Annotated in this window: 474 protein-coding genes, 1 tRNA gene, 1 other RNA gene, 8 pseudogenes and 1 other annotated feature (2 of these 485 only partly in view); of the genes and pseudogenes, 355 read left to right on the forward strand and 129 right to left on the reverse strand. The window is 46.6% G+C overall.

The annotated features are described in order from the left end of the window. Positions 1-653, forward strand: the 3' portion of a protein-coding gene (locus Y79_RS0109765; RefSeq protein ID WP_016937503.1) for a class I SAM-dependent rRNA methyltransferase. 535 nt of this gene lie to the left of the window's left edge; 653 of the gene's 1,188 nt are visible here — the last part of the coding sequence; its start codon lies beyond the left edge, outside the window; its stop codon occupies positions 651-653. A 36-nt stretch (positions 654-689) separates the two neighbouring features. On the opposite strand, the gene Y79_RS0109770 is transcribed toward Y79_RS0109765, so the two are convergent. The 3 genes from Y79_RS0109770 to Y79_RS0109780 all read right to left on the reverse strand — a co-directional run bounded on the left by Y79_RS0109770 (position 690) and on the right by Y79_RS0109780 (position 2,058). Then, positions 690-884: a YwbE family protein gene (locus tag Y79_RS0109770; RefSeq protein WP_016937504.1), complete on the reverse strand. Its 195-nt coding sequence runs from the start codon at positions 882-884 to the stop codon at positions 690-692. A 125-nt stretch (positions 885-1,009) separates the two neighbouring features. Beyond that, complete coding sequence (locus tag Y79_RS0109775; protein ID WP_012118753.1) at positions 1,010-1,690, reverse strand: CidB/LrgB family autolysis modulator; 681 nt, start codon at positions 1,688-1,690, stop codon at positions 1,010-1,012. Beyond that, positions 1,672-2,058: a CidA/LrgA family holin-like protein gene (locus Y79_RS0109780; protein ID WP_016937505.1), complete on the reverse strand. Its 387-nt coding sequence runs from the start codon at positions 2,056-2,058 to the stop codon at positions 1,672-1,674. Before Y79_RS0109780 ends, Y79_RS0109775 begins: the two co-directional genes overlap by 19 nt. Positions 2,059-2,164: 106 nt before the next feature. On the opposite strand from Y79_RS0109780, the gene cidR reads away from it, so the two are divergent. The 7 genes from cidR (at position 2,165) to Y79_RS0109815 (ending at position 9,253) form a co-directional block, all read left to right on the forward strand. After that, on the forward strand, positions 2,165-3,073 hold the full coding sequence (gene cidR, locus Y79_RS0109785) for a cidABC operon transcriptional activator CidR (RefSeq protein ID WP_016937506.1): 909 nt from the start codon (positions 2,165-2,167) through the stop codon (positions 3,071-3,073). 2 nt (positions 3,074-3,075) lie between these two features. After that, a complete protein-coding gene (thiM, locus tag Y79_RS0109790; protein WP_016937507.1) occupies positions 3,076-3,894 on the forward strand; it encodes a hydroxyethylthiazole kinase in 819 nt (272 codons plus the stop codon). Beyond that, complete coding sequence (gene thiE, locus Y79_RS0109795) at positions 3,891-4,559, forward strand: thiamine phosphate synthase (RefSeq protein ID WP_016937508.1); 669 nt, start codon at positions 3,891-3,893, stop codon at positions 4,557-4,559. Before thiM ends, thiE begins: the two co-directional genes overlap by 4 nt. Positions 4,560-4,694: 135 nt before the next feature. After that, positions 4,695-6,143 carry an FTR1 family protein gene (locus Y79_RS0109800; RefSeq protein ID WP_016937509.1) on the forward strand — a complete coding sequence of 483 codons (1,449 nt, stop codon included), beginning with the start codon at positions 4,695-4,697 and terminating at the stop codon, positions 6,141-6,143. Continuing rightward, on the forward strand, positions 6,140-7,291 hold the full coding sequence (gene efeO / locus Y79_RS0109805; protein WP_016937510.1) for an iron uptake system protein EfeO: 1,152 nt from the start codon (positions 6,140-6,142) through the stop codon (positions 7,289-7,291). Before Y79_RS0109800 ends, efeO begins: the two co-directional genes overlap by 4 nt. Positions 7,292-7,309: 18 nt before the next feature. Next, positions 7,310-8,566, forward strand: a complete 1,257-nt coding sequence (gene efeB / locus Y79_RS0109810) for an iron uptake transporter deferrochelatase/peroxidase subunit (protein WP_016937511.1) — start codon at positions 7,310-7,312, stop codon at positions 8,564-8,566. A gap of 84 nt (positions 8,567-8,650) precedes the next feature. After that, the gene (locus Y79_RS0109815) at positions 8,651-9,253 is read left to right on the forward strand and encodes a DsbA family oxidoreductase (RefSeq protein ID WP_016937512.1); all 603 of its coding nucleotides are present in this window, start codon (positions 8,651-8,653) and stop codon (positions 9,251-9,253) included. A gap of 22 nt (positions 9,254-9,275) precedes the next feature. Here the strand turns inward: Y79_RS0109815 and Y79_RS1000000120385 are convergent. The 3 genes and pseudogenes from Y79_RS1000000120385 to Y79_RS0109830 all read right to left on the reverse strand — a co-directional run bounded on the left by Y79_RS1000000120385 (position 9,276) and on the right by Y79_RS0109830 (position 10,985). Beyond that, a pseudogene (locus Y79_RS1000000120385) lies at positions 9,276-9,951 on the reverse strand (glycosyltransferase family protein). Continuing rightward, complete coding sequence (locus Y79_RS0109825) at positions 9,951-10,631, reverse strand: class I SAM-dependent methyltransferase (protein ID WP_016937513.1); 681 nt, start codon at positions 10,629-10,631, stop codon at positions 9,951-9,953. The pseudogene Y79_RS1000000120385 and the gene Y79_RS0109825 overlap by 1 nt, the downstream one beginning before the upstream one ends. Before the next feature lie 192 nt (positions 10,632-10,823). Beyond that, entirely contained in the window at positions 10,824-10,985 is a 162-nt protein-coding gene (locus Y79_RS0109830; RefSeq protein WP_016937514.1) for an anti-repressor SinI family protein, read from the reverse strand. Positions 10,986-11,320: 335 nt separating this feature from the next. Between Y79_RS0109830 and Y79_RS0109835 the strand changes: the two genes are divergently transcribed. From Y79_RS0109835 to galT, 4 genes are all read left to right on the forward strand, one after another. Next, positions 11,321-11,944: a TetR/AcrR family transcriptional regulator gene (locus Y79_RS0109835; RefSeq protein WP_016937515.1), complete on the forward strand. Its 624-nt coding sequence runs from the start codon at positions 11,321-11,323 to the stop codon at positions 11,942-11,944. A 79-nt stretch (positions 11,945-12,023) separates the two neighbouring features. Next, positions 12,024-12,410 (forward strand): GtrA family protein, encoded by a 387-nt coding sequence (locus tag Y79_RS0109840; protein ID WP_032864817.1) that lies wholly within the window; start codon positions 12,024-12,026, stop codon positions 12,408-12,410. Positions 12,411-12,461: 51 nt separating this feature from the next. Continuing rightward, the gene (locus tag Y79_RS0109845; RefSeq protein ID WP_016937517.1) at positions 12,462-13,646 is read left to right on the forward strand and encodes a galactokinase; all 1,185 of its coding nucleotides are present in this window, start codon (positions 12,462-12,464) and stop codon (positions 13,644-13,646) included. Beyond that, positions 13,636-15,177, forward strand: a complete 1,542-nt coding sequence (gene galT, locus Y79_RS0109850) for a UDP-glucose--hexose-1-phosphate uridylyltransferase (RefSeq protein WP_016937518.1) — start codon at positions 13,636-13,638, stop codon at positions 15,175-15,177. The genes Y79_RS0109845 and galT overlap by 11 nt, the downstream gene beginning before the upstream one ends. A 16-nt stretch (positions 15,178-15,193) precedes the next feature. Here galT and Y79_RS0109855 read toward each other — a convergent pair whose 3' ends face one another. Then, a complete protein-coding gene (locus Y79_RS0109855; RefSeq protein WP_014419187.1) occupies positions 15,194-15,439 on the reverse strand; it encodes a GlsB/YeaQ/YmgE family stress response membrane protein in 246 nt (81 codons plus the stop codon). Between the two features lie 502 nt (positions 15,440-15,941). Here Y79_RS0109855 and qoxA point away from each other — a divergent pair. The 4 genes from qoxA to qoxD are packed head-to-tail and all read left to right on the forward strand — an operon-like array spanning position 15,942 to position 19,883. Next, positions 15,942-16,907, forward strand: a complete 966-nt coding sequence (gene qoxA / locus Y79_RS0109860; protein ID WP_099744992.1) for a cytochrome aa3 quinol oxidase subunit II — start codon at positions 15,942-15,944, stop codon at positions 16,905-16,907. Positions 16,908-16,934: 27 nt separating this feature from the next. Next, positions 16,935-18,884 (forward strand): cytochrome aa3 quinol oxidase subunit I, encoded by a 1,950-nt coding sequence (qoxB, locus tag Y79_RS0109865; RefSeq protein WP_016937520.1) that lies wholly within the window; start codon positions 16,935-16,937, stop codon positions 18,882-18,884. A 14-nt stretch (positions 18,885-18,898) separates the two neighbouring features. Then, positions 18,899-19,513, forward strand: a complete 615-nt coding sequence (gene qoxC, locus Y79_RS0109870; protein WP_003150930.1) for a cytochrome aa3 quinol oxidase subunit III — start codon at positions 18,899-18,901, stop codon at positions 19,511-19,513. A 1-nt stretch (position 19,514) separates the two neighbouring features. Further along, positions 19,515-19,883: a cytochrome aa3 quinol oxidase subunit IV gene (gene qoxD, locus Y79_RS0109875; RefSeq protein WP_016937521.1), complete on the forward strand. Its 369-nt coding sequence runs from the start codon at positions 19,515-19,517 to the stop codon at positions 19,881-19,883. Between the two features lie 43 nt (positions 19,884-19,926). Here qoxD and ywcE read toward each other — a convergent pair whose 3' ends face one another. Continuing rightward, complete coding sequence (gene ywcE / locus Y79_RS0109880; RefSeq protein ID WP_016937522.1) at positions 19,927-20,187, reverse strand: spore morphogenesis/germination protein YwcE; 261 nt, start codon at positions 20,185-20,187, stop codon at positions 19,927-19,929. A gap of 254 nt (positions 20,188-20,441) precedes the next feature. Between ywcE and Y79_RS0109885 the strand changes: the two genes are divergently transcribed. From Y79_RS0109885 to nfsA, 3 genes are all read left to right on the forward strand, one after another. Beyond that, entirely contained in the window at positions 20,442-20,942 is a 501-nt protein-coding gene (locus tag Y79_RS0109885; RefSeq protein WP_016937523.1) for a GNAT family N-acetyltransferase, read from the forward strand. 195 nt (positions 20,943-21,137) lie between these two features. After that, on the forward strand, positions 21,138-22,325 hold the full coding sequence (locus Y79_RS0109890; protein WP_016937524.1) for an FtsW/RodA/SpoVE family cell cycle protein: 1,188 nt from the start codon (positions 21,138-21,140) through the stop codon (positions 22,323-22,325). 102 nt (positions 22,326-22,427) lie between these two features. Continuing rightward, the gene (gene nfsA, locus Y79_RS0109895; RefSeq protein ID WP_016937525.1) at positions 22,428-23,177 is read left to right on the forward strand and encodes an oxygen-insensitive NADPH nitroreductase; all 750 of its coding nucleotides are present in this window, start codon (positions 22,428-22,430) and stop codon (positions 23,175-23,177) included. Positions 23,178-23,512: 335 nt separating this feature from the next. On the opposite strand, the gene Y79_RS0109900 is transcribed toward nfsA, so the two are convergent. The 4 genes from Y79_RS0109900 to Y79_RS0109915 all read right to left on the reverse strand — a co-directional run bounded on the left by Y79_RS0109900 (position 23,513) and on the right by Y79_RS0109915 (position 26,034). Then, on the reverse strand, positions 23,513-23,800 hold the full coding sequence (locus tag Y79_RS0109900; protein ID WP_016937526.1) for a Dabb family protein: 288 nt from the start codon (positions 23,798-23,800) through the stop codon (positions 23,513-23,515). Continuing rightward, positions 23,787-24,203, reverse strand: a complete 417-nt coding sequence (locus Y79_RS0109905; protein WP_016937527.1) for a YybH family protein — start codon at positions 24,201-24,203, stop codon at positions 23,787-23,789. The genes Y79_RS0109900 and Y79_RS0109905 overlap by 14 nt, the downstream gene beginning before the upstream one ends. Before the next feature lie 24 nt (positions 24,204-24,227). After that, on the reverse strand, positions 24,228-25,028 hold the full coding sequence (locus Y79_RS0109910; RefSeq protein WP_016937528.1) for an SDR family oxidoreductase: 801 nt from the start codon (positions 25,026-25,028) through the stop codon (positions 24,228-24,230). Between the two features lie 76 nt (positions 25,029-25,104). After that, positions 25,105-26,034: a helix-turn-helix transcriptional regulator gene (locus Y79_RS0109915; RefSeq protein ID WP_016937529.1), complete on the reverse strand. Its 930-nt coding sequence runs from the start codon at positions 26,032-26,034 to the stop codon at positions 25,105-25,107. Positions 26,035-26,384: 350 nt separating this feature from the next. Here Y79_RS0109915 and Y79_RS0109920 point away from each other — a divergent pair, with 350 nt between their 5' ends. After that, entirely contained in the window at positions 26,385-27,386 is a 1,002-nt protein-coding gene (locus Y79_RS0109920; RefSeq protein ID WP_016937530.1) for an LLM class flavin-dependent oxidoreductase, read from the forward strand. Positions 27,387-27,427: 41 nt separating this feature from the next. On the opposite strand, the gene Y79_RS0109925 is transcribed toward Y79_RS0109920, so the two are convergent. Further along, positions 27,428-29,839, reverse strand: a complete 2,412-nt coding sequence (locus Y79_RS0109925; RefSeq protein ID WP_016937531.1) for a S8 family peptidase — start codon at positions 29,837-29,839, stop codon at positions 27,428-27,430. 523 nt (positions 29,840-30,362) lie between these two features. Here Y79_RS0109925 and Y79_RS0109930 point away from each other — a divergent pair. The 5 genes from Y79_RS0109930 (at position 30,363) to Y79_RS0109950 (ending at position 34,906) form a co-directional block, all read left to right on the forward strand. Continuing rightward, positions 30,363-30,677: a hypothetical protein gene (locus Y79_RS0109930; RefSeq protein ID WP_016937532.1), complete on the forward strand. Its 315-nt coding sequence runs from the start codon at positions 30,363-30,365 to the stop codon at positions 30,675-30,677. A gap of 23 nt (positions 30,678-30,700) precedes the next feature. Next, on the forward strand, positions 30,701-31,531 hold the full coding sequence (locus Y79_RS0109935; RefSeq protein ID WP_016937533.1) for a PRD domain-containing protein: 831 nt from the start codon (positions 30,701-30,703) through the stop codon (positions 31,529-31,531). 217 nt (positions 31,532-31,748) lie between these two features. Continuing rightward, entirely contained in the window at positions 31,749-33,131 is a 1,383-nt protein-coding gene (locus Y79_RS0109940) for a sucrose-specific PTS transporter subunit IIBC (protein ID WP_016937534.1), read from the forward strand. Further along, positions 33,128-34,567 (forward strand): sucrose-6-phosphate hydrolase, encoded by a 1,440-nt coding sequence (locus Y79_RS0109945; protein ID WP_016937535.1) that lies wholly within the window; start codon positions 33,128-33,130, stop codon positions 34,565-34,567. The genes Y79_RS0109940 and Y79_RS0109945 overlap by 4 nt, the downstream gene beginning before the upstream one ends. 114 nt (positions 34,568-34,681) lie before the next feature. Next, the gene (locus Y79_RS0109950) at positions 34,682-34,906 is read left to right on the forward strand and encodes a hypothetical protein (RefSeq protein WP_032864818.1); all 225 of its coding nucleotides are present in this window, start codon (positions 34,682-34,684) and stop codon (positions 34,904-34,906) included. A gap of 30 nt (positions 34,907-34,936) precedes the next feature. On the opposite strand, the gene Y79_RS0109955 is transcribed toward Y79_RS0109950, so the two are convergent. Continuing rightward, positions 34,937-35,749, reverse strand: a complete 813-nt coding sequence (locus Y79_RS0109955; RefSeq protein WP_016937537.1) for a bifunctional hydroxymethylpyrimidine kinase/phosphomethylpyrimidine kinase — start codon at positions 35,747-35,749, stop codon at positions 34,937-34,939. 373 nt (positions 35,750-36,122) lie between these two features. On the opposite strand from Y79_RS0109955, the gene Y79_RS0109960 reads away from it, so the two are divergent. The 5 genes from Y79_RS0109960 to Y79_RS0109980 all read left to right on the forward strand — a co-directional run bounded on the left by Y79_RS0109960 (position 36,123) and on the right by Y79_RS0109980 (position 39,881). Further along, positions 36,123-36,929 carry a glycosyltransferase family 2 protein gene (locus Y79_RS0109960; RefSeq protein WP_016937538.1) on the forward strand — a complete coding sequence of 269 codons (807 nt, stop codon included), beginning with the start codon at positions 36,123-36,125 and terminating at the stop codon, positions 36,927-36,929. A 15-nt stretch (positions 36,930-36,944) separates the two neighbouring features. After that, on the forward strand, positions 36,945-37,628 hold the full coding sequence (locus Y79_RS0109965) for a uracil-DNA glycosylase (RefSeq protein ID WP_016937539.1): 684 nt from the start codon (positions 36,945-36,947) through the stop codon (positions 37,626-37,628). A 58-nt stretch (positions 37,629-37,686) separates the two neighbouring features. Beyond that, positions 37,687-38,109: a YwdI family protein gene (locus Y79_RS0109970; protein ID WP_029575290.1), complete on the forward strand. Its 423-nt coding sequence runs from the start codon at positions 37,687-37,689 to the stop codon at positions 38,107-38,109. An 18-nt stretch (positions 38,110-38,127) separates the two neighbouring features. Beyond that, positions 38,128-39,447 (forward strand): purine/pyrimidine permease, encoded by a 1,320-nt coding sequence (locus tag Y79_RS0109975; protein ID WP_016937541.1) that lies wholly within the window; start codon positions 38,128-38,130, stop codon positions 39,445-39,447. 62 nt (positions 39,448-39,509) lie between these two features. Beyond that, positions 39,510-39,881, forward strand: coding sequence for a DUF423 domain-containing protein (locus tag Y79_RS0109980; protein ID WP_003150969.1), 372 nt, complete (start codon positions 39,510-39,512; stop codon positions 39,879-39,881). Between the two features lie 46 nt (positions 39,882-39,927). Here Y79_RS0109980 and gerQ read toward each other — a convergent pair whose 3' ends face one another. After that, positions 39,928-40,476, reverse strand: a complete 549-nt coding sequence (gerQ, locus tag Y79_RS0109985) for a spore coat protein GerQ (RefSeq protein WP_016937542.1) — start codon at positions 40,474-40,476, stop codon at positions 39,928-39,930. 278 nt (positions 40,477-40,754) lie between these two features. Here gerQ and Y79_RS0109990 point away from each other — a divergent pair, with 278 nt between their 5' ends. The 20 genes from Y79_RS0109990 (at position 40,755) to Y79_RS0110080 (ending at position 61,592) form a co-directional block, all read left to right on the forward strand. After that, a complete protein-coding gene (locus Y79_RS0109990; RefSeq protein WP_016937543.1) occupies positions 40,755-41,525 on the forward strand; it encodes a glycosyltransferase family 2 protein in 771 nt (256 codons plus the stop codon). 4 nt (positions 41,526-41,529) lie between these two features. Further along, complete coding sequence (locus Y79_RS0109995; protein WP_016937544.1) at positions 41,530-42,954, forward strand: capsular polysaccharide export protein, LipB/KpsS family; 1,425 nt, start codon at positions 41,530-41,532, stop codon at positions 42,952-42,954. Between the two features lie 22 nt (positions 42,955-42,976). Next, positions 42,977-44,146 carry a DegT/DnrJ/EryC1/StrS family aminotransferase gene (locus tag Y79_RS0110000; RefSeq protein ID WP_016937545.1) on the forward strand — a complete coding sequence of 390 codons (1,170 nt, stop codon included), beginning with the start codon at positions 42,977-42,979 and terminating at the stop codon, positions 44,144-44,146. After that, positions 44,147-45,010 carry a GNAT family N-acetyltransferase gene (locus Y79_RS0110005; protein WP_016937546.1) on the forward strand — a complete coding sequence of 288 codons (864 nt, stop codon included), beginning with the start codon at positions 44,147-44,149 and terminating at the stop codon, positions 45,008-45,010. After that, positions 45,010-46,131, forward strand: a complete 1,122-nt coding sequence (locus Y79_RS0110010) for an N-acetylneuraminate synthase family protein (protein ID WP_016937547.1) — start codon at positions 45,010-45,012, stop codon at positions 46,129-46,131. Before Y79_RS0110005 ends, Y79_RS0110010 begins: the two co-directional genes overlap by 1 nt. Further along, positions 46,124-46,864, forward strand: a complete 741-nt coding sequence (locus Y79_RS0110015) for a cytidylyltransferase domain-containing protein (protein WP_016937548.1) — start codon at positions 46,124-46,126, stop codon at positions 46,862-46,864. Before Y79_RS0110010 ends, Y79_RS0110015 begins: the two co-directional genes overlap by 8 nt. A 1-nt stretch (position 46,865) precedes the next feature. Continuing rightward, complete coding sequence (locus Y79_RS0110020) at positions 46,866-47,870, forward strand: PseG/SpsG family protein (RefSeq protein WP_016937549.1); 1,005 nt, start codon at positions 46,866-46,868, stop codon at positions 47,868-47,870. Positions 47,871-47,897: 27 nt separating this feature from the next. Then, a complete protein-coding gene (locus Y79_RS0110025; RefSeq protein ID WP_016937550.1) occupies positions 47,898-48,635 on the forward strand; it encodes a sugar phosphate nucleotidyltransferase in 738 nt (245 codons plus the stop codon). Positions 48,636-48,637: 2 nt separating this feature from the next. Beyond that, complete coding sequence (rfbB, locus tag Y79_RS0110030; RefSeq protein WP_016937551.1) at positions 48,638-49,585, forward strand: dTDP-glucose 4,6-dehydratase; 948 nt, start codon at positions 48,638-48,640, stop codon at positions 49,583-49,585. 20 nt (positions 49,586-49,605) lie between these two features. Then, on the forward strand, positions 49,606-50,454 hold the full coding sequence (gene rfbD, locus Y79_RS0110035) for a dTDP-4-dehydrorhamnose reductase (protein WP_016937552.1): 849 nt from the start codon (positions 49,606-49,608) through the stop codon (positions 50,452-50,454). Continuing rightward, positions 50,451-50,906 (forward strand): dTDP-4-dehydrorhamnose 3,5-epimerase family protein, encoded by a 456-nt coding sequence (locus Y79_RS0110040; RefSeq protein ID WP_029575291.1) that lies wholly within the window; start codon positions 50,451-50,453, stop codon positions 50,904-50,906. The genes rfbD and Y79_RS0110040 overlap by 4 nt, the downstream gene beginning before the upstream one ends. Before the next feature lie 324 nt (positions 50,907-51,230). Further along, positions 51,231-52,157 carry an ABC transporter ATP-binding protein gene (locus Y79_RS0110045; RefSeq protein WP_016937554.1) on the forward strand — a complete coding sequence of 309 codons (927 nt, stop codon included), beginning with the start codon at positions 51,231-51,233 and terminating at the stop codon, positions 52,155-52,157. A gap of 65 nt (positions 52,158-52,222) precedes the next feature. Beyond that, a complete protein-coding gene (locus tag Y79_RS0110050; RefSeq protein ID WP_016937555.1) occupies positions 52,223-52,927 on the forward strand; it encodes an ABC transporter permease in 705 nt (234 codons plus the stop codon). A gap of 176 nt (positions 52,928-53,103) precedes the next feature. After that, positions 53,104-53,304: a DUF4097 family beta strand repeat-containing protein gene (locus tag Y79_RS1000000121725; protein WP_235714291.1), complete on the forward strand. Its 201-nt coding sequence runs from the start codon at positions 53,104-53,106 to the stop codon at positions 53,302-53,304. Between the two features lie 206 nt (positions 53,305-53,510). After that, positions 53,511-54,209 carry a response regulator transcription factor gene (locus tag Y79_RS0110055; protein WP_016937556.1) on the forward strand — a complete coding sequence of 233 codons (699 nt, stop codon included), beginning with the start codon at positions 53,511-53,513 and terminating at the stop codon, positions 54,207-54,209. A 1-nt stretch (position 54,210) separates the two neighbouring features. Then, on the forward strand, positions 54,211-55,146 hold the full coding sequence (locus Y79_RS0110060) for a sensor histidine kinase (protein WP_016937557.1): 936 nt from the start codon (positions 54,211-54,213) through the stop codon (positions 55,144-55,146). A 232-nt stretch (positions 55,147-55,378) separates the two neighbouring features. Beyond that, complete coding sequence (locus tag Y79_RS0110065) at positions 55,379-56,665, forward strand: Glu/Leu/Phe/Val family dehydrogenase (RefSeq protein WP_016937558.1); 1,287 nt, start codon at positions 55,379-55,381, stop codon at positions 56,663-56,665. A 183-nt stretch (positions 56,666-56,848) separates the two neighbouring features. Beyond that, on the forward strand, positions 56,849-58,396 hold the full coding sequence (gene pruA, locus Y79_RS0110070) for an L-glutamate gamma-semialdehyde dehydrogenase (protein WP_016937559.1): 1,548 nt from the start codon (positions 56,849-56,851) through the stop codon (positions 58,394-58,396). Between the two features lie 70 nt (positions 58,397-58,466). Continuing rightward, positions 58,467-60,149, forward strand: coding sequence for a M20 family metallopeptidase (locus Y79_RS0110075; RefSeq protein WP_016937560.1), 1,683 nt, complete (start codon positions 58,467-58,469; stop codon positions 60,147-60,149). Between the two features lie 24 nt (positions 60,150-60,173). After that, positions 60,174-61,592, forward strand: a complete 1,419-nt coding sequence (locus Y79_RS0110080; protein WP_016937561.1) for an amino acid permease — start codon at positions 60,174-60,176, stop codon at positions 61,590-61,592. 32 nt (positions 61,593-61,624) lie between these two features. Here the strand turns inward: Y79_RS0110080 and Y79_RS0110085 are convergent, their stop codons facing one another. After that, positions 61,625-62,827, reverse strand: a complete 1,203-nt coding sequence (locus tag Y79_RS0110085) for a multidrug effflux MFS transporter (RefSeq protein ID WP_016937562.1) — start codon at positions 62,825-62,827, stop codon at positions 61,625-61,627. A 219-nt stretch (positions 62,828-63,046) separates the two neighbouring features. Here Y79_RS0110085 and Y79_RS0110090 point away from each other — a divergent pair, with 219 nt between their 5' ends. Then, positions 63,047-64,285 carry an MFS transporter gene (locus Y79_RS0110090; protein WP_016937563.1) on the forward strand — a complete coding sequence of 413 codons (1,239 nt, stop codon included), beginning with the start codon at positions 63,047-63,049 and terminating at the stop codon, positions 64,283-64,285. A gap of 43 nt (positions 64,286-64,328) precedes the next feature. On the opposite strand, the gene bacG is transcribed toward Y79_RS0110090, so the two are convergent. After that, on the reverse strand, positions 64,329-65,108 hold the full coding sequence (bacG, locus tag Y79_RS0110095; protein ID WP_016937564.1) for an NADPH-dependent reductase BacG: 780 nt from the start codon (positions 65,106-65,108) through the stop codon (positions 64,329-64,331). A 408-nt stretch (positions 65,109-65,516) separates the two neighbouring features. Between bacG and Y79_RS0110100 the strand changes: the two genes are divergently transcribed. The 4 genes from Y79_RS0110100 to Y79_RS0110110 all read left to right on the forward strand — a co-directional run bounded on the left by Y79_RS0110100 (position 65,517) and on the right by Y79_RS0110110 (position 67,495). Further along, positions 65,517-65,927: a thioredoxin family protein gene (locus Y79_RS0110100; protein WP_016937565.1), complete on the forward strand. Its 411-nt coding sequence runs from the start codon at positions 65,517-65,519 to the stop codon at positions 65,925-65,927. Further along, positions 65,851-66,318: a MauE/DoxX family redox-associated membrane protein gene (locus Y79_RS1000000121970; RefSeq protein ID WP_081484457.1), complete on the forward strand. Its 468-nt coding sequence runs from the start codon at positions 65,851-65,853 to the stop codon at positions 66,316-66,318. Before Y79_RS0110100 ends, Y79_RS1000000121970 begins: the two co-directional genes overlap by 77 nt. A gap of 72 nt (positions 66,319-66,390) precedes the next feature. Continuing rightward, positions 66,391-67,149 (forward strand): hypothetical protein, encoded by a 759-nt coding sequence (locus Y79_RS0110105; RefSeq protein ID WP_016937566.1) that lies wholly within the window; start codon positions 66,391-66,393, stop codon positions 67,147-67,149. 151 nt (positions 67,150-67,300) lie between these two features. Continuing rightward, the gene (locus Y79_RS0110110; RefSeq protein WP_016937567.1) at positions 67,301-67,495 is read left to right on the forward strand and encodes a response regulator transcription factor; all 195 of its coding nucleotides are present in this window, start codon (positions 67,301-67,303) and stop codon (positions 67,493-67,495) included. 393 nt (positions 67,496-67,888) lie between these two features. Here the strand turns inward: Y79_RS0110110 and Y79_RS0110120 are convergent, their stop codons facing one another. After that, positions 67,889-68,086 carry a helix-turn-helix transcriptional regulator gene (locus Y79_RS0110120; protein ID WP_016937569.1) on the reverse strand — a complete coding sequence of 66 codons (198 nt, stop codon included), beginning with the start codon at positions 68,084-68,086 and terminating at the stop codon, positions 67,889-67,891. A gap of 149 nt (positions 68,087-68,235) precedes the next feature. Continuing rightward, positions 68,236-69,000, reverse strand: coding sequence for a hydrogen peroxide-dependent heme synthase (hemQ, locus tag Y79_RS0110125; protein ID WP_016937570.1), 765 nt, complete (start codon positions 68,998-69,000; stop codon positions 68,236-68,238). Positions 69,001-69,256: 256 nt separating this feature from the next. Here hemQ and pta point away from each other — a divergent pair, with 256 nt between their 5' ends. Continuing rightward, the gene (gene pta / locus Y79_RS0110130) at positions 69,257-70,228 is read left to right on the forward strand and encodes a phosphate acetyltransferase (protein ID WP_016937571.1); all 972 of its coding nucleotides are present in this window, start codon (positions 69,257-69,259) and stop codon (positions 70,226-70,228) included. 38 nt (positions 70,229-70,266) lie between these two features. On the opposite strand, the gene Y79_RS0110135 is transcribed toward pta, so the two are convergent. Then, positions 70,267-71,244: a YeiH family protein gene (locus Y79_RS0110135; protein WP_016937572.1), complete on the reverse strand. Its 978-nt coding sequence runs from the start codon at positions 71,242-71,244 to the stop codon at positions 70,267-70,269. Between the two features lie 115 nt (positions 71,245-71,359). On the opposite strand from Y79_RS0110135, the gene Y79_RS0110140 reads away from it, so the two are divergent. The 6 genes from Y79_RS0110140 (at position 71,360) to Y79_RS0110165 (ending at position 76,064) form a co-directional block, all read left to right on the forward strand. Then, entirely contained in the window at positions 71,360-72,250 is an 891-nt protein-coding gene (locus Y79_RS0110140) for a LysR family transcriptional regulator (RefSeq protein ID WP_016937573.1), read from the forward strand. Between the two features lie 55 nt (positions 72,251-72,305). Continuing rightward, positions 72,306-73,169, forward strand: coding sequence for an octanoyl-[GcvH]:protein N-octanoyltransferase (gene lipL, locus Y79_RS0110145; RefSeq protein ID WP_016937574.1), 864 nt, complete (start codon positions 72,306-72,308; stop codon positions 73,167-73,169). A gap of 152 nt (positions 73,170-73,321) precedes the next feature. After that, positions 73,322-73,501, forward strand: coding sequence for a hypothetical protein (locus Y79_RS0110150; protein WP_016937575.1), 180 nt, complete (start codon positions 73,322-73,324; stop codon positions 73,499-73,501). Positions 73,502-73,547: 46 nt separating this feature from the next. Further along, on the forward strand, positions 73,548-74,471 hold the full coding sequence (locus Y79_RS0110155; protein ID WP_016937576.1) for a DUF6895 family protein: 924 nt from the start codon (positions 73,548-73,550) through the stop codon (positions 74,469-74,471). Beyond that, positions 74,440-75,237 (forward strand): hypothetical protein, encoded by a 798-nt coding sequence (locus tag Y79_RS0110160; protein ID WP_016937577.1) that lies wholly within the window; start codon positions 74,440-74,442, stop codon positions 75,235-75,237. Before Y79_RS0110155 ends, Y79_RS0110160 begins: the two co-directional genes overlap by 32 nt. Then, positions 75,228-76,064, forward strand: coding sequence for a hypothetical protein (locus Y79_RS0110165; protein WP_016937578.1), 837 nt, complete (start codon positions 75,228-75,230; stop codon positions 76,062-76,064). The genes Y79_RS0110160 and Y79_RS0110165 overlap by 10 nt, the downstream gene beginning before the upstream one ends. Here the strand turns inward: Y79_RS0110165 and Y79_RS0110170 are convergent. The 5 genes from Y79_RS0110170 to Y79_RS0110195 form a co-directional block, all read right to left on the reverse strand. After that, on the reverse strand, positions 76,054-77,007 hold the full coding sequence (locus Y79_RS0110170; protein ID WP_016937579.1) for an ABC transporter permease: 954 nt from the start codon (positions 77,005-77,007) through the stop codon (positions 76,054-76,056). The genes Y79_RS0110165 and Y79_RS0110170 overlap by 11 nt on opposite strands. Further along, positions 77,004-77,924 carry an ATP-binding cassette domain-containing protein gene (locus Y79_RS0110175; RefSeq protein WP_016937580.1) on the reverse strand — a complete coding sequence of 307 codons (921 nt, stop codon included), beginning with the start codon at positions 77,922-77,924 and terminating at the stop codon, positions 77,004-77,006. Before Y79_RS0110175 ends, Y79_RS0110170 begins: the two co-directional genes overlap by 4 nt. 97 nt (positions 77,925-78,021) lie before the next feature. After that, positions 78,022-78,576: an HAAS signaling domain-containing protein gene (locus tag Y79_RS0110185; RefSeq protein ID WP_016937582.1), complete on the reverse strand. Its 555-nt coding sequence runs from the start codon at positions 78,574-78,576 to the stop codon at positions 78,022-78,024. Further along, positions 78,577-78,891 (reverse strand): PadR family transcriptional regulator, encoded by a 315-nt coding sequence (locus tag Y79_RS0110190; RefSeq protein WP_012118696.1) that lies wholly within the window; start codon positions 78,889-78,891, stop codon positions 78,577-78,579. Between the two features lie 261 nt (positions 78,892-79,152). Next, the gene (locus Y79_RS0110195; protein WP_016937584.1) at positions 79,153-79,926 is read right to left on the reverse strand and encodes an RsfA family transcriptional regulator; all 774 of its coding nucleotides are present in this window, start codon (positions 79,924-79,926) and stop codon (positions 79,153-79,155) included. Between the two features lie 202 nt (positions 79,927-80,128). Here Y79_RS0110195 and Y79_RS0110200 point away from each other — a divergent pair, with 202 nt between their 5' ends. The 3 genes from Y79_RS0110200 (at position 80,129) to Y79_RS0110215 (ending at position 82,354) form a co-directional block, all read left to right on the forward strand. Next, a complete protein-coding gene (locus tag Y79_RS0110200; RefSeq protein WP_003151034.1) occupies positions 80,129-80,353 on the forward strand; it encodes a YuzB family protein in 225 nt (74 codons plus the stop codon). A 159-nt stretch (positions 80,354-80,512) separates the two neighbouring features. After that, positions 80,513-81,814 carry an HD domain-containing protein gene (locus tag Y79_RS0110210; protein WP_016937586.1) on the forward strand — a complete coding sequence of 434 codons (1,302 nt, stop codon included), beginning with the start codon at positions 80,513-80,515 and terminating at the stop codon, positions 81,812-81,814. 39 nt (positions 81,815-81,853) lie between these two features. Then, positions 81,854-82,354, forward strand: a complete 501-nt coding sequence (locus Y79_RS0110215; protein ID WP_007407653.1) for a YwgA family protein — start codon at positions 81,854-81,856, stop codon at positions 82,352-82,354. Between the two features lie 63 nt (positions 82,355-82,417). Here Y79_RS0110215 and Y79_RS0110220 read toward each other — a convergent pair whose 3' ends face one another. Then, the gene (locus Y79_RS0110220) at positions 82,418-83,797 is read right to left on the reverse strand and encodes an APC family permease (RefSeq protein ID WP_016937587.1); all 1,380 of its coding nucleotides are present in this window, start codon (positions 83,795-83,797) and stop codon (positions 82,418-82,420) included. A 366-nt stretch (positions 83,798-84,163) separates the two neighbouring features. On the opposite strand from Y79_RS0110220, the gene Y79_RS0110225 reads away from it, so the two are divergent. Continuing rightward, a complete protein-coding gene (locus tag Y79_RS0110225; protein ID WP_016937588.1) occupies positions 84,164-84,583 on the forward strand; it encodes a MarR family winged helix-turn-helix transcriptional regulator in 420 nt (139 codons plus the stop codon). Positions 84,584-84,621: 38 nt separating this feature from the next. Here Y79_RS0110225 and Y79_RS0110230 read toward each other — a convergent pair whose 3' ends face one another. After that, positions 84,622-84,810: a 2-hydroxymuconate tautomerase gene (locus tag Y79_RS0110230; RefSeq protein ID WP_003151042.1), complete on the reverse strand. Its 189-nt coding sequence runs from the start codon at positions 84,808-84,810 to the stop codon at positions 84,622-84,624. Positions 84,811-84,914: 104 nt separating this feature from the next. On the opposite strand from Y79_RS0110230, the gene Y79_RS0110235 reads away from it, so the two are divergent. The 3 genes from Y79_RS0110235 to Y79_RS0110245 all read left to right on the forward strand — a co-directional run bounded on the left by Y79_RS0110235 (position 84,915) and on the right by Y79_RS0110245 (position 86,679). Further along, positions 84,915-85,574, forward strand: coding sequence for a site-2 protease family protein (locus Y79_RS0110235; RefSeq protein WP_003151043.1), 660 nt, complete (start codon positions 84,915-84,917; stop codon positions 85,572-85,574). A gap of 12 nt (positions 85,575-85,586) precedes the next feature. Next, on the forward strand, positions 85,587-86,105 hold the full coding sequence (locus Y79_RS0110240; protein WP_016937589.1) for a YwhD family protein: 519 nt from the start codon (positions 85,587-85,589) through the stop codon (positions 86,103-86,105). A gap of 142 nt (positions 86,106-86,247) precedes the next feature. Further along, positions 86,248-86,679, forward strand: coding sequence for a hypothetical protein (locus Y79_RS0110245; protein WP_016937590.1), 432 nt, complete (start codon positions 86,248-86,250; stop codon positions 86,677-86,679). A gap of 24 nt (positions 86,680-86,703) precedes the next feature. On the opposite strand, the gene Y79_RS0110250 is transcribed toward Y79_RS0110245, so the two are convergent. Further along, the gene (locus Y79_RS0110250; RefSeq protein WP_016937591.1) at positions 86,704-88,776 is read right to left on the reverse strand and encodes a transglycosylase domain-containing protein; all 2,073 of its coding nucleotides are present in this window, start codon (positions 88,774-88,776) and stop codon (positions 86,704-86,706) included. A gap of 199 nt (positions 88,777-88,975) precedes the next feature. On the opposite strand from Y79_RS0110250, the gene speE reads away from it, so the two are divergent. Continuing rightward, positions 88,976-89,806: a spermidine synthase gene (gene speE, locus Y79_RS0110255; protein ID WP_013353957.1), complete on the forward strand. Its 831-nt coding sequence runs from the start codon at positions 88,976-88,978 to the stop codon at positions 89,804-89,806. Between the two features lie 59 nt (positions 89,807-89,865). Further along, positions 89,866-90,738 carry an agmatinase gene (gene speB / locus Y79_RS0110260; RefSeq protein WP_016937592.1) on the forward strand — a complete coding sequence of 291 codons (873 nt, stop codon included), beginning with the start codon at positions 89,866-89,868 and terminating at the stop codon, positions 90,736-90,738. A gap of 133 nt (positions 90,739-90,871) precedes the next feature. Here speB and Y79_RS1000000121265 read toward each other — a convergent pair whose 3' ends face one another. After that, positions 90,872-90,991 carry a PhrC/PhrF family phosphatase-inhibitory pheromone gene (locus Y79_RS1000000121265; protein ID WP_115996635.1) on the reverse strand — a complete coding sequence of 40 codons (120 nt, stop codon included), beginning with the start codon at positions 90,989-90,991 and terminating at the stop codon, positions 90,872-90,874. Continuing rightward, entirely contained in the window at positions 90,975-92,120 is a 1,146-nt protein-coding gene (locus Y79_RS0110265) for a response regulator aspartate phosphatase (protein ID WP_016937593.1), read from the reverse strand. Before Y79_RS0110265 ends, Y79_RS1000000121265 begins: the two co-directional genes overlap by 17 nt. 230 nt (positions 92,121-92,350) lie before the next feature. Between Y79_RS0110265 and Y79_RS0110270 the strand changes: the two genes are divergently transcribed. Beyond that, positions 92,351-93,706: a YncE family protein gene (locus tag Y79_RS0110270; RefSeq protein ID WP_016937594.1), complete on the forward strand. Its 1,356-nt coding sequence runs from the start codon at positions 92,351-92,353 to the stop codon at positions 93,704-93,706. A gap of 39 nt (positions 93,707-93,745) precedes the next feature. Then, positions 93,746-95,122, forward strand: coding sequence for a YncE family protein (locus Y79_RS0110275; RefSeq protein WP_016937595.1), 1,377 nt, complete (start codon positions 93,746-93,748; stop codon positions 95,120-95,122). Between the two features lie 64 nt (positions 95,123-95,186). On the opposite strand, the pseudogene Y79_RS1000000120840 reads toward Y79_RS0110275, so the two are convergent. Continuing rightward, positions 95,187-95,397 (reverse strand): annotated as a pseudogene (locus Y79_RS1000000120840) (bacteriocin biosynthesis protein AlbG); the annotation flags it as partial. Between the two features lie 153 nt (positions 95,398-95,550). Between Y79_RS1000000120840 and Y79_RS0110280 the strand changes: the two are divergent. From Y79_RS0110280 to fnr, 4 genes are all read left to right on the forward strand, one after another. Then, a complete protein-coding gene (locus Y79_RS0110280) occupies positions 95,551-95,979 on the forward strand; it encodes a YwiB family protein (RefSeq protein ID WP_016937596.1) in 429 nt (142 codons plus the stop codon). Next, positions 95,976-97,646 (forward strand): arginine--tRNA ligase, encoded by a 1,671-nt coding sequence (gene argS / locus Y79_RS0110285; protein WP_016937597.1) that lies wholly within the window; start codon positions 95,976-95,978, stop codon positions 97,644-97,646. Before Y79_RS0110280 ends, argS begins: the two co-directional genes overlap by 4 nt. A 134-nt stretch (positions 97,647-97,780) precedes the next feature. Further along, positions 97,781-98,971, forward strand: coding sequence for a nitrate/nitrite transporter (locus tag Y79_RS0110290; RefSeq protein ID WP_016937598.1), 1,191 nt, complete (start codon positions 97,781-97,783; stop codon positions 98,969-98,971). Between the two features lie 97 nt (positions 98,972-99,068). Beyond that, positions 99,069-99,785: a fumarate/nitrate reduction transcriptional regulator Fnr gene (fnr, locus tag Y79_RS0110295; RefSeq protein ID WP_016937599.1), complete on the forward strand. Its 717-nt coding sequence runs from the start codon at positions 99,069-99,071 to the stop codon at positions 99,783-99,785. 30 nt (positions 99,786-99,815) lie between these two features. On the opposite strand, the gene Y79_RS0110300 is transcribed toward fnr, so the two are convergent. Then, complete coding sequence (locus Y79_RS0110300; RefSeq protein ID WP_016937600.1) at positions 99,816-100,535, reverse strand: YwiC-like family protein; 720 nt, start codon at positions 100,533-100,535, stop codon at positions 99,816-99,818. 143 nt (positions 100,536-100,678) lie between these two features. Here Y79_RS0110300 and Y79_RS0110305 point away from each other — a divergent pair, with 143 nt between their 5' ends. From Y79_RS0110305 to Y79_RS0110345, 8 genes are all read left to right on the forward strand, one after another. Next, positions 100,679-101,155, forward strand: a complete 477-nt coding sequence (locus Y79_RS0110305) for a cyclic nucleotide-binding domain-containing protein (RefSeq protein WP_016937601.1) — start codon at positions 100,679-100,681, stop codon at positions 101,153-101,155. 179 nt (positions 101,156-101,334) lie between these two features. Then, positions 101,335-105,021, forward strand: coding sequence for a nitrate reductase subunit alpha (locus Y79_RS0110315; protein ID WP_016937603.1), 3,687 nt, complete (start codon positions 101,335-101,337; stop codon positions 105,019-105,021). Further along, positions 105,011-106,474, forward strand: coding sequence for a nitrate reductase subunit beta (narH, locus tag Y79_RS0110320; RefSeq protein ID WP_016937604.1), 1,464 nt, complete (start codon positions 105,011-105,013; stop codon positions 106,472-106,474). The genes Y79_RS0110315 and narH overlap by 11 nt, the downstream gene beginning before the upstream one ends. Before the next feature lie 25 nt (positions 106,475-106,499). Then, the gene (gene narJ, locus Y79_RS0110325; RefSeq protein WP_016937605.1) at positions 106,500-107,057 is read left to right on the forward strand and encodes a nitrate reductase molybdenum cofactor assembly chaperone; all 558 of its coding nucleotides are present in this window, start codon (positions 106,500-106,502) and stop codon (positions 107,055-107,057) included. Next, positions 107,054-107,725, forward strand: a complete 672-nt coding sequence (gene narI, locus Y79_RS0110330) for a respiratory nitrate reductase subunit gamma (protein WP_016937606.1) — start codon at positions 107,054-107,056, stop codon at positions 107,723-107,725. Before narJ ends, narI begins: the two co-directional genes overlap by 4 nt. A gap of 138 nt (positions 107,726-107,863) precedes the next feature. Further along, positions 107,864-108,493 carry a YitT family protein gene (locus tag Y79_RS0110335; protein WP_016937607.1) on the forward strand — a complete coding sequence of 210 codons (630 nt, stop codon included), beginning with the start codon at positions 107,864-107,866 and terminating at the stop codon, positions 108,491-108,493. Positions 108,494-108,587: 94 nt separating this feature from the next. Next, entirely contained in the window at positions 108,588-110,090 is a 1,503-nt protein-coding gene (gene cls / locus Y79_RS0110340) for a cardiolipin synthase (RefSeq protein WP_016937608.1), read from the forward strand. 80 nt (positions 110,091-110,170) lie between these two features. Beyond that, positions 110,171-111,895: an ABC transporter ATP-binding protein gene (locus Y79_RS0110345; RefSeq protein WP_016937609.1), complete on the forward strand. Its 1,725-nt coding sequence runs from the start codon at positions 110,171-110,173 to the stop codon at positions 111,893-111,895. 68 nt (positions 111,896-111,963) lie between these two features. On the opposite strand, the gene Y79_RS0110350 is transcribed toward Y79_RS0110345, so the two are convergent. The 3 genes from Y79_RS0110350 to cls (Y79_RS0110360) form a co-directional block, all read right to left on the reverse strand. Continuing rightward, positions 111,964-112,236: a hypothetical protein gene (locus Y79_RS0110350; RefSeq protein WP_016937610.1), complete on the reverse strand. Its 273-nt coding sequence runs from the start codon at positions 112,234-112,236 to the stop codon at positions 111,964-111,966. Positions 112,237-112,304: 68 nt separating this feature from the next. After that, positions 112,305-113,267 carry a UV DNA damage repair endonuclease UvsE gene (gene uvsE, locus Y79_RS0110355; protein WP_016937611.1) on the reverse strand — a complete coding sequence of 321 codons (963 nt, stop codon included), beginning with the start codon at positions 113,265-113,267 and terminating at the stop codon, positions 112,305-112,307. Between the two features lie 12 nt (positions 113,268-113,279). After that, positions 113,280-114,479, reverse strand: coding sequence for a cardiolipin synthase (gene cls, locus Y79_RS0110360; RefSeq protein WP_016937612.1), 1,200 nt, complete (start codon positions 114,477-114,479; stop codon positions 113,280-113,282). Positions 114,480-114,617: 138 nt separating this feature from the next. On the opposite strand from cls (Y79_RS0110360), the gene Y79_RS0110365 reads away from it, so the two are divergent. The 3 genes from Y79_RS0110365 to pyrG all read left to right on the forward strand — a co-directional run bounded on the left by Y79_RS0110365 (position 114,618) and on the right by pyrG (position 119,332). Then, on the forward strand, positions 114,618-116,726 hold the full coding sequence (locus Y79_RS0110365) for a (Fe-S)-binding protein (RefSeq protein ID WP_016937613.1): 2,109 nt from the start codon (positions 114,618-114,620) through the stop codon (positions 116,724-116,726). Positions 116,727-116,953: 227 nt separating this feature from the next. Then, the gene (rpoE, locus tag Y79_RS0110370; protein WP_016937614.1) at positions 116,954-117,484 is read left to right on the forward strand and encodes a DNA-directed RNA polymerase subunit delta; all 531 of its coding nucleotides are present in this window, start codon (positions 116,954-116,956) and stop codon (positions 117,482-117,484) included. A 240-nt stretch (positions 117,485-117,724) separates the two neighbouring features. Continuing rightward, positions 117,725-119,332 (forward strand): glutamine hydrolyzing CTP synthase, encoded by a 1,608-nt coding sequence (pyrG, locus tag Y79_RS0110375; protein WP_016937615.1) that lies wholly within the window; start codon positions 117,725-117,727, stop codon positions 119,330-119,332. Between the two features lie 47 nt (positions 119,333-119,379). On the opposite strand, the gene Y79_RS0110380 is transcribed toward pyrG, so the two are convergent. Then, positions 119,380-119,901, reverse strand: coding sequence for a DUF2529 domain-containing protein (locus Y79_RS0110380; protein ID WP_016937616.1), 522 nt, complete (start codon positions 119,899-119,901; stop codon positions 119,380-119,382). A gap of 164 nt (positions 119,902-120,065) precedes the next feature. Here Y79_RS0110380 and spo0F point away from each other — a divergent pair, with 164 nt between their 5' ends. From spo0F to Y79_RS0110430, 11 genes and pseudogenes are all read left to right on the forward strand, one after another. After that, a complete protein-coding gene (gene spo0F, locus Y79_RS0110385; RefSeq protein ID WP_095241197.1) occupies positions 120,066-120,440 on the forward strand; it encodes a sporulation initiation phosphotransferase Spo0F in 375 nt (124 codons plus the stop codon). A gap of 176 nt (positions 120,441-120,616) precedes the next feature. Continuing rightward, complete coding sequence (locus Y79_RS0110390; protein ID WP_016937618.1) at positions 120,617-121,474, forward strand: class II fructose-bisphosphate aldolase; 858 nt, start codon at positions 120,617-120,619, stop codon at positions 121,472-121,474. Positions 121,475-121,592: 118 nt separating this feature from the next. Then, a complete protein-coding gene (gene fsa, locus Y79_RS0110395; protein ID WP_016937619.1) occupies positions 121,593-122,231 on the forward strand; it encodes a fructose-6-phosphate aldolase in 639 nt (212 codons plus the stop codon). 292 nt (positions 122,232-122,523) lie between these two features. Continuing rightward, positions 122,524-123,813 carry a UDP-N-acetylglucosamine 1-carboxyvinyltransferase gene (locus Y79_RS0110400; RefSeq protein WP_016937620.1) on the forward strand — a complete coding sequence of 430 codons (1,290 nt, stop codon included), beginning with the start codon at positions 122,524-122,526 and terminating at the stop codon, positions 123,811-123,813. A gap of 33 nt (positions 123,814-123,846) precedes the next feature. After that, positions 123,847-124,812, forward strand: coding sequence for a class II fructose-bisphosphatase (gene glpX / locus Y79_RS0110405; protein WP_016937621.1), 966 nt, complete (start codon positions 123,847-123,849; stop codon positions 124,810-124,812). A 201-nt stretch (positions 124,813-125,013) separates the two neighbouring features. Then, a pseudogene (locus tag Y79_RS1000000121730) lies at positions 125,014-125,153 on the forward strand (hypothetical protein); the annotation flags it as partial. Positions 125,154-125,219: 66 nt separating this feature from the next. Beyond that, positions 125,220-126,506: a transcription termination factor Rho gene (rho, locus tag Y79_RS0110410; protein WP_003151107.1), complete on the forward strand. Its 1,287-nt coding sequence runs from the start codon at positions 125,220-125,222 to the stop codon at positions 126,504-126,506. Between the two features lie 122 nt (positions 126,507-126,628). Next, positions 126,629-126,829 carry a 50S ribosomal protein L31 gene (gene rpmE, locus Y79_RS0110415; RefSeq protein ID WP_003151132.1) on the forward strand — a complete coding sequence of 67 codons (201 nt, stop codon included), beginning with the start codon at positions 126,629-126,631 and terminating at the stop codon, positions 126,827-126,829. 83 nt (positions 126,830-126,912) lie between these two features. Further along, positions 126,913-127,503, forward strand: a complete 591-nt coding sequence (locus tag Y79_RS0110420; protein WP_016937623.1) for a thymidine kinase — start codon at positions 126,913-126,915, stop codon at positions 127,501-127,503. Positions 127,504-127,779: 276 nt separating this feature from the next. After that, complete coding sequence (gene malS / locus Y79_RS0110425) at positions 127,780-129,477, forward strand: oxaloacetate-decarboxylating malate dehydrogenase (protein ID WP_016937624.1); 1,698 nt, start codon at positions 127,780-127,782, stop codon at positions 129,475-129,477. Positions 129,478-129,562: 85 nt separating this feature from the next. Further along, positions 129,563-130,519: an AEC family transporter gene (locus tag Y79_RS0110430; protein WP_016937625.1), complete on the forward strand. Its 957-nt coding sequence runs from the start codon at positions 129,563-129,565 to the stop codon at positions 130,517-130,519. Positions 130,520-130,552: 33 nt separating this feature from the next. On the opposite strand, the gene racA is transcribed toward Y79_RS0110430, so the two are convergent. Both racA and gloA2 read right to left on the reverse strand, forming a co-directional pair. Next, positions 130,553-131,116, reverse strand: a complete 564-nt coding sequence (gene racA, locus Y79_RS0110435; protein WP_016937626.1) for a chromosome-anchoring protein RacA — start codon at positions 131,114-131,116, stop codon at positions 130,553-130,555. 111 nt (positions 131,117-131,227) lie between these two features. Further along, complete coding sequence (gloA2, locus tag Y79_RS0110440; protein ID WP_016937627.1) at positions 131,228-131,611, reverse strand: SMU1112c/YaeR family gloxylase I-like metalloprotein; 384 nt, start codon at positions 131,609-131,611, stop codon at positions 131,228-131,230. A 111-nt stretch (positions 131,612-131,722) separates the two neighbouring features. On the opposite strand from gloA2, the gene prfA reads away from it, so the two are divergent. The 3 genes from prfA (at position 131,723) to Y79_RS0110455 (ending at position 134,004) form a co-directional block, all read left to right on the forward strand. Then, on the forward strand, positions 131,723-132,793 hold the full coding sequence (gene prfA / locus Y79_RS0110445) for a peptide chain release factor 1 (RefSeq protein ID WP_029575294.1): 1,071 nt from the start codon (positions 131,723-131,725) through the stop codon (positions 132,791-132,793). 1 nt (position 132,794) lies between these two features. Continuing rightward, positions 132,795-133,655, forward strand: coding sequence for a peptide chain release factor N(5)-glutamine methyltransferase (gene prmC / locus Y79_RS0110450; RefSeq protein ID WP_016937629.1), 861 nt, complete (start codon positions 132,795-132,797; stop codon positions 133,653-133,655). A 70-nt stretch (positions 133,656-133,725) separates the two neighbouring features. Next, positions 133,726-134,004: a DUF5316 family protein gene (locus Y79_RS0110455; RefSeq protein WP_029575295.1), complete on the forward strand. Its 279-nt coding sequence runs from the start codon at positions 133,726-133,728 to the stop codon at positions 134,002-134,004. On the opposite strand, the gene Y79_RS0110460 is transcribed toward Y79_RS0110455, so the two are convergent. Continuing rightward, entirely contained in the window at positions 133,991-134,365 is a 375-nt protein-coding gene (locus Y79_RS0110460; protein WP_016937631.1) for a UPF0715 family protein, read from the reverse strand. The two genes, Y79_RS0110455 and Y79_RS0110460, sit on opposite strands and share 14 nt — an antisense overlap. A gap of 159 nt (positions 134,366-134,524) precedes the next feature. Here Y79_RS0110460 and spoIIR point away from each other — a divergent pair, with 159 nt between their 5' ends. From spoIIR to Y79_RS0110555, 18 genes are all read left to right on the forward strand, one after another. Next, on the forward strand, positions 134,525-135,205 hold the full coding sequence (gene spoIIR, locus Y79_RS0110465; RefSeq protein WP_016937632.1) for a stage II sporulation protein R: 681 nt from the start codon (positions 134,525-134,527) through the stop codon (positions 135,203-135,205). A 72-nt stretch (positions 135,206-135,277) separates the two neighbouring features. Then, on the forward strand, positions 135,278-135,721 hold the full coding sequence (locus Y79_RS0110470; RefSeq protein ID WP_029575296.1) for a GNAT family N-acetyltransferase: 444 nt from the start codon (positions 135,278-135,280) through the stop codon (positions 135,719-135,721). 156 nt (positions 135,722-135,877) lie between these two features. Continuing rightward, positions 135,878-136,918, forward strand: coding sequence for an L-threonylcarbamoyladenylate synthase (locus Y79_RS0110475; RefSeq protein ID WP_016937634.1), 1,041 nt, complete (start codon positions 135,878-135,880; stop codon positions 136,916-136,918). A 69-nt stretch (positions 136,919-136,987) separates the two neighbouring features. Next, positions 136,988-137,545, forward strand: a complete 558-nt coding sequence (locus tag Y79_RS0110480; RefSeq protein WP_016937635.1) for a manganese efflux pump MntP — start codon at positions 136,988-136,990, stop codon at positions 137,543-137,545. Positions 137,546-137,618: 73 nt separating this feature from the next. After that, positions 137,619-138,074, forward strand: a complete 456-nt coding sequence (locus Y79_RS0110485) for a low molecular weight protein arginine phosphatase (RefSeq protein ID WP_016937636.1) — start codon at positions 137,619-137,621, stop codon at positions 138,072-138,074. 132 nt (positions 138,075-138,206) lie between these two features. Further along, on the forward strand, positions 138,207-138,656 hold the full coding sequence (gene rpiB, locus Y79_RS0110490) for a ribose 5-phosphate isomerase B (protein ID WP_016937637.1): 450 nt from the start codon (positions 138,207-138,209) through the stop codon (positions 138,654-138,656). 13 nt (positions 138,657-138,669) lie between these two features. Next, positions 138,670-139,212 carry a TIGR01440 family protein gene (locus Y79_RS0110495; protein ID WP_016937638.1) on the forward strand — a complete coding sequence of 181 codons (543 nt, stop codon included), beginning with the start codon at positions 138,670-138,672 and terminating at the stop codon, positions 139,210-139,212. A gap of 147 nt (positions 139,213-139,359) precedes the next feature. Beyond that, positions 139,360-140,607 (forward strand): serine hydroxymethyltransferase, encoded by a 1,248-nt coding sequence (glyA, locus tag Y79_RS0110500; RefSeq protein ID WP_016937639.1) that lies wholly within the window; start codon positions 139,360-139,362, stop codon positions 140,605-140,607. A gap of 134 nt (positions 140,608-140,741) precedes the next feature. Continuing rightward, the gene (gene upp / locus Y79_RS0110505; RefSeq protein WP_016937640.1) at positions 140,742-141,371 is read left to right on the forward strand and encodes a uracil phosphoribosyltransferase; all 630 of its coding nucleotides are present in this window, start codon (positions 140,742-140,744) and stop codon (positions 141,369-141,371) included. Between the two features lie 419 nt (positions 141,372-141,790). Further along, the gene (atpI, locus tag Y79_RS0110515; RefSeq protein WP_013353910.1) at positions 141,791-142,174 is read left to right on the forward strand and encodes an ATP synthase subunit I; all 384 of its coding nucleotides are present in this window, start codon (positions 141,791-141,793) and stop codon (positions 142,172-142,174) included. A gap of 7 nt (positions 142,175-142,181) precedes the next feature. Further along, positions 142,182-142,916, forward strand: a complete 735-nt coding sequence (atpB, locus tag Y79_RS0110520; protein ID WP_016937643.1) for a F0F1 ATP synthase subunit A — start codon at positions 142,182-142,184, stop codon at positions 142,914-142,916. Between the two features lie 46 nt (positions 142,917-142,962). Next, on the forward strand, positions 142,963-143,175 hold the full coding sequence (gene atpE, locus Y79_RS0110525; RefSeq protein ID WP_003151167.1) for a F0F1 ATP synthase subunit C: 213 nt from the start codon (positions 142,963-142,965) through the stop codon (positions 143,173-143,175). A 141-nt stretch (positions 143,176-143,316) separates the two neighbouring features. Further along, complete coding sequence (gene atpF / locus Y79_RS0110530; protein ID WP_016937644.1) at positions 143,317-143,829, forward strand: F0F1 ATP synthase subunit B; 513 nt, start codon at positions 143,317-143,319, stop codon at positions 143,827-143,829. Beyond that, entirely contained in the window at positions 143,826-144,371 is a 546-nt protein-coding gene (locus Y79_RS0110535; protein WP_003151169.1) for a F0F1 ATP synthase subunit delta, read from the forward strand. The genes atpF and Y79_RS0110535 overlap by 4 nt, the downstream gene beginning before the upstream one ends. Before the next feature lie 16 nt (positions 144,372-144,387). After that, positions 144,388-145,896 (forward strand): F0F1 ATP synthase subunit alpha, encoded by a 1,509-nt coding sequence (gene atpA, locus Y79_RS0110540; RefSeq protein WP_016937645.1) that lies wholly within the window; start codon positions 144,388-144,390, stop codon positions 145,894-145,896. A gap of 75 nt (positions 145,897-145,971) precedes the next feature. Then, positions 145,972-146,835 (forward strand): ATP synthase F1 subunit gamma, encoded by an 864-nt coding sequence (atpG, locus tag Y79_RS0110545; protein WP_003151172.1) that lies wholly within the window; start codon positions 145,972-145,974, stop codon positions 146,833-146,835. Between the two features lie 25 nt (positions 146,836-146,860). Then, a complete protein-coding gene (gene atpD, locus Y79_RS0110550; RefSeq protein WP_016937646.1) occupies positions 146,861-148,282 on the forward strand; it encodes a F0F1 ATP synthase subunit beta in 1,422 nt (473 codons plus the stop codon). A gap of 23 nt (positions 148,283-148,305) precedes the next feature. Beyond that, positions 148,306-148,704: a F0F1 ATP synthase subunit epsilon gene (locus Y79_RS0110555; protein WP_013353907.1), complete on the forward strand. Its 399-nt coding sequence runs from the start codon at positions 148,306-148,308 to the stop codon at positions 148,702-148,704. A 44-nt stretch (positions 148,705-148,748) separates the two neighbouring features. Here the strand turns inward: Y79_RS0110555 and Y79_RS0110560 are convergent, their stop codons facing one another. Next, entirely contained in the window at positions 148,749-149,219 is a 471-nt protein-coding gene (locus Y79_RS0110560; RefSeq protein ID WP_016937647.1) for a hypothetical protein, read from the reverse strand. Between the two features lie 172 nt (positions 149,220-149,391). Between Y79_RS0110560 and Y79_RS0110570 the strand changes: the two genes are divergently transcribed. The 16 genes from Y79_RS0110570 to Y79_RS0110650 all read left to right on the forward strand — a co-directional run bounded on the left by Y79_RS0110570 (position 149,392) and on the right by Y79_RS0110650 (position 162,673). After that, entirely contained in the window at positions 149,392-149,622 is a 231-nt protein-coding gene (locus Y79_RS0110570) for a DUF1146 family protein (protein ID WP_007614366.1), read from the forward strand. 141 nt (positions 149,623-149,763) lie between these two features. Next, positions 149,764-150,504, forward strand: coding sequence for a YwmB family TATA-box binding protein (locus tag Y79_RS0110575; protein ID WP_016937649.1), 741 nt, complete (start codon positions 149,764-149,766; stop codon positions 150,502-150,504). A gap of 33 nt (positions 150,505-150,537) precedes the next feature. Then, entirely contained in the window at positions 150,538-151,848 is a 1,311-nt protein-coding gene (gene murA, locus Y79_RS0110580; protein WP_016937650.1) for a UDP-N-acetylglucosamine 1-carboxyvinyltransferase, read from the forward strand. A gap of 202 nt (positions 151,849-152,050) precedes the next feature. Continuing rightward, a complete protein-coding gene (gene spoIID, locus Y79_RS0110585) occupies positions 152,051-153,082 on the forward strand; it encodes a stage II sporulation protein D (protein ID WP_016937651.1) in 1,032 nt (343 codons plus the stop codon). A gap of 265 nt (positions 153,083-153,347) precedes the next feature. Beyond that, the gene (locus tag Y79_RS0110590; protein ID WP_016937652.1) at positions 153,348-154,034 is read left to right on the forward strand and encodes a vWA domain-containing protein; all 687 of its coding nucleotides are present in this window, start codon (positions 153,348-153,350) and stop codon (positions 154,032-154,034) included. A 308-nt stretch (positions 154,035-154,342) separates the two neighbouring features. Next, complete coding sequence (locus Y79_RS0110595) at positions 154,343-155,023, forward strand: VWA domain-containing protein (RefSeq protein WP_016937653.1); 681 nt, start codon at positions 154,343-154,345, stop codon at positions 155,021-155,023. A gap of 85 nt (positions 155,024-155,108) precedes the next feature. Continuing rightward, the gene (locus tag Y79_RS1000000121500) at positions 155,109-155,273 is read left to right on the forward strand and encodes a hypothetical protein (protein ID WP_003151191.1); all 165 of its coding nucleotides are present in this window, start codon (positions 155,109-155,111) and stop codon (positions 155,271-155,273) included. A gap of 94 nt (positions 155,274-155,367) precedes the next feature. Further along, on the forward strand, positions 155,368-156,156 hold the full coding sequence (gene fdhD, locus Y79_RS0110605) for a formate dehydrogenase accessory sulfurtransferase FdhD (RefSeq protein WP_016937654.1): 789 nt from the start codon (positions 155,368-155,370) through the stop codon (positions 156,154-156,156). Between the two features lie 17 nt (positions 156,157-156,173). Then, positions 156,174-157,199, forward strand: a complete 1,026-nt coding sequence (gene moaA, locus Y79_RS0110610) for a GTP 3',8-cyclase MoaA (RefSeq protein WP_016937655.1) — start codon at positions 156,174-156,176, stop codon at positions 157,197-157,199. Between the two features lie 189 nt (positions 157,200-157,388). Continuing rightward, the gene (locus tag Y79_RS0110620) at positions 157,389-158,519 is read left to right on the forward strand and encodes a response regulator aspartate phosphatase (protein WP_016937656.1); all 1,131 of its coding nucleotides are present in this window, start codon (positions 157,389-157,391) and stop codon (positions 158,517-158,519) included. Positions 158,520-158,640: 121 nt separating this feature from the next. Continuing rightward, positions 158,641-159,120 carry a hypothetical protein gene (locus tag Y79_RS0110625; protein WP_016937657.1) on the forward strand — a complete coding sequence of 160 codons (480 nt, stop codon included), beginning with the start codon at positions 158,641-158,643 and terminating at the stop codon, positions 159,118-159,120. Between the two features lie 73 nt (positions 159,121-159,193). Continuing rightward, positions 159,194-159,382, forward strand: coding sequence for a CsbD family protein (locus Y79_RS0110630; protein WP_016937658.1), 189 nt, complete (start codon positions 159,194-159,196; stop codon positions 159,380-159,382). A gap of 351 nt (positions 159,383-159,733) precedes the next feature. Beyond that, positions 159,734-160,051 carry an urease subunit gamma gene (gene ureA / locus Y79_RS0110635; protein ID WP_016937659.1) on the forward strand — a complete coding sequence of 106 codons (318 nt, stop codon included), beginning with the start codon at positions 159,734-159,736 and terminating at the stop codon, positions 160,049-160,051. After that, positions 160,048-160,422, forward strand: a complete 375-nt coding sequence (gene ureB, locus Y79_RS0110640) for an urease subunit beta (protein WP_016937660.1) — start codon at positions 160,048-160,050, stop codon at positions 160,420-160,422. The genes ureA and ureB overlap by 4 nt, the downstream gene beginning before the upstream one ends. Next, entirely contained in the window at positions 160,419-162,128 is a 1,710-nt protein-coding gene (gene ureC, locus Y79_RS0110645) for an urease subunit alpha (RefSeq protein WP_016937661.1), read from the forward strand. The genes ureB and ureC overlap by 4 nt, the downstream gene beginning before the upstream one ends. 140 nt (positions 162,129-162,268) lie before the next feature. Further along, positions 162,269-162,673, forward strand: coding sequence for an Rrf2 family transcriptional regulator (locus Y79_RS0110650; RefSeq protein WP_016937662.1), 405 nt, complete (start codon positions 162,269-162,271; stop codon positions 162,671-162,673). A 286-nt stretch (positions 162,674-162,959) separates the two neighbouring features. Here the strand turns inward: Y79_RS0110650 and xynA are convergent, their stop codons facing one another. The 3 genes from xynA to cls (Y79_RS0110665) all read right to left on the reverse strand — a co-directional run bounded on the left by xynA (position 162,960) and on the right by cls (Y79_RS0110665) (position 165,972). Then, positions 162,960-163,601 (reverse strand): endo-1,4-beta-xylanase XynA, encoded by a 642-nt coding sequence (gene xynA / locus Y79_RS0110655; RefSeq protein WP_016937663.1) that lies wholly within the window; start codon positions 163,599-163,601, stop codon positions 162,960-162,962. A 398-nt stretch (positions 163,602-163,999) separates the two neighbouring features. Continuing rightward, a complete protein-coding gene (locus tag Y79_RS0110660; protein WP_016937664.1) occupies positions 164,000-164,386 on the reverse strand; it encodes a DUF5362 family protein in 387 nt (128 codons plus the stop codon). 137 nt (positions 164,387-164,523) lie between these two features. Beyond that, the gene (gene cls, locus Y79_RS0110665; RefSeq protein ID WP_016937665.1) at positions 164,524-165,972 is read right to left on the reverse strand and encodes a cardiolipin synthase; all 1,449 of its coding nucleotides are present in this window, start codon (positions 165,970-165,972) and stop codon (positions 164,524-164,526) included. 220 nt (positions 165,973-166,192) lie between these two features. Between cls (Y79_RS0110665) and Y79_RS0110670 the strand changes: the two genes are divergently transcribed. Then, positions 166,193-166,630 carry a DUF5392 family protein gene (locus Y79_RS0110670; protein ID WP_016937666.1) on the forward strand — a complete coding sequence of 146 codons (438 nt, stop codon included), beginning with the start codon at positions 166,193-166,195 and terminating at the stop codon, positions 166,628-166,630. A 31-nt stretch (positions 166,631-166,661) separates the two neighbouring features. Here Y79_RS0110670 and Y79_RS0110675 read toward each other — a convergent pair. After that, a pseudogene (locus tag Y79_RS0110675) lies at positions 166,662-167,113 on the reverse strand (DUF5362 family protein). Beyond that, positions 167,110-167,601 carry a GNAT family N-acetyltransferase gene (locus Y79_RS0110680; RefSeq protein ID WP_095241277.1) on the reverse strand — a complete coding sequence of 164 codons (492 nt, stop codon included), beginning with the start codon at positions 167,599-167,601 and terminating at the stop codon, positions 167,110-167,112. The pseudogene Y79_RS0110675 and the gene Y79_RS0110680 overlap by 4 nt, the downstream one beginning before the upstream one ends. Before the next feature lie 137 nt (positions 167,602-167,738). On the opposite strand from Y79_RS0110680, the gene Y79_RS0110685 reads away from it, so the two are divergent. After that, on the forward strand, positions 167,739-168,608 hold the full coding sequence (locus Y79_RS0110685; protein WP_016937669.1) for a stage II sporulation protein SpoIIQ: 870 nt from the start codon (positions 167,739-167,741) through the stop codon (positions 168,606-168,608). 91 nt (positions 168,609-168,699) lie between these two features. Continuing rightward, positions 168,700-169,179: a VanZ family protein gene (locus tag Y79_RS0110690; protein ID WP_016937670.1), complete on the forward strand. Its 480-nt coding sequence runs from the start codon at positions 168,700-168,702 to the stop codon at positions 169,177-169,179. On the opposite strand, the gene Y79_RS01000000120125 is transcribed toward Y79_RS0110690, so the two are convergent. Both Y79_RS01000000120125 and Y79_RS0110700 read right to left on the reverse strand, forming a co-directional pair. Beyond that, positions 169,151-169,519, reverse strand: coding sequence for a hypothetical protein (locus tag Y79_RS01000000120125; RefSeq protein WP_016937671.1), 369 nt, complete (start codon positions 169,517-169,519; stop codon positions 169,151-169,153). The two genes, Y79_RS0110690 and Y79_RS01000000120125, sit on opposite strands and share 29 nt — an antisense overlap. A 245-nt stretch (positions 169,520-169,764) precedes the next feature. Continuing rightward, on the reverse strand, positions 169,765-170,340 hold the full coding sequence (locus Y79_RS0110700; RefSeq protein WP_016937672.1) for an undecaprenyl-diphosphatase: 576 nt from the start codon (positions 170,338-170,340) through the stop codon (positions 169,765-169,767). 164 nt (positions 170,341-170,504) lie between these two features. On the opposite strand from Y79_RS0110700, the gene ftsW reads away from it, so the two are divergent. After that, positions 170,505-171,659 carry a putative lipid II flippase FtsW gene (gene ftsW / locus Y79_RS0110705; protein ID WP_016937673.1) on the forward strand — a complete coding sequence of 385 codons (1,155 nt, stop codon included), beginning with the start codon at positions 170,505-170,507 and terminating at the stop codon, positions 171,657-171,659. A 53-nt stretch (positions 171,660-171,712) separates the two neighbouring features. Here ftsW and Y79_RS0110710 read toward each other — a convergent pair whose 3' ends face one another. Beyond that, a complete protein-coding gene (locus Y79_RS0110710; RefSeq protein ID WP_003151222.1) occupies positions 171,713-172,063 on the reverse strand; it encodes a P-II family nitrogen regulator in 351 nt (116 codons plus the stop codon). Between the two features lie 17 nt (positions 172,064-172,080). Further along, positions 172,081-173,292 (reverse strand): ammonium transporter, encoded by a 1,212-nt coding sequence (locus tag Y79_RS0110715; protein WP_016937674.1) that lies wholly within the window; start codon positions 173,290-173,292, stop codon positions 172,081-172,083. Between the two features lie 252 nt (positions 173,293-173,544). Here Y79_RS0110715 and Y79_RS0110720 point away from each other — a divergent pair, with 252 nt between their 5' ends. The 3 genes from Y79_RS0110720 (at position 173,545) to Y79_RS0110730 (ending at position 177,092) form a co-directional block, all read left to right on the forward strand. Beyond that, a complete protein-coding gene (locus Y79_RS0110720) occupies positions 173,545-174,111 on the forward strand; it encodes an isochorismatase family protein (RefSeq protein ID WP_016937675.1) in 567 nt (188 codons plus the stop codon). Beyond that, positions 174,108-175,472 carry an MFS transporter gene (locus Y79_RS0110725; protein WP_016937676.1) on the forward strand — a complete coding sequence of 455 codons (1,365 nt, stop codon included), beginning with the start codon at positions 174,108-174,110 and terminating at the stop codon, positions 175,470-175,472. The genes Y79_RS0110720 and Y79_RS0110725 overlap by 4 nt, the downstream gene beginning before the upstream one ends. Positions 175,473-175,637: 165 nt before the next feature. Beyond that, entirely contained in the window at positions 175,638-177,092 is a 1,455-nt protein-coding gene (locus Y79_RS0110730) for an NCS1 family nucleobase:cation symporter-1 (protein ID WP_016937677.1), read from the forward strand. A 36-nt stretch (positions 177,093-177,128) separates the two neighbouring features. Here Y79_RS0110730 and Y79_RS0110735 read toward each other — a convergent pair whose 3' ends face one another. Both Y79_RS0110735 and Y79_RS0110740 read right to left on the reverse strand, forming a co-directional pair. Then, positions 177,129-178,325 (reverse strand): MFS transporter, encoded by a 1,197-nt coding sequence (locus tag Y79_RS0110735; RefSeq protein WP_016937678.1) that lies wholly within the window; start codon positions 178,323-178,325, stop codon positions 177,129-177,131. Between the two features lie 24 nt (positions 178,326-178,349). After that, positions 178,350-178,763 (reverse strand): MarR family winged helix-turn-helix transcriptional regulator, encoded by a 414-nt coding sequence (locus Y79_RS0110740; RefSeq protein WP_016937679.1) that lies wholly within the window; start codon positions 178,761-178,763, stop codon positions 178,350-178,352. A 332-nt stretch (positions 178,764-179,095) separates the two neighbouring features. On the opposite strand from Y79_RS0110740, the gene spoIIID reads away from it, so the two are divergent. From spoIIID to Y79_RS0110760, 4 genes are all read left to right on the forward strand, one after another. Next, positions 179,096-179,377, forward strand: a complete 282-nt coding sequence (gene spoIIID / locus Y79_RS0110745; protein ID WP_003151236.1) for a sporulation transcriptional regulator SpoIIID — start codon at positions 179,096-179,098, stop codon at positions 179,375-179,377. Between the two features lie 179 nt (positions 179,378-179,556). Further along, entirely contained in the window at positions 179,557-180,558 is a 1,002-nt protein-coding gene (gene mbl / locus Y79_RS0110750; protein ID WP_016937680.1) for a cell shape-determining protein Mbl, read from the forward strand. A gap of 159 nt (positions 180,559-180,717) precedes the next feature. After that, complete coding sequence (locus tag Y79_RS0110755) at positions 180,718-181,515, forward strand: flagellar hook-basal body protein (RefSeq protein ID WP_016937681.1); 798 nt, start codon at positions 180,718-180,720, stop codon at positions 181,513-181,515. 24 nt (positions 181,516-181,539) lie between these two features. After that, on the forward strand, positions 181,540-182,361 hold the full coding sequence (locus Y79_RS0110760) for a flagellar hook-basal body protein (RefSeq protein ID WP_029575297.1): 822 nt from the start codon (positions 181,540-181,542) through the stop codon (positions 182,359-182,361). A 17-nt stretch (positions 182,362-182,378) separates the two neighbouring features. Here Y79_RS0110760 and Y79_RS0110765 read toward each other — a convergent pair whose 3' ends face one another. Beyond that, positions 182,379-183,443: a tetratricopeptide repeat protein gene (locus Y79_RS0110765; RefSeq protein ID WP_016937683.1), complete on the reverse strand. Its 1,065-nt coding sequence runs from the start codon at positions 183,441-183,443 to the stop codon at positions 182,379-182,381. 195 nt (positions 183,444-183,638) lie between these two features. Between Y79_RS0110765 and fabZ the strand changes: the two genes are divergently transcribed. Together fabZ and mscL are read left to right on the forward strand one after the other, a co-directional pair. Then, on the forward strand, positions 183,639-184,064 hold the full coding sequence (gene fabZ, locus Y79_RS0110770) for a 3-hydroxyacyl-ACP dehydratase FabZ (protein WP_003151242.1): 426 nt from the start codon (positions 183,639-183,641) through the stop codon (positions 184,062-184,064). Positions 184,065-184,120: 56 nt separating this feature from the next. Continuing rightward, entirely contained in the window at positions 184,121-184,516 is a 396-nt protein-coding gene (mscL, locus tag Y79_RS0110775) for a large conductance mechanosensitive channel protein MscL (protein WP_016937684.1), read from the forward strand. 45 nt (positions 184,517-184,561) lie between these two features. Here the strand turns inward: mscL and Y79_RS0110780 are convergent, their stop codons facing one another. Next, positions 184,562-184,972 (reverse strand): YwpF-like family protein, encoded by a 411-nt coding sequence (locus Y79_RS0110780; protein ID WP_016937685.1) that lies wholly within the window; start codon positions 184,970-184,972, stop codon positions 184,562-184,564. Between the two features lie 172 nt (positions 184,973-185,144). Between Y79_RS0110780 and Y79_RS0110785 the strand changes: the two genes are divergently transcribed. The 4 genes from Y79_RS0110785 to Y79_RS0110800 all read left to right on the forward strand — a co-directional run bounded on the left by Y79_RS0110785 (position 185,145) and on the right by Y79_RS0110800 (position 187,783). Further along, a complete protein-coding gene (locus tag Y79_RS0110785; RefSeq protein WP_016937686.1) occupies positions 185,145-185,498 on the forward strand; it encodes a hypothetical protein in 354 nt (117 codons plus the stop codon). 96 nt (positions 185,499-185,594) lie between these two features. Next, complete coding sequence (gene ssb, locus Y79_RS0110790) at positions 185,595-185,936, forward strand: single-stranded DNA-binding protein (RefSeq protein WP_016937687.1); 342 nt, start codon at positions 185,595-185,597, stop codon at positions 185,934-185,936. 210 nt (positions 185,937-186,146) lie between these two features. After that, complete coding sequence (locus Y79_RS0110795) at positions 186,147-186,929, forward strand: DeoR/GlpR family DNA-binding transcription regulator (RefSeq protein ID WP_016937688.1); 783 nt, start codon at positions 186,147-186,149, stop codon at positions 186,927-186,929. Then, a complete protein-coding gene (locus Y79_RS0110800; RefSeq protein WP_016937689.1) occupies positions 186,926-187,783 on the forward strand; it encodes a Cof-type HAD-IIB family hydrolase in 858 nt (285 codons plus the stop codon). The genes Y79_RS0110795 and Y79_RS0110800 overlap by 4 nt, the downstream gene beginning before the upstream one ends. Before the next feature lie 115 nt (positions 187,784-187,898). Here the strand turns inward: Y79_RS0110800 and Y79_RS0110805 are convergent, their stop codons facing one another. Together Y79_RS0110805 and Y79_RS0110810 are read right to left on the reverse strand one after the other, a co-directional pair. After that, the gene (locus Y79_RS0110805) at positions 187,899-190,673 is read right to left on the reverse strand and encodes a DEAD/DEAH box helicase (protein ID WP_016937690.1); all 2,775 of its coding nucleotides are present in this window, start codon (positions 190,671-190,673) and stop codon (positions 187,899-187,901) included. Beyond that, positions 190,660-192,270, reverse strand: coding sequence for an SWIM zinc finger family protein (locus Y79_RS0110810; protein ID WP_016937691.1), 1,611 nt, complete (start codon positions 192,268-192,270; stop codon positions 190,660-190,662). Before Y79_RS0110810 ends, Y79_RS0110805 begins: the two co-directional genes overlap by 14 nt. 203 nt (positions 192,271-192,473) lie before the next feature. Here Y79_RS0110810 and Y79_RS1000000121270 point away from each other — a divergent pair, with 203 nt between their 5' ends. The 14 genes from Y79_RS1000000121270 (at position 192,474) to Y79_RS0110885 (ending at position 203,636) form a co-directional block, all read left to right on the forward strand. Beyond that, positions 192,474-192,617, forward strand: coding sequence for a YwzD family small protein (locus Y79_RS1000000121270; RefSeq protein ID WP_014471134.1), 144 nt, complete (start codon positions 192,474-192,476; stop codon positions 192,615-192,617). Positions 192,618-192,832: 215 nt separating this feature from the next. Continuing rightward, positions 192,833-193,579, forward strand: coding sequence for a protein-tyrosine kinase activator TkmA (gene tkmA, locus Y79_RS0110820; protein WP_016937692.1), 747 nt, complete (start codon positions 192,833-192,835; stop codon positions 193,577-193,579). Positions 193,580-193,613: 34 nt separating this feature from the next. After that, positions 193,614-194,255, forward strand: a complete 642-nt coding sequence (locus Y79_RS0110825; protein WP_050544529.1) for a CpsD/CapB family tyrosine-protein kinase — start codon at positions 193,614-193,616, stop codon at positions 194,253-194,255. A gap of 48 nt (positions 194,256-194,303) precedes the next feature. Next, positions 194,304-195,068 (forward strand): tyrosine-protein phosphatase, encoded by a 765-nt coding sequence (locus tag Y79_RS0110830; protein ID WP_016937694.1) that lies wholly within the window; start codon positions 194,304-194,306, stop codon positions 195,066-195,068. Between the two features lie 198 nt (positions 195,069-195,266). Then, positions 195,267-196,592, forward strand: coding sequence for a UDP-glucose dehydrogenase family protein (locus Y79_RS0110835; protein WP_016937695.1), 1,326 nt, complete (start codon positions 195,267-195,269; stop codon positions 196,590-196,592). 306 nt (positions 196,593-196,898) lie between these two features. Continuing rightward, the gene (locus tag Y79_RS0110845) at positions 196,899-197,333 is read left to right on the forward strand and encodes a DUF5082 family protein (RefSeq protein ID WP_016937697.1); all 435 of its coding nucleotides are present in this window, start codon (positions 196,899-196,901) and stop codon (positions 197,331-197,333) included. Beyond that, positions 197,333-197,593 (forward strand): YwqI/YxiC family protein, encoded by a 261-nt coding sequence (locus tag Y79_RS0110850; protein ID WP_016937698.1) that lies wholly within the window; start codon positions 197,333-197,335, stop codon positions 197,591-197,593. Before Y79_RS0110845 ends, Y79_RS0110850 begins: the two co-directional genes overlap by 1 nt. A gap of 19 nt (positions 197,594-197,612) precedes the next feature. Continuing rightward, complete coding sequence (locus Y79_RS0110855) at positions 197,613-199,514, forward strand: T7SS effector LXG polymorphic toxin (RefSeq protein WP_016937699.1); 1,902 nt, start codon at positions 197,613-197,615, stop codon at positions 199,512-199,514. 4 nt (positions 199,515-199,518) lie between these two features. Next, on the forward strand, positions 199,519-200,070 hold the full coding sequence (locus Y79_RS0110860; RefSeq protein WP_016937700.1) for an SUKH-4 family immunity protein: 552 nt from the start codon (positions 199,519-199,521) through the stop codon (positions 200,068-200,070). A gap of 443 nt (positions 200,071-200,513) precedes the next feature. After that, entirely contained in the window at positions 200,514-201,026 is a 513-nt protein-coding gene (locus Y79_RS0110865) for a hypothetical protein (RefSeq protein WP_016937701.1), read from the forward strand. Positions 201,027-201,130: 104 nt separating this feature from the next. Further along, on the forward strand, positions 201,131-201,496 hold the full coding sequence (locus tag Y79_RS0110870; RefSeq protein ID WP_016937702.1) for a hypothetical protein: 366 nt from the start codon (positions 201,131-201,133) through the stop codon (positions 201,494-201,496). 29 nt (positions 201,497-201,525) lie between these two features. After that, positions 201,526-202,077, forward strand: coding sequence for a hypothetical protein (locus Y79_RS0110875; protein ID WP_016937703.1), 552 nt, complete (start codon positions 201,526-201,528; stop codon positions 202,075-202,077). Positions 202,078-202,152: 75 nt separating this feature from the next. Beyond that, entirely contained in the window at positions 202,153-202,806 is a 654-nt protein-coding gene (locus tag Y79_RS0110880; RefSeq protein WP_016937704.1) for a hypothetical protein, read from the forward strand. A 113-nt stretch (positions 202,807-202,919) separates the two neighbouring features. Further along, positions 202,920-203,636: an endonuclease V gene (locus tag Y79_RS0110885; RefSeq protein WP_029575298.1), complete on the forward strand. Its 717-nt coding sequence runs from the start codon at positions 202,920-202,922 to the stop codon at positions 203,634-203,636. Positions 203,637-203,724: 88 nt separating this feature from the next. On the opposite strand, the gene Y79_RS0110890 is transcribed toward Y79_RS0110885, so the two are convergent. Then, positions 203,725-204,606, reverse strand: a complete 882-nt coding sequence (locus Y79_RS0110890; RefSeq protein WP_016937706.1) for a LysR family transcriptional regulator — start codon at positions 204,604-204,606, stop codon at positions 203,725-203,727. A gap of 122 nt (positions 204,607-204,728) precedes the next feature. Here Y79_RS0110890 and Y79_RS0110895 point away from each other — a divergent pair, with 122 nt between their 5' ends. After that, the gene (locus Y79_RS0110895; RefSeq protein ID WP_016937707.1) at positions 204,729-205,274 is read left to right on the forward strand and encodes a flavodoxin family protein; all 546 of its coding nucleotides are present in this window, start codon (positions 204,729-204,731) and stop codon (positions 205,272-205,274) included. Further along, positions 205,271-205,492 carry a hypothetical protein gene (locus Y79_RS0110900; protein ID WP_016937708.1) on the forward strand — a complete coding sequence of 74 codons (222 nt, stop codon included), beginning with the start codon at positions 205,271-205,273 and terminating at the stop codon, positions 205,490-205,492. Before Y79_RS0110895 ends, Y79_RS0110900 begins: the two co-directional genes overlap by 4 nt. 26 nt (positions 205,493-205,518) lie before the next feature. Here Y79_RS0110900 and Y79_RS0110905 read toward each other — a convergent pair whose 3' ends face one another. From Y79_RS0110905 to Y79_RS0110915, 3 genes are read right to left on the reverse strand one after another with little or no spacing between them, the layout of a single operon-like run. After that, positions 205,519-206,055: a chromate efflux transporter ChrA gene (locus tag Y79_RS0110905; protein WP_016937709.1), complete on the reverse strand. Its 537-nt coding sequence runs from the start codon at positions 206,053-206,055 to the stop codon at positions 205,519-205,521. Beyond that, the gene (gene chrB, locus Y79_RS0110910) at positions 206,052-206,642 is read right to left on the reverse strand and encodes a chromate efflux transporter subunit ChrB (protein WP_016937710.1); all 591 of its coding nucleotides are present in this window, start codon (positions 206,640-206,642) and stop codon (positions 206,052-206,054) included. The genes Y79_RS0110905 and chrB overlap by 4 nt, the downstream gene beginning before the upstream one ends. A 13-nt stretch (positions 206,643-206,655) precedes the next feature. Then, positions 206,656-207,132 (reverse strand): chromate efflux transcriptional regulator ChrS, encoded by a 477-nt coding sequence (locus tag Y79_RS0110915; protein ID WP_016937711.1) that lies wholly within the window; start codon positions 207,130-207,132, stop codon positions 206,656-206,658. 207 nt (positions 207,133-207,339) lie between these two features. Here Y79_RS0110915 and ggt point away from each other — a divergent pair, with 207 nt between their 5' ends. Beyond that, positions 207,340-208,917 (forward strand): gamma-glutamyltransferase, encoded by a 1,578-nt coding sequence (ggt, locus tag Y79_RS0110920; RefSeq protein ID WP_016937712.1) that lies wholly within the window; start codon positions 207,340-207,342, stop codon positions 208,915-208,917. 11 nt (positions 208,918-208,928) lie between these two features. Here the strand turns inward: ggt and Y79_RS1000000121910 are convergent. The 3 genes and pseudogenes from Y79_RS1000000121910 to Y79_RS0110935 all read right to left on the reverse strand — a co-directional run bounded on the left by Y79_RS1000000121910 (position 208,929) and on the right by Y79_RS0110935 (position 210,825). Next, positions 208,929-209,256 (reverse strand): annotated as a pseudogene (locus Y79_RS1000000121910) (hypothetical protein). A 155-nt stretch (positions 209,257-209,411) separates the two neighbouring features. Next, positions 209,412-210,032 (reverse strand): flavin reductase family protein, encoded by a 621-nt coding sequence (locus tag Y79_RS0110930; protein WP_016937713.1) that lies wholly within the window; start codon positions 210,030-210,032, stop codon positions 209,412-209,414. A 172-nt stretch (positions 210,033-210,204) separates the two neighbouring features. Beyond that, positions 210,205-210,825 carry a CotG/ExsB N-terminal domain-containing protein gene (locus Y79_RS0110935; protein WP_016937714.1) on the reverse strand — a complete coding sequence of 207 codons (621 nt, stop codon included), beginning with the start codon at positions 210,823-210,825 and terminating at the stop codon, positions 210,205-210,207. A 140-nt stretch (positions 210,826-210,965) separates the two neighbouring features. Here Y79_RS0110935 and Y79_RS0110940 point away from each other — a divergent pair, with 140 nt between their 5' ends. The 3 genes from Y79_RS0110940 to Y79_RS0110950 all read left to right on the forward strand — a co-directional run bounded on the left by Y79_RS0110940 (position 210,966) and on the right by Y79_RS0110950 (position 213,770). Beyond that, positions 210,966-212,060: a CotH kinase family protein gene (locus Y79_RS0110940; RefSeq protein WP_016937715.1), complete on the forward strand. Its 1,095-nt coding sequence runs from the start codon at positions 210,966-210,968 to the stop codon at positions 212,058-212,060. A 121-nt stretch (positions 212,061-212,181) separates the two neighbouring features. Next, positions 212,182-213,054, forward strand: a complete 873-nt coding sequence (locus Y79_RS0110945; protein WP_016937716.1) for a hypothetical protein — start codon at positions 212,182-212,184, stop codon at positions 213,052-213,054. A gap of 41 nt (positions 213,055-213,095) precedes the next feature. Further along, on the forward strand, positions 213,096-213,770 hold the full coding sequence (locus Y79_RS0110950; protein WP_016937717.1) for a hypothetical protein: 675 nt from the start codon (positions 213,096-213,098) through the stop codon (positions 213,768-213,770). 48 nt (positions 213,771-213,818) lie between these two features. Here the strand turns inward: Y79_RS0110950 and Y79_RS0110955 are convergent, their stop codons facing one another. Together Y79_RS0110955 and alsR are read right to left on the reverse strand one after the other, a co-directional pair. Continuing rightward, positions 213,819-215,150: an arsenic transporter gene (locus tag Y79_RS0110955; protein ID WP_016937718.1), complete on the reverse strand. Its 1,332-nt coding sequence runs from the start codon at positions 215,148-215,150 to the stop codon at positions 213,819-213,821. Positions 215,151-215,347: 197 nt separating this feature from the next. Beyond that, positions 215,348-216,256: an acetoin biosynthesis transcriptional regulator AlsR gene (gene alsR, locus Y79_RS0110960; protein ID WP_016937719.1), complete on the reverse strand. Its 909-nt coding sequence runs from the start codon at positions 216,254-216,256 to the stop codon at positions 215,348-215,350. Positions 216,257-216,412: 156 nt separating this feature from the next. Here alsR and alsS point away from each other — a divergent pair, with 156 nt between their 5' ends. The 3 genes from alsS (at position 216,413) to Y79_RS0110975 (ending at position 219,577) form a co-directional block, all read left to right on the forward strand. Then, positions 216,413-218,125, forward strand: a complete 1,713-nt coding sequence (alsS, locus tag Y79_RS0110965) for an acetolactate synthase AlsS (RefSeq protein ID WP_016937720.1) — start codon at positions 216,413-216,415, stop codon at positions 218,123-218,125. 58 nt (positions 218,126-218,183) lie between these two features. Continuing rightward, positions 218,184-218,951 (forward strand): acetolactate decarboxylase, encoded by a 768-nt coding sequence (gene budA / locus Y79_RS0110970; RefSeq protein WP_016937721.1) that lies wholly within the window; start codon positions 218,184-218,186, stop codon positions 218,949-218,951. 101 nt (positions 218,952-219,052) lie between these two features. Then, entirely contained in the window at positions 219,053-219,577 is a 525-nt protein-coding gene (locus tag Y79_RS0110975; protein WP_016937722.1) for an NAD(P)H-dependent oxidoreductase, read from the forward strand. Positions 219,578-219,714: 137 nt separating this feature from the next. Here Y79_RS0110975 and Y79_RS0110980 read toward each other — a convergent pair whose 3' ends face one another. From Y79_RS0110980 to Y79_RS0111015, 8 genes are all read right to left on the reverse strand, one after another. Further along, positions 219,715-220,248 carry an SH3 domain-containing protein gene (locus Y79_RS0110980; protein ID WP_016937723.1) on the reverse strand — a complete coding sequence of 178 codons (534 nt, stop codon included), beginning with the start codon at positions 220,246-220,248 and terminating at the stop codon, positions 219,715-219,717. A 60-nt stretch (positions 220,249-220,308) separates the two neighbouring features. Further along, entirely contained in the window at positions 220,309-221,226 is a 918-nt protein-coding gene (rbsB, locus tag Y79_RS0110985) for a ribose ABC transporter substrate-binding protein RbsB (protein ID WP_016937724.1), read from the reverse strand. Between the two features lie 13 nt (positions 221,227-221,239). Further along, entirely contained in the window at positions 221,240-222,211 is a 972-nt protein-coding gene (rbsC, locus tag Y79_RS0110990) for a ribose ABC transporter permease RbsC (RefSeq protein WP_016937725.1), read from the reverse strand. Beyond that, positions 222,201-223,694 carry a sugar ABC transporter ATP-binding protein gene (locus Y79_RS0110995; RefSeq protein ID WP_016937726.1) on the reverse strand — a complete coding sequence of 498 codons (1,494 nt, stop codon included), beginning with the start codon at positions 223,692-223,694 and terminating at the stop codon, positions 222,201-222,203. The genes rbsC and Y79_RS0110995 overlap by 11 nt, the downstream gene beginning before the upstream one ends. A 16-nt stretch (positions 223,695-223,710) precedes the next feature. Continuing rightward, on the reverse strand, positions 223,711-224,106 hold the full coding sequence (rbsD, locus tag Y79_RS0111000) for a D-ribose pyranase (RefSeq protein WP_016937727.1): 396 nt from the start codon (positions 224,104-224,106) through the stop codon (positions 223,711-223,713). Continuing rightward, on the reverse strand, positions 224,103-224,984 hold the full coding sequence (gene rbsK / locus Y79_RS0111005) for a ribokinase (RefSeq protein ID WP_016937728.1): 882 nt from the start codon (positions 224,982-224,984) through the stop codon (positions 224,103-224,105). Before rbsK ends, rbsD begins: the two co-directional genes overlap by 4 nt. Next, entirely contained in the window at positions 224,981-225,967 is a 987-nt protein-coding gene (locus Y79_RS0111010) for a LacI family DNA-binding transcriptional regulator (RefSeq protein WP_016937729.1), read from the reverse strand. The genes rbsK and Y79_RS0111010 overlap by 4 nt, the downstream gene beginning before the upstream one ends. A 163-nt stretch (positions 225,968-226,130) precedes the next feature. Next, on the reverse strand, positions 226,131-226,301 hold the full coding sequence (locus Y79_RS0111015; RefSeq protein WP_235714284.1) for a hypothetical protein: 171 nt from the start codon (positions 226,299-226,301) through the stop codon (positions 226,131-226,133). A 696-nt stretch (positions 226,302-226,997) separates the two neighbouring features. Between Y79_RS0111015 and pgsB the strand changes: the two genes are divergently transcribed. The 5 genes from pgsB (at position 226,998) to Y79_RS0111045 (ending at position 231,362) form a co-directional block, all read left to right on the forward strand. Then, complete coding sequence (gene pgsB / locus Y79_RS0111025; RefSeq protein ID WP_016937732.1) at positions 226,998-228,179, forward strand: poly-gamma-glutamate synthase PgsB; 1,182 nt, start codon at positions 226,998-227,000, stop codon at positions 228,177-228,179. Positions 228,180-228,193: 14 nt separating this feature from the next. Further along, positions 228,194-228,643, forward strand: coding sequence for a poly-gamma-glutamate biosynthesis protein PgsC (gene pgsC / locus Y79_RS0111030; RefSeq protein WP_003151340.1), 450 nt, complete (start codon positions 228,194-228,196; stop codon positions 228,641-228,643). A gap of 18 nt (positions 228,644-228,661) precedes the next feature. Continuing rightward, a complete protein-coding gene (locus Y79_RS0111035) occupies positions 228,662-229,831 on the forward strand; it encodes a CapA family protein (RefSeq protein WP_016937733.1) in 1,170 nt (389 codons plus the stop codon). After that, on the forward strand, positions 229,818-229,979 hold the full coding sequence (gene edmS, locus Y79_RS1000000121275; RefSeq protein ID WP_003151344.1) for an extrachromosomal elements maintenance protein EdmS: 162 nt from the start codon (positions 229,818-229,820) through the stop codon (positions 229,977-229,979). The genes Y79_RS0111035 and edmS overlap by 14 nt, the downstream gene beginning before the upstream one ends. A 147-nt stretch (positions 229,980-230,126) precedes the next feature. Beyond that, a complete protein-coding gene (locus tag Y79_RS0111045) occupies positions 230,127-231,362 on the forward strand; it encodes a C40 family peptidase (RefSeq protein ID WP_016937734.1) in 1,236 nt (411 codons plus the stop codon). Positions 231,363-231,400: 38 nt separating this feature from the next. Here Y79_RS0111045 and Y79_RS0111050 read toward each other — a convergent pair whose 3' ends face one another. The 3 genes from Y79_RS0111050 to Y79_RS0111060 form a co-directional block, all read right to left on the reverse strand. After that, complete coding sequence (locus tag Y79_RS0111050) at positions 231,401-232,126, reverse strand: sunset domain-containing protein (protein WP_016937735.1); 726 nt, start codon at positions 232,124-232,126, stop codon at positions 231,401-231,403. A 114-nt stretch (positions 232,127-232,240) separates the two neighbouring features. Continuing rightward, positions 232,241-233,098, reverse strand: coding sequence for a Cof-type HAD-IIB family hydrolase (locus Y79_RS0111055; RefSeq protein ID WP_016937736.1), 858 nt, complete (start codon positions 233,096-233,098; stop codon positions 232,241-232,243). Positions 233,099-233,253: 155 nt separating this feature from the next. Continuing rightward, complete coding sequence (locus Y79_RS0111060) at positions 233,254-234,240, reverse strand: LCP family protein (protein WP_016937737.1); 987 nt, start codon at positions 234,238-234,240, stop codon at positions 233,254-233,256. Between the two features lie 303 nt (positions 234,241-234,543). Between Y79_RS0111060 and Y79_RS0111065 the strand changes: the two genes are divergently transcribed. Both Y79_RS0111065 and Y79_RS0111070 read left to right on the forward strand, forming a co-directional pair. Continuing rightward, the gene (locus Y79_RS0111065; RefSeq protein ID WP_016937738.1) at positions 234,544-235,920 is read left to right on the forward strand and encodes a sugar porter family MFS transporter; all 1,377 of its coding nucleotides are present in this window, start codon (positions 234,544-234,546) and stop codon (positions 235,918-235,920) included. Positions 235,921-236,036: 116 nt separating this feature from the next. Continuing rightward, positions 236,037-237,422, forward strand: coding sequence for a glycosyltransferase (locus Y79_RS0111070; RefSeq protein ID WP_032864809.1), 1,386 nt, complete (start codon positions 236,037-236,039; stop codon positions 237,420-237,422). A 3-nt stretch (positions 237,423-237,425) separates the two neighbouring features. On the opposite strand, the gene Y79_RS0111075 is transcribed toward Y79_RS0111070, so the two are convergent. The 3 genes from Y79_RS0111075 to Y79_RS0111085 are packed head-to-tail and all read right to left on the reverse strand — an operon-like array spanning position 237,426 to position 241,116. Then, positions 237,426-238,556 carry a Ger(x)C family spore germination protein gene (locus tag Y79_RS0111075; protein ID WP_016937740.1) on the reverse strand — a complete coding sequence of 377 codons (1,131 nt, stop codon included), beginning with the start codon at positions 238,554-238,556 and terminating at the stop codon, positions 237,426-237,428. Beyond that, a complete protein-coding gene (locus Y79_RS0111080) occupies positions 238,553-239,659 on the reverse strand; it encodes a GerAB/ArcD/ProY family transporter (RefSeq protein WP_016937741.1) in 1,107 nt (368 codons plus the stop codon). Before Y79_RS0111080 ends, Y79_RS0111075 begins: the two co-directional genes overlap by 4 nt. 5 nt (positions 239,660-239,664) lie before the next feature. Continuing rightward, a complete protein-coding gene (locus Y79_RS0111085; protein ID WP_016937742.1) occupies positions 239,665-241,116 on the reverse strand; it encodes a spore germination protein GerBA in 1,452 nt (483 codons plus the stop codon). Between the two features lie 217 nt (positions 241,117-241,333). Here Y79_RS0111085 and manA point away from each other — a divergent pair, with 217 nt between their 5' ends. Together manA and Y79_RS0111095 are read left to right on the forward strand one after the other, a co-directional pair. After that, complete coding sequence (manA, locus tag Y79_RS0111090) at positions 241,334-242,284, forward strand: mannose-6-phosphate isomerase, class I (protein ID WP_016937743.1); 951 nt, start codon at positions 241,334-241,336, stop codon at positions 242,282-242,284. Between the two features lie 143 nt (positions 242,285-242,427). Further along, positions 242,428-245,073 carry an N-acetylglucosaminidase gene (locus Y79_RS0111095; RefSeq protein WP_016937744.1) on the forward strand — a complete coding sequence of 882 codons (2,646 nt, stop codon included), beginning with the start codon at positions 242,428-242,430 and terminating at the stop codon, positions 245,071-245,073. Positions 245,074-245,134: 61 nt separating this feature from the next. Here Y79_RS0111095 and Y79_RS0111100 read toward each other — a convergent pair whose 3' ends face one another. Beyond that, positions 245,135-246,301, reverse strand: a complete 1,167-nt coding sequence (locus Y79_RS0111100; protein ID WP_016937745.1) for a CDP-glycerol--glycerophosphate glycerophosphotransferase — start codon at positions 246,299-246,301, stop codon at positions 245,135-245,137. Between the two features lie 32 nt (positions 246,302-246,333). Beyond that, positions 246,334-247,104 carry a WecB/TagA/CpsF family glycosyltransferase gene (locus Y79_RS0111105; protein ID WP_016937746.1) on the reverse strand — a complete coding sequence of 257 codons (771 nt, stop codon included), beginning with the start codon at positions 247,102-247,104 and terminating at the stop codon, positions 246,334-246,336. A gap of 355 nt (positions 247,105-247,459) precedes the next feature. Here Y79_RS0111105 and tagD point away from each other — a divergent pair, with 355 nt between their 5' ends. From tagD to tagH, 5 genes are all read left to right on the forward strand, one after another. Continuing rightward, entirely contained in the window at positions 247,460-247,849 is a 390-nt protein-coding gene (tagD, locus tag Y79_RS0111110; RefSeq protein WP_016937747.1) for a glycerol-3-phosphate cytidylyltransferase, read from the forward strand. 137 nt (positions 247,850-247,986) lie between these two features. Next, complete coding sequence (locus Y79_RS0111115) at positions 247,987-249,525, forward strand: glycosyltransferase family 2 protein (RefSeq protein ID WP_016937748.1); 1,539 nt, start codon at positions 247,987-247,989, stop codon at positions 249,523-249,525. 49 nt (positions 249,526-249,574) lie between these two features. After that, positions 249,575-251,749 carry a CDP-glycerol glycerophosphotransferase family protein gene (locus Y79_RS0111120; protein WP_016937749.1) on the forward strand — a complete coding sequence of 725 codons (2,175 nt, stop codon included), beginning with the start codon at positions 249,575-249,577 and terminating at the stop codon, positions 251,747-251,749. 184 nt (positions 251,750-251,933) lie between these two features. Further along, positions 251,934-252,761 (forward strand): ABC transporter permease, encoded by an 828-nt coding sequence (locus Y79_RS0111125; protein ID WP_016937750.1) that lies wholly within the window; start codon positions 251,934-251,936, stop codon positions 252,759-252,761. A gap of 20 nt (positions 252,762-252,781) precedes the next feature. Then, entirely contained in the window at positions 252,782-254,326 is a 1,545-nt protein-coding gene (gene tagH, locus Y79_RS0111130; protein ID WP_016937751.1) for a teichoic acids export ABC transporter ATP-binding subunit TagH, read from the forward strand. A 39-nt stretch (positions 254,327-254,365) separates the two neighbouring features. On the opposite strand, the gene galU is transcribed toward tagH, so the two are convergent. Further along, the gene (gene galU, locus Y79_RS0111135; protein ID WP_016937752.1) at positions 254,366-255,250 is read right to left on the reverse strand and encodes a UTP--glucose-1-phosphate uridylyltransferase GalU; all 885 of its coding nucleotides are present in this window, start codon (positions 255,248-255,250) and stop codon (positions 254,366-254,368) included. Positions 255,251-255,479: 229 nt separating this feature from the next. On the opposite strand from galU, the gene wecB reads away from it, so the two are divergent. Continuing rightward, positions 255,480-256,619, forward strand: coding sequence for a non-hydrolyzing UDP-N-acetylglucosamine 2-epimerase (gene wecB, locus Y79_RS0111140; RefSeq protein ID WP_016937753.1), 1,140 nt, complete (start codon positions 255,480-255,482; stop codon positions 256,617-256,619). Between the two features lie 30 nt (positions 256,620-256,649). Here wecB and tagU read toward each other — a convergent pair whose 3' ends face one another. Further along, complete coding sequence (tagU, locus tag Y79_RS0111145) at positions 256,650-257,567, reverse strand: polyisoprenyl-teichoic acid--peptidoglycan teichoic acid transferase TagU (protein ID WP_016937754.1); 918 nt, start codon at positions 257,565-257,567, stop codon at positions 256,650-256,652. A gap of 181 nt (positions 257,568-257,748) precedes the next feature. Between tagU and Y79_RS0111150 the strand changes: the two genes are divergently transcribed. The 12 genes from Y79_RS0111150 to Y79_RS0111205 all read left to right on the forward strand — a co-directional run bounded on the left by Y79_RS0111150 (position 257,749) and on the right by Y79_RS0111205 (position 272,071). Then, positions 257,749-258,066 carry a hypothetical protein gene (locus Y79_RS0111150; RefSeq protein WP_016937755.1) on the forward strand — a complete coding sequence of 106 codons (318 nt, stop codon included), beginning with the start codon at positions 257,749-257,751 and terminating at the stop codon, positions 258,064-258,066. Positions 258,067-258,098: 32 nt separating this feature from the next. Further along, complete coding sequence (locus Y79_RS0111155; RefSeq protein ID WP_016937756.1) at positions 258,099-260,219, forward strand: SpoIID/LytB domain-containing protein; 2,121 nt, start codon at positions 258,099-258,101, stop codon at positions 260,217-260,219. A 21-nt stretch (positions 260,220-260,240) separates the two neighbouring features. Next, a complete protein-coding gene (locus Y79_RS0111160) occupies positions 260,241-261,731 on the forward strand; it encodes an N-acetylmuramoyl-L-alanine amidase (protein ID WP_016937757.1) in 1,491 nt (496 codons plus the stop codon). Positions 261,732-261,950: 219 nt separating this feature from the next. Continuing rightward, positions 261,951-262,610, forward strand: coding sequence for an exopolysaccharide biosynthesis polyprenyl glycosylphosphotransferase (locus Y79_RS0111165; protein WP_016937758.1), 660 nt, complete (start codon positions 261,951-261,953; stop codon positions 262,608-262,610). A 35-nt stretch (positions 262,611-262,645) separates the two neighbouring features. Further along, positions 262,646-264,094: a teichuronic acid biosynthesis protein TuaB gene (gene tuaB / locus Y79_RS0111170; RefSeq protein WP_016937759.1), complete on the forward strand. Its 1,449-nt coding sequence runs from the start codon at positions 262,646-262,648 to the stop codon at positions 264,092-264,094. After that, the gene (tuaC, locus tag Y79_RS0111175; RefSeq protein ID WP_016937760.1) at positions 264,091-265,287 is read left to right on the forward strand and encodes a teichuronic acid biosynthesis protein TuaC; all 1,197 of its coding nucleotides are present in this window, start codon (positions 264,091-264,093) and stop codon (positions 265,285-265,287) included. The genes tuaB and tuaC overlap by 4 nt, the downstream gene beginning before the upstream one ends. A gap of 4 nt (positions 265,288-265,291) precedes the next feature. Beyond that, a complete protein-coding gene (gene tuaD / locus Y79_RS0111180; protein WP_016937761.1) occupies positions 265,292-266,632 on the forward strand; it encodes a UDP-glucose 6-dehydrogenase TuaD in 1,341 nt (446 codons plus the stop codon). 67 nt (positions 266,633-266,699) lie between these two features. Then, a complete protein-coding gene (gene tuaE, locus Y79_RS0111185; RefSeq protein ID WP_016937762.1) occupies positions 266,700-268,187 on the forward strand; it encodes a teichuronic acid biosynthesis protein TuaE in 1,488 nt (495 codons plus the stop codon). After that, positions 268,184-268,864 carry a teichuronic acid biosynthesis protein TuaF gene (tuaF, locus tag Y79_RS0111190; protein WP_016937763.1) on the forward strand — a complete coding sequence of 227 codons (681 nt, stop codon included), beginning with the start codon at positions 268,184-268,186 and terminating at the stop codon, positions 268,862-268,864. The genes tuaE and tuaF overlap by 4 nt, the downstream gene beginning before the upstream one ends. Positions 268,865-268,887: 23 nt before the next feature. Then, the gene (gene tuaG / locus Y79_RS0111195) at positions 268,888-269,646 is read left to right on the forward strand and encodes a teichuronic acid biosynthesis protein TuaG (RefSeq protein WP_016937764.1); all 759 of its coding nucleotides are present in this window, start codon (positions 268,888-268,890) and stop codon (positions 269,644-269,646) included. A 19-nt stretch (positions 269,647-269,665) separates the two neighbouring features. Beyond that, a complete protein-coding gene (gene tuaH / locus Y79_RS0111200; protein ID WP_016937765.1) occupies positions 269,666-270,862 on the forward strand; it encodes a teichuronic acid biosynthesis protein TuaH in 1,197 nt (398 codons plus the stop codon). Positions 270,863-270,994: 132 nt separating this feature from the next. Continuing rightward, a complete protein-coding gene (locus tag Y79_RS0111205; RefSeq protein ID WP_003151382.1) occupies positions 270,995-272,071 on the forward strand; it encodes a glycosyltransferase family 4 protein in 1,077 nt (358 codons plus the stop codon). Positions 272,072-272,169: 98 nt separating this feature from the next. Here Y79_RS0111205 and Y79_RS0111210 read toward each other — a convergent pair whose 3' ends face one another. Together Y79_RS0111210 and Y79_RS0111215 are read right to left on the reverse strand one after the other, a co-directional pair. Then, complete coding sequence (locus tag Y79_RS0111210) at positions 272,170-273,402, reverse strand: LCP family protein (RefSeq protein ID WP_016937766.1); 1,233 nt, start codon at positions 273,400-273,402, stop codon at positions 272,170-272,172. Positions 273,403-273,406: 4 nt separating this feature from the next. After that, positions 273,407-274,054 (reverse strand): YigZ family protein, encoded by a 648-nt coding sequence (locus tag Y79_RS0111215; protein WP_007614107.1) that lies wholly within the window; start codon positions 274,052-274,054, stop codon positions 273,407-273,409. Positions 274,055-274,276: 222 nt separating this feature from the next. Here Y79_RS0111215 and degS point away from each other — a divergent pair, with 222 nt between their 5' ends. From degS to ftsX, 26 genes are all read left to right on the forward strand, one after another. Next, on the forward strand, positions 274,277-275,440 hold the full coding sequence (gene degS / locus Y79_RS0111220; RefSeq protein ID WP_016937767.1) for a two-component sensor histidine kinase DegS: 1,164 nt from the start codon (positions 274,277-274,279) through the stop codon (positions 275,438-275,440). A gap of 76 nt (positions 275,441-275,516) precedes the next feature. Continuing rightward, positions 275,517-276,206, forward strand: a complete 690-nt coding sequence (gene degU / locus Y79_RS0111225) for a two-component system response regulator DegU (protein ID WP_003219701.1) — start codon at positions 275,517-275,519, stop codon at positions 276,204-276,206. 97 nt (positions 276,207-276,303) lie between these two features. After that, entirely contained in the window at positions 276,304-277,152 is an 849-nt protein-coding gene (locus Y79_RS0111230; protein ID WP_016937768.1) for a DegV family protein, read from the forward strand. 107 nt (positions 277,153-277,259) lie between these two features. Beyond that, entirely contained in the window at positions 277,260-278,645 is a 1,386-nt protein-coding gene (locus tag Y79_RS0111235) for an ATP-dependent helicase ComFA (protein WP_016937769.1), read from the forward strand. 57 nt (positions 278,646-278,702) lie between these two features. Next, entirely contained in the window at positions 278,703-278,987 is a 285-nt protein-coding gene (gene comFB / locus Y79_RS0111240) for a late competence protein ComFB (protein WP_016937770.1), read from the forward strand. A 3-nt stretch (positions 278,988-278,990) separates the two neighbouring features. Continuing rightward, positions 278,991-279,680, forward strand: a complete 690-nt coding sequence (locus tag Y79_RS0111245; protein ID WP_197083943.1) for a phosphoribosyltransferase family protein — start codon at positions 278,991-278,993, stop codon at positions 279,678-279,680. A 73-nt stretch (positions 279,681-279,753) separates the two neighbouring features. After that, on the forward strand, positions 279,754-280,173 hold the full coding sequence (locus Y79_RS0111250; RefSeq protein ID WP_016937772.1) for a TIGR03826 family flagellar region protein: 420 nt from the start codon (positions 279,754-279,756) through the stop codon (positions 280,171-280,173). Positions 280,174-280,242: 69 nt separating this feature from the next. Next, positions 280,243-280,509 carry a flagellar biosynthesis anti-sigma factor FlgM gene (gene flgM / locus Y79_RS0111255; RefSeq protein WP_016937773.1) on the forward strand — a complete coding sequence of 89 codons (267 nt, stop codon included), beginning with the start codon at positions 280,243-280,245 and terminating at the stop codon, positions 280,507-280,509. 14 nt (positions 280,510-280,523) lie between these two features. Continuing rightward, complete coding sequence (locus Y79_RS0111260; RefSeq protein WP_016937774.1) at positions 280,524-281,006, forward strand: flagellar protein FlgN; 483 nt, start codon at positions 280,524-280,526, stop codon at positions 281,004-281,006. Positions 281,007-281,021: 15 nt separating this feature from the next. Beyond that, entirely contained in the window at positions 281,022-282,539 is a 1,518-nt protein-coding gene (gene flgK / locus Y79_RS0111265) for a flagellar hook-associated protein FlgK (RefSeq protein ID WP_016937775.1), read from the forward strand. Positions 282,540-282,551: 12 nt separating this feature from the next. Continuing rightward, a complete protein-coding gene (gene flgL / locus Y79_RS0111270) occupies positions 282,552-283,469 on the forward strand; it encodes a flagellar hook-associated protein FlgL (protein WP_016937776.1) in 918 nt (305 codons plus the stop codon). A gap of 90 nt (positions 283,470-283,559) precedes the next feature. Then, entirely contained in the window at positions 283,560-284,129 is a 570-nt protein-coding gene (locus tag Y79_RS0111275; RefSeq protein ID WP_016937777.1) for a DUF6470 family protein, read from the forward strand. A 29-nt stretch (positions 284,130-284,158) separates the two neighbouring features. Then, on the forward strand, positions 284,159-284,590 hold the full coding sequence (gene fliW / locus Y79_RS0111280) for a flagellar assembly protein FliW (protein WP_016937778.1): 432 nt from the start codon (positions 284,159-284,161) through the stop codon (positions 284,588-284,590). Next, complete coding sequence (gene csrA, locus Y79_RS0111285; protein WP_003151402.1) at positions 284,584-284,808, forward strand: carbon storage regulator CsrA; 225 nt, start codon at positions 284,584-284,586, stop codon at positions 284,806-284,808. Before fliW ends, csrA begins: the two co-directional genes overlap by 7 nt. Positions 284,809-284,951: 143 nt before the next feature. Further along, the gene (locus tag Y79_RS0111290; RefSeq protein WP_016937779.1) at positions 284,952-285,938 is read left to right on the forward strand and encodes a flagellin N-terminal helical domain-containing protein; all 987 of its coding nucleotides are present in this window, start codon (positions 284,952-284,954) and stop codon (positions 285,936-285,938) included. A gap of 247 nt (positions 285,939-286,185) precedes the next feature. Further along, a complete protein-coding gene (locus Y79_RS0111295) occupies positions 286,186-287,706 on the forward strand; it encodes a flagellar hook-associated protein 2 (RefSeq protein ID WP_016937780.1) in 1,521 nt (506 codons plus the stop codon). 19 nt (positions 287,707-287,725) lie between these two features. Continuing rightward, complete coding sequence (gene fliS, locus Y79_RS0111300) at positions 287,726-288,127, forward strand: flagellar export chaperone FliS (protein ID WP_016937781.1); 402 nt, start codon at positions 287,726-287,728, stop codon at positions 288,125-288,127. Further along, positions 288,127-288,471, forward strand: a complete 345-nt coding sequence (fliT, locus tag Y79_RS0111305; RefSeq protein ID WP_016937782.1) for a flagellar protein FliT — start codon at positions 288,127-288,129, stop codon at positions 288,469-288,471. The genes fliS and fliT overlap by 1 nt, the downstream gene beginning before the upstream one ends. A 9-nt stretch (positions 288,472-288,480) precedes the next feature. After that, positions 288,481-288,858: a DUF8042 domain-containing protein gene (locus tag Y79_RS0111310; protein ID WP_029575299.1), complete on the forward strand. Its 378-nt coding sequence runs from the start codon at positions 288,481-288,483 to the stop codon at positions 288,856-288,858. Between the two features lie 194 nt (positions 288,859-289,052). Then, positions 289,053-289,619 (forward strand): ribosome hibernation-promoting factor, HPF/YfiA family, encoded by a 567-nt coding sequence (gene hpf / locus Y79_RS0111315; protein WP_016937784.1) that lies wholly within the window; start codon positions 289,053-289,055, stop codon positions 289,617-289,619. Between the two features lie 166 nt (positions 289,620-289,785). Further along, positions 289,786-292,311 (forward strand): preprotein translocase subunit SecA, encoded by a 2,526-nt coding sequence (gene secA / locus Y79_RS0111320; protein ID WP_016937785.1) that lies wholly within the window; start codon positions 289,786-289,788, stop codon positions 292,309-292,311. Between the two features lie 74 nt (positions 292,312-292,385). After that, positions 292,386-293,487, forward strand: a protein-coding gene (gene prfB / locus Y79_RS0111325; protein WP_155816738.1) for a peptide chain release factor 2 whose coding sequence is annotated in 2 segments (ribosomal slippage) — positions 292,386-292,457 and positions 292,459-293,487 — 1,101 coding nt in all. Because the reading frame shifts where the segments join, the coding sequence is not laid out codon by codon here. Between the two features lie 170 nt (positions 293,488-293,657). Next, complete coding sequence (locus tag Y79_RS0111330) at positions 293,658-294,506, forward strand: YitT family protein (protein ID WP_016937787.1); 849 nt, start codon at positions 293,658-293,660, stop codon at positions 294,504-294,506. 35 nt (positions 294,507-294,541) lie between these two features. Further along, positions 294,542-294,883, forward strand: a complete 342-nt coding sequence (cccB, locus tag Y79_RS0111335) for a cytochrome c551 (protein ID WP_016937788.1) — start codon at positions 294,542-294,544, stop codon at positions 294,881-294,883. 218 nt (positions 294,884-295,101) lie between these two features. Beyond that, complete coding sequence (ftsE, locus tag Y79_RS0111340) at positions 295,102-295,788, forward strand: cell division ATP-binding protein FtsE (RefSeq protein WP_003151418.1); 687 nt, start codon at positions 295,102-295,104, stop codon at positions 295,786-295,788. Continuing rightward, the gene (gene ftsX / locus Y79_RS0111345; RefSeq protein ID WP_016937789.1) at positions 295,781-296,671 is read left to right on the forward strand and encodes a permease-like cell division protein FtsX; all 891 of its coding nucleotides are present in this window, start codon (positions 295,781-295,783) and stop codon (positions 296,669-296,671) included. Before ftsE ends, ftsX begins: the two co-directional genes overlap by 8 nt. A gap of 46 nt (positions 296,672-296,717) precedes the next feature. Here the strand turns inward: ftsX and Y79_RS0111350 are convergent, their stop codons facing one another. Further along, a complete protein-coding gene (locus Y79_RS0111350; protein WP_016937790.1) occupies positions 296,718-298,124 on the reverse strand; it encodes a right-handed parallel beta-helix repeat-containing protein in 1,407 nt (468 codons plus the stop codon). 167 nt (positions 298,125-298,291) lie between these two features. On the opposite strand from Y79_RS0111350, the gene ctpB reads away from it, so the two are divergent. From ctpB to Y79_RS0111370, 4 genes are all read left to right on the forward strand, one after another. Then, a complete protein-coding gene (gene ctpB / locus Y79_RS0111355; RefSeq protein ID WP_029575300.1) occupies positions 298,292-299,692 on the forward strand; it encodes a carboxy-terminal processing protease CtpB in 1,401 nt (466 codons plus the stop codon). A 374-nt stretch (positions 299,693-300,066) separates the two neighbouring features. Continuing rightward, complete coding sequence (swrA, locus tag Y79_RS0111360) at positions 300,067-300,420, forward strand: swarming motility protein SwrAA (protein ID WP_012118562.1); 354 nt, start codon at positions 300,067-300,069, stop codon at positions 300,418-300,420. 74 nt (positions 300,421-300,494) lie between these two features. Then, positions 300,495-301,685: a cell division topological determinant MinJ gene (gene minJ, locus Y79_RS0111365; RefSeq protein ID WP_016937791.1), complete on the forward strand. Its 1,191-nt coding sequence runs from the start codon at positions 300,495-300,497 to the stop codon at positions 301,683-301,685. Between the two features lie 290 nt (positions 301,686-301,975). Then, positions 301,976-303,043 (forward strand): DUF3810 domain-containing protein, encoded by a 1,068-nt coding sequence (locus Y79_RS0111370; protein ID WP_016937792.1) that lies wholly within the window; start codon positions 301,976-301,978, stop codon positions 303,041-303,043. Between the two features lie 100 nt (positions 303,044-303,143). Here the strand turns inward: Y79_RS0111370 and Y79_RS0111375 are convergent, their stop codons facing one another. From Y79_RS0111375 to Y79_RS0111385, 3 genes are all read right to left on the reverse strand, one after another. Then, positions 303,144-304,481, reverse strand: a complete 1,338-nt coding sequence (locus Y79_RS0111375) for an MFS transporter (protein WP_016937793.1) — start codon at positions 304,479-304,481, stop codon at positions 303,144-303,146. Between the two features lie 25 nt (positions 304,482-304,506). Continuing rightward, positions 304,507-305,076: a TetR/AcrR family transcriptional regulator gene (locus Y79_RS0111380; protein ID WP_016937794.1), complete on the reverse strand. Its 570-nt coding sequence runs from the start codon at positions 305,074-305,076 to the stop codon at positions 304,507-304,509. 71 nt (positions 305,077-305,147) lie between these two features. Then, positions 305,148-307,649: a PEP/pyruvate-binding domain-containing protein gene (locus tag Y79_RS0111385; protein ID WP_016937795.1), complete on the reverse strand. Its 2,502-nt coding sequence runs from the start codon at positions 307,647-307,649 to the stop codon at positions 305,148-305,150. A gap of 299 nt (positions 307,650-307,948) precedes the next feature. Between Y79_RS0111385 and Y79_RS0111390 the strand changes: the two genes are divergently transcribed. From Y79_RS0111390 to uvrA, 3 genes are all read left to right on the forward strand, one after another. Further along, positions 307,949-308,185 carry a CsbA family protein gene (locus tag Y79_RS0111390; RefSeq protein ID WP_016937796.1) on the forward strand — a complete coding sequence of 79 codons (237 nt, stop codon included), beginning with the start codon at positions 307,949-307,951 and terminating at the stop codon, positions 308,183-308,185. Positions 308,186-308,359: 174 nt separating this feature from the next. Beyond that, positions 308,360-310,345, forward strand: a complete 1,986-nt coding sequence (gene uvrB / locus Y79_RS0111395; protein WP_016937797.1) for an excinuclease ABC subunit UvrB — start codon at positions 308,360-308,362, stop codon at positions 310,343-310,345. 7 nt (positions 310,346-310,352) lie between these two features. Next, positions 310,353-313,226, forward strand: a complete 2,874-nt coding sequence (gene uvrA / locus Y79_RS0111400) for an excinuclease ABC subunit UvrA (RefSeq protein WP_016937798.1) — start codon at positions 310,353-310,355, stop codon at positions 313,224-313,226. A gap of 45 nt (positions 313,227-313,271) precedes the next feature. Here the strand turns inward: uvrA and Y79_RS0111405 are convergent, their stop codons facing one another. After that, a complete protein-coding gene (locus Y79_RS0111405; RefSeq protein ID WP_016937799.1) occupies positions 313,272-313,511 on the reverse strand; it encodes a hypothetical protein in 240 nt (79 codons plus the stop codon). Between the two features lie 200 nt (positions 313,512-313,711). Between Y79_RS0111405 and Y79_RS0111410 the strand changes: the two genes are divergently transcribed. From Y79_RS0111410 to Y79_RS0111435, 6 genes are all read left to right on the forward strand, one after another. Beyond that, positions 313,712-314,038, forward strand: a complete 327-nt coding sequence (locus Y79_RS0111410; protein WP_016937800.1) for a hypothetical protein — start codon at positions 313,712-313,714, stop codon at positions 314,036-314,038. A gap of 24 nt (positions 314,039-314,062) precedes the next feature. Then, positions 314,063-315,160: a DUF4097 family beta strand repeat-containing protein gene (locus Y79_RS0111415; protein ID WP_016937801.1), complete on the forward strand. Its 1,098-nt coding sequence runs from the start codon at positions 314,063-314,065 to the stop codon at positions 315,158-315,160. A 4-nt stretch (positions 315,161-315,164) separates the two neighbouring features. Further along, positions 315,165-315,359 carry a PspC domain-containing protein gene (locus Y79_RS0111420; RefSeq protein ID WP_003151448.1) on the forward strand — a complete coding sequence of 65 codons (195 nt, stop codon included), beginning with the start codon at positions 315,165-315,167 and terminating at the stop codon, positions 315,357-315,359. After that, on the forward strand, positions 315,360-315,719 hold the full coding sequence (locus tag Y79_RS0111425) for a phage holin family protein (RefSeq protein WP_014418984.1): 360 nt from the start codon (positions 315,360-315,362) through the stop codon (positions 315,717-315,719). 93 nt (positions 315,720-315,812) lie between these two features. Then, the gene (locus tag Y79_RS0111430) at positions 315,813-319,682 is read left to right on the forward strand and encodes a metallophosphoesterase (protein ID WP_016937802.1); all 3,870 of its coding nucleotides are present in this window, start codon (positions 315,813-315,815) and stop codon (positions 319,680-319,682) included. A gap of 165 nt (positions 319,683-319,847) precedes the next feature. Next, complete coding sequence (locus tag Y79_RS0111435) at positions 319,848-320,423, forward strand: TetR/AcrR family transcriptional regulator (RefSeq protein ID WP_016937803.1); 576 nt, start codon at positions 319,848-319,850, stop codon at positions 320,421-320,423. Between the two features lie 133 nt (positions 320,424-320,556). Here Y79_RS0111435 and Y79_RS0111440 read toward each other — a convergent pair whose 3' ends face one another. Genes Y79_RS0111440 through nagA form a run of 3 tightly spaced genes read right to left on the reverse strand, consistent with a single transcriptional unit; the run spans position 320,557 to position 323,214 of the window. Next, positions 320,557-321,288: a GntR family transcriptional regulator gene (locus Y79_RS0111440; protein WP_016937804.1), complete on the reverse strand. Its 732-nt coding sequence runs from the start codon at positions 321,286-321,288 to the stop codon at positions 320,557-320,559. Between the two features lie 13 nt (positions 321,289-321,301). Continuing rightward, positions 321,302-322,027 (reverse strand): glucosamine-6-phosphate deaminase, encoded by a 726-nt coding sequence (nagB, locus tag Y79_RS0111445; RefSeq protein WP_029575301.1) that lies wholly within the window; start codon positions 322,025-322,027, stop codon positions 321,302-321,304. Beyond that, positions 322,024-323,214 (reverse strand): N-acetylglucosamine-6-phosphate deacetylase, encoded by a 1,191-nt coding sequence (gene nagA, locus Y79_RS0111450; protein WP_016937806.1) that lies wholly within the window; start codon positions 323,212-323,214, stop codon positions 322,024-322,026. Before nagA ends, nagB begins: the two co-directional genes overlap by 4 nt. A 169-nt stretch (positions 323,215-323,383) precedes the next feature. Between nagA and hprK the strand changes: the two genes are divergently transcribed. From hprK to Y79_RS0111470, 4 genes are read left to right on the forward strand one after another with little or no spacing between them, the layout of a single operon-like run. Further along, on the forward strand, positions 323,384-324,316 hold the full coding sequence (gene hprK / locus Y79_RS0111455; RefSeq protein ID WP_013353746.1) for an HPr(Ser) kinase/phosphatase: 933 nt from the start codon (positions 323,384-323,386) through the stop codon (positions 324,314-324,316). Positions 324,317-324,330: 14 nt separating this feature from the next. Then, positions 324,331-325,146: a prolipoprotein diacylglyceryl transferase gene (gene lgt, locus Y79_RS0111460; protein ID WP_016937807.1), complete on the forward strand. Its 816-nt coding sequence runs from the start codon at positions 324,331-324,333 to the stop codon at positions 325,144-325,146. 25 nt (positions 325,147-325,171) lie between these two features. Continuing rightward, a complete protein-coding gene (gene ppaX / locus Y79_RS0111465; RefSeq protein ID WP_016937808.1) occupies positions 325,172-325,822 on the forward strand; it encodes a pyrophosphatase PpaX in 651 nt (216 codons plus the stop codon). Positions 325,823-325,825: 3 nt separating this feature from the next. Next, positions 325,826-326,344, forward strand: coding sequence for an acyltransferase (locus Y79_RS0111470; protein ID WP_016937809.1), 519 nt, complete (start codon positions 325,826-325,828; stop codon positions 326,342-326,344). Positions 326,345-326,360: 16 nt separating this feature from the next. Here Y79_RS0111470 and Y79_RS0111475 read toward each other — a convergent pair whose 3' ends face one another. Then, the gene (locus Y79_RS0111475; RefSeq protein WP_016937810.1) at positions 326,361-327,086 is read right to left on the reverse strand and encodes a C39 family peptidase; all 726 of its coding nucleotides are present in this window, start codon (positions 327,084-327,086) and stop codon (positions 326,361-326,363) included. 240 nt (positions 327,087-327,326) lie between these two features. Here Y79_RS0111475 and Y79_RS0111480 point away from each other — a divergent pair, with 240 nt between their 5' ends. The 21 genes from Y79_RS0111480 (at position 327,327) to Y79_RS0111585 (ending at position 347,353) form a co-directional block, all read left to right on the forward strand. Next, positions 327,327-328,499 carry an ATP phosphoribosyltransferase regulatory subunit gene (locus Y79_RS0111480; RefSeq protein WP_016937811.1) on the forward strand — a complete coding sequence of 391 codons (1,173 nt, stop codon included), beginning with the start codon at positions 327,327-327,329 and terminating at the stop codon, positions 328,497-328,499. Beyond that, entirely contained in the window at positions 328,492-329,133 is a 642-nt protein-coding gene (gene hisG / locus Y79_RS0111485) for an ATP phosphoribosyltransferase (protein WP_016937812.1), read from the forward strand. Before Y79_RS0111480 ends, hisG begins: the two co-directional genes overlap by 8 nt. Continuing rightward, positions 329,130-330,413: a histidinol dehydrogenase gene (hisD, locus tag Y79_RS0111490; RefSeq protein WP_016937813.1), complete on the forward strand. Its 1,284-nt coding sequence runs from the start codon at positions 329,130-329,132 to the stop codon at positions 330,411-330,413. Before hisG ends, hisD begins: the two co-directional genes overlap by 4 nt. Beyond that, positions 330,410-330,994 carry an imidazoleglycerol-phosphate dehydratase HisB gene (gene hisB, locus Y79_RS0111495; RefSeq protein ID WP_016937814.1) on the forward strand — a complete coding sequence of 195 codons (585 nt, stop codon included), beginning with the start codon at positions 330,410-330,412 and terminating at the stop codon, positions 330,992-330,994. Before hisD ends, hisB begins: the two co-directional genes overlap by 4 nt. Then, a complete protein-coding gene (hisH, locus tag Y79_RS0111500; protein WP_016937815.1) occupies positions 330,995-331,633 on the forward strand; it encodes an imidazole glycerol phosphate synthase subunit HisH in 639 nt (212 codons plus the stop codon). Further along, entirely contained in the window at positions 331,630-332,367 is a 738-nt protein-coding gene (hisA, locus tag Y79_RS0111505) for a 1-(5-phosphoribosyl)-5-[(5-phosphoribosylamino)methylideneamino]imidazole-4-carboxamide isomerase (protein ID WP_016937816.1), read from the forward strand. The genes hisH and hisA overlap by 4 nt, the downstream gene beginning before the upstream one ends. Beyond that, a complete protein-coding gene (gene hisF, locus Y79_RS0111510) occupies positions 332,364-333,122 on the forward strand; it encodes an imidazole glycerol phosphate synthase subunit HisF (RefSeq protein WP_016937817.1) in 759 nt (252 codons plus the stop codon). Before hisA ends, hisF begins: the two co-directional genes overlap by 4 nt. Then, entirely contained in the window at positions 333,119-333,739 is a 621-nt protein-coding gene (gene hisIE, locus Y79_RS0111515) for a bifunctional phosphoribosyl-AMP cyclohydrolase/phosphoribosyl-ATP diphosphatase HisIE (protein ID WP_016937818.1), read from the forward strand. The genes hisF and hisIE overlap by 4 nt, the downstream gene beginning before the upstream one ends. 212 nt (positions 333,740-333,951) lie before the next feature. Next, positions 333,952-335,721 (forward strand): ABC transporter ATP-binding protein, encoded by a 1,770-nt coding sequence (locus Y79_RS0111520; RefSeq protein WP_016937819.1) that lies wholly within the window; start codon positions 333,952-333,954, stop codon positions 335,719-335,721. Between the two features lie 88 nt (positions 335,722-335,809). After that, entirely contained in the window at positions 335,810-336,415 is a 606-nt protein-coding gene (locus Y79_RS0111525) for a hypothetical protein (protein WP_016937820.1), read from the forward strand. A 36-nt stretch (positions 336,416-336,451) separates the two neighbouring features. Next, positions 336,452-337,129, forward strand: a complete 678-nt coding sequence (locus tag Y79_RS0111530; RefSeq protein ID WP_016937821.1) for a response regulator transcription factor — start codon at positions 336,452-336,454, stop codon at positions 337,127-337,129. Continuing rightward, positions 337,126-338,211, forward strand: coding sequence for a sensor histidine kinase (locus tag Y79_RS0111535; protein ID WP_016937822.1), 1,086 nt, complete (start codon positions 337,126-337,128; stop codon positions 338,209-338,211). The genes Y79_RS0111530 and Y79_RS0111535 overlap by 4 nt, the downstream gene beginning before the upstream one ends. A gap of 92 nt (positions 338,212-338,303) precedes the next feature. Continuing rightward, the gene (locus tag Y79_RS0111540) at positions 338,304-339,758 is read left to right on the forward strand and encodes a tetratricopeptide repeat protein (protein WP_016937823.1); all 1,455 of its coding nucleotides are present in this window, start codon (positions 338,304-338,306) and stop codon (positions 339,756-339,758) included. 397 nt (positions 339,759-340,155) lie between these two features. Further along, positions 340,156-341,562 carry a peptidoglycan DL-endopeptidase CwlO gene (gene cwlO, locus Y79_RS0111550; protein ID WP_029575302.1) on the forward strand — a complete coding sequence of 469 codons (1,407 nt, stop codon included), beginning with the start codon at positions 340,156-340,158 and terminating at the stop codon, positions 341,560-341,562. Positions 341,563-341,768: 206 nt separating this feature from the next. Beyond that, positions 341,769-342,719: a thioredoxin-disulfide reductase gene (trxB, locus tag Y79_RS0111555; RefSeq protein ID WP_029575303.1), complete on the forward strand. Its 951-nt coding sequence runs from the start codon at positions 341,769-341,771 to the stop codon at positions 342,717-342,719. A gap of 274 nt (positions 342,720-342,993) precedes the next feature. Next, positions 342,994-343,461 (forward strand): 8-oxo-dGTP diphosphatase, encoded by a 468-nt coding sequence (locus tag Y79_RS0111560; RefSeq protein ID WP_013353727.1) that lies wholly within the window; start codon positions 342,994-342,996, stop codon positions 343,459-343,461. Between the two features lie 25 nt (positions 343,462-343,486). Continuing rightward, the gene (rapZ, locus tag Y79_RS0111565) at positions 343,487-344,374 is read left to right on the forward strand and encodes an RNase adapter RapZ (protein WP_013353726.1); all 888 of its coding nucleotides are present in this window, start codon (positions 343,487-343,489) and stop codon (positions 344,372-344,374) included. After that, on the forward strand, positions 344,371-345,324 hold the full coding sequence (locus Y79_RS0111570; protein WP_013353725.1) for a gluconeogenesis factor YvcK family protein: 954 nt from the start codon (positions 344,371-344,373) through the stop codon (positions 345,322-345,324). Before rapZ ends, Y79_RS0111570 begins: the two co-directional genes overlap by 4 nt. 26 nt (positions 345,325-345,350) lie before the next feature. Next, positions 345,351-346,301: a DNA-binding protein WhiA gene (gene whiA, locus Y79_RS0111575; protein ID WP_007407421.1), complete on the forward strand. Its 951-nt coding sequence runs from the start codon at positions 345,351-345,353 to the stop codon at positions 346,299-346,301. 23 nt (positions 346,302-346,324) lie between these two features. Further along, a complete protein-coding gene (locus tag Y79_RS0111580; RefSeq protein ID WP_012118534.1) occupies positions 346,325-346,582 on the forward strand; it encodes an HPr family phosphocarrier protein in 258 nt (85 codons plus the stop codon). A gap of 24 nt (positions 346,583-346,606) precedes the next feature. Further along, complete coding sequence (locus tag Y79_RS0111585; RefSeq protein ID WP_016937825.1) at positions 346,607-347,353, forward strand: arylamine N-acetyltransferase family protein; 747 nt, start codon at positions 346,607-346,609, stop codon at positions 347,351-347,353. 62 nt (positions 347,354-347,415) lie between these two features. On the opposite strand, the gene Y79_RS0111590 is transcribed toward Y79_RS0111585, so the two are convergent. Together Y79_RS0111590 and Y79_RS0111595 are read right to left on the reverse strand one after the other, a co-directional pair. Then, positions 347,416-347,880 carry a ribonuclease gene (locus Y79_RS0111590; RefSeq protein WP_016937826.1) on the reverse strand — a complete coding sequence of 155 codons (465 nt, stop codon included), beginning with the start codon at positions 347,878-347,880 and terminating at the stop codon, positions 347,416-347,418. A gap of 130 nt (positions 347,881-348,010) precedes the next feature. Next, positions 348,011-349,003, reverse strand: a complete 993-nt coding sequence (locus tag Y79_RS0111595; RefSeq protein WP_155816740.1) for a 2-hydroxyacid dehydrogenase — start codon at positions 349,001-349,003, stop codon at positions 348,011-348,013. A 364-nt stretch (positions 349,004-349,367) separates the two neighbouring features. On the opposite strand from Y79_RS0111595, the gene Y79_RS0111600 reads away from it, so the two are divergent. Beyond that, entirely contained in the window at positions 349,368-349,958 is a 591-nt protein-coding gene (locus tag Y79_RS0111600) for a beta-class carbonic anhydrase (protein ID WP_095241440.1), read from the forward strand. Between the two features lie 2 nt (positions 349,959-349,960). Beyond that, positions 349,961-351,550, forward strand: coding sequence for a SulP family inorganic anion transporter (locus tag Y79_RS0111605; RefSeq protein ID WP_029575305.1), 1,590 nt, complete (start codon positions 349,961-349,963; stop codon positions 351,548-351,550). A gap of 44 nt (positions 351,551-351,594) precedes the next feature. Here the strand turns inward: Y79_RS0111605 and Y79_RS0111610 are convergent, their stop codons facing one another. After that, complete coding sequence (locus Y79_RS0111610; RefSeq protein WP_016937830.1) at positions 351,595-351,915, reverse strand: MazG nucleotide pyrophosphohydrolase domain-containing protein; 321 nt, start codon at positions 351,913-351,915, stop codon at positions 351,595-351,597. A gap of 115 nt (positions 351,916-352,030) precedes the next feature. Here Y79_RS0111610 and Y79_RS0111615 point away from each other — a divergent pair, with 115 nt between their 5' ends. Beyond that, complete coding sequence (locus Y79_RS0111615) at positions 352,031-352,606, forward strand: TIGR00730 family Rossman fold protein (protein ID WP_016937831.1); 576 nt, start codon at positions 352,031-352,033, stop codon at positions 352,604-352,606. Between the two features lie 8 nt (positions 352,607-352,614). On the opposite strand, the gene Y79_RS1000000121735 is transcribed toward Y79_RS0111615, so the two are convergent. From Y79_RS1000000121735 to Y79_RS0111630, 4 genes are all read right to left on the reverse strand, one after another. Further along, entirely contained in the window at positions 352,615-353,046 is a 432-nt protein-coding gene (locus Y79_RS1000000121735; RefSeq protein ID WP_235714285.1) for a hypothetical protein, read from the reverse strand. A gap of 5 nt (positions 353,047-353,051) precedes the next feature. After that, entirely contained in the window at positions 353,052-353,453 is a 402-nt protein-coding gene (locus Y79_RS1000000121740; protein WP_235714286.1) for a hypothetical protein, read from the reverse strand. 178 nt (positions 353,454-353,631) lie between these two features. Then, the gene (locus Y79_RS0111625) at positions 353,632-355,008 is read right to left on the reverse strand and encodes an MFS transporter (RefSeq protein ID WP_016937832.1); all 1,377 of its coding nucleotides are present in this window, start codon (positions 355,006-355,008) and stop codon (positions 353,632-353,634) included. Positions 355,009-355,051: 43 nt separating this feature from the next. Further along, positions 355,052-356,182 carry a 2-methylaconitate cis-trans isomerase PrpF family protein gene (locus Y79_RS0111630; RefSeq protein ID WP_016937833.1) on the reverse strand — a complete coding sequence of 377 codons (1,131 nt, stop codon included), beginning with the start codon at positions 356,180-356,182 and terminating at the stop codon, positions 355,052-355,054. Positions 356,183-356,355: 173 nt separating this feature from the next. Here Y79_RS0111630 and Y79_RS0111635 point away from each other — a divergent pair, with 173 nt between their 5' ends. Further along, on the forward strand, positions 356,356-357,216 hold the full coding sequence (locus Y79_RS0111635) for a LysR family transcriptional regulator (protein ID WP_016937834.1): 861 nt from the start codon (positions 356,356-356,358) through the stop codon (positions 357,214-357,216). A 41-nt stretch (positions 357,217-357,257) separates the two neighbouring features. On the opposite strand, the gene clpP is transcribed toward Y79_RS0111635, so the two are convergent. Both clpP and Y79_RS0111645 read right to left on the reverse strand, forming a co-directional pair. After that, positions 357,258-357,854, reverse strand: coding sequence for an ATP-dependent Clp endopeptidase proteolytic subunit ClpP (gene clpP, locus Y79_RS0111640; protein ID WP_003151513.1), 597 nt, complete (start codon positions 357,852-357,854; stop codon positions 357,258-357,260). 232 nt (positions 357,855-358,086) lie between these two features. Further along, complete coding sequence (locus tag Y79_RS0111645; RefSeq protein ID WP_016937835.1) at positions 358,087-359,061, reverse strand: LacI family DNA-binding transcriptional regulator; 975 nt, start codon at positions 359,059-359,061, stop codon at positions 358,087-358,089. A gap of 364 nt (positions 359,062-359,425) precedes the next feature. Here Y79_RS0111645 and Y79_RS0111650 point away from each other — a divergent pair, with 364 nt between their 5' ends. The 3 genes from Y79_RS0111650 (at position 359,426) to Y79_RS0111660 (ending at position 362,469) form a co-directional block, all read left to right on the forward strand. Continuing rightward, positions 359,426-360,658, forward strand: coding sequence for an MFS transporter (locus Y79_RS0111650; protein WP_016937836.1), 1,233 nt, complete (start codon positions 359,426-359,428; stop codon positions 360,656-360,658). A gap of 14 nt (positions 360,659-360,672) precedes the next feature. After that, positions 360,673-362,142, forward strand: a complete 1,470-nt coding sequence (locus Y79_RS0111655) for a glycoside hydrolase family 32 protein (protein ID WP_016937837.1) — start codon at positions 360,673-360,675, stop codon at positions 362,140-362,142. Positions 362,143-362,393: 251 nt separating this feature from the next. After that, positions 362,394-362,469: transfer RNA gene (locus Y79_RS0111660), tRNA-Arg, on the forward strand. Between the two features lie 203 nt (positions 362,470-362,672). On the opposite strand, the gene Y79_RS0111665 is transcribed toward Y79_RS0111660, so the two are convergent. Both Y79_RS0111665 and Y79_RS0111670 read right to left on the reverse strand, forming a co-directional pair. After that, positions 362,673-362,984, reverse strand: coding sequence for a hypothetical protein (locus Y79_RS0111665; RefSeq protein WP_016937838.1), 312 nt, complete (start codon positions 362,982-362,984; stop codon positions 362,673-362,675). 16 nt (positions 362,985-363,000) lie between these two features. Then, the gene (locus Y79_RS0111670) at positions 363,001-364,431 is read right to left on the reverse strand and encodes a lipase (protein ID WP_016937839.1); all 1,431 of its coding nucleotides are present in this window, start codon (positions 364,429-364,431) and stop codon (positions 363,001-363,003) included. A gap of 56 nt (positions 364,432-364,487) precedes the next feature. Between Y79_RS0111670 and Y79_RS0111675 the strand changes: the two genes are divergently transcribed. After that, positions 364,488-364,802 carry a DUF1433 domain-containing protein gene (locus tag Y79_RS0111675; RefSeq protein WP_016937840.1) on the forward strand — a complete coding sequence of 105 codons (315 nt, stop codon included), beginning with the start codon at positions 364,488-364,490 and terminating at the stop codon, positions 364,800-364,802. 136 nt (positions 364,803-364,938) lie between these two features. Next, a complete protein-coding gene (locus tag Y79_RS0111680; protein WP_050544527.1) occupies positions 364,939-365,223 on the forward strand; it encodes a DUF1433 domain-containing protein in 285 nt (94 codons plus the stop codon). A 202-nt stretch (positions 365,224-365,425) separates the two neighbouring features. On the opposite strand, the pseudogene Y79_RS1000000121280 reads toward Y79_RS0111680, so the two are convergent. Further along, positions 365,426-365,794: pseudogene (locus tag Y79_RS1000000121280) on the reverse strand (lipase); the annotation flags it as partial. A gap of 109 nt (positions 365,795-365,903) precedes the next feature. On the opposite strand from Y79_RS1000000121280, the gene Y79_RS0111690 reads away from it, so the two are divergent. Further along, positions 365,904-366,161: a DUF1433 domain-containing protein gene (locus Y79_RS0111690; protein WP_015240647.1), complete on the forward strand. Its 258-nt coding sequence runs from the start codon at positions 365,904-365,906 to the stop codon at positions 366,159-366,161. A gap of 188 nt (positions 366,162-366,349) precedes the next feature. Here the strand turns inward: Y79_RS0111690 and Y79_RS1000000121595 are convergent. Continuing rightward, positions 366,350-366,454, reverse strand: a pseudogene (locus tag Y79_RS1000000121595) (sporulation transcription factor Spo0A); the annotation flags it as partial. A gap of 72 nt (positions 366,455-366,526) precedes the next feature. Between Y79_RS1000000121595 and Y79_RS0111695 the strand changes: the two are divergent. The 5 genes and pseudogenes from Y79_RS0111695 to Y79_RS0111715 all read left to right on the forward strand — a co-directional run bounded on the left by Y79_RS0111695 (position 366,527) and on the right by Y79_RS0111715 (position 368,991). Next, the gene (locus tag Y79_RS0111695) at positions 366,527-366,871 is read left to right on the forward strand and encodes a DUF1433 domain-containing protein (protein ID WP_016937843.1); all 345 of its coding nucleotides are present in this window, start codon (positions 366,527-366,529) and stop codon (positions 366,869-366,871) included. A 415-nt stretch (positions 366,872-367,286) separates the two neighbouring features. Next, positions 367,287-367,574 (forward strand): DUF1433 domain-containing protein, encoded by a 288-nt coding sequence (locus Y79_RS0111700; RefSeq protein ID WP_016937844.1) that lies wholly within the window; start codon positions 367,287-367,289, stop codon positions 367,572-367,574. A 211-nt stretch (positions 367,575-367,785) separates the two neighbouring features. Further along, positions 367,786-368,070: a DUF1433 domain-containing protein gene (locus Y79_RS0111705; protein WP_029575306.1), complete on the forward strand. Its 285-nt coding sequence runs from the start codon at positions 367,786-367,788 to the stop codon at positions 368,068-368,070. Between the two features lie 260 nt (positions 368,071-368,330). Beyond that, positions 368,331-368,480: pseudogene (locus tag Y79_RS1000000120875) on the forward strand (DUF3237 family protein); the annotation flags it as partial. Between the two features lie 22 nt (positions 368,481-368,502). Continuing rightward, positions 368,503-368,991 (forward strand): phenolic acid decarboxylase, encoded by a 489-nt coding sequence (locus Y79_RS0111715; protein WP_016937847.1) that lies wholly within the window; start codon positions 368,503-368,505, stop codon positions 368,989-368,991. Between the two features lie 53 nt (positions 368,992-369,044). Here the strand turns inward: Y79_RS0111715 and paiA are convergent, their stop codons facing one another. Continuing rightward, positions 369,045-369,563 carry a spermidine/spermine N(1)-acetyltransferase gene (paiA, locus tag Y79_RS0111720; RefSeq protein ID WP_016937848.1) on the reverse strand — a complete coding sequence of 173 codons (519 nt, stop codon included), beginning with the start codon at positions 369,561-369,563 and terminating at the stop codon, positions 369,045-369,047. Positions 369,564-369,682: 119 nt separating this feature from the next. Between paiA and Y79_RS0111725 the strand changes: the two genes are divergently transcribed. Further along, on the forward strand, positions 369,683-370,318 hold the full coding sequence (locus Y79_RS0111725) for a YczE/YyaS/YitT family protein (protein ID WP_016937849.1): 636 nt from the start codon (positions 369,683-369,685) through the stop codon (positions 370,316-370,318). A gap of 37 nt (positions 370,319-370,355) precedes the next feature. Next, positions 370,356-370,886: a dihydrofolate reductase family protein gene (locus Y79_RS0111730; protein ID WP_016937850.1), complete on the forward strand. Its 531-nt coding sequence runs from the start codon at positions 370,356-370,358 to the stop codon at positions 370,884-370,886. A gap of 45 nt (positions 370,887-370,931) precedes the next feature. Here the strand turns inward: Y79_RS0111730 and Y79_RS01000000120135 are convergent, their stop codons facing one another. The 3 genes from Y79_RS01000000120135 to slrR form a co-directional block, all read right to left on the reverse strand. Further along, positions 370,932-371,114 carry a hypothetical protein gene (locus Y79_RS01000000120135; RefSeq protein ID WP_016937851.1) on the reverse strand — a complete coding sequence of 61 codons (183 nt, stop codon included), beginning with the start codon at positions 371,112-371,114 and terminating at the stop codon, positions 370,932-370,934. A gap of 132 nt (positions 371,115-371,246) precedes the next feature. After that, complete coding sequence (locus tag Y79_RS0111740) at positions 371,247-372,710, reverse strand: carboxylesterase/lipase family protein (protein WP_016937852.1); 1,464 nt, start codon at positions 372,708-372,710, stop codon at positions 371,247-371,249. Between the two features lie 80 nt (positions 372,711-372,790). After that, a complete protein-coding gene (gene slrR, locus Y79_RS0111745; RefSeq protein ID WP_003151541.1) occupies positions 372,791-373,246 on the reverse strand; it encodes an HTH-type transcriptional regulator SlrR in 456 nt (151 codons plus the stop codon). A gap of 245 nt (positions 373,247-373,491) precedes the next feature. On the opposite strand from slrR, the gene Y79_RS0111750 reads away from it, so the two are divergent. The 15 genes from Y79_RS0111750 to Y79_RS0111820 all read left to right on the forward strand — a co-directional run bounded on the left by Y79_RS0111750 (position 373,492) and on the right by Y79_RS0111820 (position 389,208). After that, positions 373,492-374,199 carry a YveK family protein gene (locus Y79_RS0111750; protein WP_016937853.1) on the forward strand — a complete coding sequence of 236 codons (708 nt, stop codon included), beginning with the start codon at positions 373,492-373,494 and terminating at the stop codon, positions 374,197-374,199. A 5-nt stretch (positions 374,200-374,204) separates the two neighbouring features. Continuing rightward, positions 374,205-374,885 (forward strand): CpsD/CapB family tyrosine-protein kinase, encoded by a 681-nt coding sequence (locus tag Y79_RS0111755; protein WP_016937854.1) that lies wholly within the window; start codon positions 374,205-374,207, stop codon positions 374,883-374,885. Positions 374,886-375,108: 223 nt separating this feature from the next. Then, positions 375,109-376,926 (forward strand): polysaccharide biosynthesis protein, encoded by a 1,818-nt coding sequence (locus Y79_RS0111760; protein ID WP_016937855.1) that lies wholly within the window; start codon positions 375,109-375,111, stop codon positions 376,924-376,926. Between the two features lie 15 nt (positions 376,927-376,941). After that, on the forward strand, positions 376,942-378,081 hold the full coding sequence (locus Y79_RS0111765; RefSeq protein ID WP_016937856.1) for a glycosyltransferase family 4 protein: 1,140 nt from the start codon (positions 376,942-376,944) through the stop codon (positions 378,079-378,081). After that, positions 378,078-378,920, forward strand: a complete 843-nt coding sequence (locus Y79_RS0111770) for a glycosyltransferase EpsE (RefSeq protein WP_016937857.1) — start codon at positions 378,078-378,080, stop codon at positions 378,918-378,920. Before Y79_RS0111765 ends, Y79_RS0111770 begins: the two co-directional genes overlap by 4 nt. Beyond that, positions 378,913-380,049 carry a glycosyltransferase family 1 protein gene (locus Y79_RS0111775; protein WP_016937858.1) on the forward strand — a complete coding sequence of 379 codons (1,137 nt, stop codon included), beginning with the start codon at positions 378,913-378,915 and terminating at the stop codon, positions 380,047-380,049. Before Y79_RS0111770 ends, Y79_RS0111775 begins: the two co-directional genes overlap by 8 nt. A 3-nt stretch (positions 380,050-380,052) precedes the next feature. Next, positions 380,053-381,156, forward strand: coding sequence for an EpsG family protein (locus Y79_RS0111780; RefSeq protein WP_016937859.1), 1,104 nt, complete (start codon positions 380,053-380,055; stop codon positions 381,154-381,156). Positions 381,157-381,174: 18 nt separating this feature from the next. Next, a complete protein-coding gene (locus Y79_RS0111785) occupies positions 381,175-382,212 on the forward strand; it encodes a glycosyltransferase family 2 protein (RefSeq protein ID WP_016937860.1) in 1,038 nt (345 codons plus the stop codon). A gap of 4 nt (positions 382,213-382,216) precedes the next feature. Next, positions 382,217-383,293 carry a polysaccharide pyruvyl transferase family protein gene (locus Y79_RS0111790; RefSeq protein ID WP_016937861.1) on the forward strand — a complete coding sequence of 359 codons (1,077 nt, stop codon included), beginning with the start codon at positions 382,217-382,219 and terminating at the stop codon, positions 383,291-383,293. Further along, entirely contained in the window at positions 383,290-384,324 is a 1,035-nt protein-coding gene (locus Y79_RS0111795) for a glycosyltransferase (protein WP_016937862.1), read from the forward strand. The genes Y79_RS0111790 and Y79_RS0111795 overlap by 4 nt, the downstream gene beginning before the upstream one ends. After that, positions 384,321-385,838 carry an MATE family efflux transporter gene (locus tag Y79_RS0111800; protein WP_016937863.1) on the forward strand — a complete coding sequence of 506 codons (1,518 nt, stop codon included), beginning with the start codon at positions 384,321-384,323 and terminating at the stop codon, positions 385,836-385,838. The genes Y79_RS0111795 and Y79_RS0111800 overlap by 4 nt, the downstream gene beginning before the upstream one ends. Continuing rightward, complete coding sequence (locus tag Y79_RS0111805) at positions 385,835-386,443, forward strand: sugar transferase (protein ID WP_016937864.1); 609 nt, start codon at positions 385,835-385,837, stop codon at positions 386,441-386,443. Before Y79_RS0111800 ends, Y79_RS0111805 begins: the two co-directional genes overlap by 4 nt. Continuing rightward, the gene (locus tag Y79_RS0111810) at positions 386,440-387,087 is read left to right on the forward strand and encodes an acetyltransferase (RefSeq protein ID WP_016937865.1); all 648 of its coding nucleotides are present in this window, start codon (positions 386,440-386,442) and stop codon (positions 387,085-387,087) included. Before Y79_RS0111805 ends, Y79_RS0111810 begins: the two co-directional genes overlap by 4 nt. A 4-nt stretch (positions 387,088-387,091) precedes the next feature. Then, the gene (locus Y79_RS0111815) at positions 387,092-388,264 is read left to right on the forward strand and encodes an aminotransferase class I/II-fold pyridoxal phosphate-dependent enzyme (protein WP_016937866.1); all 1,173 of its coding nucleotides are present in this window, start codon (positions 387,092-387,094) and stop codon (positions 388,262-388,264) included. Further along, positions 388,243-389,208, forward strand: a complete 966-nt coding sequence (locus Y79_RS0111820) for a polysaccharide pyruvyl transferase family protein (protein WP_016937867.1) — start codon at positions 388,243-388,245, stop codon at positions 389,206-389,208. Before Y79_RS0111815 ends, Y79_RS0111820 begins: the two co-directional genes overlap by 22 nt. A 13-nt stretch (positions 389,209-389,221) precedes the next feature. Here the strand turns inward: Y79_RS0111820 and yvfG are convergent, their stop codons facing one another. Next, positions 389,222-389,440 (reverse strand): protein YvfG, encoded by a 219-nt coding sequence (gene yvfG / locus Y79_RS0111825; protein WP_003151570.1) that lies wholly within the window; start codon positions 389,438-389,440, stop codon positions 389,222-389,224. 77 nt (positions 389,441-389,517) lie between these two features. Here yvfG and rpoN point away from each other — a divergent pair, with 77 nt between their 5' ends. Then, complete coding sequence (gene rpoN, locus Y79_RS0111830) at positions 389,518-390,828, forward strand: RNA polymerase factor sigma-54 (protein WP_029575308.1); 1,311 nt, start codon at positions 389,518-389,520, stop codon at positions 390,826-390,828. Between the two features lie 36 nt (positions 390,829-390,864). Here the strand turns inward: rpoN and lutP are convergent, their stop codons facing one another. Continuing rightward, entirely contained in the window at positions 390,865-392,541 is a 1,677-nt protein-coding gene (gene lutP, locus Y79_RS0111835; RefSeq protein WP_016937869.1) for an L-lactate permease LutP, read from the reverse strand. 204 nt (positions 392,542-392,745) lie between these two features. On the opposite strand from lutP, the gene lutR reads away from it, so the two are divergent. The 5 genes from lutR to Y79_RS0111860 all read left to right on the forward strand — a co-directional run bounded on the left by lutR (position 392,746) and on the right by Y79_RS0111860 (position 397,754). Continuing rightward, a complete protein-coding gene (lutR, locus tag Y79_RS0111840) occupies positions 392,746-393,465 on the forward strand; it encodes an L-lactate utilization/bacilysin biosynthesis transcriptional regulator LutR (protein WP_016937870.1) in 720 nt (239 codons plus the stop codon). Between the two features lie 30 nt (positions 393,466-393,495). Next, positions 393,496-394,686, forward strand: a complete 1,191-nt coding sequence (locus Y79_RS0111845; RefSeq protein ID WP_016937871.1) for an aminotransferase-like domain-containing protein — start codon at positions 393,496-393,498, stop codon at positions 394,684-394,686. 171 nt (positions 394,687-394,857) lie between these two features. Continuing rightward, positions 394,858-395,574 carry a (Fe-S)-binding protein gene (locus Y79_RS0111850; protein ID WP_016937872.1) on the forward strand — a complete coding sequence of 239 codons (717 nt, stop codon included), beginning with the start codon at positions 394,858-394,860 and terminating at the stop codon, positions 395,572-395,574. Between the two features lie 27 nt (positions 395,575-395,601). Then, positions 395,602-397,032 carry a LutB/LldF family L-lactate oxidation iron-sulfur protein gene (locus tag Y79_RS0111855; protein WP_016937873.1) on the forward strand — a complete coding sequence of 477 codons (1,431 nt, stop codon included), beginning with the start codon at positions 395,602-395,604 and terminating at the stop codon, positions 397,030-397,032. Beyond that, a complete protein-coding gene (locus tag Y79_RS0111860) occupies positions 397,032-397,754 on the forward strand; it encodes a LutC/YkgG family protein (RefSeq protein ID WP_016937874.1) in 723 nt (240 codons plus the stop codon). The genes Y79_RS0111855 and Y79_RS0111860 overlap by 1 nt, the downstream gene beginning before the upstream one ends. Positions 397,755-397,787: 33 nt before the next feature. Here Y79_RS0111860 and Y79_RS0111865 read toward each other — a convergent pair whose 3' ends face one another. From Y79_RS0111865 to Y79_RS0111875, 3 genes are all read right to left on the reverse strand, one after another. Next, on the reverse strand, positions 397,788-399,116 hold the full coding sequence (locus Y79_RS0111865; RefSeq protein WP_016937875.1) for a GntP family permease: 1,329 nt from the start codon (positions 399,114-399,116) through the stop codon (positions 397,788-397,790). A gap of 26 nt (positions 399,117-399,142) precedes the next feature. Then, on the reverse strand, positions 399,143-400,687 hold the full coding sequence (gene gntK / locus Y79_RS0111870; protein WP_016937876.1) for a gluconokinase: 1,545 nt from the start codon (positions 400,685-400,687) through the stop codon (positions 399,143-399,145). 181 nt (positions 400,688-400,868) lie between these two features. Further along, the gene (locus Y79_RS0111875; RefSeq protein WP_016937877.1) at positions 400,869-401,726 is read right to left on the reverse strand and encodes a MurR/RpiR family transcriptional regulator; all 858 of its coding nucleotides are present in this window, start codon (positions 401,724-401,726) and stop codon (positions 400,869-400,871) included. Positions 401,727-401,877: 151 nt separating this feature from the next. On the opposite strand from Y79_RS0111875, the gene Y79_RS1000000121505 reads away from it, so the two are divergent. Both Y79_RS1000000121505 and Y79_RS0111885 read left to right on the forward strand, forming a co-directional pair. Next, entirely contained in the window at positions 401,878-402,036 is a 159-nt protein-coding gene (locus Y79_RS1000000121505) for a hypothetical protein (RefSeq protein WP_016937878.1), read from the forward strand. A 92-nt stretch (positions 402,037-402,128) separates the two neighbouring features. Next, positions 402,129-402,368 (forward strand) — a binding site (T-box leader). A 62-nt stretch (positions 402,369-402,430) separates the two neighbouring features. Continuing rightward, positions 402,431-403,771, forward strand: coding sequence for an amino acid permease (locus Y79_RS0111885; protein WP_016937879.1), 1,341 nt, complete (start codon positions 402,431-402,433; stop codon positions 403,769-403,771). A 34-nt stretch (positions 403,772-403,805) separates the two neighbouring features. Here the strand turns inward: Y79_RS0111885 and Y79_RS0111890 are convergent, their stop codons facing one another. After that, positions 403,806-404,723 (reverse strand): DMT family transporter, encoded by a 918-nt coding sequence (locus Y79_RS0111890; protein WP_016937880.1) that lies wholly within the window; start codon positions 404,721-404,723, stop codon positions 403,806-403,808. Between the two features lie 97 nt (positions 404,724-404,820). On the opposite strand from Y79_RS0111890, the gene Y79_RS0111895 reads away from it, so the two are divergent. Beyond that, positions 404,821-405,699, forward strand: a complete 879-nt coding sequence (locus Y79_RS0111895) for a LysR family transcriptional regulator (protein ID WP_016937881.1) — start codon at positions 404,821-404,823, stop codon at positions 405,697-405,699. 31 nt (positions 405,700-405,730) lie between these two features. Here Y79_RS0111895 and Y79_RS0111900 read toward each other — a convergent pair whose 3' ends face one another. Further along, complete coding sequence (locus Y79_RS0111900) at positions 405,731-406,138, reverse strand: hypothetical protein (RefSeq protein ID WP_016937882.1); 408 nt, start codon at positions 406,136-406,138, stop codon at positions 405,731-405,733. Between the two features lie 275 nt (positions 406,139-406,413). Here Y79_RS0111900 and Y79_RS0111905 point away from each other — a divergent pair, with 275 nt between their 5' ends. After that, positions 406,414-407,421 carry an LLM class flavin-dependent oxidoreductase gene (locus tag Y79_RS0111905; RefSeq protein WP_016937883.1) on the forward strand — a complete coding sequence of 336 codons (1,008 nt, stop codon included), beginning with the start codon at positions 406,414-406,416 and terminating at the stop codon, positions 407,419-407,421. A 35-nt stretch (positions 407,422-407,456) separates the two neighbouring features. Here the strand turns inward: Y79_RS0111905 and Y79_RS0111910 are convergent, their stop codons facing one another. Then, the gene (locus Y79_RS0111910) at positions 407,457-408,545 is read right to left on the reverse strand and encodes an arabinose utilization transcriptional regulator AraR (protein WP_016937884.1); all 1,089 of its coding nucleotides are present in this window, start codon (positions 408,543-408,545) and stop codon (positions 407,457-407,459) included. 224 nt (positions 408,546-408,769) lie between these two features. Here Y79_RS0111910 and Y79_RS0111915 point away from each other — a divergent pair, with 224 nt between their 5' ends. The 7 genes from Y79_RS0111915 (at position 408,770) to eno (ending at position 417,645) form a co-directional block, all read left to right on the forward strand. Then, positions 408,770-410,164 (forward strand): arabinose-proton symporter AraE, encoded by a 1,395-nt coding sequence (locus Y79_RS0111915; RefSeq protein ID WP_016937885.1) that lies wholly within the window; start codon positions 408,770-408,772, stop codon positions 410,162-410,164. Between the two features lie 264 nt (positions 410,165-410,428). After that, on the forward strand, positions 410,429-411,463 hold the full coding sequence (gene cggR / locus Y79_RS0111920; protein WP_016937886.1) for a gapA transcriptional regulator CggR: 1,035 nt from the start codon (positions 410,429-410,431) through the stop codon (positions 411,461-411,463). A 33-nt stretch (positions 411,464-411,496) separates the two neighbouring features. Next, the gene (gene gap / locus Y79_RS0111925) at positions 411,497-412,504 is read left to right on the forward strand and encodes a type I glyceraldehyde-3-phosphate dehydrogenase (RefSeq protein WP_016937887.1); all 1,008 of its coding nucleotides are present in this window, start codon (positions 411,497-411,499) and stop codon (positions 412,502-412,504) included. Between the two features lie 321 nt (positions 412,505-412,825). After that, the gene (locus tag Y79_RS0111935; RefSeq protein ID WP_016937889.1) at positions 412,826-414,010 is read left to right on the forward strand and encodes a phosphoglycerate kinase; all 1,185 of its coding nucleotides are present in this window, start codon (positions 412,826-412,828) and stop codon (positions 414,008-414,010) included. Between the two features lie 24 nt (positions 414,011-414,034). Beyond that, complete coding sequence (gene tpiA / locus Y79_RS0111940) at positions 414,035-414,796, forward strand: triose-phosphate isomerase (RefSeq protein WP_016937890.1); 762 nt, start codon at positions 414,035-414,037, stop codon at positions 414,794-414,796. Further along, complete coding sequence (gene gpmI / locus Y79_RS0111945) at positions 414,789-416,324, forward strand: 2,3-bisphosphoglycerate-independent phosphoglycerate mutase (RefSeq protein ID WP_016937891.1); 1,536 nt, start codon at positions 414,789-414,791, stop codon at positions 416,322-416,324. The genes tpiA and gpmI overlap by 8 nt, the downstream gene beginning before the upstream one ends. Positions 416,325-416,352: 28 nt before the next feature. Continuing rightward, positions 416,353-417,645 carry a phosphopyruvate hydratase gene (gene eno / locus Y79_RS0111950; protein WP_007409956.1) on the forward strand — a complete coding sequence of 431 codons (1,293 nt, stop codon included), beginning with the start codon at positions 416,353-416,355 and terminating at the stop codon, positions 417,643-417,645. A 30-nt stretch (positions 417,646-417,675) separates the two neighbouring features. On the opposite strand, the gene Y79_RS0111955 is transcribed toward eno, so the two are convergent. Then, positions 417,676-418,137: a GNAT family N-acetyltransferase gene (locus tag Y79_RS0111955; RefSeq protein WP_016937892.1), complete on the reverse strand. Its 462-nt coding sequence runs from the start codon at positions 418,135-418,137 to the stop codon at positions 417,676-417,678. A gap of 132 nt (positions 418,138-418,269) precedes the next feature. On the opposite strand from Y79_RS0111955, the gene Y79_RS0111960 reads away from it, so the two are divergent. Beyond that, a complete protein-coding gene (locus Y79_RS0111960) occupies positions 418,270-420,048 on the forward strand; it encodes a zinc ribbon domain-containing protein (protein WP_016937893.1) in 1,779 nt (592 codons plus the stop codon). 40 nt (positions 420,049-420,088) lie between these two features. Here Y79_RS0111960 and Y79_RS0111965 read toward each other — a convergent pair whose 3' ends face one another. Beyond that, positions 420,089-420,784 carry a zinc ribbon domain-containing protein gene (locus Y79_RS0111965; RefSeq protein ID WP_016937894.1) on the reverse strand — a complete coding sequence of 232 codons (696 nt, stop codon included), beginning with the start codon at positions 420,782-420,784 and terminating at the stop codon, positions 420,089-420,091. 411 nt (positions 420,785-421,195) lie between these two features. On the opposite strand from Y79_RS0111965, the gene Y79_RS0111970 reads away from it, so the two are divergent. Next, on the forward strand, positions 421,196-421,828 hold the full coding sequence (locus Y79_RS0111970) for an NAAT family transporter (protein WP_014471043.1): 633 nt from the start codon (positions 421,196-421,198) through the stop codon (positions 421,826-421,828). Between the two features lie 21 nt (positions 421,829-421,849). Here Y79_RS0111970 and Y79_RS0111975 read toward each other — a convergent pair whose 3' ends face one another. Continuing rightward, the gene (locus Y79_RS0111975; RefSeq protein ID WP_016937895.1) at positions 421,850-422,407 is read right to left on the reverse strand and encodes a GbsR/MarR family transcriptional regulator; all 558 of its coding nucleotides are present in this window, start codon (positions 422,405-422,407) and stop codon (positions 421,850-421,852) included. A gap of 260 nt (positions 422,408-422,667) precedes the next feature. On the opposite strand from Y79_RS0111975, the gene opuCA reads away from it, so the two are divergent. From opuCA to opuCD, 4 genes are read left to right on the forward strand one after another with little or no spacing between them, the layout of a single operon-like run. Continuing rightward, complete coding sequence (gene opuCA / locus Y79_RS0111980) at positions 422,668-423,807, forward strand: osmoprotectant ABC transporter ATP-binding protein OpuCA (RefSeq protein ID WP_016937896.1); 1,140 nt, start codon at positions 422,668-422,670, stop codon at positions 423,805-423,807. A gap of 20 nt (positions 423,808-423,827) precedes the next feature. Then, positions 423,828-424,481, forward strand: coding sequence for an ABC transporter permease (locus tag Y79_RS0111985; RefSeq protein WP_016937897.1), 654 nt, complete (start codon positions 423,828-423,830; stop codon positions 424,479-424,481). A gap of 37 nt (positions 424,482-424,518) precedes the next feature. Beyond that, positions 424,519-425,412: an osmoprotectant ABC transporter substrate-binding lipoprotein OpuCC gene (gene opuCC, locus Y79_RS0111990; RefSeq protein WP_032864811.1), complete on the forward strand. Its 894-nt coding sequence runs from the start codon at positions 424,519-424,521 to the stop codon at positions 425,410-425,412. A gap of 17 nt (positions 425,413-425,429) precedes the next feature. Beyond that, positions 425,430-426,104, forward strand: a complete 675-nt coding sequence (gene opuCD, locus Y79_RS0111995; protein WP_016937899.1) for a glycine betaine/carnitine/choline/choline sulfate ABC transporter permease OpuCD — start codon at positions 425,430-425,432, stop codon at positions 426,102-426,104. Positions 426,105-426,136: 32 nt separating this feature from the next. On the opposite strand, the gene Y79_RS0112000 is transcribed toward opuCD, so the two are convergent. Continuing rightward, on the reverse strand, positions 426,137-426,670 hold the full coding sequence (locus Y79_RS0112000; RefSeq protein ID WP_003151660.1) for a GbsR/MarR family transcriptional regulator: 534 nt from the start codon (positions 426,668-426,670) through the stop codon (positions 426,137-426,139). A 285-nt stretch (positions 426,671-426,955) separates the two neighbouring features. On the opposite strand from Y79_RS0112000, the gene Y79_RS0112005 reads away from it, so the two are divergent. The 9 genes from Y79_RS0112005 (at position 426,956) to Y79_RS0112045 (ending at position 434,801) form a co-directional block, all read left to right on the forward strand. After that, entirely contained in the window at positions 426,956-428,101 is a 1,146-nt protein-coding gene (locus tag Y79_RS0112005; protein WP_016937900.1) for a betaine/proline/choline family ABC transporter ATP-binding protein, read from the forward strand. Positions 428,102-428,117: 16 nt separating this feature from the next. Then, positions 428,118-428,771 (forward strand): ABC transporter permease, encoded by a 654-nt coding sequence (locus Y79_RS0112010; RefSeq protein WP_016937901.1) that lies wholly within the window; start codon positions 428,118-428,120, stop codon positions 428,769-428,771. A gap of 61 nt (positions 428,772-428,832) precedes the next feature. Further along, positions 428,833-429,702: an osmoprotectant ABC transporter substrate-binding protein gene (locus tag Y79_RS0112015; protein ID WP_193759249.1), complete on the forward strand. Its 870-nt coding sequence runs from the start codon at positions 428,833-428,835 to the stop codon at positions 429,700-429,702. A gap of 18 nt (positions 429,703-429,720) precedes the next feature. Further along, complete coding sequence (locus Y79_RS0112020) at positions 429,721-430,398, forward strand: ABC transporter permease (protein WP_016937903.1); 678 nt, start codon at positions 429,721-429,723, stop codon at positions 430,396-430,398. A 110-nt stretch (positions 430,399-430,508) separates the two neighbouring features. Beyond that, complete coding sequence (locus Y79_RS0112025; protein ID WP_016937904.1) at positions 430,509-431,222, forward strand: lantibiotic protection ABC transporter ATP-binding protein; 714 nt, start codon at positions 430,509-430,511, stop codon at positions 431,220-431,222. Then, the gene (locus Y79_RS0112030) at positions 431,219-431,953 is read left to right on the forward strand and encodes a lantibiotic immunity ABC transporter MutE/EpiE family permease subunit (protein WP_016937905.1); all 735 of its coding nucleotides are present in this window, start codon (positions 431,219-431,221) and stop codon (positions 431,951-431,953) included. The genes Y79_RS0112025 and Y79_RS0112030 overlap by 4 nt, the downstream gene beginning before the upstream one ends. After that, positions 431,950-432,723, forward strand: a complete 774-nt coding sequence (locus tag Y79_RS0112035; protein ID WP_016937906.1) for a lantibiotic immunity ABC transporter MutG family permease subunit — start codon at positions 431,950-431,952, stop codon at positions 432,721-432,723. Before Y79_RS0112030 ends, Y79_RS0112035 begins: the two co-directional genes overlap by 4 nt. Before the next feature lie 21 nt (positions 432,724-432,744). Then, positions 432,745-433,407, forward strand: coding sequence for a response regulator transcription factor (locus tag Y79_RS0112040; RefSeq protein WP_016937907.1), 663 nt, complete (start codon positions 432,745-432,747; stop codon positions 433,405-433,407). Next, positions 433,398-434,801 carry a sensor histidine kinase gene (locus Y79_RS0112045; RefSeq protein WP_016937908.1) on the forward strand — a complete coding sequence of 468 codons (1,404 nt, stop codon included), beginning with the start codon at positions 433,398-433,400 and terminating at the stop codon, positions 434,799-434,801. The genes Y79_RS0112040 and Y79_RS0112045 overlap by 10 nt, the downstream gene beginning before the upstream one ends. An 83-nt stretch (positions 434,802-434,884) precedes the next feature. Here the strand turns inward: Y79_RS0112045 and Y79_RS0112050 are convergent, their stop codons facing one another. The 3 genes from Y79_RS0112050 to rghR all read right to left on the reverse strand — a co-directional run bounded on the left by Y79_RS0112050 (position 434,885) and on the right by rghR (position 436,149). Beyond that, positions 434,885-435,202 (reverse strand): winged helix-turn-helix transcriptional regulator, encoded by a 318-nt coding sequence (locus tag Y79_RS0112050; RefSeq protein ID WP_016937909.1) that lies wholly within the window; start codon positions 435,200-435,202, stop codon positions 434,885-434,887. A gap of 80 nt (positions 435,203-435,282) precedes the next feature. Next, entirely contained in the window at positions 435,283-435,714 is a 432-nt protein-coding gene (locus tag Y79_RS0112055) for a helix-turn-helix domain-containing protein (RefSeq protein WP_016937910.1), read from the reverse strand. Positions 435,715-435,738: 24 nt separating this feature from the next. Beyond that, on the reverse strand, positions 435,739-436,149 hold the full coding sequence (rghR, locus tag Y79_RS0112060; RefSeq protein WP_016937911.1) for a transcriptional repressor RghR: 411 nt from the start codon (positions 436,147-436,149) through the stop codon (positions 435,739-435,741). Between the two features lie 195 nt (positions 436,150-436,344). Here rghR and Y79_RS0112065 point away from each other — a divergent pair, with 195 nt between their 5' ends. The 6 genes from Y79_RS0112065 to ssrA all read left to right on the forward strand — a co-directional run bounded on the left by Y79_RS0112065 (position 436,345) and on the right by ssrA (position 441,236). Beyond that, the gene (locus tag Y79_RS0112065; RefSeq protein ID WP_101605598.1) at positions 436,345-436,533 is read left to right on the forward strand and encodes a helix-turn-helix domain-containing protein; all 189 of its coding nucleotides are present in this window, start codon (positions 436,345-436,347) and stop codon (positions 436,531-436,533) included. A 121-nt stretch (positions 436,534-436,654) separates the two neighbouring features. Beyond that, the gene (gene secG, locus Y79_RS0112070) at positions 436,655-436,885 is read left to right on the forward strand and encodes a preprotein translocase subunit SecG (RefSeq protein ID WP_013353627.1); all 231 of its coding nucleotides are present in this window, start codon (positions 436,655-436,657) and stop codon (positions 436,883-436,885) included. Between the two features lie 118 nt (positions 436,886-437,003). Then, positions 437,004-437,744, forward strand: a complete 741-nt coding sequence (locus tag Y79_RS0112075) for an alpha/beta hydrolase (protein WP_016937913.1) — start codon at positions 437,004-437,006, stop codon at positions 437,742-437,744. An 18-nt stretch (positions 437,745-437,762) separates the two neighbouring features. Further along, a complete protein-coding gene (rnr, locus tag Y79_RS0112080; RefSeq protein WP_016937914.1) occupies positions 437,763-440,096 on the forward strand; it encodes a ribonuclease R in 2,334 nt (777 codons plus the stop codon). Between the two features lie 139 nt (positions 440,097-440,235). Beyond that, positions 440,236-440,706 (forward strand): SsrA-binding protein, encoded by a 471-nt coding sequence (smpB, locus tag Y79_RS0112085; RefSeq protein ID WP_003151688.1) that lies wholly within the window; start codon positions 440,236-440,238, stop codon positions 440,704-440,706. A 167-nt stretch (positions 440,707-440,873) separates the two neighbouring features. Further along, positions 440,874-441,236: a transfer-messenger RNA gene (gene ssrA, locus Y79_RS1000000120885) on the forward strand. A gap of 957 nt (positions 441,237-442,193) precedes the next feature. Here the strand turns inward: ssrA and Y79_RS0112095 are convergent. Next, complete coding sequence (locus Y79_RS0112095) at positions 442,194-442,847, reverse strand: hypothetical protein (protein ID WP_016937915.1); 654 nt, start codon at positions 442,845-442,847, stop codon at positions 442,194-442,196. 180 nt (positions 442,848-443,027) lie between these two features. On the opposite strand from Y79_RS0112095, the gene Y79_RS0112100 reads away from it, so the two are divergent. Further along, positions 443,028-443,333: a barstar family protein gene (locus tag Y79_RS0112100; protein ID WP_016937916.1), complete on the forward strand. Its 306-nt coding sequence runs from the start codon at positions 443,028-443,030 to the stop codon at positions 443,331-443,333. A 114-nt stretch (positions 443,334-443,447) separates the two neighbouring features. Next, a complete protein-coding gene (locus Y79_RS0112105) occupies positions 443,448-444,242 on the forward strand; it encodes an SDR family NAD(P)-dependent oxidoreductase (RefSeq protein ID WP_016937917.1) in 795 nt (264 codons plus the stop codon). A gap of 40 nt (positions 444,243-444,282) precedes the next feature. On the opposite strand, the gene Y79_RS0112110 is transcribed toward Y79_RS0112105, so the two are convergent. Further along, on the reverse strand, positions 444,283-445,173 hold the full coding sequence (locus tag Y79_RS0112110; RefSeq protein ID WP_016937918.1) for a LysR family transcriptional regulator: 891 nt from the start codon (positions 445,171-445,173) through the stop codon (positions 444,283-444,285). A 151-nt stretch (positions 445,174-445,324) separates the two neighbouring features. Here Y79_RS0112110 and Y79_RS0112115 point away from each other — a divergent pair, with 151 nt between their 5' ends. From Y79_RS0112115 to azoRB, 10 genes are all read left to right on the forward strand, one after another. Continuing rightward, on the forward strand, positions 445,325-445,864 hold the full coding sequence (locus tag Y79_RS0112115) for a GNAT family N-acetyltransferase (protein ID WP_013353621.1): 540 nt from the start codon (positions 445,325-445,327) through the stop codon (positions 445,862-445,864). After that, entirely contained in the window at positions 445,861-446,673 is an 813-nt protein-coding gene (locus Y79_RS0112120; protein WP_420535170.1) for an amino acid ABC transporter substrate-binding protein, read from the forward strand. The genes Y79_RS0112115 and Y79_RS0112120 overlap by 4 nt, the downstream gene beginning before the upstream one ends. Before the next feature lie 25 nt (positions 446,674-446,698). Beyond that, complete coding sequence (locus Y79_RS0112125; protein ID WP_016937920.1) at positions 446,699-447,511, forward strand: amino acid ABC transporter substrate-binding protein; 813 nt, start codon at positions 446,699-446,701, stop codon at positions 447,509-447,511. A 22-nt stretch (positions 447,512-447,533) separates the two neighbouring features. Continuing rightward, the gene (locus Y79_RS0112130; protein WP_016937921.1) at positions 447,534-448,256 is read left to right on the forward strand and encodes an amino acid ABC transporter permease; all 723 of its coding nucleotides are present in this window, start codon (positions 447,534-447,536) and stop codon (positions 448,254-448,256) included. A 15-nt stretch (positions 448,257-448,271) separates the two neighbouring features. Then, positions 448,272-448,979 carry an amino acid ABC transporter permease gene (locus Y79_RS0112135; protein ID WP_016937922.1) on the forward strand — a complete coding sequence of 236 codons (708 nt, stop codon included), beginning with the start codon at positions 448,272-448,274 and terminating at the stop codon, positions 448,977-448,979. Then, positions 448,976-449,755, forward strand: a complete 780-nt coding sequence (locus Y79_RS0112140) for an amino acid ABC transporter ATP-binding protein (protein WP_016937923.1) — start codon at positions 448,976-448,978, stop codon at positions 449,753-449,755. Before Y79_RS0112135 ends, Y79_RS0112140 begins: the two co-directional genes overlap by 4 nt. After that, on the forward strand, positions 449,752-450,768 hold the full coding sequence (locus Y79_RS0112145) for an LLM class flavin-dependent oxidoreductase (protein WP_016937924.1): 1,017 nt from the start codon (positions 449,752-449,754) through the stop codon (positions 450,766-450,768). Before Y79_RS0112140 ends, Y79_RS0112145 begins: the two co-directional genes overlap by 4 nt. Before the next feature lie 2 nt (positions 450,769-450,770). Continuing rightward, positions 450,771-451,058 (forward strand): glutaredoxin family protein, encoded by a 288-nt coding sequence (locus Y79_RS0112150; protein ID WP_016937925.1) that lies wholly within the window; start codon positions 450,771-450,773, stop codon positions 451,056-451,058. Continuing rightward, positions 451,055-452,383, forward strand: a complete 1,329-nt coding sequence (locus tag Y79_RS0112155) for an LLM class flavin-dependent oxidoreductase (RefSeq protein WP_016937926.1) — start codon at positions 451,055-451,057, stop codon at positions 452,381-452,383. Before Y79_RS0112150 ends, Y79_RS0112155 begins: the two co-directional genes overlap by 4 nt. A gap of 194 nt (positions 452,384-452,577) precedes the next feature. Continuing rightward, positions 452,578-453,213, forward strand: coding sequence for an FMN-dependent NADH-azoreductase AzoRB (gene azoRB / locus Y79_RS0112165; RefSeq protein WP_003151719.1), 636 nt, complete (start codon positions 452,578-452,580; stop codon positions 453,211-453,213). A gap of 44 nt (positions 453,214-453,257) precedes the next feature. On the opposite strand, the gene Y79_RS0112170 is transcribed toward azoRB, so the two are convergent. Then, positions 453,258-454,298 carry an oxidoreductase gene (locus Y79_RS0112170; protein WP_016937928.1) on the reverse strand — a complete coding sequence of 347 codons (1,041 nt, stop codon included), beginning with the start codon at positions 454,296-454,298 and terminating at the stop codon, positions 453,258-453,260. 137 nt (positions 454,299-454,435) lie between these two features. Here Y79_RS0112170 and csoR point away from each other — a divergent pair, with 137 nt between their 5' ends. The 6 genes from csoR (at position 454,436) to Y79_RS0112200 (ending at position 460,995) form a co-directional block, all read left to right on the forward strand. Further along, a complete protein-coding gene (gene csoR, locus Y79_RS0112175) occupies positions 454,436-454,741 on the forward strand; it encodes a copper-sensing transcriptional repressor CsoR (protein WP_013353610.1) in 306 nt (101 codons plus the stop codon). A gap of 75 nt (positions 454,742-454,816) precedes the next feature. Then, entirely contained in the window at positions 454,817-455,023 is a 207-nt protein-coding gene (copZ, locus tag Y79_RS0112180) for a copper chaperone CopZ (protein WP_015240581.1), read from the forward strand. 83 nt (positions 455,024-455,106) lie between these two features. Continuing rightward, positions 455,107-457,536, forward strand: coding sequence for a heavy metal translocating P-type ATPase (locus Y79_RS0112185; RefSeq protein WP_016937929.1), 2,430 nt, complete (start codon positions 455,107-455,109; stop codon positions 457,534-457,536). Positions 457,537-457,685: 149 nt separating this feature from the next. Continuing rightward, entirely contained in the window at positions 457,686-459,797 is a 2,112-nt protein-coding gene (locus tag Y79_RS0112190; protein ID WP_016937930.1) for a heavy metal translocating P-type ATPase, read from the forward strand. 117 nt (positions 459,798-459,914) lie between these two features. Beyond that, positions 459,915-460,586 carry a DsbA family protein gene (locus Y79_RS0112195; RefSeq protein ID WP_016937931.1) on the forward strand — a complete coding sequence of 224 codons (672 nt, stop codon included), beginning with the start codon at positions 459,915-459,917 and terminating at the stop codon, positions 460,584-460,586. Continuing rightward, the gene (locus tag Y79_RS0112200) at positions 460,576-460,995 is read left to right on the forward strand and encodes a disulfide oxidoreductase (protein ID WP_013353605.1); all 420 of its coding nucleotides are present in this window, start codon (positions 460,576-460,578) and stop codon (positions 460,993-460,995) included. Before Y79_RS0112195 ends, Y79_RS0112200 begins: the two co-directional genes overlap by 11 nt. A gap of 33 nt (positions 460,996-461,028) precedes the next feature. Here Y79_RS0112200 and Y79_RS0112205 read toward each other — a convergent pair whose 3' ends face one another. Continuing rightward, positions 461,029-461,373, reverse strand: the final stretch of a protein-coding gene (locus tag Y79_RS0112205) for a zinc-dependent metalloprotease (protein ID WP_013353604.1). Its footprint extends 456 nt past the window's final position; the window shows 345 of its 801 coding nt (coding positions 457-801); its start codon lies beyond the right edge, outside the window; it ends in the stop codon at positions 461,029-461,031.

Below are 461,373 nucleotides of genomic sequence, written 5' to 3' on the forward strand. Positions count from 1 at the left end.
TTCCAATCATTGTCCAAGAAAACGGCATACAGTATGCGGTGGATTTAAACGACGGGGCGATGACAGGCATTTTCTTAGACCAGCGTCATGTACGCAAAGCGATTCGGGACAAGTATGCAAACGGCAGACGGGTGTTGAATACGTTCTCTTATACGGGGGCATTTTCGGTTGCGGCGGCGCTTGGAGGAGCTGAAAAAACGACCAGTGTCGATGTCGCCAACCGCAGTCTTGCAAAAACGATTGAACAGTTCAGCGCCAACGGAATTGATTACGAAGCACATGATATTAAAGTCATGGATGTTTTCAAATACTTCGGCTATGCGGAGAAAAAAGGGCTGGCGTTTGACCTCATCATCCTTGACCCGCCTTCTTTCGCCCGTACAAAAAAACGGACGTTCAGCGCGGCGAAAGATTATAAAAACCTGCTGAAGGAAACGATCGCCATCACCGCAAAAAACGGCATCATCGTTGCATCGACAAACAGCAGCGCCTTCAATATGAAGAAATTTAAAGGCTTTATAGAGACCGCCTTCAAAGAAACAAACGAGCGTTACGACATTTTGGAAGAATATACGCTTCCGGAAGATTTCAAAACGATTCCCGCGTTTAAAGAAGGGAACTATTTGAAAGTTGTTTTCTTACGGAAAAAATAAACAAAAAAAGCCGGGCATGCAGCCCCGGCTTTTTTTCTATTCAATAATCTGCTGGACCCGGCCGATTCGCCCGTCCTCCAGGCGAACCTTAATGCCGCGCGGGTGGAAGCTTGAGTTCGTCAAAATATCTTTCACGATTCCTCTTGTCAGCTTTCCTGAACGCTGATCGGCTTTCAAGACGATATCGACTTCAAGCCCTTTTCTGATGCTGTTTCGCTGCTGGCCGTTCATATGACACATCCGTTCTTCAGACTTTTTATTTCATGTCTTATCATATCGTGTTTTCGTCTTTTTATGAAGGACAGACTGATTGATCTCTGGCAAATAAAAAAGACCGCTCTGTCAGGAGCAGTCTTTTATGACATAAACGAAAGCAAAATCGGGGCCGCGCACAGCGTCATAATCGCGGCGAGAATCATGGACACGCTTGAGATCGTACCTGAAACGGAGCTGAGCTCAAATGCTTTAGATGTTCCCGCTCCGTGTGCGCTTGTTCCGAGCAGCACGCCCCGGGCAATTTCGTTATCAATGCGGAAATAGCGGATGACCATCGGCCCGATGATCGTTCCCAATAAAGCCGTTAAAATGACGAAAACCGCTGTAACGGCCGGCATCCCGCCGATCATTTCTGATACGTTCATGGCAATCGGCGTCGTCACTGATCGCGGCACGAGACTGTCGACTAAGCTGCTGCCGAGATGGAACCATTTTGCGATAAAGGCCGTTGACAGAATGGCGATACATGAACCGACCGCTACGTTCAAAATAATTTCCACGGCGTATTTCTTTAAAATCGGGAAATATTTATAAAGCGGGATGGCGAACGCCACTGTTGCCGGCTGAAGCATATCGGTCAGCAGTCCGCCGCCGAGATTGTATGTCTGATACGGGACATTGACAAGAAGCAGCAGTACGACCAAAACAGCGGGCGTAATCAGAAGCGGCGACGTATACACCCGCGGAAAACGAATGTAGAGTTTTTTCGCGCCCAAATACACTAAGACAGTTAAGAATAAACTTATGATTCCGATGAACACGTTTGTTTTTTCTCCTTTCTTTTTGCTATCAGCTGTGTAAGCGTACCTGTTGAAACCATCACGACAAATGTGCTGATGATGACGACAAGTAAAATGCTTACACCGAATTTAGACATAATATCTCCGTATTCAATCACTCCGACGGCAGACGGGATGAAAAACAACAGCAGCTCACCAAGGAGCCATGCTGCGCCAAGCTCGATCCATTCAAGCTTGATAATCTTGAAATGCAACAATGTGAAAAGAATCACAATCCCGATTATACTGCCGGGAATATTTATATGAAGAGCCGCCGTGACCCAATTGATCAGACGCGCAAATATAAACAGCAGAGCGATTTGAATAACGGTAAGCAACAATTTTTTCATAATGATGCCTCCCTTATATTTATATTGTACATAAGGTTTTGCTATAGGTAAAATATATATAAAGAATAATATGTATTCCTTTTGTCTATAGAAAGGATGAAATGAAATGGACATCCGGCACTTAACGTACTTCTTGGAAGTGGCCCGTTTGAAAAGTTTTACGAAGGCTTCGCAGTCACTGTATGTTTCACAGCCGACAATTTCAAAAATGATTAAAAATCTGGAGACGGAGCTCGGCATCAAGCTGTTTTACCGCAATGGCCGGCAGGTTGAACTGACTGATGCCGGACAGAGCATGTATGTGCAGGCGCAGGAAATCACAAAGTCATTTCAAAACCTGACATCAGAGCTGAATGATATTATGGAGGTAAAGAAAGGGCATGTCCGCATCGGATTGCCGCCGATGATCGGGTCGGGCTTTTTCCCGAGAGTGCTCGGTGACTTCCGCGTCACATATCCCGATGTGACGTTTCAGCTCGTAGAAGACGGCTCTATTAAAGTGCAGCAAGGTGTGGAGGACGGCTCGCTTGATATCGGGGTCGTCGTGCTTCCCGCGAATGAAGAGATTTTTCATACGTTTACAATCGTAAAGGAAACCCTCATGCTCGTCGTCCATCCGTTACATCGGCTCGCGGACGAGAAAGAATGCAGTCTTCACGAATTGAAAGAAGAGCCGTTCATCTTTTTCAGGGAGGATTTTGTCCTTCACAATCGAATTATGACGGAATGTGTGAAAGCCGGGTTCAGGCCGCACGTCATTTATGAAACGTCACAGTGGGACTTTATCAGCGAAATGGTATCGGCCAATCTCGGCATCGGCCTGCTGCCGGAAAGAATCTGCCGCGGCCTTGATCCTGAGAAAGTCAAAACCATTCCGCTCGTTCACCCGGTCATTCCGTGGCATTTAGCCATCATTTGGCGGAAGGACCGCTACATGTCCTTTGCCGCCAGAGCCTGGCTGGAACATACAAAATCGTACTTGTGGAATCCGAAAAAGAGAAAAAAGGATGATTAAGCATGGATGCACAAACCGCAGCTCAACACTTGAGTAAAGTGCGGGAGCAATGCCCGCTCGTTCACAGTATCACCAATAACGTCGTCACGAACTTCACCGCTAACGGCCTGCTCGCGCTCGGCGCATCACCCGTTATGGCTTATGCAATTGAGGAGGCCGCCGACATGGCGAAAATCGCCGGAGCGCTCGTCCTGAATATAGGCACCCTCAGTCCGGCATCGGTTGAAGCTATGATCGCCGCGGGAAAATCAGCCAACGAAAACGGCGTTCCGGTCATTTTTGATCCGGTAGGCGCCGGCGCCACGCCGTTTCGGACGGCATCAGCCCGCAAAATCATACAGGAGGTCCGCTTGTCCGTCATTCGCGGAAATGCCGCGGAAATCGCCAATATTGCCGACGTATCCGATTGGAAGATAAGAGGCGTGGATGCTGGGGAAGGCGGAGGAGATACGCTTCAGCTCGCCAAGACGGCTGCAAGCGGGCTGAAAACGGTCATTGCGATTACCGGAAAAACTGACATCATCTCTGACGGCACCGACACATACGCCGTTCATAACGGTGATAAACTGCTGACGAAGGTGACGGGGGCGGGATGCCTGCTGACGTCTGTAATCGGAGCCTTCTGCGCAGCGGGCCAGGATGTTCTGCAAGCGGCGGTTTCAGCCGTTTCTGTATACGGAAGCGCCGCTCAGCTTGCCGCTTTGGACACGTCTCACAAGGGCCCGGGCAGCTTCCAGATTGAGCTTTTAAACAAGCTGGCAAGCATTTCAGAACAAGAAGCGGTCGAGCTTGCTGCAATTGAAAGGATGACAGAAAAATGACGCGTATTTCTCGGGAAATGATGAAGGATATGTTATCGGTTTATTTTATTATGGGATCAAATAATACTGACGCAGACCCCGTGTCTGTGGTGAAAAAAGCCATAGAGGGCGGCGCTACGCTTTTTCAATTTCGGGAAAAGGGGAGCGGTTCTTTAACAGGGGAGGAACGTGTCCAGTTTGCAAAGCAGGTGCAGGATGTCTGCAGACAGGCCGGCATTCCTTTCATCATTAATGATGATGTTGAATTGGCCTTGCGCCTTAAGGCGGACGGAGTGCATATCGGCCAGGATGATGCAGACGCTGCAGAAACGAGAGCGGCAATCGGTGATATGATTCTCGGTGTATCTGCACATAATGTCTCCGAGGTGAAGCGGGCGGAAGCTGCCGGAGCCGATTACGTCGGAATGGGACCGGTCTATCCGACCGAAACGAAAAAAGATGCTGAAGCTGTGCAGGGCGTTACATTGATTGAAGAAGTGCGGCGTCAGGGCATCACGATTCCGATTGTGGGAATCGGCGGCATTACGGCGGCGAATGCGGCGCCCGTCATTAAAGCGGGAGCAGACGGCGTCAGCATGATCAGCGCTATCAGCCAATCCGATGATCCAAAAGAGGCGGCGCGCAGATTTTTTGAAGAAATTCAGCGTTCCAAAGCAAAAAGCTGACATGTTTCTGTCAGGAGGGCTGTCCGGGGAGGACGGCCCTTTTTTTGTATGCGCAACTTTTTATTGACAAAGGCCGAGATCGGACTATGATTATGATATATAATGATAATCATTTTCAACTACAGGAGGTGCATGATGGCACGGAAGCTTGCTTTCATGTTATTCAGCCTGCTCGTCATAGCCAGTTCTTCTGCCGTGGCGAAAGGCGCTGATCCCATCGCTTCACTTATCAGCCTGAATCAGCAAATGATTCAATCTGCAAAGGACGGAAACCTGCAATCCGCCGAAAAAACATTTTCACAATTCAAAACAGTATGGAAAAAAGAAGAGCCTGCTATTAAAAAAGAAAATCTATCTTCCTATTCAAAAATGAACTCCAATATCGCAATGATTTCACTTTCTTTGCTTAATAAAGACACCAAAAAGGTACAGGCGGAGCTTTCTGAGCTGGGGTCCCATTTAGAAACCTACCGGCAGGCCGTCACATTAAAAGGCGCAGCCGGCGGGAGCTCAAGGCTTACACTCTCAGCCTATATTCAAAGCTTAAAAGAGACAAAACAGCTGATCAAAAGCAGCCAAAGTGCTGAAGCCCAAGCAAAAATCGATCAGCTTGTCACGAATTGGCTGGCTGTCGAAGGAGACGTCGTATCCCAATCCAAAACGGCCTACACGACCTCAGAAGAGAATCTGGCACTCATGAAGGCGGAAGCCGAAAACCGCCCGGATCAGGCCGTTAAACATATTGACGAAATGATTCAGCTCCTTGAGCCGATTGCGTCAAGCAGCTACAGCTGGCTGGACGCCGCTCTTATCCCGATAAGAGAGGGAATGGAGGCGCTTCTTGTGATCGGCGCGCTGTTGACGATGACGAAAAAAGCCCGGGTCACCCGTTCATCCGCTTGGATCTGGGGCGGAGCGTCACTCGGCATGCTCGTCTCTCTCGGGGCGGGAGTCGGCGTCACCCTGCTGTTTTCCTCAAACATTTTCGGAGAAAACAATTTTCTGCTCGGCGGCGTGACCGGCATTCTGTCTGCCGTGATGCTCCTGTTTGTCGGCGTCTGGCTCCACCGCAACGCTTCAATGGATAAATGGCGGGAAAAAATCAATACACAAAAATCGCAGGCGCTTAAAAAAGGAAGTCTGCTGTCCTTCGCGCTGATCGCCTTTTTGGCAGTGGTCAGAGAAGGGCTTGAAACGGTAATCTTTTTTATCGGCCTCGTCGGCAAGCTGCCGCTTACCGAATTAATAGGAGGAACCGCAGCGGGATTGCTGATCCTTACGGCAGCGGGTTTTCTCATGATTAAGCTCGGAATGCGGATTCCGTTAAAGCCGTTCTTTCTGCTGTCCATGGCCGTCGTTTTGTATATGTGCGTGAAATTTCTCGGTACGGGCATCCACAGCCTGCAGCTGGCGGATATTCTCCCGTCTGACGCTGAAAGCTGGCTTCCGTCGGTATCGTTTCTCGGCATCTATCCGTCGGTTTTCAGCACCATTCCGCAGCTGTTCATCATTGGCTTTTTAGCCGCAGCACTCATCATGGAAGCCGTAAAATTAAAATCGAATAGAAGGGAAGTTGCAAAATGAAACAGATCCGGAAAGCGGCTTTATCAGCCGGCTTACTCCTCGCTCTGTGCTCGGGCTGCGGCGCTCAGCAGTCAGCGTCTGACAAAGGAGCTGAAAAAAACAGTGTAAATCAGGACATCAAAGCATCAGTGGACAAAATGGAGGATATTCTGACCAAACTGAATGAATCCGTTAAAAAACAAGACCGGAAAGGCATTCAGCAAAAAGGAAAAGAACTGAACAGCTACTGGCTCTCATTTGAAAATAAAATCCGCGGAGATTATCCGTTTGAATACACGGATATCGAAAAGCACCTGCAGCCGATTTATACAGAAGCACAAAAAGATAAGCCTGATACAGAGAAGATTAAATCGGAATCTATATCGCTGACAGCCTCGCTGGAGGAGCTGACGGGCGCTGGAAAAAGCAGCAAAAAGGCCAGTGGCCAGCTCAAGAAAGCGGCGGGTGACTATAAAACATATGTCAAAGAACAGAGCGATCAGCTTGTAAAATCGACCGAAGCGTTCACAGACGCCGTCAAGGCGGGTGACATCGATCAAGCGAAACAACTTTACCCGAAGGCGCGCGTCTATTATGAGCGAATTGAACCGATTGCCGAAAGCCTCGGCACGCTTGATCCGAAAATCGATGCCAGAGAAAATGATGTGGAAGAAGGCGGCAAATGGACGGGCTTCCACAAGCTTGAAAAAGCGCTCTGGAAGGACAATCAGATTTCTGGCGAAAAAGAAACGGCCTCCGTCCTGTTAAAGGATGTGAAGAAGCTTGACGGTTCTATCGATTCTCTCAAACTGACACCTGAACAAATCGTCGCTGGCGCCATGGAGCTTCTGAATGAAGCGGGCATCTCAAAAATCACGGGTGAAGAAGAACGTTACTCCCGCATTGATTTAACAGATCTGGCCGCCAACGTCGAAGGCTCAAAAGCCGTCTATGAAACAGTGAAAAGCGCGCTTGTGAAAGATCATTCCGGCGTCACGGAAAAACTTGATACGGAATTCAGCGAATTTGAAGTTTTGATGTCGAAATACAAAACGGGCGATCATTCGTATACGCCTTATGATAAATTAAGTAAAGATCAAATCAGAGAGATAAGCACGAAGCTGACGGCCCTTTCTGAAACCATGTCGAAGATTGCCGATGTGCTTTAAAAGGAGTTATGACACAGCATGAGCGATGAACTAAACAAGGAAAAACAGATCCACAGACGGGATGTCCTGAAGTGGGGCGCCGTAGCGGGCGCCGCCGTCGCTGTGGGAGCGAGCGGCCTCGGAGGACTCGCTCCGCTCTTCAAACCGGCGGCCACCGCTTCAAAGAAGAGTGAAGGAAAAAGTGATAATGATCAAATCGTTCCTTTTTACGGGAAGCACCAAGCGGGAATCACAACGGCGCATCAGACGTATGTGTATTTTGCGGCGCTTGATGTCAAGTCAAGCGACAAAGCTGATGTCATCTCCCTCTTCAGAAATTGGACCAGTCTGACGCAGCTGCTGACCTCAGGCGCCGCTTTGTCAGGCGAGCAAAAAAATAAATATATGCCTCCGCAGGATACCGGTGAGTCGCAGGATCTGGCACCGGCGAATTTAACCGTTACCTTCGGCTTCGGCGCCGGATTTTTTGAAAAAGACGGGAAGGACCGCTTTGGGCTGAAGGATAAAAAACCGAAGCACCTCGCTGACATTCCGCCGATGCCTAACGACAAGCTCGATCAGAAACAAGGCGGCGGTGATATCGTCATTCAGGTCTGTGCGGATAATGAACAAACGGCGTTCCACGCGGTGCGCAATCTGATTAAACAGGCTGTCGGCGTGTGTGAAGTCCGTTTTCTCAATAAAGGTTTCTTAAGCGGCGGGAAAAACGGCGAAACTCCGCGCAATCTTTTCGGATTCAAAGACGGCACCGGCAACCAAAGCACAAAGGATGAAAATCTGATGAATTCAATCGTTTGGGTTCAGTCAGGGGAGCCGGACTGGATGACGGGCGGCACGTACATGGCGTTTAGGAAAATTAAAATGTTTTTAGAAATATGGGACCGTTCATCCTTGAAGGAACAGGAGGACACGTTTGGGCGAGTGAAAAGCTCGGGCGCTCCTTTCGGACAAAAAAAGGAGACTGATCCCGTCAAGCTGAATCAAATTCCCGCCGACTCGCATGTCAGCGTGGCGAAATCAACCGGCAGACAGATTCTGCGGCGAGCGTTTTCTTATACGGACGGAATCGACCCGAAGACGGGCTATGTTGACGCAGGCCTGCTGTTTATCAGCTTTCAAAAAGACCCGGACCGCCAATTTGTCCCGATGCTGAAAGCTTTGGCGGCAAAGGATGCGCTGAATGAATACACACAAACGATCGGCTCTTCTTTATTCGCCTGTCCCGGAGGCTGTAAAAAAGGAGAATACATCGCCCAGAAGCTGCTGGAATCGTGACACCTTCCATATGGAAGGTGTTTTTAAAAAACACTTGTAACTATTTTTGTTACAATATAAAATAAAAAGGAAAGGAGACATACAATGACACTGCAGATTAAAGTATATACTGATTATGTATGTCCGTTTTGCTTTGTCGGCAAAGCGGCGTTTGAAGAAGCAATCAAGGACAAGGACGTACAGGTGGAATGGATGCCGTTTGAATTGCGTCCGAGTCCCTCACCGAAACTTGATCCGGTAAATGATCCCGCAAAGCGGCAGATGTGGAAAAATTCAATTGAACCGATGGCACAGTCTTTAGGCGTTGAGATGACATTCCCCCGCGTATCACCGCATCCCTATACGGATTTGGCGTTTGAAGGTTTTCATTTTGCGAAGGAACATGGGAAAGAAAGCGAATACCATACACGCATTTTTCAGGCATTCTTTCAGGAAGAACAAAATATCGGTTACATAGACGTGCTGACAAAGCTCGCGGAAGAATCCGGACTTGACGGCGTCGCGTTCAAAGAGGCGCTTGAGACAAGAGCGTACAGGGACATGCAGCGGGAAGCGCTCCGCCATGCCTATGAGGAAGCCGGCATTACAGCAGTGCCGACGTTTATCATCGGCGATGAAAGAATCCCGGGCGTTGCGGGAAAGGAAACTTTTGAACAAATCATTGAACGGGAATTGAATAAACGTTAATCCGTAAAAAGCCCTCTTTGCATCAGCAAGAGGGCTTTCCTATATAGTGTTGGACAAATATTTGTCTGTCCGCTTCATACGCCGCGGCGTCAAAGGAGTCACCGCAAAAATGAAGGCACCAAGGGTCTTTCTGGCAGGCGACGCCGACTTGATAGCCGTGTTTTTGAAATTCGAGCGACTGTGATGTGTCATAAAAATGAAAGCCTTGAAACAAATCCTCCCGCCACTCCACGTCATATTGAGAGGCCATTAACAATCCGTCAATGGCGTCAGCGGGCATAAACAGTCCGTCTTCATCACCGTTCTCGAATTCAAGCGGATGGTAAGCATTCCCGCGGTATTCAATCACTTTCCCAATCCGCTGCCCGCTTTCCCGCCAAATGCCGTTCGGCGGAAGCGTTTTGCAGCCCGCGACACCGAGAAGACCGAGCTCACGGTGAGATTGAAAGATATGAAGCATGTCTCGCAGGAAATGCTGATAAATGATAAATGTATCCCGATGCAGATAAATTTTATATTTTGGAAGGGTGTTACAGCGCTTTGTTGTAGGAGGAGGCCATGCTTTCTGAATCGTATATCGGCATGATATCAACGGAATGTGAGAGGGGAACGGTAAGCTTCAGAATATGGTTTTTGCATCGGGAGTAGAGCGACTCGTCATTCACGCAAATGACAAACAGAAATGAATGTGCATCCATTACATGCTCCTCTCGGCCTCAATCACGTATTGATAGGCCGATGCTTCTGTCAGAAAATCATGTCTTATGCCAAGCTGTACGCATACTTCGTGCAATGAGGCGATGGCCCGGTGATAAGAGGGATGATCAACGCGGATCGCCTCAATGCGTTTCACCTCGTAGCCTGCCGCTTTAAATAATAAAAGAGTTTCTTCCCGGGTAAAAAAACGCAGGTGGGTCTGATCCATTAACCCGGCGTCCCTGTAAGTCCATTTGCCGGCTAAAAGCTCCAACACCACTGAGATGTGACCGACATTCGGTATGCATGCAAGCACCGTGCCGTCTTTTTTGACATACGGGCGAAGCTTTTTCAGCACTGACCACGGGTCGACAAGATGCTCCAGAACGTCTCCGAACAGCATACAATCGAATTGTTCTGATTCGTACGGAAGAATGGCGGATTCAATGTCGCCGCAAAGCACATGGCTCAATTTACTTTCCGCCTTTTTTGCTGCTTCAGGAGACGCTTCAATGCCGTAAACCGTTATTCCGCGGTCTTCAATCGCCGCGCCTAAATTGCCCGTGCCGCAGCCGACATCGAGCACTGTCCGCCAGTTTTTGTCTATTTTGTTTAATAAATAAGGATTCAGGCCTTCGTAGTAGCTCTGTTGTTTTTCATCATAATAGGGATTCGTATCCATCCGTGTATCACCTCATAAATGGGCATAATACACAAGATATGCAGCGGGGGGATCTCATATCACCATGTTTGGCTGTTCAGGTAGCGGAATGGGGCGGGAATGGTTGTCCGTTCACGGTTTTGTACTCTGATTCCCCTCTTAAGATGGCAGTGTTCCTTTGAAAACTCGGGTGAAAGGATCCGCCTGTAAATCTTACTGCTGGCGGATGGTGTTTTTCATTGGTGTTTTTTTCTTCACCGCTTTTTCAGTATTTAAGAATCGCCTTACATCGTCAATGTGCAAACCCATGATTCTAGCTTCTTGAATTAACAATTGCCAATCTTGATCTATATTCTTCATTACATGAGTTTTCATAAGAACCTCCAATTGAAAAAATGATTTGCCCAGCTACAGCAGCCAATGTGTAACAAATATCACACATAGTTGGCCGGTAATCCCAAATTGAAGATGAATTCACCTACCTATTCCCTAAAAAAATGACTGAAATAACCAAAATCCTTCAAGAATTCTTACGTATAATAATAAACAAATAAATACTGACTGGATAGTATGTAAATAAAAATAAATCATATGACCTATTAACATTTACCCTTTGATCGTCGACTAGCATATTCTTTTTGTATAAAAAATACCGCAAAAGAATGATTCGGTGTAAGATAAAGTGAATGATCAAACAGCTGGGGTAAAAAATGAAAAAAAACAAATTTCAAATTAAGAGAGAAGAAACATTTGAAAGTTTTATTGACGCAGGCCTTCATCTTCTGATTGACAGAGCTTACGATTCAGTCTCAATCGATGACATCAGTAAAGCGGCGGGTTTCAGCAAAGGCGCGTTTTACGTTCATTTTGAAAGCAAGGAAGATTTTCTGAAGCATTTGTTAGACAGGCGTCAGATTAAAAAAAGGATCATCACGGGCTATCTCGACGAATTAGAAAAGCAAACAGCGCGGCCGTTGACGCTTTGTGAAGCCGCGGCAAGCGCAGCAAGCCTGTTGATGCGGTTTGTAAACAGCAAGCCTGCCTGGAATGTGGTGTCTTTTGCCGTTCATATGCCTACTTACAAAGTCGTCAGTGAATATGAGGCGTATATCCGCCTGTATAAGTTATGGATAGAAGAAAGCACCATGTACATAAATTGGCTCAAATCGAGAAATTTAATAGAAGACCATATAGATACCGAGCATACCGCTAACATGATGTGCGCGCTCATCGACGGGATGATTAAGCAATCCAATGTGCTGGGAAGGCCGGTTGCTTTCCGCAGCATGTTTGACGCGTTCTATGTTTTTGTCAGCGGCAGAAAATCAGGGTAACGTTCTTCTTGATTTGACAAAAGGTTTAGAAAAGTTTTTCAGAAAGCGAGGAACTGCCATGCGTTACAGAGAAATTATGATGTATATCATTATGGGTGTGTTCACGACGATCGTGAACATCGTCAGTTTTTACATTCTGACGGCGGTATTTGAGATGGATTACAAGGCGGCGACCGTCGCCGCTTGGGTTCTGTCAGTTCTATTTGCATATGTCACGAATAAACTGTATGTATTTCAGCAAAAAACCGCGGGGATGCGGAGTCTGATGAAAGAATTGACTGCCTTTTTCAGCGTGCGGGTTTTGTCTCTCGGCATAGATCTCGCGATGATGATTCTTTTGGTCAGTCAATTTCACATGAACGAAACGTTGGCGAAAATCGCCGATAACGTCATCATCGTAGTCGTCAACTATGCTGCCAGCAAGTGGATTGTTTTCAGAAAAGCAAAAGAAGGGGGCGTGTCATAACGGTTTCTTTCCGCGCCTGGGGGGAAAGAGTAACGGTGAAAGGGGATGCGTATGAAACACAAAATAAAGAAAGCGTTTGCGGATGTATTCGGGGAATCGGAAGGCCTGCGTCTTTTCTTTGCGCCCGGCAGAGTGAATCTTATCGGGGAGCACACAGATTATAACGGGGGCTGCGTCTTTCCGTGCGCGCTGACGATCGGTACATATGCAGCCGTCAGAGAAAGAGGGGACAGGCTCGTCAGAATGTACTCTCACAATTTTAAGGAAGCAGGCATAAAAGAATGCAGCCTCGATGATATCCGCTATCAGAAAGAGGACGGGTGGGCCAATTATCCGAAAGGGGTCATGGCGGAATGCCTCCGCAGCGGTTTTTCCCTTCCGCACGGCTTCGATATTGTATTCTGGGGAAATATCCCGAACGGCGCAGGGCTGTCATCATCAGCTTCTATTGAACTTGTCACGGCGGTCATTCTCAAGGAATGTCATGAGCTTGATGCAGATATGCCCGATTTGGTGAAACTGGCTCAAGCGGCGGAAAATTCCTTTATCGGCGTCAGCTGCGGCATTATGGATCAATTCGCCGTCGGGATGGGAAAGAAAGATCATGCGATCCTGCTGAATTGCGGAACGCTCGCCTTTGAATATATTAGACTCGGGATGTCGGGACTGTCGATGGTTATTGCGAATACCAATAAAAAACGGACGCTTGCAGACTCAGGCTATAATACGAGGCTCAAGGAGTGCCGGGAAGCGCTTTATGATCTGCAGAAGCACCTTTCCATTCAGTCGCTGGGGGAGCTGTCTCCCTCCGCTTTTGATTCGCATGCGGAGCTGATTCAGAATGAAGTGAACAGACGCCGGGCGAAACACGCCGTCTATGAAAATCACCGCACCAAAAAGGCAGCCGGCATGTTCAGTAACAATCAGCTTCATCATATCGGTGAATTAATGAGGGATTCGCATCTCTCGTTACGCGATGATTACGAGGTGACAAGTTTTGAGCTGGACACACTGGCTGAAGCGGCCTGGCGCCACGAGGGGGTTGTCGGGTCAAGGATGACGGGAGCCGGTTTCGGAGGCTGTACGGTCAGTATCGTCAAGGATGATGCGGTTTCAGATTTTATTGAAACGGCAGGAGCCTGCTATGAGGAACAGACCGGGGGAAAGGCCGATTTTTATACGGCGGACATCGGAGCCGGAGCGAGAGAACTAAGGGGGGATGACGATGGCGATTGAGCGGCATGTGGAACGTTTAATCCGGTACGGACTGCAAAAAGAGCTGATTTCCTTTCTTGATATTGAATATACAAGAAACCGTTTATATGAAACTTTGCATATCACCCATCCGGCACCATCAGTACGGACGGAAAATGAATCGGAGGCATCTCTGCCGGACATATTGGCCCCGATTTACGAATGGGCGGCAGCAACAGGCCGGATTGCAGCCGATACAGACACATATCGCGATCTGCTGAGTGCGAAGATCATGGGATGCTTTGCCCCGCAGCCGTCTGAGATTGTCCGGCGCTTTGAAGAAACAAAGGCGGTGCACGGGCCGGAGCAGGCGACAAAGGCATTTTACCGATTTTCAGAGGATGTGTATTATATCCGTTCGGACAGAATTCAGCGGAATATCGGGTGGACGGCTGAGACAGCTTACGGAAAGCTGGATATCACGATCAACCTTTCAAAACCTGAAAAAGATCCGAAAGCAATTGCCGCTGCCAAAGAGCAGCCTCAATCCGAGTATCCGAGATGTGTTCTCTGTAAAGAAAACGTCGGGTACGAAGGGAGGCCGGATCACCCCGCCCGTCAAAACCTTCGCGTCATTCCGGTGATTCTCGGCGAGGAGCAGTGGTTTCTGCAATTTTCTCCGTATGTGTATTACCGGGAGCATTGCATCGTATTGAAAGACCGGCACGAACCGATGAAGATCAGCAAAAAAACGTTTGACAGGCTGCTGGCGTTCGTCAGCCAGTACCCTCACTATTTTCTCGGTTCCAATGCTGATTTGCCGATTGTCGGCGGCAGTATTTTAAGCCACGATCATTTTCAGGGCGGCGATCATGAATTTCCCATGGCGCAGGCGGAGACAGAAAGCCGTTACAGGCTGCCTGATTATCCGAAGACGAAGATGGGCATTGTGAAGTGGCCGATGTCGGTCATCCGTCTGCAAAGCGAGAGCGCATCTGAGCTATCTGACGCGGCGGACACCATCCTGCGGGTATGGCGCGGCTATACCGATGAAGCGGCGGATATCCTCGCTTATTCAGGGGAAACACCGCACAATACAATTACGCCGATAGCCCGGCGGAGAAACGGTTTATTCGAATTAGATCTCGTCCTCAGAAATAACCGCACCTCTGATGAACATCCGCTGGGAATTTTTCATCCTCATCAGGAAGTTCATCATCTGAAAAAAGAAAATATCGGACTGATTGAGGTGATGGGGCTGGCGATTCTGCCGGGGCGTCTTGAACAAGAGATGAAACGCACGGCTGAAGCGCTGTGCTCACCGGACCCGGATGCAGCCTTAACGGCCGATCCTTTTGCGGCCAAGCATAAAGATTGGGCGCTCGGCGTGCTGCATAAGCGGAAGGTAACGAAAGAAAACGCGGAACAGATTCTAAAAGAAGAAATCGGCCATGTCTTTGCGCGGATATTGGAGCATGCCGGCGTCTTTAAACAGACAGAAGAAGGCAGAGCGGCTTTCCGGCGGTTTATCGGCCATTTGCACGCTCTGCCTGAAAAAAGCCTCATCCCTTAAGGGACGAGGCTTTTTTTTATCCTCTGCTTCTGGCGATCAGACTGAATAAGAATACCACGATCGCCGCTCCGATGATTGCCGGAATGATGGCAAAGCCGGCAAGGTGCGGGCCCCATGTGCCGAGCAGGCCGTGCCCGATCCATGCGCCGATCAGACCTGCGATCATTGACCCGATAATCCCCCCGGGCATACTTCCTTTTACAAATAAACTTCCGATCCAGCCGATAATAATGGCAACAATCAGAGATACGATAAAACTCATAAATATCACTTCCTATTTTTTATTATTTATGCCTATATGATTCCTTCGTTTTGTCTATATTAAACATAGGAATGTGTTTTTTATAATGAACATATCAAGGCGCGTTCCGGTCTTTTTTTTCCCTATGCGTTGCGTTAAAATGGTAACCGTGTGAAAAGGTGAGAGCAAAGGGAAAAATATTTTCTTTATGGAATGGTTAACAAAATGAAACTTTTTGTTGACCCGCGTTTTTTATTGTGGTAAACCTTTATTTGGTATTATTCATTCTCACTATCTTTTTTCTCTATATATGCTAAATGATCTAAAACTTTTTATGTTTGATTTACGCAAGTGAAAAAAGTTCATGCATTTTTTGACGATTTTGTGACATTAGGGCGAAAAAAAGATGAACTTTAGAAAAAAATAAAGCTAATAAGAGCAGATTTTGATAGCATAACAAGGTAGATAGAGAAAAGATTTTGAGAAAGTACATTTCAGATTCACTACATCAATAGGAAGGATGGTGATCTTCTTGTTCAGAGCATTTAAACCGTTACTTTTATTAGCGATGTTGGCTGTTGTTTTCGTACTGGGCGGATGCAGCGACATTTCCGTGTTAGATCCGAAAGGACCTGTAGCAGACCAGCAAAAAGATCTGATTCTCTTGTCAATCGGATTTATGCTGTTCATTGTCGGCGTCGTATTCGTACTATTTACAATCATTTTAGTGAAATACCGCGACCGCAAAGGCAAAGACAGCGGAAATTACAAGCCTGAGATGCACGGCAACACGTTCTTAGAAGTAGTCTGGACAGTGATCCCAATTTTAATTGTCATTGCACTTTCTGTGCCTACCGTACAGACGATATATTCGTTAGAAAAAGCGCCTGAAGCGACTAAGGATAAAGAACCGCTTGTCGTTTATGCTACTTCGGTAGACTGGAAATGGGTATTCAGCTACCCTGAGCAGGATATTGAGACGGTAAATTACCTGAACATTCCTGTAGACCGTCCGGTATTATTTAAAATTTCTTCAGCAGATTCAATGGCGTCGCTATGGATTCCTCAGCTTGGGGGACAAAAATACGCGATGGCGGGAATGCTGATGGATCAATACTTACAGGCTGACAAAGTGGGAACATATGAAGGCCGCAACGCGAACTTCACCGGCGAACACTTTGCCGACCAGAAATTCAACGTAAAAGCCGTTACGCAAAAAGACTTTAACAGCTGGGTGAAAAAGGCCCAGAGCAATTCTCCAAAGCTGACGAAAGAGAAGTATGACGAACTGATGCTTCCGGAGAATGTCGGTAAATTAACGTTCTCTTCTACACACTTAAAATACGTTGACCACGGCCAAGATGCCGAATATGCGATGGAGGCGCGCAAACGCCTTGGCTACAAAGCCGTATCACCGCACTCTAAAACAGATCCGTGGGAAAATGTAAAGAAAAACGAATTTAAAGCATCCGACGATAAACAAGATTGAAATTGAACAAGAAAGGAGGAAGCCCGAATGAAATTGAGATGGGATGAATTTTTTGTAACAGGTGACCCATTAATTCTGGGCGCACAAGTTTCCATTGCGCTTTCCACTATTGCTATCATCGTTGTACTCACATACTTCAAAAAGTGGAAATGGCTCTGGTCTGAATGGCTTACGTCCGTAGACCATAAGAAACTTGGAATCATGTACATTATCTCTGCTGTTATCATGCTGTTCCGCGGCGGGGTAGACGGCTTGATGATGCGTGCCCAGTTAGCGCTTCCTAATAACAATTTTTTAGACTCAAACCACTATAATGAGATCTTTACGACTCACGGTACGATCATGATTATCTTCATGGCGATGCCGTTTTTAATCGGTCTGATCAACGTTGTCGTACCTTTGCAGATCGGTGCGCGCGACGTAGCATTCCCGTACTTGAACAACCTGAGTTTCTGGACGTTCTTCGTAGGTGCGATGCTATTCAATATTTCTTTCGTTATCGGGGGTTCTCCGAACGCAGGCTGGACGAGTTACATGCCGCTGGCAAGCAACGACATGAGCCCTGGGCCTGGTGAGAACTTCTACCTGCTCGGTCTTCAGATTGCCGGTATCGGTACGCTGATGACGGGTATCAACTTTATGGTGACAATCCTGAAAATGCGTACGAAAGGCATGACGCTGATGCGTATGCCGATGTTCACATGGACGACGCTGATTACAATGGTTATTATCGTATTCGCCTTCCCTGTTCTGACAGTGGCATTGGCGCTCTTATCATTTGACCGTTTGTTCGGCGCTCACTTCTTCACGCTGGAAGCCGGCGGTATGCCGATGCTTTGGGCTAACTTATTCTGGATTTGGGGACACCCTGAAGTTTATATCGTTATCTTACCGGCATTCGGTATTTTCTCTGAAATTATTTCAGCTTTTGCAAGAAAGCAGTTATTCGGTTACAAAGCGATGGTCGGCTCTATTATCGCCATTTCCGTCCTGAGTTTCCTTGTATGGACACACCACTTCTTCACAATGGGGAACAGTGCGTCTGTTAACTCTTTCTTCTCGATTACAACGATGGCGATTTCGGTTCCGACCGGGGTTAAAATCTTTAACTGGCTCTTTACGATGTATAAAGGCCGAATCAGTTTTACAACACCGATGCTGTGGGCGCTTGCGTTCATCCCGAACTTCGTTGTCGGCGGGGTAACAGGGGTTATGCTCGCGATGGCTGCAGCGGATTATCAATACCATAATACGTACTTCCTTGTATCTCACTTCCACTATGTGCTGATCGCGGGTACGGTATTTGCGTGTTTCGCAGGATTTATTTTCTGGTATCCGAAAATGTTCGGCCACAAGCTGAACGAAAGAATCGGAAAATGGTTCTTCTGGATCTTTATGATCGGATTTAATGTATGTTTCTTCCCTCAATACTTCCTGGGGCTGCAAGGTATGCCTCGCCGTATTTACACTTACGGACCGAATGACGGATGGACTACATTAAACTTTATTTCAACTGTCGGAGCCTTCATGATGGGTGTCGGATTCTTAATCCTTTGCTACAACATCTACTACAGCTTCCGCTACTCTACTCGCGAGATCAGCGGAGATTCATGGGGCGTGGGACGTACGCTTGAGTGGGCGACTTCATCTGCGATTCCGCCGCACTACAACTTTGCGGTGCTTCCTGAAGTGAAATCTCAAGATGCGTACCTGCAATTGAAAGAAGACAAAACGGATATTCATCCGGAAAGCAAATTCAAAAAAATCCATATGCCGCACAACTCCGGCAGACCGCTTATTATGTCAGTCGCGTTCGGTTTTGCAGGCTTCGGTCTTGTATTTGAATGGTTCTGGATGGGCATTGTCGGCTTGATCGGCATTCTGCTTTGCATGGTGCTTCGTTCATTTGAATATGACAACGGCTACTATATACCTGTTGAGGAAATAAAAGAGACGGAAAGAAAGATTTCCGAATAAAGGAGGCGTGATTTATGGAACATGCAGAACACGGCAATTCTAACGCGCCTATGGAATATCAATCTGAAACCGGCAGACTCAATATTCTCGGGTTTTGGATCTTTTTAGGGGCAGAGATTGTGTTGTTCTCAACACTATTTGCAACCTTCTTCGTTCTTCAAAGAAGAACAGCAGGAGGGGTCTTACCGGCTGAATTATTTGAAGTTAAGCTTGTCATGATCATGACATTCCTGCTTCTGATCAGCAGTTTCACCTGCGGGATCGCTGTTCATGAAATGCGTCGCGGAAGTTTAAAAGGCGTCGTCATTTGGACGATCATTACGCTTCTTCTCGGCGCGGGCTTCGTCGGATGTGAGCTTAACGAGTTCATCCACTATGTACATGAAGGAGCATCTCTCGGTACAAGTGCTTTCTGGTCTGGATTCTTCGTCCTTCTGGGAACGCACGGAACGCACGTAACGATCGGTATCTTCTGGATTGCCGGCATCTTACTGCAATTGAAGAAACGCGGATTAACGCCGCAGACGTCTTCAAAAATCTTTATCTCAAGTTTATATTGGCACTTCTTAGACGTTGTTTGGATTTTCATCTTTACAGGCGTCTATCTCATCGGATTGGGGGGACTATAATATGGCAAACAAATCTGCTGAACACAGCCACTTTCCGTGGAAGCATATCGTAGGTTTTGCGTTGTCTATTATTCTGACCCTGCTGGCCCTTTGGGTTGCGGTATATACGGAATTAAGTCCATCAGCAAAACTGTGGATCATTTTCGGATTCGCATTTATTCAAGCCGGCCTGCAGCTTCTCATGTTCATGCACATGACAGAAAGCGAAAACGGCGGAATCCAAGTCGGAAACACGCTCTTCGGATTTTTCGGAGCGATTGTCATCATCCTTGGTTCTATCTGGATCTTTGCGGCGCACTACCAACACGGTGACCATATGGATGGAAACCCTCCAGGCGGTGCGAAACAACATTCCGAACATCAGGAATAAAAAGAAACCCTCTTCGTTCAGGCGAAGAGGGTTTTTTGTGCCTTTATCGGCTTCTTCTCCGGCGCAGGTGCGGAAGACCGTAAATGATAAAGGCGGCGATATGGGCAACGATGACGTTGACGGCAAACAGGATGATCATGAGTGTGTGGCCGAGAGGGGATAGACTGCTGGTTGCGTAAAAGTAGAAGAAAACCCACATTAAAATGATTGGCGGTATGGCCGAGAGGGCCACTTTTTTGTTATCCAGCCAGATAAAGAGGGGTGTTGCGCTTGCGACCAGTAAATAAGCAAAAAACATGTCCATCTTACATGTCTCCTTTCATTTTATGGCAACGTTTCCAAAATGAAATACAGAGAATAAAATGTGTCTGTTTTGTGGTCGTTTTTTGAACATTTTGTTACAATTATTATACCATGTTTTCCAATTTTTGATACCGCTTTTTCGAGAAATGTATTGCAACTATTGCCTCATTTTTGGATAGGTACAAGAAACCGGAAAGGTCAAATACCCTGTCACATTTCCGTACAAGGGAATGGCGCAGGATGTGAACCTTTGCTATGGTCAAAGAAAACATGCACAGCAAGGGTGTGGTTGAAGTGCACGTAAGGAAAGAAGATGTAACAGCGCCGGATGTCATTGCGCTTTTGCAGGCGCATCTGAAGAGCATGACCCTGCATTCTCCCCCGGAGAGTATACACGCGCTCAATGCGGACCGCCTGCGCCAGCCTGACGTGACGTTTTGGAGTGCGAGGGAAGAAGATGGCGTCCTGCTCGGCTGCGGCGCCTTAAAGGAGCTGAACAGCCGGCACGGTGAGGTGAAATCAATGAAAACCTCTCCGCAGCATGTCAGAAAAGGCGCGGCCAAACGAATCCTTCACCATATAATTGAAGAAGCAAAGCGAAGAGGCTATCAGCGGATCAGCTTGGAAACCGGTTCTATGGATGCTTTTCTCCCCGCCAGACGCCTGTATGAAAAAACCGGGTTTCAATATTGCGGACCGTTTGCGGACTACAATGAGGATCCGAACAGTTTGTTTATGACTTTAAACATGAGATGAAACCCCCTTTTCTGACGAGAAGGGGGTTTTTTATCGGAAAAGTTTCATCATGACCGAAACATTTCCTTTTCTGACACGTCATATGTCGTGTAGTCCCCAAACCGTAAAAAGAAACAACCTCATCATGTTTTCTTGAACGGTGTTCATGTATAATAAACAATAGTGACTTCCGATGAAAATGTAAGGCGGGATAGAATGAGTCGATATAAGAAACAGCAAAATCCCTATTATCAGGGGGATTTGATTTTTATATTTGGTGTGTTTTTAATAATTAGTGTTGCGGCGATTTATGCGGCCGGACAGTTCGGGCAGTATGGAAGTGATGCCTGGATGAGACAGATCGTCTTTTATGTCATCGGAGCCGGTCTCATGGTCGGTATTATGTATTTTGATTTAGAGCAGCTTGAAAAACTGAGTCTGTACGTATTAATTGCCGGCGTGCTGTCACTGCTTCTTTTGCGTGTCGCACCGGAATCCATCGCCCCGATTAAGAACGGGGCAAAAAGCTGGTTTAAAATCGGAAGCTTTACCCTCCAGCCATCTGAGTTTACGAAAATAGGAATTATGATGATGGTCGCGTCCATTATATCGAAGGCAAGCCCGAAAGATCAAAGATCACTTCGGGAAGATGTGAATCTGCTTTTGAAAATTGCGGCATGGACAGTGATTCCGATCGGACTGATCGTTTTGCAGGATGCCGGAACGGGAGCGATCTGTCTGTTTATCGTTATGGTGATGGTGTTTATGTCGGGTGTGAACTGGAAGCTGATCACCATTATCGGCGGATCAGCCGCCCTTGTTGTCGCCCTTTTCTTAGCGCTCGTAATTGAATTTCCCCATGTGGCGAATTCAATCGGCATTGCGGACTATCAAATTAACCGGATTACATCGTGGATGTCTGATTCAAGCGCGGCTACGACACAGGCAGAGAGTGACAAAAGCTGGCAGGTGGATCAGGCCGTTATGGCGATCGGATCGGGCGGTATTACCGGAAACGGTGTTCATAATCTGAAAGTGTACGTGCCTGAAGGACAGACCGACTTTATCTTTGCGATTTTGGGTGAAAGTTTTGGGTTTTTAGGCTGTGCCATTGCGGTTGTCATGTTTTTCTTTTTAATTTACAGGCTTGTGGTGCTGATTGACCGTCTGCATGCCTTTAACCGATTTGGCGCGTTCTTTTGCGTAGGATTTACTGCACTTATCGTGATCCACACCTTCCAGAACATCGGGATGAATATCGGCATTATGCCGGTTACCGGAATTCCGCTGCTGTTTGTCAGCTATGGAGGGAGCTCGGTGCTATCTACATTGATCAGCTTCGGGATTGTATATAACGCAAGTGTGCAGCTGACGAAATATAAAAGTTATTTGTTCAATTCATAATGTCAGACGGCTCGTTTTTCGGGCTGTCTTTTTTTGTTCAGAGCATTTTGCTTTTGACATGATTCTCTTTGGGATATGATATATAGAGAAGGAGGCTTTTATATGAACAATACCATCGAAACTATACTTAATCATCGGTCGATCCGATCATTTACTGACGAGCTGTTGACAGCAGAAGAGATAGATACATTAGTGAAAAGCGCCCAGGCGGCGTCAACATCCAGTTATGTGCAGGCTTACTCCATCATCGGCGTAACCGACCCGGAGAAAAAGCAAAAGCTGGCGGCGCTGGCCGGAAATCAGCCTTACGTCGAGAATAACGGGCACTTGTTTGTGTTTTGCGCTGATTTGTACCGTCATAAAAAACTTGCTGAAGAAAAAGGCGAAAACATTACTGAGCTTCTTGAGAATACGGAAATGTTTATGGTCAGCGTCATTGATGCCGCACTTGCCGCACAAAACGTAAGTGTTGCCGCAGAATCAATGGGCCTTGGCATTTGTTACATCGGAGGCATTCGGAATGAACTTGATCAGGTGACGGAAGTGCTCGGTACACCTGACCATGTGCTGCCGCTGTTCGGTCTGGTAGTCGGCCACCCGGCTCATCCGTCAGGTCAAAAGCCGCGTTTGCCGAAACAAGCCGTATATCATGAAAACACGTACGATACGAATGAAGAAAACTTCCGCAGTTATATGAAGGAATATGATGAAACCATCTCCGCTTATTATGATAAACGGACAAACGGCAAGCGGGTTGAAACATGGTCTGATCAAATTCTGCAGTTCATGAAACAAAAACCGAGAACGTATTTAAATCAATATGTAAAAGATAAAGGCTTTCAAAAAAATTAAGAAAAAACCTCTCCTGTCAGGAGAGGTTTTTTTCATGTTTCACGTGTAACATATTTCGACAAAATGGAACATCTGCGATTATGTACAGTTCCAAAATTTGATGAGTTGCCGTTCCGGGTTTTGAACTTTCGTCTTTTTGATACGTCTCGGAAGCATACTTTCAGGAACGGCATATTTCATAAATAATCGAGACTACATTCAATACACAACAGAGCTGCTCTGTTTGCCTTAGCACATCTTTGATCCGAAGTTCTAAAACAGAGAATAACATGAATACGGCTGATCTCTGTATATAAGTAAAGTTACTTAATTGGCAGTCATTCCTCATCGTCTTATTATAATTCATAGCAAACGGACGCCTGCGTCTCCAGAACCGTGCTAATAAACTTAGCGATGTCTTGATGAACCGGGTGTGTAAGGTACTCTTCCATATCCCCCAAGGAAGCAAACTTAGTGATCAGAATCAAATCATATCCTGAAGGGGCAGGGCGAATGTTAGCTTCAACCTGAACATCGAGAAGAACGTCTATTTTTCCCTTCATGCCCAGCAGAACGGTTTGAACTTGCTTGATATGCTCTGGGCTCATGTCCTTCAGCTTCAGCAGCACGTTATTTACTATCATTTTTATGTTCCTCCTGGTTTCTTACCTGGATTAGCGTTTCTGTTTGTTCGGGTCCTTTAGAAAGTTGGATCGCAAGCTGCTTAATCTTGTGGTTATGAATCTGAAAATAAAAATCCAAATAGAGAGGGTTCGGCAGGCTGGTTTTGTCAAAATCGCCGTCAACCTTAAAAACCGCCGTGATTTCCGCCTTATCCTGTCTATGCCTTTGTAGGTCAAGCGTTACGTTTGCATCAAAATGATGTTCGTCACTCCATTTTCTTATAGCGGATTTGCCTGCCCACACTTTACCTTCATCAAAAATCAAAGCATCCTCCGAAAAACAGTTGATATAGGCATCCGGATCGGGTTTATTGGAAGCGGCTATAAAATCTTGTATAACTTGCGGAAGAGCACTAGGCTCCATAAAATCAACTCCTATGTCATTTCGTTAAACGGTGCGGATGTTTCCGCCGTCAATAACATATTCACAACCCGTTACATAAGAGGCTCTGCTTGACGCAAGGAATGCGGCAAGCTCGGCAACCTCCTCAGGTTGAGCCGGACGGCCGAGGGGAATGCCGCCAAGCTCGTCCATTAACTGCTGACGGGCGGCTAGATAGTCGGTTCCGGCTTGTTTAGCCATTCTCTCAATTAACTGTTCAGCTGCTTCTGTTTCGGTAAACCCCGGTGCTAGTGCGTTGATTCTTATCCCCTCAGGACCGAATTGGGTCGCCAGGTTTTTACTGTAGTTAACTAGAGCAGCTTTGGCAGCCGAATAAGGCATGGTCATGTTGCCCGGCAGCTTTCGTTGTATAGATGATATATGGACAATCACTCCGCTTTGCTGCTTGACCATGTAAGGCAGAAATCCGCGATCGAGGCGGACGGAAGAAAACAGGTTTGCGTTAAACGCTGTTTGCCAATCCCCGTCTGTTAAAGCTAAAGCCCCTGCCGTGCTACTGGAGGAACCTCCGACATTATTAATCAAAATATCCAGACCGCCGAATTTATGAATTGTTTCCTTAATGATATGATCTGCGCCTTCCGGAAGGCAGACATCGGCCTGAATAAACCCTGCGCCTTCAGGCAATGCCTCGGGTAATGATCTTGCCGTAGCTATAACTTCAGCTCCTGCCGCATGCAGACGTTTGACGATGGCTCTGCCGATTCCACGTGTTCCGCCGGTCACTAGGACCCGTTTACCTGCAAATTCTTTGCTCATATTTAATAAGTACGGACTGTTTTCCATCGTTCTGCTGAATCCTCCTTCAAATGTTGAGTACAAGGCTAGTTTAATCAACAGAACCTGACAGCATCGTGTCCAGTTACCTCAAATATTTTTCGGCCATTCTGGCAGTGCGGTTTTTCATTTCAAGTCTGACAGATGCCGGCTCAATGACTTCCAGTAAATCTCCAAAGGAAAGTAGATAGTGATAAAGCCATTCACCGGGAGGAATCTCTGAAGTGACCCGGAAAGACCCGTCTTCCAGTTTTAAAATGTCCTCTTCTTTAAACTCATCCACGATTCGATAGGCTCCCGCTTGGTCTATTTTTAATACCAGAGGGATTCTCTGCGGTTTTTTAACCGATTCTTCTGCAGAAGAAGTCACGGAAGGCTCCGACCAGCCATGCTGAAGGTGAAGTCCCATCTCCTCTCCGTTTAAAAGTCGAACATTCGACATTCTGTTAATTTTAAAGGTTCTTAAAGCGTTTTTTTCGAAACTGAAGGCTTCAATGTACCACGCTCTATCTTTAAAAAGCAGTTTCATTGGCGCGGCTCTCCGGCTTTTTTGTTCTCCGGCAGCACTCAAATAGGTAAATGAAATCAATTTCTGCTCCAAGATTGCCTGTTTCAGAAGTACAAACAGCTCTTTTTGTTTTTGCCCGCTTCCCCATGAGGAAAAATCCACTTCAATCCAGTTGATGCTGTTTTTCCTGAAAAGGCTGCTCAATTTCTCAAAAATCGCATTGGAATCAGGGTATTGGGCAGCGGCTAAGCTTTGGAGAGCAAAAAGGATCTCATCCTGCTCCTTGTCGGTAAGCATAGATTTGTTCAGAACAAACCTGTCGGAAAGGGAAATGCCGCCCCCTTTCCCTTGTACGGTATAAATCGGAATTCCAGCTTGGCTTAAAGCCTCAACATCCCTATAGATCGTTCTGACAGACACCTCAAATCGCTCAGCCAGCTCTGGTGCCGTAACGGTTCCATTTTCCAATAAAATATAAATCACTTGAAATAATCTGCTGATTTGCATCCACTCACCTCTGGGTTTTTAGTATATCCATTAAAACTTGACAACAAGATGTCAGGTTAAGATAATTTCTTAAAATCTCCCTCTTTGTAAATGTTAACATGGCTGAAGTTCCGGGCCACTCGTCTACGGACACACAGCCAGCATGCCGATATCGCTTGTAATGGAAACAAAAGAAGCAATCAGGTGGTATTGCAGTATTCCTAGAGGTTAAAGATAAAGGCAGTCCGTTTGGCATTTGTGAGGTCGCGAGGAAGCTAAATCATCGTAATAACAAACCAAGATGACGAAGAAAGTCGCCAGACTTCATATGATCGGCTTAGCAGTGGTACGATGTTGAGGAGGTGACAGTGATGATTTCATTAAGTATATTAGACCAATCTCCTGTATCAGAAGGGAGTACTGCAGAGAGTGCGCTGCGGGATACAGTGAGGCTCGCGCAGGAGGCGGAGAAACTCGGATATAAGAGGTTTTGGGTGTCAGAGCATCATTTTTCAGAGCGGTTGGCGGGTTCAAGCCCTGAAGTGCTGATCAGTCATATTGCGGCGAAAACGAACAGAATCCGTGTAGGCTCGGGCGGTGTCATGCTTCCGCATTACAGCGCATATAAGGTGGCGGAGAATTTCCGCGTGCTTGAAGGTTTGACGCCGGGCAGAATCGATCTCGGATTGGGACGGGCGCCGGGCGGAATGCCGATCGCGTCATGGGCGCTGAATGACGGCAGGAAGCGGAATGCTGATCAATACCCGCAGCAGATTCGTGAGCTGGCGATGTATTTGCATGATGAAGCCGATGACAATCACCGTTTTCCGAATCTGACCGCATCACCCCTTATTAAGACGGCGCCGGAAGTCTGGCTTCTCGGTTCTTCGGGGGAAAGCGCGCTTCTGAGCGCAGAAACGGGAGCGGGCTATATGTTTGCCCATTTTATTAATGGAGAAGGCGGAGAAAGCACGACGGCACAATATAAGCGCCGATTTAAACCTTCTGTGTTAGGAAAAGAACCAAAAACGGCCGTGGCGGTATTTGTACTGTGCGCGGACACTGAAGAGAAAGCGGAGGAACTCGCGGCCGTCATGGATTATACGCTTCTTGCGGGTGAACAGGGGATTCCGATTCACGGCGTACCGTCTTACGAAACCGTCCGCGGCAATACGTATACACCGTATGAACAAAGACGAATTGCCGATAATCGGAATCGAATGATCATCGGAACAAAGCAGCAAGTGAAAGAACAGATTCTGGCTCTCAGTAAAGCATACGGAACGGAAGAAGTGATGGCTGTGACCATTACTCATCATTTTGAAGATAAACTTCAGTCGTACCGGCTGCTTCGCGAAGCCTTCGCCGATTGATCAGAAAGAAACCCTGCTGATGCTTCAGCAGGGTTGTTTGGTTATTCAATGATAAAAGGTTTTTCAGCCAGCACCTGGCTTGATTTCCCTTTGTTCGCGGCATAGGCCAGCATGTAATATTCTCCTGCCGGCAGTGCGGTGTCACCATTGACTCTGCCGTTCCAGTCGAAATATTGATAGCCTTTATCCTGCTTTTTGTAAATGCCGGCTTGGCCGACAAAGTCAAGATTGCTGTCATATACAAGGAAGGCAAGCTCTTCGGCTCCCGCCGGAAGATAGGTTTCAATTTGGTAGGTTCCCTGTGTTGTGCCGTCCTGCACGTCGATTGATGTCACCCGCGGGTAGTCCGGCTCTTTTACAATCAGCAGCGTCGGCACTTTTGCGACTGTTTTTCCGCCTTCACGCACTGTGACTGTTCCCTCATAGGTCCCTGCCTTTACTTTTTTGGCATTGACCTTTACCTTCGCATTGAACTTTCCGGTTTGATGAGCGGGGATCACGGCCCGGTCTGTGCCCGAAACGGTAATGCCCGTGCCGTTGAAAGAGTACTCGAGCTGATATGATTTTCTGATGGACGATTGGTTTTCAATCGTAAAGGTTTCTTTTTTCGTTTCGTTGCCTTTGTCTTTCATAAACGTTCCGTAAGAATAACTTCCCGGGGTGACAAGGGAGTCTGCTTTGATCGCCTTCATGATTCTGATGCTTCCGGCACCTTGCGCATTATGCGGGTATACATCACCGTCCGCGTCCGTTAAGGTTTCTGCCGTATTCATGAGAGCGGCTTTTATTTGTTCCGGACTCCATTTCGGTTTGGCCTGCTTGATGACGGCAGCTGCGCCGGCTACGTGCGGGGAGGCCATGCTCGTTCCCTGCTTCGATCCGTAGCCGTACGGGTTGGCCGGATCATGCGTCGGAATGGTGCTGACGATGTTTACGCCGGGAGCTGAGACATCCGGTTTAATCATCCATGTGTCCATAACAGGACCGCGAGACGAGAAGTCTGCCATTTGTTCAGTGAGCGATTTAGCCACCGATAAATGGAATGTCGCTTTTGTGCTGCCCGCTTTTAATTGGCTGACGAGCTGTTCGCCGTCTTCTGATGAAAGCTTAATGGTCGGCACGGACATGCCCGGTACGTTGGCTTCAATTTCTCCCGGGGCATTGTTATACACAACCATACCGATCGCGCCCGCTTTTTTGGCGTTGTCGGCTTTATCCACAAAGGCGATGCTGCCCCGTTTGACGACTGCGACTTTTCCTTTCAGATCTTTGCCTTCAAAATCCTTTTGCTCGCCGATACCCGCTTCTATGAGCTCTGTTTCTTTTTTATTCAGTGCTTTTATGTCATCTTCTTTGTTATAGCCCATCACTTTCGCTGAGGAATAAGAACCGAAGGAGACGGCGTATTCATTCAGCGGCAGCTGTGTCGCTCCGACGGAGATGGCTTCTCTGGACGTTCCCGGAGAGCCGACGGTCCAATTGTTCGGCCCGCTGTTTCCGTTTGATGTAACGGCCGTGACGCCTTCTGACATCGCCCAGTCAAGCGCCGTGCTTGTCGCCCAGTCCGGGTTATTCACAGAATTGCCGAGCGAGAGGTTCATGACATTCGCTCCGTCCTGTACGGCGCGTTCGATACCGGCAATGACGTTCTCAGTTGTTCCGCTTCCGCCGGGACCGAGCACACGATAGGCAAGGAGCGTTGCATCGGGCGCGACGCCTTTAATCGTTCCGTTTGCGGCTACTGTGCCCGCGACGTGAGTTCCGTGGTCAGTCGCCGCGCCTCTCGGATCACCGGACGGCGTTTCTTCAGGATCGTAATCGTTATCCACAAAATCATATCCTTTATATTGTCCGAAATTTTTCTTTAAGTCAGGGTGTTTATATTCGACGCCCGTATCGATAATGGCAACTTTGACGCCTTTACCCGTATAGCCGAGCTTCCACGCGTCATTTGCCCCGATATAAGGCGCACTGTCATCCATCTGCGGAGACACGGCATCCTTAGCAAGGGTGATGTCTTTATCTTTCAGCTGATCGGTATGATAGGTGACATTCGGATAAACCGCTTTGACATCCTGATCACTCAGCAGTTTCGGGATTTCATTGGCCGGGAGTTTCATGGAGAAACCGGAAAACACTTGCTCATATTCCCTGTTGATCTTTCCGTGTTTAATGGTTTTGAGCGCTTTGTTTTTTACTTTTGCGCGTTCGCTTTTCAGCTTGCTTTTTGATTGTGTTTTACCGAGTTCCTTTGCTTCCGCCAGTGACTTTTCCTTCAGCTCTACAATGACCGTCGTTTGTTTGCCGGTGGTCATATCAATGTCACCGAACACCTCAGCCTTCTCAAGATCAGGTGCCTGAGATTTTGAAGCCGGCGCCGCCTGTGAACTTGTGGATAAGGTAAAGGATAAGACAAAAGCCGGAAGAAGATAACGGATGATTCCTTTTTTCAATCGTGTTTCCCCCTTTTTCTTTATCTAAATTAGAAATCTAGTATATATTTCTCGAAAATTCAAAATATTCCTTGTGACATAGGACTCATTTCTGGAAATTGTCCTGTGAATAAGGAGGGAGTTATACACAGAATCCTGTGCATAACTGAATAAATTTGTGTATATATATTGTTGGGAACGAATGTTCCTATACAAAATATAGATCGTGTTTGTGGATATGTGGATATCACTTGTGTTTAAGCTGTGCTTAACCAAGGGATAAAGTGTGTATAACTTTTTTAATCGCTTCTCCATTTTTCAGGTCATTTCCATCAGCTTTCAACAAAACTTCTGAAAACTAGTTTGTTTTTTCACTCATATTGTGACAAACAATTCGCCCGGCCGCGTCTATCATAGAGTCATAGGGTTGCTAGACCCGCTAGTTTTTAGCGGAGAAGGATCGGCCGCCTTTTCCGTTAAAGCGGAGAGAAAACAGGCCTGCGAACAAGCTGTCTGTCAAAAAGAAGCGGAGGGATGATTTGCAATGAAACGTTTGCTGGTATCTTTACGGGTGTGGATGGTCTTTCTGATGAACTGGATGGCGCCGGGTAACGGAAGATATCAATTAGCCGCTGTGTATGGAAACCAAGCTGTCTATCATAAGAAAGCGAAACGGACGGCTGGGGCATTTTCGTTTGTGAGCCGAGTCCGATCGGCGGACTTGACCGATGAGACGAAATCGGCCTGCGGCAGGCTGGATAAAAACCGGTGGGTGCCGGTCCGCAAAGAATTGCCGAAACGGGAGCGCGCAGGTCCGGTGCCTTTACATCATATGAAAAAGAGGGTACAATCCCACTAAACATATGAACGGGAGCGAACCTCTTGAGAATAGACAAAGTATTAAATAACAATGCGGCGTTAATAAAAGAAGACGGACGGGAAAAGATCGTAATGGGTCCCGGAATCGCTTTTCAAAAGAGAAAAAATGATGTGATTCAAAAGCATAAAATTGAAAAAATATTTGTCGTGCACGACGAAAATGAAAAGTTCAAACAAGTGTTAGAAACGCTTCCCGAAGAGCATATAGAAGCGGCTGAGGATATCATCAGCCATGCGGAGGGAGAGCTTGCGGCGCCTTTGAGCGATCATATCCACATTGCGCTGGCGGACCATTTATCCTTTGCGATCGAAAGGATTCAAAACGGCTTTCAGGTGCATAACCGATTGCTTCATGAAATTAAGGCGCTCTATAAAAAAGAATATGAAATCGGCCGTTGGGCGGTCGAACACGTGAAACGAACCCTCGGTATATCATTGCCTGACGATGAGGCGGGGTATATCGCGCTTCATATCCACACTGCCAAGGCGGATGCCAAAAGCATGTATTCGGCGATGAAGCATACAACCATGATCAAAGAAATGATCGAAAAGATCGAATCCTTTTTTGAACAGAAGGTTGATGAAGACAGTATTTCCTATCAGCGCCTCGTCACGCACTTGCGGTATGCGGTCAGCCGGTTGGATTCAAATGAAGCTCTTCACTCCATGGACGAGGAGATGCTTTATTTCATCCAAAAAAAGTATCCGTTTGCTTATCGGTGTGCGCTTGAACTGGCGGCGTTTTTAAAAAATGAATATGATTTGGAACTGCCGGAATCCGAGGCCGGCTATATTACGCTGCATGTCCAGCGTCTTCAAAAAAACCCGGAATAACGTGTCTGTTTGGAGAAACAGACTTTTTTTTGAAAATATATTGACGAAAGCGCTGTCATGAAATAAAATGATAGCGCATTATAAAACTGAATCAGGCGGGATTGTGACTGGTTATGCAGGCAAGACCTAAAATTTGCGTACATGAAAAAGGGATCATGCTTACCTTTTTCGTTGGCGAATTTTAGGTCTTATTTGATTTCGGAAAGGGGGAAACGTAATGGATTATCAAAAAACGGCAAAACAGCTTATCAACCATATCGGAGGGGAATCAAACGTCATCAGCGCGACACATTGCGCGACGCGGCTCAGGCTTGTCATTCAGGATGAACAGAAGATCAGCCGGGCTGGCATTGAAGAAATAGAAGGCGTAAAAGGGGCTTTCAGCAGCTCGGGACAATATCAGATTATATTCGGCACCGGCCTCGTGAATAAAGTGTATGACGCTTTTTCAAAAGAAGCCGATTTGGGGCGGGAAGATCGCGAGACCCATCAGGACGCAGCGAAAAAAAAGCTGAACCCGGCCGCAAGATTGGCGAAAACACTGTCTAACATATTCGTTCCCATCATTCCGGCTATCGTGGCAAGCGGTCTTTTAATGGGACTGCTCGGCATGATGAAGGCCTTTCATTGGGTGTCTGAACAATCTCCGCTGTTTATTCTTCTCAACATGTTTTCAAGCGCGGCTTTTCTCTTTCTGCCTATATTCATCGGGTTCAGCGCTGCAAAGGAATTTGGCGGAAATCCCTATCTCGGGGCGGTGCTCGGCGGAATTATGATTCATCCGGCGCTTTTGAATCCGTGGGGGCTTGCGGATTCAGCGCCTGATTTTATGGAACTCTTCGGCTTCCACATTGCGCTTCTCGGCTACCAAGGAACGGTCATCCCCGTACTGTTAGCCGTTTATATTATGAGCAAGGTGGAAAAAGGCACGAGGAAAATTGTGCCTCACGCTTTAGATTTATTGGTCACGCCGTTTGTCACGGTGATGGTGACCGGATTTATCACCTTTATCGCAATCGGTCCGCTTGGCAGGGCGATTGGATCAGGCATTACCGTCTCGCTGATGTATGTGTATGATCATGCGGGCATTGTTGCAGGACTTCTTTTCGGAGGGGCTTACCCGCTTATTGTGCTTACCGGTGTGCATCACAGCTTTCATGCGATTGAGGCCGGCCTCATCGCTGATTTGGGCAGAAACTATATCCTTCCGATCTGGTCGATGGCGAATGTCGCCCAGGGCGCGGCGGGACTGGCTGTATTTTTCCTGACGAAAAAAGTGAAAATGAAAGAAATCGCTCTGCCTGCCGCATTTTCCGCTTTTCTCGGCGTAACCGAGCCCGTCATTTTCGGAGTGAACCTAAGATACCGCAAGCCGTTTATCGCGGGAATGATCGGCGGAGCGCTGGGAGGCGCCTATGTCGTGGTGACCGGTGTCGCTGCCAATGCCTACGGTCTGAGCGGAATTCCGATGATTGCCATCACGGCTCCGCTCGGTTTAGGAAATCTCATAAACTATCTGATCGGAATGGGCATCGCCTCTGTGACGGCGTTTATTGCCGCTTACATTATGGGAGCTAAAGAAAAGGAGGCCGCCAAATGAGTACACTGGATCAAGAGCTGCGCATGCAGGCTGAGGAAGCAAAGAAGAAGCGCCGAGAAACCGCTGCATCAGATCCATACCGCCAGAACTATCATATTATGCCGCCGGTCGGGCTTTTAAACGATCCGAACGGCGTGATCCAATGGCACGGCGAGTATCACTTGTTTTTTCAATGGCAGCCATTTCATACGGGGCATGGCGCGAAATTTTGGGCGCATGTGACGACGAAGGATTTTGTTGAGTGGAAAGAGGAAGAAATCGCGCTTGCGCCGGGCGAATGGTATGACAAGAACGGCTGTTATTCCGGAAGCGCCATTGAAAAAGACGGCCGGCTCTGCCTGTTGTACACAGGCAATGTCCGTGACGGAGAAGGCAATCGTGAAACATATCAATGCCTCGCCGTATCCGAAGACGGAAAAGTGTTTGAAAAAAAAGGAGTCGTTGCGCGTCTCCCGGAAGGCTATACCGCTCATTTCCGTGATCCGAAGGTTTGGAAGAAGGACGGGACGTATTACATGGTGCTCGGCGCGCAGACAGAAAATCTCACCGGAAGCGCTGTGCTGTTCACATCAGAGAACTTGACGGATTGGACGTTTCTCGGTGCGATTGCGGGGGCGGATTGCGGCGGTCTCGGGTCATTCGGCTATATGTGGGAATGTCCGGACTTGTTTTCTCTGGACGGAACCGACGTGCTGCTCGTATGTCCGCAGGGGCTTGAAGCTGACGGGATAAAATATCATAACAGCCATCAGGCGGGCTATTTCCTCGGCAGACTGGATACAGAGCAGCTTGAGTTTAAGCACGGTGAATTCACGGAGCTTGACAGGGGATTTGATTTTTACGCGGCGCAGACGCTGGAAGACGATAAGGGACGGAGGATTCTGTTCGCGTGGATGGGTGTCCCCGATCAGCAGGAGGACAAACATCCGACACATGCGTATCACTGGGTTCACTGCTTGACGATGCCGAGAGAGCTTTCACTGTCAAACGGCAGAATCATACAGCGTCCGCTTCAGGAAATGAAATTACGCCGCACGGATGAGAAAAAGCGCCGTCTTCAATTGAATCGATCGTCAGAAACCCTCCCGGTGAAAGAGGCGTCCCGGGCTGAAGTGCTGCTGGAAGACATGACTCATGAATCGGGTTTTGAAATCTCTATTCGGGGCGCGTCCCGGTTTATATTTCATCAGGAAGAGGGGCTTGCCGTGCTGGAGCGCACCGCTTTCAGCGGAGAAGAAAAAGAAATGAGAAGCTGCGCCATCAGTGAGGTGCGTTCCGTCCAGCTCTTTTTGGATGCATCCTCCATCGAATTGTTTTTAAATGACGGAGAAGAGGTATTCAGCGCCAGATATTTTCCTTTCCCGGGAAATGATGAGGTAATGGTTACATCGAGAGGAAGAATGGAAATAACCGCCTCTATTTGGACACTTTTGTAGAAAATCGTTCTTTTTTCTTATGTGAAACCTATGCCATCTGTGCTAATCTTCAACGAAAGACTACTATTTTCAGGAATAAAAGGAGTTGTTTTCTCAGTTTTGAATAATCAGAAGATGACGCCGAAATGTTTACTTATCAAAGCCGCAGAGCAAGTGGAAGATAAGCGGGAAGAATATAAAGAAGTATTGCTTCAGCTGAAACGCATGCTCAGGAGAGCCGAGCCGCACAACGAATGGAGTGATCGGCTGAGTCATACATATGAACAGATGAAGGAATATGCGCTGTTTGTGCAATCGATTGAGATGTTTTTACGTTCATCTGCGAAAAAAATGAAATAATCCCCCTCGGTGATGAGGGGGATATTTATTTTATTTTCCGCTAAGACGCATCGCCGAATGTTTAGTCGGACCGATGTATTGGTTCAGCGGGAAGGACTCTTTGATGGCAGCGGTGATAAATTCTTTTGCCGCGTAGATGGCTTCCTTCACTTCAGCGCCTTTGGCCAATTCTGCCGTAACGGCGGCGGAGAATGTGCATCCGGCTCCGTGCGTGTAAGGCGTATCAATCATTTCGCTTTCTAATACTTCCGCGGTTTCCCCGTCATACAGCACGTCGACCGCTTTTTCATGTTTCAGCTTTCCTCCGCCTGTAATTAATACATATTTCGCGCCGAGTTCGTGAATTTTCTTGGCCGCTTCTTTCATGTCTTCCACCGTTTTTAATTCATCCATGCCGCTCAGCTGGCTTGCTTCGAACAGGTTTGGCGTGATGACGGTTGCCAGCGGGGCCAATTGGGTGCGCAGCGCTTCGGCGTGCTCCGGATACAGCACTTCGTTCGCTCCTTTGCAGACCATGACCGGATCGATAACGACATTTTTCAGCTGTTTTTCTTTAATCGTTTTCGCCGCAAGCTCAATGATCTCCACGGTAGGAAGCATTCCCGTTTTCATGGCGTCTACGCCGATTCCGTCAACGATCGTCGCAAGCTGTGCGCGGATCGTGTCGGCATCAATCGGAAATACTTGATGATCCCAGCTGTTTTCCGGGTCCATCGCTACGATAACGGTCAAAGCCGTCATTCCGTATACGTTTTTTTCTTGAAATGTTTTTAAATCGGCCTGAATTCCCGCGCCGCCGCTGGAATCAGAACCGGCAATAGTAAGTGCTTTGTGCATTGACATATCAATGGCCTCCATCAGTGTTTTATACCTCATTATAGTTAGAATTTCTCCCGATCACAATACGAAAGGCTTAGAGGAATGATTTGACAGTGAGGGATGCGCGCTTGTCCCGCCGGCTTTTGTCTGTTTGTGCACGTGCTATGCGATGGTGTTGGTGCCTGTTTATCAATCAAAACTTTGGAATGTCATGGAGGCGGGCAGACTTAATGCCAAGGCGCTTTGCGCTGTTTGGGGAGATCTTCTGATCATTCTGGTTTTGCTGGCGGGCATGACCATGATTTGTTTCTGAATGGGCTGAAATCAAAAATCCCCCCTGATCTCTCCGCCGCTTTATGTTTTAATAGAACATGAGAAAAAGCAGAAGGAGCGGATCATGAATATATCAATTGTCATAGTCACGTATAATCGGATTCCGGCTTTATGTGAGCTGCTGGAGTCGATTTCCAATCAGACCGTAAAGCCTTATGAAGTAATCATCGTAAATGATGCCGGGGAATCAGTCGAGGAGGCGAAGAAGCTGTACAGCGATCTGCCGATTCAGATTATTGATTTAGAACAGAATGCCGGACATGTGGAAGCGCGGAACGCCGGTGTGAAAAAAGCGTCAGGTGATTGTATCATGCTGTGCGATGATGATGATTTCATTACGCCGTGCCATTTGGAAAGAATGGCGGCTGAGCTCGCTGATGCTGACTTGGTTCATTCTGATGCGGAAATTGTGTCATTTGAAGAACGGGACAACACGAGATTTCCGGTTTCACGAAAGCCATTCGCCTATACGGCCGATTATGAGGATATGCGGGTGTTTTCCACGTATGTCCCGTCAGGCAGCATGTACAAGCGTTCTCTGCATGACACGTTAGGATATTTTGATCCGGATGTCCATAATTACTGGGACTGGGATTTTTATTTACGCGCTGCGAAACAGCACCGTGTGAAGCGTGTTCCTTGCGCGAGCGTCATATATGCGTTTTTTGAGGGAGGCGGCAATCAGTCTGCGGACCTCGGCGCAAAACGGAAGCAGTACTTAGACCGGCTAAGCGAAAAGCATGGGCTTGGGGAGCTCCCGACGAAAAATTTCGCGGTTCTTCTTGAAGAGCCGGACATGAAGAGGCGGGAGGCCCCGACGGACATTGTGTGGGACGGAAAGCCCGTCTATTCAAGACTGCACACTTCATAAGGGGGGACGGACAGTTTGAAACAGCTTTTAAAGGACAGCTGGTGGAATCAGCTGAAAGATGAATTCGACAAACCGTATTATCAAGAGCTGAGAGAGATGCTGAAACAAGAATACCGCAGCCAAACGGTGTATCCTGACAGCCATGATATTTTTAATGCCTTGCATTATACGTCCTATGAGGATGTAAAAGCGGTCATTCTCGGGCAGGATCCGTATCACGGGCCCGGACAGGCGCACGGGCTTAGTTTTTCCGTTCAGCCCGGCGTCAGACAGCCGCCGTCTTTGAAAAATATTTTCATAGAGCTTCAGGATGATATCGGCTGCCCCGTACCGAATCACGGATCACTTGTCAGCTGGGCGGAGCAGGGAGTGCTTTTGTTAAACACAGTGCTTACGGTTCGCCGCGGTCAGGCCAATTCCCACAAAGGCAAGGGGTGGGAGCGGCTCACTGACCGCATCATTGATGTGGTGAATGAAAGAGAAAAGCCGATCGTCTTTATCTTGTGGGGACGTCACGCACAGATGAAAAAAGAGCGTATTGACACATCGAAACACATTATTATCGAATCGACTCATCCGAGCCCGTTTTCGGCAAGGAACGGTTTTTTCGGGAGCAGACCGTTTTCCCGGACAAACGCCGCCCTTGAAAAAATGGGGGAACAGCCGATCGACTGGTGCATTCCCGACTTGCCGCAATAAATGGTGTTTTGAGGCGCTTCCGCCCGGCGGAAGCGTCTTTTTTGACGTTCCGGGCGGTATGTTGTCAGAAAAAATAACAAACTCAATTCTGCGATTGGTTCAGAAATTTGATAAAATGCAGGAAGAAGACAAATTACTGTTGGAGGATTTACTCATGAACATACATATCTCTGCTTTGATTCAGAAGATGGAAGAAGAACTGAGGCAGGCGAAAACGGCATCCCGCGCCGAGGATGTCAAAATGCACGCGGCCGCCATCCGCTCTTTGTGTGACGTCGTGCTCGGCACCCAGACGGATACCGCTCAGGCGCCTGTGCAGAATCCGATTCCGAAAGCGGTGCCGAAGCCTTCCGCGTCACCTTCGACAGACCCGCTTCTGCTTGAAAAAATGATGGGCAGCGCCGGGCTGAGCCAATATCAGAAAAAAGCGAAAGACGAACGTGAGGAAGACGGAAACGGGGATTCCATTTTCGATTTTTAACAGGAGAGGTTGATTGATTTGAAACTGATACTCGGGGGGTTGCAATGGACGGCATTCATGATTGCGGCTGCAATTGTGGTTCCTGTCGCCATCGCACAATCATTTCACTTGAACCATGCTGATTCTGCCGTATTGATTCAGAGCACATTTTTTGTGCTTGGCGTCGCTGCGGTTATCCAATGTCTTCAGGGCCATCGTCTGCCGATTAATGAAAGTCCGGCAGGCTTATGGTGGGGCGTATACACGATTTACGGCGGATTGACGGGCACGGTGTTTGCGACATTCGGCGAGACGCTGCGAGCGCTGCAGGGGGCGCTGTTATTAAGCGCTGTCTTTTTCTTTTTGTTCAGCCTTTTTAAAGTGATTGAACGGCTGGCCGTATTGTTTACACCGGTAGTGACGGGCGTGTATCTGCTGCTTTTGGTCATGCAGCTGAGTCAGCCGATTGTGAAAGGCCTTTTGGGCATCGGCTATTTAAAAAACAGCGTCGACGGTCTTGTCTTCGGGCTCGCCATGGTTGTGACGGCTGCGATGTTCATCATGTCCCGATCAAATGTTACTTTTTTAAGGCAGTATGCGATTCTTCTTTCGCTTGCCGGCGGCTGGCTCTTGTTTGCCGTCTTCGGCGCTGCCAGACCGATTCAAATACCGGACCGCATGATTCAGCTTCCGACTCTCTTTCCGTTTGGAAAACCTGCGTTCGACAGCGGGCTGATCATTACGTCACTCTTCATTACAGTGCTTTTGATTGTCAATATGCTCGCGAGCATCAGAGTTGTTGAAGCGGCTGTGAAAAAATTCGGCGGCACCGTGGGGAAGCGGCGTGAGCGTCCGGCCGGGTTTGCGGCCTCGATCAGCCACCTTTTAAGCGGACTTTCGGGAGGCATTGCGCCTGTGCCGATCTCAGGGGCGGCCGGTTTTATTGAGACGACGAAGCTTCCTTCGAAAAAGCCGTTTCTTTTGGGCAGTGTATTTGTCATCATCATCAGTATGATCCCATTATTTATGAATGCGTTTGCGAGTCTGCCCTCACCGGTCGGCTTTGCGGTAAACTTCGTCGTTTTCTCAACAATGGCGGGTCTTGCCTTTACAGAGTTTGATTCTTATGAGAAAGCGGAGCAAAAACGAATTCGTTCCATTATCGGTCTGGCACTTCTGACGGGAGTCGGGGTGATGTTTGTGCCGGAGAGCGCATTATCAGGGATGCACCCGATCCTGATTTCGCTCTTAAGCAACGGCCTTGTGCTGGGGACGCTGCTGGCGATCGCGATTGACCGAACCCAGCTTATCAAAAAGAAAAAATCCGACAATCTCGTGTCATCGGAGGACGGACGTTGAATTTTGCCGATGTTGGGTTATGATTGAAATGGAAACTTTAACGAAAAGGCGGGAGAAAATAGATGAAAGTGTTTATTATTCTGGGCGCGATTAACGCCTTATTGGCAGTGGCGCTGGGCGCTTTCGGCGCACACGGGCTTGAAGGGAAAATCCCCGATAAATATCTGCAGGTATGGCACACAGGCGTGCAATATCATATGTATCACGCGCTCGGCCTTCTGGCTGTCGCCTTTTTGGCCGAGAAGCTCTCCGGCGCAGGCAGCGTTTCGGTTGCAGGCTGGCTGATGTTTGCGGGCATCGTTCTGTTTTCAGGAAGCCTGTACGTATTGAGCGTGACTCAGATTTCCATTCTCGGAGCGATTACACCGCTCGGCGGCGTGGCGTTTATTATTTCATGGATCATGATTATCGTCGCAGCCGTCAAATATTTATAAAGAAAAAAAGCCAATCCTCTGCCAAGTGAGCGATTGGCTTTTTGCTTTATCTCGGAGAATAGGAAGACATGGAGAACGGGTAAGTATAGGCAATTTCTTCATCAAACGTGATGTAATCAAGGTAAATGGTCAAAAGCAGATAGCGGGTGCCCGTTTTCGGGTCGCTGATAATGATATGGTCACGCCCCGCCGCCTCAATCACACCGCGGAAAATCTTTGAATTCCATTCTTTGCTGTTTTCAAATGTCATATAAATCGTCGCTGTTTTGCCCCGGTTCAACCGCAGAATATTTTCAATGTATGATTCTTCAATCGGCAGCATGCCGGGAACGCTTTGTGATGATGATGGACCCGACGGGATCTGAAACCCGCCGCCCTGCTGCTGCGGCTGGCCGGAGAACCCTCCGCCGAAGCCCTGCTGGCTTTGCTGCATCGGCATTGGCATTGGCATTTGCTGCTGCATCGGCATCATCTGTGATCCTTGGCCCTGAGGCTGCGGATAAGGATTAGGCCCGAGCTGCGGCTGGTATCCCTGCATATCCATTCCCATCCCCATCCCCTGCATTTGCTGATATTGATTCTTTTTCGGTTTCATATTGTTCCTCCTTTGATGAAAACCTCTTGGTGCTGGAACCTCCTGACAAGTATCAGACAGCCTTAAATCGGCTGCCGTTTTTATCTATTCCACCATATGAGCCCATAGAAAGATTTATGCAAAAAAAGAAACACGCTTCCTTTAGTCCGGCCATCAAAGCCGGCTTTTTTGTGTGAAGAAAAGCTGACTTTTCACACAATAGTCTGTAATCCTAGCGCATCTTTGACATAAGAAACATATGATAGCGGTAGTTTCAGGTACGTAAAGGGGGTGACGAGTTGCCTAAAGTGTCAGTGATCATGACGAGCTATAACAAAAGTGACTATGTGGCCCGCTCTATTAAAAGTATTCTGTCCCAGACGTTTACAGACTTTGAGCTTTTTATTATGGATGACAACTCAAATGAAGCGACATTGGCGGAAATACGCCCTTTTCTCACCGATCCCCGCGTCCGGTTTTATCAAAGCGATGTATCGGGCGTCAAAGAAAGGACGGAAAAAACACGCTACGCCGCCTTGATTAATCAGGCAATAGAAATGGCGGAGGGCGAGTATGTGACGTATGCGACCGACGACAACACATATGTGCCGGACCGGCTTGAGAAAATGGTGAAAGAGCTTGATGCCGATCCGGAAAAAGCCGTTGTGTATTCAAGTTCCAAAACCTATCATCTGAATCAGCAGAAGGAGACGGTGAAGGAAACGGCCAGGCCCGCCGACCGGATCGTATGGAATGCGCCGTGTGCCATTGACCATTGCTCAGTCATGCATCGGTTTTCCGTGTTGGAACAGGTCAAATCGGCATTCGGTTCCTATTGGGATGAAAGCCCCGCGTTTTACCGCATCGGTGATGCCCGTTTCTTCTGGAGGGTGAATCATTTTTATCCGTTTCACCCGATTTCTGAGGAGCTTGATATCAATTATATTACCGATCAATCCATTCATTATCAGCTTTTCGCGGCGGAAAAAAATGAGTTTGTGAGCAGCCTTCCGCAGCAGGCCACGTGCCGGGAGCTGAGGGAATCATTAAAAAAGCTTGGAAAGGGGTGAGGGCTTGTCGGCATACTTAGCGAACTATTGGGTGCTGTACCGGCAGTATATTGACCTTTTTCAGTCACTTCGCTACAAAGACATTCCGCTCGCGTTGATCAGTAATTTTTATCAATATATCAGCCCGGCGCTTCGTGAGAGCATGGAACAGAACCCAGAGCTTTTCGGTTCCGCCGACCGGCATATTCCTGAAGCCGATATTCAGTCTTATTTTGATCAAAAGAAGCAATCCATTAAGAAAACAGGTGAGAAACCGGTAAATGGAAAACTCATTCTGCATTTCGACCATCTTCGGTTCACCGAGGAAAATTACCGGCAGTTTGATCCGGCAAAAACAGCGGTACTGGCCAGATGGAGTCTGCCTGACCATCACGGGCTTCCCGTTATCTGCAAATTGGAATTGGCAGGAATGGGCCAAAAAGGGAACCCCGTCCCCTATATTGAAAAAGCCCATGCCATTCTGAAAGAGCTGCACAGCCATCCCGCTTTCGGAAACAGAGAATTTCAGGAGCGATTATATAAAGATATTCCTTTATTTATTGAAGCGATTGATGCGCTTGATATTTTGTTTACGGCTGAGCCCATTTCCGCCGTTGTGGTCGGCACAACAGAGGATATTTACAGCCGTGTGCTGGCGCTGATGTGTGCGAAAAAAAACGCCGTCAGCATCTGTCTTCAGCACGGAGCGCTCATGGGAGATGAAGCGTTTCTGCCCGTGTTTACGGACTATCAGGCTGTATTCGGGGCTTATGAAGCGGAGTGGTATAAAGCGAAGGGCTGCAGGGATGAACAAATCATCATCACGGGGCATCCCCGCTTCGATGAGATCTTCTCAAGAGAACCGATAGATAAAGACACGTTTTACCGCAAGCTTTCCTTTCTCCCGTCGCAGCGGACGGTGCTGATCGCCACGCAGCCGTTCTCTGATGACTTTTACACGAGGGTGCTTGATGAACTTGTCAAGCATAAGAACATGCAGCTCATTATTAAACCGCATCCGTGGGAAATCGGCAAAAACAAGCTGGATGCTTACAATCAGGTGCTGCGGAAATACAAAGCCGGCAAAATCATCAAGAAAGAAATGGGGCTTTACGATATTCTCCCGTATGTTGACGCCGCGGTGACACAGACATCAACGGTCGGTCTTGAAGCAATGCTGTTTCAAAAACCCGTGCTGATCGGAAAATCAGCGGGAACCCGCCAATACCCTTATTATCATTCACTCGGGGAATTTGCCTTTGAGGACCCGCAGGCACTGGCTCAGGAATTAATCCGGGTATGCGAAAGCCCCGCAGCATATCAAAAGGCGGAACAGGCGCGCCGGGCTTTTATCGCGGCGAACTACCCGGTTCAGGATTCGCTTGCGGCTTTATGTCAGGTGCTTCAGGAAAAAACCGGAGTTGGCTTCAAAAAGGCTGACTCGTCATAAAAACGATAGGAGCGCAAAGAAAATGGTGCAAAAAAGATCAGCTTTTCTTCCCTATTCATTGCCCATGATCGGGAAGGACGAAATTCAGGAGGTTATTGATACGCTAGAAACGGGCTGGCTTTCAAAGGGACCGAAAGTGGAGGCGTTTGAAAAAGCTTTTGCCGCCTGGACGGGAGCAAAGCACGCGATCGCGCTGAACTCATGTACCGCCGCTTTGTTTTTGGCCTTGAAAGCGAAAGGAATCGGTCCCGGCGACGAGGTCATCACGTCTGCCGTGACGTTCAGTTCAACAGCCAATACCATCGTGCATACAGGCGCCGTTCCGGTGTTTGTTGATATTGACCCGCTTACGCTGAATGCGGACCCTGAGAACATTGAGGCGGCCGTCACTCCGCGGACAAAGGCGATTGTGCCCGTTCATTTCGCCGGCCAGTCGTGTGATATGGATCGGATTCTGGCCATCGCTAAAAAGCATCAGCTGTTTGTCTTAGAGGATGCCGCACATGCCGTGTACACCACGTATAAACAGAAAATGGTCGGATCAATCGGGGACGCGACGGCATTCAGTTTCTACGCGACAAAGAACCTGGCAACCGGTGAAGGCGGCATGCTGACGACCGATGATGACGGGCTTGCCGATCAGATCAGGGTGCTCAGCCTTCACGGGATGAGCAAAGGCGCGTGGAACCGCTATTCTTCAAACGGAAGCTGGTATTACGAGGTCGAAGCGCCCGGCTATAAAATGAATATGTTTGACCTTCAGGCAGCGCTTGGGCTTCACCAGCTGAAACGGATTGACAGCATGCAGCAAAGAAGGGCTGAAATTGCAAGCCGCTACCAGGACGCTTTCAGAGACATGAAAGGGCTGACCGTCCCATATGTCAGTGATGACGGGCGGCATGCATGGCATTTGTATGTTCTTCAAATAGAGGAGCAGGAAACCGGGATCAGCCGGAACGATCTGATTTCCGCTTTAAAAGATCAATATAACATCGGCACAAGCGTTCATTTTATTCCGGTTCCGTTTCATCCGTATTATCAAAAAACGTACGGATATAAGGAAACTGATTTTCCGGCCGCGGCCGCGTATTATCACCGCACCGTATCACTCCCTCTTTATCCGTCAATGACAGATGACGATGTTGAATACGTCATTGCGGCCGTTACGGATATCATCAAAGGGGCTGATTAGGTGTACAGACTGAAGAGAAATCTTGCACAGGATGTGATTCAAGCTTTTCTGCAACAGAAGGGCATTCAGCCGGAGGCCTATGAGTCGTCACTCTGTTTATTGGAAGAAAACAGCCTTCAAGGCGTGATTTTATATGAGAGCTCTTCGTGGGAAAGTCAATTGTTCCAAAAAAAAATCATCAATGTGAAGCTTGCAGCCGCAAACAGCACCGGTCAGCTCAAAAGGCTGTTTCAGGAATTTTACGCGTCAAGGCGGGCGGACGGCACTGATTTTATATTTATTAAAATACCGGCTGAGGATGTCGGCGCGATGCAGGTCGTGCAGCAGCTTCCAAATGCTTGTTTTGTCGGGAGTCTGTTCAAACTCGTCAGCCCGGTGCGTGTATTTAACAGCACGCCGCCATTTGAGATTGCAGAAGCCGGTCCCGGCGACGCGGAAGCGATCAGCCGGCTGGCCCGAGATGCCTTTACAAAAAGCAGGTATTATCAGGACCCCCATCTCAGCTATGAAAGTGCAAACCGCCTGTTTGAAGAGTGGGCGCGGAATAACGCGGAAGGCAGGGCTTCGTTACAATTCGCCGCCAAATATAAGGGAGAGACCGTGGGCTTTGTGCAGGGGCTTTCTAAAGGCGATGAATTCGTCCTTGATCTGATGGCGGTAAAGCCGGGATTTGAAGGAAAAGGAGCGGGATACCATTTAGCGGCGCGCATTATTGAACAATCACTGCGCTTTCAGCATAAGACTGTATCAGCGGGCACGCAGCTCCACAATGTAAGAGCCATCCGTTTGTATGAACGAATGGGCTTTAAAGCGGATGCATCTTATTATTACTATCATGTGTGGCCCGGGAAGGGGGCGGACTGATGGCATCATGCAAAATCGGATCGAAGTCAATCGGCGGAGATTCGCCCGTTTTCATTATCGCCGAAGCCGGGATTAATCATGACGGAAAACTGAACCAGGCGTTTGAATTGATAGATGCGGCCAGTGAGGCCGGCGCGGATGCGGTCAAGTTCCAAATGTTTCAGGCTGACAAAATGTATCAGAAAGACCCCGGTCTATACAAAACCGCTGCGGGAAAAGACGTCTCTATTTTTTCACTCGTGCAATCAATGGAAATGCCCGCTGAATGGATCGAACCGCTGCTTGAATATTGTAAGAAAAAAGGCGTGCTGTTTTTAAGCACGGTATGTGACGAAGGCTCTGCCGACTTACTCTATGCGACTTCCCCGCCCGCCTTTAAAATCGCCTCCTACGAGCTGAATCATCTGCCGTTATTGAAATATGTGGCGGGGCTGAAGACCCCGATTATCTTTTCAACCGCGGGTGCTGATATTTCAGATATTCAGGAGGCTTATCAAACCATTACCGGCGAGGGGAACAAAGAAATTGCAATCATGCACTGTGTGGCGAAATATCCCGCTCCGCCTGAACACAGCAATCTGAGCGTCATTCCCATGCTTGCCGCCGCTTTCCCTGATGCTGTGATCGGTTTTTCTGACCACAGCGCGCATCCGTATGATGTGCCGTGCGCGGCTGTCAGGCTCGGAGCGAAACTGATTGAAAAGCATTTTACGATCGACAAAAATCTGCCCGGCGCTGATCACTCCTTCGCCCTCAACCCGGATGAATTAAAAGAAATGGTTGCGGCGATCCGGTCAGTTGAACAAGAGCTGCGGCAGGGGCATCACGCTCCGGTGCCGGAAATGCTGTCGGGAAGCTCCCATAAGACCACGACACCGATTGAAGGGGATATCAGAAAATTCGCTTACAGAGGCATTTTTTCAACAGCGCCGATTCAAAAAGGCGAATGTTTTACGGCGGATAATCTTGCCGTCCTTCGTCCCGGCCAAAAACCGCAGGGGCTTCACCCGAGGTATTTTGAGCTTTTAATTGACGGGGCGCGTGCGGTCAGGGATATCCCTGCCGACACGGGTATCACTTGGGATGACCTTTTGACGAAAGGCAGCTCTTATGATGACTGACATTTTGTTCATCATTCAGGCGCGGATGGGGAGCGGGCGTCTTCCCGGCAAAGTGCTGAAACCGATCGGCGGGTATACCATCCTCGATATGATTGTCAAAAGGGTTCGGCAAAGCGCGTATTATGATCAAGCGCGGGATAATTTGATTGTGGCCACGTCCGACAGCAAGACCGACGACATTCTGTACGCGCACTGCCTCAGTAAGCACTACCGGGTGCACCGGGGCAGCGAACAGCGCGTGCTTGATCGGTTTGCGCAAGTCATTGAACAAGTAAAACCGGCCATCGCAGTCAGACTGACTGGGGATAACCCGTTTGTCGACCCTTCGCTGCTTGATGTTCTGATTCAATCGCATTCAGACCAGCATGCAGACTACACGTATATCAGCGGTACGGCGCTCGGCATCGGCGGCGAGGCGGTTAACGCGCGCCTCCTAACGGAGATCAATGCCGACAAAACGCTGGCAGACAAATATCAGGAGCATGTCACGCTTTTAATTAGAGAATCTCCTGAGAGGTACCGGCTGCTTTTTCCCGAACCCCCGCAGGAACTCCGGGCTCCTCATTTGCGGCTGACCGTCGATACCGAAGAGGACTACAGGCTGGCCCGCGAGCTATACGAAAAAGCAGGCTCGCACCCTGATATTCCGGCAAAAGAATTGATTCATCTGCTGAATAGCGATCCTGAACTCAGGGCCATTAATCAAATGATCCGGCAAAAAGAGGCTGATTAGGATGCGGGTTTTGATATTCGCAGATGGGGGCCGTGAAATCGGTATGGGGCACGCCGTCAGGATGAAGCTGCTTGCCGGCGCCATTTTGAATAAATGCTCAATCACGTTTTACACCAATAAAGAGGCTTCTTCATACCTGTCTGCTGATCAATGGGAAGTGATCATCAAGCCTGACACGGGACAGAAGGAATTTATTGTCCGGGAAATAAACAGGCAGGCTCCTGACATGCTCATATTCGACGTGCTTGATATGCCTTCTGACTGGCTTGAAGAAATCAGACGGCATTCATCGGCACGCATCGTCTTATTTGAAGAAAAGCGGGAGCATGTCATTCATTTATGTGATGCCGTCATAAACGGCATATATGGCGGGCTGAAAAGCCGGACAATGAAAATGGGCAGAGCCGTTATATATGAAGGCCCGGAATATATCATTCTTCATCCGGAATTTGAAAAAGCCAAACAGCTCTATCAGCTGAGAAAAGAATGCCGGACCATTTTGATTTCTTTAGGAGGAAGCGATCCGAAGAAGCTTGTCTTTAAAGTGATAGAAGCATGCCGCCGGATTCCGGATATTCATCGAAAACAAGTGATTATTGTCATGGGCGGAGCTGCGGCTCACGCTGATGACGTGCGCACGCTTATCGCGCAAATGCCTTATGCCGAGATGGTAAGGCAGACAAATGACATGGCCGCACTTCTTACGAGGGCTGATATGGCCGTCGTGTCCGGCGGCATCACTTTATATGAAACCATTTGTACGGGTGTGCCCTGCATCGTTCTTTCTCAAGTGGCGCATCAAACCGTGACGGCTGAAAAATTCGCCGCACGCGGCGGCGCCGTTCATCTCGGCCTGGGAGAACACACCCCGGCGGACGTGCTCGCTCGGCATATGTCTGAGCTGGCTGCTGATTATCCGAGACGGCTCGGGCTTCATCAGAACGGAACGCCGCTGGTTGACGGGAGAGGCATCAAACGGGCGGCGGCGATTCTTTATGATTTGTGATAAAACCACACGTAAGGAAGTGTTCATGTGAAAGGTGTTATCTTAGCCGGAGGTACTGGCTCGCGCCTTATGCCGCTGACGAAAGCGGTTAATAAGCATTTACTCCCTGTCGGTCCGTACCCGATGATTTACTGGTCGATCATGAAGCTGGAAGAAGCGGGAATTACGGATATATTGCTGATTACGCAAAAAGAGTATATTCCGCAATTTCATAAGCTTCTTGAAACCGGAGAAGAGCTCGGCGTGTCGATCACATACCAGGTTCAGCCCGCCGCATCAGGGATTTCGGACGGTTTATCGTACGCAAAGCGGTTCACCGGACGCGACCCCTTCGTCCTGCTGTTAGGAGATAATATTTTCGAAGATTCATTAAAACCTTATACGGAACGTTTCGCACAGCAGGGAAAAGGGGCAAAAGTGCTGCTGAAAGAAGTTGACGATCCGGAGCGCTTCGGCATCGCCGAAATTGATGAAGAAAACAAACGGATCAAGTCGATCATTGAAAAGCCGGAGCATCCGCCGACCAGCTTATGTGTCACAGGGATTTACATGTACGACGCAGAAGTGTTTTCTTATATTGAACAAATTTCTCCATCAAAACGCGGCGAACTGGAAATTACCGATGTCAATAATTTATACATTGAACACAGCGAGCTGACGTATGATGTGTTAACGGGCTGGTGGGTGGATGCAGGCACGCATGAATCGCTCTATCTCGCCGGAAGCCTGGCGCAGCAGGCAATACAGAAAGGACAGGAACATTAATCATGCCAAAATCATATTTAATTACAGGCGGCGCAGGATTTATCGGCCTTACCTTTACAAACATGATGCTGAAAGAAACGGACGCGCAGATTACCGTCCTGGATAATCTCACGTATGCAAGCAGGCCGCTTGAAATAGAAGCCTTAAAAAAGCACGGCCGTTTCCGTTTTATCAAAGGTGACATCTCCAAAAAAGAAGACATTGATAAAGCCTTTTCCCAAATGTATGACGCTGTCATTCATTTTGCGGCTGAATCCCATGTAGACAGAAGCATTAATCAGGCAGAGCCGTTTATCACAACAAATGTGATGGGCACATACAGACTGGCGGACGCGGTGTTACAGGGCAAGGCCGGCAGGCTGATTCACATTTCCACAGACGAGGTGTACGGAGATTTGGGGCCGGATGATCCCGCTTTCACAGAGACGACGCCGCTTTCTCCAAACAATCCGTATTCCGCAAGCAAGGCGGGCTCAGACCTGCTCGTCATGTCTTATGTGAAAACCCATAAGCTCCCTGCGATCATCACGAGATGCAGCAACAATTACGGGCCTTACCAGCATCACGAGAAAATGATTCCGACCATTATCAGGCACGCCGTAAACGGTACGCCGGTTCCGCTGTACGGCGACGGGATGCAGATCAGAGACTGGCTGTTTGCCGAGGATCATTGCCGCGCCATTAAGCTCGTGCTGGAAAACGGAACGCTCGGTGACATTTATAATATCGGCGGCGGAAATGAACGGACGAATAAAGATCTGGCTGCATTTATCATGAAGGAGCTCGGAGTGGAGGAGCGGTTTGTTCATGTCGAAGATAGAAAAGGGCATGACCGCCGTTACGCCATCAATGCCTCAAAGCTGAAAAATGAGCTGGGCTGGCGGCAGCAGGTCACATTTGAAGAAGGAATGAGAAGAACCATTCGCTGGTATACAGACAGCCAAGACTGATCGGAAAGAAGGGGATCCGATTGACGAAGGTATTAGTAACCGGAGCTGCCGGCCAGCTGGGGCGGGAATTATGCCGCCTGCTGAAGCGGGAAGGGTATGAGGTGATCGCCCTGACAAAAGCGATGATGAATATATCCGACCAGCGTTCGGTGCGGCACTCATTCAGCCATTACAAGCCGGATATCGTCGTCAATACGGCGGCATACACCTCCGTTGACAAATGTGAAACGGAGCTCGACAAAGCGTATTTAATAAACGGAATCGGCGCTTATTATGCCGCGCTTGAGGCTGAAAACACCGGAGCGAGATTCATTCACATCAGTACCGATTACGTTTTCAGCGGCAAAGGAACACGGCCTTATCGGACGGATGATCCCGCAGACCCCGGCACGATTTACGGAAAAAGCAAAAAACTCGGTGAAGAACTGATCCGGTTAACGGGAAAAAATCATACCATTATCAGAACATCGTGGGTGTACGGCAGCGGCGGGCATAACTTTGTCAATACAATGCTGAAGCTTGCGGATACACATAAACAAGTGCGTGTCGTCAATGACCAAGTCGGCTCGCCGACGTATACAAAGGATTTAGCCGAAACGGTGATCGGTCTGTTTGACAGGCCGCCGGGCACGTACCACGCCGCAAACAGCGGAGTGTGCAGCTGGTATGAATTCGCCAAGGCCATTTTTGAAGAAAGCGGCAGGAACGCCGCCGTGCTGCCCGTGACGACGGAGGAATACGGAAATGAGACGCCGCGTCCCGCTTACTCGGTGTTAAGCCTTGAGTCGATCGAACGGCAGGGGCTCGGCATGAGGCACTGGCGGGATGCGCTGCGTGATTATTTACAAAGGGAGGGGCAATGCAAGTGATCGAAGGCGTAAAAATCAAAAAGCTGACCAAACACAGTGACGACCGGGGTTTCTTTTCAGAACTCGTCCGCGACGATGAACATCTCTTGGAGCGATTCGGGCAGGCTTCCTGGTCCAAAAGCTATCCCGGCGTCATTAAAGCATTTCACTATCACGAGAAACAGGATGACCTGTGGTTTTTCCCGACGGGCCACGCCCAGGTCGTGCTGCATGACCTTCGCGAAGAGTCAGCAACCAAGGGAGAAACGGATGTCTACTACATGGGAGAAGACAATCCGATGCTCCTTCTCATTCCCAAAGGTGTCGCGCACGGGTACAGAGTGCTGGGAGAAACGCCGCTGACCATTATTTATTTCACGACAATGTCCTACAATCCGGATCAGCCGGATGAAAAAAGAATCCCATGGAACGACGAAACCATCGGATTTGATTGGCAGACGGCCCATCGGTAGCGTACAAGACGAAGACAGCGGATGTCTTCGTTTTTGTGTTTGCCGGTGAATAAGATACGACCGCCCGCTATATCATGATTGCTGGCCTGAAGAACAATTTCATCAAAAATGTCTTGGAAGATGGCGGACAGTTAGGGACCTGAAATTTAAGAGATCCTCCCTTTCTTCTCCTATGGACATCATGCATCCTAAAAAACAAAAAATGATTTACAGAATGGGGATAAGATTTAATTAGAAAAATCTTAAGAAAAAAGTAATATTTGCTTAAGAGAAAAGAGAACTTTCCTTTATATAGTAGGAGTATATAGGGAAAGGGGAAAGCGAATGACATACATCTTAAAAACGAGTCAGCTTACAAAATCATTTAAAGGAAAAGAAGTTGTTTCCGGAGTTAATATGCACGTAAAAAAAGGAGAAATTTATGGATTTTTGGGGCCGAATGGTGCAGGTAAAACAACCATTATGAAAATGATTACAAATTTAATCAAGCCTACAAGTGGTGAAATCGAAATTTTCGGTGAGAAATTAACAGATACATCATTTGAAGTTTTAAAAAGAATGGGCACCATTATTGAATATCCCATTTTCTATGACAACCTCACTGCTAAAGAAAATTTAGATTTCCATTGTGAATATATGGGCTATTACGATAAAAAATCCATCGACCACGCTATCGAGCTTGTAAAGTTACATAATATTGATAATAAAAAAGTGAAAGAGTTTTCTTTAGGAATGAAACAAAGGTTAGGAATAGCCAGAGCTATTTCTACAAGACCAGAACTTCTCATTTTAGACGAGCCAATTAATGGCCTGGATCCAATAGGTATAAAAGAGTTGAGGGATCTCTTTAAGTTACTTTGCAGAGAATATGGAATTACATTATTAGTCTCCAGTCACATTTTAGCCGAAATGGAACAAATGTCAGATACTATTGGTATCATACAGAATGGCAAGTTAATAAAAGAAGTTTCTATGAAGAGTATAAACGGAAAACAAACAGAGTATATAGAGGTAAAAGTCCAAAATATAAAAAAAGCGTTATATATTTTAGAGCAAAATCTGGGGATAAGAAATTTTAAAATGATTGATCAACAATTAATTCGGATCTATGAAACAGCAGTTACACAACAAGAAATCTCTAAAGCACTTATTCTGAATGACATTGGTATAGAAAGTATAAATAAAAAACACAGTTCTTTAGAAGAATACTTCTTAAATTCTATGAATGGAGAGGGAATACACACTAGATAGAATGCCCGTCTGTGTTATGCACTTTATTTGCATTGTCTTAAATTCTTCTGCTGGAGGCTATTAGCATGTTAAAACTTATGAAATTAGAGTACAAAAAACATCACTTATCACAGTATTTTAAATGGGTGGCACTTTGGATATTCATCATCTTTGCCTTAGCGGCTCTTATGGGATGGGAATCTAAAAATGAAAATGAACTTATGTTTCGTGATTATGCAGATTTTATATCTCTAACTAATATTCTTATTAGAATTGTATTTATTAGTTTTTCTGCTGTGATTTTATCCCGTTTAGTTATTGATGAATATAAAAATAAAACAATACAATTGCTGTTTACTTATCCTTTACAAAGAAAAAAATTAATGCAAGCTAAACTATCTATTGTCTTCCTATTCTGCTTTGTAAGTATTGTTATTGCTACTTTTGTTATTAACTTGTTAATTCTCTTCGTGAGTCCGCACTTATATTTATTCGAGAAGCCTGTTGAAATGAGTGAAGTTATTTCCGCTATGCCATCGACTCTTCTCACCGCTTTTATGATGGGAGGAGTGAGTCTGATTCCTTTATTTTTCGGCATGAGAAAAAAATCAACTGCTGCTACAATCACTTGGGCTGTCATAATCGGGTTCTTTATTAATGCAACAGTTTCCGACGGAGGAGAAACAGTCAGTTTAAGTCAATTTATTATCATTCCAATTATACTTTGTTTATTTGGTCTTTCAGTGGGTTATCTTTCTTACCGTAAAATAGAACAAAAAGATTTAATATAAGTGAGGAGAAATTACATATTGAAGAAAATTATGGCGATGTCAAGGATTTACTTTTGGAAAACAGGGCGGCACAATCTATATTAATGTTCCCGATTCAGGTATGAACAATATTGAAATAACCCAGTAGTTCTAATGTAAAGGTTTCTTCTATAGATGGGACGGTTTCAATCAAGGACATAACAAAAGGAAAATCTTTATCAGTAAATACGAAATCAGGAGATATAGGTGTATCTTATAAAAAAGCGCCAACTTCACTTGCTGTTTTTGCTCAGAGTAATTCTGATGTAACGCTTGATCTAGATGATGGCGTAAAACTGAAAAAAGGTGAAATTGGCGCGGGAAGTAATAAAGTAAGTCTATTTAGTGAAGATGGTTAGATAAAGGTTAGATAAAAAGAGAAAAACACAAGACAACAATTCCCGCTATTGAAGAATGGTTGTCTTATTTGTTTGTATTTAAAATGTTTTGGAGTATTTATCTCCTTTTGGATAAAAAAGAATTATAATGAGATTAATTATCTGTATATTGATTGAAATAAACAGTGAAATAAGAATATCAGTTTTATATTTAAGGAGCGGAAAGCTTGGGTTACAAAATATTAATTGTAGAAGACGACCAATTCATAAGCCATATGGTAAGCGAAAGCTTAACAAAAGAAGGGTTTGAAGTAACAGCAGCTTTTGAGGGTGAAGAAGCTTTAGACATATTGAACACACAAAAGTTTGAGGTTATATTATTGGATTTAATGCTTCCGAAGATAGATGGTATGGAATGTTTAAGAATGATTCGTTCTAAAAGCATGATTCCAGTTCTTATCATGTCTGCAAAAGATGAAGATGTAGATAAGGCACTTGGTCTCGGCCTTGGAGCTGATGATTATATTTCTAAACCTTTTTCTATGCTGGAAGTATTAGCTAGAATTAAAGCAACCATTAGAAGAGAAAGACACTATAAGAGCTCCCTGTCTCCAAAGGAAGAAAAAATCATTAAAATAGGTGATTTGAGTGTTGACCTGCATGGCTTTTCTGTTAAAAAATTCAATGAAAAGATTAATCTCACGGCAAAAGAATTTAATATTTTAAAACTCTTTATTTCTAATCCTTCACAAGTATATACTAAGGCTCAACTTTATAAATCCGTATGGGAAGATGAGTATCATGGAGATGAGAATGTAATTAATGTTCATATTAGACGGCTTAGAGAGAAAATTGAGGACGATCCATCTCATCCAATGTACATAAAAACTTTGTGGGGAATCGGTTATAAGTTGGGAGATTTTTAAATTGTTTTATATGTTGGTTATTTTATTCATATCCTCTGCAGCAGTAAATATATTTCTTTTCCGAAGCCGATTACATCTAAGGACTGAGATTAAATATATTAGAAATAAACTTCGAAAAGTTGTTAATGAAGAGACAGGCGAAAGATTATTGCTTAACACGGATGATAAATATATAAAATCCTTGTTAATTCAAATAAACCGTCTTTTAGACCATAATCAAAAGATCAAAGGGAACTACAATAGTATTGAACTGTCCATGCGAAAAATGTTATCAAATATTTCACACGATTTAAAGACGCCTTTAACAGTTATACTAGGTTATATTGAAATTATAAATAACGATAAAAGTCTGACTTCGGAAAAGATTATGAGTTTACTAAAAACAGTTAATTTAAAAACGGTCGAGGTATTAGCGCTAATAAACCGTTTTTTTGAACTTGTAAAATTAGAGTCAGGAGATAAAAAATTAAACTCTTCACGAATTGACATATGTGAAGTCAGCCGAAAAATAATTTTGGATTACTACGAAATTTTAATAAGCAAAGAATTTGAAGTAGTGATTGATATACCCGATGATCCTGTATTTGTTAGCGGAGATGAAGATGCAATTGAGAGGGTTCTAAATAATTTAATTACGAATGCAATTCAATATGGTTCTGATGGTAAGATGGTGGGTTTAAAGATCAGAATAACTGATCATGATGTTTTTGTAGAAATATCAGATAAAGGAAAAGGGATAAATGAAATGCATAAAGACCGTGTCTTTGAACGAATGTACACATTAGAGGACTCGAGAAACACCAATTATCAGGGAAGCGGATTGGGGCTGACAATTACTAAGAGATTAGTAGAGCAAATGGAAGGAAGTATATCTCTAAATAGTGTTCCCTTCAAAGAAACAACGTTTTCTGTACGTTTAAGACGTATTAGATTTTAATAAAAGCAATAATGTTTCTTCTGTATACGTCTTCAAATCTTCCTTTCTCTTTAATCTGAGAGGCTGACAACAGTCTCTTTTTTTATGCACAAAAGGCTGGCATGAATCTTGCATATAAAAAGGGACGTAACGACTATGTGAAAGGAACTGATGGGTCTTGGTGTAAAAACGCTTACAATTTGTTCTGCCGGTAATTGAAGCTTACACGTAAAATACGATGAGGTGATAAAACATGTCAGCCAACCCGCTTTCTAAAAGCAATCAGAAAGACGAAGAAAAAGAAGTTCTTGATTTGTTCCTGTCAACACAATCGATCATAAAAGAGGCCCTGCGCAAACTGGGCTATCCTGACAATATGTATGACCTGATGAAAGAGCCGATGCGGCTTTTGACCGTCCGCATTCCGGTCAAAATGGACAATGGATCAGTACAGGTTTTCACGGGCTACCGCTCGCAGCACAATGACGCTGTCGGCCCGACAAAAGGGGGCGTGCGGTTTCACCCGGAAGTCAGTGAGGAAGAGGTCAAGGCGCTTTCCATCTGGATGACCTTAAAATGCGGCATCACAAACCTTCCTTACGGGGGCGGAAAAGGCGGCATCATCTGTGATCCGCGGACAATGTCTTTCGGTGAACTGGAACGGCTGAGCCGCGGATATGTGCGGGCGATCAGCCAGATTGTCGGTCCGACAAAGGATATTCCGGCTCCCGACGTATATACCAACTCGCAGATTATGGCTTGGATGATGGACGAATACAGCCGCCTGAGAGAATTTGATTCACCGGGATTCATTACGGGCAAACCGATCGTTCTCGGCGGTTCACAAGGGCGGGAAACAGCGACCGCGCAAGGCGTCACGATTTGTATTGAGGAAGCCGTTAAGAAAAAAGGGATTCCATTGGAAAATGCGCGCATCATCATTCAGGGGTTCGGAAATGCGGGGAGCTTTCTCGCTAAATTTATGCATGACGCCGGCGCCAAGGTGATCGGCATCTCAGACGCTCATGGCGCTTTGTATGATCCTGACGGCCTTGACGTTAATTACTTGTTGGATAAGCGGGACAGCTTCGGCACGGTGACGAATCTCTTCTCAGATATCATAACGAACCGGGAGCTGCTGGAGAAAGACTGTGATATTCTCGTGCCTGCCGCAATCTCCAATCAGATTACAGCTGAAAACGCCCATCACATTAAAGCCTCAATCATTGTGGAAGCGGCGAACGGGCCGACAACGATAGACGCCACGAAAATTCTGAATGAAAGAGGCGTGCTTCTCGTGCCGGATATTTTGGCAAGCGCCGGCGGCGTGACGGTATCTTATTTTGAATGGGTGCAAAATAATCAAGGCTTTTACTGGTCTGAGGAGGAAGTCGCCGGAAAACTGCGCAGCGTCATGGTGAATTCGTTTGAATCCATTTATCAGACAGCGCATACCCACAAAGTCGATATGCGCTTGGCCGCCTATATGACGGGCATCAGAAAGTCGGCTGAAGCGGCCCGATTCCGCGGCTGGGTATAAGGGTGATCTGCAAAAATATTTTACGTCTTTTATATAGGAGATCGCAAAATTTCTTTGCATTACTGAATGCAGCCGACAGATTCAGACAAGCTTCGTCTGCTTTCGGCTAATTGTTATGCTGGTATGCTTCTTGCATCTTCATAAAGCGTGAGCACACATTACAAAATACAGGGAGGAATTCTAATGACAGTTTCATACGCACACGAACCATTTACAAATTTTCAGGAAGAGACAAATAAACAATCGTTTCAAAAAGCGCTTGCTTATGTGAATTCACAGCTCGGCAAGCATTATCCGCTTATCATCAACGGTGAAGTGATTGAGACGGATAAAAAGATCATTTCCGTCAATCCGGCAGATAAAAAAGAAATAATCGGCTCTGTATCGGCGGCCGGAAAAGAACATGCGGAAAAGGCCATGCAGGCTGCGCTGCAGACATTTCAAACATGGAAAAAAGTACGGCCGGAACACCGTGCGAATGTGCTGTTTAAAGCGGCGGCGATCATCCGCAGAAGAAAGCATGAATTCTCCGCGTATCTAGTGAAAGAAGCCGGAAAACCGTGGAAGGAAGCGGATGCGGATACGGCGGAAGCGATCGACTTTTTAGAGTATTATGCCCGTCAGATGCTGAAGCTGAAAGACGGTTCCCCTGTAAAGAGCCGTGACGGAGAATATAATCAGTATCATTATGAGCCGCTTGGGGTGGGGATCGTCATTTCTCCATTCAACTTCCCGCTTGCGATCATGGCCGGAACGGCGGCAGCAGCCATCGTAACAGGCAATACGATACTGCTGAAACCGGCGGATGCGGCGCCTGTCGTGGCGGCGAAATTCGTTGAAGTGATGAAGGAAGCGGGCCTGCCGGACGGCGTGCTCCAATTCATACCGGGCGACGGAGGAGAAATCGGCGACTACCTGGTTGAGCATCCGAAAACGAGATTTGTGTCGTTTACAGGCTCCCGCGCGGTCGGATGCCGCATTTATGAACGAGCCGCAAAAGTGCAGCCGGGCCAAAAATGGCTGAAACGGGTCATCGCCGAAATGGGCGGAAAAGATACGGTGCTTGTAGACAGAGATGCTGATCTTGATCTTGCCGCTTCCTCAATTGTGTATTCCGCCTTCGGATTTTCAGGCCAAAAATGTTCAGCCGGTTCCCGTGCGGTGATTCATCAGGACGTCTATGATGAAGTTGTCGAAAAAGCCGTCGCTTTAACGAAGTCACTCACTGTCGGAAGTCCGGAAGATTTTGATACATACATGGGGCCTGTCATCCATGAAGCGTCTTATAATAAAGTCATGAAGTATATCGAAATCGGCAAAACAGAAGGAAAGCTTCTGACGGGAGGCGAAGGTGATGATTCGAAAGGATATTTTATTCAGCCGACCATTTTTGCGGATGTTGATGAAAACGCCCGCCTGATGCAGGAGGAAATTTTCGGGCCGGTCGTCGCGATCTCAAAAGCCCGGGATTTCGACCATATGCTTGAGATCGCCAATAATACGGATTACGGACTGACAGGTGCACTGTTATCGAAAACCCGCGCGCACATTGAACGCGCCCGTGAAGATTTTCACGTCGGAAATCTATACTTCAACCGCGGCTGTACCGGAGCGATTGTCGGATACCAGCCGTTCGGCGGCTTCAATATGTCAGGAACGGATTCAAAAGCCGGGGGACCTGACTATCTGATTCTTCATATGCAGGCGAAAACAACGTCTGAAGCCTATTAATCTTTCGGAAATAGCGCGATGAAAAAAGAGTCGCGCTATTTTCTCTATATGAGGGTAAGGGGGATGGAACATGTATCAGCAGCTCAGCAAGATGCTTCCGGAGGAGAAAATAGAAGCCATTACGAAATCACTGGTGGCGTTAAACAGCATCAACGGCACATTGGGAGAAGGAAAAAAAGCCGACTATATCAAAGATATGATCAAGAGCTTTCCCTACTTTCAGGAAAACCCGTCACATGTGTGGGAGCAGGCGATTCCTGAGGACCCTTACGGCCGCAAGAATATCTTCGCGTTTATTGAAGGAAACGGTGACAGCCTGAATATGGTCATTTATCACGCTCATCTTGATACGGTCGGCATAGAAGACTTCGGCCCTTTAAAAGAGATCGCTTTTGATTCCGATCGTCTCGCGGAATATTTCTCAAGCTATGAATTTGATCGGGACGTGCAGCGGGACGCCCGCTCAGGCGAGTGGATGTTCGGAAGGGGTTCTGTTGATATGCAGAGCGGTATTGCCGTTCATCTCACCAATCTGCTTCACTTTTCTGAACGGTGCGATCAGCTGCCGGGCCATATTCTGTTCATGGCAAACCCGGATGAAGAAAGCCAGCACTCCGGCATTTTAACGAGCATTTCTGAATTAAAACGGCTGAAACAAGAAAAGCAGCTTCGATATTTAGCAGCGATTAATAACGACTTCATCACCCCGCTGTATGAAGGTGACACGACAAGGTACATCTATACGGGCGCGGCAGGGAAGCTTTTGCCTTGCTTTGCGATTTACGGGCGGGAGGTGCATGTCGGTGATACGCTGTCCGGCATCGATCCGAATTTGATCGCCTCAGAAATCACCAGAAGAATCCACAACAATATTCATATGGCGGAAAACATTGAAGGGGAGCTTGTGCTGCCGCCGACCTGCCTCTACCAGCGTGACAACAAGGAAGCGTATAACGTGCAGACCGCCGTCAGCAGCCATGTCTATTTTAATTACTTTATTTACGAAAAAACCGCCAAAGAAGTCATGGATCAGCTGACTGCCGTGGCTGAGGAAGCCTGTAAAGAGACAGAACAAAAATTATCTGATTATTATGACGAATACTGTGAGAGAACGAGCCTCCCGAAAAAAGACATCACATGGAACGTTCAAGTGTACAGTCTGGAAGATTACTTGAAAAGGCTGAGAAGCCGCGGCATCGACCCTGCGCAGTGTATAGAGCAGGCATTTAAAACATATGAACATCTTGAACTGCGGATGAGATGCTTTAAAGCCGTCGAGGAACTGCAAAAACTGGATCCTGAGCAGGGCGCCAAGGTTATTATTTTTTATGCGCCGCCTTACCTTCCGCACAATTATCTGAAGAAAGAGAGCACGCGGGACCGGCTTTTGCAGCATGTCATTCAAGAAGCCGTTGATAAAACAGCGGCGTCAACGGGGGAAACATTCATCTTTAAAAAGTTTTTCCCTTATTTAGCGGACGGAAGCTTTTTATCGCTGCATGAAACAGACGCGGAGGTCGCCGCCTTTACCGATAATTTTCCGGGTTGGGATGTCATCGGGACGATTCCTTTTAAAGAAATAAGGGAATTAAATATTCCGTCAGTCAATATGGGGGTATACGGCAAGGATGGCCATAAATGGACGGAACGGGTGTATAAACCGTACACATTCCATGTTCTGCCGAAACTCATTCAGCAGACGACGCTGCACCTTTTGCACAGCTATCGATTAGACATACGCACAAACGGCTGACATAACGGAATAAGGGGGATGTATATGCAGGGAGATACCAATCAAAATGAATTGCAGCGTACGATGAAGGGCCGGCATTTGTTTATGATCGCACTCGGCGGCGTGATCGGGACGGGGCTGTTTCTGGGCTCCGGTTTTACGATTAGTGAAGCGGGACCAATCGGCGCGATATTGGCTTATGTGATCGGCGGATTTTTAATGTATCTGGTGATGCTTTGTTTGGGGGAGCTTGCAGTCGCCATGCCGGTCGCAGGATCATTTCAGGCGTATGCGGCAAAGTTTCTCGGGCCGTCTACTGGTTTTACGATCGGGTGGATGTACGCATTCAGCTGGGCCAATACAGTGGGGCTTGAGCTGACGTCGGCGGGGATTTTAATGCAGCGGTGGTTTCCGGCCGTTCCGATTTGGGTGTGGTGCCTTGTATTCGGTGTCGTCATTTTCTCCATTAATGCGCTGTCGGCACGAAGTTTTGCGGAAATGGAATTTTGGTTTTCCAGCGTCAAGGTTATGGCTATTGTATTATTTATTATTCTCGGCTGCGCTGCCGTATTCGGCTTTGTCGGTTTTAACGGCGGGCAGACAGCGCCGTATCTGTCAAACTTTACGACGGACAAAGGGCTTTTCCCGAACGGGGCTCAGGCCGTGCTGTTTACGCTTGTCATGGTGAATTTTTCATTCCAAGGAACCGAACTGGTCGGAATCGCCTCGGGAGAAAGCGAAAATCCGGAAAAGACGCTTCCCCGCTCAATCCGAAACGTCATATGGCGCACGCTGTTTTTCTTCGTGCTGGCGATGTTTGTTCTCGTGTCCATTTTGCCGTACCAAACGGCAGGGGTCATCGAAAGCCCGTTTGTGGCTGTGCTGGATAAAATCGGTGTTCCGTACGCGGCTGACATCATGAACTTTGTCATTCTGACCGCCATGCTGTCGGTGGCGAACTCCGGGCTGTACGCTTCGTCCAGAATGATGTGGTCTCTATCAAAAAGTAAAATGGGCCCCGCTTCCTTAACAAAACTGACGAAAAAAGGCGTGCCTCTGAAAGCACTGTCCATCACCATCGCCATCTCAGGTTTATCCCTGCTGACAAGTGTAGTCGCGGCTGAAACGGTGTATGTGTGGCTCATTTCCATCTCGGGTATGATTACCGTCGTCGCGTGGATGTCAATCTGCGCTTCACAATTCGTTTTCCGGAGACGCTTTCTGGCTGAAGGAGGAAATCTGAAAGACCTGGCATTTAAAACGCCTCTTTATCCGATCGTGCCGATTCTCGGATTTTCAGTTTACGGTCTTATCTTAATCAGTCTCATCTTTATTCCGGACCAGCGTATCGGCCTGTACTGCGGCATCCCGCTGATGATCATCTGTTACGCGTATTACCACTTCGGTATCAAAAAACGCCTGAAACGTGAGCCGGCTTCTTCGGAAAAAGGCGCAGCAGGATAAGAAAAAAAGCCCTCCGTAAAAAGCGGCGGGCTTTACTTTGTTTTTCGTTTTGCCGACAGCACGTAGGAAAGAACGGCAAAGAGCTGAAAACCGAAAATGCTGACAGCCATCGGCCAGGCGTTTTCTTCTCCGGCAATACCGACCAGGGGAGCGGCAAGCGCACCGCCAATAAAGGGCAGGAGTCCGAGAAGAGCCGCTGCGCTTCCCGCGCCTTTCTCCTGTTTCTGCATAGCCAAAGAAAACCCTGTCGTCGTGACGATCCCGACAGAAGAAACAATAATAAATAAAGAAATGCAGACCGCCGTCAGACTCAAACCGAAAGCAAGCGATAAAAGCAAAGCGATGCTCCCGATGACGGCAATGACCAATCCGGAGACAAACAGCTTCCGTTCATCATGTGTTTTGGCCATCCGTCCCGTCATTTGGGTGGCGCATATGATTCCCGCGCCGTTTACGGCAAACAGCAGGCTGAACATTTGCGCCGATACGCCGTAGATGTTTTGCAGCACAAACGGCGACCCGGCAATATATGCGAACATGCCGGTCATCACAAATGCCTGGCTGAGCGCAAATCCCATAAACATCCTGTCATCGAGCAGGCCGCGAAACGTCATCAGCGTCTCCCTGAGTCCGCCGTTTGTCCGCCTTTCCGGCGGGAGTGATTCAGGCAATGCCGTAAGCACGGCTGCAAAAATAATACAGCCGATCACCGCCAGCACGATAAATACGATTTTCCAGCCGGCAAACTGAAGGATAAATCCCCCTGTAATCGGCGCTAAAATCGGCGCCGCCCCATTGACGAGCATCAGCAATGAGAAAAAAGCCGTCAATTCTTTTCCGGAATACATATCGCGCGCGGAAGCCCGTGCGATGACAATGCCGGCCGCTCCTGTGAATCCTTGAATAAACCTCATGACAATTAAAAACGAAACAGAAGGGCTGAAGGCGCATAATAAAGATGCCAGCGTATAAAGCAGCAATGACAGAATCAGCGGTTTCCGGCGCCCGATCATATCACTGAGCGGTCCGACAACGATCTGGCCGACCGCCAGCCCCAAAAGACAAAACGTCAGGCTCAGCTGCGCAAGGGACGCTGTCGTATGGAGATCGGCCGCCACTTCAGGCAAAGCGGGCAGATACATATCGAGCGAAAGCGGCCCGAATGAAGCGAGCGTCCCGAGAATCAATACCATGCCGAAGCTTGCGCGGGCGGCCTTTGAACCAGCATTATTCATTTCATGACCCACCTTAACGAATGATTCTATCACTATAGCATAACCGGAAGGTATATTTTATATCATTTATCGAATATAAAATAAATGGATTATTTAAAATCTGAATGCAAATAAAAAAACAGAATTTTTTTTCGAATGAAATGTAAAATGGAAAATAAGGATGCTAAACTATGAAATAACAAATGTTAAAAAGTTTTACGGAGGAAGTGTTCAAAGAGCATGAACAGCAAACAAATCGATCACATCGAAATGAAACGCCGATTTCCGCTCTGTCTCGCGCTTGCTTTGACATTAGGCGTATTTGCCGCGGGTTCTGAAGAGCTGGTGATTTCCCCGCTGCTTCCGGATTTAGCACGGGCTTTCAGCTCGGATGTCAGTGTGCTGGCGCTTTCCATCAGTATTTACGGAGTGATGATTTTTATCGGCGCGCCGCTTCTGGTTCCTCTGGGAGATAAATATTCCCGGGAACTCAGCTTGATGGCAGGGCTGCTTATATTTACGGCCGGCACGGTGATCTGCGCGCTGGCGCACAATCTCTTTTTCTTCTTTCTGGGCAGAGCGCTTTCCGGACTTGCGGCGGGGGCGTTTGTTCCGACAGCATATGCAGTCGTCGGCGACCGTGTGCCTTATGCGTACCGCGGCAAGGTGATGGGACTGATCGTTTCAAGCTGGTCGCTCGCTTTGATTTTCGGCGTCCCCATCGGTTCTTTTATCGGCGGTGTTTTGAATTGGCGGTGGACATTTTGGATTTTCGCCCTGATGTCTGTTCTCGTTGCTTCGCTCATTTTCATTGAGGCGCGCCGCAGCACGGCAGACGGGAACAAAACAGAAGAGGAAAGCGTACGGCAGGCAGGCACCTTCAGGGATGCGCTGAAGGTGCCCCGCGTCCCTGTATACCTCACGATCACCTTCTGCAACATGATCGGTTTTTACGGCATGTATTCCTTTCTCGGCACATATCTTCACCGCGTGCTGCCGGGGGGAAATACAGCTTCCGGGCTGCTGATCATGGTGTACGGAATCGGTTTTTCCATGAGCGTGTTCACGGGGAAAATCGCAGACAAGGCGGGGAAAATGCGCTCTTTGATCGCGGCATTGGCCGTGATCAGCATATGGCTTGCCTGCCTCGCCTATGCGCCGTCATCAATGCCGATTTTGGTCATCGGGTTATTCATCTGGGGCTTGATGCAAAGCCTGACGGTGACCTTGCTCAGCACCATTTTAAGCGATTGCTCACATAGCCGCCGCGGCAAAATCATGGCATTTTACAGTCTGGCGTCCAATTTGGCCGTGACCTTGGGCTCGGCTGTCATGGGTCCGGTCTATGTCGGATACGGATATGCAGCTGTCGGGTTTATCTGTGCGGCCGTCACCCTCATCGGCTTTGTCCTCAGCGTTTTTGCTTACAGAAGATATGGCAGTTATGAGCATAAGGCCGACCAATCATTGTATCGGTAAATAAAGTTTATAAAAAACACCCCGCTGACAGCGGGATGTTTTTTTATATGCTTTTCATGCTTCCGCCGTCGGCCGACACTTGCTGTCCCGTAATATAAGAAGCTTCTTCCGAGGCGAGAAAGGCAGCCAGCGCCGCGGTTTCTTCGGCGGTTCCGACACGCTTCATCGGAACGTCCGAGGCAATCCGTGCTTCCGCTTCCGCTTCGGAAATTCCGTTTTTCTTCATCATGTTCTGCACAAATTTTTGATAACGATCCGTGGCGATAAATCCGGGATTCAGACAGTTGACAGTGATGTGAAAAGGCGCAAGCTGAGTGGCGATATTTTTGCTGGCATTAATTAAAGCGGCGTTCATCATGCTGTTGGTGAACATGTCGGCGCCGGGTTCTTTCCATAGGTTTCCGACGATATTAATGATTCTGCCGGATTCGTGCTGCTTCATGATCGCTGCGGCCGTTTTCATAGAGTCGATATAGGCGATTGTTTTATTCGTAAAAGTATTGGTCATATTCTCTATATCACAGTTTTCAAAGGTATCCGGCGCACCGCCGGGAATGTTGTTGATCAATACATCAAGCCGTCCGCATTTTGATCTGATGTCCTCAAAAATGCCGGTTCTCGTCTTCTGATCCGACATATCCCCGGCCAGAACGGTGACGCCCGCGTCCGGATGCTTAGCGAGGATCTCCTCTTTTACCGATTCAATATTTTTGGGAACCCGTGAATTAATGACGGTATGAAAGCCATTGTCCGCCAGTTTCAAAGCAATCGCTTTGCCGATCCCCTGACTGGCGCCCATAATAAATGCAGTTCGTTTTGACAACTGTCTGCACCCCTTTACAAAATGGAATCTCCTTAACATCGTAAAAAAAATAATAAAAACAGCAAATCTTATTTAAATTCTGACAAATAAAAAAACCCGCCGGACAGGCGGGTGGGTGTTACACGTATTGAGGAGTTTAGAACAGAATATATCGATAAATTATATTAAGGGGATTGCAGTTTTAATAAATGAACAAGATTTAGAATAATGCTGTTATTTTAAAATAATAAGCGAATTTAACCATAGTTGAAACTAAAATTTCAATAATCAGTATGGTGTCATTTTTTAAATTAAATGAAAAATAGTTAAAAATACCCTTTTTCTGAAAAAGTCCTTGCTTTAATATATAAAATATTCAAAAAATAAACCAGTGAAGAGAATGAAGAATTAAAAAGGAGGTTAGTTTTAATGAAAAAAAAGGAGCGAATAATTATTATAATATCAGTCTTCATAATATTTTGTTCATTGATAGCAGTTGCATCAAATATCTATCAAAAAAAAGATAATTTATATGCTGGGCAGGCTACTACAAATGAAGTGAGAAATGCAATAAAAAATCAAAATCGTGTATTTGTATACTATTATCAAGTAAATTGTCTTCATTGTAAAAGAGTTTCACCATATCTTATTCCGATGGGAGAGAAAATAAACGGAAAATTCCTTATATTAAATATCGAAGGTGATCAAAAATCTTGGGAAAGTTATAAGATAAATCAAACACCGACATTAGTCGTTTATAAAAATGGAAGGGAAACAAATAGAATTGAAGGAGAACAGACTAAGAATAGATATAAAAACTTTTTTAATTCGGAAAGTTGAGCACGTATCCATAGCAATCATATCAATAATAATGCTATATTCTGGTTTTATGAAATTATTTGATGTATATAGTTTTATATTTTCGCTACAATATTATCAATACATACCCGAATCAATGTATCTAATAGTAGGATTTGCAGTCCCTATCATTGAAATAATGATTGCGTTTTTGATCTGGGTGAAAAGATTTCGATATTTTTTTGTTATATTTTATAAACTGTTAATCACGATATTTCTCATTCTTCTAATGGCTAATTTCGGTAGATATTTTCCGTATGGTTGTGGTTGTTTTGGTAATGGAAATGCAGAAACAATTGGTTATTTAACGATTTTCAGAGAGGTTTTGTTTTTGATTCCAAGTTCTTTGTACTTAATCTTAAGGAAATATTGAATATATAAATATTTTCGGTTAACCGCAAGTTTTTTATATTATTATTACAAAAAAAGGAAAGGGAGAGATCGTATGATTAAAAAAATTTGGGATTCAAAGCACTACCTATTGTTGACTTTATCAATTTTATTGGCAATTTCGTGTATATTACCTAATTTTGCATCAGCGGATTATGAGCCAGGAGATGAAAAATTAAGTAGAGCATCCAAATCTGAAACATTAAAAATTGATGACTGGATTAAAGATTGGGGAAAAAAAGATGAAAAACTGGCATTGATGAGGAAATATAACAAAAATATAGAGTTTGATAACAGCAAAAGACATATGATGAAAGTTGAGAATTATGGAACTAAAACGCTTTATTATGCTTATTATCCTTTAAAAGGAGAAAACGTCGAAAAAGATAGCAATTTTATCGTTATACTAAATGAAAATGGTAAGATTATAGAAGACTACTCTTTATTTGGTGTAAAAGAGAAATCAGGGAAAGTTGCTTCAAAGGTGATTAAAAATAAAAAACTCATTTATAATGCTGAAATTAATAAATCTGGAGAAGTTGAATCAGGTTATGTTATTAAAGACAATGGTGAAAAAGTTGATTTAACAAACAGCATGTCTTCTCAAGGATTTAAGCAATGGTGGAACTGTTTTAATTCTTGTTTGTCAGGACAAGGAGTTGCTTCGTGGGCAATTGCTGCATTAGCCACATTATGTGGTGTTGCTTGTGCTAGCACTGCTGGTGCTGGCTGCTATGCTTGTCTCCTGGCCGCTGATGTGGCCACTGGTTCTGTAATAGGAGTTTGTTATGGACGATGTAAAAGTAAATTCTGAATTTGTAAAATTAGCAGGGGATTGCCCTGCTAATTTTTTATAAAAATCAAGTAAATATTGGGCTCAGTAATTCGTTTTTATATTATAAATATAAGGAGCCAAGGTATGGTAGCATGTTTCCAAAGATTTTGTTTTAAAGGAGTTTTCAAAGATGAACAATATAACGAAAACAGAGAGTGAAATCATTGAACTAATAGCTAAAGAAAAATCAAATATAGAAATAGCTGAACAATTAGGTTATTCTCAAAGAGCTATTGAATATCATATAGCAAAAATACGCAAAAAGTTAAATGTACGAACTCGAGTTGGAATTATAGTAAAAGCTTTCAAAAAAGAATTAATTTAATTTACTGTATTTATTGTTAATATTTCTTATTTAGAATGAGTATTGATATAAATGCTGTACTTATAACTAACGAGGAAAATAAGAGTAAAATCTGCTCTTTGTCTAAGTTGATTAAATTAAAATAATAAATTGTCAAGAAGATGAAAAGATAAATTAAGGTCAGCATAAAAGTACAAGCTAAGCTCTTTTGTATAATAAACTTTCCTCGTTCATCTCTTTTTAATGGTAAGGATGGGGAGATAGCCCAAAGAACATAGCTTATAATTGAAAGAGTTAACGTAGAAAAAGTGATTGAGGGTAGTTTTGTTTGTGTAAAGATTGATAGTATGATGAAAGCTCCTGAGACGATAATAAAAAAAACAAATGATATTAAAAAAAAGTTTCTCTTCATTTCTATTCCTCCTCTAACAAAAATATATTCTCTACACTTTCTCTGAAAATCTTTGCTATTTTCAAAGCTAAAGGCAGCGAGGGATTATATTTCCCATTCTCAATTGAAATGATCGTTTGTCTGGACACTTTTAATTTCAAGGCTAAAGTTTCTTGTGAATAAGAATGTCTTTGTCTCATTTCTTTTAACCGATTTTTCACTCATATTTCACCTCATTTCGATGCAACAATTGCCTGGAGTGTAAAGTTTATTTGACGTTAAGTATACTTTACGTCAATTCCAATATTTTGTCAATGTTTTTCTTTTTTATGAAAAAGCCTGATTTTTAAAATCAGGCTTTAACAACTTATTACACGTGCAAAAACTTCGGAAGCGTGTCGAGAGACAATCGGTTTCCGACAAAGAATGAGCCGAATTCGCCGTAGCGCGCGCTGACCTCGTCAAAACGCATTTCATACACAAGCTTTTTGAACTGAAGCACATCATCACTGAAAAGCGTGACGCCCCATTCATAATCGTCAAAACCGACAGATCCCGTGATAATCTGTTTGACTTTGCCTGCATAGCTCCGTCCGATTAAGCCGTGGCTTCTCATCAGGTTTCTGCGTTCATCCATAGAAAGCATGTACCAGTTGTCATTTCCGCTTCTTCTCTTATCCATCGGGTAGAAGCAGACATATTTCGCTTCCGGCAGCTCAGGATACAGGCGGGCGCGGACATGCGGATTTTCATACGGATCGCCTTCTCCGCTTGCCAGATAGTTGCTCAGCTCAACCACGGACACGTAAGAATAAGCCGGGATTGTAAATTCAGCAAGCTTTGATTTATTAAATTCAAGCTCGATTTCGTTCAGCTCTTCCATTGTCGGGCGAAGAATCATCAGCATAAAATCAGCTTTCTGTCCGACGATGCTGTAGATGGTTTGCGAGCCTTTGCCTTCTTTTTGGGCGACGCCCCATTTTTCAAGCAGTCCCGTAAATTCGTGTATAATCGACAGGCGCTCATCGCTGGATAACTGCTTCCATGACGTCCAGTCCATTGTGCGGAAATCGTGAAGCGCATACCAGCCGTCAAGCGTTTGTGCGGCCTCGTTCGTTTTTTGCTGCTCACTCATGTATCTTCACTCCTATATCTTTTCATTGATGCCTTCACTATATCACAGTTTAACCGTTTCGGCTGTGGAGAAACCTTGAATAATCCCACCCCTTGTATCAGAAACTAAGCCGTAAACTACCCGTCAGTTAAATTAGTTAGAAAAATAAGATTTCTTATTGAAAGCGCTATAATAGAAGTTGGTTATTTGAATTTAGCTGGAAGAAGAGTATGCTGTAAAAGTAAGCGTTTTTTGTCAACATAGAGGAGGGTATATCGTGGCAGATTTATTTACAAAAGTACAAGAAAAAGTAGCAGGAAAAGATGTGAAAATCGTATTTCCTGAGGGGTTGGACGAACGTATCCTGGTTGCGGTCAACAATTTGGCGGGCAACAAGGTATTAAAGCCGATCGTAGTCGGCAATAAAGAAGACATTCAAGCAAAAGCGAAAGAATTAAATCTTACACTTGACGGCGTTGACATTTTTGACCCGCATACATATGAAGGCATGGAAGAACTCGTTCAGGCTTTCGTAGAACGCCGTAAAGGCAAAGCGACGGAAGAACAGGCCCGCAAAGCTTTGTTAGACGAAAACTATTTCGGCACGATGCTTGTGTACAAAGGTCTCGCGGACGGACTTGTCAGCGGAGCTGCACATTCTACTGCTGATACGGTGCGCCCTGCACTGCAAATCATCAAAACAAAAGAAGGCGTGAAAAAAACATCAGGCGTCTTCATCATGGCCCGCGGTGACGAGCAATATGTGTTCGCTGATTGCGCGATCAACATTGCCCCTGACAGCCAGGACCTTGCCGAAATCGCCATTGAAAGCGCCAATACGGCTCAAATGTTTGACATTGACCCGCGTGTTGCCATGCTCAGCTTCTCTACAAAAGGATCGGCAAAATCTGATGAGACGGAAAAAGTGGCAGAAGCGGTGAAAATCGCGAAGGAAAAAGCGCCTGAGCTTACGCTTGACGGCGAATTCCAATTTGACGCTGCATTTGTGCCGTCTGTTGCGGAGAAGAAAGCGCCGGACTCCGACATTAAAGGAGACGCGAATGTATTTGTATTCCCAAGCCTTGAAGCAGGAAACATCGGCTACAAAATCGCTCAGCGTTTAGGCGGCTTTGAAGCGGTCGGACCGATTCTGCAAGGATTAAATATGCCTGTAAACGATCTTTCCAGAGGATGTAATGCGGAAGACGTCTACAATCTTGCGTTAATTACGGCTGCTCAAGCGCTGTAATCCGAAAAAAGCCGGCCTTTTAAGAAGGCCGGCTTTTTTTATAGAAAGAAAGCCACTGCGGCCCAGCCGAACAGCGATAAACAGAGAGAGCCGATCAAGCCAGCCGCGAGCGCCCGCCAGCCATTATGACGAAACGCCGATATATGAACGTTCAAACCGAGACCCGCCATTGCCATGCCGATTAAAACATAGGACACTTGAACAAGAAACGCGGAATGCGCGGCGGAAATGATGCCTGATGTGTGGATGGCGCTCATTCCGAGAAATCCAAAGATAAACCAAGGGATCGGCAGTGAAGCAGCAGAGGCTGTCTCTGATCTCCCGCCGCGGCGCGCCCGCATTCCAAGCATGAATGCGGCCGGGACGAGCAGCGCGACCCGCGTCAGCTTGACGATCACCGCCATCTCGACGGCTGCTTTTCCTCCGGCGCTTCCGGCCGCCGCCGCATGCGCCACCTCATGAAGCGTTGCCCCGCAAAAGGCGCCGTAAGCAGCAGGAGAAAAGCCCAATACATGATAAGAAAGAGAATATACAACAGTAAAAACGGTTCCTAATAACGAAACGGCGGCTGCACTGATGGCTGTCGCATTTTCGTTTGACCTGATCTGCGGCGCGATCGCGGCAATGGCAGCCGCCCCGCAGATCGCTGTGCCGCAGGCTGTTAACATGCTGAGTGTCTGATCAATGCGGAACAGCCGGGACAGTCCGTATACGACCGCACCCGCAACCATCATACAGCAGACGGCAATTGCAAATACGTGCCAGCCGGCATGATAGATATCCGTCAAGTTCAGTCTCATGCCAAGCAGGATAATGCCGGCTTTCAGCAAGTATTTGCTTGAGAATCCAATCCCCGGCTCCAATGCCGCCTGCTGTCCGAAAACGGCGCGCCAGACCATTCCGATCAGCATCGCGAGGACAAGCATTCCGAGCAAATTTAAAAACGGCAGGCGGCTGGCATAGAAAGCCGCAAACGCAATTCCTGCGGTAACTGAAACACCCTTTACCATCTTCATCTCAGTCACTTCCCATTAGGTTGATAACTCCACTTTACTGCGGTCTTAATCATTAGTAAAATATATTTATATGATCTAAACGATTAGAAAAAATAATGATAAGGGGCGATGCTTTTTGTATTATGGGGAATTGAAAACATTCATTGCCGTCGTCGAAGAAAAAAACTTTACAAAAGCGGCGCAGAAGCTGATGATTTCTCAGCCGAGCGTCAGCCTTCACATTAAAAATCTGGAGAAAGAATTCCAAACCGCCTTGCTGAACCGCTCCCCGAAGCACTTTACGACTACGCCGACGGGGGACATTCTCTATCAGCGCGCCAAGCAAATGGTCTTCTTGTACGAGCAGGCGAAAACCGAAATTTACGCCCATCATCATTATGTCAAAGGGAAGCTCAAAATCGCCGCGAGCTTTACCATCGGCGAATATATTCTGCCGCCGCTTCTTGCAAAGCTTCATGACGAGTATCCCGAACTGAACCTTGACGTCATGATCGGGAACACGGAGGAGGTCAGCGAAGCAGTTCGGATGCTTCAAGCCGATATCGGATTAATAGAAGGACATACGGGGAAAAACGAGCTCGACATTCAGCCGTTCATGGAGGATGAATTATGCATTGCTGCTCCGAACGGGCACCCGCTCGCCGGCAGAAAAAACATCCCGGTCACCGACTTGCAAAATCAAGCGTGGGTGACGAGGGAGAAGGGTTCGGGGACGAGGGAATATTTGGACCATGTCCTGCATTCAAACGGACTGCGGCCGAAATCCATGATGACGATCAGCAGCAACCAGGGCGTCAAGGAAGCTGTGATCAGTGGAATGGGTCTTTCCGTTCTGTCAAAAAGCGTACTGCAAAAGGATCTGCTCCACGGCAGCATTTCCGTGCTTCAGATCAAAGGATTTTCCTTAAAGCGGAAACTGTCTATCATTCAATCTTCCATTATGGAGAACACAAAAAACAAAGAAATCTTCATCGCTCTTTTGAAAAGTCAATTTCAATCATCTTAAGCGGAATGATATAATAAATGCATGGAAAGCCTATGACGAAAGGGATTTAATATAGATGGGAAAGCAACCGATTGATTTATTGATGCAGCCGAGCTGGAGAATCATTGACCAATCCAGCCTCGGTCCTTATTTTGATGCGAAGCAGTCATTCGCAATGGATGATACGCTGTGCGCCTCCGTAGGCAAAGGGGAATCGCCTGCGACAGCACGCTCTTGGGTGCACCACCGGACGATCGTGCTCGGCATTCAGGACACACGCCTGCCGTTTTTAGAGGACGGCGTGAAATTGCTGGAGGACGAAGGCTATCGTGTAATTGTCCGCAATTCAGGAGGCCTCGCGGTCGTTCTTGATGAAGGCGTATTGAATATCTCGCTTATTTTTGAAGACGAGAAAAAAGGCATCGACATCGACAGAGGCTACGAGGCGATGACGGAGCTGGTGCGGCGGATGCTGCGTTCGTACAATGCTGAAATTGAAGCCTATGAAATTAAAGGATCGTATTGTCCGGGCAGCTATGATCTCAGCATCGGCGGGCGGAAATTCGCGGGAATCTCACAAAGGCGCCTGCGGGGCGGAACCGCAGTTCAGATTTACCTCTGCGCTGATAAAAGCGGAAGCGAACGCGCCGATCTGATCAGACGTTTCTATCAAGCCGCTTTAAAAGACAAAAGCAATGACACAAAAGGCGTGTACCCCGACATCCGGCCTGAAACGATGGCTTCCTTAAGCGAATTGCTGCAAACGGACATTACCGTGCAGGACTTAATGCTGTCGCTTTTAACCGAACTGAAAGAACGCAGCGGCCGCCTGTATGCAGCCGGATTATCGCCGGAAGAAGAAATGGCATTTGAAAAAAATCTGACCCGAATGCTGGATCGGAATGAGAAGGTGTTCGGTACGCAGGAAAGCTTGGACTAGGTCCGGGCTTTTTTATTTTTAGTAATTATATACTAATTAGTTATAGTGAAAAAAGAATCGTTATTCTAAAACTAGTTTACAATTTATCCCTTATTTGATTAATATATTGTTGTAGGTTCCAAATAATTCTATAAACTAGAGGAGATGGAGATATGAATTTTAAAAAAATAAAAGAGGAAAAAAGAATCACGATCCCGACACATTTGTTAGCCGGAGATGCTGAGCAATCAGGCAATAGCTTTGCTTGGAGCGGCTGGGTGCTTGTAGTACCGAGCCAAGAAGACAATCAAAACCCGAATTTGAATTTCAATGATTTAGCCGTTCAGAATTAGATTCAACCGTTTGGAACCTACGCATCTTAGAAAAGGCGGTGAGAGTTTGACACAAGAGTATATAAGAGAAATTAAGCGGGGAGCACTGTCATGGATTGTTGAGAATATCCATTATTTTGATATGAATCATAAAGTAGCGAACGATTTCAGATGGCGGCTTAAAACATTTATAGAGCTTATTTTTCTTACCAATTACCTGATTAGAAATCAGGCAGATGATAAGGAAGTTGCTGTTTTAACGGAGTTTATTACAGAAAGGCTCCGTAATGATCAGCTTGAAGAATTTATTCATTTTGATCCGGACGGCCTTGCCGGATTGGCTATTGCAGGTGAATTTCTTGTCTTAACTGATCACCCGACACGGGCTTCAGTGATATGGGAGCTGGAAAAATTCACGGCGTCTCGTTTTGATGAAAGCCTTGCTAAAATTCCCTTTCGAAAAATGGATCTGAAGTACAGTCTGCAAAGAGCAGGCGTAAATTTAGAAATGCCGGATTTTTCTGATTTATACTGCTACACGGCAGCCGGTCAAAATATCCCAAATACATATATGACTGACCATGATGCGTACAGTATCACTCATACGATTTTTTATATAACAGATATGGGATGTTCTTCGCTTACAGATAAAGAGTATCATCTGCCCTCCTTAAAAGAAAAGGTCCTGAAATTTCTCGGGATTTATATATGTCTTGAGAATTTAGATATTACCAGTGAATTATTGATGTGCAGCTCTTTTTTACATATCGACATGGAAAAAGAAAATCATAAACCGCTCTATGAGGCAGCCTGGAATAAAATATTTCAGGGCCGAATGAAAGAAGGGAATATCCCGAGCATCACCTATCAACATAAACCCGGTTTGAAAGGTGAACAGCAAAGAGAAGATGTGTTTAAACACTGCTACCATACAACACTTGTCGCCGCGGGTGCCGCGCATGCTTGTCTTAGAGCAGAAAGGAACGATTAACTTGAACAGATTAGCTGAAGAGACAGATCAATTTTTATTATCTTTTGCTGAACAATCGCTTCCGGATATGAAGAGCATTCAGCTGTTTGCCGGCTTCTGCAAATACTACAGGAAGACGAGCCATTCTTCCGTTCTAAAAGAACATATTGAAAGGATTGCGGCAGCCTTCGTTGATAAGTCATGCTGGGAGGATCTGTTTCACTGCAATACGGCCATAGTCAATGAATTGATTCATATCTATTTAACATCAAAAACTTATAAAAAGAAGCAGGGATTGCAAGCGGATGATCAGATCATACGTCATGGATTGCAAAACGGATATCTTACAAAAAAAGAATGGCCTTATTTTAAATACGCCGAATTAGTCGGTTTGCTGAACGAACTGGAAATGCCATTTGATCAGGAAAAAGTCCGTTTTTACAAAAATTCGATGTTTCAGCCTTTGCTCCGCGACGCATGGAAACGAACAGCTGAAAACGAGCTTGAGTTTATTGAGTACTGTCTTCTTCATTTGAATAAGGGGGAGCATCAGCTTCATCCCGGCTTGAAGGCTTCCATTCAAAAATGGCTTGTGTTTTGTCTCAGCAGCCGAAAAATGAAACAGCTTTGCACTATGTTATTGATCCAATCGTGTATCGATCCTTTTTTTTATGGCTGTCAAGCAGCCCTTCATTACATAAATAACGAGAATCCATCCATTCATTGTGCTCCGGCTCTTCTGCCGGCGATTGAGATTCTGAATCTGGAGTGTGGAACATGCAGATAGTAAAGGGACATTTTAATATAAAAAAAACAGAAGAATGGCTGCTGGGTTTTTGGAAGAACCTTCAGCTGCAGCCGGAAGAGATGGAAGCTGATGACCTTATGCACCTGTTTTGCGGTTTAGCGGCATGTCATCATTTTGAAAGCAGAAAGGATACAGAAGAAGTTATTCTATTCCTAGACCGTTATTTCGGAGAAAAAACGCATGAATGCCACCCCGTCCTGTTCGCGTATGCGTATCATGTTTACCGCAGGATGGATGCCGCAAAAAGCATTTTTTTTCATAACGGATTTGAACAAATGGTCCGCGGTTTACAAGAGGAACTGAAATCAGAGCCCGCCTCTATGATCCTCATGGTGTTAGCTGCTTATTTTGGGGCAGTGACCCTGGAAGAGCTGATCATTTTCTTAGAAACCGCAATGAAACGGGAGGCCGATTTGCTCACGGCACCGGGCGGCATGCAGGAAGAACAGGCGGATGCCCTTTATGCCGTCTCTTATTTGCAAATGAAAGAATTACAGCCTTTTCTCACAAAATGGTACAAAACATCGGACTTTGCTTTCTCAGGTTTAATGTTAGCCGAGTGCAGAAAGTATCACATTGATGCCGTTGCGAAATACACAGCCATTATGAAATTTCTTCGATTCGATGAGGCTCTTTTTATACAGGAAGGGCGGGAATTTCTACGCTTTCAGCAGCGAAGCAGCGGGAGCTTCGGTTATTTGAATCCATTAGCGATGGATCAAGGGAAGGTCAGCGGCAAATTGCTGGACCGTCAGTATTTTCTGCCGTCCGCTCATTATGCCGCCGCCTCTCTGTCTATGCTGTAATGTCTCTCCTTTGAAAGACGGAAAAAGAAATCAATAAACAAATAAGAAAGTAGATCGCTATAACCGTCACGGAATAGGGAATGTTTAACGTTGAAATTGCATCACCCGCGTTTTTATTTACATAAGCAACGAGATTTAAATGCGGAAATAGTGTGAATTTATACCACGTAAATTGGGCAAGCAAATCTGTTCCGCCCAATATACTGCCGGCAAACAGCAGTAAAACGGATAAGCAAAGGGAGAGAGCTTGGCTTTTGAACAATACTGACAAAGTGAACGCGATGGTGACAATACTTATAATTGAAATGAAACGCAAAAGAAGAATGATCCCTGATGCTTTTATGGAACTGATGGTATACAGACTGTCATTTAAATGAGTATAGACGAGCGGATATGAAGCATTGGAAAAACCGAATAACACGCCGCCGATCAGCAAACAGCTCACACAGTAAAACAAATAAACCATACCGGTAAACAGAAGGGACGCGAGAAATTTTGATGCTAAAATCCGCCATCTTCGGTTCGGGCTTGTGGCGATAAACTTAATCGTCCCAAGGGCAAACTCTTTAGAAACAACCCCGCAGACGGTTAAAATCGCGGTTAAGCTTACGAAAATCTCAAGCCCGTTTGAAGTAACCGTGCCGAAAAACCTCCAGCCGTTCCATTCATAGGGGTTGATGTTATGCTCCAAGTAATAGTCTTTATTCTTAACATCAGCAGAATAATAAACGCCTGTCGTTTCAGCCGGTTTATCAATTTCTTCCTGTTTTTTTTCGGCGAGAAGCCGTTCCTTCCAATTGTTATCCGAGGAAGCATCTAACTCATGATTCATAATAAGGCCTGCCAGCAAAACGATGAGAAACAGGAAAAAAAGAGATAAAAGCGTGCTTTTTTTTCGGGTTATTTTTATGAATTCGTTCTGCGCCAGATGAAATATGCTCATACCGCGTCCTCCTGATCTGTAATCATCATGTATTTTTCTTCCAATGACAAAGTTCTTGCAGAAACGCGGGAAATCAGAATCTCTTTCTCTGCCAAAGATTTAATGACATACGGGATGGTATCTTCTTCCGCTTCCAATTCAATAATGCGGCTGTCTTTTTGCTGTACTTGAAGAATACCTTCCTGTTCCAAAATTTCTTTCGCCCTTTCAGAGTGATTGACCGTGATGGTAAACAGCTTTTTCTGGGCAGGGTCATTTCTTTTCTTCATGTCTTCAATTCCTAAAATCCGTCCCTTTTTGATATAGGCAACTCTGTCGCAAATTTCCTCCATTTCAGATAATAAATGGCTTGATAATAAAATAGAAACCCCTTGCTTCGCTAAATCAGAAAGAATGGTGCGCAATTCTCTCATTCCTTTAGGATCGAGGCCATTCATCGGTTCATCCAGAATTAATAACCCGGGATTGTGAAGAAGAGAATAAGCGAGCCCCAAGCGCTGTTTCATACCTAATGAGAAATGTTTCACTTTTTTACGGGCAGCCTGCTCTAATCCGACTTTTGCAAGGATATTCATGAGGTCATCCGTTTTCATCGAGGTGCTCCGCAGTCTGGTGAAATATTTCAGGTTTTGCAAAGCGGTCATATTCGGATACATGTCTGGGCCTTCGATGATAACCCCGATATGATTCATAAAATATTCAAAGTCGCTGTCCGGTCTGCCCCTGAACGAAATGGTTCCTTCCGTTTTTTTAATAAGCTGTACGATCATTCTGAAAATAGTGGTTTTTCCCGAGCCGTTCGGTCCGAGAAGGCCGAAAATCTCACCTTTTCTCACATCGAAAGAAATTGACTGTACAATCGGAGTATGATTGATGGTTTTAGAAACATTTTTCAATATCAGGGCTGGTTCAGTCATAATATTTGCACACCTTCCTTATGAATTAGGATAAAAGCCGTCAAAACCGAAGAACATGCTTCCGATCAGACCGGCTGCGATTAAAATGAGAGCAATGCTATACCACATTTTCCGTTTCAATGTTTTCCCTCCTTACAACGCTGACATTCCATTTGAAATAGCGCAAAAAGATGCGGAATATCAGTTTCGAAAGATCAAATCCGGCCATAAACACTGCCATACCGGCTCCGAGGACAATACATCCGTTAAAGATGGCTGTTACAATCGGCACTTTTACGAGGAGAAAGAATGATCCGGTCATCAGCATAAGGCCGATCGCCATCAAACTTAACACCGTAACAGAGGCAAAAAGAAACGGTGTCAGCATAAACATGAAGTTGAACATGCCCATACCCAGCAGCAGGCCGAATGCCTTGAAAAAGGAGCGCCATGTCTTCTGCTCCTGGGCATTATTGATGAAAATATCCGCTTTTAGAGTGCGCGCAAGTGTTTTTGGATGACCTAAATTGCCGGCGATTTGTTCATCGCTTTTTCCTTCAGCCCCGCCCATGTCAAATATTTCGCTGATATCCGCGAGTATCTCTTTTTGCTCAAATTCCGGCAGATCTTTTATTTCCCGCCGGAGATGTTTTAAATATTGGTCTTTACACATTCATTTTCCCTCCTTAATGATGCTGTTCACTTTTTCGGACAGGTCAAGCCATTCCGATTTTAATGTGTGATGATAAAAGGCGCCTTCTTCTGTTACTTTGTAATATTTGCGTGACGGGCCTTGATCTGAAGCTGCTGTATACGTTTTTAAATAGTTATTTTTTGTGAGTCTTCGTAATATGGGGTAGATGGTGCCCTCCGATACAGGGAACGTTTCACTTATGATCTTGATTAATTCATAACCATATAAATCTTCATAAAGAAGCAGGGATAACACACAAAGTTCCAACGCTCCTTTTCGTAATTGGCTACTCATTTACTATCATTCCCATCATATCTAATAATTGTATTATTTATACAGTGTATTGCACAGTAGTAAATCAAGCAATAATTCCCAAGAACCATTTGGGGTGAGGAATTGAATCTTTATGCTTATGTGCGGGCGGGAACCGAGATATGCAGGCCTTGCGGGAAGAAGACCTCATGAACAATGTTTACATTAATATAGATCAGGTTGTACGTCATTGACAAATGGCAAAAACCCCTTTTTCCATGACAAGGAAAGGGGGTTTTTCCGTTATTCGGCCATTTTTTCTAAATTGCCGTTCCGGTCCATTTTGAAGGACGGGGAGGCGTGTTCGTCTTCTTCAAATAAAACTAGTTTTCTGGCTCTGTTCATAATTTTAACCAAGGTTTCGTAGTCTTCCTGAATGGTTTTTTGGTCTTTTTCAAGCTTTTCGACGGCCGCTTCCAGCTGCTCGGTTTTAGACTGCAATTCTTTGTTTTCCCGTTTTAAACGGTCATTTTCCATTTGCAGGGCGGAAGTTTGCTTTCCGCTGCCTTCATAGCTCTGCAGAAATTGAATGACGTCTGCCATTGTGAGCTCCGCCTTTTGGCTCGGCTGCTGAGGCGCCAGCAAATGTGATAAACTAGCTAACTCTTCCTTGAAGCTTTCATCGACATAAGGCATATGTTCGCCGGACATGACGGCTTGCCGGTCTTCTTTAGGCGCTTCTGCTTGAACCGTCTCTTCGGCTGCGGTTTCCTGCATGATATCCGCTTCCGGAGCAGGCGGCTGATATAATAGTTTCTTCTTGGCCGGCTGTCCGTTTCCGAGCGCGCGCATCCGCTGTTTCCGCTGTTTTTTGGCGAGCTGAAGCGCTTTTTCGTATTGATGGCGGACGACGGCATTCCATCTGAATCCGCACGCTGCCGACGTTCTGTTTAACTTATCGCCTACCTCTTCAAAGGCGTTCAGCTGCGTGCTTCCTTCCCGAACGTGACGGAGCACGGTTTCCGCAAGCAGCAGGTCGTTTTCCTCTGACCAGGCGTCCTGTCTTTGTTTTGTCAATGTTCTCAACCCCCAATATCTTTGATGGTATTAGAATGTCCAGATTGGAAAATATTTATACAAATTGGCTGAAAGAATGAGAGATACCCAGAGCCTTGCAGGATAAGATGAATCCTTGTACAATGAGATGTGATGTGATTTTTTTCGTTTTTAAAATTAAGATTTAACATAGAGGAACATTGAATGAAGGGAAGCGTACATCATGGCTAATGAATTCCGAGTGTGTGATGATTGCCAAGCCACCAATATTAAGACATTGCTGCCGCGTTTAAAAGAAGCTGACCCGGATGCAAAAGTGGAGGTCGGCTGTCAGTCATATTGCGGGCCCGGACGCAAAAAATCGTTTGCTTTCGTAAACAACCGCCCGCTGTCGGCGCCGACTGAGGACGAGCTGATTGAGAAAGTGAAAAAGAAGATCAAAAAGTAAATGTGTGTTTCGACAGCCTCGCCCGATGGGTCAGGCTTTTTTGCTTCAAAAAAATCAGTTTCGGAAAAAGTGGAACAAAACGCCGGACAAATTCAAGGATGTTTTCAAAAGACTGAGCCGATATAATAGAATCACGGCTAAAAAAAAGAGGGAATGACGATGGCGTATCCAAATGGAAAATTATCAGAAGAAAAAGTGTTTAAAGATCCCGTTCACCGCTATGTACATGTGCGGGACAAGCTGATCTGGGATTTGATCGGCACCCGTGAATTTCAGCGGCTGCGCCGGATCAAACAGCTCGGTACGACGTATTTGACGTTTCACGGCGCGGAACACAGCCGTTTTAACCATTCTCTCGGCGTCTATGAGATTGTCAGAAGAATGGTTGACGATGTTTTTAAAGGGCGCCCTGAATGGGATGACAATGAACGCGAACTCTGTCTCAGCGCCGCGCTTTTGCACGATTTGGGACATGGGCCGTTTTCGCATTCCTTTGAAAAGGTTTTTCATCTGGATCATGAAGACTTTACGAGAGAAATTATTCTCGGCGATACCGAGGTGAATCAGGTTCTCAGAAAGGCGGGTCCCGGATTTCCGCAGGATGTTGCAGAAGTCATTGCTAAAACATACAGAAACAAGCAGGTGGTCAGCCTGATTTCGAGCCAGATTGACGCCGACCGGATGGATTATCTTCAGCGGGACGCGTACTATACGGGCGTCAGCTACGGACATTTTGATATGGAACGGATTTTAAGGGTGATGCGTCCGCGTGAGGATCAGATCGTCATTAAGCAAAGCGGCATGCATGCCGTCGAAGACTATATTATGAGCCGCTATCAAATGTATTGGCAGGTGTATTTTCATCCCGTGACGAGAAGCGCTGAAGTCATTTTGACGAAAATCCTCCACCGTGCGAAGCAGCTCCATGAAGAAGGGTATATCTTCACGCATGCTCCCGTTCATTTTTATTCCATCTTTGAAGGGAAGCTGACGCTTGAGGATTATCTGAAGTTAGATGAAGCTATCATTTTATATTATTTCCAGGCTTGGGAGGATGAAGAGGATCAGATTCTGTCCGACTTGTGCCGCCGCTTTATTAACCGCCAGCTGTTTCAGTATGCCGAATTTAACCCGAATGAGGAAATGTCGGCTTATTTTGAACTGACTGCTCTGTTTAAAGAGGCGGGAATTGATCCCAATTATTATTTGGTGGTCGATTCTTCATCGGATCTGCCGTATGATTTTTACCGACCGGGTGAAGAGGAGGAGCGTCTGCCGATTCATCTGTTAACGCAGAACGGCCAGATCAAAGAGCTGTCCAGGCAGTCCGCCATTGTCGAATCCATTTCGGGAAAACTGCGGACGGATCATAAGCTGTACTATCCGATGGACCTCATTTTTGACGATTCAGAAAACCCTGAAGCGAAATTAAAAATCCGGCAGCTGCTGGGACTGACATAAAAGGATTTTGGTAAAGAAGGAAAAGGAGATGTCGGGAATTTGTTGAAAGAACATGCAAAACTGATGAAGGTGTTCTCGGATTCTGGAGAAATCATCGGGCGGAAAAAGCTGCAGAAAATCATTTATATCGCAAAGAAAATGCAGTATCCTTTCTACGAAAAATATGATTTTCATTTTTACGGCCCGTATTCCGAAGAACTGACGCTTCGAATTGAAGAGCTGTGCAATCTTGGGTTTCTGGATGAGGTGAAGGAAAAAAAGGGCGGCTACTTTCAATACCGGTATTCGCTGACGGAGACGGGCGCTGAGTTTTTACATCACGCGGAGCTGACGATGCCGGATATGAAGAAGTACATCGACAGCGTCAACAGCCGTTCATCCCGGTTTCTGGAGCTGGTGTCTACGATTTTGTATTTTGACGGCCTTGAAGCTGAGGAAAAGAAAGAGAAAGTGTTTACGATCAAGAGCAAGCAGAAATATACAGATGAAGAATATGATGAGGCGCTTCACTACATAGAAGAGCTGAAACACATTTGTTAAAGGCGATGGCTTTCGTCTTTTTTTATGTAAAAACCAGGCCGCAACATGCGGGCCTGGTTTTGTTTATTGTCTCAATTTGCTGTGCTTGTACGAATATAAAAAGTAAACGATCACGCCGATGATCAGCCAGGCGGCAAAATAAAGCCACGTTTTCAGCGGCAGATTGACCATTAAAAACAAACAGCAGATAATGGCCAAAATCGGCAGTACGGGAACGAAAGGCACTTTAAATCCCCGAGGCAGATCCTTATGAGTGCGGCGCAGAATCAGCACGGACAGACTGACCATGGCGAATGTCAGCAATGCGCCGATGTTTGAGAGATCCGACAGTTCTTTCAGATCAACAAAACCCGCAATGCATGCACTGATCAGTCCGATCAGCCACGTATTAAAGATCGGCGCTCCCGATTTCTTTCCGACAATGGTAAAGACTTTCGGCAGCATTCCGTCTCTTGCCATCGCCAAGGATATGCGGGTCGCTGCATACGTATGCGCGAGAATGACGGCCATCAGCCCGATCACCGCTCCTGCAGCGATCACGCCCGCCACCGCATTTTGTCCGACAGTCTGCAATACATAAGACATGGCTTCCGGCACATTTAGCTGTGTATACGGAACCATCCCCGTCATGACGAGACAGACAATGACGTATACTAATGTACAGATCACCAGTGAACCGATAATGCCGATCGGCAGGTTGCGCTGCGGTTTTTTGACCTCTTCAGCCGAAGCGGAAATCGCGTCAAACCCGAGAAACGCAAAAAAGACGGCAGAAGCCCCTGTGATGACGCCTTTCATTCCAAAAGGCATAAAAGGATGCCAATTGCCCGGCTTTACAAAAAAGCTGCCTGTGATGATAAACAGCAAAACAATTCCGATTTTTACGAGAACCATTATATTATTAAATGTTTTGCTCTCTTTGGAGCCGCGTGACAGAACGACCGCAATTAATAGAGTAATGATGATGGCAGGAAGGTTGACGATGCCTCCCTGGCTCGGCACGTGCAGCAGACTGTCCGGCAAAGGCATGCCGATTTCGGCTAACAGATTATTGAAATAGCTTGACCAGCCGCTTGCGACCGCGGATGCCGTCACCATATAAACGGATAAGAGCGTCCAGCCCATTAAATGGCCGATAATTTCTCCCATCGTCGTGTAAGAGTAAATATAAGCACTTCCGTAAACCGGGAGAACAGAAGCGATTTCGGCGTAACATAATGCTGCAAGGCTGCAGACAACGGCTGCAATGATAAAAGAAAAGATAACGGAAGGCCCGGCGTTTTTCGCGGCCGTAATGCCTGTAAGGACCATGACACCCGTCCCGATGACGGCGCCGATGCCCAGTAATGTTAAATCAAATCCACCCATCGTTTTGGCAGTCTGCCTGTTTCTGCTTTGTTCAAGCAGCTGGGTGATGTCTTTTTTTTGTAGGATATTCCGCAACACGCATCCCTCCATCCGAAAGCAAAAACCAAGAGGAGCTCTTTGGCTTTTACCCGTGTCACATCTTCTGTGTAATCAACAATCCTGTGTTCTGTTTCCCTGTCTGTTTCGTTTCTTTTCCATTCATATTGTCTGCCGCATCCGATCAGATCAGCCACCTTTATGATTTTACCTGAATCGTGTCTATAAAACCAGCATTGCATAAAAGGATATGGTAAAAAAGAGGGAGACAAAAGTCTGTACAGGGCAGGATAAAAGTTGCGGGCATTCCGGCCGGAATTTTGACTTTCTCCGCAAGGTATCAGTAAAATGTAATAAAAAACTAACAAATGATGATGGATGCATCTTGAAATGGGGAGTTTCTGCATGAAGCACGATAACTTGCAAGCAAATGTACTGGATTACGCTCTTACAAAGTATTTAAAGAGCACGAAAAAGCTTGACGAGGCGACAATTCCGAAGAGTATCAACAATATCAGAGGATTTATTCTGAGGATTATTTACCGGCACGGCACGTGTACGATTAAAGATATATTGCAGGAGGTTACATTATCACCTTCCGCCACGACAACCGCTCTCAATCATTTAGAAAAAGAAGGGTTCGTGGAAAGGTCGAGAAACAACGAAGACCGCCGCACGGTATGGATGACGCTTTCCGAATCGGGGAAAATGGCGGCCATGCAAATGATTGAAAACCGGCAGCTGCTGATTGACGAACTGTTCGAAGCATTGACAGAGGAAGAAAAGAAAATCTTTTTCAGCCTGGTTGAAAAGATTGTGAAATAAGCCGGCCTGCGTACAGCATTGCCGGCCTTTATCAAGGATTACTCCGTATCGCTGATCCGTTTGCCGGCGACGGCGTAATGATCCTTTCTCATTTCTTCAATCATGACAATGATCTTTTCTTCGGCTGCGCCTGTCGTTTCTTTGACGGCTTCTGTTACTTTTTCAACCAGATTCCGTTTTTGTTCATCTGTGCGGCCTTCAAGCATTTTAACGGTTACGAGCGGCATGGTGCTGATCCTCCTTTATTGTTTCCTCTCTTTGGAAGAGAGATCACTTATAGTATACTGAATGAAGGACAATCTTGCATTTTTAAAAAAGGGGATTTTTACATTTGGACAGATTTTTATATTATCCGCTGGAGCTTATGCCCTATGTCGTCATTACGCTGATCGTGGCATTTACGATGCATGAACTGGCGCACGCGTATGTCGCGTATCGGTTCGGTGATGATACAGCGGCGAGACAGGGAAGATTAACGCTCAATCCGATTAAACATCTTGATGTTTTCGGAACCATTCTTATTTTGGTCGCAGGTTTCGGCTGGGCCCGTCCGGTGCCGGTGAACCGCCGCGCCTTTAAAAGACCGCGGCTGGCCGGGGTGCTGGTTTCCGTCGCGGGGCCTGTAAGCAACCTGCTTCTTGCCTTTATCGGTTTCTTTTTGCTAGTGTTGATGCATGCTTACGGAATGGAGCTGCTTTCGGCATTCAGCATGGGGCTTGACCGCTTTTTCTCTATATGGATTCAGCTGAACCTCGCGCTTTGTTTATTCAACCTGCTGCCGCTTCCTCCGCTTGACGGCTATCGGATTATTGAGGATCTCGTGCCGCCGCGGGTGCGCGCGAAAATGACTCAATTTGAGAGCTACGGGATCATCGTGTTTCTCGTGCTGTTTGTGACACCGGTCGGCTCTTATGTCGTGTGGCCGCTGTTAAGCGAGGGAAGAGACTGGATTCTCAAGGTTTTTGCCATTATATTTCAACCGCTTTTGTAGGAGGGTATTTTCATGGAAGAAAAAAAGAAAAAAACAATCGGATTTAATATCATTAAAAGTGATCCGACCGACGGACATGGCGGTTTCGGCGCCGGATCGCTGAGCCTTGACAATATTTCTCCGGTATTTGTCGATGTGGAAGAGAAGGAAGCCTTCGTCGATATCGGCGCCATGCACGCCCGCAGTGTCGTAGAAAAAGGGATCAAATTCCTGCCGAACAAGGATGAAGTGCCGAACGGAAAACCGTACTGGCTCGTGTGGGTCACCATTGACAGAAAAGAAGAAGGCCCTTATTACGCGGGTGTGACGGCTTGTGAAATGACAGTGGACAGAAGTATCCGCAGAGGTTATAAGTCATTGCCGGAGCATGTGAATTTAATGGATAAATCAATGAAGCGCCGCATTATCGTGGATAAAATGGATGACAGCTCAAAGCAGGTGCTTGCTGAATTTCTTCAGAAGCATGACCAAGGGCTATGGGACCGTTCATCTGATGAATTGAAGACGGGTCTGCTTCCGGAAGAAAAATAATTTGTGAACTTTTTGTGAACTTTATAAATATTTGCACTATTTTACATTTTTACTGAGTAAACTGTTGATACAGAATCAGGACATGGAAAGTCCCGAGCCGAACCAAGACTCGGGGTTTTTCATGTTTAGCGGAGGTTTCATCATGTTCACCGTATTTGAAATCGGGCCTTGGGTCATTGAAGCAGATGCGGCGGAAACGAGAAAACAATATGAAAAATCATGGGCTGATCCTTGCGATTGCGGGAGCTGCCGGAACTTTTCCGAGGCGATGAATCTCCTTCCCGCCGAGAAAACAAGGCTGTTTACGCAGTTTGGGATTCGTCCGGCTGTCTGCCGCGACTTGGGGGAGCATGGAAAGGAAAACGGCCTGCATCATTATGCGGGCAGTTATCCGATTGTCGGCAGGCTTAGGGAAGGCTGGCCGGAGTATCATATTGAGAGAGCGGGAGATATCCGCTTTTCATTTTCTTTGCCGAGTACAACATTTTTTATACCGAAGGATTTTCCCGATCCTATTATCCATCTCGACTTTTCACTCTTGCTCCCGTGGGTGCTTGAGGAAGATGCGGAGTAAAGCCCGGCGCTAAATGCACCGGGCTTAGTCTTTTTTGCCGAGCCACTTATCCCACCACTTTCTGCGCGGAGGTTCCTTGCGGGCGGGAGCGTGTTCCTTTTCTTTTTTAGACGGTTCCGGTCCGTAGCACACATCGGCGGGCTCTGTGCCCGCGATAAAATACGTATAATGCTTTGCGGCGCATCCGGGTCCCGATGTGTAGCCGGAAGCGGGATCGATATAGACGCCCGTGACGCCCTTCGGCGGTTTAAGCGCTATTTCCGGTTCTCCTTCGAGCGCCTTCTCCATAAAGTCCGCCCAAATGGTCTTTGCATAGCTTTTTTCCTCTACGGAATCTATCGTGCTGCTTTTGTCATAGCCTGTCCAAACACCGGCAGCAAGAGCGGGATTAAAGCCGATCATCCAGCTGTCCGCGCTTGTGGTGCCTGATTTCCCGCCGTACGTCCGGGTCAGCCTGTCTGAAATGGTGCGTCCTGTGACGGAAGTATAGCCGTTTAAATCCTGATCAAACATGCCCGTCATCATGCTCGCTGTCACAAATGCGGCTTTTTTATCGAGCGCCTGCTGATGTCTGCGCGGCTGTTCATACAAGACATTGCCGGCGGTATCCGTCACTTTTGTGATAAAGGAAGGGGTGATTTGTTTCCCCCCGTTTGCGAGCATCGCGTAGGCATTGACCATTTCAATCGGGCGCACGGGTTCAGTTCCGAGCGCCAGAGACGGAAGGGGCTTTAAATGTTCGCTGATGCCGAATTCCTTTGCCGCCGACACGAGCTTATTCATGCCCAGAAAGAGATGGGTCTTCACGGCATAGATGTTGTCTGATAACGCAAGCGCCTGAAGCAGCGTAATCGGTTTATTGGCGTAGTAGCCGTTGTAATTGCTTGGAGAATAAGTATCTCCGTTATCGTCAATCTGAAACTCTGTTTCTTCGCTTTTCATCAGCGTGACCGGAGTAAAGCCGCTTTGAATCGCTTTGTAGTATAAAAGCGGTTTGATCGTGGAAGCCGGCTGGCGTTTCGCCTGTGTCGCCCGGTCAAACGGGCTTTTTTCGTAATCACGTCCGCCGATCAGCGCAAGTACGCGCCCTGTTGCCGGATCAATCGCGGAAAAGCCGACCTGAATGTCAGAGCCGGTACGGATCGTATGTGCCACAGTGTTTTCTGCGATCCGCTGCATGCGCTTATCAAGCGTTGTATAAACACGCAGCCCGCTTGTTGTCAGCTGTTCGCGCGTCATCCCGAGCTTTTTCTCGAGTTCTTTCATCGCATCATCGTAAAAATAAGGCGCCGTTTTTGCCGCGGTTCTGTTTTTCAGCGGCTGATAGGCAAGCGGTGTTTTCTTGAGTTTTTCCGCCTTTTCTTTTGAGATCATTTTCTGTTCGGTCATCAATCGGAGAATGGTTTCCTGGCGCTGTTTGGCCTTCTTTTCACTGACATAAGGCGAATAGCCGGACGGGCCTTTCGGTATGCCTGCCAGAAGCACGGCTTCCGCATCGTTCAGATCTTTGGCGTGTTTGCCGAAATACAAGCGGGAGGCGGCTTCGATTCCATATGCGCCGTGGCCGTAATATATCGTATTTACATAACCTTCTAAAATCTCGTTTTTAGAATAGTTCTGTTCAAGGCGGATCGTATAAAATGCTTCATTCCATTTTCGTTTCCATGTCTTATCATGCTCAAGATAGAGGTTTCTTGCGTATTGCTGGGTGATGGTGCTGGCGCCCTGAACCTTGGCCATTGCTTTTATGTCGGCAAGCGCGGCAGCGGCCATCCGCCGGTAATCAAATCCGTGGTGGCTGTAAAAGTTTTGATCCTCTACCGCAATGGCGGCCTGCACCGCCATCGGATTAATATCTTTTAACCGGACCCAGTAGCGTTTTTCACCGAAATCGGTCTCTCCCAGCTTTGAGCCGTCATTTGCATAAAGAATCGTAGACTGAGGGACCCGGACGGAGGGGGCGCCCTGCCATTTCGCTGCAAGAAGAACGGATGTGAAGCAGACACCGGCCAGCATTCCGCCGATCAGTGTCAGAAAGATGCAGGCGCGGATGATTTTGAGCGTGATTCTGAGCTGTTTTCCAGATACTTTATCCACTTTTGGGAACCCCCTTTTTCATGATTCTATTATTATGTGAAAAAAGGGGGTTTTTTAAACATATCAAACCCGACACTTCTTTACTTTTTCCCCGCCATCCTCTATACTTTTTCCTTAGGTGAAAATGAGATTTTAACCGGAATAAAAGCGAAACAGACGCTTACAATAAATGAAATAAGCCTTGAAAGGGAGATGACAATTGAGCGAGCTTTGGTATACGGAGAAGCAGACGAAGAATTTCGGCATTACATTAAAGGTGAAACAAACATTACATACTGAACAGACTGAATTTCAGCATCTGGAAATGGTAGAGACAGAAGAATTCGGAAACATGCTGTTCTTAGACGGAATGGTCATGACTTCTGAAAAAGACGAATTCGTTTATCATGAAATGGTTGCGCACGTACCGTTATTTACGCACCCGAATCCGGAAAACGTCCTCGTTGTGGGCGGCGGAGACGGCGGTGTCATCAGAGAGATTTTAAAGCACCCTGGCGTAAAAAAAGCGACGCTTGTCGACATTGACGGCAAGGTCATTGAATACTCTAAAAAATTTCTTCCGTCCATTGCGGGCAAACTTGATGACCCGCGCGTCGACGTAAGAGTCGATGACGGCTTCATGCACATTGCAAAATCAGAAAATGAGTATGACGTCATCATGGTTGATTCAACAGAGCCGGTCGGACCGGCCGTCAATTTGTTCTCAAAAGGCTTCTATGCCGGAATTTCCAAGGCGTTAAAAGAAGACGGCATCTTCGTCGCGCAGACGGACAACCCGTGGTTTACGCCGGAACTGATTACAAACGTACAGCGTGACGTGAAAGAAATCTTCCCGATCACCCGCCTGTATACGGCCAATATCCCGACGTACCCAAGCGGTCTGTGGACATTTACAATCGGTTCTAAAAAGTACGATCCGCTTGAGGTGGAGGACAGCCGTTTCTTCGACATCGATACGAAGTATTACACGAAAGAGCTTCACAAAGCGGCATTTGTTCTTCCGAAATTTGTGAGCGACTTAATCAAATAAAAATGTATGGCGCAGGAGCGAATCTTGCGCTTTTTTACAGGAAAGCGAGGGTATTATAGATGAGATTTGATGAAGCTTATTCAGGAAAAGTATTTATCGCAAGCCGTCCCGACTGGAAAGAGGCGGACGCCATCCTTTACGGCATGCCGATGGATTGGACGGTCAGTTATCGCCCGGGCTCACGCTTTGGCCCAAACAGAATTCGCGAGGTGTCTATCGGTCTTGAAGAATACAGCCCGTATCTCGACCGTGATCTGGCTGATTTGAATTTCTTTGACGCCGGCGACATTCCGCTTCCGTTCGGCAATCCGCAAAGAAGTCTTGATATGATTGAGGAATACGTGGACAGCATTTTAGAAAAAGGAAAGTTCCCGCTCGGCATGGGAGGGGAGCACCTTGTATCATGGCCTGTCATAAAAGCTATGTATAAGAAGTTTCCGGACCTTGCCATCATTCATTTTGACGCGCACACTGACCTGCGCACGGATTATGAAGGCGAACCGCTTTCCCACTCTACTCCGATCCGCAAAGCGGCCGAGCTCATCGGGCCGCAGAACGTATTTTCATTCGGCATCCGTTCCGGAATGAAGGAAGAATTTGAATGGGCGAAAGAAAACGGCATGCACATTTCTAAGTTTGAAGTGCTTGAGCCGCTGAAAAAAGTGCTGCCGCAGCTCGCGGGCCGTCCTGTTTACGTCACCATTGATATTGACGTTCTTGACCCCGCTCATGCGCCGGGAACGGGCACGGTTGACGCAGGAGGCATCACGTCTAAGGAATTGCTCGCCTCCATCCATGAAATCGCGCGCTCAGAAGTCAACGTAAAAGGCGCTGACCTCGTAGAAGTCGCACCGGTCTATGACCACTCAGAACAAACCGCAAACACGGCAAGCAAGATGATTCGTGAAATGCTGCTTGGGTTTGTGAAGTAGAAAGAAAAAAACCCGGAATAATAGGGCAGAAGAAGCCTTTGTTCCGGGTTTTTGTAATAGAATCTATCTCTTGAATAAAAAAACTCAAGGGAATTGTCACCGCAAACCTAAAGTGAAATCTTTCATTATAAATTCAGATCATTGCACGTTCAGATATATAATAATGAGGAGTTAAACTATTCGTTATTCCTGCTGATACTAATAGCGTACTCACAGCAAAACAGACTATAAGTAATTTATACTTCAATTTCATATAAATTCACTCCTCCTTCGATCTGCTGTCTGGCTTCTTCAACTTTTAAAAAGTATACAGAAGCTTTTTTATATTCTTCTTTTGTGTAATAATATTTAGCTACATCAAGGGCTAATTCCTCAATATCAGCATACATCAATTTACTTTCAAGAAAATGCAGACAATCGTTTATTAACGTATCTCTTGGATCCGGCATATACAAACATTCCAAAAATTTAAACTTTTCCTCGTAAATTATATCATCTATTTCCTTACATATTGAGATACCTTTTTTATGATAATCGTACGCGTTATCTATATTTTCTAACTTAAAATAAATCTGTGTAAGTAAGAAGTAGGGCTGCGGAAGTGAATGACTCATTTGAGCTTTTTCAAAAACAGCTATGGCTTCTTTTAAATGAGGAATGGCTTCATCTTTATTATTTTGATTATTGTAGCATAAAGCGATGTTAAAAAGTGTTCTCCCCATTAATTGAGGCTGCTGATCCAGTTCAGCCATCGTATATGCTTTTTGAAAGTGGGATATTGCATGATCATATTGCTTTACATCAAGATAATTAGCGCCAAACAAAGAATGGCACTGAGTCAACCTAATGCTATAATTATCCCCATTTTTATAAATTAAATAAGCTTGCCGCGCATAGTCCATTGAAACATAAGTTTGTTTCATATAGTAATAGACTTCTGACATCTTAAAGTAAAATTCCGCTTTTTCTATCTGATCTGTAACGTACGTCAATTTGCTTTCAGCTTTCTTAAAAAACTGAATAGCTGAAAGATACTCACGGCATTCCAGCTCATACATCCCCCGGAAAAAATTAAAATAATAATCAAGGCGTCCGGTCAGCCGGGCCTGCTTTTTATCAATATCCGCGAGCAGATCCGATAGTCTCGGCTGTTCTTCTATCCGCTGCGATTCCAGCGGTTCGAGGTATTCGAGCATCAGATTGTGGCGGAATTCCATGAGAGAATAGTACAGATGAAGATCCTGGTCATCTTCCAGGCTTGCAAGCTCTTCTTTGATTTCTCTCCGCAAGTACTCGGCGTCCGGGATGCTGAACCTTCGAATATACATATACCATTCGTTGATTTTTTCTCCAACCGCTGAAGACGATACAACACTCGCCACTATTCCGAATCCCTCCCTTCCACGTTATGTATATGACATATTTTATCATTTTCATTCGGAAGGATAGCGCAAAAAAACCGCAATGTTTTCTTTCGTTAAAACTGCATGTCTGCGGATATCATTTCAAAAATCCGCTATGATCCCCGACAATTTGTACAAGCAAACAAGTGCATCTTCCATATTCTGTTGTATCTGCGTGAGCAGTGTATGTCTGAAAAGGAAGTGAAGATATGAGAACTAACAAGCTTTCCTTTAAAGAAAAAGCAGGAGCCGCACAAGAAGAATGTTTATGTTTTTGCGAGGAAGAAGCAAGCCGTGAAGCGATGTTTCAAGCGCCAATTGAATTGCCTGAGGGGTTTGTCGTTGATCCGGCTGAAGCTGTTGCAAACGTGACGTGGAATGCAGACAGCCTTTCTTGTGTCATTGAACGCTGTTTCATTGAGACGGGGCCTGAGCCTGATGAAATCGGTGTTCAATTCGCAGTGCGCCTGCAGGGAACTGTTACGCTTCTCGTCAGTGTCTCACCAGTGCGAAATCAATATGGACAAGGGAACGGGTCTGTTTCTGTCATCCGCAATGCAGAGATTGACCAAGTCGTCTATTATTCTGATGAACCCGATGATTGCCCGGATGTCAGTGACATTACCATCGAGAACCTTGTTGTCGTTCCGCCATTCTATGGCAGTCCTTTATCGGTGACGGGCACGATTGTGTTTGTTCCTGAGCCGGAACCCGTTTATGCGTTTACAGCGAATCCAAATGATCAATCAGTTTCTGTGATTGATACAAACACTCATACTGTTGTGACAACGATTGCTCTGCCGTACCGGCCGACAGGTATTGAAATAACTCCGGATAAAAGCGCTGTGTTTGTTTTGCACTTCGACAATAATGTGATTTCTGTCATCGATTATGACACTTTAACAGTGACAGCATCCGTACTGCTGGATCAGCCGCCTAGATCGATAAAATGTATCCCAAATCATGAGTTTGCTTATGTTCTCGGCGTTACTGCGATTTATGTGATTGGAATTGATACGTTAACTGTGGATAGGTCGATTCCTGTGGAAGGGTTTGATTTTGCAATTGATCCCAATGGGTTATTCGCCTATGTTCTTGATTTTGGTTCAGTGCAAAAAGTGGACCTATTCACCGGTGAAGTCACAGGAACGATTGAACGAGAGCTTATCGTATCATCCATAGAAACAAATTGGCCGGAGCGGTATGCGTATGTCTTAGAACAAGAATTCTTGTTCAATTATTTGACGGTTATTGACTTAAATACGTTTACGGTCAGCATTACCCAAGAGCTGGAGCCTGATGGCCAATATGTAATGTTTACGAGTGGATCAGGGGTGTATTTACATGACAGCTTCACTGGCAATTTATATGCTGTCAGTCCGAATGGTGCAGGCGTTATAGGAAATGTTCCGCAATCGGCAAGAGACTTTGCGTTTACTCCGAATGGCGAATTTCTGTATGCTGCTCATTTTTTAGAGCAGAACATCACTGTTTACAACACGGATGATAATTCTGTGGAAACTGTGATATCTCTTGGGGTTTCACCGGGAGATATTGTGATTTAACCAACTGCATGCTGTACATTTCTAAAAGGACGTGAATTCATGAAAAAGAATGATCTTTCTGCTTTACAGGAAAATTGTTTCTGTTTTTGTGATGAGGAAATTAGCAGAGAAGCGCCGTTTCAAGTGCCGATTGACATTCCCGAGGGGTTCACTATTGATTCTGCCGAAGCAGCTGCGGCGGTTACATGGAGTACTGCTCATTTATTATGTATCAGTGAGCCTTGCTTAATCCAGACTGGGCCGGAACCAGAAGATATCGGTGTTCGATATGCCGTGAGAGTAAAAGGTACAGTTACGCTTCTTGTCAGTGTGTCGCCTGTACGAAATCAATATGGACAAGGGGACGGGTCTGTTTCTGTGATTCATACTGAAGAGATTGATCAAGTCGTTTATTATGCAGCGCAGTCTGGCCGCTGTCCTGATTTCAGTCAAATAACAGTGGAAGATCTTCTCATTGTACCGCCTTTCTACGGCAGTCCGCTTACGGTGACCGGGACACTTGTTTTACCGCCATCGCCAGACCCTCAATCGTATGTGTTTACAGCCAATTCAGGAGACAGCACGGTTTCGGTTATTGATGCAGATTTAAACACTGTTGTAAAAACAATCCCTTTTTCTGACGTGCCAACTCATCTAGGCGTTACTTTTGATAAAGCTTTCACGTTTGTCCTCCATGGGAATACCAACCTTGTCTCAGTGCTAGATAATAAAACATTAACCATCATAAATACCATTACTGTTGGAGAAGGGCCGAGAAAGGTTGAATTTGATTCAACAGATGAGTTCGCGTACGTGATGGCCGCCGGATCTATATATATGATCAACATGGCCTCTCAATCGGTCATTGATGTCATTCCGATACCCGGCGCTTTAGACTTTGCTCTTGATCCGAATGGACAGTATGTCTATACCGCTAATGGAAGCAGTTGGTCGGTTGATAAATATGATGTAAATACTGGGCAGTTGGTAGAAAGTATCATAGATACATTTGAATTTCCCAGTTTAATTGCCACTCCTTACGCTGGAAATTTTGCGTATGTGTTGAATGGTGAGCTGCTGCCGAAAGGTGTAACGGAGATCAGTTTGTCACCATTAAGCAGGGGAGGCGACTTCAACCGTTTATTTGAAACTCTGAGGACGATTGTATTTTCTCGCGATAGCACTAGGGCTTATTTTCTAGAGCCATATAGTGAACCGTTCCTCATTAATAACTTATACGTAGTTAATACGGCTAGACAGAGGATCATTGCAAACGTGTCTCTCCCCGGCGCTTCTGACCTCGCCGTAACACCTGATAATCAGTACATTTATGCAGCGCAGCCCGACGACAATACCGTGACCGTGTACCGCACGAGCGATTATACAGCTGTGACGGTGATCCCGGTTGGCGCGGGTCCATCTGCGATTGCAATGTAGCTTATTTCATAGGTTGAGAGAAGCAGAGCTGCGATAAGACAATCGTTTATAAATAAATGAGCCGAATCAGTAACACCGCGAGTCCCATTAATACGGCAAGGGGCGTGTGAAAGCGGAAAGGGACGGCTTTGACGATTTCGAACACGCAGCGCTTTGACATCGTTGGCATAGCTGCTGCACAATCTATGTTGCCGGAAGTCGCAGCAGCTTCGATGAGACTGTGTGAGTTTCTGAAAAGCTGCTGTCATGTTTTTCACGGATTGGGTGACATAGTGATATGATTTTCTCTTCTTATAAGGAACTGCTTTTTATGAGGTTTATCTTCAAATCTAATGAGCAATGATGGTAAGATAGAAGCAGTTGAAGTTTACAAGCTGAATGATTATACTATTCAAGTCAAAGTGGAATGATGAAAAGGACGTGTCAAAATGAAGCAAGAGACACCGATAACACTCCATGTGAAGTCTGTGATCGAGGATGACGGAAATGAGGAAGTCATCGAATTCCGTACTACCGGATTTTACTATGTAAAACAACAAAAAGTGTATCTATCTTATTATGAAGAACACGACCTAGGCAAAGTAAAAACGATTGTGAAGGTGAGCGAAGGCGAAGTCCTGATCATGAGGTCAGGTGCTGTTAAAATGAATCAGCGTTTCATAACGGGAGCTTCCACAATTGCGAAATATAAAATGTCATTTGGTGAGCTTGAGCTGGAAACAAGCACAAAATCGATTCAATCTGATCTCGGTGAAGAAAAAGGCCGAATCAGCATCGCATATGACATGCATGTCGGAGACGAGCAGCAGCATTTACATAATATGACGATCACGTATGAGGGAGGAACTCACGCATGAACATTGCGGAACAAATGAAGGACGTGCTGAAGGAAGAAATCAAAGCGGCCGTTCTGAAAGCGGGCCTGGCGGAAGAAAGCCAGATTCCAAGCGTACTGTTAGAAACACCGAAAGACAAAACACACGGTGATTATTCCACAAACATGGCGATGCAGCTGGCGAGAATCGCAAAAAAAGCGCCGCGCCAAATCGCCGAGGAGATCGTGGCGTCATTTGATAAAGGAAAGGCTTCCATTGAAAAAATGGATATTGCGGGACCGGGCTTTATCAACTTTTACATGAACAACAGCTACTTAACAAAACTGATCCCGTCCGTGCTTGAAGCGGGTGAACATTACGGTGAGACAAACGTCGGACAGGGCGAAAAGATTCAGGTTGAATTCGTGTCCGCCAACCCGACGGGAGATCTTCACTTAGGCCATGCGCGCGGCGCGGCGGTAGGTGACGCGCTGTGCAGCGTGCTTTCTAAAGCTGGCTATGATGTGAGCCGCGAATACTATATTAATGATGCGGGCAACCAGATTAACAATCTGGCGCTTTCCGTTGAAGTCCGTTATTTTGAAGCGCTCGGTCTCGAAAAACCGATGCCGGAAGACGGCTACCGCGGGGAAGATATTATCGCTATCGGGAAAAAGCTAGCCGAAGATTTCGGCGACCGCTTCGTCCATGAAGAGGAGAGCGAACGCCGGGCATTTTTCCGGGAATACGGCTTAAAGTACGAGCTTGATAAACTCCGCTCCGACCTGGAGAATTTCCGCGTGCCGTTTGACGTATGGTATTCTGAAACGTCACTGTACGAAAACGGAAAAATTGATCAGGCGCTCGAGGCGCTTCGCGAAAAGGGCCATGTATACGAAGAGGACGGTGCGACATGGTTCCGTTCCACAACGTTCGGCGACGACAAAGACCGCGTGCTGATCAAAAAAGACGGCTCATACACTTATCTGCTGCCGGATATCGCATACCATAAAGACAAACTTGACCGCGGATTCGACAAGCTCATCAATGTATGGGGCGCGGATCACCACGGCTATATTCCGCGTATGAAAGCGGCAATTGAAGCGCTCGGTTACGAAAAAGGAACATTGGAAGTTGAAATCATTCAGCTCGTTCATTTATATAAAGACGGCGAAAAAATGAAGATGAGCAAACGTACGGGGAAAGCCGTCACGATGCGTGATCTGATTGAAGAGGTCGGCCTTGACGCAGTCCGTTATTTCTTCGCGATGCGCAGCGCTGATACGCATATGGATTTTGACTTGGACCTTGCCGTATCGACATCTAACGAAAACCCTGTGTATTACGCGCAATACGCACATGCCCGTATTTGCAGCATGCTTCGCCAAGGGGAGGAGCAGGGACTTAAACCGGCGGCGGATCTTGATTTCAGCCATATTCAATCAGAAAAAGAATATGACCTGCTGAAAACGATCGGCGGCTTCCCTGAGGCAGTGGCAGAAGCGGCGGAAAAGCGAATCCCGCACCGTGTCACAAATTATATTTATGATCTGGCTTCCGCTCTGCACAGTTTCTACAACGCGGAGAAAGTCATCGATCCGGAAAATGAAGAGAAGAGCCGCGCGCGCCTTTCTTTAATGAAGGCGACGCAAATTACGCTGAACAACGCGCTTCAGCTGATCGGCGTATCGGCTCCGGAAAAAATGTAATCATTCATGAAAGGACAAAGTCTTCGGGCTTTGTCTTTTTTTTGTATATAAAACGTGTGATGTACTTCACAATCCCGCACACCGAGTTTTTGTATGATAAGACTGATATTGAATCAGTGAAAGGGGCAAGCCGAATGATCAATCGTCAACATATTCAATTATCGTTGCAGTCATTAAGCTTAGTGGCGGGGTTTATGGTGTGGGTGCTGATTTCATCGCTCATTTCCCAAATGACATCAGATATTAATTTAACCAAAGGCGAGATTTCATTGGTGACGGCGATTCCCGTTATTCTCGGATCGCTTCTCCGCATTCCTTTAGGGTATTTAACGAACAGGTACGGCGCGAGGCTGATGTTCATGATCAGCTTCATCCTGCTTTTGTTTCCCGTGTTTTGGATCAGTATGGCGGATTCTCTGTTTGATTTAATCGCGGGCGGCTTTTTCTTAGGGATCGGAGGGGCGGTATTCTCCATCGGAGTGACGTCGCTTCCGAAATATTATCCGAAAGAAAAGCACGGTGCCGTCAATGGGATTTACGGTGCTGGAAACATCGGAACCGCCATTACCACTTTTGCGGCGCCGGTTATCGCTCAGGCCGCGGGATGGAGAGCAACCGTGCAGATGTATCTCGTTTTGCTGGCTGTTTTCGCATTACTGCACGTTTTGTTCGGCGACCGGCATGAGAAGAAGGCCAAAGTTTCCGTAAAAACCCAAATCAAAGCTGTTTACCGAAATCATGTGCTGTGGTTTTTGAGCATGTTTTATTTTATTACGTTTGGCGCTTTTGTCGCCTTTACCATCTATCTGCCGAACTTTTTGGTTGAGCATTTCAGGCTGAGCCCCGCGGATGCAGGGCTGCGGACGGCCGGCTTTATTGCGGTCTCTACGCTGCTCAGGCCAGCGGGAGGATTTCTTGCCGATAAAATGAACCCGCTCCGCATTTTGATGTTCGTTTTCGCAGGGCTTACGCTGTCAGGCGTTATGCTGTCTTTCTCGCTGACGATCGGCCTCTATGCGTTCGGATCACTGACGGTGGCAGTCTGCTCAGGGATTGGAAACGGGACGGTATTTAAACTGGTGCCTTTCTATTTTTCGAAGCAGGCGGGGATTGCCAACGGTATTGTGTCTGCTATGGGCGGACTGGGCGGTTTTTTCCCTCCGCTGATTCTGGCAAGTGTATTTCAGGCAACGGGCCAATACGCGATCGGGTTCATGGCGCTTTCAGAGGTTGCGTTAGCCAGCTTTGTTCTTGTGATCTGGCTGTATTGGCAGGAAAGAATGAAAACACATACGGAGAGAAACAGTCAGAGCCTCAATTCATAATGATCCATTCACAAGATTGTTAGTTTTTTCTGGGTGAGTGCAAATCAAGTCACGTTACAATATATATACGCAACGTGACTTTCTTCGAGGTGAGCTCATGAATATTCTCTCTGTCCGAAAATCTGATAAAGAACTTCTTTCCCGTGAACTGCATGAATTGCTGGAATCAATCAGCACGAAAAAGAAAATGAAAAAACACACCTATTTGTTTCAAGAAGGAATGGATGCAGAAGAGCTTTATCTGATTCAATCGGGGCTCATTGAAATCGGCAAGCTGACGTCTGACGGAAAAGACCTGACACTTAGAATCTGCCAGAAACACGATATCGTCGGGGAACTGACACTGTTCACAGAAGAGCCGAGGTATATGCTCAGTGCAAAAGTGTTAGAGGACGGCGAGGTGCTCGTCATTAATAAAAACAAGCTGGAAAAGGAATTGATTCAAAACGGTAATTTGACGTTTGAATTTATGAAATGGATGAGCACCCATCTGCGAAAAATCCAGTCTAAGATCAGGGATCTGCTTCTTCACGGCAAAAAAGGGGCGCTCTATTCCACCCTTATCCGTCTGTCAAACAGCTACGGGGTGGAACGAAGCGACGGGATTCTGATTAACATTGTGCTGACAAATCAGGATTTGGCAAAGTTTTGTGCGGCGGCACGGGAAAGTGTCAACCGCATGCTGGGAGATCTGCGCAAACAAGGGGTTATTTCGATAGACGAAACGGGAAAAATTATTTTGCACAAGCGGGACTATTTACGATGTGAGATTGAGTGTGAAAACTGTCCGCTGGAAATCTGCAATATTGACTGAAAAAACAAGGACAGCCGGTGTCCTTGTTTTTCAATTTGTGATACATATACACATGACGGCGAAAAAGAAGCCGGCATTTGCAATTTCCAGCATGCCGATCGTTTTCGCGGGCCAATTTCTCCCGTGAAAAAACCACGCCCGCAAACTGCTGGGGATAAAAGCGAGAAATGCCCAGCCTGCTCCGAGAAGACACGATAAAAAAGGGAGCAGCAGGTGATAGCCCCAAGACCAGTATGCAAATGTTCTGTTTTTTTTCTCCCGGATGACCGACTTCACATAAAAGGAACTTCCGATAAAAAATAAAGCAGATTGAGAGAGAATAAACCAAGCCCAGCCGTCAAGGGTTCCCGTCCCCAGCCAGCAGCTCGCAAGCCCGCCTGAACAAAAGAACAAAACTCCCGCCATATCATTCACGAGCGCCCGTTCGTTTTTTCGGCGGGCATAATGCATATGGATAAGAAACAGCGGCAATAAAGAAAGGCCGACCCAGACGAGCTGCGGTTTATGATAGATAGAAATGATCAAAAAGCAGCAGGCCGGAAAACCGTAAATAGATATCCACTTTTGATAGGGTTTGAGCCGTTTCTTTTTCAAGGCAAGCGAAACGGGATAAACCGCCAAGTAAAGGAAAAGCCAGCCCAGAAAGAGCGGAATATGCCAGAAAACCGGGCCTCCTTTGACCATGCCGAGTAAAAACGGAATCAGCAGCATCGCCCATGCGCCGTGCTGATTCGGAATCATCACCTTCATCGAAATCCTCCTTTTGTATGTCATTATAAATGCAGGCATCCTCCTGATAAGTGATATTCATCATACAAGCTGTGAAATACATCACTGCCGCACAGGCTCAATCGGGCTACACTAAAGCTATCATCAGCACAGGAGGCTTTCCTATGAATCAGTGTGACTATTTATTATTTCTGAAACAACTTCCTATGTTTAACGAAGTGCCCCTGTCCATTGTCGAAACTTTGCTGAAAAACGGGACGTTTATCAGCGGATCATCTGATCAGTCCCCATCCTTTCTTCATTCACAATCCGTTTATATTGTATTAAAAGGCAGTATCCATTTTAAGGACAGCAGGCTGCCTGAAGGATCGCAAACCGTTGCGCTGTGGGAAAAAGGCGATGTGTTTCCGATTGATGAAAAAGGCGGGCATTCTTTATCGCCTTTTATCTCAGTCAATGCCTCACCGGACATTCTGGCACTACATATTCCATATTCCATTTTTAAGCAGATGATGTCTTACCATCCGCAGCTGCAAATGAATTTTTTGGCGATGCTTCAGCAAAATGTCTTTTGTTCCTATCAGTTGTTTTTGAGGTATCTGCATACATCACGCGATGAAAACGCTGAACCCGGTTCTTAAATAGGACCGGTTTTTTTCTTTGAAAGAAAACGTCCTGCCATGAACGCCGCCGTCTTTCCTGCTCCTTTGTGTGAACGTTTTGTGAAAAAAGCAGAGTGTGTGACATAGTTCACAAGGAAATGCGCTCTCTCTGTTTATAGTGTACGTAGCATCACCTGACTCGGAAGGAGTGAACGATCATGAAGAAAAAGAAAATGAGTCCGCTGTTCAGGAGATTAAACTATTTTTCTCCTATCGAACATCATTCAAATAAACATAGCCAAACCACTAGCGAAGATCGTGATTGGGAGAATGTATACAGAAACAGATGGCAGTACGACAAAGTCGTTCGCTCCACCCACGGCGTCAACTGCACGGGTTCTTGCAGCTGGAATATTTATGTGAAAAACGGAATTGTCACGTGGGAAGGACAAAACTTGAATTATCCATCAACAGGCCCGGATATGCCTGATTTCGAACCGAGAGGCTGTCCGCGGGGCGCCAGTTTTTCGTGGTACATCTACAGCCCGCTCCGTGTGAAATATCCGTACGTGCGCGGTGTGCTGGTCAATTTGTGGCGGGAAGCACTGCAGGCGCATCAAAATCCGCTTGATGCCTGGAAATCAATCGTTGAAAATCCTGAAAAAGCGAAGTCTTATAAACAGGCAAGAGGGAAAGGCGGATTTGTGCGCGCTGAATGGTCTGAGGTGCTGAAGCTGATTTCAGCCTCTCTGCTGTATACAGTCATGAAATACGGACCTGACCGGAATGTCGGCTTTTCTCCGATTCCGGCGATGTCCATGATCAGCCACGCATCAGGTTCGCGATTCATGTCTTTAATCGGCGGCCCTATGCTCAGTTTCTATGACTGGTATGCGGATCTTCCGCCGGCGTCCCCGCAAATTTGGGGCGACCAGACGGACGTTCCGGAAAGCAGTGATTGGTACAATTCAGGCTATATCATCACATGGGGTTCCAACGTTCCGTTAACGAGAACGCCTGACGCACATTTTTTGGCGGAAGCCCGCTATAAAGGCGCTAAGGTCATTTCGATCAGTCCGGATTTTGCGGAATCCTCAAAGTTCGCCGATGACTGGCTCAGTATCCGCCAAGGGACTGACGGGGCGCTTGCGATGGCTATGGGGCATGTCATTTTACAGGAATTTTACGTGAATCAAGAGACGGAGCGGTTTATCAAGTATGCGAAGCAATACACGGATTTTCCATTCCTCGTCACTCTGTCAAAAGAAAACGGCGTATACACAGCGGGCCGCTTTCTGCATGCGAAGGACATCGGGCGGCAGACAAAGCATGATCAATGGAAGCCTGCGGTCTGGAATGATCAGACAGGCGCTCTTGCCATACCGCAAGGAACAATGGGCTCCCGCTGGGACGGGCAGCAGAAATGGAACCTGCATATGATCGATGAAGACACCGGGGAACCGATTGAACCCCGACTCTCTGTGCTTGGAATAGAGGACGAAATCGGCTCGGTGCGCATTCCGTATTTTTCAAATGACGGAAACAAAGTGCTCAAGCGGGATCTTCCTATTAAAAAACTGGATCTGAACGGCGAAGAGACGTACGTCACGACCGTGTTTGACTTGATATTGGCCAACTACGGGGTGAACCGGGGCATCGGTCAGCAATCAGCTGTCTCTTATGATGATCCTGAGCCGTTTACACCTGGCTGGCAGGAACAGATGACGGGAATTAAAAGAGAAGCCGTCATTCAGATTGCCAGAGAGTTTGCTCAAAATGCGATTGATACTGACGGCAGATCCATGATTATCGTCGGAGCGGGGATTAACCACTGGTTCAATTCCGACACAATCTACCGCGCGGTGTTAAATCTTGTTTTACTCGTAGGCGCCCAAGGCGTAAACGGCGGAGGCTGGGCTCATTATGTCGGTCAGGAAAAACTCCGTCCTGCTGAAGGGTGGCAAACGATCGCAAATGCAAAGGACTGGGAAGGCGTGCCCAAGCTGCAAAACGGCACCTCATTTTTCTACTTTGCGACAGACCAGTGGCGTTACGAAGACCAGCCGATCAGTGACTTGGCTTCACCGATCGCTTCTTCATCCCGCTACAAGCATCACGCCGATTACAATGTGCTGGCGGCGCGATTAGGGTGGCTGCCGTCCTACCCGACTTTCGATAAAAACGGCATTGACCTGTACAAAGAAGCTGAAAAAGCGGGGGCGGAGACACCTGAAGACGTTGGTGCGTACGTCGCCTCGCAGCTTCAAAACAAAAAGCTGAAATTTGCGATTGAAGATCCAGACAATGAAGCCAATTTCCCGAAGAATCTCTTCGTATGGCGTGCCAATCTGATCTCAAGCTCAGGAAAAGGACATGAATATTTTCTCAAGCATCTGCTGGGGACGACGAACGGTCTGATGAATGACGACAGCGACAGCATCCGCCCTGAAGAAATCAAATGGCGGGAGCAGGCACCGGAAGGGAAGCTCGACTTATTAATCAATCTCGATTTTCGAATGGCGGGTACGGCGCTGTATTCCGATATCGTGCTGCCGGCGGCGACATGGTATGAAAAACACGATCTCAGCAGCACGGATATGCATCCGTTCATCCATCCTTTTGCTCCGGCGATCTCGGCACCGTGGGAATCGAAGTCAGACTGGGATATTTTCAAGGCCCTGTCAAAAGCCGTTTCCGATCTGGCGGAAGAAGTCGAGATGGAGCCGGTGAAAGAAGTGGTTGCAACGCCGCTCCTCCACGACACAATGCAGGAATTGGCCCAGCCGTTCGGCAAAATCAATGACTGGAGCAAGGGCGAATGTGAAGCCATTCCGGGAAAAACAATGCCGAACATCCATGTTGTTGAACGGGATTACAAGCACATCTTTCATAAAATGACCGCGCTCGGGCCTCATACGGCTTTAAAACCGAGCGGCACAAAAGGCATGAGCTGGTCGATAGCCGATGAATATGAATCACTCAAAAAGAGACTTGGAGAAATCACCTCGGACAGCGTCGCAAAGGGGTGTCCGAATATAAGTGAAGCGAAGCAGGCGGCGGAAGCGATTTTAACCCTGTCGTCCACCTCCAATGGAAAAGTCGCCGTAAAAGCATGGGAATCACTTGAAAACATCACAAATCTGGAGCTGAAAGACCTGGCGGAAGAACGGGAGGAAGAATGCTTTACGTTCGAACAAATTACAGCCCAGCCGAAAACGGTCATCACCTCTCCGGCCTTTACCGGCTCAGAAAAAGGGGGACGCAGGTACTCGCCGTTTACGACGAATGTAGAAAAATTAATTCCGTGGCGGACACTGACCGGCAGACAATCTTATTATGTCGATCATGAACTGATGATGGAATTCGGTGAAACGATGGCGACATTTAAACCGATCCTCCAGCATCGCCCGTTTCTAAGCAAACGGCCTGACCAAGAGGGCAAAGAAATCGTCCTTAATTACTTGACGCCGCATAATAAATGGTCCGTCCACAGCATGTATTTTGATTCCCTGCCGATGCTGACGCTGTTCCGCGGCGGGCCGACCGTGTGGATGAATAAAGATGACGCCGCGGATACGGATATCAAAGACAACGATTGGATTGAATGCTTTAACCGAAACGGCGTTGTCGTCGCGAGGGCGGTTTTGTCTCACCGGATTCCTAAAGGAATGGCGTTTATGCACCATGCCCAGGACCGCCATATCAACGTGCCCGGCACAAAACTGACAAATAACCGCGGCGGCACCCATAACAGCCCGACAAGGATTCACGTCAAGCCGACACAGATGATCGGGGGCTATGCCCAGCTCAGCTACGGCTTTAACTATTACGGCCCGACGGGAAACCAGCGCGACCTGAATGTCGTCATCCGCAAGCTGAAGGAGGTCGATTGGCTTGAAGATTAAAGCGCAAATCGGGATGGTCATGAACTTGGATAAATGCATCGGCTGCCACACATGCAGCGTCACCTGCAAAAACACGTGGACAAACCGTTCCGGTGCGGAATATATGTACTTCAATAATGTAGAAACAAAGCCGGGCATCGGCTACCCGAAGCAATGGGAGGACCAGGGCAAATATAAAGGCGGCTGGACATTGAAAAAAGGGAAGCTTGAACTGAAATCCGGCCCGAAAACAAACCGGCTTGCAGGCCTTTTCTATAATCCGAATCAGCCGACAATTGATGATTACTATGAACCTTGGAACTATGATTATGAAACATTAACAAACAGTCCGCAGAAAAAACACCAGCCGGTGGCACGGCCGAAATCGTCACTGACGGGGGATTTCATGAATATCGAATGGGGCCCGAACTGGGAGGATGATCTCGCGGGCGGCCACATTACAGGGCTTGAAGATCCAAACGTTCAAAAAATGGAGGAATCGATCAAAACGGAGTTCGATGAGGTCTTTATGATGTACCTGCCGCGTATTTGCGAACACTGCATCAATCCGGCATGCGTGTCATCCTGTCCGTCCGGCGCCATGTACAAACGCGAAGAAGATGGCATTGTGCTCGTGGATCAAAACGCGTGCCGTTCATGGAGATATTGCGTGTCATCGTGTCCTTATAAAAAAGTCTATTTTAACTGGCAAACGAACAAAGCGGAAAAATGCACACTCTGCTTTCCACGCTTAGAGGCGGGGCTGCCGACCATCTGCTCCGAGACATGTGTCGGCAGAATCCGCTATCTCGGTGTCATGCTGTATGACGCGGACAAAGTCGAGGAAGCGGCATCTGTTGAAAATGAAAAGGATCTCTACCATTCCCAATTGGACGTTTTTCTTGATCCGAATGATCCTGAGGTTGCCAAACTGGCAAAAGAACAAGGCATCCCGGCTGAATGGATAGAGGCCGCGCAGCAATCGCCAATCTATAAAATGATCATCGATTGGAAGATTGCGCTGCCGCTTCATCCAGAGTACCGCACACTGCCGATGGTTTGGTACATTCCGCCGCTGAGCCCGATTATGAATCTCTTTGAAGGAAAAGGCAGCCAGCAAACAGCGGAAGATATTTTCCCGGCTATCGACCAAATGAGAATTCCGATTGACTATTTGGCGCAGCTATTAACAGCTGGTGATACGGATCATATTCGGTCCACGTTAAAGAAAATGTCTGTTATGCGCCAATATATGAGAGCGGTTCAGACGAATAAATCCATCGACCCGGCACTGATCTCCAGCGTCGGTTTAACAGAACAGCAAATTAAAGACATGTATCGGCTGCTGGCGATCGCCAAATATGATGACCGCTTTGTGATCCCGAGCAGCCATCGGGAAGAAGTGTCTGATTTATACGCTGAACAAGGGAGCTGCGGCTTATCATTTTCAGGCGGCCCAGGCTCTTGTTTCTAACTTTTGATAAATGAGGTGGAACAAGATGAACCCCATGGACCGGCAAATTACGTTTTCTGCTCTTTCCTGTCTTCTTTCTTATCCTGATGAAGAATGGAGAGCCGAGCTTCCTGATTGGAAGTCTCTTATTCTTGAAATCAGCAGCCGGAAAATCAGAGAGAAGCTGCTGCACTTTTTAGAGGCGGCAGCCGGATTTTCTCCGGAAGCGCTGATTGAACACTATGTCTATACGTTCGATTTCGGGAAAAAAACGAATATGTACGTCACCTACTTTAACTCAGGCGAGCAAAGGGAGCGCGGGATTGAACTGCTGCAGCTGAAGAACGCATACCAGCAATCCGGTTTCCTGCCGACAGAGAAAGAACTGCCTGATTACCTGCCGCTGATGCTGGAATTTGCGGCTGCTGCGGAGACTGAAGCGGCGAAAAGCGTGTTTGAGAAATATCTATCCAATGTGAGGGAGCTGGCATCCCGCCTTGAAAAAAATGACAGCATATACGCCGGGCTCTTGCATGCCCTGCTGGCCGCGCTGGACACTCTCGGCGTGCGTGAATGCATTGAAGAAGGGGCTGTTCAGGCATGAGCGAGCGGATCCTGTGGGGGATTATGCCGTACATTGTATTGACGATTTTTATCGGCGGGCATATTTACCGCTATCAGCATGACCAGTTTGGCTGGACGGCGAAATCAAGCGAGCTGTTAGAAAAGAAAAAACTCGCGGCGGGCAGCACACTTTTTCATTGGGGACTGCTGTTCGTTGTCGGCGGACATGTCATGGGAATTCTGATTCCGGAAGGCGTGTATACTGCACTTGGCATTTCAGAGCATATGTATCACAAAATAGCGATTGGCGCGGGACTGCCGGCAGGGATTGCGGCATGTACCGGACTAGTGATCCTGACGTACAGAAGGCTGTTTGACAAAAGAATCCGCAAAACCAGCTCGCCATCGGATATCCTTACGCTCATCCTGCTTCTGTTCATGATGCTGTCAGGCGTTGCGGCCACGTTTCTCAACATTGATTCGAAAGGCTTTGATTACAGGGCGACAGTCGGGCCGTGGTTCAGGGAAATCGTTTTGTTCCGGCCTGACGCTTCTTTGATGGAGAGTGTCCCGCTATGGTTTAAGTTTCATATCATCATTGGGTATGTTGTTTTTATCCTCTGGCCGTTTACAAGATTGGTTCATGTGTTCAGCCTGCCGCTCAAGTATTTGACCCGCAGCTATGTTGTTTATCGGAAACGCTCATGAAAATCCCCCTTGCAAGAGGGGGATTTTTATGATGAAAAAAATAAAAATATAAGATATTTTCTGCCAATGTAATGGCTGGGCGGCCGGGATTCCTGTTATGTTTGATGTGAAATAACATGCAAAAAAGGAGAGTGAAGAATGAAGCGGGTTTTCTTCATTGTAGCTGCTTGTCTCATGACAAGCGCCGGCATCCTGACACTCAGACATTCTCATATATTAACCGGCGGCACGGCCGGACTGTCACTAAGCTTGTCATATTTGTTTCAACCCTCGTTTGCCGTTATCTTCTTTCTGATTAATATCCCGTTTTATGTATTTTCCCTCATCAGAATGGGCATTAAATTCACTCTATCTACCGTTTTTGCCGTCACAGTGCTGACTATGTTTACAGGCGCAGATCACTGGCTGCCGCCGTTCTCTGTTTCACCGCTTGCCGGGGCGATTTGCGGCGGATCGCTGATCGGGTTCGGCCTGTCGCTCATGTTTTACCATCAGGCATCGCTCGGCGGGGCCAATATCCTCGCTTTATTTCTGCAAAAGCGCTGCGGATGGAATCCGGGTGCGGTTAATTTCCTCTTCGATTTTGGCGTAGTGCTGGCCGGCATTTTCTCTGTCGGATTGCTGAGAGGGATCTTCTCCTTAGTGTCGATTGCGGTCACGGGCCTGATCATCGGCATTTTTAAAAATAAAATCAAAAACAGCAGCTCCCTCAAGCCGGTTTTGCTTCATAACCTCACGACGGGGCAATCACAGGAAGCCTCATCGTAAGCCTTTCCGCTCGTTCGGAGAGGCTTTTCATATGTTTACAGGCCGGAAAACAGAGGGTATACAGAGATATCGGATCAGATGGGGGAGAGTCGGGATGCTGAAAAGGAGACTGGAATTTTGCTTTTTATATATGATGCTTATCGGAGCATATGTCATATGGTTTTTTCCGGTTTCCAGGCTTGAGTTTTACGGCGGATTGCTTTGCTATGCAAGCATTATTTTGTTCAGCATTTATTCGTTAATCCTAGAAAACCGCACCTCGCAGCACACGCTGTTATGGATTCACATTCTTGTCTTTTTTCCGATCGCCGGGTACTTATTTTACCTTTTTTCCGGCCAGCTTTATGAAAAAGGCAAGCTGTTCAGGTCGAAACGGACATATAACCGGGAAAAGCTGAGGACGATATTTGATATGGAGCAAACTCCCGACTTGTCCGGATTGAAAGGAAATCAAAAACGTTTCTTTCAGTATTCAATCAAAGCGGCCCATATGAATATCAATACAAAAAGCAGGCTGACGGTGCTCAAAAACGGGGATGAAACATTCCCTGAGCTGTTTGAGGCGCTTCGGGCGGCAACGTCATTTATACATATTGAGTATTACATGTTCAAATCAGACATGCTCGGGCACAAGATGATGGAGATTATGATGGAAAAAGCCCGTGAAGGTGTGGAAGTGCGGTTTTTGTTCGACGCGGCCGGCAGCTTGAAGCTGGCCGGAAAAGACATTAAAAAACTGAAACATGCGGGTGTGAATATCGTCCCGTTTCTGCCGCTGAAATACGGCTTTTTCAACCAGAAATTCAATTTCCGAAATCACCGTAAGATCGTGATCGTTGACGGGAAAACCGGTTTTGTCGGCGGTCTGAATGTCGGCAAGGAATATATCAGCAAAGACCGAAATGTCGGTTTTTGGCGTGACACCCATATGAAAGTCGAAGGAGAAATTGTTCAGACGCTCCACAGCATTTTTATGCTTGATTGGGAATACGTTTCGGATGAGGTGCTTATTGATCAGAAAGCATACAGCCGCCCGGTCCCTGCAGAAAGCGGCGGCATCTATCAAGTCGTTCCGACAGGCCCTGATATGAAGGAGCGGATGAGCGACCTGTATTATGCCATGATTGCGGCAGCCGAATCGTCTGTATGGATTGCGACGCCTTATTTCGTACCGAATGAGCCGATCCGCACAGCGTTAAAGGAGGCAGCTGCCAGAGGCGTCCAGGTGCGTGTTATGGTGCCGGAAACCAATGACGGGTTTTTAACCCAGTACGCGACGAGATCGTATTTCCCCGAGCTTCTTCGCGAAGGAATCGAAGTCTACTCCTATCAAAAAGGCTTTATGCATCAAAAGGTGCTCATCACTGACGGAAACCTCGCTTCTGTCGGGACGGCGAATATGGATATGAGAAGCTTTCAGCTGAACTTTGAGGTCAATGTCTTTTTTACAGATCAAAAGGCGATCAAAGATCTTGAAGCGCATTATCTGGAGGATATGAGAGAGTCTGAGAAAATCAGCCCCGTCCGTTTCTATAAGCGCACATTATGGGAAAGAACGAAGGAATCCTTCGCGCGGTTATTTTCCGGCGTTTTATAAAAAACGCTTTTAAAACTCCTTGTGTATAGTATAATTGAGAAATATTATCATTAGGAACGAGGCACAAGGAGGACGGAATCGTGCTGCGACAATTTTTTTCTTATTATAAACCGTACAAAAAGCTGTTTTTTCTCGACTTCTTTTCTGCCATTGCCGGCGGATTGATGGAGCTGAGTTTTCCTCTGATTGTCAATTACTTTATCGATACATTGCTCCCGGGCCGGGATTGGAGTCTGATTATTTTGACTTCCGCTGCTTTATTCGGGGTCTACGCCCTCAGCTCGGCACTTCAGTATGTTGTGACGTATTGGGGCCATATGCTCGGCATTAACATTGAAACCGATATGCGGAAAAAGCTTTTTGACCATCTGCAAAAGCTTTCCTTCAAATTTTACGATAACAATAAAACGGGCAGTTTAATGTCCAAGCTCACCAATGATTTGATGTATATCGGAGAAACCGCCCACCACGGGCCCGAAGATCTGTTTATCGCCATCATGACGATTTTGGGCGCGTTCGGCGTCATGCTGTTCATTAACTGGCAGCTCGCGCTGTTGACGTTTATCATCATGCCGGTCGTCATTTGGCTCGCTCTGTATTTCAATAAAAAAATGACCTCTGCATTTACAAAACTGAACAAAGACGTCGGGGATTTCAGCGCGAGGGTCGAAAACAATATCGGCGGCATCCGCCTTGTCCAGGCTTTCAGTAATGAAGCGTTTGAACAGCAGCGGTTTGACGTGAACAATCAGCGTTTCCGCAAAACAAAGCTGACGTCATATAAAATCATGGCGAAAAACGGCTCAATCAGTTACATGCTGACAAGATTCGTCACGCTGTTCGTCCTGTTGTGCGGCACATGGTTTGTCATCCGCGGATCATTATCCTACGGGGAATTCGTCGCTTTCGTGCTGTTGACAAACGTTCTCTTCCGTCCGATTGATAAAATCAACGCGATTATTGAGATGTACCCGCGAGGCATTGCCGGTTTTAAAAGCTTTATGGAAATTCTGGAAACGGAGCCTGACATCAAGGATGCCCCGAATGCGAAACATGTGTCGGGTTTAAAAGGGAATATCCGCTATGATCATGTGTCATTCGGCTATGAAGAAAACAATCCGGTGCTGTCCGGTATTAATTTGTCCATTCAAGCGGGGGAGACGGTTGCATTTGTCGGGCCTTCGGGAGCGGGGAAATCAACGCTGACAAGTCTGCTGCCGCGTTTTTATGAACCGTCTGAAGGCGCGATTTCCATAGACGGAATTGATATTAAAGACATGACGCTGTCATCTCTGCGCGGACAAATCGGCGTCGTCCAGCAGGATGTCTTTCTGTTTTCCGGCACATTGCGGGAAAATATTGCTTACGGACGGCTGGACGCTTCCGAGGAAGAAATCTGGCAGGCCGTCCGCCAGGCGCATTTAGAGGATTTGGTAAACGGGTATCCTGCCGGTTTAGACACGGTGATCGGCGAACGCGGAGTGAAGCTGTCAGGCGGACAGAAGCAGCGGCTTTCCATCGCCAGAATGTTTTTGAAAAACCCGCCGATCTTAATTTTGGATGAGGCTACATCGGCTCTCGATACAGAGACGGAAGCCGCCATTCAAAAGTCTCTGCAGGAACTTTCTGAAGGCCGCACGACACTTGTAATCGCCCATCGGCTGGCTACGGTTAAGGATGCGGACCGGATCGTCGTCGTCACGAAAGAAGGCATCGCCGAACAAGGGCACCACAAGGAACTTCTGGCATCCGGCGGCATGTACCAAAGACTCCATCAGGCGCAATTCGGCGAACTGATTCATTAATATAGAAAAAGGATAGACGAACGGGGGCCGAGGCGCCTCCTGTCTATCCTTTTTTATGTAGTCCGTATTTAATGGGCTTCTTTATGCGCAGGTTCGATGATATGTTTGAAACGGTCAATGAGCTGCACCGCTTTCTTTCCTTCCACTACAATTAAATATTCTTGTTCTTTATGCGCCATTCTGAACGTTTCCAGTTCGATGATGTCTTTGATTTTGCACATCGTTTTTTTAGAGTAGATATACAGCTCGTGGCCTCCCGTGTGGCAAAGCTGATAAAGCTGAAGCATATTTCGTAAAGTGAACTTCTTAGCGGCTATTTTCAAAGATGTTATATTTTTCATATGTTTTCTCCTCCGTCTGATGATCTGTTATTTCGGAAATTCCCCATATAAACCGGTGATAAACCTGGTTATGCTTTCCACCTCAGCACGCCTCCCGCCAGGCGTTTGACTCCGCGGATAGCGCTTAATTCTTCGACGAGCCGAAGCAGCGCCCGGTCTTTCTCTTTCGCTTCAATCATGAAGTCGATGTCCGTCTCCCATTGTCTGAACCGCTCCAGCACCGGCAGAATAAAATTCGCATCCACATAGTCCGCATGACTGCGCACGGCTGCTTCTGATTTTGGCGAGGAGAGGTGGACCTTCGGCTTTAAGCCGATCCGCTGCCATGTTTTCATCATCCGCGGGAGAATGTCATCTAAATCAGCGTCATCGGCCGGATTGGCGTAAAAATGATGATAATCAAACACAAACGGAATGCCCTCTTGTTCACATACACTGAGTGTTTCTTCAGATGTATACGTTTTATCATCGTTTTCCAAAGTCATCCCCTGTTTGATGATATCGGGGAGTTCTTTCAGATTCATGCTGAAACGGTCAAGCGCGCTTTGTTTGTCGCCATAAGCGCCTCCGATATGAATGTTAATGACGGAGCGGTCCGCGATGCCCATGGCGTCCAGCATGTCATAATGATAGGCCATATCCTTGACCGCATTAGCGGTAATCTCCCGTTTCGGGCTTGTGAAAAGGGTGAATTGGTTCGGGTGAAAGCTCGTTCTGAGATCATATTTTCTGACCAGCCCGCCGATCTCACGGAACTCCTGGCGAAACGGCGTGACAAAATCCCACAGTACATCCGGGTGCGTGGCGAGCGGCACAATCGAGCTTGAGAACCTGTACAAAGGGATGCCGTGTCCGACCGCATAGTGGAGGGTGCGCAGCGTATTGGTAAGATTTGCTTTCGTCACAGAAAGCAGGGCTTCTTTCCGCTCGCCGGGTGAAAGTTTTGTATAGCGCGCATATGTTAAGGTTTTGGCGGGGGATGCGTCCCAAAGGCACATGGCGTTTGAAACGAAACCGAATCTGAACAGCATATGGTTTCTCCTTTATAAAAAATAAGATATGGCTTTTCCCAGCCATTCTGCAGGAAGCTGTCTGACGGAGCGCTGTTTCACTTTTTCTAATGTGAGAAGCTCGGATTTTTCGATGTCCTGCTTTATGGTTGAGAGCACTTCTTCCGTAAAGGCCTCATCGTTAATGATGACATTCACTTCTTCATTCAAGAACAGGCTCCGTTTATCAAAGTTCGGCGTACCGATAATGCTGATGCGGTCGTCTATAATGAAGGCTTTGACGTGATAAAAGCCTTGATAATACCGGTAGATGAGACAGCCTGCTTTCAAAAGCTCGGGATAATAGGTAAACGCTGTTTCCCGAACGAGCGGATGGTCTGACTTCATCGGCACGATCAAAGTGACTTTGACGCCTTTTCGGCAGGCTGCAATAAGCGCTGCTTGAAGCCTTTTGCTCGGTACATAATAAGGCGTGCCGATTATGATTTTTTTCTCCGCCTTAAGGATGCAGTTTTCATAATGCGATTCAAGCGAAAAACCGTCCGACGCATATGTCCTATGAGAGATATTCCCTTCCGGCAACGGCGGATAAACCTCGGGTGACTCGGGTGTTTTTCCGGTGTTTCGTTTCAGGTCGCTTAAAAAAAGAGTCTGGAGATCCGCCGTGCCTTCGCCGGTCATCCGCAGATGATAATCCTCCCAGTTTCCGAACTTCGCTTTTTTGCCGAGATACTCTTCCGCGATGTTGAATCCGCCTACATAGCCGATTTTGCCGTCAATGACGGTTACTTTCCGGTGATTCCGTTTTTGCAGCCTGAAAAAAAGAAATGGAAATCCGGGTTTGTTCAGAAAATGAACGTGAACGCCGGCTTTTTTCATCGTTTGAATAGAAGGCTTTTTCACTTGGCGGCTGCCCGCCCAATCAAGCAGCAGATATACGGAGACGCCGGCCTGCGCCTTTTCTTTCAATAAATGAAACATATCAAGGCAGACTTGGTCGTTCTTCATAATAAAAAACATCATATGAATAGAAGAGACGGCTTGGCGGATATCGGCCGTCATTTGCTGCACCAGCTCGCCGCCGCAGTGAATGAGTCTGATATCACTCTTTTTCGGGTCAAAAACGGGCTCATACGCCTGTTTTTTGTACGCCGCCCGGCCGAGCAGCATATCAAACAGCATAAGTGCGATTAAAATGATAAAAATGATAAGCAACACAATAAAGACCTTCATACCGACGCTCCTTTCCGAAGTATCCGTAGTGTGCCCTGAGAATGCGAATTTAATTATTGACTGAACACTCATTCATTATTTATGATAAAGTAAAGATATGACAATGCAGAGGGGAATCAGAACAAAGGGGGAGACAAGATGAACGCTTTTCTCATGGTAAACGCGCTGCTGTTCTTAGCTGTAACCGCTTACGCCGTTTATTTATTCATTTACCTGATCAGAACGAGGATCGCTTATATTAAGCTCGGCCAAAGGGAAGAATTTGATAAACGCCTGAAAGAACGTCTGCAAATGATATGGGTGAATGTGTTCGGACAGAAAAAATTGCTGAAAGATAAAAAAAGCGGAATCATCCACGTTCTGTTTTTTTACGGATTTATACTCGTTCAGTTCGGCGCAATTGATTTTATTCTGAAAGGGCTGCTTCCCGACCGGCATTTGCCGTTCGGCCCGCTTTATCCGGCCTTTACCTTTTTTCAGGAAATCGTCACGTTTCTTATTTTAATCGCTGTGGTTTGGGCGTTTTACCGGCGCTACATTGAAAAACTCGTCAGACTGAAACGCGGGTTTAAAGCGGGGCTTGTCCTGCTGTTCATCGGCGGACTGATGGTGACGGTGCTTCTCGGGAACGCCATGAACCTTTTATGGCACGATCATTCTTTGTCCTGGACGGAGCCGATCGCTTCCTCCATTGCGTTTGTGCTCGGCGGTCTTTCAGCACCGGCCGCAGCCGCCGTGTTTTATGTTTCATGGTGGCTTCATCTGTTGTTTTTGCTCAGCTTTTTAGTGTACGTGCCGCAGTCAAAGCATGCACACTTAATTGCGGGTCCGGCGAATGTGTTCCTCAGCAGGCTGGATTCAAAAGGGAAACTGGAAAAAATTGATTTCACCGATGAAACGAAAGAAAGCTACGGTGTCGGAAAGATTGAAGACTTCCGCCGCTCCCAGCTTGTCGATCTTTATGCCTGCGTCGAATGCGGCCGCTGTACAAATATGTGTCCTGCTTCCGGTACGGGCAAAATGCTTTCACCGATGGATCTCATCTTAAAGCTGAGAGACCACCTGACGGAAAAGGGCGCTGCCGTGACATCAAAATCTCCGTGGGTGCCCGCGCCCGTTTTTCAGCATACGAAGGCGAATCAGCTCGCGGCGGCTTCCTCAGGGGGAGGGTCGCGTGAAGCGGCGGCAGCCATTGACTACAACCCGAGCTTAATCGGCGAGGTCATTACGGAAGAGGAAATCTGGGCGTGCACCACATGCCGCAACTGTGAAGATCAATGTCCGGTCATGAATGAACACGTTGATAAAATTATCGATCTGCGCCGCTATCTTGTGCTTACGGAAGGGAAGATGGACAGCGATGCGCAGCGGGCCATGACAAGCATTGAAAGACAGGGAAACCCGTGGGGCTTAAACCGGAAAGAGCGGGAAAACTGGCGGGAGCAGACGGATACAGAGATTCCGACAGTGAAAGAAATGAAAAAACAAGAGAAAGAGTTTGATTATTTGTTTTGGGTCGGTTCAATGGGTTCTTATGACAACAGAAGCCAAAAGATCGCCGTCTCATTTGCAAAACTGCTCAATGAAGCGGGCGTATCCTTTGCGATACTCGGCAATAAAGAAAAAAACTCAGGCGATACGCCGCGCCGTTTAGGCAACGAGTTTCTGTTCCAAGAGCTGGCGGAACACAACATCGGCGAATTTGAAAAACACGGGATCAAAAAAATCGTCACGATTGACCCGCACGCCTATAATATGTTCAAAAATGAATATCCGGATTTCGGATTCCAGGCTGAAGTCTATCATCATACTGAATTATTAGCCGAGCTGGTGTCGCAGGGGAAACTAAAACCGCTTCATCCGGTGAATGAAACGATCACCTTCCATGACTCATGCTATTTAGGCAGATACAATGAAGTGTATGAGCCGCCGAGAGCGATCTTAAAAGCCATCCCGGGCGTTCAATTGAAGGAAATGGAGCGCAGCCGCGAAAACGGAATGTGCTGCGGCGCCGGGGGAGGCCTCATGTGGATGGAAGAAGAAACGGGAGTGAGAATCAACACGGCCCGGACTGAGCAGGCGCTTTCTGTCAGCCCGACGGTCATCAGCTCCGGCTGCCCTTACTGCCTGACCATGCTCGGTGACGGTACAAAAGCGAAAGAAGCCGAAGACGCGATCGGCACTTATGATGTCAGTGAATTGCTCGCCATGTCTGTATTCGGTACGGAAAAACAAGAGTCTTCATAGAGAGAAGCAGGCCGCCCGCGCATATGCCGGCGGCTTTGTTTTCGCACATCGGCCGAATTATGAAGGGACGCCTCTAAAATTTCTTAAATTACACTGTTAAGGGTAGCATATTCTGTTTTAATTTGTTTATAATGAGAGGTATGGTTTATGAACAAAACAATACAAAATCGTTCTTATTATAGGATAGAAACAGATACATATAAGTAATAGAAAGGGAGTGTCCGACCTTGAGTATCAAACAATATTCTCAGGAACAGCTGAAGCAGATGGCTTTAGTTGAAATCGCTCACGAAATTTTCTCAGAACATAAAAAACCGGTTCCGTTCCAGGAGCTGCTGAATGAAATTACTTCCTTGCTCGGTGTTACGAAAGAGGAACTGGGTGACCGCATCGCCCAATTTTATACCGACCTCAACATTGACGGCCGCTTTATTGCTCTGTCAGATCAGACTTGGGGGCTTCGCAGCTGGTATCCGTACGATCAGCTGGACGAAGAAACACAGCCGACTGTAAAAGCGAAAAAGAAAAAAGCGAAAAAAGCCGTTGAGGAAGATCTTGATCTTGACGAATTCGAGGAAGTTGATGAAGATGACATCGATCTCGATGAATTGGAAGAAGATATTGATCTTGAAGCAGACAGCTTTGACGACGAAGATATCGACGATGAAGAAGATGACGACGATCTTGAGATCGAAGAGGATATGCTTGAAGAAGATGAGGAAGATGATGAGGATGAAGACGAGGATCAAAAACGCTGATTTCATAGCAGCAAAACGATCTTGACTTTCATTGTCGAACTATGTAGTATGTATTTTGGGCTCTTCAAAAAGAAGAGAATTCATAAGAGTGCTACGCTCCCTTTCAAGAAATTGAAAGGGAGCTTTCTTATTTTCATCTCCCAAATTCTTTTATACATCATTTGTTTTTAGTGAAATGATTTTCTATAAAACGGCACATTTTAAAGAATGTAGCGCAGACCGAAGAGAGGAGCAAACGAAATGACGAAATATATTTTTGTAACCGGGGGAGTTGTATCTTCACTCGGAAAAGGAATTGTGGCAGCATCACTGGGCCGCCTGTTGAAAAACAGAGGCATGAGCGTCACCATCCAAAAATTTGACCCTTATATCAACGTTGACCCGGGAACGATGAGCCCGTACCAGCACGGTGAGGTGTTCGTAACCGATGACGGCGCTGAGACTGACCTTGACTTAGGGCACTACGAGCGTTTCATTGACATTAATCTGAACAGATTCAGCAATGTGACGACCGGTAAAATCTACTCTGCTGTATTGAAGAAAGAACGCCGCGGGGACTACCTCGGTGGAACGGTTCAGGTCATTCCGCATATCACAAATGAACTGAAAGACCGCGTTTACCGCGCCGGCAAAGAAACAAATGCAGATGTAGTCATTACTGAGATCGGCGGAACCGTGGGAGATATCGAATCCCTTCCGTTCCTTGAAGCCATCCGTCAAATGAAAAGCGACATCGGCCATGAAAACGTAATGTACATTCACTGTACGCTTGTTCCGTACATCAAAGCGGCGGGCGAGCTGAAAACAAAACCGACGCAGCACAGCGTAAAAGAGCTGAGAAGCCTCGGCATTCAGCCTAATATCATCGTCGTGCGCACAGAAATGCCGATTTCTCAAGATATGAAAGATAAAATCGCGCTCTTCTGCGATATTGACACGAAAGCGGTTATTGAATGTGAAGATGCGGACAACCTTTACTCCATCCCGCTTAACCTTCAGGAGCAGGGACTCGATAAGCTTGTCTGCGATCATATGAAATTAGAGTGCAAAGATCCGGATATGACGGAATGGAAAGACCTTGTCACAAGAGTGAAAAACTTGTCTAAAACCATTACAATCAGTCTCGTCGGAAAATACGTCGAGCTTCAAGATGCTTACATTTCAGTCGTTGAATCACTGCGCCACGCGGGCTATGCGTTTGACGCTGATGTGAAGATCAAATGGATTAACGCCGAAGAAGTGACGGAAAGCAATATTCAAGAGCTGACTGACGGCACAGACGGAATCATCGTGCCCGGCGGTTTCGGAGACCGCGGTGTAGAAGGGAAAATCATCGCCGCCAAGTACGCGCGTGAAAATAAAATTCCGTTCTTCGGCATTTGCCTCGGTATGCAGATTGCATCCATTGAATATGCACGAAACGTATTAGGTCTGGAAGGGGCTCACTCTGCGGAGATCGATCCGTCCACTCCTTATCCGATCATTGACCTTCTTCCTGAACAAAAAGATGTCGAGGATCTCGGAGGAACGCTTCGTCTCGGTCTGTACCCTTGTAAGCTTCAGGAAGACACGAAAGCTTTCGAAGCATATGCGGATGAAGTGGTATACGAACGCCACCGCCACCGTTATGAATTCAACAATGAATACAGACAGCAAATGGAAGAGAACGGTTTTGTGTTCTCAGGTACAAGCCCTGACGGCCGCCTTGTGGAAATTATCGAGCTGAAAGACCATCCTTGGTATGTCGCTTGCCAATTCCACCCTGAGTTCAAATCAAGACCGACAAGACCTCAGCCTTTATTCAAAGACTTTATCGGCGCTTCCGTACAAGCTGCCGAACAGAAGTAATAAAAAAAGACTTGCCTCCGTTAAAAGCGGCAAGTCTTTTTTCTTCATCAGTCATATTCCTGCACCATTTCCTTTAATGTAAAGGACAGTGCGTGATAGACATACAGGCCTGTCATTAATGAAGGAAAGCCGTATCTTGTTCCGTCTTCATCGGGCAGAAGCGGCATTTTTAATTTGCTGTCAATATGAACATCACAAAATGCCTCAATCCCGGTTTGATCCTTGATGACGGGAGACACGCACACAAGGCCGATCCCTTTTTCATAAAGCTTTTTTGCCAGCGCCTGTTCTTCAGCCGTACCCGGGCCTGAACAGAACATCAGCACCCTGTCGCTTTCTGTAATCGAATCAGCTGTATCCGGAAACGCCTTGACCGAAGGCAGCGGTTCAGAACCGAGTTCCGCCTCGCACAAAATGCCCTGCATCTCATTTGCGCCGTATAAATAGATGGAATGGCCGCTGACGGCAGCCTGAGCCAGCAGCCGCGCGCCGTCTTCTATTGCTTCAGATTCCTTATCCTGAATGCGGGAAAAAATGCCTGCAAGCTGCGTCGTAAAGATCTTTAACATGAGTGAAACCTCCTTTACACTTACAAGAACAGTATACAACAAAAGAGAAAATGCTCAGAAAATGTCGGAAAGTAGACTATTATAATTAAAGGAAATGTGAAAATCAAACAGAATACATTAACAACTGCTTCCTTTTGACGAAAATGATAATATTGGGGTGTAAAATGATGAATGAAAAGATTTTAATCGTAGATGACCAATACGGTATACGTATATTGCTCAATGAAGTGTTTCATAAAGAAGGGTACCAGACGTTTCAGGCCGCCAACGGCATACAGGCGCTGGACATCGTAACGAAAGAACGGCCGGATCTTGTGCTTTTAGATATGAAAATCCCCGGCATGGACGGAATCGAAATTCTCAAACGCATGAAAATGATCGACGGCTCCATCCGCGTCATTATTATGACCGCTTACGGAGAACTCGATATGATTAAGGAATCAAAAGAGCTCGGAGCGCTGACTCATTTTGCAAAACCTTTCGACATTGACGAGATCAGAGACGCGGTGAAAAAGTATTTACCTCTAAAATCGAATTAATAAAATTAGAAACAATTATGTCATTGTGTTGCCGATTTGTCGAAAAGTTGGTATCCTAGAGATGGAGAAAAAGCGATCTGTTGTTTTACATATGACAGGTTTTTATGGTCATGCTATAGGGTGGAAAGCTTTTTTCGAGAAGAAGCAAATCAGGCTACATAAGGAGGACTTTCGACATGCCTTTAGTTTCAATGACGGAAATGTTGAATACAGCTAAAGAAAAAGGATATGCTGTTGGACAATTTAACCTAAATAACCTTGAGTTCACTCAAGCTATTTTACAAGCAGCAGAAGAGGAAAAATCCCCGGTTATTCTAGGTGTTTCAGAAGGCGCGGGACGCTACATGGGCGGCTTCAAAACAGTCGTTGCCATGGTTAAAGCTCTTATGGAAGAATACAAAGTGACAGTACCTGTTGCCATTCACTTAGACCACGGTTCAAGCTTTGAATCTTGTGCGAAAGCGATTCATGCAGGCTTCACTTCTGTAATGATCGACGCATCTCACCATCCGTTTGAGGAAAACGTAGCAACTACATCTAAAGTGGTTGAGCTTGCTCATTTCCACGGCGTTTCAGTTGAAGCTGAGCTCGGAACTGTCGGCGGACAGGAAGATGACGTTATCGCTGAAGGCGTAATCTATGCTGACCCTAAAGAGTGTCAAGAACTTGTAGAGCGCACTGGCATCGACTGCCTTGCACCTGCATTAGGTTCTGTTCACGGCCCTTACAAAGGCGAACCGAACCTCGGTTTCAAAGAAATGGAAGACATCGGCAAATCAACCGGCCTTCCGTTAGTACTTCACGGCGGTACAGGAATTCCGACTGCCGACATTAAAAAATCAATCTCACTTGGTACGGCTAAAATCAACGTAAACACTGAAAACCAAATTTCTTCTGCAAAAGCTGTCCGCGAAACATTGGCAGCTAAGCCGGACGAATACGATCCTCGTAAATATCTTGGACCTGCTCGTGAAGCGATCAAAGAAACGGTTATCGGTAAAATGCGTGAGTTCGGTTCTTCAAACCAAGCTTAATCCGGTGTAACATCCATAAACCGCCTGACAGCATTGCCAGGCGGTTTTATGTCTTACCTTTAGAAAGCGCAATCATGTTTTACAGTTCTGAAAACTTATTACTGGGGAGGCTTTCCTTATGTTATTTTTCATTGATACAGCAAACATTGACGAGATTAAAGAAGCTTACGAACTTGGCGTTCTTGCCGGAGTGACGACAAACCCTAGTTTAGTAGCAAAAGAAGCTGACGTGACTTTCCATGACAGACTTCGTGAAATTACGGAAGTCGTGAGCGGATCAGTAAGCGCAGAAGTCATTTCCCTGAATGCTGAAGAAATGATTGAAGAAGGTAAAGAACTTGCGAAAATCGCGCCGAATATCACGGTGAAAATCCCGATGACGTCTGAAGGGTTAAAAGCCGTAAAAGCGCTGAGCGACCTGAACATAAAAACAAACGTAACGCTCATCTTCAGCGCCAACCAGGCGCTTTTAGCCGCAAGAGCCGGAGCGACTTATGTATCTCCGTTCTTAGGCCGCCTGGATGATATCGGCCATAACGGCCTTGACCTGATTTCAGAAGTAAGACAGATTTTTGACCTTCATGACATTGATACACAAATCATCGCAGCTTCCATCCGTCATGCGCAGCACGTGACTGAAGCGGCTTTGCGCGGTGCACATATCGGTACGATGCCGCTGAAAGTCATTCACCAGCTGACAAAACATCCGTTAACGGATAAAGGCATTGAGCAATTTTTGGCAGACTGGAATAAATAAGGGTGTAATGGGCGGCAAACCGGTTGCATCCGTTTGCCGCACCCTATTTCCTGTTTGACGGCGGGCCTTCATATCAAAGTTCCCCGGAATGTGAACCCGGCGGGTCTCTGTGCATCCTGTGTAAAAAATGCCCCGTAAAGCTTCGCTATTTTCTTCCTGTTATTTTATAATGTCCTTGTATTCTTTCTCTTCGAATTGGCTACATTTTGGACAAGAGCTTTATTTGCAGAGACAGAATAAAATGCCATTTTATTTATGCTCCGCAGCTATCTTCTTATGGAAGGAGACTATCATGGAAAAGTTGAATATTGCCGGCGGCGATCCGTTAAACGGAACCGTACATATCAGCGGTGCGAAAAACAGCGCCGTCGCATTGATACCCGCAACCATTCTGGCAAATTCCGAAGTAACGATCGAAGGGCTTCCGGAGATCTCAGATATTGAAACGCTGCGTGACCTGCTGAAAGAAATCGGCGGAAACGTCCATTTTGAAAAAGGAGAAATGGTCGTGGACCCTTCACCGATGATCAGCATGCCGCTTCCCAACGGCAAAGTGAAAAAACTCCGTGCTTCTTATTATTTAATGGGCGCGATGCTCGGCCGCTTCAAACAGGCGGTCATCGGACTGCCGGGCGGGTGCCATCTCGGGCCTCGGCCGATTGACCAGCATATAAAAGGGTTTGAGGCGCTTGGGGCTGAAGTCACCAATGAACAAGGCGCGATTTATCTGCGCGCCGAAAGGCTGAGAGGCGCACGGATTTATTTAGATGTCGTCAGCGTCGGGGCGACGATCAATATCATGCTTGCCGCTGTGCTCGCTGAAGGAAAAACCGTGATAGAAAACGCCGCCAAGGAACCTGAGATTATTGATGTTGCCACACTGCTCACCAGCATGGGCGCAAAGATAAAAGGCGCGGGAACCAATGTGATCAGAATCGACGGCGTGAAAGAGCTGCACGGGTGCAGACATACCATCATACCGGACAGAATTGAGGCGGGCACCTTTATGATCGCCGGCGCGGCGATGGGGAAAGAAGTCATTATTGATAATGTCATACCGACCCACCTGGAGTCTTTGACGGCGAAGCTCAGGGAAATGGGTTTTCACATCGAGACGAGTGACGACCAGCTTCTTATGCTCGGCGGGCAGAAGCAGATAAAACCGGTCGACGTAAAAACGCTTGTTTACCCGGGATTCCCGACTGACCTTCAGCAGCCGATGACCTCTCTGTTAACGAGAGCGGGCGGCACGAGTGTCGTGACTGACACCATCTACTCGGCCAGATTTAAGCATATTGATGAGCTGAGACGGATGGGGGCCAACATGAAAGTGGAAGGCAGGTCGGCGATTATCACCGGTCCGGCCGAGCTGCAGGGCGCAAAAGTAAAGGCGAGCGATCTGCGTGCAGGCGCTTGTCTGGTCGTAGCAGGGCTGATGGCCGACGGCGTAACGGAAATTACCGGTCTTGAGCATTTGGACCGCGGCTACAGCAATCTTGAGAAAAAACTCGAAGGTCTGGGCGCCACAATCTGGCGGCAGAGGCTGACGGACGAAGAGATAGAACAGCTCCAAAATTCATAGAAATGCGGACTTTTGAGAGGAGATCGTGTTGAAATGGAAAGAAGCTTATCAATGGAATTGGTTCGGGTTACTGAAGCGGCGGCTTTAGCATCTGCCAGATGGATGGGCCGCGGGAAAAAGGATGAAGCCGATGATGCGGCGACAAGCGCCATGCGTGACGTGTTTGACACGGTGCCGATGAAAGGAACGGTCGTTATCGGGGAAGGCGAGATGGACGAAGCGCCGATGCTTTACATCGGCGAAAAGCTCGGAAACGGATACGGCCCCCGCGTCGATGTCGCCGTCGATCCTCTTGAAGGCACTAACATCGTAGCCAGCGGCGGCTGGAATGCGCTGACGGTGATCGCGGTCGCTGACCATGGAACACTGCTGAACGCTCCTGATATGTATATGGAAAAAATTGCGGTTGGACCTGAAGCGGTAGGCTGCATCGATATCGAAGCTCCTGTCATTGATAACTTAAAAGCTGTTGCGAAAGCGAAAAATAAAGACATTGAAGATGTCGTGGCAACCATTTTATATCGCGACAGACATGAAAGAATCATCTCTGAATTGCGTGAGGCCGGCGCCAGAATCAAACTGATCAACGACGGTGATGTCGCGGGCGCCATCAATACGGCCTTTGACCATACGGGCGTAGACATTCTCTTCGGCTCAGGAGGGGCACCTGAAGGCGTGCTGTCTGCCGTTGCGTTAAAAGCGCTCGGCGGTGAAATCATCGGCAGGCTTCTGCCGCAAAGTGCGGAAGAGCAAGCCCGCTGTGAGCGGATGGGCCTCGATGTCTCCAAAGTGCTCCGGATGGAGGACCTTGTGAGGGGGGACGACGCCATTTTTGCGGCAACGGGCGTAACGGACGGAGAGCTTTTGAAAGGCGTTCAGTTCAAAGGCACAGTCGGCACGACCGAAAGTCTGGTTATCCGGGCGAAATCAGGAACGGTCCGATTCGTTGACGGAAGACACAGCCTGAAGAAAAAACCAAATCTTGTGATCCGGCCATAAATAGAGAAAAGCGGGACTTTCCGTCCCGCTTTTCTTTTGCAAAAAAGAGTCAACCCTATCATTTATATGTCAAAGCATTATTTAAGTTGAATAATTTTTTAAAATGAGGTAAAAATAAAGAGTGCTGCGATTTTTCTGTGTCATTCCTTCTTTTGAGTACTGGGAAATTTTCAAATTCTACCGCATACAGACGATATAAATATTGATCTTCTCAAGTTTTTGTCCTCGCTTCCTTCAAAACTCATTAAGACAATCCTTTTTAAAAAAAGCGCCGATCATGGGTGGAAGTGTTACCGATAGAAGTTCCTGAATGTTTTATAAAAGAATGTGCTTTGGCGGAATCATGCAAAGCAGCCGATTTGAATGAAAACAGCAATACATTGACTATGAAAAGCGTGGTGTTTTTTATGAAAGACGTATCTATTTCCTCTTTGGAAAATATGAAATTAAAAGAACTGTACGAACTGGCAAGACATTATAAAATCTCCTATTACAGCAAACTGACCAAAAAAGAATTAATCTTTGCCATACTGAAAGCCAACGCCGAGCAGGAGGATCTTCTGTTTATGGAAGGTGTGCTCGAAATCATCCAATCGGAAGGGTTCGGCTTCCTCAGACCGATTAATTACTCGCCAAGCTCAGAAGACATCTACATTTCTGCTTCCCAGATCCGCCGCTTTGATTTAAGAAACGGTGACAAAGTTTCCGGCAAGGTGCGCCCGCCGAAAGAGAACGAACGCTATTACGGACTTTTGCACGTTGAAGCGGTAAATGGCGATGATCCGGAATCCGCGAAGGAGCGCGTTCATTTTCCTGCGCTGACTCCGCTTTATCCCGACCGCCAAATGGTGCTTGAGACGAAACCGAATTATCTCTCTACACGAATTCTCGATATGATGGCTCCTGTCGGTTTCGGCCAGCGCGGTCTGATCGTGGCGCCGCCGAAAGCCGGTAAAACCATGCTGTTAAAAGAAATCGCTAACAGCATTACGACAAATCAGCCTGACGCTGAATTGATCGTGCTCTTAATTGATGAAAGACCGGAAGAAGTAACGGATATCGAACGTTCCGTAGCGGGCGATGTCGTCAGCTCCACGTTTGATGAAGTGCCGGAAAATCACATCAAGGTAGCGGAGCTTGTGCTTGAACGGGCGATGCGTCTCGTTGAACACAAAAAAGACGTTATCATCCTGATGGACAGCATTACCCGCCTGGCACGCGCCTACAACCTCGTTATCCCGCCAAGCGGACGTACGCTTTCCGGCGGTATTGACCCGGCTGCATTCCATCGTCCGAAGCGCTTTTTCGGTGCCGCGAGAAACATTGAAGAGGGCGGCAGCCTGACCATTTTAGCGACGGCACTCGTAGACACGGGCTCCCGGATGGATGACGTCATCTATGAAGAATTTAAAGGAACGGGCAACATGGAGCTTCACCTTGACCGTTCTCTTGCGGAAAGACGGATTTTCCCGGCGATCGATATCCGCCGCTCCGGTACACGGAAGGAAGAGCTGCTCGTGCCGAAAGAGCATCTTGACCGTTTATGGGCGATCCGCAAGTCGATGTCTGATTCTCCGGACTTCGCAGAGAAGTTTATGAGAAAAATGAAAAAAACGAAAACAAATCAGGAATTCTTCGATCTGATCAACCAAGAATGGAAGCAGGCGAACCTGTCATCATCAGCCCGCCGCTGATAAAAAATGTATTTGCAAATGCAGTAAATGACTGATATAATTCTCTCATATGCGTTCCGGATTCGCTCCGGAATAATAACTCTGTTTCCACATGGGATTCAGGGCGGAAGGAGATGGATACAATGAAAGCAGGAATTCATCCTAATTTCAAAAAAGCAACAGTTAAATGCGCTTGCGGAAATGAATTTGAAACAGGCTCAGTAAAAGAAGAGGTACGCGTTGAGATTTGCTCTGAATGCCACCCATTCTACACTGGACGTCAAAAATTCGCTTCTGCTGATGGTCGTGTTGATCGCTTTAACAAAAAATACGGTCTTAAGTAATAATAGATTTTACAGGCAGGCAAGAATTGCTTCTTGCCTGTTTTTTATGTCTATAAACAGGAAAAAAGGGGAGCGGATAGCCTATGTACATAATGAAGCAAAGCGGATGGCTTGAGCTGATATGCGGCAGCATGTTCTCTGGGAAATCAGAAGAGCTGATCCGCAGAGTGAAAAGAGCGACATATGCGAAGCAGGAGGTTAAGGTATTCAAACCTGCCATTGATAATCGCTACAGTGAGGAAGCCGTCGTTTCCCACAACGGCACATCCATGACAAGCCACGTCATCTCGTCTTCGGCTGAAATATGGGATCATATCAGTGAAAGCACGGACGTCATCGCGGTAGATGAAGTGCAGTTTTTCGGCGAATCGATCATTGACGACTTATCCCGGCTTGCCGATAAAGGCTATCGTGTCATCGCGGCCGGACTTGATATGGATTTCCGCGGAGAGCCGTTCGGCGTTGTGCCGAATCTGATGGCGGTTGCCGAATCGGTAACGAAGCTGCAGGCGGTATGCTCTGTCTGCGGGTCGCCGGCAAGCCGTACGCAGCGTTTAATTGACGGGAAGCCCGCTTCCTATGATGACCCGGTCATTTTAGTCGGCGCATCAGAGTCATACGAAGCGAGATGCAGGCATCATCACGAAGTGCCGAAAAAACAGACTGATAAATAACCCTTTTCATGAAAACATCGGTAAAACTTCCGGTGTTTTTTTGACGTTTTTTCAAATATTGTAGTTAAATAACTTAAAAAAGAGTATGAAAAAATTAAGTAATTTTCATCTCTTGAATTTTCATTTTTACAGGCATAAAATGACTAAGTAATGTAAATAGTTATGAGACATTGTTCGAATAATTGTCAAAAAAAGATATAGCAGATCGCGATCACATTAACCAAATTGGGTAATTACTTAACTTTGTTAACTATTTGAAGAAAGAAGGAGATTTTCTTGAATAATATTAAAGTAACGAAGGAAGGCAACTTAGAAACTACTTTAAGAGGAAAAGAAGTTCTATCTATCCCTACTTTAAATAAAGGCGTTGCGTTTTCAGCAGAGGAAAGAAAAAGCCTTGGATTAGACGGGCTGCTTCCTCCGACAATTCTGTCTCTTGATGAACAGGCTAAACGCGCATACGAGCAGTTTCAGGCTCAGCCGGACCGCCTTCGCCAAAACGTATATTTGAATGATTTGCAAAACCGTAACGAAGTTCTTTTCTTTAAATTGCTTCAAAACCATCTTCGCGAAATGCTGCCGGTTGTTTACACACCGACTGTAGGTGAAGCGATTCAAGAATACAGCCATGAGTACAGAAGACCTCAAGGGATTTACCTTTCTATCGACAATGTGGAAGGCATTGAAGAAGCATTTGAAAACCTTCATGCCACTGCCGGCGATATTGATCTGATCGTTGCGACAGACTCAGAAAGCATCCTCGGAATCGGTGACTGGGGTGTAGGCGGAATTAACATCGCCATCGGTAAATTAGCTGTATACACAGCCGCTGCCGGTATTGATCCAAGCCGTGTTATTCCTGTCGTTCTTGACGTCGGTACGAACAATGAAAAACTTCTGAACGATCCTTTATACATCGGTAACCGCCATGAACGTATCCAAGGCGAACGTTACGAAGCTTTCATTGACGCTTATGTAAAAGCTGCGCTTAAATATTTCCCTAAAGCTCTTCTTCACTGGGAAGACCTTGGAAACAAAAACGCGCGCAATATCATGAAGAAATACAATCATGAAATTCTTACTTTCAACGATGATATTCAAGGTACTGGTGCGATTACGCTTGCAGGTGTGCTTGCAGCTATGAAGAAAACAGGTGCTTCTATTAAAGATCAGCGTGTGGTTGTCTTCGGTGCGGGATCTGCCGGAATCGGAATCGCTGACCAAATCCGCGACACTATGGTGCTTGCCGGTCTTTCTGAAGAAGAAGCCAACAAAGCATTCTACACAATGGACTACAGAGGCCTGTTAGTTGAAGGTATGGAAAACATTCTTGATTTCCAAGAGCCGTACCTGCGCACAGCTGAAGAAATTAAAGATTGGAAACGCGATGAAAATGGACAAATTCCTTTCATTGAAGTGATCCGTCAAGCAAAACCGACGATCTTAATCGGTACTTCAGGCCAAAGCGGCGCATTCAGTGAAGAAATCGTAAAAGAAATGGCAAAACATGTTGAGCGTCCGGTCATCATGCCGATGTCTAACCCGACACCGCTTGCTGAAGCCGTTCCTAGCGATCTTTTCAAATGGACTGACGGTAAAGTTCTTGTGGCAACAGGAAGCCCGTTTGACAATGTTGAGTACAATGGCGTTTCTCATGAAATCGGACAATCTAACAACGCATTCGCGTTCCCTGGACTTGGCCTCGGTTCAATCGTTGTAGAAGCGAAAGTGATTACTCCTGCAATGTTTGCGGCAACTGCTGACGCAATCGCAGAAAGCGTTGATTTTGAAACACCGGGTGCAGGTCTTCTGCCGAGCATGAGCGACTTACAAGAAGTTTCAATTAAAGTTGCGATCGCCGTAGCAGAAACTGCAATTAAAGAAGGCGTGGCAAACCGCATTCCTGAAAATGTAGAACAAGCCGTTCTTGATGCAATGTGGAAACCGCAATACAAACAAGTTGTAGCTAAATAATTTTACGATTAATTTTACAGTCCGAGGGAAAGCTTTTATATAAAGGCTAAAGTATACGGACATTAAGGATTTGGAGGAGAATATTTTGAGCTTCTTAGATATTTTAATCCTCCTGGCACCGATCTTTTTCGTGATCGTGCTGGGTTGGTTCGCAGGTCGCTTCGGAAGTTATGACGCGAAGTCAGCAAAAGGGGTAAGTACCTTAGTTACGAAGTACGCGCTTCCGGCGCATTTTATCGCCAGTATTTTAACCACTTCAAGAAGTGCGTTTTTAACACAGGTTCCTTTAATGATCGCTTTGATCATCGGGATCGTCGGATTCTATATCGTCATTCTGCTGGTTTGTAAATTCATCTTTAAGTATGATTTAACGAACTCATCTGTATTTTCTTTAAACTCAGCACAGCCGACATTTGCATTTATGGGTATTCCTGTACTCGGAAGCTTATTCGGCGCAAACGAAGTAGCGATTCCTATTGCCGTAACGGGTATCGTGGTTAACGCTATGCTTGATCCGATTGCGATCATTATCGCTACTGTCGGTGAGTCATCTAAGAAGCAAGACAGTGAAAATGAGAATTTCTGGAAAATGACTGGTAAGTCTATTCTTCACGGTCTTTCCGAACCGCTTGCGGCTGCACCGCTCATCAGTATCATCCTTGTGCTGTTCGGTGTAAGTCTTCCTGAGCTCGGCGATAAAATGCTTGAGCAGCTCGGAAGCACAACATCAGGTGTTGCGCTCTTCGCCGTCGGTGTAACTGTCGGTATCCGCAACATCAAGCTCAGTGTGCCGGCTTTCGGTATCGCTTTGTTAAAAGTTGCCGTTCAGCCTGCACTGATGTACTTGATCGCTCTTGCAGTCGGACTTCCGGCTGACCAGATCACAAAAGCGGTATTGCTTGTTGCATTCCCTGGATCTGCGGTAGCGGCGATGATTGCCACACGTTTCGAAAAACAAGAGGAAGAAACTGCGTCTGCGTTCGTGATCAGTGCGATTTTATCTCTAATCTCACTGCCGATCATCATTGCGCTGACTGCATAATGAAAAGCTCCCTGCTTCAGGGAGCTTTTTTAATTAGAATTGAAATTTAAAAGGCGAAAATCTCGTTTTTTTTCTGGGTTTCTTATGTTCTGAAGAAGCGGCTGTTTCTGAGAGGGGAGCTGTCTGGGCAAGTTCCTGGATGCGGGAGGCCAATGTCTGCAATTCGGCATTGAGGTCGTCGATTTCCCGTCTGTGCTGTAGAAGCTGATAAGACACACCTTCATCCGCCTTTTGTTTGAGCTGGCGTTCCAGCTCAGCTATTCTTGATAGCAGTTGGTTCCCGTCCTGTTTCTCTTTCGTGAGAATATCCAGTTTACGTTCCAGCTCTGCCAACCTTTGTTCGGCGCCGCCGCTGGTTTTCGGCCGCTGCAAAATAAAGCCCGTCCGTTTTTTCGGCTGCCGGGGCACTTGCACGTCCAGCAGAGCAGTGCCTTCAGAAATTTGCCGTTTGACCGATTTCAGTACATCAAGGTCCTCAGGCGTAAAGGAATAATGCCCGAGCTCATTTCGTTCAGCCGGAAGATTCAGCTGCTTGACCCACCTTTGCACCGTTTTTGCGGAGACACCGAGTTCTTTCGCGGCCATGTTTGTATTCATGATCACATACCTCCTTTTTAGCTAGGTATTCGACCATGAGGCGGCGTTCCCTTCATGTTAGACAAAACAAGAAGGAATTCGCCAAAGAAAGCAACATTTCTTCAAAAAACGTTACGCTTCATACAATTCCAGCGGAAGCTTGTCGGGATCGAAGAAAAAGGTAAAGCGTTTCCCCGTCAGCGGATCGGTTCTGACCGTTTCTGTGTCGATGCCCTTTTCCTTTAACTCCCTGACAGCCGCTTCAAGATCGTTTACAGTGAAGGCGAGGTGCCGGAGACCTGCTGCTTCAGGACGGGTCGGCCGCTCGGGCGGATCGGGAAAGGAAAACAATTCAATCACATATGTGCCGTCCAGCGCCAGATCGAGTTTATAAGACCCGCGCTCCTTTCGATAGGTTTCTTTTATAATGCCGAAACCGAGCGTTTCGGTGTAAAAAGCTTTCGACTTTTCATAATCAGAGCATATGATTGCTATATGGTGGATGGATTTCAGCATATCCGCTCCTCCTTTTTTGTTTCAGTATAGCAGAGGCCGATTGCTTTTGACTGGTGATAAGCCCTATACTATAATGAGAATGTTACGCACAGGAAAACAGAGGTGAAGACCGTGTTAGACCGTTTACAGTCAATTGAACAACGATACGAAAAATTAAATGAGCTTTTAAGTGATCCGGAAGTGGTCAACGATCCGAAAAAGCTTAGAGAATATTCGAAAGAGCAATCTGATATACAGGAAACTGTTGAAGTCTATAGACAATACAGAGACGCATCAGAACAGCTTGCCGATGCGAAAGCAATGCTTGAGGATAAGCTTGATGCCGATATGAGAGAAATGGTGAAGGAAGAAATCTCCGAGCTGCAGGGAGAGACCGAAACCTTATCAGAGCGTTTGAAAGTGCTCCTCATCCCGAAAGACCCGAACGATGACAAAAACGTAATCATGGAGATCCGCGGCGCAGCGGGCGGAGAAGAAGCCGCGCTGTTTGCGGGAAATCTCTACAGAATGTACTCCCGCTATGCCGAAATCCAAGGCTGGAAGACCGAAGTCATGGAAGCAAACGTGACCGGAACGGGCGGTTACAAGGAAATCATCTTTATGATTACGGGAAAAGGCGCGTACTCCAAGCTGAAGTATGAGAATGGGGCGCACCGCGTGCAGCGGGTGCCGGAAACGGAATCAGGCGGCCGCATTCATACGTCTACGGCGACGGTGGCGTGTCTTCCGGAAGCGGAAGAAGTAGAAGTGGACATCCATGAAAAGGATATCCGCGTCGATACATTCGCATCAAGCGGACCGGGCGGACAGAGCGTAAACACGACAATGTCGGCCGTACGCCTGACGCATTTGCCGACGGGTGTCGTCGTATCCTGTCAGGATGAAAAATCTCAGATTAAAAACAAAGAAAAAGCGATGAAGGTGCTCCGCGCCAGAATCTATGACAAATTCCAGCAGGAAGCCCAGGCTGAATATGATCAGACACGCAAATCAGCCGTCGGTTCAGGCGACCGTTCTGAACGTATCCGCACATACAATTTCCCGCAAAACCGTGTGACGGATCACCGCATCGGACTGACGATTCAAAAGCTGGACCAAATCCTTGAAGGGAAGCTTGATGAAGTGGTTGAAGCGTTAATCGTAGAAGACCAGTCAAGCAAGCTCCAGCAGGCGGAAAATTAAGATGAAGACCATTTTTGAAGCCCTAAGCTGGGCTTCTTCTTATTTAACCGAAGCGGGAAGAGAAAAAAACGCGGCCGAGCTGCTGCTGTTAAATGATACGGGAATGGATCGGAGCAAGCTTCTCGCAAGTCTGCAGGAGCCTGTCGGCGAGGATGAGCTATACCGTTTCAGACGGCATGTGGAAATGCATAAAGAAGGCATTCCGATTCAATATATTATCGGGAAAGAACAGTTTTACGGCAGGGAATTCTTTGTGAATGACGATGTTCTCATTCCGCGTCCGGAAACGGAAGAAGTCGTCTTTCATCTGCTGGACAGACAGAAGCGGGTGTTTTCTGAGGGAGAACGCCTGAATGTAATTGATATCGGAACGGGGAGCGGAGCCATTGCAGTGACGCTTGCGCTTGAATGCGGACATTTTTCAGTATCGGCTTCGGACATTTCAAAAGAAGCGCTTCAGGTGGCGGAAAGAAATGCGCAAAACCTCGGAGCGGACGTCCGCTTTTTGCAGGGAGATCTGTTGACTCCTTTTATTTCATCAGGAATAAAATCGGATATTATTGTGTCCAACCCGCCGTATATTTCTGAAGAAGAGATGGCGGAGTTATCCGATATCGTCCGTTTTCATGAGCCGCTTCATGCTCTTACGGACGGCGGAGACGGTTTAAAATTCTACAAGCGGTTTATGGAGGAGCTGCCTCTTGTCATGAAAGATAAAGCGCTTGTCGTCTTTGAAATCGGATATAATCAGGGAAAAGCCGTGAAAGACCTGTTCCGTCATTCCTTTCCGAATGCGGAAGTGGAAGTCATAAAGGACATCAATGGAAAAGACAGAACCGTATCCGCGGTCATCACATCATGAAAAAAGCCTGCCGGTGACGCACACGGCAGGCTTTTGTTACAATGGAAAGAAAATGAAAGGGGTATCCGCCTTGAAAAAAGCATTTGCTTTCGGATGTATACTGGCCGCCGCAGCTTATGCGGCGGGGTTTGTTCTGCCGTTTGGCTTTGACGGCATTTTCGGTGCCGTTACGGCCGTTCTTATCATCACAGCGATCATCGTTTCCGGGTTGGCCGTAAGCGGAGCAGAACAGCGGGCCAATTATCATTCTGAAACAAAAGAAGGCCGGCACGCCCGTTTAAAGATGGCAGCCGTTTTCTTTTGCGCCGCTCTGCCTTCAGCCGTCTGTCTGCTGATTACGCTTCTGTAGCCGGACTTTGTCTTTGCAGCAATACGGAATCCCACACCCAATAGACGGCGGCTGTTAAAACCGTAAAAATATAAAAGGCCGAATTAGAAAACAGAGATTGGCCTGACGGCTGCAACAGACCGAAGATGATCCCGTTTGCGACAAATGACGTTCCTAAATAATAAAGGAAATAAAGCGGATGGAATCTCTTCGGCTTTTTATTCAAAAAGTATTGAAGCGGCAGCGCAAAAATCAAATAGGGAAACAAAAAATAAAATGCCATCGAAATGAAAGCCGCGAAAATAAATTGATGAACATACAAAATAGAATAAATGACAGACATACATGCCGCCGACAGCAGCACGGTGTAATTATATTTCATCTAAAACCCTCCTATCAAAATAATATCGTACCATATTCTGAGTCTGTCAATGCAGATTATCAGCTTGCTAGATTTTTTTCTTCCCGCCGGTTTAAACCTTTTCGGTCATGTCCATAATGAGACTAGATAAAAAAGCACGGAGAGGAACGGTGGGGACCGATGAAACAGACAATGATGATCTGCATATATATTTTTCTTTTATTATCAGGAGCGCTTGCGGGCTTGACGAAAGAAGAAACGGCACGGGCGTCAGCCAATGAGCCCGTTGTCATACCGGATGAAGCGATACGGCTTCGGATCTTAGCCAACAGTGATAAAGATGAGGATCAAAAGCTCAAGCGCCAGATCAGAGATGCTGTAAACAAGGAAATCACAGGCTGGGTGAAAGATATCACTTCTATTGAAGAAGCGCGGCGGCTCATCCGTTCAAAGCTTCCTGAAATTAAAGAAATCGCCAAACAAACAATGAAAGAAAAAGGTGCGCATCAATCCGTTTCAGTTGAATTCAATAAAATTTCGTTTCCGACAAAGCTTTACGGCAATATGGTCTATCCGGCCGGAAAATATGAAGCGATTTTAATTACCCTCGGCAATGGCGAGGGCGCCAACTGGTGGTGCGTCTTGTTTCCGCCGCTGTGCTTCCTTGATTTCTCAAACGGTGAAGCGGTGAAAGATCAGGAAGACGGCGGACAGAAGCAGGAAGAAACGAAAAAACAGACAGAAAAAGTGATGGATGACGTCAAAGCGAAAGCTGATAAAGCGAAGAAAGAAAATAAAGATGACGATGATACAGAAGTGAAGTTTTTCCTCGTCGATTGGATTTCAGATCTGTTTTCCTGAAGCAAAAAGGCATAAATCCGGATTCGATTCATAGATTGGAAGAAAGAGTTGATCGAAACGGAGGGGAAAGATATGTTTTATCAGCTGAGAGTGGCAAGAGATCAAGATACGGAGGCGCTGGAGGCCTTTTTGAAAAAGGCTGATACGGCACATGCGGAAATCGATCAGCAGATCAGCCGGTTTATCATGCTGGAGGACAGTGAGAAAGAGATTGCCGCCTGTCTCGGGATCGAAAAATTCAGCGGCGGAAAAGGGCTTCTCCGTTCACTCGTTATGTCGGACAGGCTGAACCAAAGCCATATCGTTACGCTGTTTCAAAGTATGGATGTGCTGTGCAAAAAACATGAAATTCAAGATGTCTACTTAGTCGCCAATCAGCCCTCATCTGCTGAATTTCTGAGTGTGATGGGATTTGAAGAATGCGCCGATGTGCCTGATGAACTGTATACGTCCGAGCATTTCCGCAATTCGTTATGCACAGAAGGTTCGTTTTTGATGGTGAAAACCTCTGCATAACCTCACTTATGCACAAAGTTATCCACTTATCGAAAAGTGTTGTCCACAGTTTGTGGATAACACTTGTTTTATTAAAGGACATCTTTTATACTTTCAAAAGGAATACATGAGAGAAAATAAAGTTTTACCGCTTTAAAATAAGGAGTTTGGTTATACATGAAAACAAGAAGATGGTTTGTGGATTCTTCCGCAAAATTATCCACAACCGATCCCCAGATTACACAAGCCGCGGAATTGCTCCGGCAGAATGAAGTTGTGGCTTTTCCGACAGAAACCGTTTACGGACTGGGCGCTAACGCTGAAAATACGGAAGCCGTAACGAAAATTTATGAGGCGAAAGGAAGGCCGAGCGATAATCCGCTGATTGTGCATATATCTGACATCAGCCAGCTTGATCGTTTTATCAGCCATATTCCTGAAACGGCGAAAAAGCTCATGACGCTTTTTTGGCCGGGCGCGCTGACTCTGGTCTTGCCGTGTAAGCCCGGCGTGCTGTCCCCCCGTGTCACCGCGGGACTTGAGACGGTAGCGGTCAGAATGCCTGATCATCCGGTGGCGTTAGCCCTCATCAGTTCGGCCGGACTGCCGATCGCAGCGCCGAGCGCCAATTTATCAGGAAAACCGAGCCCGACGAAGGCCGAGCATGTGGCTCATGATTTAAACGGCCGCATTGCCGGCATTGTGGACGGCGGAGCGACCGGAATCGGAGTGGAATCAACTGTTCTGTCCTGTACGGGGAAACAGCCCGTGCTGCTTCGTCCGGGCGGCGTGACAAAAGAACAGATTGAATCCGCAGCCGGTCCGGTTCTTGTGGATAAAGGGCTGACCGAAGAAGATCAGGTTCCTATTTCTCCCGGTATGAAATATACACACTATGCGCCTTCTGCGCCGATGGCTATTGCCGACGGCGGCGCCCTGAGAATTCAAGAGCTGGCTGACGAATATAAAAGCCGGGGAAAACGGATCGGCATTCTGACAACAGAGGAGAATGCCGATAGGTACCAGGCTGATTTTATTAAGGTATGCGGCCGGCGCGCCGACCTTGAAACAGTGGCGTCCGCCTTGTACGATGCGCTCCGCAGCTTTGATGATGCAAAAGTGGATATGATTATTTCTGAATCCTTTCCGGACACCGGAGTGGGACTCGCCATTATGAACAGGCTGATGAAGGCTGCGGGCGGCACCGTTATCCATTAACTTGTTCTACCCCTTTTCGGACATGCATAAGCTAAACAAGCGGGCACGTCCAAGGGGGTTTTTTATTTCATGTCGAATCTATTCATCGGGGAGCTTGTCTCCTTAAGCATCATGGCATTTGCTTTGGGGACGGATGCTTTTTCCGTCGGGCTCGGAATGGGAATGATTCAGCTGAAGAAAAAACAAATCTTTCATATAGGAATTGTCATCGGGCTGTTTCATGTCATCATGCCGCTGGCAGGAATGGCAGCCGGGCATCTGCTGTCCGGTTTTCTGGGGATGCTTGCCGTTTACATCGGCGGGTCTCTTCTTTTCATTTTAGGAGTGCAAATGATCATCGCTTCGTTTAAACAATCGGACGGGCCGCTCATATCTCCGGCAGGCTCGGGACTGTTCTTATTCGCGGTCGGTGTCAGTCTTGACAGTTTTTCTGTCGGGCTCAGCCTCGGGATGAACGGCTCCAACCCGATGCTGGCCGTTGCGCTGTTCGGAATCTTCAGCACCGTTTTAACATGGGCGGGGCTCTTGGCGGGAAGAAAGGTGCAATCATGGCTCGGCTCCTACAGCGAAGCCCTCGGCGGAGCCATTTTGATCGGATTCGGGCTGAAACTGCTTTTACCGATATAGGGCTGAGTAAAAAAGAAACGAAGATGCCGTTTCTTTTTTCTTCATTTATAATAGGCAGTAAGAGGTGACGGATATGAAAATAATCTTTGTTTGTACAGGCAATACGTGCCGCAGTCCCATGGCTGAGGCTCTTTTTAAATCCATTGCAGTAACGAAAGGGCTGGACGTCAGCGCAAGCTCTGCCGGAGTATTCGCGTCCCCGAACGGAAAAGCGTCGGCTCATGCCGTGGAAGCGCTGTTTGAAAAACGGATCGCTCTCAATCACAGTTCATCTCCCTTAACGGAAGAACATATCGAGACGGCCGATCTGGTGCTGACGATGACCGAACAGCATAAACAGCTGATCGAAAGCCGATATCAAAACAGTCATGGTAAAGTATTTACCATTAAAGAATACGTAACGGGAAAAAACGGCGATATTTCTGACCCGTTCGGCGGTCCGCTTGATGTTTATAAAAGGACGCGGGACGAACTGGAGGAACTGCTGACCCTTTTGGCTGACCAATTGCTTGACGGAAAAAGCAAGTAATCTGTCAGAAAACTGCAAACAGGTCATTTGCAAAACGAATATGAAAGAGTAGAATAAAATCAACGGATTTCGTAAAAAAGGACAAGCACACTGGGCTCTGTCTTCGCCCAGCCACACCTAGGAGGTAAATGAATGAAAGTAGCTATTGCGTCAGATCACGGCGGCGTCCATATCCGCGAAGAAATCAAAAGTCTGCTGGATGAATTGCAGATTGAATACATTGATATGGGCTGTGAATGCGGCAGCGGTTCTGTTGATTATTCTGACTACGCTTTTCCGGTAGCGGAAAAAGTGGTGAACGGTGAAGTTGACAGGGGAATTTTAATTTGCGGCACAGGCATCGGCATGAGCATTTCCGCAAACAAGGTAAAAGGAATACGCTGTGCGCTTGCGCATGACACCTTCAGCGCAAAAGCGACGCGGGAACACAATGATACGAATGTTCTTGCGATGGGGGAGCGCGTCATCGGCCCGGGTCTGGCGCGCGAAATCGCAAAAATCTGGCTGACGACTGAATTTACGGGCGGCCGCCACGAACGGCGGATCGGCAAAATCGCAGATTACGAAGAAAAAAATCTGTAAGAGGTGCTGGACAATGGAAGAGATGAAGCGAAAATGGACGGACATGCTGACTGAATTTCAAGAGCAGGCCGAACTTAAGGACGGCAGTCTGCTGGTCATCGGGTGCAGTACGAGTGAAGCCGCCGGAAGCCGGATCGGCACCGCGGGGAGCGGCGATTGGGCTGAATTGATTTACGGCGGACTTGCCCGGTTCAAGGAAAAAACGGGTGTTCATCTTGCTTTTCAATGCTGCGAGCATTTAAACAGGGCGCTTGTCATTGAGGCGGAAACGGCCGAGCGGTTCAGGCTCCCCATCGTTTCAGCCGTCCCCGTCCCGAAAGCGGGCGGAGCGATGGCTTCATATGCATACCGGCAAATGCAATCTCCCGTGCTCGCTGAATCGATTCAGGCTGACGCCGGAATTGACATCGGTGATACGTTCATCGGCATGCATTTAAAACCCGTTGCCGTCCCTGTCCGGATATCAAGCCGTGAGCTCGGAGAAGCGCATGTGACGATGGCCCGGACAAGGCCGAAGCTGATCGGCGGAATTCGCGCCGTTTATGAATGCGAATGATGAAAATGCTTTTCCTATATAATGTTCGTGTTTTCCAATTAAATATTGTGTTTTTTTTAAATAAGCTGTTACATTCACCTGAAAAACCATGTACAATAAGGGTGGTAAAAATAAAGAACAGGAAACGGATAGGAGAGGATTTCGCTGATGAAACATTTACCTGCACAAGATCAACAAGTGTTTAACGCCATTAAAAATGAGCGTAAGCGTCAACAGACTAATATCGAATTAATTGCTTCTGAAAACTTCGTGACGGAAGCGGTAATGGAAGCGCAAGGCTCTGTTTTAACAAACAAATATGCTGAAGGCTACCCCGGCAAACGCTACTACGGCGGCTGTGAGCACGTTGATGTCGTCGAGGACATCGCCCGCGACCGCGCGAAAGAGATTTTCGGAGCTGAGCATGTAAACGTTCAGCCGCACTCAGGCGCTCAGGCGAACATGGCTGTTTACTTCACGATTTTAGAGCACGGCGACACGGTGCTCGGGATGAACCTCTCCCACGGCGGCCACTTAACACACGGAAGCCCGGTTAATTTCAGCGGCGTTCAATACAACTTTGTTGAATACGGTGTCGATAAAGACACGCAATATATAGATTATGAAGATGTTCGTGAAAAAGCGCTGGCGCATAAGCCGAAACTGATCGTTGCCGGAGCAAGCGCGTATCCCCGCACGATCGACTTTAAAAAATTCCGCGAAATCGCTGATGAAGTCGGCGCTTACTTCATGGTCGACATGGCGCACATCGCGGGTCTTGTCGCGGCCGGCCTTCATCCGAATCCGGTTCCTTACGCTGACTTTGTAACGACAACGACTCACAAAACACTTCGCGGACCGCGCGGAGGAATGATCCTTTGCCGTGAAGAGTTCGGCAAAAAGATTGATAAATCCATTTTTCCGGGCATCCAAGGCGGACCGCTTATGCATGTCATCGCGGCCAAAGCCGTTTCTTTCGGGGAAGTGCTTGAAGAAGATTTCAAAACATATGCGCAAAACGTCATCTCGAACGCGAAGCGTCTTGCTGAATCTCTGACCAAAGAGGGCATTCAGCTCGTATCAGGCGGAACGGATAACCACCTCGTGCTTGTCGACCTCCGTTCTCTCGGTCTGACCGGAAAAGTCGCTGAACATGTTCTTGATGAAATCGGCATTACATCTAATAAAAACGCGATCCCTTATGATCCGGAAAAACCGTTTGTCACAAGCGGAATCCGTCTCGGTACGGCAGCTGTGACAAGCCGCGGATTTGACGGTGACGCACTTGAAGAAGTCGGCGCCATCATCGGCCTTGCGCTGAAAAATCATGAAGACAAAGCAAAGCTTGAAGAAGCAAGACAGCGTGTATCTGCCTTGACTGAAAAGTTTCCTTTATATAAAGAACTGGACTATTAATAAGGAAGAAATCCGCCGGAAGCCTAATCCGGCGGGTTTTTTTATGATTTTCTTGAAACTGTTTGTCTTTTTCTGTAGAATCAATAGAAGTGTGAAAAAGTTACTCGGACAACAAAAAAGGAGCTGAACACAGTATGGGAAAGGTTTACGTATTTGATCATCCTTTAATCCAGCATAAGCTGACATATATTCGGAATGAAAATACAGGCACAAAGGATTTCAGAGACCTTGTGGACGAAGTTGCATCACTGATGGCGTTTGAAATTACACGTGATCTTCCTCTTAAAGAAGTGGAAGTGAAAACACCTGTTCAAACAGCCACATCCAAAGTGATTTCAGGGAAGAAACTCGGTATCGTGCCGATCCTGAGAGCGGGTCTCGGAATGGTTGACGGCATGCTGAAATTAATCCCTGCGGCCAAAGTGGGACATGTCGGATTATACCGTGATCCGGAAACCTTAAAACCGGTGGAATACTATGTTAAGCTTCCTTCTGATGTGGAAGAACGTGATTTTATTGTCGTGGACCCGATGCTTGCAACGGGAGGCTCTGCGGTTGAAGCAATAAACAGCCTGAAAAAACGCGGGGCGAGAAACATTCGTTTCATGTGTCTCGTAGCGGCTCCTGAAGGCGTGGAAGAGCTGCAGAAACACCATTCAGACGTTGATATTTACATCGCGGCCCTGGATGAAAAGCTGAATGAAAAAGGCTATATCGTTCCGGGTCTCGGTGACGCGGGTGACAGACTGTACGGAACAAAATAAATCGGAAAACCTCATTCAGAGGTTTTCTTTTTTTATCCAAATTTTTGCTGAAAGGGGAGAGTTCATACATTTATAGGTGAATTTGTGAACATTCTGTGTATGCTTCCGGTATAAAAAGTTTTTTAACTTTAAACAGATTGACACATGTTAGGGGCTATTGTATGCTAAACGAGGGTATTATGAGAAGGTTTTCATTCCTTTCATTTCTAGTATCCATCCTCATTTTAAATCCTCCAAAAAAACCCGTTATATGAGGATTTATCTAAGCGAATGAAACAGCATCCCGCATCAGGAGGATGAGTGGTTTTTTCGAACAGGCCGTTTTTTTGCGGGACAAAAAAGGCCTTCTGCAAAGGGTTAACCGCATGTATGCCGTATCCAGGAATTATATTACTTTTTCATCAGGAGACAGATAGTTGATGGACGATCCCAATCTTACATTCAGCAGACAACGGAGATATGTATTTGTGATCTTGGCAATCTATTTGCTGGGATATGGTCTTACGGCGTATAAAACTGTTTTTCTAGGCCTCTTTTTGGGAACTGTTTTCAGTTTGTTTAATCTGTGGCTCTTGACCAGAAGAATGAATGCTTTTGACAAGGCCGTAGCGAAAGGAAAGTCCATACGATCACTCGGGAGCGCAGCGCGTTGGTGCAATGCGATACTTGCGATGGCTATCGCCTTTAAATATCCCGACAAAGTCAGTGTGGCAAGTGTGATTATTGGATTAATGACAATTTATCCCGTCATTATGATAGATTCCATTATTCAGCTCAAACGTTCATCAATGGAAGAGAGGTGAAAACCCATTGAATCACGATTACAGAACTATTGATTTGTATGGTCTTACTTTTAATCTGACAAACATTCTGATGATTACTGTGGCAAGTGTGATTGTGCTGCTGATTGCGATTCTTACTACGAGAACGCTGTCCATCCGTCCGGGAAAAGCCCAGAACTTCATGGAATGGATTGTTGATTTTGTCCGCAATATTATAGGCAGTACAATGGATTTAAAGACAGGGGCTAACTTCTTGGCGCTTGGTGTAACCTTGCTGATGTACATATTTGTATCAAATATGCTGGGGCTGCCGTTTTCTGTAACGGTCGGACACGAGCTTTGGTGGAAATCACCGACGGCTGATCCGGCTATTACTCTGACTCTAGCCGTTATGGTCGTGTCATTAACACACTATTACGGCGTGAAGATGAAAGGTTTGAAGGAATATTCTAAGGATTACCTCAGACCGGTTCCGCTTATGTTCCCGATGAAGATCATTGAGGAGTTTGCGAATACGCTGACACTCGGACTTCGTCTTTACGGTAACATTTTCGCCGGGGAAATTCTTCTTGGCCTTCTTGCAAATCTGGCGACGAATTTCTACTCAAACAGTTTCTTTCTCGGTTTGGTCGGCACAGTCGGAGCCATTATTCCGATGCTTGCATGGCAGGCGTTCAGCTTGTTCATCGGTACCATCCAGGCATTTATCTTTACGATGCTGACGATGGTGTACATGTCACACAAAATCAGTCATGATCATTAAAATCATATATCCAATTCGGATAACATTTTAAAGGAGGAACTTTTTCATGAATTTAATAGCAGCTGCGATTGCAATCGGTTTAGGTGCACTTGGTGCAGGTATTGGTAACGGTTTGATTGTTTCACGTACGGTAGAGGGAATTGCCCGTCAGCCGGAAGCAGGAAAAGAACTTAGAACTCTTATGTTCATGGGTATCGCATTGGTTGAGGCCCTTCCAATTATCGCTGTCGTTATCGCGTTCTTAGCGTTCTTTGGCTAAGCATAAAAGCCTTATATGAACTAAAAATGGCGAAGATCACTCTAAGAGAACCTTCGCCATTGCTTTATGTCTGATAAGCAGGCCGTCTTGAAACGGCTTTTATCAGCAGAGAAAACCTGCAGAAGGGAGTTGCCGTAGTAGATGTCTCAATTACCTCTTGAATTAGGACTGTCGTTTAACGGCGGAGATATCCTATTCCAATTGTTAGCTATGTTAGTTTTATTAGCGCTTCTCAAGAAATTCGCTCTTGGACCGCTATTAAATATAATGAAACAGCGTGAAGATCATATCACCGGCGAAATTACGTCCGCTGAAGAAAGAAATAAAGAAGCGCAGAAGCTGATTGAAGAGCAGCGCGTTCTTTTAAAAGAAGCGAAACAGGAATCACAATCACTCATTGAAAATGCGAAAAAACTGGGTGAAAAGCAGAAGGAAGATATTATCCAGGCTGCGCGCGCCGAGTCTGAAAGATTAAAAGAAGCGGCGAGAACCGAAATTGTCAAAGAAAAAGAACAAGCGGTTTCCGCACTTCGCGAGCAAGTCGCATCACTTTCTGTCTTAATCGCATCGAAAGTGATCGAAAAAGAGCTTGATGAACAAGCCCAGGAGAAACTGATTCAGGACTATCTTAAAGAGGTAGGAGAGAGCCGATGAGTGGATCTGCTGTCTCTAAACGATACGCGTCAGCGCTTTTCGACATTGCCGTTGAGACTTCTCAAATCAATGAAATCGAAGAAGAGCTTACCGTACTAAAAGAAGTTTTCCGGAACGAAGCCGGATTACAGGAAGTGTTAAGCCATCCGAAGGTATCGGCTGCTAAGAAAAAAGAGCTGATTCAGCAATCGTTCGGCGCACTGTCTGAGTCTGTGCTGCATACGATTTTTCTTCTGATTGACCGCCGCCGGTCTTCGATTGTGCCTGATCTCACAGACGAGTTTATCAAACTTGCCAATCAGGCCCGTCAGACAGAGGATGCGGTTGTTTATTCAGTAAAACCGCTGTCAGAAGCGGAAATGTTATCATTATCTCAAGTGTTTGCAAAAAAAGCCGGAATCGCTTCGCTCAGAATCAGAAATGAAGTGCAGACGGATTTAATAGGCGGCATTAAAGTCCGCATTGGAAACCGGATTTATGACGGAAGCGTGAGCGGAAAGCTTGAGCGCATGGAACGTCAACTTGCCGGAGGAAATCGATAGAAGGGGTGAAACCTAAGTGAGCATCAAAGCTGAAGAGATTAGCACGCTGATAAAGCAGCAAATTCAAAATTACCAATCTGAAATTGAAGTTCATGACGTAGGTACAGTCATCCAAGTCGGAGACGGTATTGCGCGTGTGCACGGCCTTGACAATTGTATGGCCGGTGAACTTGTTGAGTTTTCAAACGGCGTTTTGGGTATGGCTCAAAACCTTGAAGAATCCAACGTAGGTATCGTTATCTTAGGACCTTACAGAGATATCCGTGAAGGTGATGAGGTCAAAAGAACGGGCCGCATCATGGAAGTTCCTGTAGGTGAAGAATTAATCGGACGTATCGTCAACCCGCTCGGACAGCCGGTAGACGGAATGGGCCCGATTCTGACAAGCAAAACCCGCCCGATCGAAAGCCAGGCACCAGGCGTAATGGACCGTAAATCGGTACATGAGCCGCTGCAAACGGGTATCAAAGCGATCGACGCGTTAATTCCGATCGGCCGCGGACAGCGTGAGCTGATTATCGGGGACCGTCAGACAGGTAAAACATCTGTTGCGATTGATACAATCTTAAACCAAAAAGACCAAGACATGATCTGTGTGTATGTAGCGATCGGTCAAAAAGAATCTACAGTACGCGGCGTGGTGGAAACACTTCGTAAGCATGGCGCGCTTGATTACACGATTGTTGTGACGGCGTCTGCTTCACAGCCGGCTCCGCTTCTTTACCTTGCACCGTATGCAGGGGTGACAATGGGTGAAGAATTCATGTACAACGGCAAGCACGTTCTCGTCGTATATGATGATTTATCCAAACAAGCGGCCGCTTACCGTGAGCTGTCATTGCTTCTTCGCCGTCCGCCGGGCCGTGAAGCATTCCCTGGGGATGTATTCTATCTTCACTCCCGTCTGCTTGAGCGCGCAGCCAAGCTGAGTGACGCTAAAGGCGCAGGATCAATTACGGCGCTGCCGTTCGTCGAAACACAAGCAGGAGATATCTCCGCTTATATCCCGACAAACGTCATTTCCATTACTGACGGACAGATTTTCCTTCAATCCGACTTATTCTTCTCAGGCGTGCGTCCTGCGATCAATGCCGGATTATCCGTATCCCGTGTCGGCGGATCAGCCCAAATCAAAGCGATGAAGAAGGTAGCGGGAACATTGCGTCTTGACCTTGCTTCATACCGTGAACTTGAAGCATTCGCCCAATTCGGATCTGATCTTGACCAGGCGACTCAGGCGAAACTGAACCGCGGTGCGCGTACAGTTGAAGTGCTGAAACAAGACTTGAATAAGCCGCTTCCGGTTGAAAAACAGGTAGCCATTCTTTATGCGCTGACAAAAGGATATCTTGATGATATTCCGGTTGCGGATATCAGACGTTTTGAAGAAGAGTACTACATGTACCTTGATCAAAACCATAAAGATCTGCTTGACGGCATTGCGAAAACAGGAAACCTTCCTGCTGATGAAGACTTCAAAGCTGCAATCGAAGGCTTCAAACGCACATTTGCACCAAGCAACTAACCCTTAGAAGATGAGAGAAAAAGGTTCTCTTTTTCTCTCTTTTTACGCAAATGAAGAATAAAGGTGGTGAAATCTTTGGCCTCATTACGCGATATTAAGTCAAGGATCACGTCAACGAAAAAAACAAGCCAGATTACAAAAGCCATGCAGATGGTATCCGCTGCGAAGCTGAACCGTGCGGAAACCAACGCGAAGTCATTTGCTCCGTATATGGATAAGATCCAGGAGGTTGTGTTTAACGTCGGAAAAGGCGCGAAAAACGCGAAACACCCGATGCTTGTCTCAAGAGAAGTGAAAAAGACGGCGTATCTCGTCATTACGTCTGACCGCGGGCTTGCGGGTGCGTTTAACAGTTCGGTTTTGCGAAACGCTTACCGCACCATTCAAGAACGCCATCAGTCTAAAGATGAATACACGGTGATTGCAATCGGCAGAGTCGGCCGCGATTTCTTCAAAAAACGGGAAATGCCGATTTTGTCTGAGTTAGTGGGGCTTGGCGACGAGGTCACTTTTGCTCAGATTAAGGATTTGACCCGTCAGACGGTTCAAATGTTTATCGACGGCGCTTTTGATGAACTGCATTTGGTGTATAACCATTTCGTCAGTGCGATTTCACAGGAAGTGACGGAGAAAAAAGTGCTGCCTTTAACGGATTTCGGAACGAGCGGCGGGAAGCGCACGGCTTCTTACGAGTTCGAACCGGATGAAGAAGAGGTGCTCGAAGTGCTGCTTCCTCAATATGCGGAAAGCTTAATTTACGGCGCGCTTCTTGACAGTAAAGCAAGTGAACACGCTGCGAGAATGACAGCAATGAAAAATGCGACTGATAATGCGAAAGAACTCATTGATTCACTTTCGCTTTCATATAACCGCGCGCGTCAAGCGGCGATTACACAAGAAATTACCGAAATTGTCGGCGGTGCAGCCGCTTTAGAATAGAAAGATTTTGTCAGGAGGGATAGCGATGAAGAAAGGACGCGTAAGTCAGGTGCTTGGACCGGTTGTCGACGTACGTTTCGAGGACGGCCACTTGCCTGCGATTTATAATGCGATTAAAGTTTCACAGCCAGCTACAGGCGAAAATGAAGTAGGCATCGATCTAACGCTAGAGGTTGCTCTTCATTTAGGCGATGATACAGTCCGTACAATTGCCATGGCATCTACGGACGGAATTCAGCGCGGAATGGAAGCAGTTGATACAGGTGCTCCGATTTCCGTTCCTGTCGGTGATGTGACTCTCGGACGCGTATTTAACGTACTGGGAGATAAAATTGATTTAAATGAACCGCTGCCTGCGGATGCTCAAAAGGACCCGATCCACAGATCAGCTCCTTCATTCGATCAGCTTTCAACTGAGGTTGAAATTCTTGAAACGGGAATTAAGGTCGTTGACCTGCTCGCTCCTTACATCAAGGGCGGTAAAATCGGATTGTTCGGCGGTGCCGGTGTAGGTAAAACCGTATTAATCCAGGAATTAATCAACAACATCGCGCAAGAGCACGGCGGTATTTCCGTATTCGCCGGTGTAGGAGAGCGTACTCGTGAAGGGAACGACCTTTTCTACGAAATGAGCGATTCAGGCGTTATCAAGAAAACAGCCATGGTCTTCGGACAAATGAACGAGCCGCCGGGCGCACGTATGCGTGTAGCACTGACTGGTCTTACAATGGCTGAGCATTTCCGTGATAAACAAGGACAGGACGTACTGTTCTTTATCGATAACATTTTCCGTTTCACACAAGCGGGTTCAGAGGTTTCCGCGCTTCTCGGCCGTATGCCTTCTGCGGTTGGTTATCAGCCGACGCTTGCGACAGAAATGGGTCAGCTTCAAGAGCGTATTACGTCTACAAACGTTGGTTCAGTTACATCTATCCAGGCGATCTACGTGCCTGCCGATGACTATACTGACCCGGCTCCGGCGACGACGTTCGCTCACTTGGACGCAACGACTAACCTTGAGCGTAAATTAACTGAGATGGGTATCTACCCTGCGGTTGATCCGCTGGCTTCCACTTCCCGCGCGCTTGCTCCGGAAATTGTCGGAGAAGAGCATTATGCGGTGGCGCGTGAAGTTCAGTCAACGCTTCAGCGTTACAAAGAACTGCAGGATATTATCGCAATTCTCGGTATGGATGAATTGGGTGAAGAAGACAAGCTTGTCGTTCACCGCGCACGCCGTATCCAGTTCTTCCTTTCTCAAAACTTCCACGTAGCTGAGCAGTTTACGGGACAAAAGGGTTCTTACGTGCCTGTTAAAGAAACAGTTAAAGGCTTTAAAGAAATCCTTTCCGGTAAATATGACCATCTTCCGGAAGATGCATTCCGTCTTGTGGGACGCATTGAAGAAGTCATTGAGAATGCAAAAGAGATGGGTGTAGAAGTTTAATCTGGTCCTAGGAGGGTAAAAGCATGAAGACCGTTAAAGTCAATATCGTTACTCCCGACGGCCCAGTATATGATGCTGATATTGAAATGGTAAGCGTAAGAGCCGAGAGCGGTGATCTCGGTATCTTGCCGGGCCATATTCCGACCGTGGCTCCGCTTAAAATCGGCGCTGTCCGCCTAAAAAAAGACGGACAGACTGACTTGGCGGCTGTCAGCGGCGGATTTTTAGAAGTCCGCCCTGATCAGGTCACTATCCTTGCACAAGCCGCTGAAACTGCGGACAGCATTGATAAAGAGCGCGCCCTTGCTGCGAAAAAGCGGGCGGAAGACCGTTTGAACAAACGATCAGATGATACTGACATTCGTCGGGCTGAGCTTGCGTTACAGCGGGCTGTAAACAGATTGGATGTTGCAGGAAACTAAAAAAGAATCCTTCTCGGCTGTCTGAGAAGGATTCTTTTTCTATATTAACGCATAAGAGATTCATAGACGCCGATAAGCGGATGATCCTCTTCTTTTTGCAGATATAAATGTTCACAGCAGTTGTCAGTGTGCCACGTTTTGTTTCCTCTTCGCACGCCCGTCGTATAGGCGCCGTCCGTATACGGATAAGGTTTAACGACCCATTCGGCATCGTCATGGTGTCTGATGGCGCAATCAATGACATACACACTGAGCATTTTCTCAAATTCGTCAATCGGCAGATTCCAGTCCGCCAATAGCAGCTCTTTTATGCTGCGGAAGTAGAGAGCTTCTAATTTCTTCAGGCTTCCGTGTGAATAATCAAGAGAAATGTTGAAAAACTGACATAATTCTTTCAGTTCCTCTGTTTGAGACTGTCTATAATCATAGTAGAATGCTATCGCTTCCCACTCGTGGTCAAATACGGGCAGTGATTCTCCATACTGCTTTTCCGGATGAAAAAAGGAATGATTCATATTCCCATCTCCTTTCCAAAAAAGTATACCATGCGGGAGAACGGACATTTAAGCGGAGATTGCCCCTAATTTTGGATAAAAATTCTGCTGTGAAAATGATCATCTTTCTCTTTTCTTCTTATATAATAAGAGAGGATATGAGGGGCGGAAAAAATGAAAGGAGATGGAATGTGTGAATGTATTGGGGCAGCAGGCCGCAATCAGCATTCTGGTTCATCTGGTATGCATTGCGGTGACATGGTGGGCGCTTCAGGCCGTCAACTTTGATCCGCTGATCCGAAAAGGAAAAATAGTGCAGGCAAGGCTGCTGATTATTCTTCTTACCATTGCGATCGGAACGGCAGTCGCTGACTTCTTTTTAGATTATCTTACCTATTCGAAGCAGCTTCCATACTTGTTTTAAGGTTTTTCGTCAGTTGAAATGAAGGGAATCGCTGGGGGAGAAACCAATTTTTCTTCACCCGTTTGGCGAGTTTTGACGAAGTTTTCCATGTATCGCTTTCCCCGGCTCCGGCAAAAATGGGAGTAAGGGGGAGAGATCGATATGAAGAAAAAAAGAGCAGGCCGTATCATCTTGTTTTTTGTTTTTTTAAGCGCCTTAATTGCGGTATTTCATTCCATTCATGCAAGTGAGCTGTCTCCGCTTGCCCAGATTGCTGAAGGAATGGAGCGGCAGCATGTCACTGTAGATGAGTGGACGCTTCATGCGAAAGAAAATCTGAACCTGTCACTGAGTGAATTTGATGACAAGGTGAAAGAACTGAAGACGCAGAATCCGCAATATCAGTGGGAAACCGCTCAAGAAGATAAAATTGTAAAGGCTGTCGGCACGTATTCTGACAAAAAAAATCATACAACTTTTAAACTGCAGCTCGTCACTACCCTCAAAAACCAGAACCCAACTTCGTATTTATTATATGAGCAAATGAGCCCGGAGCAACCGGAAAACTGGAATGATACATATGAACAGTTTGAACGGCAGGCACATGACATATTTCAAAATAAAGTATTTATTTTTACTTGTCTAAAGGGTCATTTAAATGATAATATGAGTATTGTTTTGCAAAAAAAAGCAGAACAGCTCATGAAAGAATTTGAAGCAAGTCCAGTTGAACATGTAGTTGAGCCTCATTTCGTTTCTGTTTCTGCATTTACATATAAGTGGACAGATTACATCATGACATCTAAACATAAGATGAATGTGCAAATTGCGCTTAGAAGTGCGGGAATGGGCGAAAAACATACCGTTACGGTTGGCACACCAATCGTGACAACTGAATATTAATATAGAGAATATAGGGACGCGGAGGGGAATACCTTGGAAAAAATCATCGTCCGCGGCGGTCAGAAGTTAAACGGCACAGTGAAAGTTGAAGGAGCAAAAAATGCCGTTTTACCTGTTATCGCTGCATCTTTATTAGCAAGTGAAGAAAAAAGCGTAATATGTGATGTACCTACGCTCTCCGATGTATATACAATTAATGAAGTGTTGCGTCATTTAGGAGCAGATGTGCATTTTGAGAATAATGAAGTTACCGTAAACGCTTCTTACGCTTTAGAAACAGAAGCACCTTTTGAATATGTGCGTAAAATGCGCGCGTCAGTGCTTGTAATGGGCCCTCTATTAGCCCGTACGGGTCATTCAAGAGTAGCGCTTCCGGGCGGCTGCGCTATCGGTTCAAGACCGATTGACCAGCATTTAAAAGGCTTTGAAGCAATGGGTGCAAAAATCAAAGTAGGCAACGGCTTTATTGAAGCGGAAGTGGAAGGCCGTCTGCAGGGCGCAAAAATCTATTTAGATTTCCCAAGTGTGGGTGCGACAGAAAACTTGATTATGGCAGCTGCATTAGCTGAAGGAACAACAACGCTTGAAAACGTGGCAAAAGAGCCTGAAATCGTTGACTTAGCGAACTATATCAATGCGATGGGCGGAAAAATCCGCGGAGCCGGCACAGGCACCATTAAAATTGAAGGTGTCGAGAAGCTTCGCGGCGTAAGACATAATATCATTCCTGACCGTATTGAAGCGGGTACTTTTATGGTGGCTGCGGCTATCACGGAAGGAAATGTATTAGTAAAAGGTGCGGTTCCTGAGCATCTTACGTCTTTAATTGCGAAGATGGAAGAAATGGGAGTCAAAATTACGGATGAAGGAGAAGGCCTTCGTGTCATCGGTCCTGCCCAGCTGAAGCCGATCGACATCAAAACGATGCCTCACCCCGGATTCCCGACTGACATGCAGTCGCAAATGATGGCGCTGCTTCTCCGTGCGAGCGGAACAAGCATGATTACTGAAACTGTGTTTGAAAACCGTTTTATGCATGCTGAAGAATTCCGCCGGATGAATGGCGACATTAAAATTGAAGGACGTTCTGTGATCATTAACGGTCCTGTACAGCTGCAAGGCGCAGAAGTTGCCGCTACGGACCTGCGTGCGGGCGCGGCGCTGATTCTTGCGGGATTAGTGGCTGAAGGTCATACACGCGTTACGGAACTGAAGCACTTGGATCGCGGTTATGTGGATTTCCATAAAAAACTTGCGGCTCTCGGCGCTGACATTGAGCGTGTCGTTGATGAAACGGCCGCTGAACAAGAAAGCAAAGAAGCCGTTACTGACTTAAACGCATAAAGGTTATAAAAACAGTATGTCAATCTGGCATACTGTTTTTTTTATAGGGTTTATCATCATTATTATGCTCTGATTTTCAAAAAAGAATACGTTTTTGGCGTGAAAAATCGAATAAAGATTCTGTCCAAAAGGAAGTCATATTAGCTTGTCCCTGCCCATAAGATGAAGTAGAGTCGAATCCCAAGCAGGAGGCAGCTGATATATGAAACCCATTGTATTTCTACTATCCGGGCTATGTGTACTTATTCTTCTTGTTCCCACCATTCTCGTTCTTCCGTTTCAGGCAGAAAAAGGAGCGGCCGCGAATAAAGAGCCCGGACACAAAACAGCACACACCATACGAGAGACAAAAGGAGCAGAAACATTGAAAGAATCACCTGTATCCATTCCGGTTTATCGGACATCCAAACATTCTGTAGAGAACATTCCGCTTGAAGAGTACGTGACCGGAGTTGTAGCTTCCGAAATGCCCGTTGACTTTAAACCGGAGGCCTTAAAAGCCCAGGCGCTCGCTGCCCGGACATTCATCGTCAGACTGATGGTCGCTGACTCAGCCGTTCAGGCGCCTAAAGGATCGCTGGTGGATGACACACAGATGTTCCAAGTCTATCAAAGCAAGAGCCAGCTGAAAAAAGAATGGGGTTCTGAGTACGCACAAAACCTTAAGAAAATCACAAACGCGGTGGCCGGCACCCAAGGAAAGATTTTAACGTATGACAACAAACCGATTGAGGCATCTTTTTTCTCTACAAGCAACGGCTACACGGAAAATGCGGAAGCCTATTGGACAAGCGCCATTCCTTATTTAAAGAGTGTGAAAAGCCCTTGGGATAAGAAATCGCCTAAATATCTCGCCACCCAGACCTTCAGTGTGTCTGAGTTTCAGCAAAAGCTCGGCGTGCAGCTTTCAGGACAAAGCACGGTGGGGCAGATTACGGCCAGAACACCGGGGCATCAAGTGGCGACGGCCGTCATAAACGGCAAGAAGCTGAAGGGCAGAGACATCCGGGAAAAACTCGGACTCCGCTCTGCCGACTTTGAATGGAAACGAAACGGGAGCAGCATCACTATTACGACAAAGGGGTTCGGCCATGGCGTGGGCATGAGCCAGTACGGAGCCAATTACATGGCGGAGCAGGGAAAATCCGTGACGGACATCGTCAAGCATTACTATCAGGGAGTGAACATTTCCGAGGCCGCTTCATTTTTAAACAAATATATGGCGAAAAAGTAGACGCTGTCATCAGCGTCTACTTTTTCGGAAAACTATTCCATAAACGGTAAAACAACCAACGGACTCATATAACGAAAGGCTAAAGGCTGACAATTGCGGATAGATGGCTGCGCACCGGGTGAAAATCACTGATAAAAATGCCGCTTCTATGTGAATGTACGCAAAAATAATGAGGAAGCCCGTCCTATTTATTTCCCTTTTCATCTCATTTACGATAAATATTGTTCAGCGTTGAACGTAAATCTATTGAAAAGGGGAAAAAGCAATGAAAAAAACATTTTCACTCATACTTATGCTCGGATTGATGCTGACTGCTGCATCTCCTGCTTTTGCTGCTGAGAAAGCAGACGAGAACACTTTTTTATTCAGAAACAATACCGCCATTTTACTTGATGCGAGCGGCAGTATGGCGAAACGGATAGACGGCGTATCTAAATACAATATGGCAAAAGATGAAATCATCCGTTTTGCGGATCGAATTAAGTCTACATCACAAGTCAGAATGACGGTTTTCGGTTCGGAAGGCAATAATAAAAATTCCGGAAAAGTTCAATCATGTGAAGCCATTCGCGGTGTGTACGGGTTCCAAAAGTTTGACAGACAAAGCTTCCTCAACTCTCTGAACGGAATCGGGCCTACAGGCTGGACACCGATTGCAAAAGCATTAGAAGATGCGAAGGCTTCTTTTAACGGTGTTCATAAATTCGGCTTTAAATCCGTTTACCTGTTGACAGACGGTGAGGAGACATGCGGCGGAGATCCTATTAAGACGGCGAAAGAACTTCGCAAACATCATATTAAAGTCAACGTGATCGGTTTTGACTTTAAGGAAGGCTTCAACGGCCAGCTGCACGCGATTGCCGGAGCGGGCGGAGGAAAATATTACGAAGCTCACAGCCAAAAGGATATGAACCGTATCTTTACAATGGAAGCGAGATCATTAGCGGAATAAGAAAAAGGTGCCGTTTATCGGCCCTTTTTTTATGTTTGATTTAACAAAATTTTCATGAAGAGATGAAGAGAAAACTGTAAAAAGAATCAGATCCCGGACTTATATTACAAAAAGGGCGAAAAAGGCATTAAAACTGTCATCATTTAGCCAATCTTTTTAGGATGATGCGCATAATTCTGTTCATTTTTGGTCATATATCGCCGTTCTTACAAAAGGCATCACGCCCTATATCTTTTTCCAAATAGCTAAACTAGCATAGAGAAGAGCCGGGGCCCATCGGCAAAAACAAATGGAGAGGAATGAAGGAAATGAAAAAAATGTTTACTGCGGGGATTGTCGGACTTTTGACGCTCTCACTCGGATCACCTGTTTTTGCGGCTGAGAAAAAGCAAGAGGAAACCAACGTCGCTGTGCTGTTTGATGCAAGCGGAAGCATGATACAAAAAACGGGGGGAGAACGTAAAATAGATGTTGCGAAAGATGCTGTCACCTCTTTTGCGAAAGTTCTTCCTGAAGACACGAATCTGATGCTTCGGGTATTCGGCCATAAGGGCAATAATAAAAACTCCGGCAAAGCCGTATCATGTAACGCGACAGAAACGTTATACGGACTTCAGCCGTACGCCGTGACTCCGTTTGAGCAATCACTCAGCAAAATTAAACCGACAGGCTGGACACCGATAGCAAAAGCGCTTTCTGATACGCGCGAAGAATTTGAGCGGGCCGGCGCTAAAGGGAAAAACGTCGTATACCTGATTACAGACGGTGAAGAAACATGCGGCGGTAATCCTCAGGCTGAAATTCAAAAGCTCCGTAAAGCGAACGTCAACACAATCGTCAATATCATCGGCTTCAACTTCGGCATGAAAGGAAGCGAAAGCCTTGAAAAAGCGGCGGAAGCAGGAGGCGGGACGTATGTCTCAGCTGACAGCGCGGACGAGTTCAAACAGGCTTGGGAAGACGCTGCAAAGGATTTAGCAAAAGAATAGGCTGAAAAAGGACGCCCGCGCGGCGTCTTTTTTGTTTAGAAAACGGAACCGCGGGAATGATACGACTAAAAGGAGATGAACGCTGTTGTTAAAAGGAGCAGGCATTATATTAGTGCTGGCGGCAGTCGTTTTTGTACTGATAGGAATTTTTCTGAAGCTTGCCGCCTTCATATTTGTCAGTATATTGGCCATTATCGCCGCAGTTATTTTATTCACCATTTTGAGCAGACATCATCGCAACGAAACATAGAGTCCGAAGAGGGCTCTTTTTTTAAACCGCAAATTCGACAAAATACAGGGATTATGGAAGAATAAAAGAGAAGGATACTGCGGAGGGGAAAACAGTGGATGAAAAAACAACGGCGGTAAGAGAAATATACCGCTATGAAAAAGGGGTATTAACAAAAACGGCAGATCGGATGGTATCAGAGTATCCATTGACTGTCATGGTGAACGGGCAGGAATTTGTTACGCTCGTCTGCACGCCCGACCACTTAGAGGAACTCGTTATCGGATTTCTCGCGTCAGAAGGCGTCATTCGTTTTGAAAAAGAGATCAAAAGCTTTACGATAGATGAAAGTCTCGGATTTGCATATGTGGAGCTGACGAATCCCGAAGTGCTTGAGCAAAAAGACTATACGAAGAGAGTGATCGGTTCATGCTGCGGGAAAGGCCGCCATTTTTACTTTCAGCAGGATGTGAAAACGGCCAAAACCGCCGTCAGCCGCATCACCATAACTCCTGAAACGTGTCTTCGCCTCATGAAGGAGATGCAAAGCGAAAGCGGCACATTCCAGGAAACGGGCGGCGTCCATAATGCGGCGCTGTGCGATACGGAAAAGATGCTCTTCATGAGGACGGATATCGGGCGCCACAATGCGCTGGATAAGCTGTACGGCAACTGCCTGAAAAACGGAGTGCCGGTCCGTGACAAGCTGATTGTCTTCAGCGGACGGATTTCCTCAGAGGTTTTATTGAAAGCCGCAAAAATCGGCGTGTCGATTGTCATTTCAAAATCGGCGCCGACGGAGCTTGCGCTGCAAATGGCGGAAGAGCTGAACATGACGGCGATAGGCTTTGTCAGAAACGGATCGTTTAACGTATACACACATCCTGAACGGGTTGAACAATAGAAAGGGGTCTTGGGCTTATGAATACAGAAACGCGCCGCGTGTCAGACAAAAGGGAAAGGCCGCTCAGGGATCTCCGTATCTCTGTAACCGACCGCTGCAATTTCAGATGCACGTACTGTATGCCAGCCGAACTGTTCGGACCGGATTATCCATTTCTGCAAAAGACGGAACTGCTCTCATTTGAGGAGCTTGAACGGCTTGCCAAACTGTTTGTCGGCCGCTTCGGCGTTGAAAAAATCAGGCTGACGGGCGGGGAGCCGCTGATGAGAAAAGATATGCCTGAATTGATCAAAAAGCTTGCGCGCATCCCGGGGCTTAACGATATTGCGATGACGACGAACGGCTCTCTGCTTCCCGTGTATGCGGAAAAGCTGAAGCAGGCGGGGCTGCATCGCGTGACCGTCAGCCTTGATTCTTTAGAGGATGAGCGGTTTAAGGCCATTAACGGCCGCGGCGTCTCGGTGAACAAGGTGCTCGAGGGCATTGAAGCGGCAAAAGCGGCCGGACTCGGTGTGAAAATCAATATGGTTGTTCAAAAGGGCGTCAATGAAAAAGACATCCTGCCGATGGCCCGCTATTTTAAAGAAAAGGGTCATATTCTTCGGTTTATTGAATTTATGGATGTCGGCAATACAAATCAATGGAATAAAAAAGACGTCATCACGAAGGCTGAGATCATTGATCTGATCAATCAGCACATGCCGGCGGAGCCGATAGAAGCGAATTATAAAGGAGAGGTCGCTTCCAGATTCCGCTATCTCGACGGTTCCGGCGAAATCGGCGTGATTTCCTCCGTCTCGGATGCATTTTGCGCCTCCTGCAACAGAGCGCGTCTGTCGGCAAGGGGCGAGCTTTTTACGTGCCTGTTCGCTTCTAGCGGCTTCGATGTGCGGAAGCTTGTGCGCGGCGGCCTGACTGATGACGAATTGACGGAATCCATCGCCTCTGTCTGGAGAAATCGCACGGATCAGTATTCAATTGACCGCGCGCTTTCTAAAACAGATGGGAAAAAGAAAGTGGAAATGTCGTATATAGGCGGATGAATAAAGGCTTGCCCGAACAAGGGCAGGCTTTTTTATTCAAATGAAGCTCCGGCCTGTTCAAAAAAAACCGATGCCGGCCGAAATATATGATAGGAATTTTGATGCAGGACGATCAAGTTATTCAATTCCAAAGCCATACAATATGTTAAAATATAACCAATAGAAATTAGAAAAGGTTGTGAAAGGGGCATGACCGCATACGAGATTCCGTCATCTCAAGTTGGAGTCAAGATCAACAAATGGTACAAGCACATTTTAGCGTTTCAAGCGGCTGATGCCATTAAGCTGAAAGAGGAAATTGATGAGGATATACAACGTATGGAGGAAGACCAGCTGCTGCTGTTATATTACCAGCTGATCAGCTACCGCCATCATATTATGCTTGATTACGTCAAGCCGGATTTCACCGAACAATCTCAAATTCAGTACAGCGAGCTGCAAAAGACGATCGAAAGCACGGACAGCATATCGGGACTGTCCGAGTATTATTTCCATTTGTTCAGAGGAATGTATGAGTTCGATCAGAATAACTATGTTGCGGCTATTTCTTTTTACCGGAAAGCGGAAAAACTCCTTTCATTTGTCGAGGATGATATAGAGAGGGCGGAATTCCATTTCAAGATGTCTGAAGTGTTTTACGTCATGAAGCAGACTCATTTCTCCATGAATCACGGGATTCAGGCGCTGGATACATATATGAAACACGATTTTTACAGAGTGCGGAGAATACAGTGCCATTTCGTCATCTCAGGAAACTATATCGACTGCAAAAACTACGACAAAGCGCTTGAGCATTTAGACGAAGCGCTCCGCCTTTCTTTGCTTGAAGGACAGCCCCGCCTGATCGGGTCTTCGCTTTACAATCTGGGGAATTGTTATTCTGAAAAGCGTGATCTGGCTGAAGCGGCCCGTTATTTTAGAAAAGCGGTGCCCGTTTTTGAAGAACATCAGCTTGAACAGCTTCCGAAGGCGCTGTTCAGCTTAACACACACCCTTTTCAGGCTGCGTGATGACGAAGCGGCCCTTACTTATTATGAAAAAGGGGTCACGATCGCGAAGGAACGCGGCGACCGATTCAGTTTAGAGAAATATAAGTTTTTACAAGCGCTTTACCTGGAATCCCTCAATATGGACTTAATCCATGAAGTGTTTGACTATATGAATGAAAAATCGCTGTATGTGTATATTGAAGATTTCGCCTTGGAGGCTGCCATATACACAAGCGCCCATGAGCAATATAAAGAAGCGGCGTATTTTTATGAAAAAGTGATTCACATGAGAGAAAACATTCAAAAAGAACAATGTTTATACGATATATAAATTTTCTAACCATCTGATCGGCAGATGGTTATTTTTTTATGCACATTATGAGGTTTGAGCGTTGAAGAAATCGGAAAAATCGCAAAAGAGGGAAAAACGGACGATTGAAAGGAGGGATTTGTTGTTCGGATTTAATGATATGATAAAGTTTTTCGTATCCTTTCTCATCATTTTACCGATGGTGTCTGTCATCCATGTGTCAGGCCACAGCTTTATGGCGATGCTGTTCGGAGGCAAAGCGTCATTGGATATCGGTATGGGGAAACGTTTTTTAAAAGTGGGGCCGATTCAGGTGCGGCGTATCTACTTTATAGATTCTTTTTGCCAATTCGGCGAATTGCGGATAGATAACCGTCTGACGAGCGCGCTCGTCTATTCCGGAGGCTGTCTGTTTAATCTCGCTTCTATTTTTATAATAAATCTGCTGATCATGAAAGATGTTCTCGAGCCAAATTTATTTTTTTACCAATTTGTCTATTTTTCAACGTATTATGTATTCTTTGCCCTTCTGCCGGTCAAACACGGGGATAATAAGCTGTCAGACGGATTGGCCGTTTACAAAGTGCTCCGCTACGGGGAGCGCTGTGAAATCAATAATTGAGAGTTTACATGTTTGCGATAATGCTGAAAGGGAAGAAAACAAGTACACAGAACAAAAAAGGAGCTGAAGAGATATGAGTCAAGATAACGGGTTAAAAGACAAAGTAAAAGGCGGCATGAACAAAATGAAAGGGGAAGCGAAGGACAAAGCAGGTGACATGGCAAACAAGTCCGACTTAAAAGCGGAAGGGAAGAAGGACAAAGCGAAAGGCAGCCTGCAAAAGGGTGTCGGCGAAACGAAAGATAAACTCAGTGACGATTAATTTGATATCGAAACAAAGCAAAAGCCCAAAATATTTTGGGCTTTTTGTTATGAGAAATGACAAAAATTCCAGTTCGTTTGGTTAATATTCACTAACTTTTTAAATATTCTATAAATTTTACGATAATTTCTTTATAATATTCACAAAGAATGTGATCTCTCTTCACATTTGATTAAACGTTTGTTTTAAAAAAATAAGAAATCTGGAATTTCTGCAAAAGGAATCAGGCCGTTCACCGTCGAATACTTTTTATCACTTAACATTTCATGAGGTGAAGGGGGTGGTAACCGCCTGCATCGTCTCGGTATGACCATGTGGATTGCGTTTGACTATCACTAAGGGGGAATACAGATGAAACTGACACCGGTTGAACAAGAAAAATTGCTTATTTTCACAGCGGGAGAGCTCGCAAAACAGCGGAAAGAGCGCGGCGTTCTGCTGAATTATCCTGAAGCTGCCGCATATTTGACCTGTTACCTGATGGAAGGCGCCAGAGACGGAAAAAGTGTTGCTGAGCTGATGGAATCCGGCCGCAGCGTATTGACGGAAAAAGACGTTATGGAAGGCGTTCCGGAAATGCTGGACAGCATTCAGGTGGAAGCGACGTTTCCGGACGGGGTCAAGCTTGTCACCGTTCATCAGCCCATCAAAGCGGAGGTGAAGTCATGAAGCCGGGAGCCATTCAAGTCGCAAAGGGGACCATCACCATTAACGAAGGCCGAAAGACGCTGGAGGTATCAGTCACCAATCATGGAACGCGGTCAGTGCAGGTAGGGTCGCATTTTCATTTTGCGGAAGCCAACGGCGCCCTGTCCTTCAATCGGGAGAAAGCAATCGGCATGCGTCTTGACATCCCGTCAGGCACCTCAGTCCGTTTTGAACCGGGAGAAGAGAAAACCGTCACACTCGTGGAAATCGGAGGACGAAAAACGGTCAGAGGCCTGAACGGCATGGCCGATACGTATATGGATGAGCGGGGAAAAGAAAAGACTCTGTCGAATCTTAAAAAAGCCGGATGGATGGAGGAAGCGATCCGATGAAAATGTCACGTGAGCAATACGCAGAACTGTTCGGACCGACAACGGGAGACAAAGTCAGACTCGGAGATACGGATTTATGGATTGAAGTCGAAAAAGACTTCACGAATTACGGAGAAGAAATGATATTCGGCGGAGGAAAAACAATCCGGGACGGCATGGGGCAAAACGGGCGTATCACCGGGAAAGACGGGGCGCTTGACCTGGTCATTACAAATGCCGTCGTTCTGGATTACACAGGGATCGTCAAGGCGGATATCGGGGTGAAGGACGGCCGGATTGTCGGTGTCGGGAAAAGCGGGAACCCGGATATTATGGATGGGGTGGACCCGCACATGGTCATCGGCGCCGGAACAGAAGTCATTTCCGGCGAAGGAAAAATCGTAACGGCCGGCGGCGTTGATACGCACATCCACTTCATCTGCCCGCAGCAGATGGAAGTCGCGCTTTCTTCAGGCGTGACCACGCTTCTGGGCGGCGGAACGGGCCCTGCGACGGGAAGTAAAGCGACGACCTGTACATCCGGCGCATGGTACATGGCGAGAATGCTGGAGGCGGCTGAGCAGTTTCCGATCAATGTCGGCTTTTTAGGGAAAGGGAATGCCTCTGATAAAGCGCCTCTCATTGAACAGACAGAAGCCGGCGCGATCGGCCTGAAGCTGCATGAAGATTGGGGATCAACGCCAAGCGCCATTAAAGCATGCATGGAAGTCGCGGATGAGGCGGATATTCAGGTGGCAATCCACACAGACACGATTAATGAAGCGGGCTTTTTAGAAAATACGCTTGATGCGATCGGCGACCGGGTTATCCATACATATCACATAGAGGGAGCCGGCGGAGGCCATGCACCGGATATTATGAAACTCGCTTCTTACGCCAATATTCTGCCGTCCTCTACGACGCCGACGATTCCGTATACGGTCAACACGATGGACGAGCATCTTGATATGATGATGGTCTGCCATCATTTAGATTCAAAAGTCCCTGAAGACGTGGCGTTCAGTCATTCACGCATCAGAGCGGCCACCATCGCGGCGGAGGATATTCTGCACGATATCGGCGCGATCAGCATGACATCATCTGACTCGCAGGCGATGGGCAGGGTGGGAGAAGTGATTATCCGGACATGGCAGGTTGCCGATAAAATGAAGAAGCAGCGGGGCGCTCTTTCAGGAGAAAGCGGCAATGATAATGTGCGCGCCAAACGCTATGTCGCCAAATACACGATCAATCCTGCCGTCACTCACGGCCTGAGTCATGAAGTCGGTTCCGTTGAAAAAGGAAAGCTCGCTGACCTCGTATTGTGGGATCCGGTTTTCTTCGGCGTCAAACCTGAACTTGTGCTCAAAGGGGGCATGATCGCCCGCGCCCAGATGGGAGACCCGAATGCTTCCATTCCGACGCCTGAGCCTGTGTTTATGCGCCAGATGTACGCATCCTACGGGAAAGCAAACCGCAATACGTCTATTACATTTATGTCCCAGGCCGGTATCGCAAACGGCGTACCGGAAAAGCTCGGGCTTGAAAAAATGATTTCCCCCGTACGGAATATCCGCAAGCTGAGTAAGCTCGACATGAAGCTGAATGACGCGATGCCGAATATACAAGTCGATCCGAAAACCTATCAGGTGTTCGCCGACGGTGAAGAACTGGCATGCCAGCCTGTCAGCTATGTTCCGCTCGGACAGCGTTATTTCTTATTTTAATCCCTCTCCGGCCGGTTTCCGCCGGCCTATTTACACCTCAATTGTCAACTTGATTTCATCCTGCCGCGTATTTTAGTGTATATTAATAATTGAAAAACAAATGAAATGTAACCATAGTGGTTACACCGGTGGTGAAAAACATGATTAACAGCCGTCTTGCTGTGGCCATTCACATTCTTTCGCTGATCTCAACGGATGAACGGGCATCGTCAGATATGATTGCGGACAGCGTAAACACCAATCCCGTCGTAGTGCGGAGAACGATCAGCCAGCTGAAAAAAGCAGGTCTTCTGACATCCCGGGCAGGTGTTGCGGGAGCCAGCCTGAAAAAAGATCCGTCGGAGATTACCCTCTTAGAGGTTTACAGGGCGGTACAAAATAAGGAAGAGCTTTTTGCGGTTCACGACAATCCGAATCCGGACTGTCCGGTCGGCAAAAATATTCAGCACGCGCTTGATGAGACGTTCGGAAGCGTACAGCGGGCAATGGAGAATGAACTGGCGAACAAATCTCTTTATGATGTAATGAATCATCTCTTTTGTTAAAAAGAGATGGGTTCATGCCGTCACAAGTGTAATGAAAATGGTTACAGATAATAAGGAGGAAAAGCGGGAAGAGCCTTTATGATAGAAGCGAAGGAACGCAGGCATGAAATGACAGCCATCGGAGACATGTATCAAACGTAAAAGATCAAGAGGCTGCGGTTTTGGCTCCATATTTGGAGTCCAACTAAAAGACCGTCGCCTCTTAGCACTCACAATCATATTGATTTTAAAATTTCTCAAGGAACGATCAGCAGCCCGTTAGCTGCCCCTGATTAAAGATGATCTGTTACCACACTGTTACGTTAGAACTCCCGCTGCTTTGGTATCCCTCTGTCGCTAAGACTTGGTAAGACCAATTACTGCCCAGATTCATTCCATGACTCTTCCATGCGTTAACATGATTGCTGAAAGTGATTGTAGCGTTGCTTCCAGTTGGTCTCTTTGTCTGACGGACACTCCAGTACTGCGTAAAAGTAGTGTTATCGCCATCAATGGAAGGTGCGTTATAACGTGTCGTTGTATAGATGTCATATGTACCTCCATCACTTTTTACAGTACCTTTATACGCTCCGGTAGGTCTGTAAGTACCCCATGAATCCACTACATAATATTCGATGAGAGGTGATCTCGTCCAGCCATATAAAGTCAAATATCCATTGCCATTCGGCGCCCAAACTCCGGCATTATAGTTTATGGTCCTGAATGGGGAACCTGTCGTCCAGCCTTTACCAACAACGAAATTTCCGGTATTGGACCAATTGACACTGTAATTCCCGCCAGACCCATTGACAGCGTTTACGATTCCGCCTCCATCAGTCCAATTTTGCCAGTAGTCTGTGCCGGCAGCAGACGCAGTTGACGAAAACAAGCTAATACCCATTAAAGCTGTCGTTAATCCAACTAAGAACTTTTTTTTAAATTTAAACATATGTGACCTCCTATAATATTTTTTCTGACTTTGACGTGAGGCAGCACCCGTATAGATTTAAAACCTTCTTAATGACTAACGCCAAAGCTTTTGATCGCCCCTTCAATATCATATCACGAATGCATAAGTGAAGATTATGAGTATTTGTAATTTAATTACAAAGGCCTAAAAAATACATTATGGGCGGTCCTGTTCCGCCATAGCCTTATTCTTTTTTCGCAGAATCACAATTCTTGTTTCTGAATCTGACGGAGTCATCTGTCATGTTTTACTTTGTATTCGATGTAAGAGGGGATTTAATCGCCAATACCTGCAGAGGAATGGCCAGCCTCTTCAAAAGGCAATAATGGAGCTGCAAGCCGTATAAGAAAAAATCCCGGGCTCACGCGCCGGGATTTTTAATATGTATTTGCATCAATGTTATCAAACATACCGTCAACAATGCCGAACGTCATGAGGACAATGAAGAGAATGATGCTGAGAACGGACAGGCCGATCGTTACAATGAGGTAGATCCCCTGCATTTTCACGAATTTTGCGTAATTCTCCAGCATATGTTCCTCTGTCAGTTCATTGAACTGTTCCGCCATCTGTCCGGCTTCTTTTGCCGAGCGCATCAGAAAAATGCCGGCAATAATCTGCAAAACGCCGGGAATGGCTCCGATTAAGAAGAAAAACGCACCCCCCAGCGCCGCAAATGCGCCCATAATAATGAATAAAATACCTGTCGCTTTTCCCCATTTCGAAATAGAAATAAGCGAACGATTCACTGATTCAGGTTTCAAAACATGGCACTCCTTTACAAAAAAATACTCACTTTTCATTTATACACTATTCGGTCATTCTTTTGAATATAAAATGTGTTTTTTTCCTGCTGTGCATCCGTTTCTATATGATAAAATTCCCGGGATACACCCGGGAATTACAAAATTGGCGACAGAAGCCTTGAAACCGATTCTTTAATGCGGATCCACAGCGAACGCTCCTGATATTCTTCATACGTATATTTTCTGGAGACGAGCAGATCTTCTTTAAATGAGGAAATGAGCTTTTTCGCGATGGTGACGTCATAAATAAAGGCGTTGACTTCAAAATTAAGCCTGAAGCTTCTGACGTCGATATTCGCGGTACCGACCGAAGCCGTCTCATCATCGACGACAATCGTTTTCGCATGAATAAAGCCGTTATCGTAAATGTAGACCGAGGCCCCGGCTTTCAAAAGATCGCCTATGTAAGATAAAGTCGCCCAGTAAACGAAAGCGTGATCCGGTTTGTTCGGGATCATGATTTTGACGTCGATGCCTGACAGACAGGCTATCCTGAGGGCGTCTAGAAGACTGGAGTCAGGAATAAAGTAAGGCGTCTGAATCAGGATCGACCGTTTCGCCGTTGAGATCATCTTAATATAGCCGTTTTTAATTTGTTCCCATTCTGAATCCGGTCCGCTTGTGACAATCTGCATCCCGACATTGCCCTTCGGCTCGCATTCCGGAAAATGATTCGGAACGTAAGTGAGCGTATGGTGATGGGAGGCTTGGTTCCAATCGAGGATAAACCGTGTCTGAATGGCATGTACCGCCGTACCTTGAAGCCTGAGGTGCGTATCCCGCCAATAGCCGAATTTCGGATTCAGGCCGAGATATTCATCTCCGACGTTAAAGCCGCCGACATAGCCGGTTTCGCCGTCAATAATCACGAGCTTGCGGTGATTCCGATAATTGAGCCGCAAATTAATCGGCCGAAGCCTGGAAGGAAAGAAGACTTCCACATGGCCGCCGGCGTCCCGCAGCGGCTTGAAGAATTTTTTTCTGAGTGATCGTGAACCGAGTTCATCATATAACACTCTGACCTTTACGCCTTCCTGTGCTTTTTTTACTAAGGCGTCACGCAATTTTTTTCCCAGCTCATCACCTTTATAAATATAGTATTGAAGGTGAATGTGATCTTTTGCGTTGGAAATGTCCTGCATTAAACGTTTGAACTTATCGCGCCCGTCCGTTAAAATCTCAACCGAATTATCCTCTGTAAAAACCGCGTGGTTGTTCATGACAAGCATATAGATGAGATCTTTATTATCCACGGTCGCCCTGTTGTTAAATTGGAATTGCCTCGACTTCAGATCTTTCAGCTGAGACTTCAGCAGCTTTTCAATCCCGATCTTTTTACGGTCTTCCCATTGAAACAGGTGCTTGCGTCTCAGGTTATGGCCGAATAACAGGTATAAAATAAACCCTAAAATGGGAATAAAAAAAAGAACCAAGAGCCAGGCCCATGAAGCGCTGGCGTCGCGTCTTTCTTTGAAAATCATGATGACGGCCAAAAGTATATTTAAAACGAAAAAAAATCCGAATAAAATAAATGAAATGCTCACTTTGCAACCCCGCTATATCATATTTATCAAGACTGTGCCCATTAGTATTCCGACAAGTGCAGCAATCTGATTCCCATTTCAAATTATAACATTGACAATTTAAAAGAATAAAGAGCCGGAATCAAAGATGGATGCAGTTTTCTTTCAAAGAAAGTTCCGGGTGCGGTAGAATAAGCATATATGAAAAAGAAGACAAAAATGACAGCAAAGGGGAGAGGGTATGAAGCTGGAACATGCGGAACAATTGCCGGGATTCATAAAAAAAGAAATTCAGAAAATACAAATCGCCATCGCACCGCTGATGAAAAAAAGCATCATTTACCGTTTTCTCGCTTTCCCGCTCGCCGCTTTTAGTCTGTTTCATCTGGCATCGCTTTTGATTCAGGCTCCTTCCGGGAGAGGAGCTCTCGTGTCGGCCGGCATTTTTGCACTCCTTGCGGCTCTGGGTCTTGCGTTTTTTAAAGAAGCCGGCTACCAGCGGAAACAGGTGCAAAAAACGATCCGCCTGTATATGCTGAACAGAATCAGAAAAAGCAATATTCTGTCCGAGGAACGGAAAAGCGCCTATACCCGATTGGTAGCGGAGGAGCCGTCTGCGATGAAAAGCTTTATTGAATTCTTAACAGAAGAAGATCGAAAAAAAGAGATGCTGTATTAAAAAAGAGCTGACGCGCGATCAGCTCTTTTTGTCATTCAAACACAGGGTGTTCTCATAGTAATATGAATCAGGCGCGTCATACGTATTAGTGCTGTGGTAAGCCACAATTCCGATGACAGCGAAAATGACGAATAAAATAAAAGCGATAATGCCCAATGCCACACTCGATACCGCGTAAAAAAACTGCATTTTGATAAAGGATGCGTAATGTTCGAGCATATTTTCTTCCGCGTTTTCTTCTGATTCTTCCTGAAGGGCGGCTGCGGCTTTTGCCGAGCGCATCAGCATGACGCCGGAAATGATGAGCAAAACACCCGGTATGGCTCCGAGCAGCGTCACAATGGCTGACAGAGCGGAAAGAGAGCCCGTGATGATCAGAAATACGGCGGTGATCTTTCCCCATTTGGCGATGTCGGCAAGGGAACGGGCTTTTTTATTGAGCGGCTGGTTACCGTCTTTTTCTTCTTTATCGATGCTGATCATGACAGTTCTCTCCCTAAAATGTTCAAGTCATATCGTTTTCCGTCCATTTCGGCGATACCCGGGAATACGCCCCATTCGGTAAAACCGAATTTTTCAAACAGCTTAATGCTCGGCACATTATGGCCGAAGATAAAAGCCATCAGATTACGGATGCCGATCTTCGGAGCCATCTCAAGGGCTTCTTTCAGCAGAAAGCTTCCCGCTCCTTTGCCCCGGCAATCCTGGTGCAGATAAATACTGATCTCCGCCGTTTTGTCATAGGCCGGACGGCCGTAAAACGTTTCGAAGCTGATCCAGGCCGCCACTTTTCCGTTTTCATCTTCCGCGACCATCAGCGGGCGCCTGTCCGTGTGCCGCAAAAACCAATCCATCCGGTCTTCGGGCGTCACTTCTTCCGTATCAGCCGTGACCATCCTTGAGGCGATCGTCGAGTTGTATATAGCCACAACCGCATCTAAATCTTCCAATACGGCTTTGCGCAGGGTCAAATTCATATTCCGGGATCTCCCTTCACATTTCATTACATAATTATGAGCAATCTGCACATACTACTTCAAAAAAGTTTTTTTATGATGTGTATATATTTTCAGAAAAGTGTTCAGAATGTTGCTGAGGTGATGAACAAATGAGAGAGGAAGAAAAGAAAACTTCTCAAGTCAAAAAACTTCAGCGATTCTTTCGCAAACGCTGGATATTCCCTGCAATTTACTTAGTCAGTGCGGCCGTCATTTTAACAGCTGTCCTTTGGTATCAATCCGTTTCAAATGATGTGAAGGACAATCTGACGAATAACGGCGGAAACTCCGCGTATGACAGCGGCAAAGACGATGCCGTCGAAGTAGGAAAGTCAATGGAAAACGTCGCAATGCCGGCTGCTCATTCTGAAAATGTTTCTGTTGTGAAAAAGTTTTATGAAACGAATGCCGCAAAAAAAGAGAAAGAAGCAGCACTTGTTAACTATAATAACACGTACAGCCTAAGTAAAGGAATTGACTTAGCTGAGAAAGACGGAAAATCATTTGACGTTTCCGCTTCTCTGAGCGGTACGGTTGTGAAAGCTGCTAAAGATCCGGTACTGGGATATGTGGTTGAAATTGAACACTCAGACGGCCTGTCTACTGTCTATCAGTCTCTATCTGAAGTCAGCGTTGATCAGGGCGACAAAGTGAAGCAGAACCAGGTTATCGGAAAATCAGGAAAAAACCTTTACAGTGAAGAAAGCGGAAATCACGTACACTTTGAAATCCGCAAAGACGGCGTAGCAATGAATCCGCTGAACTTTATGGACAAACCGGTAACATCTATTGAAAAAGCGGCAGCTGAAGAGAAAAACGCTGTAACAGAAGAAACGGAAGGGTCCATTCAGCAGTCTTCCGAGAAAAAAGATGTGACGCCTAAACAAGAAACCGAGGAAAAACCCGGCGGTAAAGAAGACGGCACAAAAGACAAGACAGATGGTAAAGATGACGGTTCAATGAAAGATTCAGGCAAGTAACTGTGATCCCTAAGCGCCTATCAGCTCTGATAGGCGCTTTTCATTTTGCCTCATATGCCTTTATACTAATAGAAAACGAGGGAGATGCTGAATGAATAAATGTCTGGCGGCAGGATGGCTCGTCTTTATTTTCATTTCTGCTTTGACTGAAAGCTTTCACGATATGATTGTGACGAAGACGATGGCCTTCCGTTTCACGCCCCATCCGGATGCATCCGGTTTCTTTGTGTTCGATATGGCGGAGCTCACCGTACCTGAAGCGGCGATTCAAAAGCTCGGGCACGCGTTTTCCTTTTTTGTGCTCACCTGTTTGTTTTTCAGAGAGCGCAGACGCATGAAGAGGGCGGTGCTCTATGCATTGGCCGCCGCCTTCCTGTCAGAAATCGTCCAGCTCTTTTTCGGCAGAAACGGCTGCCTCCGTGATGTGCTGATTGACAGTCTCGGCATTGCTGTATTCTGTGTTTTACAAAGGAAAAAAGTGAGAATGCTCCATTTTTACGAAGCAATCAGAAGTACACCACTACTACAGCTTCCGCAAGTCATTATTTTAGTTTCTCTAATTCTTCTATAGTGTATGTAGTAACAGGAGCCGCTTGATCATCATCTTTTTCCCTCCATCCTTTCCACACTCGTTGATTGTACTTATCTTTTCTTTTTTGTTCCCATTTTTTTTGTTCCTTACTAGTACCTGTTGTATACTTTCCTTTTTGTGCGAATCTTTTTCTTGTTTTTTCGCTACTCTTGCTAAGTGTTTGTCGTACATTATTCATCGAATACAGTTCTTCCTGTTTCAATCTCTTCTTTTTCTCTATAGCTTCAGGAGACTTCTCTCTGGCTCGTTGTTTTTCTCTAATCTCTCTCCTTTTTCTTTGACCTAAGGTTTCATTTTTAAATTGATTTTCTTCTCTCATTTTAAACTAGCTCCTTCCACTAGAATATTTATGCAAAACTTAAATCACTTTTATTATAAACAAATGATGTTTTTCTCTCACTTATATCTTGTTGTTATTCCTGATATGATGCTGGGTTTTTCGTGACCAAGGCAGACAACGGAACGCGCCTTGGCTGCAGCTGAAGGAGTTGTGCGGCAGGGCGACCGTAAAAACATAGCGCCAAACATACAAAAACCGGCAGTCTGTGAAAGACGCCGGCTTTTTTATATATGATGGTTTGTCGATTTGTTTTTATGAACGATACTTTCGTAGATTCGCACGATCAGGTCGACAATCGGACGAAGCACATTTGAAAATCTGAACAGCAGGAATCCGACAACGAGGGAAACGATAATGCTTCCGAGTACATCAATCGGATAATGGTGGCCGACCCAAATTCTTGAGAAGCCGGTCAAAAGGCCGAAAATCACCAGCGGCCAGCCGAGTTTTTTGTTGCGGAACAGAATCGCAATTGAAATGGCCAAAGCGCCTGTCGTATGGTCACTCGGAAAAGAAGCATCCGCGGCATGAGGGATCAGCGTATGAACCGTATGATCGACAAAGGGGCGCGGCTCGACATAGACTTTCGTGATGAGGTAGTTGATGATAAGCGCCGCAACACCCGTGAAGCCCGCGTACAGGGCGTTTTGTCTGCCTTTTGTGTTTCCAAACAGCCACATGGAAAGCAGGAAAAGGGCGTAGGCGTAAATGGCGTATTCCGTTATAAATACCATGATAGAGTCGAGAATGGCACTATGGTGCGACAAACCATTGATCGCTTTAAATAGTTCGTAATTCACAAATATCACCTTTTATCTTTATTTTATATGAACAGTGTAATGCTTTTTTCTATGAGACACAATTGGTATTAAAAATAATTATAAAAAAGTAAACAGAATGAAACGTGACTGTATTACTGTGCGTCAAGTATGAGGGAAAAGAATAGCCGAAGGAGTTTTGTCCGTTGCTGAAACGTTTGAAAAACGCCGATCTGCCGCTTGTGTTTGTCATCATGCTGCTTTGCGGATTCGGTTTGTTAATGGTGTACAGCGCCAGTGATGTGATGGGGTCTCAGCGATACGGAGATCCATCCTATTTCTTCCATAAACAGAGAACCTCTTTGCTGATCGGAATATGCTTATTTTTATTTGCAGCCTGTCTGCCGTATAAGCGCTATGCCCGGCTTGTACCGCTGTTTGTGGTCGGATCACTGGTGTTGCTGCTGCTCGTATTGATACCGGGAATCGGGCTGGAGCGGAATTTTTCCCGCAGATGGCTGGGAGCGGGGCCGCTTGTCATACAGCCGTCTGAATTGGCGAAGATCGCGATGATTTTGTATTTCGCTGCGATTTACACGAAAAAGCAGCCGTACATTCATCAATTTGTGAAGGGGGTTCTGCCGCCTTTAGTCATTTTGGGAACGGCTTTTCTGCTGACATTGGCGGAGCCTGATTTAGGAACGGCTTCCTTAATTCTGGCGGCGTGCGGGTCAATTTTATTATGTGCCGGCTTGAAAAAGCGCCATTTGCTCGTGCTCGGCGCGACGGCGGTGTCGGGAGTCGTTTATCTCGCATTTTCCGCTTCCTATCGTGTGAAGCGCCTTGTTTCCTTTACCAATCCGTTTGGTGACGCGAACGGGGACGGCTATCAGCTGATTCAATCTTATTTCGCCATTTCCGGAGGCGGATTTTTCGGAAGAGGCCTTGGGAACAGTGTTGAAAAAATGAATTACCTGCCTGAGGCGCACACTGACTTCATTATGGCTGTGATCAGCGAAGAACTGGGGATATTCGGTGTTCTGATCGTTTTGGGATTATATTTCGCGTTAATGCTTCTCGGCGTAAAAACAGCCATGCGTGCTGATGATCCGTTCGGGAAGCTTCTCGCCATCGGAATTACGTTCCAATTGATGTTTCAGGTTGTATTGAATTTGGGAGCGATGAGCGGACTCCTCCCGGTTACAGGTGTGCCGCTTCCGTTTATCAGCTACGGCGGTTCTTCATTGATTATGACGCTGTTTTTGTGCGGCATACTGGTCAATATCAGTACATATTCAAAAAAACAAACCGTACGGCATAAGCGGCCTGTCCTGCATGAAAAAAAGGCTTCTTCTTTTTAATGAAGCACGAAAAAAAACGCCCGGGACATGCTGTCTCCGGGCGTTCTGTATGTTTATAAAGCTCCTGGTCCTTCTTCTCCGGTGCGGATATTAATCGTATTTCCGATTTCATAGACAAATATTTTGCCGTCGCCGGGCTCTCCCGTTTTCAGCACTTTTTTCGCCGTTTCCACCACTTGATCAACGGGGACCTTGCTGACAACGATTTCCACTTTCAGCCGTTCATACACATTGCTTTCAATTTTGACTCCGCGGTACAGTTCGGTGTGGGCTTTTTGAAGGCCGCAGCCGTGTACGTTGGAGAAAGTCAGCGATGTGACTCCGATTTTACCGAGTTCCTGCTTCAATGTTTCAAACTTAGCCGGACGCGTAACGATTTCTACCTTGAACATTTGACCGCTCATCTAAGTCACTCCTCACTTTATAAGTCCTGATATGCTTTTTCCCCATGCATCGTTAAATCAAGCCCGAGTGATTCTTCTTCTTCACTGGCGCGGAGGGGAATGAACAGACCTACAATTTTAATGATAACGAAAGTGACAATAAATACAAATACATAGGTTGCCGCAATGGCCGCAATCTGTTTCCAAAGCAGTCCCGGATCGCCGTAAAACAGCCCGTTTGCCCCGCCGTCATTGACGGAAGTGGTGGCGAATAAACCGGTCGCGATGCCGCCCCATGTCCCGCCGATTCCATGCAGGCCGAAAGCGTCAAGCGCATCATCGTATCCGAAAGTCTTTTTGAGCCAATACACGCCCCAAAAGCAGACAAGCCCGCCGATAAAACCGATCACGATGGAAGAAAACGGCGTAACGAACCCGGCAGCCGGCGTAATGGCGACAAGTCCGGCGATAGCGCCTGATACAGCACCCAGCATAGTCGGTTTCTTGTTCAGCATCCATTCGATTAAAATCCAGCCGATAATTCCGGCCGCAGCTGCGGTGTTTGTATTAATGAAAGCAAACATCGCGATACTGTCAAGCGTCAGGGCGCTGCCGACATTGAAGCCGAACCATCCGAACCAAATGAGCGCCCCGCCCAAGAACGTATAAATTAAGTTGTGAGGAGAAGCCGCCGTGCCGTCCTTGCGTTTCCCGAGGACAATCGCCAGAACGAGCCCGGCAACTCCGGAAGAGATGTGAACAACATTTCCGCCCGCGAAATCAAGGGCGCCCATTTGGCCGATCCAGCCGCCGCCCCATACCCAGTGCGCAACGGGTGTATATACGAGGGAAACCCACAAAAAGGAAAATAAAAGAAAAGCACTGAATCTCATGCGTTCAGCGAATGCTCCGGAAATAATCGCCGTCGTCAGGACTGCAAATGTCATTTGGAACATCATGAACAATGAATGCGGGATCGTATCACTGTAGCTTCCGGGGTCAAAACCGATTCCCTTCAGCCCCGCCCATTCAATGCCGCCAAGCCATGTATTGCCGGGAGCAAAAGCAAGTGAATATCCGTACAAAACCCAAACGACGGATACGATGGCAATGGAAGAAAAACTGTGCATCGCCGTGCTGAGCACATTTTTGCTTTTTACCATTCCGCCGTAAAATAAAGCCAGCCCGGGGGTCATCAGCCACACGAGTAAAGCGCAAAAGAACATAAATACTGTATCGCCCATCTGCATGTTGTATTCCTCCGTCTCATTCAGAATGTAATTGTGATTAATTCATTATTATAGAGAAAAAAGAATGATAAAACATTTTCGTGTAAGGTTATCTGACATGGTTTTTTGCGTTCATCATGTCGCTTTTCAAATGAACGTCATGTGACTTTATATCCATAAAAAGAGCATCGGAGCACGGAAGAAGAAATCCTGTCCGGGAAAGAGTAAAATAATCGGGGTGAGAAACACTAACTGCATCAGGAGGAATTGAATATGACAACATCTTTGAATCTGCAATTTGAAAAAACGGCTTTGGTCCTTATTGATTTACAAAAAGGCATTGTGCCGATGGATAAAAGCGGGGCCGTTGTGCCAAACGCGAAAAAATTAATTGATGTGTTCCGGGAAAAAGGCGGTTTTATCAGCTTTGTGAACGTTGATTTTCATGACGGGGCTGATGCGCTGAAGCCGCTGACGGATGAAGGGGCGGCGGGCCATTCGGCTCCGGCGGCGGATTGGGCTGAATTTGTGCCTGAAATCGGAGTGAAAGAAGATGATTATACGGTGACAAAACGGCAGTGGGGCGCGTTTTTCGGCACGGATCTGGATCTTCAGCTCAGAAGACGGGGAATCGACACGATTGTATTATGCGGGATTGCGACAAACATCGGTGTGGAAAGCACGGCGCGGGAAGCTTTTCAGCTCGGGTATCAGCAAGTTTTCGTGACTGACGCGATGGCGACGTTCAGCGATGAACAGCACGAAGCGACACTCAAGTTTATCTTCCCGAGAATCGGCAGAAGCCGGACGACGGAAGAATTTATCGCACAGACAAAATGACAATCTCCAAAAAAAGCCGCGTTCTGTTTTTGACAGCCGTGGCTTCGGGGACGATGCTGAACCCATTGAACTCGTCGATGATTTCTCTTGCGCTTCACAGTATTCAGCATGAATTTCACCTGTCGTTTACAACGGTGTCCTGGCTGATATCGTCCTTTTATCTGGCCAGTGCGGTGGCGCAGCCTGTTACCGGAAAGCTCGGTGATATGCTCGGCAGGAAGAAGCTGTTTTTGATCGGGCTTCTGCTTGTTGCCGTCTCGGCCGTCGGCGCGCCGTTTGCGCCGACTTTCATGACGTTGTTAATGATGAGACTGTTTCAATCGATCGGAAGCAGCGCGATATATCCGTCCGGCGTCGGGTTGATCCGTTCGAATATACAGGAGAAGCAGGCGTCGGCGCTTGCCGTCCTGTCGATCTTTGCATCAGCTATGACGGCGCTCGGTCCGACGCTCGGCGGTTTTCTGATCGTTTGGGGAGGGTGGCCCGCGATCTTTTTCGTCAATCTGCCGTTTATCATTCTCAGCTTTTTTCTCGGGATGTATATGTTTCCGAAAGATGAAAAGCGCGAGATCGGCGGCTTGAAAGCCGTGCTCCGCCAGCTTGATACGATCGGGATACTCCTGTTTGCCGGGGCGATTATTCTGCTTTTGTCATTTTTGTTGTCCTTCAGTACGAAGCCTCACTATACAGAAGGCGTATTCGGGCTTTTGTTTGTCGGGCTGTTTATCTGGCGCGAGCTGAAAACGGAGAAGCCTTTTATTGATGTCAGGCTGTTTAAAACGCATCGGAAACTATCGTCGGTGTATATTCAATTTATTCTGCTGAATATATTCTTTTACTGCATCTTTTTCGGACTTCCGAGCTATTTTCAGGATGAAATGCATTTGTCCGTCCAGACAAGCGGAATGATTATGCTGTTTATGTCAGGCATGAGCATCCTGGTGTCGCCTTTGACCGGAAAATGGATAGATAAAAAAGGGGTTCTTCAGCCGATTGTTGCCGGAACCTGCCTGACTGCGATCGGGGCGGTGCTGTTAACGTTCTTCTTCCTTCAGGCGCCTATGATAGGTAAGGGGCTGATTCTGTCCGTCCTGGGTGTCGGTTACGGCTTCGGCAATGTGACGTTTCAGGCGGCCATGCTGAAAACAAGTCCAGCCGACATGGTCGGAACAACGTCCGGCCTGTTTCAGACCTGCCGGTATCTCGGTTCGATTTTATCTTCCGTCATTTTGGGCATTCTTTTCGGAAAAGAAATAACCGCCGGCCATTTTCATATGCTCGGCACGATTCTTATCATTGTCGGCGTCGTAAGCCTTTTGATGGCGTTCCGGTTTTCGGTTCTTCTCAAAAAGGCCTCTTAACAGCCGCATCAAAAAGAGACGGGTACTTCCCGTCTCTTTTTTTATGTGCAATGTGCTCAAAAATCAAAACGAAAATTGTCGATAGCGCCCAATGTTATTTACGGAATTTTCAGTTATATTCTTTAACATGATATGTGAGGAAACCGTACATACAGGAGGGTGAAGATGAAAAAACCAACGAATGATCGGCTCAGCAACAAAGATTTACTGCCTTTAGAAGAAGGAGAACGGACATGGAAAGCGGTGAATTTTGCATCTATCTGGATGGGCTGCATTCATAACATCCCGACCTATGCGACTGTAGGCGGGCTCATTGCGATCGGCCTTTCTCCATGGCAGGTGCTCGCCATTATCGTGACAGCATCACTCATTTTATTCGCCGCTCTCGCCTTAAACGGACATGCCGGAACGAAATACGGGCTTCCCTTTCCGGTCATCATCAGGGCTTCTTACGGAATATACGGCGCAAACATTCCGGCGCTTCTCCGGGCGTTTACGGCCATTATGTGGCTCGGAATTCAAACATTTGCCGGGAGCACGGCTTTAAACATTCTGCTGCTGAACATATGGCCGGGCTGGGGAAGCCTCGGCGGAGATTGGAATATATTCGGGCTTCATCTGTCGGGCTTTCTGTCGTTTATTTTCTTTTGGGGCATTCATCTGCTTGTGCTGAGGCACGGCATGGAATCGATCAAAAAATTTGAAGTGTGGGCGGGACCGCTTGTTTATCTCGTATTCGGCGGCATGGTCTGGTGGGCGATAGATATTGCCGGCGGGCTCGGTCCGATTTACTCGCATCCAGGAAAATTTCATACCTTTTCTGAAACGTTTTGGCCGTTTGCGGCGGGAGTAACGGGCATTATCGGAATATGGGCGACATTGATTCTGAATATTCCTGACTTCACCCGGTTCGCCGCGTCGCAAAAAGAACAGATCCGCGGCCAGTTTTACGGCCTGCCGGGAACGTTTGCCCTGTTTGCGTTTGCAAGCATTACAGTGACATCCGGATCACAGGTTGCATTCGGGAAACCAATTTGGGATGTGGTGGAGATTTTGGCCCGGTTTGATAATCCTTTCGTTATCGCTCTTTCGGTCATCACACTCTGCATCGCCGCCGTCTCGGTCAATGTGGCGGCAAACATCGTGTCACCGGCCTATGACTTGGCGAATGCCCTGCCTAAATATATTACGTTCAGAAGGGGAGGGTATTTGACCGCCGTTCTGGCCCTGTTCACAATACCGTGGAAGCTGATGGAGAGCGCCACGAATGTATATGCGTTTCTCGGACTCATCGGCGGGATGCTCGGACCGGTGGCCGGGGTGATGATGGCTGATTATTTTCTCATCAGAAAAAGACAGCTTTCAGTTGAAGACCTTTATTCGGAAAACGGACAGTACACTTATTACAAAGGCTATAATTACCGGGCTTTTGCCGCGACCTTTCTCGGCGCGTTTATTTCCTTAATCGGGATGTACGTCCCGGCGTTCGCCGGCATCTACGATATTTCCTGGTTCGCGGGTGTGATTGTGTCATGTCTCGGTTATACAGCGCTTATGTATTTCCATCCGCCTTATGCGAAAGCGGCGGGACAAATGGTGCGGGAAAGAGCGGCAGAATAAAAAAAGCCGGGGGGATGCCCCCGGCTTTTTGTCATATCAGTCTGCGATTGAAACGTTTCCGTCCGCTTCAAGCGGCGTTCTTTTTTTCTGGCTCCAGCCATACAGAAGTAAAGCAATCAGGACGAACAGCCCCGCTGCCAGATAAATCGAATGGAATCCGGCCGAAGCAACGAAGAGGCCGAATACATAGGACCCGCCGGCAATCCCGCTGTCAAAGAAAGTGAAGAAGGTAGCCGTTGCGAAGCCTGAACGGTGTCCGGGCGAGTTCTGAATCGCCAAAGTCTGCATACACGGTACGATAGAGCCGTAGCCGAGACCGATGACGGCGCCTGATAAGAGAAGCATGAGGGCGCTGTTTGTCATTGCCAGCATGCAAAGCCCTGCGGAAAACACGATAATCGACGGGTAGATGACAATTCCCGGCCCGATTTTGTCAAACAGCTTTCCTGTGAAAGGACGGGCTGCCATCATCGTCACGGCGAAACAAACGAAGAAATAGCCGCTGACATCCAACAGATGGATCGTCTTTGCATAAACAGATAAATATGAAGTCACACTTGAATAACAGAAAGAAATGGACAACCCGACAATCGCGATTTTAAGCGCGCCTTTTTCAAACATGTCGGAGAAAGAAAAACGGAAGACAGTCGTTCCGCTGTTGTGTTGATCCGGCACGCGAATCATGAAAGCAATTAACAAGCCTAAAGAAACAAACACGGCGAAAATCGTAAAGAAAACCGGGAATGAAATGACTTTCACAAGGCTCAGCCCGAGAAACGGACCGATCGCCATGGCAAGGTTCATAGACATCGCGAAATAACCGAGTCCCTCGCCGCGCCGCTTGGCGGGAATAAGGTCAGCGGCAATTGCACCCGTGACCGTCGTTAAAATGCTGAACCAGATGCCTTGGAAAAAACGCAGTCCGAGCAGCAGATAGAAATTGTGTATCGGCAAATACAGATAAGAAGACAGGGCGAACAGCGCCAGAGATACAATCGTCATTCTTTTCTTGCCGAACCGTTCAATAATCGACCCTGAAAAAGGACGGGTAATAATAGCAGATAACAGGAACAGGCTGATCAAAAGCCCTCCTTGCGATTCACTGCCGCCAAGCTCCTGAATCATATAAATAGGCAGCACGGCCAAAAATGTATAAAAGAACACAAAGACAAATAAATTCACGAGTACGACCATAATAAAATCTTTGGTCCAGATCGAGTCAGATTTACTCAAAAGTACAGCACTTCCCTTTCTTTTTTATTTCGTTAAAAACACATTCAGAAACTCAGAAAAAGCTTCCTTATCTCCATCTTGGAAATCCGCAAGCATGTCTTCCTCGAACTTCAGCATCTCTTGATTGATGCAGTCGTATTTCAATTCAGCTTCCTTCGTCAAGACGACGAGCTTTTCCCGCTTGTCTTCTCCCTGTTCCCGCTGAATCCAGCCGTTTTCTTCAAGGCGTTTGATCGTTCTGGTAACGGTCGGCGCCTCCACATTCAGATAGGACCAGATTTCTTTTTGGGTCATCGGTCCGATCGTTTTCAAGCAATATAGGATTGACCATTGAGAGGAGTACAGGCCGAATGGTTCCAGCCGCTCATTGGCTTTCTTCGTAATCAGGCGGGCGCATTGATTGATTTGATGAATGAGGCGTCTGTTGACGGGGATCATTTCCGTTCTCCTTTTCAAAAAACTTACCTAAGTAACTAATTGCGCTGTTTCATTCTACAGCAGGATCGCGCGGATGTAAAGCCCCTCGTTCAAAAAGCAGAAAATTGCGATCCGTCCCTTGTCCTTATTGAGTTTTTAGCATATTCCCAATTCATTGCTAATACACTGTTACAAACCTATCAAAGAGAGTGTTTGAGGTGAGGGATCGTGGGCATATTTCAAAAACCTTCTTATATAATCGGACAACAAAGAAGCTGCATCATCAGTGAATCTGTTACAGAATACGGATCTCATTTCACACTTCTCACATCCAACTGGGGAGGTCGAGTGGTGTGCACGATTACATCAAAGAGCGAACAATCAAGATTGGTAAGTATATCGTGGAGACGAAAAAAACCGTTCGTGTCATTGCGAAAGAGTTTGGTGTTTCCAAAAGTACCGTACACAAAGATCTGACAGAGCGCCTGCCTGAAATCAATCCTGACTTGGCGAATGAAGTAAAAGAAATACTCGATTATCATAAATCCATCAGACATTTAAGAGGGGGAGAGGCGACGAAATTAAAGTACAAAAAAGATGAAATTCTAGAAGGGGAGCCCGTTCAGCAGCCGTAGCGTCTGACGTCTGCCGGCTCCCTTTTTTTCCTCCTGGCGGTTTCGCGAATATCCGCAAAATTTTGTCAAGAACTTATCTCGTTCAGCAGCTTTTTTTTGATAAATTATGATAATATATATAATTAGGGCACAATGTGGATATTTTACTGTGAAACAGATATCAAGGAGGATATAAATAGATGTTTGCAAGGGATATTGGAATTGACCTCGGTACTGCAAATGTACTGATCCATGTAAAAGGAAAAGGAATTGTTCTGAATGAGCCGTCCGTTGTGGCGCTTGATAAAAACAGTGGCAAAGTGCTGGCGGTCGGCGAAGAAGCCAGACGAATGGTTGGACGTACACCTGGGAACATTGTTGCGATCCGTCCGCTGAAAGACGGCGTAATCGCAGACTTCGAAGTAACAGAAGCCATGCTGAAACACTTCATTAATAAACTGAATGTAAAAGGACTTTTCTCAAAACCGCGTATGCTGATCTGCTGCCCGACGAATATTACGTCCGTTGAGCAAAAAGCGATTAAAGAAGCCGCAGAAAAAAGCGGCGGAAAGCATGTGTACCTTGAAGAAGAACCGAAAGTTGCCGCTATCGGCGCAGGTATGGAAATCTTCCAGCCGAGCGGTAACATGGTTGTTGACATCGGAGGCGGTACGACGGATATCGCAGTTATTTCTATGGGCGATATTGTCACCTCCTCTTCTATTAAGATGGCTGGGGACAAGTTTGACATGGAAATCTTAAATTATATCAAACGCGAGTACAAGCTGCTGATCGGTGAGCGTACCGCTGAAGATATTAAGGTGAAGGTCGCAACGGTTTTCCCAGACGCACGTCATGAAGAAATCACCATTCGCGGCCGTGACATGGTTTCCGGTCTGCCGAGAACGATTACAGTAAACAGCAAAGAAGTGGAAGAAGCCCTTCGTGAATCAGTTGCCGTCATTGTGCAGGCCGCCAAGCAGGTTCTTGAAAGAACACCGCCTGAATTGTCCGCTGATATCATCGACCGCGGCGTCATCATTACCGGCGGGGGAGCGCTTTTAAACGGACTTGACCAGCTTCTTGCCGAAGAACTGAAGGTGCCTGTTCTTGTCGCTGAGAATCCGATGGATTGTGTTGCGGTCGGAACCGGCGTCATGCTTGATAACATGGACAAGCTTCCAAAACGCAAACTGAGCTGATCATAAAACCTCATTCTTGAAAAAGAATGAGGTTTTTTCTGTAAAACCCTTCACGAAAGGGAATGTAAATCCGATAATAAGAAAAAATGCTGATCTTCATTATAGAACAAATGTTCCGGTTAGACAACTGGAAATCATGCTATTTCAGAGGTGGAAGACTTGTTAAAAGGATTATATACCGCAACGTCCGCAATGATTACACAGCAGAGAAGAACGGAAATGCTGTCAAATAATATCGCAAACGCGAATACATCAGGGTACAAAGAAGATCAAGGTTCAATCCGCGCCTTTCCCGAAATGCTTTTGAGCCGAATAGAAGGCGACAAAAAAACGAAAATCGGTTCCGTCAACACAGGCGTGTACATGCAGGAGCTGAAACCATTGTTCACGCAGGGAAGCCTGAAAACGACCGATCGGCCGACGGATATCGCGCTTATGGAGAATCAGGTTCCCAAGAATGCCAAAACGAATGAAAACGCCGAGCTGTTTTATCCGGTTCAGACTGCGGGCGGCGTCCGCTATTCAAAAAGCAGCACTTTCTCATTAAATGAAAACAATCAGCTTACGATAAACGGAAACCTTGTTTTATCAACAAACGGACAGCCGATTACAGTCGACAATGAAAAATTCACCGTATCAGAAAACGGCACGGTCACAACAAACGGCCGGCCGGCGGGACAGATTGACATCAGAATGGAAGAAGACGTGCGCAATCTGAAACGGGACGGCAATGACCTATACAGCACGGCCGACGGCTCTGAACTGCCGAGTGCGGCGGCGAATCCCCAAGTCTCGTATACCTTAAAACAAGGCGTCTCGGAGCTTTCAAACGTGGACGTGACAAGCACGTATACAGAAATGACGGAAGCATACAGATCATTTGAAGCCAATCAGAAAGTCATTCAGGCTTACGATAAAAGCATGGATAAAGCCGCAAATGAAATCGGCAAAGTGTAATAAAATGGGGGACGTTCAATTATGATGCTCAGATCAATGCTGACGGCTTCAACAGCCTTAAACCAGCTTCAGCAGCAGATGGATACAGTCAGCAGCAACCTTTCAAACAGTGATACGACAGGCTATAAAGCGAGGGACTCCCGCTTTTCCGAGCTGATCAGGCAGCAGTATGATCAAATAGATGATAAAAAGGAAAATTCGCCGAACATGCGGAAAACACCGCCCGGCCTGCGTCTCGGCGCCGGAGCGATGATGACGCCGCAGCTGGATTCAGGGCAGGGAAGCATCAAAAAAACCGACCGTGATCTTGATATCGCGTTCACATCACCATATCAATATCTCCAGGCAGAAGCGGACGGACGGCGGGTGTATACAAGGGACGGCTCACTCACCCTCAAGCCGGCCGGCGGAAATAACCGGGTTCTGCAGCTGATGACGGCGGGAGGCAATCCCATCCTCGATGAGAACGGTCAGCCCATCCAAATTGACAGCTCGCTGACTAAGCTGAAAATCAGCAAAACCGGAACCCTGACAGCTTCAGACCAGGCAGGGACCCGTTCTCAGACGTTTAATCTCGGCATCGTCAATGTCAATAATCCTCAGGCGCTTCATGCGGAAGGGGATAATCTGTTTTCCGTAAACGGTGCGGGAGCTTCAGCGATTGAAGAGCTGACCGGCGCAAACCGGCAGGGGATCGGCATGGAGCAGGGGGCGCTTGAAAATTCAAATGTCGATATGTCTAAGGAAATGACCGACTTAATCGTGTCGCAGCGTTCTTACCAGCTGAACAGCCGCACGATTACATTGGGAGACCAAATGCTGGGCTTAATCAACTCAGTTCGATAAAAGAAGGGGCGTTTTGATCAGCCGCGCATGATGAAAAATGCGGCTTTCTCAAAATCGCCCTTTTTTTTGTAGTAATCCGTAATATCCTGAAGCAGCACTTCCAAATCCACCCACGCTTCAATTTTCTGCAGCTCCAGCACGAGCTTCTGCAATCGGTCGTACGGATCTTCCTGAGAGGTATACAGTGTTTTGAGCGCGGCCAGCTTCAGTTTCATGATGTTGTTCTGCACTTTGTCAGCTATGTATAATCCTTTCTGCAGCACGGTTTGTCCTTCGGCGGAGCATCCGGTTTTAAAAAGTGCTCTGACCGCTTCGTATACACAATGAAGGTAGGAAACGGGAGACTCCTTTTCAAAACGCTGATTGCCCAATACCTTTTTGTAAAAAGGAAGCGCCTCTTTATCTTTTTTCTGAGCGGTCTTTAAAAAACCAAAATTGTAATAAGCGTGGCACAGCAGGTTATTGTCATTGATGCGGTCTGTTATTTTTATGGATTCATTGAAGAGCTGTTCAGCGTCTTCATAGCGTGCCTCGTCTATGTAATTTACGGCGAGAAGCAGCTGGCAGCTGAGCGTTTTTTTGATGTAGCCGAATTCATTTTGATAGATCTTCAGCGCTTTGTTGACATATTGAATGGAAAGCGGAGGCGACTTCATCATGTAATAAGCACCCGCTGTTTTATAATAAAATTCAGCGGCTTCAATACGGTTCTGGATGGCCGGCAGGTACTGTTCGGCTTCTTTAAAGCGGCAGACAGCCCGGTTCGGAGTGCCGTTCACCATATGGAATAATCCTTTAAAAAAATGGAAATAATAAGTTAATTCATGATCCATCTCATCTTTGCGCCGCTTCAGCTCACAGAACAGTTTAACCAGCCCGTCTTTTTTCTCAAACAGCAGCTGAAACCGTGCAAAAAACAGCTGATATCTGAGATTGAGCTTTGCATTCTTTTGTAATTTGGGGAGATGCTGATTGATTTGTTCGTGAAGGGAACGGGCTAGATCGAATTGGCGTTTTCCCATGGCGTCATACCACTCATTCAGCATCACCAGCGTGCGTTTTTCAGTAAACTTAGCAATCATCTTCCAACCTCTTTGCTTAGGGTAAAAATCTTTATTTATCATAACACATTAATGGACGAGGCTCATTGCCAGCTGGTTACAGTTTATAGCGCGGTTGAAAAAGAAATTGATTCATAATATACTTCCAAATGTACAGATTGGTTACCACTTATACCTTCTATACATACTATTGTCGATGAAGGAGATGTCAAGAGAATGCTTGATACTCAGCAAATTAAAGAAATTATTCCCCATCGCTATCCGTTTCTTCTGGTAGACAGAATTACGGAAGTCGAAGAAGGAAAACGGGCGGCGGGATATAAAAATGTGACGGCGAATGAAGATTTTTTTAACGGCCATTTTCCTGAATACCCTGTTATGCCGGGCGTATTAATCGTAGAGGCTTTGGCGCAGGTCGGAGCTGTGGCGATGCTGATTAAAGAAGAAAACAGGGGCAGACTCGCGTTTTTTGCGGGGATTGATAACTGCCGTTTCAAAAAGCAGGTAAAACCGGGTGACAAGCTGGAGCTTGAAGTGGACATTACACGTGCACGCGGTACGATCGGACGCGGCAAAGGCGTTGCCAAAGTTGACGGCGAGCTCGTGTGTGAAGCCGAATTAACCTTTGCACTCGGAGAATAAAAATAAACAAATGGGCTTATAAAAAAGCCCATTTCGTGTAGAAAGGGGTGAATGTAATGTGGTCAGAATTTAAAAGCTTTGCGATGAAGGGCAATATTATGGATCTGGCAATCGGTGTTGTCATCGGCGGCGCTTTCGGGAAAATCGTGACGTCACTCGTTGAAGATATCATTATGCCGCTTGTCGGTCTTCTTCTTGGCGGCCTTGATTTTTCAGGACTGGCAGTGACATTCGGCGACGCCCATATCAAGTACGGAAGCTTTATACAAACGATTGTGAACTTCTTCATTATTTCATTTTCTATTTTTATCGTGATTCGCACAATAGGCAAGCTGAGACGTAAAAAAGAAGCTGAAGAAGAGGCGGAAGAAGCCGAAGAAACAGATCAGCAGACAGAACTGCTGACTGAAATCAGAGATCTGCTGAAACAGCGGGCGCATCACAATGACTAGGGCATAAAAAAAGGCTGGATGATTAACGTCCGGCCTTTTTCATGATTATAATTTTTGTTTGAACGCTTCAATCAGCCGGCTGCCTGAGTATCCTTCTTTCACGAGCGACTCCAGAATGCTTTCTGATCCGGGGTGATTTCTTGACACCATTTGACCGTAAATTAAAACTTGTATACTCTTTTCCAGCTCGACGATATTTTTGATGCTTCCCGTCAGCTGGGCGGGACGGTTGCTTTTTTTCGTAATCGTTACAAACACCTTCGCTTCTTTCTGGCTTTTCATCAGCATGTCAAAAAAAGAAAAGTGTTCGGCCGGGACCAGAGCTTCAATTAACCAATGGTTTTCACCGTCTTCTTTATTGATAATCAATCCGTCTAAAAGGGGAAACTGTTCAATCGGCCGATCGTCTTTATCTAAACGTTCCACATTCAGATCAACCAGTTTAAAGGTTTTCATCTCTATTTTCACCCCTGTTGTCCATGTTTTTTCGTTCATTTATTATAACACATATCACTTTTTCCGGGAAAATGCTGTAAGACATGCTTCATCATTTTTGTAGGCGGTCAACATTTAATCATTTCTATTTTTTCATTATAATGTAAAAGAATATAGTCATGGAGAGATGCTTATGAATCAATTGCGCCTGAAGGAAATTTATATAGAAGACGGCTTAAGGCGGGAAGACGATCATTCCTACTTAGTATCCAAAAAGGAAGAGTGCGAGGTGCATCTTAACAGAAGAGGGAATGTCGTCTTTTTGTATGAAACAAAAGACCGCATGGAACAGTATAAAATTCAGCTTTCACTGGCTGATAAAAAGCTGAGTTTTTACTGGTTCGCATGGGACGGCGGAAAGTTTGTCAGGATGTTTGAGAAAAACTGGCTTAAAACGAAACTTTTTTCGCGGCTGCTCAAAAATACATATTACATAAGCGGTCAAAAGAAAAAGTTTTTTTTATCTGAAAGAAAAGCGAAATCATAAGAGAGGCATAAACGGATAACGGTTTTTTCCGCTTTTTGCTTTCAGGAGCTCTTGTACTACAATGAAGCCACCCTCGAAAAGAGAGGAGGATAGGGCTTGTTTAACCACGTGATGCTTGTCGGCCGGCTGACGAAAGACCCGGAGCTCCGTTTTACATCAGCGGGCATTGCCGTGGCTCATATTACCTTGGCTGTCAGCCGCAATTTTAAAAGCGCGTCAGGTGAAACCGGAACTGACTTTGTCAACTGCACCATTTGGAGAAAAAGCGCTGAAAACACGGCATTGTACTGCCAAAAAGGGTCATTGGTCGGTGTGAGCGGCAGAATCCAGACGAGAAGCTATGAAAAGTCAGACGGCGTAAAAGTTTATGTGACCGAGGTCATGGCTGATACCGTTCGGTTTATGGATCAAAAACGGAAAGAGCCGCTGGCTGAATAACATGCTTTTTTTCCTCTTTTTCCTGCCTTTTGGCGGGCCCCGCAATACCCCCTTCCTATACGCCAGTCGAAAGACTGGTTTTTTTGGTTCGGGGTCTAAAAAATGGTTAAAAAGAAGTGATTTCACTTATAAACACTTAAAATAATTGAATGTTTTAAGATAAAAACTTATAATTACTTACAGATAAGTGACGAAAAAAGGAATGAGGACGTGTATCAAGAAGAAAGACTGATTGCGATAATGGAATATTTGAAACAGCATCGGCGGATCACCGCTGAACAGATATGTTCGCTGCTTCATATTTCAAGAGACACCGCAAGACGGGACCTTGTCAAGCTGAAAGAGCGCGGGGCCATTATCAGAACACGGGGCGGCGCGATTCTGCCGTCTGTGCATCAGGAAGTGCCTGGCTATTCCGGCCGGCTGAAAACCGTTTCTGAAGAGAAAAATAAAATCGGCAGACTGGCCGCCTCCCTGATCCATAAAGGAGACCGGATCATCCTGGATACCTCCACAACCGTGCAGGCCTGCGCCGAACATTTAAATGTCACCGGCTGCACTGTTATTACAAATTCGATCAATCAGGCCGATATCCTCTCTGCAAAAGAGGGAATTGACATTCATCTGCTCGGCGGAAAGCTGCAAAAGGAACACCGGTTTTTATACGGCGCTTCTGTGGTGGAAAAACTGGGGGATTATCACGCCGATAAGGTGCTGATCGGCGTTGTCGGCATCTCGGAAAACGGTCTGACGATACCGCATGAAGAAGACGGCATGGTCAAGCGTAAAATGATCCGGCAGGCGGAACAGGTGATTGCGCTGAGCGATCATTCCAAGCTTGGCCGTACGAGTTTTTATCAATATGCAGACCTGCACGAGGTTGACCTGCTGATCACCGATCGGCTGCCTGATCAGGATTTTTGCGATCTGCTCGACCGGCACGGCGTAGAATTGCTTGTAACTGATTCTGAAGAAGAGGATGAGGACATGTGAAACTGATTGCCATAGATCTGGACGGCACACTGCTGAACAGCAGTCATCAAGTAAGCGATGAAAACGAGCGGGCTTTAAGGGAAGCCCGGCAAGCGGGAATTGAAATCGTGGTGTCCACGGGACGCGCGCATTTTGACGTGCACTCCATATTCGAACCGCTCGGCATAAAAACTTGGATTATCAGCGCAAACGGAGCCGCCATTCATGCTCCTGACGGCAGCCTGTACCATTGTGATGCGATTGAAAAAACAAGGGCCCGGGGGATTTTGTCCTGGCTTGAAGAGAATCAATATTACTATGAGGTGTTTACAAACAAAGCCATCTATACGCCTGAAACCGGCAGGGAGCTGCTCGATATCGAAATGGATCGGGTAAAAAGCGCCAATCCGGAAACCGACCTTTCTATTTTGGAGCAGGCGGCTTCTGTGCAATACAGCCAGTCGGGCTTTGCTTACATTCAATCATACCGTGAGCTCTTTGAGAAAGAAGAACGTCTGGATTTTTACAACATTCTCGGGTTTTCGTTTGATGAGCGGAAGCTGAAAGCGGGCTGGGACCGATTCAGTGATCAGAAAGACCTCACCCTTGTCAGCTCTGCCGATCACAATTTTGAACTGTCGGCGCGACATGCTTCTAAAGGGCAGGCGCTTAAACGGCTGGCGCAAAAGCTCGGCATTCCGATGGCTGAAACCGCAGCGGTCGGTGACAGCTTAAATGATTACTCAATGCTTCAGGCGGCCGGAAAAGGCATAGCGATGGGAAATGCGAGAGAAGACATTAAAGAGATCGCTGACGCCGTTACATTGACAAATGATCAAAACGGCGTTGCGCATATGATCAGGAATTTACTTTAAAAGGTTTGGCGATACTGTTCACGACTGGCGTGACGCATTCATGGCAAATGCGGCGTAACAGTAAGGACGGCATTTTAAAAGACCGGCTCTTCCGAGAGAGCCGGCCTTTTTGCGTTTAATGTGATTGCGCCGATGCGCTGAGGGTGAATAATTCTTCAAGCTCATCGGATGACAGCTCGGTAATCCAATTTTCACTTTGGATAATCTGATCGTTCAGCGTTTGTTTCGTTTCGAGCATGGCATCAATTTTTTCTTCAATCGTTCCCGTCGTAATTAATTTGTGCACGTGGACGAACCGCTCCTGGCCGATTCGGTAGGCGCGGTCGGTCGCCTGGTTTTCCACCGCCGGATTCCACCATCTGTCATAGTGAATGACGTGATTGGCAGCCGTCAGGTTCAGACCGGTTCCGCCCGCTTTCAGTGACAAAATCAGCGTCGGGTATTCTTTCTTCTGGAACCGTTCCACAAGGGAATCGCGTTCCTGCTTGGACAGGCTTCCGTTTAAAAACTGAACAGGCTCTCCAAATGTTTTTTCCAAGAGGCGCTTCATCATGTTGCCCATCTGAATGTATTGGGTAAAAATGAGGCAGCTTTCCCCTTGTCCGCGGATCGCCGCCATTAAGTCAAGCAGCTTTTCCAGTTTGACGGATCTCCCGTTTAACAGCTCTGTCTGTTCTTCCTTCAAATAGAGCGCAGGATGGTCGCATATTTGCTTCAAGCGGCCGAGCATGCTCAAAATCAGCGCTTTCCGCTGCATGCCGGTCAGAGAAGCCATATGTTCAAATGTATCTTTGACAAGCTGCTCATAAAGGGAGGCCTGTTCGGCCGAGAGCGGGATAAACTCTTTTTGTTCCAGCTTGTCAGGGAGATTAAGCGCCACTTCTTCATCCCGTTTTGTCCGGCGCAGTAAAAACGGCCGGATTAACTGCTGAAGCTGGTTGATTCTTTTTTCGTCACGGTCTTTTTCAATCGGCAGCACATAGCGTTTATGAAAGCCGGTCAGGCTGCCGAGATAGCCTTTGTTCATAAAATCAAAGATCGACCAAAGTTCTGTCAGGCGGTTTTCCATCGGTGTTCCGCTCAGCGCGATATGATGGACGCCTCTCAGCTTTCTGATCGCGCGGGACTGCTTCGTATGCGCGTTTTTAATATTTTGCGCTTCATCAAGGCAGATGGTGCTCCATGTCACGGAAGAAAGCTCTTCCTGATCGGCGTGCGAGAGGCCGTAAGAAGTAAGAACGACATCCGCGTCTTGATAGGCCGGGATAAATGCTTCCTCCTTCGGTCGGCGGGGTCCGTAATGAAGCACGGCCTTCAGCTGCGGCGCGAAGGTCTGGAGCTCACGCTGCCAGTTGCCGAGCACCGATGTCGGCGCAATGATTAAGGCAGGCGCTTTTTGCCGGCCGCTTTCCTTCACATGAAGAAAATAGGCGATCATCTGAATCGTCTTTCCAAGTCCCATATCATCTGCGAGACAGGCGCCGAAGCCGTTTTCCCGCAGGAAGAGAAGCCAGTTCATGCCGTACACCTGATAAGGGCGGAGCTGTCCCTGAAACGCGGCGCTGACTTCATGCTCCGGCAGATCCCGGGCATCCGTCAGTTTGCGGATCAGGCTTCTGAGCTGCTTTGATAATTCGATCTTGATCCCGGCAAATGCCGATGAGTCAATGATGTCCGTGTCCTCGGCTCCGTTTTCCCCGTGATCCATCAGTTCGCGCGCCAGCACGTCGGACATGTGGAGACCCTCAGATTCCGCTTTTTCCATCAGTTTTTTCATCTGTTTAATAAATTGCGGATCAATTTTCACCCATTGGCCGCGGATGTTGACGAGACGTCTGTTGTTTGAGACAAGCTCATTGAATTCATCCTCTGTCAGCTCAATTCCGTTTGTGGCGAATCTCCAGTTGAAATCAAGCAGGGCGTTCATGCCGACGAAGGACTCGCCCCGCGGCGAGGATGACACTTTTGCTTTGAGCATCATATTGCTTTCCCGGACAATCTGCCACCACGATGGAAGAAGAATCTCCACGCCCATATCGACAAGCGTTTCACTCGCTTCCGATAAGAAGATCCAAGCTTCTTCTTCAGAAATGAGCGTCGTTCCCGAATCAAATGAAAGCCAGGGAACCGTTCGGCGGAAGCGGTCCTGTTCACGCGCGATTTTTCCGCTGTATGCCTGCCACGCTTTTTTCATCCCCTTCAGTCCGTCGAAAAAGGTGATGGCTCCGGTTTTTTTCTCGCGTAAAAACATTTCGATTTTCCAGTCGTCACCGTCAAAATCAGGCTCGTTTAATCGCAGCCCGACGGTAAACGGCGTCAGATCATCATTCCAGCCGATTCCCTCAAGAAAATCATCTTCGTCCAAAAAGGAGCCTTTAAACGTATGAACGGCCGGCGAACGGGTTTCGATCTGCTGCCATTTTTCCCGCAGGTCATCGTTGTACTGAATGTAGTCCTGAACCGCGGCCGAGAACCAGTCTGCCGTAAAGCCTTCCAGCAAAAGCTCGCGGTCTTTGAAGCGCAGGACGCCGTTTTGCCAAGCGTCATAATCCGGAAGAAAATCGCCGTCGGCTATAAATTCGTAGATCGTCGAAGCAGCTTCGATTAATGGTTCTGTTTCCTTTGTCAGCTGAATGGTGCTGAATGAATTGAACGAGTTTTTTCCGAGCAGCTCGACGGTCATCCACGGGCTGAGCAGAACAGCCGGAGTGCCGATGAAGCTGACGTCTTCAAGAAACGTTCCGTAAAAGGTGGACTCATGCCATTGGAACAGATGAGTCTTCATCTGACTGAGCGTAAGCGGCTGTTCTTTCTCATCATGGCTTGACAGCGTAAATGTCCAATCTTCCATTTGTTCTACATGAATGAAAATTTCCTTAAGACTCGCCATCAATCAACTTTCCTTTCTGCAATTCTTCTTGAAGGGCGCGCAGCCTCTTGTAGCTTGCGCTCAGCTGGCTGATATACCGCTCCCAAACCTGCTGTTTTTTTGCCTTTTTATAAAGCGTCCGCAGTTTTTTCAGATGGCGCGCAGCCTCTTTATAGGCGCTGCGGTTTTTTTGGTCGATAAAAAAGGCCGCCGCCCGGTGATAGGAGGGGATGAGCGCTTCCGGATCACTGGCGGCAATTTCTTTCAGGATGTCCTTTTCGATTTCCCAGACGGAAAAACCGACGAGGCTGTGAATTTCCACCCACTCCGCATACCGCCGTTTTTCGTACAGATACTGGCTGTATTCTGTAAAGGTATAGGGAAGGCAGCCGGAGGCAAACCGTTCAAACAGCTGATCATCCCGTGAGTGCCGCGCATAATCCGCCAGCAGCACAAACAGCTCTCCGATAATATCGCGCATTTCTTTAAACGGCTTATCAAGTTTCGTGTAGTTCACGGCAAGAGGTTCGATCTGACCGTACCATGTTTTCAGCCGTTTCCAGTCTTTTTTGGCGGTGAGCTCACTGAGCCATTGAAAGGTATAAGGCAGCGCTTCGGAAGGGAAGCGTGAAATATCTTCAAAGACCGCTGCATCATCTTTTTGCAAAAAGGCCAAATGAAGCCGTCCGAACCGTACTTCCGGCGAAAAACGGCGGCCGCTTTCCTGTGCGAGAATCTCCTGTTCACGCGCGACCCATTTCGGCCGGTTCAAAAGCGCGCTCCAAACTTCACCGAATACCCGGAGGCGTTCGTATTGAAAAAGCTCCTCTTTCAGCAGAAGCCTGCGGATCACCGGAGGCGTCCGGTCCAAAAAGGGATCAAGCGAGAAAGACAAGGCATACGTTTTCAGTCTGTCAATGGAGGAGTAAATCGTATCCATCAGCTGTTCGACGTATGGATTGATGCTGTAATAATCTTTTTCGGCATCCAGTCTGCCTGACTCAATCAAAGTAAACATGTGAAGCCAGACGGCAAGCGCTGAATGAATCTGATATAAGCTTTTGAGCTCGGGTTTTTTCGGGGCATGTTTTTTGAGCGCTGACAAATAGCCGTAATAAAGCCCCTGCATCGTCTGGCTTCCGGCCGGCGTCCGCGCCTCCCACAGCGAGAATTCCGAATCAAAAAAAGCGAGCCAGCTTGACAGCGACTCTTCATTCGGCAGCACTTTTTCCTGAAACTGCCGGCGGACAAGCTCCTTGCTTTCCTCAAGCTTTTCTCTTTCCAGCCAATGCTCGGTAAAGGAACCGACCCGTTCAAATTGGGCATATACGTAAAGAAAAACGGCCAGCACGTGGCGGCAGATCGCCTCAGACGGGCATGCGCAGCCGCTTTTCACCATGAAAAATAAGTTCAGCGTGACCCTTACAGGCACAACATCCTGCACATACGCGGAAACCTCTGTCGGGGTTTGAACCTGTATACGATAGACGGAATCCTGCCGATATAAAATGAGTGCTTTCTTCATCAGCTGAACATTGTCTTCATTGTAAGGAAGAAGTTCTTTAAGCTGTTCAGCCGCTGCGAGCACATCTTCTTTAGCAATCATATCCTGAAGCATGATTATCGCTCCTAACGAGTCACAAAATAAAAAGATTCCAATTCCTCTATTATATCGCAACACATGGTCCGGAAAAAGTTTTTCCTAAAAAAGGACATAAAAACCCGAGTGTGTCGAATGATGTATTAGAGATTGCAAAACAGCACCCGACAGCATATAATAATCTTGTTTTCAATTTAATGGAAGCCGAAAGGAAACGAATGATGAAGAAAACGAAGTTAGATCAAGAGGAGTTTCTGAAGATTTTAATGCATGCGCACGACATCGGTGAGCAGTCCTCTGAGATGACCACTAAAGAAATGCTTGAGAATTTGATTTCTCATATTAAAAATGGATATGCAACATAAAGTCCCGCGGGCTCTTGACCGCGGGATTTTTTATTGTTCCTGTAATAACAGCGTATAAAACGCTTACAAAAATAAACCGAATAGAAGTGTTTATATATTTTTGTCGAATATTGTCATTTGAAAAGGTTAGAAATGACAGTTCAAAGCTGTATAATCGTAATTGGAAAAGTTCATTGGAGGGAATAGGAATACACGGAAAGTGATATGGAGGTTATATGGGAGAATCCGCAAGCATAAAAGAAATATTCGCAATACTGAGAAAGCGTCTGCTGTTTATACTTATTATCACCGCGGCGGCATCTGCCGCAGGCGGACTCATCAGTTTCTTCGCTCTTACGCCGGTCTATGAAAATTCAACGCAAATTTTGGTCAGTCAATCCAAAAACAATCAAAAAGAAGTCCAATTCAATGACGTTCAAACCAACCTCCAATTAATCAACACGTATAATGTCATCATCAAAAGCCCGGTCATCCTCGATGAGGTGATTAAAGAGCTGAATCTGTCCATGACTTCGAAAGAGCTGGAATCGAAAATCACGGTATCCAGCGAGCAGGATTCACAAGTCGTGACGATCGCCGTGCGGGATACGGATGCAAAGCGGGCGGCCGTTATGGCAAATACGGTTGCAGCCGTTTTTCAGGACAAGATCACGGCCATCATGAATGTGGATAATGTCAGCATTCTTTCAAAGGCCGAAGCGGCGGACAGCCAGTCACCGGCAGAGCCTAACCGTAAGCTGAACATCGCGATTGCGTTTGCTGCCGGACTTTTGGGCGGAATCGGTCTCGCCTTTTTGCTGGAACATCTGGATAATACGATCAAATCGGAGGAACAGCTGGAATCGCTGCTCGGCATCCCGGTCTTGGGAACGGTTACTTCAATCAGCGCAAAAGACAGCGTTGCCAAAAATTTGAGGATGGCAGAAACCAAACAAGCGGGAGGCGGACAAGTTGACGCGTAAAAAAGACAAGCCGGCAAAACGAAGCGTGATTACGATGTCAGAGCCGAAGTCCATCAACTCAGAACAATATCGGACGATCCGTACAAACATTGAATTTTCTTCCGTCGATACGGAGGTGAAGTCCCTTTTAATCACATCCGCAGGTCCGGAAGAAGGAAAGTCGACTACCGCGGCCAATCTTGCCGTCGTATTTGCCCAGCAGGGGAAGAAGGTGCTTTTAATTGATGCGGATCTGCGCAAACCGACGGTTCATTTCACCTTTAAATTGGATAACGGAACCGGCTTAACATCGCTGCTGTTACAACAGATTCCATTTCAGAAAGCCGTCCTGCGGGCTGAGGAAGCCAATCTGGATATTTTAACGAGCGGGCCGATCCCGCCCAATCCGGCGGAGCTTTTATCGACGGGGGCCATGAGAGATCTTCTGTCAGAAGCATCCCTCGTTTATGATAAGGTGATTTTGGACACGCCTCCCGTTTTGGCCGTAGCCGATACGAAAATATTAGGCAGCTATACTGACGGGGCCATTATGGTGATTTCAAGCGGGAAAACGGACAAGGAAAAAGCGGCCAAGGCGAAAGAAGCGCTCGATTATTGCCCGTGCAAGCTCCTCGGAGCCGTGATGAACGGAAAAAAACAAACGAAACACTCGGACTACGCCTATTATGGACAGTAATGTCATAATGGGCGCGGTCCATTCTTTTTAAGAAGGAGGGATTAAAATATGATAGATATCCATTGTCACATCCTTCCTTCCATAGACGACGGCGCGGCGGATGATACAGAAAGCCTCGAGATGGCGAGAGAAGCGGTCAGACAGGGAATTGATACGATCATTGCGACGCCGCATCACGTGAAATACCGCTATGACACGGACCGGCATACGGTCAAAGAAGCGGTCAGACTGTTAAACAAACGTTTGAATAAGGAAGGCATTCCGCTCACCGTTCTGCCCGGCCAGGAAATCAGAACAGACGGAGATCTGCTGGCAGGTCTTCAAAGCGGCCCGCTTATCCCGCTCCATGATACAAAGTATGTGCTGGCGGAGTTTCCGGCCGATCATGTTCCGGCCTATGCCGAACGGCTATTTTATGAATTGCAGCTGAGGGGATATGTCCCTGTCATCGCCCACCCGGAGCGGAACAGAGAAATCCGCGAAAACCCGTCCGTCCTTTACAGTCTTGTAAAGAAAGGCGCTGCTGCCCAAGTGACGGCCGGCTGCCTTGCCGGAGCATTCGGTCGGAAAGCGAAGAGCTTTTCACTGCAGCTTATTGAAGCGAATTTGATCCACTTTCTCGCATCTGACGCCCATAATCTCGGGTCGAGAAATTTTTATTATCAGGAGGCGCTCGGTGTTCTGAAAAAAGAAGCCGGGGCGGAGCTGGTTTACATGCTTACGGAAAACGCTGCGCTTCTCGTTGAAAACAAAGCCGTTTATAAGGAACCTCCGCTGCCTGTGGCCCGCCGTAAGCGCTGGGGTCTTTTTTAACCATCTTCCCTACCCCGTTTAAATGAAGCATAAGCGGCTGTTTTGCAAGATGATCTTTTTATGCTTATGCTATAATCAGCGGCCGGCGCCGTTTTTTCTATCATGACCGCAGGCTTCCGGCATTCTGCCGGCGCCGGGATCATATGCTAATAACGGTAAGCTGCCCAGCAGCAATTTCTAAACGGTTGGGGGAACACGATGAAAATAACAGTGATCGGAACAGGCTACGTCGGTCTTGTGACAGGAGTGTCTCTTTCAGAAATCGGCCATGACGTAACATGTATAGATATTGACGAACGTAAGGTTGAGCAGATGAGAAAGGGAATATCCCCTATCTTTGAACCGGGCCTTGAAGATATGATGAAACGAAACATCGGCCGGCATCGGCTGGCCTTTGAAACGAGCTACGAAAAAGGGCTTGCGGAAGCAGAGGTTATTTTTATAGCGGTCGGAACGCCGCAAAAAGAAGACGGGCACGCAAACCTTACCTATATTGAAAATGTCGCCGAACGGATTGCCGAATCTATTTCTAAAGATGCGATCGTCGTGACAAAAAGCACGGTTCCCGTGGGAACGAATGACAGGATCAGCGAAGTTATTCATTCACGGCTGAAATCGGACGTAAATATTTCAATCGCCTCGAACCCGGAATTTCTCCGTGAAGGTTCGGCGATTCACGATACCTTTCACGGCGACCGCATCGTAATCGGAACTGAAGATCGGCAGACGGGAGAAACGCTTGACCGGGTTTTCGCGCCGTTTGCCATTCCGGTTTATCATACGGATATCAGAAGCGCCGAGATGATCAAATATGCATCGAACGCTTTTTTAGCGGCAAAGATCAGTTTTATTAATGAAATTTCCAATATATGCGAAAAAGTCGGTGCGGATGTGGAATCAGTCGCACACGGAATGGGATTGGATAAACGGATCGGCAATCAATTTTTAAGAGCCGGCATCGGCTACGGGGGGTCCTGCTTCCCGAAGGATACAAACGCCCTCGTGCAGATCGCGGGACATGTGGAGCATGATTTTGAATTGCTGAAGTCCGTCATTAAAGTCAACAATAACCAGCAGTCCATGCTGGTTGATAAAGTGCTGAACAGGCTCGGCGGAGTGACGGGAAAAACCATAGCGTTATTAGGGCTGTCTTTTAAGCCGAATACCGATGATATGCGGGATGCGCCGTCCATTGTCATTGCGGATCGTCTGGCGGCTCTTGATGCCCGGATGACAGCGTACGATCCGATCGCTTCATTCCGGGCTTCCGAGCTGCTTCCGGCCGGGGTTTCCTATCGGGAGTCTATAGAAGAAGCGGTCAGGGGAGCGGATGCCGTTCTGATTTTGACAGACTGGGAAGATATTAAGCATTTTCCGCTTGAAGCCTACAAAGAGCTGATGGAAACTCCGGTTATTTTCGACGGGAGAAACTGCCACTCGCTTAAAGAAGCGGAACAGGCGGGCGTGGAATATATCTCAATCGGAAGAAAAGCTGTCCTGCCTCAGACTGATTCTGTCACTTGAAAGGCCGGCCTCCGCGCCGGCCTTTATTATATTTATAATGATGATACACGGCAAAGGAGACGGTTATTGATAACCGGCTCCTTTTTTTAGGGAATTTATCATGGATATATAGGGGAGATCTTTGAATGAACATGCCGGTTGCATGAGTCTTTTGGCGTTAATGAAAAGCATCTCGGCTGCTGAAAATAAGCCGTTTAACCTATTTAAGCTGCTTTCTGTCTATTTTAAAATATAATATATGGAAATATAGTATGGAAAAGTCTGTGCTTTTTGTACGACTTTTTGCGTAAGACGAGGTGAAAACAGATGAGCCATTCAAGCACATTAAGCCATATTAACAGCACAATCAGCCATAAACTGGGCGAGATCGAACACCAAATTGATAAATTAAAAGAAGCGAAGAGAGATATAGAATCTCTGCAGGAAGAGGGCGTGTCTGAAATCAAAGACATCCTCAGACCGCACTTGGATCATCATTGGACCGGCACTTTCGCTGAGGAATTTGATGAGCGGCGCGATCAGGCCCATACAGAGGCATACAGAATCGTTACAGACAAATACGACGGGTATATTTATCGGATCGGCTTAAAGATGACACAGCTTGAAATTGAAAAAGGAGGGCTCCTTGCCGCCAGAAGCATCGCGAGAGAAGCAGAGCACCTGCTGACGCTTGGTGAAGAAGCCCTTGACGCCGTGGGAGACAAAATACAATCAATCAAAAGAAGCTGGAGTTGGTTTTAATGACAGAAATAAAACTCAAATACGGAGCCGTCATGAAACAGCTTGAATCCGTCAGCAGCGCGCTGGAGGCCGTTTCGATCGGGAATGCGGGTTCAAACGGTAAAAACAAGCTTGACTATACCTCCAAGTATCACTCCCGCGAGGCAAAGCTTGTATCCATGATCAGCGAATATAAGCAAGCCGTTCATAAGAACATCGCGGACGTAAAAGACAACGTAGATTCCCTGAAAGAACAGGACGAGGCGATCGCCGTAAAATAACGAAAGAAAGGACTTGCCGATGAGCAAAGTGTTTGAATCACAATCGTTAACGGATGAAGCAGACAAGAGGAAGAAACAATACGAAGCTCTTGAAGAACAGCTGAATGCGCTCAAAAAAGCCTTTCAAGGCATGGCTGATCTGGGTGATGCTTTGAAAGGGAAAGGCGCAGACAATATAAAGGATTTCTTTCAGGGACAAGCGGAAATCGCCGAAAGCTGGCTGACGCTTGTTTCTGCTCAAATTGCGTTTTTAAACGGCATTTCAGGTGATATTAAAGATCAAGAACTCAGCGATTCATATGTGGAGACTTCGTTTTTGGAGCATGAGCTGCCCAACGCGGACTTGAAAGCTTCAGAGATTGTCTCCGCCCATAAAGCCGAAATCGACTCCATCTTGTCAGGCATCAGCGATATTATTCATCTCGACACGTATACGCTTGATGATTACGCAGATAAGATGGGCGATGCCCAGAAAACCAGACGTGACACAATCACGGCAGTCGATAAGCTTGATGAATCCCTGACCACTGAATATCAAAATTTAGAATCTCTGGACAACGCGGTTCTCAGCAAATATTCCGTTCTCATGCAAGCCACCAGCAACGGGAAAAGCGCATCCCCTATGTACTATGACAAAAAAGCCTTCCACAGCAATGAAATCTACAAAAGCGTCATTGAAGCAGAAAAGCAGGGAACGGACTATATTGATGCAAAAGCCCAGCAGGCCGAAGCAAGACGGCTTCAGGAAAAGGCTGAAAAAGAAGCCAATAAACCATGGTACGAGAAAACATGGGACGGTATCTGCAACTTTACCGGAGAAGTCACTGGCTATTATGATTATAAAAGAGCAGCCGAAGGCGTTGATCCGGTGACCGGAGAAAAACTCTCCACCGCAGAACGCGTCACAGCGGGAGCAATGGCCGCCGCCGGATTCATACCGGTCGTCGGGTGGGCGGGCCGCGCTTTCAAAGGCGGAAAAGCCATCTACAAAACCGGAAAAACCGTCATGGCCGCAGAACACGCTTTAGACGTCTATAAAACCGGAAAATCCTTAGACATTCTCAAAATGACAGAAATGGGCGCATACGGCCTCGTCGCCTCAAATGGATTCTCAGAAGCTGTCACAGGCAGGGATATGTTCGGAAACAAAGTGTCTGAGGAGAAGCGGAAAACGGGTGCGCTGGAAGCGGCGTTGAGTTTGGTTGGTGCCGGCGCATTGGCGAAACATGTAAACACAGGCATCCCGCTTGCAACCCATTCAAAAGTTCAAACAGCTAACAAGACACTAGAAAAAGTAAAACAATTCAAAGTCCCAACAAATGTCCGCGTGTACGCAGAACGCCCTGTAACTCCGGATGGCTTCACATTCGGAATCCCGACAGTACGTGTAGATGTGGAAAAGACGGCTGTTAAGGATCTTGGGATTGTGAAGATGGCGGGTAAATGGAATAATGACGGAAAATACGATCGAATTAGAGGATATAAAGGCAGAGAACTATCAAACTACGATAATAAGTATTTAATTGATCCTAGGCTTGTAGTAGAGATGAATTTTAAGGGGAAGGGGAAATCTGGGACAAATGCTGCTGGCTGGGAGAGAAATGCGAAAAAGTTTTTTAACACGCTGCTAAAAAGTAATCCTGAGTTTTGGAGTGTTGAAAATACTGCTAAGATTAAAAGAGGAAGAGTCCCAGTTGTTGATGAACAATTTATAAAACATTTTCCACAGTATGCAGATTACTTAAAAGACCCAATGAGACATCATCATATTGGAGAAGGAGGCCAGGCCGCGGCTTTACCTAAAAGTCTTCACCCTGGGTATGGTGGTATTCATAATGTTGAGAAAGAATGGGGAATTACTGGGGTAGACGATCAAATTGCGAATAGACTAGAAACATTCAGAAAAGAATCAGGAAGGTGACACGATGTTATTACCCGAAGAATTTAATCGAAGTTGGGATGTTAATAAAAATGGTCCGATATTAAAGTTTCCATATGATGATTTAGTAGAGACTCCTTTTTCGGAGGAATTTAAAAAATTTATTTCTTTAGGAGGTTTACCTGAAACCCCTCCGCCATATTTGGATTTCACTTCTTTTCAAACATCATTTAAACCAATTACAAGTATCTTTGATGTGTCGGAAGCGTTTCGAAAATATTGGTTGTTAGGTTCTACTGGTTCCGGAGATCCAATTTGTATTATAGAAAATAACGAGAGAATTGTTTATTTAGATAATGGTAATGAATATAAAGAAGTATTTATTAACTCTTCAATAAATCAATTTGCAGAAAGTATACTGCTTTTCTCAGAAATGATTGACAAAGCTATTCAAATTAATGGAGAAGATGCTTTTATCGACAATGATATTCCTGAATATGTAATTGAATGGTTGAAAGAAGAACTGAAAAGAGTAGACTCAAATTGTATAAATGAAGGGAGCTTCTGGGGTATTGAAATAGAAAGTTTATATGAATAATGAATTTTCATTTTGATGCGTTGAGACCTGATCAGAGAAAGATGTCTTAACAAAGGATATTATTTCATCTCATATAGTTAAAGTAGATGATTGCTTCTGGATTTAGCGTATGAGTTTAACTGATAGTCCTTTAACTTATGCAATTTATGTAATGGATAATAATTGGAGCGTCATTTGAAATAAAAATTTCCTGAGCATAAATTTGTTGTAAAAAGCAGGTATTATACTGTACCTGCTTTTTAGTTTTTGCTTTTTATGAAAACTGGAGAGAAACCTTAACCTTGGAGTTACTAAAAAACTATAGAACTCCTACTTGGAGTGGTTTTACGCTTTTCAGGTTTTTTATAGGTATGAAACTAAAGAGGGGAGGATAAAACAAAAAGCCTTCTTTTTTGCAAAGAGGAGGGGGCTACAGAGGAATTATGGGAAAGGTGGTTAAATAAATGAGTAGTTACGGTAAATATAGCGATTTAGTGGAAGAGGTAATTGACTTTATTAAGCACGGGGAATTATTTAAGAATAATAATCGGAATTTGTCTGATATTACACTTATAGAAGATTTTGAGATAGCGCAACAATTAGCATGGTCTCAAGATACTGATGAAGTTGAAGTAGTTTGGCAAGATGTAAAATCAAATGAAAGCGGACAGTTATTGGGTATAATTTTAAGTGATGATCACTTAAAAACATTAGATGAAGAATTGTCGAATATTTTCAATTCTGATGATAACTATTCTGAAGATTTCATTCCTATGGATTTTTGGGATATTGCTGAAGAAGTAGAGTCAGATCTGTATAAATGTGCAATCAATCGTCTGGTAAACGGTAATAAAGACAATCTTTTTGAGAAAATGTTTCAAGTGTATAAAACAGGCGGATGGCCTTGTGGGTGGAAAGGTATATATCCTGAAGGTCAATTAGTCGCTTTTATACCCCCTAAAGATATGAATGATTAGTTTATTTGGGGTGTACCCAGAAGGAGATTGAACCGGAAGTTATAGCATTGAACCTTATAAAAAATAAAGCTTAGGAAATTAATAGTTACTAAACAGAGGTTCTCATGGAAAGAAAACATATTAAATTAGATGTCCCAAAAGCTAATATACATCCCTTAAGAATAACACAAGGTTGGAAAGTGAATTATAATCATTTTGTTGAAATAGATCCAAGAACTTTAGAACCGAATGATGATTCCTGGTTTTTGTTCACAGACAGTTTGTTGCAGCTTTATCATGAACAATCCTCAATAACGCTTGATTTAGGCTGGGTTCCTGACATTTCTCCTGAAGGTAACTATCTGGTTTTGCTAGTCAAAGATAATGATTGGGAAGATCCTATTAAAGAATTTTCATCAGATGATTATAAAAAAGTGATTTTATATATTGAATATCATTTAAAACAAGTAACAACTACTTGGTGGAAGTAGTTAAATAATAATGGATGAAATAGTTACAAATGAAACATGGAATCAGATTTATTAATGAATACCCTGAAATCGGTGAATTGCTTCATCGTCTATTTGTGAATAGGGAGTTAGACGAATGGTACAAGAGCAAATGCGCAGAGAAAATAAAAGTACCTGATGAATTTACTCAAATAAAAGGTTTGAAAAAAATTGAAGTTAGGGATTTAAACAATCCTTCTGGAGAAATTGATATTCATTTGCAAGATCTTTCTGGGGAAAATGGTTTTCATTTAGAACAGCAAATTAATATGAAAGTATCTAAATTGGTTCCTGTTTATGTACTAGATTATAGTTATTCCCTTAGACATGAATTAATCGATGGGGCTTATGAGGTTGTTGGGACCGCTGAATCTTTAGAATTGATTCAGGGGACCAACTATATTAATAAAATAATGCATGAGAAAGGATTTATTGAACTCAGTTATTTGTATGATTACTATGATACTGTGTATGAGTGGAGTGAATTGCCACATATCCAGCCTTTCGACAGAAGATTAACATTAGGAGATGCCTTGTTTACTGATGTATTAGAATTGCTGTAGTTAAAACTTGCCGTGTTGTCATCGGCAAGTTTATTTATAGATAGTATAACAATGTGGAGTACAAGGAGAAACTGGATGGACAGAGACCATATTTCTCAATTGCTGCCATTAAAAATCTGTGATGGCTGGTCTGTAGTACTGAACAATTTAAGTTCAGAAAGAAGGATGCAAGAAAAATGTGAATTACTAATACTGCAAAATGAAAAACGAAAGGCCTTTATTAAGGTAATTTATGAAAATGATCAATACCATGTCATAGTAACGGGCTTAAAAACAGATAAGATTTATGAAGATGAATCTTTTGATGAGATAGAACAATTATTAGAAGAGTTAGAATATCAAATCTGGACTGTGGGAAGCGGGGTTTTAGAGGGTTTGCAGCCGCTAAGCCAACATGTTCCCAATTTCTTAAGGCTTAAGATACCGGCGGGCTGGACTGTTGATTATATTACATTAAAAGAAACTGATCCTAAAAATCTAGAGGAAAATGATGATGCTTGGTTATTTGACTTTAATCAAGATCTCCTGCAGATTTCTCATAAAACTAAAAGTTTGCTGCTTGATGTAGGGTGGTACCCAGAAGGGGATCCAACCGGTAGTTATGGCATTGAACTGATAAAAAACGAAGATTGGGAAAATCCTCTAGAAGATATGATGTGTACTGAACTTAAAGAATTAATTACACAATTGGATTATATTTTTATGAAAGAAATGAAAAATGAATATTAACAAAAAGCAGATGATACTATCTGCTTTTTTTCAATGAAGCATAATTTGCTGAAGGAGTCTTCGCTAGATCGAAACACAGGAAGATTGAGCGCGAAGAGAGGAAAACAAGTGAAATGAAAATACATCAAATTCACGATTTTCATCTAAAAGATGAAGCGGATTTTAGTCAAATACAACAATCCCTTATACATAAAATCAACCTATCCCCCGCCATCCCTCCAAACTCCGTCAACACCTGCGCAGGCGTCGACCTCGCTTATTGGGAACAGGACGGAGAACCATACGGGGTGTGCAGTATCATCGTGATTGACGCTGATACAAAAGAAGTCATTGAAAAGGTGCACAGTATGGGGAAAATCAGCGTGCCGTATGTGTCCGGTTTTCTTGCGTTTCGCGAGCTGCCTTTGATCATCGAGGCGGCGAAAAAGCTTGAGACGGAGCCGGATGTCTTCTTGTTTGATGGCAACGGGTATCTGCATTACAATCATATGGGCGTTGCCACCCATGGGGCTTTTTTTCTGGGGAAGCCGACGATCGGGATTGCGAAAACCTATCTCAAAATCAAAGGCTGCGATTTCGAGCTGCCTGAAAATGAAGTCGGCGCATACACCGATATTATCATTGGCGGCGAAGTATATGGCCGGGCGCTGCGGACGCGGCGGGATGTGAAGCCTATTTTCTTGTCTTGCGGACATGACATTGATTTAGAAAGCAGCTATCACATCACGATGAGTTTGATCAATCATGAAAGCAGACTGCCGGTCCCTGTCCGTCTGGCTGACCTTGAAACACATGTCTTGCGAACGTTTTATCAGGAAAATCACGTGTAACACTTGGGGCTCTAAGCCGCCAAGTGTTTTTTTTGTATGCCTGGTGTCTGCTTTATTAAAAACCTTGTCGTCCTTGCGGATAAGGTTTTTATTTGAATGTTTTTCGCGTCAAATCGATAAAAGCCTTTAATGGTGCAGACATCCACTTGTCCTTGTGCCATGCCAGTTGAGTAAAAACAGGGCATTCATTCTGCCAGTTGAGTTCTTTCATCCGTCCTTCGGCAATATCGTCTTTTACTGTCATTTCAGGCAATAGTCCAATTCCAAGTCCGGCCATCACGCATTGTTTGATGGCTTCTATGCTGACAAATTCTAATTTATTAGGGTAGACTCCGGCGTCTTGTAAAGTGTCCTCAAAGAGCGTGCGGTATGAGCAGCCGTCCTCTGTCAGCAGAAGGGTTTCGTTTTGAAGATCCTTCAATGTTACTGGTGAATCTGCTGGAAAAGGATGGTCATTGGTGGCTACCATTTTGATCTCATCCTGAATCAAAGATTCAACGTGCAGTGCGTCTTCCGTTCGGTTCACATCTAAAATGAAGGTGATATCAAGCTGGCCCTGTAAGAGCTGTTCTTTCGCTTGTTCGTTGGAAATATACGGTTTGAATATGAGCTTTACTTGAGGAAAAGCTTGTTTAAATTCTTTTATGATAGGCGGAAGTCGATATGTGCACTGGCTTTCCGTCGCCCCGATTTTCAAGGTTCCGGTTGTTTCTCTTACTTGATTTGCGGCCATTTTTGCTTCTTCTGTTAACGCAATAATCTTCTCCGCATAGGATTTGAATGTTTTGCCGGCTTCTGTCAGGATAAGCCGCTTGCCGAGCCGTTCAAATAAAGGAGTCCCGATTTCTTCTTCAAGTGATTTGATCTGAGAGGTAACGCTTGATTGTGCATAGTTAAGCATCTTGGCGGTTAGGGTGAAGTTTACATGTTCTGCTGCGGTAATAAAGGTGATCAGCTGCTTCAATTCCATTTGATCTCGCCCTTTCTAAATCGGTTTTATCGATTGAAACAATCGAAATAATCATCTGTATTGATTGATGAATCCATTATATGATGAAGAAAATCATTCGTAAACAAAGGAGCAGATGCATCATGAAAATTGCGGTTATTAATGGCGGAACTCGGTCTGGCGGAAATACGGATATTCTTGCGGATAAAGCTGTTCAAGGATTCGATGCGGAGCACATTCATTTGCGGAAATATCGGATCCAGCCAATTGAAGATCTGCGCCACGCCCAAGGCGGCTTTCGTCCTGTTCAAGATGACTGCGATTCTATTATTGAACGGATATTGCCGTGCGATATTCTCGTCTTTGCCACCCCAATTTATTGGTTTGGCATGTCAGGGACATTAAAGCTGTTTATTGATCGCTGGTCACAGACGTTGAGAGATCCGAGATTTCCTGATTTTAAACAGCAAATGTCAGCGAAGCAGGCCTATGTAACAGCAGTGGGAGGAGACAATCCTAAACTAAAAGGGCTGCCGCTGATTCAGCAATTTGAACATATTTTTCATTTTATGGGGATGCCCTTTAAAGGCTATGTGCTGGGAGAAGGCAATCGTCCCGGTGATATTCTTCATGATCATCAGGCGCTGAACGCTGCGAGCAGCTTACTGAAAAGAAGCGATGCGTTATGAAGTTTTCGCTGTCGGTCATTGCTGGCATGCTGATTCTTGCGTTGTTTTTATTTTGGAAGGTCCAGCCGCCTGTTTGGATACAGGTTGAAACCAATTCGCCTCAGTTGAAGCAATCTGTGAGAATGGCAGGAACCACGCTGCAAGTCAAGCACATCACCAAGAGTGATGCAGGAGAAGAAATAACTGTCATATCAAACGGCATTTCCGGGCCTAAATAAAAAAGCACCTGTCCAGGTGCTTTTTTCTACAAATGAGGAACCACAAGGCCTCCATACAAAAACGCGGCGATAATCAGAAAGGCCGGATGCAGCTTGAATTTTGTCAGGGCAAGGAGGGAAATCCCCGCAATGACTAGTGATTGAATCCAGCCGATCGCTTTGATGCCGTCTGCGCCGATTTGCCACGTAAGAATGAGCATCATGACGGCGATGACGGGCTGGACGGACAGCGTCATGCCTTTGATGACGGGTGATTGGCGGAAGCGCTGAATGATGCGAAGCAGCACGATCAATGCGAGCGCTGACGGTACGACGGTTGCGATCAGCGCAATCATGAAGCCGGGCCATCCGCCTGCGCTGTAGCCTACATACGCGGCGATTTTAGTGGCGATCGGGCCCGGCAATGCGTTCGCAAGGGCGAGCATGTTTGAGAATTGATCGTTTGAGAGCCAGCTGTATCTGTTGACGACTTCTTCAAACATGAGCGGGATAGACGCAGGGCCGCCGCCATATCCGAGTACATTTGCAATAAAAAACGCCATAAATAAATAGATCATCATCATGAAGCCGACATTCCTTTATCTTTTGAACGTTTATTTGTGATTTTGTCTTTCAATTTAAAATGAAACGCGCCGTATGCTAAGAAAATAATAATGACAAAGCCGGGATTGATCTGCAGCGTTTGCAGGCCGATAAAAGCGATGATAAAAAACAGGATGCCGGTGACCCAGCCGAAACCTTTTAGCGCTTTTTGGCCAAACTCGTACGCCATGATGCCGAGCATGACGGCGATAACCGGCGTGACGGCGCCAATCATGCCGGCAACAACCGCTGAGTGGCTTAACACATTTACAGCGGCAAACAAGCCTACCATCGCAAGGCATGTAGGCAGAATGTGGGCGAGGGTTGCCAAGATTGCGCCTAACGTGCCTTTCAGCTTGAAGCCCAGATACGCGGCCATTTTCGTGGCAATCGGTCCGGGAAGCGCATTTGCGATCGCTAATATTTCTCCGAATTCATCATCATCTATCCACTTGTATTTATTGACGGCTTCATGGCGGATGAGCGGAATCACGGACGGGCCGCCCCCGAATCCGAGAATGCCTGTTCGCACCATTGCCGCCGTAATGTCCCAATAGGGGTTTTTCATTGCCGTGTCCTCCTTACAGCTTCATGCCCATTCTGCTTTTATACCGTTTAATCAGCATTTGGCAATCGACGCTGACGACGCCTTTTTGCGTATAGAGCCGTTTTGTCAAAAACTCTTCCATCTCCTGATCATTTGCGAAAATGCCGTGCATATGCAGCTTGCTCGGTCCGGTCATGTGATAAAGGCTTGTCACGGCCGGCTCCTTTTCAAGCTTTAACGCTGTTTCCTCCAAATACTGCGGCTCCACTTCCACATTAAAAAACACGGACACATGGCGGCCGATTTTCGCCGGGTTGATGACAGCGGTGAATTTTTCAATTACGCCGGCATCCATTAAATGCTGGATGCGGTGCTGAACCGCCACACGCGACAGATTAACCCGCTTTCCTAAGTCTGTATAGGAAATCCTCCCTTCCTCGTGCAAAATCGAGAGAATATGTTTATCCGTTTCATCAAGTACAAGGTTCGGAATGCTGTACTCATGTTCCAATCGGCTTCACCTTCCTTCATCTGGTAGACATTATTGTATCATGAAATCTTACGGTATGAAGGATAAATTTTTTAATTGTTTTCGTTACGTAATAAATATTGATTTTTTCTTAACGGAAAGAAAATAGTGTGTGAGATTTTCTCTCAGAAAAGTGGATGCCGTCGGTGCCGCTTTTTATACTTGAGAAAATTTGTAAAGGGGCTTGCCATGAATACTTCTACCATCGGAACGAAACAAATGGTCGTCAGTCCGCATTATCTTGCTTCCCAGGCGGGGGCCGGCATTCTTGAAAAGGGGGGAAACGCGTTTGATGCAGCGGTGGCGGTCAGCGCCTGCCTGGCAGTCGTTTATCCGCATATGACGGGGCTTGGCGGAGATTCATTTTGGCTTACATACCATCAAGAAACGGGGCGAATCAAAGCTTACAACGGGAGCGGCCGCTCAGGAAAACATGTGACGAGAGACTTGTATCGAGGCAGAGAAGCGATACCGATGCGAGGGACAGAAAGCGCCATTACCGTTCCGGGAATGGCGGACAGCTGGGATGCCGTGCTTTCGGCGTACGGGCGCCTTTCGCTCGCTGAGGTGCTGAAGCCCGCCCTTGATTATGCGGCAGACGGATTCCCGGTGTCCGCCGACCAGTGCGCCCACACAGAACGAAATCTCGCTCTTTTAGCCTCAACACCTTATACCTCAGCCATTTTTACGAGAAACAAAAAAGCGCCCATGCCTGGCGAGCGGTTTGTCCAGAAGGATCTGGCGGCCAGCTTGGAGCAGCTTGCCGAAAAAGGCAGGAGCGCTTTTTACGAAGGGGATATCGCCCAAAGCATCACATCATTTTTGCAAAACAACGGCGGCCGTCTGACGCTTGATGACTTTAAAGCCCATCGCGGCGAGTGGACGGACCCGGTATCCTCTGATTACCGCGGGTACCGCGTCTATCAGGCCCCCCCGAATTCACAGGGGTTTACAGGCTTAATGACGCTTAATATATTGGAAAACTATGATTTTTCTAAGATCGAACACGGCTCCTTTGAATATTATCATTTGCTGATCGAAGCGCTGAAAAAGAGTTTTCAGCATCGGAATGAAGTGCTGACTGATCCGGCGTTTTCTCATATTCCGCTGGATCGGTTACTTGATAAACAATATGCAAAGCAGCTGGCGGAAGAAATCGGTTACACGGCTGCGCCGGCGGTAAGCCGTCCGGTCGGAAGCGACACTGCTTATGCCGCCGTCAGAGATGCGGAAGGAAATGCCGTTTCCTTTATACAGAGCCTTTATTTTGAGTTCGGGTCAGCCGTTACGGCGGGGGAGACGGGCATTCTGCTGCAAAACCGCGGGTCATTTTTTTCGCTGGATGAATCTCATGTCAATACGCTCGAACCCGGCAAACGGACCTTCCACACCCTCATGCCGGCGATGGCCTGTAAAGAAGGGAAGCCGCACATCCTGTACGGCACCCAGGGAGGAGAAGGCCAGCCGCAAACTCAGACGGCGCTGATTACACGCATTATTGATTACAACATGGACCCGCAGCAGGCGGTCAGTGAGCCGCGCTGGGTGTGGGGGCGGACATGGGGAGAGGCGTATGAAGGGCTGAGGGTCGAAAGCCGGATCAGCCGTGAAACGAGAGAAGCATTAAAGCAAAGCGGCCACCGCGTCGAGACGGTTAGCGATTTTGACCGGATCATGGGACACGCGGCAGCGATCGTCATTGATGACGAAGGTTTTCTCCAAGGCGGGGCCGACCCGCGCGGCGACGGTGCGGCCGCAGGGGTATAGAGCATGATCCGTTAACGGATGAAAAAAATAAGTACGCCGAGTGCGGCAGATAGACCCGCGTAAAACGAATCGTACACATATTGCTTTTTCCCCCGCCGGTGCCGCCGTCGCAGAAAAGCATGGAAACAACTCCCACAAATACGTACATTTCATTGAATAATGACACCGCTGCGATGCCCGAAATAAGCAGTGTGATTTCGATTAATCGATGTGTGCCGTTTATCGGCTTCTGCTTTTTAACAGGCTTTGGCAAATGGAGAACTTTGACGGCAAATACGTGAAACATAAGGCTGAGCAAAATAATACGGCTGAAAAAATCAGTAACTGAATGAAATCCATCGTCTGCCCCCTAAACACTTGTCATTCGTTTAGGACCTTGTAAGTTTCAATCTTTTATAAGACATTAGACTGAGTTAAACAGTCAACAGATAAAAAAAGACCCCTTTTAAAAGGGGTCTTTTTGACTAGTTTCTTCTATTATATTGGCTCCTGTTTCAGGTCGGGCGGACAAGTGTATATGTCTTCCCGATTCTGGCGTATTCATTCCCCGCGAGCCTCGCCGCCGGCTGCAGTTCATCGGTCCGTATGTAGCCCTTATCGGCATCATATACTTGATCATTCAAATGAAAACAAACGACTCTGCCGATGATGAGGTCTGTCGTCGTTTCTCCGCCGTCATTTTGGAACGGAAGGTGGCGTTCGAGTATACATTCAAACCTGACCTTCGCTTCTTTTATACCGGGAACGCTGATGCAGGTGCTGTCTGTTACGGAAAGGTCTGTCAAGTCAAGCTCGCTGACATCAGGGCCAAGCCTTGCCGCCGTTTTGTTAATGTCTTCAATGATGGACTCATCACTGACATGCACGACGAATTCCCGATGAGCGATTATGTTTCTCGCAGTGTCTTTCTGCTGTCCCTCCGCGCGGTTTACAGAAATGGCAAGAAGCGGCGGATCTGCGGAGACAACGTTATAAAAACTGAAGGGCGCCGCGTTTACGGCGCCGTTGATAGATGAACGCGTAGTGACAAATGCAATCGGCCGGGGAACTACTGTGCCCGAAAGCAATTTGTAGGTATCTTTCGCGTTTAATTCGTCTGCTCGTAAGATATGCATCATGTCAGCCGCCTTTCTTTTTCGTATGACCTGATTATACCGAAAGAAAATTCGGAAGCACAACAAAAGAAACCCGGATGCATATCTTATTTCGTGGCATATATCTGTTTGAGGAAAAAGGCTTCCGTTTAGCCGGCAGCCTATTTACAAGTGATATTAGGTTGTTGGGGGATTACTTCTTATAGTTTTTCTTTACAACCCAGACATTTCCGTCTTTCCAGTACTCTGTTTTGGTGCAGTAATCGTCTTTTTTATGGCTTTGTTTTTTATGAGAACGGTAAGGTTTTTTCTGAGTGCGTTTTTTCTTGCGGCGGCACGATTTTTTCTGACTGCGAGATTTTTTGTGAGAACGCGATTTTTTCTGACTGCGAGATTTTTTGTGAGAACGCGATTTTTTCTGACTGCGGGATTTTTTGTGAGAACGGCACGATTTTTTACGGCTGCGGGATTTTTTGTGAGAACGTGATTTTTTATGGCTGCGGGATTTTTTGTGAGAACGTGATTTTTTATGGCTGCGGGATCTTTTGTGAGAACGTGATTTTTTATGGCTGCGGGATCTTTTGTGAGAACGTGATTTTTTATCGCTGCGTGATTTTTTGTGAGAGCGGCATGATTTTTTATGGCTGCGAGATTTTTTGTGAGAACGTGATTTCTTGTGGCTGCGAGATTTTTTATTTTTGCGGGACTTTCTTTTCTTACTGCTCTTTGGTTCTTGGTACAAATAATCTTTTAATCCCTCGGTGCTTGCGGACTTTACTGCTTCTTCGATATCAGAATGGGAATAGTGGCCCATTTTGAAACCTCCTCTTGATATATGTTTTAAGGATGCGATCCTTACTACCACATAGTACGCATGGATAAAAAAAGTGTATGTGTGTTCCGCTGAGTTTTATCGAAAAAGCACAGCCTAAATTAATACAAGGAGGTTTTCAGGTGAAAGACCAATCAGCATTGCCTTTATATCAGCTGTTTATTCACCCGAAAGACTTGTTGGAGCTGAAAAAAGACATTTGGGATGATGATCCGGTGCCCGCGGTGCTGAGAGTGAATCAAAAACGCCTTGACATTGATCTGGCGTACCGCGGCTCTCATATTAGAGACTTTAAGAAAAAATCGTATCACGTCACTTTTTATTCGCCGAAAACATTTCGCAGGGCTAAAGAAATACATTTAAACGCCGAGTACAAAGATCCGTCGATGATGCGGAATAAGCTGTCTCTCGATTTCTTCGCTGAGCTTGGAACGCTGTCGCCAAAGGCGAATTTCGTATCCTTGCAGATCAACGGCAAATATGAGGGGGTGTACCTTGAGCTGGAGTCAGTAGATGAATATTTTCTGGCGAAACGGAACCTGGCTGACGGCGCTGTTTTTTACGCGGTGGATGATGATGCAAATTTCTCCCTCGTCAGTGATTTGGAGCGGGACACGAAAACATCGCTCGAACTTGGCTATGAAAAGAAAACGGGAACGAAAGAAGACGATTTTCATCTGCAGGATATGATTTATAAAATTAATACCGTGCCGAAGTCAGAGTTCAAGGGGGAGATTGTCAAACACTTGGACGCGGATAAGTATTTGCGGTGGCTTGCGGGCATCGTGTTTACCTCAAACTACGATGGGTTTGTTCATAATTACGCCTTGTACCGCAGCCATGAAACGGGACTTTTTGAAGTCATTCCGTGGGATTACGATGCGACGTGGGGAAGAGATATTCACGGTGACCGGATGGAGGCTGATTATGTCAGAATACAAGGATTTAATACCTTGACCGCAAGACTTCTGGATGAACCGTATTTCCGCAAAGCGTATAAACAGCTTTTGGAAGAGACGCTTCAGACCCTGTTTACTATTGAACATATGAAGCCGAAGGTCATGTCGCTGTATGAGCAGATCAGGCCGCATGTCGCGAAGGATCCTTATAAAAAAGATGAGCTTGACCGCTTTGACCGGGAGCCTGATGTGATTTGCGAATACATTAAGGAACGGTCTGCTTTCATCAGCAGCGAGTTAGAGCAGTGGAATATCTGATTTGGGAAGGAAGAAAGGTTTTTTACAAATAGGCTGGTGAACCAGTTCCCGAAAGGAATCGGGATACGTATATATGCATTATGTTTGACATTAATGAGAAATATGACTAGGAGGACAATAGATGAAACGCAATACGAATCGGCATCGGTCTGATGACAACTTTCTGCATGCGATGGAAGGAAAAGTGATTACTGTCTATCGGGGAGGCCCGGAGTCCAAGACAGGAAGATTGGCAGACATTCAATCGGATTATATCGCTCTTCAGGTTGATAATAAAATCGTTTACTATCAATGGAAGCACGTGAAAAGCGTTACGGAAAATACGAGTGAGACCTTATCGCCGGTTGAGCCGGCAGAATGCGAGAGAGCTGATGATTTTCAAGACCTGATCAGCAGGATGACCAATCGCACGGTGCAATTGAATCAGGGAGGTCCCGAATCGAAAAGAGGAAAGCTTCACGAAACAGGGGATGATTTTCTCGTGCTGGAAACGGAAGATGACGGAATCGTATATTTTAACGCCGACCATGTCAAAAGCATCAGCGCGGAACAAGAAGAGGACGGCCAAGAGGAGGAGCGCCCGGAATTTGAAATGGCTGATGATTTTCACGGCATATTTAAACGCCTGATCCACAAATGGGTATCCATCAACCGCGGAGGTCCTGAAGCCGTTGAAGGTATACTTGTGGATAATTCTGACGGCCACTATACTCTTGTGAAAGATAAAGAAGTGCTGCGGATCTATCCTTTTCATATCAAGAGCATCAGCGCAGGGGCAAAAGGAGCGGCCAAAAAAGACGAGAATCAAGACGAGAATAAAGATGAGAAAGAGTGCGCTGAAGAAGAATCACATGAAGAGCAGCAGACGTCCTCTAAAAAATCGAAAAGATCATCAAAGTCCGTACGATCCTCAAAACGGGAAGAAGATGAATCTTATAGCTACGCCACTGTATTAAGAACAATAGATTACCGGTGGAAACGCGGCCGTAAATGACCGGAAAGATTGTCCGAAAACGAGGGAGAGGGGAGGATGAAATGGCTGGGTTAAGCAGATTTCTGGATAAACAAGTCGATATTGAGATATCGGGAAATACTACATTTTCAGGAACTCTTTTGGATATCGGTCATGATATCATTGTGATCCATGACGGCCGGACTTTTCTTTATATCCCGCTGCTGCATCTGCAGCGGATGACTTTGACTGTGCCGGACGATGAGAGTAAAGGGCCGCACACAAGAGAAGAAAGTCCGCATCCTGAAAAACAGGAACATTCATTTTCTTACCGGAATACCCTCCAGCATATAAAAGGCAGATTTACAGAAATATTCGTTACGGGAGACCGGTCCATTCATGGGTATGTAACAAGTGTTTTAAACGATTATTTTGTTTTCTTCTCTCCGGTTTATAAGACGCTTTTCATCTCAATGCATCATTTAAAATGGCTGACACCATATTCCGATGAGCAGACGCCGTATACATTAAACAGCTCAGAACTGCCGGTCGTTCCTGCCAGTGTGCCCCTTGTCCGGAATTTTGAGGAGCAATTAAAAAAATATACCGGCAAATTGATTATTCTGGATTTAGGAGATATACCGAATAAAGTGGGGCTGTTACAGGACGTCTCAGATAACATTCTTGAATTGACCAATGCGGACGGAGATACGGTCTTTTGGAAATTGAATCATTTAAAAACCATGCACCTCCCATAAATAATAAAACTGCCTCTCTTATACAGCAGGCAGTTTTTTTCATCGGAGCTAAAGATAGATCCAGCTGATCCAAACATATAAAACGGTAATGGTAAATACAACGGTGAGAGGGACAACGACAATGGTCGTTTTGATATATTCTGACCAAGAGACTTTTTCGCCGTGCTGTCTGATGATATGCATCCAGATCAGCGTGGCTAATGTCCCGATTGGCAGAAGCAATGATCCGATATCACTGCCGATAATATTAGCCAAATAAATGATTTTTACGGTTAATGGGTCAATTGACATTTCAGTTAATGTCAAGGTGCTGATCATTAGGGCAGGATGGTTATTAAACAAATTAGAGAGGACGGATGTAGCAATACCCATAATAGAAGCCGCGTGGGCAATGCTCTGTGAGACATAAGGCTCAATATACTGAACAAGCCATGCGGTCAGTCCGATATTATGCAGTCCGTAGATGATAATGTACATCGTGAAGGCAAAAACAAAGATATGCCAGGGCGCTTTCCTTAATAAGTCTGCCGGACTCATTTTTAAATGAAACCATCTCCAGGCAAGCAGGATGACTGAACTGATGACTGCCACAAGTGAAACGGATATGCCGCTGTATGAAGCGGCAAACAGACTGACCCGCACTAACAATACAAACGCTAAAACACAAAACATGATTTTCGTACGGCTGTTTTGGGCCTGATCTGGCGGAGGCTGAAGCGGATGATATCTTTTGTGTTCCAGTGAATCAAAATGAACCGGAATATCGGGGAGCTGTTTCGGCAAGCGGCGGTAAAAAACAGCAAACAGCAGAAAGGCCATAAACACGAGCCCCAGCGTGCCGGGGATAAACATCATATTGGTGTACAAATAAAGGTCCATGCCTATCATTTTGAGAGAAATTAAATTGACGATATTACTGACGCCGATAGGAGTGCTTGCCGCCGTCGCAATTAAGACGCCGCTGATTAAATAGGGCGTTTTATGATGTTTTTTAAGTCCGAGATACTTTAATACCAACAGTAAAATAGGAGTGGTGATTAAGACGCTGCCATCATTATTCAGAAAGAGCGTCATTGAAAAACAAAGCAGGTTGGTCAGCCAAAACAGCCGGATGCCTGATCCTCTGGCGCGATGGAGCAGCTTGGCTGCCGCCCAATTAAAAAAACCGAAGCTTTCGAGCGCGATCGCCATAATCATTGTGGAAATAATGGTGATCGATGCTCCGGTGACTTTAGACCCTATATCTCCTAAATCATGAAAGGAAACGGTTCCGCATAACAAAACGAAAATGGCGCCCAGCGATGCCGGAACGGCTTCATTTAATCCCCGGGGTCTCCAAAAAATAAGAATAATGGTCACAAAGAAAGAAATCAGGGTCAATATGACGCTAATATGTGTAATATGTTCTGCCTCCTTTTTGGATGGGTCATTGCCGCCCCGTTATTTTTATCCCTCCTGATCAGTTGTACTGTATGTATACGAGTACAGGCCGAAAGGTGTACTGAGCGTTTCTACTAATTTAGTAAAATTCCATTAAAGCACAAAAAAAAAGAGGCTGCTTCTCGGCGTCCTCTTTTTTATACTTTTTCCTTATCCGCCTGCAATAAAGCCTGGCGTTTATTGATAATCTCCAAGAAATGTTTCAGGATCGGGTTTTGGTTGTCCTTGCGGTAGGCGATGACCCAATCGGCGGTAAGCTGAACCTGATTGATGTCGCGATAGGCGACTTCGAGATTAAACAGTTTTTTAGCTGAAGAAGGCACGAAGGTTACACCGATTCCGGCGCTTACCAATCCGATCACCATTTGATACTCCGTCGCTTCCTGAACAATTTTCGGTTTAAAGCCCGCCTGCTCGCAATAGTTTACAAATTCCAGGTATAAAGTAGGCCATGTTTCTTTCGCCAGTGTGATAATCGGTTCATTTTCTAAATCCTGAATGTCGATTGTCTCTTTGGCGGTAAGCGGGTGCTGCTTCGGCAAGGCCAGAATGCAAGGACTGCTCTGCACCTTTTCCATATGTAAAGCCGAATGCTGTAAAGGCGGATGAAGGATGCCGATATCAATGTTGCCTTTCAGAAGCTCTTCCTGCTGTCTGAAAGAAGAGATTTCACGCAGATCAAGCTTGACGGAGGGGAATTTTTCGCGGAATTCCCGAATGATCGGCGGCAGAAATTCATATGTGGCTGAGCCGACAAAACCGACGACAAGCCGGCCGAGCTCTCCCCGCGCTGTCCTCTGCGCCATTTCAATCGCTTTTTCTATTTGTTCGATCGCGTTTCTGCTGTGTTTCAAAAAACTTTCTCCGGCAGCAGAAAGCTCTACAACCCGTTTCGTGCGCTTTAATAAAGTCACGCCGACTTCTTTCTCAAGCTGTTTGATCTGCTGGCTGAGAGGCGGCTGTGTCATATTTAACCGAAGCGCGGCTTTGCCGAAATGAAGTTCTTCAGCAACGGCAATAAAGTATTGAAGATGGCGAAGCTCCATCCTTATCCATTCCTTTCCCTTTGTTAATTATTCGTGAAACATATTAATCATACGGCGAATTGATATTGGAGGTCAATTTCCAAAGGGTGTATAGTGAATAATATCACAAATTACTTAAAATTTTATATTTAATATGCATAATAAGGAGTGAGGGTGTTGGCAAAAGCAACAAATGAACTGAGAACCTCTGGAAAAAATCGCGGGGCGGAGCTTGTTGTTGATTGCTTAGTGGAGCAAGGTGTCACACATGTTTTTGGCATTCCGGGTGCAAAAATTGATGCAGTATTTGATGCGTTAAAAGATAAAGGACCTGAACTGGTTTTATGCCGTCACGAACAGAACGCTGCGTTTATGGCAGCGGCTGTCGGAAGACTGACAGGAAAACCTGGCGTTTGTCTCGTTACTTCAGGCCCGGGGGCATCCAACTTAGCGACCGGCTTGTTAACGGCTAATACAGAAGGTGATCCGGTAGTGGCACTGGCGGGAAACGTGATTCGCGCGGACCGGTTAAAACGGACACACCAATCATTAGACAATGCGGCACTATTTCAGCCGATCACAAAATACAGTGTAGAAGTACAGGAAACAGGGAATATACCAGAAGCGGTAACAAACGCCTTCAGGGCAGCGTCAGCAGGTCAGGCAGGCGCGGCTTTTGTGAGCTTTCCGCAGGATGTTGTGAATGAAATCACAAATGTTAAAAACGTACGCAGCGTGCCGACGCCGAAACAAGGCCCCGCACCGGAATCAGCGGTCAGCGCGGCTATCGCCAAAATCCAGACGGCGAAACTTCCCGTTCTGTTAGTCGGCATGAAAGGCGGAAGACCGGAAGCGGTAAAACAAATCCGCAAACTGCTTGCCAAAACAAAACTGCCTTTCGTTGAAACGTACCAAGGGGCCGGCACATTGTCCAGAGAGCTTGAAGACCAATATTTCGGCCGGATCGGACTGTTCCGCAACCAGCCTGGCGATCTTCTGCTTGAACAGGCGGATGTCGTATTAACGATCGGTTATGATCCGATTGAATACGATCCGAAGTTCTGGAACGTAAACGGCGACCGTGCTATTATCCATCTTGACGAAATTCAGGCCGATATCGATCATGCCTATCAGCCGGAATTAGAGTTATTAGGGGATATCGCCGCAACGGTTAAACAAATCGAGCACGATGCGGTGACATTCGATATGGGCAGCCGTGAACAAGAAGTGCTGAGCGAATTAAAACAAATGCTGACAGACAGCGAGAAGGCGCCAAGCGATCATAAATCCGACAGAGTGCATCCTCTGCAAATCGTCCAAGAACTTCGCAGCGCGATTGCTGACGATGTGACCGTTACTTGTGACATCGGTTCTCACGCGATCTGGATGTCCCGCTACTTCCGCGCTTATGAGCCGCTGAAGCTGATGATCAGCAACGGCATGCAGACATTGGGCGTAGCGCTTCCTTGGGCGATTGCTGCCACATTGGTGAATCCGGGTGAAAAAGTCGTATCCGTTTCAGGAGACGGAGGATTCCTGTTCTCCGCAATGGAACTGGAAACGGCAGTCCGCTTAAAAGCGCCGATCGTTCACCTTGTATGGAATGACAGCACATATGATATGGTCGCATTCCAGCAAATGAAAAAATACAACCGTACATCATGCGTAGATTTCGGAAACATTGACATCGTAAAATATGCAGAAAGCTTCGGCGCCACCGGCTTGCGTGTCGAGTCACCGGAACAGCTGGCAGACATGCTGCAAAAAGGCTTGAACACAGAAGGCCCTGTGATCATCGACATTCCTGTCGATTACAGTGACAACGTTCATTTATCAAGTGACATGCTTCCGAAGCAATTCAAAGAAAGAATGAAAGCAAAAGCTCTCTAGCACTCTGCGCACCATGACCTGTTTTCTAAAACAGCCTAATTTAAAAGGAGTGAAGAGAATGAAAAATGCAAACGACATCCAAGTGATGAGCCGCGGAGAAAAAGGCTCACCTGAGGATCAGATCTATCAAGTATCAACAATGACATCTCTGCTGGACGGAGTATATGACGGAGATTTTGATATGGCTGACATTCCGAAGTTCGGTGATTTCGGAATCGGCACTTTCAACAAACTGGACGGGGAATTAATCGGATTTGACGGACAATTTTACCGTCTGCGCGGCGACGGAACGGCTACGCCTGTGAAAGGCGGAGACCTGTCACCATTCTGTTCATTCACATTTTTCACACCGGATATGACGCATACGATCGACGGCGAAATGACCCGTGAAGAATTCGAACAGGAAATGGCCAGCCTTCTGCCTAGTAAAAACTTATTTTATGCGATCCGTTTAGACGGTGTATTTAAAAAGGTGCAGACGAGAACGGTAGAACGTCAGGAGAAACCGTACGTTCCGATGATCGAAGCGGTGAAAACACAGCCTGTGTTCAACTTTGACGACATTCAGGGAACGATTGCCGGCTTCTGGACGCCGGGTTACGCAAACGGCATCGCTGTTTCCGGGTATCACCTGCACTTCATTGATGAAGGCCGCAATTCCGGCGGACATGTGTTTGACTATATCATTAAAGATTGCAAAGTGACCATTTCTCAAAAAATGAACATGAATCTCAAGCTTCCGAATACGGCGGACTTTTTCAACGCGAATTTAGATAATCCGAATTTCGCGAAGGATATTGAAACAACCGAAGGAAGCCCTGAATAAATGAAAAAAGAAAGCCCGTTTTTCTCCCGGGCTTTCTTTTTATTTGGCTGAATCGGCAATGATTAGGTAAAATACAGTCAAAAGGGAAAGGTGTGGTAGCTGTGAAAGTTTTGGTATTGGCGGTTCACCCTGACATGGAAAACTCAGTGGTCAATAAGGCGTGGACAGAAGAGTTAAAAAATCACGATGACATTACGGTCCGTGAGCTTTATAAAGAATATCCGGACGGGAAAATCAATGCGGAAAAGGAACGCCAGCTGTGTGAACAGTATGACCGGATCGTATTTCTATTTCCGCTCTACTGGTATAGTGCTCCTCCGCTTTTAAAAACATGGATGGATCATGTGCTGTCGTACGGCTGGGCTTACGGCTCCAAAGGCAAGGCGCTGCACGGCAAAGAATTACTGCTGGCTGTTTCCGTAGGTGCCGGGGAGGATGCATACCAGGCAGGCGGTTCCAACCACTTTACATTGAGCGAGCTTTTAAGGCCGTTTCAGGCAATGGCTAATTTTACGGGTATGACCTATTTGCCGGCTTTCGCGCTGTACGGTGTAAATGGGGCGGGTGCGGCAGATATTCGTGACAATGCGAGAAGTCTGGCGGATTACATAAAGAAATCATTTTAAAATGATCCGCTGATGCAGTATGCATTCGTCTTTATGTGACAATATTTCCTGAGAAATATTTCGAATCCCCGACAATTTTGACTGTCAGAAAGAAAAAAACGGATTTCGCGGTGAATGTGCGAAATCCGTTTTTGAAATTATGTCAGTTTTTGCAGATCTTTTGTGCTGATGTATCCAGTTGCGCCTCCGTAATCGACAAGCGCCCAGCCAAAATCAATGCCGCCGCCGGCAGTTTTTTTCCATCCTAAGAAAGAAACGCTCGTATTTTTAGCAAGGGAAGCTTTGACTGCTCGGTTTTCTGTAAATACTTTAGTTTTTGCGGTCGTTTTTACGGTTGTTGCTGCTTTAACAATATAATGAGTAGATACAAATCCTGTTTTTCCGTTTTTATAATGAACTTTTGCCCAGTCTGCGTTCTGGAATGAAATGATTTTTAAGCTGTCGCCTAAATGAAGGACATCAGCTTTCGGGCTGACAGCCGATGCTTTTGTTCTGACGTTCAATGCTTCCGCGGAAACGAGATAAGAGTCAAGCGGATAGCTGTACAGATCGTCAATCTTGACCGCTTCTTGCGCGTGTGTCTCAGGAAGAGGCGTTATTCCGGCAGCTGAAGCCGCTGATATTCCCGCTGCAAGGGTCAGGATGGATGCCGCTTTGGCTGTTTTCTTCATCTCTATCTCTCCTTTTACATCTTCTTTTCACGTTTTTCCGGAAATCTAAACATCGGACGGTTACTTTTGCGTTTGAAGTTTCAATGGAGCGGAAATGGTTTTTTTGATTTTTTCTCCTTTCAGCACCTGTTCCGCCGCTTCCGCCGCCAGTTTTCCGATCAGCTCCGGCTGTTGGGCGACCGTGGCTGTCAGCTTCCCGTTTTTAATGGAGGAAATCGCATCCTTATTTCCATCAAAACCGACAACCAGAATGTGTTTGCCTGAGCTGTTGATCGCTTCGAGCGCACCGAGCGCCATTTCATCATTATGGGCGAACACGGCTTTGATGTCAGGATGGCCCTGGAGCAGGTTTTCCATGACGGTCAATCCTTTAGTACGGTCAAAATCGGCCGCTTGCTTCGTGACGACATTCAGCTTTTCGTCGGCGATATGATGAAAGCCCGTACCGCGTTCCCGGGTCGCGGATGCGCCCGGAACTCCCTGCAATTCCGCGACTTTGGCGCCTTTTCCGAGCTGATCGGCGAGGTAGCCGGCTGCCATTTCTCCTCCTTTGACATTGTCAGAAGCGACAAGCGTTTCGACTTTGCCGTGTTCGGCTGAACGATCAAGCGCAATGACGGGAATGCCGAGGGAATTTGCAGATTCGACGGCGGTTGAAATCGCTGATGAATCGGTCGGATTGATCAGCAGCGCATCGACTCCCTGCTGGATCAGGTCTTCTACGTCATTCGACTGTTTTGATGAATCGTTTTGGGCATCGACAACGATGACCTTCATGCCCCGTTTTTTGGCTTCTTTTACCACGCCGTCTTTTAATGAAACGAAGAACGGGTTGTTCAAAGTGGAGACGGAAAGTCCGAGTGTGAATTCTTTTTTATGTTTGGTATTTGACGGTTTTGCCCATTGGGGCGGTTCAAGTGAACAGGCGGACAGTAAAAACAGTGATAATGCCGCAATCGCGATGATGGCCTTCTTCATAATGCTCCTCCTACTATGCCGATTTTTTGCGGTCCAGCAGCACCGCGATTAAAATGACGATTCCTTTGACGACGAGCTGATAAAAAGACGATACGCCGAGAAGGTTCAAGCCGTTGTTCAGCGTACCGATAATCAAAACCCCGATCAGCGTACCGATGATGCGTCCCCGTCCGCCGGACAGGCTCGTTCCGCCTAAGACGACCGCTGCGATGGCGTCCAGCTCGTATGATTCCCCGGCCGTCGGCTGTGCGGAATTTAAGCGTGATGTTAGAATCGCTCCGGCCAGAGCCGATAATAAACCTGTCAGAGAATAGATCATGATCTTGATGCGGGGCACTTTGATACCGGAAATCAGCGCCGCTTTCTCATTGCCGCCGATGGCGTATGTCCGGCGGCCGAACGGTGTTTTGTGCAGAAGAACCCATAGGGCCGCAAATGCAATCAGCATGGTAATGGCGGGTACGGGGATGCCGAGAAAATAACCGCGCCCGAATAATTGAAACGCGTAATTTGTACCGAGTCCCGTAATCGGATTTCCGTCCGTATAGACGAGGGTCAGTCCGCGAAAGACCGTCATTGTCGCCAAAGTGGCGATAAACGGAGCCATTTTTCCTTTTGTGATTAATAAACCGTTCATCATGCCTAGTACGGCGCCGATCGCGCAGCCGATGATAACGGCTAAGATCGGGTCGATGCCTGATACCATCATACCGGCGACCAATGCGCTCGATAAGGCGAGGATGGCTCCGACAGAAAGATCAATGCCTCCCGTTAAAATGACAAACGTCATTCCGAAAGCGATCAGCGCGTTAATCGCAACCTGCCGAAGAAGATTGAGAATATTGAGCGGTTCAAGAAAACTCGGGTTTAAGACGGAAACGATCAGCACAAGAATCAGTAAGCCGAGAAACGGACCGAGTTTTTGCGTAAAGGTATGAATGGAAAAACGCTGTTGTTCAGTTGATGTCATTGGTTCAGTTTTCATTCTGCTGCCCTCCCGTGGCAAGTGTCATGATGTGTTCTTGTGTTGCGCCGGCCGCATTGATTTCTCCATTGATGCGTCCTTCATGGACGACGATGATTCTGTCACTCATGCCGAGAATTTCCGGCAGCTCGGAAGAAACCATGATGATGGCGACGCCTCGGTCGGTCAGCTCATTCATTAATGAATAGATCTCCCGTTTCGCACCTACGTCGACGCCTCTTGTCGGTTCATCGAGGATGAGAACTTTTGGGCCGATTCCGATCCATTTGGCGATGACAACTTTCTGCTGATTTCCTCCGGATAAATGACGCGCGGCGGTTTCCGGAGACGCGGTCTTAATGGTCAGCCGCTTGATCAGCAGCTCGACGAACTCCGCCTCGCGTTTTCGGTCAATGATGCCTTTCGGAGAAAAACTGGTCAGGTTCGGCAATGAGATGTTTTCACGAATGGACGTATCCAGAAGCAGTCCTTCATCTTTCCGGTTTTCTGTAATCAGGCCGAGTCCCTTGCGGATGGCATCAGCCGGACCCCGGATGCCGATTTTTCGGCCGGAAATCCAGATCTCTCCGGAATCGAGCCGGTCAATTCCAAACAGCGCCCTCATGATTTCTGTCCGTCCGGCACCCATTAAGCCGGAGACGCCAAGGATTTCCCCGGCGCGCACATGGAAACTGACCTGTGAAAACCTTCCTTTTTTTGAGGCGTTTTTCACTTCGAGCACCTTATCGCCGAGTGACGGTGTGCGTGTCGGATACCGATCAGTCAGCTCCCGGCCGACCATTTTTTTGACCACTTCATCAAAATTAGTATCTTTTAAATGCGCCGTATCGACAGTGAGGCCGTCCCGCATAATGGTGATCCGGTCGCAAATTGAAAATATCTCTTCCATTCGATGCGATATATAGACAATTGAAACGCCGTCTTGCTTTAACGCCGTCATTACGTCAAACAGCTTGCTGATTTCCCGTTCGGTCAGCGCCGCGGTCGGTTCGTCCATAATGATGACTTCGGCGTTTGTCATCAGCGCTTTAGCAATCTCAATCATCTGCTGCTGGCCGACGGAACATTGTCCGGCTTCCCGGTCAAGAGGCAGAGAGACTCCCAGTTTTTCAAGCTGTGATTTTGCTAGCGCTTTCATTTTCTTCGTCTCCAAAACGCCGAATGCCGTCGTCAGCTCTTTGCCGATAAACAGGTTTTCAAGCACCGTCATGTCCGGCCATATATTCAGCTCCTGGTGGATAAAGGCGATTCCGTGCTTTTCGGCTTCTTTTGGATTTGAGAAGGTCATATTTGTTCCGTTTATCGTAATGTTTCCCTTGTCGAGGCGGTGCAGTCCGGTGAGCAGATTCATTAAAGTCGATTTACCCGCTCCGTTTTCTCCCATTAAAGCGTGGATTTCTCCCGGCAGGAGCTCAAATGTGACGCCGGAGAGCACTTGATTTTTCCCGAATGCTTTATGAATGTCTGTCATGCCGATGTGCATGCTGGATCCCTTCCTTCTAGAAAATCACTCCCGCCTGCAGGATGCAGTTGGCGTATGGTGTCATTTCACCCGTTCGGATGACGGCTTTTGCTTTCTGTGTGAGCCGTTTGAATTCTTCGTGGGGCATGTACTCGATTGTCCGCTCTGAGAAATAGCTTTCTAGAAAACTTGCATTCTCAGGATTGGCGTCTTTGATTTCGGAGGCGGCTATCACCTTTTCGACTTCCATCTCCCCGGCCACCAGGCTGGTCACGTCCTGAAAGGCGGGAACGCCCGCCGTTAAGGACAAATCAATTTTAGGGACACCGTCTGGGACGGGGAGACCCGCATCGGCGATCGCGATGAGGTCTGTATGCCCGAGATCGGCTAATACTTTGTCAATGTGGCTGTTTAACATTCCGTGTTTCTTCATGACAGCAACTCCTCGACTGCTTTTCTGTCCGGCATGCCGCCCTGGGCGCCGAAATGCTGCACGGATAGGGAGGCGGCGCGGTTGGCAAACAGAAGCGCTTGTTCAATGTCCTGTCCTTCCGCGAGTGCGACGGCAAGTGCCGCATTAAAAGTATCACCGGCTCCCGTCGTGTCGACCGCTTCCACAGGGAAGGCGGGAACGAGCCGCTCTGCAGTGCCGTCAGAATACCGCACACCTTGTTTCCCTTCGGTAATAAACAGTTTGCCGGGATAGCCGGCTAGCGCCTCTTCTTTCGTCCGGCCAGGAAATAAAATGGATGCTTCATGTTCGTTCGGCGTAAGATAAGCGGCATCCTCAATCGTTGATTGTTTCAGCGGACGGGCCGGCGCCGGATTAAGGATCACCGGAATTTGATGCGCGCGGCAGTAGCTGCACACTTCTTCAACGGTTTCTTCGGGGATCTCCTGCTGGATCAGCACGATATCAATGCCGGGAAGTTTCGCGAGCGCGCTTTTGGCATCAGCGGGGGAGATGTCATCGTTTGCGCCTTTTACGACGACGATGCTGTTATCTCCTTCTGCGAGCACAATATGAGCCGTTCCGCTTTTTTGATGTGTAATCGTTTCCATATAGTCCGTATTGACACCGTTTGCCTGCAGGTTTTCAATAATCGCTTTTCCGTAGCTGTCCCTGCCTACTTTCCCTACCATATATACGTCAGCACCCAGACGGGAAGCGGCTACGGCCTGATTAGCGCCTTTTCCCCCGGGCACGGTTTGAAAGTCTGCGCCCAGTACGGTTTCTCCCGCTTTCGGACGCCGTTCGGATGTGACGACAAGATCCATTGAACAGCTTCCGATAACACAAATTTCACTCACTTGTACTCATCCTTTCTCGTCGTTTGTCTTTCCATGTATGTGACTGGCATTTGAATAGACGTCTCTTTTGGCGGCTCTTTCTTTATTAATTGCAGCAGCAGGCCTGCCGCTCGTTTTCCCATCTCATATGCAGGCTGGCGGATCGTTGAAAGAGACGGGAACAAGAGACTGCTCTGCGGAATATCGTCGTATCCGATAATCTGAATCTCCTTGGGAACTTTTTTACCGAGCCGCAGCGCCTCATGAAGGACGGCCGCCGCCGCAATGTCGTTGCTGGCAATGACGCCGTCAGTTTCCGGGAATGCGGCAAACAATTCTTTCGCTAAAATGGCGGCATCCTTGATGGAAAATGAAGCGGCGGAGATGACATTGAACTGCGCGCCCGCTTTTTGCAGCACGTCACGTGCGCCGTTAAAACGTTCCTGAGCGGTCGGAAGGCGGCCGGGGCCTTTGACGAGCGTGATGCTTGTGCTTTTGCCGCGGAGCATTTCCTCAGCCGCCCGTTTTCCGCCTGCCCGGCCGTCACTGAATACGGAAGGAGCGCCTTCTTTTGCCCGGTCCAGAAATACGACCGGGTAAAGGCTCCCGCTGTATTCGGGAAGATCGGGGTAATTGGTGGCCGCCAAAATCCCGGCAACTTGATTTTGTTTAAATGTCTGCAGATAGTCGAGCTCTTTTTCCAATTCCTCATCGCTGTTGCCGATCATCAGCCGGTACCCCTCCCGCTGCAATTCGTCTTCAGCGCCGCGGGCAAGCTGCGGGAAAAAGGGATTCGTAATATCTGGAAGCAAAAGTCCCACCAGTCTGGATTCTCTTTTATAAAGAGAGCGGGCAACTTCATTCGGATAATAATTCAGCTTCTCCATGGCAAGCATGACCTTCGTTCTTGTATCTTCATGCACGTAGCCGTTGTCATTGAGGACACGCGAGACCGTGGCAACAGAGACGCCGGCAGCGCCTGCGACATCTTTAATCGTTGCCAACAAACACTCCTCCTCTATCTATGTAACCGTTTACACAAAAAGAGTATCACGAATATTTTCGCTTGGCAACAAAAAAAGAGGCTTGAGCCTCTATTCATTCACGATACCGATTTGAGAGATGTTCACTTTGATATCAGGGACAATCTCTATGAAAGGATAGATCTCACGCCCAATTGAGATGCTTGCTCCGCTCGTTCAGATTGGCTGAGGCTTGTTTGTTCATTTTGCCGATAGCCGCATAGGAATTCAGCTTGTCTTTCATATATTCCAAGGCACGTGCATTCAGCTTTAAATGAATTTTTACTTTCAGATGCCGGCGGGGATCATTATCCATTCCTTTTTTATGCATTTTATAAATTAGAGGAATTTCTTGATGCTGCTTGCTGTTTTTCCATAAACTCCACAATTATGGATGAACTTTTCTTGAACGAATTTAAAGATTTATTAAAATTATTTCAAAAGAGTGAGAAATGGCCTGTAAACGGAACGAAAGCAGATAGGCTTTCCGCATATAAAATGTATATTTCTTGTAAACACTCCGGACCCGTCTGTTTCTGTCATGTACAAGACATCCCAATAGTTATTTTGGAATGGGACTGACAGCAGAATACAGGGGAAAAATGAATGACTTTAAGACCTTATTCTTAACAAAACAGGAAGTGTGCATCCAGCGGACAAAGAGTCAGAAAACGTATGCGCAGTGCGGAAAACACTGGTATAAAAGGCTGGATAAGATGGATTATGATTACATCTTTTTCTTCCGGAACGCGAATAGTTCTATTAGTCCAAATAAATAGACGAGGGAAAATGTAAACGCATTCATTTTTTCTAAAAAAAATTGAAGTAAGTTCTAAGTCCTGCCGATTCCCAAAAAAATCAATTCGATAATAGGAAGAATAGCGTCACTAATAGAGAAGTTTGGCTCAGTGAAAGCGGGAAGATTATGTTACATAATGCCGATTGAGAATTCATAGTGAAGCTATATACTGATGAATGAATTTATCAATACAGAAGGAGATGTCAAAAATCAATGTGGTTACTCATTATAGCCTGTGCTGCCGTACTAATCATCGGAATCATTGAAAAAAGGCGGCATCAGAAGAATATCGATGCTCTGCCAGTACGCGTCAATATTAATGGTATCCGCGGAAAGTCAACCGTAACGAGGCTGACGACCGGAATACTGATGGAGGCGGGCTACAAAACAGTCGGAAAAACGACGGGAACAGATGCAAGGATGATCTATTGGGATACACCTGAGGAAAAACCGATCAAACGGAAACCGCAGGGCCCGAATATCGGCGAGCAAAAAGAAGTAATGAAGGAAACCGTAGAACGGGGCGCCAATGCCATTGTCAGTGAATGTATGGCGGTAAACCCGGATTATCAGATTATCTTTCAGGAAGAACTCCTTCAAGCCAACATCGGCGTCATCGTGAATGTGCTTGAAGACCATATGGACGTTATGGGGCCGACGCTTGATGAAATCGCTGAAGCATTTACCGCGACGATTCCTTATAACGGCCATCTTGTGATTACAGACAGTGAATACACAGATTTCTTTAAAGAAAAAGCCGCAGAGCGAAATACCGAAGTCATTATTGCGGATAACTCTAAAATTACTGATGAATACCTGCGGAAATTCGAATATATGGTCTTTCCTGATAACGCTTCACTTGCGCTCGGCGTTGCCCAGGCTCTTGGTATAGATGAAGAAACGGCGTTTAAAGGCATGCTGAATGCGCCGCCTGATCCAGGCGCCATGAGAATTCTGCCGCTGCTCAGCACAAAGGAGCCCGGTCATTTCGTAAATGGCTTTGCCGCAAATGATGCATCTTCTACTTTGAATATATGGAAACGTGTAAAGGAAATCGGCTATCCGACAGATGAACCGATCGTCATCATGAACTGCCGCGCCGACCGCGTGGACAGAACGATTCAGTTTGCCAATGACGTGCTTCCGTACATTAAAACGAAGGAACTCATTCTCATCGGCGAGACGACAGAACCGATCGTCAAAGCTTATGAAGAAGGCAAGATTCCTGCCGATACCCTGCACGATCTCGAATACAAATCTACAGACGAAATCATGGACGTGCTGAAAACAAGAATGCAAAACCGTGTCATATATGGCGTCGGCAACATCCACGGTTCAGCGGAACCATTAATTGAAAAAATCCAAGAGTATAAGGTGAAACAGCTCGTTAGCTAGGAGGAAAAGGATAAATGTTCGGATCAGATTTATATATTTCACTTATTTTAGGCGTGTTAATCAGTTTAATTTTCGCGGAAAAAACAGGTATCGTACCTGCCGGTTTAGTTGTACCGGGTTATTTAGGGCTCGTTTTTAACCAGCCGGTCTTTATTTTACTCGTATTGTTAGTAAGTCTTCTTACATACGTGATCGTCAAATACGGTTTATCCAGATTTATGATTTTATACGGACGCAGAAAATTCGCAGCTATGCTGATTACGGGAATCTGCTTAAAAATCGCATTGGATTTTCTCTACCCGATCGTACCGTTTGAGATATCAGAATTCCGCGGAATCGGTATCATTGTACCGGGTCTGATCGCCAACACCATTCAGAAACAGGGATTAACGATTACATTTGCCAGCACGCTGTTTTTAAGCGGCGCCACTTTTGCCATTATGTTTGCTTACTACTTAATCTAATGTAAGGTGTGTCAAACGATGAAAAAACAATTAAGCTTTCAAGAGAAACTGCTGAAGCTGACCAAACAGCAGAAAAAGAAAACCAATCTTCACGTTTTTATCGCACTGCCGATCGTCTTTTGCCTGATGTTCATCTGCATCCTGACAGGGAAGGCGGAGACACCGAGTGTGAAAAGAAATGCCGATGACCTTGTATCAGCCTCGTTCGTCGGAGATATTATGATGGGCCGGAATGTGGAGAAAGTGACAAAGCATAACGGAACGGAAAGCGTCTTCCGCTACGCAAAGCCATTTTTTGAAGCATCTGACTATGTATCGGGAAACTTTGAAAACCCGGTTACATATAAAAAGAACTACAAAGAAGCAGACAAAAATATTCACCTTCAGTCAGACAAAGATGCCGTAAAAGTATTGAAGGACACAAATTTCACCGTTCTGACGGCAGCCAACAACCATGCGATGGATTACGGCCCTCAAGGAATGCGGGATACTGTTGAAGAATTTTCAAAGCAGAACCTTGAACTTGTCGGTGCGGGCCTGACGCTTAAAGAGGCTGAGCAGAACATTTCATATCAAGATGTAAACGGAATCAAAATCGCAACACTGGGATTCACCGATGTTTCCGGAAAAGGCTTTGCAGCTAAACGAAATGCGCCGGGTGTGCTTCCGGCCGATCCTGAGCTGTTCATTCCGATGATTTCCAAAGCCAAAAAGAAAGCCGATCTTGTCATTGTTCAAACACACTGGGGACAGGAATACGATAATGACCCGAATGACAGACAGCGCCAGTTGGCAAGAGCAATGTCAGATGCCGGAGCGGATATCATCGTCGGACACCATCCGCACGTGCTTGAACCGATCGAAATGTACCACGGCACCGTTATTTTCTACAGCCTGGGCAACTTCGTATTTGACCAGGGATGGACAAGAACGAGAGACACGGCGCTTGTACAATATCATTTGCAGAAAAACGGCACGGGACGCTTTGAAGTCACGCCGATGAACATTCATGAAGCGACGCCTGCGCCGGTTAAAAAAGGCAGCATCAATCATAAAACAATCATACGAGAACTGACGAAAGAATCGAATTTCAATTGGAGCGTCAAGGACGGAAAGTTAACGTTTGATGTGGACCACAGCAATATCTTAAAAAAGAAAGCGGAGGGAAAAACAAATGAAAATCATTAAAGCCGGATGGCCGTTTGCCGCGATCATTATGGTATTTATGTTTATGTCAGCTTTTAAATACAATGATCAGCTCACAGATCAGGAAAAACAAAAAATTGACACGGAAATGCAAAAAATTCAGCAAGAGGACACAGCGGGCGCAAAATAAGCGCATGATTCCGCTTGCCGGCATATTGTTTGCACCGAATCCAGTAAAGAATGCCTGATATGGGCATTCTTTTTTTATGCTCTCTAAACATTTGTTAAAAGTTACCGATGTAAAAACTACTAAAAACAAGGAGAGTGAACAAAAAACATGCTCACAAGCTGGAGGAAGTACATCCTTGCCGGCCTTATGATTTGTCTTGTGGCACCTGCAGTAACGAGAACGGAAATTGCTGAAGCGGATTCTCAAGTTTCTGTCCTGATCGTTTCAGACGCACAAAAACTTGTCGGAAATAAATATGTTTTTGGAGGCGAAGAGCCTGAGGACGGGTTTGATCCGTCCGGATTGATCCATTATCTTTTCGGCAGACAGAACATCCATCTGCCGAGAACGGTCAGTGATCAATGGAAAGTCGGAGCTGCCGTCAAAGAAAATGACCTTTCACCGGGAGATATTGTTTTTTTCAAAAAGTCGGATTCAACAAAAAACACGCCCGTCCAAGACGGTCTTTATATCGGAAACGGAGAGATGATACACAGTTCTCCGTCAGAAGGCGTGACGATCACGCGCTTTCAAAAAAGCAGTTATTGGATGAATTTATATCTTGGCGCGAGACGGATTAAAAAAGATCCGGAGCTGGCTGATAATCCGATCGTTCAGGAGGCCGCCCGTTATCTCGACATTCCGTATGTATTCGGCGGCAGCACGCCTGAAGCGGGATTCGACTGTTCAGGGCTTGTCCAATATGTTTTCGAAAACAGGCTTCACATTTACCTGCCGAGATCTGCGGAGCAGCAGTGGCTGGTCGGTGAGAAAATCAAATTGAGCGACATAAAGCCCGGGGACGTGATTTATTTCAGCGACACGTATAAAAAAGGAATTTCCCATGCAGGCATTTATGCGGGAGAGGGAAGATTCATCCAAGCGAGCCGCTCCGAAAAAGTCACCATTTCTTATTTGGCGGAAGATTATTGGAAAAAGCATTTTACAGGAGTGCGCCGATTCAGCAACCTGACTATTTCTAAAGATAATCCCGTTGTGTCAACAGCGGCTGATCTTATCGGAATTTCTTATCTGAAAGGCGGCGTTTCACCGGAAAATGGCTTTGATACAGCCGGATTTGTTCAATACGTCTATCAAAAAGCGAAAGGAATCAGCCTGCCGCGTTACGCGGACAAGCAGATGCAGGCGGGCGCTCCGGTCGATAAACAGGATCTGAAGCCCGGCGATCTGGTCTTCTTTAAAGCGGAGAGCTTAAATCCGGCCATTTACATCGGGAACGGACAAGTGATTCATGTCACTGTGTCCGCAGGCGTAACCATAACAAATATGAATACAAGCGCTTATTGGAAGGACAAATATGCGGGCAGCATCCGGCTCCCGTAAAAAAAGACGTCAGAGAGTGTCTCTGACGTCTTTTTCTTTTACCGTTTCGGGGCTCTGAATCCGGCCGCTTCCGCTTCTTCTACAGAACAGAACATTTCCACTGGATCTGTCGTCCGATCGTAGTATGTACTTCCCGGCGTGTGATAAATGCCGTTTCGGCTGCCTTTAATGTCGCATCCCTGTGAGGTGTCGGCTGCTTTCGTCCCGGCATGTCCGCCGGAGGAAGGGGCGGTATTTTGCGCCGTTTCCGTGTGCTCGGATGTTTTTGTTTCTTCTTTTTGCCGCTTTAATGTTTTATTTTCTGATTGAAGCGTTTTGGCGGTCTTTTCGAGTTTCTTTTGTGAATTTTTTAATTTCTCGTTGTCTTGTTTGAGTGATTTGTTTGTTTTTTTCAGCTCGTTTATTTCTTTGCTGAGTTTGCTGAGTTTTTTCTCATTGCCTGCTTCGGCTTCGGATTTCTCTTTTTCAGCCGCGGCACTGATGCTTTCATATTTTTTCTCAAGCGCCTGGTGGTCCTTCGTTAATTTTTGATAAGCCGTATCCAGTGTGCTGTATTTCTCCTCTGCCTTCGCGGCTGAGGTGTCCGGCTCTGCCGAGGAACCGCCTGTCAGGAGCAGAACAAATCCGCCGATGAGAAGGGGCCAAAACAGCTTTTTTGAAAAACGTTTTTCTTTTTTTGCCGCTTTGCATATGAGATGGAATATTCCGTATCCAAGTGCGAAGAGAAAAGCCAAAAATCCAATAATAGCGATTGCATTCGACATAATAACGCTCCTTTTTTCTTTATTTTACAATTTATTTTCAATTTTGGAAATTAATTTTTGGAAAACATGAAAAAGCCAGGTCGTGAAAGACCTGGCTTTTGACGGACGGATTTTTTATTGTTCGTTGTCGAGAAGCCGGTTGATGAAATGGGCAACGCCGTTTTCATCGTTGCTTTTTGTAATATACGTGCTTTTTTCCTTCAGTTCATCAATCGCGTTGCCCATGGCGATGCGGTTTCCGGCTGCTTCAAACATGGAGAAATCATTCGGGCTGTCGCCGATGGCGTAAATATCCTGTTTTTCAATTCCGTACAGTGAAGCAAGCTCCGTCAGGGCCCGTCCTTTACCGGAACCGGCAGGGAGGATTTCAATGATGTGTTTTCCGGAAGAAGTCTGGGATAATTTCGGATGGTGTGTAATTTCTTCTTTGGCATTTTTCAGTTTTTCCATATCAAAAGAGAAACAAAGAAGCTTGTAAATATGTTCGTCTCCGTTAAAAATGGCCTGTATATCCTGCACGGGTTTGATGCCGAATTGTTTGAACTGCGTCTTTGCGCCCTCCCATAATGTCTGAATATCTTCCTTCGGGTTGGCGCTTTTCAGAATGTCCAGTTCTGCCTGCAATTTGGACTCGCCGTCAAACGGGGACAGCAGGTGATGATCTGTATAAACCTCGAAGTAAATGTCTTTTCCCGTTAAATAAGCGGCGATATCCTTACCGGCCTGCTGATCCATTAAGAGCCGGCTGACGAGCCGGTATCCTTTGTCGTGAACCGTCCCGCCGTTTGCGGCAATGATCGGAATATCCAAATCTTCCAGGAGTGATTTTACATCAAAAGTGGCTCTGCCGGTGCAGATGGCCACAAGAACGCCCGCTTCATCCGCTCTTTGTAAAGCCGCTCTGTTTTCCGGAGAAATCACACTGTCCGAGTTCAGTAATGTGCCGTCTAAGTCAATGGCTATCAATTTCATATGTATGGATGCCCTCCTTAAAAATAAAGCTGCTTCCTGTAGTATGTTCAGCTTTTTGCGAAATCAGCAGAAAGCCGTCAATTAAAAGGCTATACCTTCATGTCCTTTTTTTCAACAGAAAAACGGCGGGGATTCTGAAACCCCGCCGTGACATCTTACTCGTTTAAATCATTTTTTAATTTCGTTTTTACTTCTTGAAGGTTCTCCTCATTCAGTTTGAAATAATAAATATTTTTGCCGTATTGAGGAGTGTAAATATAGCTGTCTGAACCTGTCAGCTGTAAAGAATTCACTGATTTCAGCGATGTGATAAACGGGAACAGGCCGATGGCGTCATTCAGAGATAAGTTCATTTTTAAGTTTTTCCCTAAGCTGTCGACGATATCGTCATAAGAAGGGATCGAGCTTAACGATTTAGATTTTTTAATAATGGCGCTCAGCACTTCCATCTGTCTTTGTCCGCGCATCAGATCGGTGTCCGCTTTACGTGTTCTTACATAAGCCAGTGCCTGCTCGCCGTCAAGCGTCTGAACGCCCGGCTTCAGCACGACTTTTCCTTTTGTATCGACTTTAATACGATCGGCAATTTTCTGGCTTTTTACATTTACCGTAACGCCGTTCAATTCATTGACGACATCGCGGAACGCGTCGAAGTTGCTCTCAACCACATAATCTACCGGAATATCAAGCATGTTTTCTACTGTTTTATAAGTTAAATTATAACCGCCGTAAGCATGTGCGTGCGCGAATTTGTCATAGCCGTGACCTGGGATGTTGACATAGGAATCCCGCGGAATGCTGAGCATTGTCGCTGTTTTCTTTTTCCGGTTGAAGGTGACGAGCACGTTGGCGTCACTTCTTGCGTCATCTACTGATTCGCCCTTATTGTCACGGGCGTCAATTCCTAAAAGCAATACGGTGAAAGAATCCTTCTTCGGATCAAATTCTTTAATCCGTTTCACGGACTGGTCGCCGCGGTCAAGACTGACGTGCGCTTCCTTGGTCGCATTGTTCAGTTTCACAAATGCGTAGGCGCCGACGGAACCGGCAATCACCAATAAGAAAGCGGCAAAAACCAGTACGAATTTCACCCATTTTCTGAGGCGTTTTTTCTTTTTTCTGCGTTGAGATCGTTCTTCCATATCATTACCTCTCGTTTCTATTCTTTGTGAAGCGTACCATAATTGTTGGTTTGGAACAACTCTGTAAATGAGAAAATTCCAAATCTTTCTCTCTATTTCGACAACATCTACTGTTATTTTTACATCAGGTTCACATTATATTGGACGGCAGGAAGCGGAAAATGTTTCGTCGGGTTGTAAAAAATAATCAGTAAAATAATGGATGTTAACCGTCGGAAGGTTTGAAACGATCGGAATCAGGCAAAAGAAGCAGTAGAACAATTCCTCGCGGATACAGCGCAGGATGAGGGGAGTCTATATCACATGAAAAGCATACACTCGAATAAATGGCTCTATTTTTTCGGCGCTCTAGGCGGCGCGTTATACGGATATGATACCGGAGTCATTTCCGGGGCTATTTTATTTATGAAAAAAGAACTGGGACTGAACGCCTTTACAGAAGGCCTCGTCGTCAGTTCGTTATTGGCGGGGGCGATTCTCGGTTCGGGATTCGCCGGCAAACTGACCGACCGGTTCGGCAGGCGGAAAGCCATCATGGGAGCGGCGCTGCTGTTTTGTATTGGCGGGTTTGGGGTCGCTTTTGCCCCGAATACACAGGTGATGGTTCTATTCCGGATCATTCTCGGACTGGCTGTCGGAACATCTACAACGATCGTTCCGCTCTATTTATCGGAGTTGGCTCCGAAGCATAAACGGGGGGCGCTTTCATCACTGAACCAGCTGATGATTTCGGTCGGAATCCTCGTTTCGTATATCGTGAATTATATATTTGCCGATGCAGGCGCTTGGCGCTGGATGCTTGGTCTTGCGGTCGTGCCGTCAGTCATTCTGCTGATCGGAATATTATTCATGCCGGAAAGCCCGCGCTGGCTGTTTACAATCGGCAAAGAAGATAAAGCAAGAGAAATTCTTTCGTCATTGCGGGGAACGAAGAATATTGAGGGCGAGATTGACCAGATGAAAGAAGCGGAAAAGGAAAACGAAGGCGGTTTGAAAGAATTGTTTGAGCCGTGGGTGAGACCCGCGCTGATTGCCGGCCTCGGGCTAGCCTTTTTACAGCAATTCATCGGGACAAATACCATTATTTATTACGCCCCGAAAACATTTACCAGTGTCGGGTTCGGCAATTCCGCGTCTATCCTGGGAACCGTCGGCATCGGCGCCGTCAATGTCATCATGACGCTTGCGGCTATCAAAGTCATTGATAAGATCGGTCGGAAGCCGCTGCTTTTGGCCGGAAATGCGGGCATGGTCATCAGTCTGCTCGTATTGGCCGCGGTCAATCTCTTCTTTGAACATTCAGCAGCCGCATCATGGACGACGGTGATTTGTTTAGGTCTGTTTATCATCGTGTTTGCGATCAGCTGGGGGCCTGTCGTGTGGGTTATGCTGCCGGAATTATTCCCGCTCCATGTCCGCGGTATCGGCACAGGTGTCTCGACTTTGATGCTGCATGTCGGAACATTGCTTGTTTCATTAACTTATCCGATACTAATGGAGGCCGTCGGCATCAGCTATTTATTTATCATTTATGCCGTGATCGGGATAATGGCATTCCTGTTCGTTTGGTTTAAAGTGACCGAGACGAAGGGGAAAAGCCTTGAAGAAATCGAACAGGATCTGCGAAGCCGTAACGGAGACTCGGAATCAGAATCCAATCGGCAGACAGTTCATCCTTAATTCCAGTGTGAGAGGGGGCGGTTATACACCGGCCCCTTAAAACTGCGTCCCGCGCCCGGTCACATAAATGACAGGAATATGTCATACGTTAGTATAAAGTCACGATAAAGGCGGGGATGCCGGTGAAAACGAGCATTATTATCCTTACATATAATGAGCTGGAACTGACCAAAAAATGTCTGACCAGCATTGATCAATACACCGATAAAGAAGAGATAGAGCTGATCATCGTTGATAACGGTTCATCAGACGGAACGAGAGAGTACATATCAAATCTTCCTGACGTCAAAGTCATCCTAAATGAAAAAAACCTCGGGTTCGCCAAAGGGTGCAACCAGGGAATCGAAGCGGCGGCGGGGGACAATCTGCTGTTTTTGAACAACGATACGATAGTCACGAAAAATTGGCTCAGCGCCATGCTGAGAGTGCTGTATCAATCTGAAAAAAACGGCATGGTCGGTCCCGTCAGCAACTATGTCAGCGGCGCGCAGATGATCCATGATGCGTATCAATCGCTTGATGAACTGGAGTCATTCGCGGAGGCTTATTGTGAAAGGGAAAAGCATAACACGAAGCGGGTGCTCCGCCTTGTCGGATTCTGCCTTCTGGTGAAAAAAAGCGTCATTGAAGACATCGGCCCGTTCGATGAACAATTCGGATACGGTTCTTTTGAAGATGATGATCTATGCCTGCGCGCCCTGCAAAAAGGCTACAGCCTGCACATCGCCCTCGATGCCTTTGTGCATCATCACGGGCACGCGACGTTTACGGCTAATCAGGATATCAATATCAATCAATTATATTTGGAGAACCGCCAGCGTTTTACGGAAAAATGGGGCACTGATTTTACGTACTTTACCCACCCGAGACCGGAAATTGCGGAGCTTGTTCCCCGGGAAGCGAAAAGGGTACTTGATGTCGGCTGCGGCGCGGGTGCTACGGGACTGGAACTTCAAAACAGACAGCCCTGTGAACTGTACGGAATAGAACTGCACCCGCTGGCGGCGCAAGCGGCAAAAGGACACTATGAAGCGGTTCTGCAGGAAGATGTCGAAGAAGTGAAGCTCCCGTATCCGGAAGGCTTTTTTGATTGCATCATTTTTGCAGACATTCTTGAGCACTTAAAAGACCCTTGGCGTGTCATTGAAACGTACTCAGCCTATTTGGCGCCTGCCGGATCAATCGTTTGCAGCATTCCGAATATTTCTCACGCCGAAGCGCTGTTTCCGCTTCTGCTCGGTGACTGGACATACAAGGACGCCGGCATTCTCGACCGCACCCACTTGCGGTTTTTTACGCCGCAGACGGTCCGCACGCTCTTTCCGGAAGAGACATTTGACGTGAAAAAGCAGTCCTATACGTATGTTCACGTTGATGAGCGGGTGCAGCTGTTTTTACAAGAAATCACACGAATGGCGCAGGCGATGCAATTTCCGGTAACACAGCTGCCCGAACAAAGCCGGATTTATCAAATCCTCCTGCGTGTCGAAAAAACACGCTGAAGGCTACCGGCCCATCGTTCCGAAGTTGACAATCTGAATGGAAACATCATAGTCAAAGGCTGCTTCGGAAAAGGTCTCATCCCAATGATTCTTCACTTTCTTCCAATAGTCGGGATATTGAATGCGGACTCTGTCAGAAAAGAATACAGGGTCCGTTTCATATTGATTCTGAAGCTTATCAATGACTTCTTTTATATCGCTTTTCAGTTTTTTTTCGAAAATCTTTTCGAGCCCGTTTAAATAATGCTGATTGAATGAATCCTCGCCGGCATATTGATCCTCCGACAAGATGCCTTTTGTTTTTACCGATACGTGAAATGACAGCTTCCCGTTTTTCAGCCGGGGGGTGATGGAGGATGTTGATTTTTTGATCTCGAAGGTAATCGGGTGCCCTCCTTTATCCAAAGCGGGCAGCACGCCGCCCTGTATCGTTCCCGTCAGCCAATTCAGGCTCTGTACTTCGTATGATGACAGGAATCCCGCCAGTCTGTTTTGTTTTTTGTTTTTGATGATGGCCGCTCCGTCATACACCGTTTTTCCTTTTTGATTGCTGACGGCCTGCATGAGAAAGCTGAGTTTATTATGGCAGTAAATCGAAGCTCTCCCGATTCTGAGCGGCTTTAAAATTTTTCCGTTGTAGCCGCCGTTGTTTGTGAGGTCGATGAGCTTTTCCGCGGCCATGGGCTGCTGCTGATTCGGCGTCGGCTCCGTCAGAATGTCGGACGCTTTTCCTCTTGCCGCGAAAAGATAGCTGCTCCGCCTTAATTCATCATCACGGATAAAATGATTCATCATCTGCAGTATATTTTGGTCGGCCAGCAATTTGTCGCTGAATATCAGCACTTTTAAATGATCGCTGTAAACGGGCGGATCTTTTAAGGAGACTTCACTGACGGCTTCAAGAATGGTATCCCCCCGCGTCGTCACATTGACAAACACGGGCCGGCCGGAAGCCTGGCTGTTTTCACTTTGGGGCAGCAGGTTTTGATAGGTTAGTTTATATCGGCGGTCACTCGTCTCGTCTATAGCCACTCCCCGGGCGAAAGATAGTTTTTCGACTTCCTTCGCGTCCCAGCATCCTGAAAGCATTATCAGTATGAAAAGCGCCGCCGCCCATTTTATGAAATGTGTCATGACGTCTGTTTCCTCCCCGCTATTTTCTTCATCCAGCTGACAAACCAAATGAGAAAAGGAATCATAATGACGGCAAAAAACGCATATCCGAGAATATTAGCGAATGCAAACACACTGTTGATATCATCGGGGTACATTGAAAGGCCGAATGTCACCGCCAATAATCCCCCCAGCAGCCAGCCATTGTTTTTATTTTTCAGCCTGAAAATGGTGTTGAATCCGAGATGCGCTCCTTTAAAAGAACCGAGCATACAGGTGAACTGCTGGCATGTCCACGTAATTAAAAGAAAGATATCAAATCTTTCGATGAAAATACCGCGGATTTCCAAGGCGTGAATCAGGGAAATTGTCGGATACGTCACCGTTTTGGCTTCAGCAACCGACATACAGCCGATCACGATAAGCAGTATAAAGCTGTAAAATAAGCTCGCGCCTGCGATGCCGAAGACAGCCGCCTTTTTCGCCTGCTTCGGGTTTTTCATAAACGGCACCAGAAAAAGAATCACTTCAAGCCCCGAAAAATACAGAAGGGTTCGCGGAAACAGCTCAAAAAAGCTTTTGTAGCCCCCATCAAAGACCGGGCGGACGAAATCCAGCTTAAACAGTCTCAGGCTGAATATGAGCAGTGTAAGCAGAATGACGATCGAAATCGGAAAGAGATAAGCATAGAGCTTTGAAATGGGATAGACTCCGCCGGTCACATGGTAAATGCCGACCGCCAGAAAAATGAATATGACGACACCCATCGGCGTATTTTTCAGTAAAAAGTAATTGATGACTTCACCGAGAAACCGGGCTTGAAAACAGACGGTGACGACAAAATAACAGCTGATGAATAAATTCAAAAGAGAACCGATAGCGCGGCCCATGATGCTTTGATTCAGCTCATAGATGGTTTCCCCGCTGTTCTTCTGCAAAAACGGCATAAAGAGCAGGACGATGCCGATAAACACGACACTCTGCAACAGAATAATGATCCATCCGCTCGGACTGTCCGCTGTTGCGGCCGAGCGCGGCAATGTTAACACGCCCGCTCCGATCATTGTTCCGCTTACCATGAGAAGGGTCTGCATAAAAGACAGCTTGTCTTCTGGTTTTATCATGGGGATCACCTTTGTCTGATTTTATCTTTTGTCTCTTTTCGGGTCGGCCGTTTTTTAAAAAGCGGTGTCGGCAGCCTGACAATCGTATCCTTTAAGTCCTGTCCCGGCTGCGCCATGATCGGAATAATATAATCCTGGCCGAAGCTTTTCAGGCGCATCAGATGGCCGACGACCAGCAGATAACACATAATCAGTCCGTATAAACCTAAAATCGCCGATAAAATCATCGAAAAAATACGGATGAGCCTCAGCGGGAAATTGAACACATAGGAGGGCGCCGTAAAAGAGGCCAATGCCGTAACGGATACGACAATCACCATCATCGCGCTGACGATATTCGCCTGTACGGCGGCCTGGCCGATCACGACTCCCCCGATCAGGCCGATTGTCTGGCCGATCGGCTTCGGCAGTCTGAGTCCGGCTTCTCTGATCATTTCAATCGTAAAAATCATAATAAACGCTTCAACAAAAGGGGGAAACGGGACATTCAACCTGCTTCCGGCAATCGTCACCGCCATTCTCGTCGGCAAAAGCCCGGTATGAAACGTAACGAGCGCGATGTAAAGGCCGGGTAAATAAATCGTGATTAAAATGCATGAATACCGAAGCAGCCTGAGAAAGGTAACCGGAACCCACCGCTGATTATAATCGTCAGGGGAGTGGATAAATTCATCAATGGTAGCGGGCACCAAAAGGGTAAATGGCGTTCCGTCTACAAGAACGGAGACCCTTCCCTCTAAAAGAGCGCCCATAACCCGGTCAGGCCGTTCGGTCGTCAAAATGGTCGGGAAAATGGAATACGTGTTATCTTCAATGAGCTGTTCGATCGATCCTGATTCCGGAATATCATCAATGGTGATGGACTCCAGTCTTTTCATCACTTCTTTTACGACATCATCAGGCGCGATATCCCGAATGTAGGCAACGGCGATCCGTTTTTTTGTCCGTTCGCCGAGTGTCAGCTCCTTGATCTGGAGATTGGGGTCACGGGACTGCTCACGCAAAAGCGCCGTATTCGTCCGAAGTTTTTCGACAAAACCTATCCTCGGCCCGCGTTCCAGCACTTCTGATGCCGGTTCTTCGACATCCCGCATTTTAAATGTTTCCGTATCAAAGGAAAGGGCCTCCTTCCATCCCTCCGCAAGCAAAACCGATTTGCCGGAAAGAATGTCTGCCTCAACATCCTTAAGTGAAGAAAGCCGGGTGTGGTGATACCCGAAAGAAATGGATGCCGGAGGTGTTTCAGCCGGTTCCTCTTGATGCCGGGCGGCCGCCTGCACGGGCGAAATAATATATTCGGCAAGCAATTGATTTTCAGTCAGTCCGTCTATATACACAAGACAGGCGTCACATTTGCCGTTTCCGTACGTAAATGAATAAAACATCATGTCATCGCTTTGGCCGAACCGTTTTTTCAGCGCTTGAAGGTTTTGTCCGAGCTCAGCATTTATCGTCACAATGTTTCCCCCCTTTCATCAGTTATTTTAATTTGCGACAAACAAGGGATTTTATTCTGGAATAGGAAATGACTGAGCATTCCGCCCCATCCGAATGGTATAATGAGCAGGTCAGCCATTTATACATATTGTTTTTAACTGGCGGCTCTCTCCGTGTTTTAAAATAGGTACAGGGGGAATGGGATATGAGCCGCTTTTTAATGGGAGGGGAACGAACATGACGCAAGAGCCGATTTTTTTACAGCCTGTATGTAAAGAAAAAATATGGGGCGGCACGTTATTACGCGAACGATTCGGATACAGTATACCTTCAGAAACAACCGGCGAATGCTGGGCGATATCAGCCCACCCGCACGGGATGAGCACGGTCAAAAGCGGTCCGTATCAAGGGAAAACCCTGATCGAACTGTGGAATCAGCATAGAGAATTATTCGGCGGAACGGAAGGGGACCGCTTTCCGCTGCTGACGAAAATACTGGACGTCAAACATCACCTGTCCGTCAAAGTCCACCCTGACGATTATGATGCCGAGGAGCATGGACTGGGCGAAACGGGGAAGTCTGAGTGCTGGTACATTATCGACTGTAAAGAAAATGCGGAGATAATATACGGTCATACGGCCCGTTCGAAAGCAGAGCTTGTCACCATGATTAACAGCGGTGATTGGGAAGGCCTGCTGCGCCGCGTGAAGATCAAACCCGGCGATTTTTATTATGTGCCGAGCGGAACCATCCATGCCATTTGCGCCGGGGCGCTCGTACTGGAAATACAGCAGAATTCAGATGCCGCCTACCGGATATATGATTACGGGCGCACAGATCAAAACGGCGAGGCGCGTGAGCTGCATATCCGCGATGCCGTCAACGCCGCCACCGTTCCTCATGTGGACGGATTTTTAGATGAATCAACTGAAACGAGAAAAGGCATCACCATCAAAACCTTTGTGCAGGGAGAATATTTTTCTGTTTACAAATGGGATATCAGCGGGACGGCGGAAATGACCCAGGACGCTCCGTTTATGCTGTGCAGCGTCATAGAAGGAAGCGGCTCCATCACTTGTGAAGGCAAGACCGCAACAATTGAAAAAGGCGCGCATTTCATACTGCCGGATCAGATGCCTGACTTTACGATAACCGGAGAATGCACAATCATCGTTTCTCATATATAAATCACCGAAACTTAATCCCAGCGATGGGATTAAGTTTTTTTTATTTGGATAATTGGATGATTTCTCTCTGTAAAAATGAAGAAAGCCGGCCGATAAATAAACTAGTTTGATAGAAACCAATTGAATCAGAAAGAGGAGAAGGAATGAAAAAGAGATTCGTTGCACCTATGTTATTGTCCGGCGTTTTCCTTGTCTTTAGCACCGTTACACAGCACGCCCAGGCTGCATACAGCGACTATTCCGTTTATGAGCTGGAAACGAAGCAGCAATTCGCTTCTGAGAATGAGGCGCTTCAAGCGGCAGCGAAATTGAAAAAGGATACGGGGTGGCAGGCTGACGCAAAGAAAGCCGGTAATGCGCTGCTTGCTTATCAAATCTCCGTCTCAGGCTTACACGATGAAACGGACGCGAAAGCCGTGCTGAAAGATTTTACGAAGCAGACGGGTGTGGCCGGCACTTACAGCGCAAGCGGAAGCAAACAGCCGTACGTGACCGTCACATCAGGAGTTCTATCAGACGGACAGCAGGCGAAAAACCTTCTTGCCAAATTGACGAAAGAAACGGGCGTGACCGGCGCCGTCAAGGAGTCGGGAACGAAGCAGACGTACATGCAGGTCGTGACTTCTGAGATCGCAGCCGAAGCAGACGCGAAAACGCTCACTCAAGATTTAACGAAGCAGACGGGCGTGAAGGCATCATACCGTCCGATCAAGCGGGAAACAGCCCAGTTTCAGATCCAATCAGGAACAATTACCGGCGATCAAAAAGCTGCTCAAATCCAAACTGATTTTCAAAAGGAAACAGGATTACAATCGTCGCTGAAGGTGATAACAAAAGGAAGCCCGAATATCACCGTGACAGCTTCCGGCATCCCGGATACAAATAAAGCGGCAGGCTTAGCGAAACAGCTGCAGCAGAAAACGGGCATCAAAGGGAATGTTCAAACATATGCCCAAAGCAAAACAGCTGCCGTGTACAACGTGCGGTCAGGGTATTTTAACGGAGTAAGCGCCGTGCGAAATGCCGTCAGCCAAATCAAGAAGAATACGGGCGTCAGCGGCAGTTATCAAAAAGCCGGCACGAAAAATAATTATACGGTCGCGATGAGCGGACTGACGGCTCAGCAGCTGCAAAGCGTTCAATCCTTCTTTAAAAAGAAAAAATGGCATTGCGACACAACGTCTGTCAAAAAGACAGCGTCAGCGTCCGTTTACAGGATTACAGCAGGACAGCTTACTGCCGCACAGGCAGATCAAGCGGAGGCGTTTTTCCGCCAGCAGCATGTAAAGACGGCAAGAACTGCGGCAGGAAAAACAGCAGAAAACCAATATCAGCTGCTTTCTCAGCAGACGGCAGACCAATCGAAGATTAAAAAAGGATTGAATCTTCTGGCCGGATATAAACTGAGTGCCGTTTCCAAAACAGCAGCCAAGCAAACGGGAACAACGTACCAAGTCACAACTGAATCACTGCTTGATACGGCAAAGATCAATCGTTCGCTGGATTTCTTCAAAGGGAAAAAAGTATCCGCTTCTTCACAGAAAACAGGTGAAACAGCGTATACACAATTCAGGATTGAAACGGCCCCGCTGCTTAAGAAGGAAGACATTGACCGCGTGACTGCCTTTTTCAAACAAAACAAAGCGGCCGGCACTGTAAAGGAGACGGGGAAAACCGCCTATTCACAGTACGTCATCAAAACCGAAAAGTTCACTGGTAAAACCGTTTTAAATAAAAGCATGAGCTATTTCAGCGCCAAACAATTGCAGGCCGGCTATACGAGTGAAAGCCATCCGGTTTATGAGCTCCATCTCCGCGATCAATTCACGGGCTCGCAGTCTGCGGACGCCGCCTCTCAAAAGCTGAAAAAGCTGTACGGATGGACGATGACTATTTTGAAAATAAAAAACGGACCGCAAATTATGAATACCAATTACAACATCTCGCTTGCGGATATGGTCAAAAAACAAATGACAGTCAGCCCGCAGACTGATGCCTCGGCTTACGCGTCGCTTACTTACATCAATACGGCTTCCGGGACGGTCACAGCCGACGTACTGAACGTCCGCTCAACTCCGGAAGTCAGCTCAGGCAATATTATCGGGCAGTTGAAAAAAGGCGATAAAGTCAGCATCACCGGCCAGACAAACGGCTGGGCCAAACTCAGCATGGGCTGGAGAAACGCCAGCAGTGATGAAGTCGAGCAATACGTCAATCCCGATCACTTCGCACAAGACAGCAAGTATTATTTTCAATTTCTGAAGCTCTCTCAGACAGCGGGATTGAACGCATCTGAATTGAATCAAAAAGTGCTGGTCAATAAAGGAATTCTGACAGGCAAAGGCCAAGCCTTTATTACAGCCGCCGGAAAATACAGCATCAATGAAGTGTATTTGATTTCGCATGCTTTGCTTGAAACGGGCAATGGCACGTCAGAGCTTGCAAACGGCATTACGTATAATGGAAAAAAGGTTTATAACATGTACGGCATCGGGGCTTATGACAGCAACCCGAATTATTACGGCGCACAATACGCATATAATCAAGGCTGGTTTACTCCGGAAGCCGCGATTATCGGCGGAGCCCAATTTATCGGTGCGTCATATATTCACAACTCCGCATACGAACAGGATACCCTGTATAAAATGAGATGGTCTCCAGCCGCATCCCATCAGTATGCGACAGACATCGGCTGGGCGTATAAGCAGGTAAACCGCATGTACAGCTTATACTCACTTCTGGACGACTACACGCTTTACTATGATGTTCCTGTGTATATGAAAGTGTAAAAAAAGGCTGAAGTTGTTGCTTCAGCCTTTCTTCATGCAAAAAAAAACACCCGCCTCGGATTCAGGCAGGTGCTTCAGCACAATTTTTCATTTTTGTTTCCGCAAATTTCAATAACGCTTCACTCGAATTCCCATTTGAATACATATTCCATTTGTCCGAGAACCGCTTCATTTCTTCTGCATGAAATGGCTTTTTCGTCATTTCCTCGAGAAGGGCTTTGCTGTCATGACAAGCTCTTCCGGGGATGACCGAAGCATAATTGTCGATCAAACCGCGTTTTTGATCGTATTCCTCCAGATCATAGGTGAAAAAGAATATCGGTTTATTTAAGAGTGCGAATTCAAAGGGCACGGAAGAGTAGTCCGTAATTAAAATATCAGCCGCTTTCAAAAGGTCATGAAGACGCATGTCAGACACGTTCTTGATCGATTCGCTTTCAAACGAAGCTGAAATATGATGCAAAACGGCTGGGTGAAGCTTTACAAGCAGCATATACTCTCCGTTTAATTCGTTTATGAGCTGTTCTTCGGTGAATGGGAGCCGGAAGGATTGCATATCATAATCTCTGAATGTCGGTGCGTACAGAATGATTTTTTTCGGCCATTTGCGCTCCGGTTCCGGCTTGTTTTCTTCATAATAGACGTCAGTCAGGGGAACTCCCGTTTTTAACAGCTGGGCATCCCGTATACCGAACGACTTTTTAAAAACGTCAGCCATCTCATCTGAACCGACGGTGACAAAATCAAACGAACGATACACTTTTTTAAAGCGGCTGATATCTGATGCCGGCCGGCTTCGGTTCGTCACGTCCTCAAGGCCGAACTTTTTCAAAGAGCCGTTCGCATGCCATACTTGAATGCATGTCGTTTGCGGCCGGCGGTTTAAGACGCTTGTCAGGAGAAAATAGTTATCCGTTATGACCACTTTGCTCTTAAAAAGGATGAAAACGACCTTCACAAGATGCAGAGGGTTTTTTTCGTTCAGATAAAAAGAGCCGAGACCTTCCAGCTCCTTTTTCAGACTGACGGCATGTCTCGTATACAGAACCGTCACTTCATAAGAAAGCGATTCAGCGTGCGCCTTGTAAGAACGGATGAGAGCCTGGGCATTCTCTTCAAAAGATACCAGCAGGGTCAGGTGATTCTTTGGCTTTACAGGCTTGAACAAAACGCCGAGAACCGACAGATATATAGAATAGAAAGCGGCGAATAAAGATCGCAAGTTCATAGATTACCAATCTCTTTTGCTGTTTTATTTGTTTAAAGCTGTTTCGTTTGATCTTCAGCCTGCTTGGAGTACAGGCTCTTATTTGATTTATTGTTTCTCAAAACGGTAAAAGCATACTTCGGAATGTTCAGCATCCTTTTCCATCTCCACGGATTTGTCACCAGTCTGTACAGCCATTCCAGATTTGTTTTGATCATCCATTCAGGGGCGCGTTTCACCGTTCCGCTGAACACATCAAAGCTTCCGCCCAAACCGATTGAAACAGCCTGAGGAAAAAGATGTTTGTATTCATAAATAAATTGCTCCTGATGCGGATATCCTAAGGCGACAAACACGATATCGGGTTTCGCCCGGGAAATCTGTTTGGCGACGAAGCGTTTATCGGCTTCATAGCCGTTGCTGGCTCCGACAACCTCGATATTCGGATACTCTTTATCGATCCGATTCAAAACGGCGTCAAGCACGTCTTGCTTAGCTCCGTATAAAAATATTTTTTTAGACTGCCGGTTTGCGAGACCGAGCAGCGACAGAAACACATCGAATCCCGCAATTCTTGATTTCAGCGGGTGCTGCGTCAAACGTGACATTAACACGACGCCGATACCATCCGGCAGGACGAAATCCGCGGAAGAAATGACTTGATGATAACCTTTGTCTTTCGCCGCAGCGTATCCGATCTCTGGATTGACCGTCGCAATGACGGCTCCTTGCTTTTGTGCGATATAATAAGTGTCTAAATATGAAATAAACTCCTGTAAATTTCCATTAACATAAGAAAGGTTGTGCACCATTTCAGTCTGCATCTGCCGTCCTCCTTTTTGTACGGGATTTTCTTTCACTTTTTCGTGACTTAAGCTAAGCTTTATTTTAACATAATACCTTCAGATAAACTTAACAATAGTTTTACAAAAATATAAATAAGATAACAATTTCTTTAATCATACGCGCAAAAACCCTGCTAAACTCCTATTGCAATAACATTTGTTAATAAGTGGAATTTAACTTCGTTTTACATTAGCTTAACCTTTTCAGGGCTATGTGATATAATGAGGTTCCATGAGTACGAAATTGGCACTTTAGTGATTAAGGATACAGCTGCACAGCATTTCAGGGCAGTTGCTTGTTATACGTATGATGATAGAAAGGAGCTTTTGTTTCATGAAGAAGGTCATTACTTACGGAACGTTTGATTTACTGCATTGGGGTCATATTAAACTGCTCGAGCGCGCGAAGCAGCTTGGAGATTATCTTGTCGTTGCCATCTCAACAGATGAGTTCAACCTTCAAAAACAAAAAAAGGCCTACCACAGCTATGAACACAGAAAGTTAATTCTTGAAACGATCCGTTATGTCGACGAAGTTATTCCGGAAAACAGCTGGGATCAAAAAGTCCGGGACGTAGCGGAGCACAACATCGACGTGTTCGTAATGGGAGACGATTGGGAAGGCAAGTTCGACTTCCTTAAAGATCAATGCGAAGTCATCTATCTCCCTAGAACCGAAGGCATTTCCACTACTCAGATTAAAAAAGAAATTGCCGGGGTGTAATTGAAACATTCGGATATGCAGATGATAAAGAAGTACTCCCTCCGGATAGGGAGTACTTCTTGTAATATAAGGTTATTTTCGCTATATTTGTTATGCGCTTTTTTTAAAAAAGCTAGACAATAAGAGGAGAATTTAAAATGAATCTTAGTAACTTTTTTAAATTGAATAAAAAAGAGTCCAAGCCGTCCATAGAAGAACGTGAATATACCATTTTAAACAAAGAAGCATTGGCGGATGAAAAGAAGGTAGCGGTAGTCGTTCCTGTTTATAATGCAGAAGAATATGTGCGGAAAACAGTTGATTCAGTGATCCTTCAAAATATCGGCTTTCAGCATATTTCTTTAATTCTGGTCGATGATTGTTCAACTGATGATTCCAGAAACATTCTGACTGAATACGCCGAGCTGTATGAAAATATTACGGTCGTATTTCTGAAAGACAATACGGGAACCCCCGCTTATCCGAGAAACTTGGGAATTGAGCTTGCAAATGCAAAGTACATTACCTTTTTAGATGCGGATGATTGGTTTGCGCCGAACGGAGTTAAAATTTTATTCGACATGCTTGAAAGAGATCATGTGAATTATGCGGTCGGAAAAACGATCGAAATGCAGGTGAACGGGCAAAAAACAATCGGGAAACATGAGTCCTCACTGAACAGAGCGAAAGTATCGCCTTTTTCAATCCGGCATATTTTCTATCATCTCGGCCCGCGGGCAAGAATGATGAACTTACAATTTCTAAGAGATAATGATATCAGATATCCGGAAATGAAATTTGCTGAAGATAAGCAATTTTTTATGGATGTTCTTTTGTCGTGCGGAGATATTTCAACGTCAACAGAACCGGTTTATTATCTGAACAGAATGGACAATAATGAGTCGCTGACAAAAAAGACGAATATTATGGAAAAAACCGATACGAACATAGCCGTAATGAAGTATATTCTGAACAAAAAATTAGATACTGAGAAAGAAAAGATGGCGATGAACCGCCTGATTGAATTCGATTCCATTACGCGGCTTTTCGATCGGATGCACTTCCTGAAAAGCGAAAATAAAGAAGCTTACTACAATAAATTCAATGAAATTCTGAATGTATTAAAGAAGACGAAGTACGATATTTCCGAGACGTTTTTTCATCCGATCCATAAAACAGCCTACCGCCTGCTGATTCAAAAACGGTATGATGAAGTTGAAAAGCTGTTCCGATGGTCTAAAAAAGAGCCCAATAAAAACATCGTGACCCGGGACGGACTGGCTTATTTAGAAAGCCCGCTGACGGATGAAGAAAATAAACTGGTCGAACTGCGCATGCACGGGGAAACGGAAAGCGCGGTGTTCGCCGATGATAAATTCAGCATTACGTTCCGCTTGTTCGGACAGGACAGAAATAATGCCCAATATATTCAGTTTCAGCACAGAGAAAAAATGAAAGTATACCACCAGTTTCCGGTACAGTCACTGGGAGACGGGCGATACGTCCTTGAAATCCCGTTACGTGACATTGAAAAAGTCGGACTTGGCGGTTATATTATGTATGTCATTTATAACGATTATGAACGGGTCATGTTAAACAGAGAAGACGATGAAAAGGTAACAGCAGAAGCGAACGGACTGCACTATCAATTCTACCGGACGGTGAAGGAGAACCTATCGCTGAAAGTATCAAAATGATGATTATGATTGGATATGTTTAATTGAAACAGAGGAGTAGACTTATTTTATGGGTATAGAAAATCCTGTCAGATACAAGTTAAAACATCTTAATATAAAGGACGATACATTCAGTATTACGATATCCTGTGAAAATGCCGCTTTAGAGGAAGAGCCTTCTCTTCAGATTATAAATCGTAAGACAAAAGCGGAACTTTCCGTCCCTCTGAAACGGTTGCCCGGAGAAGACGGGGAGTACCATGCTGTCATGGGCACGGAGCTGCTTTCTGAACATACGGACGGCAAAGGATGTCTTGATTTCTATGTCTCCTTTATCAATGATGACAGTGATATCAATAAAAAACGGTTAAAATCCAGCCTTGAACCTATTGAACTGTCTTCTTATAAAGATGAGGCTCATCATATGTTCTTTTTCCCTTATACGACCAAGAAAGGGAATTTCTCCTTAAAGCTGCTGCAGAGAAAGTTCGTCACGCGAATTGATGAAATGGAGCTTGAATCTGACGGCAGCTTACATCTGAAAGGTTTTGCATTCCGGCTGAATGCAGCAGAAAATTTAAAGATAAAAGAAAAAAACCTGATTCTGAAAATGAAAAAAGGAAAAGAAGAGGAGCCTCTCATTCTGAAGTATCCGCTTCATGACGTGCCGAGACACGACCTTGATGAATATGTTCAGGATACAACGGCACTTGACACGATAGGCTTTGATACAAAAATTGATTTGAATGCCATTTATAAAGAATTGAATCAGCAGCTTATCTTTCAATTCCATATTCAATTCATTTTTGAAGATGCCGGAACGGGTGAAGAGGTTATCACCAACAGCAAGCCGTTAAAGGCACTGAAATCTGAACAAGTAAACCCTAACCAATTCACGATTCTGAAAACGGAAAAAGGACCTGCCAGATTTCATGTTTTCACGAAAAAGAAAACGAAAAATCTCCATCTGAGAATGAATGATTACAGTTTCAGCACCCGTGTGGAGTATTTTGTAAAAGGAAAGCTGAAACGGGGCGCATCATTTATACGCAAAAGAAAGAATAAGCTGAAAAAGTTTATTGAGAAAAGAATACAAAACACTTATAAAGCAGGATTCAGGCTTGCAGGGAAACTGCCCGTCAAACAGAAATTTGTCATGTTTGAAAGCTTTGCAGGAAAACAGTACAGCTGCAATCCGCGGGCAATTTACGAATACATGAGCAAAGAAATGCCTGAATACCGTCTGTGCTGGAGTGTAAATCCCGCTTATTCACAGACATTTAAAGATAAAGGGATTCCTTATATCGAACGTTTTACGTTTAAATGGCTGTTTGCCATGGCAAGAGCCGAGTTCTGGATTGTCAACAGCCGTATGCCGCTGTGGATCCCGAAACCTGAGCATACGACATATGTTCAGACATGGCATGGCACGCCTTTAAAGCGTCTTGCCGTTGATATGGATGAAGTGCATATGCCGGGAACAAACACTGAAAAATATAAGCGCAATTTTACGACAGAGGCTTCAAAATGGGATTATCTGATTTCACCGAACGCCTATTCAACAGAAATTTTCGCTCGGGCGTTTCAGTTTAATAAAACCATGATTGAATCTGGATATCCGCGGAATGACTTCCTTCAGACGGATAACAGTCCTTCTGTCATCAAAGCGCTGAAAGAAAAAATGAACCTTCCGCAAGATAAAAAAGTGATCATCTACGCACCGACATGGCGGGATGACCAATTTTATAAGAAGGGAAAATACAAGTTTGACCTTGATTTAGACCTTCACCAATTAAGAGAAGCGATCGGCGACCGTTACGTCATTATTTTACGGATGCATTATCTGGTTGCGGAAAACTTTGATCTCGGACCGTATGAAGGTTTTGCATATGATTTCTCCAGCTACGAAGATATCCGTGAGCTGTATATGGTCTCTGATTTACTCATAACGGACTATTCATCTGTCTTTTTTGACTATGCAAATCTGAGAAGACCGATGCTGTTTTATGTGCCTGATATCGAAACGTATCGGGATAAACTCAGAGGGTTTTACTTTGACTTTGAAAAAGAAGCGCCCGGCCCGCTGGTCAAAGAAACGGGTGACGTTATCAAGTGGGTGAATGAAACGGAATCAGACAATTATAAGCTTCCGGATTCGTTCGGGCCTTTTTATGAGAAGTTCTGTTATTTAGAGACCGGGGAATCGTCTGAAAAAGCCGTAAAAGTGATTTTCGGGGACAAGTAAATAAGTGCAAAAAAGCATAATTTAACCACGTTAATTATGCTTTTTTGCTTAAAAGACGGCATGTTGCGCTCACCGGACGAAGGCTTGTTATGAAGTGAAAAATACATCGTAATCTGTTACAATTATGAGCGGTGCTTTTGTAAGTCAAAGCTATGACCAAAACTTACGACTAAGGAAGATTAGAATGAATGCATTGGTAAAAATTCTGAAAGAGCAATTCAACTCATTTCCGCTGATTATGCGGCTTGCAGTGTACGAAACGAAATCAAAGTATCAAGTGAACTATTTGGGTATATTGTGGCAGTTTCTCAACCCTATGATTCAAATGCTGGCTTACTGGTTCGTATTTGGTCTCGGGATTCGCGGCGGACATGATATGGTGCTTGGAAATGGAGACAGCGTACCGTTCATCGTCTGGATGCTGGCCGGCTTAATTCCTTGGTTCTTTATCAGTCCGACGATATTGGATGCATCTAACAGCGTTTTTAAACGGATAAATTTAGTATCGAAAATGAACTTTCCGATCAGTTCACTGCCTTCTGTAGTGATCGCATCGAATTTATTCAGTTACTTTGTGATGATGGCGATTTATATTATTGTGCTGCTGAGCAACGGACTGTTTCCGACGCTTCACTGGCTGCAATATATTTATTACTTGTTTTGCATGATCAGTTTTATGTTTGCTTTCGGCCTGTTTAATTCGACCATCAGCGTATTAATCAGGGACTATCAGTTTTTGCTTCAGGCCGTCACAAGGCTTCTCTTTTTTCTTCTGCCGATTTTCTGGGACATTGCCGAGAAATTTGGAAACAGACCTGAAGTTTTGACCATCTTGAAGTTAAACCCTCTTTTCTATATTATCGAGGGCTTTAGAGACAGCTTTATGGAAGGGCAGTGGTTTTTCCACGATATGAAATATACGCTGTATTTCTGGTTCGTCACACTGCTGTTGTTAACAGTCGGTTCACTTCTTCATATGAAATTCAGAGATAAGTTTGTTGACTTTCTTTAATATAGTAAGGAGATTATACGATGAAACTAAAAGTTTCGTTCAGAAATGTTTCAAAACAGTATTTTCTATATAAAAAACAGTCTGACAAAATTAAAGGGCTGTTTTTCCCAAACAGAAATCAAAAAGGTTTTTTCGCTGTCCGAAATGTTTCTTTTGACGTCTATGAAGGGGAAACGATCGGATTTGTAGGAATCAACGGTTCGGGAAAATCAACGATGTCCAATCTGCTTGCAAAAATCATTCCGCCGACAAGCGGTGAGATTGATATGAACGGGCAGCCGTCTTTAATCGCCATTTCTGCCGGATTAAACAATCAATTAAGCGGTAAGGACAACATTCGTTTGAAATGCTTGATGATGGGTCTCAACAATAAGCAGATAGACGAGCTTTATGAAAAAATCGTTGAATTCGCGGATATCGGCGACTTTATAGATCAGCCTGTTAAAAGCTATTCAAGCGGTATGAAATCCCGTCTCGGTTTTGCCATATCGGCGCATATGGACCCTGACATCCTTATTATCGATGAGGCGCTCTCAGTAGGGGACCAGACTTTCTATCAAAAATGTGTGGACCGCATTACGGAATTTAAAGAACGCGGCAAAACAATCTTTTTCGTCAGTCATTCAATCGGACAGATTGAGAAAATGTGTGATCGGGTGGCTTGGATGCATTACGGCGAAATGCGTATGTTTGATGAAACAAAAGCGGTTGTGAAAGAATATAAAGCTTTTGTGGATTGGTTCAACAAGCTTTCCAAGAAAGAAAAAAAGAAATATCAAAATGAGCAGATTGAAGGCAGAACGCGGGCTGCCGAGGAACAGAAAATCTCTCAGGCGCAGCAAAAGAAAGCGAAGCCCAAATTCATTGCCAATACGATTCAGATTACGCTGCTTGCATTGCTGGCTGCAGGAGCTGCCGCTTCGATGTTTTCAGACAAGCCTCTGCGTGCGATCGCCTCTTTCGGCGACGTCAAACAGAGCGATGCCGGCCTTTATGAGTCTGTGAATAAACCTGCTTTGGTAAAAGCTGAAAACGCGGATCTTTACGCCGGAAAAGATATAAAAGGGAAAATCTCGGCAAGTGTAAATTTCGGTACGAAGGTGCGGGTAGAAGCCGAGAATAACCAAGCGGCCAAAGTGAGATTAAACGATAAAGAGTACTTTATGAAAAAGGCTGATTTGCATAAAGTGAACGCTTTAAAAACGACGGATGTTCAGCTCAGCGATTTCAGCAGCAGTTTATCAAGCGAAACGACAGAAGAGTTTCTCTCATATATCAATAAGAGCCTTGACGACGTGCGGAGTAAATTGAAAAATCCAGCTGACGGGCAAACGGATGACGGACGGAAAGTATTAAAAGTATCCGATGCGAAAACGGATTTTGTGATTGACAATGATACAGTCTCCGAAGTGATTTTTCATTTATCGCGTCCCGCAGACATCTCAGCTTTAAGTAAAAAAGGCGGCAGCAAAATCAATCAGAACTTGTTAATGCTTAAAAACCAGAAATATACTTTCTCTGTGAACAATGCTGATCAAACACTGACCGTAACATCTAAAAAGTAAAGATCACATAAAAAAAGCTGCCGGATTCGGCAGCTTTTTCTATTCGTCAGCTTCTTCTTTTTCAAGAAGATCCTTCATAAACGGAATTAATTTATGACGGATATCTTTGTCCTGTAAGGCAAATTCAAGCGTCGTTTCGATGAACCCCAGTTTTTCCCCGACGTCGTAACGTTTTCCTTCGAAATCATAAGCGAAGACACGCTGAATGTCATTGAGCTTTTGAATGGCGTCCGTTAATTGAATTTCTCCTCCTGCACCGACTTCCTGCTGTTCCAAATACATGAAAATTTCAGGAGTGAAAACGTATCTTCCTAAAATCGCCAAGTTGGAAGGAGCTGTGCCTGCTTCAGGTTTTTCTACGAAATTTCTGACTTGGTAACGGCGTCCTTCATTTGTTAACGGGTCGATTATTCCGTAGCGGTGTGTATCACTTTCAGGAACTTGCTGAACCCCGATAATGGAAGACAATGTTTTTTCATATTCGTCCATCAGCTGACGAAGTCCCGGTTTTTCAGCCTGGACAATATCATCGCCGAGAAGAACGGCGAAAGGTTCATCGCCGATGAAGTTGCGTGCGCACCAAACGGCATGACCGAGTCCTTTTGGCTCTTTTTGGCGGATATAGTGGATATCCGCAATGTTTGATGATTTTTTCACTTTTTGCAGCAGTTCGATTTTACCCTTCTCTTCCAAATTGCGCTCCAGTTCAGGCGCATTGTCGAAATGGTCTTCAATTGCTCTTTTTCCTTTTCCGGTTACGATAATAATGTCTTCGATGCCGGATTCGACAGCTTCTTCGATAATATACTGAATTGTCGGCTTATCAACGATTGGAAGCATTTCTTTAGGCATTGCTTTTGTGGCAGGCAAAAAACGTGTGCCTAAACCTGCTGCCGGAATAATGGCTTTGCGTACTTTCTTCACTGAATAACACCATCCTTGTTTCTGCTGAATCTTTTTTTCAGAACTATAACCTAGTCTTTTTCCACTTTACCACAATTGATTAAAATTCACACCTTTTAATCCGCTTTCAAAGAGTCTTGTAAAGGATTTTGCTTTGTTTGCCGTTAAGCTTTACAATATCTAAGAAACGGCATAAATATGTTAACATGAAGGCAATATCCGACATATAAAACGAGGTGCAGACAAACCGTTGAAAAAACTAAAAGTAATGACCGTATTCGGTACAAGACCTGAAGCAATTAAAATGGCTCCGCTCGTGTTAGAGCTTGAAAAATATCCGGAAATTGATTCACTGGTGACTGTAACCGCACAGCACAGACAGATGCTGGATCAAGTGCTTGAAGCATTCAGCATTAAGCCTGATTATGATTTGAACATTATGAAAGAGCGTCAGACGCTTTCTGAAATTACATCTCATGCCTTGCTGAAACTGGACAAGCTGTTCCAAGAAGTAAAACCAGATATCGTTTTGGTCCACGGAGATACGACGACAACTTTCGCGGGAAGCCTTGCCGCCTTTTATCATCAAATCGCCGTCGGCCATGTGGAAGCCGGTCTGCGTACGCAAAATAAATACTCTCCTTTCCCTGAGGAAATCAACCGGCAGATGACGGGCGTGATCGCAGATGTGAATTTTGCGCCGACAAGCCAGGCTGAACAGAATCTGCTCGCGGAAAATAAAAAGCCGGATTCCATATTTGTCACGGGAAATACGGCGATAGACGCGCTTCAAACGACGGTGCGGGAAGATTATTTTCATCCGATTTTTGATAAACTGGACGGAAGCAGGATGATCCTCCTGACAGCGCACAGACGTGAGAACTTAGGAAGACCGATGGAACAGATGTTTAAGGCTGTCAGAAGAGTCATTGAAGAGTTTGAGGACGTACAAGTCGTTTATCCCGTCCATTTGAATCCCGCAGTACGTGAGGCCGCAGAAGCCCATTTCGCTGATTCGGACAGAGTGCATTTAATAGAGCCGCTGGAGGTTGTGGATTTCCATAATTTCGCTGCGAAAGCCCATTTCATTATGACCGACTCGGGCGGAGTGCAGGAGGAAGCGCCTTCCCTCGGTAAGCCGGTCTTGGTGCTCCGGGATACAACCGAACGCCCCGAGGGAGTGAAAGCAGGAACATTAAAGCTTGCGGGCACCGATGAGGAAACCGTGTATCAGCTGACAAAACGGCTTTTAACCGATCAGGCTGAATATGAACGGATGTCAAAGGCGTCCAACCCTTATGGTGACGGATCTGCCTCAAAGCGGATTGCGGAGGAACTGCTTTATCGGTACGGCTATAGAAAAACCCGTCCGCAGCCTTTTACAGAATAAAAAACTCTGCATCGCATGCAGAGTTTTTTATTATTTCAGGCTTTCTTTTAATTCTTTTTTGACTGAAGCGAGGCTTGCTTCATCTAATTTGTAGTAATAGATATGGTTGATTATCGTTCCCGTTCCCTTCAGTTCATGCTGATTAACTTTGCCGCGGGCGTTTTTATAGTCAGTCATGACCGTCCACATATCATCGAATGACATGTTTGTTTTCATATTGTTTTCAATAACCTTAAACATATCGCCGAATTTCGTGACAGACGAAATATTTGCCCCTTTAGCGATAATCCCTTCAATCACTTGGCGCTGGCGCTGCTGCCTGCCGAAATCCCCCCGGGGATCTTCTTTTCTCATACGCGTGTAGGCAAGTGCTTCTTCACCGTTCAGGCTGATGTTCCCCGTTCCGAATGAGTGCCCGTCGTAGTTGAAGGCAAACGTGCTGTTCACCGTAATCCCGCCGAGTGTATCCACTGTATCTTTGAAGCTCTCCATGTTTACTTTCACAAAATAATCTACCGGCACATCGAGCAGGTCCTCGACGGTATCCGCGGCCATCTGCGTCCCGCCGAAAGCATAGGAGTGGTTGATTTTATCCATCGTACCTTTGCCGGGGATTTTCGTATACGTATCACGCGGAATGCTGACCATTTCTGTTGTATTCGTTTTAGGGTTGACGGTCATATAAATCATCGTATCCGCGCGTCCCTTATCATTTTTCCGTTCATCGACGCCCATGATTAAAACAGAAATCGGGTCCTTCTTTCCGAGATCTATATCTGTGTCGCGTTTGTCCGATTTTTTTAAGTCTTCCTGAATGCTTGCCACCGTTGAAGCTGCTTTATGCCACAAGTAGTAGACGTAGCCTCCTGATGCTAAAACTAACAGCCCGATGATCGTTACAATTGTCAGAAGAACTTTTCTCTTCTTTTTTTTTCGTTCAGCCCTCATTTGTCATCACCTTTTCTATTAACTTTCACGATGCAATTTACTAATCTTTATAAATCCAGTCATATTTTTACTTCTAACCGTGTAATAGACGAAATTCTTAAAAAAAAGGTTACAAAAAGACCTTAAAATTACCTTAAAAAAAAGTTAGTATAAGACGATAAATAAAGATGAGGTGAAAAAAATGAAAAAAACTGTTGCAGCTTCGTTCTTAATACTGCTTTTTTCAGTTGTGTTAGCAGCATGCGGAACGGCGGATCAATCAAAGAAGGGAAGCGGTTCTTCGGAAACGCAGGCTCAAAAAGAAACGGCATATTATGTCGGTATGGCGGATACGCACACAATTGAAGTAAAAGTCGATGATCAGCCTGTCAGCTTTGAATTTTCTGACGACTTCTCTGATGTTCTGAATAAATTCAGCGAAAATGACAAAGTCAGCATTACTTATTTCACAAATGATAAAGGCCAAAAAGAGATCAAGGAAATCGAGAAAGCAAAATAATACATCATGATCAGCAAAAGGCGGGATAAAAATTGAAGAAAACAATATGGGCTGTCTGTTTTTCTGTGATATTCAGCCTGGCTTTATTACCGGAAAGCACTTTTGCGGCCAGTTCGGATATCTCAGTAAAACTGACGAATTATATTGGTAATAAATCGACTCTGAATATCGAACCCTCCGGAACTTATAAACTGACGGGAAGCGGTGTGTCTTCCGTTGTCAGATTGGGAGGCGCATCCAAATATGATACAGCAAACGCCGCGACATCAAAGTATTGGAAAAATCCGTCCAACGTAGTCGTCGTTAATACGGATGCTTATTTTGCGGACACGCTTTCCGTCATTCCTTTAGCGAATAAACTGAAAGCGCCTGTTCTGCTGACTGAATCGAAAAAACTCAGCAGCAGCACGGAAGCGCAAATCAAAAAATACAACCCGGATAATATTTTAATCATCGGCGGGGCGAACAGTATTTCGTCAGCCGCGGAAAAAACATTGAAAAAATACGGCCGCACGAAACGGATCAGCGGAAAAAACAGATATGATCTGTCCAAAAATATCGCGGCCGAAATGGGCAGCTATGACCAGGCAATCGTAGTAACCGGAGATGTTTATACGGATGCGCTGGCAATCGCACCTTATGCCGCGCAAAACGGCTATCCGATTCTCCTGACGAAAAAAGACTCCCTCCCGAGCTACAATCTGCCTAAAAAAGTGATCATCATGGGAGGCACTTCAAGCGTCAGCAAAGATGTGGAGAATCAAATTAAAAAGAAAGCTTCAGTGACAAAAAGAATTACCGGTTCAAACAGATATCAAATATCAGCAAATGCAGTCACTTCGCTGGGCATGGATGCAAGCAAAGCAGTTGCTGCCAACGGGACAAAATTAGCGGACATCGTTGTCGGCTCGAATATTGCCGCCGCAAATCATATGCCGCTTGTATACATCAAAAAAAGTGAAACGCCGGCCGACGAAGCCAGCCTTTTTAAAGCAAAAGGCACCTATTCTTATACATTAATAGGCAGCACGAATTCAATTGCAGATTCAGTTAAGGATGCTTACGCAAAAGAATTTTATCTCGTAAACGGAAAAACGTACCGCATTGAAACATCCGGCGGCAAACTAGGCGTTGCCGGTATTAACAGCGGAAAAACGTCTTTCAAGGCGGTTCCTGAAAAATATTCAACATCGAACACAATCAGCATTGACGGAAAACCGTATTTGGGGAATATGAGTTTTTCTGCGGAATCCGGCAAATATGTAAGACCTGTAAATGAAAACATTCCTTTTGAGGATTATTTGAAAGGTGTCCTGCCGAATGAAATGCCGGGAAGCTGGCCGACAGAAGCGCTGAAGGCTCAGGCTGTTGCCGCCCGCACCTACTCTATCAGCAAGACGGGACAAACAGTTGCGGATTCAACGGCTTTTCAGGTGTACGGGGGATACAGCTGGTATCCAAACGCCACCGCAGCCGTTGACGGAACAAAGGGGAAAGTGCTCACTTATTCCGGCAGATTGATAGATGCCACCTACTCGTCAAGCAATGGCGGCTACACTGAAGCGGGCGATGAAGTATGGGGCTCAAAAGTGCCGTATTTAGTAGCCAAAAAGGATACAAAAGATCCGGAAATCAGCTGGTCTTTAACATTGCAGAAACAGCAGCTGCCAGCCGGTCTGGATATGAAAAACCCCGCATCCTGGTGGTCCAAAACAAACGAAGCAAATGCTGCGCAGCTCAACGGAATAAAAAATTGGCTGATGAAAAATAAAGAAACCAATGCAAATTCCATAAAAATTGCAAGCATCTCTGATCTCTCGCTCACCGGAAAAACAAAAGGGCAGCGGGCAGAAGACGCCGCGGTGAAGGTGACATACCATGTGAATGACAAGTTGAAAGGCTATGTCATGAACAAGACTGCGTCCTTTGAGGTGAAGGCGTCAGAACTCAGGACGATGATCGGAGCTTCATCTTTTAAAAGTACATACGCCAGTGCGTCCGCTGATTCTGCGAAAATCACGATATCAGGAAAGGGATACGGACACGGCGTGGGAATGAGTCAATACGGAGCGAGAGAAAGGGCAGAGGCCGGAGAGCCGTATACTTCTATTCTTGCGTTCTATTATCCTAATACAGCACTTACAAACTACTAAACTTCTGTGGAGGAGATCGGATTGAAATTCATCATAAAATGCCTCCCCGTTTTCATTCTCGGGGTCATTCTATTTGTCCCTTCCGCTTTGGCTGACAACACGGTTAAAAGGATAGGCGGAAGCACCCGGTATGATACGGCTGTACTGGCGGCAAAACAATCATGGGGTGAAGCGAAAACGGTAATTATCACCGGCGGAACTTCATATGCCGATGCAATTGCCGCTGCGCCGCTTGCATATCAAAAAAATGCGCCGCTGCTGTTTACAAATAAAGATCAGCTGTCTGCGGGCACAAAAAAGGGATTAATTGATTTAAAAACGAAAAATGTGATTATCGTAGGCGGCACACCTGCCGTTTCGAAAAATACCGCAAATCAAATTGCTAAATTAGGCATCAGTGTCAAACGATTATCCGGGAGCACGAGATATGCCACAGCCGCAAAAGTGGCGGGTGAAATGACAAGATCTTCTACAGCTCTTGTGGTCAACGGGTTTGTTGATGCAGATGGAATGGCTGCGATTTCTTATGCGTCCGCTAAAAAATATCCGATCTTATTCACCAATGATTCAACGTTAAATGGTTCTACGTCCAATGCGATCAAAAGCTTAGGGATTAAAAACACGATTGTCATCGGCGGGACAAGCAGCATCAGCAGCTCACTTTACAATAAGCTGCCGAATCCTTCAAGAGTCAGCGGCAAAAACCGCTATAACCTGTCTGTGAATCTTGCGAAAAAGACAGGCCTCAGCACAGGCTATACGTTTATTACTAATGGTTTTAAAGAGCCGGATACCATTGTCGCAGGCGTTTTAAGTGCCAAACAGGGAAGAGTTCACCTCATGACGAATGGGGACAGTCTGTCAAAGGACGTCCGGACGTATATCGGAAGTAAACGCATCACCAGCTTCACCGTCATAGGGAGTGCATCATCTTTAAGCAACAATGCGGCATCGCAGCTTAAAAATCCAGTTGTCGGCAAAACGGTCTTTATTGATCCGGGACACGGCTACCAGGATTCAGGAGCAACGGGCAATGGCCTGCTTGAAAAAAATGTGAACCTTGATATCGCAACACGCCTAAACAATCAATTATACGGTGCTGGTGCGCTTACTGTAATGTCGAGGACGGGCGACACCTTTGATTCGCTTGAGGAGAGAGTGAACAAAGGGGCGAAGGCGAACGCCGATATTTTCATCAGTGTTCATGCAAACGCGAATGATAACAGCAGTGCAAACGGTACGGAGACATATTATGATCCAACCTACCAATCCGCAAACAGTCTGAGACTTGCCCAAAATATTCAGCCGAGAATGGTTTCTGCTCTCGGCACGCGTGACCGCAGTGTGAAAACTGCCGGATTTTACGTCATTAAGTATTCTAAAATGCCGAGTGTCTTGTTAGAAACCGGTTTTGTCACAAGCCCGATTGATGCCAATATTTTAAAACAATCTACGAAAAAGGACAGACTCGCGGCGGGGATCACTCAAGGCGTCTCCTCCTATTTCAGATAATATTTTCCATTTAAAACAGACCGATTCATACCGGTCTGTTTTTTTATTTTTTCATTATGCTTTGACTCAAATATGGATATGAATAGATTTACAATAAAAAAACAATAATCGAAACATTCTAATAAACATTAACGTTTCCTTTACTTCCAATTAACATCCATCTGCTAAACTCACGGCATAGGTCATCAAACATCCCAACAAATCGTGAGGTGTGTGTCAGTGGGAGCAGAGAAAAGCATGAATGTAAATAATAACTATGCAGTGCGGCAGGGGACTTCCGCTGCCGTAACGGAAAAAACGGCCCGTTATTTGGCTTTTAAGCGATTCATGGATATTGTGTTTGCGCTTGCGGGGCTTTTGGCGGCGCTTCCGATAATAGGCCTGTTCTCCATACTGATTCGTTTGGAGTCGCCCGGCCCGGCTTTTTATAAGCAGGAGCGGGTAGGCAAAAACGGGAAGCCGTTTTATTTGTATAAGCTCCGCTCTATGAAAATAGATGCTGAAAAATCAGGTGCGGTCTGGGCGCTGAAAAAGGATCCCCGCGTGACAAAGGTCGGCGTTTTTATCAGAAGGACCCGTATTGATGAGCTGCCGCAGCTGGTAAATGTGCTTCGGGGAGAAATGAGCCTGATCGGCCCGCGCCCCGAACGGCCCGTGTTTACGGAACAGTTTCAGGCAGAAATCCCGGGATTTACGGAGCGGCTGGCTGTTAAGCCGGGATTAAGCGGCTGGGCGCAGGTCAATGGGGGATATGACATGACACCGAGGGAAAAGCTGATGTTTGACTTATACTATATCCGCAACCTGACCTTTTCATTGGAACTGAAGATTATGCTCAAAACGTGCAAAGTAATCTGGACCGGTGACGGGGCACGATAAAAATTCTGGTCAGCAGACAAAAAGTAGGGAAAACGATGCCTAGTATTACAAATCAAATTTTGAGCGGCGCCAAATGGACAAGTATTTCGACAGCGTGTATTACGGTTATTCAAATCGTTCAATTTGCCCTGCTCGGGCGGGTCATGTCACTGGCTGAATTCGGCCTTGTCGGCATGATCACAACGGTAGCGGTGTTTGCCCAAATTGCGCTTGATATGGGGTTTGGCGCCGCGCTCATTCAAAAAGATCATGTCACTGAAAAACAGATGTCTTCCTTGTACTGGCTGAATATCATAACGGGGCTTGCACTGTTTGCGCTGCTGTTTTTCAGCAGCCCGCTCATTGCTGATTTTTATCAGCGGGAGGAGCTTGACTATTTAGTCCGCGTGCTGGCCGTCATGTTTTTAATCGCACCGATCGGTCAGCAATATCAGTATATGCTGCAAAAAGCGCTGGCATTTAATTCGTTAAGCAAAATTGAAATCTTTTCAAATGTGCTGTCCTTCGTTTACTTGGCGGCTGCGGTTTTTTATACGGACCCGATTCTCGCATATGTGATTTCCCAGGTGCTGCTGCAATCGTCGAAAGGGATTCTGTACTGGATGGCCTGCAGAAAAACATGGCGTCCGTCGTTCGTTTTTGATCTGAAGGGAATGAGAGGCTTCTTTTCTTTCGGCGCCTTTCAGCTGTCTTCCCGGCTTGTGAACCGGCTCGGGGCGAATATTGATATGATTCTGATCGGCAGTTTTATCGGCGCCGAGGCCCTTGGCATTTACAATCTGGCCTATCAGATCGTCACGCTTCCGGTATTAAAAATTAATCCAATCATTACAAGAGTCGCGTTTCCCGTCTTTGCGAAAAACAAGCATGAAAACAGCGCCATCAGAGAAGGCTTTCTCAATATGACCAAAATGCTCGCGCTGATATCCTTTCCGCTTTTGCTCGGTTTGGTTTCAGTGTCGGATGCATTCGTGGCTTCGGTATTCGGAGAAAAATGGCTGGCGGCTGTCCCGGTCTTAAATGTTCTCGCCATTGTCGGGATTTTAAGGGTCCTGATGAACCCGAACGGATCTGTGCTGCTGGCAAAAGGGCGGGCCGATCTGGCGTTTTATTGGGACGCCGGGGTGATGCTGCTGTATGGTGCATCATTGTACGCTGCCGTGCTGTCCGGAAATCTCTTGACGGTAGCCTGGACGTACGCATTCATCAGCATCTTGAATTTCCTGATCGGCCGCTGGCTGTTGGCATATGTCATTAAGCTGCGGCTGTCGGCTTACTTCAAAGCCGTGGCCAAACCGTTTCTGCTTACGGCGGCGATGGGTGTCATCGCCTTTACAGCCAGCCTCGGAACGGAGCGGATCAGCCTTGATGTAAAGCTGCGTCTGGCGATCTCAGTAGCCTGCGGCGCATTGTGTTATTTATTTCTTTTAATCAAAGCTTATCCGCAGATGAAAAGTAAATTAAGAAAAGGGCGTTTGCTATGAAGGTATTGTGGATGACAAGTGTCTATCCGAGCAGTGAAAAGCCGGGGGAAGGCGTTTTTCATGAAACACAGGCGCAAGAACTGAGAAAGCTTGGCGCGGAGATGACCGTCATCTGTCCGCGGCCGAAACTCGCCGCGCCATTCCGGCTGCTGAAAAAGACATATCGGCAAAAGGATATAAGGCCTGCGCATGAATGGCGGAAAGGCGTGTCCGTACACCGGCCGTTTTATCAGGCGGTCCCCGGGCAGCTGAAATGGGCGCAGCCGCATAAAAGAATGGCGGCATCGGTTCTTTCTGCGATCAAAAAGAACGGCCTGAAGCCTGATCTGATTCACGCGCATTTCGCCATGCCGTCAGGCGGAGCGGCCGCCATTGTGTCAAAGGCTCTGGGAATTCCGTATGTCCTGACCTTGCATGGCAGCGATGTCAATGTCTATCCGCATTACAGCAAAAGCGCACATCGCGCATTTACATTTGCGGTGCGGGAGGCTGCCGATATTTATGCCGTCAGCGGCAGTCTGCGGGAACAAATGAAGAAGATCAGCGCAGCGGATTGCAGCGTGCTTCCGATCGGCATCACGCTTGACGCCTTCCAAAAAAGAAACGAGACGAAAGAAGCCATCAGAAAACGGCTCGGCCTTCCTCCGGATAAAAAGCTGATCGCGTTCATCGGCAGGCTTGTCAAAGAGAAAGGCGTTTTCGACTTATCAAAAGCCGTTCAGTCATTGGATGAAAGATTTGAAGCCGTCTTTGTCGGTGACGGACCCGCCGCATCCTCATTGCGGGAAGCCGCTCACATCGTCACGGGGCAAGTGCCGAATGACAAGATACAGGACTATCTGCTGGCGTCGGATATCATGGCCCTGCCGTCCTACAGTGAAGGCATGCCGACTGTGGTCATTGAGGCGCTTGCTCTGAAGGTGCCGGTGCTCTGCACTGATGTGGGAGGAGTGGCTTCTTTATTCGGTAAACACCGGGGGCTGCTGATCAGACCGGGCTCACCCGAAACGCTGGCGGAATCCATCCTGCAATATGAAAAAGGAGAGGCATGGACAACGCAAGCAGCCGAAGAACTTTATCAAACCGTCCGCACGTATTTTGACGCAAGCCAAAACGCAAAAGCGCTGAAAGAGAAATACCGGGCCGTCATGAACCGGGCCGGGCAAGAGGAGAACCTTTCGAAAGAGGGATGAAGCTGTGAAAAAAATCGCTGTATTAGGAACAGGGTATGTAGGTCTCGTATCTGGAACTTGTTTTGCGGAAATCGGCCATCATGTGACTTGCTGTGACATCAATGAAGCGAAAATCAGAAGCCTGCAAAACGGAGTCATCCCGATATATGAACCGGGGCTTGAGGAATTAGCTGAAAAAAACGTCAGTGCCGGGCGGTTATCCTTTACGGCAGAGATTGGGCCGGCTGTGAAAGCCGCTGATATCATCTATATTGCCGTCGGTACACCGATGTCAAAGACGGGTGAAGCCGATTTGACCTATATCAAGGCCGCGGCGCAAACAATCGGGGAACAGCTGAACGGATACAAAATCATTGTCAGCAAAAGCACCGTTCCGGTCGGGACGGGAAAGCTCGTTTACCAAATCATCAGCGAAGCGTCAAAGGGGAAATATCCGTTTGATGTCGCGTCAAATCCTGAATTTCTCCGTGAAGGCTCGGCGGTGCGGGATACGATGCAGATGGAGCGTGCGGTCATCGGCGCCACAAGCGAACATGCCGCTTCGGTTATTGAAGAGCTTCACAAGCCGTTCCGTACGAAGATCGTTAAGACCAATCTTGAAAGCGCGGAAATGATTAAGTATGCCGCAAATGCTTTTTTAGCCGCCAAAATATCTTTTATTAACGATATCGCAAATATTTGCGAACGTGTCGGCGCGGACATTTCTCACGTGTCAGAAGGCGTCGGCCTTGACAGCCGGATCGGGAATAAATTTCTCCAGGCGGGCATTGGGTTCGGCGGATCCTGCTTTCCGAAAGATACAACGGCTTTATTGCATATCGCAAACAGCGCCGGATATCCGTTTCAAATGATGGAAGCCGTCATTGAAACCAATCAGAAGCAGCGGGTTCTCATAACGGAAAAATTAAACCGCGCCATCGGTTCTGTAAAAGGGAAAACCGTGGCCGTACTGGGGCTGGCCTTTAAACCGCACACAAATGACGTCCGCTCCGCCCCGGCTCTCGATATCATTCCGCATCTTAAAGAGCAGGGCGCTCACGTAAAAGCGTATGATCCGATCGCGATTCCCGAAGCGTCTGCGGCATTAGGAAACGGCGGCATTGACTATTACACAGAGCTGTACAGCGCCATCAAAAATGCGGATGCATGCCTGATTACAACCGATTGGCCGGAAGTCAGGGAGATGGATCTTCAGAGGGCGAAGCAGCTGCTCAAACAGCCGGTCATCATTGACGGCAGAAATATGTTCCCGCTGGAATATATGCGGGTTTCAGGATTCACTTATCATTCCGTCGGACGTCCGGCGGTTCATGCCGATCGGCAAATAAAAGAACTGGCAAGATAGAAAAAGATTTGTCTTCAGGCTCTCGGCAGTCCGGCTCGGCTGCCGGTTTTGGAAAGGGGTTTGCCATGTGATTATCAAACGTTCAGCGGCACATGTTCTTGTGCTGCTTGCCGCTGTCATTACTGGAGGATTTATCATGGTGGAGGCGGTCAGGGCGGATGCCGGCTTCGGAAAAATCACCGTGATGCTGCTTGCCGCCATGATCGGGATTGCCGGTCTTGCTTTGCTATCGGCCTTTGCCACAAACGGTCAGATGTTTATGGGGCTCATTTATGTTCTGATCGCGTGTACATTTTTAAATCAGGCCTTCTTTGCGATCCATCTCGGGTTTTTCAGCTTATTTATATACCGGCTGTTATTAATCGGAGCGGGCGCTCTTCACATCGCCGGCATCCTGACAAACCGTCATCATATTGACAGATGGAATCGAGTGAATGTAAAAGGCATCCTGATGTTTTTCGCCTTATGGTTTACATACGGTCTCATATCGTTATTGTGGGCAAAATCCGTGACGTACGGGATCAAATATTTAGCTTTAATGGCGATGGGCATGTTTCTGATTTATCTCATCGTCATGTTTATTCAGCGCTTTGATCAGCTGATGGTTTTTTACGGCATCTGGCTTGTGATGACCATTTTTGTGATGGCGATCGGCTTTTACAACCATTTTACTCACCACCAACTGCCGAGCTCAACGCTTTATAACGGGCCGCAGTACAAACAGCATTATCCGACGTCCGTTTTCTTTAATCAAAATGATTTTGCGACATTTTTGTGCATCAGTTTCTTTCTGTACGCGGCGGCGGTGAAAAATGTGAAAAACGGCTATGTAAAAGCCGTCAGCCTGCTCTTTGCGATCAGCGCTTTGTATTTAATCATGTTGACCGGTTCGCGCGCGAGCCTGCTGGGCATATGCGCGGGGGCGGCTGTATACGTCTTTATCCTGCTGCCGTCCCTGCTGAAAAAACTCGCGCTGTACGCAGCGGGAGCGGGTGCTGCGCTGTTTGCGGTTTTATTTGCGGCCCGTATCACAAATGCCGTCTTGAATCTGTTTTCAGCTCCGCAGGCGATGCCGGGACAGCACCCGCTTCCATCGAACCTCGCGCGGGCGAATCTTTTAAAGAACGCCTTTTACTACGTAATTGATTCCTGGGGGTTCGGAGTGGGTGCCGGAAACGTCTCGTACTATTTAAAAGCCGAGCCCGTTTATGATACGGGCGGCGTAGTTGAGGTGCACAACTGGCTCGTCGAGATTATGGCGAACTTCGGCGTGCTTGCGATGCTCGGCTATTTGACAGTCTATTTGTACCTTTTTTGGACACTTTATAAATGCCATGAAAGAAAATCGGAAAATCAGTCAAGACTGATCACAGAAGGACTCATCACGGCAATGGCCGGTTTTTTGGTAAGCAGCATCAGCCCAAGCTCCGTTTCAAATTTATTTTTCCACTGGGTATTTCTCTCACTCGTGATTGCGGCGGTCAATATTCTGAGACGTTTACAAAAGGAGCCTGCCGTTACGGCGTACTATGAAAAACAGGGAGATGCGAGATGAAGGATATGTTGACAAGAATAATCCGGCGTATCAAAAAGAATATCATTTGGATCATTGCGCTGCCCGTAGTGCTAGGGGCGGCGGGTTATCTATTGCCGTCAAAAATCACCGGAAGCAGCAGTTTCACATCGGAAGCCGCGATTGCCGCCGGAAACTATGATCATCCGCTTTATAACAACACAAAAGAAATTCCGCTCCTTTTGACGAGCGATGCTTTTTTAAAACAGGCTCTGCCTGACAAAACAGACGAAGAAAGGACGGCCGTGAAAAGTAAACTGACTGTCGAAACACAATCAGATTCATTGATCACGGTCAGCTACAGCGATCAAAACAAGCAGGCGACCGAATCGGTGTTTCAGGCCGTCATGAAGACTTTTCTGAAGAATGATCAGGAGCTGTTTGAGAAACGGGCAAAAGTGGTCCGGCAGAGCATTGATGCACTTGAAGGAGAAACCGTCAGCGCGGATGCCAAAGTGGATAAGGAAAGATTTTTATACGAATTGAAAAATACACAGCTGAATCTGAAATCAGCCGGCGTCATCAATTCAGAGCCGGTGAGTGAAACGGCGGGACAAGGCATGCCGCCGAAAAAGAAAGCGGTTCTGGGTGTTTTGATCGGCATTGCAGTTGCATTTATGTTCATTGTCATTCCTGAGTTTTTTAGAGAGTCCTTTTAAAAATCTGCGATGGAGATGTGACCATGACAAACTGGAAACCTTTCGTATCTGTCATTACACCGTCTTATAATGCAAGTGAATATATCGAAGACACGATTCAATCCGTTTTACACCAAAGCCATCCGCATTGGGAAATGATCATTGCGGATGATTGTTCAACGGACGGAACGAGAGATATTTTACGGCAATATGAACAAAAGGATGAGCGGATCCGCGTCGTTTATTTAGACGAGAACAAGGGAGCCGCTGCTGCCAGAAATACAGCCCTCGAGCATGCCGAGGGGCGTTATGTCGCATTTTTGGACAGCGATGACAGATGGAAGAAGGAAAAGCTTCAGAAACAGCTGGCGTTTATGTCAGAGCGGTCCTGCGCCTTTTCATTCACGGGCTACAGCGTCATGGAGCAGGACGGAACGCCGACGGATAAAACGATTCAAGCGCCTGAAAGCCTGTCATATGATGAAGCTTTAAAAAACACGATTATCGGATGTTTAACGGTCATGATTGACAGAGAGCAGACGGGGCAGATTCAAATGCCTGATATCAGAACGCGGCAGGATTTGGCGACTTGGCTTTCCCTGCTGAAAAGGGGATTTACAGCTTACGGTTTGAATGAGTGCCTTTCAGAATACAGGCTTGTGCAGAATTCGATTTCAAGCAACAAGTGGAAAGCCGCCAAAAAAACATGGTTTGTCTATAGAGAAATTGAGCGCTTGCACTTTATCAAGGCTTCATGGTGTTTTATGCAATATGCGAAAAACGCGGTCATGAAAAGGCTGTAGGCGTCAGAGGGGCTGGGTGATGAAGGTGGAACCGATTGTTCACGTAATCGTCGGAGCGGCGGAATGGGGTCATGACCGGCTGAGATACAGACGGCACCGGCTGGCTGAATTTCTCGCCCGGCAAAAAGAAACGAAAAGCGTCATTTGGGTATGTCCGTCTCCGCGGGCAAATGACGGACAGATGACCGAAATTTCCGAGGGAATCCGGCAGTTCGCCGTAAAGGATCTCTTCCGGCAAAAAGCATTCCGATTCGGCAGGTATACAGATATGTGCTACAGGCATAAGCTTTCACCGTTGCTGGCCGTGCTGAAGGAAGAAGGAGAAGGGGCCCGCTGCTGCTTATGGTACACCTTCCCCGGTTTTCCGCTTCTATCAGATCTTTACCCTTGGGATGAAGTGATTTACGATTGCAGCGATCTGTGGGCCGCTCCGATCAGCGGCCGTGCCGGTGTGCTGTCAAATGTCAGAAGAAACATCATTAAACAGGCGGAAATGAGAATCATTCAGCGGGCGGATTCCATTACCTGCACATCTGACTTTCTGCACCGGGAGGTCGGAAAAAAGCTGGAGAATCCGCGCCAGAAAGTGTTCACCATTGAAAACGGAGTGGAATATGACCTGTTTTCACGGGAAAATAAACAGCCGGATGAAGACATTTTACGGGGAAGAAACGGAAACGTTCTCGGTTTTATCGGCGGAATCAAACCGAAGCTTGATTTCGCGCTTTTGGCGGAAACCGCAGATTTACGGCCGGAATGGACGATTTTATTGGTAGGCCCGAACACGGCTCACGATGACCCGGATTTCAAGTCGCTTCTGGAACGCCCGAATGTTATATGGACGGGACCCGCCGCGCCGAATGAAGTGCCGTCCTATATGCAGCTCGTCGACATCGGCATTATGCCTTATAAAAATTCACCTTATAATGACGCGGTATTTCCGCTCAAGCTTTTTGAATTTTTAGCCGCCGGGAAACCGGTTGTCGGGTGCAACCTTACTTCTACGGCAAAAATCAAAAGGCCTTTCGTTTATGAATACGTTGAAGGCGGGGACCCCGCAGATTTCATTGCGGCCTGCGAAGCGCTTCTGGCATCGGAACGGAGCGGATCATATGAGGCGTTGCGCCGTGAATTGGCCCGGAGACGGGATTGGAACGTTTTATTCGGCCGAATGCTCGAATGCACGGGTATATTGAAAAATGCGCAATCCCATTAAAAGGGAAAGCGCATTTTTTGATTTGCGTGTTTCTTTTTGATGATGCTTGTTATAATAACTAGTAAGAATTATAATGGAAGGAACGGTTCAATATCAGAAAAGACTTCATATAATTCCAAAGGAGACTTCTTTATGCTTGACGAACGCATGTTTCGCATAGTTGTTGCGTTTTTTGTCTCTCTGCTAACGGTTTTAATCCTAACTCCTATCGTGAAAAAAATTGCGATCAAAATAGGTGCAGTTGACCAGCCCAGCAACCGAAAAGTACATGATAAAATAATGCCCCGTATGGGCGGATTGGCTATCTTTATCGGCGTAGCGGCAGGGGTGCTCGCGGCCGGCATATATAATGAAACGAAGATGACCGCCATCACGGTGGGCGCGTTTATTATTGTTATTTTAGGAATCCTTGATGATAAATACCAATTAAGCGCAAAGGTAAAGTTTTTCGTCCAGTTAGCCGTGGCCATTATGATTGTGAGCACGGGACTGAAAATGGACTTTTTCTCCGTGCCGTTTTTAACGGAACGTTTAGAATTGGGATGGGTCGCTTACCCGCTGACTGTGTTATGGATCGTCGGTATCACTAACGCGATGAACCTGATAGACGGTTTGGACGGACTCGCTGCGGGCCTGTCAGTCATCGGACTGTCTACCATCGCAGTAATGGCGTTATCCGGAGGCAAAATCCTGATTCTGTCACTTTCGCTCGTAGTGATAGGAAGCACACTCGGATTTTTATTTTATAATTTTCATCCGGCAAAAATATTTATGGGAGATACCGGATCGCTCTTTCTCGGATACGTCATCTCAGTACTCTCATTATTGGGTCTTTATAAAAGCGTTACTTTATTCAGTATCATCATTCCGATCATTATTTTGGGCGTGCCGATTTTTGATACGACATTCGCTGTCATCAGGCGGATTTTAAACAAACAGCCGATCTCGGCGCCTGATAAGTCACATATACACCACAGGCTGATGGCCTTCGGGCTTTCACACCGTACGGCTGTCATCATCATTTATTTAATCGGCTTTATTTTCAGCGTCAGTGCAATCCTGCTGAAAAGCGCGACCATATGGCTTTCGCTGTTTATTATTTTTGTATTGATTGTATTTATGCAAATCATAGCAGAGGTCACAGGGTTAGTAAATGAACAATTTAAACCATTTACCAAGTTTTACAAGAGGTTGGTAAAGAAAAATTAAAAAGAGCAGATCATGCAAATGGTCTGCTTTTTTATGGATTCTGCTATTCTCTTATTATATAGAAAAACCCGATCCTTCTCAAAGGATCGGGTTTGCTGTTAATAGCCTGTTGTGCCGCTTGAATTTGTGCTGCCAGACTGTGTGCTGTCCGTTCCGTTTGCACCTGAAGTACCGCTGGTTGAATCGGTTGCGCCGTCTGTTCCTGTGCTGCCGGAAGTCGAACCAGTCGTGCCGTCGTCTGTTCCTGTGCCGCCGGAAGTTGAACCAGTCGTACTGTCCGTTCCGGTGCTGTCAGAAGCAGAATCGGTTGCGGTGCCTTTTCCAGACGGATAATCTAAATGTTTCTGCAAGGTTTGCCGTACCTTTTCGAGATTGACCGGGTCCGCTTGGAAATAATACGTTCCGCGCGTAGTTGCGGTTCCGCCTAAATATAAATCTGACCCTGTTATGGTCAGTGTATCAATCTTTTTGCTGGTAAAGCCGCTGTAAATCTGCTGAAGAGCGAGTCCTTCAGTGATTCGGATATTCGTTTGTACGTTATTGCTCGCTGTTTCAGCGATTTTATCGATTTTAGCAATATTTCCAGCCTTAGACATTTGGTCGATCAGAGCATTGAGGATTTGCTTTTGACGATCATTCCGGCCGAAGTCTCCGCGCTTATCCTGCTTTCTCATCCGCGCGTAGGCCAGAGCCTGCTCACCGTTCAAATGCATGTTTCCTTTCTTGAAGTAAATCCGTTTCTTTTTACTGACGTCACTCATCTCGTCGAAGTCAAACGGCACTTTTACATTGACTCCGCCGACTTCATCAATAACATCCTTAAATCCGTTAAAATCCACAGTGACATACTTATCAATCGGAATGTCTAATAAGTCCTCTACGGTCGCCACGGTTTCATCCGCTCCGCCCTTAGCAAAAGCCGAGTTGATTTTTGTTTTTTTACCGGTTGTGTCGCCGGCAAGCGTCACCCGCGTATCACGCGGAATACTCAGCATTTTCATTGTTTTATTTCTCGGATCAAGGGTAACGACAATAAGAGAATCTGATCGTCCGCCTTTTCCGCTAGTGGCATAATTCTCGATCCCCATAAACAAAATGGAGAACGGTTTTTTCTTCATATCGATGACTTCATCCCTCAGTTTTGATTTATCTCCGCGGGAAAGGGCATCATATGCATTATCTGCCGCATTGATCGTTTTGTATACTTTGTACCCGCCGAACCCGGCAGCGACTAACAAAACGAGGGTAAGCAGCAGCAAAATCCGCTTGAAAATAATCTTTCGTTTGCTTTTCTTTTTCTTTCGAACACGCACTCTTACACGTTCAGCCATTACATTAGTCTCCTTTAGGGCTGACGTCTGTTTCTAAATACGTCAGTTCTCCCTCTGTATTCTTACTCTTGCCGTTCGTCAGTTCTGTCATCCATTTTATAAACTCGTCTTTGTCTTTTTCTTCAACGTACGTTTCAAATTCGACGTGATCTGCATAATGGATATCCTTCAGTAAAAAAACTGACTCCCTCAATTCATTCTCTATCTTGCCGAGCCACGTATAATCCGCCGATGTATGCATAATCCGCATCAGCTTCCGCTCCGTAACTCCTATATGATTTAACCCCTCAGACACTGACTTCCCGTATGCACGAATCAATCCGCCTGCTCCGAGCTTTATTCCGCCGAAATACCGGGTAACCACCGCGCAGGTATCTTTCAGGCCGCGTTTTTTCAGCACTTCCAGCATGGGTACGCCTGCTGTGCCGCTTGGTTCTCCGTCATCATTCGCCTTTTGTATATGATCCGTTTCTCCGATCAGATAAGCTGAGCAGTTATGAGTCGCATTCCAGTGCTGTTTTTTAATCTTTTGTATAAATTCCTGCGCTTCCTCTTCAGAAGCAGCACGGCTCAGGTGGCAGATAAAACGTGATTTTTCAATCACAATCTCGTGTTCACCCGTTTCTTTAACAGTTAAATAGCTGTGCAGCATGATTGCTGGACCCTCCTGACAAGCATTAAAAGACTTGTTTCTACAAATTCGAACAGACTTTAGAATTTTTGCGCATATTTTGGTATCATGAAAGAGTAAGATACTATATAAAAATGTTTTTTTCTAGAATATACGCATTCTTTCATTATAATTCGACATAAATTGCAGTTCAATTACATTTATAATAAAAATACATAACAACACCGTTACGGAGGGAGACCGATGAATAAATCGAAGATGGACTCCAAAGTTTTGGATTCTATACTTATGAAAATGCTGAAAACCGTGGACGGGAGCAAGGACGAGGTTTTTCAAATCGGAGAGCAGTCGCGCCAGCAATATGAACAGCTGGTCGAAGAACTCAAACAGATCAAACAGCAGGTCTACGATGTCATTGAACTGGGAGACAAACTTGAAGTTCATACTCGGCACGCAAGAAACCGTTTGTCTGAAGTAAGCAGAAATTTCCATAAGTTCAGCGAAGAAGAGATTCGCAACGCCTATGAAAAGGCACACAAACTTCAAGTGGAACTGACGATGATTCAGCAGCGTGAAAAACAGCTGCGGGAGCGCAGGGATGATCTGGAACGCCGGCTTTTAGGGCTACAGGAAATCATTGAACGGTCAGAATCATTGGTCAGCCAAATAACCGTCGTTCTGAATTACCTGAATCAAGACCTTCGCCAAGTAGGGCTTCTGCTTGCCGATGCGCAGGCTAAACAAGATTTCGGTTTAAGAATTATCGAAGCCCAAGAGGAAGAAAGAAAAAGAGTTTCCAGAGAAATTCATGACGGTCCCGCGCAAATGCTGGCAAATGTCATGATGAGATCGGAATTGATAGAACGGATCTTCCGCGACCGCGGCACGGAGGACGGCTTTCAGGAAATCAGAAATCTTCGGCAAAATGTGCGGAACGCTCTTTACGAAGTCAGAAGGATTATATATGATTTAAGACCGATGGCATTGGATGATCTCGGGCTGATTCCGACACTGAGAAAATATCTTTATACAACTGAAGAATACAACGGAAAGGTGAAAATACATTTTCAGTGCATCGGAGACACGGAGAACAAAAGGCTTGCCCCGCAATTTGAAGTGGCGCTTTTCCGTCTCGCTCAGGAAGCCGTTACAAATGCCCTCAAACATTCAGAATCAGAGGAAATTACGGTAAAAGTGGAAATAACCGCTGATTTTGTCGTTCTTATCATTAAGGACAACGGAAAAGGCTTTGATATTAAGGAAGCTAAACAAAAGAAAAACAAGTCATTCGGCTTGCTGGGAATGAAAGAAAGAGTAGATCTGCTTGAAGGAACGATAACGATAGACTCTAAAATAGGTCTTGGGACATTTATCATGATTAAGGTTCCGTTATCTCTCGGCCTATAATTTGTTAAATAGAGCCAAAAGACATATTGACCGAACAGCGGCGTATATAGAACAATAGGATAAGGAGGCGTAGCGTGTGACTAAAGTAAATATTGTTATTATCGACGACCATCAACTATTCCGTGAGGGTGTAAAAAGAATATTGGATTTTGAACCTACCTTTGAAGTGGTAGCAGAAGGTGACGATGGAGATGAAGCGGCTCGTATCGTCGAGCATTATCATCCCGATGTCGTCATAATGGACATCAATATGCCGAATGTAAATGGAGTAGAGGCTACTAAACAGCTTGTTGAGCTGTACCCTGAATCTAAGGTGATTATCCTCTCCATCCATGATGATGAAAACTATGTGACCCATGCTTTAAAAACAGGCGCAAGAGGGTATCTCCTGAAAGAGATGGACGCGGATACTTTAATTGAGGCAGTGAAAGTGGTAGCCGAAGGCGGTTCGTACCTTCACCCGAAAGTAACCCACAATCTTGTCAACGAATTCCGACGTCTTGCGACAAGCGGAGTTTCCGCTCATCCTCAGCATGAGGTTTATCCGGAAATTCGGAGACCATTACATATATTAACGAGACGGGAATGTGAAGTGCTGCAAATGCTTGCAGACGGAAAAAGCAACCGCGGAATCGGTGAATCATTGTTTATCAGTGAGAAAACAGTGAAAAACCACGTGAGTAATATTTTGCAGAAAATGAACGTTAACGACCGGACACAAGCCGTTGTCGTAGCCATTAAAAACGGCTGGGTAGAGATGCGTTAGTCATGTATGAGAAGACTTGCCATAATAGGCAAGTCTTTTTTTACCGCTTCATATCTATTAAAATACTTATTAAGTACTTAATAAGGCAGGTAAAGTGATGAATATTGCAGTTGTAACAGACAGTACAGCATATATTCCGAAAGAGATGAGAGATGAACATCATATTCATATGATTCCTCTTCAAGTGGTTTTCGGTGAAAAAACATTCCGCGAAGAAACAGAGCTCGACTGGAGAAGCTTTTATAAAGAAGTAAAAAATCATGATGAGCTGCCGACTACGTCACAGCCTTCTTTCGGTGAATTGATCGCATTGTACGAAGAACTGGGCAAAACATATGATGCGGTCATAAGCATACACTTGTCCAGCGGAATCAGCGGAACTTATAACAGCGCCGCTTCGGCAAACGCTATGGTTGATAATATCGAAGTTTATCCTTTTGATTCAGAGATCAGCTGTTTGGCGCAAGGTTTTTATGCATTAAAAGCGGCACAGCTTATTAAAGACGGTGTTGACTCTCCGGAAGAGATTTTAAAAGAGCTGGAAGAAATGAAGAAAACAGTCCGTGCGTATTTTATGGTTGACGATTTATCACATCTGCAGCGGGGCGGGCGCCTAAGCAGTGCTCAGGCATTTATCGGCGGTCTGTTAAAGGTAAAGCCTATTCTTCATTTTGACAATAAGGTAATTGTTCCTTTTGAGAAGATTCGGACACGCAAAAAAGCGATTTCTAGAATTTTTGAGCTGTTTGGCGAGGATGCAAGTAAAGGAATCCCGATGCGGGCAGCTGTCATTCATGCAAACAGGGAGGAAGAAGCCGCGGATATTATTCAAGAATTAAGCGGTAAATACCCTCATGTCGAATTCTATAACAGCTATTTCGGTGCCGTGATCGGAACGCATTTGGGCGAAGGCGCCATCGGAATCGGCTGGTGCTTTAAAAACTAAGTGAAAATCTCCGTTTTCAAGGGCGGAGATTTTTTTATTTTTTAATTTTCGGGATTCGACAAAAAAATTCCCGGCAGGCATACTTTGAGCAGAAAGGAGGCAGAGAGATGTCCGAAGATGCTTCAGAATTTTCAGAGGTGCGGGATTTCTTTTACGGCAGGCATTTGTTGAGATCTGAGATACCGTTTTCAGATCAGCGTATCAATCCTTTTATAGAAAAAGAATATATAACGGCCGAGCCGTCTGTCATCCGCAGGAAAAACCGTTACGTCTGCCGCCGATGCGGCCAGTCTGACCAATCCTGCTTTGCCGCATTCTGGGCGCCTTCTGCCAAAAGACATATTACCTATTGCCGTGCCTGTGTCGTCATGGGAAGGGCTGATGAACTGACGTCAGTATATTCTTGGAATCAAACCTCAGAAAGCAGCTGGGAGCCTGTAAAGCTTGCTTGGGAAGGAACACTGACAGACGGACAGAAGCAGGCGGCCGGCGCGCTTATAAAAGCGATAAAAGAGAAACAAGAGCTGTTAGTGTGGGCGGTTTGCGGATCAGGGAAAACAGAGATGCTGTTTCCGGGTATAGAGTTTGCGCTGAATCACGGATTGCGGGTCTGTGTCGCAACTCCGCGTACAGATGTCGTGCTTGAACTTCTGCCGAGACTGAAAAAAGCATTTGAGAATGTTGAAGTTTCAGCTCTGTACGGCGGCAGTGAAGACAAAGGCAGTTTAACTCCGCTAATGATTTCAACCGCTCACCAGCTGATGCGCTATCGTGATATTTTTGATGTCATGATAATAGATGAAGTGGATGCATTTCCTTTTTCAGCCGATGAGACATTAAGATTCGCGGTTGATAAATCCAGAAAGAACAACAGCGCCCTTGTTTATGTAACGGCAACTCCTTCAGACGCATTAAAAAAGAAGGCTGAAGCCGGTTTGCTGAAAAGCGTCCGCATACCGGCCAGATATCATCGGAAACCTCTCCCGGAGCCGCGTTTTTTATGGTGCGGCAATTGGAAGAAGAAGCTCGAGAAAGGAAAACTGCCGCACTCAGTAACGGATTGGGTCCGGCAAAAACTTCAATCACGGCTGCCGGTTTTCTTATTCGTTCCGTCTGTACATGTATTGAAAAAGACAACGGATTATTTTCAGAAATTAAACGTAAGGGCAGAAGGCGTACATGCGGAAGACACATTCAGAAAGGATAAAGTGAAACGGTTCAGAGACGGCCGGCTTGATCTGCTGGTAACAACTACGATTTTAGAAAGAGGAGTTACCGTACCCAAAGTTCAGACATGTGTCCTCGGCGCAGAAGCACCTATCTTTACTGAGAGCGCACTCGTGCAGATCGCAGGCAGAACGGGAAGGCACTATAAACATTTCAGCGGTGATGTCGTCATGTTTCATTTCGGAATGACAAACGGAATGAAAAAAGCAAAAAAACATATAGAACATATGAACAAATTGGCACAAAAAAGTAAATTGTTGGACTAGTTAATTTCAGAAAACGTGATACAGTATACTCATACTTTCCTATGAGGAGCTGTCAACATGCTTGTCAATTCTAAAGAAATCATATTAAGGGAACTTCTCGACCGCCATATGCCTCAGCTTCATATGAAATGCACATGCCGCGTATGCAAAAATGATGTACTGGCTCTTTCATTAAACCGGGCTGAACCGGCATATGTTACTGATAAAAAGAAAGTTGCTTATGCAAAAGCAGAGATGGTTGATAAACAGAAAAATACGGCGCTGCTTGTCATTCTGGCTGAATCAGCCGCGATTGTTTCAGTTAAACCAAGCGAGTTCTGTGAAAATCGGGAAGGAGCGTAATCTCTGAATTGTTTATTGTGTGATTCACCAATTTCAAGTTCACTGACCTGGAGATCTCTATTTTCCCTTGCGCCGGAACAAGAGGTATGCAGCGCATGCAGCAATCAATTCGAAAAAATTGAAGGTCCCGTATGCTGTTTGTGCGGAAGGTCTCAGGAGTCAAATGAAAAATGCGCTGATTGCATGTCGCGGGAATCAAAAACGGAAAAGCGTTTTTTGCTGCGGCAGAACCGTTCGGTATATTTGTATAATGATGCGATGAAGGATGCATTGGCCCGGTTTAAATTTCGGGGTGATGCGAAAATCATTCAAGCATTTGAACGTGATTTTGCTGCCGGCTTTAAAGCGGCATACCCGGCAAATACACATACCCTCGTCCCTATTCCGCTGAGCGGCGAACGGCTGGCGGAACGCGGATTCAATCAATCCGAGCTGCTGGCCTCTTTGCTCGGAATGCCCGTCATTTACCCCCTCATCCGACTGAACAATGAAAAACAATCCAAAAAAAGCAAAACAGAAAGGCTCTCCGCAGAAAAAAAGTTTTCAGCTGCTGAAAACTCCGTCGAAGGTATGAACGTCATTTTAATAGACGATATTTATACGACGGGCGCCACACTGCATCAAGCTGCCGAAGCTCTGCTGACAGCAGGCAAAGCGTTATCGGCCTCCTCTTTTACTTTAATCAGGAGCTAAATCATTCATTTTTTCTGCCGATATAATTGATAGAAATATAAGGCAGATAAATGAAGGAATAGGAGTTAAAACGATGGGTGAATTGGCAAATTGTCCAAAATGCAATGCTCTATTTTTTAAAACGAACCTGCAGACCGTATGCCAGGCATGTATTAAAGAAGAAGAAAAAGCATTTGAAACCGTCTATAAATTTTTAAGAAAGCAGATCAACAGACAGTCGACGATGCAGCAGATTACTGAGGAAACAGGTGTGGAAGAAGAGCTGATCCTCAAGTTTATCAAACAAAAAAGGATTCAAATCAGCCATCTTCCGAATTTGGCATACCCTTGCGAAAGGTGCGGAAATCCGATCAGGACGGGGAAATTCTGCAAGTCCTGTCAGACTGATATCGAGTCGCAATTAGATCATATGAACCAAGAAACAGCTGCTGAATTCAAAGAGAAAAATGGTACTAAAGACACATACTATGCCTATAATACCAAAAACACCTGATTCCCTAAACTAACTGATAACGCAGTCGATAAAAGAATTAGACTGCGAACAGAAAGCGAGAGGAATCCAATGAAAATCAATCAGTACGGAACACAATCCGTTAATCCATACCAAAAAAATTACGAAAAGCAAGCCGTACAAAAAGAGGCTGCAAAGCCGAAAGACAAAGTGGAAATTTCTTCTCATGCAAAAGAGCTTCAAAATGCGTCAGATGCGGTCACTAAAACACGTCAGGAAAAAATCGCTCAGCTGAAAGCGGATATAGAGAGCGGAACATATAAAATAGATTCAAACAGCATCGCTGAAAAAATAATGAATTTCTATAAAAAGCAATAAAAAGGAGAAAGCCAATGTCAGCAAAGCCAATTATCGATCAACTGAAGCGACTTTGCGCACTGCATGAACATCTGCTCACGCTGTCTGAGGAGAAAACGGAAGCGCTGAAAGCAGGTAAAACAAAAGAGCTTTCCAACATATTAACCAAAGAGCAAAAGTATATTCAGGCAATCGGGCAGACTGAAGAAGAGCGAATCAAGTTAACTTCCCAGTTTCTCAGCCGCGATGAAGATAACACAATTGCTGCATGTATCTCAAGAACTTCAGGCAGTGAAAAACAGGAGCTTGAAGGATTATTTCACTCTTTATCTGCGCTTCTTAACCGTCTGAAAGAAGTGAACGAGATGAATAAGCAGCTCACGATTCAGGCTTTGCAATTCATCTCAGGGGCATTCGATATGATCATGCCGGATGAAAAAGAGAATATGAATTATAAAGAGCCGCAAGCTTCGCGCCAGCCTGTCAGCCGTTTGACATTATTCGATTCAAAAGCTTAGAACGGAGGATTTTCAATGCCATCGACATTTATGGGGCTCGAAACAGCAAGACGTGCACTGAGTGCGCAGCAGACTGCATTGAGCACAGTTTCAAATAACGTTGCAAATGCAAATACAGAAGGATATACAAGGCAGCGCGTCACATTACAATCGACGAGCCCTTACCCTGCTGTATCAAAAAACAGTGATCTGACGGCCGGCCAAATCGGAACCGGGGTCAAAGCCGGTTCAGTGGAGCGTGTCAGAGACAGTTTTTTAGACTATCAGTACAGAACTGAAAATACAAAATTAGGCTACTATACAGCCCGTTCCAATTCATTGTCGCAAATGGAAGGCGTCATGAAAGAGCTTGATGATAACGGATTAAACGGATCACTCAGTTCGTTTTGGAATGCTCTTCAGGACCTGGCGACGAACCCGGAAAATACGGGAGCGCGCTCAGTCTTGCAGGAGCAGGGGAAATCTCTTGTCGAGAGTTTTAACTATATATCAAGCTCTTTGACTAACATTCAGGGGGATATTAAAAAGAACCTGGATAACACAGCGGATCAGGCCAATTCAATTTTAAATCAGCTGAATGACCTTAATACTCAAATAGCGGCAGTTGAGCCGAGCGGTATGCTTCCTAATGATTTATATGACCAAAGAGACAGATTGATTGACCAACTATCTTCTATGGCAAATATAAAAGTTTCATATAATAAGTCTGGCGGACATGCCTTGGCGACTGCTGAGGGCACGGTCAACGTGGAATTGCTGAACGGAAACAACAATTCTCTCGGAACACTGCTTGATGGTAATACAAAAACCGTTTCAGAAATGAAAATCAACTACGACCAGGACAGCGGTCTTGTGTCAAGCGTATCCGTCGGCAGCAATGCGGTTAATGCGGATGCATTTACCGGCAAAGGCTCACTTTTAGGTCTTATTGAGTCATACGGCTATATGTCAAATGGAGAAGAAAAGGGCCTTTATCCTGAAATGATGACTGCTCTTGATAATATGGCGCTCTCCTTTGCTGACGCGTTTAATGCAGTTCACGAAAAAGGAAAGACCTATACAGGCGAACAGGGCGCAGCATTTTTTGATTTCAGCGGTGATGAAGCGGTGCCGGTAAAAGGGGCGGCAGCCAAAATAAAAGTCAGTGACAAAGTCCTTGCGTCTACAGACAATATCGCAGCGTCGTTAAACGGAGAAAAAAGCGACGGCACAAACGCGACAAACCTGGCAGCCGTGCAGAACAGCAAGCTGACAATTAACGGTGAAACCACTACAATTAATGACTTTTATGAATCCCTTATCGGCAAGCTGGGCGTTAATTCACAAAAAGCGGCCAATCTTATGAACAACTCTGAAAGCAACACCCTTTCGGCCGATCAGCGGAGACAATCAGTCAGCGCCGTGTCATTAGATGAAGAAATGACAAATATGATTCAGTTTCAGCACGCTTATAATGCCGCTGCGCGAATCATAACGATGCAGGATCAAATATACGATAAAATTATTAACGGTATGGGCACCGGAGGAAGATAAGGAGATAAGTAAATGAGAGTAACTCAAGGGATGATCGCAAAAAATTCTCTTCGATTTATCGGCTCAAGTTATGACAAGCTCGATCGGCTTCAGCAGCAAGTGTCTACGGGGAAAAAAATCACCAAAGCTTCTGATGATCCGGTCGTCGCAATGAAGGGAATGCAGTACCGTACTCAGCTTGCGCAGGTCAACCAGTATCAGCGGAATGTTTCGCAAGGTTTCACATGGCTGGAAAACTCGGAATCCAGCGTAAACTCAGAGACGGATATTATGGGGAAAATCCGAGACTTGATGATTAAGGCAAAAAGTGATTCGAACGGTGAAACGGAATTAAAAGCAATCGGTACAGAAATCGGCCAGCTGAAAAAGCAGCTCGTTTCTGTCGCGAATACTCAAGTGAACGGGCGTTACCTGTTTAACGGAACAAATTCAGATGTCCCGCCGATCACTGAAAATGCCGACGGCACGTATACGTACAACTATGAAAATTACACGAGTGCTTCGGATGTTAATATCAACATTTCGAACGGGGCAGTGCTGAAAGTGAATTCTGACCCGAAATCAGCTTTCGGGGGCGTCGCTCAAAATGGAGATAATGTATTTGAATTTCTCAACTCATTAGAAGCTTCTTTAAGCAAAGGTACGCTCTCTGAAGCAGATTCAAATCAAATTCTGTCAGACATCGACGGTTTTACTGACAAAATGAATGCTGAAAAATCCAATATCGGCGCCCGAACAAACCGTTTGGAACTCATTAAGACAAGGTTGGAATCTCAAGCTGCTACCGCTGAAAAAGTATTGTCAGATAATGAAGATGTAGAAATGGAAGATGTGATTGTTGATTATTTATCTCAGCAGACGGTTCATAAAGCTGCGCTGTCAGTAAATGCGAATATCATTCAGCCGTCACTGATCGACTTCCTGAAATAATAGATGAAACGTCTTATATATATATAAAAAGCGACTCACAACAGGGAGATCGCTTTTTTTACTAGAACACTCTAAAGAGGAGGGGTCTCTATGCAGATGCCGAGATTGATTATTGACAGTGTGCCTGCTAAAATCGGTATAACCTTTCAGAAGGAAGAAATCGAGATGGAACAGCCGCCCGCTGACCTGGAAATCGAGCAGCCGCCGGCAGAGCTGAACATTGAAAGCACGCCGGCCAAACTGACGATTGATCAGACGAGGGCGTGGGAGAACTTAAATCTGAAATCATTTGAGAAGCTGAACGCTGAAGCCGCCCAGAAAGGTGCGCAAGCATGCAGTGAGTTTATTGCGAAAACAGTCAGAGAAGGGAAGGAAATGGCGGCTATTGAAAAGAAAACCGGCAATGTGATGGCCCGGCAGGTAGCAGATGTCAGTCCGCCTGATCCATTTGGCGAATTCAGCGATTTTCTGCCTGCGCAGTTTCTCGTTGACATTGACTGCATTCCTTCAAAGCTTACGGTTGATATTGAAGCCCGCAAACCTTCAATTGAAGCCACCGCCCATAAACCGGTATGGAATTACACACCGGGGAAAGTTCAGATTGATATGAGGCAAGACCCTAAAGTGACGATTTCGGTTGACGACGGTAATACAGAATAAAAGATGAAAGTGGTAAAGGATTGTGAAGCATGATTATTAAAACAAAATATCACGGAGAAATCAGAATAGACGAAGGGCAGATTATCTCATTTGAAAACGGGCTGCCGGGATTTAATGACGAGACTCAATTTGTTGTTCTTCCTTTGTCGGAAGATTCACCGTTTTTGGCGCTGCAGTCTGTCAAACAGGAGCATATCGCCTTTATTGTCGCCAGTCCGTTTATTTTCTTTAAAGGATACGAATTTGACATTGACCAATCGACTCTGGAGCTTTTGCACATTGAAGATATAGAGGACGTCGAAGTGATGGCGATTTTAACGCTGGAAGAGCCTTTTGAAAACACGACCGCCAATTTAAAAGCGCCGATTATCGTGAATAAAAAGGAAATGAAGGCGAAACAAATCATTTTACATGATGCTTCCTATGAAACAAAACATTTGATAGGAGGAGGATCATGCTAGTTCTCTCGAGAAAAGTGAATGAGTCCATTCAAATCGGGCCGGATATTGAAATCAAGGTGATTGCCATCGAAGGAGAGCAAGTGAAACTGGGAATTGAAGCGCCGCAGCACGTGGATATTCATCGGAAGGAAATATACTTGTCTATCCTGGAAGAGAATAACAGAGCTGTATCTTTTAATACTGATTTATTACTTAATTTATCCTCACAAAAAAAGTGAGGATTTTTTTATTTTCAATATAAACAATAGAAGCGGCCGTCCGATATATATAGTGTAGCCAATGAGAGGAAAATTTTCTTCAAAAATGATGCTGCACAAATGCACAAGGACGTGCGAAAAACAATTCAGGGAGGAAATACAAAATGAGAATCAACCACAATATCGCGGCTCTTAACACTAGCCGTCAGTTGAATGCAGGTTCAAGCTCTGCTGCAAAAAACATGGAAAAATTATCTTCAGGTCTTCGCATCAACCGCGCTGGTGATGACGCAGCGGGTCTTGCGATCTCTGAAAAAATGCGTTCTCAAATCCGCGGTTTAGACATGGCGTCTAAAAATGCTCAAGACGGAATCTCTCTTATCCAAACATCTGAGGGTGCATTGAACGAAACTCACAGCATTCTTCAGCGTATGAGCGAGCTTGCTACACAAGCGGCGAACGATACAAACACAGATTCAGACCGTTCTGAGCTTCAAAAAGAGATGGACCAATTATCATCTGAAGTAACAAGAATTTCTACTGACACTGAGTTCAACACGAAGAAACTTCTTGACGGAACTGCGAAAAACCTTACGTTCCAAATCGGAGCTAACGAAGGCCAAACAATGAGCCTGTCTATCAATAAAATGGATTCTGAAAGCCTGAAAGTCGGTACAACTTATACAGCAAATGCTGACGGATCTAAAATTACAGATAAAGATGGAAATGAAGCAACACTTGTAACTGACGGTTCTAAAGGACCGAATGGCTACTATGATGCTGCTGATAAATTAGTTTATCAAGCTGACAGTGCTGTGGCTGGAGATTCTAAAGTAACAAAAGGTATCGACATCTCATCTTCAGCTAAAGCTGCGTCTTCAGCTCTTACAACAATCAAAACAGCTATCGACACAGTATCTAGCGAGCGCGCTAAACTTGGTGCGGTTCAAAACCGTTTAGAGCACACAATCAACAACCTTGGTACTTCTTCTGAGAACCTGACTTCTGCTGAATCACGTATCCGTGACGTAGACATGGCTTCTGAGATGATGGAGTACACGAAAAACAACATCCTTACTCAGGCTTCTCAAGCAATGCTTGCGCAAGCTAACCAACAGCCTCAGCAAGTTCTTCAATTGCTTAAAGGTTAATGACGGAAAGATCCTGGTTCTCCAGGGTCTTTTTTTATTTCTGCAGCTTTTCCCCCTCATCATGCCAAAGAACCCTATTGACAAAATGAAACGTTATAATTTGCAGTTAAATTATTGAAAACCTTTTAATCTGACCGATATAAGAATAAGATCATACATTTATGGAGCTGTGATATGATAAACAGTCGGAAACTCACTGTTGTCATAGAGCCGTCTACGACTAAACGCCGAAAAGGAGAGGGTACATATGGTCACAAGAATCACAGGCCTTAATTCCGGTCTTGATGTAGATTCTCTGGTGAAAAAAATGATGGATGCCGAAAAGCAGCCGCTTAATAAATTAAACCAGCAAAAGCAGACGCTTGAATGGAAGCGCGATGCTTATCGGGAAATGAATACCCAGATTGCTGACATGTATTCCACTACATTTAATAATATGCTGATGTCCACAAACTGGAATAAAAAAACAGTAACAAGTTCGGATTCCAGTGTCAGCGCGGCGGCTGTCAGTGCTGAACAGAATATTTCAACGAGCATGTCTGTACAGCAGCTGGCTACGCCGACGACTTATAAATCCTCAGGGGCCATCAATTTCACTTCGGGTCAAAGCCAAACATTGAAATTCAATGTCACAAATCCGGGCGAAACGAAGCCGACTGAGGTAAACGTCACGATCGCCGCAACCGATACGATTGATGATGTGGTCACCAAACTAAACAGCTCGGGCCTCGGGGTGACGGCCTTAAAAGAGAAAATCTCCAACGGCACGGATTATGTGGATACGATCGCGTTTACTTCCAATAAAACGGGAGAAGGGTTTGCCCTTGCCGCAGGTGATGACGCAACTAAAAGCTTCCTGAAAGATCAGCTCGGTTTTGCCGTTGATGATACAACGAATGAACTTACGGCCAATGCCGAAGGGAAAAACGCGAAGTTTACGTTCAACGGGCTTGAAATGACAAAAACGTCAAATAACTTTACGATCAACGGCATCAAATACACGCTGAACAGCGTGACGGACAGCAATAAAACGGTTACGATTAACAGCACGACTGATACGGACGGCATTTTTAACAACATTAAAGATTTCGTTGATAAATACAATACGTTAATTAAAAGCGCAAACGAGAAGGTGACAGAATCAAAATACCGTGATTATACGCCGTTAACCGATGAACAAAGAGAAGCGATGACCGATAAGCAGGTTGAGCAGTGGGAGGCAAAAGCCAAAAGCGGTTTATTACGGAGCGACAGCACGCTGCAGAACGGTTTGGCGGAGATGCGGCTTGATCTGTACTCAACGGTTACGATTGACGGAAAAAAATATCAGCTTGCCGATTTCGGAATTGAGACGTCTGATAGTTATACGGATCAAGGAAAGCTTGTCATTAAAGACGAAGCGAAACTGAAACAGAAAATTACCGAGAATCCTGCTCTCGTGGCTAAACTGTTTAATGCAGACAGCCCTGATACAGCGAAAACCAAAAACCCGGAGGAACAGGGGATTGCCCGGAGATTAAAAGACACATTAAATAAAATGCAGATTCAAATTTCAAAACAGGCGGGTACGGAAAGCTCGGTATCAACCAGCTTTGCCATCGGAAAAAGCCTGGATGAAATAGAAACAAATATTTCCAATATGAAAACGAAGCTGGATGACATCGAGACGAGATATTATAAAAAGTTCAGCGCACTGGATACGGCATTGGAGAAATTGAACAGCCAATCTTCATATCTCACGTCAATGTTAGGATCTTCAACATCATAACCTTGGAGGTTTTATAAAAATGGCAATAAATAATCCTTTTGCTGCTTATCAGCAGACATCCGTCTTTACAGCCGCTCCGGAAGAGCTGACCCTTATGCTTTATAACGGCTGCCTGCGATTCATTAAGCTGGCAAGGCAGGCGATGAAGCAAAACAACCATGAAGCCAAAAATGAAAATATCGTAAAGGCGCAAAACATCATTCAAGAGCTCAGCATCACGTTAAACCGGGAGATTGAGATTTCTGAACAAATGTCATCAATCTATGATTACATACGCCGCCGCCTGATTGAAGCGAACGTGCAGAATAATGAAGGATTTTTAGATGAAGCGGAAAAGCTTGTTACTGAATTCCGCGATACGTGGAAACAAGCCATGCAGAGCGAACGGAAAAACAGCCACGGTGCGGGCGGCCTTGCCTGATGAACAGCAATGTCCTTTCTTTGTATAACGAAACGAAGAACATGCACGCCGCACTGAAGGATGCCCCGGAAAGCGACGGCCTCATCAGCAGCTTTACAGCATTTACGGAGAAAAGGGAGGAGATGCTTGCGGGCATAAAGCCGCCTTTTTCCGAAGAAGAAAAAACGCTGCTTCAGCAGGTGGCCGTGATGGACCGCTTGATTACCGGGGAAGTGAAACGGATCCAGGACGGCATCCGAAATGAAATAAAAACACTCAAGAAAAAACGGGTGTACCATAATACGTATTTTAATCTGTATCATCAAACGACAAGTGACGGCCGTTATTACGACAAACGCAAATAGGTGAGTGTTTTGAGAAGTTTGAACGATTACCATTTGGTGTCAGCATACTACCAGCTTCTTTTTACCATTGATGAGGGGCTCTGCTACCTATTGGATACGCAGGATGATTTTTTCAAGACGGAGGGCGAGCGGATTTACAACGATTTGATTCAGGCTTTTTTTCATCTCGATTCCTCTCATGCGCTTCTCTTGTCTATCGTTGAGTGCCGATGCGTGGAGACGGCGATTCGGTCATTTGACGAGATTTTTCAGGATTTCAGCATGTTAAATGATTATGATTTCCCGTCCGCTCCATTTCAGGAGTTTTTAAAAACCATCTTTCTGCCGCATTATAAGGTGTGGATGGAGCAGACGCACGACTGCATCAAACCGTATGTTCTTCACTAGACCTGCTGCAAGCGGCAGGTCTTTTGCCTGCGTCCTCTGCATATACTGATAATCCTGCCGGAAGCAGCGGATATAAGCCGACACCATTCGTCATCGTTCACCGAATTTACACATTATTTTAACGTTTCAGCAGGGATCAGAAGGGGAAAAAGAGAAATAGTTACATATCCTTAGATAAAGGGAGGCGTTCTTTGATGAACTACAATATCAGAGGAGAAAACATTGAGGTTACACCTGCGTTAAAGGATCATGTGGAAAGAAAAATCGGCAAGCTGGAACGATATTTCGAGCAGAGCGTCAATGCCGATGTGAACGTCAACTTAAAATTCTATAATGATAAGGAATCCAAAGTTGAAGTCACCATTCCGATGACTGATCTGGCGCTTCGTTCTGAAGTGCATAACGAGGATATGTACAATGCAATTGATCTCGCAACAAACAAGCTGGAACGTCAAATCCGAAAGCATAAAACAAAAGTCAACCGAAAATTCCGCGAGCAGGGTCTTCCGAAACATTACTTCGAGAACGGAAGCGCAGCTGATACAAACGTAGCGGTTCAGGACGAAATTGAAGATGACAGCCCGGAAATTGTCCGTCAGAAACGTTTTAATTTAAAACCGATGGATAATGAAGAAGCGATTCTCCAAATGAATATGCTCGGACATAATTTCTTCGTATTCACCAACGCGGAAACGAATCTCACAAATGTCGTTTACCGCCGAAATGACGGCAAATACGGATTAATTGAACCGACTGAATAAACCATCCAGCCTTCCGTGAACGCGCGGAAGGTTTTTCTCTATACTTTATCTGCAAATTCTTTGGAAATAACCAAAGGTATGTTATGATAATGAGAGGTATACATGGACAGAAAATTATCATTTATTCCATGCGAAATCTGCATGTGAACATAGAGGAGCGTTATAGATGCTTGGGATTTTAAATAAAATGTTTGATCCGACCAAACGTGCGCTGAACAAATACGAAAAAATAGCGAATGACATTGATGCTGTAAAAGGAGATTATGAAAATCTCTCTGACGATGCGCTTAAACAAAAAACGGCAGAATTTAAAGAGCGGCTTGAAAAAGGAGAAACGACGGATGACCTTCTTGTCGAAGCGTTTGCCGTCGTTCGTGAAGCTTCACGCCGCGTAACCGGCATGTTCCCGTTTAAAGTGCAGCTGATGGGGGGCCTTGCCCTTCATGAGGGGAATATCGCAGAAATGAAAACAGGGGAAGGGAAAACGCTGACGTCAACCCTTCCGGTATATTTAAACGCGTTGACGGGAAAAGGTGTTCACGTCGTGACGGTCAACGAATATCTGGCAAGTCGTGATGCTCAGCAAATGGGAGAAATTTTCGAGTTTCTCGGGCTTACAGTCGGCCTGAACCTGAATTCGTTGTCAAAAGACGAAAAACGCGAAGCTTACGCGGCCGATATCACATATTCAACGAATAATGAACTCGGCTTTGATTATTTGCGTGACAACATGGTGCTTTATAAAGAACAAATGGTGCAGCGCCCGCTTCATTTTGCCGTTATTGATGAAGTCGATTCCATTTTAGTCGATGAAGCGAGAACGCCATTGATTATTTCCGGACAAGCTCAGAAGTCCACAAAACTGTACGTGCAGGCAAATGCGTTTGTCCGCACACTCAAGCAAGATCAGGATTATACGTATGACGTCAAAACGAAGGGCGTTCAGCTGACGGAAGAAGGAATGACGAAGGCTGAAAAAACGTTCGGCATCGACAACCTGTTTGATGTCAAAAACGTGGCGTTGAACCACCATATCAACCAGGCTTTAAAAGCCCATGCGGCGATGCAGAAAGACGTGGATTATGTTGTTGAAGACGGCCAGGTCGTCATCGTCGATTCCTTCACCGGCCGTCTGATGAAAGGACGCCGCTACAGCGAAGGCCTTCACCAGGCGATTGAAGCGAAAGAAGGCCTGGAGATTCAAAATGAAAGCATGACTCTGGCGACGATTACGTTCCAAAACTATTTCCGTATGTATGAAAAGCTTGCCGGCATGACCGGTACCGCAAAAACGGAAGAGGAAGAATTCCGCAATATTTATAACATGCAGGTTGTGTCCATTCCGACCAACCAGCCGGTCATCCGTGAAGACCGTCCGGATTTGATCTACCGCTCAATGGAAGGGAAATTCAAGGCGGTGGCGGAGGATGTCGCCCAGCGCTACATGACCGGACAGCCTGTTCTTGTCGGTACGGTTGCCGTTGAAACATCTGAATTGATTTCTAAACTTCTGAAGAATAAAGGAATTCCGCATCAGGTGCTGAACGCGAAAAACCATGAGCGTGAAGCTCAGATCATTGAAGAAGCGGGACAAAAAGGCGCTGTCACAATTGCGACCAACATGGCAGGACGCGGAACCGACATTAAACTCGGTGAAGGCGTAAAAGAGCTTGGCGGCCTTGCAGTCGTCGGTACGGAACGCCACGAATCCCGCCGGATTGACAACCAGCTCCGCGGACGTTCAGGGCGTCAGGGAGACCCGGGTATCACACAATTTTATCTTTCAATGGAAGATGAATTGATGCGCCGTTTCGGAGCTGAACGGACGATGGCGATGCTTGACCGGTTCGGTATGGATGACTCCACGCCGATTCAGAGCAAAATGGTGTCACGCGCCGTGGAATCGTCTCAAAAACGTGTCGAAGGAAACAACTTCGATTCACGTAAACAGCTTCTCCAATATGACGACGTGCTCCGTCAGCAGCGCGAAGTCATTTACAAGCAGCGTTTTGAAGTCATTGACTCTGAAAACCTGCGTGACATTGTGGAAGGCATGATCAAGTCTTCACTGGAGCGTGCAATTGCCGCTTATACGCCGAAAGAGGAGCTTCCGGAAGAATGGAATCTTGACGGCCTCGTGGAGCTTGTGAATACAACGTATCTTGATGAAGGCGCGCTTGAAAAGAGCGATATCTTCGGAAAAGAACCGGATGAAATGCATGAGATGATCATGGATCGTATCATGACAAAATATAATGAAAAAGAAGAGAATTTCGGCACCGAGCAGATGCGTGAATTCGAAAAAGTCATCGTATTGCGTGCCGTCGATTCAAAATGGATGGATCATATTGATGCGATGGATCAGCTGCGTCAAGGGATTCACCTTCGCGCCTATGCGCAGACAAATCCGCTGCGTGAATATCAAATGGAAGGTTTCGCTATGTTTGAGCACATGATTGAGTCCATTGAGGACGAGGTGGCGAAATTCGTCATGAAGGCCGAGATTGAAAGCAATCTGGAACGCGAAGAAGTTGTTCAGGGCCAAACGACGGCTCACCAGCCGCAGGACGGCGGTGAGGCCAAACAAGCGAAAAAAGCGCCGGTGCGCAAAGTCGTAGATATCGGACGCAACGCGCCTTGCCATTGCGGAAGCGGAAAAAAATATAAAAATTGCTGCGGCCGGACAGAATAGTCACGACTGTATGCATCGAACATGACCGGGTCTGCGTCTTATGGCGCCCCGGATCTTTTAATGAGGTGAATGGAATGGAATTATCAGAAATCAGGGCAGAGCTCGAAAATATGGCTTCTCGTTTAGCGGACTTCAGGGGGTCTCTTTGACCTCGAATCAAAGGAAGCCCGCATTGCAGAATTAGATGAAAAGATGGCGGAACCGGAATTCTGGAATGACCAGCAGAAGGCCCAAACTGTCATCAACGAAGCGAACGGTCTGAAGGAATACGTGAACTCCTATCATCAGCTGAGCGAGTCTCATGAAGAGCTCCAAATGACACATGATCTTTTAAAAGAAGAACCTGATACGGATCTTCAGCAGGAGCTTGAAAAAGAGCTGAAGTCATTAACGAAGGAATTGAATGAATTTGAGCTTCAGCTGCTGCTCAGTGAACCATATGACAAAAATAACGCGATTTTAGAACTTCACCCGGGTGCCGGCGGTACAGAATCCCAAGACTGGGGTTCCATGCTGCTCAGAATGTACACCCGCTGGGCGGAAAGACGCGGATTCAAAGTTGAAACGCTTGATTATCTGCCAGGAGATGAAGCCGGAATTAAGTCGGTCACACTGCTCATTAAGGGCCACAATGCATACGGCTATTTAAAAGCGGAAAAAGGCGTACACCGACTCGTGCGGATTTCTCCGTTTGATTCATCAGGCCGCCGCCACACGTCATTCGTGTCATGTGAAGTCATGCCTGAATTCAATGAAGAAATCGACATTGATATTCGTACCGAAGATATTAAAGTTGATACGTACCGGGCGAGCGGTGCCGGCGGACAGCACGTCAATACGACTGATTCAGCCGTTCGGATCACCCACCTGCCGACAAATGTAGTCGTCACGTGCCAGACGGAACGTTCACAAATCAAAAACCGCGACAGAGCGATGAAAATGCTCAAAGCGAAGCTGTATCAGCGCAGAATTGAAGAACAGCAGGCGGAGCTTGACGAAATCCGCGGCGAACAGAAAGAAATCGGCTGGGGCAGCCAAATCCGCTCTTACGTATTCCATCCGTACTCCATGGTGAAAGACCACCGGACCAATACGGAAATGGGGAACGTACAGGCGGTTATGGACGGAGATATTGATATCTTCATTGATGCCTACTTACGCTCAAAACTGTCTTAATCCGGGAACACACCTGCCTTTGGCATGGTGTGTTTTTTTATCCGTTCTCTTTGTCCATTTTTCACAATAGCGCTTTAGCAAATTAATACGGTATTTGGCTGTTATTTACTTCTAAGCCGGGAAGACTTAAAATGCTATCGAGAGAAAATCGGAGAACGGAGGATTTTTGCATGGATGTGAATCACAATAAGCCGCTCCGGCAGATCAAAGATTACATATATATCATGATCGGCGCGGCGATTACAGGGGTCGTGTTTAACGTATTTTTGCTGCCGAACCGTATAGCGGCGGGCGGAGTAAGCGGAATCAGCACCATTTTGGAGACGTTTGGTTTTGAGCCGGCTTACGTGCAGTGGATCATTAACATCCCCTTGTTTATCGCCGGAGTGATCATTCTCGGCGGGAAATTCGGAATGAAGACACTTGTCGGTTCCATCGTTCTGCCGCTTGCCGTCTTTTTAACAAGAGACCTGCCTGCCGCGACGACCCATGAATTGTTGGCGGCGATTTTCGGAGGCGTCGGGATCGGCGCTGGGATCGGCATCGTGTATCTCGGCAAAGGCTCCACGGGGGGAACGGCACTGGCGGCGCAGATCATCCACAAATACACGGGGCTTTCACTGGGAACGTGCCTTGCCATCATGGACGGATTAATTGTGCTGAGCGCGATGCTCGTTTTCGGAGTGGAACAGGGACTGTATGCGATGCTTGGGGTATTTATGTCAAGCAAAACGATTGATGTCGTGCAGGTCGGGTTCAACCGCTCCAAAATGGCTTTAATCATAACACAGCATGAAGAAGCCGTCAGGTCGGCTGTGTTTACGGAAATTGACAGGGGTGTGACGAAGATTTCCGCAGTCGGCGGGTATACGGAACATGACCGGCCGATCTTAATGTGTGTCGTCGGCCAGACCGAATTCACAAAACTGAAACAAATCGTCAAACAAATTGATGAGTCAGCCTTTGTCATTGTCGCAGACGCAAGCGAGGTGCTCGGCGAGGGTTTCAAACGCGCGTAAACGGGGTTATAATAGCGAAGGGGTGCATCTTACATATGAAATCAAAATGGGCGCTATTGGCGCTGGTTCTGACCATGTCCGTCCTGTTGGCGGCATGCGGCGGAGCCAATGAATCGAAAAAAGAAAGCTCTGACAGCTCAGGCGGATCGAAAGCATCTGCGTCAGCGGGCGAAGAGCTTTATCAGCAAAGCTGTATCGGCTGTCACGGTAAAGACTTAGAAGGCGGCGGAGGTCCGAATTTACAGGAAGTCGGCGGGAAGTATGATGAAGCTAAAATTGAAAGCATCATTAAAAACGGACGCGGCAATATGCCGAGCCATCTTGTAAATGATGAGGAAGCCGCGAAGATCGCAAAATGGCTGTCACAGAAAAAATAACAGAAAAACCTTGCCTGTTATAGGGGCAAGGTTTTTTCACGGCCTGGGAATGAAAAGAAACTGTAATAGTAATATGTCTAAATTTGACGTATAATGAAGTGTACTGAGGAAAAGGAACTTTCAGATTTTTCATCTGTTTCCTGGTAGATCGGCCATAAACCGCAGTATTTTTGCGAACTCTATGGCTGCAAGACATAAATAAAAGATTAGGTGATTTCATGATAGAGATGAAAGAAGTATATAAATCCTATCCGAACGGTGTAAAAGCGATTAACGGGCTGTCAGTCATGATTCATCCCGGAGAATTTGTATATGTCGTAGGACCGAGCGGAGCCGGTAAATCTACTTTTATTAAAATGATTTACAGAGAAGAAAAACCGACAAAAGGGCAAATATTGATTAATCATAAAGATCTCGCGGCTGTGAAAGAAAAAGAGATTCCTTTCGTGCGGCGTAAAATAGGTGTTGTTTTCCAGGATTTTAAACTTCTTCCGAAATTGACGGTATTTGAAAACGTAGCGTTTGCGCTTGAGGTTATCGGAGAGCAGCAGTCAGTCATAAAAAAACGCGTGCTCGAAGTGCTCGATCTGGTGCAGCTGAAACATAAAGCGCGGCAGTTTCCCGACCAGCTTTCCGGAGGAGAACAGCAGCGTGTTTCCATCGCAAGATCCATTGTCAACAATCCTGACGTCGTTATAGCTGACGAACCGACGGGCAACCTTGATCCGGTAACATCATGGGAAGTCATGAAGACGCTGGAAGAGATTAACAACCGCGGAACGACTGTCGTGATGGCGACACACAATAAAGAAATAGTAAACACCATGAAGAAACGGGTCATCGCGATCGAAGACGGAATTATTGTGCGTGATGAGTCAAGAGGGGAGTATGGTTCTTATGATTAAAATTCTCGGGCGCCATTTGCGTGAGAGTTTTAAATCTCTCGGAAGAAACACATGGATGACATTTGCATCCATCAGCGCTGTTACCGTTACATTGATTTTGGTCGGCGTGTTTTTAGTCATTATGCTGAATTTAAACAATATGGCTAAAAATGCTGAAAAAGAAGTGGAAATTAAAGTATTAATCGATCTGACGTCAAATAAGAAAACGCAGGATACGCTGCAGAATGAGATCAAAGACATCTCGGGAATCCAAAGCGTAGAATTTTCATCTAAAGATAAAGAGCTTGATCAATTGGTCAAAAGCTTCGGCGACAGCGGAAAGGCCATGAAAATGCAAGATCAGGAAAACCCGCTGAACAACGCGTTTATCGTCAAAACGACAGATCCGCATGATACGCCGAAAGTCGCGAAAAAAATTGAGAAGCTGGATCATGTGTATAAAGTGACATACGGGAAAGAAGAAGTCAGCCGTCTGTTTAAGGTCGTCGGGGTGTCACGCAACATCGGGATCGCGTTAATCATCGGCCTTCTGTTCACGGCGATGTTCTTAATTTCAAATACAATTAAAATCACGATTTTCGCCAGAAGAAAAGAGATTGAAATCATGAAGCTTGTCGGTGCGACAAACTGGTTTATCCGCTGGCCGTTTTTCCTTGAAGGGCTGCTGCTTGGGGTATTTGGTTCTGTCATACCGATCGCTCTCGTGCTGAGCACGTACCAGTCGATGGTCGCTTGGGTGGCTCCGAAAGTTCAGGGCTCATTTGTTTCACTCCTGCCGTACAGTCCGTTTGTGTTCCAAGTATCACTTGTGCTCATTCTGATCGGCGCGGTTATCGGAGTATGGGGAAGCCTGACGTCCATCCGGAAATTCCTTCGTGTATAAATGCAAAAGCCAGTCTTTATCAGACTGGCTTTTTTTGATGGTTCTGTTATTGAATGACGGGCAGGGCCGGTGATCCCGGCTTTAATGTAAAGTCATAAGACGATTCGTCACGGTACATCGGATCGGCATATATGGAATTCGAATCATTTGCCGATCCTTTTTTGTAATCTGCGAATGAATCATATTCTTTGTTCTTCCAATTCCAAATGCCGTCTTTTCCCGCTTCTTTGTGATAGACGTTATGATTAACGGTATTGCCTTCGTTTTTCGTATAATCATTTGCGATAAAAATCCGTGAACCGCTTGCCGTCAAGATGTTCTTTTCGATGGTGTTCCCTTTTGTATCGTACTGGAGCAGCAGCTGGCCGCCGTCAAGGTCCTTCGTGTCATTTCGGTACATAATATTGTGAGCGATCACGGAATTGATTGTGCCGCCTCGTTTTGTGTCATATCCCCCGATTGAAATACCCGTGTAAGCATTGTTGTACACTTTGTTATCCGTAATCCGTATATCTTGTGCGTACTTCCCTTTATGCTCGGAAGTGGCTTCAATGCCGAGGTCATTGTTGTAAACGGTGTTTTTCTTAATGTCCACATGTTCTGCGCCGTCAACGTATATACCGCCCGCGGAGTATTCATTGCCGTAGGCGGGGTTTCCGTAAGAAGAGTTATGGCTCACCGTATTGTTTTCAATGACGCCGTTTCGCGCATAGTCGTTTTGCTTGGAAGTTCCTTCGTAGCCGATCACGTCAATCCCGATATTGTTGTTGTTCCGGATGGTATTGCCGGCGATCTTAAAACCGTCAACATTCCCGTTCAGCACGACCGCTTCGCTTGCGCCGAGCGTCAGTTTTTCAACCGTGTTATTTGTGATGCTGACATCCTTCATGGCGCCCGAGCCGTAAAACGCGATGCCGTGTGCATTTCCCTCATCAGCCGTTGTTTTAATGTTCCGGATATGGTTGCCGTCAATGGCGATATGACTGCTTGATCCGGTGACATAGATGCCCATGGCTGTCGCATCTTCTGATGAGACGGATAGGTTTTCAAGCGTAATGCCGTGAATGGTAATGTACTGTTTATTGCTGATTTGAATTAATGGTGTTTCAGAATCGCTTTTAGGTGCAGATTTGCCGCTGATGGTGACATGCTCATTCTGATAGTTCTGAAATGTAATCGGCTTTTTCGCCGTCCCGCTGTGCTTTACTTCAAATGTTTCGTCGTACGTTCCTTCCCGAATCAATACTGTTGTTCCGGCCTCCGCCTTTTCCGCCGCATGCTTCAATGTGCGGAACGGCTTTTCTTTCGTTCCGTCATTTTGATCGTTTCCCGCGGGAGAAACATACAGAGCGTCAGCCTGTGATTTTTCATTGGCCTCTGTTTTTTGCCAGACAAAGGCGGTAATGCCTGCGGCCAGCACCGCCGCGGATAAAATCGATAATTTTATTTTCATATCGCATTCTCCTGTATATTTAATGAATTGCATACAAATTATTATACGTTACCCATTTATATGAAACAATCTATCGGTTCCGTTTTTTTGTTGCCGTTACATGAATTCTTTTCAGTTTACACATACTATCTCCAGGTTTTCGTAAAAGGACTAAGAGGAGGTAAACGATGAAGCAGAAAATAATCGCAGCGATAGCGGCCGTCAGCATCTTGTGCGGCGGAGCCCATATTGCCGGGGCGGCACAGCAGAAATCATCAGAAGCAGAAAGAAGCCAGGCAATGGAAAAAATTGAAAAAGCATATGAGCTGATCTCGAACGAATATGTGGAAAATGTGGATAAAGAAAAGCTTCTTGAAGGAGCGATTCAGGGGATGCTGTCTACATTAAACGACCCTTATTCCGTTTATATGGACAAGCAGACCGCCAAGCAGTTTTCCGATTCTCTGGATTCATCTTTTGAAGGGATCGGCGCTGAAGTCGGTATGGAAGAGAATAAAATCATTATCGTATCACCGTTTAAGCAATCTCCGGCTGAAAAGGCAGGCCTCAAGCCGAATGATGAAATCATCAGTATAAACGGCGAGTCAATGAACGGGAAAGATTTAAATGAAGCCGTGCTGAAAATCAGAGGGAAAAAAGGATCGAAAGTTTCTATTAAAATACATCGTCCGGGCACTGAAAAACAGCTGTCATTCCGGATTAAAAGAGCGGAAATCCCGCTGGAAACCGTATTTGCTTCCCGTAAGGAATCAGGCGGGCATCATGTCGGCTACATCGCTATATCGACATTTTCCGAGCATACTGCTCAGGACTTCGCCGCGGCGCTGAAAAAGCTTGAGAAACAAGGGATTGACGGACTCGTTCTTGACGTAAGAGGAAATCCCGGCGGCTACCTTCAAAGCGTCGAACAGATTTTAAAGCATTTCGTCACAAAAGACATGCCGTATATCCAAATCGCGGAACGCAACGGAGATAAAAAACAATATTTCTCAACTTTAAAACATAAGAAGCCGTATCCCGTTAATGTCATTACGGATAAAGGAAGCGCTTCTGCTTCAGAAATTCTTGCGGGCGCGCTGAAAGAAGCGGGGCATTATGACGTTGTCGGTGATACCTCCTTCGGTAAAGGAACGGTACAGCAGGCCGTGCCGATGGGAGACGGCAGCAACATTAAATTGACGCTTTACAAATGGCTGACGCCGAAAGGCAATTGGATTCACAAAAAAGGCATTACTCCGACAATCGCCGTAAGCCAGCCGGATTATTTTGCGGCGGGACCGCTTCAGCTGAAACAGCCGCTTCAGCCTGATATGAACAGCGCAGATGTCAAACACGCGCAAATCCTGCTGAAAGGTTTGGGTTTCGACCCGGGCAGGGCGGACGGCTATTTCAGCGGCACAATGAAAAAAGCCGTCATGGCGTTCCAAGATCGGTACAAACTTGATAAAACAGCTGTCATTGACAAACAAACAGCGGAAAAAATGAATCAGCTGATGAATGAGAAGAAATCTGACGAAAAAAATGATATACAGCTGCAAATGGCGTTAAAATCATTATTTGTTAAATAAATGAAAAGGAGGCTTTTTTTAAGCCTCCTGTTTCTTTTATCATGTCTCATAAATGAACCAAAAGACATATAATTATGACGATTTTGACAAGATATTAAAAAAATTTTCACATTTAAACATTTATAAAGGACAAACATTACCCGATATTTATATGGAAGAGAGACTTTATGCCGAGTTAATATGTATTCAAAATGAAACTTTTGAAAGTTGCCTCAGTCAGTTTTAGTTCTTACAATAAAAGAAGGTTCTAATAGAGAACAGTTTTTTAGTTTGGCAGCTGCATTTCAGTATTGAAAGCAGAAGTGTTTGCGGCGCTTCAGCACGGCAGCTGTAATCACCCGTGCTTATCTGGATAAAAAAATGGGGGTTCACAATTGAAGAGGGCAAGTATTGTGCGTGAAAAAAAATATTATGAATTAGTGGAACAACTAAAAGACCGAACAAAAGACGTTACATTTTCATCAACAAAAGCACTAAGTCTTCTTATGCTGTTCAGCAGATACCTGGTCAATTACACAAATGTTGAATGTGTTCACGATATCAATGAGGAGTGTGCAAAGCATTATTTCACCTACTTAATGAAAAACCATAAGCGTTTAGGAATCAATCTGACGGATATTAAACGGTCCATGCTTTTGATCAGCGGTGTAATCGAGGTGGAAGTCGACCACTATCTGAAAGATTTCTCTCTCTCAAACGTGACGTTGTGGATGACGGAAGAGAGATAGACGTTTGAGATATTCAAGCCAATGATTATTTGGTAGAATAGAATTAAAATGTTTGGCTTGAGGCGGTGAAAGCAATGTCTGTTCAATGGGGAATTGAACTTCTGAAAAGTATCGGTCTGTTTTTTTTGCACCCGATGTTTTGGTTTTTTATCATCATAAGTCTCGCATGCGGATATTTGCGGATTAAACGTGAACGCCATACGTTTCATACAAAAATCGCAGATATGTATGACGAGCTTATCTTTACATACATAAAAGGGCTTATACCGGGTATTCTTCTCTCCATATTATTTTTTGGACTGGGAATTTCGATTCCATTCGGTCTTCTCGGCATAATTGCGGCTGTGACGGCTTTGGCATCGCTGACGTTCCGTATGAACTGGCTGTCATCAGCTTATATTGTCAGCGCCGGCATGTTGATTGCGTTTATCCTTCAGTATACCCACACAGTGCCGTTTGCGGATCGGTTTCCGCAGGCATTCGGCGTGAATTGGGCATCAGCGGCCGTGTTTATGGGCCTTTTGATCATCACGGAGGGAGCGGCTGCTTACCGTTCAGCGCACCTGAAAACATCTCCGGCGCTTGTCGTCAGCAGCAGAGGTCTGCCCATCGGCCGTCAATTGGCGAATCGCGCATGGCTGCTTCCGCTTTTCTTATTGGTGCCGGGCAGCGGGCTTGAGTCACACCTTTCTTGGTGGCCTGTCTTTACCGTGCCGGGCGGCTCTTTCCATCTGATCTGGATTCCTTATATCGCCGGCTTCGGACAGCGTGTGCAGGGATCCCTGCCAGAAGTCAGCATACGGATAACGGCGAAGCGTGTCATGATTCTCGGGATTATCGTCACCGCGTTCGGGGCAGCGGCCCTTTGGTGGAGTCCGCTTGCCGGTGCTGCCGCTTGTATTGCGGTGCTCGGACGCCTGTTCTTATCATTGAGACAGCGGCTGAACGATAACGCGGCTCCGTTTTATTTCTCTAAGCGGGATCAGGGCTTAATGGTGCTCGGCATCATTCCGAATACGCCCGCGGAAGATCTTGAGCTGAAGATCGGTGAGATTATAACGAAAGTAAACGGCATTCCCGTAAAGCATGTATCGGATTTTTACGAAGCACTTCAAAAAAACCGCGCATTTGTAAAAATGGAGATCATCGGCCTGAATGGTGAGATCCGGTTTGATCAGCGCGCGTCCTATGAAGGCGAACATCATGAATTAGGTATTTTATTCGTTCAGGATGAACATGAGCAAGAAGAAATGACAGCATTATAATGTGATTTTTCATAATTATTCGGAATAGTTTCAAGAACTCCTAAACTAGATTTCAAAATCAGTTAGAAAGTAAAACAGCTAAGAAAATTATATTTTCTTAGCTGTTTTATTTTGAAATAATAAAAAAATAAATGAAGGAGAGGTATGGCTTATTGGAAAGGTTATTGCTAACTCCAAAACCTTTAGAAGATGAATCTTTAGAAGGATATATATTAAGAATAACTGATTATAATGGTTATGTTGGATAGGGGGAGTACATTATAAAAAAGCTTTTACTTAAGAGATTACCGTTGATTTCACTTGGAGTTATAGCTTACATACTGACAAAATACGCGCAGAACCATCAGGATTGGGCGGAGAAATACAGTAGGTCTGTATATCCGTTATTGTCAAAAACAGTAGGACTTGTACCTTCTTGGGTCACATTTTCTGTTAGTGAATGGCTCGTAGTGTTGGTTGTGTTACTTTTTCTATTTTATATCGTTTATTATGTGCGCAAGGTTATCATGAGTAAAGGTGTACGTAGGATGGTAGTTTATCGTGGTGCTCTAGGAATAGTTACGATCTGTAGCGTGATATATTTTTGTTATACTATTTTGGGTGGAATAAACTATTACAGATATTCTTTTTTGTCTCATACCGAATATAAAGAAGAGAACTACAGCAAGGAAGAACTGGTTAAATTGAGTAAGTCACTTGCCGTTGAAATGGAATTGGCAAGGGAAAAGTTAGCGGATACTGATCTTTTGGCTCATGTACCAGAGGTTTTTGATTATTATGCACAACACGCAGTGTTCTCGATGCAAATGTTATCAAAGAAATATCCTGTTTTGGAGCATTCATATTCAACACCAAAACCAGTGGTGATGTCAAAACTAATGTCGCATGCAGGGATACATGGTATTTTTGTCCCTTTTACTTATGAATCCAATATCAATGTTAATGTGCCAGTTTTTTTGGTGCCTGCTACTATGGCGCATGAATTGGCACATCAGAGTGGTTTCATGCATGAGGATGAGGCTAATTTTATAGCTTATCTGGCATGTAAGCAGCAGGATGATCCAATGATACTATACAGTGGTTTATTTCTGGCATTTGATTATTCTATATCTGAGCTAAAGAAAGTGGATCCAGATCAGGCGTCTGATATAATGTCCAGTCTGTCCAAAGCGGTGCGGCATGATATAGAACAAAATGAGCAGTACCGGGATAAGTATGAGGGTGTTATTTCAAGTATTTCAAGAAATGTAAATGACGTATATCTGAAGGCAAATAATCAGACAGACGGTTTGAATAGCTATAGTGATATGGTGAGTTTGTTGCTGGCAGAGCAGCGAGAGATAGAGAAGTACAATTAAATGTACAGTGGGGGAGTGAGGTGACACTTTGAGAGAGAAAAATAAGAAGGAAAACTAGAAAAGGTTCCGGAAAGCGGGTGCTCACGGAACCTTTTTTTGTTTACGCCGAATGGCTTTTTTTCGTATCAACGGTTTCGCCGGACTTAATTCCCAGCGATACGAACAAGCCGATCACAGATACGCCGATCAATATTATAAACAGAATGTGAAATCCGGAGATTAAACCGATCAGTGCTGAAGAAATAATGCTTCCGAAATAACGGAAGGTGGAAAAAATCCCGGATGCGATACCGGACATGCCCGGTTCTACCGTCGCAAGAGAAGACACCTGCATGCTCGTCAGCCCCGCACCGGACGCGATGCCCCCCACAATAAGCGATGCCATAAGGAACGGGACGGAATGGGAATAAACCAAAAGCAGAAATAAAAGATTGGCTCCGGCCATCAGCCCGAAGGACAGAAAAATCATTCTTCGCGCGCCCCATTTGTGATGCAGCTGAGCTCCGCCCCAGTTGCTGGCGGACATAAAAATGGAAAAGACTGAAAGAGCCATACCGCTGTGCGACGTATTCATGCTGAAGTGGCCGGTCATAAAGAGCGGCATAATCAATAACACGGCATACATCATTAAATTGCTTAACAGAACGGACAGATTGGCGCTTGTAAAGGTTGTGTTTTTAAACAGGTCAAAATCAATAATCGGATGTTTCGTGCGCAGCTCCCGCCTGAAAAATAACGGAACAAATAAAAGAATGAGCAGCGCGTACACCCAATAGCCCAAAGAGCTTTCATTTTTCGTCAGAAGAATAATAGAAACAATGCTCCCGGCAAGCAGAACGGATCCGATGATATCAAGCGGCGCGTCAGAGGTTTCTTCTTTATATTTAGGAAACATGATAAATGCCGTCCCGAGTGCGATCGCCAGAAACGGAATGTTGACCCAAAAGATCGAATGCCAGCTGAAACTCTCGATTAAAAGTGACCCGATAAACGGACCGAGAGCTGCGCCCAGCCCGGCACCGAGGCCGAAAAAACCAAATACTTTCGGAAGCCGTTTTTCGGACACGACATGGCGGATGATGGCGATGCTGTTTGGCGTAAGCAAAGCGCCGCCGGCAGCCTGAAGCGCCCGGAAGAAAATCAATAAGAAAAGACTTGGCGAGAGGGCGCACCCCAATGAAGCGATCAGAAAAAGGCCGACACCCCATAAATACATTTTTTTATTTCCGTACATATCACCGAGCTTGCCGGCAATGGGCTGTGTCACGGCCATCACAATTAAATACACCGTCACGACCCATGTGATGCTGGCAATTGATTCGCTGAATGAGCGGGAAATGGATGAAAGAGCGACTGCGATCATCGTAGAATTGATGGGAACGAGTATGGCTCCCAGCAAAAGCGAAACGATCAGCGCCCATTCTTTCTTTGAACTCATCCTTCATCCTCCTAGGAGCCGGACATTACCGGCTGATAATTCCTTTAATAAAAATCTCAGTGCTGTGTTTCAGCATCGTTTCTTCAGAAAGAGTGATGACTCTTTTCCCCAGCTGCAGCCGGTGCATAAAATAACCGAAAATCATTGTCATAAAGACGTCTGCATTAGCTTCTTCGCTGCCGGGGCTTATCCTATTTTTCTTTGTCAGTTCCTTAAAGTAAACGATTAAATCCTTTTTCACGGATTGCGGATATACGACAATATCCTGCAGGACGTCTTCGAATAATTCCGGTTCGCGCAGGCAGATGCGGAACACCTCTTTTTTTTGTTCCAATCGCTGCAAAAGGGTCGTGGCGAAATGAAGAAGATCCTCATACAGATTGCCTTCCGCCTTGGTGATCACGCTTTCCGGTACCGGTGCCTGCTGCTCAATCATGGCTTTCATTAGTCCTTGCTTGTTTTTAAAATTACGAAAAATCGTTGCTTCACTTACATTCGCTCTTTCTGCGATTTCTTTTGTTGTCGCGGCGCGGTATCCTTTTTGAATGATAAGATTCATCGCAGCGTCAAGAATTCTCTTGTTCGTCGTTCTCAACATGTTTCACCTCGCGTAAATACTGGCAGGACAAGTATACACCCGCCCTGCCCGTCAATAAAGAGGGAAACCTAGCATGAAGCGCGTTTGACTATCGTAATCTGTCCGTTTGTGCCGTCTACCGAGACGATATCTCCGTCATTGAGCCTGTCAGTCGCGACACGTGTGCCGAGAACAGCGGGAAGCCCGTATTCTCTTGCGATGATCGCCGCATGTGACAGGATGCCGCCCGTATCCGTAACGACGGCCTTTGCATCCTGAAACAGACTGGTCCAAAGCGGTGTCGTCATTTTGCAGACAAGCACATCTCCTGATGAAAAACGGGAAAAATCACTTGCGTCACGAATGACTTTCACCGGGCCGCTTGCGATTCCGCTTGACGCTGCAAGTCCGTAAATATGATGTTCAGTGTTTTTTTCATCTTCTGTGATGGCGCCTGTAACCTGCTCAGCGGCTTTCAGCTGTTCGGGCGTCGGTGTGCCGAGATAAGCGGGCGCTTCAAGCAGCTGATATTGCTGGAAGAGCTGTTTACGTTCAGCGGTTTTTTCCTTCATTGGAACAGGCGTAACCAGCGCTTTCTCGACTTCATCGCTGTATAAGTACCACATATCCTCCCGGTCATCGATCACGCCTTGTTTTTGCAGCAGCTCGCCGATTTTCAAGAGACAAAGGCGCGCTTTGGCGTCCAGCATCGCATCGATATAAAAATGGTGATCATCTATGATGACGGATGCAGATAACGCCCACTGATAATAACGGTCAAACGTCTCCCGGAAGCCGTCATCTTCAATTCTATTCATGAAGGCGGCGTAAAGCTGTTTGCGTTTTTCTATCGTTTTATGAAACTCACTGTCAAAATCGTAGCCGTTCCGGACATAGTTTTGAATGTTAGCCAAAGCGAAATAAGGATTTTCCGCCCACGTTTCTTCGATCAGATCATGGCTTTTTACTGATCTCCATCCGTATTCTTGTAAAAATTCGCCGACTTGTTCGAGAAAGCGTTTTCCTTCATCTGATTGCAGAAGCGTCTGATGAAGCTCGTCGGCCTGAAAAGCAGTAAAAACGCGCAGCAGTTCAGGATTGTCTTTTACTTGTCCGGAAAGCAGCCAAAGCTGTCTGTCGGTTTCCAGTGATTTATTCATGACGCCGGCCAGCATTTCATACAGAAGGGAGGCGTTGTCTTTTTCAATCTGTCCGTACATGGACTCCAGTGTCATATTTAACGCAATTTGCGGAAAGACAATGTTGAAATGTTCTTCATATCCTTTTAAATAGAATTCTTGCAGGTTTCGGAACGCCTCAAGGGCAGTCTCCGGTGTATGATTTTTATGCGCCAGTCCGTCCAGCTTTTGATAAAAAGGCAGAAAGGTTTCATGAATAATATCATACATGCGGTCAGCCAAAACGGGAAAAAGCGCTTCTAACTGTTCTGCGGGCAGGTTGTCGTCCGTCTTATGCTGTCTGGAAAAAACATGGCCCTGGTGGAGCTTGACACGCTCAATCTCGATGCCCATCACAGGGAAGGCCTTCGTACTCTCTTTGAGGCCGTATTCTAAAGCAGGCACAATGAGAGAGGCGAATAACGGGCTGATGGGGCCTTCTATATTGGACTCCATATTGAGCCAAAAATCTTTCTGGTCCCGAGGCGTCATGATAAATTCCCGTTCTTCGTCTGCCGCTTTCTGATCCTGCGCGATCGTTGTAATCGGTCTGGCCTGAAGCAGATACAGCTTATTTTCGGCAAATCCGAATTCAAGATCCACGGGATAACCGTACAGTTCTTCCGTCTTTATCGTCAGCATGGCAAGTTCTTTGATGCTCTCGTCATCAAGGCAGAAGCGGTTTCTCATGTCAGCGGACGTTTCTTTTTCGGTTACGCCTTCCTTTTGAGAAACGATATACATTTCTTTTAAACCGATTTCTTTGTCAATCCGGAATGTGTCTTTATTGACGATAAATGTGTCGGGCGTCACGCTTCCGGAAACGATTGCTTCTCCGAGACCGTAGCTCGCGCTGATCATCAGTTCTCCGTCATCATGTGTGACGGGGTTTCGGCTGAAAATGACCCCTGATACCTCAGAATTGATCAGCCCTTGGACGACAACGCCCATTAGCGGTTCTGCAGTGTCATTGTTCATTTTCTCTTTATAACCGCTGACCCGAGCCGAAAAGAAGGAAGCCCAGCATTCTTTCACTTTTCCGAGAAACTCTTCTTCTGTTTTGATATTTAAATAGGTTTCGTACTGGCCCGCGAAAGAAGCGCCTTCAAGATCTTCGGACGCAGACGAGGAACGTACGGCAACAGAGGCGTATGATTCTCTCAATTCATAAAAAGAGGCAATCAGCTCATCGCGGAGCTCTTTTGAAAACGTGCCGTTTATAATGGCGCGCTCCATCTCTTCCTCTTCTGCCTGAAGCCGGTTATCTTCCATAAAACGCGTCAGCGCATTTGTCTGAATGACAAAACCGTCGGGAACGGGCAGGCCGTTTTTCGTCAGTTTAATCAGGTTCATTCCTTTTGCGCCTGCTGAGCGGCTCGATTCTTCCGCTTTTTGAAATCGTACTGAATACATGCGGTATAACCCCCTTTTTTCTTCATCCAAGAAAATGATAGTAAACACTATCATTACATTGTAAAGAGGGAGGAAGAAACTGTCAAAGACACAAAGACCTAATCCTTCTCCTCCTTTCGGCTGAAGAAAGGCAATTTGGTTCATTTCATTAATGGTTCAATAGATTTACATTCACATTTTTTCTGACAGATGATTGAAGACTGCTGAAAAAGGGTATTGTGAAAGCAGGGGAACGATTGTCCGATTCTTCATTTTTTACTATAATCAGATGAGATGAAGAATTCCCGAGGAGGGTTTTTGTGATTACAAAAGCCGTTTTTGCATTATGTTTCCCTTTTATGCTGGTCGTCCTTTTTACGCGGGTCACTTTTAACCACTATGTGGCGATCGCTCTCACAGCCGCACTGCTTTTCGCATCCTATTTAAAAGGTTACACCGAAACGTATTTCATTGTTGGATTGGATGTCGTATCATTGGTAGCCGGCGGGCTGTACATGGCCAAAAAAGAAGCAGACAAAAAGAAAGACAGTGCCTGACATGGTGAATATGAAATGGAAGCCTGCTTTTACGCCATAAAAGCAGGTTTTTTATACAAAAATTGACTTGGTAAAAACAAACCATCGAACTTTAGTTCGTATTTTTAGTGATTTTGCCCGTCATTGTGTTACTATATCAATAGGAAGATTTCGTAAAGAAACGGAGGCTTTTTTGTGAAAGATCGTTTTGAGTTAGTCTCGAAATATCAGCCCCAGGGAGATCAGCCGCAAGCGATTGAGAAGCTTGTCAAAGGCATACAGGAAGGCAGAAAACATCAGACTCTCCTGGGTGCGACAGGGACGGGCAAAACCTTTACCGTGTCCAATCTGATTAAAGAAGTCAATAAGCCGACATTGGTCATTGCCCATAACAAAACCCTTGCCGGACAGCTGTACAGCGAGTTTAAGGAGTTTTTTCCGAACAACGCTGTCGAATATTTTGTCAGCTACTACGATTACTATCAGCCGGAGGCGTATGTGCCTCAAACGGATACATTTATAGAGAAAGACGCAAGCATTAACGATGAAATTGATAAACTGCGGCACTCCGCGACATCCTCTCTGTTTGAACGGAGAGATGTCATTATCATTGCGAGTGTGTCATGCATATACGGTCTCGGTTCGCCTGAAGAATACCGGGAGATGGTCGTGTCGCTCAGACCGGAAATGGAGATTGAGCGGAACGAGCTGCTGAGAAAGCTTGTGGATATCCAGTATGCCCGCAATGATATCGACTTTAAGCGGGGGACGTTCCGCGTGCGCGGCGACGTTGTGGAAATTTTCCCGGCTTCCCGTGACGAACATTGTATCAGAGTGGAATTTTTCGGAGACGAGATAGAGCGGATCAGAGAAGTTGACGCTTTGACCGGAGAGATTCTCGGCGACCGCGATCATGTCGCGATTTTCCCGGCTTCCCACTTCGTCACCCGGGCGGAAAAGATGGAAAAAGCGATTCTGAACATTGAACAGGAGCTTGAGGAGCGCTTGAAAGTCATGCGCGAAAACGGCAAGCTCCTTGAAGCGCAGCGGCTTGAGCAGCGGACGAGATATGATCTTGAAATGATGCGGGAAATGGGTTTCTGTTCGGGCATTGAGAACTATTCAAGACACTTGACGCTCCGTCCTCCGGGGTCTACGCCGTATACGCTGCTTGATTATTTTCCGGACGATTTTATGATCGTCGTTGATGAATCACATGTGACGATTCCGCAGGTGCGCGGCATGTTCAACGGTGACCAGGCAAGAAAACAGGTGCTTGTCGATCATGGGTTCCGCCTGCCGTCAGCGCTTGACAACCGTCCGCTCCGATTCGAGGAATTTGAGAAACATATGCACAATATCGTGTACGTGTCGGCTACTCCGGGACCGTATGAGATTGAGCATACGCCGGAAATGATCGAACAGATCATCAGGCCGACGGGACTGCTCGACCCTCTCATTGATGTCCGGCCGATCGAGGGACAGATTGATGATCTGATCGGCGAGATTCAGGCGAGGATAGAACGGAATGAGCGCGTGCTCGTAACGACTTTAACGAAAAAAATGTCAGAGGATCTGACCGATTATCTGAAAGAAATCGGCATCAAGGTCAATTATCTGCATTCCGAGATTAAGACGCTTGAACGGATTGAAATCATCCGTGACCTCCGGCTCGGAAAATATGATGTGCTGGTCGGCATCAACCTGCTGAGGGAAGGTCTTGATATTCCGGAAGTGTCGCTTGTCGCCATTCTGGATGCGGATAAAGAAGGCTTCCTCCGTTCTGAGCGTTCGCTGATTCAGACGATCGGACGGGCAGCGAGAAACGCAGAAGGCCGGGTCATCATGTATGCTGATAAAATCACGCATTCGATGGAAATCGCGATGAATGAAACGAAGCGCCGCCGGGAACAGCAGGAGCATTTTAACGAAATCCACGGCATTACGCCGCAAACGATCAATAAGGAAATCCGCGATGTGATCCGCGCGACGCAGGCCGCTGAGGATAAAGAAGAATACAAAACAAAAGCCGTGCCTAAGCTGACGAAGCTGACGAAGAAAGAACGCCAGAAAGTCGTTGAGCAAATGGAGCATGAAATGAAAGAAGCGGCCAGAGCGCTTGATTTCGAGCGGGCGGCAGAGCTTCGTGATTTACTGTTAGAGCTAAAAGCGGAAGGATGATGAACACATGGCAATTGACCGGATCGAGGTGAAAGGGGCAAGGGCGCACAATTTAAAAAACATTGATGTAACGATTCCGCGGGATCAGCTCGTCGTCGTGACGGGTCTGTCCGGATCGGGAAAATCATCCCTTGCTTTTGACACCATTTACGCGGAAGGACAGAGGCGGTATGTCGAATCGCTTTCTGCCTATGCACGCCAATTTTTAGGGCAGATGGATAAGCCGGACGTTGATGCGATCGAAGGGCTTTCTCCGGCCATCAGCATTGACCAGAAAACGACAAGCCGAAATCCGCGGTCAACCGTCGGAACGGTAACGGAGATTTATGATTATCTCCGGCTCTTATACGCGAGAGTCGGTAAGCCGCACTGTCCGGAGCACGGCATCGAAATTACGTCGCAAACGATTGAACAGATGGTTGACCGGATTCTTGAATATCCTGAGCGGACGAAGCTTCAAGTGCTTGCGCCGATGGTCTCAGGCAGAAAAGGCGCCCATGTTAAGGTCCTTGACCAAATCAGAAAGCAAGGGTATGTAAGGGTGCGGATTGACGGAGAAATGGCCGAGCTTTCCGACGATATTGAACTTGAAAAAAACAAAAAGCATTCCATTGAAGTAGTCATTGACCGGATTGTCGTCAAGGAAGGCGTTGCCGCCCGGCTTTCCGACTCACTGGAAACCGCCCTCCGCTTAGGAGAAGGCCGTGTGATGATAGATGTCATCGGCCAGGAAGAGCTGATGTTCAGCGAGCATCACGCCTGCCCGATTTGCGGTTTTTCCATCGGAGAGCTTGAGCCCCGGCTGTTTTCGTTTAACAGCCCGTTCGGCGCCTGTCCGACTTGCGACGGTCTCGGTTTGAAGCTTGAAGTGGACCCGGAGCTCGTCATTCCAAATCCTGAGCTCTCATTAAAAGAACACGCCATCGCACCGTGGACGCCGATCAGTTCACAATATTATCCGCAGCTGCTTCAGGCGGTCTGCCGCCATTACGGCATCGATATGGAGACTCCGGTCAAAGACCTGCCGAAGCATCAGCTTGATAAAGTGCTGTACGGCAGCGGCAATGAACGGATCTACTTTAAATACGAGAATGATTTCGGACAAGTGCGGGAGAATGAAATTGAATTTGAAGGCGTGCTGCGCAATATTGAGAGACGGTATAAAGAGACAAGCTCCGATTATATCCGTGAACAGATGGAGCAATATATGTCACAGAAGCCGTGCCCGACATGCAAAGGCTACCGGCTGAAGAAAGAAGCGCTGGCCGTTTTGGTCAACGGACGCCACATCGGAACCATTACCGAACTTTCCGTCGGCGATGCGCTGGAATTTTTCGAAAACCTGACGCTGTCTGAGAAAGATATGCAGATTGCAGATTTAATTTTAAGAGAAATTGTGGAACGGCTCAGTTTCTTAGATAAAGTCGGTCTTGATTATCTGACGCTGAGCCGGGCGGCGGGTACGCTGTCAGGCGGCGAAGCCCAGCGTATCAGGCTTGCGACGCAGATCGGCTCCCGTTTGTCAGGCGTCCTGTACATTCTTGATGAGCCGTCCATCGGTCTGCATCAGCGTGACAATGACCGTTTGATCAGCGCGCTGAAAAACATGAGAGATCTTGGCAACACACTGATTGTCGTCGAGCATGATGAAGATACGATGATGGCTGCCGATTATCTGATAGATATCGGACCGGGCGCCGGCATTCACGGCGGCCGTGTTATATCTGCGGGCACGCCTGAAGAAGTGATGAATGATGCGGATTCTCTGACCGGACGTTATTTGTCAGGGGCTCAATTCATCCCGATGCCTCCGGAGAGAAGAAAGCCTGACGGCCGATACATTGAAATCAAAGGCGCTACGGAAAACAACCTGAAAAAAGCGAACGCCAAATTCCCGCTCGGCACTTTTACGGCGGTGACAGGGGTATCCGGTTCCGGAAAAAGCACGCTTGTGAATGAAATTCTGCATAAGGCGCTTGCGCAAAAGCTTCATAAAGCCAAAGCGAAACCGGGAAGCCATAAAGAGATCAAAGGCCTCGACCATCTTGATAAAGTGATCGATATCGACCAGGCGCCGATCGGCCGGACGCCGAGATCAAATCCGGCAACTTACACGGGTGTGTTTGATGACATCCGCGATGTGTTCGCGCAGACAAATGAAGCAAAGGTGCGCGGCTACAAAAAAGGCCGATTCAGCTTTAATGTGAAAGGCGGGCGCTGTGAAGCCTGCCGCGGCGACGGCATCATCAAAATTGAGATGCATTTCCTTCCTGACGTGTACGTCCCGTGCGAAGTGTGCCACGGCAAACGTTACAACCGGGAAACGCTTGAGGTCACATACAAAGGCAAAAGCATTTCTGATGTTCTGGATATGACGGTGGAAGATGCTCTGTCTTTCTTTGAAAATATCCCGAAAATCAAACGCAAGCTTCAAACGCTTGCCGATGTCGGACTCGGGTATGTGACGCTCGGTCAGCCTGCGACGACGCTCTCAGGCGGAGAAGCGCAGCGCGTCAAGCTTGCTTCTGAACTGCATAAGCGCTCCACCGGCCGGACGCTGTATATTCTGGACGAACCGACGACAGGCCTCCACGTTGATGATATCGCAAGGCTTTTGGTTGTGCTTCAAAGACTCGTCGATAACGGAGATACCGTTTTGGTTATTGAACACAATCTCGATATCATTAAAACGGCGGACTACATCGTCGATCTCGGACCTGAAGGCGGCGCGGGCGGCGGCACGATCGTAGCCTCCGGGACGCCTGAAGAAATTATCGAAGTGAAAGAATCATATACGGGCCGCTATCTGAAACCGGTAATGGAACGTGATAAAAAACGGATGAAAGCATTGCTGGCCGAAAAAGAAACGGCAGCCACTTAACAGATACAAGAACAGCCCAAAACCGATCGGTTTTGGGCTGTTGTGCTACAGGCTTTTCTTCTGTTGGGGAAGCTGTCTGCTTAAATGCATTAAGTCCTGCAGAATATGAGTGCTGCTGCTGTCCAGCAGCACTTTTATATATTGAATATCATGAGAAATGGGAAGAGGCGCCGCCTTGATCTGTTCCAGTTCAGCCAGCATTTCGCTGTTCATTCTTTTCTGTTCGCGAATCAATTTTCGCAGACTTTCTTCCGTTACTTGGTCGTTTCCGGGATCTTTCTCCATTTGGTATGTCCTCCTTGCATACGGTCAGGCTTTGTTACATATTGTAATCGGTTAGGGGAAAAGATTCTATAGTGAAATCTCTGAAATGAAAAATTACGTATAACGAAGCATGTCCTTTAGCATGAAAATGAAACCCGCCCATTCGTCATACGTATGTATAATGAAGGGCCTTTTACATTACCGCACAGGGAGTGTTTTTATTGAATCGAAACCAAGCGATCATCGCATCCATCTGTTATTTCAGCGTGTTTTTCGCGCCTCTTATTCTTCCGATTGTGGCTTACTTCGTCGTCGATGAAAAAGAGACGAAGCGGCATGCCATGCGCGCCCTGATTTCTCACATCATTCCGTTTGCGGGATTGCTGATTGTGATTGCCGGTGTTGTCGGAGGAGCGATTACGGCTCAGGGGGAGAGTATGGTTCCGGTTTTTGTTATGATAGCAGGAGCAGCTGTTTATTTTCTGATCCTCATCGGAATGGTCATTTGGAATATCGTGCAGGGAATAAAGGTATTACGCCAGGTGTAAGAAAAGTCGGGGGAGGAGTTTTATATGAAACAGGAGAAAGAACGGATTTTAAAGCTTGTGGAAGAAGGCAGGCTGACGGCGCAGGAAGCTTTGACGCTCATTGAAAAACTGGATCATGAATATAAAGAAAAAGAAGAGCAGATCACCGCATTATCAACGGAGGTCCAGGAACCTGCGGAAGACTTCAAAAGCGGGACAAAAGAAAGCCAAAAGCCGTCGCTCGGTGCTAAGCTGTTCGAGTGGATTGATTCGGCTGTCAAAAAAGTGAAGGAAGCGGATCTCGATCTGAATTTCGGCCACGCACACGACGTGCAGCATATTTTTCAATTTAAAGACAGTGAATTCTCAGCCATTGATATGCAGATTGCAAACGGCAGCGTCAATATCATACCGTGGGCGGATGAAGATGTCAGAGCGGAGTGCCAGGCGAAAGTGTACCGGGCGGACAGTCAGGAGGCGGCGCGCACCGCATTTCTTCAGCACATTGAGTGTGAAATGAAGGGCAATAAGTTTTTTGTCCGCACGGAAAAGAAAACGATGAAAACCAATGTCACGCTTTATGTTCCTCAGAAAGAGTACGATAAGATAAGAGTGAAACTGTTTAACGGACCGATCAGAGGGGAACATTTACATGTAAAAGAATTCTCGGCGAAAACGACAAACGGCGTTCTGTCGTTCTCTCATCTGACGGCTGAGAAAGCGTCGGCGGAAACGGCTAACGGACAAATCAAGCTGGCCGGCCATCAATGCGGCGCGATCGAAGCAGAAACAATTAACGGCTTGATTGATTTGCGCGGATCGAGTGAATCTATAGACGTCCAAAGCTTTAACGGCAATATCATCCTTACCGTGACAGCGCCGCACTGCCGCTCCATCTACACAAAAACGACGACCGGAAATGTGGAGATCGCCCTGCCTGATGACTCGGCGGTGAAAGCGGAGCTCAAAAGCAATCTCGGCTCTCTCAGCCACGAGCTGATTGATGCGGAGATTTTAAAGGAAAAGAATGATACCATTCAAAAAGAACTGATGCTGGAATCAAATCAAGCCCATGATCAGCATCTCTCGATTTTCTCAGAATCGTTAACAGGAGCCATTAAGCTCAAGCATACTCAGAGGTGATTGGATGAAAAGACTTTACCGTTCAGAAAAAAACCGTAAAATCGCCGGTGTCGTCGGCGGTTTGGCGGAGTACATCAATATGGATGCGTCGCTTTTGCGCATCATAACCGTTGTATTAGCGCTTGTCACGAGCGGAATCGTGCCGATTGTATATATTATCTGGTGTTTTGTCGTACCTTTAGAAGGAGATTTGAAATAAATGATCAAATGGGCAGTCAGCATTTTAGTAAATGCTTTATTATTAATCGTTATCGCGGGATATTTTGATTCCGTCCATATCAGCAGTATCGGAGCGGCTGTCATCGCCAGTGTGATTCTTTCTGTGTTAAATGTGCTGATCAAGCCGATCATCGTCATATTGACATTGCCTGTCACGGTTGTGACCCTCGGCCTTTTTCTGTTTGTCATCAACGCCATTACGTTAATGATGACTGCTGCCTTGATGGGAGACAGCTTTCAGATTGACGGGTTCGGCACCGCCATTTGGGCATCCGTCGTGCTTTCCGTTTTCCACTTGCTGATTCAAAAAGGCATATTGGAGCCGCTTAGAAAAGGATAAAAAAAGAGCTGTCCCCGAGGGGGCAGCTTTTTTATGTGCGGTTACATAAGCGGAGGCCTCCTGACGCAACATAATGCATAGGGAGGTAATGAGATGAAACTTGTGATGACGCTCTTTTTTCTGATTGGTTTGCTTTGTGTGAGTCCTTCTGCGGGTGCGGCGCGCAAAGAATCGGCAATCCCGGTGAATCAGCAGGAATTCGGACAGCCGCCTCATTACATACCGCTTCTGGAGAATCCTCCCCAAATCGAAGTAAAGGCGGAAATGAAAAGAAACCTGTTCATACAGGCTCATGTACAGAATGCCGATTATCAAGCGTTTTCGGCGTTTCTTTTTTATAAACAAAGCAATGAGCTGGGATATAAGATGGTGCCGATGGAGCCCACTCCAGGCGCAATCCGGCTGTTTACGGCCCAGGTTTCAAAACGGGATATCTGGAATGGAGAATTGGAATATTACCTCGTTTTCACCAACGGCAGACAGCGGGCGGAATCGGAGAAAAAGCGGCTGAAGCTGGACGGCTATCAAGCCGATTTGAATCATATTCCCGAGCTGATGATTACGGAGCTTGCCGTTGATACGAAAAATGAAGACGGCGCTGATGCCTATGAATTTATCGAGGTGTATAACACGACGGACAGACCCATTCACTTTAAGGATTATCATATCCGCTACCGCTACCCGAAGGAAGGGCCGGATTCAGATGTGATATGGAGGCCGAGAGAAGATATTGTCATTCCGTCAGGCGGCGCTTATGTGCTTTGGCTGAGGCGCGCCGGATCAGAACTGACGGCAGATGATTTCAACCGCTATTACGGAACCCGCCTGAAGGAGGGAAAACATCTCGCCGTCATCGAAGGGACGGACGGAATGTCCAACGCCCGCCCGCGGACGGTGGTGCTGTCAGCAAACACCGGAAAAACCATCGCCTCAGCGCATTACCGAAAACATGCATTCCGACGGCTGACTTCTTTGCTGTACAAATATCCGCTGAACGGAACGGGAGAATTGCTGAAGATCTCCACAAGCGAACATAAGCCGTCACCGGGCTCCGTTTTTCAGGCGCAGATCCCTCAGCAGAAAAGAGTGATCAAACCGGACAAGGAAAAACCGGTCATTGAAGACCTTACAGACAAAAAGCCGGTCCGGCCGGCAGAAAGCATTGAATTAAAAGCGGACATCCGGGACAAAAACCTTGTCAAAACAGCCGCGTTTTATTACAGAACCAATGAGAACAAACCATTCAAACGGATTCTGGCTGAAAAAGACCGCAACGACAGCTTATACCGTCACATTATTTATTCTCCGGAACTGCTCGGCCAGGATCAGCTGGAGTATTATATCGCAGCCGGTGACGGGGAAAATGAAGCGAAAACACCCGTCAAGATGATTGACATTGAACAGACGAGTAAATCACACGGACTCAGAATGAACATTGAACCGGAAGATACGATATCGGGCACCTATCTGCTCAAAGCCACATCTGACGCCGGCGCGGATAAGATCAGGCTGTGGATTGACGGCAAGCGGCAGGAGACCCGGCCGGCGCTGGAAAAAGAGGTCTATTTCGCCTTCGATGCCCGGAAAACCAATCTTTATTTCAAAAACACCGTCATGATGGAAAACGAGGTGCTGCACATTTTTGACGATCCGGCTCACCGCTACAGAACGTATTCGGTTCTGCTTCCGGAACGTCTGCTGCAAAAAGGGGGCAAAACGCAGAAAGTATCCATCCGCGCGGGCTCAAAGGTTTCTCCGTATGACACGGGGGAGAATCGGGATGATTTTATCGTAAAAAATGCCCGCCTGGTCCTTTCAGACGGAACGTTGATCAAAGACGGGAAGCGGGATCCTGCTGAGCAGCTGTTTATCGGTGACGGGAAGCGGGCGAATCAGAGCATGACCTTCTCATTCAGCCTGCCGGATCATTTATTTACGTCGCGGCTTTTGCCATGGAATACGGCGAAGCTTTCTGAAGGCTATCACCAGATTTTTGTAAGCGACGGTGAGGAGCAGCTCAGTCAGTCTGTGCGGGTGGACAATACAGGGCCGAAAATTGTTCCGGGTATCAAAGAAGGCGCGACATTGAAAGGTAACTTTGAGCTGAAAGCGGACATCCGTGATAAATGGAGCAAGGTGGAAGAAGTCAAAGCGTTTTTGGACGGAGAAAGTATCACGCTCCCGCATCATACGTCATCAGCCGATCTTAAGCCCGGAAAGCATACGCTTACCATCACTGCGGCAGACCTTGCCGGAAATGAAACAACGTCCGTCCGCACCTTCCATATCAAACGGGAGGAGCCGGATCAGCCGGAGCTTGCCGATCAAAACATTAGCGCCCATAAAGCGAAGCTGTCCGTCCGGGTAAAAGATCCGACGAAGGATGAGATGAATGTATCATTTTACCGGGGATTCCGTTACACCGCGCGGAATCCGGGCAGCGTGAGAGTGTATAAACACGCCTCATTAACAGAACCGCCGCAAGGCATAAAAGAAAATGAAATGCCGTTTACACTGCCGGAAATGAACCGTATCTCGGCAAATGACGGAAAAACAGTCTCATCAGAAAGCAAGGAACGTTTCCCTTATCACCGATTTGAAGTAACCGTTGACCCGTCTATTGACGAAACGGATCTGGCCGAGGCGGTCTGGAAAGGAAGCTCTCTGCCCGGCCGAAAGGTAACCATGTATATTTGGAATTACCGGACAAGCCGCTGGCAGGAGGCGGACAGCGTCCTTGCCAAAAATAAAAAGCCGTTTACGTTAAAAGCCGCCGTGTCTGCAGCGGACGCGGTGAAAAACTCAAAGATGAATGTCATCGTTCAGGATCAAATCCCGGCAAAAGGCAATTACTCGTTTGTCTGGATGTCCGATACACAGTATTACGCACAAGGGCACCCGAACATTTTTGACAAAATGACGGAGTGGATCAAAGAAAATAAGGAAAAGCACAATATCAAATATGTCTTTCATACCGGCGATATCGTCGATGATTCAATGGTGATGAAACAGTGGAAAAACGCCGATCACTCCATGCGGACACTTGATAAGGCGGGGATTCCGTACGGAGTGCTTGCCGGCAATCATGACGTCGGCCATAAAGACGGCACATACCGCACCTTCGGGGATTTCTTCGGAAGCCGCCGTTTTGAAAAGAACATGCATTACGGCGGGTCATACAAAAACAACCGCGGGCATTATGATCTGCTGTCGGCAAGCGGGAACGATTTTATTATGATTTATATGGGCTGGGGCATTACGGATCAAGAGATTGACTGGATCAATCAAGTGCTTAAGCAATATCCGGACCGAACCGCCATATTATGTTTTCATGAGTATTTGCTTGTGAGCGGAAACCGAAGCCCGATCGGGGAGACGATCTACCAAAAAGTCGTTAAGCCGAATCGCAATGTGGCGATGGTATTGAGCGGCCATTATCATAATGCCATGAAAAAAACCGATGCCCTTGACGATGACGGCGACGGAAAACCGGACCGTCTCGTTCATCAAATTCTGACTGACTATCAGGATGGTCCTGAAGGGGGCCAAGGCTATATGCGCATCATGCAATTCGATCAGGCCGCCGATCAGGTTCACATGTTCTCCTACTCGCCGTATACGGATGACATCAATTACTATGACACCGATCTGTTCGCTGATAAAGACGAATTTTCAGCTGAAATGGATTTACAGCCGAAAATGAAAAAGGTAGCGACCGATTATTTTGAATGCAACGTTTATACGAACGAACTGCTCGGTCATCAAAAACACGTAAAAAGCGGAAAAACCGCAGAGTGGGTCTGGGACGGCCTGCAGCCAGAATCAGTTTATTACTGGTACACCGTCGTCAAAGATCCGTACAACGGCAAAACAATATCACCGATCTGGATGTTCAAAACGGGAAATACGCCGTATGCTCCAGCTCCGGATCAGCTTGATTTCAGGCATGTCTCCAACCCATAACAGTGAAATACCGCCTGCTGATCGCTCAGAACGGAATCTGACGGTCAGCAGGATTTTTTCTGTACGGAAATGGCGGCGCCCTGCTGTAATAAGTGCTTTTGACTTTTTTATGTCCCTTTTCTATACTAAAATCGATTGGTTTTCTTAAATGCAGGAGGAAACATAATGAACAGTAAAACCGGGACAAAAGAAAGAATTATTCAAACCTCTGCATATCTTTTTCAGATTCAGGGATACCATGCGACAGGTTTGAATCAAATTATAAAAGAGAGCGGAGCACCCAGAGGGTCTGTGTATCATCACTTTCCAAACGGAAAAGAAGAACTCGCCATTGCGGCAATCAGACATACGGGAAGATGCGTTGAAAAGAAAATACAGAATAGTATGTCTGAATTCGGGGACCCTGTAGAAGCCATTCAGCACTTTATTCATGTAACGGCTGAACAGTTTAATGATCCTCAGAATATTGAGGGCGTGCCGGTTGGATTGCTGGCGGGTGAGACCGCTCTGATCAATGAAACGTTAAGATGCACATGTGTTGAGGTGTTCAAGAAGTGGACGGATGTGTTTGCGGCAAAATTTCTTGAACATGGGTTTGAACAAGAGGAAGCGGAGAAGCTTGGGATGACAATCAACTCGATGATTGAAGGCGCAATCATGTTTTCGCTGGCTCACAAAAACAAAGAACCGCTGCTGCTGATTTCAAAGCAGGTTCCGTATATTGTCCAAAACAGAGGGTAGCATTTTAGTACTCTTTTCTTTATAAAATTAGATACCAGAACCCCAGCCTCTCCGTTTTGACAGAGTCATAGAGAATTGATTTGAAAATGGCAGATCAAAAAAACATCTCCAACCCGTAACGGTTGGAGATGTTTCATTTCACCCTGTCCATATAATGCACGAATGTGTAGCGGTCGCCTCTGTAGGCGGATTTCACATGCTCAAAGGCAGTGCCGTCCTGCAGATAAGTGGTCCGCTTGATATAGAGGACGGGCGCGCCGGGCTGGATCCCGAGCAGTTCGGCTTCTTCCTCGGAAGCGGCTCCCGGTTCAAGCTCTTGTTTTGCCCGTGAGATCGGCATCTGATTGTACGCTTCGATGTGCTCATACATGGATGATTGAAAATGGGAGGCATCCAATTTCCCCGCCTTGTCAAACGGGATGTACGAGGCTTCAATCGCCATCGGGATATCATTCGCCAGCCGGACGCGGATGATTTTATGAAGCGTTGCCGGACAGCCGCATCCCAGGATAGAAGATAATTCTTCCGTCGCCTGAATCAGCTGGTATTCGGCAAGTCTGCTCCCCGGCTTCATGCCCCGGCTTCTCATATCTTCGGTGAAGCTTGTCAGCCCTTGAAGCGGCTGCTCCATCTTCAGTTTGCTGACGAACGTTCCCCGGCCTTTCTGTCTGTATAAAAATCCTTCATTCACCAAATTGGAAAGCGCCTGGCGCACCGTCATGCGGCTGATGCCGAATTGTTCGGCGTATTCCCGCTCCGACGGAAGCAGCGCATCCGCTTTCAGCTCGCCGTTTTTGATTTGGGTTTTCAATTGTTCCATAATCTGAAAGTAAATCGGAATCGGAGATTGTTTATCAATCTGCATAGGTCAAATCCTTTCAATCGCCGCCCGCAGCCTCTTCATCAATCAAGACCGTCACATCCGGGTGTTCGTGCAGGGCGGAGGCGGGGAATGCTTCACTGACACGCCCGTCCAGAAGCTGCTTCACCGCTTGGGCCTTGCTTTTTCCGGATGCCATGATCAAAATCCGTTTGCCGGACAAGATCGTCCTGATCCCCATTGTCACGGCTTTTTCAGGAACTTGATCGATTGACGGAAAGTACCGCGCATTCGCCCGCCTTGTCTCTTCATTCAGCTCAACGACATGGGTTCGGGATTCAAATGGCGTCCCGGGCTCATTAAAGCCGATATGGCCGTTGTGTCCGATGCCTAAAAGCTGAATATCCGCTCCGCCGAGTGTTTGAATCAATCGGTCATAGCGTTCGCATTCAGCCTCAAGATCGTCTGCCCGTCCGTCAGGGAGAAAGTGGCGGTCCTTTTTGCTGTCGATATGTGCAAAAAAATGTGTATTCATATAATAATGATAGCTGTTTTTGTCCTCGGGAGAAAGCCCGGCGTATTCATCAAGATTGATCGTCGTGACATCCCGGAATGACAGGCCCTCGGAGCGGTGCATCCGCACAAGCTCTTTGTATACGCCTTCAGGGGTGCCGCCCGTCGCAAGGCCGAGAACGGCATCCGGCTTTTGTTTAACTGTTTCAGCAATCATCTCTGCGGCTTTTTCGCTTAATTCTTCATAATGTCTGCATGTGATGACGTTCATATCCAATCAGCTCCTCCTGAGATATATGCGGTGTTTCCTCGGCAAATCGTTGCCAGCACGCCGCACTGTCCGTCCGTCAAAACAACGTCGGCGTCTTTTCCTTCTGCAAGGCTTCCTTTACGGTCAAAAATGCCGAGCCGGCGGGCTGCATTTGCCGCTGTCATATTAGCTATATCCAGCCATGAGCAGTTCGTAAACCTGTGCATGAGCGCCGCGCCTTCATTCATTTTTAAAATGGAACCGGCCAGCGTCCCGTCAGAAAGAAGCGCTTTGTCTCCGCAAACGGTGACTCTTTGTCCGCCGAATTCGTATTCTCCGTCCTTAAGCCCTTTTGCCCGCATGGAGTCTGTAATCATGATCAGGTTTTGGCTTCCTTTCGCCAAATAGGCAAGCTTTACAGCCAAAGGATGAGAATGAATGCCGTCAGTGATCAGCTCCGCCGTGATGCGGCCGCAGGCGAGCGCCGTTCCGATGCCCCCCGGCTCACGGTGGTGAAAGGAGCTCATGGCGTTGAAGAGGTGTGTCATATGCAGTGCTCCGGCATCCGCCGCTTTTTCTAAAAGATCGGCTCCCGCGTCTGTGTGTCCCATTGACGGGATGATGTTCCGGTCTTTTAAATAACGGATCAGGCTGAAATCAGGATCTTCTTCCGGTGCAAGCGTCACGATTTTAATCAGTCCTCCGGAGAGACGCTCCCATTTCTGAAAGAGCCCGGCATCGGCCGGCGTAATCCATTGTTTCGGCTGTGCTCCCGCTTTTTTCGGAGAGACAAACGGTCCTTCTAAATGAATGCCGATCAACTCAGCGCCTTTATGAGCCTGCGGTGAGGAGTCCGTCCATTCCTTGGCGTTTTTAAGCGCTTTTTCAATGTTTTCGTGCTGCTGTGTGATCGTGGTCGCTAGAAAAGCGGTTGTTCCTTCTTCGGGCAGCCGGGCGGACATTGTATCAAGAGCCGCGAGATCGGCATCCATCGTATCCGCGCCGTAACCGCCGTGAATATGGATATCTATCATTCCGGGAAGCGCATACGAACCCGCAGGCGCCTTCCATTCCTTCTCATACGTTTCCTGCGGCCTTGTTTGACCCGCGTAAGAAATGATGCCGTCTTTTATGCCGAGAAATCCGTTTCGGATGATTTCCTCTTCTGTTACGATGTCCGCACCGCTGATTAACAAGCTTTCAGCCACTTTAAAACACGCCTTTCTTGTTAGTTGTTAGTTTTATTTTACTCTTTTTCAGACTAGTTATCTATACCAGTTATGCCGGAATTGTATAAATCTGTTTTGGTTCAGACGGTAAAGTGATAAAATATAACTGTTCAAAGCTCGGAACATCCCAGAACAGGAGGAACATATCTTGGCAAAGGTTCGGACCAAAGACGTAATGGAGCAGTTCCATTTAGAATTGATCAGCGGAGAAGAAGGGATTAACCGCCCGATTACGATGAGTGATTTATCACGGCCCGGTATTGAAATCGCCGGTTATTTTACATATTACCCGAGAGAACGGGTGCAGCTTTTAGGAAAAACGGAGCTGTCATTTTTCGATCAGCTTCCTGAGGAGGATAAAAAACAGCGGATGGAATCGCTGTGCACCGATGTGACGCCGGCTATCATACTTTCCAGAGATATGCCGATCCCGCCGGAGCTTGTAGAAGCATCCGAGAAAAACGGCGTGCCGGTGCTGAGATCCCCTCTGAAAACAACCAGACTGTCAAGCCGGCTGACGAATTTTCTTGAGAGCCGTCTCGCGCCCACAACCGCCATTCACGGCGTGCTTGTGGATATATACGGCGTCGGTGTGCTCATAACGGGAAAAAGCGGCGTCGGTAAAAGTGAAACGGCCCTGGAGCTCGTCAAACGCGGCCATCGTCTTGTCGCGGATGACTGCGTCGAAATCCGGCAGGAGGATCAGGATACGCTCGTCGGGAATGCGCCTGATCTGATTGAGCATCTGCTTGAAATCAGGGGTCTCGGCATTATAAATGTCATGACGCTGTTCGGAGCGGGCGCCGTCAGAAGCAATAAGAGAATTACAATCGTCATGGACCTTGAGCTTTGGGAGCAAGGGAAGCAATACGACCGTCTCGGACTTGAAGAAGAAAAAATGAAAATCATTGATACGGAAATTACAAAACTGACCATTCCAGTCCGCCCTGGGCGAAATCTCGCCGTTATTATCGAGGTTGCGGCGATGAACTTCAGATTGAAGCGGATGGGCTTAAATGCCGCCGAGCAATTTACGAATAAGCTGGCGGATGTCATTGAAGACGGCGAACAAGACGAATAGGAGTTGGCAATAATATGAACGAAGCAGGAACACCAATCAATCCGATTGCCTTGCAGCTCGGGCCTTTATCCGTGCACTGGTACGGGATCATTATCGGCGCGGGTGCGTTATTAGGGCTTTGGATGGCCATGAGGGAGAGCGAAAAGCGGGGGCTGAAAAAGGACATTTTTATTGATCTTGTTCTTTTCGCCATCCCGATCGCAATCATTTGCGCACGGGCATACTATGTGCTTTTCGAGTGGAGCTATTACTCGGAACACCCCGGGGAAATCATTAAAATTTGGAAAGGCGGCATCGCGATTCACGGCGGATTAATCGGCGCGATCGCAACAGGCGTTGTTTTTTCAAAAGTAAGAGGGATCTCATTCTGGAAGCTGGCGGATATTGCCGCGCCGAGTATTCTGCTCGGTCAGGCCATCGGGCGCTGGGGAAACTTTATCAATCAGGAGGCTCACGGCGAAGCGGTCAGCCGTTCATTTTTGGAAAGCTTGCACCTTCCGGATTTCATCATTAATCAGATGTACATAGACGGACATTATTATCACCCGACGTTTCTGTATGAATCGCTATGGAGCTTTGCGGGTGTCGTGATTCTGCTTCTGCTCCGCCGCGTGAACCTGCGCAGGGGCAATCTGTTCTTAACGTATATCATCTGGTATTCGATCGGCAGATACTTTATTGAAGGAATGCGCACGGACAGCCTGATGCTCACGAGCCAGCTTCGGATCGCGCAGGTCATTTCCATTGTGCTGATTGTTCTTGCGATTATTTTAATGGTTTTCAGACGCGTTAAAGGGTATGCCGATAAGCGGTATGCGGATACGGACTGACGTCTGAAATCGGAAAGGACATAAGATGACTGATAAACGTTTAACCGCCATTTTATTCGATCTCGACGGCACGCTGATTGACACGAATGAACTGATTATCGCTTCTTATCTTCATACGCTTGATCATTATTGCCCGGGACAGTATAAACGGGAAGATGTGCTTCCGTTTATCGGCCCGCCTCTGTACGAAACATTTTCAGGCATTGATGCCGAAAAGTGCGATGACATGATCAGCATGTACAGGGCATTCAATCATGAGAAGCACGATGAGCTTGTCACGGAGTACGAAACGGTTTATGAAACGCTCGATGAATTGAAAAAAGCGGGCTATCAGCTCGGGATTGTTACCACAAAGCTGAGGGATACAGTCAATATGGGAGTGAAGCTGACAGGCATTGGTGAGTTTTTCGATACTGTCGTCACGCTTGATGATGTAAAGCATCCGAAGCCTGATCCCGAACCTGTGCGGCTTGCGCTCAGCCGGCTGGGGTGCGATCCGTCGGAGGCCATGATGGTCGGTGACAATTATCACGATGTCATGGCGGGCAAAAACGCCGGCACGAAAACAGCCGGCGTCGCGTGGACGATTAAAGGCGCACAGACGCTTTCCGCGTATGAACCCGATTATATGCTTGAGAAAATGAGTGATTTATTGCACATTACCGGAGTGAAGTAATCCGTGAGAAAAACAGACCGCCATCCGGTTGCAGGTGCAAATTCATTGTGGCATGTATATCAGACGGTTCCCTTTCTGAAGGTGATAAAAAACTTCATCATCATCCAGATTGCAAGGTATACGCCGTTTCTAAGCGTGAAGAACTGGCTGTACCGAACCTTTTTGAAAATGAATGTCGGAAAACAAACCTCATTCGCGCTGATGGTGATGCCGGATATTATGTTTCCTGAAAAAATCACTGTCGGAGAAAACAGCATCATCGGCTACAATACGACGATTTTGGCCCATGAATATTTAATACATGAGTACCGGACCGGTGATGTCACAATCGGTGACGAGGTAATGATCGGGGCAAACACAACGATTCTGCCCGGCGTCACCATCGGGAGCGGAGCCGTTGTATCAGCCGGCACGCTGGTGCATAAAGATGTCCCGGCCGGGGCGTTTGTCGGAGGAAACCCGATGAAGCTGATCTATACGCACGAAGAAATGAAAAAACGAATGGAAAACCCCGCTGATTAACGTCAGCGGGGTTTTTTTATGACTTGATTACAATGGCCTGGCTGCCCATCTGCTTCCAGGCTTTTTCGAATTCAGTCCGGTCCGTTTTTCTGTTTTTATAGCCGTAAGGGTCATTGACGTATACATAATCGTGATCATAACCGGTGACGGCTACGCTGTGCATGCTGAACGTGATGTCGACCTTTCCGTTCGGCGTATTCCAAGTCTGCATATGATCAACCGGTTTAAAGGAAGTGGTGATAATCACCCAGACCGGCCGTCCCTTTTCAAGCTGGCGGTACACAGCAGAAATGTCTTTTCCTGTCAGGTCGTATACTTTGTTTCCCGCATACTCTTTGGCCAGTTTAACAATCGGCTCATGATAAACGCCTAAACCCGGGCCGTTTTCCATGTCTCCGGCAAATCCTTCATTCGGATCTCCTTTCAGCCCGCTGCTGTATGTGAGCGGAACTTTATTGATTCGATCCGCCAATGTATTTTTTGATACATGATATCCGGCATTGTTCAAAATCATAGCAAGGCTTGTCACCTCACAGCCATTGTACAGTCTGGGTGAATCCATCTGTCTGTACAAAACGACATTCAGCGGTGACGCGCTCCCTTTTAACGGTGTTTTCTCATCAGGCTCGTCGGACTGCTGATTGAAAAAATTCAAATGAATATCGTTTGTATAGATGTTATATCCCAGATAGACAAGGACGGCTGTCAGAATCAGCACACATAATGTTCCAAGCGTCTTCATTATCAATTATTCTCCCTTGTTTCTGATGAAGCTATTCTATGTATTATAGCACTTCTGTTCAATATGATTAGATTGTTCTGTTATGTTTACAGATTTGTTCATGATTTAGTCATCAATATGGGAAAGAATAGGCGGACATTGGGCATTGCAATCCATTCTTTTATCTGCTAACATATTATCATATTAGCGAACTAAAGGATTCGGAATTTTCCTTCAGACAAAGCGGAGGTGCAAAAGGCAATGTTTATGTTTGAGAAACCGCATGGCATGAGAGATACGCTTCCTGGTTTATACGAAGCAAAGAAGAAAGTCCGTTCCACACTGACGGATTTAATTGATAAATGGGGTTATCAGTTTATGGAGACTCCGACCCTCGAATTCTATGAAACAGTGGGTGTCCAGTCAGCCATTGAAGAACAGCAGCTGTTTAAGCTTCTCGATCAGGACGGAAAAACGCTTGTGCTTCGGCCTGACATGACCGGACCGATTGCCCGGGTGGCGGCGTCTAAGCTGCACAAAAATAATCATCCGCTCAGAGCGGGATACGCGGCAAGCGTCTACCGCGCTCAAGAACGGGAAGGCGGACGTCCGGCCGAATTTGAACAGGTCGGCGCGGAGCTGATCGGCGACGGATCAACAAGCGCGGACGCTGAGGTGATTGCACTCGCGGCCGGCGCGTTGAAAAACGCGGGATTGCACCAATTTAAAATCGCGATCGGCCATGCAGGACTCGCAGATGAGCTGTTTGTCGAGGTGCTGGGCAATGCCGAGCGGGCGGATGTCCTGCGGCGCTTTCTCTTTGAAAAGAATTATGTGGGGTACAAAGAACATGTCAAATCGCTTCCGCTTTCTTCAATAGACAAAAGCCGGCTGCTCGGACTTTTGGAATTGCGCGGCGGAAAGGAGATCTGCGCCAAAGCGGAGGAGATCATCGGCATCTCCGGGCAAAACGTGATTCAGGAGCTGGAAGACCTATGGGACATTCTTGAAGATTACGGGTGTGCCGAGCATATCCGCCTTGATCTGAACATGGTCAGCCATATGAGTTATTACACGGGAATTTTATTCGAAGTGTATGCGGCAAATGTCGGGTTTGTCATCGGAAGCGGCGGCCGCTATAACAATCTTCTCGGCCATTTCGGCAGCCCTGCTCCCGCCACGGGCTTCGGACTCCGTATCGACAGGCTGATTGAAGCGCTCGGCATCCAGGAAGAAACAAGCGAGGCGGACGCCGTTATTTTCAGCAAGGAGCAGCGGGCGCAGGCCATTTTATTCGCGGAGGAAGAAAGGGCAAGAGGCAGAAAGATCGTCCTGCAGGATTTGGCGGGCATTGAAAATATCGATCATATGACAAAATCATTCACAAACGTCACATACTTTATCGGTGCCAGAAAGGAAGAGCAAAATGGGTAAGGTACTCACAATGGCAATGCCAAAAGGGCGGATATTCGAAGAAGCGGCCGGATTGCTGCGGCAGGCCGGATACAGGCTGCCCGAGGAGTTTGAGGAATCAAGAAAGCTGATCATCGATGTTCCTGAAGAAAATCTCCGCTTTATTTTAGCGAAGCCGATGGACGTCACGACTTATGTCGAACATGGCGTCGCTGATGCCGGTATTGCCGGAAAGGATGTCATGCTTGAAGAAAAGCGTGACGTGTATGAGGTGCTCGATCTGAATATCAGCAAATGCCATCTCGCCGTTGCGGGGCTTCCGGGAGCGGATTGGAACGGTGTCGCCCCGAGGATCGCGACGAAATATCCGAATGTTGCGTCAAGTTATTTCAGAGAGCAGGGCGAGCAGGTGGAAATCATCAAACTGAACGGCTCCATTGAGCTGGCACCTTTAATCGGGCTTGCTGACAGAATCGTGGATATCGTATCAACAGGGCGGACATTAAAGGAAAACGGACTCGTTGAATCAGAACACATTTGTGACATCACATCGCGTTTTATCGTCAATCCGGTCAGCTACCGTATGAAGGATGACGTAATCGACGAAATGGCTGCCAGGCTGGCCAGGGTTGTGGAAGGAGAAACGGCAAAATGAAAATAACCGCAATAAATAAAAGCGAGCGGTTTTCACTGAAGCGTTCCATTGACAGCGGAACCGAAGAACAGCGGAAAACCGTCAGGGCGATTATTGAAGACGTCAGAAAAAACGGCGACAAAGCCGTTTTGGCCTATACAAAAACATTTGACGGCATCAGCCTGGAACAGTTGGCGGTGAGCGCAGAAGAAATCGCAGCGGCGTACCGTCTGCTTGATGATCAGCTGCTGGAAGTGATCAAGCAGGCAATTTCCAATATTAAAGAATATCACGAGCGCCAGCTGCAATCCTCTTGGTTTTACCATCGTAAAGACGGCACGATGCTCGGGCAGAAAATAACGGCGCTTGATTCCGCGGGCGTATATGTGCCGGGCGGGACGGCCGCTTATCCGTCTTCCGTTTTAATGAATGTCATCCCCGCTCTCGCTGCGGGAGTGGGGCGGATCGTTCTTGTCAGTCCGCCGGGAAAAGACGGCAGCCTTTCGCCGGGCGTTCTGGCGGCAGCGTCTGAGCTCGGCATAAAGGAAATTTACAAAGCGGGAGGCGCGCAGGCGATTGCCGCGCTCGCTTACGGAACGGAAACGATACAGCCTGTTGATAAGATTACAGGTCCCGGCAATATTTTTGTGGCGCTGGCGAAGCGCGAAGTCTTCGGCGATGTGGATATTGACATGATAGCCGGGCCAAGTGAAATCGCAGTCCTGGCAGACGATACGGCGGTGCCCGAAGAAGTTGCCGCTGACCTGCTTTCTCAGGCCGAACACGATATGCTCAGCTCATGCGTGCTTGTCACCGACTCACGGAAGCTTGCAGAAGCGGTATCAGGTGAAGTGGATAAACAGCTTCAGACGCTGCCGCGTAAAGAAATCGCCGAAGCATCGATCAAAGATCACGGCCATATTTACATCGCGGAAACGATGGAGGATGCGGTGGACACGGTGAATGCGCTGGCGCCTGAGCATTTAGAAATCATGACGCATTCGCCGGAGGCTTTGCTTGGAAGCATCAGGCACGCGGGAGCGATTTTCTTAGGGCGATACAGCGCTGAACCGGTCGGCGATTATTTTGCGGGACCGAATCACGTTCTGCCGACAAACGGGACGGCGCGGTTTTCAAGCCCGCTGAATGTCACGGATTTTCAAAAGAAATCGAGCATCATCTCATACAGCCGGAAGGCATTTGAAACCCACGCGGACAGCATTGCCGCCTTTGCGAGACTGGAAGGGCTTGAAGCGCACGCAAGATCGATTGAAGCGAGAAACGGAGGAAATGACCGATGAGAAAAGCGGAACGCGCCAGAAAAACAAATGAGACGGATATTAAGCTGGCTTTCGGTATAGACGGAGAAGGAAAAGCCGATATCAGCACGGATGTGCCGTTTATGACGCATATGCTTGATTTGTTTACAAAGCACGGACAATTCGATTTAACCGTTGACGCAAAAGGCGATACGGAGATAGATGATCACCACACGACTGAAGATATCGGCATCTGCTTAGGTCAGGCTTTTTTGGAAGCGCTCGGTGATAAAAAAGGAATCAAACGGTACGGGTCAGCGCTTGTGCCGATGGACGAAGCGCTCGCCCAAGTCGCCGTAGACCTGAGCAACCGGCCGCACCTTGAGATGCGCGCTGCATTTCCGCAAGCGAAAGTCGGAACGTTTGATACCGAGCTGGTACATGAATTCTTATGGAAACTGGCGCTCGAAGCGAGAATGAATCTGCACGTCATCGTTCATTACGGCACGAATACCCATCATATGATAGAAGCCGTGTTTAAGGCGCTTGGCAGAGCGCTGGACGAAGCGTCATCCATTGACCCGCGCGTCAAGGGTGTGCCGTCTACGAAAGGGATGCTGTAAATGATCGGTGTAATTGATTACGGAATGGGCAATTTATTCAGCGTGTCGAAGGCGCTGGAACGCGTCGGCGTCCCGTATGTCGTTTCAGACCGGCCGGAAGAGCTCGAAAAAGCGGATGCTTTTATTCTCCCCGGTGTCGGATCATTCAGTGACGCCATGGACAATTTACGCAGCACGAAGCTTGATCAATTCATACACCGTATGGTTGACGAAGGGAAGCTGCTTCTTGGCATCTGCCTCGGCATGCAGCTCATTTTCGAAGAAAGCAGCGAAAACGGCTCTGCAAAAGGACTTGGTTTATTAGCCGGAAAAGCAGTGAGACTCAAAGACAGGGATGCCGAAGGAAATAAGCTGAAGGTGCCGCATATGGGCTGGAACCGGCTGACGGTTCACCAAACATCTCCTTTGCTTTCGGAAGCGGGAGAAGGCTTTGTTTACTTTGTCCATTCCTATTATATAGACGGGATGGAAGAAGGCGATCTTCTGGCAAGCGCTGAGTACGGCGTTCGTGTTCCTGCGGTCGTCGGGAAACGCAATGTCTTCGGAGCGCAGTTTCACCCGGAAAAAAGCGGCACGGCCGGAATGGCGATCTTAACGCAATTTACAAAAATGGCAGCGGAACAGAAGGTGAAAAAATGAATGCTTTTACATTATATCCGGCAATTGATATGAGAAACGGCAAATGCGTCCGCCTCATTCAAGGTGATTACGGCAAGGAAACGATCTACGGAGACTCACCTTTAGACATGGCGGCGCAATTTGCAAACGAAGGTGCTGAATGGATTCATCTCGTGGATCTTGACGGTGCGAAAGAGGGCAGGAAAGTAAACGACAGGCATGTTCTGGACATCGTCCGGCAGCTTGATGTCAAGGTTGAGATCGGCGGCGGGATCCGTTCTGAAGCGGATGTGTACGGCTACTTATCACAAGGCGCTGATCGCGTCATTCTCGGCAGCTCGGCCGTTTCCGATCCGGCGTTTGTGAAAAGCATGCTGAAACAATACGGCGGGAAAATCGCCATCGGTCTCGATGCGAGAAACGGGTATGTCTCGACGGAAGGGTGGCTGGAAACATCTTCGGTAAGAGCGTCCGATTTGGGCCGTGAATTGGCGGAGGAAGGAGCGGAAATCTTCATTTTCACGGATATTGCGACTGACGGCATGCTGTCAGGCCCGAACATCGAAAGCACCGTTCAGCTCGCAAAAGCAACGGGGAAAAACGTCATCGCCTCAGGCGGTGTCAGCTCAGTCTCCGACCTCAAAGCGCTGGCCCGCTTCAAAGACGCCGGCGTATCGGGAGCGATTATCGGAAAAGCGCTGTATACAAAACAATTTTCATTGGCTGAAGCGCTCAGCGGGGTGAAGGACGCATGATCACGAAACGAATCATTCCATGTCTCGATGTGAAAGAAGGACGCGTCGTCAAGGGCATTCAATTTCTCGGGCTGAAAGATGCGGGCGATCCTGTCGAGCTGGCCGAAGCCTACGACAGGGAGGGCGCTGACGAGCTTGTTTTTCTCGACATTTCCGCCTCTCATGAAGGCCGGAAGACGATGACTGACGTCGTTGAGCAGGTTGCGGCAAAACTGGCGATTCCGTTTACGGTCGGCGGCGGAATCAATCAATTAAGCGATATGAAAAGAATGCTTCGCGCGGGCGCTGATAAAGTATCCGTTAATACAGCGGCCGTCCTCCGTCCCGAGCTCATTACGGAAGGAGCGGATTTTTTCGGCTCGCAATGCATCGTAGCGGCGATTGACGCAAAGTATGACGAAGATTCGGATTGCTATAAAGTGTACACACACGGCGGCAGAAAGAAAACCGAGTGGGAAGTCACGGCTTGGGCAAAAGAAGCCGTCAAACGGGGAGCGGGTGAAATCCTGCTGACAAGCATGGACGCTGACGGGGAGAAAACAGGCTTTAACCATATGCTTACAAAACTTGTCTCACGTGCCGTCCCGGTGCCTGTCATTGCCTCAGGGGGAGCCGGCAGCGCGCACCATATGCTTGAAGCCTTCACGATCGGTGAAGCGGACGCCGCGCTTGCAGCTTCCATTTTCCATTACAAAGAGACATCTATAAAAGAAGTGAAAGATTATATGAAGAAACACGGGGTGAATGTGAGATGAAACGGGCAGATGAACTGCGGTTTGACGAGGCCGGGCTGATTCCCGCCATCGTACAGGATGCGGCAAGCAAAGAAGTACTGACACTGGCTTATATGAATCGTGAATCCTACGAAAAAACGATAGAAACGAAAGAAACCTGGTTTTACAGCCGTTCACGCGGGGAGCTGTGGCATAAAGGAGCGACGTCGGGGAATACCCAAAAGGTGAAAGCCATCCGCTATGATTGCGATCAAGATGCCCTCATTGTGCTTGCGGAGCCTTCAGGACCCGCATGCCATAAGGGAAGCTACAGCTGCTTTTCTCCGGAAAAAGCGGACGCACAGGATCGTTTCGGCATCTTAAACGAACTGGAAAGCGTAATCGCCAAACGGCAGGCGGAGATGCCTGAGGGAGCCTACACAACGTATCTGTTTCGGGAAGGCGTCGATAAAATTCTTAAAAAAGTCGGCGAAGAAGCCGCAGAGGTGATCATCGCCGCGAAAAACCGCGACCATGAAGAATTGAAATGGGAAGCGGCAGATTTGCTGTATCATTTGCTCGTTCTTCTGCGTGAACAGTCGCTTCCTTTGGACGACGTGCTTGACGTTCTTGCGAAACGCCATTCAGCATCTGAGTAAAACAAACCTCACGGAGAGCTCCGTGAGGTTTTTAAATATGCCCGAACTTAAACATTCAATAAAATATTCCTTATTTCGCAACCGGAGGCAGATGAATTTGATAATATTGACTAATAGAGTTTATTTTGGTTTTTATCAAAAATGTACGTTTTGTTCATATTCCGTTCATGCACATCCGTTATAGTATAAACAGTGATATAGGAGGAAAACATATGCCGAATAAACAACCAAAACCTAAAGGGAAATTCAGCTCATTCTTTTCATTAGTCAAAAAAACAAAACCATCCTACGGAATGCTGGCCTTCGCGCTGTCTCTCAGTATTGTGACAACGCTCGTCAGCCTGCTGATTCCGCTGTTGACAAAGCAGCTCGTCGACGGCTTTTCCATGTCGTCGCTGTCAGGCGTGCAAATCGGAATCATCGCAGCCGTGTTTATCGTACAGGCTGCATTAAGCGCCTACGCCACCTACGCCCTGAACTACAGCGGCCAGAAAATCATCTCGGGACTGCGTGATTTGTTGTGGCAGAAGTTAATTAAACTGCCTGTCTCTTATTTTGACAAAAACGCCACGGGAGAAACGATCAGCCGTGTCACCAATGACACGATGGTGGTAAAAGAGCTGATCACCAACAATATCAGCGGATTTATTACCGGAATCATTTCCGTTATCGGGTCACTGACGATCTTATTTTTCATGAACTGGAAGCTCACATTGCTCGTGCTGATCGTCGTGCCGCTGGCTGCGGTTATTTTAGTGCCGATCGGCCGGAAAATGTTTAAAATTTCTCGGGAGACACAGGATGAGACGGCGAGATTCACCGGATTATTAAACCACATCCTTCCGGAAATCAGACTTGTGAAAGCCTCAAACGCTGAAGAAGCGGAATACGGCCGCGGAAAAGCCGGCATCATGGCGCTCTTTAAACTCGGTCTGCGTGAAGCGAAGGTGCAGTCGCTCGTAGGCCCGCTCATTACACTTGTATTAATGGCGGCGCTGGTCGCTGTCATCGGGTACGGCGGAATGCAGGTGTCATCCGGTGAACTGACAGCCGGCGCGCTCGTTGCCTTTATTCTGTATTTGTTTCAGATCATTATGCCGATGGGCCAGATCACTTCATTTTTTACACAGCTTCAAAAATCGGTCGGCGCAACGGAACGGATGATTCACATTCTTGCAGAAAAAGAAGAAGATATCCAAACCGGAAAAATCATTGAAAATGCAGATCAGCCGATTAAGCTTGAACAAGTCTCATTTGGCTACAAAAAAGATCAAACCATCTTAAAAGACATTACGGCAACGATTGATGCCGGCAAAGTCACCGCGATTGTCGGACCGAGCGGCGGCGGGAAAACAACGTTATTTAAGCTGCTTGAACGATTCTACAATCCGACGGCCGGAAGCATCCTGCTCGGAAACGAACCGATTGATGCGTATTCTCTTGAATCATGGCGGGAGCATATCGGCTACGTGTCGCAAGAAAGCCCGTTAATGTCAGGAACCATCCGCGATAATATCTGCTACGGATTAAAACGCGAGGTGACTGATGAGGAACTGAGACAAGCGGCTGACATGGCCTACGCCCTGCAATTTATTGAAGACTTACCGAAGAAATTTGAAACCGAGGTCGGTGAACGGGGGATTATGCTTTCAGGCGGACAGCGCCAGCGCATTGCCATTGCCAGAGCACTTCTCCGCAATCCGAGTATTCTGATGCTTGATGAAGCGACATCCAGTCTGGACAGCCAATCTGAAAAATGGGTGCAGCAGGCGCTCGAAGTCTTAATGGAAGGGCGCACCACCATTGTGATTGCCCACCGTTTATCCACGGTTGTGGATGCAGATCAGCTTCTCTTTGTTGAACAGGGGGAAATCACCGGACGGGGCACACACCATGAATTAATGGCATCCCATGCGCTGTACCGCGATTTTGCGGAACAGCAGCTGAAGCTGAATGCCGATTTAGAAAACAAAGCTGTGTAAAGCAAGACTTTAGGAATAGAAAGCAGCTGAAAAAGCTGCTTTTTATTTTGCAGCCGGAATCCTATTCATTGGAAGCGGGGGTTAAATCATGAAAAAACGCACAACGATTTTTTATTGTCACGCTGCCGTGCTGCTCGTATTCATGACTGCCGGGTGTACGGGCGGTAACGACGAAGAGCCGGCCCATTCTTCAAGTCCGGCCGGGGGAAGCAGCATAAACAAGACTGAAACAGCATCACCGGCAGAAAAAAACGAAGCTGTAAACAAAGATTCACATCACATCTCTGCGGACAAAAGCGAACCAGACAGCATCGCGGCAGATTATTCTCCTCTGCAAATTGAATATGCCCGCGTCTGGCTGCAGCTTGGGGAAAATCAGCTGATAGATGAATTGAACGTTCGCCGCATTCCGGCCGGAGCACTCGTCAATCCTGACGATCGTACGAGCGCCCGCTATCCGGAAGATGTTACTCAGTTAGCCGGTTCCCGTTTAGTTGATGGGGCGGTCACTTACAGCAGCAACGGCGACGGCACCATTCAGGTATACAATGTTCCTTTGCGCTGGGAGTCTTCTGAAAAAGGCGTAATGAAAGAAGTGACGGAGGAGATGATCCGCCATACAAAAAAAGTGTATGTCGATACAGGAGACAATGAAAAGATCAGACGGCTTATAAAAATCATGTCGATTCATTAAAAGATGATGAGTAAAAAATCAGAAGGAGGGATTTTTATGGCTGTCATATTGGTTGCGGATGATGACCGCCATATCCGTGAGCTTGTCCGCCTTATGATGGAGCAGAGCGGCTTTGACGTCGCAGAAGCTGAAGACGGAGAAGCGGCGGTGCGGCTGATAGAATCAACACCTGTTGATCTTGTCATACTGGATGTGATGATGCCGAAAATGGACGGGTTTGAAGTCAGTGAAGCCGTCCGCAGCTTTACGGATATTCCGATTTTAATGCTGACGGCAAAAGGCGAAACACTGGACAAAGTGCAAGGTTTTACTTCCGGAGCGGACGATTATCTCGTCAAACCGTTTGAGCCGCTTGAGCTTGAAGCGAGGGTCAAAGCATTGCTGAAACGGTACCGGATCACCGCTGAAAAACTGCTGACCGTCGGAACGGTCACATTAGATAAGCAATCCCGCACCGTAACGCGCGGCGGCGGAGCGGGAATGACGCTGCCCCGGCGCGAATTTGAGCTTTTATTCAAGCTCGCCAGTTACCCGAATAAGACGTTTTCTAGAGAACATTTAATAGAAGATATTTGGGGCTTTGATTATGAAGGTGATGAGCGGACGGTTGACGTGCATATTAAAAGGCTGAGAGAACGGTTTCCGGAAAAAGACTATCCTTTTGCCATTCATACGGTGCGGGGGCTCGGCTATCGGTTTGTGGTGACAGGATGAAACGGATCTTCAGAACGGCTGGAAGAATCATTATCCTTCTCACCGTCACCGCATTCTTATGGCTGGCGGCCCACCTGATCGTTCAGGGATTCGGTCTCATATGGCCGGTTTTGCTTGTACCCTACGTCCAGCAGATTCTCACGCTTTGGCTTGTTTTCGGCCTGCTGTTTGTCACGATGTTTATTTTTTCAAAGTCAGCACGTGAAAGACATCATGCGATCTGGGATTCGCTGACCGCCACGATCAAGCAAATGTCGAGCGGCAACTTCACCGCGGCCGCCTCCAGGAAAATGGAGAAGATTGAACGGGACCACCCCGTGACGAAATTGGCTGATGAACTGTCGACACTTGCCGCCGAACTGAGCGAAATGGAAAAACTGAAACAAGAATTTATTTCGAACGTTTCCCATGAAATCCAAACCCCGCTTACTTCATTAAAGGGGTACGCGCACCTCCTGAAAAAACCGGATTTATCATATGAGGAGCGGGGGCGCTACTTGCACATCATCGAGACAGAAACAGAACGCTTATCCAAAATCAGTGAAAATCTGCTGAAGCTCACTGCACTCGAACGCCAAACCGAACCGATTCAAAAAAAACCGTTTCGCATTGACAAACAGCTGCGGCGCACCATATTGACCTGTGAGCCTGAGTGGTCCGCCAAACAGATTGAATTTCTCATCGATTTACAGGAATCGTATGTGTACGGAGATGAGGCGCTGCTCAGCCAAGTATGGATGAATCTGATTCACAATGCCGTGAAGTTTACCGGTGAGGGAGGCCGTATATCCGTTAAAATTGTTGATTTGCCGGAGGCGGCGGCTGTCGAAATCGCCGACAACGGAATCGGAATGGAGCCTGAGCAGGCGGAGCGCGTATTTGAACGGTTTTATAAAGCGGACAAGGCGAGAAACGCAGGGGGCAGCGGCCTCGGCCTGTCCATCGCCAAAAAAATCGCCGAGCTGCACGGCGGTTCGATAGAGGTAGAAAGCAAGCGGGGCGAAGGAACCCTTTTCCGCGTCACCCTTCCTGCCGATCCGCATGAAAAAAAACAGCTAAAATCTGGTCGAACCAGCCAGTAAAAAACGAAGCTGATTCTGTCTTTTGAACTATTGAGGCGAAACCGTTTTATGGTATACTACTGACGGTAATACGTATAAAACGGAGGATATTTGTGGGAAAACACACTTCTGAACATAAAAAGCACGCACAAATTGTCCAGCTGCTTCAGGATGGACAATATTTTTTTCATAAAGGCTTAAAAGCATATAAAGAGCGGAATTTAAAACGGGCCAGCAAACTGATTCAGAGGGCCGTTCACCTCGAGCCGAATGATTCCGAAATGCTGTCCCGGCTGGCCGTCATTTATTCTGAAATGGGCCACTACCAGCAGTCAAATGAGCTGTTCGACTTTATTATGGTGAACCTGAAAGAAGAAATGCCCGAGTGTCATTACTTTAAAGCGAACAATTTCGCGCATTTGGGGCTCTTTCAGGAAGCATACAAAGAAGCCGCGGCTTATTCAGATGCCGAACCGGACGGAGAATTCAGCGAAGAGATAGAAAATCTGATGGAGCTTTTGGATTTCGGTGAAGCGGGTGAAAACGAATCGCTCTATGATCAGGATGAATTGCTGATCAGGCAGGACCGGGCAAAAACGCTTCTTGAGAGCGGCCAGCTTCATGAAGCGGTTGTCATGCTTGAAGAGATTACAGCCGATTATCCCGAGCTTTGGTCCGCGTACAACAACCTTGCGCTCGCTTACTTTTACTCAGGCAATGTCACAAAAGCGAAACAGACGGTATTCGAAGTGCTTGAGAAAAATGAAGGCAATCTCCATGCCTTGTGCAACTACCTGGTATTCTGCTATTACGAGAGAGAAGATGAAAAAGTCGGGGAATTGAGCGAAAGGCTCTCCAATGTGTATCCGATTTTATTCGAACAGCGCTACAAGCTGGGGGCGACGCTGGCGCTTGTCGGCAGACATGATCTCGGCTATAAATGGCTCCGGTCTCTCTACAAAAGCGGGTTTGAAGGCGACGACACGTTTTATTACTGGCTGGCCGCCTCAGCCTACGGGACAGGCCGCACAGAATTTGCCGAAACCATTTGGAGAAAGGCCGAAACCGAATTTCCCGAATCAGACCGGTCCGCGCCTTGGGCAGAACGGCAGGAACCGCTGCCTGCTGCACTTGAACAGCGGCTCGCCGCCTATTATATCAGCAGCGCTGAAGGAGAGCGAAACCAGCTTGAGAAAGTTCTGACGGCAAAACGCGCTGCTTCACCGTTTGAACAAGACTTCGTCAGACTGCTGCTTTCCGGTGAAGAAGGCGCTTCAGGCGTTTCTCATGATGCTTTGTTTACGTATCGGACGGTCAAGCTGCTGGAGAAAGCGGATGCCGGCAGTTTAAAGACTGACGTCATGAGCTGCTGGGTTTTTCACGTCATTCAGCACATCCGCGCCGCTGCTGCCGTACAGAATGAGCGGGCATGGGCCGCAGCCATCGCATACGTATGGAAAGAAGCAAACGGCGAAAAAACGACGAAAAAAGATACGGCCGCCATTTACGGTGTATCTCCGGCAACACTGTCAAAATACATCAGACAAATAGATGATATATTGGAATAAAACCGATTCTTTCTATATAAAGAGTCGGTTCTTTTTTTATCAGAAAGGGGCAAAACAGAACTTTACTGCCGGAAAAAGAGATTTTTATACGTCTTTTTTTTGCTTTTTGAACCGAAATCAGGCCGCCAGCACCGTTTATTTTGCAAAATATGAGATTTGCAATCACATTGAAATATAACTGTAATAAAAATTGTCGAAACATGATGGTATAATGATTCTCGTACATAAGAGATTAGTTTATTTTACATGTGCTGTATAATCTATACCAATTTAAAAGATTAAAAGATTCATACATAAAAATCATCAGCCTCACGGGTATGTGAGGAAGCGTAACTTTGATGTTCATAATAGAATTCCAAATGAGAACAGGTTTAAAGTAAAAGGGAGGAAAGAAAAAGTGAAAAAGAGTTTATTAACACTTGGTTTGGCTTCCGTCATCGGGACAAGCAGTTTTTTGATCCCATTTACAAAAACTGCATCGGCGGAAACATTAGACAGCAAAAAAGCAAAAATCGAAAGCAAGCAATCTGAGGTGGCTTCAAGCCTTGATGCAAAAGAAAAGGAATTGTCTAAACTTCAGGACAAGCAGGCTAAGATTGAAAAAGAACTGAAAGACATTAACGCAAAAGCGTTGGATACAAGTAATAAAATTGAAGATAAAAAAGCTGAAAACGAAAAAACGAAAAAGCGCATCGCTGATTTGAAAAAAGAAATCAAAGAAACAGAAGCGCGTATTGAAAAACGCAATGAAATCCTGAAAAAACGCGTTCGTTCTTTACAGGAAAACGGCGGTTCTCAAGGATACATAGATGTTCTTTTAGGGGCGACAAGCTTCGGGGACTTCATTTCACGTGCGACTGCGGTATCTTCTATCGTTGATGCGGATAAAGATCTGATCAAACAGCAGGAGCAGGATAAAGCGAAACTCGAAGATGTGGAAGCTGAGCTTAACGTGAAGCTGAAAAAAGTCCAGGATGACCTTGCGAAGCTAGAGTCTATGCAAAAAGACCTGAACAAACAGCTTGATCAGAAAGACAAGCTTTTCGACGAAGCGAAAAACGGTCAGAAAAAAGCGGCTGCCGCTATCTCTGATCTGAAAAAAGAAGCGTCACAGCTTGCAAACGCAAAAGCTGACACTGAAAAAGAACAGAAGCGCATTAAAGCTGAGCAGGCTGCAGCGGCTGCCCTGATCAAAAAGCAGGAAGAAGCGCAAAAAGCCTCTGAAGACCAAAACCAAACAGATGACAGCCAGCCGGCAGCGGTTAAAACTGTGAAAAAAGCGGCTGTTTCAACATCATCTGATTCATCTGACAGCTCAAGCAAATCGGGCACTTCAGGCGGCTCATCTCATAACAGCGGCGGTTCAGATGATTCTGACGGCGGATCTGTTATCTCAAATTCAGGCGGTATTGAAGGCGCGATCAGCGTAGGATCAAGCCTTGTGGGTCAATCTCCGTACAAATTCGGCGGCGGACGCACACAATCTGATATTAACAACCGTATCTTTGACTGCTCATCATTTGTACGCTGGGCTTATGCTAACGCAGGCGTTAACCTCGGACCTGTAAGCGGCACAAGCACAGATACGCTAATCGGAAGAGGTAAAGCAGTCAGCGCGTCTGACATGAAACGCGGAGACTTAGTATTCTTCGATACGTATAAAACAAACGGCCACGTCGGCATCTACTTAGGTAACGGGACATTCCTGAACGATAATACATCTCATGGTGTATCCATCGATTCTATGAGCAACCCTTACTGGAAAAAAGTATTCAACGGCAATGTAAGACGTGTCGTGCAATAATGAATAAGACAAGGGCCTTCCATCCCGGAAGGCTCTTTCTTTATTTGTATACCCGCTCAGGAGATGCCTAATCACGTTTTCTCAGAAAAATGAGCAAAAAAATAGCGAATCGCCCTCAGATTTTATAGGATATGGGTAAGGAATACGATTGATGGGGATTCTTATTCATATAGGGTGCGCCCCATTTCGAAAAGGAGTGAATCATGGTGTCAGAAGAAAAAATTTATGATGTGATCATTATCGGCGCGGGTCCGGCGGGGATGACCGCTGCCGTTTACACATCACGAGCGAACTTATCCACATTAATGATCGAAAGAGGAATTCCGGGCGGCCAGATGGCTAACACAGAGGATGTTGAAAACTATCCGGGTTTTGAAAGCATTCTCGGCCCTGAACTTTCTAATAAAATGTTTGAACATGCGAAAAAATTCGGTGCGGAATATGCGTACGGCGATATTAAAGAAATCGTCGACGGCAAAGAATATAAAACGGTCAAAGCCGGTTCAAAAGAATATAAAGCGCGCGCCATCGTCATTTCTGCCGGAGCGGAATACAAAAAGATCGGCGTTCCCGGGGAAAAAGAACTTGGCGGCCGCGGCGTATCGTACTGTGCGGTATGTGACGGCGCATTCTTTAAAAATAAAGAGCTTGTCGTAGTCGGCGGCGGAGACTCGGCTGTGGAAGAAGGCGTCTATCTGACACGCTTCGCTTCAAAAGTCACCATCGTTCACAGACGTGATAAATTGCGTGCGCAAAGCATTCTTCAGGCGCGTGCCTTTGACAATGACAAAATTGATTTCGAATGGAATAAAACCGTAAAAGAAATCCATGAAGAAAACGGAAAAGTCGGCAGACTGACACTTGTGGATACTGTGACGGGAGAAGAGGAAGAATTCAAAGCTGACGGCGTCTTTATTTATATCGGCATGCTTCCGCTTTCTAAACCGTTCGAAAACTTGGGCATCACAAATGAAGAAGGCTACATTGAAACAAATGATCAAATGGAAACGAAAGTTCCCGGCATTTTCGCTGCGGGAGACATCCGTGAAAAATCACTCCGCCAGATCGTTACGGCGACAGGTGACGGAAGTATTGCGGCCCAAAGCGTTCAGCATTATGTGGAAGAGCTTCAGGAGACGCTCAAAACCGTTAAATAATCACTGTAATGTTCAGTTTTTGAATCGTTACTGGCTTTTAATTCCGCTGTAACACGGGTGAAATACTGATGTTTTAAGATGAATGTAGTAATTGACCCCCTTTTTATATGAATACACCTTGGCACGGATTCCAGTATCCGTGCCCTTTTTTTGTAAATTTTTGTTTTCTGTCAAATAAAAGAAAAGGATGTCGGTGTCTCTGCATTGTGAGAGACATGCCGAAACGGTATAATGAAGAGACGATGATTTGTTGAGAAGGTTAGGTGACGTACTTGTGCAAAGAGTGACAAATTGTGTGCTGCAGACAGATGATCAGGTTCTCCTTCTCCAAAAGCCGAGACGGGGCTGGTGGGTCGCGCCCGGCGGGAAGATGGAGAGCGGTGAATCAGTCAGAGATTCCGTCATCAGAGAGTACAGAGAAGAGACGGGAATTTATATATTAAATCCGCAGTTAAAAGGCGTGTTTACCTTTATTATTAAGGAACAGGAACAAATCGTGTCAGAGTGGATGATGTTTACTTTTGTCGCCGATTCCTACACGGGGCGGAATGTCGCTGAATCAGAGGAAGGCATTCTGAAGTGGCATGACGTGAAAGATATCCACAGCCTTCCGATGGCACCCGGAGACGGACATATCCTTGATTTTATGATCAAGGGCCAAGGGCTTTTGCACGGCACCTTTACGTATACGCCGGACTTCGAGCTGCTCAGCTATCGTTTAGATCCGCAGCTTATCAAATAAAAGAAAGACCTCAGGGGGGAGAAAGATGAGTGTGAATGAAAATCATGATATTCAGCTCGTCATCATAACGGGAATGTCTGGAGCGGGGAAAACCGTCGCCATTCAAAGCTTTGAGGATCTCGGCTATTTTTGCGTCGACAATCTGCCGCCTTCCTTGCTGCCGAAATTTTTGGAACTGATGAAAGAATCAAGTTCAAAAATGAGCAAGGTCGCGCTTGTCATGGATCTGCGGGGACGTGAATTTTTTGACAGGCTGATTGAGGCGCTGGATGAAATGGCGGAAAATCCGTGGATTACACCGCGCATTCTCTTTTTAGATGCGAAGGATTCCATCCTTGTGACGAGATACAAAGAAACGAGACGTTCTCATCCGCTGGCCGCTACCGGGCTTCCTCTCGAAGGAATCGCACTGGAGCGCCAGCTGCTTGAAGAATTGAAAGGGCGCTCTCAGCTGATCTATGACACGTCGGATATGAAACCGCGTGATCTGCGTGAAAAAATCGTGGCGCATTTCGCCACGAACCAAGGTGAGACCTTTACAGTGAACGTGATGTCATTCGGTTTCAAATACGGTCTTCCGATAGATGCCGATCTCGTGTTTGATGTAAGGTTTCTGCCGAATCCATTCTACATTGAAAGCATGAGGCCGCTTACGGGGAAAGATGAGGAAGTCTCATCTTATGTGATGAAGTGGAATGAAACACAAAAGTTTATCGAAAAGCTTGTTGATCTGCTCGGCTTTATGCTTCCGTCTTATAAGCGGGAAGGAAAAAGCCAGCTTGTCATCGCGATCGGCTGTACGGGCGGCCAGCACCGCTCCGTTACACTCGCTGAGTATCTGGCTGATTATTTTAAAAAGGATTTCTATACTCATGTTACTCACCGGGACATTGAAAAGAGAAGCCGGAAATGAATAAGAAGCCGAAAATCGCAATCTTCGGAGGCGGAACGGGTTTGTCCGTGCTGCTCCGCGGATTAAAGCATAAGCCCGTTGATATTACGGCGATTGTGACCGTTGCTGATGACGGCGGAAGTTCAGGCCGTCTGCGGGATGAACTTCAAATTCCGCCGCCGGGTGACATCCGTAACGTACTGGCTGCTTTGTCAGATGTTGAGCCGCTCGTTGAAAACCTGTTTCAGCACCGTTTCAACAAAGGAAGCGACTTAACCGGACATTCGCTCGGCAATTTGATTTTGGCAGCGATGACGAATATAACCGGTGATTTCTTTCACGCTGTCACCGAAATGAGCAAAGTGCTGAATGTCCGCGGCAGAGTATTGCCGGCTGCCAACACCAGCGTCGTTCTTCATGCCGAAATGGAGGACGGGCAGGTCGTCTCCGGAGAATCGACCATTCCTTCTTACGGCCAGCGCATTAAACGGGTGTTTCTTACGCCTGAAAAAATTGATCCGCTGCCGGAGACGATTGACGTGATCCGTCAGGCCGACTTAATCATTATCGGCCCGGGAAGCCTGTATACAAGCATTCTCCCGAACCTGCTCGTGCCGAAAATCGGAGAGGAAGTCGTCAAGGCTGCGGCCAAAAAAGTATATATCTGCAATGTCATGACGCAGCCCGGCGAAACGCTTCAATACAGCGCGGCCGACCATGTTAAGGCGCTGAACGATCATATGGAGCAGCCGTTTATCGATACGATTTTAATCAATAATGAAGATATCCCTGACGAAATCAAAAGCAAATATGCGAAAGAGCTGGCCCGGCCCGTTGAATTTAACGTTGAAAAGCTGAAAGCCATGGGGCTTGAAGTGATCAGAGACCAGATTATCACGTATAAAAATGGCGTAATCCGTCACGATACACATAAAGTGGCTTCTCTTCTCGTCGATTTATTAAGGGACTAGAGGTCTTTTGAAATGAGGTGGCTAATATGTCATTTGCATCGGAAACCAAAAAAGAACTGACGAATCTGGAAGTGAAGGACTGCTGCGCCAAGGCGGAGCTGTCCGCGCTGATTCGGATGAACGGTTCATTGTCATTTTCAAACCGCCATCTCGTGCTTGACGTTCAAACCGAAAATGCGGCGATTGCGCGCCGCATTTATACATTGCTGAAGAAACAATATGATGTATCGGTCGAACTGTTAGTCAGAAAAAAAATGCGGCTGAAAAAAAACAATGTTTATATTGTACGCTTTTCTGAAAATGCAAAGCTGATTTTGGAGGAATTGAAAATCCTCGGGGAGAACTTTGTATTCGAACGGAATATTTCTGAGGAACTGGTGGCGAAACGCTGCTGCAAACGTTCTTATATGAGAGGGGCGTTTTTGGCGGGGGGATCCGTGAATAATCCTGAAACATCGTCATACCACTTGGAAATCTTCTCGCTTTATAAGGAACATAACGATTCATTATGCGCGCTGCTGAATGAATTCCACCTGAACAGCAAAACGCTTGAACGGAAAAAAGGCTATATTACGTACTTAAAAGAGGCGGAAAAAATCACTGAATTTCTGAATGTCATCGGCGCCCACAATTCACTGCTGCGCTTTGAAGATGTGCGGATTGTCAGAGATATGAGAAATTCGGTGAACCGCCTCGTCAATTGTGAAACAGCAAACTTAAACAAAACCATCGGGGCTTCGCTCAGACAGGTGGAAAATATTAAATACATTGATGAACGGATCGGTCTTGAAGCGCTGCCGGAAAAGCTTCGCGAAATTGCACAGCTGCGGATTGATTATCAGGAAGTCACGCTGAAAGAACTTGGGGAAATGGTTGCAAGCGGGAAAATCAGCAAATCCGGCATCAATCACAGGCTGAGAAAGCTCGATGAAATTGCAGAACAGCTGCGTACAGGACAAAGCATCACTTTGAAATAACCGTACAGAAAAGGGGAGATCTTATGGTTCAGGAGAAAGTGGAAGTGCGTTTAAAGACGGGATTGCAGGCGCGTCCCGCTGCATTGTTTGTACAGGAGGCAAATCGTTTTGCATCAGATGTGTTTCTTGAGAAAAACGGCAAGAAAGTGAATGCCAAAAGCATTATGGGATTAATGAGTCTGGCGGTCAGCACGGGGACGGAAGTCACTCTGATCGCTGAAGGCGACGATGAAAAGGAAGCGCTGGAAAAGCTGTCCGCTTATGTGCAGGAAGAAGTGTAAACACTTTGTAAGGGGGACGGAACGATGAATGAGTTTCTGAAAGATTGTTATCAAACGATAGGCTGGGAAAAGGATTCCCTCGATTTCAGCAACCTGCCGGAGTTTTTAAAGGCACTCGCGTATCGGTTTCCGTTTGAAAATCGCGCGGTTTTGTCCAAAAAAGAATATGACGTCACGAAAGAAGGACTGTGGCGGCACATGGTGAAGGAACCTCATGGCGGCCTTTGTTATGACTTGAACGGACTGCTTTATTTCATACTGAAAGATGCCGGATTTGATGTCAAATTGATCCGCGGAACGGTTTGGAAAAACGGCTGGGCGCTGCCCGGCACACATGCGGCCGTGCTTCTTTCCGCCGGGGGGAGTGAGTACATCGCTGATGCAGGCTTCGGCCTCAATCTCGCCATGCAGCCTGTGCCGATGTTGGGAGACGAGATGGTATCAGCGGCCGGCGCGTTCCGTGTGAGGATAGAAGAGACGGAATTCGGGACATACGTGCTTGAAATGAACAAAGGGGACGGCTGGCAGACAGGTTACGCATTTTCGCTTGAAGAAATCGATGAAAAGGACCTCAAGTCTATGAAACAAACAATCTTTGAACATGAACGCTCTCCTTTCAACAAACGCCTGCTTGCTTCTAAGCGGACACCGGAAGGGCACATGGTTCTGTCTGAACGCAATATAACAATAAAAAAACACGATGGCACAGCGGAAAACAGCAGAATAGACCGATCAGAGTTTGAAGAAAAATTTAATACTCATTTTATGTAAAGCCTGCAGATTTCCAGCAGAAAAAAACGGCCTCCCGCAGGGAAGCCGTTTTTTGTTTCGGTTTATCTGATTTTCGTAAAGGTTTTATAATGATCTGTCGTCTTATAAATCAGCCAGTCGCTTGAGTAAAGAATCCGGTCTGAATTTCTGAAGCCTGATGTATAGTTAATATCCGCTTCACGCCACGTCCGCCCGCTTTTGGCCGGGAGTTTGCCTTCCCTGTTTGAGAAGATGTCTCCGCCGATGCTTTTCCCCGGAGCGACGTCTGCAAGGTTCCCTTTTGATGCTACCCAGCCGAGGGCCTGTGCCTCTGATTTTGTAATGTAATTATCAGGAAGTTTGTGATATGTCAGAAGATAATCCGCAACCCCGTCAAATGTGTTGATAACCTGTGCTTCTGTGTGTGCCTTGTGAGACGGTGTTTCCGTCTTGGCATTCGTTGAAAACAGTATCCCCGCCGCCGAGAAAAGCACCAGTAAACAAACGGAAATCCATGATAAACGTTTTTTCAAAGCAATACCTCCCATTTTTCATCATGTGAAGCTGATTCCTTTTTATTGTATCAGCATCGAAAGAAAGGAATAGATAGAATTTAAAAATAGTACTTTTGATCCAGCGAAAAATAAACCCCGGCTGAACCAACCGGGATTATTCCTCTCATTGAAATTCTTTCGTGAGGTTTTTCGGTGTTTTTCCGTATACGGCGTCAATCATGTTTTGGGCGGCTTGCTTGAACATATTCAAACGGATTTTAGCCGTTGCTGAACCGATATGCGGAAGCAATGTGACGTTTTCCAGCTGGAGGAGCGGATTGTCTTCACCGATCGGCTCTTTTTCAAATACATCTAAACCGGCGCCTTTTATCCAGCCCTCCTGCAATGCGCGGATGAGCGTTTTTTCATCAACCGTCTTTCCCCGGGAAATATTGACGAAAAATGCCGTATCTTTCATCAATTTAAATTCCCGTTCTCCTATCATATGATACGTTTCGTCAGTAAGAGGCGTAATTAAAAGCACAAAGTCTGACGTTTTCAGCAGTGTATCTAAGTCGGCATATGTAACGCCGAGCTCTTTCTCAGCATCCGGTTTTCTGCTGCGGTTATAGTATAACACGTCCATATCGAAGCCGAATTTTGCCCGTTTGGCTGCTTGTTCACCGATTCTGCCCATGCCGATAATGCCCAATGTCTGATGGTGGACATCCATACCGAAAAGGGATTCTTCCTCAACAGTTCCCCATTTGCCGGCCCGGACGAATCGATCCAATTCGGCAACCCGTCTGGCGGAAGACAGGATTAATGAAAAAGCCAGATCAGCGACCGTGTCATCCAAGGTGTACGGCGTATGTGTGCCGACGACCCCGCGTCTTTTCATTTCTTCTATATTAAAATTATCGTAGCCGACTGAATTGTTGCTGACGACTTTCAGTTTCGGCGCGTGATCCAGCAAATCACTGTCAATCGCCGTTCCGGATGTCAGCAGCCCTTCAGCATCCTTCATTTTCTCGTACAATTCTTCTTTTGAAATGGTATCTTCTTTCCAGATGTCATAGCGGCAATGCTCGCCTATCATTTGTTCGACTTCCGGCGGTATCGGTTTTGCGATGAATACATATGGTTTCAACGGGGCTTCTCCTCCTTTGTCTTTCATCTCTATTTTATTATATAAGAGAAGCGGTAAGGTGAGAAATATTCAAATGCATTCGGTGAATTTCTGGTTCTTTTGAACCCAAAATGAAAAGAAGAAGAGATATACATGTGTGATTTCTCCAATCCGTAACAGAATCCGCCTATATTTCTAAAGGCAAAAGCGCGGGACCGCTGTTTTCAAAAGCTTTATAGGTTTGTATAAAGATAAATTTTATTATTTTTGAAAGATATAAATGAATATAATCTGAATTTACAGTTAAATTATCGTGTCTTTTTTTGAAAGCGCTTTTGAGGCCTTTTTCTGTGCTATAATTCCTTACTGTAAGCTGGGTAAGAAGGCTTGCAATACAATCGGATGGGAGATGATTAGAAAAATGGTTTCTTTATCAAGCATTTTGGAGCACAACCAGCAGTTTGTCCAAGAAAGGAAATATGAACCTTACCAAACGACAAAATTCCCGAAAAAAAAGCTTGTCATCGTATCCTGTATGGATACAAGGCTGACGGAGCTTCTGCCGCAGGCGATGGGACTCAGAAACGGCGATGCCAAAATCATAAAAAACGCGGGAGCCATTGTTTCTCACCCATTTGGAAGTGTCATGCGGAGTATTTTGGTTGCCGTTTATGAACTGCAGGCTGAGGAAGTCTGCATCGTAGGTCACCGCGAGTGCGGGATGTCGGGATTGAATGCGGCTTCCATATTAAATAAAGCAAAAGAGCGCGGCGTGGAGGAGAAATGTCTCAGCCTTTTGCAGCATGCGGGAGTCGATTTGGAGACATGGCTGTCCGGTTTTCACAGCGTCGAAGAAAGCGTGGCTCACAGCGTGAATATGGTCAGGCACCATCCGCTCCTGCCTGAAGAGGTGCCGGTGCACGGGCTGGTGATTGATCCGGGGACGGGGACGCTGGATGTTGTGGTTGACGGTTATGAAACAGTCAAAGGGGGATGCAGCTGACCATGCAATTTTCCGGCAGATATTATGGATACAATTTGCAGAAATTTCAGAAAGACTTGGTCGCAGGAATTGTCGTCGGAATTGTAGCAATTCCTTTGGGCATGGCCTTTGCCATCGCCTCCGGGGTCGGTCCGGAATACGGGCTTTATACCGTTATTGTGGCCGGAATTCTGATTTCGCTGTTGGGCGGCTCTAAATATCAGATCGGAGGGCCTACGGGGGCGTTTGTTCCCATTTTATTTGCCATTGTGATGCAGTATGGTTTTGAGAATTTACTTGTCGCCGGTTTCATGGCAGGCGTGATGCTCGTCCTGTTCGGCGTATTTAAGCTCGGGAAGATTATGAAATTTGTGCCGAAGCCGGTGATCGTCGGATTTACGGCCGGAATCGCAGTGCTGATTTTCTCAGAGCAGATCGCCCATTTTCTCGGTCTGCGCGATATTCAAAAGCATGAAAGCTTTATCCTTAACATTGCGGAGATCGGCAAAAAGATCGGAACTTTTAATTTGTACAGCATTTTGATCGCGGGAATTGCTTTGGCCATTTTGCTGTTATCAGCCAGGCTGATGCCGAAGATTCCGGGTGCGCTTGTGGCGCTGCTTGTATCTACAGCCGCGGCGGTCGTGTTTTTCCCTGACAAGATGGCGACAATCGGTTCTGCTTACGGAGAGATTCCGCGGCAGCTTCCGGCTTTTCAGCTTCCTGATTTCTCAATTGATAACATGATAATGATGTTTCCGTCGGCTCTGATCATTGCGCTTCTCGGCGGGCTTGAATCCATATTATCGGCAATGGTCGCGGATAATATGAAGGGATCACGGCATGACAGCAATAGGGAGCTTGTCGGGCAGGGCATCGCCAATATGGCCGCGCCGCTTTTCGGCGGCATACCGGCAACGGGAGCGATTGCGCGGACCGCAACAAATATTAAAAACGGCGCAGTTTCTCCGATTTCCGGTGTTGTTCACGGAGTCACCGTCCTCCTCGTCCTGCTCGTCTTCGCCCCGCTTGCCGTCCACGTACCGCTGGCAAGCATGGCGCCGGTATTGATGGTTGTGGCTTGGAACATGAGTGAACGGAGGGAAGTCGGCAATATGATGCGGCTGAAAAACACTGATTCATTCGTACTGGCGGCAACCTTTTTACTGACGGTTCTGTTTGATTTAATCATCGGCGTGTCTGCCGGTCTCGTGCTCGCCTTTGTTTTCTTTATCAGAAAAATGAGCGAATCGACAAGCGTCAAAACACCGCATGCCGCCGTCAAATCGGTTAAAAACGATTCGTCCGTCAGCACATATTCCATTGAAGGGCCGCTGTTTTTCGGTTCGATTGATTCATTGGAATCATCATTGCTGGAGAGGCTTCAGGAAAAGCCGAAAACGCTTATCCTGCTGATGAATAATGTGCATTACATGGATACTTCCGCAGAAGCGGTTCTGGGGAATGTCATGAACCGGATCAAACGCCATAACGGCAGATTGATGATCGTCGGATTGCAGTCTCAGCCGAGGGAGCTGATCCGAAAGACGGGGCTGTTTCATAAAATCGGAAAACAGCACTTCTTTGAGCATCAGGACGAGATAACGGGATAAATTCAGGTGCGGCCTGTCCATGAAAAAGCGGACAGGCCGTGTTTTTATTCGGTTTCAAAACGTTTAATCAATTTTTCCTGATGGGCTCTCATCGCATCTTCTAAAGTGATTCCGTACTTATCGGCGAGGATGGCGAGGTTTCCGAGGACATCACCCATTTCTTCCATCAGCTCCTGCCTGCGTTCTGACTGGGTCGCGTCCTTTTCATCCGGCCGGTCCCTGCCGATTTCATATGCTCTTACCGCCCGGGCGAGCTCACCCGCTTCTTCCATTAAAAAGCCGATTCTGATAAATGGTCCGTACGCCGTCCATCCTCTTTTTTCGTAAAAGTCTTTCAGCCATTGTTCTGTTTCAGCGATCTGCATGTGAAACACTCCTTATGTCCTGTATGATTCTTATTGATATTATCATATAGAGATGGGACAATATATAGTGTATTTTGATTTATTGATGTACATATATAGATGCGGAGATGAAAAAATGAAAACGATTTGTGTATTTGCGGGATCAAATCTGGGGGTAAATGAAGAATACAAACGCAAAGCGGCCGAACTCGGTGAATATATGGCGGAGCAGGGAATCGCCCTTGTTTACGGCGGTTCACGGGTCGGTCTGATGGGAACCGTTGCCGACGCGTTAATGGCAGGCGGCGGAAAAGCTGTCGGCGTCATGCCGAGCGGGCTGTTCAGCGGAGAGATTGTTCACCAAAATCTGACGGAGCTGATTGAAGTCAGCGGCATGCATGAACGGAAAGCGAAAATGAGTGAACTTGCCGACGGGTACATTGCCATGCCAGGCGGCTTCGGAACTTATGAAGAGTTATTTGAAGTGCTGTGCTGGGCGCAAATCGGCATTCATCAAAAACCAATCGGACTTTACAATGTGAACGGTTATTTTGAGCCGATGATGAAGATGGTCAAATACAGCATTCAGGAAGGATTTTCGAATGAATCTCATTTGAAGCTGATCCACAGCTCCTCCCGCCCAGATGAGCTGATTGAACAGATGAATCGGTATACATACCCGATTTTAGATAAGAAATGGCGGGAATTGTAAGGAAGATTCTATAAGCAGCCGTCAGCATCAAGATGAATCAGCTCCCATTGCCCGGAGCTGTTTTTTCTCAGCTGTTTGGCTAACACGTCTGTACCATTCGTGAGCTGAAAATAGACAAAACGGTAATGACCGCCGTCTGTTCCGTCAAAATCAATTGTTTTGACATAACCATTCTGCCGGACAGGCCACCTTTTTTTAATAAGCTTGCACCAGCTGCCAAATTTGATATCAAGGCTGGTTTCTGCATTGTGCTGCCACAAATGGTAAGCGGCACACAAAAAATCTTCACCATACCAAGTTATTCGTCCGATCAGAAACCGGCCATTGTGTTTTTCCAACTGGACAATACCGTGATAATAAGCGAAAAATGTGACGTTTTGATTTGAACCTTGAATGGTTTCGATCTCAACGAAATAGCGCAAGCCTTCAAGCTGATTCAATTTGATCAGGTGGGTCTGGCCGATACCTTCAAATGAGGCAAGAAAAGCTTTGTAGGAATGTTTCTTACGGCAGGCCGGAGAGAAAAAGGCAAGGCAAGCGGAAAAGGAATGCGGGCCTGGCCGACTGTACCGCACCCCCCGGCTTTTTCGTCCGTAAGATTTTCGGCTTCACGTAAAACACTAAAATAATGCAAGACCGTTTTTTCCGGAGCCAATGTGAGGGATTGGGGCAGATGAATGCTTTTCCAAGGCCTGTCAATATAAGGATTAAAAAAGGAACTTTCAATTGCTGTGTTCAGGACAGGCAGACAAGAGGGTCTGAAATATGTTTCGGCATCAACTGCTCTGTAGGAAGATGGTTCGGCGGTTGCATCTAAACCATTCTGATCGGAAAGTTCTCCGCCCATAAAATACCTTTTCTTTCCGGGGAAAAACCGTTTTCTCCATCTCATGCGTATCACGCCTTTCTTAAGGATAAGACATGTGTATGAGAATAAGATGAGAAAGAGACTGCGGTTGGGATTGAAAGAAGAACATCCATTTCCTCTGGGGAGATGGATGTTTTGCGGTTTGAAGTGTATGCGTTTACAACTTTTGCTGCGCGAATGTGTCTTCCGATATGAAATCATCCTGCTGCATCTTTTGTTTTTTTGACCCGATTCCAAAAATACCGACTGTCAGTGCACAAAGGAGCCAGCAGCCTGTGAAGAACAAGAAAACACTTAAAAATCCGTAGCCTGAATACAGAAAACTGACGACAAAGGGACCGGCTACATTCGCAAGACGCCCTACGCCGTAAGTGAGGCCATTTCCAGACGCCCTGGCTTCAACCGGATATAATTCCGGCGTATAAGCATATGCGATTGAACTGAACGTACGCTCAAACATATGCATGAGAAATCCGCATATGACAATGACCATCGGCAAAGGATTGATGCCGTAAATGAATCCAAGTCCCATAATAATGAACGATAAAACAGAAATGGCCCACTTTCGATCCACACGGTCAGAGATTTGCGACGCAATGAGAGCGCCAAGCGGGGCACCGATCGTTCCCAGAGTAACGTATACGATAGACTCATCCATTGATACGCCTTCTTTCACCAAAAGGGTGGGAACCCACGTGCCAAAGCCTTGAATGGCAATCGTGGAAGCTGCCCACATCGTCATTAAAACCAAAGTTCTTCCTGCTAAAGGCTTTTGAAATAACGTCCGATATGGAACGGATTTTACAGCGGTTTTTCTGCTTTTTAGAGCCGGAGCCGGTTCAGGCAGTTCACCCTTTTCTTTTTCTATTTTTGCTTCAAGCTCAAGCAGAATGCGGTGTGCCTGTTCGCTTTTTCCTTTCGTATCCAGCCATTTCGGTGATTCTTCCAGTTTTCTGGCGATCAGCGGAAAAAAAATACCGACCGCGCCGAATAGAAAGATAAACCGCCAGCCGTAAGAGGCGGACGGCACGACCAATTTAGCCACCCAGCCGGCTGCAGGAATTCCGCATATGCCTATCGTAATACAGATTGCCTGGTATTTTCCCTTAGTTGCGGATGGGAAAAATTCGCTGATATACGTACTTGCCACAATCGTTGTGGCGCCGATACCTAAACTCGTAAGAAATCTAAAAACACCGAGTATTTCTGGGTTCCAAGCCAGAGAAGAGAGGAGGGAGAAGGAAGAGAAAAAGGTGACAACCAGAATTAAACCTTTTTTCCTTCCGAAACGGTCTGAAAACCATCCTCCGGCAGAGGCGCCGATAAACATTCCGAAATAGGAGACAGACGTAATAAAAGCGATGGTATGAGTGGATATGTTCCATTCCTTTAAAAGTGAAGGCGCCGCATATGAAAACGTATTTAAATCAATAAAATCAAAAAAGTAAGCGAATGAAAGGATAACGAGCACCGCTTGATGAGCCCTTGAAAAAGGCAGTCTGTTCAGTCGATTAGACGCGTTTACATTGATCATCTCGTATTCCTCCGTTTATCTTTGACTTGTCTGGGGGCTTGTATTAACCAATGTGATTCAGCGTATTCATGTTGTAACTTTGCTTAGTAAACACATAGCCTTCAGAGATTTTTCTTGCTGTGCGTACTACTTTAATCGTTGTTCCGTCCGGATCGGCATCTTGTTCGGTTTTTAAAATGCCGCTTGGATGCCCTAATCGGATCGTTTTTCCGGAGAATGAAAATTCAGATAATATCGTATCCTGCAATAACATGCCGGCGGTCGTGCATACCGCCCCTGTAATGGCTAAAGCTTGATGCGGTTTTTGCATGGACATCATACGAATGACAAGGTCCATTTCATGAGCGTGTCTCTTTATCCCTTTTGTATCAATATAATCCGCTGGGGATGAGATTAAAGTCAGTTTTGGTACGGCCGGTGATTTTGCCGAAGCCTCATGTCTTGAAGCGAATCTGCATTTCTCGGCTGCAATTGATCGGATTATTTCGAGCTTTTCCAATATATCCGGAGTATATTCGTCCGGAAGTTCTATGCCGGTAAGCCCCGCGTCCTCTGCTTTTACAAAGACAAGCGGATTGGCGTAATCAATAATCGATACGGAGATATTCCCATACGGTGTATCGAGAACATCAATAGGCTGACCGGTCGGAAACAGTTTTCCGGTCACCGCCCCTTCAGCCTGGTGAAATGAAAGATAAATAGGAGAAGCTGTACCTGGAACCCCCGGAATCGAGCAGTCTCCCTGATAATGAAATGTTCCGTTTTTGACTTCAACTTCTGCTGCGATCACTTTTTGCGTGTTTGTGTTTAAAATTCTGACTGTTGTCACCGGCTCTTCAGCCTGAACGAGCCCTTTCTCAATAGCATAAGGGCCTACGGCAGAAGAGATATTTCCGCAATTGCCTTTGAAGTCGGTAAATTTGTCAGTCAGACTGACTTGCGCAAATGTATACTCAACATCTGCGTCTTTTCTGGCGGATTTCTTAATAATGGCTGCCTTGCTTGTGAGAGAATGTCCGCCGCCGAGACCGTCAATTTGTCTCTCGTCAGGGCTCCCCATAATGTCTAAAAGAAAATCGCTCCATAGGTTTGTATCGTCTGGCATGTCTTTTTGAAGAATAAAAACGCCTTTGCTGGTGCCGCCTCTCATGACGGTTACAGGAACTTTTTCCATGCTGTCTCATCCTTACATCATTTTGTGTGGATAAAAAGGTACCGGTCCCTTTGGAAAATATCGTATGATAAATAAGGATTATAAGTAAAACATATAATTTTTATAAAGTTGAATAAAAAACTTTTATAACAGGAGAAAATTTTATAGCAGAAAAATATTTTGGGGGATTTTATATGGATGAAAAGGATTGGGCTGTACTCATTACATTATTCGAGGAAAAAAATATGACGAAGGCGGCGGAGCGGTTATATATGACACAGCCGGCATTAAGTTATCGGCTCAAAAACTTGGAATCGCAATTCGGAGTGCGCCTCTTTTATAAAAGAAAAAAAGGGATGGAATTCACTTCAGAAGGTGAATATCTGGTTGAATATTCGAAAGAGATGCTGCAGGAATTCAGAAAAATGAAGGATGATATGCTCAATATGAGCCATGAAGTCAGCGGGGTTCTCAGATTAGGAGTCTCAAGCAATTTTGCTCAGTATAAGCTCCCGGCGATTCTAAAACGGTTTTCTGATCAGTATCCGTCTGTTCAATTCCACGTCAATACGGGATGGAGTGCGAAGGTGATGGATCTGCTTCATCATTCCGGCGTGCACCTTGGGATTATGAGGGGAAATTATGATTGGCAAGGGGAAAAACAACTGCTAAATGAAGAGAGGCTGTACCTTATTTCAAAAACTGAAATCAACAGTGAGGACCTGCCCAAATTGCCGATGATTTATTATCAAACTGATGCTTCTTTGAAAAGTCTGATTCAAAAATGGTGGAATAATCAATTTTCTGAGCCGCCTTTCATTGCAATGGAGGTAGACAGGCAGGAAACCTGTAAAGAGATGGTGAAAAACGGTCTCGGTTATTCTGTTGTGCCGGAGATCTGTCTTCAGCCTTCTGATGAATTATACACATTGGCGCTGTCTTATAAAAATAACGAGCCTGTGATACGTGATACGTGGCTTATGTATGATTCTTCAGCGTTAGAATTATCTGTCGTCAAAGCATTCATTACTTTTTTGAATGAAGATAAAGCATAAAAAAACCTGCAAGAGTTTGAGACTCTCTTGCAGGCAGGATCTTACTTCTGGTCTTCCGTATTGCGTGTCAGCACTTTATCGATTAAGCCGTATTCTAAAGCTTCATCAGCTGATTTGAAGTTGTCGCGGTCTGTATCGCGCTCGATCACTTCAAGCGGCTGGCCGGTACGTTCAGCAAGCACTTTGTTTAATTTATCGCGAAGCAAGAGAATGCGTTTTGCCGCGATTTCAATTTCTGTCGCCTGTCCTTGCGCTCCGCCAAGCGGCTGGTGAATCATGACTTCACTGTTAGGAAGCGCGTAACGTTTGCCTTTTTCACCGGCTGCAAGTAAAAATGCTCCCATTGAAGCGGCCATCCCGATGCAGATTGTAGATACTTTCGGTTTAATGAACTGCATTGTATCGTAGATTGCCATACCGGCAGTGATTGATCCGCCAGGGCTGTTAATGTAAATGGAAATATCTTTTTCAGGGTCTTCCGCTTCAAGGAATAAAAGCTGTGACACGATGGAGTTCGCAACGTTGTCATCAATCGCAGATCCAAGCATGATAATACGGTCCTTCAAAAGACGGGAGTAAATGTCATAAGCTCTTTCTCCGCGGTTCGTTTGTTCAATGACTGTAGGTATTAAATTCATAATGCTCCTCCTTCACCTTTTAGGTAAGTATGTATTTACATGATACATTTTTGGTCAATAAAGGTCAAACAAAACGCTGACCAAAATGCCAACCTTTTCTTCTAACACCATTTTTCCCAGAAAACAAAAAGTTCAAACAGCAAAGTGAAAATGGGTATTATGAACGCCGGCGCTTGAGAAAATGATATGGCTTGAGCAGCGGAAATAGAACGCTGGCGTGCCGTACGGCTGATCAAGTTGTCTGACCTTCCAGAAACCGCACCGGCAAATACGTTTCCAGCGGCAAATCATCAAATTCGCCTTCAATTTCTTTTACTAAAATCTCGATGGCTGTTTTGGAAATCAATTCGATCGGCTGCTGGATGGTTGTCAATTCCGGAAGGATCGATTGAACGGTTTCGGTGCCGTCATAACCGATCACTTTTAATTGAGCCGGGATATCTTTTCCCCGTTTTTTGGCCTCGGTCATGACTGCTGCGGCCATCAGATCATCACTGGCAAAAATTCCGTCGGTGTCAGGCTGTTCATCGAATAACGATGAAATGATGTCATGGTCATGTTGATAAAAGGGTACTTCATATGTAATAGGCTGCCTTCCGTGTTTACGCATGACATCTTCGTATGCTTTTCTTCTGAGGTTTGCCGGTGTTTCGAGTTCAAGCGGGCCGTTGATATGGACGATGTGCCGGCACCCTTTTTCGATCAGCAGTTCCGCCGCTTTTTTTCCGCCGTCATAGTTGTCTGAGCCGACGACGGGAATTGAATCCGATAAGAAATGATCAATGGCGACAATCGGCAGATTTTGCTTATGATAATTGAGAATTCCCCGGTTGTAAGTCACAGCGATCACGCCGTCCACTTGGTTTCTTATCAGCATCTCCACATATTTTTCTTCTTTATCCTTTCGATGTAAACTGTTGCAAAGCAGCAGTTTGTAGCCCATGGACGTACAAATGCTTTCAATATGAAAAGCGAGTTCGCCGAAAAACGGGTTGCCGGAGTTTGGGATGATAAGCCCTATTAAATTGGTTCTTTTACGGAATAAAGAGCGGGCGAGATCGTTTGGAAAGTAATTGATTTCTTCCATCGCCTTGTACACTTTTTCTTTTGTTTTTTCGCTGATATAGCCGCGGTTATTTAATACCCGCGAAACGGTTGTAGAGGAAACTCCCGCTATTTTTGCAACATCGTGAATGTTAGGCTTCATTCCCTTGCCCTCCTGCTTTACTGAAATGGCTTACAATTCTCGTCACGCACTTATTTTAGAGAATCGGGCTGACATGCGCAAGGACATTCCATATTTCTGCTAGGGGTGCGTTTTGCTCGATTGAATAATCAGAAAAGTGTATGTCAACCGATTGACATATGAAACCGGTTGACATAAAATTCTTTATGAAAGCGCTTTATAAAGAGGATGAAGGGAAGTGACGGCGGCTGTTTGCGTAATGCAACTAAAGTGAAGTACCGGACAGCGCTAAAAAAGAAAGCGCTTACTTTATAGCGGGAAGGAATGACATGGCTCAGCGGTTCGGGAACGTGGAGTAAAAGGTCCTATTAAAGGAGCGGTGAAAATGAAAAACGCAAAAAGTCTGTATTGGAAACTGAGTGCTTATTTTTTCTTTTTCTTTTTTACTTGGTCTTCCAGCTATTCTTTATTTGCGATTTGGCTGGGGCAGGAAATCAATTTAAACGGGTCAGCGACAGGCATTATTTTTTCTGTAAATGCCGTATTTGCCTTGTGCATGCAGCCTCTTTACGGTTTTATTTCTGACAAATTGGGGCTGAAGAAAAAGATCTTATTTATGATCAGCTTTCTTCTCCTATTTACAGGTCCGTTTTATATTTTCATCTATGGACCGCTCTTACAGTACAATGTCTTTCTTGGCGCCATTGTCGGAGGCCTGTATTTGGGAGCCGGCTTTTTGGCGGGGATAGGCGCGATTGAAACGTACATTGAAAAGGTCAGCCGAAAATATCATTTTGAGTATGGAAAATCAAGAATGTGGGGCTCATTGGGCTGGGCGGCGGCTGCATTTTTTGCAGGACAGCTTTTCAATATCAATCCCAATATCAACTTCTGGATCGCGTCTGTTTCAGCCGTCATTTTAACGGCCATTATCATGTCTGTAAAAATCGAAATGACAGACCACGAGAAAAAAAGAGCGGATTCGGTCCGGTTAAAAGATGCGGGGCGGCTCTTTTTAATAAAGGATTTTTGGTTTTTTATGATGTACATTATCGGCGTGACCTGCATTTACGGCGTATATGATCAGCAGTTCCCGATCTACTATGCGTCTTTGTTTCCTTCAGTGTCGATAGGCAACCAAGTATTCGGCTATCTTAATTCAGTCCAGGTATTTTTAGAGGCCGGCATGATGTTTCTTGCGCCTTTTATCGTCAATAAGTTCGGAGCGAAAAACAGTTTGATTTTAGCGGGGTTTTTAATGGCTTTCCGCATCGTCGGGTCCGGAATTGCAGTTGAGCCTGTAGGAATTTCATCAATGAAACTCATCCACGCACTGGAACTGCCGATTATGCTGATCGCCGTTTTTAAATATTTGGCTGCCAATTTTGATACGCGTCTGTCGTCCGTCCTTTATCTCGTCGGTTTTCAATTCGCATCTCAGGCAGGCGCGTCGATTCTGTCGCCGCTGGCGGGAGGATTATATGACAGTGCGGGGTTCCGGCAAACCTATCTCATCATGGGAATCGTCGTCTTTGGTTTTACCGTCATCTCCATATTTACTTTATTGGGCCCGAAACAAAACAGCAGGCGTGTCCAGCGTCTGCAAAAAATCGGATAGAGAGGATGTCGCAAATGGATAGAATTCAGCAGGCGGAGGAAGCTTTGAAGGAAGCAGAGGGTAAAGTGAAACAAAGATATCGGCTGGGGTACCACATTATGCCCCGGGCGAATTGGATCAATGATCCGAACGGGCTTATTCAGTTTAAAGGAGAATACCACGTCTTTTTTCAGCATCATCCGTATGATGAGAATTGGGGGCCGATGCATTGGGGGCATGTAAAGAGTAAAGATCTCATTCAATGGGAGCACCTGCCGGTTGCCTTAGCTCCGGGGGATGCATTTGATCAAAGCGGCTGTTTTTCGGGAAGCGCGGCCGATGATAACGGACGCCTTACTTTAATCTATACAGGCCATAATATGATTGATCAAGAGAAAGACCTTTTCTATCAAACTCAAAATATCGCGGTCAGCCAAGATGGGATTGTGTTTGAAAAGCTTCAGGAAAACCCCGTTATTGCGGCACCGCCGGAAGACAGCGCCCGTCATTTCCGCGATCCGAAAGTATGGAAGCATCGCGATGAGTGGTATATGGTCATCGGCAACTCCTCAAAAGAAAACGTCGGACGGGTCGTTTTATACCGCTCATCTGATTTACGTGATTGGGAATACGCAGGTGTTCTCGCCCAAAGTGACGGTCATCTCGGCTATATGTGGGAATGTCCGGATTTCTTTGAATTAGGCGGCAAACATGTCCTGCTGATTTCGCCACAGGGTATTGAAGCCGACGGCGATTTATATAACAATTTACATCAAACCGGTTATTTAATCGGTGACTATAATTATGAAACAAATAAATTTACACATGGCGCTTTTACAGAGCTGGATTACGGCCATGACTTTTACGCCGTGCAAACATTACTGGATGATAAGGGACGCAGAATCGCTATCGGCTGGATGGATATGTGGGAATCTGAGATGCCGACAAAAGCGGACGGATGGTGCGGTGCATTGACGCTGCCGCGAGAACTGACATTGCGTGACGATCATAAACTTTTGATGAATCCCGCCGAAGAAACCAAGCAGCTGCGAACAAAGGAATACCGGGAATGTGCAGGCCGGCAGGTATCAGGGAGTTACTTGGCAAAGACGTCCGAAGACCTGCTTGAAGTTCGAGTCGTGTTTAATATCAACGATTGCGATGCCGAATCGGCAGGTTTTAAGATTCGCGGCCTTGATGAAGAAGAACTTGTGCTTAAATACAATCTAACGGATAAAAAATTGACACTTGATTGCACCAAAATGGGGAAAGCGAAAGACGGTGTGAGAAGAGTGCGGCTGGATGCAAGCGGCAAGCTGGCGCTGCGGATATTTATTGACAGATCTTCGATTGAAGTATTCGCCAATCATGGAGAAGCAACGATGACAAGCCGTATCTATCCGAAAGAGGGCAGATTGGGGCTTGAGCTGTTTTCTGAGAAAGGCGCTGTAAAGGTTGAGGAATTCACCTATTGGACGTTAAAAGACATTTGGAAAAAAAGCTGAAACGTGCTTTTTCTGAAGTGACTGGAAAAGTACTGAGCAGCTGAAATGACTGATCGCATCAGGCGTGTGAGCCTTTTGAAAAACAAGCCGTTATGCGGGGCGGGATTATGCTGCATGAGGACGCTGCATAATCCTGTTACTATACATACATCACTGCAGCATAAGCGCCGTAAAGTTCACTATTATTGAAAAAGTGTTGCTTTCTGCGTGTGTCTTTATTATAATATAAAGGTATCTGATTGAAAAAACGTGCGCTCGTAGCTCAGTTGGATAGAGCGGTGGTTTCCGGTACCACGTCTGTCGGGGGTTCGAATCCCTCCGAGCGCGTCAAAAGCATGAGATAGCTTTAAATGAATAAAGCTTAAAGAAGTCGAAAACCCTTGCCGTGCAAGGGTTTTTCTTTGTTTCGATGGACTTATTGGGAGCCCGAGAAAGCGTTAAAAAACGTTATTATTTCATTTCGTTTACACAATCTTTGGACGCATGTCTCAAAAAACCCCGCAAATAATAAATCCGCGAGGTTTTTTATTTTACCTTGTTTTGAAACTGTTAATGAATGTGTCCCTGTTATTTTCGGTGCCGGCAATCAGCCGCGCACTTTCACTGATCCGCTGTGCGAGAGCTTTTTGCGCCTTGCCTTCGAAGCTGTTCAATAATGCTGAATAAACTTCATATAATTCATCTTTCAATGTGTCCATTTCGAATGCCGGTTTCAGCGTTTGGCGCACTGTTTCCAGTTTTGTCCCCGCTGCCTCCGTCATGACGGTTTTCAGCATTTGCCGCTGCAGCCTTTTCTTCATCGGGTCGTCCTTGTGTTCTAAAAGTTCGTCTAATGTCGGCATTATGTATCCACCTCTATCATCTTAACCAGTTTGCGAGCATCTGGTCTTTTTCCTGAAATTTGTCCGCTATTTTATGTAAGAATCCGCCGATCTCTTCAAGGTCCGTGATCGCCGCCTGCAAAGAATCAATAAACGCCTGCTCAGCCTGAGTGTCGTAAAAAATCGGGCCTTTATCGTAGGATTGCGCAATATCTTCAATTGTATTGGTCACGTCCTGTGCTTGAAGCTGATCAAACAAGCCGTGTCCGACTTGGCCGTAAAATTCGGTTTTCAGCTCGGCGATTTTTTCATCGTGCTCTTGATAGGCGTTCTGCGCTTCTTTTTTCATCGTCCGCAAATCCTCAGTCATGGCCTGTACCTTTTCAGCCAGCTTCTTTGCGTTTTTCGGCGTTACTTTTATCGCATCTCCGCTTCCGATCGCACCGGCCGGCAGAAGAGCGCCGAGATTTTTATCGAAGACTAACTCATCTCCGTTCGGATTTGTGATGTTTCCGTTTCGGTCAAATATGAAATTCGCTTCGTTTAAGCCGTGTGTATCCGGATTTCTCAGAATGACGGTAGTAAAGAAATAAGCGAGATTCTTGCTGATCTGCTCGTTTAAGTTCCCATCAAGCCGCTGCTTTCGGCTGAACTGTGAGAGTGAGGGGTTTTTCGTATAAATCGTTGTCCCGTTGTGGCGGTCATATTCGTTCCAATAACCTGCCCCGACCATGTCGTCCGGATTGATAATTGACCGGATGTAAGGATCGTATATGCCGCTGTTGATGTCTTTCTGTGTTTCTTCATCGTGCAGTTTCACGACGGAAGGACTGTTAAACGCAACGGCATAAATATCATTATTCACCGCGCTGTATTCGGCCTCAGCGCCGCCGAGTGAATGGCCGGTTGTTGAAATAATCGTTGACGTTCCGGCATACTTTTTCTTTACGCTGCGTACCAGCTGATCGGCTTGATCGATTTGCGATGTTTTCGTTATCAGCTTATACTTTCCGGTTGTGAGCATGGCGTCTTGAGAGGGCGTTCCATTGTATTTTCCGAGTGTTTTAGACGTGTCTTTCGCATCTTTTTTTACAATATAATACACTTCTTTTTTTGGATTATTTCCAAAAACAATATTCCCGCCGTCCGCTTTTACGCCGTCATTGATCGGGTCTTTTCCGATATCGGTTCCGGCAAAGGCGACGACCACGTTTTCGGGGTTTTTTGATTTTATCCGTTTACCATTTTTCTTCACTGCTTGTACTAATACAACCGCATCGAGCCCTGTATCATCGTCTGATTTTATTTGATCGACGTACCAGTAAGTAGGTTTTGAAATGGAAGAATTAATACGTATATACTCATTGTTCTCTAATTTCCTTTTAAGATAGTCATAATTATAAGCACGTTGACTCATCCTGTAATATGTTTCATCTGTCAGGCTTGAAGTCCTAATTTTCTTGCTCAAGATATACAGCACCTTTCTTGTCATGTAAAATAGGGTAAGGAAAGGGATGATTTTTTTTGAAAAAATACCTTATTATTGTACTAATGTTAATTATAACTGTTGGAGGATTGATTATGAAGCATCAATATGATGTAAAAAAGGAAGAAAAGGCTCTTTTTGAAAAAGCCAAAAGTAAAATGACCGAATACTTGCACCGCGAGTATAAGGGAATAGAGAAAATTTCTTATGATGATTATTTTATTGATCCAACTGGCGGAATCACAGTTGAGGGGTATCTAAACGGCGATAAAAGTAAAGAATTTGATGGCTTATATGATCCTGTAGGTGACAAAATAGGGAGCTCCTCTGTGGATGCGGAAGAAAAATCTTAAGATGCCGAAATGCACCGGATGTCACCGGCCATTTTTCTAGTCCGCGAACTTTATCATAACTCATGGGACGGATGATTCTGTGAAAAAATATATAATTATCTTCATGGTTATCTTTATAGCAGCCGGAGGTTTTATAATGAAGAGTATGAATGATAAAAATGTTCAGGCAGAAGAGGTAAAGATTGCTCAAGAACGAATGGAGAAATTTATCAAAGCGAATTATGAAGGAATACATAACGTTACATTTAAAGATAAATATGAAACAGATCCAATGGGCGGGATAGAGGTATTTGGCTATTACAACGATGATACATCAAATAAATTTGACGGTATTTATGATAAGGCAAATGACAAGATTATGGGACACACTATAGATGCTGTGAGAAAGAAAGAATGTAGAGATAAAGACTGCGATTATTAAAAAAGACGCCAGTGTGGCGTCTTTTTTGTATTATACCTTCAATTGCTTCGGAAATTGTGGACCATTTTTCTATTCCGCGAGCTACATGTGTACCTTTGCCTGCTATTGTTGCATATGCTTCATATGTATTATTGGCTGGCCCCAAAAACTCTGATCGATAAATCCTTTTGCTTAAAGAGTAGCCATTCTTGTTTTTCTCTTTATAATACACTTCTTTTTTTGGATTATTTCCAAAAACAATATTCCCCCCGTCCGCTTTTACTCCGTCATTGATCGGGTCTTTTCCGATATCGGTTCCGGCAAAGGCGACGACCACGTTTTCGGGGTTTTTTGATTTTACCCATTTGCCGTTTTTTGTCTTGATGCCTTTTGAGAATACAAAGGCATCGAGACCCGTATCAGAATCCTGCTTCACTTTCTCAACGTACCAATATGACGTCTTACTTATTTTATAAGGAGTTTTATATTTCATATGCAGGGCTAACATTTTATAATGGTAAGCTGCTTGACTCAAACGATAATATTCTTTATCTGTGACATTAGAGACGGTTATTTCTTTTCCTTTTGGCATATATACATCACCTTTCTTATATTGTAAAATAGTTCCGAAAGGATGATACGCATGAGAAAATACATTATTATCCTAATTGTTATAATTATAGCAGTGGGAGGTTTTTTTCGTGAAGCGTCAATATGATAAACATAAAAACGAAGAAAAACTTGTGATTGAGGCGCAAGAGCACATGAAGAATTACTTAAAAAAAGACTATAAAAATGTACAGGAAGTTCATTTTTCAAAAGACTACAATATCGATCCGACAGGCGGAGTTGAAGTTTCAGGCTACATAAATAATAATAAAGAAAAAGAATTTTCCGGTATATATGATCCAACGAACAAGGAGATAGGGATTTCAGTGGTCAATGCCGAAGAAAGGTAAAATACCCACCTCAGGATGAGTGGGTATTTATTTTGTTTAATTATCTTACAAAATTCGTGATATGTTTCTCATACAGTTCAAACCTATTCCTGAGATCAATCGCCTCTACCGTCTCATTTGTCGAGGTATCCCCGATATTAACGGTAACCGCATACAAATATCATGACAACTCAACGATAGGAAAAACGTCAGATCAGCATTTTACTCGCTTTAAGTTCCAATCTTAACTTGTCAGCAACAATCGCGATGAATTCTGAATTGGTTAGCTTTGCTTTTGACATGCTGAAAGTATATTCTTATCAAGTTTTTGCTCATTTCGTTTACTTAAGAACGACAGTTATTTATAGGAAAGGGTTGATTTCCAAATGAAAAAGAAAAAGTACATAATTATCCTTATTTTAATAATTATAGCGGCTGGGGGACTTTTTATGAAGCATCAGTATGATCAAAAGGAAAAAGAGATTGCGTTATTCGAAGAAGCCCAGAATCATATGGAAAAGTTTTTAACAACGAACTATAAAAATGTGGATAATATCCATTTTTCTGAGGATTACAATATCAATCCAATTGGTGGTATTAGTGTTAAGGGTTATACTAACGGAGAAAAAGAGTTTGAAGGTCTGTATGATCCAAACAATAAAGAAATATTGTCGTATACGGTTGATGCCGAACCTAAAGAAGAATGTATAGATAAGCTTTGTATAAGATAAATTAGCCCGCTCAATCGAGCTGAGCTAATTTTGTTTTATTGCTCTTACTCTATCTCCTCGACATAAAACAAATCTTCCATAGGTACATTTAATCCTCAGTTAATAATGAATAGTGTTGTGATATCATATTTTGTATTTGTTGCTTATCGCAGCCTCAGTAGAGCCAACTAAATCAGCCAATTCCTTCTGGATTTGAATTCCTTTCTCCTTCATCACTTCATTTAACCTAGATCTAACTATAACTAACGCTTATAAAAAAGTATTCTCGATCACTGATACTTGATACATTGATGCTTTTTAGACATGTACAACACCCCGAGGTTGATGTAAATTTAATCTAAGAAAGGATGAGTTTGTGAGGAAATACAAGATTGTCCTAATATTTGTAATAACTATAGCGTCAGGAAGTATCTACATGAAGTACCACCATGATAAAAAAGAAGCAGAACAAGAACTTTTTATCCAAGCGAAAAATAAAATGGAAAGCTATATAAAAGCTAATTACAAAAATATAAAGCAAATTACATACATTAACAATTATAAAATAAATCCTATGGGTGGTATTTCCGTGAAGGGGTACTTGAATGGTACTAAGGAAAAAGAATTTTTTGGACTTTATGACAAAACGAATGATGAAATAGGAGTTTCGTCAGTCGATGCGGAAGAGAAACCCGAATGTCAGGAAAAAGAATGTGAATACTAAAAGACTCTGAAATAAAGAAGTACTCTGGATTGCCGCTTATATGATCCTCTGTGGACACTGAAGAAAAATCTTAAGACGCCTAAATGCACCGGATGTCACCGGCCATTTTTTCTAGTCCGCGAGCTTCATCATAACTCATGGGAGGATGATTCTGGTGAAAACATACATTATGATCTTCATGGTTATCTTTATAGCAGCCGGAGGTTTTATAATGAAGAGTATGAATGATAAAAATGTTCAGGCAGAAGAGGTAAAGATTGCTCAAGAACGAATGGAGAAATTTATCAAAGCGAATTATGAAGGAATACATAACGTTACATTTAAAGATAAATACGAAACAGATCCAATGGGCGGGATAGAGGTATTTGGCTATTACAACGGTAATACATCGAATAAATTCGATGGTATTTATGATAAGGCAAATGACAAGATCATGGGGCACTCAATAGACGCTGTAATAAAGAAAGAATGCAGAGATAAAGATTGCGATTATTAATAAAGACGCTCGTCTGGTATGAGCATACACTAAACGAAAAAGACAAGGGTTCGGTATTTGCCGCCCTTGTCTTTTTGTTGAACACCTCTTTTTTCGGGTAAACTTTATCAGAGGCAGCTCATTATTTGACAGTCCATTTTAACAGCGTTACAATTAAACGTGTAAATAGTTACATGTTTAAATAAACATAATATCTCGGGAGGTGATACGTTCTTGAATGAACCTTCTTTAAAAAAGTCATCAATGATTCAGTGAACGGCATCATTGATCCCGAGCATGTTTATTTTCGCACTGTGCCTATGTTTGAAACAAGCAGTGAGGCATATCAGTTTCTGCAGGACCGGCTGTTTATCAGGGCTGCGGTCAGATTGCCGAATGACATTCGGCTGGATATTTATGAAGTTCAATAATGATATGGGAGAGTGAGTCGACATGGAAAACTTTATCGGAAGCCATATGATTTACACGTATGAAAACGGCTGGGAGTATGAAATTTATATTAAAAATGATCATACGATCGACTATCGGATTCATAGCGGTATGGTAGGCGGACGCTGGGTGCGCGACCAAGAAGTGAATATCGTAAAGCTGACAGAAGGCGTATATAAGGTGTCATGGACTGAACCGACAGGCACAGATGTTTCATTAAACTTTATGCCGAATGAAAAACGGATGCACGGGATTATTTTCTTCCCGAAATGGGTGCATGAGCATCCGGAAATCACCGTATGCTACCAAAATGATTACATTGATGTGATGAAAGAGTCACGTGAGAAATATGAAACGTATCCTAAATATGTCGTTCCCGAGTTTGCGGATATTACGTATCTCAACAATGCGGGAGTCAATAATGAATCATTGATTTCAGAAGCGCCGTACGAAGGAATGACAGATGATATTCGCGCAGGAAAATTAAAATAATAGAAAAAACCCGGCTCAGATGCCGGGTTTTTTGTGTATGAAATCAGGAAATCCTACGACAGGGTCTTGGTCATGATAAAGTCGACTTGTTCATCATCCCCCATAAAAAAAGAGTGTTCTCCCGTTTGGACAAACCCCATTTTTTTATAAAAGGCGATTGCGTTTTCGTTTTTTTCCCATACGCCAAGCCAGATTTTCTTTTTGTTGTGTTCGGCAGCGATTTTCACAGCTTCATTCAGCAGATATTTGCCAAGTCCGTGTTTCTGATGGTTTTTTCTTATATAAATTCTCTCAATTTCCAGAGAATCATCACCCATTTTTTCTGATTGAGCTTCATCCATGTTGATTTTTACATATCCCGCAAGATCATCATTATAATAGACAAAATAGAATTGTGAAGACAGATTAGATAATTCCGTTTTCAGCTTTTCAGTGTGGAATGCATTTTCCAAATAAGCCTTCATATTTTCAAGTGAATTTTGATCTGTAAATGTAGCATTGAATGTTTCAATGCTTATCTCCCGGAGTGCTGTTATATCGTCGAGGCTGCATTTTTTTAATTTGATGCTCATGTTCATACAGCTCCTTTCTTATTTATGAAATATTGTAATTGCAATAAAAATACCGTATATTAAATATAATGTGGTTTTGTTGTATTTGCAACATAAAATATGAAAATGAGGCCGGTAACATGAAATATGGTTTTTATATTTTGGGAATCATTATATTAACTTTTGGTATTTCTGTCACGATTCAATCTGATCTTGGAACGTCGCCTTTCGATGCGCTGATCGTGGGGCTGTATATACATGCTGGGCTGACAGTGGGAAGCTGGGAAATCATCATAGCTTTCCTGTTAATATGCTGCAATTCAATGTTAAAAAGACAAAGACCGGAATTTTCAGGGATGATTACGGCGTTTATAACGGGAATCGGGATTGATATGTGGCTGTTTTTCCTGCATCGTTTCATAGTGCCTGAACCATGGTACGAAAAAGCGGGTTGTTTTGCCATCGGTTTGGTTGTGATAGGGATTGGAACCGCGGCTTATTTGCACACAAATTTCGCACCGATCCCAGTTGACCGGTTAACGTTGATTATCCGCGAATTAACAGGGAGAAGCATCTTTTTTTCAAGAACGGTCATTTACTTCGTGTTTTTCATATTGGCATTGATCTTAAAAGGTCCGGTCGGCATCGGGACGTTATTCACCGTTTGTTTAGGAGGGCTCATCCTTCATTTCTTTATGCCGATTACAGGAAGATGGATAGACGGTATCTTAACAGCATCTCAAAAGCAGAAAGATAAGAAAAAATGGTATAATTAGTTTGTATGAACTTGTAAAAAAGGGGGAGGGATTTTTCATGGGCGGTCAAAGAAAGCTCGTTTTTTACGGTGCTGTCAGCGCAGATGGCTATCTTGCGCGGGAAAATCATTCTTTGGATTGGTTAATCGGGACTGAAGGTGAAGAAGACACCGATTATGCATCTTTCTATGAATCTGTCGATACGATCATTATGGGCAGAAAAACATATGATGAAATTATGACGTTATTTCCCGAGGAGTTTCTCTATAAGGGAAAAGAGTGCTATGTGTTTTCGCGGACATTGACCGGGCGTACTGAAAATGTGCGGTTTATTCATGAAGAGCCTGCCGGTTTTATACAAGCGTTGAAACGCCAAGAAGGCAAGCGGATTTGGATTGTCGGCGGGAGTGATTTGCTGCACCCGGTTTTGGAGGAAAAACTTGTCGATGAGTTTATCATTCAGATCGCCCCTGTTCTGCTCGGCCGGGGAATTCCGTTATTTAAACCCGGAGACCGGGAGACCGGGCTGAAGCTGACGGATGTCCGGCGCTATAAACAATTTGCGGAATTGCATTATGAAGTGAGATAAATGAAATAGATGAAAGAAACCCAGTAAGGTTACCGGGTTTCTTTTTCATGTTTGTTTTTGTTTTGAAATTGTGTGGGCCGGCCCGTATGAAAATCCTGCAGCCATGATGACAGCGCCTATCCACCTCACGGCATAGAAATCAGTGTCGCGCAGGAAGACAACTGAAACTAAGATCATCAGCGCCCCGATGATAACGGCAGCTGTGCCGATAATACTTGATTTCTCCATATAAAAACTCCTTTATGAATGGTTAGATATCAGTTATAAAGGAATATAACATATAAGGGTTAATGTGGAAAATCGAGGTCTGAACTGGGATGAAAACGAAACCCCAAGGGAACCTGATCCCTTGGGGTTTTTTTATGCTTGAAACAGGATACGGCGTTTGGCGGAATCGGGATCACTTTCCGTCGAGACGGCTGTGTTGAAAATGAGCGTCTCACGCGAGCCTGTTTCATACTGAGGCCAATGGAGCTGATCGGTGTCCGGGTTTCCTTTTTTCGCAAAGGCCAGCCATGCGGATTGCATCAGCCTGGAGAGCTCTTTTGCATCTTCACCGAGCGGTTTCTGCAGCGTCTTTTTCAAAGAATCAAAGTTTCCGAACACAAACGGCAATTCCAGAGCGTGAACCGCTTTATGAAACGGCGGTGTTTCGCCATGCCAGTCAAAGCGGTACATCCAGACGGGTGCGAATCGCGATTGTCCTTGTGCGAAAGCGACAGCCGGCCGCCAGAATTTCAGATCCGTCATCATATCAATTTGTCCTGTTAAGGAATGAGGATATAAGGGTGCCGCTTGCAAATAGCCTTCTTCTCCAAGATGATGGCGCAAATAATCGGCGTGCTCCTGTTCGGAATGAACAGGTGAATCAGGGGTGAAAAATAAATATCCTTCATCCCGATTGGTGCCGATGAGTATCGGTATGCCTTCTGCCGCACCGCCGTGAATCGCTTTTTCAGGTTCCTTCGGCAATGTGGCCGGATCTATGGCCGGCTGATAAAAAAGATGAAAAATATTCTGTCCCTTTATACTGTTCACTTTTCCGGCAGCTGTGAGAATGTCATCTGTCGGGAGGGTATGCAATTTGCTCATATCATCTGTCTTAATACCGGCCTCGCTGATAAAAGTCTCGGCAATGTCTTTTGCCATATCAGCAGTCATCGTCTGAGAGGCCCCGCTTTCTAAAATGGCTTTATGAAACAGGCCTTTTGCGTCAGGCATTGCCATAAGGGAGGCGATGCTCATGCCGCCTGCCGATTCACCAAATACCGTGATGTTATCAGGGTCCCCTCCAAAAGCGGAAATATTGTCCTTCACCCAGCGCAGTGCGGCGATCTGATCGAGCAGGCCGATATTGCCGGGATACGCGTCAGAAATAGAAGACAAATGTAAAAAACCGAACGGCCCGAGCCTGTAATTAAGTGTCACCACAATGACATCTCCTTCAGCGGCAAGAGCAGACCCGTCGTAAATCGGTTCGCTTCCGGCGCCTAAAAAAAATGCGCCGCCGTGAATCCATACCATGACAGGCCGTTTCACACCCTCTGATTCCGGGGCGAACACATTGAGGTAAAGGCAATCTTCAGATTGAGGCGGAACATCTCCGGAAAACGACATGGACAGCAAATCAGCGGGCTGCGGACAAACCGGTCCGAACGAGTCGGCATGTTTTACGCCGTCCCAAGGTGCGGGCGGCTCCGGCGCTTTAAATCTCAGCTCTCCGACGGGCGGCTTGGCGTAAGGGATGCCCTTCCATGTGCGGACACCGCGGCCGGCCGTTCCTTTTAATGCGCCGCAGCGGGTTTGAACGGTAAGTTTTGTCATGACTTCATCCCCTTTTTTCTTTTCATTATATACAGAGATGAAGACATGAAGCGAATGAAATCCCTTTCATCTGCATATGATCAGTAACGTTTCCGTTCTAAAAATGATCTGACTTCCTGAACGGACAAGCCGAGTTCTTTTGCTTCCTGCATCAGCGCTTTCCATTCCTCAATGTTCGATTCAGTCAGTTTTCTGTTGCGGTAGGGTGCGGGCTCCGGCCGTTTTTCAGTCAGTTTGTTCGTAAAGGTGAACAGTTCTTCTTTCGGCATGCCTGACTGCACAGCCTGCACGAGATGAATGCGCCACTCATCTTCCGTGCCTCCCATATGATGCAGCATCGTTTCGGCATCAAAAAGCTCCGTCAGATCGACTTGAAGGGTGGCGGACACTTTTTTAAGAAATTGGATGGACGGATTTGAGTGAACCCCCCGTTCTATCTTGCTTAAATAAGATTTAGAGACTCCCGCTTCGACTGCTAGCTGATTAATAGAGTAGCCTTTTCTTCTGCGGTATAAACGTATTATTCTTCCAATCATTGTGCTGAATTCTCCCCTGCATACTGACATTTTTTCGTTCATTATAAGAAATTTTTCGTTCTTTATAAAATTTAAAATTGAAAGGTAAGTGCAGTAAATAAGAGGAAAATCACGATAATGTTCTCTAAAAAGAACCAAATGGCTTAATTTGAAATTTTCAAATTTCGAGCTTTTCTTTTATAATCCAATCATTAACAGAAGGGGGCGTTTAAGCCTGATGCAACAAGGATGAGGCTGTATATTACATGAATGAGAATATGAGTTTTAAAGAATTATTTGACATTATTAAGTACAGATTTTTACTGATTTTTATCATGACAGCAGCGGTGACGCTGATAACGGGATACATCCAATTCCGGGTGATTTCGCCCGTTTATCAGGCGTCGACACAAGTGCTCATACATGAAACAAGCGGTGAAAAAAATTCGAATCTCAGCGACGTTCAGCTGAATCTTCATTACAGCACCACGTTTCAAACGATAATGAAAAGCCCGGTTGTGCTTGAGAAAGTGAAACAGACGCTGCATCTTTCTGAGACGGCATCCGCTTTAAAAGCGAAGATCACGACAAGCAGTGAAACCGATTCAGAAATCATCACCGCAGCGGTGCAGGATGAGAATCCGAAAAAGGCCGCCGCAATAGCGAACACGCTGATGAAGACATTTAAAAAAGAAGTCCGCGACAGGATGAATATAAAAGGCGTCATCGTTTTGTCAGAGGCGAAAGCATCGGAAAGCCCGATGGTCAAGCCTTCGCGCATCCGGAATATCATGATGGCATTCGGTGCGGCTCTTATGGCCGGTGTGACGCTTGCGTTTTTTCTCCACTTTCTTGATGAAACCGTTAAGAGCGAGCGGCAGCTCAGCGAAAAAACGGACTTGCCCGTTTTAGGGGTTGTGTATGATATCAAAAATCAGCAGACACGGTCTGATGAAAAACATTTCGGGGAGTGAGGCGTTTGGGATTCAGAAAAAAGAAGTCAAGACGGGGATTGGCTCAAATATCTGTTTTACATCACAAATCATTGGTGGCTGAACAATACCGCACCATTCGGACAAATATTGAGTTTTCCTCTGTCCAGACCCATCTGCGCTCCATTCTCGTCACTTCTTCCGTTCCGGGAGAAGGAAAATCATTCAGCGCCGCCAATCTTGCCGCGGTATTTGCGCAGCAGGAGAAAAAGGTGCTGCTCGTCGATGCGGATTTACGAAAACCGACGATACACGAGACTTATCAGCTTGAAAATGTACAAGGCCTTACGAATGTGTTAGTCGGAAACGCTTCCCTCGATGAAACGGTGCAAAAAACGCTGATTGACAACCTCTATGTCCTAACGAGCGGGCCGACGCCGCCGAATCCGGCAGAGCTTTTGTCCTCAAAGGCGATGGGAGAGCTGATTCAGGAGATGTACAGCCGGTACAGTCTTGTTGTTTTCGACTCACCTCCGCTTTTGGCGGTGGCTGACGGACAGATTTTAGCAAACCAGACGGATGGAAGCGTTCTCGTCGTTTTGAGCGGAAAAACGAAAATGGATACCGTCCAAAAGGCGAAAGACGCGCTCCAGCAGTCAAAGGCGAAGCTTCTGGGCGCGCTGCTGAATAAAAAGAAAATCAAAAAAACAGAGCACTACTCGTATTGAGCAGTGCAGGTGATGTCTCCTTACCTTTATCAACGGAGGCACTCGGCTCTGCTGTGGGCAGCGGTTTCTGCTGCTGCCTTAGATGCTGGTCGTCGGTGGCGGGGTGTGAGGACGGGTTAAATGCCCAATTTATCTTAATGCTGCATTGTTATCGTTTTAGCTGTTATGCCAGTTTTTTTACGAAAACCGTACCAGCTAAACCGATAAATGAGGAGGGGAAAGATTGACTTACCGGAGAAGACTTTCAATGATTTTTGCATTGGATACGTATCTCGTTTTACTTTCCGTTGTTATAGGATATCAATTTTTTGAGGATTCTTATCACTTTTATGACTCCGGAGCGTTATTGCTGACCGCCGTGAGCATGCTGATCAGCCACCATGTATGCGCTTTTATGTTTCATCAGTATAAGCAGGTATGGACGTATACGGGAATAGGCGAGCTGCTTGATCTGCTGAAGGGGATCACTCTGTCCGCAGCCGTGACAGCCGCCGTCCAATACGGGGTGTTCCACACGATTTTGTTCCGGCTTTTAGCCGTCAGCTGGATGATTCAGCTATTGTTTATCGGAGGAAGCCGGATGATTTCGCGCGTGCTGAAAGAAACGATCGGCAGGAAGCAAAATGACTCTTCCCGGGCGCTGATCATCGGCGCGGGCGCAGGGGGGACGCTGCTCGCCCGTCAGCTTACGCAGAAAAATGATCTCGGGATCATGCCGGTGGCTTTTATTGATGATGATCAGACGAAGCATAAGCTCAAAATTATGGGTCTGCCCGTCATCGGCGGAAAAGAAAGCATTATGCCGGCGGTGCAGAGGCTGAGAATTCATCATATCATCATCGCCATTCCGTCTCTTTGCCCCCATGAGCTCCAGACGCTGTACAAAGAATGTGTGCAGACGGGCGCCCATATTAAAATCATGCCGCAATTTGATGAGATCCTGCTCGGAACGCAGGCTGCCGGCCACATCAGGGATGTAAAAGCCGAAGATCTCCTCGGCAGAAAGCCGGTCACCCTTGATACGAGCAAAATTTCTGACAGCATAAAGGGGAAAACGATTCTGGTCACGGGCGCCGGCGGCTCTATCGGTTCTGAAATCTGCCGCCAGATCAGCGCGTTTCTTCCGCATGAAATCGTCCTTCTCGGCCACGGGGAGAACAGCATTTATTCGGTGCATAACGAACTGTCCGCACGCTTCGGCAAAGAGGTGCTTTTTCACGCGGAGATTGCCGATATTCAGGACAGAGATAAAATCTTTACATTGATGAAGAAATACGAGCCGCACGTCGTCTATCATGCGGCCGCTCATAAACATGTGCCGTTAATGGAACATAATCCTGAAGAAGCCGTCAAAAACAATATTATCGGCACGAAAAATGTCGCCGAAGCCGCCGATATGTGCGGAACGGAAACATTCGTGCTGATTTCTTCTGACAAAGCGGTTAATCCGGCCAATGTCATGGGCGCGACGAAGCGGTTTGCGGAAATGGTCATCATGAACCTCGGAAAGGTCAGCCGCACCAAATTCGCCGCCGTCCGTTTCGGAAATGTGCTCGGAAGCCGCGGCAGCGTCATTCCGATTTTTAAAAAGCAGATTGAAAAAGGCGGACCCGTCACCGTCACGCATCCGGCGATGACAAGATATTTTATGACGATTCCCGAAGCGTCAAGACTCGTCATTCAGGCGGGGGCGCTTGCAAAAGGGCGGCAGATTTTCGTTCTGGATATGGGAGAGCCCGTCAAAATCGTCGACTTGGCAAAGAACCTGATTCATTTATCAGGCTATACGACAGAACAGATTCCCATTGAATTCTCAGGCATCCGCCCGGGAGAAAAGATGTATGAAGAACTGCTGAATCATAATGAAGTACATACGGAACAGATTTTCCCGAAAATCCATATCGGGAAAGCGATCGACGGGGATTGGGGCGTGCTCATCCGTTTTATGGAGGAATTCAGCCGTCTGCCTGAAGATGAGCTGAGAAAACGGCTGTTTGAGGCGATTGAATCAGTACATGAAGAAGCGGCCGCAGGCGTGTGATGGGAGGACAGAAAGATGACGAAAAAAGTATTATTCTGCGCCACAGTCGATTATCATTTTAAAGCCTTTCATCTTCCGTATTTTCAATGGTTTCAGGATATGGGCTGGGAGGTGCACGTCGCGGCAGGCGGTCATATGAAGCTTCCGTTCGTTGATAAAAAGTATTCCATTCCGATCCGGCGCTCCCCGTTTCATCCCGAAAATCTTTCTGTTTACAGGCGGCTGAAGCAGCTCATTCAAGACAACGGCTATGACATGATTCACTGTCATACGCCGGTCGGCGGCGTACTCACCCGCCTTGCTGCGAGACAAGCGCGCCAAAAAGGGACAAAGGTGCTGTACACCGCGCACGGCTTTCACTTCTGCGACGGAGCGCCTCTGAAGAACTGGCTTCTTTATTACCCGATCGAAAAATTTCTCTCTTCTTATACGGATTGTCTCATTACCATTAATGAAGAAGATTTCGAACGGGCCAAGCAAATGAAAAAAACGGATTGCGACGCAAAAAAAATACACGGCATCGGTGTTAATACAGACAGGTTCTGCCCTGTGAGCCGGAGAGAAAGTGAACGGCTGAGAGAAAAACACGGCTTCAGCGCCGGAGAATTTATCCTCGTATATCCCGCCGAATTAAACGGCAACAAAAATCAGGGTATCCTCATTGAGTCTGCGGCCTTGCTGAAGCGCAGCATCCCGGAGCTGAAACTCGTATTTGCCGGAGAAGGCGCGATGGAAGAGCCGTACAGAAAAAAGGCTGAATCACTTGGGGTATCCGACATTGTGCGATTTTACGGTTTTTGCCGCGACATTCATGAGCTGATTCAGCTTGCCGATCTGTCTGTCGCCTCAAGTCTCCGCGAAGGGCTCGGTATGAATCTGCTTGAGGGGATGGCTGCCGAAAAGCCCGTCGTTGCCGCGGACAACAGGGGGCACCGCGAGATTATTGAAGACGGTGTGAATGGTTTTCTCGTGCCGGCCGGAGACAGCGCGGCGTTTGCCGATCGGATTGAAAAGCTGTACCGCTCCCCCGGCCTGCGAAAAGCAATGGGGCAAAAAGGGCGCAGTACGGCGGAATGTTTTTCAGAAACACGCACGGTAAAGGAAATGGCGCATATTTACGCCGGCTATATGGATAAAAAGGAGAAAAGCGTATGAATGCAGGAGCACAACCGAAAATTTCCGTTATCATGGGGATTTATAATTGCGAACAGACTTTAGCGGAGAGTATTGAATCCATCCTGAGCCAATCTTATAAGAATTGGGAACTGATTATGTGTGATGACGCGTCAACTGACGGAACGTATCAGATTGCGCGCCGCTATGCGGACCATTACAGCGACCGGATCACGCTGATTCAAAATAAGACAAATCAACGGCTTGCCGCTTCGCTGAACCGCTGTCTGACATACGCAACGGGGGATTATATCGCCAGACAGGACGGTGATGACATATCCGCCCCGAGAAGACTGGAAAAACAGGCCGCTTTCTTAAACAAGCACGCCCACTATCAAGTCGTCGGCACGGGTATGCTCGTATTTGACGAATTCGGCGTCAGGGGCGCCCGGCTTTTGCCGCCCGTGCCGAAACCGGGAATTATGGCAAAAGGCACACCGTTCTGCCACGGGACCATCATGATGCGGGCCGAAGCGTACAAAGCACTCGGCGGCTACCGGTCAGTCAGGCGGACGCGGCGGATGGAGGATATCGATTTGTGGCTGCGCTTTTTTGAAGCGGGTTTCCGAGGGTACAACCTTCAGGAAACGCTGTATAAAGTCAGAGAGGACAGCGATGCGTTTAAACGGAGATCGTTTACGTATTCCATTGATAACGCGGTGCTCGTTTTTCAGGCGTGCAGACGGCTGAAACTGCCGCTTTCCCATTACGTGTATATCGCAAAACCGCTCATCCGCGCCATCACGCCGCCCGCGGTCATGAACCGTTATCATAAAAACAGGGACGTCCGCCAAAAAGAAGGGCTTGCCGAACATGACTGACAAACCGGCGCGGGTGCTGCACATTTTCAGCGGGATGAACAGAGGCGGCGCAGAAACGATGATGATGAATTTGTACCGGAAGATGGACAGAACGAAGGTGCAATTTGACTTTTTAACCCATAGGAACGATCCGTGCGCTTATGATGAGGAAATTCTTGCTCTCGGCGGACGGCTTTTTTATGTGCCGAGCATCGGCAGCACAAACCCGATTACTTTTGTGAAACAGGTCAAACGGGTGATTCAGGAAAAAGGACCGTTTGCCGCCGTGCATGCTCATACCGATTTTCAGTCGGGATTTATCGCATTGGCCGCTCGTTTAGCAGGCGTCTCCGTGCGGATCTGTCATTCGCACAGCACATCGTGGCGGGGGCGGTCGTCCGGGCTCGGCAAGATGCAGATGTTTGTGTTCCGGCGGCTGATTACGGCCAATGCCACCGCACTGTGCGCCTGCGGAGAAGAAGCGGGCCGTTTCTTATTCGGAGAACAAAAAGACGTGCGGCTTTTGCCGAACGGCATTGATCTTGACTTATTTGCCGGCGGACGCGCGGACATAGAATCTGAAAAAAGGAAGCGGGGCATTGCCGCCGGCCGATTGGTGATTGGTCATATCGGTCGCTTTACAGAAGAAAAAAACCACGAATTTCTGCTCCGGCTGGCCGCTGATATGAAAGAGCGGGGCATTGGTTTACAGCTGATTCTCGCCGGAGACGGTCCGCTTCGCACCGATATGGAAAAACTGGCGGAGAAGCTGGGGCTTGATGATGCTGTGCGTTTTATCGGTGTAGAGGATCGCGTTCATGATCTGCTGAAAACGCTGGATGTATTTGTCATGCCGTCTCTTTATGAGGGGCTGCCCGTCACGCTTGTTGAAGCGCAGGCCTCCGGGGTGCCGTGCGTCATATCAGACGGCATAACGGAAGAAGCCGATGCCGGGCTCGGGCTGGTCAAAAGGCTCAGCCTCAAAGAACCGCCTGAACGATGGGCATCCGCGATTTTGCGGGCAGCTGAGGCGCCAAAGCCTGGCAGGGCGCGCATTAAAGAAACCCTCGGACGGCTGGGATATGACGCGGGAGAGAATGCGGGAGCTGTTATGAAGCTTTACAATATGAACTGTGAAAAGGAACAGTAACGAATGATTGTATATGTAGTCAATATGGGAATTGTTTATATTTGGTCATGGTTCGCGAAAATGTGCGGCGGGCGTGATCAATCGCTTTCAACCGGATACCGGCCGAATCAGCTCGTCATGCTCGTTCCGCTGGCATCGCTTGTATTGGTTTCCGGTTTGCGTTACAGAGTCGGGACGGATTTTCAGACGTACGCGCTGATGTATAAACTGGCGGGAAATTACGGGAGCATATGGGAGATCTTCGGGTTCGGAGCGAAAAAAGCAGCCGTTGATCCGGGATTTACCGCTCTTATCTGGCTCATGAATTTTATCACGAAAGATCCGCAAATTATGTATTTCACCGTGGCGGTCGTGACGTGCAGCTTTATTTTAAAGGGGCTCGTTGAGTTCGGACGTCCGTTTGAACTGAGTGTGTTTTTGTTTTTGGGCACGTATCATTATTACGCTTCCTTTAACGGAATCAGGCAGTATATGGTGGCGGCCGTTTTGTTTTGGGCAGTCCGCTATGTGATAAATGGAAGCTGGAAGCGTTATATGTCCATCGTGCTGTTGTGTTCGCTCTTTCATTCCTCGGCCTTAATCATGATTCCGGTTTATTTCATTGTCAGAAGAAGAGCCTGGTCGCCCGCGATTTTCGGGCTGTCGGCCTTGTTTCTTCTCATGACGTTTCTGTATCAGAAGTTCATTTCGCTGTTTGTCGTCGTGCTGGAAAACAGTTCGTACGGCCATTATGAGAAATGGCTGATGACCAACACGAACGGGATGAACGTCGTAAAAATCGCGGTGCTGCTTCTGCCGCTGTTTTTGGCTTTTTGCTACCGGGAGCGGCTGCGTAAGCTCTGGCCTGACATTGATGTTATCGTGAATTTCTGTCTGCTGGGCCTGCTTTTCGGTCTGCTGGCGACAAAGGATGTTATTTTTGCCCGGTTTAATATATATTTCGGCCTTTACCAAATGATCCTGATCCCTTATTTTGTGAGGATTTTTGATGAAAAATCGAATGCGCTGATCTATATCGCCATTATTGTCTGTTATTTTCTTTACAGCTATTTGCTTATGCCGGTCGATTCGTCTGTGCTTCCGTACAGAACGATTTTTTCCCGGTAATGGATACTGGAGGTTTATATGGAAACACCCGCGGTCAGTTTATTAATTGCTGTGTATAATACGGAAACTTATTTAGAAAGATGCTTAGATTCATTGCTCAATCAGTCGCTCGCCAATATCGAAATCATCGCCGTCAATGACGGGTCAACGGATCAAAGCCCGGACATTCTTGAAACCTATCAGAAGCGGGATGAGAGAATCCGGGTCATTCATCAGCAAAACCGGGGACTCGGCGCGGTCCGCAACAAGGGGATTGAGGCGGCGCGCGGCGAATTTATCGCTTTTATTGATGCGGACGACTGGGTTGATCCCGATTATTGCCTGCGCATGTATGAAAAAGCGAAGGCTCATCAGGCTGATCTCGTGATTTGCGAATATGCGGCCGAATTTGCGGATACGGGGAAAACCGCCGTTTCAACGATCGCTTCAGCATACGAGGGCCGCCCGAAACAGCTGTACCTGAAAGATTTATTTGAAGGAAGAGTCAGCGGATTTTCATGGAACAAGCTGTACAAAAGGGCTATGATCGAACAGCATCGGCTGCGCTTTCCGCTTCGGGATGAGCTTGAGCACGTGGAGGATCAGTACTTCAGCCTCCGGGCGCATGTTTTCGCCGAGGCGGTCTCGTACGTGGATCAGCCGCTCTATCATTATCGGATTCACTTGACTTCCATTGTGCAAAGCTATCAGAAAAAGCTGTTTGACTCCGGTCTCGTTCTCTACCGGCTGAACGAGGCTTTTTTGCGTGAAAACGGCTGCTTACAGGAATACCGGCAGGAGCTTGATTATTTTATCGTCCAGCACGGAACGGTCTGCCTGCTGAATGAATGGAAGCGGAATAACGGCGGCCGGTTCTCCGAAAAATGGCGGAATATCAGCCGGATATGCGCTGATCCCGTGTTCCGGCTGAGTCTTTCCAAAACCGGAACGGCGCCGTTTGACGTTAAACGCTCATGCCTTCTGCTTTTGGCGAGGCTGAAGCTGATTCCGTTCGTATCACTGGCATCAGCCGCGTATCAGCGGGCAATCGAGTACAAAATGAAAATCAGAGGGTGAAGACATGTCGATACAATCTTTAAAAATCAATCTCGCGGAATGGCTTTTGCTAAAGGTCAAATACCCGTCCCAATTTCATTTCGGAACGGCAGCGGACAGGGCGGAGCATACAGCGGCAAGAAAAAAGATCATTCTGACGCTGCTTCCGTCCCACGATAATCTCGGTGATCATGCCATCGCTTATGCAAGCAAAACGTTTCTTGAACGGGAATATCCCGATTTTGATCTGATTGAGGTCGATATGAAGGATATTTACAGGTCCGCAAAAGCGCTGATCAAAAAGCGCCATCCCGATGATATGGTATTCATCATCGGCGGCGGAAACATGGGGGATTTGTACCGGTATGAGGAATGGACGCGCCGTTTTATTATAAAAACATTCCGGCAGTATCGGATCGTTCAGCTTCCGGCGACGGCTCACTTTTCTGATTCAAAAAAGGGGCGGAAGGAACTGAAACGCGCCCAAAAAGTGTACAATGCGCATCCCGACCTTCTGCTGATGGCGAGAGATGAGACGACGTATCAATGGATGAAGCGGCATTTTCCCGGAAAAACTGTGCTCAAACAGCCTGACATGGTCTTATATTTGGATAAAAGCGAGCGGCGCATCCCGCGGGAAGGGATCTACCTTTGTTTACGAGAGGATAAGGAGAGTGCGCTGTCAGCTGAGGAAAGAACGATGGTAAAAGAGGCTTTGAAAAAAGAGTACGGAGAGCTGCATAGCTTTACCACGACGGTCGGCCGAAGGGTCAGCCGCCATACACGCGAAGAGGAGCTGGAGGCGCTGTGGAATACGCTGAAAGGCGCGGAGGCGGTTGTCACTGACAGGCTTCACGGGATGATTTTTTGCGCGCTGACGAAAACGCCTTGTGTCGTCATTCGTTCGTTTGATCATAAAGTGATGGAAGGCTTTCAATGGCTGAAACATATACCGAACATGACACTGCTTGAACGTCCGGAGCCTGAAACCGTGACGGCCGCTGTAAACGGGCTGCTGAGCGGCAAGCATGAGGCAGACGGTTCTTTGCGCAGTGTTTATTTTGCCGGGCTGCGCTCGAAAATCAGCGGTGATGTCCAATGAACGCGCCGCTTGTGAGCGTGATCGTCCCGATGTATAAGACAGAGCCTTTTATTAAAGAATGCGCTGTCTCTTTAACAAAACAGACGCTGAGAGACATCGAAATCATTTTCGTCAATGACGGCTCACCGGATCAGTCCGGTCGGATTGCCGAACAATTCGCCGCAGAAGATACGAGAATCCGGGTGATTCATAAAGAAAACGGCGGCCTCAGCTCGGCCCGCAATGCCGGAATAAAAGCCGCCCGCGGCCGTTATATCGGTTTTGCGGACGGCGATGACTATGCGGCGGAAACGATGTTCGAGCGGCTTTATGAAGAAGCGGAGAAGAACCGGCTTGATATCGCCGGCTGCGGTTATTACAAAGAAACGCCGTCTAAAGAAAGAACGTATATGCCGCCGTCCCTTCCGCCGGGCCGCGTCTTCACGGCGGCTGAGATGACTGCATTGCTGACCCGCGCGCACGAACATCGGTTTATTTGGTATGTGTGGCGCTATATATACCGGAGAGAAGCGCTGCAAGGGCTGTTGTTCCATGAAGATATCCGGTTTGCCGAAGATTCTCCGTTTAACTTGGCAGCGTTCAAGCAAGCCTCGCGTGTCAAAGTGCTAGATGAAGGGCTGTACGTATACCGGGAAAACCCGCAAAGCCTTACAGAAACACCGTTTAAGCCTCACTTAGATGACGAACTTCAGAAGCAATATGAGGCGAAAATGGCTTTTTATGAGGCGAACGGGCTGACGGACGCCTGCCGGGGCGATATCGATACGTATTTGTGCAAGCATCAGATCCCGATGCTGATCGCCAACGCATGCGCCGCCCCGCAGCCGTCACATCAGATTACGGCGCACATCGGCAGAATTTTGACGTATGACATGGTAAAAACGGCGGTGCGCAGCACGCCGTGCCGGCATAAACAGCTGCTGGCGGGGGAGCGTGTGGTGCTCGGTCTGTGCAAAATGCGCCTTCCGCTTCTTCTGCATGCGTTTTTCGAACGGAAAACGAAAGAGAAAGGCAGTGCGGAAGGAGCATGAAATTTGCCATTAATTTCGGCGCCAATGTGACGGCGTTTTTACTATCGGTGTTTTTATCAGTGTGGATGACGCCCTTTATTGTGAAAACATTAGGTGTGGAGGCTTTTGGATTTGTCCATCTGACACAGAATATCATTAACTATTTCTCGATTATTACCGTTGCGCTGAGCTCTGTCGTTGTGAGGTTTTTCACCGTCGCCGCCCACAGGGGGAACAGGGAGGAGGCCAATGCGTATGTAAGCAATTATTTAGCCGCGTCTGCCGTGATATCGCTCTTGCTCGCTGTGCCGCTCGCCGGGACGGCTTTTTTTATTGACAAGATCATGAATGTGCCGGCCGGGCTGGTTACGGATGTGAGGCTCTCTATCGTCATCGGCAGTGTGCTGTTTATGCTGACGTTTTTGACGGCGGGATTCGCGACGGGACCGTTTTTTGCCAACAAGCTTTATATCACAAGTTCCATTCAGGCCGTGCAAATGCTGGTGAGGGTGCTGTGTGTGCTCGCTCTGTTTACGTGCCTGCCGCCGAAGATCTGGCAGATCCAGCTTTCAGCTTTAGCGGGAGCCGTCTGTGCGGCCGTGCTGACGTTTTTCTTTTTTAAGAAATTGATTCCGTGGTTTTCTTTCAGCCGTAAAACCTTGTCATTACAGACGAGCAAAGTGCTGTTTTCGGCCGGTGCCTGGAGCTCTGTCAACCAGATCGGCGTGCTGCTGTTTCTGCAGATTGACCTCATGACGGCCAACCTCGTGCTGGGACCGTCTGAAGCGGGTGTCTATGCAGCGATTATCCAATTCCCGCTTCTGCTCAGAAGTCTCGCCGGGACGCTTGCTTCGCTGTTTGCGCCGGTTTTGACTTCCTGCTATTCAAAAGGCGATATGGAAGGCCTCCTGTCTTACGCCAATAAGGCCGTACGGCTGAACGGGCTTCTGCTCGCGCTTCCCGCGGCATTATTGGGAGGGCTTGCCGAACCGTTTCTGGCGATTTGGCTGGGCCCGTCATTTGTGCAGACGGCGCCGCTTTTATACATTCACGCCGGGTACTTGGCGGTCAGTCTCTCTGTCATGCCGCTTTTTTACGTATGGACGGCTTTTAATAAACAAAAAACGCCCGCCGTCGTTACTTTATGTTTAGGCGGACTGAATGTCATATTGGCCGTGGTTCTCAGCGGACCGGCTCATCTCGGCCTGTACGGCATCACCATTGCCGGGGCTGTCTCCCTCATTTTGAAAAATGCCGTCTTCACGCCGCTGTATGTTTCGCATATTACCGGCTTTCAGAAAACCGCGTTTTACAAAGGAATGTTCGGCCCGTTGGCGGCGGCCGTATTTGCCTGGGCTGTCTGCCGGGGTATCCGGCTGTTTTCACCGCTTGACAGCTGGGCCGGTCTGATCGCTGCGGGGCTTGCCGTATGCATGAGCTATGCCGCATTCGCTTTTTTCTTCATTTGTACGAAAGAAGAAAGGCGGCTTGCTTTACAGAAATGCCGAAAAGTGAAAGGAGCTGTTCACATTTGAAGGTGAAACGTGTATTTGATATAGCGGCCGCGATGTTGTTATTGTGCGGCGCAAGTGTCATTCTTCTCTTCGCCATGGCAGCTGTCAGATGCGCCATCGGGTCTCCTGTATTATTCAAACAGACGAGACCGGGGCATAACGGGCGTCCGTTTACGTTGTATAAACTCAGGACGATGACGGATGCGCGTGATGAAAACGGTGTGCTGCTTCCGGATCATCTCCGTCTGACCAAAATGGGAAAGCTCATCAGAAAACTGAGCATCGATGAGCTTCCCCAGCTTTTTAATGTGATTAAAGGCGATATCAGTCTGGTCGGACCCCGCCCGTTGCTGATGAATTATCTGCCGCTTTACACGGCGGAGCAGGCGCGGCGGCACGAGGTGAAACCGGGAATTACGGGCTGGGCGCAGATTAACGGGAGAAACGCGATTTCCTGGGAAGAGAAATTCAAGCTTGACGTGTGGTATGTCGACAACCGCTCATTCCTTCTCGACTTAAAGATTCTGCTTTTAACGGTGAAAAAAGTTCTCGTGTCTGAAGGCATACACCAAGACGGCCAAGTGACGGCAAAGCGCTTCACAGGCAGCGGAGATATGTCATCGTGAAAAAGGTCGTGCTGATCGGAAACGGCGGACACGGAAAAGTGGTGAAGGAAATCGTGCAGGCCCGTTCTGATATGGAGCTTACGGGCGTATTGGACGACGGATTCAGCGGTTTTGCGGTTCTTAACGGTATATATACAGGCCGGGCGAAAGACGTGCACAGGCTTCTGCAACTCGTCCCTGAAGCCGTGTTCACGATATGCATCGGACATAACAGTGTCAGAAAGCAGCTTGCTGAAACGCTTGGGATTGAACATGACAATTATGCCGCACTCATTCACCCGGAGGCAATCGTCAGTGAAACGGCTTCCGTCGGAAACGGAACGGTTGTGATGGCGGGTGCCGTCATTCAGGCGGGCGCTGACATCGGCGCCCATTGCATCATCAATACGGGTGCGGTTGCCGATCATGACAATACAATCGGAGATTACGTCCATCTTTCACCGCGCGCGGCGCTTGCCGGCGGAGTGAAAGTCGGGGAAGGAGCGCACGTCGGAATCGGGGCGTCCGTCATACCGCAGATGGACATCGGCCCTTGGTCCGTGATCGGCGCGGGGGCTGCCGTCATCAGCCGGATTCCCGATCATGTGACGGCGGTCGGCGTTCCGGCCCGCGTCATCTCCTCTATTCATAATGAAAAAGGATGATTTCATGCATACAAACAAACGGATTTATTTATCTCCGCCGCATATGAGCGGAAAAGAACAGGAATACATCGCGGAAGCCTTCCGTTCCAATTGGATTGCGCCGCTCGGTCCGCTCGTCAATTCGTTTGAAGCGCGGCTGGCGGAATATGCGGGAGTGAAAAGCGCGGCGGCTGTAAGCTCGGGAACGGCGGCCATCCATCTAGCCCTGCGGCTTGCGGGTGTGAAAAAAGGAGACGCTGTATTTTGCCCCTCCTTTACATTTGTCGCCACGGCGAATCCGATTGTGTACGAGCAGGCAGAGCCCGTTTTTATTGATTCGGAATGGGAGACGTGGAACATGTCGCCCGACGCGCTTGAGCGGGCGCTCCGGGATGCAAAACGGCGCGGCAGGCTCCCGAAAGCGGTGATCGCCGTCAATCTTTACGGCCAAAGCGCAAAAATGGATGAACTCATGAGCCTTTGCGACGCATACGATGTCTGTCTGATTGAAGATGCTGCCGAGTCTTTAGGATCAACATATAAAGGCAGACAGAGCGGCACATTCGGCCGTTTCGGCATTTATTCCTTTAACGGAAACAAAATCATTACAACATCGGGAGGCGGCATGCTCGTGTCTGACGATGAAGCCGCGATTGAAAAAGCGAGGTTTCTTGCGTCACAGGCGAGAGATGCCGCCGTTCATTACCAGCACAGCGAGCTCGGTTATAACTACAGACTCAGCAACATTCTCGCAGGGGTGGGTATATCACAGCTGGAAGTGCTCGAAGATCGTGTCCGGGCGAGGAGAGACATTTTTCACAGGTATCGGGAAGCGCTGGAAACGTATCCGGGAATCCGCATGATGCCGGAGCTTGAAGGAACGGTTTCAAACCGCTGGCTGACGGCTCTGACGCTTGATAACGGCGTGACGCCGGAAGAAGCCGTCGCCTATCTTGCAAAACAGCATATTGAGGCCCGTCCGTTGTGGAAACCGCTGCATACACAGCCGCTTTTCTCGTCTTCCGTCTTTTATCCTCATAGTGAAGATGAGCGGGTCTCTGAGAATCTTTTCAGCCGGGGGATTTGTCTGCCGTCCGGATCTGACTTGTCTATTGACGAGCAGCAGCGTGTCATTGACGCACTTGCGCATCTGTTTGAAACGAAAGGGGAGAAAACATGGACAGCCGCCATGTCATGAGCCGATTAAAAGAGACGCTGGCAGGGCTGCTCAGCGTCATACCGCCCCAGTCTGACATCATTTATGCCGACTATCCTCTCTACGGAAATGTAGGGGATTTATTAATTATGAAAGGGACGGAGGCGTTTTTTAAAGCGCACGGCATCCGCGTGAAACAGCGCTGGAACCCTGATAATTTTCCATTCGGGCGCCGGGCGGGCAAAGAAACGATCATCGTCTGCCAGGGAGGCGGGAATTTCGGGGATCTCTATCCGTACTATCAGACGTTCAGAGAAAGAATCGTCAAAGCCTTTCCGGAAAACAGGATCGTCATTCTGCCGCAATCCATCTATTATCAGGATAAAACACGGCTGCGAAAGACAGCGGCGCTTTTTGCGGAGCACAAGGATCTGCATCTGTTTACGAGAGATCATGTGTCATACGAAACCGCGAAACGCTTTTTTTCGGCAAATCATATCGGGCTTATGCCGGATATGGCCCATCAGCTGTATCCGATCCGGACGGCAGCGGCTCCGTCACGCGGCAGGCTTCATTTTATCCGCACGGACGGGGAAATCAATCCGAATCTGCAAACCGATTCTTCCGTTGAAAGCTGCGACTGGCAGCATGTGCTGTCAGCAAGTGACCGCCGGGGGATCGCTTTTTTTCAAACACTGAATGTTTTGAATAAAAAAGCGGGAAACCCGCTGCCGATTGCGCGGTTTTGGAAACGCTATTCCGATTTCTTAACGAAAAAAGCGGTCCTGTTTTTCAGCAGGTACGAATCGGTGGAAACGTCAAGGCTTCACGGCCACATTCTGTCCTCGCTTCTTGGGAAACCAAATACCGTCATTGATAATTCATACGGGAAAAACGCCAACTATTATCACACTTGGATGCACGAAGCGCCGGACGTCCGTCTGATCGGGGAAACCGCCGGCACGAAGGAAAACCTTCCGCTTTGAATGAGCGGAAGGTTTATTTTGTTTCTCCACGTTTTACTTTGTTATATGCCTCATCCAAATGCTGAATTCTTTTGAGCACAACCGAGTTCTTTGTCAGCTGATCCTGGACAAGGGTTGAGACGACGGAACGGTAATAGCTGTTCATCGCATGAATTCGGTCTTCATTCGGATTCATTTCAATATGCTGTGTAAAGTTTTCAATAAAATACGGAACAGAAAAAAGTTCTGACATCTATAAAGCAACTCCTTTTAATAAGTATATACGGTATGAAACCAATCATGTACAATGAAAAAAGGGGAGTGAGCATGATGGATATCAAACTTCAGCAAACACAAATGTTAAAGCCTCAATTAACGCAAGAGCTTAAACAGGCCATCACATTACTCGGATACAATTCCGCGGAACTGGCCGGATATATTGATGAGCTCTCACTGGAAAACCCTCTGATTGAACGAAAGGAAACAGACACGCCGCCACTATCTTACCATAAAACAAGTAAAAACAGGATGAAAGAACGGGACGGAAGCCAGCAGATCAGACTTACGCGCAAAACGCTGCAGGATTCGCTCAAACAGCAGGCCTTGGACATGAAGCTGTCCGATGATGAGAAGAAAATTTTTAATTATCTGATATATTCTTTGGATTCAAACGGATATTTAAATGAGGACATACAAGCTGCCGCCGACCATGTATCCGCATCATTAGAGGAGACGGAAGCGGTTCTTTCAAAGCTTCAATCGCTTGAGCCCGCGGGAATCGGTGCTCGGTCTTTGCAGGAATGCATCCTTCTTCAGCTCCGCCGTCTGCCCGAACGGAATGAACAGGCGGAATGGATTGCCGGCGCTTATTTTGAGCTATTTGCAAGAAAGAACTGGAAAGCGCTTACAATGAAGACGGGCATTCCGCTGAAAGATATTCAGGACATCTTTGACATGATCAGCGCGCTTGATCCGAGGCCGGGGCTCCGTTATGCGCATGAGGAGCCGGGTTTTTACGTGGAACCGGATATTTTCATCACGGTGAAAAACGGCACCATTCAAGCGCGGCTCAACAGCCGTTCGTTCCCTGACATCCAGCTTCATGCCCATTACCAGCCGCTATTGTCAGCCGCCGGATGCCGTGATACGAAAAATTATCTGTCGGCGAAATATCAGGAATGGCGCTGGCTGAACCGGGCGTTGTCGCAAAGAAAACAAACCATCACGAGAATCATCGGCGTCCTGACTGAACGGCAGGCATCCTTTTTTCTCACAGGAAAAAGCGGAATGCAGCCGCTGACCTTAAGAGAGGTGGCGGAAACGCTGGAGCTCCACGAATCAACGATCAGCCGGGCCATCAAAGGGAAGTTCGTCCAGACGCCGTACGGACTGTATGAAATGAAAACATTTTTCTCGGCGAAAGCTGAATCATCGGGAGACGGCGGCGCCTCCAATTATGCCGTAAAAGCGCATCTGGAAGCATTGGTCCGTAAAGAAGATAAAAAGAAACCTTTTTCAGACCAAAAGCTTGCCGATCTGCTGCATGAACAGCATGACATCCGAATCTCCAGACGCACCGTCGCCAAATACCGTGACCAATTAAATATTCCGCCGTCATCTGCGCGAAAGCGGTACAGCTGAAACCTCCCCGAGCCATGCCCGGGGAGGTTCTCCGTGTTACGGGATCATCCATGAAAACAGATGATGCTGTAAAAATGTCATGAGACAGACGAGCAGAAGCAAAAACAGACTGTGCTTAATCGTAAAGCGAAAAAGGTCAGCTTCCTTGCCCGCCAGACCGACAGCGGCACAGGCAACCGCAATGGATTGCGGAGAAATCATTTTTCCGGTGACACCGCCTGATGAATTGGCGGCGACGGAGAGAACCGGTTCCATCCCAACAGAGAGCGCCGTCACCTTTTGCAATCCGCCGAATAACAGATTGGCCGACGTATCAGAGCCGGTAATAAACACGCCGAGCCAGCCGAGCACCGGTGAAAAAAAGGTAAACATCGCGCCCGTCATGGCAAGCGCAAGACCGAGTGTCGTGCTCATGCCGGAAGCGTTCGTCACATAAGCAAAGCCGACAACGGAAACGATGGTGACGATCGGAAGCGTCAATTCTTTCACCGTTTCTATAAACGCCCCGCCCCATGCCTTCCACGACATGCCGAGTGCGAACTTGGAGATGACGGCGGCAATCAGAATCGCCGTGCCCGCTGAACCGAGAAGCTCAAGCTTGTACACCGCTTCAATCGGCGTGCCGTCCGCCTGAAGAATTTGCTGATTTACAAATGGGACGGGAGGCGTGAAAGTCAATGCTCGCCCGGCTGCATTCAGCCAGGAAAGCCAAATTGACGTTCCTTCATAATGGCCGGTCAGGGCGGCCTTCACGCCGGGAATCCCCCAAACGGATATCATGGCCGTCAGAAGAAGAAAAGGAGACCATGCTTTAAATATTTGAGCGCCTCCGTACACGGCCGGCACCCCGTCGATGGACGCTGCTGATTCCCGTTCTGCCGCGAAACGATAGGCCGTTTTCGGTTTCCAAAACTTTAAAAACACAGCGAGCGCGGCCATGGAAACTAGCGCCGACAGCACATCCGGCAGTTCAGGCCCTAAAAAGTTCGAGCTTGCGTACTGCACGGCCGCAAAGGAGACGCCGGAAACAAGAATGGCCGGCCATACTTCAAAAGCCTTTTTAAACCCGCTCATCAAAATGATTAAATAAAGCGGTATAAACACGGATAAAAACGGCAGCTGCCGGCCGACCATTTGGGAAATGTCCATAGCCGGTATCCCGGTCGGACCTTCGACGGCGGTAATCGGAATGCCGATCGCGCCAAAGGCAACGGGCGCCGTATTGGCAATCAGGCAAATCCCCGCCGCATAAAGCGGCTGAAAACCAAGTCCGACAAGCAAAGCGGCCGAGATCGCGACGGGAGCGCCGAAACCGGCGGCGCCTTCTAAAAACGCCCCGAAAGAAAAGGCGATGAGCAGCGCTTGCAAACGCCGGTCATCTGTAATGGACAGCACTGAACTCCGGATAATCTCAAATTGTCCCGTTTTCACGGTGATTTTATACAAAAAGACCGATGTGACGATAATCCAGCCGATCGGAAGCAGCCCGTACACCGCTCCCTGCGAAGCCGACAGCACCGCTTTTTCCGCCGGCATGCCGTACACAAATACAGCGATTAAAAGCGAAACGGCTAACGTCAAAAGCCCCGCTATATACCCCTTCATCCGTTTCACCGCAAGCGCCCAAAAAAAGAAGATCATCGGCACGAGCGCGCAAGCTGCCGATAAAAGCAAATTTCCCCCTAATGGAGCATACCCCTGTGTCCATTGCATCCCTAAAAAACCCCTCCTTATGTCATGCAAGCGATTACTTTTATGATAAGGTCATCTGATGACCGGGTTAATTAGCATTATATTTTGAAAGTTTTGAAAATACAATCCTTTTCTTGAACAAATTGTCTGTACCTGTCGGCGGTGCGAAAAAAGAAGTATAATAGACGATAAACATCAAGATTCACAAGTGACGGGGTGATCGCGTTGAAATATAAACAAATTAAAACGAAAAAAATCTACGAAGAAATCGCTGATGCATTGCTGGAGAAGATAAAAGCGGGCGAGCTTAAGCCGGGTGAAAAGCTTGATTCCGTTCAGACGCTTTCCGAGAGCTTTCAGGTCAGCCGCTCGGCGGTCAGAGAAGCGCTGTCGGCTTTAAAAGCGATGGGGCTCGTCGACATGAAGCAGGGAGAAGGCACATACATAAGAGAATTTGAGCCGTCCCATATTTCCCAGCCGCTTTCTTCCGCTCTCTTAATGAAAAAAGAGGATGTCAAACAGCTGCTCGAAGTCAGAAAGCTGCTTGAACTCGGCGTCGCCGCCATGGCCGCTGAAAAACGCACCGAAGAGGATTTACAAAAAATCCGTCAGGCCCTCATGGAGATGAAAGACATCGACGGAGACGAAGAATTGGGCGAAAAAGCAGATTTCTCCTTTCACATGGCGCTGGCGGAAGCATCACAAAACGGCCTGCTCAAGCATCTCATGAATCATGTCTCTGCGCTTCTTTTGGAAACGATGAGAGAAACGAGAAGAATCTGGCTGTTTTCTAAACGAACGAGCGTGCAGCGATTGTATGAAGAGCATGAACGCATATACAGCGCCGTCGCGGCCGGAGACGCGGATGAAGCGGAAGCCGCGATGACCGCGCACCTGACCAATGTGGAAGAAGTGCTGGGGGCTTATTTTGAAGAAAATGTATAGAAGCTGACTTGTGAAAGGGGATAAGATCACATGCAGGCCGAATCTTTTTTTCCTGACCATGTAAAGAAAGCTCTGACAAACGATCCTCCCGGGGAGTGGATGCCGGCTGTTCCAAAAGCGTGCATCCCTCTGCATTCCGGCTATCCCGATCCCGCGCTCGTTCCTGATAAGGAGCTGAAAGAAGCCGCGTCCCGCCTTCTGGATGAGGAGCGCGATCTGCCGCTGCATTATATGGGAAGTCCGAGGACGGCCGTTTTAAAAAAGCAGATTCAAGAACGGTTGGCCATCCGCGGCATTCGCTGCCGTGACGATGAACTGCTCGTGACCTCCGGCGCCTGTCAGGCGATAGATCTGGCAGCCCGGGTGTTCCTCGATGAACAAACCGCGGCTGCCGCAGAAGCTCCGGCTTACATGGAAGCGCTCGAGATTTTTAAAAATTACACACCGCATATAATGAGCATTCCGGCAGATCAAGACGGCCTGCAAACAGAAACATTAGCGTTCATGCTTGAGGAAAGAAAACGAAAAGGGCTTGTGCTTCCGCGTCTTCTTTACACGATACCCGCTTTTCAGAATCCTGCGGGAACCGTGATGTCAGCGAAGCGGAGAACCCGCCTGCTTCAGCTTGCCGACACATATGATTTTCTCATCTTGGAGGATGACGCATACGGCGAGCTCGGATTCACGGATATCCCGCCGTCATTGAAAGCCATGGATCAGAACGGCCGGGTGCTGTACGCCGGTTCATTTTCAAAAGTCATCGCCCCGGGTCTGAGAATCGGCTGGATTGCAGGGGACGCTGTATTCATCAAGGCATTGTCTTGGTTTAAAAAAGACTTGGATCATCCATTTTCTCAAGCGGTGACCGCCGTCTATCTGGACCAAACGAATGTTGAAGAACGGCTCGCCGCCTTGCGTAAAGCATACCGGAGCAAACGTGACGTATTGATCGCCGCATTAAAGCAATATCTGCCCGAGTCCGCATCCTGGCACGTGCCGGACGGCGGTTATTTTGTCTGGGTGAAAGTGCCGGGGGCGGATACGTCTGCACTTCTGGAGCGGGCTCTTTCTCACGGTGTTTCCTATGTACCCGGTAAATATTTTTTTCTGCATCAGGAAGACGGCGCAGAATATCTCCGTCTGTCGTTCAGTTACGCAGGAAAAGCCGCGCTAAAAGAGGGGGTCCAACGGCTGGGACGCCTGCTGAAAAATGAGGCGTAAAGAAGCATTCGGGCTTCTCTTTTTTTTGTGATCTTAGCGCATCGGACAAAAGGATTTTTCAGAAAAACCTTCCAATCCATATTCAGAATAGTGTAGGATATTTATAGAGCTTTCCAAAAACAGGTCATCAGATGACCGGATCACATATTGAGGATGAAAGAGGGGTTCATCATGAAAGTCTCATTATTTGTCACGTGCCTTGTGGATATGTTCCAGACCAATGTCGGAAAGGCGACGGTTGAGGTGCTGGAACGGCTCGGGTGTGAGGTAGATTTTCCCGAGGGTCAGATTTGCTGCGGGCAGCCCGCATACAACAGCGGGTATGTGACGGACGCGAAAAAAGCGATGAAGCAGATGATTGCCGCGTTTGAAAAAGCGGAGTACGTCGTCAGTCCGTCAGGTTCCTGTACGACGATGTTCCGTGAATATCCGCATCTGTTTCAGGACGATCCGAAGTGGGCGGAAAAAGCGCAGCAGCTTGCGGACAAAACGTATGAGTTAACAGATTTTATCGTCAATGTTCTCGGGGTGGAGGATGTCGGGGCGGTGCTGCATAAAAAAGCGACATTACATACGTCGTGCCACATGACAAGGCTGCTCGGCGTGTCGGAGGAGCCGATGAAGCTTTTGCGCCATGTAAAGGGGCTTGAATTTACTTCGCTTCCCGGAAAACATCAATGCTGCGGATTCGGAGGAACGTTTTCAGTAAAAATGGCGCAAATCTCTGAGCAAATGGTGGATGAAAAGGTCGCCTGCGTGGAAGAAACGGAGGCCGAGGTGCTGATCGGGGCGGATTGCGGCTGTCTGATGAATATCGGAGGGCGTCTTGACCGTAAGGATAAAAACGTCAGAGTCATGCACATCGCCGAAGTGCTGAACAGCAGATAACAGGAAAAACCACAGGGGGGTAAAATCATGGCGATGAAAATCGGTACCGCCGCTTTTAAAGAGCGGGTATCAGAAGGAATAGATAATGAATTTATGAGAGGAGCCGTCTCCGGAGCGCAGGAACGGCTCAGGACGAGAAGGCTTCAGGCGGCAGAGGAATTGGGAAACTGGGAGGATTGGCGTTCCCATGCGGAGGAAATCAGACAGCATGTGCTGGACAATCTTGATTTCTATTTAGAACAGCTCGCCGAAAACGTCGCCAAAAGAGGGGGGCACGTATTTTTCGCCGAAACGGCGGAAGAAGCGTCCTCCTATATCCGCGATGTCATCCGGCAGAAAAACGCCAAAAAAATCGTAAAATCCAAATCCATGGTGACAGAAGAAATCAATATGAACGAAGTGCTTGAAGATGAGGGCTGCGAAGTCACAGAAACGGATCTCGGCGAATATATTCTCCAGATTGACGATCACGATCCGCCGTCACATATTGTTGCTCCGGCTCTTCACAAAAACAAAGAACAGATTCGTGACGTGTTTAAAGAGAGACTCGAATACAAACAGACGGAAAAACCGGAAGAGCTCGTCATGCACGCGCGCAGTGTCCTCCGGAAAAAATTTCTCGAAGCGGATGTCGGCATCACGGGCTGCAACTTTGCAATCGCGGATACGGGATCGGTCAGTCTCGTGACAAACGAAGGAAACGGCCGCCTTGTGTCCGCGCTGCCGAAGACGCAGATCACCGTGATGGGAATGGAGCGGATCGTTCCTTCATTTTCTGAGTTTGAAGTGCTTGTCAGCATGCTGACGAGAAGCGCCGTCGGCCAGCGGCTTACAAGTTACATTACGGCGCTGACGGGCCCCCGGCAAGAGGGAGAAGCAGACGGGCCGGAGGAATTCCACCTCGTGGTCGTGGATAATGGGCGTTCCCGCATACTCGGCACGGAATTTCAATCGGTGCTGCAATGTATCCGCTGCGCCGCCTGCATCAACGTCTGTCCTGTGTACCGGCATGTCGGCGGACACTCGTACGGGTCCATCTATTCGGGTCCGATCGGCGCCGTCCTATCGCCCCTTCTCGGCGGATACGATGAGTATAAGGAGCTCCCGTACGCATCTTCCTTATGCGCGGCCTGTACGGAAGCGTGTCCTGTTAAAATTCCGCTGCACGAGCTGCTGCTCAAGCATCGGCAGAACATCGTGGAAAAAGAGGGCAAAGCGCCGTTCAGCGAAAAACTGGCCATGAAAGCCTTCGGGATCGGCTCGTCATCCCCGTCCCTTTATAAAATGGGATCAAAATGGGCGCCTGCAGCCATGACGCCGTTTACGGAAGATGACAAAATATCAAAAGGGCCGGGGCCGTTAAAGGGATGGACCGCAGTCCGGGACTTCCCGGCGCCGCATAAATCGAGATTCAGAGATTGGTTTTTTGACCGGGAAAAACAAAAGGGGGAAGAATGATGATGAAAGGGACGGTTAAACATCAGGAATCCTTTTTAAACCGGATCGCCGAACGTCTGGGCAGAGAGCGCAGAAAAGCAGGCGTGTCCCTGCCTGAATGGAAGTACCAGCCTCAATATGAAACGCATGCGGGCTGTACGGAAGATGATCTTGTCACGATGCTGAAAGACCACTGCGTCAACATTCATACCGAGCTAATCGAAACGGATGCCGCCGGGCTGTACGCCGCTTTGCGCACGCAGGTGGACCGTTTTGAAGGAGGGCCTGTCATCATTCCGAAAGACAGCCGGTTTGAAACGTACGGCCTGCAGACTCTTATGTCGGAAGAGTGGCCGGATGAAGGCATTCCGGTTTGGGAATGGGATGCGGAACAAGGAGCGAAAAATATTGAAAAAGCGGAACAAGCGAATGTAGGCATTACATTCAGCGAGATCACGCTTGCTGAATCAGCCACCGTCGTTTTGTATGCGTCAGAGTATGCCGGCCGATCAGTCAGCCTGCTTCCGACCACCTATATCGCAATCATTCCGAAATCTTCCATTGTGCCGAGAATGACGCAGGCCAGCGATATCCTGAAACAGCAGATCAGAGACGGCGTCACCGTTCCTTCCTGCATCAACTATATTACCGGACCGAGCAACTCGGCCGATATCGAAATGGACTTGGTTGTCGGCGTCCACGGACCCGTGAAAGCCGCTTATATCCTTGTGAATGACCGATAAAAAACAACCCCCGGCCAAAACCGGGGGTTGTTTTTATATAAACGCGTTAATAATCATAATAAAACAAATCGCACTGACAGAAATAATCGTTTCCATCGCCGTCCATGTCAGGAACGTTTCTTTCACGGTCATTCCGAAATACTCTTTAATGAGCCAGAAACCGGAGTCGTTGACGTGAGAAAGAATCAGAGAGCCCGCTCCCGTTGCCAAAACAAGAAGCTCGCTGCTGACCCCCGGCATGACAGATGCAATCGGTGCAACAATACCGGCCGCCGTCATCATGGCGACAGTCGCTGAACCTGTCGCGACACGGATGACTGCCGCGATCGTCCAGCTTAAAAGAACGGGAGAGAAGCTCGAATGCTTCGCCATGTCTGCGATGTACGTGCCGACGCCTGAATCAATCAGAACGTTGTTAAAAGCGCCGCCGGCTCCGATCACGAGCAGAATGGAAGCGATCGGTCCCAGACAGTCATTGCTGAATTTTAAAATGCTTTCTCTGTTAAAGCCTTGATAAAATCCAAGGCTGAAAAAGGAGTAAACCGTGGCGATCAAAAGCGCCGTGACAGGGTCGCCGATAAATTTAAAAGTGTCATAGAGCGCGCTTTTTTCCGGAAGCGCAATTTCGGCAAGCGTTGCCATAAGCATCAGAATCACCGGTACTAATATCGTAAACAATGTATTTGCGAATCCCGGAAGCTTGCGTTTTTCATTCCGTTCAATAAATTGTTTTTTCAACAGTTCGGGGACGGGTTTGTGAATGCGCTTACCGATCCATTTTCCGTAAAGCGGCCCTGCGATGATAGCAGTCGGAATGCCGACGATTAAAGAATACACAATCGTTTTTCCGACATTGGCGTGATAAATGCCGACAGCAGCCATCGCCGCCGGGTGGGGCGGAACCAATCCGTGCACGACGGAAAGTCCCGCAAGGAGCGGAATTCCGATCGTCACTAATGAAACACCGGTTTCAATCGCAATCGTAAACAGAAGGGGCACGAGCAGGACGAAGCCGACCTGGAAAAAGACCGGGATGCCGACGATAAAAGCGACGGCCACCATCGCCCAATGCACTTTCTTTTTGCCGAAACGGCCGATCAGGGTGTGGGCGATCCGCTCCGCACCGCCTGATTCAGCCATCATTTTTCCGAGCATCGTGCCGAGGGCCAGCACGATCGCAAGCAGAGACAGCGTATTGCCGAGCCCGGTTTTCATCGAAGTGATAATGTCCGGCAGCTTCATGCCCGCTGCAAAACCGACAAGAATGGATGTAATCAAAAGACTGATAAAAGGATTTAACTTAGCGACCGTAATCAATAAGAGTAAAACGATAATAGCGGCAATGACTATAAACAGTAACATGACCTTTTCACCCTTTCAAAGAAGAATTAACGGCTTTGTTTGAGCTGAAATTCACTGATGACGTCAAATTCATCTTTGAGCTTGTCATACAGCCGCTCGTATAAGTAAAACAGCTCAATATATGTTTCGCTGTTTTTGACATTCGGTTCATGACGGTGAGAAATTCTGATCCAGTCCTGAACATCCTCAATCTGTTCCATTTCGCCAATGCTGTGTAAAGCGAGGACGGCAGCTCCGAGCGCCGATGCCTCATAACTTTCCGGAACGAGGACTTCCCGTCCCATCGTATCGGACAAAATCTGCCTCCACAGCGGTGATCTCGCAAACCCTCCGGATGCCCGCACATCTTTTGCGGGGCCCGCCAAATCTCTCAGTGCGACACCGATCGAAAAGACGCTCATGATGACGCCTTCCAGCACCGCTCTGATAAAATGCTCCCGTTTATGGCGGAGGCTGATGCCGAAAAACGTTCCGCGGGCATTCGGATTCCAAAACGGCGCGCGCTCTCCTGATAAAAACGGCAGAAACAGCAGACCATCAGAGCCTGCGGGCACTTTATCCGCGATATCAATCATTAAATCGTACGGATCAATGCCAAGCCGCTTCGCCGTTTCGACCTCAGGAGAAGCGAATTCATCACGAAGCCAGCGCAGCATAATGCCTCCGTTATTCGTCGGTCCTCCGATGACCCAATGCTTGTCAGTCAGCGCATAACAGAACGTCCGCGCTTTTTCATCCGTCACCGGCTTATCCGTCACCGAACGTACGGCTCCGCTTGTTCCGATCGTAACGGCTACTTCGCCTTTGCCGATCGCGCCTACTCCCAGATTGGCGAGCACGCCGTCATTTGCGCCGATAATAAACGGAGTATCCGCATGAATGCCCATCCGTGCCGCGATTTCCGGTGCAAGGCCGCATAGCTGGTGAGTGGTCGGCACGATGTCCGACAGCTGATCTTCCCGGATTCCGGCAATCCGGAGCGCTTCTTCATCCCATGAAAGCGTCTCTAAACGGAACAGCCCCGTTGCCGAAGCAATCGAATAATCAACGACATAAGTTCCGAAAAACTCGTGCAAAATATATTCCTTAATACTGATGAATTTGGCGGCTTTCGCGAATGTCTCCTTATCCTGTTCTCTCATCCACACAATTTTGGAAAGGGGAGACATCGGGTGAATCGGTGTGCCCGTTCTTTTATAAATATCGAAACCGTTCATTTCTTTTAAAATCCGTTTTGATTGCTCGGCGCTGCGGTTGTCCGCCCAAATGATGCTTTTGGTCAGCAGGCCGCCGTTTTGATCGACAGCAATCAATGAGTGCATGGCGGTGCTGATACCGATTGCCAGCAGGTTGTCCGGGCTCAGTCCGGCCTTTGTGACGGCGCCTCTGATGCTCGCGATAACAGCTTCCAAAATGTGCTCGGGATCCTGCTCGGCCCATGCCGGCTTTGGCTGTATTAAATCATAGTGAACCGAATGTTTGGATAGCACTTTGCCTCTTGGTCCGAACAGAACGGCTTTCGTGCTGGTCGTGCCGATATCCAGACCGATAACAGCTTGGGTTTCCTTCATATATATCCCGCCTACTCTAATTGAATAATAAGATAGATTGATAATGTATGCCCTTACAAAGTCAATTATAGGAATAATTTTTTTATAAATCAACGATAGAGAAGAAAATTTTTTTCACAAAATTGCCTCAATTCCCGCTGTATCGGCTTTTCTCTTTGAAAAATAAATATTCAGAAAACGGTTACAAACGTTTGTGCGCGATCATTTTTCTGATTTGCTGCAAGTTGGCGAGCGTTTTCTCCTGCCGCAGACGTGCCGTTGCGAAATAAAGTGTATCAATGACCGTCAGCTGGGCGAGTCTTGCGGACATCGCTTCTGTTCGGAAGGCCGTCTCCCTTGTTGATGTATACAGCACAACGTCAGAAATCTGGGTGAGCGGCGACTTTTGGTAGCTTGTAATGCCGATCGTGCCCGCGCCGAGCGATTTGGCCGTTTTCACCGCGTCGAGCACATCCTTGTTGCTCCCCGAGTGAGAAATCCCGATGACTGCGCTTCCGGGACCGAGAAGACCAGCTGACATCGCCTGAAAGTGAGAGTCCGTGTGAGCGATGCAGTTTATGCCCGTGCGCATAAACTTATGATACGCATCTGTGGCGATCAGCCCGGAGCCGCCGTTTCCGTAAAATTCGATTCTGTCTGCGCCGTGAATCATCTCTACCGCTTTTTCAACATCGGCCGGATCTAACAACTGAAACGTATCGGTCAGGCCGGAAATATTTGCGCGGAAAACTTTTTGGATGATGACTTCGGTATTGTCATCAGGACTCATTTCTTCATGAATGTGCTGCACAGGCTCCTGAACGATTTCCTGAGCAAGCGCGATTTTTAAATCCTGATAGCCGGAAAAACCGAGCCGCTTGCACAGCCTGAAAATCGTCGCTTCAGAGCTTTTCGTTTTTTCCGCCAGCTGAATGATAGAGAGATGAACCACGTCTTTCGGTTCCTTCACGATATGATCTGCAATCGCTCTCAATTTTGGCGACAAGCCTTTGCTGGCTGCCTGAATCTTCCCGATACTGCTTGAATTGACAGGGGTCATGCTATAACCTCCCTATTCGAATGTAAACGCATACTTTTATGATAAAGCAAGTTTCAATATAAGGAAAACAGAATTTTAAAATTGTTTTTTCGATTTGGCGTATAAAAAAAAGAGAAAGGCCGCCGATGATAGAAAGTGAGGAGGCATCTGGATGAAAAAAGCATGGATTCTCGTCATATCCTTCGGCATTGCGCTTGCGCTGTTTTTATACGCAAACACTAAGGTGAAAGCGGAAAGCGCGGCACCCGGAAAGCAAAGCCTTGTTTCCGGATTTCAGCTGAGATTTTCGAATGACCGGGAAGGACAATAGGACGGTAAAAATTAGTATTGACTTTGAAATTAGAAGACTGTATATTATGTTACTATATTCAGAAAATAAAAACTCAAGAGATTCATTTAACATAAAACACTGTGAACGGGAGCAGTAAAAGAATCCAGTCAGAAAAAGAGAGCCGCGGTTTGGTGCAACGCGGACTGATTGTTCTTTGAACTCGCCCGGAAGTGGCAGGGCGGAACGGAATTGTCGGAATATTCCCTATGTCCTAACGGCTGACCTTCGTTAAAAGGTTTTTAAGCTGGATTCCGGATATTCGGGATCAACAAGAGTGGTACCGCGGCTGCCTGAGGCACGCCGTCTCTTTTCTAAAAAGAGGCGGCGTGCTTTTTTATGTGATGAACACTTTTTGCGAGAGGGCGTGTGATAGATGGAAAAGGACAAGCAAACGTTGAAACGGACGATGTCGTCCAGACACATTATGATGATGGCGCTTGGAGGCGCAATTGGGGCCGGGCTCTTTAAAGGCAGCAGCACGGCGATTGATGAAGCCGGGCCTTCCGTGCTGCTGGCCTACCTCCTCGGCGGAATCATTCTGCTGTTTATTATGCAGGGGCTGGCCGAAATGGCTGTCAGAAACAAACATGCAAGGACGTTCCGTGATTTGGTTGAGCAGTCTCTCGGATCGTACGCTGCATACTTTTTAGACTGGATCTATTGGAAAATGTGGGTGCTCAATATTGCCGCAGAGGCGGTCGTAGCCGCCATTTTCATTCAATATTGGCTGCCGGAATGTCCGATATGGATACTCGCTTTGATTATTTCCATTGTGGTAACGGTCGTAAACATGCTTTCTGTGAAGCTTTTTGCCGAGACAGAGTACTGGCTTGCGCTCATTAAAATTACGGTGATTGTCATCTTTATTTTATGCGGAATTCTGCTTTTATTTTTCTCATTCGGCAATCATACGGCGCCGGGGCTGTCTCATTTAACGGATCACGGAGGATTTTTCCCGCATGGAGCGGGGGGCGTCATTACGGCGATGCTCGTCGTGATCTACTCATACGGCGGAACGGAAATCATCGGCGTCACGCTGGCGGAGACAAAAAACCCCGAAAAGGTGATTCCGAAAGCTGTCCGAAGCACGTTAACGCGGATTGTCGCTTTTTATTTGCTGCCGTTTTTCATCATCGTCAGCCTGATTCCTTGGAATCAAGTCAACAGCGTTCCCGAAAGCCCGTTTGTCATAGTATTTAAGATGATCGGAATTCCGGGTGCCGACCATATTATGAATGCCGTCATTCTTCTTGCGATTATCTCGTCTATGAACTCGGGATTGTATGGGTCATCCCGCGTCTTATTTACGCAGGCTTCTGACGGCCGGGTGCCGAAAATCTTTTCAAAACTATCGAAGAAAAAGGTTCCCGTCTATGCGATTCTGACTTGTACGTCATTTTTATATGTAGGCGTTCTGATTTCTTTATTTGCAGGAAGCCAGACGTTTAATTATTTGATGGGTTCACTCGGCTATACCGTGCTGTTCATCTGGCTGATTATCGGATTCGCCCATTTGAAATCAAGAAAACATTCAACAGAAAAGCCGGCTTATTACGTCAAATGGTTCCCGTACACGACCTGGTTCGCGGTGCTTGCGCTTTTGGCCATCCTGATCGGCGTAATTGCGACGACATCCATTGTCATCACATGCATCACCGCGGCCATCTACCTGCTTATTACGGCTGCGTATCTCGTGAAAGGGAGACATCAATAAACAAAAAAACTCTTGCCCCGCGGCAAGAGTTTTTTTAATGAGCGGCCTTTTTTTCTGCGGCCAAAGCAGGTGTTTTCAGTCTCTTCGGTGTTATATTCACAAAGCAAATGCTTGTGACAATCAGAAGCAGTCCGGCCAAAAGGCTGACGGTCAGCGGCTCATGCAGGAATATCGAGCTGACGACAATGGATATGAGCGGGATCAGGAAGGTGTAAGAGGCAACCTTGCTTGCTTCCCCTGAACCGACAAGCGTAAAAAAGGCGAGCCAGCCGAGCGCGATGACAAATACCGAAATGAACAGAAGGCTCAGAATGAACGGAGCTTTCCATTGAATCGCTGAAAAGCTTTCTGAAAAACTGCCGGAGCTCACAAGCAGCACGCCGCCGATCAGAAGCTGAAGAGCGACCATCCAGATCGAGTCCGCGCGTCCGCCCGTTCTTTTCACATATACCGTGCCGAGCGCCCAGCTGACTGCGGAGCCTAAGGCCAAAAGAATGCCGGCGATGGAAATATGACCTCCGAAACCGGCTGAGCTGATGACGGCGACACCGGAAAAGCCCAGAATAAGCCCGGCTATTTTCAAAGGATACATCGATTCCCCGAGCCACAGCCAAGAAAAAACACCCATTAAAACAGGCTGGAAAAACACAATGGCTGAAAATAGGCCGGCAGGCAGGTAATTCAAGCCGACCGTTTGCAGGCCGTAAAATAAAGTAATATTTAAAATAGCAGAAATCAGATAGATCGGCCACGTTTCTTTAAAACGCAGCTTTTTAAAACGGGGCAGCGCCGCCATTAATAATAGAATTCCGCCGATCAGCGTGCGGATTCCGGCAAACAGAAGTGGCGGCGAATAGGCAAGCGCGGCCTTTGTCAGCGGCCAGTTAATCCCCCATACCGTAACTAAAAACGCCAGCATGAGAGCTGTCTGTATTTTCGAAAGCTGTTTCACGTCGTTCACTCCTTGTAGAACAATTCCATCATATGATACGGTAATCAGCAAGATAAATAAAATGAATCTTTTTTATAAGGAGCATAAGTAAAACGTTATGACGATTACACAACTGCGGGTTTTTGTTCAAATTGCTGAAACGGGAAGTTTTACAAAAGCGGGGCAGGCGCTGAATATGACGCAGCCCGCCGTCAGCCATGCCATTTCTGCGCTTGAGTCAGAGCTCGGCATTAAGCTGATCATCCGCGAGCGCCGCAACGGCTTAAGGCTCACGGACACGGGCGGAAAAATTCTCGTCCATATCAGAGAGGTGCTCAAAGGCATAGAAAAAGCCGAGCAGCTGGCGGCCGCGGAAAGAGGGCTTGAACAGGGAACGATTCACGTCGGTACATTTCCGGCCGCTTCCGCTTATTTCATTCCAAAACTGATCAGCATGTTTAAAAAACGGTATCCGAAGCTTGAGTTGGTGCTTCATGAAGGAACGGTTAACGAAGTAAAGGAATGGCTCCGTTCCCGGGTAATAGACGCAGGTATTACTCTTTTTCCTACGGAAGACATGGAATATCTGCCGCTGAAAAAAGATAAAATGGCCGTCGTGCTTAGAAATGATCATCCGCTTTGCAGCTGTGAGGCAATCTCTCTGAAAGACCTGGACTGCCAGCCGATGATCATCTGTGACGGAGGGTACGAATCACCGCTTATTGATATGTTTAGGGAGGCAGGATCTGTGCTGACTGCCGCATTCACTGTTTACAACGTCAATACGTCCATCAGCATGATTAAAGAAGGGCTGGGAATCGCGATATTATCACAAATGTCTATGTCGGGAATATCGCTGCCGGACAATGTCGTGACGAGAGATCTGAATCAGGCGGTGTACCGCGATGTTCTGCTTGCCGTTCCTTCCGTAAAGGAAGCTTCATTGGCGGCAAAACTTTTTATTCAAATCGCACAGGAACTCACAAAGAACGAATAAAAAGACCCTAATCATCTTAGGGCCCTGAATCTTATCGGTTAATTTTAAAAGAGTTTGTCGTATTGACAAGTTTTGAACCGCTGAACGTGGCTTTGACACGATAATAACCTGTCTTGCATCCTTTTAAAGAGAATGACTTAGTCACCCTTACTGAGAATGAAAAGGTTGTTTTTTTGCAAGTCGTCCATTTCTTTCCTGACTTTCGCTGTAAGTATAGGTTTCCTTTAAAGGTTCGATTAGACGGATACGGTGTACTGAGAGTAAAATCGACAGTTTTCGCTTTTTTCGTGTAGTAGGAGGCATCGGTAAATCCGCTTACATTTAAATGCTGCTGAGTGCCGTCATAAAAGTCTGCGGCGTATGCCTTATCGGTGTTTCCTGTAAAAAAGATTGCTGCCAGTAAAGCTGTTGTGAGTGCCATTAAGAGTTTTTTACGCATATAGACAATGACTTCCTTCCTATTCAATATCATACATATCTTAACATTATTGGGTCTGTTCTTTCAACGATAGATTTTCACTTTTATAGGATGAAAAGCTCTTCATATCTGAATGTAATAGATTCATTCATACAGAGTTCACTAGTGACGACCGCTTACTGATTGTTCGAAGATCATCGAATCAAATTGTTTAACTCACGTGATAAGCTGTGGTAAGGTGGGTGGTAGAGACCTTGTTTAAGATCTGCTTACACTAAACCATAAAGGAGAAAACGATGGCTGAACATACATTGAAAGATACTGCGTTTTCCGTATTGAATTTATCGCCGGTCGTACAGGGGGGAACGGTTGCTGAATCGTTCCGCAACAGCATGGATTTAGCGCGCCGCGCCGAGGAGTGGGGCTATAACCGCTATTGGCTGGCGGAGCATCATAATATAGAAGGCGTCGCCAGCTCGGCAACGTCAGTGCTGATCGGCCACATCGCCGGCGGCACGAAAAAAATCCGCGTCGGTTCAGGCGGCATTATGCTGCCGAATCATTCGTCACTTATAATCGCGGAGCAATTCGGAACCCTTGAAACGTTATATCCAGGGCGGATTGACCTCGGACTCGGACGTGCGCCGGGAACCGACCAATTAACGGCGAGAGCCTTAAGAAGAAACATAAACAGCGGGGAGGATTTTCCGGAGCAGCTTGAAGAATTGAGAAATTACTTCAAACCGACAGGCAATGTGCGCAATCAAGTCCGCGCCATTCCGGGCGAAGGGCTGGACGTGCCGATCTGGCTTCTGGGCTCAAGCGGCTTCAGCGCACGCCTTGCCGGAGAGCTCGGGCTTCCGTTCGCCTTTGCGGCTCATTTCTCACCGAAAAATACCGTGCCGGCTCTTGAGCTGTACCGAAGCTCCTTCCGTCCGTCAGACGTACTGGATAAACCGTACGCGATGGTCGGCGTCACCGTCATTGCCGCAGACACGGATGAAAAGGCGGAGCATCTGGCGACATCGCATTATCAAAGATTTTTAGACCTCGTCCGCGGCACGCCGAACCAGTTGAAGCCCCCTGTTGAAGACATGGATCAAATCTGGTCGCCGTATGAAAAAGCGATGGTGAATGAACAGCTCAGTTCAACGATCGTCGGCGGACCGGAGCGTGTGAAGGAAAAACTGGAAAGCTTCATCCGGACAACACAGGCGGATGAAATCATGGTGAATTCAGAAAGCTTTGAGCATGCCGACAGAATGCGGTCGTTTGAAATCATCGCCGAATTAAAAAACAGCTGATCAAAAAAAGCAATGTGCGCAGCACATTGCTTTTTTCATTCGCCGATCCGCCTGATGGAATTCCGGATGACGAGTTCCGGTTCATACACGACGTCATCTTGCTTCGGTTTTTTATGTTCTAAGCAGTCGATGACGTATTTTGCCGCCGCTTTCCCCATAATGGATTTCGGGTGCTTGACAGAGGTGAGCTTCACCTCGGAAATCTGGGCGAAATGTGAATCATCATAGCCCATGACTGACACGTCATCAGGCACCTTTAAGCCGAATTCTCTGAGAAGATTAATCGTCTTCAGCGCAATTTCATCATTATAACAAAGAATGGCCGTCGGGTATGACCCGCTGTTTTGCTCAAGGGTATCCTTAATCTTTTGGAGAAGCACGGTTTCTTTTTCCTCAGTCGTGTAAGTTACGATCATGTCCGGAGACGGGAAGATTCCGCGCTCCCGATGCGCCTGCAGATAGCCGTTCATTCGTTTGACGCCCTGCGTGTCATCCGCTTTAAAAATTCCCATAATGTGCGTGTGGCCGAGGGACATGACGTATTCGCAAGCCATCATGCCGCCTTTGACATCATTGACGGAAAAGCTCGGTGCGGCCAGCTCCGCATAAGAAGCGTTAATCATGGCAAAAGGAATGCCGTTTTTCTCCAGATTGAGATAATAGCCGATGTTGGGCGTCTGCAGCGCGCTTTTCGTAGGCTCGACAATCAGCCCGTCTATATTTTTAGACAGCAGGTTTTCAAGGCCGCGTCGTTCACTTTCTGTATTGTTGTTGGTGCTCGTCAGCAGCATGGAATAGCCTTGTTCGCTTAAATAAGATTCGATTCCCCTGATGATGCTCGGGAAAATATAGTCTGATATGTACGTTGTAATGACGCCGATCGTTTTGTTTGAATGCATGGCTGATTTCGCCGTGCGTGAAGCGACAAAGGTGCCTCCGCCCTGAACGCTGTACAGCAGCCCCTGCGAGACTAAATCCCCGATCGCTTTTCTGATGGTATGGCGGCTGACGCCGAACTGCTGCATCAGCTCATTTTCCGTAGGCAGCTTTTGGTCAGGCTGTATTTTCCCTTGATTCAGCCATGAACAAATTTCTTCTTTTACTTGAGCATATTTCGGTAGCATATCAATTCCTCCAAAATGTATACGGACAAATTCCAGTATAACATAGTAAGCCCTTTCATCAAGTCGTAAAAACAATTGACAGATTCTGAAAAACTGCTTATTCTTTATTTGTACGTACTAATTTTCCTTATTTTTAGATAAAATTCTTTATAAGTACGTACAAATGTAACAGTGCTCTAATTTGTAAGCGTTTTTATTCTATTATTCGCGGGAGGGTAAAATTCATGAAGAATCACCCGGCACCAATTGGCTCAAATGTACCTGTCACTCGGGAGCATTCGAAGTGGTTTGTCATTCTTATCTCATGCGCGGCCGGACTGGGAGGGCTTTTGTACGGTTATGACACGGCGGTTATTTCCGGCGCCATCGGTTTTCTGAAAGACTTGTACCGTTTAAGTCCTTTTATGGAAGGGCTCGTGATTTCAAGCATTATGATCGGCGGTGTTTTCGGCGTCGGTATTTCCGGATTTTTGAGTGACCGTTTCGGACGGAGAAAGGTTCTGATGGCAGCGGCCCTTTTGTTTGCGATGTCAGCGGTTGTCTCTGCGCTTTCTCAAAGTGTGTCTTCCTTAATTATCGCCAGAATCATCGGCGGTCTGGGAATCGGAATGGGCTCCTCGCTTTCTGTCACCTATATTACCGAAGCCGCTCCGCCGGCCATACGCGGCAGTCTGTCCTCACTGTATCAACTGTTTACGATATTAGGCATCTCCGGCACTTATTTTATTAACCTCGCCGTCCAGCAGTCCGGCTCATATGAATGGGGGGTGCACACCGGCTGGCGGTGGATGCTCGCTTACGGCATGATTCCGTCTGTCATCTTTTTTATCGTGCTGCTTATCGTGCCGGAAAGTCCGCGCTGGCTTGCAAAAGCGGGGCGCAGGAATGAAGCTCTCGCCGTGCTGACGCGCATTAACGGCGAGCAGACCGCGAAAGAAGAAATCAAACAAATCGAAACGTCTTTACAATTAGAAAAAATGGGTTCATTGTCTCAGCTGTTTAAACCGGGGCTGAGAAAAGCGCTTGTGATCGGGATTCTGCTGGCTTTGTTCAATCAGGTCATCGGCATGAACGCGATTACGTATTACGGGCCGGAAATCTTCAAAATGATGGGCTTCGGGCAGAATGCGGGGTTTGTCACGACATGCATCGTCGGTGTCGTCGAAGTGATTTTCACCATTATCGCGGTTCTTTTAGTCGATAAAGTTGGCCGGAAAAAGCTGATGGGGGTCGGATCAGCCTTTATGGCGCTGTTCATGATCTTAATCGGGGCATCCTTTTATTTTCAGCTGGCAAGCGGTCCGGCTTTAGTCGTCATTATATTAGGATTCGTCGCCGCTTTCTGCGTTTCAGTCGGGCCGATTACGTGGATCATGATTTCAGAAATCTTTCCGAACCACCTCCGCGCACGCGCCGCCGGTATTGCGACGATATTCCTGTGGGGGGCGAACTGGGCGATCGGCCAATTCGTTCCGATGATGATCAGCGGGCTGGGTCTCGCGTACACTTTCTGGATATTTGCCGTCATTAATATTCTCTGTTTCTTGTTTGTCGTGACGATCTGCCCTGAGACGAAAAATAAATCATTAGAGGAAATAGAAAAACTCTGGATAAAATGAAAGCGTTTTACGACAAAAGTCCGCTCCGGCGGGCTTTTGTCTGTCACTTTCAGTCCGTTTCTGTATATAATGACTGTATCAAGGAGATACTGGTAAATCCTGCGAAGAATGTCGAGGAATTGACCTTTAACAGTTGAATTAACAAAGTCATCCTGTTAAAATAATTAAAGAAAGCAGACATAATTTTTTTTGGCTATGATGGGACGTTTTTTGTCATAGCGGGACATTTTCTGTCCAGTATGAATAGGAAGGAACGTTTGAGTCATGAACCAGTTAATCCAAGCTCAAAAAAAATTATTGCCTGATCTTTTGCTTGTCATGCAGAAAAGATTTGAAATCTTGCAGTATATCAGGCTTACCGAACCGATCGGCCGCAGAAGTCTCGCAGCCAGTCTCGGATTGACCGAGCGCGTTCTCAGAAGCGAGGTTCAGTTTTTGAAAGAACAGAATCTCATTGATATTAAAACAAACGGCATGACAATGACGGAAGAAGGCTATTCACTGCTTTCGATTCTGGAAGATACGATGAAGGATGTTTTAGGATTGACGCTTTTGGAAAAGACATTAAAAGAGCGGCTTAATCTGAAAGATGCCATTATCGTCTCCGGAGACAGCGACCAATCTCCTTGGGTCAAAAAAGAATTAGGGAGAGCGGCCGTTGCGTGTATGAAAAAGAGATTTTCAGGCAAAAATATCGTCGCTGTAACCGGCGGTACGACAATTGAAGCCGTCGCCGATATGATGACGCCGGATTCTAAAAACCGCGAGCTTTTGTTTGTGCCTGCAAGAGGCGGTTTAGGCGAAGACGTGAAAAACCAGGCGAACACCATATGCGCGCATATGGCGGAAAAGGCTTCAGGCACTTACCGGCTTTTGTTTGTTCCCGGACAGCTGTCGCAAGGCGCCTATTCATCTATTATTGAAGAACCTTCCGTAAAAGAGGTGCTTCAGACGATTAAATCAGCGAGTATGCTCATTCACGGAATCGGCGAAGCTAGAACAATGGCGGAGCGAAGAAACACACCTTTGGAAGATTTGAAGAAAATAGATGACAATCATGCGGTGACAGAAGCATTCGGCTACTACTTTAATGCGGACGGAGAAGTCGTTCACAAGGTGCATTCAGTCGGAATGCAGCTCGATGACCTCGATGCCATTCCCGACATTATCGCAGTAGCGGGCGGATCATCAAAAGCAGAAGCAATCGAAGCTTATTTTAAAAAGCAGCGAAACACGGTTCTCGTCACGGACGAAGGAGCCGCAAAGAAGTTATTAAGGGATAACAGTCCCTCAATATAAATATCTCTCACTTATTAAAAGGAGGAAATAATCATGGCAGTAAAAGTCGGTATTAACGGTTTTGGTCGTATTGGACGTAACGTATTCCGCGCAGCATTAAACAATCCTGAAGTTGAGGTAGTGGCGGTTAACGATTTAACAGACGCTAACATGCTTGCTCATCTTTTACAATATGATTCCGTACACGGAAAATTAGACGCAGAAGTTAAAGTTGACGGCAGCAACCTTGTTGTTAACGGCAAAACAATCGAAGTTTCTGCTGAGCGCGATCCTGCGAAACTCAGCTGGGGCAAACAAGGCGTTGAAATCGTAGTTGAATCTACTGGTTTCTTCACAAAACGCGCAGACGCTGCGAAACATTTAGAAGCCGGCGCGAAAAAAGTCATCATCTCTGCACCTGCTAACGAAGAAGATATCACAATCGTTATGGGTGTTAACGAAGATAAATACGATGCAGCTAACCACGATGTTATCTCTAACGCATCTTGCACAACAAACTGCCTTGCGCCGTTTGCAAAAGTACTTAACGACAAATTCGGCATCAAACGCGGTATGATGACAACTGTTCACTCTTACACAAATGATCAGCAAATCCTTGATCTTCCGCACAAAGACTACCGTCGTGCGCGTGCAGCAGCTGAAAACATCATCCCAACATCAACTGGTGCTGCTAAAGCAGTTTCTCTAGTTCTTCCTGAACTGAAAGGCAAACTGAACGGCGGAGCAATGCGTGTGCCGACTCCAAACGTTTCTCTTGTTGACTTAGTTGCTGAACTTAACAAAGACGTAACGGTTGAAGACGTAAACGCAGCTCTTAAAGAAGCGGCTGAAGGCGATCTTAAAGGAATCCTTGGCTACAGCGAAGAGCCATTAGTATCCGGAGACTACAACGGCAATGCTAACTCTTCTACAATCGATGCTCTTTCTACAATGGTTATGGAAGGCAGCATGGTAAAAGTAATCTCTTGGTACGATAACGAAAGCGGCTACTCTAACCGCGTTGTTGACCTTGCAGCTTACATCGCAAAACAAGGTCTTTAATTCATAGCTCCCGGAAAGAGCCGGACTTGGTTCTTTCGGACAGAAACGCTATAATGAAAGCGGACAAGGGAAGGGGACGGACTCCCTTTCCCTTTTTCCATGAGAACCGGCTTTCAGAAAGCGCCGGATTGCTGCAGAACGTCCGCGTTTTGCAGTTTCAGCGGCACTTTCGTTTTCGGGCCGCCTGCCCTGGCTCAGAAGACGATCTGCCCCGTGCCCGGAAGCTGCAATCTGCCCCGCGGCGGAAGCATCCATAAGGCGGTTTCACGTTTCACGTTTTTCGTGCTATGCAAACCATTTTGAAGGAGGATCTCCTAAGGCATGAATAAAAAAACAGTAAAAGACATCGACGTAAAAGGCAAAGTCGTATTCTGCCGCGTTGACTTTAACGTTCCAATGAAAGACGGGGAAGTAACAGACGATACTCGTATCCGTGCTGCGCTTCCGACAATCAAACATCTTGCAGACCAAGGCGCGAAAGTCCTTCTTGCGAGCCACTTAGGCCGCCCGAAAGGCGAAGTGGTTGAGGAGCTTCGTTTAACTCCTGTCGCTGCACGCTTAGGCGAACTGCTTGGCAAAGAAGTGAAAAAAGCAGATGAAGCTTACGGTGATGCTGTAAAAGCACAAATTTCTGATATGAAGGACGGAGACGTTCTTGTATTGGAAAACGTACGTTTCTACCCTGGCGAAGAGAAAAATGATCCTGAGCTTGCTAAAGCATTTGCTGAGCTTGCGGATGTATATGTCAATGACGCATTCGGTGCTGCCCACCGTGCTCACGCATCTACAGCCGGAATTGCCGAGCATCTGCCGGCGGTTGCAGGATTCCTGATGGAAAAAGAGCTTGACGTTCTCGGCAAAGCCGTGACAAATCCTGAGCGCCCGTTTACGGCAATCATCGGCGGAGCGAAAGTAAAAGACAAAATCGGCGTCATCGAAAGTCTGCTTGATAAAGTGGACAACTTGATCATCGGCGGAGGTCTTGCTTATACATTCGTTAAAGCGCTTGGCTATGAAGTCGGTAAATCTCTTCTTGAAGAAGATAAAATCGAGCTTGCAAAATCATTCATGGACCGCGCGAAAGAAAAAGGCGTTAAATTCTATATGCCGGAAGACGTTCTCGTTGCTGATGATTTCTCTAACGATGCAAACGTTCAAATCGTGCCGATCTCTGAGATTCCAAGTGATTTAGAAGCCATCGACATTGGTACGAAAACACGCGAAACGTACGCTGACGTTATCAAAAACAGCAAACTTGTCGTGTGGAACGGACCGATGGGCGTATTCGAAATCGACTTGTTCGCTCAAGGCACAAAAGCGGTTGCAGAAGCATTGGCAGAGGCGAATGATACATACTCTGTCATCGGCGGAGGAGACTCTGCGGCAGCCGTTGAAAAATTCGGCCTTGCTGACAAAATGAGCCACATCTCAACAGGCGGCGGCGCATCCCTTGAATTTATGGAAGGCAAAGAGCTTCCAGGGGTAGCTGCACTGAACGATAAATAAAACTGCTATAAGGAAGTGGAACAGATGAGAAAACCAATTATAGCCGGTAACTGGAAAATGAACAAAACACTCGGCGAGGCTGTCAGCTTCGTTGAAGAAGTGAAATCTTCCATTCCAGCAGCAGACAAAGCGGAAGCCGTTGTTTGCGCACCAGCACTTTTCTTAGAAAAGCTGACTTCTGCTGTTAAAGGAACTGACTTAAAAGTCGGCGCCCAAAACATGCATTTTGAAGAAAACGGTGCGTTCACAGGCGAAATCAGCCCGGTTGCTCTGAAAGACCTTGGCGTGGAATACTGTGTCATCGGCCACTCTGAGCGCCGTGAAATGTTCGCTGAAACAGATGAAACTGTTAACAAAAAAGCGCATGCCGCTTTCAAACACGGCATTGTGCCGATCATTTGCGTAGGTGAAACGCTTGAAGAGCGCGAAGCCGGAAAAACAAATGATCTTGTTGCCGATCAAGTGAAAAAAGGTCTTGCGGGTCTTTCTGAAGAGCAAGTTGCTGCTTCCGTTATTGCGTACGAGCCAATCTGGGCAATCGGAACAGGCAAATCTTCTACAGCGAAAGATGCTAACGACGTCTGCGCGCATATCCGTAAAGTCGTTGCTGAAAGCTTCAGCCAGGAAACTGCTGACAAGCTCCGCATTCAATACGGCGGCAGCGTAAAACCTGCAAATATTAAAGAATATATGGCAGAGTCCGATATTGACGGTGCTTTGGTCGGCGGCGCAAGCCTTGAACCGCAGTCATTCGTTCAATTATTGGAGGAAGGTCAATATGAGTAAAAAACCAGCTGCACTCATCATTCTTGATGGGTTCGGATTACGCAATGAAACAGTCGGAAATGCAGTCGCACAAGCGAAAAAACCGAATTTCGACCGTTATTGGAACCAATACCCTCATCAGACGCTGACGGCATCAGGCGAAGCAGTCGGACTGCCTGAAGGACAGATGGGGAACTCTGAAGTCGGACATTTGAATATCGGCGCAGGACGTATTGTGTACCAAAGCTTAACACGCGTGAACGTTGCCATCCGCGAAGGCGAATTCGAACGCAATCAAACGTTCCTTGACGCCATCAAAAACGCGAAAGACAACGACAAAGCGCTGCACCTGTTCGGCCTTCTTTCTGACGGGGGCGTACACAGTCACATCAATCATTTATTCGCGCTGCTGAAGCTTGCGAAAAGTGAAGGGCTGACGAAGGTGTATATCCACGGTTTCCTCGACGGCCGCGATGTAGGTCCGCAAACTGCGAAAACTTACATTCAGCAGCTGAATGAGCAGATCGAAGAAATCGGTGTCGGTGAAATCGCCAGCATTTCCGGACGCTACTACTCCATGGACCGCGACAAACGCTGGGACCGTGTGGAAAAAGCGTACCGCGCAATGGCTTACGGCGAAGGCCCGTCTTACCGCAGCGCGATGGATGTCGTCGACGATTCTTATGCGAACGGCATTCATGATGAATTCGTCATTCCGTCCGTCATCACAAAAGAAAACGGTGAACCCGTTGCGAAAATTCATGACGGCGATTCTGTGATTTTCTATAATTTCAGACCTGACCGCGCCATCCAGATTTCGAATACGTTTACCAACAAAGATTTCCGCGATTTCGACCGCGGTGAACATCATCCGAAAAACCTGTATTTCGTCTGCCTGACTCACTTCAGTGAATCTGTTGACGGATATGTGGCTTTTAAACCGGTAAACCTTGACAATACGGTTGGTGAAGTATTAGCACAGCACGGGTTAAAACAGCTTCGCATTGCAGAAACTGAAAAGTATCCGCACGTTACGTTCTTTATGAGCGGCGGCCGCGAAGAAGAATTCCCGGGCGAAGAGCGCATCCTTATTAACTCGCCGAAGGTCGCGACATATGACCTGAAGCCTGAAATGAGTGCGTATGAAGTGAAGGATGCTCTTGTAAAAGAAATCGCGGCTGACAAGCATGACGCGATCATCCTGAACTTTGCAAACCCTGACATGGTCGGCCACTCCGGAATGGTCGAACCGACGATTAAAGCAATTGAAGCAGTGGACGAGTGCTTAGGCGAAGTGGTTGACGCCATCATCGCTAAAGGCGGGCATGCCATCATTACCGCTGATCACGGTAATGCAGACATTCTGATTACAGAATCAGGCGAACCGCACACTGCCCATACGACAAATCCAGTCCCTGTCATTGTGACGAAAGAAGGCGTGACGCTGCGCGAAGGCGGAATCCTAGGCGACCTCGCACCAACGTTATTAGACCTTCTCGGTGTTGAAAAACCGAAAGAAATGACCGGAACATCTTTAATTCAAAAATAATTTGAAATCAAAAGGAGAGACAAAACTCATGCCATACATTGTTGATGTTTATGCACGCGAAGTCCTTGACTCCCGCGGCAACCCGACAGTTGAAGTAGAAGTATATACAGAAACAGGAGCTTTCGGCCGCGCATTAGTGCCAAGCGGAGCTTCTACAGGCGAATACGAAGCGGTTGAGCTTCGTGACGGCGACAAAGACCGTTACCTTGGAAAAGGCGTGTTAACTGCTGTTAACAACGTAAACGAAATCATTTCTCCAGAGCTTCTCGGCTTTGACGTAACAGAACAAAACGCAATCGATCAGCTTTTAATCGAGCTTGACGGAACTGAAAACAAAGGCAAACTCGGTGCGAACGCTATCCTTGGCGTATCTATGGCTTGTGCGCGCGCAGCTGCTGATTTCTTACAGATCCCTCTTTATCAGTACCTTGGAGGCTTCAACTCAAAAACGCTTCCTGTACCGATGATGAACATCGTAAACGGCGGAGAGCATGCTGACAACAACGTAGACATTCAAGAATTCATGATTATGCCTGTAGGCGCGCCTAACTTCCGTGAAGCGCTTCGCATGGGCGCTCAAATCTTCCACAGCCTGAAATCAGTTCTTTCTGCTAAAGGCATGAACACAGCTGTAGGTGACGAAGGCGGATTCGCTCCGAACCTTGGTTCTAACGAAGAAGCGCTTCAAACAATCGTTGAAGCAATCGAAAAAGCCGGCTTCAAACCTGGCGAAGAAGTGAAACTTGCTATGGATGCTGCATCTTCTGAGTTCTACAACAAAGAAGACGGCAAATACCATCTGTCTGGCGAAGGCGTTGTGAAAACATCTGCTGAAATGGTTGACTGGTATGAAGAAATGGTTTCTAAATACCCAATCATCTCTATCGAAGACGGACTTGACGAAAACGACTGGGAAGGCCACAAACTTCTTACAGAGCGTCTTGGCAAAAAGGTTCAGCTTGTCGGTGACGACCTTTTCGTTACAAACACGAAAAAGCTTGCTGAAGGTATTAAAAACGGCGTAGGCAACTCTATCCTGATCAAAGTAAACCAAATCGGTACATTGACTGAAACATTCGATGCGATCGAAATGGCGAAACGCGCAGGCTACACTGCTGTTATCTCTCACCGTTCTGGTGAAACTGAAGACAGCACAATCGCTGACATCGCTGTGGCAACGAACGCAGGACAAATCAAAACAGGTGCTCCGTCCCGTACGGACCGTGTTGCGAAATACAACCAGCTTCTTCGCATCGAAGATCAGTTGGCTGAAACTGCTCAATACCACGGTATCAACTCTTTCTATAACTTGAATAAGTAATCGAAAAAACCTCCCCAAGGGGAGGTTTTTTTATATGTCTGCATAAAGCCTTACCATATCGCGGCACTGTATCCCGTTTTCGAAAATCTCCTCTTCATAATGCCTGATGAAAAAATCATGGTCGATGGCTTGGAGTCTGAAGCCGCATTTTTGGTAAAGGGCAAGCTGGCCTATACTGGAGTTGCCCGTTCCGATTTGAATAGTCACTGCTCCCATTTGTTTTGCCTTATTCATGGCCTCTTCTATGAGCCTTCTGCCGATGCCTTTGTTCTGCATTGATTCGTTTACCGCAATATTGACGATTTCCACCGTTTTTGGTCTTGTTTTTAAAAGGACGAAGACCCCTGCAAGCTCGTCTGACGTCCAAGCCGTATAGCATTCGCCTCTGGCAAGATAATCATCGACAATTTCCCTCGACGGATCGGCCAGCAGCAATAGTTCATACAGCGCTTCATCCCGCTCTGCCGCTTTTCGGATGCTCAGTTTTTGCATGTCCGTTTCTCCTCCTTCATTGTGATCGGCAGCTATTTTTTCAAAATAACTCCAAAATCATTCTACTTTATTATAAAATATGAAACATAGGAAAAGTTATACAAGTTTTGCAGATTGAATAGGAGGAAAGTCATGTTTTTTTGTAAATATTGCGGCCGACAGAATAATGAAGAGGCGCATTTCTGTAAAGAATGCGGAAAGCCGATCGGGAAAGGAAGCCGGCTGGAGCGGCAGGCGGCTGAATCCGCATCACAGCCGAGAAAGCCTATCCCTAAAAAAACGCTCTTCCTATGGGGAGGCATCGCTGCAGCGCTCATCTTATTGATTGCCGCATATAAAACCGGAGCCTGGCTGACATCTGAAAAAAGGCTCACGGATCAATTCGAACAGGCGGTTCATGACGGGGACACGAAAAAGCTCGCAGCCCTTCTCACCCCATCAGATAAAAAATTAAAGCTGAATGAGACCAATGTCAAACCGCTCCTTGCATACGCAAAGAAACACGGTGAACTGATGGAATCGCTTCGCGGCAATTCATCTGAAAAAGATGCGGTATACGTCAAAAAAGAGGGAAAAACCCTTCTCTTGTTCGACCATTATGAACTGAAAGTCGATCCGGTTTATTTCCGCATCACAAGTAATTATAAAGGCGCCGATCTTTACATCAACAGCGAGAAAACCGGTACGGTCAAAAAAGCCGATGAAACCCAAACATTCGGCCCGTATGCACCGGGTGTCTATACGGCGGAAGCCAAGCTTCAAAATGACACGGTTGACGTTGGCAAAAAGCAAGAGGCGGAGGCGGCCGGCAGCCGGAATGTTGAGTTGGACCTGCCGTTAGACGCCGAGGATGTGACGTTCACTCCGGCAGACAGCCTCAAAAACGCGAAAGGCGATCTGCTGATAAACGGCAAGTCCGTCCATAAAGACCCTTTTAAGTCCGTTACATACGGCCCGCTCTTAACTGACGGCTCCATGACAGCCGCCGTGGAGGCAGATTTTCCTTGGGGGGAAACAAAAACTGCCGATGTTCCGATCAACGGCACTGATATGGAATTAACGCTAATTCCCGATCAGGATACACAAAAAACAATCATGGACACGATTGTCAAAACAACGAAGCAGTATACAAAAGCCATGGCAGACGGAAATACGGATCAGATGACAGAGGCTGGTTCAGCGTGGAAGGAGCAGACGAAAGAAGTGGTTTCCGGCATGAAGAGTTCAGGCACTTTTTTGAAGGATCAGTATAAAGAGACAAGCTTTGATCTGGACTCATTTGCGATTTCACAAGAGAACGGCCGCTGGCAAGTAACTGTTACAGGTAAAGAGCTTCATGAGTCTGCTTATTTCGACGGGGATACGAAGCCTGATATGGAAGAGGCTGAACCGAGCTTTCATTATGTACTGTCATATGATACAAAACATAAAAAATGGGTTTTTGAAAAAGCTGATCCAGCCTCAGATTCTTCTGGGGCAAATGTGAAAAACATAAAAAACGACCAGCCGAAAACCTACACATCCGCATGGGCGTCATCCAAAGGAAAGGCAGCTTCAGGCAGCCTCACGAATGAACAAGTCACATCGTTTATGGTTGATTACCTGACAAACCAATCAAGCGCCGTCAGTCTTAACAATTTCGCCATCATGGCGGGCAATTTGGAAGAGGGAAGCCCTTTGTATGCTGATCAGCAAAAATTGGTTAAAAAACTATACGGCGAGGGAACGACAGAAGTATTTAATGAAGTGAATGTAAAAAGCTTTTCGCAGAACGGCTCCCATCTGACGATTCATACGTATGAGGAGTTTTATATTACGAAAGCCGGCGGCAGTCCGAAGCTCAGAACATTTAATTGGACGTATGGCGGCGTGGTGAAAGACGGAAGAATTTATTTAACATCCATTCAATAAAAAAATCCCCGCGCCAACCAGGCGGCGGGGGTTTTCGTTTTTAAAAGAAAAGATAATTCATAAGTTCTTTTGTGTAATGCTTGATCGTGAATTGAAATGTTACGCAAATGATGAAATAGATGACGATAACAGCATAAGTGATATCCGCTTTAGCCGTGAGCTGATGCTGGTAGCTCGCCAGCATGAGCGGAGGCACGGCAAACGCCGCTCCTAAAAGACCGACAGCCAGAATGGTAAAGCAAACGGTTGTGTGCATCAGCATAAAAATGAGTGCGAGAAGCAAAATAGCCGTAAACGGAATCAAAAACGCCCCGAATCTGGACAGCGAATCTTTAAATGACACCTGCGCGCCGCCGGCCTTCAACGCAATAAAAATCAAGAGATACAGGCAGAATACACATATCGCAAAGGTAAGCGCCGGTTTGATCACAACCGCGGTAAAACTGACGTCACGAAAGCCGTCAATAAAGAGAATATACATCATAATCGGCGTTATCAGACAGAAAAGCACCATGTTGATTATGCTGCTGACAAGCTGTTCACCGCCTGTCGTTTTGCATGTCTGATACGGTTTCTTTAAAACATTAAGCACGAATAAGGCAAATTGCTTTGAAGCCTGTTTAGCAGCGGCGCCGGCCTGCATTTGGCCTGAACCGGTCTGGTTGGGCTGGGGCGCACCGCACTTTTCACAAAACTTTCCGCCATCTGTATGATGGCCGCATTGAGGACAATACATTCTAAAACTCCTTTTACATGTAATATAGGGATTTTGTTCAATATTTACATTATAAAAGAAAATAGGGCGGATGTAACGGGGATTTCTAAAGATATACAATTCACTTTCTCTATTATTTGATAATAGAGAAAAAGTACCCTTTATGGTAGAATTTTTAACGAGAGTATTGATCAGGGTGATAGAGGAAATTAACAGATGCTAAAAAAATTAAAAATGCTTTATCGGCTGTTGAAATTCGGAAAAGGCTTATGGAGATAGCAAACGGAAAAAACCGTCCTGTAAGGACGGTTTTTTCTGTTTCCGGATCGGCCGGCTGAGGTTACAAGAAGCAGGCACCGGGGTAAAAATGATGCATAAGAAACAGCGGAAAACAAAACATAAATCACAACGGCAAGTCATAAGGAGGTACGCATGTTTTCATTTATCATTCATGTCTTCATTTCCCTGTTTGCAGTGTCCAACCCCATCGGAAACGTGCCGATTTTTCTTTCACTGACAGAGGGCTATCCGGAGAAAGAACGGACAGCGATCGCACGCAAGGCGTCCGTGCTGTCGTTTATCATCTTGGCGGCATTTTTAATCTTCGGCCATCTGATCTTTAAACTGTTTGACATTAATATTCATGCCCTGCGTATCGCGGGCGGTATTTTTATTTTCGGCATCGCTTATAATCTTTTGAACGCGAAACAATCACATGTGCAGTCCCTTCATCATGAAGAGAAAGGGGAAAGCAAGGAGAAAGCGGATATTTCCGTGACGCCTCTGTCGATTCCGATTATTGCCGGTCCCGGTACGATTGCGACGGTAATGAGTCTATCGGCCGGCCACGGCGGCATCTTCCATTACATCAGTGTCCTGATCGGTATTGCGGCCGTCATCGCGATGACGTTCATCTTCTTTCACTATTCTTCTTTCATCAGCAACAAGCTCGGGAAAACCGAAATGAACGTCATTACCCGGCTGATGGGTTTGATTTTGGCGGTAGTGGCGATCGGCATGATCGGCGCCGGTTTGAAAGGCATGTTCCCGATATTGGTTTCCTGACTTAAAAAAAGCAGCGCCCGGTTATCTGCGGGCGCTGCTTTTTTCTATTTTCGGCACATGCTGAAACACTTCTTCACTCTCAAAAAATTCTATCAAACGGCTCAGCCAGTCATAATAATGGAGCCAGTCCGTCAGTTCGTCCAAAAGCTGACGGGCTTTTTCTTCAATTTCGGGACTGAGGTTTTCCGATTCCAGAAGCTCAGTCAGCTCACGGTTCAGCTTCTTATACAGCATTTTATTTTTGCTGACCGCCTTTGTCCAATTTGCCGTAAACAGGGAGATGAACGTCTGGTAATAATCACGCTCCACGTCGTAAAGGTCTTTCCGAACGCCTTTTTCAAACACTTTTTCAGCCAGATTGGCATCGTTCATCTCGCGGACCACCTGGCTCATCCTCGTTTTGCTCATGCCGGTCGCCTCTGACAGCTCATTTAACGTCATCGGCTTTCGGTTCATATAAATAATACCGAGCACACGCCCCAGTGTGGCCGGCATTCCGAATGTATGCATATTCTCGGCGATTCTCTCAATGAGATGCTCTTCAGCTTGACCGATGATATCAAGAGCGTTTTTTTCCACGGCTGATCATCCCTTCACTGGCTTTTCATGCTGACAATATATCATATTTTTTACAGTTATTGAAAAAGATGATGCGGCAGGATATGCGAGCTATCCGGAGCGATTGTAAGAACGTCCCCGTTGTCAGCGGGATAACATCAAATAATACGTGTATTATATATAATTTCAACACATTGTAAACTTTTTATTTTATAAACTTCATCTTATAATAAAGATTATACTTTTCAGAAAAATAACGGAATCCTTCGGAGGTGCACGGATTGCTGAGATTAGAAAATGTATCAAAAATCTATAAAGGCGGAAAAAAAGCCGTCAACAGCATTGATTTAAATATCGAAAAAGGCGAGTTTATTTGTTTTATCGGGCCGAGCGGCTGCGGAAAAACAACGACGATGAAAATGATTAACAGACTGATTGAGCCGTCATCAGGAAAGATTTTTATCGATGGCGAAAACATCATGGAGCAGGACCCCGTGGAGCTGAGACGGAAAATCGGCTACGTCATTCAGCAGATCGGACTTTTCCCCCACATGACCATTCAGCAGAACATTTCCCTCGTGCCGAAACTGCTGAAATGGCCGGAACAAAAGCGGAAGGAACGGGCGCGGGAGCTTTTGAAGCTCGTCGATATGGGCCCGGAATATTTAGACCGCTATCCTCATGAGCTGAGCGGCGGACAGCAGCAGAGAATCGGCGTGCTGCGCGCCCTGGCAGCGGAACCTCCCCTTATTCTCATGGATGAACCGTTCGGAGCGCTTGATCCGATTACACGTGATTCGCTTCAGGAAGAATTCAAAAAACTGCAAAGAACACTGAATAAAACGATTGTGTTTGTAACCCACGACATGGATGAAGCCATTAAGCTGGCTGACCGGATCGTCATTTTAAAAGCGGGAGAGATCGTTCAGGCCGGCACTCCTGATGACATCCTCCGAAATCCGGCTAATGAGTTTGTCGAAGAATTTATCGGCAAAGAACGGTTATTGCAATCAAGACCGGACATTGAACGCGTCGAGCAAATGATGAACAAAAAGCCTGTCACCGTTACGGCGGACAAAACGCTTTCGCAGGCGATCCAGGTGATGCGGGAGCACCGGGTCGATTCCCTGCTTGTCGTTGATGACCTGAATGTGCTGCAAGGATATGTAGATGTCGAAATCATTGATCAGAACCGGAAAAAAGCAAGCCTCGTCGGCGACGTGCTCCGCTCTGATCTGTATACGGTCGAACAGGGGACGCTGCTCCGCGATACCGTACGCAAAATTTTAAAGCGCGGAATGAAATATGTACCCGTCGTTGATGAACAAAGGCATTTGGTCGGGATTGTCACGAGAGCGAGCCTTGTCGACATCGTTTACGATTCAATCTGGGGCGAGGAAGACCAGCTGGTGACAGGCTGACAAGGGGAGGAACGCTTACAATGAATGAAATGATCAAGTTTTTGCAGACGAACGGCGGAGAGCTGTTATATAAAACGTGGGAGCATTTATATATTTCAATCATCGCCGTCATATTAGGCATTCTCGTCGCCGTTCCGCTCGGAGTGGGGCTGACGAGAATGAAAAAGGGCGCAGGCGCTGTCATCGGCGCCGTCAACATTGTGCAGACCTTGCCGAGCCTCGCGATACTGGCATTCTTTATCCCGCTGTTAGGGGTGGGAAAGGTGCCGGCGATCGTCGCGCTGTTTTTCTATTCGGTGCTGCCGATTCTCCGGAACACGTACACCGGCATTCAAGGCGTAAACAAAAATCTGCTGGAATCGGGAAAAGGTATCGGGATGACGGTCTGGGAGCAGATCAGGCTTGTGGAACTGCCGCTTGCGGTTCCGGTAATCATGGCGGGCATCCGCACATCCACCATTTATCTGATCGGCTGGGCGACGCTTGCTTCTTTTATCGGGGGCGGCGGGCTCGGAGACTATATTTTTATCGGCCTGAATCTCTATCAGCCTGAATATATTATCGGCGGCGCCGTGCCTGTCACCATTTTAGCCATTATCATCGATTATCTGCTTGCGGCGACGGAACGGAAGGTGACGCCGAAAGGGCTGAAAGGACTGAAGGAAGTATCATAAGGAGTTGGCTGTTTTGAAAAGAAACCTAAAGAGATGGATGTGCGCGCTGGCGCTGTCGGCTGCTCTGCTTTTAGGCGGCTGTTCCCTTCCCGGGCTGAGCGGGGCTTCCGATGATACGATTAAAATCGGGGCGCAAAGCATGACGGAATCAGAAATTATCGCCAATATGCTCGCACAGATGATTGAGCACAATACCGATTTGAATACGGCATTAATTAAAAACCTTGGATCAAACTATGTCCAGCAGCAGGCGATGCTCGGCGGTGAAATCGATATCGCCGCGACGCGCTACTCAGGAACTGACTTAACGAGCACCCTCGGCATGGAAGCGGAAAAAGATCCGAAAAAAGCATTATCCATCGTGCAGAAAGAATTTGAGAAACGCTTCCATTACAAATGGTTTGATTCCTACGGATTTGAAAACACATACGCTTTTACCGTCACGAAAGAGCTTGCGGAAAAAGACCATTTAGACAAAGTATCAGATATTAAGAAGTATGCGGATCAATTTAAACTCGGTGTAGACAATGCGTGGCTGAAACGAAAAGGCGACGGCTATAAGGGCTTCACCGACACATATGGCTATGAATTCGGCACAACCTATCCGATGCAGATCGGACTTGTATACGATGCCGTGAAAAACGGGAAAATGGATGCTGTCCTCGCTTATTCAACGGACGGACGGATCAAAGCATACGATCTGAAAATTTTAAAAGACGACAAGCAGTTTTTCCCGCCGTATGACTGTTCGCCGGTCATCCCCGACAGCGTGCTGAAACAGCATCCGGAACTGAAAGGCATTGTAAATAAACTGATCGGCAAAATTGATACGCAAACGATGCAGGAATTGAATTACGAGGTGGACGGCAAGCTGAAAGAACCGTCCGTCGTCGCTAAAGAATTTTTGGAGAAACATCATTATTTTGAATAAGAAATGAGGTGGGGCAAATGGAAGTGCTGCAGCAGCTCGGCACTTATTATTCTCAAAACGGCGCCTATGTGCTTCAGGAGTTTTACCGCCATTTTCTCATGTCGGTATACGGCGTTTTATTTGCGGCGATCGTTGGGATTCCGCTCGGCATCTTCATTGCCAGATACAGAACATTAAGCGGCTGGGTATTCGCGGTGACAAACGTGATTCAGACCGTGCCGGCGCTTGCGATGCTCGCGGTGCTGATGCTCGTCATGGGGCTCGGCGCCAATACGGTGATTTTGTCGCTGTTTTTATATTCGCTTCTTCCGATCATCCGGAATACGTACACGGGAATCGCCAGCATTGAACACGCTTATCTTGAATCGGGAAAAGCGATGGGCATGACCAAATTTCAAGTGCTCCGCATGGTGGAATTGCCGCTTGCGCTCGCCGTCATCATGGCGGGGCTGCGGACGGCGCTCGTCATCGCGATCGGCATTACGGCAATCGGTACGTTTGTCGGCGCTGGCGGACTCGGTGACATTATTGTCAGAGGCTCAAACGCCACGAACGGAACCGCGATTATTTTAGCCGGCGCCATCCCGACAGCGCTCATGGCCGTTATCGCAGATCTTGTGATGGCGTGGCTGGAGCGGGCGCTGAGTCCGGGGAGAAAGAAAAAACGAACCAAAGCGCCGAATGCGGCATGAAAAAAACGCCTTGCGGGTCAGGGCGTTTTTTCTTATGGCTTCGGAACATGCTTGAAAATTTCTTCGCTTTCGAAAAACTCGATCAGGCGGCTGATCCAATTGTAGTAATCAAGCCAATCCTTTAATTCTTTCAGCAGTTCATTGATTTTTTCCTCAGCTTCCTCCGGCACGCCGTTTTCAAGAACGGCCGTCAGTTCGCGGTTCAGCTTTTTATGCATCATCTTATTTTTGCTGACGACCTTGCTCCATGTGGCCGTAAACAGCGTAATAAAGGTTTGGTAATAATCCTGCTCGACGTCGTATAAATCTTTGCGGACGCCTTTTTCAAACACTTTTTCCGCCAGATTGACGTCAAGCATTTCACGGACGGCCTGGCTCATTCTCGTTTTGCTCATGCCGGTCGCTTCTGATAATTCAGTTAAGGTCATCGGCTTGCGATTCATATAAATAATGCCTAAAATGCGTCCCACCGTCGCGGGCATCCCGAATGTATGCATATTTTCAGCGATTCGTTCTATTAAATGATCTTCGGCTTGTTCGATTACGTGTAACGGATCTTTCTCCAACAGTTTCAATCCTTTCAGTCAGCAATTCCGATGTCAATATACCATATTTTTAAACCGGCGGAAATGCTCTTCCGAGAGAATTTGGCAGTAATTCGGAGCAATAAGAAGAACTTTGCCGGTCAATACGGGTAAATCAGTGCTTACACAACCTTTATATATAATATGGACAAATTGTAAACTTTTTTATTTATAAAGTTTAATTTATAATGGGAAACATTCAATTGTCTGAAAAGTTAAATACAAATTTAACGAATTGAATAAACTTAATCATGGAGGTGTGAGTGTTTGCTGACATTAGAAAATGTCTCGAAAACGTATAAAGGCGGAAAAAAGGCCGTCAACAGCATCAATCTGAATATCGCTAAGGGCGAATTTATTTGTTTTATCGGACCGAGCGGCTGCGGGAAAACGACGACGATGAAAATGATCAACCGCTTAATTGAACCGACGGAAGGCAGAATCCTGATAGAGGGCCGGAACATTATGGAACAAGACCCGGTGGAACTCAGAAGAAGCATCGGCTATGTCATTCAGCAGATCGGGCTGTTTCCGCATATGACCATTCAGCAGAACATTACCCTCGTTCCGAAACTTTTAAAACATCCTGCAAAAGAACGGAAGGAACGGGCGCGGGAGCTTTTAAAGCTCGTTGATATGGGGCCTGAATATTTAGACCGTTACCCTCATGAACTGAGCGGAGGACAGCAGCAGCGAATAGGTGTATTACGGGCACTTGCCGCAGAGCCGCCGCTCATCTTAATGGATGAACCGTTCGGGGCGCTTGACCCGATTACGAGAGATTCCCTTCAGGAAGAATTTAAAAAACTGCAAAAAACCTTACATAAAACCATCGTATTTGTTACCCATGATATGGACGAAGCCATCAAACTTGCGGACAGAATCGTCATTCTGAAAGCGGGAGAAATCGTCCAAGCCGGAACGCCTGATGACATTCTCCGATTTCCGGCGAATGAATTTGTCGAGGAGTTTATCGGCAAAGAACGGCTGATTCAATCATCCAGCCCTGATATTGAACGGGTGGAGCAGATCATGAATTCCGCTCCTGTGACGGTAACACCTGAGAAAACGCTGTCAGCCGCGATTCAGCTGATGCGCGCCGAGCGGGTGGATTCGCTGCTCGTCATTGATGAGAAGAACGTTCTCCAAGGTTATGTCGATGTGGAAATGATTGACCGCAAACGAAGACAGGCGGCAACCGTCGCGGAAGTGCTCGAGCGCGATCTATACACGGTCAGAAGCGGCACCCTGCTTCGCGACGCCGTCCATAAAATTTTAAAAAGAGGCATGAAATTTGTGCCCGTCATTGATGAAGCCGGCCGTTTAACGGGAATCGTGACAAGGGCAAGTCTCGTTGACATCGTCTATGACTCCATTTGGGGAGAAGAGAAAGAACTCGCGGTGATGTCATGAGGAGGCTTCAATTGATATGAATCAGACCGTGCAATTTTTACAGACAAACGGTGCAGAACTGCTTTATAAAACATGGGAGCACTTGTACATCTCATTAATCGCCGTCATGGCGGGCATTCTCGCCGCCGTTCCGCTCGGCATCCTGCTGACGAGGATGAAAAGAGGCGCCGGCACAGTCATCGGCATCGTCAACATCATCCAAACTTTGCCGAGCCTTGCCATTCTCGCATTTTTTATTCCGCTTTTAGGCGTGGGAAAGGTCCCGGCCATTGCGGCGCTGTTTTTCTATTCCGTGCTGCCGATTCTCAGAAACACGTATACGGGAATCCTCGGCGTCAACCGGCATCTTCTTGAATCGGGAAAAGGGATCGGCATGACCGCATGGGAGCAGATCAGGCTTGTAGAGCTCCCGCTTGCCGCCCCGGTCATCATGGCGGGCATCCGGACGTCGGCGATTTATTTGATCGGCTGGGCGACGCTCGCCTCCTTTATCGGCGGAGGCGGACTGGGGGATTACATTTTTATCGGCTTGAACCTTTATCAGCCGGAGTATATTATCGCCGGCGCCGTTCCGGTCACGATGTTAGCGGCCGCCGTCGACTGCTTGCTCGGGATGACAGAACGGAAAGTCACGCCTGACGGGCTGAAGGACATAAAAAATGCTTCATAAGGAGGAAGCTCTCGTGGGGAATAGATGCAAAAAACGGCTGCTCGCATTCGCCTGTATCGGCATGCTGCTCCTTGGCGGCTGTTCGCTTCCGGGATTGAGCGCCGCGTCGGAGGATACCATCAAAATCGGGGCGCAAAGCATGACCGAATCAGAAATCATCGCGAGCATGCTCGGACAGATGATTGAACATCACAGTGATTTGAAAACAACCGTTATTAAAAATCTCGGCTCCAACGCCGTACAGCAGCAATCCTTGATAAACGGTGATATTGATATCGCCGCGACGCGCTATACGGGAGACGCGCTGACGGGCACGCTTCGCATGGAGCCGGAAAAAGACCCGGACAAAGCTTTGCGGCTCGTTCAGCGTGAATTTCAGAACAGATATGACATGAAATGGTTTGATTCCTACGGCTTTGATAATACATACGTCTTTACCGTTTCCGGACAGCTTGCCCGCAAATACCATTTAGAAACGGTATCCGATGTCAAAAAAGAGGCGTCTCATCTGAAATTCGGCGTTGATAACTATTGGATGAAGCTGAGAGGCAACGGATATCAGGATTTTATGAACACATACGGAATGTCATTTGAAGGCACGTATCCGATGCAGATCGGCCTCGTTTACGACGCGCTGAAAAGCAGGAAGATGGATATCGCGCTCGCTTATTCCACCGACGGAAGAATCATTGCTTACGGACTGAAAACACTGAAGGATGATAAGCGGTTCTTTCCTCCGTACGACTGTTCACCCGTCGTTCCGAAACGTGTATTAAACGAGCATCCCGAGCTGGAAGGCGTGATCAATCAAATGATCGGCGCGATTGATACAAAGATGATGCAGAAAATGAATTACGAAGTCGACGGCCAATTAAAAGAGCCGTCCGTCGTGGCAAAGGAATTTTTAGAAAAGCATCATTACTTTGAATAACGGAAAGGAGATATGCGGATGGACACGCTGAAAGAGCTGTTTACGTATTACGCTCAAAACGGCAGCTATGTTCTGTATGAGTGCTGGCGGCATTTTCTCATGTCGGCGTACGGCGTCGTTTTCGCCGCCGTTTTCGCCATTCCGGCCGGCATTGTGACAGCGAGGCACGGGCGTCTCTCCGGCTGGGTGTTTGCTGTGGCGAACGTGATTCAAACCGTTCCGGCGCTGGCGATGCTCGCCGTCCTGATGCTTGTCATGGGACTTGGCGCCAATACGGTCATCACGGCTTTGTTTCTGTATTCACTGCTGCCGATTCTCAGGAATACGCACACGGGCATTATTAATATTGATCACGCTTATCTTGAGTCGGGAAAAGCGATGGGCATGACGAAATATCAAGTGCTTCGCATGGTGGAGCTGCCGCTTGCGCTTTCCGTCATTATGGCGGGTCTTCGAACGGCGCTCGTCATTGCGATCGGCATCACGGCAATCGGCACCTTCGTCGGCGCAGGCGGTCTCGGGGATATGATCGTCAGAGGCTCGAACGCGACAAACGGAACCGCCATTATTCTTTCGGGCGCCATTCCGACCGCACTGATGGCGGTAGCCGCAGACCTGCTGATGGCGTGGTTGGAACGAGCCCTCAGCCCTGTGAAAAAACAAAAAAGAAAGCTGATCGTACGCTCAGCCTCATGAAAAAAAGCATTCTTCTGCGTGAAGGATGCTTTTTTTGATTTCTTGATTAAATTTTGATAACTGCGCTGTAAAGTCTTACATATCAAATAACAAAGCAGAGGGGTAATCATATGAGCAACATCTTAGAAACAAGACAGCTGCAAAAATCATTCGGCAGACAACAGGCAGTGGCTGATGTGTCTCTATCGGTTAAGCGCAACAGTATTTACGGCCTGCTCGGTCCGAATGGCGCCGGAAAATCAACGACTCTTAAAATATTGACCGGCATCTTGCAGCAAACATCCGGCGAGGTTCTGTTCGACGGGCATCCATGGAAGCGCGAAGATTTGAAAAAGATCAGTTCCCTGATTGAAGCGCCGCCGCTTTACAGCAACCTGACAGCTGCTGAAAATCTGAAAGTCCGCTGCGTGATGCTCGGGCTTCCTGATTCAAGAATTGCGGAGGTGCTGGAAATCACGGGATTAACGGGAACCGGAAAAAAGCGCGCCGGCCAATTTTCCATGGGAATGAAACAGCGTCTCGGCATTGCGTTGGCATTAGTCAACCGTCCGTCACTCTTAATTCTTGACGAGCCGACAAACGGATTGGACCCGATGGGGATTCAGGATTTGCGGGAATTTATCCGCTCCTTGCCCGGACAGGGAATGACGGTAATTTTATCAAGCCACCTGTTATCAGAAGTGGAGCAGATCGCAGACCATATCGGAATCATCAGTGACGGTGTTTTGGGATATCAAGGAGAAATCAGCCGGGAAGACGATCTGGAGCAGCTGTTTCTGGAGGTAGTCAAATCAACACGGGAGAAAGCGGGGGCAGGAAAATGATTCAGTACATGCAGGCGGAACACCTTACATCTAAAAGAACATTTATCAGAAAGCTGATCATTCTGATTCCGCTTCTGAACACGGCTTTTTCTTTTCTGCTGAATGCCGCCTATTTTATGACGGGCACGTTCAATTGGTGGGCGGTTATTTTCATGCCGCTCATGATTGCTCTAATGTGCGGTTTATCTGTTAAAAAAGAGAAAAAATCTGCGCATGACCGCGCGGTGTACTCATTGCCGGCAGACTTAAAAAGCATATGGCTCTCAAAAATAAGCTTGATCGCGCTGTATTCACTCCTGTCGCAAATCGTCTTTTTCATCATCATGTTTTTACTTGGCCTTGTGTTTCCGGGAATTGCTGCGCTGCAGCTGAAAGGCGTTGAAGCGGGCTCCCTTTTATGGCTGACGACGCTTTGGGAAATCCCATTGTGCTTATGGATTGCCAGACAGTTCGGGTTTACGGCAGTCATTCTCGTGAATATGATTGCCGCCTTTGTTTTGGGTATTGTGCCGGCGTCCGGTTCATTGTGGTGGCTGAGTCCGTGGAGCTGGTCAGTCCGGGTGATGTCACCGATTCTCGGGATCCATCCGAACGGAATTCCGCTTCCCGCAGACAGCGGCTTATTAAACGGAAACGTGATCTTTCCGGCTATTATTCTTTCTATCCTTTCTTTTATCGCAATAAGTTTGATTTCCGCCGTGCCTTTTGCAAAAGGGGGAAACCGGTCATGACCGTGCTTTTACGATATATGTGGGCCGATGTATTAAAAATGAAGCGCACGCCGTTCATATGGATGCATGTTGCGGCGCCGGCCGTATGCGCGGGATTTTTCCTGTTATATATGATGTATGGAAGGATTCAGGAGCCTTATGTGCTGTACAGCGTCTTCTTCAACGTGATTGCCGTTTTATACCCTTTAATCATCAGTATTGTCTGCGGCATGTCTGCCTCCGTCGAGGAACAGGCGGGTCATTTTCAGATGATGCTGGCGGTTCCGTATTCGAAAATCGTCAGTTTTGCGGGCAAGCTGCTTCTATTGCTGCTCTTGAATGTGTTATCGATAGGTCTTGCCATCTGTCTTTATTTGGCGGGGATGAAATTTGTTCTTCACATCAATGACCTTCCGTACTTTCTCTTTTTAAAGGGAGGGGCGTGGCTGATTGCCGGCAGTATTCCGCTTTATATGATTTCTTTTTTTGTCGGCATACAGTACGGCATGGGACCGTCCGGGCTTTTGGGGGGAGCGGGTTTATTAATGGCGGCGCTGATGAATACGGGATTGGGCGATGTCATCTGGCGTTTTTTTCCGTGGGCATGGAGCGTGCGGCTGTCGGACCTTGCAGGACTGCTGCATTTTGATAAAGTCAAAAAAGAGTTCCTCCCTTATGTGAGATACGATATGAGATTCGGAGAAATAATGTTATATTTTTCTATAGTGATATTATGTCTGGCCGGCCTCCATTGGTGCAGAAGATGGGAAGGGCGGCGTTCATATGAATAAAGGCAAGGAGCGATTCGGCCGGTGGCAAACATTTTAGCGGTAGATGATGAAAAAGATATTCTCGTTCTGATCAGAAACATTTTACAGCGTGATCAGCATACAGTAACGATTCTGGAAAAAGCGGAAGATCAGTCATTGGATTTTTTTCAAGGCTATGATTTGATTCTTCTTGATGTCATGATGCCCGGAACCGACGGGATTGAACTCTGCCGGAGGATTCGGCCGCTGGTGGACAGCCCGATCCTGTTTTTAACGGCAAAGTCTGACGAAGAATCCATTGTGAAAGGCCTCATGACAGGCGCTGATGATTACATCACAAAGCCGTTCGGCGTACAGGAATTGATGGCAAGGGTAAACGCGCATGTCAGAAGGGAACAGCGGGAAAAGCGTCAGACAAAACGTCTGATATCAGGCTTCATGTTTGATTTTGACAATAAAGAAGTATGGTTTGATGACCGGAAACTGCCTCTTACGAAAAACGAATATAAAATCGTAGAATTTCTGGCACAGCATAAAAACAGAACATTCTCACGGGAGCAGATTTACGAGGAAGTGTACGGCTTGGACGGCGATGCGCTCTATTCAACCATTACGGAGTTTATCAGAACCATCCGGAAAAAATGTAAAGAACACGGGGCTGATCCGATCAAAACGGTGTGGGGTGTCGGATACAAATGGGAATAGCAAAAGGAAAATCCAGCATCCGCAAAGAGCTTGTCAAATTTACCATCACGCTGTGTCTGAGCACGATGGGGGTGGCGGCATTATGCGTCGCCTTAAATGCCATTGCCCTGAATGCCGGAGCGATCCTGCCGGCAAATTACAGCGAGCATGAGGCGGAACAGATCAAGCCCCGCCTGAAATCGGCGGAAAAGATAACAGAAGACATGATTCCCGACGGTATGACATACGCCGTTTTTGATAAAAAAACGAAGCGGATGACGAAAGGAACGATGACGGAAAAAGACGCGGCCAGCGCCAGAAAAAAGATCCAGCACCAGCCGTATTTTAATTATGCTCAAAAAGGATTCATGGTGGTTGATCGGAAAAATGAATATGGCGTTCTCCAATATTCACTCAGGTCGGAATTTCAGTCGCCGCTGCTAAGGCGCTATCTGCCGAATTATGAATGGACGGGTCTTGCGGTTCTGATCACTTTGCTTCTTTTAACTGTGTTTATCGTGACGACGCGATTCGCCAATCAGCTGAGACGGCATTTCAGCACACTCAGCTCCATTACGGCAAGCATTCAAAAACAGAATTTAAATATCAATCCAAAAAGGCCGCGCATAAAGGAATTTGACGATGTCATTGACTCTCTGCTGAAAATGAAAGACGCGCTTCAGGCATCTCTGGCTGCGCAATGGGAGGCGGAGCGGATAAAGAAGGAACAGATCGGCGCGCTTGCGCATGATATTAAAATTCCGGCAACGATCATTAAAGGAAATGCCGAGCTGCTTCAGTTAACAGAACCTGATGAGGAACAGACGGAATACACGCAGTATATCCTTGATGCCGGAAACAAAATCGAGCAATATGTCGGGCAGCTGATTCAGCTTTCTAAAGCGGAGGAGGCAGTTGCCGTTCATCTGGAATATACCGATCTCAAAGAGTGGGCTCAAAACATATATCGTGACGCGGCGGCGCTTGCGGGGCCGAAACAGATTGATCTCGTCCTCAGTGAGCGGGGCATTGACCGAAAAGAAGCGCCGATTGATCAAGAACTGCTTCGCAGGGCGGTCATGAATATCGCGGCGAATGCCGTCGACTATACGCCGGAAAGAGGAGAAATCCGTGTGGACGTCCTATGCACCGATACCGCACTCAGTATTGCCGTATCCGACAGCGGAAGCGGGTTCTCGCAGGAAGCGTTGAAAAGGGCGACACAGCTTTTTTACACGGAGGATAAAAGCAGACATTCGGCGGGGCATCACGGCATGGGGCTTACATTCGCCCATCATGTCGTACATCTTCATCACGGTGAATTAATACTTGAAAATCAAGAGTCTGGAGGAGCCCGTGCGGAAATCCGAATTCCGCTGGAAGGCATCAGACAAAAACAAGCCCCGCACACATGAGGGCTTGTTTTCCTGTTTAAGAAAGGCAAAATGAAAACGGCTGTCCGTTTGAGAGATCAGCCGCTTATGCGGAAAAGCGTTTATCAGGAAGGATCAATCCATGTTGAAGACCACTTGGAAATTTCCTCTAAAATAGGGGCTAATGCGCAGCCTTTTTTCGTTAAAGAATACTCAATACGGACAGGCGTTTCGGGGATAACATCCCGTTTGATCACACCTTCTGTTTCAAGTTCTTTCAGACGTTCTGACAAGACTCTTCCGCTTAAATTCGGAAGCGCCGCTTCAATTTCGCTAAATCGCTGCTGTCCGTTCAATAACTGAAAGACGATTAGAGCCACCCAGCGTTTACTTAGGATGTCGACCGCTTTTTCGAATCTGGGGCACATTTCTGATTGGTTCATGCTTTTTCACCTCGTCTTCTGCTATTATACCGCAAAATCGGAGGGAACGTACGTCTGGCGCTTGTTAAGTTGAGGGAGGATCAAAAAGAGGATGAGGAATCCGGGGAGCGCTTTTTTGCTTCAGCCGCGATAAAATCAAAGTATTTGCTGACGCTTTCAATGTCTTCCTTTGTGAAGTGCTGCCACTTTTTGCTGTCAAACAGCGGCAGATGCTCCGCGCCTCTGTCAACGGCGGTCTGATAGATGGCACGGATGGATTGATAGCTTTCGGATGTTTCGCGGATTTCCTCCTGAAATGCCTTGATGTGTCCGGCCCGCGCCATTAACTCTTCGTACGGAATTTTTAATGTGTCCGCCAATTTCTTGATGGTCGCCGGTTTAGGAATGCCGCGGTGCCCGTTTTCAATTCTGGAAATGGTCGCCGAGCTGACGCCGGAATAGACGGCAAGCTGATTGACGGTAAGCTTCCGGGCGCGGCGCAGCTCTCTTAATTGCTTTCCGAATGTGTTCAATAAGATCGCCTCACATGTGCAAAGTCATGAGTCTTCATTTTTTCTTTTTTTGGCTTCCGCTGACAAGAATGCAAAGTATTTATCAAGCAGAACCAAGTCTTCTTTCGACAGGTGCCGCCAGTTCTCCCGCTCCAAAAGTGATAAATCATCCAGCTCATACGTTTCGGCTTTTTCCAGCAAGGTGCAGCCTGTGTCGTATGGGGCTCTCGTTTCCTGAACGGTCTCTATGTATCCCGCCGTCTGCATCAGTTCCTCATACGGGATTTTTAACGCATCTGCGAGCTTTTTAATGGTTGCAGGTTTCGGCACCCCGCGTTTGCCGTTTTCAATCCGCGAGATTCCCGCGGCGCTGACGCCTGAATACGTTGCCAGCTGGTTCACTGTCAGATGCCGTTTCTCCCGCAATGTCCGTAATTGTTTCCCGAAGCTTTCCACAGTCTCTCCCCCTCCCGCGGTCTAATTATATTCTAGTATGTTTATTGACTAAAGGGAATAGTCAGGCTGGAAAAGTATTGACAAAAGTTAACAAAAGCCGTATCTTATGTATAAGAAAGAAAGTATTTGACAGAACGGAAGGTGAAGAAAGTGGTCGAAAAGATACAGATCAGAAGAGATTATGTGCTGCAGTATATGGTCAATAATGACTACTCGTTAAACCAGCTCGCCCTGGAGATCGGAATATCTCCCGCCACACTGAGCCGTGTACTGAATGGAGAGCGGAGGCCGGGCCAGCTGGTCATCGGAAAGATGCTCTATTACTTTGACATGAAGTTTGAAGATCTTTTTTACTACGATTTTGTTGACAAAAGTCAACAGTGATGAAAGATTCAAATTGCATTTCCGTTTTTCTGACATGATGTGCACCGATACGGCGTGACATGCCTTTGCTTTTCATGTAAAATAGAAGCAATGTAGGCCAGTCAGTCTGGAGGTGTATGGGATGCACACTTTATTGATTACCTTATTGGTTATCGTCAGTATTGCACTTATTATTGTCGTATTGCTTCAATCCAGCAAAAGCGCCGGTTTATCGGGTGCGATTTCAGGCGGGGCGGAGCAGCTTTTCGGAAAACAGAAAGCAAGGGGCCTTGATCTGATTCTTCACCGCACAACCGTTGTGCTGGCAGTCTTGTTTTTCGTGTTGACGATTTCGCTGGCGTATATCGTATAAGGCAATGTTTGTATAAGGTCTGATTTAATATCAGGCCTTTTTCTTGTTGAGAGACGGCGTTTGTTTCTCGCAAAACTGTGGAAAACTAAATTGAATGTGCAAAAAAGGGGTTATGAGCATGAAAATTGTGACACCAAAACCATTTACATTTAAAGGCGGAGACAAGGCGGTGCTTCTGCTGCACGGGTTTACGGGAAATACGGCAGACGTCAGAATGCTCGGCCGCTACTTAAATGAGCGCGGCTACACTTGTCACGCGCCTCAATATAAAGGGCACGGCGTTCCGCCGGAAGAGCTGGTACATACGGGACCTGAAGATTGGTGGAAAGACGTCATGGACGGGTATGAATATTTACAATCTGAAGGCTATGAAAACATTGCGGCCTGCGGACTGTCGCTTGGCGGGGTTTTTTCATTGAAATTGGGTTACACTGTACCCATAAAGGGAATTGTTCCTATGTGTGCTCCGATGCACATTAAAAGTGAAGAGGTTATGTACGAAGGAGTTCTCTCCTACGCGCGCAATTATAAAAAATTCGAAGGAAAACAGCCGGAGCAGATTGAAAAGGAAATGAAGGAGTTTGAAAAAACGCCGATGAATACGCTCAAATCGCTTCAGGAGCTGATTGCCGATGTGCGCAAAAACGTCGACATGATCTATTCCCCGACATTTGTGGTTCAGGCACGGCATGACCATATGATTAACACAGACAGTGCAGACATCATTTACAACGAGGTGGAAACGGACGACAAACAGCTGAAATGGTATGAAGAGTCAGGACATGTCATTACGCTGGACAAAGAACGGGACCTCGTTCATCAGGATGTGTACGAATTTTTAGAGAAACTCGATTGGTAACAAACAGGAGGTCGGATAATGGAAAAAGAAGCGTTTATGGACCGTCTTCTCGCGTTTATGAAGGAAGAGGCGTACAAGCCCCTTACCGTTCAGGAACTTGAGGAGATGCTGAACATCACGGAAGCCGAAGAATTTAAAGAACTGGTAAAAGCGCTGGTGGCGCTCGAGGAGACCGGACAGATCGTCCGCACCAGAAGCAACCGCTACGGGCTTCCGGAAAAAATGAATTTAGTAAAAGGAAAAATTTCCGCGCATGCAAAGGGATTCGCGTTTCTATTGCCGGAGGATACCTCTTTAAGCGATGTGTTTATTCCGCCGAATGAGCTGAATACAGCTATGAACGGCGATATCGTCATGGTGCGGCTCAATTCCCAGTCAAGCGGATCGAGACAGGAAGGCACGGTCATCCGCATCCTGGAAAGAAGCATCGACCGCGTCGTGGGCACATACACAGAAACAAAAAGCTTCGGCTTTGTCATCCCGGATGATAAGAAAATCACGAGTGATATTTTTATTCCGAAACATGCCAATAACGGCGCTGCGGAAGGCCATAAAGTCGTCGTCAAACTGACAAGCTACCCTGAAGGCAGAATGAACGCCGAAGGAGAAATCGTTGAAATACTCGGCCATAAAAATGATCCGGGCATCGATATTTTATCCATCATCCATAAGCACGGCCTGCCGGGAGATTTTCCGGCTGAAGCGATGGAGCAGGCAACAAGCACGCCCGATACTATCGATGAAAAAGACATCAAAGACCGCCGTGATCTCCGCGATCAGGTCATTGTCACCATTGACGGCGCGGATGCGAAGGATCTGGATGACGCCGTCACTGTAACAAAGCTTGATAACGGCAGCTACAAGCTCGGCGTCCATATTGCCGATGTCAGCCATTACGTCACGGAGAATTCCCCGATTGACAAAGAAGCGCTGGAAAGAGGGACAAGCGTGTATCTGGTTGACCGGGTCATTCCGATGATTCCGCACAGACTGTCTAACGGAATCTGTTCTTTAAATCCGAAGGTCGACCGCCTGACGCTTTCCTGCGAAATGACAATCAACCAGCAGGGACAGGTGACAGAGCACGAGATCTTCCAAAGCGTCATTAAAACGACGGAAAGAATGACCTATTCAGATGTCAACCGGATTCTCACAGAAGACGACGCCGAGCTGAAAGAAAGGTATGAGCCGCTCGTCCCGATGTTCAAAGACATGGAACGTCTGGCGGAAATTCTCCGGGCGAAACGGATGGACCGCGGCGCCGTGGATTTTGATTTCAAAGAGGCGAAGGTGCTCGTCGATGAGGAAGGCGCCGTAAAAGACGTCGTCATCAGAGAGCGCTCAGTAGCGGAAAAGCTGATTGAAGAATTCATGCTCGTGGCAAACGAAACGGTGGCCGAGCACTTCCATTGGATGAACGTGCCGTTTATTTACCGGATTCACGAAGAACCGAACGCCGAAAAACTGCAAAAGTTCCTGGAGTTCGTCACGACATTCGGTTATATCGTCAAAGGGAAAGCCGGAGACATTCATCCGCGCGCGCTGCAAAGCATTCTTGACGAAGTGCGGGACCGTCCGGAAGAAACGGTGATTTCAACCGTCATGCTCCGTTCCATGAAGCAGGCGAAATACGATCCGCAAAGCTTGGGCCATTTCGGGCTGGCGACTGAATTTTATACGCACTTCACATCGCCGATCCGCCGTTATCCTGACTTAATCGTTCACAGGCTGATCAGAACGTATTTGATCAACGGACAATCGGACGAAGCGACTCAGGAAAAGTGGGCCGAACGCCTGCCGGAAATCGCTGACCATACATCAACGATGGAACGGCGCGCCGTTGATGCAGAGCGGGAAACGGACGATCTGAAAAAAGCGGAATATATGCTTGATAAAATCGGTGAGGAATTTGACGGCATGATCAGTTCCGTCACAAACTTCGGAATGTTCGTCGAGCTGCCGAATACGATTGAAGGGCTTGTGCACGTCAGCTTTATGACGGATGATTATTACCGTTTTGACGAGCAGCATTTCGCCATGATCGGCGAACGCACGGGCAACGTTTATCGGATCGGAGACGAAATCACGGTCAAAGTCGTCGACGTTAATAAAGATGAGAGAAACATCGACTTTGAAATTGTCGGCATGAAAGGCACCCGCCGTCCGAGAGAAACAACAGGCGATCGCAGAAAACGCGGCAGACCGGCGCGGAAACGTGTGTTAAACAGCAATACCCCGGCTTCACCGCCGAAATCGGAGGAAAAAGGGGAATGGTTTACAAAACCGAAGAAGAAAAAGAAAAAACGCGGTTTCCAAAACGCGCCGAAACAAAAACGCAAAAAGAAGAAGTAAATGCGAAAAGCAAATGGGGCAAAATGCTCTGTTTGCTTTCTTTCGCAAGCCGCATTTTCATTGTCGCGGAACGCTCCATTTGCTAAAATAAAGCGTATCGCACACATGAACGGTTTTTGCGGAGAGAGGAGGATAAGGCATGCCAAAAGGATCAGGCAAAGTATTATCACAAAACAAAAAAGCAAACCATGATTACTTTATAGAAGAAACCTATGAAACAGGCATCGTGCTGCAGGGGACGGAGATTAAGTCCATCCGCGCCGGCCGCGTAAACATGAAGGATTCCTTTGCGAAAATCGAGCGCGGCGAAGTGTTCCTCCACAATATGCACATCAGCCCGTACGAGCAGGGAAACCGCTATAACCACGACCCGCTCCGGACGAGAAAGCTTTTGATGCACAGGAAAGAAATCAATAAGCTGATCGGCCTGACGAAAGAGAAAGGCTATTCCCTCGTGCCGCTGAAGCTGTACTTGAAAAACGGCTTTGCCAAAGTGTTAATCGGCCTCGGAAAAGGGAAGAAAACATACGATAAACGCGAAGATTTAAAACGAAAAGACGCCAAAAGAGAAATCGAAAGAGCATTCAGAGACAGACAAAAAGGCTTCTGATGCCTGAGCCTTGATGTGATGACTGCCCTATGCTATACTGTTCACACATCAGATTCACAGGCTGTTTATTGAAGACATTCCCAATTGAATTTGTCTGTGATCATGATATAATAACAGTACAGCCAGTTGAGCAAGAGCTTGATAGATCTCCCGTATACCCTTAACAAGGGGACGTTACGGATTCGACAGGGATGGATCGAGCTTGAGCTGCGAGCCGAGAGGCGATCTCGTTAACACGCACCTAAATATAACTGGCAAAACTAAAAGTTTTAACCAAAACTTAGCACTAGCTGCCTAATAAACGCAGCGAGCTCTTCCTGACATTGCCTATGTGTCCGTGAAGAGCACATCCAAGTAGGCTACGCTTACGTTCCCGTCTGAGAACGTAAGAAGAGACTGACAGACTAGCTCTCGGAAGGCCCGCCCGCAGGCACGAAGACGAGTGAAACACAAAATATGCAGGCTACGCTCGTAGACGCTTAAGTAATCGATGTTTCTGGACGTGGGTTCGACTCCCACCGTCTCCATACATAATGCCGAAACCGCAGTGTTATCAAGGCTTCCAAAGCTTTCGATGGCACTGCGGTAACATTTTGGCAACATTTTTTAAAATTCTTCGTTTTCTCCCTTTGTGCTGAAAGGAAGATGGCTTTCGTGTTAATGCCATACCTCCTCATATCTAATTTCCTGCCGGTATATTTTAATTTCCCTTACTACTCATTCACTACTTTAAAGGATAATCTAAAAGATGATTTTTCTGTGCTGTATGTTTGCTTTATCTTATCATTTTGTATTATCTGTTTTTTCATATTTTGACAAGTATTAAGTTGTCCAGGAAATACAGTAAAGAATAGAGATAAAGCCAACAGAATTACTGTGCTCTTTGTCTGCCTGTTTTCAGAATGAGATGAAAGATAGGGACTGAATTGCGGAGTATTTTTTTCAGTCTCGTACATGGTTCTTCTGTTTAGATTTTAAATGAAATTGTTTAAATTTTTCGGTTTATACTTGAAATTAGTGAAGAGTATTAGCTATTTCGGGAATTACATACAATATAAACTAGAATTAATTCATGTTATCATTGTTTTATGGGAGGTGACGACATGAGTAAGATGAAGAAGGCTCAATGTACCAACCTAAACGAAAGATTAAGCACTTAACTACCAATAAGTATTTTTGATGAGCGTGGAAAAAATTTATACTAAGGATTGAAAAGATTAGCGAATAGGGAGGGCAGATAATTGTTTTTTAAAACTAGTAGAAATACGGATGAAAAGAGCACTAATATAGCTTTCTATTCTTCATTCATCTATTGGTCAGGTTTTTTATTGATAAATAGTATCCTTGATTTTTTTAACAAGGGTTTAAAGATAAATTCACTTTTGTTATTAATATCAGGCTTAATAGTTTTTTTTGTTAGTGAATTTATATCAAAATGTATCAGAAAAATAAAAAATAAAAAAGTGTGAGCGAAAGCTCACACTTTTTTATTGAGATCTACAACTATATGTATTCGTTGCTCCTGAACCCATTTTTGTAATAATAATGCCTTTTCCTTTAGAATTGCAGGCATTTATAGTACCCATACCTAAAAGCGGTACCGCACCTAACATTAATGTAAGTGCAGTTGGGCTTTTAGCAAAAATTTTAGCTATAGCTGTAGCTGTACCCCAAAATCCACTATTAATTCCAACAGCAGCACTCAATTGTTTTATTTGTGAGTTGCTAATTTTATATTCTTTATAGTTTATAACTCCCATTGTTGTTACAATATGTTCAACAGGTTTAATAACTTCACTTCTATTTAATTCGTCAACATACTCTTTGAATATGATCAAAGCGTCATTGCCTGTCAAAGAAGCAGATGTTTGATTTTCATAATTTACAATAGTATCATACAGGGTTTTTGCTGCTAAACTTAGTTGACTTATTTCTTCTGGAGAATTAGATGATAGATTTTTCATATCCAATTTCTCATCTAATTCATTGATAGCATCAACTAATACTGCGGTGTTTTGTACATCTTTTCCTGGTACAGTTATCGTGTCATTTTCTGACGTTTTTTTGATGGCTAAAGTGCTGATAGGAAAAATGCTAAATAAAAGCACTAGCGATAATAGAAAAACAAAAGATTTTTTCATCTATCTATAACCCTCCTTATAAGATTCAATTAAATTCTAACAACAATAAATAATACAGTAAATAACTAGAATGTTAATTTTTCCTTAACAAGTGTGAGATGAGTTATAATAACGGGTCGAGGTAATGGGTCAAGGTGTATCCTGCTAAATATAATCCGAAAAATAAAGGAGTCCATTTGAATGATAGTTGTTATCATAGACGGTAAAGATATTACAAGCACAGAAGCATTACACCGAATCTTAAAAGATCAATTAGATTTCCCGGACTATTATGGTGAAAATCTGAATGCCTTATGGGATTGCCTGACAGGATGGATCGAATATCCGCTGACTTTGGTGTGGAAGAATTTTGAGATCAGTCAGAAGGCATTGGGTTCGGATGCTGATGATGTCTTGGAGCTGTTTCAAGAGGCTCAAGAAGAGTTAGATGGTGAGTTTTTCATTCAAATCGAACAGCCGTCTGCCGGGTCAAACGACAGGCACTAAAAAGTGCGTACTTCCCCTCATCCATTTTTCTATCCGATAATAGGGACGGAAGGTTTCAGGCTTTCGATTTCTGTCCATATATAAGAAGAGACTTGCGATAGGGAGGAATGGACGATGGATTTGCAGTTGAAAGGGAAGACGGCGCTTGTGACGGGATCTACGTCAGGCATCGGGAAGGCGATTGCGGCTTCGCTGATTGCAGAAGGCGCGGCGGTGATCATTAACGGCCGCCGTGAAGAAAAGGTGAACGAAACGATCCGGGAACTAGAGAAACAGACGCCGGATGCCCTGCTCTATCCGGCCGCGTTTGATTTAGGCACGGCGGAAGGATGCGGCGAGATTTTTCAGCAGTATCCTGATGTGGATATTCTCGTGAACAATTTAGGAATCTTTGAACCCGCGGAATATTTTGATATTCCTGACGAGGAGTGGCTCCGGTTTTTCGAGGTGAATATCATGAGCGGCGTGCGGCTGACACGCCGGTATGCAAAGCGGATGATTGAACGGAAGGAAGGGCGGGTGATTTTTATCGCGAGTGAAGCGGCCGTCATGCCTTCTCAGGAAATGGCCCATTACAGCGCCACGAAAACGACGCAGCTGTCGCTGTCACGCAGTCTGGCCGAGCTCACGGAAGGGACGAATGTGACGGTGAATACGGTCATGCCGGGCTCCACGAAAACAGAGGGCGTCGAAACGATGCTGGAGTCGCTTTATCCGGGTGAAAACCTGACAGTGGCTGAAGCGGAGAGACGATTTATGAAGGAAAATCGTCCGACGTCGATCATTCAGCGATTGATCCGTCCGGAGGAGATCGCCCATTTTGTCGCCTTTTTAAGCAGCCCGCTGTCGTCAGCCATTAACGGATCTGCTTTGCGGATCGACGGCGGCTTAGTGCGGAGCATTATATAAGATGAATATACAAAAACCCCCGCAAAGTGGCGGGGGTTTTTTAATGCGGATCATGCTGAAACCGGCTGATGATCCTGCTGATTAAATCTTTTGTGGCGGAGTCAAAATGCTCTTCTTTTTGGTTTGTCAACAGCCCGACCGGCGGTGAAATCGTTAAGTTACGGATCGGAATGACCTTCGTGCCTCCGATCGGCTCTGAGTGCGCCGTCGCCGTAAAGATCGAGACGCCGATATTTTCCCTGACATAATATTGGTGAGCCATGCTGCTGCTCAGCTCCATTTTTCGATAGCGGCTGCCGATGGCCCGCTGCAGGTGCTGTTCAATTTGAATCCGGATCGGGCAGTTGGCGGGCGTGAAAATCAGGCATTCATTTTCTAAGTCTTCGAGATTGATACTTGTTTTGGCTGCAAGGGGATGTCTGTCGGACACGATGACATTGAGCGAGTCATGGAAAAACGGATCGAAGTAATTTTCCAAAATCAGCTCCGGCTCGCCGCATATCGCAAAATCAATGGCGCCCTCCAGCAGTTTGCGGCTGCATGTATTGGCATCATCTACGCTGACATTGACCGACATGTCCGGATAATCATCTAAAAACCCCCGCAGCACGGCAGGAAAGATCAGGCTTGCCGTCGGTTCGGATATGCCGATCTGAATAAGGCCGGCCTGTCCCTGTCTGATGTCGGCCAGAGTATGGTCAAGCACCTCATACTGTGCGAGAAGCTGCCCCGCCCGCTCATGAAACAGCCGTCCCGCTCTTGTCAGTTTCAGCTTCTTTCCCCGTTCAAAAAGCTGCGCGCCTACATCCTGCTCCAGCTGTTTAATCCGCATTGAAATCGTCGGCTGTGAATAGTTCAGAATTTCGGCGGCCTTATAAAAGCTGCCTGACTGTACAATGGTATGAAACGTTTTAATGGTGCGTAATTCCAACGAAATCCCCTCCCGGCTGTTCATTAATTTTCTTGAACTTTCCCTTTATTTTTTTTGATTAGTCAAATAAATCAGTTTGCTTTATAGTATAAACAATTAAAGCTTAGTAAACAAATTGGAATTATATATATTTGCGGGGAGAGTGAACGGAATGAGTGAAGACATATTTCGATTGGCTGAGAAAAAGGATGCGCCCGAGTTTTTAGAACTGCTGTACAGCGCGTTTCAGCCGATTCGCAATTTGGAGATTGACTGGCCGTCGGCGCGGGCTGACCTTGATATGGTAACAGAAAATATTGAAAATCATTCAGCCGTTGTGCTGGAACGGGACGGACGGCTTCTTTCAACCATTACGATCCGTTTTCCGTGGGAGAGCGACACGCCTCCTTCAAAATATCCGTTTGTCTGGTGGTTTGCGACGCTTCCTGAGCTGAAGGGGCAGGGCATCGGCAGCAAACTTTTGACTTATGTGGAGGAACACGTGCTGCGGGATACGCTGAAGGCCCCGGCCATCACGCTCGGCACCTCGGCTCGCAAGCATCCCTGGCTATTGGATATGTACAGACGGAGGGGCTATGAAGTGTATTTTGAGCAGGAGAAAGACGGAGACATCGGGGTCATGATGAGAAAGGTGCTCATACCGGAGCGGTTTGACGCGTCGCTGTTAGGCACACCGACCTGGGCGCAATGATGAAAAAGCGGATCAGAGCCGGCTGTCTGCTTCTGCTGCTCGGCGCGCTGGCCGGGTGCGGACAAGGAGAAAGCACGAAAGCGGGGAGCGGCGTGCAGACCGTCATCGTCGGCACGGGAACTGATTTTCCAAACATTGCTTATATGGATGAAAAAGGCGAACTGACCGGCTATGACATTGAAGTGATGAAAGCCATTGATAAACAGCTGCCGCAATACAAATTTGTCTTTAAGACGATGGATTTTTCGAATCTGCTCACAAGTCTCGGAAACCGGAAAATTGACGTGATCGCACACAATATGGCGAAAAACAAGGAACGGGAGAAACGCTTTTTGTATCACAAAATCCCGTATAACTACTCGCCGATGTACATCACAGTGAAGGCGGATAATGACGCGATACACACGCTCCGGGACTTAAAAGGGAAAACCGTCATCGTCGGCGCGACGTCAAACGCGGCGGATTATATGACGGCATATAACAAAGCCCACGGCAGCCCGATACATTTGAAATACGCCGGGCAGGGCAGCAATGATACAGCGAACCAAATTGAGACAGGACGCGCTGACGCCACCGTATCTACGCCGTTTGCCGTCGATTTTCAAAATAAGACGCACGCGTTCAAACAAAAGACGGTCGGTGATGTGCTGCTGGATACAGAAGTGTATTTTATGTTCAATAAAAACAGCCAAACCCTGGCGGACGATACGGATCGGGCGATTCAAAAGCTGGAGAAGGACGGTACATTGAAAAGGCTGAGTGAAAAATGGCTCGGCGCGGATTATTCAAAATCAAGTTTCACGAAATAATTGAAGCAGAAAACGGGGCGATCACATGAAAATAAAACTGGCGGTCATGTCATTAACAATTGCCGCAATGGCGGCGTTATCAGCCTGCGGCGCTGGCGGGGAGGCGGCATCAGGCAATCAGAAAAATGTGAAGAACATCACGGTCGGCACGGGAACTCAATTTCCGAATATTTGCTTTATCGATGATAAAGGAAAATTGACGGGCTATGATGTTGAGCTGGTGAAAGAGCTTGACAGGCGCCTGCCGGACTATCGTTTCACTTTTAAAACGATGGATTTCTCCAATTTGCTTGTCAGCCTCGGCCAGCATAAAGTCGATATCGTGGCTCATCAAATGGAGAAAAGCGCCGAACGGGAGAAAAAATTTCTGTTCAATCAAGTCGCGTATAACAACTTCCCGCTGAAAATCACGGTGCTCCAAGAGAACGGGAACATTCACGGCATTGATGACTTGAAAGGAAAGCGGGTCATTACAAGTCCGACGTCAAACGGCGCGATTGTGCTGAAGAAATGGAATGAAAAACACGGCAGTCCGTTTGAAATCGCCTATGCCGGCCAAGGTTCAAACGATGCGGCTAATCAGCTGAAATCCGGCCGCGCCGATGCAACGATTTCCACGCCGTTTGCTGTCGATTTCCAAAACAAAACGAGCGCGGTCAAAGAAAAAACGGTCGGCGGGGTGCTGTCAAATGCCAAAGTGTTCTTTATGTTTAACAAAAATGAGCAAACGCTGAGTGATGACATTGATAAAGCGCTCAAGGAAATCATTGATGACGGCACGCTCAAAAAGCTGAGTGAAAAGTGGCTCGGCGCGGATTATTCAAAGGAGCAATATTAAGTGAAAAAGAGAGGGATCGGCAATGGAAAAAGCGTTTGATATCAGTATGATCGCATCCTTTGTGCCGACATTGCTCGGGTATTTGCCCGTCACGCTGTATATATTGGCGGTGTCTTTGCTGTTCGGCTTTCTATTGGGGCTGCTTTTGGCGCTGCCCCGGATCTATCGCATTCCCGTGCTGAATCAGATCGCGAAGCTGTATATCTCTTTTTTCAGAGGAACGCCCATTATGGTGCAGCTGTTTATTGTATTTTACGGCATTCCGGCGCTCACGGCGCTCGCCGGAATTGACACTTCCAAAATGGACCCTTTGTATGCGGCCATCGCCACGTACGCGCTGAGCAGCGCGGCTAGAGCGGCGGAAATCATCAGGGGAGGTGTGAACAGTGTCGACCGCGGACAGGCGGAGGCGGCGTTCAGCATCGGGCTGAACGGGGTGCAGACATTCCGGCGCATCATTCTGCCGCAGGCGCTCGTGCAGGCCTTTCCCAACATCGGGAATATGGTGATCGGTTTTTTAAAAGATACGTCACTCGCTTTTTCAATCGGAGTGATGGATATGTCGGGCAGAGGCCAGACATTGATAACATCGAGCAATCATTCTCTTGAAGTGTATATCTCGCTTTCTGTTTTGTATTACGCAGCCGCCCTTTTATTTGAATGTGTCTTCAGATGGTGTGAAAAACGAATCAAGAAAGATGAGACGCGCCTTGTGACGGTTTTTGACATGAGCGCGCACAGCTGAAAAGGAGGGAGAACATTGGAGCTGGACATTCCGTTTATCGGCACTGCGATAAAACAAATGATGAAAACCGTTCCGCTTACACTGGCAATGACGGTCATTCCGATTATTGCCGGATTTTTCATAGCTCTCGGCAATATCACGGTGCGTATATTCCGCATCAAATGGCTGCTTGCCTGCACAGCGTTTTACGTGTCTTTTTTCCGAAGCACCCCGGCGATTCTCCATATTATGCTGATTTATTTAGGCGTTCCGCTGATTGCCGATCATTTCAGCCGCGCCTTTCATCTCGGCTGGTCGGCCAATCAGATTCCGGTCGCCGTGTTTGTCATCATGGCACTGTCATTAACGGCAGGCGCTTATATGACGGAAATTCTCCGATCTGGGATCATGGCCGTCGATACGGGGCAGGCGGAAGCGGCTTATTCAATCGGCCTGACACGGGGCCAGATGATTCGGCGCGTGATTCTGCCGCAGGCGTTCATGATATCACTGCCGAATTTCACCAACATAGGCATCGGTTTTTTGCATACCACTTCAATCGCGGCAATCGTTGCAGTGCCTGAAATTACAGGAACGGCGACGATTGCGGCATCCGATAACTATGCGTTTTTGGAAGCATTTATCGGGGCGGCCGTCATCTATTGGGGATTAACGCTGATTCTCGAGGCCGTAAACACTTTGGCGGAAAAAAGAGCGGCCAGATATCAAGGAGGCGCAGTATGATCGAAATCCGAAACATTCAGAAACATTTTGGCAGTCATCACGTGCTAAAAGGGATCAATTTAAGTGTCCGGAAAGGGGAAGTCGTGACCATCATCGGTCCGAGCGGTTCCGGGAAAACAACGTTTCTGCGCTGCCTTAATTTACTTGAGCGGCCGGATGAGGGCGCCATTTCCGTACATGGTGAAGTCATTAACTGCAAAAAGCCGGCCAAAAAAGACATTCTCAGACTGAGGAAACAGACGGCGATGGTTTTTCAGCAATATCATTTGTTTTCGCATAAAACGGCGATTCAAAATGTCATGGAAGGCCTGACGGTCGCAAGGAAAATGAAAAAAACAGATGCGTACGCCATTGCGGAGCGGGAACTGGCCAAGGTGGGGCTTCAGGATAAATTGCACGCCTATCCGAATCAGCTGTCGGGAGGCCAAAAGCAGCGGGTCGGAATTGCCAGGGCGCTTGCCATTCATCCTGATGTGATGCTGTTTGATGAACCGACCGCAGCCCTCGATCCGGAGCTTGTCGGCGAGGTGCTTGAGGTGATGCTTAACATTGTGCGGACCGGCGCCACCATGATCATTGTTACTCATGAAATGGAATTCGCCAGAAGAGTGTCCGACCAAATTGTGTTTATGGATGAAGGCGCAATCGTGGAACAAGGAACGCCTGAGGAGGTCTTTTACAAGACGAAAAAAGAAAGAACGAAGAAGTTCCTCCGCCGCGTTCTTCCTGATTACGGTTATGACATAAAAGAACACATAAAGGAGCCTGTCGTATGATTCGTTTAAGCATTTTAGACCAAAGTGTCACCGCGGAAAACCAAACCGCAGAAGAAGCTTTGCGGCAAACGGTGAGATTGGCTCAAGAGGCCGAACAATACGGATATGACCGTTTCTGGGCGGCGGAGCATCATAACAATGAAGAAATAGCGGGATCAGCACCGGAAATTGTCCTGGGATATCTGGCCGCCAGTACGAAAAAAATCCGCCTCGCATCCGGCGGGGTGATGCTGCAGCATTACAGCCCTTATAAAGTGGCGGAGCAGTTCCGGGTTTTGTCCGCCCTTGCCCCCGGCCGTATAGCGCTCGGTGTCGGCAAAGCGCCCGGCGGATTTCAGCTGTCAACCGATGCGCTGCAGCGCGAGCTTATTCAGCCCGCCCGTTTATTTGAAGAAAAGCTTGAGGAGCTGACTCATTTCATCCGCAATGATTTTCCGGACTCGCATCGCTACGCGTCATTGCGGCCGGCTCCGCATACTGAGTATGCGCCTGACATCTTTTTGCTCGGCGGCAGCACAGAAAGCGCGATCACAGCGGCCAAACTCGGCATTTCCTTCGTTTTCGCCTATTTCATAAACGGTGAAGACGCTGCGTTAGAAAAAGCGCGCCAAGCCTTTGACGAACATCTGCCGAAAGGGGCAAAAGCCGAATTCCACCTTGCGCCGATGGTCTTTACTGCGCATACAAAAGCGGAAGCGGAAAAACACGTCGTATCGCGTGAATCGGTCAAAATCATTCTCGAAGACGGCAAAAAGGTGAATGTCGCTTCCCGAAAACAAGCGGATGCGTTTCTTGAACAAGTCACGCAGCCATATAAGCTGATCACACAAAAGACGGGTGTGATTGCCGGGACAAAACAAGAGACCGCTTCCGAGCTGAGACGGTTATCGGTTCAATACAGCATTACCGATTTTGTGATTTTGTCGCCTATCAAAAACGCTGAAGAAAAACGGTTGTCTTATCGGCTGTTAAGCGAAGCGGTGCAGCCGGCCGCACAATTACAGGAGGGATGAACATGAGTCATGAAGCAAATGTAGTGGTTTGGAGCAAAAAGGGCTGTGCGTATTGCGAGGAAGTGAAAGAATATTTGCGGGAAAAGGCCATTGCGTACGAAACAATTGATGTGACGGAGCGGGATGAATTGCGTGACGTGCTTCACACGAAGTACGGCATCCGCCATGTCCCCGTCGTTGAAATCGGCAGCGGTGACAGGCGGGTGTATCAGGCCGTTACTCAAGTCGGCATTGAACACGTAGAACGGGCGCTTGCCGATTACGAGGGAAAAAAGGGGGAGAGAAAATGAGCCGGACGGATCTTATTCAATTCGGAGCCATGATTCACGGTGTCGGCGGTACAACGGACGGGTGGCGTCATCCCGACGTCGATCCATCAGCAAGCACGAATGCGGCGTTTTACAGGCAAAAAGCGCAGACCGCTGAAAGAGGGCTGTTCAGCTTTGCTTTTATTGCGGACGGCTTGTTCATTTCTGAAAAGTCCATCCCGCATTTCTTAAATCGGTTTGAGCCGATCACCATTTTATCGGCGCTTGCCGCTTCTACAACCCATCTTGGTTTAATCGGCACATTTTCCACATCGTTCACTGAGCCGTTCACCATCGCAAGACAGCTCATGTCTCTTGACCATATCAGCGGCGGCCGGGCGGGCTGGAATCTCGTCACTTCTCCGCAGGCGGGGGCTGCGCGCAATCACAGCAAGGAAAGCCTTCCCGACCATAGCCGGCGCTACGCCATCGCCCAGGAACATGTGGACGTGGTGCGCGGTCTGTGGAATTCCTGGGAAGAAGATGCCTTCGTCCGCAACAAAGAAACCGGACAGTTTTTTGATCCTGACAAACTGCATCGTCTGTATCACAAAGGCGAGTATTTTCAAGTGGAGGGCCCGCTGAATATCGGCCGGTCCAAACAGGGAGAGCCGGTCGTTTTCCAAGCGGGGTCTTCAGAAACCGGCCGGTCGTTTGCCGCGCGGAATGCCGATGCGGTCTTTACGCACTCCAATTCACTTGAGGAAACGAAAGCTTTTTATGATGATGTGAAGAAGCGGGCGGCGGATTACGGCCGGGACGCTTCCAAACTGCGGATCTTTCCGGGAATCAGTCCGATTATAGCCGGCTCACAAGAAGAAGCGGAAGCGAAATATCAGGAATTCGCCGAGCTGATTCCGATAGAGAACGCCGTTAAATATGTGGCCAGATTTTTTGACGATTATGATCTGAGCCGTTTTCCGCTGGATGAGCCGTTTCCTGATTTGGGCGACGTCGGAAAAAACGCGTTTCAAAGCACGACAGACCGTATCAAAAGAGAGGCGAAATCCCGGAATCTTACGCTGCGTCAAGTGGCGCGCGAAGCCGCGTTTCCGCGAACCAACTTTATCGGGACACCGGAACGTGTGGCATCATTAATTGAAACATGGTTTCAGCGGGAAGCAGCGGATGGGTTTATCATTCACTCTGACATCCCGGGCATGCTTGAAGCCTTTGTGGATGATGTCATACCGATCCTTCAGGAAAAGGGGCTGTACCGAAAAAGCTATCCGGCGGATACACTGCGGGGGAATCTCGGATTGGATATTCCGGTCTGCAAACCAAATCCGATTTTGAGCAGAAACTAAATGTTTCTGCTTTTTCTGCTGCTTCCAACCCCCGTCATTAAAGCATTTCAAAAAAAATATACTGATTTCGAGATATTATTGTTGCTAAAAGATTTTTTTGTAACTATAATTATTACAGAACTGATCAGTATAAAAAAACATTCATATTTCATAATAAATATGTGTGTAATCTGAAAACGAAAGGGCTGTTTACAATGGCAAAAGTACTTTATATCACTGCTCATCCTCATGATGAAAAGACATCTTACAGCATGGCGACAGGAAAAGCGTTTATCGATTCTTATAAAGAATCAAACCCGAATGATGAGGTTGTACATATCGACCTTTACAAAGAAAACATTCCTCATATCGACGCGGATGTATTCAGCGGCTGGGGAAAACTTCAATCCGGCACAGGTTTTGAAGAGCTTTCTGAAAATGAAAAAGCGAAAGTCGGCCGTCTGAACGAGCTGAGCGATCAATTCGCATCTGCTGACAAATACGTATTCGTTACACCGCTTTGGAACTTCTCATTCCCGCCTGTTATGAAAGCGTATCTTGATTCTGTAGCTGTAGCCGGAAAATCATTCAAATATACAGAACAAGGCCCGATCGGTCTGTTGACAGACAAAAAAGCGCTCCACATTCAGGCGCGCGGAGGCTATTACTCTGAAGGCCCGGCGGCTGACATGGAAATGGGCCACCGTTACATCGGCATCATGATGAACTTCTTCGGCGTTCCTTCTTTCGACGGATTAATCGTTGAAGGTCATAATGCTGAACCGAATAAAGCACAGCAAATTAAAGAAGATGCGATTGCCCGCGCGAAAGAAGCCGGAAAATCATTCTAATCTAAAAAAACCTCCCAGCTGATACGGCTGGGGGGTTTTTTATATTAAAGGGCAATCGTCCGTTTTTGTTCGCTGCTTTTCATCACCGCTTCAATGACACGGATGACATCGATGCCTTCTTCCGCCGTAACAGGAAGCGGTTTTCCGTTTAAGATGCTGTCTGCCAGCCGTTTGTAGTACGTAAGGTAAGATCCGTTCTCAGAGGGGATTATTTCTGTATGTCTTTTCTCATCCGCTGCGGTTGTCAGCTCACCGAAGCTGTCAGGGTCATCGGCCCCCCAGCTCTCGTCAATCGGCTTTTGGCCGGCTGAAAGCGCAGCTTCCTGTCCGTCCTTTCCGTATTTGATAAAGCTTGCATTCAGTCCGTGAATCTGATAGCGCGGGCCGCTTGCCGCATTCATGGAGCCGGATTGAAGAATGACCTGGAGTTTGCCGTAATGGAGCGCGGCCAGAAAATAATCGACGGTTTCACTGTTGTCCCGCTGTTTCATCACATGTGCGGTGACGGATTCCGGCATTCCGAAAAGCAGGAGTGTCTGGTCAATAATATGTGAACCGAGATCATACAGCGTTCCCGTGGCGGGTCCGCTTTTTTCGCGCCATCTTTCTTGTACAACCGGGTTGTATAGATCGTAGTTGACTTGATATGTATGAATGTCTTGAAGCGCCCCGTCCCGAATCAGCTTTTGAATCGTTAAAAAGTCATTGTCCCAGCGCCGGTTGTGATACACGCTAAGCAAGACGCCTTTATTTTCAGCCGTTCTTCTCAGCTCCTCCGCTTCTGCTGAAGTCGCCGTCATCGGCTTTTCCACGACGGTGTGTTTCCCCGCAAGGAGACATTTCATCGCTGATTCATAATGCATTCCGCTCGGTGTCGTAACGATGACGAGATCAATATCAGGGTCACCGGTGATGTCTTCAATCTTGCGCACGGCTTCAGCCCCCGGCAGATCACGTTTGACCTCATCCGTTCTGGAGGTCATGACTTTTTTGATCTGATAATCATCAAGGACGTCCAAAAGCGGCGCATGAAAGACTTTCCCCGACAGACCATATCCCAATATGCCAACCTGTATCGTTTTCAATGAACTTCCCCCTCTTGATATGTGATAACAATATATACCCCGCAGGTGTACTGGTAAAACTTGTGTGTTGAAAATTTTTTACACCGGTTTTTCAAGTCTGTATAATAAAGATAACGAAGAAAAAAACGAGGTGGAAAATGGACAAACATACCGAACATCAATCGTTAAATCATAAAAGCGCCAAGGAAAAAGACCAGATTCTGAACCGGCTGAAACGGATTGAAGGCCAAGTCAGGGGCATTCAGAACATGGTGGAAAACGAACGATATTGCGTGGATATTCTCGTGCAGATTTCAGCCGTTCAGGCGGCCATGCAAAAAGTCGCGTTTCATCTGCTGGAAGATCACGCCCATCACTGCGTAGCCGGCGCCATTGAGAGCGGAAACGGGGAGCAGGCGATTGCCGAGCTGCTGGATGTCGTGAAAAAAATCGCGAAATCATGAAATAAAATGTTTTGAAATACCCTACAGGGGTATGGTAACATGAAGAAGAAAAAACAAGACGTGGAGGGAATCATCATGGAACAAAAAACACTGCAAGTCGAAGGCATGTCCTGTCAGCACTGCGTCAAAGCAGTAGAGACCGGAGTAGGAGAACTGAACGGAGTGACGGCGGTTCAGGTGAAATTGGAAGCCGGACAGGTGGATGTGACGTTTGATGAGAACAAAGTCTCCGTATCAGATATAAAAGACGCGATTGAAGATCAAGGTTATGACGTCGTATAAGGTTTATCGCGCTTCGGGAACGGGCGCGGTTTTCTTTTATGAAAATGATACCCCCTGGGGGTTTGTGAGAAGAGGTGAGGGCATTGAGTGAACCGAAAGAGATAACCATTCAAGTGGGAGGCATGACATGCGCCGCCTGCGCTTCAAGAATTGAAAAAGGACTGAAACGGATGGACGGCGTCAATGACGCTTCCGTCAATCTTGCGCTTGAGACCTCAAATATTTCCTATCAGCCTGACAAAATCGAAGCTGGCGCCATAAAGGATAAAATTGAAAAACTCGGCTATCACGTTGTGACGGAAAAAGCCGATTTTCAGATTGAAGGCATGACGTGTGCCGCCTGCGCCAATCGGATTGAAAAGCGCCTGAACAAAATAGAGGGCGTTGTGGGCGCGCCGGTGAATTTCGCCCTTGAAACGGTCTCCGTTGAATACAATCCCAAAGAGGTGACACCGCAAGAACTGAAAGAGACCGTGGCAAAACTCGGCTATCGATTAGAAGATAAGGAAGCGGACGGCCAAGACGGCGGATTATCTCAAAAGGAAAAAGAACAGCGTAAACAGCTGATCAGGCTGATATTTTCTGCCGTTCTCTCCTTTCCGCTTCTATGGTCGATGGTCAGCCATTTTTCTTTTACTTCTTTTATCTGGATGCCGGATATCCTGATGAATCCGTGGCTGCAATTCGCGCTTGCCACCCCGGTGCAGCTCGTCATCGGCTGGCCTTTTTATACGGGAGCGTACAAGGCGCTGAGAAACAAAAGCGCCAATATGGATGTTCTCGTTGCGCTCGGAACGACGGCCGCTTACGCGTACAGCCTGTACATGACGATTGCGTCTCTCGGGCGAAACGGCCATGCCGAGGGGCTTTATTATGAAACGAGCGCCATTTTGCTGACTTTGATTTTGCTTGGAAAGCTTTTAGAGATGAAAGCAAAAGGCCGCTCATCAGAAGCGATTAAAAAGTTAATGAAGCTTCAGGCGAAGACGGCGGCTGTTGAGCGGGAAGGGAAGGTACAGGTGATTCCGATTGACGAGGTCCGGACGGGGGACATCGTATATGTGAAACCGGGAGAACGCGTTCCTGTCGATGGCGAAGTGATTGAAGGCCATTCCGCCATTGATGAATCGATGATTACGGGAGAAAGCATGCCTGCAGATAAGTCTCCGGGGAGCACCGTCACTGGGGCGACGATCAATGCAAACGGCTTTCTCAAAATCAGAGCGGTGAATGTCGGGAAAGATACCGCGCTTGCACACATTATTAAAATCGTGGAAGAAGCCCAAGGATCAAAAGCGCCCATTCAGCGTCTCGCGGATCACATTTCAGGCATTTTCGTCCCGATTGTGCTGGGATTGGCCGTGGTGACTTTTCTCATTTGGTATGTATGGGTATCTCCGGGACAGTTTTCTGAAGCGATCGGCAAATTCATCGCCGTGCTTGTCATTGCCTGTCCGTGCGCCCTCGGGCTCGCCACTCCGACGAGCATTATGGCGGGCTCCGGCCGCGCCGCTGAATTCGGCATTCTCTTTAAAGGCGGAGAGCACTTAGAAAAGACCCAGCGTCTGACGACAATCGTACTGGATAAAACCGGAACGGTGACAAACGGCAGACCGGTGCTGACAGACGCCGTACCGGCAGCGGGAATGAACGAAGAGGAGCTCCTGCGGCTTGCGGCCGCCGCTGAAGCGGGATCGGAGCACCCGCTTGGAGAAGCCATCGTTTCAGGAGCCGAAAAACGGGGGATTTCCATTCCGAAACTAACCCGTTTCCAAGCCCGGATCGGTTCCGGAATCTATGCAGAGGCTGACGGGAGAACGATTCTTGCCGGATCAAGACGGCTGATGGAATCGGAACACATTGAGCATAGTGCATTGCTTCCGCACATGACCCGCTTGGAGGCGGAAGGAAAAACGGTGATGCTTATTGCGGCAGACGGCAAAGCGGCGGGGCTTATCGCAGTCGCCGATACGATCAAAGAAACATCTCAGGCTGCGGTGAAACGCCTGAAGGATATGGGCCTTGACGTCATCATGATGACCGGTGACAACCAAAAGACGGCGGAAGCCATTGCTAAAGCCGCAGGCATCAGCAGTGTGATTGCCGAAGTGCTTCCCGAACAAAAGGCAGCGGAGATTTCCCGGCTGCAAAAAGAAGGCCGGCGCGTGGCAATGGTCGGCGACGGCATCAATGATGCTCCGGCGCTGGCTGTGGCCGATATCGGGATGGCCATCGGCACCGGCACCGATATCGCAATGGAAGCAGCGGACATTACGCTGATCCGCGGAGACCTGAACGGCATTGCCGACGCCATCGGCATGAGCAGGCTGACTATGAGAAACATCAAGCAGAATTTAGGATGGGCATTGGGCTACAACACCATAGGCATTCCGATTGCGGCAGCCGGCTTTCTTGCTCCGTGGGTGGCAGGGGCCGCCATGGCGTTCAGCTCGGTATCGGTCGTCCTTAATGCTTTGCGTTTACAGAAGGTGAAAAAAGACAAAATCGGGTGATGCCGGTTTTGTCTTTTTTATTGACACTTTATTCAAAACTTGCATATAATATAGAAAACAACTATATGAACATATGCTCATATATATAATTTCGTTTAGCTGCATTGATATTATGGGAATCCTATTACGGAAAGTAGGGTGAGTCGAAAATGAAAGCGGCAAAAGGTGAATTTGTGTTAGACGGACTTGATTGCAGCAACTGTGCAAAAAAAATAGAAAACGGCGTAAAAGCCATTGACGGCATCGACGGCTGTGCTGTCAATTTTGCGGCAAGCACCATCACGGTTTCGGCCGGGGGCAAAGATGAGCAATGGATGAAAGACGAAGTCGCAAAAAAAGTAAAGTCCATTGATCCTCATGTGACCGTCCGTTCGAAGCATGAGGACAAACCCGGAGAGGATGAATACCGCAAAAAGCTGCAGCTGATGTTAGTGAGATTGGCGGCGGGCGCCGTTTTGGCCGTCATCGCTTATTTCGCGCACACAGGCGCCGTCCTTGAGTTTCTGCTCTTTTTTGCTTCGTATTTGATCATCGGCGGCGATATCGTAGCCAGAGCGGGAAAAAATATTGTCCGCGGCCAGGTATTTGATGAGCATTTTCTGATGGCGCTTGCGACAATCGGCGCATTTATCATTCATCAGTATCCGGAAGGCGTCGCGGTCATGCTGTTCTACCAAATCGGTGAATTGTTTCAGGGGGCGGCCGTCAGCCGATCCAGAAAATCGATCAGCGCGTTATTGGACATCCGTCCTGAGTACGCCAATGTGAAAACGGAAAACGGCATGACTGCCGTTCCGCCGCAGGACGTTAAAGTCGGACAGGTCATCGTCGTGAATCCCGGAGAACGGATTCCGCTGGACGGAAAGGTGCTGAACGGCTCATCGATGGTTGATACATCCGCTTTAACGGGCGAATCCGTGCCGAGAAAAGCAGAGCCGGGCCAAGATGTGATGGCCGGATTTATGAACCAGAACGGCGTGCTTCATATTGAAACCTCTAAAGGATATGAAGACTCCGCCGTATCAAAAATATTGGATCTGGTCGAAAATGCGGCCGGACGCAAAGCGAAAACGGAAAACTTTATTACGAAGTTTGCCAAGTACTATACACCGGCCGTTGTCATTGTTGCGGTGCTTCTCGCCTTTTTACCGCCGCTTTTCGTGCCGTCAGCCGCGCTATCCGACTGGGTGTACCGGGCGCTGATTTTCCTTGTGATTTCTTGTCCGTGCGCACTTGTCGTCTCCATTCCGCTCGGGTTTTTCGGCGGTATCGGAGCCGCGTCTAAAGCAGGGGTGCTCGTGAAAGGCAGCAACTATTTAGAAGCGCTCAATCAGGTGGCATACGCCGTGTTTGATAAAACGGGAACCTTAACGAAAGGCAATTTCGCCGTTACTGATATCAAACCGGCGGCAGGATTTACGCGAGACAGCCTGCTTCATGCGGCTGCGCTTGCCGAAGTCCATTCCAATCATCCGATAGCTTCATCCATCCGTGAGGCTTACAATCAATCGCTTGCGGCTGAGGAGATTGAAGAATATGAAGAAATACCCGGACACGGCATTCGGGTGAAAACCGGCGGATCAACGATTTTGGCCGGAAATCAAAAACTGATGGCAAAAGAACAAATCGCTTTCGGCACAGCTGAAAACAACGGAACCGTCGTTTACGTTGCCGTTGATCAGCAATATGCGGGGGCGATCGTGATCGCCGATGAAATCAAAGAGGACGCCAAACAGGCCATTGCCCGTTTAAAAGCGCTCGGCGTCAAACGGACAGTAATGCTGACGGGTGATTCAAAGCAGACCGGTGAAGCGGTCGGCCGCGAGCTCGGTATTGATGACGTGTATACAGAACTGCTGCCGGGTGACAAAGTAGACCGAGTCGAAGAACTCGAAGCGGCGCTTGCACCGAATGAAAAACTGATGTTTGTCGGTGACGGGATTAACGATACGCCTGTGCTTGCCAGAGCTGACATCGGAGCTGCCATGGGGGCTCTCGGTTCTGATGCCGCCGTAGAAGCGGCCGATGTCGTCCTGATGACAGACCAGCCGTCAAAAGCAGCCGAAGCCATCCGGATTGCACGCCGCACACGCCGGATCGTCTGGCAGAACATTGGATTTGCTTTAGGCGTGAAAATCATTTTTCTCCTGCTTGGCGCATTCGGATTCGCCACCATGTGGGAAGCGGTCTTTTCAGATGTAGGCGTCACGCTGATCGCCGTTGCCAACGCGATGCGCGTCATGAGAGTGAAAGCGGAATAATTGTCAAAGATAATTCGTTTTTCAGGGTTTTCTTAAACAAGGTTGTCTTGGTAAAATAGAGAAGCGGGCCATCCGGCATCCGCTTCTTTTTTATTTTAAAAATAATGAGGTGTCTGAGTGAAAAAGAAACAATCGTCTGCGAAATTTGCGGTGATTCTGACGTTAATCGTTGTCGTTTTATTTGCGGCCATCGTAATTATTAACAACCAAACGGAAAAAGCGGGCGAAACAGCCGCCGAACAGCCTTCCATTAAAGGACAGCCCGTGCTTGGCAAAGACAGCGCGCCTGTGACGGTAGTTGAATTCGGAGATTACAAATGTCCGTCATGCAAAGTATTTAACAGCGATATCTTTCCGAAAATCAAAAAAGATTTTATCGATAAAGGCGACGTGAAATTTTCATTTGTGAACGTCATGTTCCACGGAACAGGCTCGCGTCTGGCGGCACTTGCTTCAGAAGAGGTGTGGAAGGAAGACCCGGCATCATTCTGGGCTTTCCATGAAAAGCTGTTTGAAGAGCAGCCGTCAAGCGAACAGGAATGGGTCACGCCTGCATTGCTTGAAAAAACGGTCAAAAGCACCGCGAAAAAGGTTGATCCTGACAAGCTGAAGGAAAACCTTGATAAAGAAACCTTCACAACAGAGCTGAAAGCTGACACTGACCTGAATGATAAATTAAATATCACGGCGACACCGACGATTTACGTAAATGACAAAGTGATTAAAGACTTCTCTGATTATGAGGAGATTTCAAAAACGATTAAGAAAGAGCTGAAAAATGAAAAATAGAATCGTATTTTTATATGCTTCTTGGGTAATAGCTCTTGTTGCCATGCTCGGCAGCCTATATTTCAGCGAGATCAGAAAATTCATACCGTGCGAGCTGTGCTGGTATCAAAGAATTCTCATGTACCCGCTTGTCCTGATTTTAGGAATCGCCACCTTTCAGGGTGACACGCGCGTGAAAAAATATGTGCTCCCGATGGCCGTCATCGGCGCGTTTATATCGATCATGCATTACCTTGAGCAGAAGGTGCCCGGTTTCAGCGGCATCAAGCCATGCGTCTACGGCGTGCCTTGCTCATCTGAATATATTAACTGGTTCGGTTTTATTACCATTCCATTCTTAGCATTGACGGCATTTATTCTCATTATTGTCTGCATGTGTTTTGTCAAAGCGGAACGCACGGCAAAATAAAGAGCCTGCTCCATGGGAGCGGCTCTTTTTCTATTATCTGTACCAAGCTTTGTTTGTCTCAATCTGTCTGTTATGGGAACTGTCCCAAATATCTACGGAATAGGCATAATCATAATTCATGACGCAGCGGATGCCGCTGCCTTGGGCGTCATGCTGAAGTCCGAAATTATGGGAAAACTCGTGCTGGGCCGCTTTCGCCGTGTTGGCCGTTCCTTGATCAAGGTTCACGCTGAAAGCCGGGCCGCTCGGTTTGCCGTTATATACATACGCGATACCGCCGGCGTCAAAACTCGATTTTGCGGTAAAACCGACGACAAAATGATAATTTTGATTTCTGAAGCTGCTTTGGAGATTCGATAAAATCTGAGAACTGTTTGA

The organism is Bacillus siamensis KCTC 13613, from assembly GCF_000262045.1.
GTDB classification, from domain to species: Bacteria; Bacillota; Bacilli; order Bacillales; family Bacillaceae; genus Bacillus; species Bacillus siamensis.

What these genes read in the sequence shown, in the direction of transcription:
- Y79_RS0109770 (WP_016937504.1), bottom strand. Translation starts at nt 884, where the DNA reads ATGAACGGCCAGCAGCGAAACAGCATCAGAAAAGGGCTTGAAGTCGAT.
- Y79_RS0109780 (WP_016937505.1), bottom strand. Translation starts at nt 2,058, where the DNA reads ATGAAAAAATTGTTGCTTACCGTTATTCAAATCGCTCTGCTGTTTATA.
- cidR (WP_016937506.1), top strand. Translation starts at nt 2,165, where the DNA reads ATGGACATCCGGCACTTAACGTACTTCTTGGAAGTGGCCCGTTTGAAA.
- thiM (WP_016937507.1), top strand. Translation starts at nt 3,076, where the DNA reads ATGGATGCACAAACCGCAGCTCAACACTTGAGTAAAGTGCGGGAGCAA.
- thiE (WP_016937508.1), top strand. Translation starts at nt 3,891, where the DNA reads ATGACGCGTATTTCTCGGGAAATGATGAAGGATATGTTATCGGTTTAT.
- Y79_RS0109800 (WP_016937509.1), top strand. Translation starts at nt 4,695, where the DNA reads ATGGCACGGAAGCTTGCTTTCATGTTATTCAGCCTGCTCGTCATAGCC.
- efeO (WP_016937510.1), top strand. Translation starts at nt 6,140, where the DNA reads ATGAAACAGATCCGGAAAGCGGCTTTATCAGCCGGCTTACTCCTCGCT.
- efeB (WP_016937511.1), top strand. Translation starts at nt 7,310, where the DNA reads ATGAGCGATGAACTAAACAAGGAAAAACAGATCCACAGACGGGATGTC.
- Y79_RS0109815 (WP_016937512.1), top strand. Translation starts at nt 8,651, where the DNA reads ATGACACTGCAGATTAAAGTATATACTGATTATGTATGTCCGTTTTGC.
- Y79_RS0109825 (WP_016937513.1), bottom strand. Translation starts at nt 10,631, where the DNA reads ATGGATACGAATCCCTATTATGATGAAAAACAACAGAGCTACTACGAA.
- Y79_RS0109830 (WP_016937514.1), bottom strand. Translation starts at nt 10,985, where the DNA reads ATGAAAACTCATGTAATGAAGAATATAGATCAAGATTGGCAATTGTTA.
- Y79_RS0109835 (WP_016937515.1), top strand. Translation starts at nt 11,321, where the DNA reads ATGAAAAAAAACAAATTTCAAATTAAGAGAGAAGAAACATTTGAAAGT.
- Y79_RS0109840 (WP_032864817.1), top strand. Translation starts at nt 12,024, where the DNA reads ATGTATATCATTATGGGTGTGTTCACGACGATCGTGAACATCGTCAGT.
- Y79_RS0109845 (WP_016937517.1), top strand. Translation starts at nt 12,462, where the DNA reads ATGAAACACAAAATAAAGAAAGCGTTTGCGGATGTATTCGGGGAATCG.
- galT (WP_016937518.1), top strand. Translation starts at nt 13,636, where the DNA reads ATGGCGATTGAGCGGCATGTGGAACGTTTAATCCGGTACGGACTGCAA.
- Y79_RS0109855 (WP_014419187.1), bottom strand. Translation starts at nt 15,439, where the DNA reads ATGAGTTTTATCGTATCTCTGATTGTTGCCATTATTATCGGCTGGATC.
- qoxB (WP_016937520.1), top strand. Translation starts at nt 16,935, where the DNA reads ATGAAATTGAGATGGGATGAATTTTTTGTAACAGGTGACCCATTAATT.
- qoxC (WP_003150930.1), top strand. Translation starts at nt 18,899, where the DNA reads ATGGAACATGCAGAACACGGCAATTCTAACGCGCCTATGGAATATCAA.
- qoxD (WP_016937521.1), top strand. Translation starts at nt 19,515, where the DNA reads ATGGCAAACAAATCTGCTGAACACAGCCACTTTCCGTGGAAGCATATC.
- ywcE (WP_016937522.1), bottom strand. Translation starts at nt 20,187, where the DNA reads ATGGACATGTTTTTTGCTTATTTACTGGTCGCAAGCGCAACACCCCTC.
- Y79_RS0109885 (WP_016937523.1), top strand. Translation starts at nt 20,442, where the DNA reads ATGGTCAAAGAAAACATGCACAGCAAGGGTGTGGTTGAAGTGCACGTA.
- Y79_RS0109890 (WP_016937524.1), top strand. Translation starts at nt 21,138, where the DNA reads ATGAGTCGATATAAGAAACAGCAAAATCCCTATTATCAGGGGGATTTG.
- nfsA (WP_016937525.1), top strand. Translation starts at nt 22,428, where the DNA reads ATGAACAATACCATCGAAACTATACTTAATCATCGGTCGATCCGATCA.
- Y79_RS0109900 (WP_016937526.1), bottom strand. Translation starts at nt 23,800, where the DNA reads ATGATAGTAAATAACGTGCTGCTGAAGCTGAAGGACATGAGCCCAGAG.
- Y79_RS0109905 (WP_016937527.1), bottom strand. Translation starts at nt 24,203, where the DNA reads ATGGAGCCTAGTGCTCTTCCGCAAGTTATACAAGATTTTATAGCCGCT.
- Y79_RS0109910 (WP_016937528.1), bottom strand. Translation starts at nt 25,028, where the DNA reads ATGGAAAACAGTCCGTACTTATTAAATATGAGCAAAGAATTTGCAGGT.
- Y79_RS0109915 (WP_016937529.1), bottom strand. Translation starts at nt 26,034, where the DNA reads ATGCAAATCAGCAGATTATTTCAAGTGATTTATATTTTATTGGAAAAT.
- Y79_RS0109920 (WP_016937530.1), top strand. Translation starts at nt 26,385, where the DNA reads ATGATTTCATTAAGTATATTAGACCAATCTCCTGTATCAGAAGGGAGT.
- Y79_RS0109930 (WP_016937532.1), top strand. Translation starts at nt 30,363, where the DNA reads ATGAAACGTTTGCTGGTATCTTTACGGGTGTGGATGGTCTTTCTGATG.
- Y79_RS0109940 (WP_016937534.1), top strand. Translation starts at nt 31,749, where the DNA reads ATGGATTATCAAAAAACGGCAAAACAGCTTATCAACCATATCGGAGGG.
- Y79_RS0109945 (WP_016937535.1), top strand. Translation starts at nt 33,128, where the DNA reads ATGAGTACACTGGATCAAGAGCTGCGCATGCAGGCTGAGGAAGCAAAG.
- Y79_RS0109950 (WP_032864818.1), top strand. Translation starts at nt 34,682, where the DNA reads ATGACGCCGAAATGTTTACTTATCAAAGCCGCAGAGCAAGTGGAAGAT.
- Y79_RS0109955 (WP_016937537.1), bottom strand. Translation starts at nt 35,749, where the DNA reads ATGTCAATGCACAAAGCACTTACTATTGCCGGTTCTGATTCCAGCGGC.
- Y79_RS0109960 (WP_016937538.1), top strand. Translation starts at nt 36,123, where the DNA reads ATGAATATATCAATTGTCATAGTCACGTATAATCGGATTCCGGCTTTA.
- Y79_RS0109970 (WP_029575290.1), top strand. Translation starts at nt 37,687, where the DNA reads ATGTTGTCAGAAAAAATAACAAACTCAATTCTGCGATTGGTTCAGAAA.
- Y79_RS0109980 (WP_003150969.1), top strand. Translation starts at nt 39,510, where the DNA reads ATGAAAGTGTTTATTATTCTGGGCGCGATTAACGCCTTATTGGCAGTG.
- gerQ (WP_016937542.1), bottom strand. Translation starts at nt 40,476, where the DNA reads ATGAAACCGAAAAAGAATCAATATCAGCAAATGCAGGGGATGGGGATG.
- Y79_RS0110000 (WP_016937545.1), top strand. Translation starts at nt 42,977, where the DNA reads ATGGTGCAAAAAAGATCAGCTTTTCTTCCCTATTCATTGCCCATGATC.
- Y79_RS0110010 (WP_016937547.1), top strand. Translation starts at nt 45,010, where the DNA reads ATGGCATCATGCAAAATCGGATCGAAGTCAATCGGCGGAGATTCGCCC.
- Y79_RS0110015 (WP_016937548.1), top strand. Translation starts at nt 46,124, where the DNA reads ATGACTGACATTTTGTTCATCATTCAGGCGCGGATGGGGAGCGGGCGT.
- Y79_RS0110020 (WP_016937549.1), top strand. Translation starts at nt 46,866, where the DNA reads ATGCGGGTTTTGATATTCGCAGATGGGGGCCGTGAAATCGGTATGGGG.
- rfbB (WP_016937551.1), top strand. Translation starts at nt 48,638, where the DNA reads ATGCCAAAATCATATTTAATTACAGGCGGCGCAGGATTTATCGGCCTT.
- Y79_RS0110045 (WP_016937554.1), top strand. Translation starts at nt 51,231, where the DNA reads ATGACATACATCTTAAAAACGAGTCAGCTTACAAAATCATTTAAAGGA.
- Y79_RS0110050 (WP_016937555.1), top strand. Translation starts at nt 52,223, where the DNA reads ATGTTAAAACTTATGAAATTAGAGTACAAAAAACATCACTTATCACAG.
- Y79_RS0110065 (WP_016937558.1), top strand. Translation starts at nt 55,379, where the DNA reads ATGTCAGCCAACCCGCTTTCTAAAAGCAATCAGAAAGACGAAGAAAAA.
- pruA (WP_016937559.1), top strand. Translation starts at nt 56,849, where the DNA reads ATGACAGTTTCATACGCACACGAACCATTTACAAATTTTCAGGAAGAG.
- Y79_RS0110075 (WP_016937560.1), top strand. Translation starts at nt 58,467, where the DNA reads ATGTATCAGCAGCTCAGCAAGATGCTTCCGGAGGAGAAAATAGAAGCC.
- Y79_RS0110080 (WP_016937561.1), top strand. Translation starts at nt 60,174, where the DNA reads ATGCAGGGAGATACCAATCAAAATGAATTGCAGCGTACGATGAAGGGC.
- Y79_RS0110085 (WP_016937562.1), bottom strand. Translation starts at nt 62,827, where the DNA reads ATGAATAATGCTGGTTCAAAGGCCGCCCGCGCAAGCTTCGGCATGGTA.
- Y79_RS0110090 (WP_016937563.1), top strand. Translation starts at nt 63,047, where the DNA reads ATGAACAGCAAACAAATCGATCACATCGAAATGAAACGCCGATTTCCG.
- Y79_RS0110100 (WP_016937565.1), top strand. Translation starts at nt 65,517, where the DNA reads ATGAAAAAAAAGGAGCGAATAATTATTATAATATCAGTCTTCATAATA.
- Y79_RS1000000121970 (WP_081484457.1), top strand. Translation starts at nt 65,851, where the DNA reads ATGGAAGGGAAACAAATAGAATTGAAGGAGAACAGACTAAGAATAGAT.
- Y79_RS0110105 (WP_016937566.1), top strand. Translation starts at nt 66,391, where the DNA reads ATGATTAAAAAAATTTGGGATTCAAAGCACTACCTATTGTTGACTTTA.
- Y79_RS0110110 (WP_016937567.1), top strand. Translation starts at nt 67,301, where the DNA reads ATGAACAATATAACGAAAACAGAGAGTGAAATCATTGAACTAATAGCT.
- hemQ (WP_016937570.1), bottom strand. Translation starts at nt 69,000, where the DNA reads ATGAGTGAGCAGCAAAAAACGAACGAGGCCGCACAAACGCTTGACGGC.
- Y79_RS0110135 (WP_016937572.1), bottom strand. Translation starts at nt 71,244, where the DNA reads ATGAAGATGGTAAAGGGTGTTTCAGTTACCGCAGGAATTGCGTTTGCG.
- lipL (WP_016937574.1), top strand. Translation starts at nt 72,306, where the DNA reads ATGGGAAAGCAACCGATTGATTTATTGATGCAGCCGAGCTGGAGAATC.
- Y79_RS0110150 (WP_016937575.1), top strand. Translation starts at nt 73,322, where the DNA reads ATGAATTTTAAAAAAATAAAAGAGGAAAAAAGAATCACGATCCCGACA.
- Y79_RS0110160 (WP_016937577.1), top strand. Translation starts at nt 74,440, where the DNA reads ATGCTTGTCTTAGAGCAGAAAGGAACGATTAACTTGAACAGATTAGCT.
- Y79_RS0110165 (WP_016937578.1), top strand. Translation starts at nt 75,228, where the DNA reads ATGCAGATAGTAAAGGGACATTTTAATATAAAAAAAACAGAAGAATGG.
- Y79_RS0110170 (WP_016937579.1), bottom strand. Translation starts at nt 77,007, where the DNA reads ATGAGCATATTTCATCTGGCGCAGAACGAATTCATAAAAATAACCCGA.
- Y79_RS0110175 (WP_016937580.1), bottom strand. Translation starts at nt 77,924, where the DNA reads ATGACTGAACCAGCCCTGATATTGAAAAATGTTTCTAAAACCATCAAT.
- Y79_RS0110185 (WP_016937582.1), bottom strand. Translation starts at nt 78,576, where the DNA reads ATGTGTAAAGACCAATATTTAAAACATCTCCGGCGGGAAATAAAAGAT.
- Y79_RS0110190 (WP_012118696.1), bottom strand. Translation starts at nt 78,891, where the DNA reads ATGAGTAGCCAATTACGAAAAGGAGCGTTGGAACTTTGTGTGTTATCC.
- Y79_RS0110200 (WP_003151034.1), top strand. Translation starts at nt 80,129, where the DNA reads ATGGCTAATGAATTCCGAGTGTGTGATGATTGCCAAGCCACCAATATT.
- Y79_RS0110210 (WP_016937586.1), top strand. Translation starts at nt 80,513, where the DNA reads ATGGCGTATCCAAATGGAAAATTATCAGAAGAAAAAGTGTTTAAAGAT.
- Y79_RS0110225 (WP_016937588.1), top strand. Translation starts at nt 84,164, where the DNA reads ATGAAGCACGATAACTTGCAAGCAAATGTACTGGATTACGCTCTTACA.
- Y79_RS0110230 (WP_003151042.1), bottom strand. Translation starts at nt 84,810, where the DNA reads ATGCCGCTCGTAACCGTTAAAATGCTTGAAGGCCGCACAGATGAACAA.
- Y79_RS0110240 (WP_016937589.1), top strand. Translation starts at nt 85,587, where the DNA reads ATGGAAGAAAAAAAGAAAAAAACAATCGGATTTAATATCATTAAAAGT.
- Y79_RS0110245 (WP_016937590.1), top strand. Translation starts at nt 86,248, where the DNA reads ATGTTCACCGTATTTGAAATCGGGCCTTGGGTCATTGAAGCAGATGCG.
- speB (WP_016937592.1), top strand. Translation starts at nt 89,866, where the DNA reads ATGAGATTTGATGAAGCTTATTCAGGAAAAGTATTTATCGCAAGCCGT.
- Y79_RS1000000121265 (WP_115996635.1), bottom strand. Translation starts at nt 90,991, where the DNA reads ATGAAATTGAAGTATAAATTACTTATAGTCTGTTTTGCTGTGAGTACG.
- Y79_RS0110270 (WP_016937594.1), top strand. Translation starts at nt 92,351, where the DNA reads ATGAGAACTAACAAGCTTTCCTTTAAAGAAAAAGCAGGAGCCGCACAA.
- Y79_RS0110275 (WP_016937595.1), top strand. Translation starts at nt 93,746, where the DNA reads ATGAAAAAGAATGATCTTTCTGCTTTACAGGAAAATTGTTTCTGTTTT.
- Y79_RS0110280 (WP_016937596.1), top strand. Translation starts at nt 95,551, where the DNA reads ATGAAGCAAGAGACACCGATAACACTCCATGTGAAGTCTGTGATCGAG.
- argS (WP_016937597.1), top strand. Translation starts at nt 95,976, where the DNA reads ATGAACATTGCGGAACAAATGAAGGACGTGCTGAAGGAAGAAATCAAA.
- Y79_RS0110290 (WP_016937598.1), top strand. Translation starts at nt 97,781, where the DNA reads ATGATCAATCGTCAACATATTCAATTATCGTTGCAGTCATTAAGCTTA.
- fnr (WP_016937599.1), top strand. Translation starts at nt 99,069, where the DNA reads ATGAATATTCTCTCTGTCCGAAAATCTGATAAAGAACTTCTTTCCCGT.
- Y79_RS0110300 (WP_016937600.1), bottom strand. Translation starts at nt 100,535, where the DNA reads ATGAAGGTGATGATTCCGAATCAGCACGGCGCATGGGCGATGCTGCTG.
- Y79_RS0110305 (WP_016937601.1), top strand. Translation starts at nt 100,679, where the DNA reads ATGAATCAGTGTGACTATTTATTATTTCTGAAACAACTTCCTATGTTT.
- Y79_RS0110315 (WP_016937603.1), top strand. Translation starts at nt 101,335, where the DNA reads ATGAAGAAAAAGAAAATGAGTCCGCTGTTCAGGAGATTAAACTATTTT.
- narJ (WP_016937605.1), top strand. Translation starts at nt 106,500, where the DNA reads ATGAACCCCATGGACCGGCAAATTACGTTTTCTGCTCTTTCCTGTCTT.
- narI (WP_016937606.1), top strand. Translation starts at nt 107,054, where the DNA reads ATGAGCGAGCGGATCCTGTGGGGGATTATGCCGTACATTGTATTGACG.
- Y79_RS0110335 (WP_016937607.1), top strand. Translation starts at nt 107,864, where the DNA reads ATGAAGCGGGTTTTCTTCATTGTAGCTGCTTGTCTCATGACAAGCGCC.
- cls (WP_016937608.1), top strand. Translation starts at nt 108,588, where the DNA reads ATGCTGAAAAGGAGACTGGAATTTTGCTTTTTATATATGATGCTTATC.
- Y79_RS0110350 (WP_016937610.1), bottom strand. Translation starts at nt 112,236, where the DNA reads ATGAAAAATATAACATCTTTGAAAATAGCCGCTAAGAAGTTCACTTTA.
- uvsE (WP_016937611.1), bottom strand. Translation starts at nt 113,267, where the DNA reads ATGCTGTTCAGATTCGGTTTCGTTTCAAACGCCATGTGCCTTTGGGAC.
- cls (WP_016937612.1), bottom strand. Translation starts at nt 114,479, where the DNA reads ATGAAGGTCTTTATTGTGTTGCTTATCATTTTTATCATTTTAATCGCA.
- Y79_RS0110365 (WP_016937613.1), top strand. Translation starts at nt 114,618, where the DNA reads ATGAACGCTTTTCTCATGGTAAACGCGCTGCTGTTCTTAGCTGTAACC.
- pyrG (WP_016937615.1), top strand. Translation starts at nt 117,725, where the DNA reads ATGACGAAATATATTTTTGTAACCGGGGGAGTTGTATCTTCACTCGGA.
- Y79_RS0110380 (WP_016937616.1), bottom strand. Translation starts at nt 119,901, where the DNA reads ATGTTAAAGATCTTTACGACGCAGCTTGCAGGCATTTTTTCCCGCATT.
- spo0F (WP_095241197.1), top strand. Translation starts at nt 120,066, where the DNA reads ATGATGAATGAAAAGATTTTAATCGTAGATGACCAATACGGTATACGT.
- Y79_RS0110390 (WP_016937618.1), top strand. Translation starts at nt 120,617, where the DNA reads ATGCCTTTAGTTTCAATGACGGAAATGTTGAATACAGCTAAAGAAAAA.
- fsa (WP_016937619.1), top strand. Translation starts at nt 121,593, where the DNA reads ATGTTATTTTTCATTGATACAGCAAACATTGACGAGATTAAAGAAGCT.
- Y79_RS0110400 (WP_016937620.1), top strand. Translation starts at nt 122,524, where the DNA reads ATGGAAAAGTTGAATATTGCCGGCGGCGATCCGTTAAACGGAACCGTA.
- glpX (WP_016937621.1), top strand. Translation starts at nt 123,847, where the DNA reads ATGGAAAGAAGCTTATCAATGGAATTGGTTCGGGTTACTGAAGCGGCG.
- rho (WP_003151107.1), top strand. Translation starts at nt 125,220, where the DNA reads ATGAAAGACGTATCTATTTCCTCTTTGGAAAATATGAAATTAAAAGAA.
- rpmE (WP_003151132.1), top strand. Translation starts at nt 126,629, where the DNA reads ATGAAAGCAGGAATTCATCCTAATTTCAAAAAAGCAACAGTTAAATGC.
- Y79_RS0110420 (WP_016937623.1), top strand. Translation starts at nt 126,913, where the DNA reads ATGTACATAATGAAGCAAAGCGGATGGCTTGAGCTGATATGCGGCAGC.
- racA (WP_016937626.1), bottom strand. Translation starts at nt 131,116, where the DNA reads ATGAATACAAACATGGCCGCGAAAGAACTCGGTGTCTCCGCAAAAACG.
- gloA2 (WP_016937627.1), bottom strand. Translation starts at nt 131,611, where the DNA reads ATGCTGAAATCCATCCACCATATAGCAATCATATGCTCTGATTATGAA.
- prmC (WP_016937629.1), top strand. Translation starts at nt 132,795, where the DNA reads ATGAAGACCATTTTTGAAGCCCTAAGCTGGGCTTCTTCTTATTTAACC.
- Y79_RS0110460 (WP_016937631.1), bottom strand. Translation starts at nt 134,365, where the DNA reads ATGAAATATAATTACACCGTGCTGCTGTCGGCGGCATGTATGTCTGTC.
- spoIIR (WP_016937632.1), top strand. Translation starts at nt 134,525, where the DNA reads ATGAAACAGACAATGATGATCTGCATATATATTTTTCTTTTATTATCA.
- Y79_RS0110470 (WP_029575296.1), top strand. Translation starts at nt 135,278, where the DNA reads ATGTTTTATCAGCTGAGAGTGGCAAGAGATCAAGATACGGAGGCGCTG.
- Y79_RS0110475 (WP_016937634.1), top strand. Translation starts at nt 135,878, where the DNA reads ATGAAAACAAGAAGATGGTTTGTGGATTCTTCCGCAAAATTATCCACA.
- Y79_RS0110480 (WP_016937635.1), top strand. Translation starts at nt 136,988, where the DNA reads ATGTCGAATCTATTCATCGGGGAGCTTGTCTCCTTAAGCATCATGGCA.
- Y79_RS0110485 (WP_016937636.1), top strand. Translation starts at nt 137,619, where the DNA reads ATGAAAATAATCTTTGTTTGTACAGGCAATACGTGCCGCAGTCCCATG.
- rpiB (WP_016937637.1), top strand. Translation starts at nt 138,207, where the DNA reads ATGAAAGTAGCTATTGCGTCAGATCACGGCGGCGTCCATATCCGCGAA.
- Y79_RS0110495 (WP_016937638.1), top strand. Translation starts at nt 138,670, where the DNA reads ATGGAAGAGATGAAGCGAAAATGGACGGACATGCTGACTGAATTTCAA.
- glyA (WP_016937639.1), top strand. Translation starts at nt 139,360, where the DNA reads ATGAAACATTTACCTGCACAAGATCAACAAGTGTTTAACGCCATTAAA.
- upp (WP_016937640.1), top strand. Translation starts at nt 140,742, where the DNA reads ATGGGAAAGGTTTACGTATTTGATCATCCTTTAATCCAGCATAAGCTG.
- atpI (WP_013353910.1), top strand. Translation starts at nt 141,791, where the DNA reads ATGGACGATCCCAATCTTACATTCAGCAGACAACGGAGATATGTATTT.
- atpE (WP_003151167.1), top strand. Translation starts at nt 142,963, where the DNA reads ATGAATTTAATAGCAGCTGCGATTGCAATCGGTTTAGGTGCACTTGGT.
- atpF (WP_016937644.1), top strand. Translation starts at nt 143,317, where the DNA reads ATGTCTCAATTACCTCTTGAATTAGGACTGTCGTTTAACGGCGGAGAT.
- Y79_RS0110535 (WP_003151169.1), top strand. Translation starts at nt 143,826, where the DNA reads ATGAGTGGATCTGCTGTCTCTAAACGATACGCGTCAGCGCTTTTCGAC.
- atpD (WP_016937646.1), top strand. Translation starts at nt 146,861, where the DNA reads ATGAAGAAAGGACGCGTAAGTCAGGTGCTTGGACCGGTTGTCGACGTA.
- Y79_RS0110555 (WP_013353907.1), top strand. Translation starts at nt 148,306, where the DNA reads ATGAAGACCGTTAAAGTCAATATCGTTACTCCCGACGGCCCAGTATAT.
- Y79_RS0110560 (WP_016937647.1), bottom strand. Translation starts at nt 149,219, where the DNA reads ATGAATCATTCCTTTTTTCATCCGGAAAAGCAGTATGGAGAATCACTG.
- Y79_RS0110575 (WP_016937649.1), top strand. Translation starts at nt 149,764, where the DNA reads ATGAAGAAAAAAAGAGCAGGCCGTATCATCTTGTTTTTTGTTTTTTTA.
- spoIID (WP_016937651.1), top strand. Translation starts at nt 152,051, where the DNA reads ATGAAACCCATTGTATTTCTACTATCCGGGCTATGTGTACTTATTCTT.
- Y79_RS0110590 (WP_016937652.1), top strand. Translation starts at nt 153,348, where the DNA reads ATGAAAAAAACATTTTCACTCATACTTATGCTCGGATTGATGCTGACT.
- Y79_RS0110595 (WP_016937653.1), top strand. Translation starts at nt 154,343, where the DNA reads ATGAAAAAAATGTTTACTGCGGGGATTGTCGGACTTTTGACGCTCTCA.
- moaA (WP_016937655.1), top strand. Translation starts at nt 156,174, where the DNA reads ATGAATACAGAAACGCGCCGCGTGTCAGACAAAAGGGAAAGGCCGCTC.
- Y79_RS0110620 (WP_016937656.1), top strand. Translation starts at nt 157,389, where the DNA reads ATGACCGCATACGAGATTCCGTCATCTCAAGTTGGAGTCAAGATCAAC.
- Y79_RS0110630 (WP_016937658.1), top strand. Translation starts at nt 159,194, where the DNA reads ATGAGTCAAGATAACGGGTTAAAAGACAAAGTAAAAGGCGGCATGAAC.
- ureA (WP_016937659.1), top strand. Translation starts at nt 159,734, where the DNA reads ATGAAACTGACACCGGTTGAACAAGAAAAATTGCTTATTTTCACAGCG.
- ureB (WP_016937660.1), top strand. Translation starts at nt 160,048, where the DNA reads ATGAAGCCGGGAGCCATTCAAGTCGCAAAGGGGACCATCACCATTAAC.
- ureC (WP_016937661.1), top strand. Translation starts at nt 160,419, where the DNA reads ATGAAAATGTCACGTGAGCAATACGCAGAACTGTTCGGACCGACAACG.
- Y79_RS0110650 (WP_016937662.1), top strand. Translation starts at nt 162,269, where the DNA reads ATGATTAACAGCCGTCTTGCTGTGGCCATTCACATTCTTTCGCTGATC.
- xynA (WP_016937663.1), bottom strand. Translation starts at nt 163,601, where the DNA reads ATGTTTAAATTTAAAAAAAAGTTCTTAGTTGGATTAACGACAGCTTTA.
- Y79_RS0110670 (WP_016937666.1), top strand. Translation starts at nt 166,193, where the DNA reads ATGAAGCTGGAACATGCGGAACAATTGCCGGGATTCATAAAAAAAGAA.
- Y79_RS0110685 (WP_016937669.1), top strand. Translation starts at nt 167,739, where the DNA reads ATGAGAGAGGAAGAAAAGAAAACTTCTCAAGTCAAAAAACTTCAGCGA.
- Y79_RS0110690 (WP_016937670.1), top strand. Translation starts at nt 168,700, where the DNA reads ATGAATAAATGTCTGGCGGCAGGATGGCTCGTCTTTATTTTCATTTCT.
- Y79_RS01000000120125 (WP_016937671.1), bottom strand. Translation starts at nt 169,519, where the DNA reads ATGAGAGAAGAAAATCAATTTAAAAATGAAACCTTAGGTCAAAGAAAA.
- Y79_RS0110710 (WP_003151222.1), bottom strand. Translation starts at nt 172,063, where the DNA reads ATGAGCGGTCAAATGTTCAAGGTAGAAATCGTTACGCGTCCGGCTAAG.
- Y79_RS0110715 (WP_016937674.1), bottom strand. Translation starts at nt 173,292, where the DNA reads ATGCAGATGGGCGATACAGTATTTATGTTCTTTTGCGCTTTACTCGTG.
- Y79_RS0110720 (WP_016937675.1), top strand. Translation starts at nt 173,545, where the DNA reads ATGACAACATCTTTGAATCTGCAATTTGAAAAAACGGCTTTGGTCCTT.
- Y79_RS0110725 (WP_016937676.1), top strand. Translation starts at nt 174,108, where the DNA reads ATGACAATCTCCAAAAAAAGCCGCGTTCTGTTTTTGACAGCCGTGGCT.
- Y79_RS0110730 (WP_016937677.1), top strand. Translation starts at nt 175,638, where the DNA reads ATGAAAAAACCAACGAATGATCGGCTCAGCAACAAAGATTTACTGCCT.
- Y79_RS0110740 (WP_016937679.1), bottom strand. Translation starts at nt 178,763, where the DNA reads ATGATCCCCGTCAACAGACGCCTCATTCATCAAATCAATCAATGCGCC.
- mbl (WP_016937680.1), top strand. Translation starts at nt 179,557, where the DNA reads ATGTTTGCAAGGGATATTGGAATTGACCTCGGTACTGCAAATGTACTG.
- Y79_RS0110760 (WP_029575297.1), top strand. Translation starts at nt 181,540, where the DNA reads ATGCTCAGATCAATGCTGACGGCTTCAACAGCCTTAAACCAGCTTCAG.
- Y79_RS0110765 (WP_016937683.1), bottom strand. Translation starts at nt 183,443, where the DNA reads ATGATTGCTAAGTTTACTGAAAAACGCACGCTGGTGATGCTGAATGAG.
- fabZ (WP_003151242.1), top strand. Translation starts at nt 183,639, where the DNA reads ATGCTTGATACTCAGCAAATTAAAGAAATTATTCCCCATCGCTATCCG.
- mscL (WP_016937684.1), top strand. Translation starts at nt 184,121, where the DNA reads ATGTGGTCAGAATTTAAAAGCTTTGCGATGAAGGGCAATATTATGGAT.
- Y79_RS0110780 (WP_016937685.1), bottom strand. Translation starts at nt 184,972, where the DNA reads ATGAAAACCTTTAAACTGGTTGATCTGAATGTGGAACGTTTAGATAAA.
- Y79_RS0110785 (WP_016937686.1), top strand. Translation starts at nt 185,145, where the DNA reads ATGAATCAATTGCGCCTGAAGGAAATTTATATAGAAGACGGCTTAAGG.
- Y79_RS0110805 (WP_016937690.1), bottom strand. Translation starts at nt 190,673, where the DNA reads ATGGCGAGTCTTAAGGAAATTTTCATTCATGTAGAACAAATGGAAGAT.
- Y79_RS0110810 (WP_016937691.1), bottom strand. Translation starts at nt 192,270, where the DNA reads ATGCTTCAGGATATGATTGCTAAAGAAGATGTGCTCGCAGCGGCTGAA.
- Y79_RS1000000121270 (WP_014471134.1), top strand. Translation starts at nt 192,474, where the DNA reads ATGAAGAAAACGAAGTTAGATCAAGAGGAGTTTCTGAAGATTTTAATG.
- tkmA (WP_016937692.1), top strand. Translation starts at nt 192,833, where the DNA reads ATGGGAGAATCCGCAAGCATAAAAGAAATATTCGCAATACTGAGAAAG.
- Y79_RS0110825 (WP_050544529.1), top strand. Translation starts at nt 193,614, where the DNA reads ATGTCAGAGCCGAAGTCCATCAACTCAGAACAATATCGGACGATCCGT.
- Y79_RS0110830 (WP_016937694.1), top strand. Translation starts at nt 194,304, where the DNA reads ATGATAGATATCCATTGTCACATCCTTCCTTCCATAGACGACGGCGCG.
- Y79_RS0110835 (WP_016937695.1), top strand. Translation starts at nt 195,267, where the DNA reads ATGAAAATAACAGTGATCGGAACAGGCTACGTCGGTCTTGTGACAGGA.
- Y79_RS0110845 (WP_016937697.1), top strand. Translation starts at nt 196,899, where the DNA reads ATGAGCCATTCAAGCACATTAAGCCATATTAACAGCACAATCAGCCAT.
- Y79_RS0110850 (WP_016937698.1), top strand. Translation starts at nt 197,333, where the DNA reads ATGACAGAAATAAAACTCAAATACGGAGCCGTCATGAAACAGCTTGAA.
- Y79_RS0110855 (WP_016937699.1), top strand. Translation starts at nt 197,613, where the DNA reads ATGAGCAAAGTGTTTGAATCACAATCGTTAACGGATGAAGCAGACAAG.
- Y79_RS0110860 (WP_016937700.1), top strand. Translation starts at nt 199,519, where the DNA reads ATGTTATTACCCGAAGAATTTAATCGAAGTTGGGATGTTAATAAAAAT.
- Y79_RS0110865 (WP_016937701.1), top strand. Translation starts at nt 200,514, where the DNA reads ATGAGTAGTTACGGTAAATATAGCGATTTAGTGGAAGAGGTAATTGAC.
- Y79_RS0110870 (WP_016937702.1), top strand. Translation starts at nt 201,131, where the DNA reads ATGGAAAGAAAACATATTAAATTAGATGTCCCAAAAGCTAATATACAT.
- Y79_RS0110875 (WP_016937703.1), top strand. Translation starts at nt 201,526, where the DNA reads ATGAAACATGGAATCAGATTTATTAATGAATACCCTGAAATCGGTGAA.
- Y79_RS0110880 (WP_016937704.1), top strand. Translation starts at nt 202,153, where the DNA reads ATGGACAGAGACCATATTTCTCAATTGCTGCCATTAAAAATCTGTGAT.
- Y79_RS0110885 (WP_029575298.1), top strand. Translation starts at nt 202,920, where the DNA reads ATGAAAATACATCAAATTCACGATTTTCATCTAAAAGATGAAGCGGAT.
- Y79_RS0110890 (WP_016937706.1), bottom strand. Translation starts at nt 204,606, where the DNA reads ATGGAATTGAAGCAGCTGATCACCTTTATTACCGCAGCAGAACATGTA.
- Y79_RS0110895 (WP_016937707.1), top strand. Translation starts at nt 204,729, where the DNA reads ATGAAAATTGCGGTTATTAATGGCGGAACTCGGTCTGGCGGAAATACG.
- Y79_RS0110900 (WP_016937708.1), top strand. Translation starts at nt 205,271, where the DNA reads ATGAAGTTTTCGCTGTCGGTCATTGCTGGCATGCTGATTCTTGCGTTG.
- Y79_RS0110905 (WP_016937709.1), bottom strand. Translation starts at nt 206,055, where the DNA reads ATGATGATGATCTATTTATTTATGGCGTTTTTTATTGCAAATGTACTC.
- chrB (WP_016937710.1), bottom strand. Translation starts at nt 206,642, where the DNA reads ATGAAAAACCCCTATTGGGACATTACGGCGGCAATGGTGCGAACAGGC.
- ggt (WP_016937712.1), top strand. Translation starts at nt 207,340, where the DNA reads ATGAATACTTCTACCATCGGAACGAAACAAATGGTCGTCAGTCCGCAT.
- Y79_RS0110930 (WP_016937713.1), bottom strand. Translation starts at nt 210,032, where the DNA reads ATGCATATCTTACGAGCAGACGAATTAAACGCGAAAGATACCTACAAA.
- Y79_RS0110935 (WP_016937714.1), bottom strand. Translation starts at nt 210,825, where the DNA reads ATGGGCCACTATTCCCATTCTGATATCGAAGAAGCAGTAAAGTCCGCA.
- Y79_RS0110945 (WP_016937716.1), top strand. Translation starts at nt 212,182, where the DNA reads ATGAAACGCAATACGAATCGGCATCGGTCTGATGACAACTTTCTGCAT.
- Y79_RS0110950 (WP_016937717.1), top strand. Translation starts at nt 213,096, where the DNA reads ATGGCTGGGTTAAGCAGATTTCTGGATAAACAAGTCGATATTGAGATA.
- alsR (WP_016937719.1), bottom strand. Translation starts at nt 216,256, where the DNA reads ATGGAGCTTCGCCATCTTCAATACTTTATTGCCGTTGCTGAAGAACTT.
- budA (WP_016937721.1), top strand. Translation starts at nt 218,184, where the DNA reads ATGAAAAATGCAAACGACATCCAAGTGATGAGCCGCGGAGAAAAAGGC.
- Y79_RS0110980 (WP_016937723.1), bottom strand. Translation starts at nt 220,248, where the DNA reads ATGAAGAAAACAGCCAAAGCGGCATCCATCCTGACCCTTGCAGCGGGA.
- rbsB (WP_016937724.1), bottom strand. Translation starts at nt 221,226, where the DNA reads ATGAAGAAGGCCATCATCGCGATTGCGGCATTATCACTGTTTTTACTG.
- rbsC (WP_016937725.1), bottom strand. Translation starts at nt 222,211, where the DNA reads ATGAAAACTGAACCAATGACATCAACTGAACAACAGCGTTTTTCCATT.
- Y79_RS0110995 (WP_016937726.1), bottom strand. Translation starts at nt 223,694, where the DNA reads ATGCACATCGGCATGACAGACATTCATAAAGCATTCGGGAAAAATCAA.
- rbsD (WP_016937727.1), bottom strand. Translation starts at nt 224,106, where the DNA reads ATGAAGAAACACGGAATGTTAAACAGCCACATTGACAAAGTATTAGCC.
- Y79_RS0111015 (WP_235714284.1), bottom strand. Translation starts at nt 226,301, where the DNA reads ATGGATAATGATCCCCGCCGGCATCTGAAAGTAAAAATTCATTTAAAG.
- pgsB (WP_016937732.1), top strand. Translation starts at nt 226,998, where the DNA reads ATGTGGTTACTCATTATAGCCTGTGCTGCCGTACTAATCATCGGAATC.
- pgsC (WP_003151340.1), top strand. Translation starts at nt 228,194, where the DNA reads ATGTTCGGATCAGATTTATATATTTCACTTATTTTAGGCGTGTTAATC.
- Y79_RS0111035 (WP_016937733.1), top strand. Translation starts at nt 228,662, where the DNA reads ATGAAAAAACAATTAAGCTTTCAAGAGAAACTGCTGAAGCTGACCAAA.
- edmS (WP_003151344.1), top strand. Translation starts at nt 229,818, where the DNA reads ATGAAAATCATTAAAGCCGGATGGCCGTTTGCCGCGATCATTATGGTA.
- Y79_RS0111045 (WP_016937734.1), top strand. Translation starts at nt 230,127, where the DNA reads ATGCTCACAAGCTGGAGGAAGTACATCCTTGCCGGCCTTATGATTTGT.
- Y79_RS0111050 (WP_016937735.1), bottom strand. Translation starts at nt 232,126, where the DNA reads ATGTCGAATGCAATCGCTATTATTGGATTTTTGGCTTTTCTCTTCGCA.
- Y79_RS0111055 (WP_016937736.1), bottom strand. Translation starts at nt 233,098, where the DNA reads ATGAAATTGATAGCCATTGACTTAGACGGCACATTACTGAACTCGGAC.
- Y79_RS0111060 (WP_016937737.1), bottom strand. Translation starts at nt 234,240, where the DNA reads ATGGAAGAACGATCTCAACGCAGAAAAAAGAAAAAACGCCTCAGAAAA.
- Y79_RS0111065 (WP_016937738.1), top strand. Translation starts at nt 234,544, where the DNA reads ATGAAAAGCATACACTCGAATAAATGGCTCTATTTTTTCGGCGCTCTA.
- Y79_RS0111070 (WP_032864809.1), top strand. Translation starts at nt 236,037, where the DNA reads ATGCCGGTGAAAACGAGCATTATTATCCTTACATATAATGAGCTGGAA.
- Y79_RS0111075 (WP_016937740.1), bottom strand. Translation starts at nt 238,556, where the DNA reads ATGACACATTTCATAAAATGGGCGGCGGCGCTTTTCATACTGATAATG.
- Y79_RS0111080 (WP_016937741.1), bottom strand. Translation starts at nt 239,659, where the DNA reads ATGATAAAACCAGAAGACAAGCTGTCTTTTATGCAGACCCTTCTCATG.
- manA (WP_016937743.1), top strand. Translation starts at nt 241,334, where the DNA reads ATGACGCAAGAGCCGATTTTTTTACAGCCTGTATGTAAAGAAAAAATA.
- Y79_RS0111095 (WP_016937744.1), top strand. Translation starts at nt 242,428, where the DNA reads ATGAAAAAGAGATTCGTTGCACCTATGTTATTGTCCGGCGTTTTCCTT.
- Y79_RS0111100 (WP_016937745.1), bottom strand. Translation starts at nt 246,301, where the DNA reads ATGAACTTGCGATCTTTATTCGCCGCTTTCTATTCTATATATCTGTCG.
- Y79_RS0111105 (WP_016937746.1), bottom strand. Translation starts at nt 247,104, where the DNA reads ATGCAGACTGAAATGGTGCACAACCTTTCTTATGTTAATGGAAATTTA.
- tagD (WP_016937747.1), top strand. Translation starts at nt 247,460, where the DNA reads ATGAAGAAGGTCATTACTTACGGAACGTTTGATTTACTGCATTGGGGT.
- Y79_RS0111115 (WP_016937748.1), top strand. Translation starts at nt 247,987, where the DNA reads ATGAATCTTAGTAACTTTTTTAAATTGAATAAAAAAGAGTCCAAGCCG.
- Y79_RS0111120 (WP_016937749.1), top strand. Translation starts at nt 249,575, where the DNA reads ATGGGTATAGAAAATCCTGTCAGATACAAGTTAAAACATCTTAATATA.
- Y79_RS0111125 (WP_016937750.1), top strand. Translation starts at nt 251,934, where the DNA reads ATGAATGCATTGGTAAAAATTCTGAAAGAGCAATTCAACTCATTTCCG.
- tagH (WP_016937751.1), top strand. Translation starts at nt 252,782, where the DNA reads ATGAAACTAAAAGTTTCGTTCAGAAATGTTTCAAAACAGTATTTTCTA.
- tagU (WP_016937754.1), bottom strand. Translation starts at nt 257,567, where the DNA reads ATGAGGGCTGAACGAAAAAAAAAGAAGAGAAAAGTTCTTCTGACAATT.
- Y79_RS0111150 (WP_016937755.1), top strand. Translation starts at nt 257,749, where the DNA reads ATGAAAAAAACTGTTGCAGCTTCGTTCTTAATACTGCTTTTTTCAGTT.
- tuaB (WP_016937759.1), top strand. Translation starts at nt 262,646, where the DNA reads ATGCCTAGTATTACAAATCAAATTTTGAGCGGCGCCAAATGGACAAGT.
- tuaC (WP_016937760.1), top strand. Translation starts at nt 264,091, where the DNA reads ATGAAGGTATTGTGGATGACAAGTGTCTATCCGAGCAGTGAAAAGCCG.
- tuaF (WP_016937763.1), top strand. Translation starts at nt 268,184, where the DNA reads ATGAAGGATATGTTGACAAGAATAATCCGGCGTATCAAAAAGAATATC.
- tuaG (WP_016937764.1), top strand. Translation starts at nt 268,888, where the DNA reads ATGACAAACTGGAAACCTTTCGTATCTGTCATTACACCGTCTTATAAT.
- tuaH (WP_016937765.1), top strand. Translation starts at nt 269,666, where the DNA reads ATGAAGGTGGAACCGATTGTTCACGTAATCGTCGGAGCGGCGGAATGG.
- Y79_RS0111205 (WP_003151382.1), top strand. Translation starts at nt 270,995, where the DNA reads ATGCTTGACGAACGCATGTTTCGCATAGTTGTTGCGTTTTTTGTCTCT.
- Y79_RS0111210 (WP_016937766.1), bottom strand. Translation starts at nt 273,402, where the DNA reads ATGGCTGAACGTGTAAGAGTGCGTGTTCGAAAGAAAAAGAAAAGCAAA.
- Y79_RS0111215 (WP_007614107.1), bottom strand. Translation starts at nt 274,054, where the DNA reads ATGCTGCACAGCTATTTAACTGTTAAAGAAACGGGTGAACACGAGATT.
- degS (WP_016937767.1), top strand. Translation starts at nt 274,277, where the DNA reads ATGAATAAATCGAAGATGGACTCCAAAGTTTTGGATTCTATACTTATG.
- Y79_RS0111230 (WP_016937768.1), top strand. Translation starts at nt 276,304, where the DNA reads ATGAATATTGCAGTTGTAACAGACAGTACAGCATATATTCCGAAAGAG.
- Y79_RS0111235 (WP_016937769.1), top strand. Translation starts at nt 277,260, where the DNA reads ATGTCCGAAGATGCTTCAGAATTTTCAGAGGTGCGGGATTTCTTTTAC.
- comFB (WP_016937770.1), top strand. Translation starts at nt 278,703, where the DNA reads ATGCTTGTCAATTCTAAAGAAATCATATTAAGGGAACTTCTCGACCGC.
- Y79_RS0111250 (WP_016937772.1), top strand. Translation starts at nt 279,754, where the DNA reads ATGGGTGAATTGGCAAATTGTCCAAAATGCAATGCTCTATTTTTTAAA.
- flgM (WP_016937773.1), top strand. Translation starts at nt 280,243, where the DNA reads ATGAAAATCAATCAGTACGGAACACAATCCGTTAATCCATACCAAAAA.
- Y79_RS0111260 (WP_016937774.1), top strand. Translation starts at nt 280,524, where the DNA reads ATGTCAGCAAAGCCAATTATCGATCAACTGAAGCGACTTTGCGCACTG.
- flgK (WP_016937775.1), top strand. Translation starts at nt 281,022, where the DNA reads ATGCCATCGACATTTATGGGGCTCGAAACAGCAAGACGTGCACTGAGT.
- flgL (WP_016937776.1), top strand. Translation starts at nt 282,552, where the DNA reads ATGAGAGTAACTCAAGGGATGATCGCAAAAAATTCTCTTCGATTTATC.
- Y79_RS0111275 (WP_016937777.1), top strand. Translation starts at nt 283,560, where the DNA reads ATGCAGATGCCGAGATTGATTATTGACAGTGTGCCTGCTAAAATCGGT.
- fliW (WP_016937778.1), top strand. Translation starts at nt 284,159, where the DNA reads ATGATTATTAAAACAAAATATCACGGAGAAATCAGAATAGACGAAGGG.
- csrA (WP_003151402.1), top strand. Translation starts at nt 284,584, where the DNA reads ATGCTAGTTCTCTCGAGAAAAGTGAATGAGTCCATTCAAATCGGGCCG.
- Y79_RS0111290 (WP_016937779.1), top strand. Translation starts at nt 284,952, where the DNA reads ATGAGAATCAACCACAATATCGCGGCTCTTAACACTAGCCGTCAGTTG.
- Y79_RS0111295 (WP_016937780.1), top strand. Translation starts at nt 286,186, where the DNA reads ATGGTCACAAGAATCACAGGCCTTAATTCCGGTCTTGATGTAGATTCT.
- fliS (WP_016937781.1), top strand. Translation starts at nt 287,726, where the DNA reads ATGGCAATAAATAATCCTTTTGCTGCTTATCAGCAGACATCCGTCTTT.
- fliT (WP_016937782.1), top strand. Translation starts at nt 288,127, where the DNA reads ATGAACAGCAATGTCCTTTCTTTGTATAACGAAACGAAGAACATGCAC.
- hpf (WP_016937784.1), top strand. Translation starts at nt 289,053, where the DNA reads ATGAACTACAATATCAGAGGAGAAAACATTGAGGTTACACCTGCGTTA.
- secA (WP_016937785.1), top strand. Translation starts at nt 289,786, where the DNA reads ATGCTTGGGATTTTAAATAAAATGTTTGATCCGACCAAACGTGCGCTG.
- Y79_RS0111330 (WP_016937787.1), top strand. Translation starts at nt 293,658, where the DNA reads ATGGATGTGAATCACAATAAGCCGCTCCGGCAGATCAAAGATTACATA.
- cccB (WP_016937788.1), top strand. Translation starts at nt 294,542, where the DNA reads ATGAAATCAAAATGGGCGCTATTGGCGCTGGTTCTGACCATGTCCGTC.
- ftsE (WP_003151418.1), top strand. Translation starts at nt 295,102, where the DNA reads ATGATAGAGATGAAAGAAGTATATAAATCCTATCCGAACGGTGTAAAA.
- ftsX (WP_016937789.1), top strand. Translation starts at nt 295,781, where the DNA reads ATGATTAAAATTCTCGGGCGCCATTTGCGTGAGAGTTTTAAATCTCTC.
- Y79_RS0111350 (WP_016937790.1), bottom strand. Translation starts at nt 298,124, where the DNA reads ATGAAAATAAAATTATCGATTTTATCCGCGGCGGTGCTGGCCGCAGGC.
- ctpB (WP_029575300.1), top strand. Translation starts at nt 298,292, where the DNA reads ATGAAGCAGAAAATAATCGCAGCGATAGCGGCCGTCAGCATCTTGTGC.
- minJ (WP_016937791.1), top strand. Translation starts at nt 300,495, where the DNA reads ATGTCTGTTCAATGGGGAATTGAACTTCTGAAAAGTATCGGTCTGTTT.
- Y79_RS0111375 (WP_016937793.1), bottom strand. Translation starts at nt 304,481, where the DNA reads ATGAGTTCAAAGAAAGAATGGGCGCTGATCGTTTCGCTTTTGCTGGGA.
- Y79_RS0111385 (WP_016937795.1), bottom strand. Translation starts at nt 307,649, where the DNA reads ATGTATTCAGTACGATTTCAAAAAGCGGAAGAATCGAGCCGCTCAGCA.
- uvrA (WP_016937798.1), top strand. Translation starts at nt 310,353, where the DNA reads ATGGCAATTGACCGGATCGAGGTGAAAGGGGCAAGGGCGCACAATTTA.
- Y79_RS0111405 (WP_016937799.1), bottom strand. Translation starts at nt 313,511, where the DNA reads ATGGAGAAAGATCCCGGAAACGACCAAGTAACGGAAGAAAGTCTGCGA.
- Y79_RS0111415 (WP_016937801.1), top strand. Translation starts at nt 314,063, where the DNA reads ATGAAACAGGAGAAAGAACGGATTTTAAAGCTTGTGGAAGAAGGCAGG.
- Y79_RS0111420 (WP_003151448.1), top strand. Translation starts at nt 315,165, where the DNA reads ATGAAAAGACTTTACCGTTCAGAAAAAAACCGTAAAATCGCCGGTGTC.
- Y79_RS0111425 (WP_014418984.1), top strand. Translation starts at nt 315,360, where the DNA reads ATGATCAAATGGGCAGTCAGCATTTTAGTAAATGCTTTATTATTAATC.
- Y79_RS0111430 (WP_016937802.1), top strand. Translation starts at nt 315,813, where the DNA reads ATGAAACTTGTGATGACGCTCTTTTTTCTGATTGGTTTGCTTTGTGTG.
- Y79_RS0111435 (WP_016937803.1), top strand. Translation starts at nt 319,848, where the DNA reads ATGAACAGTAAAACCGGGACAAAAGAAAGAATTATTCAAACCTCTGCA.
- Y79_RS0111440 (WP_016937804.1), bottom strand. Translation starts at nt 321,288, where the DNA reads ATGCAGATTGATAAACAATCTCCGATTCCGATTTACTTTCAGATTATG.
- nagB (WP_029575301.1), bottom strand. Translation starts at nt 322,027, where the DNA reads ATGAACGTCATCACATGCAGACATTATGAAGAATTAAGCGAAAAAGCC.
- lgt (WP_016937807.1), top strand. Translation starts at nt 324,331, where the DNA reads ATGAACGAAGCAGGAACACCAATCAATCCGATTGCCTTGCAGCTCGGG.
- ppaX (WP_016937808.1), top strand. Translation starts at nt 325,172, where the DNA reads ATGACTGATAAACGTTTAACCGCCATTTTATTCGATCTCGACGGCACG.
- Y79_RS0111475 (WP_016937810.1), bottom strand. Translation starts at nt 327,086, where the DNA reads ATGAAGACGCTTGGAACATTATGTGTGCTGATTCTGACAGCCGTCCTT.
- Y79_RS0111480 (WP_016937811.1), top strand. Translation starts at nt 327,327, where the DNA reads ATGTTTATGTTTGAGAAACCGCATGGCATGAGAGATACGCTTCCTGGT.
- hisG (WP_016937812.1), top strand. Translation starts at nt 328,492, where the DNA reads ATGGGTAAGGTACTCACAATGGCAATGCCAAAAGGGCGGATATTCGAA.
- hisD (WP_016937813.1), top strand. Translation starts at nt 329,130, where the DNA reads ATGAAAATAACCGCAATAAATAAAAGCGAGCGGTTTTCACTGAAGCGT.
- hisB (WP_016937814.1), top strand. Translation starts at nt 330,410, where the DNA reads ATGAGAAAAGCGGAACGCGCCAGAAAAACAAATGAGACGGATATTAAG.
- hisH (WP_016937815.1), top strand. Translation starts at nt 330,995, where the DNA reads ATGATCGGTGTAATTGATTACGGAATGGGCAATTTATTCAGCGTGTCG.
- hisA (WP_016937816.1), top strand. Translation starts at nt 331,630, where the DNA reads ATGAATGCTTTTACATTATATCCGGCAATTGATATGAGAAACGGCAAA.
- hisF (WP_016937817.1), top strand. Translation starts at nt 332,364, where the DNA reads ATGATCACGAAACGAATCATTCCATGTCTCGATGTGAAAGAAGGACGC.
- hisIE (WP_016937818.1), top strand. Translation starts at nt 333,119, where the DNA reads ATGAAACGGGCAGATGAACTGCGGTTTGACGAGGCCGGGCTGATTCCC.
- Y79_RS0111520 (WP_016937819.1), top strand. Translation starts at nt 333,952, where the DNA reads ATGCCGAATAAACAACCAAAACCTAAAGGGAAATTCAGCTCATTCTTT.
- Y79_RS0111525 (WP_016937820.1), top strand. Translation starts at nt 335,810, where the DNA reads ATGAAAAAACGCACAACGATTTTTTATTGTCACGCTGCCGTGCTGCTC.
- Y79_RS0111530 (WP_016937821.1), top strand. Translation starts at nt 336,452, where the DNA reads ATGGCTGTCATATTGGTTGCGGATGATGACCGCCATATCCGTGAGCTT.
- Y79_RS0111535 (WP_016937822.1), top strand. Translation starts at nt 337,126, where the DNA reads ATGAAACGGATCTTCAGAACGGCTGGAAGAATCATTATCCTTCTCACC.
- rapZ (WP_013353726.1), top strand. Translation starts at nt 343,487, where the DNA reads ATGAGTGTGAATGAAAATCATGATATTCAGCTCGTCATCATAACGGGA.
- Y79_RS0111570 (WP_013353725.1), top strand. Translation starts at nt 344,371, where the DNA reads ATGAATAAGAAGCCGAAAATCGCAATCTTCGGAGGCGGAACGGGTTTG.
- whiA (WP_007407421.1), top strand. Translation starts at nt 345,351, where the DNA reads ATGTCATTTGCATCGGAAACCAAAAAAGAACTGACGAATCTGGAAGTG.
- Y79_RS0111580 (WP_012118534.1), top strand. Translation starts at nt 346,325, where the DNA reads ATGGTTCAGGAGAAAGTGGAAGTGCGTTTAAAGACGGGATTGCAGGCG.
- Y79_RS0111585 (WP_016937825.1), top strand. Translation starts at nt 346,607, where the DNA reads ATGAATGAGTTTCTGAAAGATTGTTATCAAACGATAGGCTGGGAAAAG.
- Y79_RS0111590 (WP_016937826.1), bottom strand. Translation starts at nt 347,880, where the DNA reads ATGGGAGGTATTGCTTTGAAAAAACGTTTATCATGGATTTCCGTTTGT.
- Y79_RS0111595 (WP_155816740.1), bottom strand. Translation starts at nt 349,003, where the DNA reads ATGAAAGACAAAGGAGGAGAAGCCCCGTTGAAACCATATGTATTCATC.
- Y79_RS0111605 (WP_029575305.1), top strand. Translation starts at nt 349,961, where the DNA reads ATGCAATTTTCCGGCAGATATTATGGATACAATTTGCAGAAATTTCAG.
- Y79_RS0111610 (WP_016937830.1), bottom strand. Translation starts at nt 351,915, where the DNA reads ATGCAGATCGCTGAAACAGAACAATGGCTGAAAGACTTTTACGAAAAA.
- Y79_RS0111615 (WP_016937831.1), top strand. Translation starts at nt 352,031, where the DNA reads ATGAAAACGATTTGTGTATTTGCGGGATCAAATCTGGGGGTAAATGAA.
- Y79_RS1000000121740 (WP_235714286.1), bottom strand. Translation starts at nt 353,453, where the DNA reads ATGGGCGGAGAACTTTCCGATCAGAATGGTTTAGATGCAACCGCCGAA.
- Y79_RS0111625 (WP_016937832.1), bottom strand. Translation starts at nt 355,008, where the DNA reads ATGATCAATGTAAACGCGTCTAATCGACTGAACAGACTGCCTTTTTCA.
- Y79_RS0111630 (WP_016937833.1), bottom strand. Translation starts at nt 356,182, where the DNA reads ATGGAAAAAGTTCCTGTAACCGTCATGAGAGGCGGCACCAGCAAAGGC.
- Y79_RS0111635 (WP_016937834.1), top strand. Translation starts at nt 356,356, where the DNA reads ATGGATGAAAAGGATTGGGCTGTACTCATTACATTATTCGAGGAAAAA.
- clpP (WP_003151513.1), bottom strand. Translation starts at nt 357,854, where the DNA reads ATGAATTTAATACCTACAGTCATTGAACAAACGAACCGCGGAGAAAGA.
- Y79_RS0111645 (WP_016937835.1), bottom strand. Translation starts at nt 359,061, where the DNA reads ATGAAGCCTAACATTCACGATGTTGCAAAAATAGCGGGAGTTTCCTCT.
- Y79_RS0111650 (WP_016937836.1), top strand. Translation starts at nt 359,426, where the DNA reads ATGAAAAACGCAAAAAGTCTGTATTGGAAACTGAGTGCTTATTTTTTC.
- Y79_RS0111655 (WP_016937837.1), top strand. Translation starts at nt 360,673, where the DNA reads ATGGATAGAATTCAGCAGGCGGAGGAAGCTTTGAAGGAAGCAGAGGGT.
- Y79_RS0111665 (WP_016937838.1), bottom strand. Translation starts at nt 362,984, where the DNA reads ATGCCGACATTAGACGAACTTTTAGAACACAAGGACGACCCGATGAAG.
- Y79_RS0111680 (WP_050544527.1), top strand. Translation starts at nt 364,939, where the DNA reads ATGAAGAGTATGAATGATAAAAATGTTCAGGCAGAAGAGGTAAAGATT.
- Y79_RS0111695 (WP_016937843.1), top strand. Translation starts at nt 366,527, where the DNA reads ATGAAAAAGAAAAAGTACATAATTATCCTTATTTTAATAATTATAGCG.
- Y79_RS0111700 (WP_016937844.1), top strand. Translation starts at nt 367,287, where the DNA reads ATGAAGTACCACCATGATAAAAAAGAAGCAGAACAAGAACTTTTTATC.
- Y79_RS0111705 (WP_029575306.1), top strand. Translation starts at nt 367,786, where the DNA reads ATGAAGAGTATGAATGATAAAAATGTTCAGGCAGAAGAGGTAAAGATT.
- Y79_RS0111715 (WP_016937847.1), top strand. Translation starts at nt 368,503, where the DNA reads ATGGAAAACTTTATCGGAAGCCATATGATTTACACGTATGAAAACGGC.
- paiA (WP_016937848.1), bottom strand. Translation starts at nt 369,563, where the DNA reads ATGAGCATCAAATTAAAAAAATGCAGCCTCGACGATATAACAGCACTC.
- Y79_RS0111725 (WP_016937849.1), top strand. Translation starts at nt 369,683, where the DNA reads ATGAAATATGGTTTTTATATTTTGGGAATCATTATATTAACTTTTGGT.
- Y79_RS0111730 (WP_016937850.1), top strand. Translation starts at nt 370,356, where the DNA reads ATGGGCGGTCAAAGAAAGCTCGTTTTTTACGGTGCTGTCAGCGCAGAT.
- Y79_RS01000000120135 (WP_016937851.1), bottom strand. Translation starts at nt 371,114, where the DNA reads ATGGAGAAATCAAGTATTATCGGCACAGCTGCCGTTATCATCGGGGCG.
- Y79_RS0111740 (WP_016937852.1), bottom strand. Translation starts at nt 372,710, where the DNA reads ATGACAAAACTTACCGTTCAAACCCGCTGCGGCGCATTAAAAGGAACG.
- slrR (WP_003151541.1), bottom strand. Translation starts at nt 373,246, where the DNA reads ATGATTGGAAGAATAATACGTTTATACCGCAGAAGAAAAGGCTACTCT.
- Y79_RS0111750 (WP_016937853.1), top strand. Translation starts at nt 373,492, where the DNA reads ATGAATGAGAATATGAGTTTTAAAGAATTATTTGACATTATTAAGTAC.
- Y79_RS0111765 (WP_016937856.1), top strand. Translation starts at nt 376,942, where the DNA reads ATGACGAAAAAAGTATTATTCTGCGCCACAGTCGATTATCATTTTAAA.
- Y79_RS0111770 (WP_016937857.1), top strand. Translation starts at nt 378,078, where the DNA reads ATGAATGCAGGAGCACAACCGAAAATTTCCGTTATCATGGGGATTTAT.
- Y79_RS0111775 (WP_016937858.1), top strand. Translation starts at nt 378,913, where the DNA reads ATGACTGACAAACCGGCGCGGGTGCTGCACATTTTCAGCGGGATGAAC.
- Y79_RS0111780 (WP_016937859.1), top strand. Translation starts at nt 380,053, where the DNA reads ATGATTGTATATGTAGTCAATATGGGAATTGTTTATATTTGGTCATGG.
- Y79_RS0111785 (WP_016937860.1), top strand. Translation starts at nt 381,175, where the DNA reads ATGGAAACACCCGCGGTCAGTTTATTAATTGCTGTGTATAATACGGAA.
- Y79_RS0111790 (WP_016937861.1), top strand. Translation starts at nt 382,217, where the DNA reads ATGTCGATACAATCTTTAAAAATCAATCTCGCGGAATGGCTTTTGCTA.
- Y79_RS0111795 (WP_016937862.1), top strand. Translation starts at nt 383,290, where the DNA reads ATGAACGCGCCGCTTGTGAGCGTGATCGTCCCGATGTATAAGACAGAG.
- Y79_RS0111800 (WP_016937863.1), top strand. Translation starts at nt 384,321, where the DNA reads ATGAAATTTGCCATTAATTTCGGCGCCAATGTGACGGCGTTTTTACTA.
- Y79_RS0111815 (WP_016937866.1), top strand. Translation starts at nt 387,092, where the DNA reads ATGCATACAAACAAACGGATTTATTTATCTCCGCCGCATATGAGCGGA.
- Y79_RS0111820 (WP_016937867.1), top strand. Translation starts at nt 388,243, where the DNA reads ATGGACAGCCGCCATGTCATGAGCCGATTAAAAGAGACGCTGGCAGGG.
- yvfG (WP_003151570.1), bottom strand. Translation starts at nt 389,440, where the DNA reads ATGTCAGAACTTTTTTCTGTTCCGTATTTTATTGAAAACTTTACACAG.
- rpoN (WP_029575308.1), top strand. Translation starts at nt 389,518, where the DNA reads ATGGATATCAAACTTCAGCAAACACAAATGTTAAAGCCTCAATTAACG.
- lutP (WP_016937869.1), bottom strand. Translation starts at nt 392,541, where the DNA reads ATGCAATGGACACAGGGGTATGCTCCATTAGGGGGAAATTTGCTTTTA.
- Y79_RS0111845 (WP_016937871.1), top strand. Translation starts at nt 393,496, where the DNA reads ATGCAGGCCGAATCTTTTTTTCCTGACCATGTAAAGAAAGCTCTGACA.
- Y79_RS0111850 (WP_016937872.1), top strand. Translation starts at nt 394,858, where the DNA reads ATGAAAGTCTCATTATTTGTCACGTGCCTTGTGGATATGTTCCAGACC.
- Y79_RS0111855 (WP_016937873.1), top strand. Translation starts at nt 395,602, where the DNA reads ATGGCGATGAAAATCGGTACCGCCGCTTTTAAAGAGCGGGTATCAGAA.
- Y79_RS0111860 (WP_016937874.1), top strand. Translation starts at nt 397,032, where the DNA reads ATGATGAAAGGGACGGTTAAACATCAGGAATCCTTTTTAAACCGGATC.
- Y79_RS0111865 (WP_016937875.1), bottom strand. Translation starts at nt 399,116, where the DNA reads ATGTTACTGTTTATAGTCATTGCCGCTATTATCGTTTTACTCTTATTG.
- gntK (WP_016937876.1), bottom strand. Translation starts at nt 400,687, where the DNA reads ATGAAGGAAACCCAAGCTGTTATCGGTCTGGATATCGGCACGACCAGC.
- Y79_RS0111875 (WP_016937877.1), bottom strand. Translation starts at nt 401,726, where the DNA reads ATGACCCCTGTCAATTCAAGCAGTATCGGGAAGATTCAGGCAGCCAGC.
- Y79_RS1000000121505 (WP_016937878.1), top strand. Translation starts at nt 401,878, where the DNA reads ATGAAAAAAGCATGGATTCTCGTCATATCCTTCGGCATTGCGCTTGCG.
- Y79_RS0111885 (WP_016937879.1), top strand. Translation starts at nt 402,431, where the DNA reads ATGGAAAAGGACAAGCAAACGTTGAAACGGACGATGTCGTCCAGACAC.
- Y79_RS0111895 (WP_016937881.1), top strand. Translation starts at nt 404,821, where the DNA reads ATGACGATTACACAACTGCGGGTTTTTGTTCAAATTGCTGAAACGGGA.
- Y79_RS0111900 (WP_016937882.1), bottom strand. Translation starts at nt 406,138, where the DNA reads ATGCGTAAAAAACTCTTAATGGCACTCACAACAGCTTTACTGGCAGCA.
- Y79_RS0111905 (WP_016937883.1), top strand. Translation starts at nt 406,414, where the DNA reads ATGGCTGAACATACATTGAAAGATACTGCGTTTTCCGTATTGAATTTA.
- Y79_RS0111910 (WP_016937884.1), bottom strand. Translation starts at nt 408,545, where the DNA reads ATGCTACCGAAATATGCTCAAGTAAAAGAAGAAATTTGTTCATGGCTG.
- Y79_RS0111915 (WP_016937885.1), top strand. Translation starts at nt 408,770, where the DNA reads ATGAAGAATCACCCGGCACCAATTGGCTCAAATGTACCTGTCACTCGG.
- cggR (WP_016937886.1), top strand. Translation starts at nt 410,429, where the DNA reads ATGAACCAGTTAATCCAAGCTCAAAAAAAATTATTGCCTGATCTTTTG.
- gap (WP_016937887.1), top strand. Translation starts at nt 411,497, where the DNA reads ATGGCAGTAAAAGTCGGTATTAACGGTTTTGGTCGTATTGGACGTAAC.
- Y79_RS0111935 (WP_016937889.1), top strand. Translation starts at nt 412,826, where the DNA reads ATGAATAAAAAAACAGTAAAAGACATCGACGTAAAAGGCAAAGTCGTA.
- tpiA (WP_016937890.1), top strand. Translation starts at nt 414,035, where the DNA reads ATGAGAAAACCAATTATAGCCGGTAACTGGAAAATGAACAAAACACTC.
- gpmI (WP_016937891.1), top strand. Translation starts at nt 414,789, where the DNA reads ATGAGTAAAAAACCAGCTGCACTCATCATTCTTGATGGGTTCGGATTA.
- eno (WP_007409956.1), top strand. Translation starts at nt 416,353, where the DNA reads ATGCCATACATTGTTGATGTTTATGCACGCGAAGTCCTTGACTCCCGC.
- Y79_RS0111955 (WP_016937892.1), bottom strand. Translation starts at nt 418,137, where the DNA reads ATGCAAAAACTGAGCATCCGAAAAGCGGCAGAGCGGGATGAAGCGCTG.
- Y79_RS0111960 (WP_016937893.1), top strand. Translation starts at nt 418,270, where the DNA reads ATGTTTTTTTGTAAATATTGCGGCCGACAGAATAATGAAGAGGCGCAT.
- Y79_RS0111965 (WP_016937894.1), bottom strand. Translation starts at nt 420,784, where the DNA reads ATGTATTGTCCTCAATGCGGCCATCATACAGATGGCGGAAAGTTTTGT.
- Y79_RS0111970 (WP_014471043.1), top strand. Translation starts at nt 421,196, where the DNA reads ATGTTTTCATTTATCATTCATGTCTTCATTTCCCTGTTTGCAGTGTCC.
- Y79_RS0111985 (WP_016937897.1), top strand. Translation starts at nt 423,828, where the DNA reads ATGAATGAAATGATCAAGTTTTTGCAGACGAACGGCGGAGAGCTGTTA.
- opuCC (WP_032864811.1), top strand. Translation starts at nt 424,519, where the DNA reads ATGTGCGCGCTGGCGCTGTCGGCTGCTCTGCTTTTAGGCGGCTGTTCC.
- opuCD (WP_016937899.1), top strand. Translation starts at nt 425,430, where the DNA reads ATGGAAGTGCTGCAGCAGCTCGGCACTTATTATTCTCAAAACGGCGCC.
- Y79_RS0112010 (WP_016937901.1), top strand. Translation starts at nt 428,118, where the DNA reads ATGAATCAGACCGTGCAATTTTTACAGACAAACGGTGCAGAACTGCTT.
- Y79_RS0112015 (WP_193759249.1), top strand. Translation starts at nt 428,833, where the DNA reads ATGCTGCTCCTTGGCGGCTGTTCGCTTCCGGGATTGAGCGCCGCGTCG.
- Y79_RS0112020 (WP_016937903.1), top strand. Translation starts at nt 429,721, where the DNA reads ATGGACACGCTGAAAGAGCTGTTTACGTATTACGCTCAAAACGGCAGC.
- Y79_RS0112025 (WP_016937904.1), top strand. Translation starts at nt 430,509, where the DNA reads ATGAGCAACATCTTAGAAACAAGACAGCTGCAAAAATCATTCGGCAGA.
- Y79_RS0112030 (WP_016937905.1), top strand. Translation starts at nt 431,219, where the DNA reads ATGATTCAGTACATGCAGGCGGAACACCTTACATCTAAAAGAACATTT.
- Y79_RS0112035 (WP_016937906.1), top strand. Translation starts at nt 431,950, where the DNA reads ATGACCGTGCTTTTACGATATATGTGGGCCGATGTATTAAAAATGAAG.
- Y79_RS0112045 (WP_016937908.1), top strand. Translation starts at nt 433,398, where the DNA reads ATGGGAATAGCAAAAGGAAAATCCAGCATCCGCAAAGAGCTTGTCAAA.
- Y79_RS0112050 (WP_016937909.1), bottom strand. Translation starts at nt 435,202, where the DNA reads ATGAACCAATCAGAAATGTGCCCCAGATTCGAAAAAGCGGTCGACATC.
- Y79_RS0112065 (WP_101605598.1), top strand. Translation starts at nt 436,345, where the DNA reads ATGGTCAATAATGACTACTCGTTAAACCAGCTCGCCCTGGAGATCGGA.
- secG (WP_013353627.1), top strand. Translation starts at nt 436,655, where the DNA reads ATGCACACTTTATTGATTACCTTATTGGTTATCGTCAGTATTGCACTT.
- Y79_RS0112075 (WP_016937913.1), top strand. Translation starts at nt 437,004, where the DNA reads ATGAAAATTGTGACACCAAAACCATTTACATTTAAAGGCGGAGACAAG.
- rnr (WP_016937914.1), top strand. Translation starts at nt 437,763, where the DNA reads ATGGAAAAAGAAGCGTTTATGGACCGTCTTCTCGCGTTTATGAAGGAA.
- smpB (WP_003151688.1), top strand. Translation starts at nt 440,236, where the DNA reads ATGCCAAAAGGATCAGGCAAAGTATTATCACAAAACAAAAAAGCAAAC.
- Y79_RS0112095 (WP_016937915.1), bottom strand. Translation starts at nt 442,847, where the DNA reads ATGAAAAAATCTTTTGTTTTTCTATTATCGCTAGTGCTTTTATTTAGC.
- Y79_RS0112100 (WP_016937916.1), top strand. Translation starts at nt 443,028, where the DNA reads ATGATAGTTGTTATCATAGACGGTAAAGATATTACAAGCACAGAAGCA.
- Y79_RS0112105 (WP_016937917.1), top strand. Translation starts at nt 443,448, where the DNA reads ATGGATTTGCAGTTGAAAGGGAAGACGGCGCTTGTGACGGGATCTACG.
- Y79_RS0112115 (WP_013353621.1), top strand. Translation starts at nt 445,325, where the DNA reads ATGAGTGAAGACATATTTCGATTGGCTGAGAAAAAGGATGCGCCCGAG.
- Y79_RS0112120 (WP_420535170.1), top strand. Translation starts at nt 445,861, where the DNA reads ATGATGAAAAAGCGGATCAGAGCCGGCTGTCTGCTTCTGCTGCTCGGC.
- Y79_RS0112125 (WP_016937920.1), top strand. Translation starts at nt 446,699, where the DNA reads ATGAAAATAAAACTGGCGGTCATGTCATTAACAATTGCCGCAATGGCG.
- Y79_RS0112130 (WP_016937921.1), top strand. Translation starts at nt 447,534, where the DNA reads ATGGAAAAAGCGTTTGATATCAGTATGATCGCATCCTTTGTGCCGACA.
- Y79_RS0112140 (WP_016937923.1), top strand. Translation starts at nt 448,976, where the DNA reads ATGATCGAAATCCGAAACATTCAGAAACATTTTGGCAGTCATCACGTG.
- Y79_RS0112145 (WP_016937924.1), top strand. Translation starts at nt 449,752, where the DNA reads ATGATTCGTTTAAGCATTTTAGACCAAAGTGTCACCGCGGAAAACCAA.
- Y79_RS0112150 (WP_016937925.1), top strand. Translation starts at nt 450,771, where the DNA reads ATGAGTCATGAAGCAAATGTAGTGGTTTGGAGCAAAAAGGGCTGTGCG.
- Y79_RS0112155 (WP_016937926.1), top strand. Translation starts at nt 451,055, where the DNA reads ATGAGCCGGACGGATCTTATTCAATTCGGAGCCATGATTCACGGTGTC.
- azoRB (WP_003151719.1), top strand. Translation starts at nt 452,578, where the DNA reads ATGGCAAAAGTACTTTATATCACTGCTCATCCTCATGATGAAAAGACA.
- csoR (WP_013353610.1), top strand. Translation starts at nt 454,436, where the DNA reads ATGGACAAACATACCGAACATCAATCGTTAAATCATAAAAGCGCCAAG.
- copZ (WP_015240581.1), top strand. Translation starts at nt 454,817, where the DNA reads ATGGAACAAAAAACACTGCAAGTCGAAGGCATGTCCTGTCAGCACTGC.
- Y79_RS0112190 (WP_016937930.1), top strand. Translation starts at nt 457,686, where the DNA reads ATGAAAGCGGCAAAAGGTGAATTTGTGTTAGACGGACTTGATTGCAGC.
- Y79_RS0112200 (WP_013353605.1), top strand. Translation starts at nt 460,576, where the DNA reads ATGAAAAATAGAATCGTATTTTTATATGCTTCTTGGGTAATAGCTCTT.